This window comes from Streptomyces sp. KM273126 (assembly GCF_004337435.2).
GTDB lineage: Bacteria > Actinomycetota > Actinomycetes > Streptomycetales > Streptomycetaceae > Streptomyces > Streptomyces acidicola.
The window spans coordinates 687,151-1,148,523 of the sequence record NZ_SJXB02000002.1 but is presented as its reverse complement, the minus strand read 5'-3'; the positions used below and the strand labels follow the sequence as shown (position 1 = coordinate 1,148,523).

General features: G+C 70.8%; 387 protein-coding genes, 1 tRNA gene, 3 rRNA genes, 12 pseudogenes and 1 riboswitch (2 of these 404 cut by a window edge). Of the genes and pseudogenes, 156 read left to right on the top strand and 247 right to left on the bottom strand.

Features of this window, described 5'->3' with window-relative positions:
• From E0500_RS35620 to E0500_RS35600, 5 genes are all read left to right on the top strand, one after another.
• Positions 1-471, top strand: partial view of a ferric reductase-like transmembrane domain-containing protein gene (locus tag E0500_RS35620; RefSeq protein ID WP_399120590.1) — the final stretch only. Its footprint begins 888 nt before the window's first position; only the last 471 of its 1,359 coding nucleotides appear in the window; its start codon lies beyond the left edge, outside the window; the stop codon is at positions 469-471.
• Positions 472-478: 7 nt separating this feature from the next.
• Positions 479-958: an FMN-binding protein gene (locus E0500_RS35615; RefSeq protein WP_131571443.1), complete on the top strand. Its 480-nt coding sequence runs from the start codon at positions 479-481 to the stop codon at positions 956-958.
• 76 nt (positions 959-1,034) lie between these two features.
• Positions 1,035-2,417: a ferric reductase-like transmembrane domain-containing protein gene (locus tag E0500_RS35610; protein ID WP_165935236.1), complete on the top strand. Its 1,383-nt coding sequence runs from the start codon at positions 1,035-1,037 to the stop codon at positions 2,415-2,417.
• 54 nt (positions 2,418-2,471) lie between these two features.
• Positions 2,472-3,590 (top strand): FMN-binding protein, encoded by a 1,119-nt coding sequence (locus E0500_RS35605; RefSeq protein ID WP_181587343.1) that lies wholly within the window; start codon positions 2,472-2,474, stop codon positions 3,588-3,590.
• 49 nt (positions 3,591-3,639) lie between these two features.
• Complete coding sequence (locus tag E0500_RS35600; RefSeq protein ID WP_181587478.1) at positions 3,640-4,377, top strand: FAD:protein FMN transferase; 738 nt, start codon at positions 3,640-3,642, stop codon at positions 4,375-4,377.
• Positions 4,378-4,606: 229 nt separating this feature from the next.
• On the opposite strand, the gene E0500_RS35595 is transcribed toward E0500_RS35600, so the two are convergent.
• From E0500_RS35595 to argC, 5 genes are read right to left on the bottom strand one after another with little or no spacing between them, the layout of a single operon-like run.
• Entirely contained in the window at positions 4,607-5,146 is a 540-nt protein-coding gene (locus tag E0500_RS35595; RefSeq protein ID WP_131561039.1) for an arginine repressor, read from the bottom strand.
• 7 nt (positions 5,147-5,153) lie between these two features.
• Complete coding sequence (locus E0500_RS35590; RefSeq protein ID WP_131561037.1) at positions 5,154-6,371, bottom strand: acetylornithine transaminase; 1,218 nt, start codon at positions 6,369-6,371, stop codon at positions 5,154-5,156.
• Positions 6,368-7,276, bottom strand: coding sequence for an acetylglutamate kinase (gene argB / locus E0500_RS35585; protein ID WP_131561035.1), 909 nt, complete (start codon positions 7,274-7,276; stop codon positions 6,368-6,370). Before argB ends, E0500_RS35590 begins: the two co-directional genes overlap by 4 nt.
• Positions 7,273-8,424: a bifunctional glutamate N-acetyltransferase/amino-acid acetyltransferase ArgJ gene (argJ, locus tag E0500_RS35580; RefSeq protein WP_131561033.1), complete on the bottom strand. Its 1,152-nt coding sequence runs from the start codon at positions 8,422-8,424 to the stop codon at positions 7,273-7,275. The genes argB and argJ overlap by 4 nt, the downstream gene beginning before the upstream one ends.
• Positions 8,421-9,449: an N-acetyl-gamma-glutamyl-phosphate reductase gene (argC, locus tag E0500_RS35575; protein WP_131561031.1), complete on the bottom strand. Its 1,029-nt coding sequence runs from the start codon at positions 9,447-9,449 to the stop codon at positions 8,421-8,423. The genes argJ and argC overlap by 4 nt, the downstream gene beginning before the upstream one ends.
• Before the next feature lie 139 nt (positions 9,450-9,588).
• Between argC and E0500_RS35570 the strand changes: the two genes are divergently transcribed.
• Both E0500_RS35570 and E0500_RS35565 read left to right on the top strand, forming a co-directional pair.
• Positions 9,589-10,137 (top strand): TetR/AcrR family transcriptional regulator, encoded by a 549-nt coding sequence (locus tag E0500_RS35570; RefSeq protein WP_131561029.1) that lies wholly within the window; start codon positions 9,589-9,591, stop codon positions 10,135-10,137.
• A gap of 102 nt (positions 10,138-10,239) precedes the next feature.
• Positions 10,240-11,694: an MFS transporter gene (locus tag E0500_RS35565; RefSeq protein WP_131561027.1), complete on the top strand. Its 1,455-nt coding sequence runs from the start codon at positions 10,240-10,242 to the stop codon at positions 11,692-11,694.
• Between the two features lie 104 nt (positions 11,695-11,798).
• Here E0500_RS35565 and E0500_RS35560 read toward each other — a convergent pair whose 3' ends face one another.
• The 4 genes from E0500_RS35560 to modA form a co-directional block, all read right to left on the bottom strand.
• Positions 11,799-12,218, bottom strand: coding sequence for a molybdopterin-binding protein (locus E0500_RS35560; RefSeq protein ID WP_131561025.1), 420 nt, complete (start codon positions 12,216-12,218; stop codon positions 11,799-11,801).
• A gap of 189 nt (positions 12,219-12,407) precedes the next feature.
• Positions 12,408-13,520 carry an ABC transporter ATP-binding protein gene (locus E0500_RS35555; protein ID WP_131561023.1) on the bottom strand — a complete coding sequence of 371 codons (1,113 nt, stop codon included), beginning with the start codon at positions 13,518-13,520 and terminating at the stop codon, positions 12,408-12,410.
• The gene (locus E0500_RS35550) at positions 13,517-14,461 is read right to left on the bottom strand and encodes an ABC transporter permease (RefSeq protein ID WP_131561021.1); all 945 of its coding nucleotides are present in this window, start codon (positions 14,459-14,461) and stop codon (positions 13,517-13,519) included. The genes E0500_RS35555 and E0500_RS35550 overlap by 4 nt, the downstream gene beginning before the upstream one ends.
• Positions 14,458-15,303 carry a molybdate ABC transporter substrate-binding protein gene (modA, locus tag E0500_RS35545; protein WP_131561019.1) on the bottom strand — a complete coding sequence of 282 codons (846 nt, stop codon included), beginning with the start codon at positions 15,301-15,303 and terminating at the stop codon, positions 14,458-14,460. Before modA ends, E0500_RS35550 begins: the two co-directional genes overlap by 4 nt.
• Before the next feature lie 289 nt (positions 15,304-15,592).
• On the opposite strand from modA, the gene E0500_RS35540 reads away from it, so the two are divergent.
• Positions 15,593-16,069, top strand: a complete 477-nt coding sequence (locus E0500_RS35540) for a molybdopterin-dependent oxidoreductase (protein ID WP_131561017.1) — start codon at positions 15,593-15,595, stop codon at positions 16,067-16,069.
• A 69-nt stretch (positions 16,070-16,138) separates the two neighbouring features.
• Here the strand turns inward: E0500_RS35540 and E0500_RS35535 are convergent, their stop codons facing one another.
• Positions 16,139-16,534 carry a molybdopterin-binding protein gene (locus E0500_RS35535; protein ID WP_131561015.1) on the bottom strand — a complete coding sequence of 132 codons (396 nt, stop codon included), beginning with the start codon at positions 16,532-16,534 and terminating at the stop codon, positions 16,139-16,141.
• Positions 16,535-16,624: 90 nt separating this feature from the next.
• Positions 16,625-17,218 (bottom strand): ABATE domain-containing protein, encoded by a 594-nt coding sequence (locus E0500_RS35530; protein WP_131561013.1) that lies wholly within the window; start codon positions 17,216-17,218, stop codon positions 16,625-16,627.
• Positions 17,219-17,328: 110 nt separating this feature from the next.
• On the opposite strand from E0500_RS35530, the gene E0500_RS35525 reads away from it, so the two are divergent.
• Positions 17,329-18,561 (top strand): cysteine desulfurase, encoded by a 1,233-nt coding sequence (locus tag E0500_RS35525; RefSeq protein WP_131561048.1) that lies wholly within the window; start codon positions 17,329-17,331, stop codon positions 18,559-18,561.
• A gap of 73 nt (positions 18,562-18,634) precedes the next feature.
• Here E0500_RS35525 and E0500_RS35520 read toward each other — a convergent pair whose 3' ends face one another.
• The gene (locus E0500_RS35520) at positions 18,635-21,148 is read right to left on the bottom strand and encodes an alpha-L-arabinofuranosidase C-terminal domain-containing protein (protein WP_131561011.1); all 2,514 of its coding nucleotides are present in this window, start codon (positions 21,146-21,148) and stop codon (positions 18,635-18,637) included.
• Positions 21,149-21,293: 145 nt separating this feature from the next.
• Here E0500_RS35520 and E0500_RS35515 point away from each other — a divergent pair, with 145 nt between their 5' ends.
• Positions 21,294-21,737 carry a DUF6314 family protein gene (locus E0500_RS35515; RefSeq protein ID WP_131561046.1) on the top strand — a complete coding sequence of 148 codons (444 nt, stop codon included), beginning with the start codon at positions 21,294-21,296 and terminating at the stop codon, positions 21,735-21,737.
• Between the two features lie 23 nt (positions 21,738-21,760).
• Here the strand turns inward: E0500_RS35515 and E0500_RS35510 are convergent, their stop codons facing one another.
• Together E0500_RS35510 and E0500_RS35505 are read right to left on the bottom strand one after the other, a co-directional pair.
• Entirely contained in the window at positions 21,761-22,345 is a 585-nt protein-coding gene (locus E0500_RS35510) for a histidine phosphatase family protein (protein ID WP_131561009.1), read from the bottom strand.
• Between the two features lie 113 nt (positions 22,346-22,458).
• Positions 22,459-23,931 (bottom strand): PLP-dependent aminotransferase family protein, encoded by a 1,473-nt coding sequence (locus E0500_RS35505; protein WP_181587342.1) that lies wholly within the window; start codon positions 23,929-23,931, stop codon positions 22,459-22,461.
• On the opposite strand from E0500_RS35505, the gene E0500_RS35500 reads away from it, so the two are divergent.
• Together E0500_RS35500 and E0500_RS35495 are read left to right on the top strand one after the other, a co-directional pair.
• Positions 23,930-24,865 (top strand): DMT family transporter, encoded by a 936-nt coding sequence (locus E0500_RS35500; RefSeq protein ID WP_131567685.1) that lies wholly within the window; start codon positions 23,930-23,932, stop codon positions 24,863-24,865. The genes E0500_RS35505 and E0500_RS35500 overlap by 2 nt on opposite strands.
• A gap of 97 nt (positions 24,866-24,962) precedes the next feature.
• Complete coding sequence (locus tag E0500_RS35495; protein ID WP_131567686.1) at positions 24,963-25,163, top strand: DUF1918 domain-containing protein; 201 nt, start codon at positions 24,963-24,965, stop codon at positions 25,161-25,163.
• A gap of 94 nt (positions 25,164-25,257) precedes the next feature.
• On the opposite strand, the gene E0500_RS35490 is transcribed toward E0500_RS35495, so the two are convergent.
• A complete protein-coding gene (locus tag E0500_RS35490; protein ID WP_399121040.1) occupies positions 25,258-26,508 on the bottom strand; it encodes a glycoside hydrolase family 10 protein in 1,251 nt (416 codons plus the stop codon).
• Between the two features lie 224 nt (positions 26,509-26,732).
• Here E0500_RS35490 and E0500_RS35485 point away from each other — a divergent pair, with 224 nt between their 5' ends.
• Both E0500_RS35485 and E0500_RS35480 read left to right on the top strand, forming a co-directional pair.
• Positions 26,733-27,605 (top strand): 3-hydroxybutyryl-CoA dehydrogenase, encoded by an 873-nt coding sequence (locus E0500_RS35485; protein ID WP_131567688.1) that lies wholly within the window; start codon positions 26,733-26,735, stop codon positions 27,603-27,605.
• 276 nt (positions 27,606-27,881) lie between these two features.
• Positions 27,882-28,139 (top strand): hypothetical protein, encoded by a 258-nt coding sequence (locus E0500_RS35480; protein WP_131567691.1) that lies wholly within the window; start codon positions 27,882-27,884, stop codon positions 28,137-28,139.
• A gap of 21 nt (positions 28,140-28,160) precedes the next feature.
• Here the strand turns inward: E0500_RS35480 and E0500_RS35475 are convergent, their stop codons facing one another.
• The 9 genes from E0500_RS35475 to infC all read right to left on the bottom strand — a co-directional run bounded on the left by E0500_RS35475 (position 28,161) and on the right by infC (position 38,448).
• On the bottom strand, positions 28,161-28,706 hold the full coding sequence (locus E0500_RS35475; protein ID WP_131567693.1) for an NUDIX domain-containing protein: 546 nt from the start codon (positions 28,704-28,706) through the stop codon (positions 28,161-28,163).
• 176 nt (positions 28,707-28,882) lie between these two features.
• Complete coding sequence (locus tag E0500_RS35470; protein ID WP_131567695.1) at positions 28,883-30,223, bottom strand: transcriptional regulator; 1,341 nt, start codon at positions 30,221-30,223, stop codon at positions 28,883-28,885.
• Positions 30,224-30,786: 563 nt separating this feature from the next.
• A complete protein-coding gene (gene pheT, locus E0500_RS35465) occupies positions 30,787-33,330 on the bottom strand; it encodes a phenylalanine--tRNA ligase subunit beta (RefSeq protein WP_131567698.1) in 2,544 nt (847 codons plus the stop codon).
• The gene (gene pheS / locus E0500_RS35460) at positions 33,330-34,475 is read right to left on the bottom strand and encodes a phenylalanine--tRNA ligase subunit alpha (RefSeq protein ID WP_131567701.1); all 1,146 of its coding nucleotides are present in this window, start codon (positions 34,473-34,475) and stop codon (positions 33,330-33,332) included. The genes pheT and pheS overlap by 1 nt, the downstream gene beginning before the upstream one ends.
• Before the next feature lie 146 nt (positions 34,476-34,621).
• Positions 34,622-35,767, bottom strand: coding sequence for an ATP-binding protein (locus tag E0500_RS35455; RefSeq protein WP_131567703.1), 1,146 nt, complete (start codon positions 35,765-35,767; stop codon positions 34,622-34,624).
• Positions 35,768-35,859: 92 nt separating this feature from the next.
• Positions 35,860-36,675, bottom strand: coding sequence for an RNA methyltransferase (locus E0500_RS35450; protein ID WP_309505274.1), 816 nt, complete (start codon positions 36,673-36,675; stop codon positions 35,860-35,862).
• A gap of 246 nt (positions 36,676-36,921) precedes the next feature.
• Positions 36,922-37,305 carry a 50S ribosomal protein L20 gene (gene rplT, locus E0500_RS35445; protein WP_004002577.1) on the bottom strand — a complete coding sequence of 128 codons (384 nt, stop codon included), beginning with the start codon at positions 37,303-37,305 and terminating at the stop codon, positions 36,922-36,924.
• Positions 37,306-37,419: 114 nt separating this feature from the next.
• Positions 37,420-37,614 carry a 50S ribosomal protein L35 gene (gene rpmI / locus E0500_RS35440; RefSeq protein ID WP_003989075.1) on the bottom strand — a complete coding sequence of 65 codons (195 nt, stop codon included), beginning with the start codon at positions 37,612-37,614 and terminating at the stop codon, positions 37,420-37,422.
• 132 nt (positions 37,615-37,746) lie between these two features.
• The gene (infC, locus tag E0500_RS35435) at positions 37,747-38,448 is read right to left on the bottom strand and encodes a translation initiation factor IF-3 (protein WP_181587340.1); all 702 of its coding nucleotides are present in this window, start codon (positions 38,446-38,448) and stop codon (positions 37,747-37,749) included.
• Between the two features lie 341 nt (positions 38,449-38,789).
• On the opposite strand from infC, the gene E0500_RS35430 reads away from it, so the two are divergent.
• Positions 38,790-39,221, top strand: coding sequence for a DUF1844 domain-containing protein (locus E0500_RS35430; RefSeq protein ID WP_398639530.1), 432 nt, complete (start codon positions 38,790-38,792; stop codon positions 39,219-39,221).
• A 30-nt stretch (positions 39,222-39,251) separates the two neighbouring features.
• Here E0500_RS35430 and E0500_RS35425 read toward each other — a convergent pair whose 3' ends face one another.
• A complete protein-coding gene (locus E0500_RS35425) occupies positions 39,252-39,983 on the bottom strand; it encodes an SseB family protein (protein WP_131567708.1) in 732 nt (243 codons plus the stop codon).
• Positions 39,984-40,129: 146 nt separating this feature from the next.
• On the opposite strand from E0500_RS35425, the gene E0500_RS35420 reads away from it, so the two are divergent.
• Complete coding sequence (locus E0500_RS35420; protein ID WP_131567711.1) at positions 40,130-41,140, top strand: serine hydrolase; 1,011 nt, start codon at positions 40,130-40,132, stop codon at positions 41,138-41,140.
• A 48-nt stretch (positions 41,141-41,188) separates the two neighbouring features.
• On the opposite strand, the gene mycP is transcribed toward E0500_RS35420, so the two are convergent.
• Together mycP and E0500_RS35410 are read right to left on the bottom strand one after the other, a co-directional pair.
• On the bottom strand, positions 41,189-42,397 hold the full coding sequence (gene mycP, locus E0500_RS35415; protein WP_131567713.1) for a type VII secretion-associated serine protease mycosin: 1,209 nt from the start codon (positions 42,395-42,397) through the stop codon (positions 41,189-41,191).
• Positions 42,394-43,758, bottom strand: a complete 1,365-nt coding sequence (locus E0500_RS35410) for a hypothetical protein (protein ID WP_258573732.1) — start codon at positions 43,756-43,758, stop codon at positions 42,394-42,396. Before E0500_RS35410 ends, mycP begins: the two co-directional genes overlap by 4 nt.
• Positions 43,759-44,326: 568 nt before the next feature.
• On the opposite strand from E0500_RS35410, the gene E0500_RS35405 reads away from it, so the two are divergent.
• Positions 44,327-45,529 carry an amino acid deaminase/aldolase gene (locus E0500_RS35405; protein WP_131571953.1) on the top strand — a complete coding sequence of 401 codons (1,203 nt, stop codon included), beginning with the start codon at positions 44,327-44,329 and terminating at the stop codon, positions 45,527-45,529.
• Between the two features lie 12 nt (positions 45,530-45,541).
• Here E0500_RS35405 and E0500_RS35400 read toward each other — a convergent pair whose 3' ends face one another.
• From E0500_RS35400 to E0500_RS35390, 3 genes are read right to left on the bottom strand one after another with little or no spacing between them, the layout of a single operon-like run.
• Positions 45,542-46,333: a 3-oxoacyl-ACP reductase gene (locus E0500_RS35400; protein ID WP_131571954.1), complete on the bottom strand. Its 792-nt coding sequence runs from the start codon at positions 46,331-46,333 to the stop codon at positions 45,542-45,544.
• Positions 46,334-46,340: 7 nt separating this feature from the next.
• Positions 46,341-47,711 (bottom strand): aldehyde dehydrogenase, encoded by a 1,371-nt coding sequence (locus tag E0500_RS35395; protein ID WP_131571955.1) that lies wholly within the window; start codon positions 47,709-47,711, stop codon positions 46,341-46,343.
• A gap of 11 nt (positions 47,712-47,722) precedes the next feature.
• A complete protein-coding gene (locus tag E0500_RS35390; RefSeq protein WP_131571956.1) occupies positions 47,723-49,093 on the bottom strand; it encodes a glutamine synthetase family protein in 1,371 nt (456 codons plus the stop codon).
• 170 nt (positions 49,094-49,263) lie between these two features.
• On the opposite strand from E0500_RS35390, the pseudogene E0500_RS35385 reads away from it, so the two are divergent.
• Positions 49,264-49,989: pseudogene (locus tag E0500_RS35385) on the top strand (FadR/GntR family transcriptional regulator); the annotation flags it as partial.
• A gap of 134 nt (positions 49,990-50,123) precedes the next feature.
• Entirely contained in the window at positions 50,124-50,804 is a 681-nt protein-coding gene (locus E0500_RS35380) for a gamma-glutamyl-gamma-aminobutyrate hydrolase family protein (protein WP_131572322.1), read from the top strand.
• On the opposite strand, the gene E0500_RS35375 is transcribed toward E0500_RS35380, so the two are convergent.
• From E0500_RS35375 to E0500_RS35345, 7 genes are all read right to left on the bottom strand, one after another.
• The gene (locus E0500_RS35375) at positions 50,785-51,738 is read right to left on the bottom strand and encodes an aminoglycoside phosphotransferase family protein (protein WP_131572321.1); all 954 of its coding nucleotides are present in this window, start codon (positions 51,736-51,738) and stop codon (positions 50,785-50,787) included. The genes E0500_RS35380 and E0500_RS35375 overlap by 20 nt on opposite strands.
• A gap of 466 nt (positions 51,739-52,204) precedes the next feature.
• Positions 52,205-53,155 (bottom strand): LysR family transcriptional regulator, encoded by a 951-nt coding sequence (locus E0500_RS35370; RefSeq protein ID WP_181587339.1) that lies wholly within the window; start codon positions 53,153-53,155, stop codon positions 52,205-52,207.
• 75 nt (positions 53,156-53,230) lie between these two features.
• On the bottom strand, positions 53,231-53,956 hold the full coding sequence (locus E0500_RS35365) for a helical backbone metal receptor (protein ID WP_131560865.1): 726 nt from the start codon (positions 53,954-53,956) through the stop codon (positions 53,231-53,233).
• Positions 53,957-53,958: 2 nt separating this feature from the next.
• Positions 53,959-54,537 carry a helix-turn-helix domain-containing protein gene (locus tag E0500_RS35360; protein ID WP_131560851.1) on the bottom strand — a complete coding sequence of 193 codons (579 nt, stop codon included), beginning with the start codon at positions 54,535-54,537 and terminating at the stop codon, positions 53,959-53,961.
• Between the two features lie 199 nt (positions 54,538-54,736).
• Positions 54,737-55,030 carry a hypothetical protein gene (locus tag E0500_RS35355; RefSeq protein WP_131560849.1) on the bottom strand — a complete coding sequence of 98 codons (294 nt, stop codon included), beginning with the start codon at positions 55,028-55,030 and terminating at the stop codon, positions 54,737-54,739.
• A gap of 489 nt (positions 55,031-55,519) precedes the next feature.
• Positions 55,520-57,352, bottom strand: coding sequence for an ABC transporter permease/substrate binding protein (locus E0500_RS35350; protein ID WP_131560847.1), 1,833 nt, complete (start codon positions 57,350-57,352; stop codon positions 55,520-55,522).
• On the bottom strand, positions 57,345-58,442 hold the full coding sequence (locus E0500_RS35345; protein ID WP_131560846.1) for a glycine betaine/L-proline ABC transporter ATP-binding protein: 1,098 nt from the start codon (positions 58,440-58,442) through the stop codon (positions 57,345-57,347). The genes E0500_RS35350 and E0500_RS35345 overlap by 8 nt, the downstream gene beginning before the upstream one ends.
• A 309-nt stretch (positions 58,443-58,751) precedes the next feature.
• Between E0500_RS35345 and E0500_RS35340 the strand changes: the two genes are divergently transcribed.
• Both E0500_RS35340 and E0500_RS35335 read left to right on the top strand, forming a co-directional pair.
• A complete protein-coding gene (locus E0500_RS35340) occupies positions 58,752-59,681 on the top strand; it encodes a 5'-3' exonuclease (RefSeq protein WP_220141660.1) in 930 nt (309 codons plus the stop codon).
• 310 nt (positions 59,682-59,991) lie between these two features.
• Positions 59,992-60,837 (top strand): siderophore-interacting protein, encoded by an 846-nt coding sequence (locus E0500_RS35335; protein ID WP_131560844.1) that lies wholly within the window; start codon positions 59,992-59,994, stop codon positions 60,835-60,837.
• A gap of 125 nt (positions 60,838-60,962) precedes the next feature.
• On the opposite strand, the gene E0500_RS35330 is transcribed toward E0500_RS35335, so the two are convergent.
• From E0500_RS35330 to E0500_RS35320, 3 genes are all read right to left on the bottom strand, one after another.
• Entirely contained in the window at positions 60,963-61,739 is a 777-nt protein-coding gene (locus E0500_RS35330) for an ABC transporter permease (protein ID WP_131560842.1), read from the bottom strand.
• Complete coding sequence (locus E0500_RS35325; RefSeq protein WP_131560841.1) at positions 61,736-62,764, bottom strand: ATP-binding cassette domain-containing protein; 1,029 nt, start codon at positions 62,762-62,764, stop codon at positions 61,736-61,738. The genes E0500_RS35330 and E0500_RS35325 overlap by 4 nt, the downstream gene beginning before the upstream one ends.
• A 255-nt stretch (positions 62,765-63,019) precedes the next feature.
• A complete protein-coding gene (locus tag E0500_RS35320; RefSeq protein WP_131560861.1) occupies positions 63,020-63,667 on the bottom strand; it encodes a PadR family transcriptional regulator in 648 nt (215 codons plus the stop codon).
• Positions 63,668-63,926: 259 nt separating this feature from the next.
• Between E0500_RS35320 and E0500_RS35315 the strand changes: the two genes are divergently transcribed.
• Positions 63,927-65,483 carry an amino acid permease gene (locus E0500_RS35315; protein ID WP_131560839.1) on the top strand — a complete coding sequence of 519 codons (1,557 nt, stop codon included), beginning with the start codon at positions 63,927-63,929 and terminating at the stop codon, positions 65,481-65,483.
• Positions 65,484-65,975: 492 nt separating this feature from the next.
• Positions 65,976-66,986, top strand: coding sequence for a terpene synthase family protein (locus E0500_RS35310; protein WP_131560837.1), 1,011 nt, complete (start codon positions 65,976-65,978; stop codon positions 66,984-66,986).
• A gap of 80 nt (positions 66,987-67,066) precedes the next feature.
• Here the strand turns inward: E0500_RS35310 and E0500_RS35305 are convergent, their stop codons facing one another.
• Complete coding sequence (locus tag E0500_RS35305; protein WP_131560835.1) at positions 67,067-67,648, bottom strand: GNAT family N-acetyltransferase; 582 nt, start codon at positions 67,646-67,648, stop codon at positions 67,067-67,069.
• A 111-nt stretch (positions 67,649-67,759) separates the two neighbouring features.
• On the opposite strand from E0500_RS35305, the gene E0500_RS35300 reads away from it, so the two are divergent.
• On the top strand, positions 67,760-68,701 hold the full coding sequence (locus E0500_RS35300) for an RluA family pseudouridine synthase (RefSeq protein WP_131560834.1): 942 nt from the start codon (positions 67,760-67,762) through the stop codon (positions 68,699-68,701).
• Between the two features lie 18 nt (positions 68,702-68,719).
• Here E0500_RS35300 and E0500_RS35295 read toward each other — a convergent pair whose 3' ends face one another.
• From E0500_RS35295 to E0500_RS35270, 6 genes are all read right to left on the bottom strand, one after another.
• The gene (locus tag E0500_RS35295) at positions 68,720-70,186 is read right to left on the bottom strand and encodes a cytochrome P450 (protein ID WP_131560832.1); all 1,467 of its coding nucleotides are present in this window, start codon (positions 70,184-70,186) and stop codon (positions 68,720-68,722) included.
• A 211-nt stretch (positions 70,187-70,397) separates the two neighbouring features.
• Entirely contained in the window at positions 70,398-71,018 is a 621-nt protein-coding gene (locus E0500_RS35290) for an ATP/GTP-binding protein (RefSeq protein ID WP_131560830.1), read from the bottom strand.
• On the bottom strand, positions 70,999-71,430 hold the full coding sequence (locus tag E0500_RS35285; RefSeq protein WP_131560828.1) for a DUF742 domain-containing protein: 432 nt from the start codon (positions 71,428-71,430) through the stop codon (positions 70,999-71,001). The genes E0500_RS35290 and E0500_RS35285 overlap by 20 nt, the downstream gene beginning before the upstream one ends.
• A complete protein-coding gene (locus E0500_RS35280) occupies positions 71,427-71,831 on the bottom strand; it encodes a roadblock/LC7 domain-containing protein (RefSeq protein ID WP_131560826.1) in 405 nt (134 codons plus the stop codon). The genes E0500_RS35285 and E0500_RS35280 overlap by 4 nt, the downstream gene beginning before the upstream one ends.
• The gene (locus E0500_RS35275) at positions 71,828-73,444 is read right to left on the bottom strand and encodes a sensor histidine kinase KdpD (RefSeq protein WP_131560825.1); all 1,617 of its coding nucleotides are present in this window, start codon (positions 73,442-73,444) and stop codon (positions 71,828-71,830) included. The genes E0500_RS35280 and E0500_RS35275 overlap by 4 nt, the downstream gene beginning before the upstream one ends.
• 355 nt (positions 73,445-73,799) lie before the next feature.
• Positions 73,800-74,426, bottom strand: a complete 627-nt coding sequence (locus E0500_RS35270) for a TetR/AcrR family transcriptional regulator (RefSeq protein ID WP_152863526.1) — start codon at positions 74,424-74,426, stop codon at positions 73,800-73,802.
• Between the two features lie 360 nt (positions 74,427-74,786).
• On the opposite strand from E0500_RS35270, the gene E0500_RS35265 reads away from it, so the two are divergent.
• The 4 genes from E0500_RS35265 (at position 74,787) to atzF (ending at position 81,520) form a co-directional block, all read left to right on the top strand.
• Complete coding sequence (locus E0500_RS35265) at positions 74,787-75,611, top strand: urea amidolyase associated protein UAAP1 (protein WP_131560820.1); 825 nt, start codon at positions 74,787-74,789, stop codon at positions 75,609-75,611.
• On the top strand, positions 75,608-76,213 hold the full coding sequence (locus tag E0500_RS35260) for an urea amidolyase associated protein UAAP2 (protein ID WP_131560818.1): 606 nt from the start codon (positions 75,608-75,610) through the stop codon (positions 76,211-76,213). Before E0500_RS35265 ends, E0500_RS35260 begins: the two co-directional genes overlap by 4 nt.
• Positions 76,210-79,752, top strand: coding sequence for a 5-oxoprolinase/urea amidolyase family protein (locus E0500_RS35255; RefSeq protein ID WP_131560816.1), 3,543 nt, complete (start codon positions 76,210-76,212; stop codon positions 79,750-79,752). The genes E0500_RS35260 and E0500_RS35255 overlap by 4 nt, the downstream gene beginning before the upstream one ends.
• A gap of 106 nt (positions 79,753-79,858) precedes the next feature.
• The gene (atzF, locus tag E0500_RS35250; protein ID WP_131560814.1) at positions 79,859-81,520 is read left to right on the top strand and encodes an allophanate hydrolase; all 1,662 of its coding nucleotides are present in this window, start codon (positions 79,859-79,861) and stop codon (positions 81,518-81,520) included.
• Between the two features lie 304 nt (positions 81,521-81,824).
• On the opposite strand, the gene E0500_RS35245 is transcribed toward atzF, so the two are convergent.
• From E0500_RS35245 to E0500_RS35195, 11 genes and pseudogenes are all read right to left on the bottom strand, one after another.
• Positions 81,825-84,677, bottom strand: a complete 2,853-nt coding sequence (locus tag E0500_RS35245) for an RNA helicase (RefSeq protein ID WP_131560812.1) — start codon at positions 84,675-84,677, stop codon at positions 81,825-81,827.
• 157 nt (positions 84,678-84,834) lie between these two features.
• Positions 84,835-85,797: a twin-arginine translocase subunit TatC gene (tatC, locus tag E0500_RS35240; RefSeq protein WP_131560810.1), complete on the bottom strand. Its 963-nt coding sequence runs from the start codon at positions 85,795-85,797 to the stop codon at positions 84,835-84,837.
• Between the two features lie 47 nt (positions 85,798-85,844).
• Positions 85,845-86,129 (bottom strand): Sec-independent protein translocase subunit TatA, encoded by a 285-nt coding sequence (gene tatA / locus E0500_RS35235; protein WP_131560809.1) that lies wholly within the window; start codon positions 86,127-86,129, stop codon positions 85,845-85,847.
• A gap of 260 nt (positions 86,130-86,389) precedes the next feature.
• Positions 86,390-86,584 (bottom strand): hypothetical protein, encoded by a 195-nt coding sequence (locus tag E0500_RS35230; RefSeq protein WP_131560807.1) that lies wholly within the window; start codon positions 86,582-86,584, stop codon positions 86,390-86,392.
• A gap of 136 nt (positions 86,585-86,720) precedes the next feature.
• A complete protein-coding gene (locus E0500_RS35225; protein ID WP_131560859.1) occupies positions 86,721-87,008 on the bottom strand; it encodes a hypothetical protein in 288 nt (95 codons plus the stop codon).
• A 119-nt stretch (positions 87,009-87,127) separates the two neighbouring features.
• Positions 87,128-88,134, bottom strand: a pseudogene (locus E0500_RS35220) (helix-turn-helix transcriptional regulator).
• 65 nt (positions 88,135-88,199) lie between these two features.
• The gene (locus E0500_RS35215; RefSeq protein WP_131560805.1) at positions 88,200-89,177 is read right to left on the bottom strand and encodes a YafY family protein; all 978 of its coding nucleotides are present in this window, start codon (positions 89,175-89,177) and stop codon (positions 88,200-88,202) included.
• Positions 89,178-89,435: 258 nt separating this feature from the next.
• Complete coding sequence (locus tag E0500_RS35210; RefSeq protein WP_131560803.1) at positions 89,436-89,810, bottom strand: FKBP-type peptidyl-prolyl cis-trans isomerase; 375 nt, start codon at positions 89,808-89,810, stop codon at positions 89,436-89,438.
• A 56-nt stretch (positions 89,811-89,866) separates the two neighbouring features.
• Positions 89,867-90,844, bottom strand: coding sequence for an FKBP-type peptidyl-prolyl cis-trans isomerase (locus E0500_RS35205; protein ID WP_131560801.1), 978 nt, complete (start codon positions 90,842-90,844; stop codon positions 89,867-89,869).
• A gap of 322 nt (positions 90,845-91,166) precedes the next feature.
• Positions 91,167-92,528, bottom strand: coding sequence for a Pup--protein ligase (pafA, locus tag E0500_RS35200; protein WP_131560799.1), 1,362 nt, complete (start codon positions 92,526-92,528; stop codon positions 91,167-91,169).
• 9 nt (positions 92,529-92,537) lie between these two features.
• The gene (locus E0500_RS35195) at positions 92,538-93,797 is read right to left on the bottom strand and encodes an MFS transporter (RefSeq protein WP_131560798.1); all 1,260 of its coding nucleotides are present in this window, start codon (positions 93,795-93,797) and stop codon (positions 92,538-92,540) included.
• Between the two features lie 147 nt (positions 93,798-93,944).
• On the opposite strand from E0500_RS35195, the gene E0500_RS35190 reads away from it, so the two are divergent.
• Positions 93,945-94,958, top strand: coding sequence for a LacI family DNA-binding transcriptional regulator (locus E0500_RS35190; protein WP_131560796.1), 1,014 nt, complete (start codon positions 93,945-93,947; stop codon positions 94,956-94,958).
• 103 nt (positions 94,959-95,061) lie between these two features.
• On the opposite strand, the gene prcA is transcribed toward E0500_RS35190, so the two are convergent.
• The 6 genes from prcA to arc all read right to left on the bottom strand — a co-directional run bounded on the left by prcA (position 95,062) and on the right by arc (position 101,231).
• Entirely contained in the window at positions 95,062-95,805 is a 744-nt protein-coding gene (gene prcA / locus E0500_RS35185; protein ID WP_131560795.1) for a proteasome subunit alpha, read from the bottom strand.
• A 60-nt stretch (positions 95,806-95,865) separates the two neighbouring features.
• Positions 95,866-96,711, bottom strand: a complete 846-nt coding sequence (prcB, locus tag E0500_RS35180; RefSeq protein ID WP_131560793.1) for a proteasome subunit beta — start codon at positions 96,709-96,711, stop codon at positions 95,866-95,868.
• Positions 96,663-97,274 (bottom strand): endonuclease VII domain-containing protein, encoded by a 612-nt coding sequence (locus tag E0500_RS35175; RefSeq protein ID WP_131560791.1) that lies wholly within the window; start codon positions 97,272-97,274, stop codon positions 96,663-96,665. The genes prcB and E0500_RS35175 overlap by 49 nt, the downstream gene beginning before the upstream one ends.
• A 44-nt stretch (positions 97,275-97,318) precedes the next feature.
• On the bottom strand, positions 97,319-97,537 hold the full coding sequence (locus E0500_RS35170; RefSeq protein ID WP_020128324.1) for a ubiquitin-like protein Pup: 219 nt from the start codon (positions 97,535-97,537) through the stop codon (positions 97,319-97,321).
• A 181-nt stretch (positions 97,538-97,718) separates the two neighbouring features.
• Positions 97,719-99,230, bottom strand: a complete 1,512-nt coding sequence (gene dop, locus E0500_RS35165; protein WP_365133790.1) for a depupylase/deamidase Dop — start codon at positions 99,228-99,230, stop codon at positions 97,719-97,721.
• A gap of 234 nt (positions 99,231-99,464) precedes the next feature.
• Positions 99,465-101,231 (bottom strand): proteasome ATPase, encoded by a 1,767-nt coding sequence (arc, locus tag E0500_RS35160; protein ID WP_131560789.1) that lies wholly within the window; start codon positions 101,229-101,231, stop codon positions 99,465-99,467.
• A 255-nt stretch (positions 101,232-101,486) separates the two neighbouring features.
• On the opposite strand from arc, the gene E0500_RS35155 reads away from it, so the two are divergent.
• Positions 101,487-101,792, top strand: coding sequence for a ferredoxin (locus tag E0500_RS35155; protein ID WP_131560855.1), 306 nt, complete (start codon positions 101,487-101,489; stop codon positions 101,790-101,792).
• A gap of 80 nt (positions 101,793-101,872) precedes the next feature.
• Here the strand turns inward: E0500_RS35155 and E0500_RS35150 are convergent, their stop codons facing one another.
• The 3 genes from E0500_RS35150 to E0500_RS35140 form a co-directional block, all read right to left on the bottom strand.
• Positions 101,873-102,445, bottom strand: coding sequence for a hypothetical protein (locus E0500_RS35150; RefSeq protein ID WP_131560787.1), 573 nt, complete (start codon positions 102,443-102,445; stop codon positions 101,873-101,875).
• A 263-nt stretch (positions 102,446-102,708) separates the two neighbouring features.
• On the bottom strand, positions 102,709-103,611 hold the full coding sequence (locus E0500_RS35145) for a tRNA (adenine-N1)-methyltransferase (protein ID WP_131560785.1): 903 nt from the start codon (positions 103,609-103,611) through the stop codon (positions 102,709-102,711).
• Positions 103,612-103,668: 57 nt separating this feature from the next.
• Positions 103,669-105,231, bottom strand: a complete 1,563-nt coding sequence (locus E0500_RS35140) for a site-2 protease family protein (RefSeq protein WP_181587337.1) — start codon at positions 105,229-105,231, stop codon at positions 103,669-103,671.
• 314 nt (positions 105,232-105,545) lie between these two features.
• Here E0500_RS35140 and E0500_RS35135 point away from each other — a divergent pair.
• Positions 105,546-106,495 (top strand): annotated as a pseudogene (locus E0500_RS35135) (RecB family exonuclease).
• Between the two features lie 14 nt (positions 106,496-106,509).
• Positions 106,510-107,181: a response regulator transcription factor gene (locus E0500_RS35130; protein WP_030606450.1), complete on the top strand. Its 672-nt coding sequence runs from the start codon at positions 106,510-106,512 to the stop codon at positions 107,179-107,181.
• A 90-nt stretch (positions 107,182-107,271) separates the two neighbouring features.
• Here E0500_RS35130 and E0500_RS35125 read toward each other — a convergent pair whose 3' ends face one another.
• The 4 genes from E0500_RS35125 to metH all read right to left on the bottom strand — a co-directional run bounded on the left by E0500_RS35125 (position 107,272) and on the right by metH (position 115,445).
• Positions 107,272-108,849, bottom strand: coding sequence for an ABC transporter substrate-binding protein (locus E0500_RS35125; RefSeq protein ID WP_220141458.1), 1,578 nt, complete (start codon positions 108,847-108,849; stop codon positions 107,272-107,274).
• Positions 108,850-108,932: 83 nt separating this feature from the next.
• Complete coding sequence (locus E0500_RS35120) at positions 108,933-110,534, bottom strand: ABC transporter substrate-binding protein (protein ID WP_131564878.1); 1,602 nt, start codon at positions 110,532-110,534, stop codon at positions 108,933-108,935.
• Positions 110,535-110,978: 444 nt separating this feature from the next.
• Positions 110,979-111,674, bottom strand: coding sequence for an HAD family phosphatase (locus E0500_RS35115; protein WP_131564875.1), 696 nt, complete (start codon positions 111,672-111,674; stop codon positions 110,979-110,981).
• Between the two features lie 240 nt (positions 111,675-111,914).
• Entirely contained in the window at positions 111,915-115,445 is a 3,531-nt protein-coding gene (metH, locus tag E0500_RS35110) for a methionine synthase (RefSeq protein ID WP_131564873.1), read from the bottom strand.
• Positions 115,446-115,802: 357 nt separating this feature from the next.
• Here metH and E0500_RS35105 point away from each other — a divergent pair, with 357 nt between their 5' ends.
• From E0500_RS35105 to E0500_RS35090, 4 genes are all read left to right on the top strand, one after another.
• Complete coding sequence (locus tag E0500_RS35105; protein WP_131564871.1) at positions 115,803-116,567, top strand: IclR family transcriptional regulator; 765 nt, start codon at positions 115,803-115,805, stop codon at positions 116,565-116,567.
• Positions 116,568-116,963: 396 nt separating this feature from the next.
• Complete coding sequence (locus E0500_RS35100) at positions 116,964-117,758, top strand: MIP/aquaporin family protein (protein WP_131564869.1); 795 nt, start codon at positions 116,964-116,966, stop codon at positions 117,756-117,758.
• Positions 117,759-117,874: 116 nt separating this feature from the next.
• Entirely contained in the window at positions 117,875-119,413 is a 1,539-nt protein-coding gene (gene glpK, locus E0500_RS35095; RefSeq protein ID WP_131564884.1) for a glycerol kinase GlpK, read from the top strand.
• Positions 119,414-119,457: 44 nt separating this feature from the next.
• Positions 119,458-121,074 carry a glycerol-3-phosphate dehydrogenase/oxidase gene (locus tag E0500_RS35090; protein WP_131564867.1) on the top strand — a complete coding sequence of 539 codons (1,617 nt, stop codon included), beginning with the start codon at positions 119,458-119,460 and terminating at the stop codon, positions 121,072-121,074.
• Between the two features lie 79 nt (positions 121,075-121,153).
• Here E0500_RS35090 and E0500_RS35085 read toward each other — a convergent pair whose 3' ends face one another.
• Positions 121,154-123,847 (bottom strand): NACHT domain-containing NTPase, encoded by a 2,694-nt coding sequence (locus E0500_RS35085; RefSeq protein ID WP_131564865.1) that lies wholly within the window; start codon positions 123,845-123,847, stop codon positions 121,154-121,156.
• Positions 123,848-124,016: 169 nt separating this feature from the next.
• Between E0500_RS35085 and E0500_RS35080 the strand changes: the two genes are divergently transcribed.
• Both E0500_RS35080 and E0500_RS35075 read left to right on the top strand, forming a co-directional pair.
• The gene (locus tag E0500_RS35080) at positions 124,017-124,688 is read left to right on the top strand and encodes a FadR/GntR family transcriptional regulator (protein WP_131564863.1); all 672 of its coding nucleotides are present in this window, start codon (positions 124,017-124,019) and stop codon (positions 124,686-124,688) included.
• Positions 124,689-124,839: 151 nt separating this feature from the next.
• Positions 124,840-125,826 carry a PAC2 family protein gene (locus tag E0500_RS35075; RefSeq protein WP_131564861.1) on the top strand — a complete coding sequence of 329 codons (987 nt, stop codon included), beginning with the start codon at positions 124,840-124,842 and terminating at the stop codon, positions 125,824-125,826.
• Positions 125,827-125,913: 87 nt separating this feature from the next.
• Here the strand turns inward: E0500_RS35075 and E0500_RS35070 are convergent, their stop codons facing one another.
• The 7 genes from E0500_RS35070 to E0500_RS35040 all read right to left on the bottom strand — a co-directional run bounded on the left by E0500_RS35070 (position 125,914) and on the right by E0500_RS35040 (position 133,084).
• Positions 125,914-126,840 (bottom strand): SMP-30/gluconolactonase/LRE family protein, encoded by a 927-nt coding sequence (locus tag E0500_RS35070; RefSeq protein WP_181587472.1) that lies wholly within the window; start codon positions 126,838-126,840, stop codon positions 125,914-125,916.
• 280 nt (positions 126,841-127,120) lie between these two features.
• The gene (gene mshC, locus E0500_RS35065; RefSeq protein WP_131564857.1) at positions 127,121-128,350 is read right to left on the bottom strand and encodes a cysteine--1-D-myo-inosityl 2-amino-2-deoxy-alpha-D-glucopyranoside ligase; all 1,230 of its coding nucleotides are present in this window, start codon (positions 128,348-128,350) and stop codon (positions 127,121-127,123) included.
• 300 nt (positions 128,351-128,650) lie between these two features.
• On the bottom strand, positions 128,651-129,469 hold the full coding sequence (locus E0500_RS35060; RefSeq protein WP_131564855.1) for an SCO1664 family protein: 819 nt from the start codon (positions 129,467-129,469) through the stop codon (positions 128,651-128,653).
• A complete protein-coding gene (locus E0500_RS35055; RefSeq protein WP_131564853.1) occupies positions 129,433-130,023 on the bottom strand; it encodes a DUF3090 domain-containing protein in 591 nt (196 codons plus the stop codon). Before E0500_RS35055 ends, E0500_RS35060 begins: the two co-directional genes overlap by 37 nt.
• A gap of 96 nt (positions 130,024-130,119) precedes the next feature.
• Complete coding sequence (locus E0500_RS35050; RefSeq protein ID WP_131564851.1) at positions 130,120-130,806, bottom strand: histidine phosphatase family protein; 687 nt, start codon at positions 130,804-130,806, stop codon at positions 130,120-130,122.
• A 198-nt stretch (positions 130,807-131,004) separates the two neighbouring features.
• Positions 131,005-131,793, bottom strand: a complete 789-nt coding sequence (locus E0500_RS35045; protein ID WP_131564849.1) for a ferritin-like domain-containing protein — start codon at positions 131,791-131,793, stop codon at positions 131,005-131,007.
• 235 nt (positions 131,794-132,028) lie between these two features.
• Complete coding sequence (locus E0500_RS35040; protein ID WP_131564847.1) at positions 132,029-133,084, bottom strand: LLM class F420-dependent oxidoreductase; 1,056 nt, start codon at positions 133,082-133,084, stop codon at positions 132,029-132,031.
• Between the two features lie 527 nt (positions 133,085-133,611).
• Here E0500_RS35040 and E0500_RS35035 point away from each other — a divergent pair.
• Positions 133,612-134,595, top strand: coding sequence for an aldo/keto reductase (locus tag E0500_RS35035; RefSeq protein WP_131565632.1), 984 nt, complete (start codon positions 133,612-133,614; stop codon positions 134,593-134,595).
• Complete coding sequence (locus tag E0500_RS35030; RefSeq protein WP_131565630.1) at positions 134,592-136,853, top strand: helix-hairpin-helix domain-containing protein; 2,262 nt, start codon at positions 134,592-134,594, stop codon at positions 136,851-136,853. Before E0500_RS35035 ends, E0500_RS35030 begins: the two co-directional genes overlap by 4 nt.
• 104 nt (positions 136,854-136,957) lie before the next feature.
• Here the strand turns inward: E0500_RS35030 and E0500_RS35025 are convergent, their stop codons facing one another.
• Complete coding sequence (locus E0500_RS35025) at positions 136,958-137,644, bottom strand: hypothetical protein (protein WP_131565628.1); 687 nt, start codon at positions 137,642-137,644, stop codon at positions 136,958-136,960.
• A gap of 47 nt (positions 137,645-137,691) precedes the next feature.
• On the opposite strand from E0500_RS35025, the gene E0500_RS35020 reads away from it, so the two are divergent.
• Entirely contained in the window at positions 137,692-137,880 is a 189-nt protein-coding gene (locus E0500_RS35020) for a DUF5703 family protein (RefSeq protein ID WP_131565626.1), read from the top strand.
• 68 nt (positions 137,881-137,948) lie between these two features.
• On the opposite strand, the gene E0500_RS45205 is transcribed toward E0500_RS35020, so the two are convergent.
• The 3 genes from E0500_RS45205 to E0500_RS35005 all read right to left on the bottom strand — a co-directional run bounded on the left by E0500_RS45205 (position 137,949) and on the right by E0500_RS35005 (position 140,586).
• Positions 137,949-138,740, bottom strand: coding sequence for a chaplin (locus E0500_RS45205; RefSeq protein WP_131565624.1), 792 nt, complete (start codon positions 138,738-138,740; stop codon positions 137,949-137,951).
• A 144-nt stretch (positions 138,741-138,884) separates the two neighbouring features.
• The gene (gene chpH / locus E0500_RS35010) at positions 138,885-139,118 is read right to left on the bottom strand and encodes a chaplin ChpH (RefSeq protein ID WP_131565621.1); all 234 of its coding nucleotides are present in this window, start codon (positions 139,116-139,118) and stop codon (positions 138,885-138,887) included.
• A gap of 142 nt (positions 139,119-139,260) precedes the next feature.
• Positions 139,261-140,586 carry a M20/M25/M40 family metallo-hydrolase gene (locus E0500_RS35005; protein WP_131565619.1) on the bottom strand — a complete coding sequence of 442 codons (1,326 nt, stop codon included), beginning with the start codon at positions 140,584-140,586 and terminating at the stop codon, positions 139,261-139,263.
• Between the two features lie 188 nt (positions 140,587-140,774).
• Between E0500_RS35005 and E0500_RS35000 the strand changes: the two genes are divergently transcribed.
• The 6 genes from E0500_RS35000 to E0500_RS34975 all read left to right on the top strand — a co-directional run bounded on the left by E0500_RS35000 (position 140,775) and on the right by E0500_RS34975 (position 152,113).
• A tRNA-Leu gene (locus E0500_RS35000) sits at positions 140,775-140,859 on the top strand.
• A gap of 278 nt (positions 140,860-141,137) precedes the next feature.
• Positions 141,138-145,019 (top strand): Pls/PosA family non-ribosomal peptide synthetase, encoded by a 3,882-nt coding sequence (locus E0500_RS34995; protein ID WP_131565617.1) that lies wholly within the window; start codon positions 141,138-141,140, stop codon positions 145,017-145,019.
• Positions 145,020-145,129: 110 nt separating this feature from the next.
• The gene (locus E0500_RS34990) at positions 145,130-146,509 is read left to right on the top strand and encodes a M1 family metallopeptidase (protein ID WP_131565614.1); all 1,380 of its coding nucleotides are present in this window, start codon (positions 145,130-145,132) and stop codon (positions 146,507-146,509) included.
• Between the two features lie 106 nt (positions 146,510-146,615).
• Complete coding sequence (locus tag E0500_RS34985; protein WP_131565612.1) at positions 146,616-146,939, top strand: trypco2 family protein; 324 nt, start codon at positions 146,616-146,618, stop codon at positions 146,937-146,939.
• A gap of 34 nt (positions 146,940-146,973) precedes the next feature.
• Positions 146,974-150,615: a trypsin-like peptidase domain-containing protein gene (locus tag E0500_RS34980; RefSeq protein ID WP_181587336.1), complete on the top strand. Its 3,642-nt coding sequence runs from the start codon at positions 146,974-146,976 to the stop codon at positions 150,613-150,615.
• A gap of 91 nt (positions 150,616-150,706) precedes the next feature.
• Entirely contained in the window at positions 150,707-152,113 is a 1,407-nt protein-coding gene (locus E0500_RS34975; protein ID WP_131566770.1) for a hypothetical protein, read from the top strand.
• A 7-nt stretch (positions 152,114-152,120) separates the two neighbouring features.
• On the opposite strand, the gene E0500_RS34970 is transcribed toward E0500_RS34975, so the two are convergent.
• The 16 genes from E0500_RS34970 to E0500_RS34900 form a co-directional block, all read right to left on the bottom strand.
• On the bottom strand, positions 152,121-153,020 hold the full coding sequence (locus tag E0500_RS34970; protein ID WP_131566773.1) for a peptidoglycan-binding protein: 900 nt from the start codon (positions 153,018-153,020) through the stop codon (positions 152,121-152,123).
• A 2-nt stretch (positions 153,021-153,022) separates the two neighbouring features.
• Positions 153,023-154,582 carry a DUF6519 domain-containing protein gene (locus tag E0500_RS34965; RefSeq protein ID WP_131566778.1) on the bottom strand — a complete coding sequence of 520 codons (1,560 nt, stop codon included), beginning with the start codon at positions 154,580-154,582 and terminating at the stop codon, positions 153,023-153,025.
• A 103-nt stretch (positions 154,583-154,685) separates the two neighbouring features.
• Entirely contained in the window at positions 154,686-156,884 is a 2,199-nt protein-coding gene (locus E0500_RS34960; RefSeq protein ID WP_131566782.1) for a hypothetical protein, read from the bottom strand.
• Positions 156,884-160,717 carry a putative baseplate assembly protein gene (locus E0500_RS34955; protein ID WP_131566785.1) on the bottom strand — a complete coding sequence of 1,278 codons (3,834 nt, stop codon included), beginning with the start codon at positions 160,715-160,717 and terminating at the stop codon, positions 156,884-156,886. The genes E0500_RS34960 and E0500_RS34955 overlap by 1 nt, the downstream gene beginning before the upstream one ends.
• Positions 160,714-163,908 (bottom strand): putative baseplate assembly protein, encoded by a 3,195-nt coding sequence (locus E0500_RS34950; protein WP_131566788.1) that lies wholly within the window; start codon positions 163,906-163,908, stop codon positions 160,714-160,716. Before E0500_RS34950 ends, E0500_RS34955 begins: the two co-directional genes overlap by 4 nt.
• Positions 163,905-164,033, bottom strand: coding sequence for a hypothetical protein (locus E0500_RS44525; RefSeq protein WP_258573727.1), 129 nt, complete (start codon positions 164,031-164,033; stop codon positions 163,905-163,907). Before E0500_RS44525 ends, E0500_RS34950 begins: the two co-directional genes overlap by 4 nt.
• Positions 164,030-164,770, bottom strand: a complete 741-nt coding sequence (locus E0500_RS34945) for a hypothetical protein (protein WP_131566791.1) — start codon at positions 164,768-164,770, stop codon at positions 164,030-164,032. The genes E0500_RS44525 and E0500_RS34945 overlap by 4 nt, the downstream gene beginning before the upstream one ends.
• Complete coding sequence (locus E0500_RS34940) at positions 164,767-165,558, bottom strand: hypothetical protein (RefSeq protein WP_165935099.1); 792 nt, start codon at positions 165,556-165,558, stop codon at positions 164,767-164,769. The genes E0500_RS34945 and E0500_RS34940 overlap by 4 nt, the downstream gene beginning before the upstream one ends.
• Positions 165,555-165,938 (bottom strand): GPW/gp25 family protein, encoded by a 384-nt coding sequence (locus tag E0500_RS34935; protein WP_131566800.1) that lies wholly within the window; start codon positions 165,936-165,938, stop codon positions 165,555-165,557. Before E0500_RS34935 ends, E0500_RS34940 begins: the two co-directional genes overlap by 4 nt.
• Positions 165,935-166,288 carry a hypothetical protein gene (locus E0500_RS34930; protein WP_131566803.1) on the bottom strand — a complete coding sequence of 118 codons (354 nt, stop codon included), beginning with the start codon at positions 166,286-166,288 and terminating at the stop codon, positions 165,935-165,937. Before E0500_RS34930 ends, E0500_RS34935 begins: the two co-directional genes overlap by 4 nt.
• A 19-nt stretch (positions 166,289-166,307) precedes the next feature.
• On the bottom strand, positions 166,308-166,841 hold the full coding sequence (locus E0500_RS34925; protein ID WP_131566806.1) for a phage baseplate assembly protein V: 534 nt from the start codon (positions 166,839-166,841) through the stop codon (positions 166,308-166,310).
• A 48-nt stretch (positions 166,842-166,889) separates the two neighbouring features.
• Positions 166,890-168,029 carry a hypothetical protein gene (locus E0500_RS34920; RefSeq protein WP_131566809.1) on the bottom strand — a complete coding sequence of 380 codons (1,140 nt, stop codon included), beginning with the start codon at positions 168,027-168,029 and terminating at the stop codon, positions 166,890-166,892.
• Positions 168,022-168,405: a LysM peptidoglycan-binding domain-containing protein gene (locus E0500_RS34915; RefSeq protein ID WP_131566812.1), complete on the bottom strand. Its 384-nt coding sequence runs from the start codon at positions 168,403-168,405 to the stop codon at positions 168,022-168,024. Before E0500_RS34915 ends, E0500_RS34920 begins: the two co-directional genes overlap by 8 nt.
• 10 nt (positions 168,406-168,415) lie before the next feature.
• A complete protein-coding gene (locus E0500_RS34910; RefSeq protein WP_131566815.1) occupies positions 168,416-169,117 on the bottom strand; it encodes a hypothetical protein in 702 nt (233 codons plus the stop codon).
• A 34-nt stretch (positions 169,118-169,151) separates the two neighbouring features.
• On the bottom strand, positions 169,152-169,688 hold the full coding sequence (locus tag E0500_RS34905) for an SUKH-4 family immunity protein (protein ID WP_131566818.1): 537 nt from the start codon (positions 169,686-169,688) through the stop codon (positions 169,152-169,154).
• A 75-nt stretch (positions 169,689-169,763) separates the two neighbouring features.
• The gene (locus E0500_RS34900; RefSeq protein ID WP_258573725.1) at positions 169,764-175,112 is read right to left on the bottom strand and encodes a hypothetical protein; all 5,349 of its coding nucleotides are present in this window, start codon (positions 175,110-175,112) and stop codon (positions 169,764-169,766) included.
• Between E0500_RS34900 and E0500_RS44520 the strand changes: the two genes are divergently transcribed.
• Positions 175,086-175,679: a hypothetical protein gene (locus E0500_RS44520; protein WP_258573723.1), complete on the top strand. Its 594-nt coding sequence runs from the start codon at positions 175,086-175,088 to the stop codon at positions 175,677-175,679. The two genes, E0500_RS34900 and E0500_RS44520, sit on opposite strands and share 27 nt — an antisense overlap.
• A gap of 408 nt (positions 175,680-176,087) precedes the next feature.
• Here the strand turns inward: E0500_RS44520 and E0500_RS45605 are convergent.
• The 8 genes and pseudogenes from E0500_RS45605 to E0500_RS34865 all read right to left on the bottom strand — a co-directional run.
• Positions 176,088-176,429, bottom strand: a pseudogene (locus E0500_RS45605) (DUF4157 domain-containing protein); the annotation flags it as partial.
• Positions 176,426-176,713 (bottom strand): hypothetical protein, encoded by a 288-nt coding sequence (locus E0500_RS34895; protein ID WP_131563572.1) that lies wholly within the window; start codon positions 176,711-176,713, stop codon positions 176,426-176,428. The pseudogene E0500_RS45605 and the gene E0500_RS34895, both read right to left, overlap by 4 nt.
• The gene (locus E0500_RS34890) at positions 176,704-178,707 is read right to left on the bottom strand and encodes an ATP-binding protein (RefSeq protein ID WP_131563571.1); all 2,004 of its coding nucleotides are present in this window, start codon (positions 178,705-178,707) and stop codon (positions 176,704-176,706) included. The genes E0500_RS34895 and E0500_RS34890 overlap by 10 nt, the downstream gene beginning before the upstream one ends.
• 33 nt (positions 178,708-178,740) lie before the next feature.
• The gene (locus E0500_RS34885; protein ID WP_131563570.1) at positions 178,741-179,640 is read right to left on the bottom strand and encodes a DUF4255 domain-containing protein; all 900 of its coding nucleotides are present in this window, start codon (positions 179,638-179,640) and stop codon (positions 178,741-178,743) included.
• Between the two features lie 67 nt (positions 179,641-179,707).
• Complete coding sequence (locus E0500_RS34880; RefSeq protein WP_131563569.1) at positions 179,708-180,481, bottom strand: hypothetical protein; 774 nt, start codon at positions 180,479-180,481, stop codon at positions 179,708-179,710.
• Positions 180,474-181,238, bottom strand: coding sequence for a hypothetical protein (locus E0500_RS34875; protein ID WP_131563568.1), 765 nt, complete (start codon positions 181,236-181,238; stop codon positions 180,474-180,476). Before E0500_RS34875 ends, E0500_RS34880 begins: the two co-directional genes overlap by 8 nt.
• 42 nt (positions 181,239-181,280) lie before the next feature.
• The gene (locus tag E0500_RS34870; RefSeq protein WP_131563567.1) at positions 181,281-181,805 is read right to left on the bottom strand and encodes a phage tail protein; all 525 of its coding nucleotides are present in this window, start codon (positions 181,803-181,805) and stop codon (positions 181,281-181,283) included.
• Positions 181,806-181,840: 35 nt separating this feature from the next.
• A complete protein-coding gene (locus E0500_RS34865; protein WP_131563566.1) occupies positions 181,841-183,703 on the bottom strand; it encodes a phage tail sheath subtilisin-like domain-containing protein in 1,863 nt (620 codons plus the stop codon).
• A gap of 381 nt (positions 183,704-184,084) precedes the next feature.
• Here E0500_RS34865 and E0500_RS34860 point away from each other — a divergent pair, with 381 nt between their 5' ends.
• Positions 184,085-184,507 carry a YchJ family protein gene (locus tag E0500_RS34860; protein ID WP_131563565.1) on the top strand — a complete coding sequence of 141 codons (423 nt, stop codon included), beginning with the start codon at positions 184,085-184,087 and terminating at the stop codon, positions 184,505-184,507.
• 19 nt (positions 184,508-184,526) lie between these two features.
• Here E0500_RS34860 and E0500_RS34855 read toward each other — a convergent pair whose 3' ends face one another.
• The gene (locus tag E0500_RS34855; RefSeq protein ID WP_131563564.1) at positions 184,527-185,246 is read right to left on the bottom strand and encodes a FadR/GntR family transcriptional regulator; all 720 of its coding nucleotides are present in this window, start codon (positions 185,244-185,246) and stop codon (positions 184,527-184,529) included.
• 250 nt (positions 185,247-185,496) lie between these two features.
• Here E0500_RS34855 and E0500_RS34850 point away from each other — a divergent pair, with 250 nt between their 5' ends.
• From E0500_RS34850 to E0500_RS34840, 3 genes are all read left to right on the top strand, one after another.
• Positions 185,497-186,015 (top strand): gluconokinase, encoded by a 519-nt coding sequence (locus E0500_RS34850; RefSeq protein WP_131563563.1) that lies wholly within the window; start codon positions 185,497-185,499, stop codon positions 186,013-186,015.
• A 179-nt stretch (positions 186,016-186,194) separates the two neighbouring features.
• Positions 186,195-187,592 carry a GntP family permease gene (locus E0500_RS34845; protein WP_131563562.1) on the top strand — a complete coding sequence of 466 codons (1,398 nt, stop codon included), beginning with the start codon at positions 186,195-186,197 and terminating at the stop codon, positions 187,590-187,592.
• A gap of 238 nt (positions 187,593-187,830) precedes the next feature.
• On the top strand, positions 187,831-188,742 hold the full coding sequence (locus E0500_RS34840; protein WP_131563561.1) for a hypothetical protein: 912 nt from the start codon (positions 187,831-187,833) through the stop codon (positions 188,740-188,742).
• Positions 188,743-188,809: 67 nt separating this feature from the next.
• Here the strand turns inward: E0500_RS34840 and E0500_RS34835 are convergent, their stop codons facing one another.
• The 3 genes from E0500_RS34835 to E0500_RS34825 form a co-directional block, all read right to left on the bottom strand.
• The gene (locus E0500_RS34835; protein WP_131563560.1) at positions 188,810-189,439 is read right to left on the bottom strand and encodes a cytochrome b/b6 domain-containing protein; all 630 of its coding nucleotides are present in this window, start codon (positions 189,437-189,439) and stop codon (positions 188,810-188,812) included.
• Positions 189,423-190,163 carry a molybdopterin-dependent oxidoreductase gene (locus tag E0500_RS34830; protein WP_131563559.1) on the bottom strand — a complete coding sequence of 247 codons (741 nt, stop codon included), beginning with the start codon at positions 190,161-190,163 and terminating at the stop codon, positions 189,423-189,425. The genes E0500_RS34835 and E0500_RS34830 overlap by 17 nt, the downstream gene beginning before the upstream one ends.
• A gap of 179 nt (positions 190,164-190,342) precedes the next feature.
• Positions 190,343-191,998 (bottom strand): FAD-binding dehydrogenase, encoded by a 1,656-nt coding sequence (locus tag E0500_RS34825; protein ID WP_131563558.1) that lies wholly within the window; start codon positions 191,996-191,998, stop codon positions 190,343-190,345.
• 243 nt (positions 191,999-192,241) lie between these two features.
• On the opposite strand from E0500_RS34825, the gene E0500_RS34820 reads away from it, so the two are divergent.
• The 6 genes from E0500_RS34820 (at position 192,242) to E0500_RS34795 (ending at position 197,098) form a co-directional block, all read left to right on the top strand.
• On the top strand, positions 192,242-192,757 hold the full coding sequence (locus E0500_RS34820; protein WP_131563557.1) for an NUDIX hydrolase: 516 nt from the start codon (positions 192,242-192,244) through the stop codon (positions 192,755-192,757).
• A gap of 66 nt (positions 192,758-192,823) precedes the next feature.
• Positions 192,824-193,216, top strand: coding sequence for a YidH family protein (locus E0500_RS34815; protein WP_131563556.1), 393 nt, complete (start codon positions 192,824-192,826; stop codon positions 193,214-193,216).
• Positions 193,213-193,521: a DUF202 domain-containing protein gene (locus E0500_RS34810; protein WP_131563555.1), complete on the top strand. Its 309-nt coding sequence runs from the start codon at positions 193,213-193,215 to the stop codon at positions 193,519-193,521. The genes E0500_RS34815 and E0500_RS34810 overlap by 4 nt, the downstream gene beginning before the upstream one ends.
• Positions 193,522-193,699: 178 nt before the next feature.
• A complete protein-coding gene (locus E0500_RS34805; RefSeq protein ID WP_131563554.1) occupies positions 193,700-194,611 on the top strand; it encodes an MBL fold metallo-hydrolase in 912 nt (303 codons plus the stop codon).
• 213 nt (positions 194,612-194,824) lie between these two features.
• Positions 194,825-195,877 (top strand): phosphotransferase family protein, encoded by a 1,053-nt coding sequence (locus tag E0500_RS34800; protein WP_131563553.1) that lies wholly within the window; start codon positions 194,825-194,827, stop codon positions 195,875-195,877.
• A gap of 6 nt (positions 195,878-195,883) precedes the next feature.
• Positions 195,884-197,098 (top strand): acyl-CoA dehydrogenase family protein, encoded by a 1,215-nt coding sequence (locus E0500_RS34795; RefSeq protein ID WP_131563552.1) that lies wholly within the window; start codon positions 195,884-195,886, stop codon positions 197,096-197,098.
• A gap of 245 nt (positions 197,099-197,343) precedes the next feature.
• Here E0500_RS34795 and E0500_RS34790 read toward each other — a convergent pair whose 3' ends face one another.
• Positions 197,344-197,937, bottom strand: a complete 594-nt coding sequence (locus tag E0500_RS34790; RefSeq protein ID WP_131563551.1) for a TetR family transcriptional regulator — start codon at positions 197,935-197,937, stop codon at positions 197,344-197,346.
• Between the two features lie 89 nt (positions 197,938-198,026).
• On the bottom strand, positions 198,027-198,791 hold the full coding sequence (locus tag E0500_RS34785) for an SDR family oxidoreductase (protein WP_131563550.1): 765 nt from the start codon (positions 198,789-198,791) through the stop codon (positions 198,027-198,029).
• A 193-nt stretch (positions 198,792-198,984) separates the two neighbouring features.
• On the opposite strand from E0500_RS34785, the gene E0500_RS34780 reads away from it, so the two are divergent.
• Positions 198,985-200,229, top strand: a complete 1,245-nt coding sequence (locus E0500_RS34780) for an exo-beta-N-acetylmuramidase NamZ domain-containing protein (protein WP_131563549.1) — start codon at positions 198,985-198,987, stop codon at positions 200,227-200,229.
• Between the two features lie 160 nt (positions 200,230-200,389).
• Positions 200,390-201,781, top strand: coding sequence for a serine-threonine protein kinase (locus tag E0500_RS34775; protein ID WP_181587334.1), 1,392 nt, complete (start codon positions 200,390-200,392; stop codon positions 201,779-201,781).
• 242 nt (positions 201,782-202,023) lie between these two features.
• Here E0500_RS34775 and E0500_RS34770 read toward each other — a convergent pair whose 3' ends face one another.
• Positions 202,024-204,861 carry a penicillin acylase family protein gene (locus E0500_RS34770; RefSeq protein ID WP_131563547.1) on the bottom strand — a complete coding sequence of 946 codons (2,838 nt, stop codon included), beginning with the start codon at positions 204,859-204,861 and terminating at the stop codon, positions 202,024-202,026.
• Between the two features lie 284 nt (positions 204,862-205,145).
• On the opposite strand from E0500_RS34770, the gene E0500_RS34765 reads away from it, so the two are divergent.
• Positions 205,146-205,754 (top strand): hypothetical protein, encoded by a 609-nt coding sequence (locus tag E0500_RS34765; protein WP_131563545.1) that lies wholly within the window; start codon positions 205,146-205,148, stop codon positions 205,752-205,754.
• 61 nt (positions 205,755-205,815) lie between these two features.
• Here the strand turns inward: E0500_RS34765 and E0500_RS34760 are convergent, their stop codons facing one another.
• Complete coding sequence (locus tag E0500_RS34760; protein WP_131563544.1) at positions 205,816-206,331, bottom strand: hypothetical protein; 516 nt, start codon at positions 206,329-206,331, stop codon at positions 205,816-205,818.
• A gap of 174 nt (positions 206,332-206,505) precedes the next feature.
• Complete coding sequence (gene soxR / locus E0500_RS34755) at positions 206,506-207,021, bottom strand: redox-sensitive transcriptional activator SoxR (RefSeq protein ID WP_131563543.1); 516 nt, start codon at positions 207,019-207,021, stop codon at positions 206,506-206,508.
• A 126-nt stretch (positions 207,022-207,147) separates the two neighbouring features.
• On the opposite strand from soxR, the gene E0500_RS34750 reads away from it, so the two are divergent.
• Positions 207,148-207,609 (top strand): MaoC family dehydratase, encoded by a 462-nt coding sequence (locus tag E0500_RS34750; protein ID WP_131563542.1) that lies wholly within the window; start codon positions 207,148-207,150, stop codon positions 207,607-207,609.
• An 18-nt stretch (positions 207,610-207,627) separates the two neighbouring features.
• Here the strand turns inward: E0500_RS34750 and E0500_RS34745 are convergent, their stop codons facing one another.
• Both E0500_RS34745 and E0500_RS34740 read right to left on the bottom strand, forming a co-directional pair.
• A complete protein-coding gene (locus tag E0500_RS34745; RefSeq protein WP_131563541.1) occupies positions 207,628-208,266 on the bottom strand; it encodes a TetR/AcrR family transcriptional regulator in 639 nt (212 codons plus the stop codon).
• A gap of 87 nt (positions 208,267-208,353) precedes the next feature.
• Positions 208,354-208,641 carry a YiaA/YiaB family inner membrane protein gene (locus E0500_RS34740; RefSeq protein WP_131563540.1) on the bottom strand — a complete coding sequence of 96 codons (288 nt, stop codon included), beginning with the start codon at positions 208,639-208,641 and terminating at the stop codon, positions 208,354-208,356.
• Positions 208,642-209,120: 479 nt separating this feature from the next.
• Here E0500_RS34740 and E0500_RS34735 point away from each other — a divergent pair, with 479 nt between their 5' ends.
• The gene (locus tag E0500_RS34735) at positions 209,121-209,861 is read left to right on the top strand and encodes a helix-turn-helix transcriptional regulator (protein ID WP_258573722.1); all 741 of its coding nucleotides are present in this window, start codon (positions 209,121-209,123) and stop codon (positions 209,859-209,861) included.
• 88 nt (positions 209,862-209,949) lie between these two features.
• Positions 209,950-210,927: a DMT family transporter gene (locus tag E0500_RS34730; protein WP_399120542.1), complete on the top strand. Its 978-nt coding sequence runs from the start codon at positions 209,950-209,952 to the stop codon at positions 210,925-210,927.
• Positions 210,928-211,091: 164 nt separating this feature from the next.
• Here E0500_RS34730 and E0500_RS34725 read toward each other — a convergent pair whose 3' ends face one another.
• The 8 genes from E0500_RS34725 to E0500_RS34690 all read right to left on the bottom strand — a co-directional run bounded on the left by E0500_RS34725 (position 211,092) and on the right by E0500_RS34690 (position 219,912).
• A complete protein-coding gene (locus tag E0500_RS34725) occupies positions 211,092-211,583 on the bottom strand; it encodes a DUF3574 domain-containing protein (protein WP_131572184.1) in 492 nt (163 codons plus the stop codon).
• A gap of 142 nt (positions 211,584-211,725) precedes the next feature.
• The gene (locus E0500_RS34720) at positions 211,726-212,436 is read right to left on the bottom strand and encodes a class F sortase (protein ID WP_131572185.1); all 711 of its coding nucleotides are present in this window, start codon (positions 212,434-212,436) and stop codon (positions 211,726-211,728) included.
• Entirely contained in the window at positions 212,423-213,340 is a 918-nt protein-coding gene (locus E0500_RS45200; protein WP_309505273.1) for a hypothetical protein, read from the bottom strand. The genes E0500_RS34720 and E0500_RS45200 overlap by 14 nt, the downstream gene beginning before the upstream one ends.
• A gap of 92 nt (positions 213,341-213,432) precedes the next feature.
• Complete coding sequence (locus E0500_RS34710) at positions 213,433-214,767, bottom strand: MFS transporter (protein ID WP_181587332.1); 1,335 nt, start codon at positions 214,765-214,767, stop codon at positions 213,433-213,435.
• Between the two features lie 50 nt (positions 214,768-214,817).
• Positions 214,818-216,287 (bottom strand): CitMHS family transporter, encoded by a 1,470-nt coding sequence (locus tag E0500_RS34705; protein WP_131571965.1) that lies wholly within the window; start codon positions 216,285-216,287, stop codon positions 214,818-214,820.
• 122 nt (positions 216,288-216,409) lie between these two features.
• Entirely contained in the window at positions 216,410-218,677 is a 2,268-nt protein-coding gene (locus E0500_RS34700) for a molybdopterin oxidoreductase family protein (RefSeq protein ID WP_131571964.1), read from the bottom strand.
• A gap of 108 nt (positions 218,678-218,785) precedes the next feature.
• A complete protein-coding gene (locus E0500_RS34695) occupies positions 218,786-219,412 on the bottom strand; it encodes a TetR/AcrR family transcriptional regulator (RefSeq protein ID WP_131571963.1) in 627 nt (208 codons plus the stop codon).
• Positions 219,409-219,912 carry a hypothetical protein gene (locus E0500_RS34690; RefSeq protein WP_181587331.1) on the bottom strand — a complete coding sequence of 168 codons (504 nt, stop codon included), beginning with the start codon at positions 219,910-219,912 and terminating at the stop codon, positions 219,409-219,411. The genes E0500_RS34695 and E0500_RS34690 overlap by 4 nt, the downstream gene beginning before the upstream one ends.
• A 596-nt stretch (positions 219,913-220,508) precedes the next feature.
• Between E0500_RS34690 and hmgA the strand changes: the two genes are divergently transcribed.
• Genes hmgA through E0500_RS34675 form a run of 3 tightly spaced genes read left to right on the top strand, consistent with a single transcriptional unit; the run spans position 220,509 to position 223,849 of the window.
• On the top strand, positions 220,509-221,834 hold the full coding sequence (hmgA, locus tag E0500_RS34685; RefSeq protein ID WP_131568170.1) for a homogentisate 1,2-dioxygenase: 1,326 nt from the start codon (positions 220,509-220,511) through the stop codon (positions 221,832-221,834).
• Between the two features lie 49 nt (positions 221,835-221,883).
• Positions 221,884-222,633: a GntR family transcriptional regulator gene (locus E0500_RS34680; RefSeq protein ID WP_131568172.1), complete on the top strand. Its 750-nt coding sequence runs from the start codon at positions 221,884-221,886 to the stop codon at positions 222,631-222,633.
• A gap of 25 nt (positions 222,634-222,658) precedes the next feature.
• Positions 222,659-223,849, top strand: coding sequence for a type ISP restriction/modification enzyme (locus E0500_RS34675; RefSeq protein WP_131568174.1), 1,191 nt, complete (start codon positions 222,659-222,661; stop codon positions 223,847-223,849).
• Between the two features lie 28 nt (positions 223,850-223,877).
• Here E0500_RS34675 and E0500_RS34670 read toward each other — a convergent pair whose 3' ends face one another.
• Positions 223,878-224,615, bottom strand: a complete 738-nt coding sequence (locus tag E0500_RS34670; RefSeq protein ID WP_131568176.1) for a TetR/AcrR family transcriptional regulator — start codon at positions 224,613-224,615, stop codon at positions 223,878-223,880.
• A gap of 63 nt (positions 224,616-224,678) precedes the next feature.
• Between E0500_RS34670 and E0500_RS34665 the strand changes: the two genes are divergently transcribed.
• Genes E0500_RS34665 through E0500_RS34655 form a run of 3 tightly spaced genes read left to right on the top strand, consistent with a single transcriptional unit; the run spans position 224,679 to position 227,658 of the window.
• Positions 224,679-225,626 carry an ATP-binding cassette domain-containing protein gene (locus E0500_RS34665; RefSeq protein ID WP_131568178.1) on the top strand — a complete coding sequence of 316 codons (948 nt, stop codon included), beginning with the start codon at positions 224,679-224,681 and terminating at the stop codon, positions 225,624-225,626.
• Positions 225,623-226,405 (top strand): ABC transporter permease, encoded by a 783-nt coding sequence (locus E0500_RS34660; RefSeq protein WP_131568180.1) that lies wholly within the window; start codon positions 225,623-225,625, stop codon positions 226,403-226,405. The genes E0500_RS34665 and E0500_RS34660 overlap by 4 nt, the downstream gene beginning before the upstream one ends.
• 44 nt (positions 226,406-226,449) lie before the next feature.
• A complete protein-coding gene (locus tag E0500_RS34655; protein WP_181587330.1) occupies positions 226,450-227,658 on the top strand; it encodes a CaiB/BaiF CoA-transferase family protein in 1,209 nt (402 codons plus the stop codon).
• 61 nt (positions 227,659-227,719) lie between these two features.
• Here the strand turns inward: E0500_RS34655 and E0500_RS34650 are convergent, their stop codons facing one another.
• The 3 genes from E0500_RS34650 to E0500_RS34640 form a co-directional block, all read right to left on the bottom strand.
• Positions 227,720-227,983 (bottom strand): hypothetical protein, encoded by a 264-nt coding sequence (locus tag E0500_RS34650; protein WP_131568184.1) that lies wholly within the window; start codon positions 227,981-227,983, stop codon positions 227,720-227,722.
• Between the two features lie 115 nt (positions 227,984-228,098).
• Positions 228,099-228,917: an anti-sigma factor domain-containing protein gene (locus tag E0500_RS34645; RefSeq protein WP_131568186.1), complete on the bottom strand. Its 819-nt coding sequence runs from the start codon at positions 228,915-228,917 to the stop codon at positions 228,099-228,101.
• Positions 228,914-229,456 (bottom strand): sigma-70 family RNA polymerase sigma factor, encoded by a 543-nt coding sequence (locus E0500_RS34640; RefSeq protein ID WP_165935137.1) that lies wholly within the window; start codon positions 229,454-229,456, stop codon positions 228,914-228,916. The genes E0500_RS34645 and E0500_RS34640 overlap by 4 nt, the downstream gene beginning before the upstream one ends.
• Before the next feature lie 230 nt (positions 229,457-229,686).
• Between E0500_RS34640 and E0500_RS34635 the strand changes: the two genes are divergently transcribed.
• The 4 genes from E0500_RS34635 to E0500_RS34620 all read left to right on the top strand — a co-directional run bounded on the left by E0500_RS34635 (position 229,687) and on the right by E0500_RS34620 (position 236,387).
• Complete coding sequence (locus E0500_RS34635; RefSeq protein WP_131568190.1) at positions 229,687-231,216, top strand: DUF4331 domain-containing protein; 1,530 nt, start codon at positions 229,687-229,689, stop codon at positions 231,214-231,216.
• A 165-nt stretch (positions 231,217-231,381) separates the two neighbouring features.
• Positions 231,382-232,863, top strand: coding sequence for a lipopolysaccharide assembly protein LapB (locus E0500_RS34630; protein WP_131568192.1), 1,482 nt, complete (start codon positions 231,382-231,384; stop codon positions 232,861-232,863).
• Positions 232,860-234,638, top strand: coding sequence for a nickel transporter (locus tag E0500_RS34625; protein ID WP_131568194.1), 1,779 nt, complete (start codon positions 232,860-232,862; stop codon positions 234,636-234,638). The genes E0500_RS34630 and E0500_RS34625 overlap by 4 nt, the downstream gene beginning before the upstream one ends.
• Before the next feature lie 63 nt (positions 234,639-234,701).
• On the top strand, positions 234,702-236,387 hold the full coding sequence (locus E0500_RS34620; protein WP_131568196.1) for a serine/threonine-protein kinase: 1,686 nt from the start codon (positions 234,702-234,704) through the stop codon (positions 236,385-236,387).
• 54 nt (positions 236,388-236,441) lie between these two features.
• Here the strand turns inward: E0500_RS34620 and E0500_RS34615 are convergent, their stop codons facing one another.
• Complete coding sequence (locus E0500_RS34615) at positions 236,442-237,248, bottom strand: SGNH/GDSL hydrolase family protein (protein WP_131568198.1); 807 nt, start codon at positions 237,246-237,248, stop codon at positions 236,442-236,444.
• Between the two features lie 312 nt (positions 237,249-237,560).
• On the opposite strand from E0500_RS34615, the gene E0500_RS34610 reads away from it, so the two are divergent.
• From E0500_RS34610 to E0500_RS34580, 7 genes are all read left to right on the top strand, one after another.
• Positions 237,561-238,769, top strand: a complete 1,209-nt coding sequence (locus E0500_RS34610) for a S8 family peptidase (RefSeq protein ID WP_131568200.1) — start codon at positions 237,561-237,563, stop codon at positions 238,767-238,769.
• A 355-nt stretch (positions 238,770-239,124) separates the two neighbouring features.
• Positions 239,125-239,460 (top strand): hypothetical protein, encoded by a 336-nt coding sequence (locus E0500_RS34605; RefSeq protein WP_309505272.1) that lies wholly within the window; start codon positions 239,125-239,127, stop codon positions 239,458-239,460.
• Between the two features lies 1 nt (position 239,461).
• Positions 239,462-240,583: a GNAT family N-acetyltransferase gene (locus E0500_RS34600; RefSeq protein WP_131558951.1), complete on the top strand. Its 1,122-nt coding sequence runs from the start codon at positions 239,462-239,464 to the stop codon at positions 240,581-240,583.
• Positions 240,584-240,928: 345 nt separating this feature from the next.
• Complete coding sequence (locus tag E0500_RS34595; RefSeq protein ID WP_131558949.1) at positions 240,929-241,756, top strand: glycosyltransferase family 2 protein; 828 nt, start codon at positions 240,929-240,931, stop codon at positions 241,754-241,756.
• Positions 241,753-242,772: a glycosyltransferase family 2 protein gene (locus E0500_RS34590; protein ID WP_131558947.1), complete on the top strand. Its 1,020-nt coding sequence runs from the start codon at positions 241,753-241,755 to the stop codon at positions 242,770-242,772. The genes E0500_RS34595 and E0500_RS34590 overlap by 4 nt, the downstream gene beginning before the upstream one ends.
• Entirely contained in the window at positions 242,765-243,562 is a 798-nt protein-coding gene (locus tag E0500_RS34585; RefSeq protein WP_181587329.1) for a polysaccharide deacetylase family protein, read from the top strand. The genes E0500_RS34590 and E0500_RS34585 overlap by 8 nt, the downstream gene beginning before the upstream one ends.
• The gene (locus E0500_RS34580) at positions 243,555-247,340 is read left to right on the top strand and encodes a lipopolysaccharide biosynthesis protein (RefSeq protein ID WP_131558945.1); all 3,786 of its coding nucleotides are present in this window, start codon (positions 243,555-243,557) and stop codon (positions 247,338-247,340) included. The genes E0500_RS34585 and E0500_RS34580 overlap by 8 nt, the downstream gene beginning before the upstream one ends.
• Before the next feature lie 76 nt (positions 247,341-247,416).
• Here E0500_RS34580 and E0500_RS34575 read toward each other — a convergent pair whose 3' ends face one another.
• A complete protein-coding gene (locus tag E0500_RS34575; RefSeq protein WP_131558943.1) occupies positions 247,417-248,838 on the bottom strand; it encodes a GH39 family glycosyl hydrolase in 1,422 nt (473 codons plus the stop codon).
• A gap of 213 nt (positions 248,839-249,051) precedes the next feature.
• Here E0500_RS34575 and E0500_RS34570 point away from each other — a divergent pair, with 213 nt between their 5' ends.
• Together E0500_RS34570 and E0500_RS34565 are read left to right on the top strand one after the other, a co-directional pair.
• Positions 249,052-250,146 (top strand): DUF5925 domain-containing protein, encoded by a 1,095-nt coding sequence (locus E0500_RS34570; protein WP_131558941.1) that lies wholly within the window; start codon positions 249,052-249,054, stop codon positions 250,144-250,146.
• Positions 250,147-250,161: 15 nt separating this feature from the next.
• Positions 250,162-250,935, top strand: coding sequence for a DUF72 domain-containing protein (locus E0500_RS34565; protein WP_131558939.1), 774 nt, complete (start codon positions 250,162-250,164; stop codon positions 250,933-250,935).
• Between the two features lie 123 nt (positions 250,936-251,058).
• Here the strand turns inward: E0500_RS34565 and E0500_RS34560 are convergent, their stop codons facing one another.
• The gene (locus tag E0500_RS34560; RefSeq protein ID WP_131558937.1) at positions 251,059-251,427 is read right to left on the bottom strand and encodes a GntR family transcriptional regulator; all 369 of its coding nucleotides are present in this window, start codon (positions 251,425-251,427) and stop codon (positions 251,059-251,061) included.
• A 95-nt stretch (positions 251,428-251,522) separates the two neighbouring features.
• On the opposite strand from E0500_RS34560, the gene E0500_RS34555 reads away from it, so the two are divergent.
• Together E0500_RS34555 and E0500_RS34550 are read left to right on the top strand one after the other, a co-directional pair.
• A complete protein-coding gene (locus tag E0500_RS34555; RefSeq protein WP_131558935.1) occupies positions 251,523-252,443 on the top strand; it encodes a GNAT family N-acetyltransferase in 921 nt (306 codons plus the stop codon).
• A complete protein-coding gene (locus E0500_RS34550; protein ID WP_131558933.1) occupies positions 252,424-252,972 on the top strand; it encodes a DUF402 domain-containing protein in 549 nt (182 codons plus the stop codon). The genes E0500_RS34555 and E0500_RS34550 overlap by 20 nt, the downstream gene beginning before the upstream one ends.
• Before the next feature lie 21 nt (positions 252,973-252,993).
• Here E0500_RS34550 and E0500_RS34545 read toward each other — a convergent pair whose 3' ends face one another.
• The 9 genes and pseudogenes from E0500_RS34545 to E0500_RS34505 all read right to left on the bottom strand — a co-directional run bounded on the left by E0500_RS34545 (position 252,994) and on the right by E0500_RS34505 (position 265,832).
• Positions 252,994-253,620 (bottom strand): bifunctional 2-polyprenyl-6-hydroxyphenol methylase/3-demethylubiquinol 3-O-methyltransferase UbiG, encoded by a 627-nt coding sequence (locus E0500_RS34545; protein WP_131558932.1) that lies wholly within the window; start codon positions 253,618-253,620, stop codon positions 252,994-252,996.
• A gap of 53 nt (positions 253,621-253,673) precedes the next feature.
• A complete protein-coding gene (locus E0500_RS34540) occupies positions 253,674-254,123 on the bottom strand; it encodes a GNAT family N-acetyltransferase (protein WP_131558930.1) in 450 nt (149 codons plus the stop codon).
• A 199-nt stretch (positions 254,124-254,322) separates the two neighbouring features.
• A complete protein-coding gene (locus tag E0500_RS34535; RefSeq protein WP_131558928.1) occupies positions 254,323-255,183 on the bottom strand; it encodes a triacylglycerol lipase in 861 nt (286 codons plus the stop codon).
• 201 nt (positions 255,184-255,384) lie between these two features.
• The gene (locus E0500_RS34530; protein WP_131558926.1) at positions 255,385-256,359 is read right to left on the bottom strand and encodes a DNA polymerase thumb domain-containing protein; all 975 of its coding nucleotides are present in this window, start codon (positions 256,357-256,359) and stop codon (positions 255,385-255,387) included.
• A complete protein-coding gene (locus tag E0500_RS34525; protein WP_131558924.1) occupies positions 256,356-259,940 on the bottom strand; it encodes a DNA polymerase III subunit alpha in 3,585 nt (1,194 codons plus the stop codon). Before E0500_RS34525 ends, E0500_RS34530 begins: the two co-directional genes overlap by 4 nt.
• Positions 259,941-260,202: 262 nt before the next feature.
• Complete coding sequence (locus tag E0500_RS34520) at positions 260,203-261,285, bottom strand: S1 family peptidase (RefSeq protein ID WP_131558922.1); 1,083 nt, start codon at positions 261,283-261,285, stop codon at positions 260,203-260,205.
• A gap of 282 nt (positions 261,286-261,567) precedes the next feature.
• On the bottom strand, positions 261,568-262,521 hold the full coding sequence (locus tag E0500_RS34515) for a slipin family protein (RefSeq protein WP_131558920.1): 954 nt from the start codon (positions 262,519-262,521) through the stop codon (positions 261,568-261,570).
• 237 nt (positions 262,522-262,758) lie between these two features.
• Positions 262,759-263,664, bottom strand: coding sequence for a S1 family peptidase (locus E0500_RS34510; RefSeq protein WP_131558918.1), 906 nt, complete (start codon positions 263,662-263,664; stop codon positions 262,759-262,761).
• A gap of 356 nt (positions 263,665-264,020) precedes the next feature.
• Positions 264,021-265,832, bottom strand: a pseudogene (locus E0500_RS34505) (FAD/NAD(P)-binding protein).
• Between the two features lie 666 nt (positions 265,833-266,498).
• On the opposite strand from E0500_RS34505, the gene E0500_RS34500 reads away from it, so the two are divergent.
• Complete coding sequence (locus E0500_RS34500) at positions 266,499-266,936, top strand: cell division protein SepF (protein WP_131558916.1); 438 nt, start codon at positions 266,499-266,501, stop codon at positions 266,934-266,936.
• A gap of 43 nt (positions 266,937-266,979) precedes the next feature.
• Here E0500_RS34500 and E0500_RS34495 read toward each other — a convergent pair whose 3' ends face one another.
• Positions 266,980-268,170, bottom strand: a complete 1,191-nt coding sequence (locus E0500_RS34495; protein ID WP_131558914.1) for an acyl-CoA dehydrogenase family protein — start codon at positions 268,168-268,170, stop codon at positions 266,980-266,982.
• 153 nt (positions 268,171-268,323) lie between these two features.
• Entirely contained in the window at positions 268,324-269,955 is a 1,632-nt protein-coding gene (locus tag E0500_RS34490) for an MFS transporter (protein ID WP_131558912.1), read from the bottom strand.
• 270 nt (positions 269,956-270,225) lie between these two features.
• Between E0500_RS34490 and E0500_RS34485 the strand changes: the two genes are divergently transcribed.
• Both E0500_RS34485 and E0500_RS34480 read left to right on the top strand, forming a co-directional pair.
• Positions 270,226-271,386 carry a mannosyltransferase family protein gene (locus E0500_RS34485; RefSeq protein WP_309505271.1) on the top strand — a complete coding sequence of 387 codons (1,161 nt, stop codon included), beginning with the start codon at positions 270,226-270,228 and terminating at the stop codon, positions 271,384-271,386.
• A 250-nt stretch (positions 271,387-271,636) separates the two neighbouring features.
• A complete protein-coding gene (locus E0500_RS34480) occupies positions 271,637-272,686 on the top strand; it encodes a phosphatase PAP2 family protein (RefSeq protein WP_131558908.1) in 1,050 nt (349 codons plus the stop codon).
• A gap of 124 nt (positions 272,687-272,810) precedes the next feature.
• Here E0500_RS34480 and E0500_RS34475 read toward each other — a convergent pair whose 3' ends face one another.
• From E0500_RS34475 to E0500_RS34455, 5 genes are all read right to left on the bottom strand, one after another.
• Positions 272,811-273,026 carry an I78 family peptidase inhibitor gene (locus E0500_RS34475; protein ID WP_131558906.1) on the bottom strand — a complete coding sequence of 72 codons (216 nt, stop codon included), beginning with the start codon at positions 273,024-273,026 and terminating at the stop codon, positions 272,811-272,813.
• Positions 273,027-273,448: 422 nt separating this feature from the next.
• On the bottom strand, positions 273,449-274,279 hold the full coding sequence (locus E0500_RS34470) for a hypothetical protein (protein WP_131558904.1): 831 nt from the start codon (positions 274,277-274,279) through the stop codon (positions 273,449-273,451).
• The gene (locus E0500_RS34465) at positions 274,276-275,538 is read right to left on the bottom strand and encodes a glycosyltransferase family 4 protein (RefSeq protein WP_131558902.1); all 1,263 of its coding nucleotides are present in this window, start codon (positions 275,536-275,538) and stop codon (positions 274,276-274,278) included. The genes E0500_RS34470 and E0500_RS34465 overlap by 4 nt, the downstream gene beginning before the upstream one ends.
• A gap of 152 nt (positions 275,539-275,690) precedes the next feature.
• Positions 275,691-276,332, bottom strand: a complete 642-nt coding sequence (locus E0500_RS34460; protein WP_258573719.1) for a hypothetical protein — start codon at positions 276,330-276,332, stop codon at positions 275,691-275,693.
• A gap of 104 nt (positions 276,333-276,436) precedes the next feature.
• The gene (locus E0500_RS34455) at positions 276,437-277,093 is read right to left on the bottom strand and encodes a transglycosylase family protein (RefSeq protein WP_131558900.1); all 657 of its coding nucleotides are present in this window, start codon (positions 277,091-277,093) and stop codon (positions 276,437-276,439) included.
• 538 nt (positions 277,094-277,631) lie between these two features.
• Here E0500_RS34455 and E0500_RS34450 point away from each other — a divergent pair.
• The gene (locus E0500_RS34450) at positions 277,632-278,405 is read left to right on the top strand and encodes a hypothetical protein (RefSeq protein ID WP_131558898.1); all 774 of its coding nucleotides are present in this window, start codon (positions 277,632-277,634) and stop codon (positions 278,403-278,405) included.
• A 149-nt stretch (positions 278,406-278,554) separates the two neighbouring features.
• Complete coding sequence (locus E0500_RS34445) at positions 278,555-278,974, top strand: hypothetical protein (protein WP_181587327.1); 420 nt, start codon at positions 278,555-278,557, stop codon at positions 278,972-278,974.
• Positions 278,975-279,063: 89 nt separating this feature from the next.
• Here the strand turns inward: E0500_RS34445 and der are convergent, their stop codons facing one another.
• From der to aroH, 8 genes and pseudogenes are all read right to left on the bottom strand, one after another.
• Positions 279,064-280,542, bottom strand: coding sequence for a ribosome biogenesis GTPase Der (der, locus tag E0500_RS34440; RefSeq protein WP_131558897.1), 1,479 nt, complete (start codon positions 280,540-280,542; stop codon positions 279,064-279,066).
• 75 nt (positions 280,543-280,617) lie between these two features.
• A complete protein-coding gene (locus tag E0500_RS34435) occupies positions 280,618-281,205 on the bottom strand; it encodes a 1-acyl-sn-glycerol-3-phosphate acyltransferase (protein WP_131558960.1) in 588 nt (195 codons plus the stop codon).
• 56 nt (positions 281,206-281,261) lie between these two features.
• Positions 281,262-281,939, bottom strand: a complete 678-nt coding sequence (gene cmk, locus E0500_RS34430; protein ID WP_131558895.1) for a (d)CMP kinase — start codon at positions 281,937-281,939, stop codon at positions 281,262-281,264.
• Positions 281,940-282,079: 140 nt separating this feature from the next.
• Positions 282,080-282,199: pseudogene (locus E0500_RS44515) on the bottom strand (prephenate dehydrogenase); the annotation flags it as partial.
• Positions 282,200-282,303: 104 nt separating this feature from the next.
• A pseudogene (locus E0500_RS45195) lies at positions 282,304-282,423 on the bottom strand (prephenate dehydrogenase); the annotation flags it as partial.
• A gap of 105 nt (positions 282,424-282,528) precedes the next feature.
• Positions 282,529-282,648: pseudogene (locus E0500_RS44510) on the bottom strand (prephenate dehydrogenase); the annotation flags it as partial.
• A 105-nt stretch (positions 282,649-282,753) separates the two neighbouring features.
• Positions 282,754-283,839 carry a prephenate dehydrogenase gene (locus E0500_RS34425; protein ID WP_181587326.1) on the bottom strand — a complete coding sequence of 362 codons (1,086 nt, stop codon included), beginning with the start codon at positions 283,837-283,839 and terminating at the stop codon, positions 282,754-282,756.
• Positions 283,836-284,198, bottom strand: coding sequence for a chorismate mutase (gene aroH, locus E0500_RS34420; protein ID WP_131558891.1), 363 nt, complete (start codon positions 284,196-284,198; stop codon positions 283,836-283,838). The genes E0500_RS34425 and aroH overlap by 4 nt, the downstream gene beginning before the upstream one ends.
• A 156-nt stretch (positions 284,199-284,354) precedes the next feature.
• Between aroH and E0500_RS34415 the strand changes: the two genes are divergently transcribed.
• Entirely contained in the window at positions 284,355-285,119 is a 765-nt protein-coding gene (locus E0500_RS34415) for a DNA polymerase beta superfamily protein (protein ID WP_131558889.1), read from the top strand.
• On the opposite strand, the gene E0500_RS34410 is transcribed toward E0500_RS34415, so the two are convergent.
• The 12 genes from E0500_RS34410 to E0500_RS34355 all read right to left on the bottom strand — a co-directional run bounded on the left by E0500_RS34410 (position 285,024) and on the right by E0500_RS34355 (position 298,953).
• On the bottom strand, positions 285,024-285,806 hold the full coding sequence (locus E0500_RS34410; protein WP_131558887.1) for a DNA polymerase beta superfamily protein: 783 nt from the start codon (positions 285,804-285,806) through the stop codon (positions 285,024-285,026). The two genes, E0500_RS34415 and E0500_RS34410, sit on opposite strands and share 96 nt — an antisense overlap.
• Positions 285,807-285,809: 3 nt before the next feature.
• A complete protein-coding gene (locus tag E0500_RS34405; RefSeq protein WP_131558885.1) occupies positions 285,810-286,832 on the bottom strand; it encodes an ADP-ribosylglycohydrolase family protein in 1,023 nt (340 codons plus the stop codon).
• Positions 286,829-287,548 carry an NUDIX domain-containing protein gene (locus E0500_RS34400; RefSeq protein WP_131558883.1) on the bottom strand — a complete coding sequence of 240 codons (720 nt, stop codon included), beginning with the start codon at positions 287,546-287,548 and terminating at the stop codon, positions 286,829-286,831. The genes E0500_RS34405 and E0500_RS34400 overlap by 4 nt, the downstream gene beginning before the upstream one ends.
• A gap of 208 nt (positions 287,549-287,756) precedes the next feature.
• Positions 287,757-288,836, bottom strand: coding sequence for a pseudouridine synthase (locus E0500_RS34395; RefSeq protein ID WP_131558882.1), 1,080 nt, complete (start codon positions 288,834-288,836; stop codon positions 287,757-287,759).
• Positions 288,836-289,510, bottom strand: a complete 675-nt coding sequence (gene scpB, locus E0500_RS34390) for an SMC-Scp complex subunit ScpB (RefSeq protein WP_131558880.1) — start codon at positions 289,508-289,510, stop codon at positions 288,836-288,838. Before scpB ends, E0500_RS34395 begins: the two co-directional genes overlap by 1 nt.
• Entirely contained in the window at positions 289,507-290,679 is a 1,173-nt protein-coding gene (locus E0500_RS34385) for a ScpA family protein (protein WP_131558878.1), read from the bottom strand. The genes scpB and E0500_RS34385 overlap by 4 nt, the downstream gene beginning before the upstream one ends.
• Before the next feature lie 57 nt (positions 290,680-290,736).
• The gene (locus E0500_RS34380) at positions 290,737-291,363 is read right to left on the bottom strand and encodes a hypothetical protein (RefSeq protein WP_131558876.1); all 627 of its coding nucleotides are present in this window, start codon (positions 291,361-291,363) and stop codon (positions 290,737-290,739) included.
• A complete protein-coding gene (locus tag E0500_RS34375) occupies positions 291,348-292,484 on the bottom strand; it encodes a ParA family protein (protein WP_131558958.1) in 1,137 nt (378 codons plus the stop codon). Before E0500_RS34375 ends, E0500_RS34380 begins: the two co-directional genes overlap by 16 nt.
• A gap of 463 nt (positions 292,485-292,947) precedes the next feature.
• Positions 292,948-294,072, bottom strand: coding sequence for an alanine dehydrogenase (gene ald, locus E0500_RS34370; protein WP_165934851.1), 1,125 nt, complete (start codon positions 294,070-294,072; stop codon positions 292,948-292,950).
• Positions 294,073-294,237: 165 nt separating this feature from the next.
• On the bottom strand, positions 294,238-296,373 hold the full coding sequence (locus tag E0500_RS34365; protein WP_131558874.1) for a tetratricopeptide repeat protein: 2,136 nt from the start codon (positions 296,371-296,373) through the stop codon (positions 294,238-294,240).
• A 194-nt stretch (positions 296,374-296,567) separates the two neighbouring features.
• On the bottom strand, positions 296,568-297,194 hold the full coding sequence (locus E0500_RS34360) for an NUDIX hydrolase (RefSeq protein ID WP_131558872.1): 627 nt from the start codon (positions 297,192-297,194) through the stop codon (positions 296,568-296,570).
• Between the two features lie 94 nt (positions 297,195-297,288).
• A complete protein-coding gene (locus tag E0500_RS34355; RefSeq protein ID WP_131558870.1) occupies positions 297,289-298,953 on the bottom strand; it encodes a CTP synthase in 1,665 nt (554 codons plus the stop codon).
• Between the two features lie 537 nt (positions 298,954-299,490).
• Here E0500_RS34355 and E0500_RS34350 point away from each other — a divergent pair.
• Positions 299,491-301,293 (top strand): glycoside hydrolase family 15 protein, encoded by a 1,803-nt coding sequence (locus E0500_RS34350; protein ID WP_131558868.1) that lies wholly within the window; start codon positions 299,491-299,493, stop codon positions 301,291-301,293.
• 231 nt (positions 301,294-301,524) lie between these two features.
• On the opposite strand, the gene E0500_RS34345 is transcribed toward E0500_RS34350, so the two are convergent.
• The 5 genes from E0500_RS34345 to E0500_RS34325 all read right to left on the bottom strand — a co-directional run bounded on the left by E0500_RS34345 (position 301,525) and on the right by E0500_RS34325 (position 307,047).
• Positions 301,525-302,655, bottom strand: a complete 1,131-nt coding sequence (locus tag E0500_RS34345; RefSeq protein WP_131558866.1) for a glycosyltransferase family 4 protein — start codon at positions 302,653-302,655, stop codon at positions 301,525-301,527.
• A 364-nt stretch (positions 302,656-303,019) separates the two neighbouring features.
• Positions 303,020-304,762, bottom strand: coding sequence for a DNA repair protein RecN (gene recN / locus E0500_RS34340; protein WP_131558864.1), 1,743 nt, complete (start codon positions 304,760-304,762; stop codon positions 303,020-303,022).
• A 209-nt stretch (positions 304,763-304,971) separates the two neighbouring features.
• Positions 304,972-305,877, bottom strand: coding sequence for an NAD kinase (locus tag E0500_RS34335; RefSeq protein ID WP_131558862.1), 906 nt, complete (start codon positions 305,875-305,877; stop codon positions 304,972-304,974).
• Entirely contained in the window at positions 305,874-306,689 is an 816-nt protein-coding gene (locus tag E0500_RS34330) for a TlyA family RNA methyltransferase (RefSeq protein WP_131558860.1), read from the bottom strand. The genes E0500_RS34335 and E0500_RS34330 overlap by 4 nt, the downstream gene beginning before the upstream one ends.
• A gap of 7 nt (positions 306,690-306,696) precedes the next feature.
• Positions 306,697-307,047: a hypothetical protein gene (locus E0500_RS34325; RefSeq protein WP_131558858.1), complete on the bottom strand. Its 351-nt coding sequence runs from the start codon at positions 307,045-307,047 to the stop codon at positions 306,697-306,699.
• Between the two features lie 64 nt (positions 307,048-307,111).
• Here E0500_RS34325 and E0500_RS34320 point away from each other — a divergent pair, with 64 nt between their 5' ends.
• Positions 307,112-307,459 (top strand): sterol-binding protein, encoded by a 348-nt coding sequence (locus tag E0500_RS34320; protein WP_131558856.1) that lies wholly within the window; start codon positions 307,112-307,114, stop codon positions 307,457-307,459.
• A gap of 51 nt (positions 307,460-307,510) precedes the next feature.
• Here E0500_RS34320 and E0500_RS34315 read toward each other — a convergent pair whose 3' ends face one another.
• The 4 genes from E0500_RS34315 to E0500_RS34300 all read right to left on the bottom strand — a co-directional run bounded on the left by E0500_RS34315 (position 307,511) and on the right by E0500_RS34300 (position 311,633).
• Complete coding sequence (locus E0500_RS34315; RefSeq protein WP_131558854.1) at positions 307,511-308,395, bottom strand: ABC transporter ATP-binding protein; 885 nt, start codon at positions 308,393-308,395, stop codon at positions 307,511-307,513.
• On the bottom strand, positions 308,392-309,486 hold the full coding sequence (locus tag E0500_RS34310; protein WP_258573714.1) for an iron chelate uptake ABC transporter family permease subunit: 1,095 nt from the start codon (positions 309,484-309,486) through the stop codon (positions 308,392-308,394). Before E0500_RS34310 ends, E0500_RS34315 begins: the two co-directional genes overlap by 4 nt.
• A gap of 5 nt (positions 309,487-309,491) precedes the next feature.
• Positions 309,492-310,535: an iron chelate uptake ABC transporter family permease subunit gene (locus E0500_RS34305; RefSeq protein ID WP_131558852.1), complete on the bottom strand. Its 1,044-nt coding sequence runs from the start codon at positions 310,533-310,535 to the stop codon at positions 309,492-309,494.
• A 69-nt stretch (positions 310,536-310,604) separates the two neighbouring features.
• On the bottom strand, positions 310,605-311,633 hold the full coding sequence (locus E0500_RS34300; RefSeq protein WP_131558850.1) for an HAD hydrolase-like protein: 1,029 nt from the start codon (positions 311,631-311,633) through the stop codon (positions 310,605-310,607).
• A gap of 82 nt (positions 311,634-311,715) precedes the next feature.
• On the opposite strand from E0500_RS34300, the gene E0500_RS34295 reads away from it, so the two are divergent.
• Positions 311,716-313,011 (top strand): DUF1015 domain-containing protein, encoded by a 1,296-nt coding sequence (locus E0500_RS34295; protein ID WP_131558848.1) that lies wholly within the window; start codon positions 311,716-311,718, stop codon positions 313,009-313,011.
• An 87-nt stretch (positions 313,012-313,098) separates the two neighbouring features.
• On the opposite strand, the gene E0500_RS43340 is transcribed toward E0500_RS34295, so the two are convergent.
• Entirely contained in the window at positions 313,099-313,914 is an 816-nt protein-coding gene (locus E0500_RS43340) for a tetratricopeptide repeat protein (RefSeq protein ID WP_220141635.1), read from the bottom strand.
• Between the two features lie 81 nt (positions 313,915-313,995).
• On the opposite strand from E0500_RS43340, the gene E0500_RS43335 reads away from it, so the two are divergent.
• On the top strand, positions 313,996-315,204 hold the full coding sequence (locus tag E0500_RS43335) for a hypothetical protein (protein WP_220141839.1): 1,209 nt from the start codon (positions 313,996-313,998) through the stop codon (positions 315,202-315,204).
• Positions 315,205-315,233: 29 nt separating this feature from the next.
• Here E0500_RS43335 and rrf read toward each other — a convergent pair.
• From rrf to E0500_RS34270, 4 genes are all read right to left on the bottom strand, one after another.
• Positions 315,234-315,350: ribosomal RNA gene (gene rrf / locus E0500_RS34285) — 5S ribosomal RNA — on the bottom strand.
• Between the two features lie 105 nt (positions 315,351-315,455).
• Positions 315,456-318,579 (bottom strand): 23S ribosomal RNA (locus E0500_RS34280).
• Between the two features lie 316 nt (positions 318,580-318,895).
• A 16S ribosomal RNA gene (locus E0500_RS34275) occupies positions 318,896-320,422 on the bottom strand.
• The 16S, 23S and 5S rRNA genes sit together here, the layout of an rRNA operon.
• A gap of 603 nt (positions 320,423-321,025) precedes the next feature.
• Positions 321,026-321,667: a DNA-3-methyladenine glycosylase gene (locus E0500_RS34270; protein ID WP_131571894.1), complete on the bottom strand. Its 642-nt coding sequence runs from the start codon at positions 321,665-321,667 to the stop codon at positions 321,026-321,028.
• A gap of 174 nt (positions 321,668-321,841) precedes the next feature.
• Here E0500_RS34270 and E0500_RS34265 point away from each other — a divergent pair, with 174 nt between their 5' ends.
• From E0500_RS34265 to E0500_RS34255, 3 genes are all read left to right on the top strand, one after another.
• The gene (locus tag E0500_RS34265) at positions 321,842-322,624 is read left to right on the top strand and encodes a sporulation protein (protein ID WP_131571895.1); all 783 of its coding nucleotides are present in this window, start codon (positions 321,842-321,844) and stop codon (positions 322,622-322,624) included.
• A gap of 41 nt (positions 322,625-322,665) precedes the next feature.
• Positions 322,666-323,205, top strand: coding sequence for a YbhB/YbcL family Raf kinase inhibitor-like protein (locus tag E0500_RS34260; RefSeq protein ID WP_131571896.1), 540 nt, complete (start codon positions 322,666-322,668; stop codon positions 323,203-323,205).
• 167 nt (positions 323,206-323,372) lie between these two features.
• The gene (locus E0500_RS34255) at positions 323,373-323,879 is read left to right on the top strand and encodes an HNH endonuclease (protein ID WP_131571897.1); all 507 of its coding nucleotides are present in this window, start codon (positions 323,373-323,375) and stop codon (positions 323,877-323,879) included.
• Positions 323,880-323,961: 82 nt separating this feature from the next.
• Here E0500_RS34255 and E0500_RS34250 read toward each other — a convergent pair whose 3' ends face one another.
• From E0500_RS34250 to E0500_RS34240, 3 genes are all read right to left on the bottom strand, one after another.
• Complete coding sequence (locus tag E0500_RS34250; protein WP_131571898.1) at positions 323,962-324,921, bottom strand: SPFH domain-containing protein; 960 nt, start codon at positions 324,919-324,921, stop codon at positions 323,962-323,964.
• 132 nt (positions 324,922-325,053) lie between these two features.
• A complete protein-coding gene (locus E0500_RS34245) occupies positions 325,054-325,485 on the bottom strand; it encodes an NfeD family protein (protein ID WP_131571899.1) in 432 nt (143 codons plus the stop codon).
• A gap of 119 nt (positions 325,486-325,604) precedes the next feature.
• A complete protein-coding gene (locus E0500_RS34240) occupies positions 325,605-326,396 on the bottom strand; it encodes an ABC transporter ATP-binding protein (RefSeq protein ID WP_131571900.1) in 792 nt (263 codons plus the stop codon).
• Positions 326,397-326,561: 165 nt separating this feature from the next.
• On the opposite strand from E0500_RS34240, the gene E0500_RS34235 reads away from it, so the two are divergent.
• Positions 326,562-327,350, top strand: coding sequence for a hypothetical protein (locus E0500_RS34235; protein WP_131571901.1), 789 nt, complete (start codon positions 326,562-326,564; stop codon positions 327,348-327,350).
• A gap of 208 nt (positions 327,351-327,558) precedes the next feature.
• Here E0500_RS34235 and chpE read toward each other — a convergent pair whose 3' ends face one another.
• From chpE to E0500_RS34220, 3 genes are all read right to left on the bottom strand, one after another.
• Positions 327,559-327,807 (bottom strand): chaplin ChpE, encoded by a 249-nt coding sequence (gene chpE / locus E0500_RS34230; protein WP_131571154.1) that lies wholly within the window; start codon positions 327,805-327,807, stop codon positions 327,559-327,561.
• A 167-nt stretch (positions 327,808-327,974) separates the two neighbouring features.
• Positions 327,975-328,616 carry a response regulator transcription factor gene (locus tag E0500_RS34225; protein ID WP_131571157.1) on the bottom strand — a complete coding sequence of 214 codons (642 nt, stop codon included), beginning with the start codon at positions 328,614-328,616 and terminating at the stop codon, positions 327,975-327,977.
• On the bottom strand, positions 328,609-329,754 hold the full coding sequence (locus tag E0500_RS34220; RefSeq protein ID WP_131571160.1) for a GAF domain-containing sensor histidine kinase: 1,146 nt from the start codon (positions 329,752-329,754) through the stop codon (positions 328,609-328,611). The genes E0500_RS34225 and E0500_RS34220 overlap by 8 nt, the downstream gene beginning before the upstream one ends.
• 242 nt (positions 329,755-329,996) lie before the next feature.
• On the opposite strand from E0500_RS34220, the gene E0500_RS34215 reads away from it, so the two are divergent.
• Entirely contained in the window at positions 329,997-330,692 is a 696-nt protein-coding gene (locus E0500_RS34215) for an SDR family oxidoreductase (protein ID WP_131571163.1), read from the top strand.
• Positions 330,689-331,786, top strand: a complete 1,098-nt coding sequence (locus E0500_RS34210) for an S-adenosylmethionine:tRNA ribosyltransferase-isomerase (protein ID WP_131571166.1) — start codon at positions 330,689-330,691, stop codon at positions 331,784-331,786. Before E0500_RS34215 ends, E0500_RS34210 begins: the two co-directional genes overlap by 4 nt.
• An 87-nt stretch (positions 331,787-331,873) precedes the next feature.
• Here E0500_RS34210 and E0500_RS34205 read toward each other — a convergent pair whose 3' ends face one another.
• Entirely contained in the window at positions 331,874-334,417 is a 2,544-nt protein-coding gene (locus tag E0500_RS34205; RefSeq protein ID WP_131571169.1) for an FHA domain-containing protein, read from the bottom strand.
• 241 nt (positions 334,418-334,658) lie between these two features.
• On the opposite strand from E0500_RS34205, the pseudogene E0500_RS34200 reads away from it, so the two are divergent.
• Positions 334,659-336,549, top strand: a pseudogene (locus E0500_RS34200) (streptophobe family protein).
• A gap of 196 nt (positions 336,550-336,745) precedes the next feature.
• Positions 336,746-337,957 carry a phosphoserine phosphatase SerB gene (gene serB / locus E0500_RS34195; RefSeq protein WP_131563834.1) on the top strand — a complete coding sequence of 404 codons (1,212 nt, stop codon included), beginning with the start codon at positions 336,746-336,748 and terminating at the stop codon, positions 337,955-337,957.
• A gap of 199 nt (positions 337,958-338,156) precedes the next feature.
• On the opposite strand, the gene E0500_RS34190 is transcribed toward serB, so the two are convergent.
• The 4 genes from E0500_RS34190 to E0500_RS34180 form a co-directional block, all read right to left on the bottom strand.
• Positions 338,157-338,675: a histidine phosphatase family protein gene (locus E0500_RS34190; RefSeq protein ID WP_131563835.1), complete on the bottom strand. Its 519-nt coding sequence runs from the start codon at positions 338,673-338,675 to the stop codon at positions 338,157-338,159.
• Positions 338,676-338,742: 67 nt separating this feature from the next.
• A complete protein-coding gene (locus E0500_RS34185; RefSeq protein ID WP_131563836.1) occupies positions 338,743-338,958 on the bottom strand; it encodes a hypothetical protein in 216 nt (71 codons plus the stop codon).
• Between the two features lie 298 nt (positions 338,959-339,256).
• Positions 339,257-339,373 carry an SGM_5486 family transporter-associated protein gene (locus E0500_RS44505; RefSeq protein ID WP_131563837.1) on the bottom strand — a complete coding sequence of 39 codons (117 nt, stop codon included), beginning with the start codon at positions 339,371-339,373 and terminating at the stop codon, positions 339,257-339,259.
• 61 nt (positions 339,374-339,434) lie between these two features.
• Positions 339,435-340,829: a CynX/NimT family MFS transporter gene (locus E0500_RS34180; protein WP_399120513.1), complete on the bottom strand. Its 1,395-nt coding sequence runs from the start codon at positions 340,827-340,829 to the stop codon at positions 339,435-339,437.
• An 82-nt stretch (positions 340,830-340,911) separates the two neighbouring features.
• Between E0500_RS34180 and E0500_RS34175 the strand changes: the two genes are divergently transcribed.
• A complete protein-coding gene (locus tag E0500_RS34175) occupies positions 340,912-341,637 on the top strand; it encodes a FadR/GntR family transcriptional regulator (RefSeq protein ID WP_131563839.1) in 726 nt (241 codons plus the stop codon).
• On the opposite strand, the gene E0500_RS34170 is transcribed toward E0500_RS34175, so the two are convergent.
• The 3 genes from E0500_RS34170 to fabG form a co-directional block, all read right to left on the bottom strand.
• Positions 341,561-341,968: a hypothetical protein gene (locus E0500_RS34170; RefSeq protein WP_131563864.1), complete on the bottom strand. Its 408-nt coding sequence runs from the start codon at positions 341,966-341,968 to the stop codon at positions 341,561-341,563. The genes E0500_RS34175 and E0500_RS34170 overlap by 77 nt on opposite strands.
• A gap of 203 nt (positions 341,969-342,171) precedes the next feature.
• The gene (gene fabI / locus E0500_RS34165) at positions 342,172-342,939 is read right to left on the bottom strand and encodes an enoyl-ACP reductase FabI (protein WP_131563840.1); all 768 of its coding nucleotides are present in this window, start codon (positions 342,937-342,939) and stop codon (positions 342,172-342,174) included.
• Positions 342,940-342,942: 3 nt separating this feature from the next.
• Entirely contained in the window at positions 342,943-343,659 is a 717-nt protein-coding gene (gene fabG, locus E0500_RS34160) for a 3-oxoacyl-[acyl-carrier-protein] reductase (RefSeq protein WP_131563841.1), read from the bottom strand.
• A gap of 271 nt (positions 343,660-343,930) precedes the next feature.
• Between fabG and E0500_RS34155 the strand changes: the two genes are divergently transcribed.
• Genes E0500_RS34155 through tyrS form a run of 3 tightly spaced genes read left to right on the top strand, consistent with a single transcriptional unit; the run spans position 343,931 to position 348,184 of the window.
• On the top strand, positions 343,931-345,454 hold the full coding sequence (locus E0500_RS34155) for a TldD/PmbA family protein (RefSeq protein ID WP_131563842.1): 1,524 nt from the start codon (positions 343,931-343,933) through the stop codon (positions 345,452-345,454).
• Positions 345,451-346,860, top strand: a complete 1,410-nt coding sequence (locus E0500_RS34150; protein WP_131563843.1) for a metallopeptidase TldD-related protein — start codon at positions 345,451-345,453, stop codon at positions 346,858-346,860. Before E0500_RS34155 ends, E0500_RS34150 begins: the two co-directional genes overlap by 4 nt.
• A gap of 55 nt (positions 346,861-346,915) precedes the next feature.
• Positions 346,916-348,184, top strand: coding sequence for a tyrosine--tRNA ligase (gene tyrS / locus E0500_RS34145; protein ID WP_131563844.1), 1,269 nt, complete (start codon positions 346,916-346,918; stop codon positions 348,182-348,184).
• A 160-nt stretch (positions 348,185-348,344) separates the two neighbouring features.
• Here the strand turns inward: tyrS and E0500_RS34140 are convergent, their stop codons facing one another.
• A complete protein-coding gene (locus tag E0500_RS34140) occupies positions 348,345-348,620 on the bottom strand; it encodes a GlsB/YeaQ/YmgE family stress response membrane protein (RefSeq protein WP_131563845.1) in 276 nt (91 codons plus the stop codon).
• 248 nt (positions 348,621-348,868) lie between these two features.
• On the opposite strand from E0500_RS34140, the gene E0500_RS34135 reads away from it, so the two are divergent.
• The gene (locus E0500_RS34135) at positions 348,869-349,303 is read left to right on the top strand and encodes a DUF3099 domain-containing protein (protein ID WP_181587325.1); all 435 of its coding nucleotides are present in this window, start codon (positions 348,869-348,871) and stop codon (positions 349,301-349,303) included.
• 234 nt (positions 349,304-349,537) lie between these two features.
• Positions 349,538-349,780, top strand: a complete 243-nt coding sequence (locus E0500_RS34130; protein ID WP_131563866.1) for a hypothetical protein — start codon at positions 349,538-349,540, stop codon at positions 349,778-349,780.
• 150 nt (positions 349,781-349,930) lie between these two features.
• On the opposite strand, the gene moaA is transcribed toward E0500_RS34130, so the two are convergent.
• From moaA to E0500_RS34115, 3 genes are all read right to left on the bottom strand, one after another.
• Positions 349,931-350,920, bottom strand: coding sequence for a GTP 3',8-cyclase MoaA (gene moaA, locus E0500_RS34125; protein WP_309505270.1), 990 nt, complete (start codon positions 350,918-350,920; stop codon positions 349,931-349,933).
• Positions 350,921-351,150: 230 nt separating this feature from the next.
• Positions 351,151-352,779, bottom strand: a complete 1,629-nt coding sequence (locus E0500_RS34120; protein WP_131563847.1) for a cation acetate symporter — start codon at positions 352,777-352,779, stop codon at positions 351,151-351,153.
• Positions 352,776-353,132: a DUF485 domain-containing protein gene (locus E0500_RS34115; protein WP_131563848.1), complete on the bottom strand. Its 357-nt coding sequence runs from the start codon at positions 353,130-353,132 to the stop codon at positions 352,776-352,778. The genes E0500_RS34120 and E0500_RS34115 overlap by 4 nt, the downstream gene beginning before the upstream one ends.
• Positions 353,133-353,577: 445 nt before the next feature.
• Here E0500_RS34115 and E0500_RS34110 point away from each other — a divergent pair, with 445 nt between their 5' ends.
• The 8 genes from E0500_RS34110 to E0500_RS34075 all read left to right on the top strand — a co-directional run bounded on the left by E0500_RS34110 (position 353,578) and on the right by E0500_RS34075 (position 362,586).
• Positions 353,578-355,113 (top strand): S8 family serine peptidase, encoded by a 1,536-nt coding sequence (locus E0500_RS34110; RefSeq protein ID WP_131563849.1) that lies wholly within the window; start codon positions 353,578-353,580, stop codon positions 355,111-355,113.
• 87 nt (positions 355,114-355,200) lie between these two features.
• The gene (locus tag E0500_RS34105) at positions 355,201-356,721 is read left to right on the top strand and encodes a S8 family serine peptidase (protein ID WP_131563850.1); all 1,521 of its coding nucleotides are present in this window, start codon (positions 355,201-355,203) and stop codon (positions 356,719-356,721) included.
• 119 nt (positions 356,722-356,840) lie between these two features.
• Positions 356,841-358,238: a CoA transferase gene (locus E0500_RS34100; protein WP_131563851.1), complete on the top strand. Its 1,398-nt coding sequence runs from the start codon at positions 356,841-356,843 to the stop codon at positions 358,236-358,238.
• Between the two features lie 100 nt (positions 358,239-358,338).
• A complete protein-coding gene (locus tag E0500_RS34095; protein WP_131563852.1) occupies positions 358,339-359,325 on the top strand; it encodes a CopD family protein in 987 nt (328 codons plus the stop codon).
• A 211-nt stretch (positions 359,326-359,536) separates the two neighbouring features.
• The gene (locus E0500_RS34090; RefSeq protein WP_131563853.1) at positions 359,537-360,556 is read left to right on the top strand and encodes a DEDDh family exonuclease; all 1,020 of its coding nucleotides are present in this window, start codon (positions 359,537-359,539) and stop codon (positions 360,554-360,556) included.
• Positions 360,557-360,653: 97 nt separating this feature from the next.
• Positions 360,654-360,887: a hypothetical protein gene (locus E0500_RS34085; RefSeq protein ID WP_131563854.1), complete on the top strand. Its 234-nt coding sequence runs from the start codon at positions 360,654-360,656 to the stop codon at positions 360,885-360,887.
• A gap of 49 nt (positions 360,888-360,936) precedes the next feature.
• On the top strand, positions 360,937-361,734 hold the full coding sequence (locus E0500_RS34080) for an SURF1 family protein (protein WP_131563867.1): 798 nt from the start codon (positions 360,937-360,939) through the stop codon (positions 361,732-361,734).
• Positions 361,735-361,821: 87 nt separating this feature from the next.
• Complete coding sequence (locus E0500_RS34075) at positions 361,822-362,586, top strand: SDR family oxidoreductase (RefSeq protein WP_131563855.1); 765 nt, start codon at positions 361,822-361,824, stop codon at positions 362,584-362,586.
• A gap of 72 nt (positions 362,587-362,658) precedes the next feature.
• Here E0500_RS34075 and amaP read toward each other — a convergent pair whose 3' ends face one another.
• From amaP to E0500_RS34050, 5 genes are all read right to left on the bottom strand, one after another.
• Positions 362,659-363,237 (bottom strand): alkaline shock response membrane anchor protein AmaP, encoded by a 579-nt coding sequence (gene amaP, locus E0500_RS34070; RefSeq protein ID WP_131563856.1) that lies wholly within the window; start codon positions 363,235-363,237, stop codon positions 362,659-362,661.
• A gap of 6 nt (positions 363,238-363,243) precedes the next feature.
• A complete protein-coding gene (locus E0500_RS34065; RefSeq protein ID WP_131563857.1) occupies positions 363,244-363,927 on the bottom strand; it encodes a DUF6286 domain-containing protein in 684 nt (227 codons plus the stop codon).
• Positions 363,924-364,316, bottom strand: a complete 393-nt coding sequence (locus tag E0500_RS34060) for an Asp23/Gls24 family envelope stress response protein (RefSeq protein ID WP_131563858.1) — start codon at positions 364,314-364,316, stop codon at positions 363,924-363,926. The genes E0500_RS34065 and E0500_RS34060 overlap by 4 nt, the downstream gene beginning before the upstream one ends.
• Positions 364,317-364,321: 5 nt before the next feature.
• Positions 364,322-364,507, bottom strand: a complete 186-nt coding sequence (locus E0500_RS34055) for a hypothetical protein (protein WP_131563859.1) — start codon at positions 364,505-364,507, stop codon at positions 364,322-364,324.
• An 88-nt stretch (positions 364,508-364,595) separates the two neighbouring features.
• The gene (locus E0500_RS34050) at positions 364,596-365,081 is read right to left on the bottom strand and encodes an Asp23/Gls24 family envelope stress response protein (RefSeq protein WP_181587324.1); all 486 of its coding nucleotides are present in this window, start codon (positions 365,079-365,081) and stop codon (positions 364,596-364,598) included.
• Positions 365,082-365,166: 85 nt separating this feature from the next.
• On the opposite strand from E0500_RS34050, the gene E0500_RS34045 reads away from it, so the two are divergent.
• Positions 365,167-365,910 (top strand): nucleopolyhedrovirus P10 family protein, encoded by a 744-nt coding sequence (locus E0500_RS34045; RefSeq protein WP_131563860.1) that lies wholly within the window; start codon positions 365,167-365,169, stop codon positions 365,908-365,910.
• Positions 365,911-366,074: 164 nt separating this feature from the next.
• Here the strand turns inward: E0500_RS34045 and E0500_RS34040 are convergent, their stop codons facing one another.
• From E0500_RS34040 to E0500_RS34030, 3 genes are all read right to left on the bottom strand, one after another.
• Positions 366,075-366,878: an enoyl-CoA hydratase/isomerase family protein gene (locus tag E0500_RS34040; protein ID WP_131563861.1), complete on the bottom strand. Its 804-nt coding sequence runs from the start codon at positions 366,876-366,878 to the stop codon at positions 366,075-366,077.
• Between the two features lie 140 nt (positions 366,879-367,018).
• Positions 367,019-367,240, bottom strand: a complete 222-nt coding sequence (locus E0500_RS34035; RefSeq protein WP_181587323.1) for a helix-turn-helix domain-containing protein — start codon at positions 367,238-367,240, stop codon at positions 367,019-367,021.
• 429 nt (positions 367,241-367,669) lie between these two features.
• Positions 367,670-369,268, bottom strand: a complete 1,599-nt coding sequence (locus E0500_RS34030) for an ABC-F family ATP-binding cassette domain-containing protein (protein ID WP_131563863.1) — start codon at positions 369,266-369,268, stop codon at positions 367,670-367,672.
• A 183-nt stretch (positions 369,269-369,451) separates the two neighbouring features.
• On the opposite strand from E0500_RS34030, the pseudogene E0500_RS44500 reads away from it, so the two are divergent.
• Positions 369,452-369,544: pseudogene (locus E0500_RS44500) on the top strand (extradiol dioxygenase); the annotation flags it as partial.
• 2 nt (positions 369,545-369,546) lie between these two features.
• Here the strand turns inward: E0500_RS44500 and E0500_RS34025 are convergent.
• The 3 genes from E0500_RS34025 to E0500_RS34015 form a co-directional block, all read right to left on the bottom strand.
• On the bottom strand, positions 369,547-370,959 hold the full coding sequence (locus tag E0500_RS34025) for a hypothetical protein (protein ID WP_181587322.1): 1,413 nt from the start codon (positions 370,957-370,959) through the stop codon (positions 369,547-369,549).
• Positions 370,960-371,518: 559 nt separating this feature from the next.
• Positions 371,519-372,646, bottom strand: coding sequence for an alpha/beta fold hydrolase (locus tag E0500_RS34020; RefSeq protein ID WP_131567046.1), 1,128 nt, complete (start codon positions 372,644-372,646; stop codon positions 371,519-371,521).
• Positions 372,647-372,768: 122 nt separating this feature from the next.
• Positions 372,769-373,488 (bottom strand): class II aldolase/adducin family protein, encoded by a 720-nt coding sequence (locus E0500_RS34015; RefSeq protein WP_131567043.1) that lies wholly within the window; start codon positions 373,486-373,488, stop codon positions 372,769-372,771.
• A 196-nt stretch (positions 373,489-373,684) separates the two neighbouring features.
• Here E0500_RS34015 and E0500_RS34010 point away from each other — a divergent pair, with 196 nt between their 5' ends.
• The 16 genes and pseudogenes from E0500_RS34010 to cobC all read left to right on the top strand — a co-directional run bounded on the left by E0500_RS34010 (position 373,685) and on the right by cobC (position 394,280).
• Entirely contained in the window at positions 373,685-374,434 is a 750-nt protein-coding gene (locus E0500_RS34010; protein WP_131567040.1) for a lysozyme, read from the top strand.
• Positions 374,435-374,786: 352 nt separating this feature from the next.
• On the top strand, positions 374,787-376,028 hold the full coding sequence (locus tag E0500_RS34005) for an inorganic phosphate transporter (protein WP_131567037.1): 1,242 nt from the start codon (positions 374,787-374,789) through the stop codon (positions 376,026-376,028).
• Positions 376,029-376,047: 19 nt separating this feature from the next.
• Positions 376,048-376,269, top strand: coding sequence for a hypothetical protein (locus tag E0500_RS34000; protein WP_131567033.1), 222 nt, complete (start codon positions 376,048-376,050; stop codon positions 376,267-376,269).
• Between the two features lie 110 nt (positions 376,270-376,379).
• Positions 376,380-376,523: riboswitch (cobalamin riboswitch) on the top strand.
• 115 nt (positions 376,524-376,638) lie between these two features.
• Complete coding sequence (locus E0500_RS33995; RefSeq protein ID WP_258573711.1) at positions 376,639-377,643, top strand: cobalamin biosynthesis protein; 1,005 nt, start codon at positions 376,639-376,641, stop codon at positions 377,641-377,643.
• Positions 377,640-379,154 (top strand): cobyric acid synthase, encoded by a 1,515-nt coding sequence (locus E0500_RS33990; RefSeq protein ID WP_131567030.1) that lies wholly within the window; start codon positions 377,640-377,642, stop codon positions 379,152-379,154. Before E0500_RS33995 ends, E0500_RS33990 begins: the two co-directional genes overlap by 4 nt.
• On the top strand, positions 379,151-382,843 hold the full coding sequence (gene cobN / locus E0500_RS33985; RefSeq protein ID WP_131567027.1) for a cobaltochelatase subunit CobN: 3,693 nt from the start codon (positions 379,151-379,153) through the stop codon (positions 382,841-382,843). The genes E0500_RS33990 and cobN overlap by 4 nt, the downstream gene beginning before the upstream one ends.
• Positions 382,840-384,855: a putative cobaltochelatase gene (locus tag E0500_RS33980; protein ID WP_131567024.1), complete on the top strand. Its 2,016-nt coding sequence runs from the start codon at positions 382,840-382,842 to the stop codon at positions 384,853-384,855. Before cobN ends, E0500_RS33980 begins: the two co-directional genes overlap by 4 nt.
• On the top strand, positions 384,855-385,463 hold the full coding sequence (gene cobO, locus E0500_RS33975; RefSeq protein WP_131567021.1) for a cob(I)yrinic acid a,c-diamide adenosyltransferase: 609 nt from the start codon (positions 384,855-384,857) through the stop codon (positions 385,461-385,463). Before E0500_RS33980 ends, cobO begins: the two co-directional genes overlap by 1 nt.
• 7 nt (positions 385,464-385,470) lie before the next feature.
• A pseudogene (locus E0500_RS33970) lies at positions 385,471-386,978 on the top strand (cobyrinate a,c-diamide synthase).
• The gene (gene cobI / locus E0500_RS33965; RefSeq protein ID WP_131567015.1) at positions 386,975-387,724 is read left to right on the top strand and encodes a precorrin-2 C(20)-methyltransferase; all 750 of its coding nucleotides are present in this window, start codon (positions 386,975-386,977) and stop codon (positions 387,722-387,724) included. The pseudogene E0500_RS33970 and the gene cobI overlap by 4 nt, the downstream one beginning before the upstream one ends.
• Positions 387,725-387,816: 92 nt before the next feature.
• Positions 387,817-388,674, top strand: coding sequence for a precorrin-4 C(11)-methyltransferase (gene cobM / locus E0500_RS33960; protein ID WP_131567012.1), 858 nt, complete (start codon positions 387,817-387,819; stop codon positions 388,672-388,674).
• Positions 388,671-389,921, top strand: a complete 1,251-nt coding sequence (gene cbiE / locus E0500_RS33955; protein ID WP_131567009.1) for a precorrin-6y C5,15-methyltransferase (decarboxylating) subunit CbiE — start codon at positions 388,671-388,673, stop codon at positions 389,919-389,921. The genes cobM and cbiE overlap by 4 nt, the downstream gene beginning before the upstream one ends.
• A gap of 5 nt (positions 389,922-389,926) precedes the next feature.
• Positions 389,927-391,618 carry a precorrin-3B C(17)-methyltransferase gene (cobJ, locus tag E0500_RS33950; RefSeq protein WP_131567052.1) on the top strand — a complete coding sequence of 564 codons (1,692 nt, stop codon included), beginning with the start codon at positions 389,927-389,929 and terminating at the stop codon, positions 391,616-391,618.
• 5 nt (positions 391,619-391,623) lie between these two features.
• Positions 391,624-392,283 carry a precorrin-8X methylmutase gene (locus E0500_RS33945; RefSeq protein WP_309505334.1) on the top strand — a complete coding sequence of 220 codons (660 nt, stop codon included), beginning with the start codon at positions 391,624-391,626 and terminating at the stop codon, positions 392,281-392,283.
• Positions 392,252-393,223, top strand: a complete 972-nt coding sequence (locus tag E0500_RS33940) for a sirohydrochlorin chelatase (protein ID WP_181587468.1) — start codon at positions 392,252-392,254, stop codon at positions 393,221-393,223. The genes E0500_RS33945 and E0500_RS33940 overlap by 32 nt, the downstream gene beginning before the upstream one ends.
• Complete coding sequence (cobC, locus tag E0500_RS33935) at positions 393,213-394,280, top strand: Rv2231c family pyridoxal phosphate-dependent protein CobC (protein WP_131567003.1); 1,068 nt, start codon at positions 393,213-393,215, stop codon at positions 394,278-394,280. Before E0500_RS33940 ends, cobC begins: the two co-directional genes overlap by 11 nt.
• Before the next feature lie 582 nt (positions 394,281-394,862).
• Here the strand turns inward: cobC and E0500_RS33930 are convergent.
• The 5 genes from E0500_RS33930 to E0500_RS33910 form a co-directional block, all read right to left on the bottom strand.
• A complete protein-coding gene (locus E0500_RS33930; protein WP_131571942.1) occupies positions 394,863-395,807 on the bottom strand; it encodes an SCO1860 family LAETG-anchored protein in 945 nt (314 codons plus the stop codon).
• Positions 395,808-396,019: 212 nt separating this feature from the next.
• Positions 396,020-397,111 (bottom strand): amidohydrolase family protein, encoded by a 1,092-nt coding sequence (locus E0500_RS33925; protein WP_131571943.1) that lies wholly within the window; start codon positions 397,109-397,111, stop codon positions 396,020-396,022.
• Positions 397,112-397,129: 18 nt separating this feature from the next.
• Positions 397,130-397,960 carry an amino acid ABC transporter ATP-binding protein gene (locus tag E0500_RS33920; RefSeq protein WP_131571944.1) on the bottom strand — a complete coding sequence of 277 codons (831 nt, stop codon included), beginning with the start codon at positions 397,958-397,960 and terminating at the stop codon, positions 397,130-397,132.
• Positions 397,957-398,820, bottom strand: coding sequence for an amino acid ABC transporter permease (locus tag E0500_RS33915; RefSeq protein ID WP_131571945.1), 864 nt, complete (start codon positions 398,818-398,820; stop codon positions 397,957-397,959). Before E0500_RS33915 ends, E0500_RS33920 begins: the two co-directional genes overlap by 4 nt.
• Positions 398,817-399,686, bottom strand: a complete 870-nt coding sequence (locus E0500_RS33910) for a transporter substrate-binding domain-containing protein (RefSeq protein ID WP_131571946.1) — start codon at positions 399,684-399,686, stop codon at positions 398,817-398,819. The genes E0500_RS33915 and E0500_RS33910 overlap by 4 nt, the downstream gene beginning before the upstream one ends.
• A gap of 190 nt (positions 399,687-399,876) precedes the next feature.
• On the opposite strand from E0500_RS33910, the gene E0500_RS33905 reads away from it, so the two are divergent.
• The 6 genes from E0500_RS33905 to thpD all read left to right on the top strand — a co-directional run bounded on the left by E0500_RS33905 (position 399,877) and on the right by thpD (position 405,545).
• Positions 399,877-400,980 (top strand): aminotransferase class V-fold PLP-dependent enzyme, encoded by a 1,104-nt coding sequence (locus E0500_RS33905; protein ID WP_131571947.1) that lies wholly within the window; start codon positions 399,877-399,879, stop codon positions 400,978-400,980.
• Positions 400,981-401,317: 337 nt separating this feature from the next.
• Positions 401,318-401,851 carry a DinB family protein gene (locus tag E0500_RS33900; RefSeq protein ID WP_258573709.1) on the top strand — a complete coding sequence of 178 codons (534 nt, stop codon included), beginning with the start codon at positions 401,318-401,320 and terminating at the stop codon, positions 401,849-401,851.
• A gap of 412 nt (positions 401,852-402,263) precedes the next feature.
• On the top strand, positions 402,264-402,824 hold the full coding sequence (gene ectA, locus E0500_RS33895; protein ID WP_131569237.1) for a diaminobutyrate acetyltransferase: 561 nt from the start codon (positions 402,264-402,266) through the stop codon (positions 402,822-402,824).
• A gap of 76 nt (positions 402,825-402,900) precedes the next feature.
• A complete protein-coding gene (gene ectB / locus E0500_RS33890; protein WP_131569239.1) occupies positions 402,901-404,172 on the top strand; it encodes a diaminobutyrate--2-oxoglutarate transaminase in 1,272 nt (423 codons plus the stop codon).
• A gap of 62 nt (positions 404,173-404,234) precedes the next feature.
• On the top strand, positions 404,235-404,633 hold the full coding sequence (locus E0500_RS33885; protein WP_131569240.1) for an ectoine synthase: 399 nt from the start codon (positions 404,235-404,237) through the stop codon (positions 404,631-404,633).
• A 6-nt stretch (positions 404,634-404,639) separates the two neighbouring features.
• Complete coding sequence (gene thpD, locus E0500_RS33880) at positions 404,640-405,545, top strand: ectoine hydroxylase (protein ID WP_131569242.1); 906 nt, start codon at positions 404,640-404,642, stop codon at positions 405,543-405,545.
• A 314-nt stretch (positions 405,546-405,859) separates the two neighbouring features.
• Here thpD and E0500_RS33875 read toward each other — a convergent pair whose 3' ends face one another.
• From E0500_RS33875 to E0500_RS33860, 4 genes are all read right to left on the bottom strand, one after another.
• Positions 405,860-406,909, bottom strand: a complete 1,050-nt coding sequence (locus E0500_RS33875) for an aminotransferase class V-fold PLP-dependent enzyme (protein WP_131569244.1) — start codon at positions 406,907-406,909, stop codon at positions 405,860-405,862.
• Positions 406,910-407,126: 217 nt separating this feature from the next.
• Positions 407,127-407,861 (bottom strand): DsbA family oxidoreductase, encoded by a 735-nt coding sequence (locus E0500_RS33870; RefSeq protein WP_131569246.1) that lies wholly within the window; start codon positions 407,859-407,861, stop codon positions 407,127-407,129.
• A 157-nt stretch (positions 407,862-408,018) separates the two neighbouring features.
• A complete protein-coding gene (locus E0500_RS33865; protein ID WP_131569248.1) occupies positions 408,019-408,627 on the bottom strand; it encodes a DUF1349 domain-containing protein in 609 nt (202 codons plus the stop codon).
• Between the two features lie 89 nt (positions 408,628-408,716).
• Positions 408,717-410,246, bottom strand: a complete 1,530-nt coding sequence (locus tag E0500_RS33860) for an aldehyde dehydrogenase (NADP(+)) (protein ID WP_131569250.1) — start codon at positions 410,244-410,246, stop codon at positions 408,717-408,719.
• A 166-nt stretch (positions 410,247-410,412) separates the two neighbouring features.
• Here E0500_RS33860 and E0500_RS33855 point away from each other — a divergent pair, with 166 nt between their 5' ends.
• On the top strand, positions 410,413-411,186 hold the full coding sequence (locus E0500_RS33855) for an IclR family transcriptional regulator (protein ID WP_131569252.1): 774 nt from the start codon (positions 410,413-410,415) through the stop codon (positions 411,184-411,186).
• Between the two features lie 6 nt (positions 411,187-411,192).
• Here E0500_RS33855 and E0500_RS33850 read toward each other — a convergent pair whose 3' ends face one another.
• A complete protein-coding gene (locus tag E0500_RS33850) occupies positions 411,193-412,866 on the bottom strand; it encodes a hypothetical protein (protein WP_258573707.1) in 1,674 nt (557 codons plus the stop codon).
• 343 nt (positions 412,867-413,209) lie between these two features.
• On the opposite strand from E0500_RS33850, the gene E0500_RS33845 reads away from it, so the two are divergent.
• A complete protein-coding gene (locus E0500_RS33845) occupies positions 413,210-414,664 on the top strand; it encodes a penicillin-binding protein 2 (RefSeq protein WP_131569254.1) in 1,455 nt (484 codons plus the stop codon).
• 103 nt (positions 414,665-414,767) lie between these two features.
• Here E0500_RS33845 and E0500_RS33840 read toward each other — a convergent pair whose 3' ends face one another.
• Positions 414,768-416,219 (bottom strand): NCS2 family permease, encoded by a 1,452-nt coding sequence (locus E0500_RS33840; RefSeq protein ID WP_131569256.1) that lies wholly within the window; start codon positions 416,217-416,219, stop codon positions 414,768-414,770.
• Positions 416,220-416,425: 206 nt separating this feature from the next.
• Here E0500_RS33840 and E0500_RS33835 point away from each other — a divergent pair, with 206 nt between their 5' ends.
• The 4 genes from E0500_RS33835 to E0500_RS33820 all read left to right on the top strand — a co-directional run bounded on the left by E0500_RS33835 (position 416,426) and on the right by E0500_RS33820 (position 421,349).
• A complete protein-coding gene (locus tag E0500_RS33835; protein WP_131569258.1) occupies positions 416,426-416,986 on the top strand; it encodes a SigE family RNA polymerase sigma factor in 561 nt (186 codons plus the stop codon).
• Positions 416,983-417,855: a hypothetical protein gene (locus tag E0500_RS33830; protein ID WP_181587321.1), complete on the top strand. Its 873-nt coding sequence runs from the start codon at positions 416,983-416,985 to the stop codon at positions 417,853-417,855. The genes E0500_RS33835 and E0500_RS33830 overlap by 4 nt, the downstream gene beginning before the upstream one ends.
• Positions 417,856-418,030: 175 nt before the next feature.
• Positions 418,031-418,840 carry a pectate lyase gene (locus E0500_RS33825; protein ID WP_131565922.1) on the top strand — a complete coding sequence of 270 codons (810 nt, stop codon included), beginning with the start codon at positions 418,031-418,033 and terminating at the stop codon, positions 418,838-418,840.
• Between the two features lie 271 nt (positions 418,841-419,111).
• Positions 419,112-421,349, top strand: coding sequence for a family 43 glycosylhydrolase (locus E0500_RS33820; RefSeq protein WP_131565920.1), 2,238 nt, complete (start codon positions 419,112-419,114; stop codon positions 421,347-421,349).
• 13 nt (positions 421,350-421,362) lie between these two features.
• Here the strand turns inward: E0500_RS33820 and E0500_RS33815 are convergent, their stop codons facing one another.
• The 17 genes from E0500_RS33815 to E0500_RS33735 all read right to left on the bottom strand — a co-directional run bounded on the left by E0500_RS33815 (position 421,363) and on the right by E0500_RS33735 (position 443,359).
• Entirely contained in the window at positions 421,363-422,604 is a 1,242-nt protein-coding gene (locus tag E0500_RS33815) for a dienelactone hydrolase family protein (RefSeq protein WP_131565918.1), read from the bottom strand.
• Positions 422,591-423,715: a pectinesterase family protein gene (locus tag E0500_RS33810; RefSeq protein ID WP_131565916.1), complete on the bottom strand. Its 1,125-nt coding sequence runs from the start codon at positions 423,713-423,715 to the stop codon at positions 422,591-422,593. Before E0500_RS33810 ends, E0500_RS33815 begins: the two co-directional genes overlap by 14 nt.
• A gap of 2 nt (positions 423,716-423,717) precedes the next feature.
• Positions 423,718-425,007 carry a polysaccharide lyase family 1 protein gene (locus tag E0500_RS33805; protein ID WP_131565914.1) on the bottom strand — a complete coding sequence of 430 codons (1,290 nt, stop codon included), beginning with the start codon at positions 425,005-425,007 and terminating at the stop codon, positions 423,718-423,720.
• Between the two features lie 63 nt (positions 425,008-425,070).
• Positions 425,071-425,856, bottom strand: a complete 786-nt coding sequence (locus E0500_RS33800; protein ID WP_131565928.1) for a rhamnogalacturonan acetylesterase — start codon at positions 425,854-425,856, stop codon at positions 425,071-425,073.
• A 125-nt stretch (positions 425,857-425,981) separates the two neighbouring features.
• Positions 425,982-427,334, bottom strand: coding sequence for a sugar ABC transporter substrate-binding protein (locus tag E0500_RS33795; protein ID WP_131565912.1), 1,353 nt, complete (start codon positions 427,332-427,334; stop codon positions 425,982-425,984).
• 106 nt (positions 427,335-427,440) lie between these two features.
• Positions 427,441-428,502 carry a polysaccharide lyase family 1 protein gene (locus E0500_RS33790; RefSeq protein ID WP_131565910.1) on the bottom strand — a complete coding sequence of 354 codons (1,062 nt, stop codon included), beginning with the start codon at positions 428,500-428,502 and terminating at the stop codon, positions 427,441-427,443.
• A gap of 33 nt (positions 428,503-428,535) precedes the next feature.
• Positions 428,536-430,098: a glycoside hydrolase 43 family protein gene (locus E0500_RS33785; protein WP_131565908.1), complete on the bottom strand. Its 1,563-nt coding sequence runs from the start codon at positions 430,096-430,098 to the stop codon at positions 428,536-428,538.
• Positions 430,095-430,940 carry a PmoA family protein gene (locus tag E0500_RS33780; protein ID WP_131565906.1) on the bottom strand — a complete coding sequence of 282 codons (846 nt, stop codon included), beginning with the start codon at positions 430,938-430,940 and terminating at the stop codon, positions 430,095-430,097. The genes E0500_RS33785 and E0500_RS33780 overlap by 4 nt, the downstream gene beginning before the upstream one ends.
• Positions 430,937-432,124 carry a Gfo/Idh/MocA family protein gene (locus E0500_RS33775; RefSeq protein WP_131565904.1) on the bottom strand — a complete coding sequence of 396 codons (1,188 nt, stop codon included), beginning with the start codon at positions 432,122-432,124 and terminating at the stop codon, positions 430,937-430,939. The genes E0500_RS33780 and E0500_RS33775 overlap by 4 nt, the downstream gene beginning before the upstream one ends.
• On the bottom strand, positions 432,121-433,452 hold the full coding sequence (locus E0500_RS33770) for a polysaccharide lyase family 1 protein (protein ID WP_131565902.1): 1,332 nt from the start codon (positions 433,450-433,452) through the stop codon (positions 432,121-432,123). The genes E0500_RS33775 and E0500_RS33770 overlap by 4 nt, the downstream gene beginning before the upstream one ends.
• On the bottom strand, positions 433,449-434,354 hold the full coding sequence (locus tag E0500_RS33765; RefSeq protein ID WP_131565900.1) for a carbohydrate ABC transporter permease: 906 nt from the start codon (positions 434,352-434,354) through the stop codon (positions 433,449-433,451). The genes E0500_RS33770 and E0500_RS33765 overlap by 4 nt, the downstream gene beginning before the upstream one ends.
• Positions 434,351-435,286 (bottom strand): carbohydrate ABC transporter permease, encoded by a 936-nt coding sequence (locus E0500_RS33760; RefSeq protein WP_131565899.1) that lies wholly within the window; start codon positions 435,284-435,286, stop codon positions 434,351-434,353. Before E0500_RS33760 ends, E0500_RS33765 begins: the two co-directional genes overlap by 4 nt.
• Before the next feature lie 262 nt (positions 435,287-435,548).
• Entirely contained in the window at positions 435,549-437,330 is a 1,782-nt protein-coding gene (gene araD, locus E0500_RS33755) for an L-arabinonate dehydratase (protein WP_258573705.1), read from the bottom strand.
• On the bottom strand, positions 437,327-438,238 hold the full coding sequence (locus tag E0500_RS33750) for a dihydrodipicolinate synthase family protein (protein ID WP_131565897.1): 912 nt from the start codon (positions 438,236-438,238) through the stop codon (positions 437,327-437,329). The genes araD and E0500_RS33750 overlap by 4 nt, the downstream gene beginning before the upstream one ends.
• Positions 438,235-438,891, bottom strand: coding sequence for a GntR family transcriptional regulator (locus E0500_RS33745; RefSeq protein ID WP_131565895.1), 657 nt, complete (start codon positions 438,889-438,891; stop codon positions 438,235-438,237). The genes E0500_RS33750 and E0500_RS33745 overlap by 4 nt, the downstream gene beginning before the upstream one ends.
• A gap of 226 nt (positions 438,892-439,117) precedes the next feature.
• A complete protein-coding gene (locus tag E0500_RS33740) occupies positions 439,118-442,699 on the bottom strand; it encodes a tetratricopeptide repeat protein (RefSeq protein WP_181587320.1) in 3,582 nt (1,193 codons plus the stop codon).
• 69 nt (positions 442,700-442,768) lie between these two features.
• Positions 442,769-443,359, bottom strand: a complete 591-nt coding sequence (locus E0500_RS33735; RefSeq protein WP_131570682.1) for a TIGR03086 family metal-binding protein — start codon at positions 443,357-443,359, stop codon at positions 442,769-442,771.
• 169 nt (positions 443,360-443,528) lie between these two features.
• On the opposite strand from E0500_RS33735, the gene E0500_RS33730 reads away from it, so the two are divergent.
• The gene (locus tag E0500_RS33730; protein ID WP_131570680.1) at positions 443,529-444,770 is read left to right on the top strand and encodes an MFS transporter; all 1,242 of its coding nucleotides are present in this window, start codon (positions 443,529-443,531) and stop codon (positions 444,768-444,770) included.
• A 6-nt stretch (positions 444,771-444,776) separates the two neighbouring features.
• Here the strand turns inward: E0500_RS33730 and E0500_RS33725 are convergent, their stop codons facing one another.
• Positions 444,777-445,946, bottom strand: a complete 1,170-nt coding sequence (locus tag E0500_RS33725; RefSeq protein WP_131570684.1) for a hypothetical protein — start codon at positions 445,944-445,946, stop codon at positions 444,777-444,779.
• 22 nt (positions 445,947-445,968) lie between these two features.
• Positions 445,969-446,916 carry a 5-dehydro-4-deoxyglucarate dehydratase gene (locus E0500_RS33720; RefSeq protein WP_131570678.1) on the bottom strand — a complete coding sequence of 316 codons (948 nt, stop codon included), beginning with the start codon at positions 446,914-446,916 and terminating at the stop codon, positions 445,969-445,971.
• A 266-nt stretch (positions 446,917-447,182) separates the two neighbouring features.
• Between E0500_RS33720 and E0500_RS33715 the strand changes: the two genes are divergently transcribed.
• The 7 genes from E0500_RS33715 to E0500_RS33685 all read left to right on the top strand — a co-directional run bounded on the left by E0500_RS33715 (position 447,183) and on the right by E0500_RS33685 (position 455,332).
• Entirely contained in the window at positions 447,183-448,007 is an 825-nt protein-coding gene (locus tag E0500_RS33715; protein WP_131570677.1) for an NAD(P)-dependent oxidoreductase, read from the top strand.
• Between the two features lie 301 nt (positions 448,008-448,308).
• The gene (locus E0500_RS33710) at positions 448,309-449,079 is read left to right on the top strand and encodes a DeoR/GlpR family DNA-binding transcription regulator (protein WP_131570675.1); all 771 of its coding nucleotides are present in this window, start codon (positions 448,309-448,311) and stop codon (positions 449,077-449,079) included.
• 117 nt (positions 449,080-449,196) lie between these two features.
• Complete coding sequence (locus E0500_RS33705) at positions 449,197-450,567, top strand: sugar ABC transporter substrate-binding protein (RefSeq protein ID WP_131570673.1); 1,371 nt, start codon at positions 449,197-449,199, stop codon at positions 450,565-450,567.
• On the top strand, positions 450,564-451,502 hold the full coding sequence (locus tag E0500_RS33700) for a carbohydrate ABC transporter permease (RefSeq protein WP_131570671.1): 939 nt from the start codon (positions 450,564-450,566) through the stop codon (positions 451,500-451,502). Before E0500_RS33705 ends, E0500_RS33700 begins: the two co-directional genes overlap by 4 nt.
• On the top strand, positions 451,499-452,353 hold the full coding sequence (locus E0500_RS33695) for a carbohydrate ABC transporter permease (RefSeq protein WP_131570669.1): 855 nt from the start codon (positions 451,499-451,501) through the stop codon (positions 452,351-452,353). The genes E0500_RS33700 and E0500_RS33695 overlap by 4 nt, the downstream gene beginning before the upstream one ends.
• Entirely contained in the window at positions 452,350-453,339 is a 990-nt protein-coding gene (locus E0500_RS33690; protein WP_131570667.1) for a zinc-dependent alcohol dehydrogenase family protein, read from the top strand. The genes E0500_RS33695 and E0500_RS33690 overlap by 4 nt, the downstream gene beginning before the upstream one ends.
• A gap of 796 nt (positions 453,340-454,135) precedes the next feature.
• Positions 454,136-455,332 carry a TerD family protein gene (locus E0500_RS33685; RefSeq protein ID WP_181587466.1) on the top strand — a complete coding sequence of 399 codons (1,197 nt, stop codon included), beginning with the start codon at positions 454,136-454,138 and terminating at the stop codon, positions 455,330-455,332.
• A 107-nt stretch (positions 455,333-455,439) separates the two neighbouring features.
• Here E0500_RS33685 and E0500_RS33680 read toward each other — a convergent pair whose 3' ends face one another.
• The 5 genes and pseudogenes from E0500_RS33680 to E0500_RS33660 all read right to left on the bottom strand — a co-directional run.
• Positions 455,440-456,312 (bottom strand): carbohydrate ABC transporter permease, encoded by an 873-nt coding sequence (locus E0500_RS33680; protein WP_131571738.1) that lies wholly within the window; start codon positions 456,310-456,312, stop codon positions 455,440-455,442.
• Positions 456,302-457,324 carry a carbohydrate ABC transporter permease gene (locus tag E0500_RS33675; RefSeq protein WP_131571736.1) on the bottom strand — a complete coding sequence of 341 codons (1,023 nt, stop codon included), beginning with the start codon at positions 457,322-457,324 and terminating at the stop codon, positions 456,302-456,304. Before E0500_RS33675 ends, E0500_RS33680 begins: the two co-directional genes overlap by 11 nt.
• 1 nt (position 457,325) lies before the next feature.
• Positions 457,326-458,618, bottom strand: coding sequence for an ABC transporter substrate-binding protein (locus E0500_RS33670; protein ID WP_131571733.1), 1,293 nt, complete (start codon positions 458,616-458,618; stop codon positions 457,326-457,328).
• A gap of 455 nt (positions 458,619-459,073) precedes the next feature.
• Positions 459,074-460,117, bottom strand: a complete 1,044-nt coding sequence (locus tag E0500_RS33665) for a LacI family DNA-binding transcriptional regulator (protein WP_131571730.1) — start codon at positions 460,115-460,117, stop codon at positions 459,074-459,076.
• Between the two features lie 95 nt (positions 460,118-460,212).
• A pseudogene (locus tag E0500_RS33660) lies at positions 460,213-460,347 on the bottom strand (aminocyclopropane-1-carboxylate deaminase/D-cysteine desulfhydrase family protein); the annotation flags it as partial.
• A 191-nt stretch (positions 460,348-460,538) separates the two neighbouring features.
• Between E0500_RS33660 and E0500_RS33655 the strand changes: the two are divergent.
• On the top strand, positions 460,539-461,373 hold the 5' portion of the coding sequence (locus E0500_RS33655; RefSeq protein ID WP_181587319.1) for an IS200/IS605 family accessory protein TnpB-related protein. It continues 794 nt past the right edge of the window; only the first 835 of its 1,629 coding nucleotides appear in the window; it begins with the start codon at positions 460,539-460,541; its stop codon lies beyond the right edge, outside the window.

Sequence of the window (461,373 nt, the reverse complement as noted above, 5' to 3'; positions counted from 1 at the left end):
ATCACGGTCAAGGCGCTCGGCGACCACAGCGCGGCCGTCTCCCTGCTGCGGCCGGGCACCCGCGTGTGGGCGGAGGGCCCGTACGGGTCGCTGACCGCCGAGCGGCGCACCGCGTCCAAGTCGTTGCTGATCGCGGGCGGGGTCGGCATCACTCCGCTGCGCGCGCTGTTCGAGACGCTGCCCGGTGACGTCACCCTCCTCTACCGGGCACGCACGGCCGAGGACCTCGCCCTGGGCGGCGAACTGGAGGCCATCGCACAGTGGCGCGGAGCGCGCCTGCTCTACGCGCTCAACGGTCCGCAGGGGCGTCCGGACCTGACCTCCGGGTCCCTGCGGGCGGCCGTGCCCGACATCGCCGAACGTGACGTGTACCTGTGCGGTCCGCACGGGCTCGCCCAGGAGTTGTACGAGGCGCTGCGCACCGCCGGGGTGCCGGACCGCCGTATCCACCACGAGTCGTTCGAACTGTGAGGCCGACGTGCACGCGCTGAAGAAGAACCGTCCGCTGCGCCGCATCGTGCTGACCAGCGCGGCCACCGTCTCGGGGGTGGTGCTGCTGCTGTCGCTGAAGCCGCACACGGCACCGGCCCTGGCCTCGCCGTCGCCGTCGCCGTCACCGTCGACCGGCGCCGTCGCCTCGCCCGCTCCGTCAGGCAGCGCGTCGAACGGAGCGGCCACGGGCACGCGCACCGCCACCGGGGAGGCGGCGCAGACCCGGTACGGGCCCGTGCAGGTCCGCGTCACGGTGAAGGACGGCAGGCTCACCGACGTCACGGCGGTGACGTATCCCCAGAGCAGCCCCAGGGACCAGCGGATCAACGGCTACGCCGTGCCCCTGCTGGGCAGAGAGGCGCTCAGCGCGCAGAGCGCCAACATCGACGCGGTCTCCGGAGCCACTTACACGAGTGAGGGTTACCGCCAGTCACTTCAGTCCGCGCTGGACTCCCTTGGCCGCTGAACACTCGGGCACCGCGGCACGTATCTCAGGGCCAAGGGATACGCCCCACTCCCTTGCCCGCCACCACGGAGGAACCGTGACCACCACGATCGCAGGCGGCCGCGCCGCGCGGCGCCAGACGATGCGCCGTATCCGCCCCCGACGCTCCCCCGCCGTCCCGCTGTTGCTCGCCGTCTTCGCGGGCGCCGCCGGAGTGATCTGGCTGTGGTGGAGCAACACGCCGTCCCTCGCGGACACCGCCAGCAAGTGGCTGGCCGCGGGCCGGATCACCGGGCTCCTCGCCGGGTACCTGATGGCGCTGGTCGTGTTGCAGATGGCCCGGGTGCCCGCGCTGGAGCGCCGGGTCGGCTCGGACCGGGTGGCGCGCTGGCACGCGATGAGCGGGCGGTACACGCTCTCCCTGGTCGTCGCCCACGTCGTGATGACGATGTACGGGTACGCCCTCCAGGCAGGTCTCACGTTCGGCGACATCGTGCAGCAGACGATCGACTCGGTCAACCAGCTGCCTGACATGGGCAAGGCCGCGATCGGCACCGGCGTCCTGGTGTTCATCGGGCTGATCTCGATGGGGCCCGTGCGGCGGCGGATTCCGTACGACCTGTGGTACCACGTCCACCTGCTGACGTACGTGGCCACGTTCATGACGTTCTGGCACCAGCTGTCCACGGGCAACGAGTTCGTGGTGGAACCCATCGCGAAGACCGTCTGGTACGCCCTGTACGGGACGGTGACGGCGCTGGTGGTGTGGTACCGGATCCTCACGCCGATCCGGCTGAACATGCGGCACCGGCTGCGCGTCGAGGCGGTCATCGAGGAGGCACCCGGGGTCGCGTCGGTGCTGATGAGCGGGCGGAAGCTGCACCGGATGGGCGCGGAGGCCGGACACTTCTTCCGCTGGCGGTTCCTCGCGCCGGGCATGCGGTTCAGCTCGCACCCGTACTCGCTGTCGGCGGCGCCCCGCCCCAACATGCTGCGCATCACGGTGAAGGCGGCCGGCAACCACAGCTCGGCGCTGCGCGATCTGGCGCCCGGCACCCGGGTGTGGGCCGAGGGCCCGTACGGGGCGATGACGGCGGGCAAGCGCAGCCGCGGCAAGGTGCTGCTGGTGGCCGGCGGCGTGGGCATCACACCGATGCGGGCGCTGTTCGAGACGCTGCCCGCCGCGGCCGGAGACCTGACGCTGCTGTACCGGGCCAACAGCACCCAGGATCTGGCGCTGTGGGACGAGCTGGCGTCGATCGCCGAGGAGCGCGGGGCCCGGCTGATGTACGCGGTGAACAGCCCCGAGGGGGAGCGCCCCGACATCTCGCCGGACACGCTGCGCCGCAAGATCCCCGACATCGACGAACACGACGTCTTCATGTGCGGGCCGCCCGGGTTCGCCCAGCAGGTGTACGAGGCGCTGCGCGGTGCGGGTGTGCCGACGCGCCGCATCCATCACGAGTCGTTCGAGATGTGAGCGACCGGAAGCACGGGACTTACGCGACCTATCGGAGCTAGGAGCTCAGGAGCGATGAAGAAGAGCCATCCCATTCGGCGTGTCCTGCTCGCCAGCGCCGCCACCGTGTCCGGCATCGTGCTGCTGCTGACGCTGAAGCCGTCGTCGGACCCGACTGCCGCTGGGGAGTCGGTCGCGCCCCAGGGGTCTGCGGGTGCCCAGGCCATCGGCAACGGCCGGACACAGACGCTGACGGGTGATGTCGAGCAGACGGAGTACGGGCCCGTCCAGGTCCGCATCACCGTCAGCGGCGGCAAGATCACCAAGGCCGACGCCGTACAGAAACCCGAAGGCGGCCGCTCCACCCAGATCAGCGGCGACTCCGTCCCCAAACTCAACGAGGCGGCCGTCGCCGCGGGCAGCGCCGAGATCGACGCGGTCTCCGGCGCCACCTACACCAGCGCCGGCTACAAGAAGTCCCTCCAGTCGGCCATCGACAAGGCCGGCAGTGGCGGTGGGCAGGGCTCGGGCAGCGCACAGGCCCAGACCGTCACGGGTGATGTCGAGCAGACGGAGTACGGGCCCGTCCAGGTCCGCATCACCGTCAGCGGCGGCAAGATCACCAAGGCCGAGGCGGTACAGAAACCGGAGGGCGGCCGCTCCACCCAGATCAGCGGAAATTCCGTACCGAAGCTCAACCAGGCGGCGGTGACGGCGGGCAGCGCCGAGATCGACGCGGTCTCCGGTGCCACGTACACCAGCGCCGGCTACAAGAAGTCGTTGCAGTCCGCTCTCGACAAGGCCAAGAGCGCGCAGGGCTCGGGGGCCCAGGAGTCCGGTGGCCAGGAGGCGGGCACCGGGCAGGAGTCGGGCTCCGCGGAGGCCGGGGCCGGGGCTGGGGCGGGCAGTGCGCAGGCACAGGGCGAGACGGTCCAGGGCGAGGTCGTCAAGACGGAGTACGGGCCGGTCCAGGTCCGTGTCACTGTCAGCAACGGCAAGATCACCAAGGCCGAGGCCGTGCAGATGCCCCAGGGCGGCCGTTCCACCCAGGTCAGCGGCAACGCCATACCGAAGCTCAACCAGGAAGCCGTCGCAGCAGGGAGTGCCGACATTGATGCCGTCTCCGGTGCCACCTACACGAGCGCGGGCTACAAGAAGTCCCTCCAGTCCGCCCTGGACAACGCCGGTGGCTGAGCCCTCCGAGACCCCGGCGCCGACGCAACTGCGCCACGTCGAGGAGGTCATGGGCACGGTCTTCTCGTTCGACGTGCGTGGTGGAGAGCCCACCGCCATGAGGGCCGCGCTGGACGAGGCCGTGGCCGGACTCCACCGGGTCAACGAGGTGTTCAGCACCTACCGCGACGACAGCCAGATCTCCCGGCTGGCCCGCGGCGAGCTGACCATCGAGGAGTGCGATCCGGAGGTCGCCCAGATCCTGCAGCTGTGCTCCGAGGCCGAGCGGCTCAGCGACGGCTGGTTCAGCGCCACCTTCCACGGGACCTTCGACCCGACCGGCATCGTGAAGGGCTGGGCCACCGAGCGGGCCGCCCTCCACCTGGTCGCGGCGGGCGCGACCGGGGTGAACGTGAACGGCGGCGGTGACGTACAGCTGTGCGGGGTACCGGGCCCGCAGCGGCCGTGGCGGGTGGGCGTGTCCGATCCACTGCGACCGGGGGCGCTGGCCGCCGTGGTCTCCGCCGCCGGCACCGCGCAGCTGGCCGTGGCGACCTCCGGCACCGCCGAGCGCGGCACGCACATCGTGGACCCGCGCACCGGCAAATCGGCGATCACCGACCTGGTCGCCGTGACCGTGGTCGCCCCCAAGCTGACCTGGGCCGACGCCTGGGCGACGGCCGCGTTCGCGATGGGCGCGCGGGACGGGCTGAGCTGGCTGGAGTCCCTGCCGGACACCGAGGCCCTGCTCATCACGGCGGGCGACGAGGTCCGCTGCACCGGAGGGCTCGCCGACCGACTGGGCTGAGCCCGCGCACCGGGCCCGGAAGGGCCCACAACCGAAGATCCCCACGCAAGTTCCCCCATGCGAGGGCGGGGCGTACCGGAACTCCGGTACGCCCCGCCCTCGTTGGTGCCGGTGCCAGGGGGGTTCTGATGGATCTCCGTGGAAGAAGGAGCGGCGTTCGGCGAGAGGGCGTGCCGGGCGTCGCGACGCCGCGGAGATCCATCAGAAGCCCCCTAGGGCCCTGGCCCGCTCAGTGGTTGTTCTGCGCCAGCCGGAGCAGGTGATCGGCGAGTGCCTGTCCCCCGGTCGGGTCGCGGCTGATCAGCAGCAGCGTGTCGTCGCCGGCGATCGTGCCGAGGATGTCGTGCAGTTCGGCCTGGTCGATGGCCGAGGCGAGGAACTGGGCGGCACCCGGCGGGGTGCGCAGGACCACGAGGTTGGCGGAGGCCTCCGCGGAGATCAGCAGCTCCTGCGACAGGCGCCGCATCCGCTCCTCCTTCGCCGACCCGCCCAGCGGTACGCGCGGGGTGCGGAAGCCACCCTCGCTCGGGACCGCGTAGATGAGGTCGCCGTCGCTGTTGCGGATCTTCACCGCGTTCAGCTCGTCCAGGTCCCGGGAGAGCGTCGCCTGAGTGACGCTCAGCCCGTCGTCGGCGAGGAGCTTCGCCAACTGGCTCTGGGAGCGGACCGGTTGCCGGTTGAGGATGTCCACGATCCGGCGGTGGCGGGCGGTGCGGGTCTGCGGCACGGCAGGCCCTGCGGCGTGCTCGTGGTCCTGCGCCTGACTCATCGTCGTCTCATTCTCCGGATCGTCCGGCCTCAACTGTCGCGTGCGCTGTGTCGAGGACGCCGGGCAGCGCCTGGAGGAAGGCGTCCACCTCCGCGTCACCGATCGTCAGCGGCGGCATGAGCCGTACGACATCGGGGGCGGGCGCATTCACCAGGAGACCGGCGTCCTGAGCCGCCTGCTGCGCCTGCGGCGCGAGCGGCTCCGTGAGCACGATACCCAGCAGAAGGCCCGCGCCACGGACATAGTCGATCAACGGGTGCCCGAGAGACTCGATTCCGCCCCGCAGCTTCTCGCTCGCGGACTTCACGTTCTCCAGCAGACCCTCGGCCTGGATGGTCTCCAGGACGGCGAGTCCGGCGGCGCAGGCGACGGGGTTCCCGCCGAACGTGGTCCCGTGCTGGCCGGGCCCCAGCAGCTCGGCGGCCCGCCCGAAGGCGACGGTCGCGCCCAGCGGCAGCCCGCCGCCGAGGCCCTTGGCGAGGGTGACGACATCGGGCAGGACGCCCTCGTGGGCCTGGTACGCGAACCAGTTGCCGGTACGGCCGACGCCGGTCTGCACCTCGTCGAGGACGAGCAGCGAACCAGTGGCCGCGGTGATCGCACGGGCGGCCTTGAGGTAGCCCGGTGGCGGCACGACCACACCGTTCTCGCCCTGGACGGGCTCGATGACGACGAGGGCCGTCTCCTCGGTCACCGCGGCGGCCAGGGCCTGCGCGTCGCCGTACGGGACGTGGGTGACGTCGCCGGGCAACGGCAGGAACGGCTCCTGCTTGCCGGGCTGGCCGGTGAGCGCGAGGGCGCCCATGGTGCGGCCGTGGAAGCCGCCCTGGGTGGCCACCATGTGGGTGCGCCCGGTCAGCCGGCCGATCTTGAAGGCGCCCTCGTTGGCCTCGGCGCCCGAGTTGCAGAAGTAGACCTTGCCGTCGCGGCCGAAGAGCTGGAGCAGCCGCTCGGCGAGCGCGACGGGCGGTTCGGCGATGAACAGGTTGGAGACATGGCCGAGGGAGGCGATCTGCTTGCTGACGGCCTCGACGATCGCGGGGTGGGCGTGGCCGAGAGCGTTGACCGCGATGCCGCCGACGAAGTCGAGGTACTCCTTGCCGTCGGCGTCCCACAGCCTGGTGCCCTCACCACGGACGAGAGGGAGCCTCGGGGTGCCGTAGTTGTTCATGAGCGCGCCCTGCCACCGCTGGGTGAGCTCGGCGTTGGTCCCGCTGCCGGTCATCCGGCATCCCCCTCTTCCGCATCGGGCACGACCATCGTGCCGATGCCCTCGTCGGTGAAGATCTCCAGCAGGATCGAGTGCTGGACCCTGCCGTCGATGACACGGGCGTTCTGCACGCCGTTGCGCACGGCGTGCAGGCAGCCCTTCATTTTCGGCACCATGCCGGACGACAACTCCGGCAGGAGTTTCTCCAGTTGGGTGGCCGTGAGGCGGCTGATCACCTCGTCGCTGTTCGGCCAGTCCTCGTAGAGGCCCTCGACGTCCGTGAGGACCATGAGGGTTTCGGCGCCCAGTGCCGCGGCGAGTGCGGCGGCCGCCGTGTCGGCGTTGACGTTGTAGACGTGCCCGTCGTCCTGGCTCCGGGCGATCGACGAGACGACCGGGATACGGCCGTCGGCGAGCAGCGCCTCGATCGCGCCCGTGTCGATCTCGGTGATCTCGCCCACCCGTCCGATGTCGACGAGTTCGCCGTCGATCTCGGGCCGGTGCCTGGTCGCGGTGATGGTGTGCGCGTCTTCGCCGGTGAGGCCGACGGCGAGCGGCCCGTGCTGGTTGAGCAGCCCGACCAGTTCGCGCTGCACCTGCCCGGCCAGCACCATGCGGACGACGTCCATGGCGTCCTCGGTGGTGACGCGCAGCCCCGCCTTGAACTCACTGACGATGCCGTGCTTGTCGAGGGCGGCGCTGATCTGCGGGCCGCCGCCGTGCACGACGACGGGCCTGAGGCCGGCGTGGAGCAGGAACACGACGTCCTGGGCGAACGCGGCCTTCAGCTCCTCGTCGATCATGGCGTTGCCGCCGAACTTGATGACGACGGTCCTGCCCTTGTGCCGGACCAGCCAGGGCAGCGCCTCGATGAGGGTCTGTGCCTTGGGGAGGGCGGTGTGCTTACGCGTACTGCTCATGAGGAATAGGCGCTGTTCTCGTGGACGTAGTCGGCGGTGAGGTCGTTGGTCCAGATCGTGGCGGTGGCATCGCCGGCGGCGAGGTCGGCCACGATGTGGACCTCGCGGTAGCGCATGTCGACCTTGTCGCGGTCCTCGCCGACGCCGCCGTTCTTGCAGACCCAGACGCCGTTGATGGCGACGTTGAGCCGATCCGGCTCGAAGGCGGCGCTCGTCGTGCCGATCGCGGAGAGCACACGGCCCCAGTTGGGGTCCTCGCCGTGGATGGCGCACTTGAGGAGGTTGTTGCGGGCGATGGAGCGGCCCACCTCGACGGCGTCGTCCTCGGTGGCGGCCCCCACCACCTCGATCTTGATGTCCTTGCTGGCGCCCTCGGCGTCCCCGATGAGCTGCCGGGCGAGGTCGGCGCACACCGCCTTGACGGCCTCGGCGAACTCCCCGTACTCCGGGGTGACTTCGGAGGAGCCGGAGGCGAGCAGCAGGACGGTGTCGTTGGTGGACATGCAGCCGTCGGAGTCGACGCGGTCGAACGTGACCCTGGTGGCGGCGCGCAGCGCCTCGTCCAGTACAGCACTGTCGACGTCGGCGTCCGTGGTGATCACGACGAGCATGGTGGCGAGGCCGGGGGCGAGCATGCCCGCGCCCTTGGCCATGCCGCCGACGGTCCAGCCGTCGCCCTCGGCGACGGACGTCTTGTGGACCGTGTCGGTGGTCTTGATGGCGATGGCGGCCTTCTCGCCGCCGTGCTCGGAGAGCTGGGCGGCGGCCGTCTCGACTCCGGGGAGCAGCTTGTCCATCGGGAGCAGGACGCCGATGAGACCGGTCGAGCAGACCGCGACCTCGATGGCGCCCCGGCCGAGGACCTCCGCTGCCTTCTCGGCGGTCGCGTGCGTGTCCTGGAAGCCCTTCGGGCCCGTACAGGCGTTGGCGCCACCGGAGTTGAGGACCACCGCGGACACCTGGCCGCCGGCCAGGACCTGCTCGGACCACAGCACCGGTGCGGCCTTCACGCGGTTGGAGGTGAAGACGCCCGCGGCGGCGCGGCGGGGCCCGTTGTTGACCACGAGGGCCAGGTCCGGGTTGCCGTTCTCCTTGATCCCGGCGGCGATGCCCGCCGCCGTGAATCCTTTGGCTGCCGTGACACTCACGGTGCGACTCCGATCGTGGAAAGTCCTGTGGTCTCGTCGAGACCGAGGGCGAGGTTCATGCTCTGGACGGCACCGCCCGCGGTGCCCTTGGCCAGGTTGTCGATGGCGCTGATCGCGATGATCCGGCCCGCGCTCTCGTCGTACGCGACCTGCACCTGAACGGCGTTGGAACCGTAGACGGACGCCGTGGCGGGCCACTGTCCCTCGGGGAGCAGGTGGACGAACGGTTCGTCGGCGAAGGCCTTCTCGTAGGCGGCGCGGAGAGACTCTCCGGTGACCCCGTCGCGAGCCTTGGCGCTGCACGTGGCGAGGATGCCGCGGGGCATGGGTGCGAGGGTCGGGGTGAAGGAGACCGTGACGGGCTCGCCGGCGGCCGCGCTGAGGTTCTGGATCATCTCGGGTGTGTGCCGGTGGACGCCGCCGACGCCGTACGGGGACATGGAGCCCATGACCTCGCTGCCCAGCAGGTGCGGCTTGGGCGCCTTGCCCGCGCCGGACGTGCCGGACGCGGCGACGATCACCGCCTCGGCCTCGGCGAGCCCGGCCGTGTATGCCGGGAAGAGTGCCAGTGAGGCCGCCGTGGGGTAGCAGCCGGGCACCGCGACACGCTTGGCACCTTCCAACGCGGCGCGGGCTCCCGGCAGTTCGGCGAGGCCGTAGGGCCAGGTACCGGCGTGTGCGGAGCCGTAGTACCTCTCCCAGTCGGCGGCGTCCCTGAGCCGGAAGTCGGCACCCATGTCGATCACGAGCACATCCGGGCCGAGTTGCTCGGCGACGGCTGCGGACTGTCCGTGCGGCAGGGCGAGGAACACGACATCGTGCCCGGTGAGGACCTCGGCTGTGGTCTCCTCAAGGACACGGTCGGCCAGTGGCAGCAGGTGTGGCTGCAGCGCGCCGAGGCGCTGGCCCGCGTTGGAGTTGCCGGTCAGAGCGCCGATCTCGACCTCGCGGTGCGCCAGGAGCAGACGCAGCAGTTCCCCGCCCGCGTAACCGCTCGCTCCCGCCACCGCTGCACGTACCGTCATGGAACCCTCCTCTTGAATGGCATGACTATACGTTTCGCTGCACGTTTATGCAATCTTGCGTCGACGGGCAGCGGCCCCCGCCCCGCGAGCTACACCGACGGGCTTGACGGGGAACGTTTGTGAGTGGTTAATTACTTTCATGAGCGAGACGAAGGCGCGGCAGCGCTCGACCGCGGATGAACGCCGGGCCACGGTGATGCGGACGGCCATCAAGGCGTTCGCGGAGCGCGGCTACTACGGCACGTCGACCATGGACGTCGCGAAGGCGGCCGGGATCTCCCAGGGGTATCTGTACCGGCTGTTCCCCGACAAGGAGGCCCTCTTCGCCGCGCTGATCGAGCACTGCTCGACGATCCTCAGGGAGGCGGCCGCGGAGACGGTCGCGAAGGCCGAGAGCAGTGACCCCGAGACCGTCATCGCGGCCCTGGCCTCGTCCTACGGCGACGTCGTCGCCGACCGGGACGTCCTCATGATCCTCATGCACGGCAACTGCGCCGCCTCGGTCCCGGTCATCGGCGAGGCCGTGCGCACCTGCTACGCCCGTCAGGTCGAGTACATCCGCGCGGCCTCCGGCGCGTCGGACGAGCAGATCAGGCGGTACTTCGGCGACGCACTGCTCGGCAACGTCCTGCTCGCCGCCGGCGCCGCGGACCTCGACGCCCCCTGGGTCCGCACCCTGCGGGGCTGACGCGCCCCCACCCGGCAACCCCTCCCCTGGCCGCTTCGGCGGCCTTTTCTCCGCCCCATTATGTAAGCGGTCAACCGCTTACACATGAAAGAGGTTCTCTCCATGTCCACACCCAGTCGCGCTCGCGCACAGGGGACCGGGCCGCTGCTCGCCCTGCTCGCCTTCGCGCAGTTCATCAGCGCGATCGACTACAACATCGTCTATGTCGCCCTGCCGGAGATCGGCCGCGCGGTGGGCTTCGACGCGCACAGCCTCCAGTGGGTCATCAGCGCCTACGCCGTCGCCTTCGGCGGCTTCCTGCTGCTCGGCGGCCGGGCAACCGACCTGCTCGGCCGACGCCGGATGTTCACCACCGCCCTCGCCCTGTACGGGCTCTCCTCCCTGGCCGGCGGCCTGGCCACGGAACCCGGCGTCCTGGTCGCGGCCCGTGCCGTCCAGGGCCTGGGCGGCGCTCTGCTCCTGCCCGCCACCCTCTCCCTCATCGCCACGAGTTTCGAAGAAGGGGCGGCACGCAACCGCGCCCTCGCGGTCTGGGGCGGCGCCGGGGCCGTCGGCCTCGCGCTCGGCTCGCTGCTCGGCGGGGTCCTGACCCAGTACCTCGGCTGGGAGTCCGTCTTCTACGTCAACGTGCCGCTCGCGCTGGGCGCGGCCGCCGTGGCCTTCGCCGCCATCCCGGCCGACGCCGCGCGCGAGCGGGACCGCGGCTTCGACCTCGCCGGCGGGCTGACCGCCACCGCGGGCTTCACGGCTGTGGTCTTCGGTGTGGTGCAGGGCCCGGAGGCGGGCTGGACGTCCGCCCAGACCCTTGTCTCCCTCCTCGCGGGCCTCGCGCTCATCGGTGTCTTCCTCGCCGTCGAGGCACGCACCGCGCACCCGTTGATGCCGCTGCGGCTGCTGCGCAACCGCAGTCTCATCGCCGCGATGGGCATCACCTTCGTCTTCATGGGCACGTTCGGCGCCCAGTACTACTTCTTCACCGTCTACCTGCAGAACGTGCATGGCTACGGCGCGATGGCCACCGGCCTGGCGTTCCTGCCGTCGGCGCTGACCGGCCTGGTCGGCACGAAGGCGAGCGAGTGGCTCCTGGGCCGCGCCGGTATCAGGACCACGGTCGCCACCGGTCTGCTCCTCGGCGCCGCGGGCATGGTCGCCCTCGCGCTCGCCCAGTCCCCCACGGGCGGATACGCGGCCCTGCTGCCCGGCGTCGTCCTGCTGAGCCTCGGCCAGGGGCTCTCCTGGACCGCCATGTTCGCCGCTGCGGGAACCGGCGTCGACGCACGCCACCAGGGCATCGCCTCCGCCATGGCCTCCACCACGCAGCAGATCGGCGGCGCGGTCGGCCTGGCCGTCCTCATCGCTGTCGCCGGAGCCGGCACGGACGCGTCCACGGGTCCCGCGCTCGTGCCCGGGCTGCGCACGGCGGGCTTCACCGCCGCCGCGCTCACCCTCCTCGGCGTGGCCATCGCCCTCACCCTGCGCCGACCGGCCGGCACCGCTCCCGCCGACCCGGCTTCCGCTCCCGACGCACGGCAGCCGAAGCGGGTCAACGCAGCCTGATGCCCTGAACGCGGACTCTCACGAGGGCAACCGAGCGCTGTGGCCGGCCGGTCGGACCGACCACGGCGCTCGGGCACACCCGCACCGGCCATGACTCCGCCGGGTCACCCGGCGGCGAGAGCGACCTCGGTCGACTTGATCAACGCGGTGACGGAGGAGCCGTCCGCGAGGCCCAGATCGGTGACCGCGTCCGCGGTGATCGCGGCAGTGAGTTCGCCGCCCTCGATGGCGACCTTGACGGTGGCCATGGCGCCGCCGGTGGCGACGCCGGTCACCGTGCCGGGCAGCCGGTTGCGGATGGACAGGCCGTTCACCATGCCGGTGGCCAGTGAGACCTCGGTGGACTTGACCAGCGCACGCACGACGGAGCCCTCCGCCAGGCCGAGCTCCCCGACCGCCTCCCGCGTGATCGCGGCGGTGATCTCCTGGCCGCCGTCAAGTCGGATCCTGACGGTCGCCATGGCTTCGCCGGGCGTGATGGCGGTGACCGTGCCGGGCAACTGGTTGCGAATGGACAGGCTCATGGGGAGGTGCCTCGCAGAAAATGGAGAGAATGAGTGAACTGGTCAGGTTTTGCCCTTGTTGCGCGCCTCACCGTAGTCCGCAGGGGCGCTGCTGGTGCGGGACCCGTCGCGCGTGCCAGGCGAATGGCATACAGCCCCCAGCCCCTGGTCGGGCGCGACGTGCGTATGCAGTGTCAGGACGTGACCGTGTCAAGCGGGGTACGCGTGCGTCTGCGCCGCCTTCACCGTCGCCCAGACCGGTGCGCCCGGGTGGAGGCCGAGTTCGGCAGCGGCGAGCGTGGTGAGGTCGGCGGCGAGGCGGAGTTCGCCGGTGACGTCGACGCGGATCTGGTCGCCGTGGGTCTCCAGGCCCGCCACCTCGCCACGCCAGAGGTTGCGGGCACTGGAGCCGGTGGGCCTCTCCCGGTACAGGGTCACCGCGCCCGGCGGGAACGCCACGAAGACCGGGCCGGCGAGGTCCTCCGTGGTCGTGATCACGGGACCGGTGTCCAGGCGCACCGTGTGGCCCTCGGCGTGCCCCTGGTAGAGGTTCAGGCCCACCAGGTGAGCGATGTAGTCCGTACGCGGATGGCGCGCGACGTCGCCCGGGGTGCCCTCCTGCACCACGCGGCCCTCCTCGATGACGACGAGCCGGTCGGCCAGCACCATGGCGTCCAGCGGGTCGTGCGTGACGAGTACCGCGACGGCCTCGAAAGCCGCGAGGTGACGCCGGAGCCCGGCACGTACCTCCAGCCGGGTGCGGGCGTCGAGGGCGGCGAGGGGTTCGTCGAGCAGCAGCAGTCGGGGGCGGGTCGCCAGGGCGCGGGCGAGGGCGACGCGCTGGGCCTGGCCGCCGGAGAGCCGGCGGGGCCTGGCGCCGGCGTGATCGGCGAGGCCCATGCGCTCCAGCCACACGGCGGCCTGTGCTCGCGCCTCCGCCTTGGTGGCGCCCTGACAGCGCGGGCCGAAGGCCACGTTGTCCAGGGCGGTCAGGTGCGGGAAGAGCAGGTAGTCCTGGAAGACGACGCCGACCGGGCGCGACTCCGGTGGCGTGCCGTCCAACTCAGCGCCGTCCAGCAGGAGATGGCCGCTCGTGAGCGGGGTCAGACCGGCGAGCGCACGCAGAGCGGTGGTCTTGCCGGCGCCGTTCGGGCCGAGCAGCGCGACCACGTCACCGGGCCCGGCGGTCAGCGCCACGTCGAGGCGGAAGTCGCCGCGGTCGACGACGAGACGGGCGTCCAGCCCCTCGGCCTCCGGGCCGAGGACGGCTGCGGCCTCAGCCTCCGCCTCGGCCTCGGGTGCGGTCTTCTCTGTGTCGGTCATGTGGCGGTCATCCATCGGTCACGCAGTCCCGCCAGGACCGCGACGGACACGGCGAGCAGCACCAGGCTGAGGGCGATCGCGGCAGCCGGGTCGCTCTGCAGGGCGAGATACACGGCCAGCGGCATCGTCTGCGTACGGCCGGGGAAGTTGCCCGCGAAGGTGATCGTCGCGCCGAACTCGCCCAGCGCACGCGCCCAGGCGAGCACCGCGCCCGCGGCGATCCCGGGCGCGATCAGCGGCAGGGTCACCCGGCGGAACGCGGTGAAACGGGAGGCACCCAGCGTGGTGGCGGCCTCCTCGTAGCGCGGATCGGCGGCCCGCAGGGTGCCCTCGACACTGATGACGAGGAACGGCATCGCCACGAACGCCTCCGCGACCACGACACCCGCGGTGGTGAACGGCAGGGTGATCCCGAACCAGGCGTCCAGCCACTGCCCGACCACGCCGTTGCGGCCGAGTGCCATCAGCAGTGCCACACCGCCCACGACCGGCGGCAGCACCAGGGGAAGGGTGACCAGGGCCCGGACGAGACCGCGTCCCGGAAAGTCGACGCGGGCCAGCAGCCAGGCCAGGGGCACACCGATCACCAGGCTCACCGCGGTGGCCGCCGTCGCGCAGACCAGCGACAGCCGCAGGGCCTGCCACACCTCGGTGCTCGCCAGCTGCTCGGGAAGGCTCGACCACGGGGTCCGCACAAGGACGGCGATCAGCGGCAGCACGAGGAAGGCGAGACCGATCAGAGCGGGCACCAGCAGCGGTAGGGGTACGGGGGTACGACGGCCCCGCGCACGCACCCGGCCCCGTCCACCGGCCCCGGCTGGTCCACCGGCCGGGGCTGGTCCACGGGCCCTGGGTCGTGCACCGGCCCGCAGGCGTCCTCGCCGCGGCCCGCCCGTCGGGGCGTCGGCCGCGGCGTCGGACTTGCCGGTCGGGGAGGTCACGGCTTGAGGAACCCGGCCTCGGTCAGCACCTTCTGCCCCTCGGCCGACGAGACCAGCTCGATGAACGCCTTCGCCGCGCCCGCGTTGGGGGCGTCCTTGAGCAGGGCGATCGGGTAGTCGTTGATGGCATCGGCAGACTCGGGGAACTCCACGCCCTCCACCTTGTCACCCGCCGCCTTCACATCGGTCTTGTAGACGACAGCGGCGTCGGCCTCCTTCAGCTCCACCTTGGTCAGGGCGCTCTTGACGTCCTGCTCGTAGGACACCGGAGTGAGCTTGAGACTGCTCGCGTCGAGCGCCTTCTGCACGGCCGCGCCGCACGGCACCTCCTTGTCGCACAGGACGACCTTCAGCCCGGACCTGGTGAGGTCCTTCAGGGACGAGATCCTGTCGGGATTGCCCGGCAGGGTGGCGATCTCCAGCTGGTTGCGGACGAAGGTGGCGGGGGTGCCGGACGCGTCCCCGGCGTCGGTGACGATCTTCATCGTCTTGGGGCTGGCGGCAGCGAACACGTCCGCGGGGGCGCCGCCGGTGATGCCGGCGGCGAGGCTGTCGCTGCCACCGAAGTTGAAGGTGACCTTCGTGCCGGGGTGCTCCTGCTCGAACTCCTTGCCCAGGGTGGTGAAGCTCTCCTTGAGCGAGGCGGCGGCGAAGACGGTGACCGGGCCGGACAGCTTCGACGACGGGGAAGCCGAGGAGTCCGAGGAGCCCGCCTTCGCCGAGTCGGAGCCCGTGTCGGAGCCCGAGTCGGAGGAGGAGCAGGCGCTCAGGGCCAGCAGCGCGGCGGCGCCTGCGCCGGCCACCTGCAGCATCCGGCGGGTCCTGCGCGGGGAACGGGTCATCACGGGTCTACTCCCTCTGCTGACGGTCTCTCGACGACCACGTCGGTCGACTTGATCACTGCAACCGCCGGAACACCCGGGCTCCAGCTTCGGAACCTCGGCGGTGACGATGCCGAAACGGCAGCTACGCACCGAGGAACCGCTGTTCACACACCGATCATACTGACGCATATGCGAGGCGTAAGTCTCCTGTCGCATTGCATGAGCTGGACCTTCGGCGGACTGGGGTAGGCATGTGCGTTTGCACGGGAGCGCTGCCCGGGTACCGTGATGCGGGAGGTGGTGACCCGTGAGCCAGTCCCTGACACAGCCGGTCGCCGATCCGGTGGCGGAGCTCGCCCTGACCGGGGACGTCGCGCGCCCGTCCCGGCTGACCGTGTCCGACCTGCTCACCTGGCCCCAGCACCAGGAGCGGGTGAGCTTCGAGTGCGCCACCAGCGGTGTCCAGCACCACCACTTCGCCGGACCGCTCCTGCACGACGTCCTGTCCGACGCCGGCCCCGCCTTCGACCCCGCCCGGCGCAAGGACCGCCTGCGCTTCCTGATCGCCGTGACGGGCACGGACGGCCATCACGCCCTGCTCTCCTGGGCCGAGATCGACCCGGACTTCGGCCGCGCGCCCGTCCTGCTCGCGGTCAGCATCGACGACACCCCGCTCGACCGCCCGGGACCTCAGCTCGTCCTGCCCCAGGACCGCTGCGGCGCCCGGCACATCAGCGGCATCAACGCGATACACGTGGACGGCGGCTACGCGGCATGGAGATGAAGAGACGGAAGGCCTGCTCCTTCACGGCGTGAGCACAGAGACCCGCCATGGATGGCCGGCACCCGCCGCTCAGGAGCGGTCGATGTGCACGTTCGTCGACTTCACACGGGCGGTGGCCTCCATGCCGACCTCCAGGCCCAGTTCCTCCACGGCCTCCCGGGTCAGCAGCGAGACCAACCGGTGCGGACCCGCCTGGATCTCCACCTGGGCCGCGACATCACCGAGCTTCACGGCGGTGACGATTCCGGGGAAGGCGTTGCGGGCCGAGGTGTACGAGACGTCCTCGTCGCCACCGCCCGCGCCGGCCAGTTCCACGGAGAACGCGGCCAGGTCCTTCCCGTCGATGAGCCGTCGCCCGGTCTCGTCACGACGGGTCGCCACCCGCCCCGCGTCCGCCCATCGCCGCGCCGTGTCGGAACTCACCCCGAGCAGCCGCGCCGCCTGGCCGATCGTGTAGGACTGCATGCGCGCCAGCATAGGCTCACCGCCCTCACCCCTCCGTCCGCCGCTCCCCCACCACACGAGTGGCAGTGCACTCCGTGCACGGTGAGGTGTTCACTCCGGCCGGCGTTTGCGCGCCGCGTACGCCCGCGCCGCCCGCACCCGGTTCCCGCACTTGGTGGTGCACCAGCGGCGGGCCGCGTGGGAACGCAGGAACCAGCGGTCACAGCGCTGTGCGGTGCACTCCGTCAGCTGGTCGGCCTCGGAGCCGGTGAGCAGATCCGTGGCGTCCTCGGCGAGGAGGAAGAGCGCGGCGCCGGCCGGGTTGCCGGTGTCGGGCTCGTCGGCGCGGTGCGGACCGTCGGCCGTCCAGGCGAGCCGGGGCGTCGAAGGGGCCGCCGCCAGCGTGGAGTTGAGGGTGGCGAGGGGTTCCGCGGGGGGCACGGCACGGCTCGCCCGCGTCTCGAACAGCGGGCGCAGCGCATCGCGCAGCGCCAGCAGTCGCCCGAACTGCCGGCCGTTCAGCACCGCCCGGTCCGGCAGCAGCGCGTGCCGTACGAGCCAGAGGTGCGCGGCCTCGGCACCGTCGAGCAGGTCGACCGGACCGTGACTCAGCGTAAAGCGCGTGTTGACCAGGGCCAACGACGCATAGCGCTCCTCGCCGGGGACCTGGAGCTGGTGCAGGTAGAGAGGGGCTTCGTGATCCACGTCGTCATGCTAGCGAGCCGGGATTCTCACGCCAATGCTTGCGATTCCCCGTGAGGCCATCTAGCGTCCCTCACGGTGAATCGACTGCGATGACGTGAGAGGTGACCGCCGTGCCCTTCGACGTGCACGCGCTGCGCGAGGACTTCCCGATCCTGGACCGGACGGTCGGGAGCGGCGCCCGGCTCGTCTATCTGGACTCCGGCGCGACCACCCAGAAACCGCTCCGGGTCCTCGATGCCGAGCGGGACTTCTACCTCACGCACAACGCGGCCGTGCACCGCGGCGCCCACCAGTTGGCCGGGGAGGCGACGGAGGCGTACGAGGAAGCGCGCCGCACGGTCGCCCGGTTCGTCGGGGCCGCCGAGGACGAGATCGTGTTCACCAAGAGCGCTACGGAGGGCGTCAACCTGGTCGCGTACGGGCTGGGCAACGGGCGTCGGCTCGGCCCGGGCGACCGGATCGTGGTGACGGAGATGGAGCACCACGCGAACCTGGTCCCCTGGCAGCAGCTCGCCGCGCGCACGGGCGCCACGCTCGACTGGTTCGGGCTCACCGACGACGGCCGCCTGGACCTGACCCGCGCGGACGAACTCCTCGACGAGCGCACCAGGGTCCTGGCCGTCACCCACCAGTCCAACGTCCTCGGCACGGTCAACCCGGTGCGCGACCTCGCCGACCGCGCGCACGCCGTGGGCGCCCTGGTGGTGGTCGACGGTGCCCAGTCCGTGCCCCACCGGCCCGTCGACGTGGTCGGGTTGGGCGCGGACTTCCTCGTCTTCTCCGCGCACAAGATGCTGGGCCCGAACGGCATCGGTGTGCTCTGGGGCCGACGCGAACTCCTCGCGGACCTCCCGCCGTTCCTGACGGGCGGCTCGATGATCGAGGTCGTGGAGATGGACCGCGCGACGTTTCTGCCGCCGCCGCACCGCTTCGAGGCGGGCGTGCCGATGGCGCCGCAGGCGGTGGGCCTGGCGGCGGCCGTGGACTACCTCCAGGCACTCGGCATGACGGAAGTGGCCGCGTACGAGGACGAGTTGACCGCCCGAGCGCTCGCCCGGCTCCAGGAGATCCCAGGCGTACGGATCGTCGGCCCCCGCGACGTCACGGACCGTGGCTCGGCCGTCTCCTTCACCGTCGAGGGCATCCACCCGCACGACGTGGGCCAGGTCCTGGACGACCGGGGCGTCGCCGTCCGCGTGGGCCACCACTGCGCGCGCCCGATCGTCCGCCGCTACGGGGTCCCGGCGACCACCCGGGCGACCTTCTACGTGTACAACACTCTTGAGGAAGTGGACGCGTTGGCGGACGGAGTTCGGGCGGCCCAGGCATACTTCGACGCCTGAACCGCCTGAACCGCCTGAACCGCCCGAGTCGCCCGAGTCGCCCGAGCGGCCACCCCTTTGCGGCCCTTCTGGATCAGCCCTTCCCGATCCTCAGGAACGTCACCGAGTTGGCCGGGAAGGTGTACGTGAACGTGTCGGCCACCCCGGTGAACGTGGACGTGACCGGCGCGACCGGCGTATCCGTCTCGGTGTTCACGGCGTCGGGTGCGGCCCGCAGCATGGTCACGCGGGCCTTCGAGGCGACCTTCGCGCCACCGAGGTCGACGGTTGTGCGGGCGTCCACGGACTGGGCGTTGACGACCTTGAGGATCAGGTCACCCGTCCTGGCGTCCCGTGTCACCACCTGCCGGAACGGCTCGGCCGGCTTGTCGTCCCTGAAGCTGCCCCACTCCTGGCCGTCCAGGTAGAGGGTCACCTGACGGCCCCGCACCTTGACCTCGATGTCGTACGTGCGGCCCGTCTCGATGGTCCCCGGCTTGGAGATCAGCGACGACTTGCCGCCGTCCACGGCCTGCTCGACCGCCGAGGTGGTGTTGTTCCAGCCGCCGAGGTTCCACCAGTAGTAGTTGCCGGTGTCCTTGACGCCGAAGGCGACCAGGAAGCCCTCCTTGCCGGACTTCTTGGTGGCCTTCACCTTGAGGTCGTAGTCGTGCCAGGCCGGATCGCCCGCCGACACCATGGTGTTCTCGGCGGCCACGTCGGTCTGCACGTACTGTCCGTCCTGGATGCTCCAGCTGCCGCCACCGGTGTGGTTCCACTGCGAGGCGTCACCGCTGAAGTCGTCGCTGAGCAGGGTCTGTCCGTCCGCGCTCGTGACGTGGACGTCGTCGTACGCCGCCGTGGTCGCCCACGTCGACAGGCCGACGGCGCCCGAGATGGGGGCGGTCGTGGAGGGCGTGCCGGTCGCGGTCGACGGCACCACGCGGTCGCCGACGTTGGTCATGAAGAGCTTCTGCGTCTCGTAGTTGGCCGAGCCCCATGACGCGCGGTTGTTGAACCAGATCATGTCGGGCTGCCACTGCACATAGTCCTCGTTGGCCAGCAGCGGGGCGTAGGAGGCGAGCTTCACGATGTCCGCGTTGCGCTCCAGGCCGGTCATGAACGCGGCCTCGGAGAGGGCGTTCTTGAAGGCGTTGCCCCAGGAGGCGTACTCGCCGAGGAAGACCTTCGGGCCGTTCCTGTCGTAGGAGTCGTAGCGGTCGTTGTTCTGCAGGAACCAGCTCGGGTTGTTGTAGTAGTGCTCGTCGACCATGTCGACGTTCGCCTCACGGTTCAGCTTCCAGGCGGTGTCGAAGGTCGCACCCGCGTCGTCCGGGCCGGAGTTGGAGACGACCGTGATGTCCGGGTACCTGGCCTCGATGGCGGCGCGGAACTGCTGGAAGCGGGCGAAGAACTCGTTCGGCAGGTTCTCCTCGTTGCCGACCGCGATATGCGTGAGGCGGAAGGGCTTGGGGTGCCCCATCCCGGCACGCTTCCTTCCCCACTCGCTCGTCACCGGCCCGATGGCGAACTCGATCAGGTCCAGGGTGTCCTGGATGTGACGCTTGAGGAGGGCGTCGTCGTCGGTGGCCTTGTTCTGGCCGCAGCCGGTGACGAGGGCGGGGACGACGGGCAGCGGCATCGCGCCGACGTCCTCGGAGAACTGGAAGTACTCGTAGTAGCCGAGTCCGTAACTCTGGTTGTATCCCCAGAAGTTGGAGTTCGTGGCGCGCTGCTCGACCGGGCCGATGGTGTCCTTCCACTGGTACGAGCGCTTGCGCTCCCAGCCGGAGGCCTCGCTGTAGTCCTGCATGGAGCCCGTGTTGACCAGGCAGCCGCCGGGGAAGCGGACGAAGCCGGGGTCAAGGGCCGCGATCTTCTCGGCGAGGTCCTTGCGCAGGCCGTTCTCGCGTCCCTTGAAGGTGTCGCGCGGGAAGAGGGAGACCATGTCGAGGGCGGCGGGGCCGTCGGTGGCGACGGTGAGGCGTCCGGTGGTGCTGGAGCGGGTCGCGGTGAAGTGTGCCGTGTACTTGGCCCAGCCGCCGCGCACGGTGATCCGGCGGGCCTCGGCGAGCGTGCCGTCGGCGTCGGTGAGTGAGACGGCGAGGCGTGTCCCCTGGTCGGCCCGGGCCCAGACGGAGAAGTCGTACCTCTTGCCGCTCTCGACCCTGATGCCCGTGTTGTAGCCGGAGTTGGTGACGGACGAGTCCGCGCCCAGGGCGAGGTAGGTGCGGTTGCGGGCATTGAGGCGACCGTCGTCGTTCACGGCTTTCGCGGTGCCGTCGACGGCCCAGGAGGTGAGAGGCGTGTACGAGTTGTTGTCGGCGGTGGAGTACTCGAAGGAACGGTTCTGGACGAGTTCGGCGTACAGGCCGCCGTCCGCGGCCCGGTTGATGTCCTCGAAGAAGACGCCGTACATCGTGTCGTCGATCTTCGCGCCCTTGGTGCTGGGGTCGACGGTGATCGTGTAGTCGGTGACGTCCTCGGCGTGTGCGGGGCCCGGGACGACGGCCGAGGCCACCAGGAACGCTGTGGCGGTGAGCCCCAGTCTCCAGCGGGGTCCGGTCGTCCGGGTGCGGGTGCGGGTGCGGGTGCGGGTGCGTGACATGGATACTCCGCGGCTCTCTTCTGCGAACCCATTACATGTTCGAAATTTCGGACATTGATCAGCACTGCGAACGGCAACATAGGGAGGGGGCTGAGGTGCGTCAATGGGGCGTGCAGCGATGGCGGTGACAGGGGAGCGGGACGGAATGGGCGAGTTCTGGCCAGTACGGGACGTACTGGTGTACCTGGCCGGGAGCTGGCGGGTGCGGCGGTCGGTGCGGGATCTCGCGAGCGGCGACGAGGGCGAGTTCACCGGCACGACCGGGTTCGGCCCGCTGGACGGCGGCGGGTTGCTGCACCGGGAGTCCGGCACATTCGTCTGGCAGGGCGTCGCGCGTCCCGCGGAGCGGACGCTGCGTTTCCTGCCGGGCACGGCTCCGGGGACCGCGGATGTGCGGTTCGCGGACAGCCGTCCCTTCCACGACCTGGACCTCACCGCGGGCCGCTGGGTCACGGACCATCCGTGCTCGGCGGACCTCTACCGGGGCGAGTTCACGGCGTACGACGCGGACCGCTGGCGCACGGTGTGGCGGGTGCGCGGCCCCGCGAAGGACCTGCTGCTGACGACCGACTACACGCGAGAGTCCTAGGACGGCCCAAGTACCGCCCAGCCCTAGGACCGCCCCACCGTTCCGCCCAGGCGGACGTTCCAGCGGCCGGAGCGGCCGGTGACGGTGACCGTCGACAGGGGGCGGACGTCGAGGTTCCAGTAGGTCGCAGGCGGGGCCTTGAGCGCGTAGACGATCGCGGCCCGGACGACCGAGGGTTCGGCCACGGCGACGACACCGCCGCCGTCGTCGACGGGCCGCGTGTCGAGCCAGCCGCCGACGCGGCTGATGAACGCGTGCAGGGACTCCCCGCCGTGCGGGGTCGCCCGCGGATCGGCGAGCCACGCGTCGACCGCCTCCGGCTCCCGGGCCATCGCCTCGCCCAGCGTGAAACCGCGCCACCGGCCCATGCCGCAGTCCCGCAGCGCGGGCTGGGCCAGCGGCGCGTAGCCGAGTGCGTCACCGGTGGCCCGGCTGCGCGGCGTGGGCGAGCAGTAGCGGAGCTCGGCCGCCGCCAGCGGCAGGAGCTCGTGGGCGGCACGCTGCACCTCGTTCCAGCCCGCCTGGTCCAGCGGCCGGTCGTCCTCGAAGCGCTCCGCGAGCAGCGAGGCGCTGCGCGCGGCGGCGACGAACGTGACCCGAAGATGCATGGGGCGATCGTGGAACGCAACGCTGCACGGGTCAATGGGTTGCCACTCACCAGTGACCCAGGGTGCCCCGGCACTCACCGAGTCCCGTCAGTCTCCGCGCATCCCCGCGCACGTCACCTGTGCGCCCTCGACCCCTCCTCCGCCACCCTCAGCCTCCGCACCCCCTCGGCGATCTCCCCCACCCCCGCGACGCCCGCGAAGCTCAACCGCACGTGCGCCGCCGGGGGCTCGGCACTGAAATAGGGGCGCCCGGGAATGATGGCGACGCCTGCCCGGAGGGCCGCGGTGACCAGGGCGGACTCTCCCTCAGAGCCGAAAGCCTGGGAGGTGCCCCCAGTGCCGTCGGGCAGGCGGAGCCACAGGTGGTAGCCGCCGGAGGGGATGTGCGGCAGCGAGTACGCGGGGAGTTCCAGACGCAGGGCGGACGTCATCGCGTCCCGGCGGCGCCTCAGCTCCGTCGACACCGCCCTCAGATGCCTCAGCCACGCCGGGGAACCCACGAGTTCCAGGGCCGCCTCCTGGAGGGGGCGCGGCACGAAGAAGGTGTCGACGACCTGGATGGCGCGCAGCCGCTCCAGCACGGGACCACGGGCCGCGAGGGCGCCCACCCGGAAGCTGGGCGAGGTCGCCTTGGTGAGCGAGCAGACGTGGACGACCACACCGTCGGGGTCCTCCGCCGCCAGCGGACGTGGCAGCGGCCCCGCGTCCTCGTGCACGAGCCGCCGTACGAAGTCGTCCTCGACCACGAACGCGCCCGCCTCGCGCGCGATCCGCAGCACCTCTCCCCGCCGCTCGGCCGAGAGCAGGGCACCCGTCGGGTTCTGGAACAGCGGCTGGCAGACGAACACCCGCGCACCGGTCGCCCGGAACGCGTCCGCGAGCAGCGCCGGCTTCACTCCGTCCGCGTCCACGGGGACCGGGACGGGCCGCAGCCCGGCCGCCCGCGCGATCGCCAGCATGCCGGGGTACGTGGGCGACTCGACGAGCACCGGGGCGCCCGGCGGCGCGAGGGCGCGCAGCGCGGTGGTCAGCGCGGACTGGCCGCCTGCCGTGACGAGCACCTCGGCCGCGGTGACGGCGCCCCCGATGCTCCGCGCGAACCACTCCCGCAGCTCGGGGACCCCCTCCACGGGCGGCCGTGCCCACACCCCAGGACGGCGCCCCGCCCGCGACAGGGCCGCGCCCATCGCCTGCTCGGGCTGCAACGACGGGTGCAGATAGCCGCCGTTGAACTCGATCACGCCCGGTGGCGGGGCCGCGAGCGAGGCCAGTACCCCGGAGGCGTCCACGGTCCGCGGCACCAGATCGGCGGCGCCGTCCGCGCTCAGCGTGACCTCCTGCCAGGAGGTGTCCCCGGCGGGCGCGGGGGCCGTACGGGACACGGCGCGGAAGGCACCCGCGCCGGGGCGGGTGACCACCAGTCCCTCGGCCGCCAGCTGCGCCAAGGCACGCGAGACGGTCACCGGGCTGACCCGGAAACGTTCGACCAGGGCACGACTCGACGGCAGCTTTCCACCCGGAGAGTAGCGGTCGAGCTCCTGCCGCAGCCGGTTCACCAGCTCACCCACGCTGCTACGCTCATACATGAGAGCTCACGATAGCGCTACTGCCGCCACCTCGATAGCGGTCAGCGCTCCACTCGGAAGTGCCCCAAGGGAGAGCGCCGGTGCCGTCGGCATCCTCATGGCGGCTCTCGGTGTCATCGCCTTCTCCCTCACCTTCCCCGCCACCGCATGGGGACTGGAAGGCTTCGGCCCGTGGTCGCTGGTGGCCGTGCGCACCGTCCTCGCCGCCGTGCTCGCGGGCGGCTGTCTGCTGGCACTGCGGGTCCCGCTGCCCGGTCGCCGGCACTGGGCGGGACTGGCGGTCGTCGCCGCCGGAGTCGTCCTGGGCTTCCCGCTCCTGAGCACCCTCGCCCTGCGGACGTCGACCACCGCGCACGCGGCTGTCGTCGTCGGCCTCCTCCCGCTGACGACCGCGCTGTTCTCCGCCCTGCGCATGGGCACCCGCCCCTCCCGGACCTTCTGGGCGGCGGCCCTCGCGGGCGCGGCCGCCGTGGTCGCGTTCACCGTGACGCAGAGCGGCGGCGCTCTCACGGCGGCCGATCTGCACCTGTTCGGAGCACTGCTGGTGTGCGCGGCCGGCTACACCGAGGGAGGCAGGTTGGCCCGGGAGATGCCCGGCTGGCAGGTGATCGGCTGGGCGCTGGTCCTGTGTCTGCCGCTCACCGTGCCGGGTGCGCTGGTGGCGCTGTCGTACGAGCCGGTCCAGCTGACCGCGCACAGCGTCACCGGGCTGCTGTGGGTCGCCGCGGGCTCCCAGTTCCTCGGTCTGGTGGTCTGGTACCGGGGCATGGCCGCGATCGGCATCCCGAAGGCGAGCCAGTTGCAGCTGGCACAGCCTCTGCTCACACTGGTGTGGTCGGTGCTGCTGCTGGGTGAGCAGCTCACTCCCGCGGCGCCCGTGACGGCAGCGGCCGTCCTGGTCTGCATCGCGGTCACGCAGCGAGCACGTGGCTGAACCGCACGACCGCGGTGTCCGTGCCGGTCCCATCCGGTGCCATCCGCCATAGACTGCGAATACGGACCACTCCTGTGCGAACGAGGAGGCCCTCCAGATGCGTGCAGACGTAGGCGACATCCTGCTCGTGCACGGCCGGATCGTCGGGCAGCACGACAGGACCGCGATGATCGTCGAAGTCCTGGGACCGAACGGCACTCCCCCGTTCCGGGTCCGTTTCGAGGACGACGGGCACGAGGCCCTGATGTCACCCGGACCGGACGCGGTCGTCCGCCACCGCGGGGAGCCCGCACACTAGCCCAGGTCTCCGCCCACCGGCCGTCGGCACCCGGCGCGCCGCCGAAGACGGTTGCCCGGGTGCCCGTGAGGCGCTCCCGCGGGGGCACGGTGCGTCAGCTCGGCGGATTCACCCGCCGCTTGTAGTGGTCGGCGACCACACGTGCCATCGCGCCGATCCTGTCCTCCCTGACCTCCTTGGCCGAGAAGAACACGTGCCCGCGCACCTGCGGGTGGTCACGGGCGAAGGTGAGGTGCCGGGACAGTTCACCGGGCTTCTGCCAGGCCGCGGGCTGTGCCGGGTCCCCGGCCTTGTACAGCGCCTCCCCCACGTACAGCCGCGTCCCGCTGCCCTTGGCGACCTTCGCCCACCAGGGGAGCAGCTTGGCGTAGTCGGCGGCGGTGAAGCCGATGTTCCAGTACAGCTGTGGGCAGACGTAGTCGATCCAGTGCTTGCGGACCCACTTACGGGTGTCCGCGTACAGGTCGTCGTACGTCTGCACCCCGGCCTTGGTGTCGGAGCCGAGCGGGTCGGTGGACGCGTTGCGCCACACGCCGAAGGGGCTGATGCCGAACTGGGTGCCGGGCCGGATCTGCTTGATCTTCGCCGCTGTCTCCCGCACCAGCTTGTCGATGTTGTCGCGCCGCCAGGCGGCCCGGTTCGGGAAGCCGCCGCCGTGCTCGTCGTACGCCGCCTTGTCGTCGAAGGTCTGGCCCGCGACCGGGTACGGGTAGAAGTAGTCGTCCCAGTGCACGGCGTCGATCGGGTACCGGCGCAGCGCGTCGAGCATGGCCTTCTGGACGAAGGCACGCACCGCCGGGATGCCCGGGTTGTAGTAGAGCTTGCCGCCGTAGGCGACGACCCAGTCCGGGTGCTTGCGGGCGGGGTGCGAGGCGACGAGCTTCTTCGGGTCGTCGTGGGCCGCGACCCGGTACGGGTTGAACCAGCCGTGCAGTTCCAGCCCGCGCGCGTGGGCCTCCTTGACCGCCGTGCCCAGCGGGTCCCAGCCGGGGTCCTTGCCCTGGGTGCCGGTGAGGTACTGCGACCAGGGCTCGTACGGGGACGGCCAGAGCGCGTCGGCCGCGGGGCGGACCTGGAAGATCACCGCGTTGAGGCGGCGCTTCACGGCGGTGTCGAGATGCGCGATGAGTTCGGCGCGCTGCTGTTTGGCCGTCAGGCCGGGGCGGGAGGGCCAGTCGCGGTTGGCCATGGACGCCACCCACATGCCGCGCAGCTCGGTGGCGGGCGCCCCGCGCCGGGCCTCGTCGCCGCTGTCGTCGTACTTTCTCGTGACCCCCCAGGCGGCCGCGCCTCCGGCCGCGACCAGCCCGCCGAGCATCGCCCCGGAGAACAGCCGCCGCGACATCCGACTCATTCCCATGCCTCCCTGTGCTGTGTGGTTCCGCTCGCCTCCGGGGCGCCGGAGCCTGTGCCGGGACCGCGACCGTACTCGGCGAGCCGTGTCCGAAAAGCCTGCCATGTTCCACCCGCAATACTGATCAGTAGCCGCCGAAGGTAACGTGCGGGTTTGGCACAAGCCCTGCTCCTCGGGTTTGCTGCGATGATCCGCATGCTGGCGAAAGGGACGATGTGACCGACAGTTGGGTAGATATCGCGCGAGTCGGAGTCGTGGGCTGCGGCCAGATGGGTGCGGGCATCGCCGAGGTGTGCGCCCGCGCGGGGCTGGACGTGAAGGTCGCCGAGACCACCGGCGAGGCCTTGGAGATCGGCCGTACCCGGCTGTTCAACTCCCTGTCCAAGGCAGCCGAGCGAGGCAAGATCACCGAGGAGGAGCTGGCGGCGACGCAGGCGCGGCTCGGCTTCACCACCGACCTCGGCGAGTTCGCGGACCGCGACCTGGTGATCGAGGCCGTCGTCGAGAACGAGCAGGTGAAGACCGAGATCTTCCAGGTGCTCGACCAGGTGGTGACCCGTCCGGACGCGATCCTCGCCTCCAACACCTCGTCCATCCCGCTGGTGAAGCTGGCCGTCGCCACCGCACGGCCCGACCAGGTCATCGGCATCCACTTCTTCAACCCGGCGCCCGTGCAGCAGCTGGTCGAGCTGATCCCGGCGCTCACCACCTCCGAGGGCACCCTGAGCCGGGCCCAGCTCTTCACCGAGAAGGTGCTGGGCAAGCACGCGATCCGCGCCCAGGACCGGTCCGGCTTCGTGGTCAACGCGCTGCTGATCCCGTACCTGCTCTCCGCGATCCGGATGTTCGAGTCGGGCATCGCCAGCCGCGAGGACATCGACAACGGCATGGAGATGGGCTGCGCCCACCCGATGGGCCCGCTGAAGCTGTCCGACCTGATCGGCCTGGACACGGTGGCCTCGGTGGCCCACTCGATGTACGAGGAGTACAAGGAGCCGCTGTACGCCGCTCCCCCGCTGCTCCAGCGCATGGTCGACGCGGGCCGGCTCGGCCGGAAGTCGGGGTCGGGCTTCTACACCTACGCGTGAGGACGCGTCAGCCTGATCTCCGGGCCAGATACCCCGGCCTGACCTCTCGGCCCGACCTCTCGGCCTGATGTCAGGTCAACATGATTACTTTCCGTAGAACTTGAGATCTCCGTGGGCCCGGCACCGAGGACAGGTGCCGGGCCCACCGATTTCACACACCGTGTGCGCGCCGGGCACGCATATGCCCTTCGCACACGCTCCCCACGCGCCCACCAGGCGAGTTGACTGCTCGTGCGCGCGCAAGTGATGAGACGACTACAGAAAGGAGTGGAAGTCGTGGCCACCGACCCCGAACATCCCGTGGTCCACGGTGAACTCGCAGAGTTACGCCGCCGCCTCGACGTGGCGCATGCCCGCGTGGAGGGAGGGATCACCCTGCTCAGTCACCAAACCGAGCAGACCGCCAAGGAGGTCGACGACCTGAGCGCACGGATCGTCGCCCTGGAGCACACCCGCTGGCCGCTGCCCGCGGTGGCGGCGCTCACGGCCACGGGCGCGCTCGTCGTGACGATCTGGCAGGCTGTCGGCCGCTGACTCGCCGGACGCCGTGGGGGATCAGGGCAAGGCGTCCTGTCCGAGCCTCAGATGATGCAGGAGGAGCAGCGCGGCCGCCATGTTGGCGGCCGGGACCTCGCCGCGGGCGACCATGTCGGGAACGAGCTTGAGGGGAACCCACTCCCGGCGGTCGGACTCGAAGTCGTCCACGGGGTGGCCGACATAGGTGCCCTCGTCGGCCCAGTAGATGTGGTGCCGGGCGTCGGTGAGCCCGTTGGAGGGCTCGACGCTCATCAGGTGACGCAGAGGTCCCGGCCGCCAGCCGGTCTCCTCCTCCAGTTCACGGGCCGCGGCCTCGGCGATGTCCTCGCCGTCCTCGACCACGCCCGCGGCGAGCTCCCATCCCCAGCTGTCGGTGATGAAGCGGTGCCGCCACAGCAGCAGCACCTCGCTCGCCTCGTTCACCACCGTCGCCACGGCCACGGGCCGCAGCCGGATCAGGAAGTGATCGAGGTGCCGCCCGTCCGGCAGCTCCACATCTGCGAGATTGACGCTGAACCAGCGATTTTCATAGACAGTTTGTTCGTTCTGTTTCGTCCACTGCACGGTTCTGCCACCTTCCGCCGAGTAAGTGGCAATATCGCAGCAGGAGAAGCCTGACAGCAGGCGTACGGTGAGCGCATGGCGGCCTGCTCACGGCACAGCGGAGCGCGCGCCGTGTTCGCGTACGTTCCGGGCTCGGGCGCGCCGAGGGCTCGGTCTTCCTCGGTACGGCCTCCACGCTAGAGCGGTACGCGCAGTGCCCCGTCGATGAGTTCGGCGGCCTCCGCCGTGCCCGCGCGGCCACTGCGCGCCAGGTGCTCGCGCACCGCCCGCAGTCTGTCGCGCAGCCGCTGTGACTCCATCCCTCTCGCCGTCTCGGCCATTTCGACGGCGGTCGCCACCGCCTTGTCGGCGTTGCCCTGCCGCAGCTCGATCTGGCTGAGCATGGCGAGCCGGTGGACGCGCCCCCGGTCGTGCGCCGGCGTGCCCACCGCGGCGGTGGCGTGCTCGGCGGCGGCCGTCAGGTCGCCGAGGCTGAGCAGGGCCTCCGCCACCTGTACGTTGACCAGGCCGGGCTGGACATAGCCGGTCTCGGCCGGCTCGTACCCGCGCCGGATGCGCTCGGCGGCCTGCTCGGCACGCCGGATGCAGGACAGCGCGCTCGTGCCGTCGCCGAGGTGCGCGTACGCCTTGGCCTGCATCGCGTACAGGTCCGAGGCGAGCGCCGGGGTGATGTGCTTGCCCGCGGCGCGCAGCGCGGCCTCCGCGAAGGCGACCGCCTGCCGGTACTCCTTCATGAACAGCGCCTGGTTCACGAGCAGCGCTATCACATACGCGCCGAGCCCCCGGTCCCCGCTGGCCTTCGCGAGCCGCAGCGCCTGGTGGAAGTAGCGCTGGGCGAGCCCATGGGCGTCGGAGTCGTATGCGCAGATACCCGCGACGGCCACCAACCCGCCCGTGGCACGGTGGAGTTGACGCCCCGTGGCATCGGTGTAGCTGCCCCGCAGCAGTGGCGCGGCCTCGGCGTTGAGGAAGCCGACGATGCGGGTGCGCGTCGCTATGCCGCCCGCCTTGCGGTACATCTGCTCGTAGTGGGTGCGGGCCGCGCGCAGCATCTCGATGTCGGCCATGCTGACCTGCTGCCGGCCGCCGCGCGAGACGTCCACGTCCTCGGGCGGGTTCTCCCACTCCCACACGGGCATCACAGCGGGGGTTCCGGTGACGGCCGGGGCGCCGAGGATGTGCGGGCGCTGCTGTTCGTCGGAGCGCCACAGCGCGGTAGCACGCTCCACGAAGCCGGAGAGCGACGAACTGTGGGAACTGACCGGCTCTCCGGGGATGCCGAGGCCGATGTCGTCGAGGGTGACAGTGCGGTGCAGCCGGGCGGCGAGCACCTCGCAGATCAGGTCGGGCACCTGTCCGCGCGGGCGCTGGCCCTTCAACCACCGTGCCACCGCGGTGTGTTCGTACCTGAGTGCGAGACCGCGTGCCCGCCCTGCCTGGTTCACGTGTGCGGCGAGGCCCGCGTGGGAGACCCCGGCCTCGTCGAGGATCGAGTCGAGCAGCGTGTTGGGCTGCATGGGTGCCCTCCGGTGGCTCGGTACCGGCCGCTCAGCAGCGTAACGCTTTCCCGTTCACACGGGGTGTGAAGCGAGTGCTCGCATCCGGGCTGTGTGCGCGCTGTCGCGGAGAGTTTCGGACTGGTTGACTGAAATGCCTCGTAAGAGGCCGACCGGGCCGCCGGCTCCCCCCTCATACAGTGCGGTGGCCCGTATCGACGCCGTCCGCCCAGCTGCCTGCCCGAACTCCGTGGCGGGGCGGACGGCGTGCCGGCGTGGGCGCTCCGGTGGACACATCGGGTGACTGCATGTGAGGGCGCGCATCTCGCCGTCGCGCCGGATCTCCAGCAGGCGTACCGTCACGAACTCCTGGCGGCGGGGCTGTTGGAGTCCGGTCCCACGATGGTCCGCTCGCGCAGGTGCCGGGCGAGCGCTCGCTCCAACCGCCGTGGAAGGGCGCACAGGAGCGGCCCGTCAGGGGCGCGGGACAGTGCCACATGCGGCTCCGCCGCGGGTGCGCGACCAGTCACGACACACCCGCGGCCGACAAACGACCCGCAGTCCCCCGGCACTGCCCGCGTCGCTCACCCCCTGAGCACGGCTCCCGTTCGCTCGCCCGCGAGGGCAACCGCAGCGTCACGGGCCGCGGATGCCTCGTCCACGGTCAGCGTCCGATCCCCGGCCCTGAAGCGGAGCGCATAAGCCAGGGACTTCCGCCCCTGGCCGAGCTGCTCGGCGTTCTTGTAGACGTCGAACAGCCGGATGGACTCCAGCAGTTCACCGGCGCCCTCGTGCAGTGCGGCCTCGACCTCAGCCGCGGGCACGGACTCGTCGACGACCAGGGCGACGTCCTGCGTGGCGACCGGGAACGTGGAGATGCCCGGCGCCTGCGGGGTGCCGTCGCCCGCCAGCTCCAGGGCGTCCAGGTCGAGCTCCATCGCCGAGGTGCGCGCGGGCAGGCCCAGGGCCTTCACCACGCGCGGGTGCAGTTCGCCCGCGTGACCGACGACCCGCTCGGTGCCGTCGACGGTGATCACCAGCTCGGCGCAGCGACCGGGGTGCCACGGCCCGTACTGGCCCTTGCGGACGATCAGCTCGGCGCCGGTCTCCCGGGCGACGGTCCGGGCGGCCTCGACCGCGTCGGCCCAGTCGGCCGGACGGCCCTTGCCCCACCAGCCGGCCTGCTCGCGGGCGCCCGCGAGGACGGCGGCGACGTGGCGCGGCTGCTCGGGCAGCGCGGCACCCAGCGACGCGATCTCCTCGTCGGTCGGGCGCCGGTCGACGGGCAGCGCCGCGGCGACGTGCTGCTCCGCGCGCGGGAGGAAGACCAGGCCGGTCTCGAACAGGGCCAGGTCGTGCGAGCCCCGCCCGTCGTTGCGCCGCAGCGCGCCGAGCAGGCCCGGCAGCAGCGAGGTGCGCAGCGCCGGCTCCTCGTCGTTCAGCGGGTTGACGAGCTTGACGACGCGGCGGGCCGGGTCGGCGGCGTCCAGGCCGAGCTGGTCGAAGACCTGCTCGCTGATGAACGGGTAGTTCGGCGCCTCGACGTACCCGGCACCGGCCAGGGCCCGGCCGACGCGACGGTGCAGCCGCTGCCGGTGGGTCAGCCCGCGGCCCGAGGGCAGCCTGGGCAGCGTGGAGGGGAGGTTCTCATAGCCCTCCAGGCGGATGACCTCTTCGGCCAGGTCGTTCGGGTCGGTGAGGTCGGGCCGCCAGGACGGCACGGTGACGATCAGCTCGTCCTGCCCGTACACGTCGCAGCCGACGTCCTGGAGGCGGCGTACGACGGTCTCGCGGCCGTAGGCGACGCCCGCGACCTTGTCCGGGTGATCGGCCGGGATCGTGATCGTGCGCGGCGCGGACGGCGCGACGACCTCGGTGACACCGGCGTCCGCGGTGCCGCCCGCGAGCAGCACCAGCAGGTCGACCGTGCGCTGGGCGGCGGCGGCCGCGGCCAGCGGGTCGACGCCGCGCTCGAAGCGACGGGACGCCTCGGAGGACAGCTTGTGGCGTCGGGCGGTGCGGGCGATCGAGACCTGGTCGAAGTGGGCGGCCTCGATGACGACCTCGGTGGAGGCGTTCTCCACATCCTCGTGGTCGGCGATCTCGGTGTTGGCGCCGCCCATGACGCCCGCGAGCCCGATGGGGCCGCGCTCGTCGGTGATCACCAGGTCCTCGGCGTGCAGGGTGCGTACGACGCCGTCGAGGGTGGTGAGCTTCTCGCCCTCCTCGGCCCGGCGCACGCCGATCGTGCCCTGGACCAGGGTGCGGTCGTAGGCGTGCAGCGGCTGACCGAGCTCCATCATCACGTAGTTGGTGATGTCGACGGCGAGCGAGATCGGGCGCATGCCGACCTTCTGCAGACGGCGCTTCAGCCAGATCGGGGAGCGTGCCTCCGGGTCGAGTCCGGTGACGGTTCGGGCGGTGAAGCGGCCGCAGCCAGCGAGGTCGGAGACCTCGACGGGGTAGCCGAACGCGTTCGGTCCCGGCACGTCGAGCAGCGCCGGGTCGCGCAGCGGCAGACCGTAGGCGGTGGCGGTCTCACGGGCGACACCGCGGATGGAGAGGCAGTAGCCGCGGTCGGGGGTGACGGCGATGTCGAGGACCTCGTCGACCAGTTCGAGGAGCTCGACGGCGTCCCTGCCGACCTCGGTCTCCGGCGGCAGCACGATGATGCCCTTGGTGCCGTCGTCGCCCATGCCGAGCTCGTCACTGGAGCAGATCATGCCGTGCGAGTTCCGGCCGTACGTCTTGCGGGCGGAGATCGCGAAGCCGCCGGGCAGCACGGCGCCCGGGAGGACCACGACGACCTTGTCGCCGACGGCGAAGTTGCGGGCGCCGCAGACGATCTCCTGGGGCTCACCGGTGCCTCCCCCAGAGCCGAAAGCCTGGGAGGTGCCCCCAGCGGTCCCGACGTCGACGGTGCAGAAGCGGATCGGCTTCTTGAAGCCCTCCAGCTCCTCGATGGTCAGCACCTGACCGACGACGAGCGGGCCCTTGAGATCGGCGCCGAGCTGTTCGACGGTCTCGACCTCCAGACCGGCCGAAATGAGCTTGGCCTGGACGTCACGGCCGGTTTCGGTCGCCGGCAGGTCGACGTACTCCCGCAGCCAGGAAAGCGGGACCCGCATCAGATCTCCATCCCGAACGGCCGGGTGAACCGGATGTCACCCTCGACCATGTCTCGCATGTCTTCGACGTTGTGGCGGAACATCAGGATTCGTTCGATACCGAACCCGAAGGCGAATCCGCTGTACTTCTGGGGGTCGACGCCGCAGGCGGTGAGCACCCGGGGGTTGACCATGCCGCAGCCGCCGAGCTCGATCCAGCCCTCGCTGGAGCAGGTGCGGCAGGGCCGGTCCGGGTTGCCGACGGACTCGCCCTTGCAGACGTAGCACAACATGTCCATCTCGGCGGACGGCTCGGTGAACGGGAAGAAGTTCGGCCGCAGCCGCGTCTTCATGCCCTCGCCGAACAGCGACTGGACCATGTGGTCGAGGGTGCCCTTGAGGTCCGCCATGGTCAGGCCCTCGTCCACGGCCAGCAGCTCGACCTGGTTGAAGACGGGGGTGTGCGTGGCGTCCAGCTCGTCGGTGCGGTACACACGGCCGGGGCAGATCACGTAGACCGGCAGCTCCCGGTCCAGCAGGGAGCGGATCTGCACGGGCGAGGTGTGGGTGCGCAGCACGACGCCCGACTCGGCGGGGCCGGACCCCGCGGCGGAGCCGCTATGGGGTGCAGTCTGCACGAAGAAGGTGTCGGCCTCGCCGCGGGCCGGGTGGTCGGGCCCGATGTTCAGCGCATCGAAGTTGAACCATTCGGCCTCGATCTCGGGGCCCTCGGCGACCTCGTAGCCCATGGCCACGAAGATGTCCTCGATGCGCTCGGACAGCGTGGTCAGCGGGTGGCGGGCGCCGGCCGGTACCCGGTCGTACGGCAGCGTGACGTCCACCGCCTCCTCGACCAGCACACGGGCGTCCCGCTCGGCCTCCAGCTCGACCTGGCGGCCGGCGAGGCCCTTGTTGACGGCTCCGCGGGCCTGGCCGACCAGCTTGCCGGCGGCGGCCTTGGCCTGCGGGGGCAGGGCGCCGATCTCGCGGTTGGCGAGGGCCAGCGGGGAGGTGCCGCCGGTGTGGGCGACCTTGGCCTCCTGGAGCGCGTCGAGGGAGCCCGCGGCGGCGAAGGCGGCGAGCGCCTCGTCCCGCATGCGCTCGATCTCTTCCGGTTTCAACGCCTCGACCTCGACAGGGTCGTACGACTTATTCGGTGCCGACATCTCTTCCCGTGCTTCCGATTGGCTGGCTGATGTGCCCCGTCTTCGACCTGGAGACGATTCGTCTCTGGTAGTGGACGCAAAGGTGCCAAAGGCCGAGTCTAACGGGGTTGAGGTGTGTGAATGCGCCCGTGGGGCCTCGGTCGGCGTTACTGCAGATACGCCGGAGTGCCCACGGGCAGCGTAAATCGGAACTCGGCGCCGCCGCCGGGGGCCCGGCCGACCGTGATGGTGCCGCCGTGGGCTTCCACGATGCCCTTGACGATGTAGAGCCCGAGGCCTGTGCCACCGCGCTTGCTGCCCCGCCAGAAGCGGGTGAAGACGCGGTTCATGGACTCCTCCGGGATGCCGGGGCCCTCGTCGCTCACTGTGACCGACGTAGCTGTGTTCTCGCCGTCTTCCCCTTCCCGGGGGGACGCCGAGGGCTGGACGTCAATCGTGACGGTTCCCTCGCCGTGGCGCACCGCATTTTCCAGCAGGTTGCTGAGCACCTGGTCGATCTTGTCGGGGTCGGCCCAGAGGTCGGGCAGCGGCTGCTGGATGCGCAGCAGGAACCGGTCGGCGGGCTGACCTGCGGCGACGTATGCCTGGATGTGCCGTCCGACGGCTGCACCGATGTCGACGGGCTGGCGGCGCACTTCGAGCCGACCGGAGTCGATGCGCGAGATGTCGAGGAGTTCGGCGATGAGCCGCGTCACGCGATTGGCATCGGCGTCGACGGTCTCCAGCATCAGCTTCTTCTGGTCGTCCGTGAACCGTTCCCACTTGGCGAGCAAGGTGGCGGTGAAGCCTTTGACGGAGGTGAGCGGCGAGCGCAGTTCATGGGCCACTGTGGCGATCAGCTCGGCGTGGCTGCGCTCGGTGCGGCGCCGGGCCTCGGTGTCACGGAGCGAGACGACGACGCGGCGGACGGGCCCGGTGGGTTCGGTACGGACATAGCGTGCCGAGACGAGCACTTCCCGGCCCCCGGGCAGCAACAGGTTCCGCTCGGGCTGCCCGACCCTGATGGCGAGCCCGCCGTACGGATCGGTCAGCTGCCACCACCGGCGGCCCTCCAGGTCCTCTAACGGAAGGACCACCTCAAGGCGGCGTCCGATGGCGTCATCGGCGGGGACGGCGGTGATCCGGGCGGCAGCGGCGTTGAAGCAGACGACACGGCCCTGCTCGTCGGCGACGACGAGTCCGTCCGGGAGGTCGTCGGGGTCGATGCCGAGCTCGGCGGGTTCACCGTGCCGGGCCGCGGCCTTGGCGCGCACGTCCCGCGCACCCGGTGCCCTGCTCGTGCCGACACTCATCCCCGAACCCCACCTCTCGTCTTGCATGGGGGTCCCCCCTGCTTCGAGCGCAGCCGAGAGCCCGGGGAGAGGGCCCCGAGCCCGCCACCCTACTAGCCGAGCGTGACGGAACGGCACCCGCCGGAGGCGCGCTGTGCACGGGCGGACGCGTAGAGACATACGGCGGCGGCGGTCGCGAGGTTCAGGCTTTCGGCCTTTCCGTGGATGGGAACGCGCACGACGGCGTCGGCCAGCGCACGCGTCTCCACGGGAAGCCCCCACGCCTCGTTGCCGAACACCCAGGCGGTGGGCCCGCCCATCGTCCCCTTGTCCAGTTCGTCGTCGAGGTCGTCGTCCCCTGCCCCGTCAGCGGCGAGAACACGCACACCGACACCCTTGAGCCCCGCCACGGCCTCCTCGACGGGCACGCCGACGGCGACGGGCAGATGGAAGAGGGAGCCCACCGAGGCCCGCACGGCCTTGGGGTTGTAGAGATCGACGGACGCGTCGGTGAGGACGACCGCCTCGGCCCCGGCCGCGTCGGCGCATCGCAGTACGGTGCCGGCGTTTCCGGGGTCCCGTACGTGCGCGAGGACGGCGACGAGCTTGGGGCGGGCCTTGAGCACGTCCTCGAAGGGCGTGTCGAGGAACCGGCACACCCCCACCAGCCCCTGCGGGGTCACCGTGGTGGAAATGTCGGCGATCACGTCCTCGGACGCGAGGTGCACCCGGGCTCCGGCTGTGCGGGCCTCTCCCACGATGTCGGCGTAGCGCTCCGCGGCCTCGACGGTGACGAACACCTCGACGAGCGCGGGCGTCCCCTCGACCCGGTGTCCGGCCGCCTCCCGCACGGCCTGCGGCCCCTCCGCGAGGAACAGCCGCTCCTTGCCTCGGAAGTTCCGCTTGGCGAGCCGCCGAGCGGCGGACACACGAGCGGAGCGCGGGGAGATCAGCTCGGGGGCGGGGGCATGGGGGCACCTTTGGGAGTCCGTACGGGTGGGAGTTGCAGAGGGCGTGGTGCGGATGACGTCGACGGTCCCGGTCCGGTACGCGAGCTCGTTCGCCCCCGCGGAGGAAAGCGTGCCCGGACGCACTCGGACCCGCAGGCGGTGAATGGCCTGCGGGTCCGGGTCACGTCACTTACGCGGCCGAAGCCGGCGCAGCGTTACGCAGCGTCACGCAGCCTTCGGCGCGTTGACGTCGCTCGGCAGAGCCTTCTGCGCGACCTCGACGAGCGCGGCGAACGCGCCCGCGTCGTTGACGGCCAGCTCGGCCAGGATCTTGCGGTCGACCTCGACGTTCGCGGCCTTCAGACCCTGGATGAAGCGGTTGTACGTGATGCCGTTGGCGCGGGCAGCAGCGTTGATGCGCTGGATCCAGAGCTGACGGAAGTCGCCCTTGCGCTTCTTGCGGTCGTTGTAGTTGTAGACCAGCGAGTGGGTGACCTGCTCCTTGGCCTTGCGGTACAGGCGCGAACGCTGACCGCGGTAGCCGGAGGCCTGCTCCAGGATCGCCCGGCGCTTCTTGTGGGCGTTGACTGCCCGCTTGACGCGTGCCACTTCTCTAACTCCTTGTAGCGGGGCCGCGGTGGTCCTCACGCGGCCCGGAAACGAATGGGTCCCGGTCTCTCGGTGGCGGGCGCCGAACGCCGTCAGGCGTCAGGCGCACCCGCATCACTTGCCGAGAAGCTTCTTGATCTTCTTGGCGTCGCCCGGGGCCATCTCGGCGTTGCCGGTGAGGCGACGCGTCACGCGGGACGACTTGTGTTCGAGCAGGTGGCGCTTGCCGGCGCGCTCACGGAGCACCTTGCCCGAGCCGGTGACCTTGAAGCGCTTGCTGGAACCGCTGTGCGACTTGTTCTTCGGCATAGCGCCGTTCTCTCCTCGTCATGGCGCTCCGGTGCCCGGTCGTGAAACCGGGCACGGTGGAACGTCCTGTCTATCGGTTGACATCCCTGGACGGTCGGCCCAGGGAATCCCTGGGACTCACATCCCGGGGAATCACGCCTCTGCAGGCTCCTCGGCAGGTACCTCGGCATCGGAGGCGTTCTGCGAGCGGCCTGGGTTGGCCTTCGCTTCCGCCTTGCGGGCCGCCTGCGCCTCACGGGCCTCGGCCATCGCCTCGGTCTTCTTCTTGTGCGGACCGAGAACCATGATCATGTTCCGGCCGTCCTGCTTCGGGTTCGACTCGACGAAACCGAGGTCCTGGACGTCCTCCGCGAGCCGCTGCAGCAGTCGGTAGCCCAACTCGGGCCGGGACTGCTCGCGACCACGGAACATGATCGTGATTTTGACCTTGTCGCCCTGCTTGAGGAACCGGACGACGTGACCCTTCTTGGTGTCGTAGTCGTGCGGGTCGATCTTCGGCCGGAGCTTCATCTCCTTGATGACCGTGTGCGCCTGGTTCTTGCGCGCCTCACGGGCCTTCATGGCCGACTCGTACTTGAACTTCCCGTAGTCCATGAGCTTGCACACGGGCGGACGGGCGTTCGCCGCGACCTCGACCAGGTCCAGGTCGTACTCCTGCGCAAGCTCCAGTGCCTTCGCGAGCGGCACGATGCCGACCTGCTCGCCACTGGGACCGACAAGTCGCACCTCGGGAACGCGAATCCGGTCGTTGATGCGGGGCTCGGCGCTGATGGATCCTCCTCGGTAGCACCCCACGACGGTCTGGCGGACCGCCGCGTATGTCTGGATTGACATAGGGACCAACCATCGCGGCGCATGAAAAATGCCCCGGACGGGACACAGGCGGGGCTCCAGACTGCCGGGGAGCACCGCCGCAGTGAACCGCGGGGCGCACTTCGGGCGACTCCACCGTCCGTACGGAACGGTGGTGGCCGCCTGACCGGTGACCTGCCGTCCCGGAGGAGGGTCAGGTGGGAGTTCGGAGCCTCCACTTGCGGGCCGGGCACACTGACTTCGTCTTGGCGTGTCCGACCGGTCGTCACACAAGGCTAGCAGCTACCGGAGGCCGTTGCGAACCGGCGTGCGGGCGCCTCCCGCGCACGGACGCCGCGGTGGCCGGGCCTATCGTGTGGGACATGAGTGACACCTCCCCCTCGGGCCCCTCGGGCTCGGCCGACACCTCCGGCTCCGCAGATCCGACCGGCTCGGCAGACTCTCCCGGCTTCGCCTCGGATCCCGACTTCGACAGCATGACCCGCGACATCGCGGAGGTCCCGGCGGTCGAGGTGATCGTAACGGTCGCGGTGAACCTGATGAGCGCCGCCGCCGTGAAGCTCGGTCTCACCGAGGAGGGCGACAAGTACAAGGACCTGGACGAGGCCCGCAAGCTGGTGCACGCCCTCGCCGGGCTCCTCGACGCGTCCGCGACCGAGATCAGCTCCTTCCACGCGGCTCCGCTGCGCGACGGCCTGAAGTCGCTCCAGCTGGCGTTCCGCGAGGCATCGCTGGTCCCGGACGAGCCGGGGCAGGGCCCGGGCGAGAAGTACACGGGCCCGGTCTACGGCTGACGCACCCGCCCGGCGGGATCCGCGGCTGATTCACGGACGTACGTACAAGGGCTCGCCCGGTGGTGTGGTCCCGGCCGGCAGCAGTGCCAGGTCGAGGCCGCGCACCAGGCGGGCCCTCAGTGTCTCGTCGGCGGCGAGGCGCTGCGCGACGGCCCGCGCGGCCTCGGCCGGGGGCGCGGACGGGTCCAGGACGAGGGCGAGGGAACCGTCGGCCGGCCCCGGCCCGAGGTGGGCGCGCAGTACGGCGGGCTCGGCGGCCACGGCTTCGCGTACGGCCTCGACGACGGCCGGGTCGGCGAGCGGATCCGTCGTGGTCCGGCCCTCGGCGAGCGCGAGCAGCGCGGGCCCGGTCAGCTCGTACGGCACCGGCCCGGCCAGGTCCAGCACGATCGTGTCGGCCTTCTCGTGGGCGGCGGCCTGGAGGGCCTGATGCAGGGGTACGGCGACGGGGCGGGCGGCGGGGTCCCAGCGGGCCAGGGCGTCGGTGGAGGTGAAGGCGGGCAGGGCGGTGCGGTTTCCGGCCTTCAGGGTCGGTACGGCCATGTCACTGCTCTTCTCGCGGCGCAGCCCGTTCTCGTCTTCCTCCACCTCGCCGAGCACGGCCACGACGGGGACCAGCAGCCGGGCGCCCCTGAGGGCCTCCAGGACGGGCCCCACGGCCGTACGGTCCTCGGCCCAGGCCGCGAGCGCCGCACTCAGCCGAGGGTCGGCGGAGCCGTCGTCGTCGGAGAAACCGGGGTCGGGAATGTTCTTGTTCGCCACGGTCACCGACCCTATCGGGGGAAGCCTCCTGGGCATGTCCGGGGCCGGAAGCACTGCGTTCACAGGGCTCACGGGTTTCTCAGCATTCACACGCATCTAACGACCGGCTAACCCGGCACACAGGGCGGGCCTGCAGCATCGCGGACATGCCTCCTCGCACAGTCCGCCTCCTCGCTCAGTCGGCCCGGCGCCGTCCCGTCCTGGGCTGCGTGCTGGCTGCCGCGGTCATCGTGAGCGGCACGGCCGGCGGGACGGTCCATGTGATGGGGAGAGCGCACGGCACGGAGGGCGCCGTATCGTCGTCTGTGTCATCGTCCTCGCCCTCGGCGCCCGCCCCGGCGAGTTCCCGGCAAGCTACTCAGGAGGCTTCGTTGCGACCGGTGGCGGCGCCCGAGGTGGACCACGACGCGCTGCTCGCGGCCGCGTTGGAGGGTGGGGAGGTCGAGGACGGCGCCGGCCTGGCCGTGGCCGTGCGGGACATGGAGTCCGGGGAGAGCGCGGCGTACGGGAAGGCGCTGTTCGAGACCGCGAGCATCGTGAAGGTCGACATCCTGGCGACGCTGCTCCTCCAGGCGCAGGACGCGGACCGGCGGCTCACCGCGCAGGAGGAGGCGTACGCGGCCGCGATGATCGAGAACAGCGACAACGCGTCCGCGAGCGCGCTGTGGAAGACGATCGGTTCCGCCGCGGGCCTCGACGCCGCGAACGAGCGCTTCGGGCTGACCGGCACCGAGGGCGGCGACGGGCTGCTGTGGGGGCTGACCCGGACCACGGCCGCCGATCAACTCGTACTGCTCCAGCAGGTGTTCGGGGACGCGTCGGAGCTGAGCGACGCCTCGCGGGCGTATCTGCGGGAGCTGATGGGGCGGATAGCCGTGGGCCAGGACTGGGGCGTGTCGGCCGCCGGTTCCGGCTTCGCCCTGAAGAACGGGTGGTTGCCGCGCACTGCGACGGGGCTGTGGGTCATCAACAGCATCGGGCGCGTCACCGTGGACGGGCACGACCACCTCGTGGCGGTGCTGTCGAACGGCAACACCACGAAGGCGAAAGGTGTTGCGCTGGTGGAGGCGGCCGCGAAGGCCGCGGTGTCGGTGTTCGCGGAGGAGGACGCCGGAAGTGTCGAGACCGTGGCGGCGCCGGTCCGGCAGCCGCGGTAGCGGCCCCTTCTCCGCGCCGGAAGCAGGTGGAGCGGTCTCTCCTGCGGCTCAGACGCCGTAGTGGTCCGTGTGGTCCCGTCGTATCCGGCCCCGCCAGAGCACTACCGCCCCGCCCAGCAGCAGGATGCCCAGGCCGCCCGCGACCGGGGCCGCCCAGCTGAAGGCGCTGCCGCCGTCCTGGTCCGGATCCGGGCCGGAGCCGAAGTACTTCTGGCCGTAACCAGCCGGGTCGAGCCCTTCCGGTTCGAGCTTGCCGCCCGCCTTGATCGCGGCCTCCGGGTCGACGAAACCGAAGCCGTAGGAGTCGCTCCGGCCGCCCGCCGGGGCGTCGCGAGCCGTGTCCTCCAGGAGCTGCTTGATCTGTGCCGGCGTCAGACCGGGGTGGGCCGCCCGGACGAGGGCGACCGCGCCGGAGACGAACGCGGCCGCGGCGCTCGTGCCCCAGCCCTCGTAGTACCTGCGGTCCGGGGAGGCGATGACGACGTCGTCGCCCGGGGCGCTGACGGTGGCGTACCAGCGGCGGGTGGAGAAGGAGGCGCGGGTGCCGTACTTGTCGACGGCGGTGGCGGCGATGACGCCCGGGTAGGCGGCCGGGTATGAGATGCGGTCGCCCTTCTCGCCGCCGTTGCCCGCGGAGGCGACGACGACGGAACCCTTCTTGAGGGCGTACTCGACGGCGGCGTCCTCGGCGGGTTCGGGGTGGGCGGACTTGGAGTCGTCCCCGAGGGAGAGGTTGATGACGTCGGCGCCCTGGTCGGCGGCCCAGCGGATGCCCTCGGCGAGGGCGTTGCCGCGGGTGTTGCGGGCCTTGGAGCGGGCGGGGTCCTTTTCCTCGAGGATGACGCGGACGGGGAGGATCCTGGCCTCGGGGGCGATGCCCAGCACGCCGTCGGCGCGCCCCGGACCGTGTCCGTGGCCGGCGATGATCCCGGCCATGGAGGTGCCGTGCACGGCCCAGGTCTCGTCGCCGCGGCTCGCCCCGAAACCGACCATGTCCTTGGTGGGCAGGACGTTGCCCGCCAGGTCGGGGTGCTTGTCGTCGACGCCGGTGTCGAGGACGGCCACGGTGACGCCCGCGCCCTTCGTGGTCCGCCAGGCCTCCCGTGCGTGCATGGCGTCCAGGGCCCACTGCTGGGAGCGGATCTCGTCCGCGTGGGCCGTGGTGGACGGGACGAGGGCGAGGGCGGCGGCGAGGAGGACGCTCAGCGCGCCGGCGCCGCGGTTCATGGGTGCCTTCACGAGGGTCATACGGGTCATGAGGCCTTGTCCCCGGCCGAGGCGACCGTCTTGCGGAAGCCGCGTTCGACGCGGTCGGCGAGGCCCTGAGCCTCGTGGCCGAGGCCGGACTGGGCGGGAGCGCTGGTGGCGCCGGACTTCATGGCCTCCTCGGCGGGCTCCGGCTCGGTGATGGTGCGGCCGTCGGCGAAGCCGGAGACGGCGTAGACCACGACCGGCGCGTCGGTGAGGACGGAGAGGGTCCAGGAGGCACGCTGGCCGGCGCCGAACCGGTCCGCGACGGTGCCCTGCGCCGCGTACGGGAGGGGCATCAGGTCGGTGCGTCTGTCCAGGCCCTCCCTCTCGAAGCGGGACTTCAGGGAGGCCATGGCGGCGAAGTCGGCCGTGGTGAAGAGCAGGCCCACGGTGGTGACATGACTGCGGGTCGCGTCGGTGTAGGTGGCGCGGAGCAGCCGCAGGCAGCCGACCGGGGCGAGGGCCTTGCGGAGCAGCGGGTCGAAGGCGTCCTCGCAGCCGGTGTCGGGTGCCACGGCGATCCGCGTCCAGGTCCGGTCGGCGCCGCCTGGTCCGGCGCCCTCGCCGTCGAGGGTGCGCGGGAACAGCTGATCGACGGGCACGCTGTGCCACAGCTGTTCGGCGGCGGCGAAGTTGCCACGGTCGCCGTCCGCGTCCGCGTCTCCGGTCAGCCAGCTCCCGGTCACCGCCCCGCCTATGAGCCCGAGGCCGAGGACGACGCAGGTGGCGGCCGTCAGCCTGCGGGGGCGGCTGTGCCGCGACCGGGTGCCGTCGTGCGTTTCGGGATGGTACGTCTCGGGCGACGCGAAGGTGATGTACGGGCGTCGCGGGCGTCCGCCGAGTGCCCGGTCCAGTGCCTCGACGGAGCGCCGCGAGGAACTCGACGCGGGCGTCCAGCCGGTCGGCTGCTCGTCGCGGACGGGCCGCAGCCGGGTGGTCGACTCGGTGAGGGTCTCCTCGGGCAGGGCGGTACGACGCGGCGGCTCCGCGGGCCGGGGCGGAGCACTGCCGGCGGCAGCGCCGGACGGCTCGCCGACCGGCCGGTTCGGTGCGTCCGCGGGCCCTGCGGAGCCCGCCGGCGGTGCGTCGGGGAACCGCGACGAGGCCGCGGGCGGGGGCGGGGGCGGGGGCGGGGTGGCCGGGGCGGTGCTCGGTGCGGCGGCGCGGCGGAAGTCGTGCAACCGCGGGCGCTGCCCGGCTCCGTCCGGTTCCGGGGAACCCGTGTCGCGGGAGGCACGCGGCGCCTCCGGGGCGGCGCCTCGCGGGGTCCCCGCTCCGGTGGCCGGTCCGGGAGTACGGGTTCCCTGTGGTGACGGCACCGGACCGGGCGCACCCGACGGCGTGCGCGGTGGGGCGGACGGCGGCATGGGGGTGCTCCGGCCGTCGGTGGGCGCTGCGGGGCCGCGGCGGGCGGGGATGCGGGTCGCTGAGGTGGCAAAGGGGCGCTCGTGGAGGTGGAGCCCGCCGGCGCACCGCTCCTCGCGGCGGGGCCCGGCTGCTGCTCCTGGGGCGGTACGGGACTTGTCGCGGCATCCGCGGGTGCGTCGGAACCGTGCACACCCGGCGTCCGCGGAGGCGTCGATGGGGGCGTCGGTGGACGGGGTGGAGTCGTGGGGCGTGGGGGGATGGAGGCACGACGCGCTTCCGTGCTCATGCACCCCCCGTTTCCTCGTGTCTCAGGCCGCCTCGGAGACCGTCCGGGCGTACGACCGTCCCATGGGAGCGATCGTCGTTCTGGAGCCGCCTGCCCGGGTGTCCGCCACGAGCATCCGTACCCGTCCCGACGCGTGACCATCCCCGGCCGAGGTCGTCCCCCTGCGTTCGCGTCACTTTACGGGGTGACGTGCGCTGAGAGGGAACCGGTCCGCAGGTCGGGGAGGATCTGCCCGGAACATCCCCCTACCCTGCGGTAACCGAGTCTGGCAGGCTGCGTTCATGACTGCCCGTGCCGCTGACCGCGCCCGCTACGACCGGGCCACCGCCCATCTCGACGCCCCTGTCGCGATCGTCGATCTGGACGCGTTCGACGCGAACGCCGACGACATGATCCGCAGGGCGGGCGGCAAGCCGATCCGTGTGGCCAGCAAGTCCGTTCGCTGCCGGGCGCTCCTGGAGCGCGTCCTGGGGCGCGAGGGTTTCGCGGGCATCATGTCCTTCACCCTCGCCGAGTCCCTGTGGCTCGCGCGGTCCGGCTTCGACGACGTCCTGCTCGCGTACCCGTCGACCGACCGCTCGGGCTATGCCGAGCTGACCGGTGATCCCAAGCTCGCGGCCGCCGTCACCGTCATGGTGGACGACCCGGCCCAGCTCCAGCTCATCGACGACGCCCGCGCGGGCGGCTGCGAAGTCGTGCGGGTCTGCCTGGAGTTGGACACGTCCCTGAAGCTGCTCGGCGGGCGTGTGCGCGTCGGCGCCCGGCGCTCCCCGCTCCACTCCCCCACCCAGGTCGCCGAGATGGCGCGTGCGGTCGCCCGGCGGCCCGGGTTCAGGCTGGTCGGGATCATGGCGTACGAGGGGCACATCGCCGGTGTCGGGGACTCGCTCGCGGGGCGGCCGTTCCGCTCGCGGGCCGTCCGGCTGATGCAGGCCACCGCGCGGAAGGAGCTCGCCGAGCGGCGGGCCGAGGTCGTGCGCGCGGTGCGGGCCGTGGAGCCCGGCCTGGAGTTCGTCAACGGCGGCGGCACGGGCAGTGTCCAGCACACCGCCGCCGAGGACGCGGTCACCGAGATCGGGGCCGGGTCCGGTCTGTACGTCCCGCGCCTCTTCGACAACTACACCTCGTTCAGCGGGCGTCCGGCCGCGCTCTTCGCGCAGCCCGTCGTCCGCCGGCCGGGCGTCGGCGTCGTCACCGTGCTGGGCGGCGGCTATCCGGCCTCGGGCGCCGCGGGCCGCGACCGGTTGCCCGTCCCGTACCTCCCGGAGGGGCTGAGGTACGACCCTCAGGAAGGTCCGGGCGAGGTGCAGACGCCCCTGCTGGGCGCGCCCGCCGACGATCTCCTCATCGGTGACAAGGTGTGGTTCCGGCACGCCAAGGCGGGCGAGCTCTGCGAGCGGTTCGACGTGCTGCACCTCGTGGCGGGCGACGAGGTGACGGCGACCGTGCCGACGTATCGCGGGGAGGGCCGCACCTTCCTGTAGCCGGTCGGGGGGCTAGAGGGGTGTGACGTACGCGCCCGAAATGCCGCCGTCCACCAGGAAGTCGGTGGCGTTCACGAAGGACGAGTCGTCGCTGGCGAGGAACGCGACCGCCGCCGCGATCTCCGTGGCCTCCGCGAACCGCCCGAGCGGGATGTGCACCAGGCGGCGCGCGGCCCGCTCCGGGTCCTTGGCGAACAGCTCCTGGAGAAGCGGGGTGTTGACCGGCCCGGGGCACAGGGCGTTGACGCGGATGCCCTCGCGCGCGAACTGCACGCCGAGTTCGCGGGACATGGCCAGTACACCGCCCTTGGAGGCCGTGTACGAGATCTGGGAGGTCGCCGCGCCCATGCGGGCCACGAACGACGCCGTGTTGATGATCGAGCCCTTGCCCTGCCGCCGCATGTAGGGGAGGGCGGCCTTGCAGCACAGGTACACGGAGGTGAGGTTGACCTCCTGGACCCTCTTCCACGCCTCCAGGCCGGTCTCCAGGATGGAGTCGTCGTCGGGCGGTGAGATGCCCGCGTTGTTGAAGGCGATGTCGACGCTGCCGTACGTGTCGTACGCGGCCTTGAACAGCGCCTCGACCTGCTCGGGGTCGGTGACGCCGACCTTCACGAAGATGCCGCCCACGTCCTCGGCTGCCGCCTTGCCGCGCGTCTCGTCGACGTCGCCGCAGACCACGTGGGCCCCCTCGGAGGCGAGCCGGCGCGCGGTGGCGAGGCCGATGCCGCTGCCGGCACCGGTGATGACGGCGGTGCGGCCGACGAGGCGGCGGCAGATGGTGTCTGCGGAGATGTCGGTCATGAGCGGCTCAGGCCTCCGTGCTGATGAAGACGTTCTTGGTTTCGGTGAAGGCGGTGAGGGCGTCCGGGCCGAGCTCGCGCCCGAGCCCTGACTGCTTGAAGCCGCCGAACGGGGTCCAGTAGCGGACGCTGGAGTGGGAGTTGACGGACAGGTTGCCCGCGCGGACGGCCCGCGAGACGCGCAGCGCCCGGCCGACGTCGCGGGTCCAGAGGGAGCCGGAGAGGCCGTACGGAGTGTCGTTGGCGAGCCGGACGGCGTCCGCCTCGTCCTCGAAGGGCAGCACCACGGCCACCGGGCCGAAGACCTCCTCGACGGCCACGCGCGCGTGGGGCTCGACTCCGGTCAGGACGGTGGGCGGGAACCAGAAACCGGGGCCTTCGGGGGCCTTGCCGCGGATGCCGGGCGCGTTCGGGTCGACGTAGGAGCGGACGCGGTCCAGCTGGGTCCTGGAGATCAGCGGTCCCATCCGGGTGCTCTCGTCGGCCGGGTCGCCGACGAGGACGGACTCGATGGCGGGCGCGAGAAGACCGAGGAACCGGTCGTACACGGACCGCTGCACGAGGATGCGGGTGCGGGCACAGCAGTCCTGGCCGGTGTTGTCGAGGAACGACATGGGGGTCGCCGCGGCGGCGGCCTCGATGTCGGCGTCGGCGAAGACGATGTTGGGGCTCTTGCCGCCGAGTTCGAGAGTGACCCTCTTGAGCAGGGCCGAGCCCTTCGCCAGCACCTGTTTGCCCACGGCGGTCGACCCGGTGAACACGATCTTCGCCACACCGGGGTGTTCGACGAGCGCGTCACCCGCGACGGGCCCGTGCCCGGGCAGCACCTGGAACAGCCCCTCCGGGAGCCCCGCCTCCAAGGCCAGTTCGGCGAGGCGGAGGGCGGTGAGCGGGGTCGTCTCGGCGGGCTTGAGGAGCACCGCGTTGCCGGCGGCGAGCGCGGGGGCGGTGCCCCAGGCGGCGATGGGCATCGGGAAGTTCCAGGGCGCGATCACGCCCACCACGCCGAGGGGTTCGTGGAACGTGACGTCGAGTCCTCCGGCCACCGGGATCTGACGTCCGGTGAGCCGCTCGACGCCTCCCGCCGCATAGTCCAGCAGGTCCCGTACGTTGCCGGCCTCCCAGCGGGCGTTGCCGACGGTGTGGCCGGCCTCGCGCACCTCGAGCCTGGCCAGTTCCTCGATGTGCTCGTCCACGGTCGCGGCGAACCGGCGCAGGAGCCGGGCGCGGTCGCCCGGTGCGAGGGCGGCCCACCCGGTCTGTGCCGTCGCCGCCCGCGCCACCGCCGCGTCCACGTCCTCGGCCGTGGTGGCCGGAACGGTGGCGACGACCTCCTCGGTGGCCGGGTTGAGTACATGGAGCTCGTGCTCGTACGACAAGGAAGGACCTCTCACATGCGTTCGAAGGAGCGGCGCAGCTCCCAGTCGGTCACCGCGGCGTCGAAGGCCGCCAGCTCGACGCGCGCCATGTTGCGGTAGTGCGCGACCACCTCGTCGCCGAAGGCGGCCTTGGCGATGGGGCTGTTCTCCCAGAGTTCGGCTGCCTCGCGCAGGGTGGTGGGCACATGCGCGTAGTCGGCGGCGTAGGCGTTCCCGGGACATGCCTCGGGAAGCTCCAGCTCCTGTTCGATGCCGTACAGTCCGGCCGCGACCATGCCCGCGACGGCGAGGTGCGGGTTGACGTCGCCGCCCGGGAGCCGGTTCTCGAACCGTAGGGAGCGGCCGTGCCCGACGACCCGGAGCGCGCACGTCCGGTTGTCGTGGCCCCAGGCGACGGCTGTCGGGGCGAAGGACCCCGGCTGGAACCGCTTGTACGAGTTGATGTTGGGCGCGTACAGCAGCGCGAAGTCCCGGAGCGCGGCGAGCTGTCCGGCGAGGAAGTGCCGCATGACGGGCGACATGCCGCCGGGGTCGGCCGCGGTACCGGCCATGGCGTTCGTCCCCTGCGCGTCCGCCAGCGACAGGTGGATGTGGCAGGAGTTGCCCTCGCGCTCGTTGTACTTGGCCATGAAGGTCAGCGACACGCCCTCCTGGGCGGCGATCTCCTTGGCGCCGGTCTTGTAGACGGCGTGCTGGTCACAGGTGACCATGGCCTCGTCGTACTTGAAGGCGATCTCGTGCTGGCCGGGGTTGCACTCGCCCTTGGCGGACTCGACGGTCAGGCCTGCCGCCGCCATCTCGTTCCTGATCCGCCGCAGCAGGGGTTCGATGCGGCCGGTGCCGAGCACCGAGTAGTCGATGTTGTACTGGTTGGCCGGGGTGAGTCCCCGGTAGCCGGTGTCCCAGGCCTGCTCGTAGGTGTCCTTGAAGACGATGAATTCGAGCTCGGTGCCGACCTGGGCGGTGTAACCGAGCTCGGCGAGGCGGTCCAGCTGCCGGCGCAGGATCTGCCGGGGAGCGGCCACGACCGGTGAGCCGTCGTTCCAGGCGAGGTCCGCGATCAGCATCGCCGTGCCCTCGTTCCAGGGCACCCGGCGCAGTGTGCTCAGGTCGGGGTGCATGGCGAAGTCGCCGTAGCCCCGGTCCCAGGAGGACATCTCGTATCCGTCGACGGTGTTCATCTCGGTGTCGACGGCGAGCAGGTAGTTGCAGCCCTCCGTGCCGTGCTCAAGTACCTCGTCGAGGAAGAAACGCGCGGCGAACCGCTTGCCCTGGAGACGCCCCTGCATGTCCGGGAAGGCCAGGACGACGGTGTCGATCTCGCCACCCGCGACGAGGGCGTGCAGCTCCTCGACACCGAGCGGGGGTGTGCGGTCTGCCACAGGAGGGCCTCCTTCGGGCTTCTTCGCGTTGCTGCGCGCGCCGTCGGCCGGGCGTCGTGCTTCTTGGGCTTCTCGGGCTTCTTACGGCTGGCTGCTTACGGCTTCTTCACTCGGACCGAGAGCCATAAGGTATTGCGGAGAACCATTGCTTGGGAAGGGGGCACAGCGAGATGTCGGCGCATCCTGACGGCGGCCCGGACGACGGACTGGCCCCGGTGCTGCGGCCGGTACGGGCGGGCAACGGCTTCGAGGAGGCCCTGGAGCAGATCCTGCAGGTCGTACGGCTGGGCCTGGTGCCCGGCGGCGAGCGGCTGCCCGCGGAGCGGGAGCTGGCCGAGCGCCTCGGGATCAGCCGGGTTACCCTCCGCGAGGTACTCAAGGTGCTCCAGGACGAGGGGCTGGTGGAGTCGCGGCGCGGACGGTACGGCGGCACGTTCGTGCTCCCCCGCAACGACGCGGGCGGCGAGGACGAGCTGCGGCGCCGCGTCGAGAGGACCGACATCGAGGACGTGCTGCGTTTCCGCGAGGTCCTGGATGTGGGCGCGGCCGGGCTGTGCGCGTCCCACGGCCTGACCGCCGAACAGGCGGATCGCCTCCGCGAGGCGCTGGCCCGCACCCGGGACGCGCCCCTGACCGAGTACCGCCGCCTGGACACCCTCCTCCACCTCACCCTCGCCGAGCTGAGCGGCTCCCCGTCCCTCACGGCCCAGTACGCGTCAGTCCGCGCGACGGTCAACGACCTGCTGGACTGCATCCCCCTGCTGGTCCGGAACCTGGAGCACTCCCAGCGGCAGCACGCCGCGATCGTCGAGGCGGTGCTGGAGGGCGACGCGGACGGGGCGCGGGAGATGATGCGGGAGCACTGCGCGGGGACAGGGGCGCTGTTGCGGGGCTTTTGGCTTGAGGGGGCGGGCCGGGGTGAGCGGGTGGAGCTTGGCCTGGGCCGGACTTGCCTTCCATCGTGCGCCCCGGCAAAGGTATGAATGTGCCCCATTGAGGACGCGTCCTCTTGAGCGTGAGGGAGAACCGCGTGGCCAGGCCGCTGATCGGTGTGAGTACGTATCTGGAGTCCGGAGCACGCTGGGGCGTCTGGGAGCTCGAGGCCGCGCTACTGCCGGCCGGCTACCCGCGGCTCGTCCAGGCGGCGGGCGGGCTGGCCGCGATGCTGCCGCCGGACGATCCGTCGTACGCCGCCACGATGGTCGCCCGCCTCGACGGCCTGGTGATCGCGGGCGGCCCCGATGTCGACCCCGCCCGCTACGGCGCCGAGCGCTCCCCGCGCACCGGTCCGCCCGCGCCGGAACGCGACGCCTGGGAGCTCGCCCTGATCCGCGCCGCGCTGGCCGCGGGTACCCCGCTCCTGGGCATCTGCCGTGGTATGCAGCTCCTCAACGTGGCCCTCGGCGGAACGCTGATCCAGCACCTGGACGATCACGTCACCCAGGTCGGCGTGTTCGGGCACCACACGGTGAAGCCCGTGCCCGGCACCCTGTACGCGGACATCGCGCCCGAGGAGACCGCCGTGCCGACCTATCACCACCAGGCAGTGGACCGCCTCGGCGAGGGCCTCGTCGCGTCGGCGCACGCGGACGACGGGACAGTGGAGGCGGTCGAGCTGCCCGGTCAGGCCTGGGTGCTGGGCGTCCAGTGGCACCCGGAGATGGGCGAGGACACCCGAGTGATGCGCGCCCTCACCCGAGCCGCTTCCTGAGCCACTGAAGCGCGGCCTCGCCCTGCGCCCGCTGGAAGGCGCGCAGGGTCGGGATGCCGGGTGGCGGGGGCTGCCGGGAGTTTCTGATCATGAACCCGGCGAAACCCGCCAGAGTGGCGGTGACCGCGTCAGGCTCGGCGACTCGCCCCAGCGGATGTGCCGTGAACACCTCCTCCGGGTCGGGACCGCCCTGCGCCCTCACGCACGGCAGCATGATCAGCAGGTCGAACCAGGGCGCGGCCCCTCGCCGTGCGTGCGGCCAGTCCACGAACACGACGCGGCCGTCCGCCGTGAGCAAAATGTTGTCGGCTCGCAGGTCACCGTGGGCGAGCGTGTCGCCGACGGCAAGGTCGGTCCAGGGGAGGGCGAGCTCAGCGAGGTACGACAGGTGACTCGCGGTCCAGGGATCAAGTCCCTCTCCGCGGTCTCCGTCGTCGATCATCTGCTGCCACCCCTGAAAACCGTCAGCCAGGTACTCGACGACGGACGGGGCGTCGAGGGGTGCGGGCGTGAGCGCCCGGCTCAGCTCTCCCACGGCGTCCAGCACGAGCGCCAGCTCCCTCTCGTGCCACGGCACGTGTGGCTGCCGCCCCGCCACGTCCTCGAAGACGAGCGCGACCCAGGTGCCGTCGTCGTACGAGCCGAGGAGCGGGGGCGCGGGGACGCCGAGGGGCAGGGCCGCGGCGTACCGCGCCTCCTCGCGGTGCATCTCCGGGCTGACCGGGTTGACCTCCGCGCTCACCGCCTTCACGAACGCGCGCCGTCCGCCGGCCGTGGTCACCCGCGCGGCCACACCGGGGGAGAACCCGCCCGTCTGTGTGACCGCCTGTACGACGGGTGCGCCGAGCATGTCCGCGATGACGGCGCGCACCGCGGCGGGGAGGGCTTCCCAGGATGTCCGTACACCTACGGCGGGTGGGGCGGAGGAGGTCATGTCCAGCATCGTGCGGGGTGCGGTGAGGCAGGCTCCACTGCTTTTTCTGTCACCACGTTCCTCGCCCCCGCCACCCCTGCCCTTCCCATCCCCAGGGGCCCCTACCCTTCCCATCCCCAGGGGCTCCGCCCCTTTCGACCCCGGCCAAGGGAGCTCCGCACCCTGGACCCCCGGTTTTCGGAGGCGCGCCGCCTGCCCATCCTCCGGGGCTCCGCCCCACGGCCCCATAGTTCAGGGCGCCGCCCTCGCCCCCTCCTCCGGGGCTCCGCCCCGGACCCCGTTCGGGGGCCAGCCTCAGGACCCCCGCTCCTCAAACGCCGGAGGGGCTGGGTATTCAGCCCGTCCGGCGTTTGAGGACGAGGCCGTTCAGGCCGATGCGGGGGTCTGGGGGCGGCAGCCCCAGGGAAGGGACGGGACTGGGTAGGGGCGGCGGGGGCGAGGAAAACCCAGGTGCGCCCCAGCTCCGTCACCCCGCCCGGCTCCGGGTCAGCGCCAGCAAGTCCCGCCCCGGTCCCGTGGGCCGATGTCCCGTGGGCCACACCGCTCGTAGGGCCCGCCGTAGGTGGACACCGTTCAGGGGAACACTCACCAGGCGCCGGGCGGACAGTTCCTCGCCGAGGGCCAGTTCGCTCAGTACGGCGGGCCCCGCACCGCTCACCGCCGCCGCCTTGACCGCGGTCGTCGAGGACAACTCGATCAGTGGCCGCGCCAGACCTCCCAGCGCCGCGTCCAGAACCTGGCGCGTACCGGAACCCTCCTCACGGAGGATCAGCGGAGTCGCGGCCAGCTCGCCCGCGTCCAGCGGCCTGCGGCGCCGGGCCCACGGATGCCGCGGCGCGGTCACCACGATCAGATGATCGTGGGCGACGACCGCCGAGTCCAGGCCCCCGGGGACGCTCACCCCCTCCACGAAACCCAGGTCCGCCTCCCCCGCCAGCAGCCGCTCCGCGACGACCGCCGAGTTGCCCGCGAGCAGCGACACCGCCGTGTCCGGCCGCTGCGCGCGCAGTGCGATGAGCCAGCCCGGCAGCAGGTACTCCGCGATCGTCATGCTCGCCGCGACACGCAGCCGGGAGTCCCGCCGGTCCCTGAGCGCCTGTGCCCCCGCGTCGAATGCCTCGGCCGCCTCCACGACCCGTCGCGCCCAGTCCGTGACCAGGGCGCCCGCGTCCGTGAGCCGCGAACCCTGAGGTGACCGGTCGACCAGGGCCACGCCGAGCTGCCGTTCCATGGAACGGATCCGGCTGCTGGCCGCGGGCTGGGTGACGCCCAGCTCCCGCGCGGCTCTCCCGAGCGACCCGAGCCGTGCCACGGCCAGCAACAGCTCCAGCGCCCCGAGATCCGGCACCCGGTGCGCGAGCCCGCCGCGCGGTGCGGCGCCTCCGCCCGTCTGCTCCTCAGCTCTGCCCTTGCCCATAAACCCAGCTTATGCCTCACGTTCGCGGGAACCCTGGTGGAGCCCGGTGGCCCGGTCAGCGGTGAGTTGCTCGCATCAGCGGTGAGTTGCTCGCAGCGCCTGGGCCAGCACCCGCGGTGCCTCCGCCAGCGACGGCCCGTACCAGGTGAGATGACGCCCGCCGACGAGTGCGCACGGCACTCCGGCGAACGCCTCGGGCCCGTCGTCGGCGGTGAAGCGGTACGGCTCGTCGGGCAGGACGACGACGTCCGGCCCGGCGGCCCGCAGGTCATCGACGGGGACGCGGGGGTAACGGTCCGCGTGCGCCGCGTACAGGTTGTCCACGCCGAGCCGCTCCAGGACATCCCCCGCGAAGGTGTCCCGGCCGAGGACCATCCAGGGACGGCGCCAGATCGGCACCACGGCGGTCCTGCGGTGTTCGGGAGACGGCAGCCGGGACCAGGCCTCCTCCGCCTCATCCAGCCATCGTGGCCGTGTCGGCGTCCCGCACGCCCGCAGCACCCGCTCCAGCTCGCGGAAGGCCTGCGGCACGTCCCGTACCTCGGTGACGAGGACCTCGACGCCCGCCTCCCGCAGAGCGGTCAGGTCGGGCTCGCGGTTCTCCTCCTCGTTGGCGATCACCAGATCGGGTGACAGCCCGACGATCCTCTCGGTCTTCGGGTTCTTGGTACCGCCGATCCGTACGACGTCAAGACCGGCGGGGTGGGTGCACCAGTCGGTCGCGCCGACCAGCACGCCGGGCGCCGAGACAGCCACGGCCTCGGTCAGGGAGGGGACGAGGGAGACGACACGGAGCACGATGGTCACCCACCGCGCCGGTGCCGGTCCTCCAGGGCCTCGATGTGGTCCGCCACGGCCACCACGATCACGCGGGTGTCGGGCACCGTGGCCCGCCACCGGTGCCGTACGCCGCCGGTCAGGTACAGCGTGTCACCACGGCCCAGCCGGTGGGCGCGGCCCTCCGCCTCGACCTCGACGGCCCCGTCGGCCACGTACATCAACTCGTCGTTGCGGTGCTGGACTTCCCGGCCCTCGTCGTGGTCACCGGTGAACTCCATCGCATGCAGCTGGTGGTGTCCGCGCACCAGAGAGCGCGTGCTGGACTCCGTCGGCGCGATGGCCTCCGTGTCGGCACGCACCACGTCGACGCTGCACGCCGGGTCGGCCGCGGCGAGCAGTTCGACGGCCGTCGTGCCGAGCGCGTCGGCGATGCGCTCCAGGGACGGCTTGCTGGGCCGTGCCCGCTCGTTCTCGACCTGGCTGAGGAAGGGAACCGACAGTCCGCTGCGTTCGGCCACGACGGCGAGCGTGAGCTCCAGTGTCCGGCGCCGCCGCCGGACAGCCGCGCCCACCCGAAGGGGCTGTTCTTTGTGGTCGCCCATCGCTCCGGCTCCCTCCTTCGCTCGTCGGTCGGCCGCTGCTCGATACGGCTGCCCCCATTGGTACAGCCGTTACTGATACACCACTGTTCCGCTACTCATCCGGCGTACGCCTTCTGATGAGTTCTCTGCACCCTACGCATGTTCGGCAAACCGTTTCATACGTCCGTCACATCGCTGACACACCGAGCGACGGTCAGGGTCACAGTTCACGCCAGCGGGGAGGCCGATCCGCCTGCACCGCCGCACCGCCGTCCGGCGGGGCGAAGCGGCTGACCAGGGGCGCGGGACGCCCCTCCGGGTCGGTGCGGAGGATCCCGGACCGGTTGGCGGCGGCTTCGCCGCCGCCCTGGGTATGGGTGGCCGTCCGGTCGGCGCGTCCGGTCCTGGACCCGTGGGCGTACGCCCACGGGGCGGCAAAGTCGTGGTGCCACCGCCGGCCTCCGATCACTACCGGCTCCGCGCCGCCGAGCCGGAGGCGTACGCGGTCGCCCATGTCGCCACCGGCCCTCGGGCTGCCGGGGCGCAGTCGAGTCGATTGTCCGCCGTGGCCTGCCCGGTTGTGAAGTCGCGCAGAGTAGCGTGCATTGGCTGACCGTGTCGCGGGGGCGCCCGGCGGCGCCCCACCGGCTCGGCCATGTCGCCCAGTGTCGTGGTGTTGTCCGGGCTCTCCCGGCTCAGCCGGCGTGGTAGGACGCGGGTGCACGCGGGCGCGAGGCGCGTCGTACACGCGGTCGGCGTTCGGCCGGCACGCCCCTGAAGCCCACGTGGCCGCGGACCTCGATGTGGTTGGCCGGATCTGACTCGTACCCCGGAATGTTGCTGTGTCCCGGAACGCCGGAGGGGTGGAGTGCGCCAAACAGCGCGCACTCCACCCCTCGCCGGTCAGGTCGCCGGTCGCCGGTCGCCGGTCGCCGGTCGCCGGTTCAGTTCACCGGACTCGTTCAGTTCACCGGATTCGTTCGGCTCACCCGGCTCGTTCCGTTCATTCGGCGGCCGCCGCCTCGCTCTTCCCCTGCGACTGCGCGACCGGCACCCACTTGTCCACCAGTCCGGGGTTCTCCTTCAGCCAGGTCCGGACGGCCTGCGGTTCCTTGCCCTTGCCCGCCTTCTGGATCTGCGCCTCCAGGCCGGTGAGCTGCTCCTCGGTCATCGAGAAGTCCTCCAGCCAGCGGCCGACCTCGGGGTTCTCCTCGGCGAAGCCCTTGCGGGACAGGGTGTGCACGCCGTCGCCCTCGCCCCAGGCGACCTTCGGGTCCTTGAGCTTGGTGAGGTCGTAGTCGCTGTACGCCCAGTGCGGGGACCACAGCGTGACGGCGATCGGCTCCTTCTTGGCGTACGCGCGCTTCAGCTCGGCGAGCATGGCGGGCGTCGAGCCGTCCACGACCTCGTACTCGCCCTCCAGGCCGTACTCCTTGAGGACCTTGTCCTTGAGCAGGCCCATCATGCCGGCGCTCGGCTCGATGCCGATGATCTTGCCCTTGAACGTCGACGCCTTGCCCTTGAGGTCCTCCATGGACTCGACGCCCTTCACGTACGACGGGACGGAGATCTCCAGGGACGTGGGGCCGTACCACTTGCCCAGGTCGTCGAGCTGCTTGCCGTACTTCTTCCAGTACTCGGCGTGCGTGACAGGCAGCCAGGAGTCCGTCTGGAAGTCGATCTGGCCCGTGGCCAGGCCCGTGTACAGCGGGCCGGCGGTGTACTGGGTGGTGGTGACGTCGAAGCCGCGCTGCTCCAGGAGCTCCTTCCAGAGGTAGGTCGAGGCGATGCCCTCGTCCCAGGGGATGTAGCCGATGCTGATCTTCTTGCCCTGGCCGATGTTCCCGGCGGTGGCCTCGGCGGTCTGCGAGCTGCTGCCGAAGACGCCCATGCCGCCCGCGACGAGCGCAAGGATGGCCACACCTGCGACGGCGACGGAGGGGCGCGGCCGGTAGTTCCATGCCTTGGTCGTGCCGGCCGCGCGGGCCTTGGCGGCGGCGCGGCGGCCCAGCGGGGAGATCTGGGCGCCGAGGGCGCCTGTCACACGGTCGAGGTAGATCGCGAGGACGACGATACCGAGGCCCGCCTCGAAGCCGAGGCCGATGTCGAGCTGGCCGATGGCCTCGTTGACCGCGCCACCGAGGCCGCCGGTGCCGACCATGCCGGCGATGACAACCATGGACAGGCCCAGCATGATCACCTGGTTGACGCCCGCCATGATCGTCGGGAGGGCGAGCGGCAGCTGTACGCGCAGCAGGGTGTTGCGCGGTGTGGTGCCGAACGCCTCGGCCGCCTCGACCAGGTCCGCGTCGACCTGGCGGATGCCGAGCTCGGTCATGCGGACGCCGGGGGCGAGCGCGAAGATCAGGGTCGCCACGACACCGGCGGGCACGCCCATGCCGAAGAACAGGATCGCCGGGATCAGCAGCACCATGGACGGCATCGTCTGGAGGAGGTCCAGGACGGGCCGGACAGCAGTGCTGACGGCCTTCGAACGCGCGGCCCAGATACCGATCGGTACCGAGATCACCAGCGCGATGACCGTCGCCACCAGAACCAGGGACAGGGTCGACATGGCCCGGTCCCACAGGTCGAGCGAGTCGATGAGCGCGAACCCGGCGAACGCGAGGGCGCCCGCGACCAGCCCGCGCAGCCACCAGGCGAGAACGGCCAGGATGCCCGCGAGGAGGAGGGGTTCGGGGGCGGTCAGGACGGTGTTGATGCCGTCGTACATGCCCTCGACGACCGTCTTGATGGCGTCGAAGAGCCAGGACATGTGGTCGACGAGCCAGTTGACGCCGTCGTCGACCCAGTCGCCGAGCTGAAGCCTAGGCACGGGCCGTCTCCTTCCCGTCGCGCGGGCGGTCACAGGGCGCGGACCCGCCCTGCTGGTCGCCGAGGAATCCAACGAGCCGCTGCCGCGGTACGACGCCGACGAGCTCACGTTCGCCGTCCTCGCCGTCTGTGCCGTCCAGCACCGCGACGGGGTGCGACAGGCGGGCGCTGATCGCGCACAGTTCGGTGAACGGAGTGTCGGGCGTCGCCGTCTCGCAGCCGCAGTCGGCCTCGTCGCCGCGGACGTCCCGGTCCATGACGGCGCCCGCGGTCAGCACGCGCGAGCGGTCGACGTCCTGGATGAAGGAGGCCACGTAGTCGTCCGCCGGGCGGATCAGGATGTCCTCGGCGCTACCGGTCTGGACGATGCGGCCGTCGCGCATGACGGCGATGCGGTCGCCCAGGCGCATGGCCTCGTTGAGGTCGTGCGTGATGAACACGATGGTCTTCTTGAGAGTCGTCTGCAGTTCGAGCAGTTGGTCCTGCATGTCGCGGCGGATCAGCGGGTCGAGGGCGCTGAAGGACTCGTCCATGAGCAGCAGGTCGGCGTCGGTGGCGAGGGCGCGGGCCAGGCCCACGCGCTGCTGCATACCGCCGGACAGTTCGTCGGGCCAGGACTTCTCCCAGCCGGCCAGGCCGCACAGGGCGAGCGCCTCGTCGGCGCGGCGCTCGCGCTCGGCGCGGGGCACGCCCTGCACTTCCAGGCCGTAGGCGGCGTTCTCGCGGACGCTGCGGTGCGGGAACAGCGCGAAGTGCTGGAAGACCATGCTGATCTTCTTCGAGCGGACCTCGCGCAGCTCGCGGTCTCCGATCGCGGTGAGGTCCTGGCCGTCGAAGCGCACATGGCCCGCGGTGGGCTCCAGCAGCCCGTTGAGCATGCGCAGCAGCGTCGACTTCCCGGACCCCGACAGGCCCATGACGACGAAGATCTGGCCCGGTTCCACCGTGAAGGAGGCGTCGATCACGGCTGCGGTGGTGCCCTCGGCACGCAGTTCCTCGCGGTCGGCTCCACGGCGGAGCCGTTCCACCGCCTCGTCGGGTCGTCTGCCGAAGACCTTGTACAGGTTCTCGGCCTCAAGCCTGGATGACACGTAAACCTCTCGTCTGGCACCAGAACGGCCCGTCTCCCCCGCGGGCAGGCCGTGGAGCGTGGCGGGTTCCGCCCGCCGGGCCCGGTGCGTGCACACGCTCCGCCCGGTCGCTGTTCACGATCCGGCGGATCCCGCCCAACCAAGTGGTTGAAGGCGTAACCGATCCTGCTCCGGGCCCGCGCCTGCCCCGGTCCGAGCAGTGCAAACGCATGAGTGTCCCAGTTCACACGGCCTTCACCCCGTGCCGCCCGGTACCGCCCGGTGCCGGCGGGATGCGTGGGACGCCCGCTGTCGGTGCCGTACGGCATGATGCGGAAGGTGACCCGACGCCTGATGCTCCTCGACACCGCCTCGCTGTACTTCCGCGCCTATTTCGGGGTGCCGGACTCCGTGAAGGCCCCGGACGGCACACCCGTGAACGCCGTGCGCGGGCTGCTCGACTTCATCGACCGCCTGGTCAAGGACCACCACCCCGACGACCTGGTGGCCTGCATGGACGCGGACTGGCGGCCCCAGTGGCGGGTCGACCTGATCCCCTCCTACAAGGCGCACCGAGTGGCCGAGGAGCACGAGGTGGGCCCGGACGAGGAGGAGGTGCCGGACACCCTGTCGCCGCAGGTGCCGGTCATCGAGGACGTCCTGGACACACTGGGCATCGCGCGCGTGGGCGTCGAGGGGTACGAGGCGGACGACGTGATCGGTACGTACACGGCGCGGGCGAAGGGCCCGGTCGACATCGTCACCGGCGACCGCGACCTGTACCAGCTGGTCGACGACGCCCGTGGTGTCCGCGTGCTGTACCCGCTCAAGGGCGTCGGCACGCTCCAGCTCACCGATGAGGCGGTGCTGCGCGAGAAGTACGGGGTGGACGGCGGCGGGTACGCGGATCTGGCGCTGCTGCGCGGCGACCCCAGCGACGGGCTGCCCGGAGTGCCGGGCATCGGCGAGAAGACGGCGGCGAAGCTGCTGGCCGAGTTCGGGGACCTGGCCGGGATCATGACGGCGATCGACGACCCGTCGGCCAAGCTCACGCCGTCCCAGCGCAAGAGGCTCGACGAGGCGCGGCCCTATCTGGCGGTCGCTCCACGGGTCGTCCGGGTCGCCGGCGACGTACCCCTGCCCGACGTGGACACGACACTCCCGCGCGAACCGCGGGACCCGGCGGAACTGGACGCGCTCGCCGCGCGCTGGGGCCTGGGCGGTTCACTGCAGCGACTGCTCACGACGCTGCGGATCTGACCGGTTCGCGCACGCCGCGAGGGTGGGCGGCACTCCTCATGTGGCCCTCACACCGTGCCGGGGATAGTCGTGTGGGCGATACTCGTATGTCTGGTTGTCTGTTGGGCTGCCTGTTCAGGCTTCACCCGGCCTCACCCGGCTTCACCCGCACGAATACGTGCCGTGGCCGCGAGGTACTCGGGGCGTGCGGGAGCTCCTCGGGGGCGGGCGGATCAAACCCCTCGTTGGCAAAGACACTTCAAGCGTGGGGTGTCTCCAGAGGGAAGATGTTAACTTAGGCAAGCCTAAGCTACACATTTGGGAGGCTGCCATGGCAGAGCGTCCGGTACGCAGGACCCCGAAGCCCCACTCCGCGCGAGTCGTCCGCACCGAGCGGCTGACCCCGCACATGCAGCGCGTCGTCCTCGGCGGCGAGGGTCTCGCCGAGTTCGCCACCAGGGGCAGCACCGACCACTATGTGAAGCTGCTCTTCGGCCCGGACGGAGTGACCTACCCGGAGCCCTTCGACATGGAGCGGGTCCGTGCGGAGTTCCCGCGCGAGCAGTGGCCCGTGACCCGGACGTACACCGTGCGTGCCTGGGACCCCCAACTGCACGAGATCACCCTGGACTTCGTGGTGCACGGCGACGCGGGCCTCGCGGGCCCCTGGGCCGCGCGGGTCCAGCCGTGCGAGCTCGTCCGGCTGCTGGGCCCCGGCGGTGCCTACGCACCGAACCCGGACGCCGACTGGCATCTGCTCGCCGGGGACGAGAGCGCGTTGCCCGCGATCGCCGCCTCGCTGGAGGCGATGCCCGACGGGGCCAGGGTTCACGCCTTCGTCGAGGTCTCCGACGCCGACGAGGAGCAGAAGATCGCTTCCGACGTGGAGGTCGTCTGGCTGCACCGCGGGGACCGCCCCGTCGGTGAGGCGCTCGTCGAGGCCGTCCGCGCGCTGGAGTTCCCCGAGGGCCGCCTGCACGCCTTCGTCCACGGCGAGGCGGGGTTCGTGAAGGAACTGCGCCGGTTGCTGCGCGTCGAGCGCCAGGTCCCGCGCGAGGACCTGTCGCTCTCCGGCTACTGGCGGCTCGGGCACAACGAGGACAACTGGCAGGCGACCAAGCGGGAGTGGAACGCAAAGGTGGAGGAGGAGCAGGAGGGCGCCTCCGCGACCGCCTGATCCCGCTCGGGGAGGCGGCCGCGGGTCGGCAGCCGCCTCCTGAACGGCGGTTCGCCCCCAGCGACGGCAGCAACGGCAGCAACGGCACCGACCGCAGCAACCGCAGCAACCGCAGCAACCGGGCGTTACACCGACCGCTGGTACGACCGGAACGTCCGTATGGACAACCACACCGCCGCCACGGCGAGCGCGAGCAGTGCTCCGCCGCGGACGGCCACCTCACTCCAGTCGGGCTGCTCGGACAGTGCCGAACGGCCCGCCACCATCGCCCAGTTGAGCGGGTTGAAGTCGGCGATGTGACGCATCCACGAGGGCATCCTGTCCTCGGCCATGAAGGCCGTGGACAGGAATGTCAGCGGCAGCAGCAGGAACGTGTTGATGCCGACGATGGACTCCCGCTCCTGGACGAGCATGCCCAGTGCGTTGGACAGCGCCGCGAAGACCGTGCCCAGCAGCACGGAAGCGACGACCAGCACCAGGACACCGCCGGGCCCGCCCGGGTAGTCGGCACCGCCCAGCAGCCCGAGCAGCACGATGACGAGCGACTGGAGCGCGGTGACCAGCCCGTTGCTCACGACGTTGCCGTTCATCAGCGCGGCCCGGCTGACCGGGGTGGTCAGGAAGCGGTTGAGCGTCCCTCGCTGGATCTCGTCCAGTGTGGTCATGCCTGCCCACATGTTGGAGCTGAGCGCGCTCATCACCACGACGCCCGGGACGAGGTAGTCCAGGTACGAGGTGGTGCCGAAGCCGCCGAGCTCGACGACCTCCTTGAAGAGGCTGCCGAACAGGAACAGCCACACCACCGGCTGGATCAGCGTGATCAGCAGATACGCGGGCTGACGCAGGAACACCGTGAGCTGACGCTCGGTCATGTACCAGGTCTGGGTGACGGCGGTGCTCATCGCGCACCTCCCGCCCCGGCCAGGACCCGCTCCCCGGCGCCTTCGGCCTCGGCCTCTGCGTAACGGCGGCCCGCGTAGCGCAGGTACACGTCGTCGAGCGAGGGCCGGGCGACCGTCGCCGCGGCCACGGCTACCCCCACCCGCTCCAACTCCCCGAGCAGGATGGGCATCGCGGCCGCCCCGTCGTCGGCACGGACGCTGATCCCGCGGGAGCGCACGGTGCCGAAGAGCACCTCGTGCACGCCCGGGAGTCCGGCCAGGGCGCCCCGGAGCAGCGTACGGCCGGCTTCGCCGATCGGATCGCGGAGTTCCATGTGGACGGCGTCGCCGCGGAGTTCACCCTTCAGCTCGTCAGGAGTGCCCTCGACCACGACCCGGCCGCGGTCGACGATGGCGATGCGCTCGGCGAGGCGGTCGGCCTCCTCCAGGTAGTGCGTGGTGAGCAGGATGGTGAGGCCCTCGTCGCCCGCGAGGCGGGCGATCTCGTCCCACATCGCCGTGCGGGCCTCGGGGTCGAGCCCGGTGGTGGGCTCGTCGAGGAACAGCACCTGGGGGCGGTGGACCAGTCCGAGCGCCACGTCGAGGCGGCGCCGCATACCGCCCGAGTACGTCTTGACGGGGCGCCGCGCGGAGTCGGTGAGCGTGAAGCGCGCCAGCAATTCATCGACACGGCAGTTCAGCTCGGCGCCCTTCAATCCGTAGATCCTGCCCTGGAGTCGGAGGTTCTCCCGGCCCGTGGCCACCGGGTCGGCGCCCGAGCTCTGTGCGACGACACCGATCGCGCGGCGCGCCCGGTCCGGGTGGCGCAGCACGTCATGGCCCGCGACCGCGGCGGTGCCCGAGTCGGGGCGGGCCAGGGTGGTGAGGATCTTGACGGTGGTGGACTTCCCGGCGCCGTTCGGCCCGAGGAGCCCGAAGACGGTGCCCGGTTCGACGGTGACGTCCATGCCGCACAGGGCGGTGACATCGCCTGGATAGGTCTTGGTCAGCTGACGCGCCACGACTGCGGGCGCACGGGTACTCATGACGACTGCTCTCCTGTGACAACGCAGGACGCGGATGACGACGCGTCCCTGCTGGACGATGGATCGTCGAACTGATCCACGTGAGGAGAGCCGGGTATTCTGGGTGTGCCGCACCTCGATCGCCCGGCCCGCCGCACGGCGGAGTCAGCTCGGGGTTCGAGACCCTGGCGGGGCTGCTGCAACAGCCCTGCCGGGGTCCGCTTCTACTCCCGCCAGTGCTCGACTTCTGCCGCTACTGCTCGGCTTCTTCTGTCGCTACTGCTCGACGTGACGGTCCTCCAAGTCCTGGAACTCCGGAGGTGCCTCCCCGGTCTCGTGGAACGTCCGCCACGCCTCGACGCCGGGCAGTGAGCCGTCGTTGAGCTCCCGCAGGAGCCCGCGGACCCACTCCGCCTGCGCCTCGACCATGTGCGCCTGGTACTCGGTCTCGACGAGGAAGAGGCGCGGCAGCGTCTCGTACAGCTTCTCCAGCGCACCGCGTGCGCTCGCCACCTGCACCTCCAGGCGCGAGAGCCGCTCTTCGAGCAGCCGCGCCACGTCGTCGGGGTGGAGGACACCCACGAGCGAGAGCGCGGTCTCGAAGATCGGGTACTCACGGGCGGGGACCGCCAGCAGGTCGGACAGCCACTCGGTGGCCTCCTCCCGGCCTGCCTCCGTTATCCCGTAGAGGGTGCGCTCAGGGCGGTTGCCCTGCCGCTGGACCTCGGCGACCTCCACGAGGCCGTGTTTTTCGAGGTTCTGGACCACGGTGTACAAGGAGCCGTAGTTGATCTTCGTGCTGCTGTCCTTGCCGCGACGACGGAGAGTCTGTGCGATCTCGTACGGATGCATCGACTTCTCCATGAGCAGCACCAGCACCGCCAGGGCCAGCGGATTACTCAGCCTGCGACGCCTGCCCGCCATCGGACACACCCCCTCTCCCATCACCTCGGCCATCTCGACCGTCTCGATCACCTCGTGACCGAATATCCGTGCACGAACATATCGCGTCCCGCAGGAGCCGGTCAATAGACACGATGTATCGCGTATGGCTTGGCCCGCACGGGCGTGAGGAATTGGGCCCGGCCCGGACATCACCGCGTGACACCGCCGAAACGGCCCCTCCCTAATTTCTGTCACCCGACAGGAACTCTCGCGCGCTGTGCGAAAGCAGGTTGCCGCCATGACAAGCACCGCCCCGGCCAATGTCCGCCCCGATCCACCGGAGTCACCCGGCGACCGCTCCCTGCGGGAGTTCGGCTACCGCCAGGAGCTGCACCGCAGCCTGGGCAGGTACGCCTCGTTCGCCGCCGGGTTCTCCTTCATCTCGGTCCTGACGACCGTCTTCCAGTTCTTCGCCTTCGGGTACGCGTTCGGCGGTCCCGTCTTCTTCTGGACCTGGCCCGTGGTGCTGATCGACCAGTTGCTGGTGGCCGCGTGCTTCGCGGAGCTGGCCGCCCGCTATCCGATCTCGGGCGCGATCTACCAGTGGTCGTCACGCCTGTCGAACCTCACCTTCGGCTGGTTCGCCGGCTGGATCATGGTGATCGGGCAGATCGTGGTGGTCGCGGCGGCGGCACTCGCCCTGCAGATGGTGATGCCTCCGATCTGGTCGGGCTTCCAGATCGTCGGGGGCGACCCGGCCCCCACGTCCGCCACCGGAGCGGCCAACGCGGCCGTCCTGGGCGTGATCCTTCTGGCGCTCACCACACTCGTGAACGTCGTCGACAACCGTGTGATGTCGGTGATCAACCGCGTCGGCGTGACCGCCGAGATCATCGGCGCCGTCCTGATCATCGTCCTCCTGCTGACCCACTCCGAGCGCTCCCCCGGCATCACGTTCCACACCGCGGGGGGCGACACCGGACTCTTCGGCGCCCTGCTGGTGGGCTCGTTCACGGCGGCGTACGTGATGATCGGCTTCGACAGCGCGGGCGAGATGAGCGAGGAGACCCGCAACCCACGCCGCACCGCGCCTCGTACGATCCTCACCGCACTCGGCGCGGCCGGACTGCTGGGTGGCCTGATCGTGCTCGGCGGGCTGCTCGCCGCGCCCAGTCTCACGGACGGGAAGCTGGGCGTGGACGGCCTCAGTTACGTCCTGACCAGCAGCCTCGGCGACGGTGTGGGCCGGTTCCTGCTCGCGGACGTCGTGGTCGCGATCGCGGTGGCCACCCTCGCGATCCAGACGGCGGCCTGCCGCATGCTCTTCTCCATGGCCCGCGACGGCCAGCTTCCCTTCGCCGGGCGACTCGCCAAGGTGAACCCGCGCACCGGCATGCCCAGTGCCCCCGCCGTGGTCGTCGGCGTCCTCGCGGCGGCCCTCCTGCTTCTCAACTTCGCCTCGCCGGAGGCCTTCCTCGCCATCGGCACCACCTGCATCGTGATGCTCTACCTGGCGTACGCGATGGTGACCGGACCGCTGCTGGTCCGCCGCCTGCGGGGCACCTTCGCCGTCGAGGGCGCGGACGAGACGGGCAGGCCCCTCTTCTCCCTCGGCCGCTGGGGCGTCCCGGTCAACGCCCTGGCCCTCGTCTACGGCCTCTTCATGACCGTCAACCTGGCCTGGCCGCGCGCGGAGGTGTACGACCCGGCGGGCGGACACTGGTACTTCCAGTGGTTCACGGTGTTGTTCTTGCTGGTCACGGTAGGGGGCGGAGCCCTGTACCGACTGACGCGCGCACAAGGCCTGCGCCCCGCCGCGGAAACTGCCCTGCCTCTCCCGGAAACTACTCACTAGCAGGCTTTTCCGAGCCGGCTGCCGAAGACGCGCCCGGCACAGGTGGCGCACTGGGCAGCCGCATGCCCGCGACGGGCGGCAGCGTGACCCGGGACCTCCACGACGGCTCCCCAAGCCGCCGGGCCGGACTGGCTGGCCGGACTGGCTGGCTGGCTGGCTGGCTGGCTGGCTGGCTGGCGATGCGCAACGCCCTGGGGCCCGGGAACACAGCTCTGGAGCCAGACCCCATCCGGTCGTAGTATCGGCCCGATGCGGTCGCATGGGGGCACAAATTCGGCCGGAAAGGACCGTCTGTTTACCGTCAACGAGGTCATCGGGATGCTCACCGAGGATTCTCGACCTGACCGCCCAGTTCGTGCACGATTCGGCGGCGGGGCAGTCGCAGCGCAGGGGGCACAGTGCACAGTCCGTGGACCTGGGCGCGGCCTGGACGCCGTCGATACAGGACGGACGGCAGCGCCGAAGCACGCCGCTACCACACAGGAGGCAGCCGTGACGGACATCTTCCAGTTACCTTCGTTCTACATGCCGTTCCGGGCAAGGGTGAACCCGCACCTGGAGGACGTCCGTCCGCGCGTTCGCACCTGGGCCCGCTCACTGGGTCTGCTGAAGCCTCAGCACAGCGACTCGCCCCACGGCGGGTGGAGTGCCGAGATCTTCGACCGGGCTGACTTCACTCACTTCACCGCCCTGACCTATCCCCACGCCTCCGCCGAGGAACTGGAGTTGCTGTCGGGCTGGCACAGCGTCATCTGGTGCCTTGACGACGTCTTCCTCCCCTGGTGTGAAGCTCTCGACGACCGGGAGCAGATCCTGCGGCGCATCGAGCGGCTGATGGCCTTCCTGCCAGTGGCGGCACACGGCTCGGGCCCGGCCCCGGAGCAGCCGCTGGAACGCGCTCTGGCAGACCTGTGGCACCGCACAGCACCCTCGGCCTCAACCTCGTGGCAGGTCCTGTACACCAGGTCCGTACGACAGTTCCTGGAAGCATCGCTGTGGGAGACGGACAACCTCACGCGCCATCGGTTCCCCGACCTCATAGAGCAGACGGAGATGCGCCGCGACTACGGGGCGGCCGGGTGCAGCGCACTGCTGATGGAGCACTCACTCGGCTGGGAGATCACCGAGGACATACGGGAAACCCGCCCGTTCACGGTACTGACCAACGCGTTCCGGGACACCGTCGATCTGCACAACGACATCGTGTCCTACCCCAAGGAAGTCCGCGAGGGCGTCGCCAGGAACAACATCGTGCAGGTGGCGTGCGAACTGCACGACATACCCCTGCACGAGGGGGTATCCCTTGTCGACCGCATCCTGACAGGCCGTGTCAGGACACTGGACGAAACCGTCAGGACCGATCTCCCGCAGACGCTGCACGATCTGCACACGGATCAGCACACCCGGCGTGCCGTGCTGCGGCACGCCCGGGCCATACAGGGCTGGGCAGCAGGCTCCTACCACTGGCACAAGGCCACCGACCGCTACCGGTCGGCCGCCTGACCCCGACCGTCGTCGGACTGCTTCAGCTCCGTCGCACCGAGCACGGGACCGATCCGCCGTGCACGCACACGCGTGGAGGGTCAGTCGCCCCGCACGCGCGCGTGCAGGTGCATGTCGTGCCAGCCGTCCTGGTGGAGGAGGGCGCTGCGTTTGGTGCCCTCCAGGGCGAACCCGGTCTTGGCGGCGACACGGCAGGACGGCACGTTACGGACGGCGTGCATGAGTTCGAGGCGGTGGAAGCCGATCTCGTCCAGGGCCCAGCGGCTGAGGGCCGTCGTCGCGCGTGCTGCGACGCCCTGCCCTCGGGCCGCCGCGACGGTCCAGTACGCGACCTCGGCCGAGCCGTCCTCCAGCAGGATGCTCCGCAGGGCCACGCGACCCAGCAGCCGGTCGGTGTCCGCGTCGGCGACGGCCCACTGCGCCTTCTCCTCCTTCTCCCACTCCTGCCGCCACTCGTCGATCCACCCGCGGACCTCGTCCAGTGAGCCGGCCGCGCGGACGTGCCACTGATGTATGACCGGATCCTGGAATGCCTCGTAGACGGCCGGGGCGTCCTTGGCCGTCCAGGGGCGCAGGAGCAGGCCGTCGGCGGTGGGGATCGTCGGCTGTGAGTGCCGGGCGAGGGCGCCGGCGGAGAGGACCGCGCTGTTGAGGTAGGGCATGCCCAGCATCCTGCCAACGGGCCCCGGGCAGGGCACAACGCTTTTCGGCATCGCCTCGACCGGCTGATCACCTGGCCCGGCTGTCGGTGCCCCCTCGTACGCTTGATCGTGATGAGACGCCGTACTCCGCCCCCGCCCTCTCCCCTGCCGCAGCGCGACGGGGTGGATCCGGTGCGCGTGCGGCTGCCGGCCGGGGAGCAGTGGGCGACGGTGCGGGACCATCTCGTGGCGCGGCTCGCGGCCGGGGCCGGGGTGATCGACACAATGCTCGACGCGGGGCTGATCGTGGACGTCACCGGACGTCCGGTGTCGCGGGACATGGCGTACGTGCCGGGAATGTTCGTGTGGTTCCACCGGGAGCTGCCCGAGGAGGAGCGGGTGCCGTTCGCGGTCGACGTCATGTACCGGGACGAGCACATCGTGGTGGCCGACAAACCGCACTTCCTGGCCACCACCCCGCGTGGCAGCCATGTCGCCGAAACGGCCCTGGCGCGGCTGCGGCGGCAGTTGGGCGTCCCCACGCTGGGCGCGGCGCACCGGCTGGACCGGCTCACGGCCGGGGTGGTGCTGTTCACCGTGCGGCCCGAGGAGCGCGGTGCGTACCAGTCGCTGTTCCGGGACAAGCGGGTGGCGAAGGAGTACGAGGCGGTGGCGCCGTACGACCCCGTGCTGGTGCTGCCGCGCACCGTGCGCAGCCGGATCGTGAAGGAGCGCGGGGTCGTCGCGGCCCGCGAGGTCGAGGGCGAGCCCAACGCCGTCAGCCGGATCGAGTTGCTGGAGCACAAGTACGGGCGTGCCCGGTACCGGCTGATACCGAGTACCGGGCAGACGCACCAGCTGAGGGTGCACATGAGCGCGTTGGGGGTGCCGATCCTCGGCGATCCCCTCTATCCGGTGGTCACCGGCCCCGTGGCGGCCGGTGACTTCCGGCGTCCGCTCCAACTGCTGGCGCGGGTCCTGGAGTTCACCGATCCGGTCACGGGGCGCGAGCACCGGTTTGTGAGCCCGGGGGTGCTGCGGGCCTTCTCGTCGTACGAGGAGTGGGCGGGGTAGCCCCGGTGCCCGGTCAGCTCAGTTGCCGCGCCACCAGCGCAGGACGCGCCGGAACACGCCCGGTCGGCGGGCCGGTTCGGCCACCGCCACCGGCGTCGGAGCGGCGGGCTCCGAAGCTGGGGGCTGTGACTGTGGTGTGCTGACCTGCCAGTTGTTCGAGCGCTGCGGCGGCATCGGGTTGATGGAGGGCCGCTGCATGACATCCTGCTGGGGCTTCGGAGCGAACTTCACCGGCAGTTCCACCAGGTGGCGGTTCGAGATGGACGCCTGCCAGCGCAGCTCGTGCTCCTCGCAGGCGAGTTGGACGTCCGGGAGGCGGATCAGCAGCGCGTCGACGCCGACGTCGGCGATGGCACGGCCGATGTCCTGGCCCGGACACTCGTGCGGGCCGCCGCTGAAGGCGAGGTGGGAGCGGTTGCCCTGCATGTTGGCCTTGAGGTCGGGGCGGACGCGCGGGTCGACGTTGCCCGGGGCGATGCCGAGGAGGAGACCGTCGCCCTTGCGGATGCGCTGGCCCCCCAGCTCGGTGTCCTGCTTGGCGAAGTAGCCCAGGATGGTACTGAACGGCGGCTCGTCCCACAGGGACTGCTCGACCGCCTGGGGCACCGTCATCTGGCCGCCGTTGAGCTGGGCGCGGAACCGCGGGTCGGTGAGCACCACCCGCAGTACGTTGGCGAGGAGGTTGACCGTGGCCTCGTACGCGGCGATCAGCACGACGCGCAGGTGCTGGCTGATCTCCTCGTCGTTGAGCCCTGCCGGGTGGTTGAGGAGGTGGCTGGTGAAGTCGTCCTTGGGTTCGGCCCGGCGGCGGGCGGCGAGCCGCGTCAGGGCGTCCATGAGGTACGCGTTGCTGGCGATGGCGGTCTCGGTGCCCTTGAGCAGGTCGCGGGCGGCCTGCACGATCCGGTCGTTGTACTCCTCGGGCATGCCGAGGATCTCGCACATCACCGCCATCGGCAGGTGTTCGGCGAACTGACCGACCAGGTCGGCCCTGCCCTCCTCGCAGAACCTGTTGACGAGGTGCTGGGTCGCGCGGTTGATGTGCCGGCGGACGCCCCGGTGGTCGATGGTCGACATGGCGCCGGTCACCGCACCGCGCAGCCGCAGGTGCTCGTCGCCCTCGGCGTGGCAGCAGATGGGCTGCCACGCGATGTGTGGCATGAGCGGGTGGTCGGGCTTGACCGTGCCGTCCTGCAGGGGGGTCCACAACCGGGTGTCGCGGGAGTACTGCGAGGGGGTGCGCAGCATGTGCATGTTCTCGCTGTGGCCGAGCACCACCCAGATCGGCACGTCCTCGTGAAGCAGCGCGGGAGCCACGGCGCCGTGCTCGGCGCGGAGCTTCTCGTACACGGCTCCCAGGTCCTCCGCATCGGGGCCGTACAGCCGGCGCAGGCCGCCGGGTCCCGCGCCGTGAGCGGGGCAGCCGGGTGGGGGTACGGCCACGGGGTCGTCCGTACCGGTCTGGGAGAGGGGTTCAGGCGTCACGATGATCGCTCCGAAGCTGAAGTGGATCCGGTGTACAGGAGGTGATGGGTCCTCCCCCGGTTCACAGCCGAGAAGGTGGGGGAGGTCGTGCGCGAGACGAGGCGGGCGCCGTCACGGGACGTGTACGTGCGACATCGACGGCGCGCCGGCACGGTCGTACGCGACTCGGGGGACACGTACGGCCGTGCGGCTCAGGCAACACGTATGGGGCTCAAGCGGGGGCCTTGGCCCTCGCCAGGGAGTGCAGGAAGCGCAGCAGCGTCATCAGGACGTCGCGGCTGGAGGCCCGGCGCCGCACGTCGCACTCCACGATGGGGATCTCCCGGGGCAGGTCGAGCGCCGAGCGGAGTTCCTCGACGGGATAGCGGGGCGCGTCCGGGAAGGTGTTGACGGCGACCACGAACGGCACGCCCCGCTCCTCCAGGCGTCCGATGACGTCGAAGCTGACCTCGAGGCGGCGGGTGTCCAGCAGGACGACCGCACCGAGCGCGCCCTCGAACAGGCCGTTCCACAGGAACCAGAAGCGCTCCTGACCCGGGGTGCCGAAGAGGTAGAGCACGAGCTGGTCCGTAATGCTGATGCGGCCGAAGTCCATGGCCACGGTGGTGGCCGTCTTGGAATCGGAGCCGTAGTTGTCGTCGACTCCGATGCCGGCCTGCGTCATGGTCTCCTCGGTCGTCAGCGGCCTGATCTCGCTGACGGAGCCGACCATTGTCGTCTTGCCGACCCCGAAACCGCCCACGATCACGATCTTCACCCCGGCCTCTGCCGTGTGCGGCAGATGGTCCTCGGTGCGAGGACCCGTGACGGGGTCAGAGCTTTTGAAGTCCATGCATCACCGCTTCGAGGAGGGAACGGTCGGCCCGCGCCTGCCGGACGACCGGTGCGCGCGCCTGTACCAGTTCGGCCGCCAGCAGCTCGGTGAGCAGGACGGTCACCACGCTGAACGGCAGGTTGAGGTAGGCCGAGATCTCGGCCACGGACAGGGGTGCCTGGCAGATCCGGAGCAGCGCCGACTGCTCCGGTGTGGCGGAAGGCGGCAGTTCGGCGCTCGCCACGATTAACGTCACGAGGTCGATCGGGGCCCGCTCGCCGTCCTCGACGGCCGCACCCGTGATGATGTACAGCCGCTCGGGGTTCTTCGGCGGCGGGCCGTCCTGGGCTTCGGCATCCTCGCCGGCCGGCTGGGGCGGGGGCGGGGGATTCTCCTTGGGATAGCGCCGCCGGCGCAGTGGAGGCGTCATACGGTCTGCCCGTTCCGCCGGGGCGGACTCGTCAGATGGGAGCCGATACGGGCGACGAGGTCGCGCATACGGTTGCTCATCATGCCGGGCTCCGCGACCGCGTTGGCGAGGACCGCGAGGTAGGCGTTGGGGCCCGCCTCCATCATGTAGAAGTAGCCGCCCTGGATCTCGATGATGACCACGCGCATACGGCTGTCGCCGGTGGCGATCTCGGCGGCTACGGCACCGGCCAGGCTCTGCAGGCCCGCGCATGCCGCGGCGACCCGGTCGGCGGCGTCCGGGTCACCGCCGTACCGGGCGATGCGCAGCCCGTCGGCGGAGAGCACCACGACCTGCTGGACGCCCGGCACTCCGTCGGCGAGGTCCTTGAGCAGCCAGTCGAAGTTGGCTCGCTTGGTCACTTGAGGTCCCTCTCGTCGTCGGCCTCCACGGGGGCCGGCTCGTTGTCAGCGGTGAACGTCGTCGGGTCGTCCGGGTTCCTGGTGAAGGCGTTCGGGTCCGGGTCGCCCTTGAGGCCGGCCCAGAACTCCTCGATCCACGCCCCGGGCGGTTCGATCTTCTCCGGCTCCGGCTCCCACACGGGCGTGGCGGCCCTCGCCTCCTCGGCGGCGGCCTCCGCGGCGGCGGCCTCGGCCATCCGCTGGCTGAGCGGGGTCGTCACCCGGCTGCGGCGCTGCGGCAGGCCGTTGGCAGTCCACTCGGTGACGACGGGGACGTCGTCGTCCATGAGGGACAGTGCCTCTGCCGAGGACGGGACGCGCGGGCCGGTGGTCGGACGGCGCTTCTTCTGCGCGCGGTCGGGGCCCTTGACGCCGTCGTTGTTCAGGGTGGGCAGGGCGGCGGCGCCGATGCCGTGGGCGAAGCTGGTGGCGGGCTCGTCGGTGAGCATGTTGCGTGGTACGACGAGGACGGCACGGACGCCGCCGTACGCGGACTGCCGCAGTGAGACCTGCATGTTGAACATCGTCGAGAGGCGGCCGACGACGGCCAGGCCGAGGCGCGGGGTGTCGCCCAGTTCCTGGAAGTCCGCGCCCTGCTGGGCCTTGATGAGCATGTTCTCGGCCTTGGCGCGGGACTCCTCGCTGAGGCTGACGCCGGCGTCCTCGATCTCGATGGCGATGCCGGTCTGCACCTCGACGGCGGTCACGTGCACCTTGGTCTGGGGCGGTGAGTAGCGGGTGGCGTTGTCGAGGAGTTCGGCCGCGGCGTGGATGAGCGGCTCGACGGAAACGCCGGCGACATTGACCTTGGCGATGGAGTGCAGCTCGATGCGGCGGTACTCCAGAATGCGGGACATGGCGCCGCGCAGCACGCTGTACAGCGGCACGGGCTCGGGCCACTGGCGGCCGGGGCCGCCACCGCCGAGGATGGCGATGGAGTCGGCGAGGCGGCCGATCAGCGAGGTGGCGTGGTCGATACGCAGCAGGTCGTCGAAGACCTCGGGGTTGCGCCCGTGGTCCTCCTCCATCTCGCGGAGTTCGACGTTCTGCTGGTGCACGATCGCCTGAACGCGTCGTGCGATGTTGACGAAGGAGCGCTGCGAGGAGTCGCGCCGGGCGTCCACGCGGTCGATGACGTCGAGGAGCATGCGGATCAGCGAACGCTGCGACTCGGGCAGGTAGCTGTAGACCGGGTTCTCCGCGATGCCCAGACGAACCACCTCGGAGGGGGAGTCACCGCCCTGCAGCCGCTCCAGCATCGCGGGCATGATCTCCCTGCCGAGGCGCAGGTACTCCTGGTCGTGGGATGCCACGCGGTCTTCCAGGTAGGAGGTCCGCTGTGCGAAGTCGGCGCGCAGGGCCAGGAGCTGCCGGCCGCGGCGCACGACCTGGGACGCGACCGCGACGACCAGGACGGTCGTGATGGCTCCGCACACGCCGACGGCGATCCGGGCCGGCCCCGTCACCAGGGCAGCGGCAGTCCCGGTCGCCGCGGCCAACAGTATGGCGGGCGGCAACAGCACGCGTGTGTAGGGAAGTTCACGGCCACTGGGAGGCGATTGGACACTCACCATGGTTGCCCTCTGAGACGAATCGGCTGGGAGTCGGGGGTGTTGCTGTGGTGTGGGGGGAACTCAAACTGGATCTTCGGTATCTTTGGGAACAAGCGCACGATTACACCTCAACTCGGTGCGCCGCGGGCGAGCTTAGTCCGACCGGATCATCGCTGTGTCATATTCAGCAAGCACCTGAAACGGGGACGGATACAGGAGTACGCTCGACCCCATTTATACGCTCAGCCATTAATCGAACACGTCAGGTAATCATGGGTGAGCAGGAGGACTGCAGCGGATCGGCTTGTTGGCAGGGCGACGACAGCGGCGGAGTCCGGACTCCGCACAACGGCCCGGCGCTCGCCGCGCCCCGGCTTCAGACCCCGACGATCCGCAGGGCCGCGTCCGCCGTGGCCTCGGCGAACACCGCGACGCGACGGTCCGGGTCCGAGCGGTGGACGAGGATGACGCCTTCGATCAGCCCGAACACCAGGTCAGCCCGCAGGTCCAGCTCACTCTTGGCGAGCCCTCCACCCGTACGGGTCGCGGCAATCAACTGCCGGTAGGCATCTTTGAGTTCGGCACGCACGGCATGGAAGCCGGCGAAGCGTTCCGCACGCACCTCGGGCAACAGGTAGAGCCCGCCGAGGTTGTGGGGACCGCCGCAGAGGAGCTCCACGTCGGTACGGCACAGCTCCCACAGCCGCTCCTCGGCCGGGGCCGCGTCCCGGGAGAGCAGCTCGCGGGCCAGGGTCAACGAGGGCGTGACCGTGGACTCCAGGAGCTCGGCGAGCAGTTCCTCCTTGCCGGAGACGTAGTGGTACATGGACGCCTGCCGCATGCCGGCCCGCTCGGCGACTGCCCGGGTGGTCGTGGCCGCGTACCCACGCGTCGTGAACAACTCCGCGGCCGCCGCCAGCAGTTCGTCACGCGGCGACATCCCACGATCCGGCCGCTGTTCGGCCCGCGGCCTCCCGACGCGGCGCCCACCACTGCTTCCCATGCGTTCGATCCTCGCACGGTTCCCTCCGGGGGTTCAGGTGGGGCGGTCTCGCCTGCCGGCGTGCTGCCGGTGGTCGACTGCGGGTTTGTTGTGGCGGGTCGCGCCCACGCGGCGGAAGCCGCACGTTCAACACAGCCCCGCGCCCCTGAACAGCACGGGTGCACCCGGCACCATGAAGCTCCGCCTCCACCACGCACCATCCAGCGGCAGCCCCGGCCCCTCCGCAACCCCCTCCCGCGCCCGAAACCGACCGTGAGCTTCAGGTAACCGCGCAGCAACGCCCGGGACACGGCCCCGACCCGACCTGCCCTTAATTTCTGTCGGGCGACAGAAATCACCGGAGCAGCCGGAGGTGGCGCGATGGCGACAGAGACCACGTATGGAGCACGGGCCCATGCCCGGGCGCAGGAGGGCACACGGGCCGAGGCGATGCCCGTCGTGCCGGCGAGCGAATGGCCGGCGCCGCCCTGTGAGGCGGGGCACCTGGTGTGGGCCGAGACCGTGGCGGGCGGCAACTACACGCACAAGGTGCTGGCCCGCGGAACGGAGCTGCGTCTGACCGACCTGCGGGGCGACGCCTGCGCACACCTGCTCCTCTACGCCGCCGACCGCCCCTGGGAGCGGCTGAACGTGGCCGACACCGTCAAGGTGCAGTGGAACGCCTACCTCGGCGAGGGGCGGCTGCTCCTGTCCGACCAGGGGCGCGTCCTCGCCTCCGTGACCGTCGACACCTCCGGACGGCACGACGCGCTGTGCGGCACCTCCACCCTCGTACGGAACACCGAGCGGTACGGGGACGGCACACCGCAGTCCCCCTCCCCCGCCGGTCGCGAGCTGTTCAAGCTGGCCGCCGCCAAGAACGGGCTCGCCCCCCGCGATCTGCCGCCCTCGCTCTCGTTCTTCCAGGGCGTGGAGGTCCGCGACGACGGCACCCTCGACTTCACCGGTTCCGCCGGACCCGGCGCCGGAGTGACGCTGCGCACCGAGCAGGACGTGACCGTCCTGATCGCGAACGTGCCCCACCCCGCCGACCCGCGCCCGGACTACGTGAGCACCCCCCTGGAGGTGCTCGCCTGGCGCTCGGCCCCCACCCGGCCGGGCGACCCACTGTGGGACGCCACCCCCGAGGGCCACCGCGCCTTCCTCAACACCGCCGAATTCCTCACCGCGAGGGGGCTCGCATGAAGACCGTCGTTCCGGCCAGGGCCGCCCGGTCGTCCGTGATCCGCACCGGCGAGACCCTCACCATCACCGACCTGCACGGCAACCAGGCGGTCGACTTCCTCGTGTACGACGCCCACGACACGTCCGTCCGCTACAGCGCCCCCGACACGATCCACGCGCAGGGCACCATCTTCCTGACGACGGGCAGCGTGCTGCTGTCCAACGAGCACACCCCGCTGATGACCGTGGTCGCCGACGACGTCGGCCGGCACGACACGGTCGGCGGCGCCTGCTCCAAGGAGTCGAACACCCTCCGGTACGGCCACCACACCTGGTCCCAGCACGCCTGCGTGGACAACTTCCTCGCGGAGGGCGCCAAGCACGGCCTCGGCAAGCGCGATCTCGTCTCGAACATCAACTGGTACATGAACGTGCCCGTCGAGAAGGACGGCACCCTCGGCATCGTCGACGGCATCTCCGCCCCCGGCCTCGCCCTGACCCTGCGCGCCGAGCGCGACGTGCTCGTCCTGGTCTCCAACTGCCCCCAGATCAACAACCCCTGCAACGGCTTCGACCCGACGGCCGTGGAGATGACCATCACCCGGGCGGACACGGCGTCATGAACTTCGACACACTGCTCATCGCGAACCGGGGCGAGATCGCGGTACGGATCATCCGCACGGCACACGAACTGGGCCTGCGTACGGTCGCCGTGTACTCCGACGCCGACCGCTCCGCGCCCCATGTGCGCCTCGCCGACCAGGCCGTACGGCTCGGCCCCGCGCCGGCGAAGGAGTCGTACCTCGATGTCGACCTCGTCCTGAAGGCCGCCAAGGACACCGGCGCGGGCGCCATCCACCCGGGGTACGGCTTCCTCTCCGAGGACGCTGCCTTCGCGCGGCGCTGCGAGGACGCCGGCATCGTGTTCGTCGGCCCCACTCCGGAGCAACTGGAGCTGTTCGGCGCCAAACACACGGCCCGGGCGGCGGCCGAGGCGGCCGGGGTACCGCTCGCGCCGGGCACGGACCTGCTGGCGGACCTCGACGAGGCCCTGTCCGCGGCCGACCGCATCGGCTACCCGGTGATGCTCAAGGCCACCGGCGGCGGAGGCGGTATCGGTATGTCGGCATGTCGCTCCGCCGACGAACTGACCGAGGCCTGGGAGCGGGTGCGGCGCGTGGCCGCCGCCTCCTTCTCCGCGGCGTCCGCGGCGTCGGCGTCGGGTCTCTTCCTGGAACGCCTCGTCGAACACGCCCGCCATGTGGAAGTGCAGGTCTTCGGTGACGGCGAGGGCCTGGTCGTCACCTTCGGCGACCGTGACTGCTCCCTCCAGCGCCGCAACCAGAAGGTCCTGGAGGAGGCACCGGCCCCCGGCCTCCCGGACCACGTGCGCGAGCACCTCGCGGCCTGCGCCCGCGACCTGTGCGCGAGCGTCGCCTACCGCTCCGCCGGAACCGTGGAGTTCGTGTACGACGCGGCGCGCGAGGAGGCGTACTTCCTGGAGGTCAACACCCGGCTCCAGGTGGAGCACCCGGTCACCGAGGAGATCTACGACGTCGACCTCGTGGCCTGGATGCTGCGCCTCGCGCAGGGCGACCGCGCCGTCGTGCGGGCTCCGGGCGCACCCCGCGGCCACGCCGTCGAGGCCCGCCTGTACGCCGAGGACCCCGCACGCGACCACCGGCCCAGCGCGGGCCTGCTGACCCGCGTCGAGTTCCCGCCGGGCGTACGCGTGGACAACTGGGTGGAGACCGGCACCGAGGTGACGACGTCGTACGACCCGATGCTCGCGAAAGTCGTCGCGCACGGGCACGACCGCGCCCACGCCCTGCGGAGACTGGACGAGGCGCTGGCGCAGACACGCGTCGACGGCATCGAGACGAACCTGGGGCTGGTGCGGGCGGCGCTCGCGGACCCCGCCTTCGCCACCGCCACCCACTCGACGGCGACCCTCTCCTCGGTCACCGATCCGACCCCGCGTATCGAGGTGGTCTCCGGCGGCACGCTGACCACCGTGCAGGACTGGCCCGGCCGCACCGGCCACTGGCAGGTGGGCGTGCCCCCGTGCGGCCCGATGGACGCGCTGTCCTTCCGCCTCGGCAACCGGGCGCTCGGCAACCCCGAGGGCGCACCCGGCCTCGAATGCACCCTGCGGGGACCGTCGTTGAGGTTCACGCACCCCACCACGGTGTGCGTGACGGGAGCGCCCGCGCAGGTGACGGTGAACGGTTCGCCGGTCACCCCATGGGAGCCGGTCACGGTACCCGCCGGCGCCGTACTGGAGGTGGGCGCGCCGACGGAACACGGTCTGCGGACATACGTGCTGTTCGCGGGCGGCGGCCTGGACGTACCGTCGTTCCTCGGCAGCGCGGCCACCTTCACGCTGGGCCGTTTCGGCGGGCACGGCGGGCGGGCGCTGCGCCCGGGGGACGTGCTGCACGGGGGTGCCGTCACCGAAGGCACGCCCGTGCCTCCCGGGGAGCGCCCGGAGCTCGGCTCCTCCTGGCAGCTGGGCGTCCTCGAAGGCCCCCATGCCGCACCGGAGTTCTTCACCGAGGAGGACATCCACGACTTCTACGCGGCCGACTGGAAAGTGCACTTCAACTCGGCGCGCACGGGAGTCCGGCTCGTCGGCCCCAAGCCCCGCTGGGCCCGCACGGACGGCGGCGAGGCCGGCCTGCACCCCTCCAACATCCACGACACGCCCTACTCGGTGGGTGCCGTCGACTACACCGGCGACATGCCGGTGCTGCTGGGACCCGACGGCCCCTCGCTCGGCGGCTTCGTCTGCCCGGCGACGGTGGCGACGACGGAACGCTGGAAGCTGGGCCAGCTCCGGCCGGGCGACACGGTGCGCTTCGTCCCGGTGACCGAGGACGGCTCGCCCCGGCCCCCGATCGTCGACGGCGGCGTACTGGCCCGGGACGGCGACATCACCTACCGCCGCAGTGGCGACGACAACCTGCTCGTCGAGTTCGGGCCGATGCAACTGGACCTGGCGCTGCGGATGCGGGTCCACGCACTGATGGAGGCGGTGGCCGAGGCCGCGCTCGACGGCGTCACGGACCTGACCCCGGGCATCCGCTCACTCCAGATCCAGACGGACCCCTCGGTCCTCCCCCAGTCCGAACTCCTCGCGACAGTACGGGAGATCACCACGGCCCTGCCCCCGGCCGGCGAACTGGTCGTCCCGTCCCGCACGGTGCACCTCCCCCTCTCCTGGGACGACCCGGCCACCCGCGAGGCGATCGCCCGCTACATGGCGGGCGTACGCGACGACGCACCCTGGTGCCCGTGGAACATCGAGTTCATCCGCCGCGTCAACGGCCTGGAGTCGGTGGCGGACGTGTACCGCACGGTCTTCGAGGCGGAGTACCTCGTACTCGGCCTGGGCGACGTCTACCTCGGCGCCCCGGTGGCCACACCCCTCGACCCGCGCCACCGCCTCGTGACGACCAAGTACAACCCGGCACGGACGTGGACCGCCGAGAACTCGGTCGGCATCGGCGGTGCGTATCTGTGCGTCTACGGTATGGAAGGGCCCGGCGGCTACCAGTTCGTCGGCCGTACGACCCAGGTCTGGTCCGGCTGGCAGCAGCGCGGCGCCTTCGAGCCCGGCTCACCGTGGCTGCTCCGCTTCTTCGACCGCATCAAGTGGTATCCGGTCGACGCCGACGAACTCCTCGATCTCCGCGCGGACATCGTCTCGGGTCGCTTCGTGCCCCGTATCGAGCAGGGCACCTTCTCGCTCGCCGAGTACGAGACGTACCTCGCCGAACACGCGGATTCCATCGCCGAGTTCCGCACGCGGCAGGGCGCCGCGTTCGCGGCGGAACGGGACGCATGGGAGGCGGCCGGCGAGTTCGCCCGCGCGGAGGCAGTCGGCACACCTGTGGCTCCCGCGGCCACGGTGACCGTCCCGGAGGGCGGCCACCTGGTGGAGGCCGAGTTCGCCGCGTCCGTCTGGCAGTTGAACGTGCGTAAGGGCGACGCGGTGACCACGGGCCAGCCCCTGCTGGCGCTGGAGGCCATGAAGATGGAGTCCAGGGTGCACTCCCCGGTCGACGGCGTGGTCCACGAGATCCTCACCGGACCGGGCGCCCAGGTGGAGGCGGGCACGGCGCTTGTTGTCCTGGCACCCGCAGGGCCAAAGGTCACCTGACACCGTCGGCTGGTCTGTGGGCAGTCGTTTCGCTGGGGCGGAACGGGTGGGCACGGACCACCCACCGGCCCGCAGCCGACAGAACCACCCCAGCCAAGGAGCACAGATGTCGAACCCGACCCTCACCAGAGTGCGGACGGCCTACGCCCGCAACGAGGAGGCCGACCGCCCCGAGATCTGGATCGACCTGCGTCCCCGGGCAGAGGTGGAAGCCGAAGCCCGGGCGCTCGACGAACGCCTGGCCGCCGGAGAACGCCTCCCCCTCGCGGGACGCCTCTTCGCCGCCAAGGGCAACATCGACGTCCACGGCCTCCCCACAACGGCAGGATGCCCGGCGTACGCGTACTGGCCGGAGGCCGACGCCCCCGTCGTCGCCCGTCTCCGCGCAGCCGGCGCGATCGTCCTGGGCACCACGAACCTGGACCAGTTCGCCACGGGCCTGGTCGGCACCCGCTCCCCCTACGGTGCCGTACGCGGCGCCCACGATCCGGCGAGGATCAGTGGCGGCTCCAGTTCGGGTTCCGCCGTGGCGGTGGCGCTCGGCATCGTCGACTTCGCCCTCGGCACGGACACCGCCGGCTCGGGCCGCGTCCCCGCCGCCTTCAACGGCATCGTCGGCCTGAAACCCACCCGTGGGATCGTCCCCACGACCGGCGTCGTCCCGGCCTGCGCCTCACTCGACTGTGTGACGGTGTTCGCCCGCACCCTCCCGGAGGCCGAGCAGGCTCTCGCCCACATGACGTCGCCGCCCGCCCGCGCACTCCCTTCACTCCCGCAGCGCGCCCCCGGCTCGTGGCGCGTCGCGATCGCGTCAACGTCGCAGCTCGGCGAACTCGACGAGGGCTGGGGAGAGGCGTACGAAGCGGCAGTGGCACAGCTCGTCACGGCCGGCGCCGAGGTCCGCACGATCGACCTGACCCCGTTCACCGAGGCCGCCGCGATGCTGTACCAGGGAGCGTTCGTGGCCGAGCGCTACACGGCGGTGGGGCACTTCATCGACAAGGTGACCGCCGAGGGCGGCGACGGACTCGACCCCACCGTCACCGGCATCATCACCCGCGCCCGTGACATCCCGGCCCACCAGCTCTTCGCCGACCAGGACCGTCTGGCCGCCCTGCGCACCCGTGCCCTGGCCGGACTCGCCGACGCGGACGCCCTGCTGCTGCCCACCGCTCCGGGCCATCCCACCCTCGCCGAGGTCGCCGCCGACCCACTGGGCGCCAACGCCCGCCTGGGCCGCTTCACCAACTCCACGAACCTCTTCGACCAGGCCGCGGTCGCCGTCCCCGCGGGCGAGGTGAACGGGCTTCCCTTCGGCGTGATGCTGATCGGACCCGCGTTCACCGACGAACGCCTGGCCCGGATCGCCACACTGCTCCAGCCGGAGACACGGGTCGCGGTGGTCGGCGCCCACTTGTCCGGCCAGCCCCTCAACCCCCAACTCCTCACCCTGGGCGCCCGCCTCGACCGTACGACCACGACGGCCCCCGTCTACCGCCTGCACGCACTGGCGACCGACCCGCCGAAGCCGGGTCTCGTCCACGTCGGCCAGGGCGGGGGCGCGATCGAGGCCGAGGTGTGGCGCCTGTCGACGGAGGGCCTGGGCCGTCTGCTGACCGCGCTCCCCCGCCCGATGACACTCGGCCGCGTGGAACTGGCCGACGGCACGCACGTACCCGGCTTCCTGTGCGAGCCGGCCGCGCTGGAGGGCGCGGCCGACATCACGGGGTACGGCGGCTGGAGGGCGTACGTGAACGCGACCGGATAGGCGGGGCTGTGACATTGTGCGGCTCCGCCGCGTGGGCGCGACGAGCCACAGCCAACCCGCACCCGGCCGCGGACCCCGGCAAACCCTGCCGGACCTAGGGCGCTTCTGATGGATCTCCGTGGAGGAAGGAGCGGCGTCCGGTGCGTGCGATCGGCGTGCGGTGTGGAGGGTCATGTGGCGGAGCCACCTGGCCCTGCGCGCCGTGCGGCATGGGGGTCCCCCCGCTCGAGCGAAGCCGAGAGTGGGGGAGTGCGTGCTGGGCGTCGCGACGCCGCGGAGATCCATCAGAAGCGCCCTAGGGGCCCTAACCCACGGACGAGTACGCCACAACCCCCCGCAACAGCCCGTCAACCGCCTTACGCGCACTCTTGGCCACCGTGGAGCCCTCCGCAGGAGCCGCCGCCGAGATCTGCCCGAGCACATCGATGACCTGCTTGCACCACCGCACGAAGTCACCGGCCGGCATCTCCACCTCGCGCAGCACCTCGTCCAGCCCCTTGCCGGAGGCCCACATGTACGCGGCCCAGGCGAAGCCGAGGTCCGGCTCGCGCTGGCCGACGCCCTCGGTCTGGGTGATGCGGAACTCCTCCTCCAGCGCGTCGAGGCGCCCCCAGATGCGGACCATCTCGCCGAGCACCGCCTTGGCGTTGCCGGACGGCAGCTTCGGTGCGAGGGCGTCGTCGCCGACCCGGGCCTCGTACACCAGGGCCGAGACGCACGCGGCGAGTTCGGCGGGCCCGAGCCCCTCCCAGACCCCGGCGCGCAGACACTCGCTGGCGAGCAGGTCGAGCTCGCCGTACAGCCGTGCCAGCCGCTTGCCGTGCTCGGTGACCTCGTCGCCGCGCAAATAGTCGAGCTCCGTCAGCAGTGCGACGATCCGGTCGAAGGTCCGCGCGATCGTGTTCGTGCGGCCCTCGATACGGCGCTCCAGCTGGGTCGTGTCGCGCTTGAGACGGTGGTAGCGCTCGGCCCAGCGGGCGTGGTCCTCGCGGTCGTTGCACCCGTGGCAGGGGTGGGCGCGCAGTTCGGCGCGCAGCCGGGCGATCTCACGGTCGTCGGCGGCCGCGGACCGCTTCTTGCGGTTCCGGTCGGGGACGAGGTGCCCGGCCTTGGTGCGCAGCGCGGAGGCCAGGTCCCGGCGCGACTGCGGTGAGCGCGGGTTGAAGGACTTGGGAATCCGCATCCGCTCCAGGGCCTCGACGGGCACCGGGAAGTCCATGGACGCCAGCCGCTTGACCTGCCGCTCGGCGGTGAGGACGAGAGGGCGCGGACCGTCGTGGTACTCGAAACCGCGGTGGCCGTTGGAACGGCCGGCGGGCAGGCCGGGGTCCAGCACCAGCGCGAGGCCCGCGAACTTGCCGGTGGGGACGTGGATGACGTCGCCCGGCTTCAGCTTCTCCAGCGCCACGGCCGCCTCGGCGCGCCGCTGTGCCGCGCCCTGCTTGGCCAGCTCGGTCTCACGGTCCTTGAGGTCGCGGCGCAGCCGCCCGTACTCCTCGAAGTCGCCGAGGTGGCAGGTCATGGAGGCCTTGTAGCCCTCCAGGCCCTCCTCGTTGCGCTGCACCTGGCGGGAGATCCCGACGACCGATCTGTCGGCCTGGAACTGGGCGAAGGACGTCTCCAGCAGCTCCCGGGAGCGGTGCCGGCCGAACTGCTCGACCAGGTTCACCGCCATGTTGTACGACGGCTTGAAGCTGGACCGCAGCGGGTACGTGCGCGTGCCGGCGAGCCCGGCCAGGTGATCGGGGTTCATGCCGCGCTGCCAGACCACGACCGCGTGGCCCTCGACGTCGATGCCACGGCGGCCGGCGCGCCCCGTCAGCTGGGTGTACTCGCCGGGTGTGATGTCGGCGTGCTGCTCGCCGTTCCACTTGACGAGCTTCTCCAACACCACCGAGCGCGCGGGCATGTTGATGCCGAGGGCGAGGGTCTCGGTCGCGAACACGGCCTTGACCAGGCCGCGCACGAAGAGCTCCTCGACGACCTCCTTGAACGTCGGCAGCATGCCCGCGTGGTGGGCCGCGATACCGCGCTCCAGCCCCTCCAGCCACTCGTAGTAGCCGAGGACGTGGAGGTCCTCGGCGGGGATCGTCGCCGTGCGCTCCTCGACGAGGGCGCGCACCTTCAGGCGTGCCTCGTCGTCGTTCAGCCTCAGACCCGCGTGCAGGCACTGCTGGACGGCGGCCTCGCAGGCCGCGCGGCTGAAGATGAACGTGATGGCGGGCAACAGGCCCTCGGAGTCCAGCCGTTCGATGACCTCCGGCCGGCTCGGGATCCACACCCGCGACCGCTGTCTGCGCTCGCGCTCACGGTCGGCCTCGCGCATCGCCCGGCCGCGCCTGCGGTCCTGGTACGAGGGCCGGCTGGCCTCCATGCGTGCCATGCGCGTGAGATCGGGGTTGACCGCCTTCTTGCTGCCCTCGCCCTCCTCGAAGAGGTCGTACATACGGCGCCCGGCCAGTACGTGCTGGAACAGCGGCACGGGCCGGTGCTCGGCGACGATCACCTCGGTGTCGCCGCGCACGGTGTCCAGCCAGTCACCGAACTCCTCCGCGTTCGACACGGTCGCCGACAGTGACACCAGCGTCACGGATTCGGGGAGGTGGATGATCACTTCCTCCCAGACGGCGCCGCGGAAGCGGTCGGAGAGGTAGTGCACCTCGTCCATGACCACGTAGCCGAGGCCGAGGAGGGTCTGTGAGCCCGCGTACAGCATGTTCCGCAACACCTCGGTGGTCATGACGACCACCGGCGCATCGGAGTTGATGCTGTTGTCGCCGGTGAGCAGGCCGACCTTCGCCGTGCCGTAGCGGCGGCACAGGTCGGCGTACTTCTGGTTCGACAACGCCTTGATGGGCGTCGTGTAGAAGCACTTCTTGCCCTGGCTCAGAGCGAGGTGGACGGCGAACTCGCCGACGATCGTCTTGCCGGAGCCGGTGGGGGCGGCCACCAGCACGCCCTTTCCGGCTTCGAGTGCCTGGCAGGCCTCGATCTGGAAGGGGTCGAGACCGAAGTCGTACATCTCGCGGAAGGAGGCGAGCGCGGTGGCCTGCTCGACAGCGCGCCTACGGGCTGCCGCATACCGCTCGGCCGGTGAGAGGTCCTCTGTCATCGTGCTTTCGAGACTACCGGCCCCCACTGACAACAGGACGATCATTATCCGGATCGGCCATTCGTGGACACGGAATCCCCGCAGCTCAGGGACCCACGGCCGGCCCGGCACCCCGTATACGGTCCAACGCGGAAGCGGCCGGCGACGCCGTGCGGGCGCCCCGGCCGCTGCTCGCGGTGGGATTGACGGTGTTCCCGGTGCGTCAGGTCACGTCGTCGTATCCGTTGACCCGGTCCGTGCCCGTGCCTGTGCCCTCGGGCAGGGCCCGGTTCGCCGACACGGACTCGATCTCGCCGATGTCCCCGGGCGTGAGGTCCAGGTCGGAGGCCTCGTCGTCACCTGGGCCTGAGGCCTCGCGGCGCGACTTGCGGCGGTCGTTGAGGAGCGAGAAGGCGACGGCACCGAAGTACAGGATCCAGATCGGTCCGGCGAGTGCCAGCATGGAGATCGGGTCGGTGCTGGGCGTCGCGACGGCCGCGAACACCGTGATGCCCATGATCATGCCACGCCACCAGCCGAGCATGCGCTTGCCGGTGAGCACCCCGGTGAGATTGAGCATGATCAACAGCAGGGGCAGCTCGAAGGAGAGCCCGAAGACGACCACCATGCGCGTGACCAGCTGGAGCAGATCGTCCAGCGGCAGCAGGTTGTCCACCCCGCTCGGGGTGAACTCGATGAGCACCGTGGCCGTGGTGGGCAGCACCCGGTACGCGAAGTAGCCGCCGCCCAGGAACAGCGGGGCACCCGTGAAGACGAACCCGTAGGCGTACTTCTTCTCGCTCCTGTGCAGGCCGGGGGCGACGAACGCCCACAGCTGGTACAGCCAGACCGGCGAGGCGAACACGACACCGGCCATCAGCGAGACCTGCAGGGCGAGCGTGAAGGGCGCCAGCAGACCGTTGATCGTGATCCGTGCGCAACTCTGGGTGTCGTCGGAGTTGGCGGCGCTCGCCAGCTCCTCGAACGTCTTCCCACAGCCGACCGAGTCGAGGATCGGCTTGGTGAGGAAGTTGATGATGTCGTTGTAGAAGAAGGCGGCGACGACCGTGATGGCCACGATCGCCAGCATCGCCTTCGCGAGCCGGTTGCGGAGCTCACGAAGGTGCTCCGCAAGGGGCATCCGCCCCTCGGGATCCTTCTCCGTATTGCGGGCAGACTTCAGCAACCCACGTTCCCATCTCGTACGGCGGGCCGGATGTCACCGGCCCTGCGTCAGCGCTTGGTCGTGTCCGTCGGCTCGGTGACCGGGCGGGAGCCGGTCACGTCACCGGGCGCGGCCTTGATGGTGCGCTGAGCCGAAGTCTCCTCGTGCGGCGGGGCGGACGCGGCGGTGCTGTTGTCCTGGCCCTCCGACTTCATCGCCTTGGCCTCGCTCTTGAGGATGCGCGCGGACTTGCCGAGCGAGCGGGCCATGTCCGGAAGCTTCTTCGCGCCGAACAGCAGGATGATGACGACGAGGATGAGAATGATCTCGGGAGCGCCGAGCCTTCCGAACATATGTCTTTACCTTCTCACCGAGGCGGCGGGTGTGGGGTACTGTCCGGCCAGTCGGACAAATGTCCGACTGGTCGTGCTGGCAGCGATCGTAACGCTCAAGGGTGAACGTCAGGCAATCCCTGTGCGTACTCCCAATCCGCGACCCGCGCCTCGTTTTCCGGGCCGCGCCCATGAGCGTACCCGCCCAAGCCGAGAAGGTGACAGGGCGAAGTCCCCCAAAGCACCCAACGCCCTTGACTCACAGGGCATACCATCCCGGCTCACAGTCCGCCCGCAGAACGGGCCGCGGTCGCGGACGCCCGCTCCAGTTCCTCGGCGGCACGGTTGATACGGCTCGCGGAATCGCTCACCTGTCTGCCGAGGCGCCGTGCCTCCAGGAAGACCCGGACGGCGAGCACACCGAGAACGGCGAGACCCAGAAACCCCACAGCGATCGCGAGCATCGGCCAGAACATGACGCCGAGCCTAAGCGACACCGGGAAGGTTCAACCACGCGCCCACGCCGCCCCGGCACCGCCAGGGCCTGTCCGACAATTCCCGCCGGGCCCGCGACGCCTGACGGGAATTGTCAGACGGGTCCCACCGAACTCGTCAGACCGTCGAGTGCAGCCGCAGGGTACGCACCCCGCCGCCGGTGAGCAGTTCGACAATGCGCTCACCGGCGGGCTTGCGCACGGCCAGACCGCACTCGGGGCAGGTGAAGGAGTAGAACGTCGTCTTGCTGGTCGCGCCGATGGCCAGCCGCAGGGCACCGGCGCTCAGCTCGAAGCTGGACCTGCACTCGGGGCAGCCGGCTCTGAACACCACGTCGGCCACGCTCTTCATGCCGTCGAACGCGACCGCCACGGACATCTCCCGCACATCCTGCACACCGGACATCGCCGACCCGCTCACAGCCCTTGCTCCCCTTTTGATGGTTCGTTCGCCTCCGGGACACACTGCACCGACATGCCCCTACCGGGGCGTGGCCGTGGCCGGGGCCGGCGCACCCCTCCGGCTCACTCGCGCCTGCCGTCAACTCCGTGGGGCGCACCCGAGGGTCCTGCCGACTCGTCGCGCCGAAGGCGGGGCTCGGCGTACGCGGCCTGCGGCCCGTCGTACGCCGCCAGTGCCTCCCGCGCCGCCTGCCGGGCGCTGTCCGCGAGGTCCTGGGGCGAGACGATCCGGCCATCGCGCCCGAGCCGCAGGGCGAGCCGCCGCAGCGAAGCGGGATCGGGAGTCCGCAGCGTGATACGCAGACCGCCGTCCGGCAGCTCGTCGGCGCTGTCGTGCGGGTAGTACTCGGCGACCCAGCGGCCACCGGGCCCGACCTCGACGACCACCTCGGGGTCCTCCGCCGCGGGCTGGACGAGCGCCTCGGAGAGATCGCGCAGCTCGATCTCGGGCGGCGCGGACGGCTCGTCGAGGATCTTGATCTCGGCGACCCGGTCGAGCCGGAAGGTGCGGCGCGCCTCGGAGCGGCGGCACCAGGCCTCGACATAGGTGTGACCGACGCTGACCAGGCGGATCGGGTCGATCTCGCGCTCGGTCACCTCGTCACGGGCCGGTGAGTAGTAGCGGATCCACAGACGGCGGCGCTCGGAGATCGCACGGTCGACGTCGGCGAAGACACCGCCCTCCGACTCGAAGGTCACCGAGAGCCGGGAGCTGGCTCCGGCCGCCTCCCCGCCGCCGCCTCCACCTTGGCGGTGGCCCGCAGCAGCGCCTGCCGGTCGCCCTCGCGCAGACCGGGCAGCGTGGACACGGCCCTGGCGGCCACGAGCAGGGCGGTGGCCTCGTCGGCCGCCAGCCGGAGCGGCTCGGCGACGTCATCGGGGTTGTGCCACCAGATCCGGTCACCGTCGGTGTCGATGTCGAGCAGGTCGCCGCCACGGAAACTCGTACCGCACAGGGGCAGCACATCCAGGTCGGAGATCAGCTCGTCCTCGGTGATCCCGAAGGCGCGGGCGACATCCTCGACGCGAGCACCGGGGCGCTCCCTCAGATAGGTGACCAGGGAGAGCATCCGCCGGGTCTGGTCGATGGCGTTCGCCGGCCTGGCCGGTTTTCCCACCACTTTCTTACGCCCCCTCAGCCCTTGGCGACCGCGCGCAGCCGGTCCACCACGTCGGCCCGCAGCTCGGCCGGATCCAGCACCACCACGTCGGGCCCGAACTCCACCAGCCAGGCATCCAGACCGTGCCCGTACGGAATCTCCAACTCGTCCCAGCCGTCTCCGAGTTCCCGTACCGAGGTGGCTTTCGCCCGCAAGGGGTAACCGGACCCCGTGCGCAGCCGGATCAGCGCGGAGCGGTCCGCGGTCTCGCCGGCCCAGCTCGCGACGGTCTCGCGCACGGTGACGACGTCCGGGACCTCTGCGGTGAAGGGACCGCTCCGGGTGCGCACCCTCCCGGTGATGCGGGAGAGCCGGAAGACCCGCTCGGCACCGCGGCCACGGTCCCAGCCGGCCAGATACCAGTGACCGCGCCAGCACTCCAGCGCCCACGGCTCGACAGTGCGGGGCTCGGGGTGGGCGGCATTGGCCTTGCGGTACTCGAAGACGACCGCCCGGCGGTCGCGGCACGCGAGCATCAGCGGCTCGAAGGCGGCCTCGTGCACGGGGATACGGGGCTCCAGGGCGCCATGGGCCTCGTACGGGTCGACGTCCTCGGGGAGGCCGGCAGCGCGCAGTTTCTGCAGGGCGCCGCTGGCCGCGCCCGCGAGACGGGCCTGCTGCCACACCTTGGCGGCGAGGCCGAGGGCGGCGGCCTCCTCGGCGTCGAGGGTGATGGGCGGGAGACGGTTGCTGTCACGGCGAGCCAGATAGCCGACGTCGCCGTCGAGGTTCTCCACCGTCTCGATGACCAGCCCGAGTTCGCGCAGATCGTCCTTGTCGCGCTCGAACATGCGGTTGAAGGAGTCGTCGGACCCGGCCGCGCTCCTGTCCGGCCCGAAGGCCTCGACGTAGGCCTCGATCGACTGGCGCAGTTCGCGCTTGCTGAGCGGCCGCCGCGTCCCGAGCAGACACAACGCCAGATTCATCAGCCGCTCGGCCTTGGCAATGGCCATCGACGCCCTACGTCCTCTCGGTAGGCCCTTCTGCCTGATGACCGTACCGCCCCGGAGTACCCCGGCAAAAGCCGAGGGCCCACGCTCGCGCGGGCATGGGCCCCAGATGATCGGGACCGGTCGGGCGCCGATCACACGGCGTACGACGACGGGCCCGTACGGCCGGCGAATCGCGCCGGACGATCACGCTCCGGCGCGCCGGTGCTCACCGGCCGCACCCCGTGGACATCCGTCGTCGGCTCGGCTCCGGAGACCGGCTCAGACCGCGACCAGGTCGCAGACGAAGATCAGCGTCTCACCGGGGGCGATACGGCCGCCACCGGCACCGCGGTCGCCGTAGGCGAGGTGGGCGGGGATCGTCAGCTGACGGCGCCCGCCGACCTTCATGCCCTGCACGCCCTGGTCCCAGCCCGGGATGACCTGGCCGACACCGAGCTGGAACTGCAGCGGCGTGCCGCGGTTCCAGGACGCGTCGAACTCCTCGCCCGTGGAGAAGGCCACGCCCACATAGTGGACGGAGACGGTGTCGCCCGCCTTGGCGACCGGCCCGTCACCCTCCCAGATGTCCTTGATCTCAAGGTCCTTCGGGGGCTCGCCGCCCGGGAAGTCGATCTCGGGCTTGTCGATGTTCACTTCATCACTCCTTGTTGCGTGACCTGCGTCGGGAACAGTCTCACAGACCACTCCAGTCACGCGGTGCCGAGGATGTCCACCACGAAGACCAGCGTGTTCTTGGCCAGCTCACTGCTGGGGTTCGCGCCATAGCCGAGGGAAGGCGGAATCACCAGCAGCACACGGTCGCCCACGTTCTTGCCGACGAGGCCCTTGTCCCAGCCCGCCACCACGGAGCCGGTGCCGATCTGGAAGGCGGTGGCGCCACCGTGGTCCCAGGAGGAGTCGAACTTCTTGCCGTCCTCCCACTTGACCCCGGTGTACTGGGCGATGAGCGCCTGGCCCGCCTCGACCTTCTTGCCGTCGCCCTTGATCAGCACCTGCTCCTTGAGCTCCTTGGGAGCCTTGGCGCCCTTGGGGATGGTGATGGTCGCCGCCTTCTGCGACGGGGCCGACACCTCGGGCATCCCCGCCTCGGGAGCCGCCTGCTCGCCCTTGACCTCGGCCTTGGCAGCCACGGAAGCGGCACCGACCGGGTCGACCACCCAGATCAGCACGTCGTTCGCGGAGATACCGGAAGAAGGGTTCAGGCTCTTGCCGAGGAGATCGCCCGCGGTGCCCTGCACGAGGATCCGGCTGCCCGGCTTCTTCCCCTTCAGAGCGTCGAGGACCTTGCCGGGCATTTGCTGGCTCGCCTTGCCGATCTGTTCGACGGACTGCCGCCGGGGCGTCTTCTCACCGGCCGCCGCAGCCCAGGTGCCGCCGAGTTCCTGGGCGCCCTCCCACTTCTCGACGGTCCAGTCCAGCCGGACGAAGTCGGAGGCCTTGATCGCGCTTCCGCTGCCCTCCGAGACCGTCTCGACCACGGTCTTCTTGGACGGCTCGGCGTCCTTGGGTACGGAGATCTCGGGCTTCGCCCCGACCTTCCCCTTGACCTGGGCGACGCCTCCCGCCGACTCGCCGCTGCCCCCGCCGTCCGATCCGCACGCGGCGGTGAACAACAGGGCGGGAACGGCCAGCAGCGCGGCCACGCGTCGTTTCATGTTGTAGTTCATCAGTCCAACTGGGCTCGGAGGTGGGGGGGCAATGGCCGCCACTCTACGACGTACGCGCTCCCGGGACGGATCAACGCAAGACACGCCGTCGCCCGGCTGGATTCCGGCCCCGGCGACGTTCACCGCGTATGCGACCCACCGCCTGCCATCCGCCCTGCGACTGTTTTACGAACATTTACCGGCATGCACGAACCAGAAACCATGCAGGGACCCGAAACGCGGCAGGAGGGAATGACTCAGAAACGCCCGGTGCCGGGAGGTACGAGTACCTCCCGGCACCGGGCGTCCCGCGTCGGCCGGCCCCGGGCCCGCCGGCATCGGCTCACATTCCGGCGATCAACTTCTCCACCCGGTCGTCCACGGAACGGAACGGGTCCTTGCACAACACGGTCCGCTGGGCCTGGTCATTGAGCTTGAGATGCACCCAGTCGACGGTGAAGTCACGACGCTGCTCCTGCGCACGCCGGATGAAGTCACCGCGCAGCCGGGCCCGAGTGGTCTGCGGTGGAACGGACTTGCCCTCGAAGATCTTCAGGTCATTGCAGATCCGGGTGGCCTGCCCCTTCTTCTCCAGGAGGTAGTACAGCCCTCGACGACGGTGGATGTCGTGGTAGGCGAGGTCTATCTGGGCGACCCGCGGGTGCGACATGGTCATGTTGTGCTTGGCGCGGTACCGCTCGATGAGCTTGTACTTCATCACCCAGTCGATCTCGGTACCGATCCGGTCGAGGTCCTCCGACTCGATGGCGTCCAGCGTGCGGCCCCACAGCTCCAGGACCTGCTCGACCGTGCCGGTACGGATGCCCCGGCGCTCGCAGAAGTCCAGGGCCTTCTCGTAGTACTCGCGCTGCACCTCCAGGGCGGAGGCCTCACGGCCACTGGCCAGACGCACCTTGCGGCGGCCGGTGATGTCATGACTGACCTCGCGGATCGCCCGGATGGGGTTCTCCAGAGTGAGGTCGCGCATGACCGTGCCCGCCTCGATCATGCGGAGCACCAGGTCGGTGGCGCCGACCTTCAGCAGCATGGTCGTCTCGGACATGTTCGAGTCGCCCACGATCACATGCAGGCGGCGGTAACGCTCGGCGTCCGCATGCGGCTCGTCGCGCGTGTTGATGATCGGCCGGGAACGGGTAGTCGCCGAGGAGACACCCTCCCAGATGTGCTCGGCACGCTGACTGACGCAGTACACGGCGCCGCGCGGAGTCTGCAGCACCTTGCCGGCGCCGCACAGCAACTGCCGTGTGACGAGGAACGGAATGAGGATGTCCGCGAGCCGGGAGAACTCCCCGTGCCTTGCCACCAGATAGTTCTCGTGGCAGCCGTAGGAGTTGCCCGCCGAGTCGGTGTTGTTCTTGAAGAGGTAGACGTCGCCCGCGATTCCCTCCTCGTGCAGGCGGCGTTCGGCGTCGACCAGGAGTCCTTCGAGAATGCGCTCGCCGGCCTTGTCGTGGGTGACCAGTTCGATCACGTTGTCACATTCGGGTGTCGCGTATTCCGGATGTGAGCCCACGTCGAGATAGAGGCGGGCCCCGTTCCGCAGAAAGACATTGCTGCTGCGGCCCCATGACACGACACGGCGGAAGAGGTACCGCGCCACCTCGTCAGGAGACAGGCGGCGCTGTCCCCTGAACGTGCACGTGACGCCGTACTCGTTCTCCAGCCCGAAAATGCGGCGGTCCATGACTGAACATTACGCCCGATCCCCTGAGCTGAAACGGGGTTCGACAGCACGGTTCGGATCATTTTCCGCTGCGACCGCAACCACCGCACCCCCGCGAGGAACTGCGAGGACCCGCCCGGTGACCAGCAGGACCAGCAGGGAGACACCCCCCGCGGCGCCCGGCATCACGAAACCCCACAGGGCCCCGCCCGCCTCGACGACCGGCCCCGCGAGCCCCGTGCCGACCGAACTGCCCACCGTGAACGTCGTCACAAGCCAGGAGAAAGCCTCGGTGACGGTGCCCCTCGGCGCGTGCCGGTCGACGAGGACGAAGGCGCAGGCGATGCAGGGTGCGAGAAAGACACCGGCGAGCACGGAGAGTGCCGTCATGGCGACCGGGCCGGGAATCAGCATCAGCGGCAGGTAACAGACCGCCAGAAGAGCCACCAGCACACGCAGTCGGCGCTCCGGCGCTCCGCTCCACTGCCGTGCCCCGTACACCGTGCCGCCGACGAGCGCGCCGAGCCCCAGGCCCGCCATCAGCCAGCCGTACACCGCGTCGCCGCCGCGGCTGTCCGCATACGAGGCTGCGGCGACCGTGATGGAACCCAGCGCGATACCGACGAACAGGAACGCCGACAGCATCACCAGCAATCCCGGCGAACGCAGCGCGCCGAGCCAGTGGGCCTCGCGCGGCGCCGACCGCCACGCGCGCGAGGGCGCCGACACGACCACGGAGAGGGCACCCAGAACACCTATGACGTTCAGCAGGACGAGTGCCGCCCGGGCGGACCACAGCGACACGCTCAGCGTCACAAGCAGGGGTCCGAGGGTGAACATGACCTCCTGGGCCACGGCGTCCATCGCGTACGCCCTGTGCACCTGTTCCTCCTTACGGAGGACAGAGGGCCACAGCGCCCGCAGACCGCCCTCCAGAGGAGGCGTGAAAAGCCCGGCGACCGCCACGAACACATACGCCGGCGCCAGCGGCTCGACGCCCGTGAAGGCGAAGCCGACCATCCCGAGGGCCGAGACAAGCGCGGACGCCAGCTGGACACGCGGCTGCCCGTGAAGGTCCACGAGACGGCCCAGCACCGGCTGGCCCACGGCGTTGGCGACGCCGTACACCGCCACCAGAGCCCCCGCGAGGCTGTACGAACCGCCCTCCGCCCGCACGAAGAGCATGACGGCCATCGCGCCCGTGATGTTCGGCAGCCGGCCCACTAGCGTGCCGGCCAGCAGACGCGCGGCGTGCCGCGTCCTGAGGATCTCCAGATATCCGACAGCCATGTCCCCGCCCTATCTCCTCGTCCAACACCTCGACACCTGGAACAACACCGGGAACAAGGCCCGGAAGCACTACGTGTTACGTATAACGTCCCTCGCCATACGTACCATGTGCGCTGTCCACGAGTCCAGACGAAGGAGCAGCTCACGGTGGCACGAGGCAGCACCCGCCCGACGAGCCGTGACGTCGCCCAGGCCGCAGGAGTGTCCCAGGCCGCCGTCTCCCTGGTCCTCGGCGACAAATGGCGCGGACGAGTGTCACAGACCACAGCCGAACGCGTCCGCCAGGCCGCACGTGAACTGGGCTACCGGCCGAACCTCGCCGCCCGCAACCTCCGACTCGGCCGCACCCGGACCGTGCTGCTCGTGGTCCCCGCCCTCACCACGGAGTTCTTCGGCGGCGTCTACACAGGCGCCGCCCGAGTCGCCGCCCAGCACGGCTTCGGCGTGGTGCTGTACCCGTCCCCCGCAGGCATCGGACCCGCCCGGGACCCCTTCGCCTCGGCACAGGCAGCCCTCGACGGCGTGATCGCCTCCTCCATGGCCGCCGACGCCCTCACCGACATCCGCGGCGACCAACTCCCCCTCGTCATGCTCGACAGCGACCCACAGGGCAGCCTCGGCGCGGCAACGGTCAACCTCGACATCGCCGACGGCGTACGACAGATCACGGACCACCTGCTGGACCTCGGCCACCGCCACTTCCTGCACCTGGCAGCCGACATCGCATCCTGGACCTTCGAGGTACGGGCCCACGAACTCGCGACACGACTGTCCGACGTACCGGGCACACTCCTCCGCACTGCCCGCGCACCGATCTCCATCGAGGACTCCGTGACAGCCGCCGAAGCAGCCCTCTCAGCTCCGGCCCCACGTCCCACAGCCCTCGTCTGCGACGACGACAAACTGGCCGCCGGCGCCTACAAGGCCGCCCGCCGCCTCGGGCTGCGCATCCCCGAGGACGTGTCCGTCACGGGCCTCGACGACCTGGCCCTGGCCCAGGCCCTCGACCCCGAGCTCACCACCGTCCGCCTGGACGCCGAGCTCTTCGGAGAACGGGGCATGCAGGCCCTGCTCGCCGTCCTGGAGGGCCGTACACCGGACGGTGGGGACATCCCCGTGGAACTGATGATCCGGGGCTCCACGGCGCCCCCACGGGCGTGAATGACGCTCACCCTCGCGCGCAGCGCCCTCACCCCCTCCAACGCCGCGCGCCCCGGCCTCATCGGCCGGGGCGCACCATCGAGCGGCGGGTACTGGACAGCTACTACTCCTCGTCGGAGTCCTCAGCCTCCGCAGCCGTCTCCGCACCGTTGACCTCCAGCAGACGGGACAGCTGACGGCCCCCGATGCGCCTGAACTTCCGCTGCTGCGGGCGCGTGCGGTCGAGGACGGCGACCTCCAGACGCTCGGCGGGAATCTCCCGCTCACTGCCGTTCGTGTCACGCGACAGGGCCTGAACAGCCAGCTTCAGCGCCTCGGCGAGCGACATACCGTCCTGGTGCCGCTGGTCGAGATAGCTGCTGATCTGCTCGGCATTACCCCCGACCGCGACCGAGCCGTGCTCGTCCACGATCGAGCCGTCGTGCGGCAGGCGGTAGATCTGGTCGCCCTCCGGGGTCTCCCCCACCTCGGCGACCACCAGCTCCACCTCGTACGGCTTCTCGGCCTGGGACGAGAAGATCGTCCCCAGCGTCTGCGCGTAGACGTTGGCCAGACCCCGGGCGGTCACATCGTCGCGGTCATAGGTGTAACCCCGCAGGTCGGCGTAGCGGACGCCACCGATCCGAAGGTTCTCGTACTCGTTGTACTTGCCGGCCGCCGCGAAGCCGATCCGGTCATAGATCTCGCTGAACTTGTGCAACGCACGGGACGGGTTCTCGCCGACGAAAACGATGCCGTCGGCGTACTGCAGCACAACCAGGCTGCGACCACGCGCGATGCCCTTACGGGCGTACTCCGCCCGGTCGGCCATCGCCTGCTGAGGTGAGACATAGAACGGCGTCGACACCGGTTATCCGTCCCTTTCTGTGGAAGTCACTGGATCACCTTGACAAGAAACGGCAGCCGTCTACAGCAGCGCGGCCCGCGGACCGTCGGGCTGCTCCAGGCGCCGCGCCAGGATCGAGCGGGCGATCTCGGAGGACTCCTCCTCGGTGAGCCGACGGAAGCCGTCCTCGGTGATCACGGTGACGATCGGATAGATCCGGCGGGCGACATCGGGTCCGCCCGTCGCCGAGTCGTCGTCGGCCGCGTCGTACAGGGCCTGGACCACCAGGGTCGTGGCCTCTTCCTCACTCAGGTCGTCACGGAAAAGCTTCTTCATGGCGCCCCGCGCGAAGATCGAACCGGAGCCCGTGGCCGCGAAGCCCGTCTCTTCAGAACGGCCGCCCGTCACGTCGTACGAGAAGATCCGGCCCTTCTCACGGTCGACGTCGAACCCGGCGAACAACGGGACCACGGCGAGACCCTGCATGGCCATGCCCAGGTTGGAACGGATCATGGTCGACAGACGGTTGGCCTTGCCCTCCAGAGACAGCTGGGCACCCTCGACCTTCTCGAAGTGCTCCAGCTCCAGCTGGAAGAGCTTGACCATCTCGACGGCCAGGCCGGCCGTACCGGCGATACCGACGGCCGAATACTCGTCCGCCGGGAACACCTTCTCGATGTCACGCTGAGCAATGACGTTACCCATGGTGGCCCGACGGTCACCGGCCAGCACCACACCACCCGGGAAGGTGACGGCCACGATCGTCGTGCCGTGCGGGGCCTCGATCACGCCCTGAGTGGGCGGCAGCTGCCGCTTGCCCGGGAGAATCTCCGGCTGGTGCTCGGCCAGGAAGTCCATGAACGAGGACGAGCCGGGCGTCAGGAAGGCAGCTGGTAGACGCCCGGTGCTACGAGGATTGGCTTCCACGCGTTTCCTTCCACGTATGTCGCAGCCCGCCTTATCACGTCGGGCCGATCCTTGAACTGCCCCAGCGCCGCGTTGCAGCTGAAGCACAGTACGCCACGGACCCTACCCGTCTCGTGACAGTGATCCACATGTGCTGGCAGGGCCGACAGACATATGCAGCAGACGCCACCTTGAGAGGCGATCAACTCGTCGCGTTCGGCTTCGGTGATGCCGTACTGCCGCTTCAGGTGGTCCTGCCGTCCTCGGGCGGCGCGGCAGGCCTTACAGCGGGTCGACAGGCCGTCGGACGCGGTCGCGTTTCGATGCCATTCGCTGTGCGGCCTGATCTCACCACATGTCCGGCAGAGCTTGTGCCCAGTCGGTACGTCCGCCTTCTCTCGAACCGACTTTCCCATGGCCTCGCGGCGGCGCCGGTAGTGCGCGGCGCTGTATTCCGCCACACACTCCCGGCACCGCACCTGAAGGCCGTCGCGCCGATTCTTGTCCCGAGCGAATGCGGTGGGCGGCAAGTCCCTCTCGCAGCCCGTGCACTTCTTCGCGTTCGGTTCGTCAGCCACACCCATCCCCCGCCACCTTCACTTCGAAGGCAAAAGTGCCCTAGCGCCCCTCACTCGCCACCCTTTTGCACGAATGAGCGCACGAAATCCTCGGCGTTTTCCTCGAGTACGTCGTCAATTTCATCCAGCACCGAGTCCACGTCATCCGACAGCTTCTCCTGCCGCTCCTTGAGGTCCTCGCTCGCCTGTGCCTCAGGCGCCTGCTCCTCGACCTCCTCGGTAGAGCGTGTGGCCTTCTGCTGTCCGCCGCCGGTGTCCTTGGTCGCCATAACCCTCACCCCGCTCAGTTCGCCCGACATGGTCGGCATTGCTGCCGATCGGTCTTGATCAGACCCTACAAGCCGGGTCTGACATTGGCCCCGCAGTTGCTACAACGTCCGGGAACCACCTCGATGATTCCCGGACGGCGTCTTTTCCACCCTGCACGCCCGCCCCCGCCGAAGCACCCGCTCAGCCGCCGGACAGGACCTTGACCAGGTCTTCTGCGGTGCGGCAGCGGTCCAGGAGCTCCTTGACGTGATTACGCGTTCCGCGAAGCGGTTCCAGGGTTGGAACGCGCTGGAGGGAGTCCCGGCCGGGCAGGTCGAAGATCACCGAGTCCCAGGAGGCCGCCGCGACGTCGTCGGCGTACTGCTCCAGGCAGCGACCGCGGAAGTACGCGCGTGTGTCCTCCGGGGGCTTCGTACGGGCTTGCTCCACGTCCGTCTCGTCGAGCAGCCGCTTGATCTTGCCGCGGGCTGCGAGGCGGTTGTAGAGGCCCTTCTCGGCGCGTACGTCGGCGTACTGGAGGTCGATGAGGTGCAGCCGGGCCGCGTCCCAGTCGAGGCTGTCGCGGCGCCGGTAGCCTTCCATGAGCTCGCGCTTGGCGACCCAGTCGAGTTCGCCGGAGAGGCTCATGGGGTCGTTCTCCAGCCGGTTGAGGGTGTCCTCCCAGCGGGTCAGGACGTCCTTGGTCTGTTCGTCGGCGTCGGCTCCGAAGCGTTCTTCGACGTATTTGCGGGAGAGCTCGTAGTACTCCATCTGGAGTTGTACGGCGGTCAGGGTGCGGCCGCTGCGGAGTGTGACGAGGCGCTTGAGCGAGGGGTCGTGCGAGACCTGGTGGAGGGTGCGTACGGGCTGGTCGACGGCGAGGTCGACGGCGATGAAGCCGTCCTCGATCATGGACAGCACGAGGGCCGTGGTGCCCAGCTTGAGGTAGGTGGAGATCTCCGACAGGTTGGCGTCGCCGATGATCACGTGGAGGCGGCGGTACTTTTCGGCGTCCGCGTGCGGTTCGTCCCGTGTGTTGATGATGGGGCGCTTCAGCGTCGTCTCCAGGCCTACCTCGACCTCGAAGTAGTCCGCTCGCTGGCTGAGCTGGAAGCCGTGTTCGTGCCCGTCCTGGCCGATGCCGACGCGGCCCGCTCCGGCGATGACCTGGCGGGAGACGAAGAACGGTGTGAGGTGGCGCACGATGTCCGAGAAGGGGGTCTCCCGCTTCATCAGGTAGTTCTCGTGCGTGCCGTAGGAGGCGCCCTTGTTGTCGGTGTTGTTCTTGTAGAGGTGGATCGGCTGGGCGCCGGGGAGCTGGGCCGCGCGTTCGGCGGCTTCCGCCATGATCCGTTCGCCGGCCTTGTCCCACAGGACGGCGTCGCGCGGGTTGGTGACCTCGGGCGCGCTGTACTCCGGGTGGGCGTGGTCGACGTACAGTCGTGCGCCGTTCGTGAGGATCACGTTGGCCAGGCCGATGTCCTCGTCGGTGAGCTGGCTGGCGTCGGCGGCCTCGCGGGCGAGGTCGAAGCCTCGCGCGTCCCGTAGCGGGTTCTCCTCCTCGAAGTCCCAGCGGGCCCGGCGGGCCCGGTGCATCGCCGCGGCGTAGGCATTGACGATCTGGGACGAGGTGAGCATGGCATTGGCATTGGGGTGGCCGGGGACGGAGATGCCGTACTCCGTCTCGATGCCCATTACTCGCCGTACGGTCATGCGGCCCTCCTTGCCGGGCGGCGCCCTCGGTCGGGGGCGGCGCTCAAGTACCGCTGGCGCTCCGGTGCGTGTGCGGTGCCCGTCCCCGCACTGCGCGACTCGGCGGTACGAAAGAGCCTAGAACGCCTCTGCGCTGGTGGGGAGATCATTTGCGTCATTGCCTTGCTCCAGCCGTGCCCTGAAAACAGTCGGCTGCGGGTACCCCCAGAAGGGCACCCGCAGCCGCCCTGGCTATTACAGGTACTGTCCGGTGTTCGCCACCGTGTCGATGGAGCGTCCGGTGTCCGCACCCTGCTTTCCGGTGATCAGCGTACGGATGTAGACGATCCGCTCGCCCTTCTTTCCGGAGATCCGAGCCCAGTCGTCCGGGTTGGTCGTGTTGGGCAGGTCTTCATTCTCCTTGAATTCGTCCACGCATGCCTGGAGGAGGTGGGAGACCCTGAGGCCTTTCTGGTTCTTCTCGAGGAAGTCCTTGATGGCCATCTTCTTGGCGCGGCCGACGATGTTCTCGATCATGGCGCCGGAGTTGAAGTCCTTGAAGTAGAGGACTTCCTTGTCGCCGTTGGCGTAGGTGACCTCCAGGAAGCGGTTTTCCTCCGATTCGGCGTACATCTGTTCCACGGCGGTCTGGATCATGCTCTGGACCGTGGACGTCTTGTCGCCGCCGTGCTCGCCGAGGTCGTCGGTGTGCAGCGGGAGACGCTCGGTGAGGTACTTCTGGAAGATGTCCTTGGCCGCTTCGGCGTCCGGACGCTCGATCTTGATCTTCACGTCGAGGCGGCCGGGGCGCAGGATGGCGGGGTCGATCATGTCCTCGCGGTTGGAGGCGCCGATCACGACCACGTTCTGCAGGCCTTCCACGCCGTCGATCTCGGCGAGGAGCTGGGGGACGATCGTGTTCTCGACGTCCGAGCTGACGCCGGAGCCGCGGGTGCGGAAGAGGGATTCCATCTCGTCGAAGAAGACGATGACGGGGGTGCCCTCGCTGGCCTTCTCCCGTGCGCGCTGGAAGACGAGGCGGATCTGCCGCTCGGTCTCGCCGACGTACTTGTTCAGGAGCTCGGGGCCCTTGATGTTGAGGAAGAAGCTCTTGCCGGCGGCCACGCCGGTCACCTCGGCGACCTTCTTGGCGAGGGAGTTCGCCACGGCCTTGGCGATCAGGGTTTTGCCGCATCCGGGGGGTCCGTACAGCAGGACGCCCTTGGGCGGCCGCAGCTCGTGCTCCTTGAAGAGGTCGGGGTAGAGGTAGGGGAGCTCGACGGCGTCGCGGATCATTTCGATCTGGTTGCCCAGGCCGCCGATCTGCTCGTAGCCGATGTCGGGCACCTCTTCGAGGACGAGTTCCTCGACCTCGCTCTTGGGTACGACCTCGTAGACGTAGCCGGACCTCGGTTCGAGCAGCAGGGCGTCGCCGGGGCGGATGGTGACGTCCAGCAGCGGCTCGGCGAGCCGTACCACCCGTTCCTCGTCGGTGTGCCCGAGCACCAGGGCGCGCTCGCCGTCCTCGAGGATCTCCTTGAGGGTGACGATGTCCCCGACCCGCTCGTATTCCATGGCCTCGACCACGTTGAGCGCTTCGTTGAGCATTACTTCCTGGCCGCGCCGGAGCTCGTCGAGCTCAACGCTTGGGCTGACGTTCACCCGGAGTTTGCGGCCGCCGGTGAAGATGTCGGCGGTGCCGTCCTCGTTCGCTGTGAGGAAGACTCCGAAGCCGGCCGGCGGCTGTGCGAGCCGGTCGACCTCTTCCTTGAGGGCCACGATCTGGTCGCGGGCCTCACGGAGCGTGTTCGCGAGTCGCTCGTTCTGGGCGGACACGCCGGCCAGGTTGGTCTGCAGCTCGACGATCCGCTCTTCGAGAATCCTCGTGTGTCGCGGAGAGTCGGCGAGCTTGCGTCGCAGGACGGCGATCTCCTGCTCAAGGTAGGCGATCTGCCCGGCCGGGTCGTCGGACCCTCGTCCCGGGCGGATGCCGCGGTTCATGTCGTCGTCGTGGGCTGCCACGGTCCTCACCTCCTCCAAGGGGAGCTGGACGCTTCCAGACCCTACCTGGGTGGGTGTCGATTGAAACCCCTAGATCACAAAGACTGTCAAGGTGTGTCCGATCTTCACCCTTGCGCTCTCCCTCACGCCAGGGGAATACCCACCGAACATGATTGGGAAGCGGGCGGAGGTAGGGTCGAAGAGTTCAACACCCGTCAGAGCTGGGCCGACTTGTCTTTGTCCTGGTTCGGTTGGCACAGGAAAAGGGCAGGAGAGATGACCGTGCAGCAGGAGGCCGGAGCAGGCGGCGAGGCGCTGGAGGTCTGGATCGACCAGGACCTGTGCACCGGCGACGGTATCTGCGCCCAGTACGCCCCGGAGGTCTTCGAGCTCGACATCGACGGCCTGGCCTATGTGAAGGGCTCGGGCGACGAGTTGCTGCAGGCCCCGGGCGCGACAACGCCCGTACCGCTGACGCTTCTCACGGATGTGGTGGACTCCGCGAAGGAGTGTCCCGGCGAGTGCATCCATGTGCGTCGAGTTTCGGACAGCGTCGAGGTGTACGGTCCCGACGCGGAGTGACCTTGCGGACACCGTGTGTGACCTTTGTCTGTTTCCTCACAGCTCTGCGGCGGCCGCGGTCGCGGCCGCGGAGGCATGCGTCACATGCTGCGGGCCTCGGGGAGCCTGGAGCGGACGAACGCGCCGTTCTTCCATTGCCACTTGGCGCGGTCCGTGACGTCGGGGCAGCAACTAGGTACGTCGATCGAGGAGTAGCCGAGCAGTGTGGCTGTCACCGCGGCGTCACGGACGGCGAAGTCCTGGACGGTGAACCGGTCCTTCGGGTTGATCAGGGTGGCGACCACGCGGGGCTGGGTGGCGGTGCCCTGGGTGAGGACGTAGACGCCGTCGGGCGGGGTTCCGGAGCCCGCGTCGCAGCGGACCACGGCGACGGTCTCCGGTATGCCGTCGCCGTCGAGGTCTCCGGAGGCCTTCTTCCGCACCAGGGCGTTGGTGGGCCCGCAATCGATGGGGAAGTCGACGCCGGTGGGGTCCGGGGCCTTCGCGGTGGCCGGGGCGGACCGTGTCTCGGTGCGGGGCTGGACCGCGGTCGCCGGATCGGGTTGCAGCAGTGAGGACAGGGCGACGACGGCGGAGAGCGCGGTGGCCGTGGCGACCCAGTGGATCGGGCGGGTGTGCGTGTGTGCGAGTTCCGGGACGGCGGATTGCTGCACGAGAGATGTGTCTCCTGTGAGGGCTGTGCCGGTGGGGGTGGACCGCATGGTGCCACACGTCACAGCGCGGGGGAACGGCGGGGTGCGGTCTTCTGGTGCGTGTTCATGGAGTTGGGGTTCCGGGAGTGCCGCAGCGCCGTGGTTGTGTCGTCTTGTCGACAGGGACTGGCTCTCGTCAACAGAGGAGCGCCGTGGCCGAGTTCCCGGTCGGTTCCGGGAACTCGGCCACGGCGCTCGTGCGTTGGACGCGGCACCGGGCCGCCTCAGTGTCCGGCGCCTCCGTCGGCGTTCGGGCCGGCGTAGTCCTCGCCGTAGGCGCCCTTGGCGGGGCGGCGGCGGCGCATGGGCGGTTCGACGCCGTCCGCGAGGCGGCGGGCGGTGAGAAGGAAGCCGGTGTGGCCGATCATCCGGTGGTCGGGGCGGACGGCGAGGCCCTCGATGTGCCAGTTGCGGATCATCGTTTCCCAGGCGGTCGGCTCGTTGAAGCAGCCGATCTCGCGGATGGACTCGACGGTCCGGGCGAGCTGGGTGGTGGTTGCCACGTAGCAGCACAGGATGCCGCCGGGGACGAGTGCCTTGGAGACGGCGTCCAGGCATTCCCAGGGGGCGAGCATGTCGAGGATGACGCGGTCGACGTCGGTGTCGCTCAGGTTGTCCTGGAGGTCGCCGACGGTGAGCTGCCAGGCGGGGTGGGGGCCGCCGAAGTAGCGCTCCACGTTCGCCTGCGCGATCTCGGCGAAGTCCGCGCGGCGCTCGTACGAGTGCAGCATGCCCTGGTCGCCGATGGCCCGCAGCAGGAAGCTGCTGAGTGAGCCGGAGCCGACGCCGGCCTCCACGACGCGGGCGCCGGGGAAGATGTCGGCGAAGGCGAGGATCTGCCCCGCGTCCTTGGGGTAGACCACGGCGGCGCCGCGGGGCATGGACAGGACGTAGTCGGGGAGCAGGGGGCGCAGCGCCAGGTAGGCGACGTTCCCCGTGGTGCGGACAACACTGCCCTCGGGCGCGCCGATCAGCTCGTCGTGTGGGAAGGAACCCTTGTGGGTGTGGAAGTTCTTCCCCGCTTCGAGCGTGAACGTGTAGTGGCGTCCCTTGGGGTCGGTCAGCTGTACCTGGTCCCCGACCTTGAAGGGCCCGCGACGGCGGGCGGCACCGGTCGGTTCGGACATGTGACCAGCCTACCGGTCCTGGAGGGGGGTGAAGACCACGGTGTGTGTGCTCGGTGTTCAGCTGGGGCGGGCCATCGCCTTCACGAAGGCGCGTTCCACGTCGGCCGCCGAGAGGACGCCGTAGATCTCGCCGGAATCCTCCACCACCAGGTATTCGGTGGCGGGGGCGGCGCGCAGGGCGTCGAGGAGGTCCTCGCCGGCGAGTTCCGCGGAGACGCGCATGCCGTCGGTGAGTTCCTGGGCGAGGCCACTGACGGCGACCCAGGGGCGGCGGTGCTCGGGTACGCCGACGATGGCGGCCTCGCGGACCAGTGACAGGGGTTCGCCCTCGGCGTCGACGACGACCAGGGCGCGGGCGCCGGCGTCGTTGGCGCGGCGCAGCGCTTCGGAGAGCGGGGTGTCGGTCTGTACGGGGACCGCGCGGCGGGTGAGGTTGCGGGCGCGCAGCTCGGGCAGGTGTTCGCGCAGTCGGGCCATGCGGAGGCTGTTGCCGGCGCCGGTCCAGATGATGGCGGCGAGGATCGCGGCGAGCAGGGCGTCGGTGACGGTGTCCATGCCGCCGAGGTCCTCGGCGCCCGTGCCGAGCGCGCCGGACTGGGTGAGCAGGGGGAGCCCGATCAGTACGGAGACGGCGAGGGCGCGGCCGACCCAGGCGGCGGCGACGGTGCCGCTCATCGGTTTGCCGGTGATCTTCCAGACGACGGCGCGGAGCATGCGGCCGCCGTCGAGGGGCAGTCCGGGCAGCAGGTTGAACGCGGCCACGATCAGGTTGGAGATCATCAGTCCGGCCAGCAGCACGCCGGGGACGGTGCCGGGCTCGACCGTCTGGAGGGCGACGTAGAAGACGCCGGCGAGGACCAGCGAGAGCAGCGGTCCGACGAAGGCCAGCACGAACTCGCGGCCCGGGGTCTCGGACTCCTTCTCGATCTCGGAGACTCCGCCGAAGAACTGCAGCTGGATGCGGCGCACCGGCAGCTTGAAGCGCAGTGCCGCGATGGTGTGGGCGAGTTCGTGGACGAGTACGGAGGCGTAGAAGGCCACCGCGAAGAACAGCGACACGAGGTATCGGGCGTTGCCGAGTTCGGGCAGGACACGGTCCAGTTGGCCGCCGAACACCCAGGTGATCAGCGCGGCCACGAGGAACCAGCTGGGCGCGACGTACACGGGCACGCCGAAGGGGCGTCCCATGAGGATCCCGCCGCCGGGCTCCTTGGGTCGCTGAGGCGGTTTGCGGTCACTGGTGGGGGCGGCGGGGGTGGGGGCGCCGACGGCATCGTCCGAGCGGAACGCGGCCGCGGGCGGGGTGTCCGCCTGGGGCTCGGGGCGCGCGGGAGTTCCGTGATCGGCCGAGGGGTCGGGGTGCTGCTGGGGCGACTCTGGGGGCGTGGCGGTTCTGTGATCTGCCGGAGGCTCGGTAGGTGCCGGGGGCTGATGGCCGGGTGAGGGGTCGGTGTGTGCCGGAGTGGCGCCGTCGGCCGGGGTGTGGGGCGCCGGCCGGTTCTCACTGGGCTTGGGTTCGGGGCGTGCGGTGTCGTCGGCCGGGGTCGACTGCCCCGCGGGGCGCTCGGGCGCCTCGTCACTGCCGGACCGCGGCTGCCCGCTCCCGCCGCTCTCGTCCACGATGTCCCCTCGTTCGATGCGTCTTCCGCGCCCGGTTACGTGCGGGGCGGAAGGGTCTGTGGTCGATGCTATGCGGTCGTCGCCGCTCGTTCTGCCCCGGCACCCCCTCTGTTCCCCGTGCTGTCGTACGCGCTGTTTCCACGCGGTCGTGCGAGACGATCGCGCGTGCGGTGGCACGGGGTGTTCCGTACCATCGCGCGCCCCGCGAAGCACGCCCTGAGCGCACGTCTCACTCGCTGCCATCTCGCTTCCACGAGACCGCTGCCCCGCCGGGGGGACGTCACTGTCAGTGGCGGCCCGTATGGTCTGTGGTCATGGAAACCAGTACCGACGGCACCAGCACCGGCGGCAGCAGCGCGGAAGGTTCCGGCGTCGAGGGCTCGGGCGCCGGGCTCCCGGCGGGGACGCGTGCCGCCGCTCCCCCGGCGTCGCTCTCGCCCTCGCGCGCCAGCGACTTCATGCAGTGCCCGCTGCTCTACCGCTTCCGGGTGATCGACAGACTCCCGGAGAAGCCGAGCGAGGCGGCCACGCGCGGCACGCTGGTGCACGCGGTGCTGGAGCGGCTCTTCGACGCTCCGGCGACGGAGCGGACGGCGCCGCGGGCGAAGGCGCTGATCCCGGGCCAGTGGGACCGGCTGCGCGAGTCGAAGCCGGAGGTCGTGGAGCTGTTCGCGGACGACCCCGAGGGTGAGCGGCTGGCCCGCTGGCTCGGGGAGGCGGAGCAGCTGCTGGAGCGCTGGTTCACGCTGGAGGATCCGACGCGGCTGGAGCCCGCCGAGCGCGAGTTGTTCGTCGAGGCGGAGCTGGACTCGGGGCTCAGGCTGCGCGGGATCATCGACCGTGTCGATGTGGCGCCGACGGGCGAGGTGCGGATCGTCGACTACAAGACGGGCAAGGCCCCGAGACCGGAGTACGCCGAGGGCGCGTTGTTCCAGATGAAGTTCTACGCCTTGGTGGTGTGGCGCCTGAAGAGGGTCGTCCCGCGCCGACTCCAGCTGGTCTACCTGGGCAGTGGGGATGTGCTGACGTACGACCCGGTGTTCGCCGATCTGGAGCGCGTCGAGCGCAAGTTGCTCGCGTTGTGGGAGGCGATCAGCGCGGCCACCGAGTCGGGCGAGTGGCGGCCGCGGCCCAGCAAGCTCTGCGGCTGGTGTGATCACCAGGCGGTCTGTCCGGAATTCGGCGGCACTCCCCCGCCGTACCCGCTGCCGGTGAGGTCGCCCGAATCGGGCTGAGTCCCGCAGGGCAGAATGGGCCGGACTAGCGAAGGAGACTTACGTGGCCATCCGCGTCCTACTGGTCGACGACCAGCCGCTGCTGCGCACCGGCTTCCGGATGATCCTGGAGGCGGAGCAGGACCTCGCGGTCGTGGGGGAGGCCGGAGACGGTCTTCAGGCGCTCGACCAGGTGCGTGCCCTGCAGCCCGATGTGGTTCTGATGGATATCCGCATGCCGCGGATGGACGGGGTGGAGGCGACCCGGCAGATCACCGGGCCCGGCCGGGACGGTCCGGCGAAGGTGCTGGTGCTGACCACTTTCGATCTCGACGAGTACGTCGTGGAGGCGTTGCGGGCGGGTGCCAGCGGGTTCCTGCTCAAGGACGCGCCGGCCAACGAGCTGGTGCAGGCGATCCGTGTGGTGGCCGCCGGCGAGGCGATGCTCGCGCCCAGCATCACGCGCCGGCTCCTCGACAAGTACGCGACGCATCTGCCGTCCGGTGACGAGCCGGTGCCGGACACCCTGCACACGCTGACCGACCGCGAGGTCGAGGTGCTGAAGCTGGTGGCGCGCGGGTTGTCCAACGCGGAGATCGCGGCCGATCTGTTCGTCAGCGAGACCACGGTCAAGACGCACGTGGGCCATGTCCTGACCAAGCTGGGCCTGCGCGACCGTGTGCAGGCCGCGGTGTACGCGTACGAGAGCGGGCTGGTGCGTCCCGGCGCGCAGTAGCGGGCGCGGCGGCACGGGCCGGGCGTACAACGGTCGAGGGCGCCCCTGCATCACGGGGGCGCCCTCGGTGTTCGTGGCTGTGAGTGGGTGTCAGTCCTTGCTGATCTCCCAGAAGCGGAACACCGTCGACGCGTCGAGGCAGTACTCCAGGCCGTAGACGTTGTTCTTGACGACCGCGTACTGCTTGGCCTGCCATATCGGGATGACGGGGAGTTCCTCGGCGACGATGTTCTGGAGTTCGGCGTATTCCTGCTCGGTCGTGGAGCGCTCGCTCTCGGCGGCCGTCTTGGGCAGGAGTGTGCCGGTGATCGTCTTGTTGGTGTAGTTGTTGCCGAGTACGTTGCCGTCGCCGAAGAACGGGCTGGTGAAGTTGTCGGGGTCCGGGTAGTCGGGCACCCAGCCCTTCACGTACACGCCGTACTTGCCCGCGTCGATGTCCTTCTCGTACTGCTCGAAAGGCACGGATTTCACGGTCGCCTCGAACAGCCCGCTGTTGTTGAGCTGTGTGGCGATCGCCTGGAACTCCTGGTCGGTGGACGGGCCGTAGCGCGACGGGGTGGACCAGAGGGTCAGCTTCACCTTGCCGTTGATGCCCTCGGCACGCAGGGCGGCCTCCGCCTTGGCCTTGGAGGGGCGGGCGCCGTAGGTGTCGAAGAAGGCCGTGTTGTGGCCGGTGATGCCGGCCGGGATGATCGAGTACAGCGGTGTCGCCGTGCCCTGGTAGACCTGCTCGATGAGGGCCTCGCGGTCCAGCAGGTAGGCCATGGCCTGGCGGACGCCGAGCTTGCCCGCCACCGGGTCGTCCATGTTGAAGACCAGGTGCTGGACCTCGGCTCCGGTGCCGTCGACGATGTCGACGGCGCTGTGGGCGGAGCTGTCCGCCTCGATGTCGGCGATGTCGGTGGAGCTGAGCCCGCGGTAGGCGACGTCGAGCTTGTTGTCGCGCAGGTCCCGCTTCAGGGCGGTCTGGTCGCCGTGGAAGAACTTCATGGTCACGCCGGAGTTCTCCACGTCGGCGTTGCCCTCGTAGTTCTCGTTGACCGAGAAGACGGCCTCGTCCTTGCCGAAGGAGTCGAGCTTGTACGGGCCGGAGCCGACAGCTCCGCCGTCCTTGCGGAGCCCGTCGGCGTCGTAGGAGCGGTGGTCGACGATCGAGCCGGCGCCGGAGGCCACCTTGCTCGGGAAGGTGGCGTCGGCGTACTTGAGCTTGAAGACGACGGTCTGCTCGTCCGGTGTCTCGACCTTGTCGAGCATGGGGAACATGACCGCCGGGCCGGCCTCGTCGTTGATCTTCAGCATGCGGTCGAAGGAGAACTTGACGTCCTTCGAGGTGAGGGAGTCACCGTTGCTGAACTTGAGGTCGTCCTTGAGTGTGCACTCGTAGGTGGTGATCCGGTTGTCGGTGAAGGCGCACTTCTTGGCGGCTTCGGGCTGGGGTTCCGTGGCGCCGTTGGGGAAGCTCAGGAGCGACTGGAAGACGTTGTTGAAGAGCAGCCAGGACCCCGGGTCGTAGCCGGACGCTGGGTCGGTGGCCAGTACCTCGTCGGACATCCCCATCACGATGCGGGAGCCGGCGTCGGAGGAGCTGCCCGTGACGGAGCCACAGCCGGTGAGCAGGCCGAGGGCCAGTCCTGTGGTGACGGACAGGACTGGCGATGAGTTACGCATGTTCACTTGCGGGTGCCTTGTGTTGTCGGTTCACGGAACCTCCGGGGCCCAGGGGGCCCCGGAGTACGGAGTGAGATCTCCGGTCAGCCGCTGATGCCACGGCCGAGCTCCCACAGCTGAAGCGACGACGCGGAGTTGAGCGCGTACTCGCCCCCGGTGATGTCGTCCCTCACGGCGACGTACTGGTTGCCCTGCCACAGCGGCAGGAGCGGTACGTCCTCGGCCACGATGTCCTGGATGTCGTTGATGCTGTCCGAGGCGGTGAGGCGGTCGGCCTCACGGCGGGCCTCGGGCAGCAGCGTGCCGCGGATCTCGTTGTTCGCGTACGGCAGGCGCAGGAAGTTGTCCTTGTCGAGGAACGGCGAGAGGTACGTTTCGGCGTCCGGGTAGTCCGGGAACCAGCCATAGCCGAAGACCGCGTACTCGCCGTCCCGTTCGGCCGGCTGGAACTTGTCCCAGGACGCGCCCTTGATGTCGACGTCGAACAGGCCGCTGTCGTTGAGCTGCTTCTGCAGCTGCTCGAACTCCGGCTTCGTGGCGGCGCCGTAGTGGTCGGTCGTGTAGTTCAGGGTGAGCTTCACCGGGGTGTTGATGCCGGCGTCGGTCAGGGTCGCCTTGGCCTTGGCCTTGCTCGGTTCGCCGTACTTGTTGAAGAACGCGTTGGAATGGCCGGTGATGCTGGCCGGGACCATTGAGTAGAGCGGTTGCGCCTGGGTGCCGTAGACCTTGGAGACGAGGGAGGCGCGGTCGATGAGCTGGGCCATGGCCTGACGGACGGCCTTGGTCTTGACCTGCGGGGCGTCGGTGTTGAAGCCCAGGTAGCGGATCTCCAGGCCGGACGCTTCGATGACGTCGATGTCGTCGGAGGAGGTGTCCGAGAGCTTGTCGATCTGCTCCGGCGTCATGGCGCGGGTCATCAGGTCGATGTCGCCCTTTTCGAGCGCGGCACCCATGGCGTCGGCGTCGGCGAAGGAGCGCAGTACGACCTCTTCGTTCTTCGGCTCCAACAGCCCCTTGTAGTTGGGGTTCTTGGTGAAGACGGTCTCGACGACCTCGTTGTCCTTGACCTCGGCCTTGAGGGTGTACGGGCCGGAGCCGTCGACTTCGAAGCCGTCGCGCAGCTTCTTCTTGTCGTAGTCGTCGGAGTTGACGATGCCGGCGACGGGTGTGGAGAGCTTGAACGGGAAGGTGGCGTCGGGCCCGTTGAGGTGGAAGATCACCTCACGGTCGCCCTTGGTCTCCACCAGCTGGACCGTCGACAGGAGGGCGAACACACCGCTGTCGGCCTTGATGGCGCGCGCCCGGTCGATGGAGAACTTCACGTCCTCGGCGGTGATCGGGTCGCCGCTCGCGAACTTCAGGCCCTCGCGGAGCGTGCAGGCGTAGCGCTCGTTGCCGGTGTCGGTGAAGCGGCAGCTCTCGGCCGCCTCGGGCTCGGGGGCGCCGTCACCGCGGGGCTGCGTCATCAGGGTCTGCACGGTCTGGCGCAGGACGTTCCAGGTACCGACGTCGTACGCGTAGGCGGGGTCGAGTGGCGCGGGTGTGTCGCTGGAGGCGGTGAACCGGTCCGTCGTACCCACAACGATCGCGTCGCCGCCGCTCCCGCCGTCGGAGCTGCCACAGGCGGCGAGCACGGGGGTGAGCAGGCTTATGACGGCCGGCAGCACCAGAGTTTTGCGGTTCATGCTCGTGTTTCTCCAGTAGCTGTCTTTCCACGGACCCGGCAGCTGGGGTGTGCGGGCGGGTCACGGGGTACACGATGTCCTCGCGACGAGATTAGTCCGCACCGGAAGAGTGGTTTGCACGCAGCGGAGTTGAGTTCCCATCACGCTGCGGAACCGACCGCGGACACACTGAACAGTTGGTCAGCGGACCGATCAGTGCAGGTTGCACTAATCGGGACACAAGGACGTGCCGATCGCCACGGAACGGGCGGATGAGGCACAGGCGGGCACCCCTTGTCGACCCGCTGACCGGTGACGAAAATCACAGGGCCACAAGCGCCGGCCAGTATCGGAATTCAGCCAGGGCGCACCGTATCGAATTCCCGCGACGAAGGCTGCGAAGCCCTTTGCATTATCGCGTATTCAATTAGGCACCCTGGGTGAACAGGCGATGGATTTCCGTGGTCAGAGGGCCACCAACCCACGGAGAAAAGGGAGATCGACTTCTTCGAGCGAGGTGACGACCGTGCGCCGGACGGCCGGCGCGATGGGCGCCACCGAGGGGACCGCGACGACGTGGCAGCCTGCGGCCTCCGCGGCCGCGACACCGGTCGCCGTGTCCTCGATGACCGCGCACCTGGCCGGTTCGGCGCCCAGCCCGGCGGCCGCCAGCAGATACGGGTCGGGGTGCGGCTTGGTCCGCTCCACCTCGTCTCCCGCGACCGTCAGGGAGAAGTACTGAGGGCCGAGCGAGGTCAGGATGCGGTCGATGATGCGCCGGTGGGAGGCGGAGACCAGGGCTGTGGGGATGCCGTGCGCGGCGAGCTCGGCAAGCAGCCTGGTGGCGCCCGGCATCAGCGGCAGCGTACGCCCGATGCGGTCCTCGAACCCGTCGTTGAGCAGCACGGTGAGCTCGGCGAGGGTGATGTCGGCGCCCGTGGCCTCGATGAGGAAGCCGGCACTGCGGGTCATGGGGCCACCGACCACGACATGGCGCCATGAGTCGTCGAGTGCGTGACCGAGGCCCGCGAAGACCTCGACCTCGACGTCCCACCAGAATCCCTCGGTGTCCACCAGGGTTCCGTCCATGTCGAGGAGCACAGCCTGCAGTGCTGAGCCTTCGGCCGTCTGGGTACCGAGCGCGGGGACCGTTGTCGTCATCCGGCGTACCTCCTTGCGGGACGAGCAGGCCGGCTCCCGGATGGGGAACCGGCCTGCGGTGGATCGACCAGTTTACGACGCTGTTCGGCGAAACGCTCGGTTTGAGCTCCACACACGTGGGCACTCATAGGGCCCACACATGCACCGGCCAGGTCTTGTCGTCAAACGGGCAAACGGACAGACGGGAATCGGACAGACGGGCATACGACGCTCGTGATCAATGCATCGTGATCAATACACCTAGCGCGCGTTGAAGTACTTCGCCTCGGGGTGGTGGATGACGATCGCGTCGGTGGACTGCTCGGGGTGCAGCTGGAACTCCTCGGAGAGTTTCACACCGATCCGCTCGGGCTCCAGCAGCTCCGCGATCTTGGCGCGGTCCTCCAGGTCGGGGCAGGCACCATAGCCGAGCGAGAAGCGGGCCCCGCGGTACTTGAGGTCGAACATGTCCTCGATGGCCTTCGGGTCCTCTCCCGCGAAGCCGAGCTCGGCGCGTACGCGTGCGTGCCAGTACTCGGCGAGGGCCTCGGCCAACTGCACGGACAGGCCGTGGAGTTCGAGGTAGTCACGGTAAGCGTTGGCGTCGAAGAGGCGCGATGTCTCCTCCCCGATCCTCGAGCCGACGGTGACGACCTGCAGGCCCACGACGTCGGTCTCGCCGGACTCCTCCGGGCGGAAGAAGTCGGCCAGGCACAGCCGGCGGCCCCGGCGCTGGCGCGGGAAGGTGAAGCGGGTGCGCTCGTTGCCCTGCTCGTCCAGGATGATCAGGTCGTCGTCCTTGGACACGCAGGGGAAGTAGCCGTAGACCACGGCCGCTTCGAGGAGGCCCTCGGTCTGGAGCCTGTCCAGCAGCCCGCGCAGCCGCGGCCGCCCCTCCGTCTCGACCAGGTCCTCGTACGAGGGTCCGTCACCCGTGCGCGCCTGCTTCAAACCCCACTGGCCCTTGAACAGGGCGCCCTCGTCCAGCCAGGACGCGTACTCCTTCAACTGGATGCCCTTGACGACGCGGGTACCGAAGAACGGCGGAGCCGGGATGGGGTTGTCGGTGGCGACGTCGGAGCGGACGTGGCCCTCCTCCGGCCGCTCCTCGACGACCGTCCGGGCCGCGGCGGCCTTGACCCGGCGCTGCCTCAGCTCCGGCAGGACCGCTCCGGGCACGCCCCGCTTGACGCCGATCAGGGCGTCCATCAGCCGCAGCCCCTCGAACGCGTCCCGCGCGTACCGGACTTCACCCTCGTACAGCTCGTACAGGTCCTGCTCCACATACGCTCGGGTCAGCGCCGCGCCACCGAGGATGACCGGGAAGTCGGCGGCCAGGCCGCGCTGGTTGAGCTCCTCCAGGTTCTCCTTCATGATCACCGTGGACTTCACCAGCAGACCCGACATACCGATCACATCGGCCCGGTGCTCCTCGGCGGCCTCCAGGATCGCCGAGACCGGCTGCTTGATACCGAGGTTGACGACGTTGTAGCCGTTGTTGGACAGGATGATGTCGACGAGGTTCTTGCCGATGTCGTGCACGTCTCCGCGCACGGTCGCCAGCACGATGGTGCCCTTGCCGTCGGCGTCCGACTTCTCCATGTGCGGCTCGAGGTGGGCGACCGCGGCCTTCATGACCTCGGCGGACTGCAGCACGAACGGCAGCTGCATCTGGCCGGAGCCGAACAGTTCGCCGACGACCTTCATGCCGTCCAGGAGCGTCTCGTTGACGATGTCGAGGGCCGGGCGGGTCTGCAGGGCCTCGTCGAGGTCGGCCTCCAGGCCGTTGCGCTCGCCGTCGATGATGCGGCGCTTGAGGCGCTCCTCCAGGGGAAGGGCGGCCAGCTCCTCGGCCTTGCCCGCCTTCAGTGACTTCGCCGTGGCGCCCTCGAACAGGGCCATCAGCTTCTGCAGCGGGTCGTAACCCTCGGCGCGGCGGTCGTGGATGAGGTCGAGAGCGGTCTGGACCTCCTCCTCGTTGAACCGGGCGATCGGCAGGATCTTCGACGCGTGCACGATCGCCGAGTCCAGGCCCGCCTTCACGCACTCGTCCAGGAAGACGGAGTTGAGCAGGATGCGGGCGGCCGGGTTGAGGCCGAAGGAGATGTTCGACAGGCCCAGCGTGGTCTGCACGTCCGGGTGGCGGCGCTTGAGTTCGCGGATGGCCTCGATGGTGGCGATGCCGTCCTTGCGGGACTCCTCCTGGCCGGTGCAGATGGTGAAGGTCAGGGTGTCGATGAGGATGTCCGACTCGTGGATGCCCCAGTTGCCGGTGAGGTCGTCGATGAGCCGTTCGGCGATCTCGACCTTCTTCTCGGGAGTGCGGGCCTGGCCCTCCTCGTCGATGGTCAGCGCGATCAGTGCGGCGCCGTGCTCCTGCGCGAGCTTGGTGACCTTCGCGAAGCGGGACTCCGGGCCGTCGCCGTCCTCGTAGTTGACCGAGTTGATCACCGCGCGGCCGCCCAGCCGTTCCAACCCGGCCTCGATGACGTCGACCTCGGTGGAGTCCAGGACGATCGGCAACGTGGACGCGGTCGCGAACCGGCCGGCGAGTTCCCGCATGTCGGCGACGCCGTCCCGGCCGACGTAGTCCACGCACAGGTCGAGCATGTGGGCGCCCTCGCGGATCTGCTCGCGGGCCATCTCCACACAGTCGTCCCAGCGGGCGGCCAGCATGGCCTCGCGGAACTTCTTGCTGCCGTTGGCGTTCGTCCGCTCGCCGATCGCCAGGTAGGACGTGTCCTGACGGAAGGGGACCGTCTGGTAGAGGGAGGCGGCGCCGGGCTCGGGCTGGGGGTCGCGCCGCGACGGGGTGAGCTCGCGCACCCGCTCGACGACCTGGCGCAGGTGCTCCGGGGTGGTGCCGCAGCAGCCGCCCACCAACGACAGCCCGTACTCACGCACGAACGTCTGCTGGGCGTCGGCGAGTTCGGGGGCCGTCAGCGGGTAGTGCGCGCCGTCCTTGCCGAGAACCGGCAGACCGGCGTTCGGCATGCAGGACAGCGGGATGCGGGAGTGACGGGCCAGATACCGCAGGTGCTCGCTCATCTCGGCCGGGCCGGTCGCGCAGTTCAGCCCGATCATGTCGATGCCCAGCGGCTCCAACGCGGTCAGCGCGGCGCCGATCTCCGAGCCGAGCAGCATCGTGCCGGTCGTCTCCACCGTCACCGACACGATCAGCGGCAGATCCAGACCGGACGTCTGCAGGGCGCGGCGGGCACCGAGCACGGCCGCCTTGGTCTGCAGCAGGTCCTGTGTGGTCTCCACCAGCAGCGCGTCCGCGCCTCCCGCGACCAGGCCCTCGGCGTTCTGCTGGTAGGCGTCCCGCAGCGTGGTGTACGGGGCGTGCCCGAGCGTCGGCAGCTTCGTCCCCGGGCCCATGGAACCCAGCACCCAGCGCTGCTGCCCCGTCGACACCGCGAACTCGTCGGCGACCTCACGCGCGATCCGCGCCCCCGCCTCGGACAGCTCGTACACCCGATCGGGGATGTCGTACTCACCGAGGGCGGAGAAGTTCGCCCCGAAGGTGTTCGTTTCCACGCAGTCGACGCCCACCGCGAAGTACTCCTCGTGCACCGAGCGCACGATGTCCGGGCGGGTCAGGTTCAGGATCTCGTTGCAGCCCTCAAGGTTCTCGAAGTCCTCCAGGGTCGGGTCCTGCGCCTGCAGCATCGTGCCCATCGCGCCGTCGGCCACCACCACACGGGTGGCCAGGGCATGGCGCAGGGCGTCGGATCGGGTCCGGCTGTCGGAAGCGGCGGACGTAGGGGACGGATTCGGCAACGAGGCCATAAAGGTGCTCCCTGGGCTGCGACGGCTGTCGGCTTTGCGGCTCCCTGCGGAAGGCGCACCCGGCCAGGGTAGCCCGGAGCGGGCTCGGTCGGTCAGGGCGTCCACGGGACGGACGGACGCGGCGGCCCCCGGGGTCAGGCGGGCCCCTTGCCGGCTCCACATGCGTCCACACCTCGCGACATGCGGTTTACTCCGACGGCGCGCGTCAACGCGCGGGGCTCGTCGGGGGTGATCCGGCGAAAAGGCCGTGCCCGCCATTGGCGGCAGATCGATGGCGGCGGGTAGTGTTCGACATTGCCGAACGGTGTCAGTGGAGGCGCGCACCGACGGCCGAAGGGGACGGAGGGCAGAACGGCGATGGCACGGAACATCCAGTCGCTCGAACGGGCGGCCGCGATGCTGCGGCTCCTCGCGGGCGGCGAGCGGCGACTCGGCCTCTCGGACATCGCCTCGTCGCTGGGCCTCGCCAAGGGCACGGCCCACGGCATACTGCGCACCCTCCAGCAGGAGGGCTTCGTCGAGCAGGACGACGCCTCCGGGCGCTACCAGCTGGGCGCCGAGCTGCTGCGCCTGGGCACCACGTACCTCGACGTGCACGAGCTGCGGGCGCGCGCCCTGGTGTGGACCGACGACCTGGCCCGCTCCAGCGGGGAGAGCGTCTACCTGGGGGTGCTGCACCAGCAGGGCGTGCTGATCGTGCACCACGTCTTCCGGCCCGACGACAGCCGGCAGGTCCTGGAGATCGGGGTCATGCAGCCGCTGCACTCCACGGCGCTGGGCAAGGTGCTCTCGGCGTACGACCCGGTGGCGCACAGCGAGGTCGTGGAGGGCCACCGGAAGGCCTTCACGGACCGGACCATCAGTGAGCTGGGCGAGTTCGAGGGCGTCCTCGACCTCACGCGCGCGCGTGGGTACGCGGTCGACGTCGAGGAGACCTGGGAGGGCGTGGCGTCCATCGCCGCACCCATCCACGACCGGCGCCGTATGCCGGTGGGCGCGGTCGGCATCACCGGCGCCGTGGAGCGGGTGTACCGGGACGGCGAGGTACGCCCGGAGCTGATCGCGGCGGTGCGCGACTGCGCCCGCGCGGTGTCGCGGGACCTCGGCGCAGCGCGGTTCTGACCGCCGCGCGATTCTGACCGCCGCACCGTTCTGACCGCCGCGCGGTTCTGTACCGCCGTACAGGAACCCGCACCTTTGCGGGCAAGGGCCGGTAAGTCGTCGCATACGGCCCGCGCGTGCGCGCCCCGGGCCCGTCCGAACCCCTGCTGCGGCCAGCGGAAGATCGACAACCTGTAGCGATCAATAACGATCGCATTTTCGATAACGCACCCCTTGACGTGCACGTGGAGCCAAAGCCAGACTCCGTCCATCGGTCGGCATTGTCGAACACTTATCGGCAATACGCGCTAGAGTGTGACAACGCCACGGGCCGGCATCGCTCTCACCCCCGAGGGCACGGACCTCCGGAGGGACCCGGGGTTCGCCTTCCCTGGACGAAGGACAAAGGAGTCGCGGGTGTCCAGCTCCGACATCTTCATCGGCGAGACCATAGGTACCGCCATACTCATCCTGCTCGGCGCCGGCGTCTGCGCCGCCGTCACGCTGAAGGCCTCCAAGGCCCGTAACGCGGGGTGGCTCGCCATCACCTTCGGGTGGGGTTTCGCCGTTCTGACGGCGGTCTACACCTCTGCGCCGCTGTCGGGTGCCCATCTCAACCCGGCCGTGACCCTCGCGATCGCCATCAAGGACGGCGACTGGAGCAACGTACCGACGTACTGGGCAGGTCAGATGCTCGGCGCCATGATCGGTGCCGCGCTGGTCTGGGTCGCGTACTACGGACAGTTCCACGCGCACCTCACCGACCGCGAGATCGTCGGCGGTCCCGGCGCGCAGGACACCAAGGCCAAGGCCGTCGAGGCGCAGGAGGCCGGGGCGGGCCCCGTGCTCGGGATCTTCTCCACCGGCCCCGAGATCCGGAACGTGTTCCAGAACCTGGCCACCGAGATCATCGGCACCCTCGTGCTCGTCCTCGCGGTCCTCACCCAGGGCCTGAACGACAGCGGCAAGGGCCTCGGCACCCTGGGCGCGCTGATCACCGCCCTCGTGGTCGTGTCCATCGGCCTCTCGCTCGGTGGCCCGACCGGGTACGCGATCAACCCGGCCCGTGATCTCGGTCCGCGGATCACGCACGCCCTGCTGCCGCTGCCCAACAAGGGCGGCTCGGACTGGAGCTACGCCTGGATCCCCGTGGTCGGTCCGCTGATCGGCGGCGCGTTCGCCGCAGGCATCTACAAGCTCGCCTTCGCTTGAGAGCACCACGCCTGCCGGCACCGCTGAAACCATTCCGCCAAGAAGCACCGCGCCCCACCGACAGCCGCTCGTCCGCAGAGATTCAGGAGCACCCCGTGACCGACACCCGCGCCGGCATCGCTTCCCACGGCCATGGGCCGTTCATCGCCGCCATCGACCAGGGCACGACCTCGTCCCGCTGCATCGTCTTCGACCGTGACGGCCGTATCGTCTCCGTCGACCAGAAGGAGCACGAGCAGATCTTCCCCAAGCCGGGCTGGGTCGAGCACAACGCCACCGAGATCTGGACCAACGTCCAGGAGGTCGTCGCCGGAGCCATCGACAAGGCCGGCATCACCCGCGACGACATCAAGGCCATCGGCATCACCAACCAGCGTGAGACCACGCTGCTCTGGGACAAGAACACCGGTGAGCCCGTCCACAACGCCATCGTCTGGCAGGACACCCGCACCGACGCCCTCTGCAAGGAGCTCGGGCGCAACGTCGGCCAGGACCGCTTCCGCCGTGAGACCGGCCTTCCCCTCGCCTCCTACTTCGCCGGTCCCAAGGCCCGCTGGCTGCTGGACAACGTCGAGGGCCTGCGTGAGCGCGCCGAGGCCGGCGACATCCTGTTCGGCACGATGGACACCTGGGTCATCTGGAACCTGACGGGCGGTGTCAACGGCGGCCACCACGTCACCGACGTCACCAACGCCTCCCGCACCCTCCTGATGAACCTCCACACCATGGAGTGGGACGACAAGATCTGCGCCTCCATCGGTGTGCCGCAGCAGATGCTGCCGGAGATCCGCTCCTCCGCCGAGGTGTACGGCGAGATCACCGGCGGCAGGCTGGGCGAGCTGCTCGGCGGCATCCCGGTCGCCTCCGCGCTCGGCGACCAGCAGGCGGCCCTGTTCGGCCAGACCTGTTTCGCCGAGGGCGAGGCAAAGTCCACGTACGGCACCGGCACCTTCATGCTGATGAACACCGGCGAGAAGATCATCAACTCGTACAGCGGGCTGCTGACCACCGTGGGCTACCGGATCGGCGACCAGAAGCCGGTCTACGCCCTGGAGGGCTCGATCGCCGTCACGGGTTCGCTGGTGCAGTGGATGCGCGACCAGATGGGCCTGATCTCCACCGCCGCCGAGATCGAGACGCTGGCGCTCTCCGTCGAGGACAACGGCGGCGCGTACTTCGTACCGGCCTTCTCCGGCCTGTTCGCCCCGTACTGGCGCTCCGACGCCCGCGGTGTGATCGCGGGGCTCACCCGGTACGTCACCAAGGCGCACCTCGCGCGCGCCGTCCTGGAGGCCACCGCCTGGCAGACCCGGGAGATCACCGACGCGATGACGAAGGACTCCGGCGTCGAGCTCACCGCGCTCAAGGTCGACGGCGGCATGACCTCCAACAACCTCCTGATGCAGACGCTCTCGGACTTCCTGGACGCCCCCGTGGTGCGCCCGATGGTCGCCGAGACCACCTGCCTCGGTGCCGCCTACGCCGCCGGTCTCGCCGTCGGCTTCTGGACCAGCACCGACGACCTGCGCCGCAACTGGCGCCGGGCCGCCGAGTGGACCCCCCGCATGGACGCGGAGCACCGCGACCGTGAGTACAAGAACTGGCTCAAGGCCGTCGAGCGGACCATGGGCTGGATCGCCGACGACGCCGACTAGCGCTGCCTGAAGCTGCCGAGAGCTGACGAGGAGTAAGAGAACGCATGACCAGTCAGTCCACCCTGCAGACCCTGCCCGCCCTGGGCACGCGCCCGGCACCCGGCTCGAACCCGACCCGCGCCGAGACCCGGGAGCAGCTCGCCAGGGCGTCGTACGACCTCCTCGTCATCGGCGGCGGCATCCTGGGCATCTCCACCGCCTGGCACGCCGCGCAGTCCGGACTCAGGGTGGCGCTGGTCGACGCCGGTGACTTCGCCGGCGCCACCTCCTCCGCCTCCTCCAAGCTGCTTCACGGGGGTTTGCGCTATCTGCAGACCGGTGCGGTGAAGCTGGTGGCGGAGAACCACTTCGAGCGCCGTGCGGTCTCCCGCCAGGTGGCCCCCCATCTGGCCAACCCGCTCACGTTCTACCTCCCCGTGTACAAGGGCGGGCCGCACGGCGCGGCGAAGCTCGGGGCGGGCGTGTTCGCCTACTCCGCGCTGTCGGCGTTCGGCGACGGCGTGGGCCACCTGCTGAGCCCGGCGAAGGCCGCGCAGGACGTGCCCGAGCTGCGTACGGACAACCTCAGGGCCGTGGCCGTGTACGGCGACGACCAGATGAACGACTCCCGGATGGCGCTGATGACGGTCCGCGCGGCCGTCGAGGCGGGCGCCGTCGTCCTCAACCACGCCGAGGTCACCGGTGTGCGCTTCACCCGGGGCCGGGTCACGGGCGCGGAGCTCAAGGACCGGCTGTCCGGTGACGAGTTCGGTGTGAACGCCCGTCTCGTGCTGAACGCGACCGGCCCGTGGGTCGACCACCTGCGCCGTATGGAGAACCCGGACGCGGCCCCCTCCATCCGTCTGTCCAAGGGCGCGCACCTGGTGCTCAAGCGCACCTCGCCGTGGCGGGCCGCGCTCGCCACCCCCATCGACAAGTACCGCATCACCTTCGCCCTCCCCTGGGAGGACATGCTGCTGCTCGGCACCACCGACGAGGAGTACGTGGGCGACCCGGCCGAGGTCGCGGTCACCGAGAAGGACACGGCCCAGATCCTCGAAGAGGCCGCGCTCTCGATCCGTGACCAGCAGCTGTCGCGCGACCTGATCACCTACGCGTTCGCGGGTCTGCGGGTGCTGCCGGGTGGCCCCGGCGACACGTCGAAGGCCAAGCGGGAGACGGTCGTGACGGAGGGCCGGGGCGGGATGCTCTCTGTCGCGGGCGGCAAGTGGACCACCTTCCGCCACATCGGCCGTACGGTCATGAAGAAGCTGCAGGCGCTGCCCGGCCAGCCGCTCGGTGAGGACTTCGAACCCGTCGCCTCGCTGCCGAGGAGGCTGCCTCTGCCGGGCGTCGCCAATCCGCGCGCGGTCGCCCACCGGCTCCTGGTCGACCGCCCGGCGCCCGGCCCGCGCATGGCGCCCGACACGGCACGGCACCTGGCCACGCACTACGGTTCGCTCGCCTTCGACATAGCCCGCCTCGCCAACGACGACCCGGGGCTGGGCGAGCGCGTCCACCCGGACGCGCCGGAGATCTGGGCGCAGGTCGTCTACGCCCGCGACAACGAGTGGGCCGAGACGGCGGACGACGTGCTGCGCCGCCGCACGACGCTGACGATCCGGGGCCTGGACACGGACGACGTCCGCGGCAAGGTGCAGGAACTGCTCGACAAGGAGTGACGCCATCGGGGAGGAAGGGGCGGTTCCCACGGCTGTTCCCACTGCGGAGCCGCTGTGGGAACCGCCCCTTCCGGCAGCGTCAGCCCTGCCAGCGGCCTCCCGAGAAGCGCACGAACGCGTCCGCGACGTCCGGTGGCAGGACCGGGCGCACATGCATCGGCAGCACCAGATACCAGCCGTCGCGGCCGTGGAACACCCGCTTCGGCTCCGGCGCGCCGGGCCTGAGCCGGACGTGCGGGCCGTGCACGCGCTGGTTGCGGCCGCGGACGTGGACCTGCCGGACGCGCACCGCCAGGACGTCGTGCCAGGCGTACGCGGCCCGGTGGCGCCCCATACGGGACGTGATCCCCTGGGTGTCGACGCGCAGCTCCAGTGTGGTCCTGGGCAGCAGAAACGCCACGATGTTGATGAGCAGGGCGAAGACGGGCCAGAACAGCACGCTGATCCAGCTCATCGGGGTGTCCCAGTTGCCGCTCGCGGCCAGGCGCAGCAACGCGACGATCATGAACATGCCGCACCACACCCAGTGGCCGAGCGGCAGACGGCGGTCGCGGCCGGTCATGACGTACGCCTGTTCGGTGGAGGACACGGAATAGCCACGCAGCTCGTGCATCGGCTGCGGGTTGTCCAGCATGTCCGAGAAGCTGGGCAACGGCCCGGCGGCGGGCGGGAGTTGCCGCGGCTGAGGTCCCGTGACCACAAGGGGCTGCTGCCGTGGCGCGACTGGGGCGGCAGAGGTGGGCCCCACGGACCGGCCGCGTCCCGCCAGGTGTTCCTGGAGCCGCAGGTGCCGGAAGCGGTACACGCCTCCGTGCCGCTGGAGCAGCCCCTGACGGTACGCGTCCCGCAGGAACTCCATGAGCGACCAGGGCACCCGGCCCAGGACCGCGAGCCACGCCTTGGAGACCACCCACACGAACCACGGGCTCAGCACCACGAGCACCATCACGGCTCCGGTGAAGCACTCCACGAAGGCGGTCCAGGCGGTCACGGGTCCACCCCCGCTGAGCAGGCGGTTCACGCCCGTGCCGAGCCCGATGAGCGGGGCGACGACGCAGAGCGTGATCAGTGCGGTGCGGCGCTCGTCGGCGAGCAGGTCGTCGGGGGTGGCGGCGTCGACGGCGTCCGACGGCGCGGCGATCACGGCCATCACCAGGGCCGGCAGGACGAAGTCCAGCAGGGTCTCGGCGATGAAGGCGTCGGCGTGGTACGCACTCCCGCGCAGGAGCAGGAGCATGACGGTCGGTACGACGAGGACGGCGGCGGCCGCCAGACCCCGCCGGGCGGAGACGGCACGGGACGCGGCGCGCAGGGCGGCGCCCGCCTTGAAGGGGTTGGCCCGGCGGCGCGGCTGCCAGAACCGGTCGCCGAACCAGAACAACGTCGCCATCATCAGGCCCATGCCCTGGACGAAACCGCCGAACAGATAGGTGTGCTCCAGGATGCGCGCCGGAAGGGCGGAGTCCCCGTACGTGTCCTGTGCCCATGTGGTGAGCGTCAGCACCGACTCGGCGAGGGCTACGCAGATGGCGAACAGTGTGGGTACGGCGAGAAGGCGGGCCGCCCGTACCCGGTTCAGCCGCCACCACGAGAACTCGGTGGTGCGGCGGCGGTCGAGTTCATGGGCGAGGAACGTGAGCCAGCCCCTGGCGCGCACCGCGTTCCAGCGGCCGGGCGCGTGCAGTCGCTCCGTGTCGTGGGCGGCAGGCGCGAAGGCCGCCGGGATCACCGCGTCCATCAGGTGGTTCTCGACGGCGTCACGGGTGGGCAGCCGTGTCCGGTCGGTGAGGCTCGCCGGGTCCGTGTACGGGCCGCTGTACGCGCGGCGGGCGAGCCAGATCATCAGCGGGGTCGTCAGCGCGAGGGCGAGCGGCCCCTCGGGGTGGTCGGCCAGGTCCTCGGCCACCTGGCCCCATCTCTCGTGGAGTGCGTCGGAGGATGTGAGCAGCAGGTGGCGGGCCGCGTCGCGGGGAGTGACCGGGAGTGCCTCGATGTCGGAGGCGCCGGCCACGCGCAGTCCGAGGGCGCGGTACTCGTCGGTGCGGGAGGCCAGCACGAAGCCAGACCCCCGTGGCGCGGAGTTCAGTTGGCGGACGACCGCGGCCCTGCGGTGGCCGGGGAGTTCATCGAGGCCGTCGAGCACGGCGAGCACGCGGCCGTCGCGCACCAGGCGGCGGGCCGGATGTTCCCCCTCCATCCGCGGCAGCCCCGGGTGGTCCTCCTGAACGCGCTCGACCAGCCAGTCGCGGAACGCCACGGTCTCCGCGTCCCACGACTCGAGCGACAGCAGCACCGGAACGGGTGTGGTGCGGTCGCCTCGCACGCCACGGGTCACATCGCCCAGGTGCCGCTCGGCCAGGCGCACGACGGCCATGGCGAGCAGGGTCGATTTTCCGGAGCCGGGGCCGCCGAGTACGACGAGGCGGCGCGGGTCGAGTCGGCACAGGGTGTCGACGACGTCGCCGAGCCGGTCGCTGCGGACGGCGGCCCTGGTGTCCACCGAGGGCGCCCAGCGCGCAAGCCAGCGCACGGCGAGCGGGGCGTCGGTGTCGCCGAGTTCCCACGCCGCGGCCTCGGCCGACCACCGCGCGCGGACGGCGCGGGCCAGTTCCTCGGCGGCGGTGTCCGTCGGATCGCGGCTGGGTGGCAGGTTCACCACGAGGGTGCCGTGAACATGTCCGACCTGGATCAGATACTCGACGGTGCTGTCCCGGACGATGTTGTGCACCTCGGACGGTGACTGCCAGACGTTCAACCCCCGTTGATTGTCCATGAACAAATTGTGCCGAGGTGATGGGGGGTACGTCACGCCCTTTACAGCGATGGACATGGCCGGCACAGGGCCGAGGTGCCGCCGGTTTCCGCAGGTGGGCACCCTGCATGACTGTTTGACGCATAATGACCAGCAGACATCGGATGTCTGAGCAACAGGGAGGCACGCCATGGCAGTCACCGATGAGGCGATCGAGAAGATCAAGGGAATGATCGTCTCCGGCGCGCTGCGCCCCGGCGACCGCCTGCCGAAGGAGAGCGAGCTCGCGTCCGAACTCGGGCTGTCCCGCAACTCGCTGCGCGAGGCGGTCCGGGCCCTGTCGCTGATCCGCATCCTGGACGTACGGCAGGGCGACGGCACCTACGTCACCAGTCTGGACCCGCAGCTGCTGCTGGAGGCACTGAGCTTCGTCGTCGACTTCCACCGCGACGACACGGTCCTGGAGTTCCTCGCGGTGCGGCGCATCCTGGAGCCGGCGGCCACGGCGATGGCGGCTTCCCGCATCAGCGAACAACAGCTGGACGCACTGGGCGCCCAGCTGGACAAGCTGGGCGAGGCGCCGTCCGTGGAGGAGCTCGTGGCCTGCGACCTGGACTTCCACCGGGGCATCGTGCAGAGCTCCGGCAACTCGGTGCTCTGCTCCCTGCTGGACGGGCTCTCCGGTCCCACGACCCGGGCCCGTATCTGGCGCGGTCTCACCCAGGAGGACGCCGTCAGCCGTACCCTCCACGAACACCGCATGATCCTCGCCGCCCTCCGCGACCGCGACGGGGAGGCGGCCCGCTCATGGGCCACGGTGCACATCGCGTCGGTGGAGCACTGGCTGCGCTCGACCCTGTGAACCGCCGGAGACAGCTCGGCCGACGGGTGTTCCGGGACGGCGAACGGGGCAGTGATCCGTTCACTCCCCCTGTGCAAGGGGGCTGCGGAGGCCCCCGCGGCACGCCGTAAGGTTGGGACGTACGCGAGGGCACGTCGGAAGGAGGCGCTGGGTGATCGAGCTGGAGGGAGTTCCCGAGCTGATCGACCCAGTCATGGTGGCCGCGTTCGAGGGCTGGAACGATGCCGGCGACGCCGCTTCCACCGCGGTCGCGCATCTGGACCGGGAGTGGAAGGGCGAGGTGTTCGCGGCGCTGGACGCCGAGGACTACTACGACTTCCAGGTCAACCGCCCCACGGTGTGGATGGACGCCGGCGTACGCAAGATCACCTGGCCGACGACCAGGCTGTCGGTGGTCAGGGTCGGCGGTGAGAAGCCCCGGGACCTGGTGCTGGTCCGCGGCATCGAACCGTCCATGCGGTGGCGCTCGTTCTGCAACGAACTGCTGGGCTTCGCCCATGAGCTGGGCGTGGAGCTGGTGGTCATCCTGGGCGCCCTGCTCGGCGACACCCCGCACACGCGTCCGGTCCCGGTCAGCGGGGTCACGTCCGACCCCGACCTGGCCCGGCGGATGGACCTGGAGGAGACCAAGTACGAGGGCCCCACGGGCATCGTCGGCATCCTCCAGGAGGCGTGCACACATGCGGGCGTCCCGGCGGTCTCGCTGTGGGCGGCGGTCCCGCACTACGTGTCGCAGCCGCCCAACCCGAAGGCCACGCTGGCCCTCCTGAACCGTCTGGAGGACCTCATCGACGTACGCATCCCGCTGGGCGAGCTGCCCGAGGACGCGCGCGCGTGGCAGGTGGGCGTGGACCAGCTGGCCGCCGAGGACAGCGAGGTCGCCGAGTACGTGCAGACGCTGGAGGAGGCCCGGGACACCGCCGAGCTGCCCGAGGCGTCCGGCGAGGCCATCGCCCGCGAGTTCGAGCGCTATCTGCGCCGACGGGACGGCGGCGGGCCGGGCCCGTCCCCGGGCGGACACGCCACGGCGGACGGCAGCGACACCGCCTCGTACCTGCGGGACAACCCCGGCGGCCGGACACGTCCGCCGAAGCCGCAGCGGCCGGGACCCGACGACGACGAGTCGTCGGACGACTGAGACACCAGGAAGGGGCGGTGCGCACGGCGCACCGCCCCTCTCGTCCATGTGCTCGATGTGCTGTGGTGTGCTGGGTGTTCGCGCCGGTCAGCGCTTGACGGCGACGACGGCGTACGTCGTGTCCGGCGTCGGCGTGGTGGTGAACCGGGCGTTGGGCAGGTAGAGCGTCCCGTTGTACTCGGCCACGGTGGTCGGCACGTCGAAGTCCGGGTCCGTGACACGCTTCTGGAAGACACCGCTGGTGCCGTCCGCGGCGAGCGTGAACACGTCGATCGCGTTCTGCCGGTTCTGCACGACGTACAGCGTCCGCCCGATCAGCAGCAGTCCGTCGCCGTTGGTGAGGGGGTCCGCGTCACCGAGGTCGACCAGCTTGGTGACCCCGGTCCTCGGGTCGACGCGGTGGAGACCGCCGACCCCGGACTGTACGACGAGAAGCGCCTTGCCGTCGGGGGTGCGTGTGATGCCGTTGGCGTTCACGACCTCGCCGGGGACCTGGCTCCAGTCGCCGCTCAGGGTGATCCGCACGACGTCGTCCGCGTCCGGCAGCGCACCGCCCCGGCCGAGCGGCAGGGCATAGAGCGCGGGCTGGAACGAGTCCGTGAACCAGGCCGTGCGCGGGGTCAGGAACACGTCGTTGGCGAAGGTCGGGGTCGCCGTGGTGAGCCTGTACGAGGCGAGGATCTCCCCCGTACGGGCATCCACCACGCGGGCGCCCTCACCGCGCCCGGCGACGAATAGCCGCCCGCGGCCGTCGAGTTTGAGCCCGACCGTCGGCGTTCCGGGCCCGGTCGAGATGATCCGGCCCTCTCCGGTGCGCAGGTCGGTGCGGTATATCGAGCCGTCGCCCAGCGAGCCGAGGTAGGCGTACGGGCCGCCGCCGATCGTGATGCCCTCGGGACGGAAGCCGTCCGGCAGCGGGATCACGCCGGGCCCGGTCTTCGCCGGTCCCGCGGCCGCTTCGGCCGGTGATCCGAGGAGCACGGTACCGGCGGTCACGGCTCCGGCCATGAGCATGCCGCGCCGGCTGAGGTGGTGGGCGAGGGCTGAGTGCGGGGGTGCAGGTGCCACAGCGCGTCCTTCCGCGTGGGGACCGGCAGTTGGCCGGTCGGAGCGGTCAACTTCCGCTGTCACCCCATCACATGTCGCACGCCCCCGCAGCAAACAACAGTCGTCCGACAGCGTCTCGACAGGGTCCCGGACAGTGGCCGGCCGGATGGTGACGCCACGTCTGCTCCCGGAAGGACAAAGGGCGCCGGGCGGGAGACGACCCGCCCGGCGCCCTGTGGGCAGCGGCCTACAGGGCCACGCCGAGAAGGGCGTCCACGGCACGTGACACGACTCCGGGCGCGCCCTCGTCCGTACCGCCCTGCTCCTGCTGCAGGGCGGCCCAGCGGTCGACCGCGGCGAGCGCGGCCGGGGCGTCCAGGTCGTTCGCGAGGGCCTCGCGGATCTCCTCGACCAACGCCTCCGCGGGCGGGCCGTCGGGCCGTGACACGGCGGCGCGCCAGCGGCCGACCCGCGCGACGGCGTCCGCGAGGACCTGGTCGGTCCACTCCCAGTCGGCACGGTAGTGGTGGGCGAGCAGCGCGAGCCGTATGGCCGCGGGGTCGACGCCGTCTCGCCGCAGCGTGGACACGAAGACGAGATTGCCCTTCGACTTCGACATCTTCTCGCCGTCGAGAGCGACCATCCCGGCGTGGACGTACGCCTTGGCCATGGGGAACTCACCGGTCAGCACCTGGGCGTGCGAGGCGCCCATCTCGTGGTGCGGGAAGACGAGGTCCGATCCCCCGCCCTGGACGTCGAAGCCCATGCCGAGGTGGTCGAGGGCGATGGCGACGCACTCGATGTGCCAGCCGGGCCGGCCACGGCCGAGCGAACCGCCGTCCCAGCTGGGCTGGCCCTCACGGGCGGCCATCCAGAGCATCGGGTCGAGCGGGTTCTTCTTGCCCGGGCGGTCCGGGTCGCCACCGCGCTCGGCGGACAGCAGGCGCATCGCGGCGGCGTCCAGGTTGGACACGCTGCCGAAGTTCGGGTCGGCCTCGACGGAGAAGTAGACGTCGCCTTCGAGTTCGTACGCGGCGCCGGCGTCCCGCAGTCGCTCGACGAGCGGAACGATTCCCGGTATCGCCTCGACGGCACCGATGTAGTGCTGCGGGGGCAGCATCCGCAGGGCGGTCATGTCCTCGCGGAAGAGGGCGGTCTCCCTCTCGGCGAGGCCCGCCCAGTCGACGCCGTCGCGATCCGCGCGCTCCAGCAGCGGATCGTCGACGTCTGTGACGTTCTGCACGTAGTGAACCTGCCGCTTGGTGTCGAGCCACACGCGCTGCACGAGGTCGAACGCGTTGTAGGTCGCCGCGTGACCCATGTGGGTCGCGTCGTAGGGAGTGATCCCGCAGACGTAGAGACGGGCGACGGGACCGGGGTCGAGGGTGACCAGACCGCCGGTCGCGGTGTCGTGGATCCGGAGGTCGCGGCCCTTGCCGGGCAGGGCGGGGACCTCAGAAGCGGGCCAGGCATGCATGTCATGAGCCTAACCGGATGGAAGTTCCGCATACGAACCGGACCGGGCCGGATGGCCGGGACGGCACTCTTGCGCAAACCCTCCGGGTATGCGGGGGGGGCGTGTGGGTGCCCATGTGCTGGGCGGCGCCGTGAGGTGCGGGCGAGCGGGCACGGGCGGTCTCGGGTGCCTGTCGTTCGTACGCGGGTGCGGGTCGAGTGTGGCTGGTCGCTCCCCCACTCTCGGCTGCGCTCGAGCGGGGGGACCCCCATCGCGGCGGAGCCGCATATCGATACAGCCCCGCGCCCCTTGCGGGGCGCCTCAGACCGGGGGCCAGGGGATCGCCGGCCACTCGCCCGACGGCTCCGGGTGGGTGCCGGATGTGAGCAATGCCTCGACCCGTGCCCGGGTGGCGTTCAGTTCGGCGGCGGTGATCAGCTCGGCCAGCCGCAGGGCCAGCGCACCGTCCTCGCCCAGGCCGGCCCGCAGTGTGGTCAGCGTCTCGGTCGCCTCCTGGGTCAGGGGCTCCCCCGCCCACCCCCACAGCAGTGTGCGCAGCTTGTTCTCGACGTTGAAGGTGACCCCGTGGTCGATGCCGTACAGCCGGCCCCCGTCGCCCGGCAGCAGATGGCCGCCCTTGCGGTCGGCGTTGTTGATGACCGCGTCGAGGACGGCGAGCCGCCGCAGCCGCGCATCGTCGGCGTGCACGAGCAGAGCTGTCTTCCCGTCGCCGACCTCGGCGAACGCGATCGCCTTCCAGCCGTCCCCCGGCTCCTCCCCGTCGACGAGGGCGAGGAGTTCGTCACCGGGCTGTCCGTCGACCCACAGCTGGCACATGCCCTCGCCGTACGGCCCGTCGCGCAGCACCGTGGGCGGTACGAGCCCCCAGCCGGTCGCCTCGGAGACCTCGTATGCCGCGACCTCGCGCTGGGCGAGCGTGCCGTCGGGGAAGTCCCACAGGGGTCGCTCGCCCGCGACGGGTTTGTAGATACAGGCGGTCTCCCGGCCCTCGTACGCCACCGTGCAGTACAGCGCCGCGTTGGACGCCTCCCGGATACGGCCGCGCACCGTCAGCTCGCCCTCGGCGAGCAGTTCGGCGGAGGTCACGCTCCGCGGCGGTATCCGTTCTGGCGCGGACATACGTGTCCCTCCGGGTCGAGCGGCAGGCTGCACAGCGGGCACGGCGGTCGTCCCGCGTTGACGACGTCGAGGGCGCGCTTGGCGAAGGACCTGGCCTGCGCGCCGGTGAGCCGGACGCGGAGCATCGGCGGACCGTTCTCCTCGTCCTGGAGCAACCTCTCCTCGGCCTCGGCCAGGTCCTCCTCGGAGTCGGCGTCCAGCTCCACCAGGGCCTGTGCCTCGACGATCATGCGTTGCTCGTCACCGTCCCAGGCCAGCGCCATCGTGCCGACCCGGAACTCCTCCTCGATCGGCGTGTCCAGCGGAGCCGTGTCGGAGACCTCGGAGGGGGCCACGGCCGGAACGGCGGCGCTGCCGCCACTGCGCCGTACGACCTCGTCGAGCAGCTCGTCCATGCGCTCGGCGAGCGCGGCCACCTGCGTCTTCTCCAGGGCGACGCTGGTGACGCGCTGACCTGCGGTGGCCTGCAGGAAGAAGGTACGGCGCCCGGGCAACCCGACCGTACCGGCCACGAAGCGGTCCGGGGGGTCGTAGAGGAACACCTGACGGGACACGTCCTGTCTCCATTGGAATCGACGTCGGGACCGGCCGCTGCGGCTGCTGACACGTGCGGTACCGCTGCGACCGCTTCACCCTACTGCGGTTGACGATCACGGTGCGCCCGCATCACCCCCGACCGGAGCGTCGGGGCTCGGCGGCTCCTCCCGGGGGGCAAGTGACGCGAAATCCCCGGTGTCACCGAGGCGAACGAGAAACGGCCGCAGCCGCGTGTAGCGGATCGCGGTGATGGAGCACGGTTCCACGGAGACCCTCTGGAAGAGGTCGAGATGGAGTCCGAGCGCGTCCGCCACGAGGGACTTGATGATGTCGCCGTGAGAGCACATGACGTACACGGCGTCGGCGCCGTGATCGCGCTCCACGCGCGCGTTCCACTCGCGTACGGCCGCGACGGCACGGTCCTGCATCGCCCGCATCGACTCGCCGCCGGGGAACACGGCCGCCGAGGGATACGCCTGGACGACCTGCATCAGCGGCTCGTCGTTGAGCTCGGCGAGCTTGCGGCCGGACCAGTCGCCGTAGTGGGCCTCTCCGATGCGTTCGTCGGTGTGCGGGCTGAGTTCGGGGCGGGCGTCGAGGAGTGGCTGGATCGTCTCCTGGCAGCGCTGCAGCGGGCTGGTGACGACCTCGGAGATCGGCAGCCCGGCGAGGCGCCCGGGCAGCGCGGCGGCCTGCGCGGCGCCGCGTTCGTCCAGGGCGACGCCGGGCGTCCAGCCGGCGAGCACCCCCGAGGTGTTGGCGGTGGACCGTCCGTGCCGGACGAGGATCAACGTGGGCATGCCGCCCAGCGTAAGCGTCCGACGAGGTACGCCGGCCACCATTACGGCGGGACCGCTGCGGCACGGCCCCGCGGCGGTGCACCACTACGTGGACTACGTGGACTACGTGGACAGGGACGTGGCGGGCGGGCTGGAGACCCCACCGGGAGGAGTGCGTGGAGCGGTACTCGTGCTCCACGCGCGCGTGCCGTCCGGGCGCTACGCGAACTCGGCGGACGCGGTCGCCGGTCCGCCGAGGGCGTCGCGGCGCTCGGGCATCTTCAGGGAGACCATGCGGCGCCAGCCGCCGAGCCGCTCGTACAGGTAGACGGCGTGGATGCCGGCGGCGAGGGCGGCGGCCTTGGCCTTCGGCCAGCCGAGGATGCGGCCCATGCCTGCCATCACGGCGAGGCTGACGTCCCGGTAGATGCGGATCTCGGCGCGGGCGCACTCGCGGAGGGTGCGCTGGATCATGCGGCCGTGGCCCGCGGTCGCGAAGCGCAGCAGCTCCTCGTGGCAGTAAGCGAGGTGGTTGTCCTCGTCGTTGGAGATCATCCTGACCGCGCGCCCGATGTCGGGGTGGTCGGCGAAGTACTTGCGGAGGAGCTGCATCTCCTCGGAGGCCCGCTGTTCGGTGACCCTGCTGTGAGCCAGGTAGGTGACGATGTCCTCGACGGTGAGCGGCTGGTCGCTCTTGAGTTTCTCGTGGGCGAGGCCGATGCCGCTCTGTTCCAGGAGCATGGTGTAGTCGGTGGCCGGCGGGACCTCGACGGGTTCGAGGCCGCGCTTCTTCATGAGGGCGTTGAAGATGCGCCCGTGCTTGTCCTCGTCGGCGCCGTGGCGGCTGATCTTGGGTGCGAGCGCGCGCTCGCTCTGCGGGACGAGCGCGGCGATGCGGGCGTTCTCCCAGCCTCCCTGCGACTCCCCGCTGGCGGCGATGGAACAGAACAGCCGGAACGACTCGTCGTTGTCGAGGATCTCCTTGAACAGACTCTTGGCCGAAAGCATCTGAGGCACCTCTCTGCAGGGTTCCGCAAGGAACGAGTCAAATGCGGTGACAGGGGTGCGGCAACATGTGTGTCGGACAAATCCGCCGAACGGCGGGCGGGCGGGCTCCGAAGGGGCCCGTAACCAAGCGGTGTGATGAAGCGTTGTGTCCCGTGACGGCCGTGGCGGGGAAGACCCCCCGAGCCCCCACCACGGCCGCGGAAACCTTTCCCTCCGCGGTTGTGCGAGCCCCGGGCTATGCGAGCCCGGACCGCTCCAGGGCTTCGGAGCCGGCCCGGAGCGAGGCGATCCGCTCCTCCAGCGTGAAGCCGGCGGGCGCGAGTGTGAGTGTGGTGACCCCGGCCTCGGCGTAGGCCTTCATGCGGTCGGCGATGCGGTCGACGGAGCCGAGCAGCGTGGTCTGGTCGATCAGTTCGTGCGGGACGGCCGCCGCCGCACCCGTCTTGTCGCCGGCCAGGTACTTGTCCTGGATCTCGGCGGCCTCCTTCTCGTAGCCCATGCGCTGGGCGAGTTGGTTGTAGAAGTTCTGCTTGCGGCTGCCCATGCCGCCGACGTACAGCGCGGTGTAGGGGCGGAAGGTGTCGGCGAGGGCTGTCACGTCCTTGTCGTCGCCGGAGGCGAGGGGCAGCGTCGGGCAGACGTCGAAGCCGTCGAGGGTCTTGCCCGCCTTCTCCCGGCCCGCACGCAGGTGGGTGATCGCGGTCTCTTCGAGGTGGGCGGCGGACGGGAAGATGAGGAGGGCCCCGTCGGCGATCTCACCGGTCTGCTCAAGGTTCTTCGGTCCGATGGCGGCGATGTAGAGCGGGATGTGCTCGCGCTGCGGGTGCACGGTCAGCTTGATGGGCTTGCCCGGGCCGCCGGGCAGGGGCAGGGTCCAGTGCTCGCCCTCGTACGAGAGCCGCTCGCGGGTCATCGCCCTGCGGATGATCTCGACGTACTCGCGGGTGCGGGCGAGGGGCTTGTCGAACTTCACTCCGTACCAGCCCTCGGAGACCTGGGGTCCGGAGACGCCGAGGCCGAGGCGGAAGCGGCCGCCGGATAGGGAGTCGAGAGTGGCTGCGGTCATCGCGGTCATCGCGGGCTGGCGGGCCGGGATCTGGAAGATGGCGGAGCCGACGTCGATGCGGTCGGTCTGGGCGGCGACCCAGCTGAGTACGGTGGCCGCGTCCGAGCCGTACGCCTCGGCGGCCCAGCACACGGCGTAGCCGAGCCGGTCGGCTTCCTGGGCTACGGCGAGATTGTCCGCGTCCATTCCGGCGCCCCAGTAGCCGAGGTTGATCCCGAGCTGCATGGCCTTCCCCTTACTGATCAGTAACGTCCCTTGTGGCGTCGAGATTAGCGTGAGGGGGCGTTGGTGGGGAGCGGGGTCGGGGGCGGCTCTCGGTGCATTTCTGCGGGACGGGTGCCGGGTGGGTGCCGGGTGGGTTTTCTCGCCCCCGCCGCCCCTACCCGTCCCATCCTCCAGGGGCTCCGCCCCTTCAACCCCGGCCATGGGGCTGCGCCCCGTGGAACCCCTGGCTTCGGGGCTCCGCCCCGGAAACGTTTCGTGGGCCGGCCCCCGCACCCCGCTCCTCAAACGCCGGAGGGGCTGGATTGTGCGGGCGGGGCCGGATTTCCAGCCCGTCCGGCGTTTGAGGACAAGGCCGTTCAGGCCGGTGGACCTCACAGCCCACCCGCGCGTGACCCGCCCGCCCCTGCCCACCAACGGGGGTCTGGGGGCGGCAGCCCCCAGCGAACCACCTCGCGGAGGCGGGCCTGCGGAAATCGGTTGTCCACAGGCTTCCCACGTGGCGAGTTCCGGACAGTAGTGTCGCGTTCATGGAGCAGAGGCATCTCGGCCGTACCGGCCTGCGTGTGTCCCGGATCGGGCTCGGCACCCTGACCTGGGGACGTGACACGGACGAGCACGACGCCGCGGACATGCTGAAGGTGTTCTGGGAGGCGGGCGGCACCCTTGTCGACACGGCGGACGTGTACGGGGATGGGGAGTCCGAGTATCTGCTCGGGCAGCTCGTGGAGGGGCTCGTGCCACGGCGGGACCTGATCATCTCGACCAAGGCGGGCAGCGTACCGGACCCCGACCGCCGCTTCGACGGCTCACGCGGCCATCTGCTCTCGGCGCTCGACGCCTCCCTGGCCCGCCTCGGCACGGACTACGTGGACCTGTGGCACGTGCACGCCTACGACGCCGGCACCCCGCTGGAGGAGACCCTCCACGCACTCGACCTGGCGGTCAGCAGCGGACGGGCTCGGTATGCCGGGGTGTCCAACTTCTGCGGGTGGCAGCTCGCGAAGGCCGCCACATGGCAGCTCGCGGCCCCGGGCATACGCACGCGGCTGGCCAGTACGCAGATGGAGTACTCGCTGCTCCAGCGCGGCGTGGAGCGTGAGGTGCTCCCCGCGGCTCTGGACCTGGGCGTCGGCCTGCTGCCGTCCTCACCGCTCGGCCGCGGCGTCCTCACGGGCAAGTACCGCCACTCCACGCCCGCCGACTCACGGGGCGCCTCGGAGCACCTGGCCCCGTTCGTCGCGCCGTACCTCGACGAGACGGCGAGCAGCATCGTGGACGCGGTGCAGACGGCGGCGGACGGTCTTGCCACGACCCCGCTCCAGGTGGCCCTCGCCTGGGTCCGCGACCGTCCCGGTGTGGCCGCCCCGATCGTCGGCGCGCGCAACGCGCGGCAGCTCACGGCGGCGTTGTCAGTGGAGGCCCTTACTCTTCCTGACGAGATCTGCAGGGCTCTCGACGATGTGTCGGCGCCCCTGCACCGCTATCCCGATCACGACTGGAGCACGCTGTGAGCACGGAGCCCGAACCCACGGAGACGGCCGAGCCGGGGCACCCGGGCGACGAGAACGGACCCGAGAGCGGAACGGACGCCCCCGAGGGCGCCACGGACGCGACCCAGGGGGGTGCGGAGGCGGCCGGGGCCGAAGGCGGCGCCGCGTCCGACCGGTCCGAGGCCGAGGCCGAGTTGGCGGCCCAGCAGGTCGAGCGGGAGCGGATCGAGCGTCGGAAGGCCGAGAAGGCGGCACCGGTCGAGAGCGGGGGCAGGCTCACTGGCGCGGCCGCCGACCTCCTCGCGGCCGTACGGGCCGTGGAGGGCGGGCAGAAGCCCGCGTCCCCGGTGTTCAGCGGGCCGGAGCCCGCACCGCGCAGGCCCGCGGCCGAGCCGGTTCGGCGCCCACAGCCCACGGCACCCGTGACACCCCCGGCCCCTGCGGGTCCCGCTCGCGAGACGGTCGAGGCCGTGCACGCCGTACTGACCGAGGGCGGCGCCCCCCAGACCCTCGCACCGCAGGTCGCCGCCGTGCTCGGCGAGGGCGCGGCGGGTGAACTGCGCGCGGACCCCTGGCAGTTGCTGCGGGTCACCGGCGTGCGGCCCGAGCAGGCCGACGGCTTCGCGCGGGCGCTGCTCGGTGCGGAGTGCGGCCCCGATGACGAGCGGCGGGCCCGGGCGGTCACCGTCTGGCTCCTGGAGCAGGCGGCGCTCGCGGGGCACACGGCCCTGGAGATCCCTGCCCTGACCGCCGCGCTCAGCCGGCGCTCGGTGCCGGACCCGGACGCGGCCGTGCAGAGCAGCATCGCGGAGGGCGACGCCCTGGTCTTCCAGGACGCCCTCGACTCGGCCGCCCCAGCCCCGGCCCCGGCCCAGGAGAGCGAGGGCGAGGAGACGGAGGAGCGCCCGGTCCGCGTCCTGCTCGGCCTGGAGCAGTACGCCCTCGCGGAGGAAAGCCTCGCCGACGGACTGGCCCGGGTGATCAACTCGGTGCCCAAGGAGGACGGTTCGGCCGCCGGATGGGAGCAGGCCGCCGCCTCGGCCACACGCTCCGCGGCGGAGCTGATCGGCGCGGTCGCCGGGCACGGCCTGGTCCTGCACACCGGCGGCGAGGCATCCCGCGCGGAGCCCGCGGCCCTGGTCGCCGCCGCGCGCGCACTCGGTCTGCGCGCGTACGCGGCCACGCACGGCACGGACGGCCGACGGAGGTTCGCGGCACTGCTCGCCGACGTGACCACGGGTGCGGTGGCCGGGAGTGAGCGGCAAGGTCAGGACGGACCCGGTGCGCAGCAGGGTGAGCGGAGCGTCCTTGACGACGCCCTCGCAGCGGTGGTGACCGTTGCCGGGCTCCTGTCCGGTGCCGAAGGACCCGGGCGGGACGTGGACGGGGCGCTGGACCTCGATCTCCTCGTCGTGCTCGACGCCCCGCAGCTCGACGTGGAGGCCGCGGCCGTGCTCGCCGAGTCGCTGCCCGACGGGGCGCGGCTGGTGTTCAGCGGCGATCCAGGGGTGCTGTGGTCCGCGGGGCCGGGGCGGGTCTTCGCGGACCTGCTCACCGCCCGGGTCTGCCCTCAGGTCACCTCGCGCACGCCCGACCCGGGTCCCATCGGCGAGCTGGTCTCCGGGATCGGGATCGGCGAGCTGAACCAGGTCGAGGCGCCCGGCAAGGAGGTCGTGATCGTGCCGGTGCGGGACGCCGGTGAGGCGGTCCACCGGACCGTGCAGCTCGTCGCGGACTCGGTGCCGCGGGCGATCGGGGTCCCGGCCGAGCAGACGCAGGTGATCACGCCGGGCCACGGCGGCGCGGCCGGTACACGCGCGCTGAACGCCGCCCTGAAGGAGCGGCTGAACCCTGGTCCGGGCCGCTTCGGCGGCTTCGACCCCGGCGACCGCGTCGCCTACTCCCCCACGCCGGGCCATACGGTGCCGGGCCGCGTCGTGAAGGCCGACGCCGACGGGCTGCACCTGGAGTGTGCGGGCGCCCCCGTCGTCGTACCGAAGGAGCGGGTGGAGCAGTCGGTGCGGCACGGGTGGGCGCTGACCGCGCACCAGGCCGTGGGGCAGCGGTGGCCGGCCGCGGTGGTCGTGCTGCCCGGTGACGCCGCCCAGGCCCTGAGCCGGCCCTGGGTCTACACGGCCTTCGGCCGGGCCGAGCGCCATCTGTCCGTGGTGCACGGTGTGGAGCAGGCGCTGCCCCAGGCTGTGGCCGAGGTCCTGGCCAAGCCCCGTACGACCCGTCTGCCCGCCCTGCTCAAGGCGCAGGTCCCGGCGGCCGGTTGAGCCACGCGAGGCGCGTGGCCGCCGCCCTCGCCAAAGGAAGGTGGCGGTCACCTGCTGTCAGGTGACCGCCACCGCACCGTGCTCGTCGCCGTGACCGGAGGGGCTCAGCGATCGGCGTCCAGGGGCTCCAGGTCCTCGTCGTCGTCCAGTTCGGATTCGGGGACGAGCTCGTCGTCCAGGTCGTCGCCGTCGTCCTCTTCGAAGCTGGTGCTGGCGTCGAAGCGGCAGATGACCCGGTCCTCGTCGGGCTGCTCGAAGGGGGCCTCCAGCCATTCGCCGGGCTCGGTCGGCGCGTCCAGCGCCGTCACCCAGAGCGTGGAATCGCCCTCCTCCAGTCCGAACTCCTTGTGCCGTGAGGCGATCTCGTCGGCCTCGAACTCGCCGAACACGATGTCCAGGGCATGAGCCGTGCCGAGGGAGTCGGCGGATCCGCCGGCTCCGTTCCGGTCCTCCTCCACGGCCTCCACGCGCTGTGCCTGTGCCAGCAGCCGCTGGGGCTCCGCCACGGTGTAGTCCCTGCGGATCAGGACGCTGATGGCCTCCGGCTCGGGTCCCGCGTAGGGCGGCACCGTGCCGGGGATCTCGAAGGGCGTGACCTCGTCGTAACGGTCGTAGAGCAGTTCGTCGTACTCCTCGGCGGCCGCGGCCAGCTCGTTGAACGCCTCGTAGACGGCCGGGTCGTCCTCACCCGTCCTCCGCTCGACCGCGGCCAGGTGACGGTCGAGCGCGGTCTTGACCGCCTCGGCGGCGGCACGTACCTCGGCAGCGGTGGGCTGCGCAGCATCAGACATAGTGCAGACGCTATCCGTACCGGGCCTCTGCCCGCACAATAGATGCGATGCCGGAATACGAATTTGTCGACGTGTACGTACCGCGCGGGGTCTCCCGCAAGGAAGCCACGCGTCTGCTGACGGACCACGCCGAGTACGGTCACTGGGAGCTGGATCGCCTCAGCCTGCTGCACGACGGCAGCCGCAGGGTGCGGTTGCGCCGGCGGATCATCCGCCAGGTGCGCGCCACGTGGTGAGGGCGGGCGACTGAACCGGAGCGGGACCCGCCGGTGCGGGGCCCGCTCCGTTGCACACGCCACGGGGGCTACGAGGTCGCCCGTACCTTGCGGTAGAGCAGCGCGCCGCCGAGGATCGCGCCCGCGCTGACGGGCAGCGCGAGGCCGAGGGGCAGCTCACTGCCGGTCTGGGCGAGCTGCTCGACGCCCTCGGGCTGGGTGACGGTCCGTGTGCCCGGGTTGTTCGGTCGGCCGGGCTTGCCGGGTTCATCAGGCTGTCCGGGCTCCCCCGGCTTGCCCGGCTGCTCCGGGTTTCCGGGCTCCCCCGGGTGCTCCGGGTTCCCGGGGTGCCCAGGCTCCCCCGGCTTGCCCGGCGGGTTCTCGTGGCCGCCGCCCGGAGGGGTGTGGTGGCTCCCGCCCGAGCCGTTGTCACACTCGTTGCCCGTCGTCGCGTTGCCGATGCCGCCGACGTTCACGCTGTTGCCGCAGACGTTGACCGGCACGTCCACCGGCACCTGGACGTTGTTTCCGGAGCCCACGCCGGGCGAACCGGCGGCGTCCCCGTCGGCCTGGGCACCGTGCCCGGACCCGCTCTGCGAGCCGCCGCCCTGGCCGCCGTGGTGCGAGCCGCTGTCGCCGCTCTTGTTGGCGCACTTGTTGCCCACCGACGGGTTGAGCGCCCCCACGACGTTCACCGTGTTGCCGCAGACGTTGACCGGGGCGTGCACCGGTACCTGCACCGAGTTGCCCGACAGCACGCCGGGCGAGTTGGTGGCGGAGCCGTGGGCTCCGGAGTCGGCGCTCGCATAGCCGCCGGTCGCGGCGATGACGCCCGTCGCCGCCGCCACGGTCATCAGGCCCTTGCGGGTGACCTGTCGCATTGCTGAATTCCCTGCCTTCGACGCTTCGACGTTGTCCTGGACCTTGCGGAAAACCCGTCGGCCCCGGAGTGCATGGCGTGCACTCCGGGGCCGACGGACTCAGACCCTCATGGGGTGAGGCCCCTCACGGGGTGAGGCACAACGTCACTTGTTGATGCAGGTGTTGCCGAAGGTGGGGTTCAGCAGCCCGATCACCGAGATCGTGTTGCCGCAGAAGTTCACGGGGACGTGAACGGGCGCCTGAACAACGTTGCCGGACAGAACACCCGGAGAGCCCACGGCAGCACCCTGAGCACCCGAGTCGGCAACCGCCAGGCCCGCACCCGCGAGAACCAGTCCGCCAGTGGCAGCGGCAGCAGCGACGACCTTCTTGATCATTAATTCCTCCTTGTTGGCAAAGCGACTCCAATCAGCGAGTCACATCACCTGTAACGAGGAGGATGTAATCGAGCTACGAGCTTATGGTCGCATTCACCCGACCCGGTCGATCCCCGTACACCCTGCCGAATACCGGGGTCGGTCAGGACGCGTCGATGAAACGGTCCAGGACGCGCACCCCGAACTTCAGCCCGTCCACGGGCACCCGCTCGTCGACACCGTGGAACATGCCCGCGAAGTCCAGCTCCGGCGGCAGTTGCAGCGGAGCGAAGCCGAAGCAGCGGATGCCGAGGTCGTCGAAGGACTTGGCGTCGGTGCCACCGGAGAGCATGTACGGCACCGCACGGGCGATCGGGTCCTCGGCCCCCAGCGCGCTCTGCATGGCGTCGACCAGCTTGCCGTCGAAGCCGGTCTCCAGGGCCTTGTCCGCGTGCACGTCCTCACGCTTCACGCGCGGGCCGAGGATCCGGTCGAGGTCGGCGAGGAACTCCTCCTCGTATCCGGGCAGGAAGCGCCCGTCGACATGCGCGGTGGCCTGACCCGGGATGACGTTGACCTTGTAGCCGGCGCCGAGCATGGTGGGCGTCGCGGAGTTCCTGAGCGTCGCGCCCACCATCTTGGCGATGCCGCCGAGCTTGACGAGGGTCTCGTCCATGTTCTCGGGGTCGAGTTCGGTGCCGAGCGCGTCGGAGAGCTCGTCGAGGAAGGACCGCACGGTCTTGGTGACGCGGACCGGCCACGTGTGGCGCCCCAGCCGCCCGACGGCCTCGCACAGCTCGGTGATGGCGTTGTCGGTGTTGGTCATGGAACCGTGCCCGGCCGTGCCGTCCACGGTGAGCCGCATCCAGTGGATGCCCTTCTGGGCCGTCTCCACCAGGTACAGGCGCAGCTTCTCGTTCACGGTGAAGGAGAACCCGCCGACCTCGCCGATCGCCTCGGTCACGCCCTCGAACAGGTCGGGGTGCTGCCGCACGAGGTGCTTCGCGCCGTACGTCCCGCCCGCCTCCTCGTCGGCGAGGAACGCGAGGACGATGTCCCGCGGGGGCTTGCGCCCGCTGCGCAGCCGGTCCCGGACGACCGCCAGCGTCATGGCGTCCATGTCCTTCATGTCGACGGCGCCGCGCCCCCACACGCACCCGTCCGCGATCTCGCCGGAGAAGGGGTCGTAGGTCCAGTCGTCCGCGTTGGCCGGTACGACGTCGGTGTGGCCGTGGATGAGGAGCGCGGGCCGTGACGGGTCCTCGCCCTCGATGCGGGCCACCGTGGAGGCACGGCCCGGGTGCGACTCGATGATCTTCGGGTCGAGCCCCACCTCGGCGAGCTTCTCGGCGACGTACTCGGCGGCCTTGCGCTCGCCGGGACCCGAGTGGTCGCCGTAGTTGCTGGTGTCGATCCGGATCAGCTCACGGCAGAGGTCCACGACCTCGTCCTCGCCGGTGACGTACCTGGTCGTGTCCGTGTCGCTCACGCTGCTTCCTCCCGCTGTCACTGCCGGTGTACCTCCCTCATACTCTCTCCGCGCACCCGTCCGCCCCAAGACCGGGCCCGGCCCGTCACACACCGTTCACGCGGGGACGGGCTGTGATCAGGGGCCCTCGAAAGCCTGGTAGTGTTTTCTCTGTCGCCGCGGGGGAAACCCCGCACGACAGACACCTTGTCCGGGTGGCGGAATGGCAGACGCGCTAGCTTGAGGTGCTAGTGCCCTTTATCGGGCGTGGGGGTTCAAGTCCCCCCTCGGACACTCTCACAGCAGGGGCCGTGACCATCGGGTCGCGGCCCTTTCTCGTTACCTCGGTGAAATGTGGGGTACATCTCCCCGTGCCGGAAAAGTCCCAGGTCACGATGGTTGGCCCGCACTCGCGTGTCGTGTCGTGGATGCCGCTGCTTGGCCGACAGGACAGGCCGGATTTCCCCGCGCACTAGAGTATTGGGCTTGTTCGGCGCCGGAACGGAACATCCCAGGCACCCCTGCGGTCCGTCGGCGCCCCCGGATCGTCCGGGTCGAGACGCGAGGATCCGATGGCGGCCGTACACGAAACACCTGCACTCACGCTGCTCGACGACGGGCCGGGTGACGGGTTCGGCACCGTGGCGCGCTTCGTCGCCGGACCCGCCCCCGCCCCCCGCACCCTCGTCGACGTCCTCGATGCCTCCGTGCGGTCGCATCCGAACGAGCCCGCCCTGGACGACGGTGTCAGCTGTCTGACGTACCGCGCCCTGGCCGGCGAGGTGGAGGGCCTGCGCCGGCGGCTGGCCGCTGCCGGGGTGGGGCTCGGTGACCGCGTCGGGGTGCGGGTGCCGTCGGGCACGAATGATCTGTACGTGGCGATCCTGGCCGTTCTCGCCGTGGGTGCGGCCTATGTGCCGGTGGACGCCGAGGACCCGGACGAGCGGGCCGAGCTGGTGTTCGGGGAGGCCGGGGTGCGGGCCGTCGTCGGGGCCGGGCACGAGCTGACCGTGCACGGGCGGAGCGAGACCCCGGCCGCCCGGCCCCGTATCGAGCACGACGCCTGGATCATCTTCACCTCCGGGTCCACCGGGAAGCCCAAGGGTGTGGCCGTGAGCCACCGCAGTGCCGCGGCCTTCGTGGACGCCGAGGCCGCGCTGTTCCTGACCGAGGAGCCGATCGGGCCCGGTGACCGGGTCATGGCCGGGTTGTCCGTGGCCTTCGACGCCTCCTGCGAGGAGATGTGGCTGGCCTGGCGGTACGGGGCCTGTCTGGTGCCCGTGCCGCGCTCGCAGGTGCGCAGCGGGGCCGATCTGGGGCCCTGGCTGGTCGAGCAGGAGATCACCGTGGTGTCCACGGTGCCCACGCTCGCCGCGCTGTGGGAGCCCGAGACCCTCAACGACGTGCGGTTGCTGATCTTCGGTGGGGAGGCGTGCCCGCCCGAGCTGGTCCAGCGGCTGGTGACCGAGGGGCGCGAGGTGTGGAACACCTACGGGCCCACCGAGGCGACCGTCGTCGCCTGCGCCTCGCTCATGAGCGGGGAGGAGCCCGTCCGGATCGGGCTGCCCCTGGGCGGGTGGGAGCTGGCCGTCGTCGACGAGGCCGGGGAACTCGTTCCCATGGGCGGCAGCGGGCAACTCGTGATCGGCGGGGTGGGGCTCGCCCGGTATCTCGACGCCGAGAAGGACGCGGAGAAGTACGCCCCGCTGAAGTCGCTGGGGTGGGAGCGCGCCTACCGCAGTGGCGATCTCGTGCGCGCCGACGCCGAGGGGCTCGTCTTCCTCGGGCGGGCCGACGAGCAGATCAAGCTCGGCGGGCGGCGGATCGAGCTCGGCGAGGTGGACGCGGCCCTGCAGGCGCTGCCCGGTGTCGCGGGTGCGGCCGCGGCCGTGCGGACGGCCCGTAGCGGCAATCAGCTGCTCGTCGGCTACGTCGTCACCCAGGACGGATGGGATCACGCCGCCGCTGTCGAGAAGCTGCGGGCCGAGCTGCCCGCCGCGCTCGTGCCGCTGCTCGCGCCGGTCGCCGACCTGCCGACCCGCACCTCCGGCAAGGTCGACCGGAACGCTCTGCCCTGGCCGCTGGAGGGACTGGAGATCGGGGGGCCGGCCGAGGAGTTGTACGGGACCGAGGCCTGGCTCGCCGAGCAGTGGGCGGAGGTCCTCGGGATTCCGGTCGGCAGTGCCTCCGACGACTTCTTCGCCATCGGCGGCGGCAGTCTCGCCGCCGCCCAGCTCACCACCAGGCTGCGCGGCCGCTATCCCTCCGCGGCCGTCCTCGACATCTACCAGCACCCGACGCTGCGCAAGCTCGCCCGGCACCTGGAGGAGTCCGCGCAGGACGACGGCTCCCGGCGGGCGGTCGAGCCGGTGCCGGTGCGGGCCGGTGTGCTGCAACTCCTGCTGCTCGTCCCGCTGTTCACGCTGCTCGGGCTGCGCTGGATGGTTCCGCTGGCCGCCCTCGGGAACGTGCTCGGGGCGACGGGGTCGTACGCCTGGCTGCCGACCGCTCCCTGGTGGGCCGTGGCGGCCGGGGCTGTGCTGTTCTTCAGTCCGCCGGGGCGGCTGGCCGTCGCCGCCGGCGGGGCGCGGCTGTTGCTGCGCGGGGTGACGCCGGGCCGGTACGCGCGTGGCGGGAGCGTGCATCTGAGGCTGTGGACGGCCGAGCGGCTCACCGAGTTCAGTGGTGCGGCCTCGCTCACCGGGTCCTGGCTGGAGCGGTACGCCCGTGCGCTGGGCGCCAAGGTGGGGCCCGAGGCGGATCTGCACTCGCTGCCGCCGGTGACCGGGATGCTCAAGCTCGGGCGGGGTGCGGCCGTGGAGTCCGAGGTGGATCTGTCGGGCCACTGGCTGGACGGTGACCGGCTGGAGATCGGGCCGGTCAAGGTGGGTGCCGGTGCGGTGGTCGGGACGCGGAGCATGCTGTTCCCGGGCGCGCGTGTGGGCAAGCGGGCCGAGGTCGCGCCGGGGTCCGCCGTCGTCGGGCAGGTCCCCACCGGGCAGCGCTGGGCCGGGGCGCCCGCCGTGAAGCTCGGCAAGGCCAAGCGGAACTGGCCGAAGGAGCGGCCGGCCAGGGGCGTGTTCTGGCGGGCGCTGTACGGCGTGACGGGTGTGGGGCTGATAGCGCTGCCCCTGCTCGCCGGACTCGCCGCGCTGCTGACGGTGAGCCTGTTCGTGGCGCCGGACGCCGGGCTCGGCGAGGCGCTGCGGGGCGCGGTGCTCGCGCTGGTTCCGGCGACGCTGGCCTTCGGGGTGGTGTACGCGCTGCTGCTGCTCGTCGCCGTACGGCTGCTGAGCCTGGGGCTGCGCGAGGGGACGCATCCCACGCACAGCAGGGTCGGCTGGCAGGCCTGGACGGTCACGCAGCTGATGGACCGCTCCCGGGAGATGCTGTTCCCGCTGTATGCGGGGCTGGTCACGCCGGTGTGGCTGCGGCTGCTCGGGATGCGGGTCGGGCGGGGTGCCGAGGTTTCCACCGTGCTCGCGCTGCCCAGCCTGACCACGGTCGGCGAAGGGGCGTTCCTCGCGGACGACACGCTGACCGCGCCGTACGAGCTGGGCGGCGGCTGGCTGCGGATCGGGCGGGCGGAGATCGGGCGCCGGGCGTTCCTCGGGAACTCGGGGATGACCGCGCCGGGGCGCAGCGTGCCGGACGGCGGGCTGGTCGGCGTGCTGTCGGCGACGCCGAAGAAGGCGAAGAAGGGCAGCTCGTATCTGGGGCTGCCGCCGGTCAGGCTGCCCCGCAACGCGGCGGGCGGTGACCAGAGCCGGACGTACGAGCCCCCGGCCCGGCTGCTGTGGGCGCGCGGTCTGGTGGAACTGTGCCGGGTCGTGCCCGTGCTGTGCTCGGCCGCGCTGGCCGTGCTGACGGTGGCGGCGCTCAGTGCGCTGGGCGGCTGGGCGTGGCTGTTGTGCGGGGTGGTGCTGCTCGCGGTGGGTGCGGCCGGGTGTGTGCTGGCCGTGGTCGCCAAGTGGGCGCTCGTGGGGCGGCACCGCAGCGGTGAGCATCCGCTGTGGAGTGCCTTCGTGTGGCGCAACGAGCTCGCCGACACGTTCGTCGAGGTGGTGGCCGTGCCGTGGCTGGCCGCGTCCGTGCCGGGTACGCCCCTGATGAACCTGTGGCTGCGCGGGCTCGGCGCCCGGATCGGCAGGGGCGTGTGGGTGGAGAGCTACTGGCTGCCGGAGAGCGATCTGGTGACGCTCGGCGACGGGGCGACGGTGAACAGGGGCTGTGTGCTCCAGACCCACCTCTTCCATGACCGGATCTTGCGGACGGATACTGTGGTCCTCCGTGAGGGCGCCACGCTGGGCCCGGGCGGAATCGTCCTCCCCGGCAGCACCGTCGGGGCCCGTACGACGCTGGGGCCGGCGTCCCTGGTCATGGCCGCGGAGTCGGTACCCGACGGCACGCGCTGGCTGGGCAACCCGATCGAGGCATGGCGTCGGCAGGCATGACTTCGGTGAACATGGTGCCGGCGGGCACGGCGTCGCCGGGCGTGGCCTCCACGGCCTCGGGTGGGGACGATGGACGTCGTACGAGAGCAGCGCAGGGAGCAGACGCAGCAGTGGCGGTTCAGCAGTCAGTGGGTCCGGACCCGTACTTCCCGGCCAACGGCGATCCCCGTTACCGGGTGCACCGGTACGAGCTCGCGCTGGACTACCGTCCCGGGCCGAACCGGCTGGCGGGGACGGCCCGGATCAACGCGATAGCGGGGCGTGCCGCGCTCACCGAGTTCCAGCTGAACCTCGCCGACTTCAAGATCGGCCGGGTGAAGGTGGACGGCCGGGCGCCGCACTACACGCACCGGGGCGGCAAGCTGCGCATCCGGCCCGCGAAGCCGGTGCGCGCCGGGGCCGCGTTCACCGTCGAGGTCCACTGGTCGGGCAACCCCAGGCCCGTGAGCAGTCCCTGGGGCGGGCTCGGCTGGGAGGAGCTCGCGGACGGGGCGCTGGTGGCCAGCCAGCCGGTCGGGGCGCCGTCCTGGTACCCGTGCAACGACCGCCCCGCCGACAAGGCGTCGTACCAGATCTCGGTCACCACTCCGTCCGCGTACCAGGTGGTGGCCGGTGGGCGGCTGCTGACCCGTACGACGAAGGCGTCCACGACGACGTGGGTGTACGAGCAGTCGGCGCCGACGTCGAGCTATCTGGTGGGGCTGTCGATCGGGAAGTACCAGGCGGTGCTGCTGGGCGACCCGGGACTGGGCGGCGTTCCGCAGCACGGGCACATTCCGGCGAGTCTTCTGCCCGAGTTCTCGCGTGACTTCGCGCGGCAGCCCGCGATGATGGAGCTGTTCCAGGAGCTGTTCGGGCCGTATCCGTTCGGAAGTTACGCCGTGGTGGTCACCGAGGAGGAGCTCGACGTCCCCGTGGAGGCCCAGGGGTTGTCGGTGTTCGGCGCCAACCACGTGGACGGGGCGCGGGGTTCGGAGCGGCTCATCGCGCATGAGCTGGCGCACCAGTGGTTCGGCAACAGCGTGTCCCTCGCCGACTGGCGGCACATATGGCTGAACGAGGGGTTCGCGAAGTACGCCGAGTGGCTGTGGTCGGAGCGCTCGGGTGGTCGTACGGCCCAGCAACTCGCCGCCGCCGCCCACCGGTTGCTGTCCTCGCTGCCGCAGGACCTGCGCCTGGCCGACCCCGGCCGCAAGCTGATGTTCGACGACCGGCTCTACCAGCGCGGCGGGCTCGTCCTGCACGCCGTCCGCTGTGCGCTGGGCGACGACGTGTTCTTCCGGATGCTGCGCGGCTGGGCCTCGACGCACCGGGGCGGCGCGGTCACCACGGCGGCCTTCCAGACGCATGTGGCGAGGTACGCGAGCGAGCCGCTGGACGACCTGTTCGCGTCCTGGCTGCGCGAGACGGCGCTGCCTCCGCTGCCCTCACCCGGTCCGGCGATCCCGGCGCGACCGCCGTACCCTCCCTCGAACACGGGCTCGGCGTAGCGCCCGGCGGTGTTCGACTCACCGCGCGGACGAGGGAGTTCCAGCAGACACGGTGTCATCATGGACGGTGTTCAGGATGCTGTAGTCGAGTCACGGGGGTCGTCGTATGGGCAGTGAGAGCGGGGCCGTTGCCGGTGGGCTGGCCGAGACCATCGAGGCGTTGCGGGCGGAACTGACGGCGGCGATGGCGCGGGGCAGCGGCGAGCCGCTGCAGTTCGAACTCGGGCAGGTGGATGTCGAGTTGGCGCTCGCCATCACGCGGGAAGGTTCGGGGAGCGGTGGGCTGCGCTTCGGCGTGGTGTCGTTCGGAGCGGCGGGGAAGGCCGCGTCGGAGACGACTCACCGGCTGTCGCTCACACTCAACCCGGTTTCGGCGGGCGGCGACGGTCCCGTGCGGGTGACCGCGGACGTCGACGGCGAGCCGCGCTGAGCAGGATGGCGCAGGTTCTGAGGGGGACCGAACCGTGTCGTTGACTGCTCAGCGCGTCGCGGAGATCTACAACCCGCGAGCCCGCGTGGCGGGTTCGGGATGGTTCGTCACGCCGCAGCTGGTGCTCACGGTGTGGCACGCGGCTGTGGGCAGCACTCCGGCCGACGAGCCCGCGCCGGGCGCGCCACCACCGCGCCGCCCCCTGTCGCCGGCGGTGCTGGACGAATTGGCCCGTGGCCACGAGCCGTGCCGGGTACGGGCGCTGGCGGACGCCTCCGCCGGCCGGCCGTTCCGGGACGCCGTGGCCGTGTGGTGGCGGCCCGAGTGCGATGTGGCGCTGCTGTTGGTCACCGAGGACGCCGACCATCCGGCACCGCCTGCCGGATGGTCGACGACGTACTGGGCCGACCTCGCCTCCGCCGACCCGGTCGAGGTCACCGCCGTCGGATTCCCCGACCACGACGTGGTGGGCAGGGTGCGAGAGTCGCGACAGTTCAGCGGCGTCGTGCATCCGCTGTCGGGGGTGCGGTCCGGGCACTGGGTCATCTCGACCGGCGCGCTCGCACGGCGGACGCCCGGTAGCGGCTGGGCGGGAATGTCCGGTGCGGCGCTGTTCGCCGGGGACCGGCTGGTGGGGCTCGTCACCGCCGACGCGGGTGGCGCGTCCGGGCCCGTCGCCGAGCTGCGGGCCGTGCCCGCTCGGGCGTTCGCGGACGATCCGCTGCTGGCGGAGTGGATCCGATGGGCCGGCGGGGCGGGCGCCTGGGGGTACGGGCGGATGGGGCCGCCGGAGCGGCAGCAGGGCCGGACCGACTCCGGTGATGGCACGGGGCACCCGGGCAAGCCCGGTCCCCGCATCAGATCGCCGAAGCTGCTGCTGGGCAGCGCGGCACGTACGTGGCCCCTGAGGCGCCACCGTCCGCTGCTGCCGCCCGAGTTGCTCGCCGCCGCGCCCGCACCCGACGAGGTACGCGACCGGGGCGGCCTCACCTACCGCGCCGCCGAGCCCGGCGAACTCGCTCGTGTCTATACCCAGCAGCGGCTCGGCACCACCGCCGACCGGGACGCCGAGGCCCCGGCCGGGCCCCTGCGGGTCACCGGGCAGCCGGTGTCCGTGGAGCGTCTCCTCACCGATCCGACCGTCCGCCACATCGTCGTCACCGGCGAGGCGGGCGTCGGCAAGTCCAGCCTGCTGGAATACGTGGAGGACACCGCCTGGCAGTGGTGGCGGACGGCGACGCGGGCGGGCGGGCGGGACGGAGCGCCGTTCGGGCCGCTGCTCCCCTTGCGGATCGCCGCGCGCGAACTGGTCGGGCACGACTCGATCGCGTCGGCCGTGAGGCCAGAGGTGCGAGCGCTGCTGGACGCGGGCCCGCCGGTCCCCGGCTCCCGGGTGCTGGTGCTGGTGGACGCGCTCGACGAGGTGACCGGACCCGAGGACTGGCGGCAGGTGATGGCGGTCCTGCTGGCCACAGCCCGGCAGGGCGCCGGCGGGCCCGGTATGGAACGCCGACTGATGCTGTCCGCGCGCAGCCTGCACGACAGCGCCTGGCGCGGCCTCGTCGGCGCCGGGGCCACGGAGTTCCGGCTGCAGGCGTTCACTGTCGAGCAGTTGCGCCGATTCGTGATGGCACATCAGACAGGCGGTGGGGAACGTCTGCTGGACCCCGGGATCCGCGAACGGGCCGCAGCACGGGCCGACGAGTTCCTGGCGTATGTGCGGGGCAACGGCATGCTCGACCTGGTGCGGCTCCCCCTGCTCGCGCATCTCGCCGTCGGTCAGTACTTCGACCCGGCCGGCGAGCGGCGCGTGCAGGCCCGCAGGGTCGACCTGTACGCCCGCGCCGTGGCGGAGTTCCTCGGCCGCTTCCCGCAGCGGCAGAGCCCGTACGAACCGTACGTGCGGGACCGCGTCGAGGAGTTGCTCGGCCGGCTGCGGGAGCGGCATGCCCGGGAGGCACCGCGGCACGCCGCGGTCACCGCCGCCCTGCGCGGCTTCCTCGGTGACCTTGCCGACACGTATCTGCGGCACGGCACACCGGTGGTCGAGGCCGCCACGGAGCTGCTGGCCGACCCGGCCGACGGGGACCCGTACCGGCACCGGGCGGTGACCGCACTGCTCGAAGCCACCGGACTGGTCGTCGACGTCCATACGGCACATCCCCGTTTCCTGCACCGCACGTTCGCCGAGTACCTGGCCGCAAAACACCTCCGGGACCGCTACGGCACCGATCCCGTCACCTGGGGCGACGCCCTCTCCGACGCCGACACCCGCATCGCCGCCCTGTTCGCCTTCGACCGGCATCCGGCCGACGTGCAGCGCGGGATCGCAAGCCGGCTGGCCGCCGATCCCGAACGGGTCGAACAGGCCGCGTCGTTGCTGGCGGAGGGCATGTGCGACGACGAGACACGCGGCCGGGTCCTGGATCTGCTGTGGCGGCCCCCCGACCAGCGGGAGGACGAGACACTTCCGGTCGTCCGGAACTGGCAGCAGACCCACACCGCGCTCGCTCATCTGCCGCAGCAACGGCGCCGGCTGCACGACATGGCGACCGATCCCGGCTCGGTGCCCGTCGACCGGATCAACGCCGCGGCGGCGCTGGCCGGTCACGACCCGCGCGGCACGGACCTGCTGCGCGCCTTCGCCCACGACGGCTCGTACCCGCTGGAACTGCGGATCGCCGCGGCCTGGTACCTGGCTCACGTCGACCGGAAGTCGGGCACGGAGTTGCTCACCCGCTTCGCGGACGACGCCCCCTCCCGCCACTGCGCCCTGGCCGCCGCCCGGCTCGCCGACCACGACACCTCCGCGGGTACGTCCCGGCTGCGCGCCCTGGTCGCGGACCCGCGCTGCCCCGATCTGGCGAAGGTCGACGCGGCCATCGGGCTGTGCGCCCACGACCGTACGGCCGGTACCGACTGGCTGCGGCGGTTCGCCGCCGACCGGGGCTTCTTCGCGGACTGCCGGGTGTACGCGGCCGACGCGCTCGCCCGCGCGGCCGAGGACGGCGATCAGACCCGGACCGAGGCGACCCTGCTCCTCGAACGTATCGCCCGCGACGAACGGGTCGACACCCGCTACCGTGTCGAAGCGGCACACCGGCTCGCCCGCTACCGGGCCGATGCGGGCACGCTCATCCTGCGCGACTTCGCCGACGGCGCCCTGGCCGGCCGGTACACCTGCGACGCCGCGGTACTGCTCGCGCAGCACGATCGTGCGGAAGGAATCCGCGCCCTGGGTGCGATCGCCCGCGCCGTCGGCCAGGAGCCACAGCACCGGCTGCGCGCGGCGCTTGAGCTCGCCCATTACGAACCGACCGATGGCGAAGCCCAGTTGGCCGTCCTGGCCGGAGAGCCCGGCTGGGACGAAGGCCCGCGCATCCGGGCGGCCGCGCTCCTCGCCGGCCGCAACCGGGAGGCGGGGCTGCCCCTCCTGCGGTCGTACGCAGCCGAGTTGACGGACGAGGCCCGCGTGGTCGCCGCGCACGCCCTGGCGGAGGTGGACCGGGAGGAGGGGCTGCGACTGCTGAGGGAACTGGCCGAGTCACCGGACGCTGGGCGTTCCGTACGGGTACGTGCGGCCAACGCGATGGGCGACTTCGACCCGCGGCTGAAGGAGGCGACGCTGCGTCAGCTCGGGGTGGACATCAAACCCGGTGGCTGGTTCTCCCTCTGACCAGCTGCTGGTACGGCAGGTGACACCTGCGACAGAATGTGTCCGGACGGTGGCCAACGGTGGAAGCTCACCAACGGGGAGGCGGCACACGGTGATCCCACACATCAGCGGCGGTCCGGATCCGGTCGGGCTGGCGCGCAGAATGGCGCGCAAAAGGGACTGGCGCGGCCTGTGGTGGCTGGTCCTCTCCCAGCCTCTGCCCCAGGCGGCGGGCGCGGCGGCTCATCTGAACCTGCGCAGGTGGACCCCGCCGTCGGACGCCGACGCCCGCCTGGCCGAGATCCTCACCGGTCTGGCCCCCAAGGAGGCGATTCGGCTCGGCGCCCAGCTGTTCGAGCGCACGACCCGCAGGCTCCCCGATTCTCTGGGATTCGCGAGCCCGGTGGGCTTCTCCGTGCGCCACCCGGTCGTGGCGCTCGACACGAGGGGCCGCGGCATGCACACCTCGCGGGTCGTCACCGTCGACCGGACGGGCGTGCGGTCGACGCTGTACGAGGGGCCGGCCCAGCACTGGTCGCTGTGCGCGATCAACAGCGAAACGGTCGTGGCCCGCCGGGAGTTCGACAGCGGGGGCTACCGGGGCGACACGGAGATCGTCGAGTACACGCCCGGCCGGGAGGCCGTACTCGCCAGTGGCAGCGGCCTGCTGGACGCGGTGGTGGAGGCGACCGCGACGGGCTTCGTGGTCGGTACGAAGATGAACGGCATCGCGTTCGCGGCCGCCGACGGCGAGCAGGAGCAACTCAACCTGCGGGAGTTCGGCTTCCGGCGCGCCGACCTGTTCGCCGTCGACGCCACCGGCACGCGGATCGCCTTCGCGGACGGCACCCGGATCCTGGTCACCGACAGCAGGCTGCAGCCGCTGCACGACATCGTGGTGGAGTCCCTGCGGCACGGCCAGATCAACGCGATCACCTTCACCGAGGACTCCATCGTCACGGCCGGCTACGACAAGGGCCTGTACCGCTGGCAGATCATCGGCGGCCGTATCCGCGGCCTGCACGACGGCTGGCACTCCTCACCCCGTACGTTCTTCCGGCTCAACCCGGTGGCCCCGTGGAACCTCCTGGTGGCGGAAGGGGGCAACGTCAACTACCACTACGACATCGCCACCCTCGAACGCCGCGACGCTCCGGACTTCCTGGTTCAGGCGGGGCCAGACGACAAGGACGACGACCTGAGCGCCCCACGCGCCATCGGGAAGTTCGCGTCGTCGCCGTACGGCCGGCTGGCGGTGTACGAGGGCGGGCTCGCGCTGCCCACAAGGGCCTCGACGACGGACTTCTACTCGACCGTCGTCCAGGATCTGGAGCACCCGCTCACCCTGCTGATGAAACCGGTCTCCACCCTCACCACCGCCGACGCGGACCGGGTCCGCCCGCATCTGGACGCGCCTCCCGGCACGCAGGACACGTACGCCCTCACCGCCACCGAGCGGGCGGTGCTGGCGGCGGCGATCGAGGCGTGCGCGTGGGCGCCGAAAGTGACCGGCGGCTGATATTGGGTCAGCTCCCTGACCTGGGCACCTTCAGCTTGTCCCAGCTGAACTTGCCCGGGATGCCGTCGGCGTCCTTGCCCTTGAAGCCGAGCTTCTGCTGCCAGGCCGCGTAGGAGCGGCGGTCGGCCTCGGTCCACTCGGGGCTCGGGCCCTGTTCGTAGCGGCTGCAGCCCTCGGCGACCAGGCGGCGGCCCATGGCCGTGATGACCGGGGACTTCTGGCCGACGTGGAAGAAGCCGCTGCCGGGGAACGGCTCGTACTTCGGCTTGGGTGCCGGCTTCGGGTCGGCGGGCTTGGGCTTCGTCCCGCCGCCCTTGCCGTCCAGCCGGTCGGCTATGCGACCGCGCATGCTGTCCATCGTGAAGCCGCGCGGGTCGACCTTGCCGGGCTGCCACTCCTTGTGGCCGATGACGGAGCGCTCGGTCCAGCCGTGGTGGCGGCAGATCGCGGCGGCGACCTTCTCGATGGCTTCCTTCTGCGCCTCGGGCCAGGGGTCCTTGCCGTCGCCGAGGTTGATGCACTCGAAGCCGTAGAAGTGCCGGTTGCCGTCGGTGTCGGCCTCGTTGTCGGGCGGCAGCTTCGTCTCGTTGATCACGGCGCGCAGGACGTCGCTGTCGCCGGAGCCCGCGTGGTTGGCGCGTCCGTTGCCGACGAGGTGGATCTCGCCCTTCTTGTCGATGACGCCGTGGCAGAGGGGGCCGGGCAGGCTGGAGTAGCCGTTGTAGCAGATGTTCACGGAGTTCTGGGTGCCGGAGGTGACGGTGTGGTGGATCATCACGCCGTTGACCGGCCCCCAGGGGCCCTTGGAGTTGCGGTTGTGGGTGCGCCAGCTGCGCACCTCGTGGACCGTGAGGCCCTCCGCACGCAGGATCTCCACCATCTTGGACGCGCTCAGGGGGGTGGCCATGGTTACCGGTCTCCTTCCGCGGAGGCCTCGGCCTCTCCTGTGGTCTGTGACCGCCCGCCGGAGGGGTCGGCCTCGGCGGCCCGCTCCTCCAGGCCGGCCTGCTCCTCGGCCGCGAGTGCGGCATCGTCCGCGGCCGGGACGCTGCTCGCCAGCGATGCGAAGGCGTAGCGCAGGTCGACGGGGCTGCCCTCGCCCTTGATCAGGGCCAGCGGGGCGAAGTGGCGGGCGATGCCGGCCGGGCCCTGGAGCAGGGGGCGGCGTGCCGGGTCCGCCGGCCATTCGACGCTGCCGGTGGCGGTGCGGGCGGGGATGATCCAGTGGTCGCCGGTGCGGTAGGTGCCGCCCTTGGCGAAGTACACCTCGACGCCGTCCTCCAGGGGCAGCCACTCGCCCTCCGTGACGGGCACGGCTCCCCCGCGCAGGGGGGTCGTACGGCCCTTGCGCTTGGGGCCCGCGTGGTGGTCCCAGCGGCGCAGGTACGGCTGGAGGTGGGGCAGTCGGCCGACGCTCTGCTCCGGCTCGGCGGACAGGCGGACTCGGCGGCCCGGCAGGTCCAGTTCCTCGACCCGCAGCAGCGGCAGGGACTCAAGGCGGGAGGCGTACGCGGTGTCGGTGAGCTCCACGTGGTCGCCGACGTCCAGGTCCAGCTTGTCGTCGTGGCCGAGGGAGGCCAACTGCACCCAGGTGCCGTCGAGTTCGTCGACCGGGAAGACGACCGAGCCGTTCTCGCGGGACCACTTGAAGGTGGCGCCCTTCGCCCCGCCGCCGGCGTGGACCTCGACCCGGTACAGCTGGTTCTCCGGGCCGCGATAGCGGGCGTCGGGCTTGACCAGGCAGGGGTCCTCGTCGGCGTGGCCGGGCCGCTCGCTGCGGGCGGCGAGCCGGGCCGAGGGGGCCGCCTGGCGCGCGGCCCACTTGTCGAAGGCGGCGCGGACGACCTCCTTGGCCGGGTCGGTCTCCTCTATCTCCAGGGCGGCGAGGGACAGCGCCAGCACCTGCCAGACGACCTTCACACGGGCGGCGGTGTCCGGCATCGCCGCACCGAGCGCGACCTCGCGCAGCGCCGGGTCCTCGGCCGCGGTGACCGAGCGTTCCCACACGCCCAGATAGACCAGGAACGGCGACTGGGCGGGCGAGGGCAGCCGGTCGCCGGGCTTCTCCGGGTCGCGGTAGCCGTCGGGCTGGTCCCAGTAGGTCCAGTACGCGGGCGGCTGCGCGGCCGCCGTGTCGTCCTGATCCTCGGCACCCTCGTCGGGTACGGGCGTGCCGGGCGCGGGACGGTAGGCGTCGCAGAGGATGCCGTCGACGTAGTAGCGGCCGCCGTGGATGTACAGGGTGTCGATGTCGTGCTTGCCGCCCACGTACTCGATGCGGAAGCCGCACGCCTCGCGCGGTCCGCCGTGCCGGCCGATCAGGTCCGCGGCGAACGTGCGGGCCTGGTACAGCTGGATCGCGGCCTGCTCGTTGGTGTCGGCGTCGAGCTGGACGCGGCCCTGTTGGGCGACGACCGCCGAGTAGTGGCGTTCCGGGCGGAACGTGAGGCGGGAGAGGTCAGCGTGCATGGAAGGGGTCCCCCTGGTTGAGGATGTGCGATTCAGGAGTCGTCGTCGGGTACGGCTCGGGCGGCCGGGCGGGTTCACGCGCGGCGCGGGAGCGCGGGGTGGCTCATGTCACGAAGAAGATCCCGGCGTCCGTGCCCGCGGGTGTGTATTCCGCGAGCCGCGCCCGCAGGCCGTCCTCGCGCTGTGGCCGGTACAGGTCGTGGAAGGCGCCCATCTCTGCGCCGTCGTCCGAGCCGCGCCGGATCTCCTCGGCACACCGGTCGGCCAACTGGGCGTACCAGGGCGTCCCGTAGCGTTCGGAGGCGAACAGCGGCCGTACACGGGAGGCCCCCGCGGGCCCGGCCAGGTCGGGCTGGCAGCGGTACCTGCGGGGCGTACGGGACCCGGCGGGGACGTACGAGTGGCGCAGGCAGCCGACGCCGCGCCGGGCCACATGGAGCCTGCCGGTGAGGACGGAGTTCTCGGCGATCTTCACGGCGTGGGTGTGGACCTCGCCGATGACCGTGGTGCGGTTCAGGTGGAGCACGGCGTGCGCGTGCCGGCAGTCCGGGGCGGAGAGGGCCTCGCGGTCGTGGCCGGTGGCGTCGAGGACGCTGTCGCGGAGGTGGATGTCGAGGGGGTCCTCGCTCACCTCGTCGCCGATGACCTCGATGGTGCCGAGGATGCTGTGCTCGATCTGGAGGCACGCGGTGGTGCGTTCCAGGACGATGCTGGGTTCCTCGGGTGAGTGCGGATCGCACTCGGGCTCCAGGGACCAGCCGGGCACGAGTGTGCTGTGGCGGACGACGACGGCGCCCATCGGGCCGGTGACGTTGATGCCGCGTCCGGCGACGAGGAGCCCGTCGAGCACGATGCGCGGCCGTTCGTGCGGGGCGCAGTCCTCCGACACCGCACGGATGTTGAGGGCGTCGGGGCGGTTGCTGTACCAGTCGAGCAGGCGGATGACGGGGCGCGTTCCCTCGGCGGCCCGCAGTTCCAGGCGGTCGCCGGGGTCGAGGTCGAAGTCCAGCTGCTCCTGGTAGGCGCCGCTGTGGGTGATCTCGATGATGCCCTCGGGGCCGGTCCGGTCGGCCCGGCGGTCGTGCTGCCAGGCCCGGTAGGCGTCCATGATCTGACGGAACCGCTGTCCCGGGCCGACGCGGTAGAAGGCCGCGTCCGGCCGGGGAACGCGGTCGTCGCGCGCGTACTCGCCGCCGCCCATGTCGGCGGCGAACGCGTAGTGGTAGTCCACCCACACGCCCTGCCGGGGCGCGGACCGGGAGCCGAAGGCGATCCGCCCGAGCTCCGGGTCGACGGCGACCTGGCCGCGCTTCGGCCGGTAGCGCCAGTCGGAGAGGTCGGCGACGACGATGTCCGAGGGCGGTACGGGCTTGTCCTCGCCGTCGCGGCGGATGACGAGGCTCTTGCCGGGGCCGTAGTAGTCGGCGAGGCGGTCGTGGAGCAGGCGGCGGGTGACGAACGCCGGGACGTTGTCGACCGTGGCGAGGTGGGTGGGCGACGGCTCCGGGACCGGCTTGGTGACCAGGGGGGTGTCGTTGCCGAGGATCGAGAAGGTGTAGAGGTTGCGGGCGCGGTCGATGCAGTACGCCGGGGAGGATGTGAGGGAGTACGCCTTGAGCCGCCACACGAAGAGCCCGACTCCGGCCGGGGTCCAACCTCCCTGTGTACGACTGGAGTTGGCACGCCGGACGTCGGCCGTGCGGGCCGCGGTGTCGAACGGGCCGCCCGCGAGGGCGAGCGCGGAGCCGTCGCGGAGGTCGACGAGCCGGCCGCGTCCCCCACGATGGGCTTGCGCTTGGGTTCCTCCGGTGCCGTACAGCTTCACCGGCTGGGTGTGGGCCACGTGCCGGGACAGCTCGACGGCGCGTGCGGGCCAGCCGGTGACCCGGTCGGAGATCTCCTCCAGGAGGTGGAGGGTGCCCTTGCGGCGGCGGCCCGCGACGGTGGCGGCCACGTCGGCGCGTGGGGCGACGGCCTCGGCGAGTTCGGCACGGCCACCGGTGTGCAGGCCCGTGGTGAGGACGCGTTCGTAGCCCGGCAGGGTGCGGTAACCGACGAGGTCGCCGAGGTAGGGCAGCACCCAGGGGGCCGCGGTCTCCACGAAGAGGTCCTCGTAGCCCTGGGCGACGCCGTCGCGGACACGGTCGATCTGCTCGGCGACGACGGCGAGCAGGGCGCGCAGCGGTTCGCCCTCCTCGGCGTCGCGCAGCAGGTGCCAGCGCGGCAGGAGTTCGGCGAGACCGTCGGGTTCCCGGGACGCCGCCGGGGGTGCCGCCGTCTCGTACTGGGGGTCCGGGGACATCACTTGACCTCCGTCAGAATCAGGGTGTCCGCGGCCTTCGGCGACAGCAGCGCGAGCTGGGCCGGGCGGATGCCGCGGAAGACGAACACCGACCGGCCCTTCGCCAGGCGCCGGGTGTCGGTGATGTCGGGGTTGAGGCGCAGGAGTTCGGCGAGCGGGACGCCGTACCGGGCGCTGATCGAGGAGAGCGTCTCGCCGTCCTCGGCACGGACGGTGTGGGTCTTCTCGTCGTATGTCGCCGGGTGCGCCGGGACCGTCGGCCTCGGGGGGCCGGGGCGGGTGAGCAGCGCGGTGAGCTCGTCGGGCGTGGCGGACGCGGGGACGCCGGTGAAGACGTCGACGTCCACGTAGTCGACGCCGGGCACGGTGTGGGCCGTGGCGAGGACGTCGGAGAGGCGGGCCGGCCGGCCCAGCTCCCGGCCCTCGTAGCCGAGTCGGCGCAGGAGTGCCTGACGCAGCCGCGGTTCGACGGTCTCCCAGGCGTGGTCGGGGGCCACCTTGACCTTGGCGGCGACGAGCAGCAGGACCAGCTCGCGCACGTCGACGCGGACGGGGAGGTTGGTGTCGCCGTACTCGGTGAGGGCGCCGCGCAGGGCCCGCAACGTGTCCGAATCGTCGGCGATCGGCACGTCGTCCGTTCCCGCGACGGTCACATGCAGCACGCGCCGCCGTCCGTCGAAGAGTTCGCGTGCGGCGGCACGGCCGATGCCGGCGCGGGAGCGGGCGAAGTCCTCGTAGTCGGCGGCGGACACGAGCCGGTCCAGGGCCGACACGGCGAGCGGGATCGTACGCCGGGTCAGGCCGGGGCCGTCGGCGTCCGCGCCGCCCGTGGCCGGGCGGGGGTTGGTGACCTGGCTGACGCCGAGGGGCCGGGTGAGCGGCTGGGTGATGCGGTCGGCGGCGACGTTGGCCGCCTTGCCGGTGCCGAAGCGGTACCGGGCGCGGACGTTCTCGTGGCCGGTGGGCAGGCGGGCGCCGTGGATGCCGTCGCCGAAAGTGACGGTGGTGCGCCCGTCGGCGGTGGAGCCGGTGATGTAGACGCGCTCGCGCGGGCCGCGTCCGGCGAGACTGTCGACCTCGTGCCAGAGCACGCCGTCGACCCGGATCTCCAGCACGGGTGTGGCGCCGAGGGGGTTGTCGTCGGCGAGCCAGGTGAGCGGGGACTGCCACAGCGCGAACGTCTGGTTCGTCCGGTCCGAGTCGCCGCTGCCGATCGCCTCCTCCCGGCCCTCGCCGTGGCTGACGTCGACGACGTTGCCGAGGACGCGGACGGTCTCGCGACGGTAGCGGTGGGCCAGGTCGGCGGTCAGGGTCAGCCGGGTGTGGGCGTGGTCGCCGGGGAGCCGGGGGTCGACGGCCGGATCGGCGGTGGCGATCGTCACGACCTCGGTGGCCGTCACTCCGGCCACTGAGGGGATGTCGCTGCGCTCGCCGCCGATGATCAGGGTGCGCCCGGGCCGCAACCCGTCGTACAGCTCGGCGAGTTCGATCTCGTTGCCGTGCACGTCCTCGCCGAGCGGCTCGTCCGCCAGACGGAGGGGCTCGCCCGCCGCGTGCACGGTGGTGTCGCGGATGTGCGACAGCAGGACGTCGAACTCGTCCAGCCAGGGGTCGGCGAGGACGAGTTCGGTGCCGCGGCCGGTGATGCCGTAGTTGGAGTACGCGGCGGTACGGGCGGCCACGACCTGGGTGGTGACGGAAGCGAGCTTCTTGTCGCCGGGGATGCCGTGGTCGGCGCCCTTGGCGGGGCGCCGGATCGCGACCCAGCTGCCGACAGTGATGCCGGGGTGCACCGTGTCGAGCTGGAGCACGCGGCGGTTGACGGGGTCGCGCTTGCTGGCGAGGACGATCTCGACGTTGGGCTCGGTGGTGCCCGTCGTGTACCGGAGGCTGATCTCCTCCTCGCCGAGGTGGAGCGGCTTGGTGTCGCCCGGACGCAGGGTGACCAGGTCCGCGTCACCGACGGCCACGTGGACGAGGCCTTCGTCGTCGGGCCGCGACACGAACAGGTCGTACTCGGGGAGTCCCGAGCGGAGGTGGGCGGTGACCCCGGGCTCCTGGGAGTCGGTGGGCCGGCGGTTCAGCCAGTTCAGATCGCGGTCCTGGGCGACCCGCGTGATCAGTTCGACCTCGCCCGTGCCGAGGCGGAAGATGACCGGCTGCGCCACGGGCAGGTTCTCGGCGCGCTGGTCGGAGCTGCTGCCCTCGACGTACTGGAACTCCGCCCGGACCGGAACCTTGCCCGCCGTGTCGAACACGACACGCATGCTGACCAGGACGGCCCCCGTGAGCGGCCAGTCCGCGGTGCGGATGACCCGGCCCCGGTCGTCCTGGACCGGCTTGAGCGGGGCGGTGGCGCCGAAGGGGGCGGCCGTGACGCGCATCGCGAGCAGTTCGCGCAGCAGCTGCGGGGTGGTGCTGGGAGCCGCGGCCGTGCGCCAGGCCGGGTAGAGGCCGCCGCCCAGGCCGGGGTTGAGGGCCGTCAGCAGGCGGGCGGTGTCCGTGCCGGGGAGCTGGGCGCGGGTGCCGCCGCGAGGAGCGGGGGCGGAGGCGCGCAGGGCGGGGAGGACGTTGCTCAGGGCCTGGAGGGCGGCTTCGCGAGGGGTGAGGGCGGCTTCGCTGGGGGCGAGGGTTGCCGACAGTGCCGCCTTCGTCTGCGGCTCGGCCGGCTCCTCGGGCTGTGCCGGTGCCAGCTCCAGGGCGCGCTCGGCGAGTTCCGCGAGCACGGCTTCCAACTGCTCGAACCATGCCGCCACGTCCTCGTGCGGCGTGGCCAGCACCTGCGCCTCGCCGAGGCGGGCGACGGGCTCGGCGAGACGGGCCGCGAGCCGCTCGGGGGACTTGACCGTGTCCAGGTCCGCGCGCAGCGGAGCGAGGACCTGGTCCTCGAAGTCCTCGATCAGCTTGCTGATCGGGCGCGGGTTGGGGATCTCCGGGGTGGGCGGCTCGTCGCCGGGCTCGCCCGGGGCGGTGGGCTCGGCGGTCCAGCGGCGCACCTCGTCGACGAGCTCCTTCAGGGTCGCCGGGGCCGACTCCGGCAGGGAGATCGCGGTGATCTCGTCCTCCCGGTCGACCCGCGCCTCCGCCACGGGCAGCAGCTTCCGCTCGCCGCCCGCGCGTTCACCGAAGACGAAGAGGAGCTGGTCACCGGTCTGAAGGGAGTTGTTGGTGCCCTCGACGAACAGTACCGAGCGTTTCTCCAGGTCCTCCCGCGTGACGAGAGAGGGGCGCCGGCGGCGGACCTTCAGTTCGTTCCAGTCCCAGCGGGCCGTCAGGTCGCGACCCGTCTCGAAGGTCTGGGACTCCTCGTCGGCGGAGGCGGGCACGCTGTGGCTGCGCGCCCCGCGCGGGATGACCACGGGCAGGGTCTCGGCGCGCGGGTCGCGTTCGAGGGTGTACGCGAGGTGGGTGGCGGCGGCCACGCCGGGGCGCGGCCGGTGGCCGACGAGCCGCCCGAGCAGCACCAGCGAGCGGTGCTCGTTGGCGGTGCGGATGTAGGCCTCGTCGGCGATCCGCTCGGAGTGGAAGGTGAGCAGGTCACCGAGGACGGCGGTGGCGTCGAGGAGGCCGATCGCCGGGTCGTCGGGCGTACGGACCGTGAGCCCGTTCAGGGCGGGGTACGCGGGTGAGGCGAGCCGGTCGAGGAGGGCTGCCAGGAAGGAGCCGTACTCGCCGACGCGGTAGTCGAGGGCGGTGCGGCCGGGCGGGTTGTGGACCGGGGCGGGCGCGAGGCGCTCGTCGTGGCCGTCGCGGCAGGCGCCGCCGCAGCCGCAACCGCAGTCGTCGGGCGGGCCGCTGTCAACGGTGATCGGGATCGGGTGCGTGTCCGTCATCGGGCACCTCCCAGGGATATCGCCAGCCGGCCGTTCTCCGGCCGGTCCGGGTCGTTGTCGCAGGTGGCGATCTCCAACGGGCCGAGCCGCAGCACGCCGTCCTCCCTCTCTCCGCGGTCCTGCTCGAACAGCCGCCGCAGCCGGGTCACTTGCAGGCTCTCGACACCCGGAACGGCCGCGGCGACCGCGACCAGACGACTGAGCCGGACGGGTTCGCCGAAGGTCAGCGCGTCCGGGTGGAAGAAGCCGAGCCGGCCGTCCGGCAGGCGGCGGCTTCCGAGTGCGCGGTACAGCTCGGCGAGGATCTGCCCGTGCTGGTGGCCCGGCTTGGCACACACGGTGAGCGCGATGTCGAGCGGTACGAGACGGGCCGGGCCGACGACGAGGTCGTGGCCGATGCGCCGGTACGCCTCCAGGGCCTGTTCGACGGCGGCGAGCAACTCGTTCGGCGGGCTGCCGGTGCCGTGGGCGTCGATCGCGATGTGCGCCTCCTTGACGCTGCCGGTCCAGCGGATCTCGGCGGCGGCGCGCTGCACTCCGGGCAGGACGGAGGCGAGGGCGGCGTAGTCGTCGGCGGTGACGGCGCGCAGACGGGTGCGGCGCAGGTCGAGCGGCGCCAGCTGGCGTACCTGCTCGACGGGTTCGGGTACCGTGCCGCCGGTGGCGGGCAGCGGGTTGCGGACGACGGCGACGGTCGCCCCGCAGTCGTCCCCGCCCTCTCCGGCCTGTACGACCAGGTGGTTGATGGCTTCCGCGCCGACGTTGCCCGCGCTGCCGCCGCCGAGCCGGTAGTGCAGGGCAAGCCGGGCGCCCGGGGTCGGCTTCGCACCGTGCCGGCCGTCGCCGAAGCGCAGGGCGAGGCGGCCGTCGTCCTCCAGTTCGCCGACGAAGTGCCGGTCGCGGGAGCCGCTGTCGAGCAGGTCGCGACGCGGCGCCCAGATCACGTCGTGATTCTCGTGGTTGTCGTGGTTGTCGTGGTTGTCGTGATTCTCGTGCAGGCGTACAGCGGGCAGGGCGCGGCGCGGGTCCTGGGCGAGCGCGGAGCTCGCGGAGCCGCGCAGCACGGGCTCGTCGGGGTGCAGCCCGGCCGCGTACGCCGGACCCCAGCTGTGCGCGATCTCCCAGGCGATGTGCCCGTCGAGGACCGTGCCCGCGCGGGCCCGTGCCGTGAGGATCTCGACGCGGCGCAGCTTGGCGTCGAGCAACTCGTCGGTGCGGTGGAGGAGTTCACGCAGGGCGCGCACGGGATGGCGGCGCAGTTCGAGGCGTTCGAGGAGCTTCAGGCCGTAGATCACGGCGAGTTCGGCGATCTCGTCGTCGCCGAGCCCGTCGCGGTCGCGGGCGCTGCGCCACAGGTCGACGAGCCGCTGCCGCACCCGCCCCGGGATGGCCGCGATCCGCTCGGCCTGCCCGGCGGAGACGGTCCGCGGGTCGGGGAACGGCACGGCCTGCGCGACCGGCACCCGGCCGAGAACGGGCCGGAAACGGGGCTGGATGCCGGGGTACACGGACTGCGCGAGCAGCGTGCGCAGGGCGGAGGCCTGGGCGTACGCGGTGCCGGGGACGACGCGCTCGTGGCGCTGCCCGGCCCGCTCCAGGCCGATTCCGGCGCGGGTGGTCACGGACAGGCCGACGACGGCGAAGAGTTCGCGGACGTCGTCGGCGGTGAGTGCCTCGCCGGACTCCGTACGGTCCGTGAGGGAGTTGATGAGCCGCGCGGGAGCATTGCCCTCGTCGCGGTCGTGGCAGCCGAAGGCGGGCAGGTCGCAGGGCGCGACGACGGCGAGTACGGGCGGCACGGTGACGATCTCGGGGAGTTCGCCGGACCACTGGAGGGTGCGGCCGTGGTCGACGAGGACGACGTTGCCGCGGGCGAGGCTCACGTCCTCGATCGGCAGGCAGTCGCGTCCGCCGCGCGTGGTGAGGCAGAAGGGGAAGCGGAGCGCGTCCTCAGGGGCCCATGTGACCTCCAGGACCGGCTGGTCCTCGATGCGGTCGATGCCCGGGGTGACGGAGGTGAGGCGTACGGCCTGACGGTGGGCGGGGTCGGCGTCGCCCGGGGTGCCGGTGCGCGGGCCCTTGATCTCCTCCAGGACGAGCAGGTCGCCGGGGCGGAGGGCGAGTCGGCGGTCGCGGCAGGTCTCCGGGTCGACCCACGCGTCGCGCAGTGTGGCGGAGGTGGCGCCCTTCGGGAGGGTGCAGACCTCGCCGCCCCACGTCCACAGGCGGATCGCGTTGTGTGCGGTGCGCAGCTGAAGCGGGTCGCTGGGAGTGACCGGTTCGAAAACCTCCACGGAGCCGCGTTCGTCGAGGTCGGCGAGGTCGTGGTCACCGATGACGGTGCCGGGCTCGGGCCGGTCGTGCGGGTCGAGGGTGCGGACGTCGACGGAGGCGAAGCGGAACGTTCCCGGAGCGAGGGTCTGGTCGCCGGCCGTCTCGACGGTGACGTACGCGCGGGCCGTGCACCCGTCGTGCATCGCGTAGTCGATGAGCCGGACGTGACGCCGTACGGAGACCCGTCGCCGGGCGGTGTCGAGGTAGGCCTCGGTGGCCACGGCATCCTGCTGGTAACTGATCTGGTCACCGGTGTAGGCGAGCAGTTCGACCAGCGTCATCCCGAGGTCGGCGGGGTTGCGCTCCACCCAGTCGGGCGTGGTGAGCGCGAGCCGGTCGAGGAGCAGCTTGCGGATGGTCTCGTAGTCGCGGGCCGTGTAGTCGATGACGGGTGCGGCCGGGAAGTCCGTGTCGGGGTGTGGCTCGTCCTTGCAGTCGAAGGGCGTCGGGCAGTCGGGGCGGAAGCGGAACGTCGCGCTGTGGTAGCGCTGGTCGAAGCCGCGGAAGGGTTCGGTGCCCGGCCGTCCGTACGGGTCGGCCTCCACCAGGGAGAGCCGGTAGCGGGAGGTGTCGCCGGCCTTGTCGAGGGTGACGTACAGCCGGTCGTCGAGCTCGGGGTCCTCCTCGCGCTCCACGCTGACGTCGAGGGCGGTGATGCCGGTGACGCGGCGGCCTCCGTCGACGCGGACGTTCTCGGGGCACAGACCATGCGGGGCCTTGCCGAGGAACGTGACGGTGAGCAGCAGTCCGTCGTCGCTGACTTCCACGGCGTCGATGCCGTTGAGCTGGGCGGCTCGAACCTTGGCACGGCGGGATGTGGTGGTGCCGGTGTTGGCGGTGCCGGTCGTGCGCGTCATGCGGTGGCCCTCCCTTCGAAGACGTCGCCGGTCCGGGTCACGGTGGCCCGCAGGACGTACGGCAGTTGGACACGTACGGCGTGCTCGTCGCCCACCGGGTCGTTGATGTCGGCGTGGGGGGTCACAGTCGGTCCTCCAGGCGGCTCGTCAGAGGCGCGTAGTCCTGGCCGGGGAAGACGCTTGCAAACGTGTCCAGTCCGTTGCGCAGCCCTTCCACGAGGTGCTCCAGGGCAGGATCGGTGAGGGAGACGTCCGCGAAGAGGTACTGCCAGCCGTGCAGACCTTTGGTCAGCAGCAGCGTCTCCACATACTCGGTGAATGTCAGATCGAGTTTGACGTAGCCCGGAGGGTGGGGGGCGGCGCCTGTTCCCACGAGATCCGAGAACCAGACCTCCAACGGCGACGAACCGGGATCCGTGCGCAGGAATGTCATGAAGCCCCTGCTCGATTCATAGGCATTGTCGAAGTAGCGCAGGGTGGAGACGAACGCCTTCTGAAAGTCAGTTTCGAGCAGGTCCAGCGACGGCATCCGTCCCTGAGTCAGTATCTCCATCGGAGAGGGAACTCGGTACTCTCCGGAAAAGGGAGGAAGTGAGGGACCGGACTCCCAGTGGGCGGCTACCTCGAACCTGAGTGGATCGCCGAGCATGTCGGCGTCGAGACGGAGTTCCTCCCACTCCGGATCAAACATTTCGAGCGGTTCGATATCGGCGAATGCCAGACCGACGTCGCCATGCCGTACGTCGAGCAGCGTGATGGACCCGTCGCCGCGCAGGGCGGCGAGTGAGGCCATATGACGCTCCTCCAGTTGGTTGAGTGAGAGCACCGATCCACGCCTTTCCGTGCACTGCTTGCGGGTCACAGGCGGGCCTCCAGGCGTCTGCTGAGCTCCGCGTAACTCCAGGCAGGGAAGAGCCGGGGAAAGAGGTCCAGCATCGCCGTCAGCTGGTTCCTGACGTCCGCGAAATCCGGGTGTCCCAGGGGCACCTCATCGGTGAAGAGGTATTGCCAGCCCAACGTTCCCTTGGTAACGGCGAGTTGCTCCACGTATTGCGGATAGGTGAGGTCGAGCTTGACGTATTGCCGGGTCCATCCCTCGACGCCGGTCAACTCCGTGTCGTAGTACCAGAGTTCCCACGGATCGGCCTGCTTCTGAACACGAACCGCCGCAAGCTGCCCGGTCGCGGCGAGTGGCGTGTCATCGATGACCCGCAATTCGGTGAAGAAGTCCCGCTCTTCGTCGGAGGAGCCGGTCCAGGCCAGGTTCGGCGGACGCTTCCGGACCGCGGTGAAAAGGTCTGTCACACGGAACTCACCACGAATTTCGGGGATCCCCGCAGTCGGCTCACTGTGCCAGCAGTTGGCGATCTCCGTGATGCGCGGACTCCGTACGCACAGGTCACGGCTGAATGTCACGCCCTCCCACTCGGGCAGAAAGGAGAAGATCACCGGGGTCTCGTCGAAGATCTCGCTGAGATCGCCGGTGACGGAGCGGTCCACGGCAAGCACAGGGCAGTCGAGGAGCTCCTGCTGCGCCTGGAGCAGCTTTCCTTCGATGTCGGTCGGGGTGCGCGTGTGCCCAGTGATGCCGGTGGTTCCGGTGATGCTGATGCCGGTGGTTCCGGTGGTGCCAGTGCTGTCGGTGGTCATGCGGCGCCCCTCCCTTCGAAGACGTCCTCACGCCGGGCGCCTGTGGCACGTACGACGTACGAGAGGTACACGCGGACGACGTGGTCCTCGCTGACCACGTCAAGGGCCTCCACGTCGATGAGGTCGCCCAGCCAGCGCTGGAGGGAGGCCTGCACGGACAGTTCGAGGGTGCTGATCAGCTCGGGGCTGTTCGGGGCGAAGACGAGATCGAGGAGCCCGCAACCGAAGTCGGGGCGCATCACGCGCTCACCCGGGCTGGTGAACAGCAGCTGCTCGACCAGGTCGTGGACGTGCTCGCCGTGGCCGGCGTGCGCGGTGCGTCCCCGGCGGTCGGCACGGAAGGGGAAGGCGATGTCGGTGCGGGTGACCGGCTTCGTCATCGTATGGACACCTCCTGCTGCGCGGCGTTGACGACGGGTGGTCCCTGTGCGACCAGGGCCGCGCTGAAGCACTGGGCCGCGGAGGTGTCGAGCAGCACGGGGGCGCCCGCGACGGTCACGCCGCTCGCGGAGGCCGTGAACCGTACGGACACGCACGGCTGCGGCACACCGTCCACGGTGTGGGCGCAGCCGACGACGGTGTAGGTGTGAGCGGCGGTGGCTGCCGCCCGGCCGCCGATCAGCACCGACGGGGACGGCGTGTGTGCCGGTGTGGCGCGGCCACCGTGCGGGCAGCTGATCACGGTGTCGGCGGCCAGCAGATTCCCGGCCGCCCTGGATGTCCTGGACACGTTCGTCGATCCCCCGTTCCTAACGCTTCGGTTCCACGGTCAACTGGCCCTCGTTGACGATGACCTGGTCGTTCTGGAGTGTGATCCGGGCCCTGCCGGAGGCGATGACGATCGCCGCTTCGGTGATCCGGATGTACGCCCCGTTCTTGGCCTGCAGCAGGATTCCCTCGTCGGTCCCGGCCGCGTCGTTCATCACGATCTTGTGCGCGCCCGGTGTCTGCACGACGACGGGCTTGTTCGGGGAGTTGGCCGGCAGTGCGTTCCGTACGTCCGGCGGCAGTTCCTCAGCCGCTCCGTACCAACACCCGGTCCACACCGGGAAGCTGGGATCTCCCTGCTCGAACTCCACCCACACACCCGCTCCGGGCGGCGGCACGACGAACTGCCCGGATTGCGGCCCGGTGAACGGCAGACAGGGCAGCGCCCACGTCGACGGCTCGTTGCCGAGGACGTCCGGGACCTCGACAGTGACGCGGCCGATGCGCAAGGGGTCGTTGTTGTCGACGACCCGGCCACGGAACTTGCCGAGATAGCGATTGCTGGGTGCCGCCATGGTGGGGTGCTCCTGGTAGATGCGTCAAAAATGGCGAAAGTGTTGCAGTTACGGCCGGACGTAGTCGCTGCGGGCTTCAAGGCCCTCTCGGGAGAGGGTGAAGTTCTGCTGGTACGAGCCCGGGCGCAGGTTGTGCGTGACGGACTTGACGTAGTAGTCGCCGTCGTACGCGCGTCCGGAGCCGCGTACGCCGACGAGTTGGCGGGGCTGGAGGATGTACCCGTGCCGGTTGACGTCCAGGGAGCCGGACCCGGAGACGACGTCGGCGGAAACGGCGGCACGGGCGAGGAGTTCGGCCTCGGCCTCCTGGCGCTGCTGCTTGGCGGTGCCGGAGAGGGTCTTGCGCTTGAGAGCGGGCGTGGGGCGTCTGCCGAGGGGCGGGCGCAAGGGGCTGATGGGCGGTTGCGGGAGGAGGGTGGCCTGCCGGGTCTCAGGGTTCTGCCAGCGGGCCTGGGGCTCCTCGCGGGCCGTTCCGTCGTACGCGAACGTCAGCTGGTCCACGGTGGAGTTGGCGTCCATGTTGACGTTGAGGGCGTGCTGGCGGATGCCGAGGCGGACCTCCGGTCCCCAACGGGCGGACGACTGACCGGCGGTGGGCCCGGGCTCAAGGTAGAAGGTGTATCCGTTCGCTCGGGCGAGCTCGGTGACGTACTGCAGGTCGGTGCCTGTCTGGTAGTGCACGCGCAGGTTCTGGTGGGGCGGCTGGGCGACCTTCTCCTGGTAGACGTCGGGCCGTATGCCGTAGTCGGAGTAGCGACGGAGGATCGCGAGCACACGCTCGGAGGGCGGCAGGTTGGGGTACGAGGCGGTGCGCTCCTCCAGGTCGAGGAGGAGGGTGAGGTCCTCGCCGGTGACGGTGAGGGTGGAGTGGCCGGGCTGGTTGCTGGCGCCGACCTCGTGGCGGACGATCAGCCCGTCGAAGAGCACGTCGGGCGTGCCTTTCACATTGACGGTGACGATGAGGCGGGTCTTGGGATCGAAGAACCCTTCAGGGAGGAGTCTGCGGCTGATGATCCCGTTCTTGGTGAGGTCGAAGGCGAGCTGGAAGCCGCTGCGTTCGCCGGCGGTGGCGGTGATCTGGGCGGACAGCAGCGCCTCGGTGACCTCGGCGGGGACGGGGCGGGCGAGCTGGGGTCCCATGAGGAGGGTGATGTGAACGGGGCCTTGGCCCACGGGCAGATCAAACACGCCGACCGCCCTGCTGGTAGCCGCCGGGGACGCCGCCGGCGAGCGGGATGTCGATGACGCGCCCGGCTTCGTCGGTCAGTTCGTTCGGGTCGAGCACGGGGTTGGCGTCGGCGATCTGCCACCACTGGGACGGGTCGCCGAAGTAGCGCTGGGCGAGGAGGTCGGGGCGGTCGCCGGCGGCGACGGTGTGGGGCTGGACCTCGTCGTCCTGCTGATCGAGCGGAGGCAGCAACCGGCGCTTGGTGTACCGCACTTCGGTCCCGTCGGGCTGACGGTGGACCCCGATCTCGGCGTCGTGATACCGGCTGGTGCGGGGGTAAGGGTGGGCGCCCGGTATCGCATCCAGGGCGTTCTCGTAGGGCTCGATATCGGCCATGGTGGTGTGCTCAGCCCCTTCCGCTCGGTATGCCGGCCGCTCCGGCACCGATGCCGCTGAGCCCGAGGGAACCCAGGCTGCCTCCGCGTGCGGCCGCGGCCAGCCGCTCCTTCTGCGCGAGGTGCGCCATGTAGAGGTCGGCACCGCGGTGCCCGGCGGGCAGATCGCTCACGGTGAGGATCTTCATGCCGATGCTGAGGGATGCGCGGATCGGGTTGAGATTGACGTCGAAGGCCGACTCGTTGATGGAGAGTTCGGTGAGCCGCACGGGCATGACGCGCTTACTCCCCCAGGTGAAAAGGGTGAGCGGCATCTCGATCGGACTGATCTCGATGGAGCCCTTCTGCGAGAGCCTCATCGCGTCCCGCAGTTGCGTGGTGGTCGGCTGCACGAGCATTTCGAGGGTGGCGAGCTGCGGGTGGATACCGTCGGGCGCGGCGATCTCCAACTGGTCGGTGGCGTCGATCTCGGCGGTGAACTTCCAGGTCTCCTGGGCGGGGCCCTTGAGGCGGAGGGCCTCGTTGCGGTCCCCGCTGCCGGTGCCGCCGCCTCCGGCGTCACCGCCATCCCCGGCGGACTGGGGCGCGACGCTTCGCTCCAGGGTGTCCGGGTTGAACTGCAGCACGATGATGCGCTGCGGGGTGCCACGATCGGGGTCGACTACAACTATGCCGGAGCGGATGGGTTTGGGGATATCGGCGTAACGGGTCATGCAACGGATACCCTTCTGATTTCCTACCCGATGATCAGAGAGCTCGATCGAAAACCATTGACCACCAGCTCGTTTCCTTTGAAACGGCAAAAGAGTCCAACGACACAAGGTAAGCAGAAAGCAGTTCTTTGTAGTCCGCTACAGCTTCACGATTTTCGGAAACCGATCGCTCGAAGCTGCGAAAGCGTCCAATTCGGTACAGGAACTCGATAAACTTATCCAACGATTCATTAATTGTCTCCATCTGCGGATACTCGGCATCCATGTCGATTAGCGCAACGAATCCATCCTTGGTATCCAGGAGGTATCGCATACTTGAGTCGCTGTTCGGGGCGCCAAGAATCACCAAATCCAAAGGTTCACCCTGGACGGAAGTAGAGACCACCGAGAAAGCATACGGTTCATCGGCGAGCTGCAGCGAGTAGACACCTCCGATTCGGGACGGGAGGCCAACGGTAAACAGAGAATCGAGACTCACGGCCTCTGGCGCGAGTCCTTCACCCAGCCCCCGGGGGGCGGTGACGACCCCGCCTCGACCGAAGGTTTCAACGAGTTCCCCATGACTTGCCAACCTTGTCTCCTTTTATCCGATAACCCGATACGAGCCCGTCGCACCCCGACCGAGAGTCGAGGTTTTCCATCTTAACTAGACCCCGTAGTCGATGATGAATTTTATTAGCGTCCCCTCCTTTAGGCTCGCGATTGCAATGCGAATCTGCTGCGTGCCGACTTCAAAATTGGTGACCTTTTCCAACATGTTGAGGTTTCTTGGATGATCCGGACCCGTCACCTGCAATTCGCGACCGTGGTCGACTTGCCTTTTCTTGATTTGACTTTTCACAGCTTCGGCCAAGTGTGGGAATCTCTTGTACTTCGTCGCAGTGTAGGCGATGAGCGCTGCACTGTACTTCCTTTGTATCATGCTGTTGTCGCTTCGTCTTCCGTACTTCTCCATCGGCTCCGGCGCCTTGAAGGGGACTTTATCCGGGTCGTCCTCGGCGTTGTGCCGCTCGAGCTCCAGAGCTTTCCGCGCGAATTCTGTCTCCGACATTCCCGGCTCATGCTTTACTGCTGCTGGGAACCTGGACGCCTGCCCCGGGAAAGGCGTTGACGTCTCATCGTCCTCTTGGCGCAACTTCCTTTCCTGATCCCTGCCCAAAATGATTGCTTCCGCCAGGTGTCTGGCCGCATTCGCATCGCCAATCCGCCTGCCCCAAGCACTATTCTCTGGCTTAGTCAAGTCATCTGGCGCCCTGCGAACGAAATCCTGGATTTCTTGCTCCGCCACCCTTGCCGCATGAAGGCCGTATTCATCTTTCTTCTCCTGCTCTACTCTGATTACAAGCCTTTCCAAGATGCGCTTGAATTTTTGAATGAAATCATTTTCCGACTCTTCTCCCTTAAATAGAATCCAGTCGTCTTCAATTTCAATCCTGACGGCCGTCTCTATCCTCTTCCGGATCACTGGGTCCAGCGCATTAACCTCCGTGAAAATCCGTTTCCGTGTGGCTTCCGTGACCTGTCGCCGGGGATTGAGTACAGCATCGATATCTACCGCGGATGTGCCGAGCGATTCCAGTTGGCTCAGCCTGTACCAGACACGCATCCCCGCGAGTGCAGTCCGGAAAATCGGCTGCCCAATACCGCGACTCAGCATGAAGTTAACTCGCGGTCGCAAGCGAGCTACTATCTTGGCCAGGCGATCTTCCTTCGACTGCTCGGAATTCTCCTTCCTCCGGCGCTCGTCGCGGACCTGCCGCCGCTGTTCCTCACGCCTCTTCTGCTGATCGCGGAGCAATTCCCGGCGGCGAGCATACGCGTCGCGCATGCGCCTGGCGTTGTTGTCGAGGTCGCGGCGGCGGCGGTCGTCGCGGTCGCTTCGGCCGAGGCGGTCCTTGGCGCGGCGGGTGCGGTTGAGGGCGGACTTCACCGTCTGGCGGTCGCGGTGGGAGGCGCGGCGCTCCGGGGACGTCGTGCGTCGGCGCGTAGTTGGCCTCGTGCCCTCCGTGTCGCGGCGCGGGCGGGACTGGTCCTGGTCGTCGCGGCGGCGGTTCGGCTCGGTTTCCCGGCCTCGGTCGTCCGGGCGGCGGGACTCGGGGCCGCGTGAATCGGGGCGACGGGTGTCAGGGCGGCGCGGGTCGGGGCGGCGCGGGGTGTCGCGGTCCTGGCGCGGGCGGGGCGGGCTCGGGCGGGGCGGCCTGTTCGGGCGTGCGGGCCTCGTCATGTCGTCCCTGGCCTGCTTGACCTTCTGCTGGGCCTGCCGCCTCTCCCGCTCCTTCTCCTGCCGGTCCCTGGGCCGGTCGTTGGGTTTCGGTTGTTCCGTTGCCTGCGGCCGGTTCGGGTTGTTCGGCCTCGTCGGGTCCTGGGGGCGGGCCGGGTCGTTGGGCCTAGCAGGCGCTTGAGGCCTGGCCGGGTCGTTGGGCCTGGCAGGGTCCTGGGGCCTGGTCGGCTCTCCGGGCCTGGGCCCCTCCCCGGGCTTGCCCTGGTTGTTGCGCAGCCCGGACGCGATTCCCTTGAACTTGTCGCCGACCCTCTTGACGTACTTGCCGATGCCGCTGAGCAGGAACTCGTAGGCCAGTTCCAGCAGGGCGACGACGCCCGCGGCCACGGCCCTGGCGAACTGCGGGCCGGCGTTTCCGCTCTTGACCGCCTTGAGGTAGTCCATGAAGAGGCCGAAGGCGGCCAGGATTTCGCTGAGGGCGCCCCAGGCGGCCTTGAGAGCGTCGATGATGGCGAAGACCCAGCCGGCGCCGGGGATGAGCTTGGTGATGACCTTGGTGATCACCATCTCGCTGATGATGATGGGCAGTTGGGGCAGTGCCTCGTCCCAGGCCTCCTTGACCAACTGCTCCACGGTTATGCCGCCGTTGAGCAGTAGCTGGAGTTCCTCCGGAGAAAGGCCGAGGATTTCCTGGATCTTCTCACCGATCCAGTTCTTGACGGCCGAGGTGACTTCGTCGAAGAGGTAGTTCCTCGCGCCGTCCTCGGCGGAGGCCTTGGCGCCGGCGAGCCAGCCACCCGGGTCGGTGATGATGTCCGCGGCGATCATCGCCCACTCGCCGAGGGCGTTGAGCAGGCCCATGGCGAAGTCCATGATCGCGTTGACCGCGGTCATCACGGCCTCGACCGCGATCCGGAGCCCTTCACGCAGGGTGTCCAGGAGCCCGCTGAGCATCTCGCCGATGTCGTCGAGGAGATCGTTCATCATCTGGCGCAGCTGCTCGGAGATCTGGTTGATCAGGGCGATCGCCGCGTCGCGGATCCGGATGATGAGGTTGCGGATCCGGTTGGCAATCTCGATGAGCCCGTTGAGGAGGTCGCGGCCCAGTTGGATCAGAGCCTCGACGAACTCCTCGAACTTCTGGACGATGATCCGGCGCGCTTCCTCGATCCAGCCGAGGACGGTGTCCTTGAAGTTCGTGATGAGGTCGGTGATCGCCTGACGGGCCGCGCGGAAGAACCCGAGGATGTCCTCCTTGAGCTCGTTGAGCTTGTCACGGATGTACGACCAGGCCTCGGAGATCCAGTTGCCGGAGTCGTTCTGCGCGGTGTCCTTTCTTCGGACCGCGTCGTCCCTGGCCTTCGTCGCCGCTGTTCCGATGCCCTCCTCGTTCGTGGTGCGGTGCTCCTCGACGTCCCTGTCGGTCGTCTCCTCCTTGTCCTTGACCTCCTTGCGGATGGCCTCGACCTTCTCGGTCTTCTTCGTCCCGAGGGAGTCGAGCTCGCCGTCCTGCTCCGTCTTCCACTGCGTCCGGGACGCGGCCACCTCGTCCCGGGTCCGCTGCCGCTCAGCGGTCTGCGCCCTGCTGTTGGTCTCGATCTCGCTGCGGACCTGCCGCTTGTGCTGTTCCTGCGACTCCCGGAAGCCCTTGTCCTTGTCCTGGCGCTTCTCGGACATGGTCTGCTGGCCGTCGGTGAACGCGCGCTGGAGCTGCGGTCCGCGTTCGTGTTCCGCCACCGCGGAAACGGCTTCCGGCGGAATCCGGCCCCCGACCGGCGCGCCGCCTGCCGCGCCTCCGCCGCCCTGCCCCTTGGCGCCTGGTACCCCCGCGGTCAGCGTTTCTGGGGGTGCGTCGGGATAGATCTGGTCCTCGCCCAGCGGCCGGTCGGCGTCGTCACGTCCCGATGAGTGAAGCTCCTGGCTTTTCCTGTTGAGTTCGCCCTCCTGCTCAGCACTGCGGCCGTCAGTGTCCCCCTGAAGGCCGACCCCGGGGGCGTTGCCGACGGTTGCCTGGGCGAGCATGTCGTCCTCGGTCGGCAGGTCGAGGATCCAGCTCACCAGGGCGTCAGTGTCGATGACGTCCTCGTCGGCGCCCAAGGCGCTGCTGATGCCGTTCACCACCCCAGCGACAACCTGGGCCCCGGCTGCCAGTCCCATTTCCAGCTTGCTGGGCTCTTCGATCTCCGGCAGGGCACCTTCCGCCGGCTGGGCGCCCTCCACGGTGGCCTGCTGCTGTTCCGGAGCGTCGACCTGGGCGGCGGGGTCGCCCGAGTACTCCCCCGGAGCCGCGGTACTGGGCGCGCCGGACAGCGTCTGGGGGGCGCCGGCAGGGCGCTCCATCGTGGGCGGTGCGGACTGCAGGGCTTGGTGCTCGTCGCCCACGGTCCTGTCGACCGCGCCGTTCACACCGCCGAGAGCCTCAAGGGCGCGGTGCGGCTTGAGCCTTGCCGCCGTGCCGAGCCCGGCCTCCGGTGTCACCTGGGACAGGTTGGGGGCGGCCGGCTCCTGCTTGGGCGGGGCGGGTGCGGCCGCGCGTGCGCCGCCTCCGCCTCGGCCGCCGGAGGCACTGCGCGTTCCGCCGCCGCCTTTGACGGACCGCGAGGGCCTGGAGCCGGACGACGCAGCCCGCGCCGGTGCGGCAGCGGGCCGCGGGGCCGGCGCGGGCGCGGACTGCGGGGCCGATGCGGGCGCGGATGCCTCCGGCTGTCCGCCAGCCGGACCGGACTCCCGCGCGTCACCGGACGGGGCCTCAGGAGCGCTGTCCCCGCCTGAGACATGGGTATCCCGCGCGGGGGAGGCCTCGGCCGGAGCGTCCGTCGACGAACCCTGGCCGCCAGGCGGGGCAGAGGTGCCCGGCCGGGACGCCTCGGACGTGTCCGGGCCGCTGGTCGGCTGCTGCCCCGTACCACCCGATGCGGTCGCGGAGGAGCCGGAGGCCGCCCCGGCCACCTGCCCCACGGCCTGCGCCTGGCCCTGGGACTCTGATTCGGACTGGGGTTGAGACTGGGACTGGGAAGACTGGGACTGGCTCTGCGACGGCTCCTCGTCGCTGCGCCCGGACTCCTGCTCCGTCTTCTGCTGCTCCGCGGAGTCGGGCTCCTCGGCCTGCCCCTCCTCGGATTCGGAGCGTCGGCTTTCCTGTTCTGCGGTGTCGGGGTCCGCGGACTCCTGCTTCAGCTCCGAGACGCCGGTACGGTCAGTGACCGTACCGGACGAGGAGGACAGCGGTCCGACTTCCTGTTCGACCGGCTTGTCCGTCCGGAGCGTACGGTTCCGCTGGTTCTCGGCCTCCGCACGGGCGGCCGGGGAGTCGTGGGCATCACCATCGGCGGGTGTCGGCTCCGCGGCCTCGTCATCCCCCGACGCGGCTTCCTCCGCATCCTCTTCTTCCCGCTGGGCCTGCACCTGCTCGGCCTTTGTGGGGCGCGGCTGAGGGAAACTCGGCACCGCCTGGTCGCTCGAACCGGGGGTGATCTTGTCAGCGGTCGGAACCCCGGATACGTCGAGGTCGGACTCGGGGAGGAAGTCCTCGGGCTTGAGTTCGGTGTTCCATGCGCTGTCCTCGCCGAAGGCGGCGGTTTCCTCTTCGGCTCCGCTCAACTCACCGGCCGCGTCCGCCTCCAGGCCGAGCGGCTCGTCGTCCGTCTCACCGTCCTGGGCACGCCTCCCGTCCAGGGTGCTGCGGCCACCGGGGTCTGCCGTCTTGAGCAGCGGGCCGGGCTCCACTCCGGCGAGTTTCGTGTCGCCTTGTGCGCGCTTGTCCTCCTCGCGCACCTGCTGACCCTCGATCAGGGGCTCCACGGCTCCAGGCCGGTTCTCGGCCGCGGACTCCTCCTTGCCGGCCTCGGAAGCGCCTTCGGCTGCTTCACTGTCGGCGGCTTCGCCGGAACCGTCCTTGGCCTGCCCAGGCTGCTCGCCCTTCTCCGACTTCCCGGACTGCTGGGACTGGGCGGACCTGTCGGCCGCCGCCCCGCCCTGGCCACCGCTCGCCCCGGAGGTCCGAGCGCCCGCAGCCGTCTGCCCGGCGGCTCCGGTCGACTGCTGGGACTGACTCCCGGCCGCACCGCGGCCACTCTGCCGAGCCGTCTGCCCCGGCAACTGCCGGTCCCGCTGCGCCTGCTGCCGCTGCTGCCCCGAGTCGCCCGTCGCCTCTGCGTCGCGCTCGTCACCCGGCCCGTCCTGCGTCTGTCCGCCGGTCCCGGGCTCGTCATCGCTCCGTTCCCGCGCCCGCTCCCGTTCCTGCCCCAGTTGCTCGATGACGTCGGGCAGGGCCTCGGGCGTGCTCAGGACGTCCTGCTCCAGCGGGCTGCTGTCCTCGCTCTGCTCGACCAGATCGATTAGCCGATCGTGCTCCGCGGTGACGAGACGCGACTCCAGCCGGTCCAGAACCGCGTCCTGCATCTCCGGGGAGAAACGGGCGAGTTGCGTCCGTACTCGGTGGGAACGATCCTCCGGGTCGCCGCGCAACGACCGCAGGACGCCGTTCGCCAAGCGGTCGAGAAGAGTCGCGGGGTCCACATGCTCCATACGGCGCTGGTCCGCGTCCACAGTCGCGTACCGCAACCACCCCGGCGTAGCCTGCCCCTCCTCGACCTCCGGGGCGGGCTCCTCCGTGCCCCGTGCCGCCTCCGGACGAACGAGACCCTGTGCCGCCGACTCCGCCTCCCGCTCGATCGCCTGCTGCGGCAGACTCACGGCCCCCAGTTCGCGCCCGGCGCGCAACGCGCCCAGTCCGTGCGGGTTCTGGACGGTGTGCAGCAACTCGTGTGCGAGCAGACGCCGGCCCTCCGCCGTGCCCGGCCGGTAGGCGCCCTCGCGGAAGAAGACGTCCTGGCCGACCGCGACCGCGTCCGCCCCCAGCAGGTCCGTGAGCTGACCGGCGTCGCGGCCCGTGTGCAGGCGTACGCGGCTCAGGTCGTGGCCGAGTTGCTCCTCCAAGTCCCGGCGCACGCCCGGGTCGAGAGGCTGGCCCGCGCCGCTGACGATGTCCTTCGGCTCGGGGGTGCGGGACTTGGCTGCCCGCTCCTTGCGCTTGCGGCGGCGTTGTTCAGCCGACTGCTCCGAACTGTCCTGCTGCGTTTGGGAGGTCATCGCGTCACTTCCCCGTGGCCGCTCAGGCCTTCGTGCACCGCGCGTGCCAGTTCCTGGCCGAGCCGGCGGGCCGAGAGGCCGGCGGGCAGGGGTGGGAGTCCGGACAGCGCGTCCAGGGTCAGCGGGCCGTCCGCGGCCAGCGGTACGCCGTGCCTCTCCACCAGTCGGGTCAGCTCGCGCTCGAAGGCGGCCGAGACCCGTTCGGGGTCGACACGGAAGCCGTCGAGCACGAGTTCGCCGACCTCCACCCGGATCGCCGACGGCTGCTCCCTGTTCACACCCATCCCCGTACCTCCCCCGGCGTCAGGGACCGCTCCAGCTTCAGGTACTCCGTACGGGCCGCCGCGAGCATGTGCCGCATCTGGAGGCGGTCGCCCTCCTCGGCGGCGAGGAATGCGCCGGACAACGCAATGTTGCGGATCGAGCCGCCCGCAACGGTGAGCTGTGCCAGGAGCTCCGGGTCGATGTCCTTCACCGGGGCCTGAAGTGGCATCACACGGCGCCAGATCTCGGCTCGCTCGTGTTCGGCCGGGAAGGGGAAGTCGACTACGAAGCGGATACGGCGCAGGAAGGCGTTGTCCAGGGCCTTCTTCATGTTGGTGGTGAGGATGGCGAGGCCGCGGTAGGCCTCCATCCGCATGAGGAGGTAGCTGACCTCCAGGTTCGCGTACCGGTCGTGGCTGTCCTTGACCTCGCTGCGCTTGCCGAACAGCGCGTCGGCCTCGTCGAAGAGGAGCAGTGCCCCGCCGCGTTCCGCCGCGTCGAAGACCCTGCGCAGGTTCTTCTCCGTCTCACCGATGTACTTGCTGACCACCTGGGACAGGTCGACGATGAAGAGGTCAAGCCCCAGCTCCTTCGCCATGACCTCGGCTGCCAGCGTTTTGCCCGTACCCGAGCCGCCGGCGAAGAGTGCCGTGACGCCGAGGCCCCGGCGCAGCGTCCCGGCGAAGCCCCATTCCTGGTGGACCGTCGGGCGCTGGCGTACATGCGCCACGATCTCGCGCAGCACGCTCGTCTGCCGGTCGTGCAGGACCAGGTCGTGCCAGCCCGCCTGGGGTTCGATGCGGCGGCCCAGCTCGTCCATGCCGATCCGTGCCTCGTCGAGACCTGCGCGCCAGGCGAGTTCGGCGGGGTCGAGCTCCTCCTCGTGGGGCAGGTCGCGGCGTACGGCGGCGGCAGCGGACCGTATGACGTGCGGGGGCAGCTGGAACTGGGCGACCAGGGAGCGGAGTTCAGAGTCCCGCAAGTCGGCTACGTCCTCGAACGCGGCTGTCCAGAGGCCCAGTTGCTCCTGCTCGTCCAGGCTCGGCACGGTCACGCGGGCTCCGTGGGGGCGTTCCGAGCGCAGCGGGTCCTCGCTCGACACGACGACCGGTACGGCGGCACCGGCCAGGAACGCCTCCGTCGCCGCCCGCTGGTCGCGCTCCAGCTCGCCCACCTCGACCAGCAGCGCGGCCGGCAGCAGGATCGCCTCACGCTGCCACAGCCGGGCGAGCCGGTCACGTTCGGCGGGGTCGGTCGGGACGTCCTCGGCGGCCATCGAGTACAGCCCGAGTCCGGAGCGGGCGGCGGCCGCGGCCGCGATGTCGGCCCGGCTGCGCAGGTCGCCGCCCGTCACCTGCACCAGCAGCGGCGCCTCGGAGCCGGTACCCGTGGTCCAGCCGGCGGCGATCCGGTTCGCGGCCAGGTCGTACGACGGCGGCAGCGCGTCCGGGACCGGTGTGCGGCGCAACTGGCCGTGCAGCCTGGCGTCCAGGTAGGGCGAGTCCAGCAGGAAGTGCAGGATGCGTTCGTCGAGGCGGAGCCGGGACGTCGTCAGGCGTGTCTCGTCGTCCAGCTCGACGATCCGCCAGCGTCGCAGCGGTGCCACGGGGGTGAGCGCGCTCCAGTGCGGCTCGTCCAGCGCGGCCAGGGCGATCGAGAACGTGGGATACGTCCGCTCGCGGTCGCCGCAGGCTGCGGCGCAACGGGCCGCGGTCGTGGGCTCCAGCTCGTGGGCGGCGGTGAGGAGGACGAGGTCCCGCTCGAAGGGCGTGAGACCGAAGCAGGCGGCGAGGGCGTCGAGCGGGGCGGTTCCGGGGCCTCCCCCGGACGCGGACGCCACGGTGGTGCCGGGTGCGCCCGCGTCGTCGTCCCGGGCGCCGTCGTCCCGGGCTCCGTCGACGCGCGCCGCGTGGGCGTCGACTCGGGCCAGGACGCGCTGGATCTCTGCGGTCAGCGTCGACCCGCCGTCCCGCGCACCGGCGGTGCCCGGCTGCTGCGTTCCCTGCTCTCCCATGTCCTCACCTGCCCCCGTCGGTCCCACGTGGCCTCAGTTGTCGTCGGCCGTCTTGCTGTCCGCCGTCTTGCTGTCCGGCGTGGGCTGGGCGGGCTTCGCCGTCCTCTTCGCGGCCTTGGCCGCCTTCGCCGTCCTGGTGGGCTGTGCCGCCTTTCGAGTGGCGCTCTTGGCCGGGCTCTTCGCCGCCGGTTTGGCCACCGTCTTGGAGGGCGCTGCCTTGGAGTGCGCCGCCTTGGAGGCGGGTACGGGCTCAGCGGTGCCCGAGGGCTCATCCACGGCTGTACCTGCGTTGGTGGACCCCGGCCGCACCGGCGCCCCCGGCGCCCCGAACGGCAGCACCCGTACATCGGTCCGCTCCACCGGCTTCGCCGGCACCGGTGTCTCGCGGCCCTCGATGAAGACGAGCGCGGCCTGGTAGACCACCGAGAGGGCGTACGGCGTCTGGTGGAGCATCCCCCACAGCTTCGACGTCTCGTCGATGTCCATCACCGTCGGCGTGAACCGCACGCGCTGCGCCGCCTCCGCGAGGTCGCTGCCCGCCAGGTACGGCTTCTCACCGGCCCGTTCGATGACGTCCTTCGGCAGGATCGGTATCTCGTGCAGGGTGCGCACCACGGAGCCGATGAGCCGCTCGCCGACCAGTTCCGACTCCTCGCCGTACGCGCTGATCAGGTAGTGCAGGTCCAGTGCAGCGGCGGGCCGCCTGCGCAGGGTGCCGTCGGCGGCGCGGGTCGGCAGGTCGTTGCCCCGTTGCGAAACGTTGGGCGTGACCTGGTAGCAGAACACCGAGATGGTGGGCTCGGACGGCGGCTCGGTCGGTGGTTTGCCCAGCTCCATCTTCACGGCCAGGTCGAGCTCCGGCCCCCCGAGGTTGGACTCGATCAGCACGGCGAGGGCCTGGGTGACATGGGCGATGGCGAGTGCGTTGCTCATGACGTCGGTTCCTCAGTCCCTCTGCTCCAGTTGGTCGTACTGGTCCTGCTGATTCCTTCGGGACGGCTCATGTGCGCCCCCGTGCCAGGTACTCGGCGAGGCTCACGGTCGCCTCCGGGCGCCCCTGCGCCTCCGTACGCCGCTTGCCGCCGCCCGGCGTGGGCGACGACGCCGTCACCTCCAGCCGCCCGATCTGCACCTGCACCACCTGCTCGGGAGCCCGTCCGGGCCGCCGGGCCGCGGCCTGTCGTACGGCGTCGCGTGCTGCCGCCGTGTCCGCGGCGCTGGGGAGCAGCGACGCGGACACGGCGGCAGGGGAAGCGGCGTCCGAGCCCGGGGGGTTGGGCACGGACGCCGCGCTCTGGGCGGGGGCGCGGTCGGGGCGGCCCCGTCCGGCCGTGCGGCGCGCCGGGTCGGCGACCGGCCGCGGTCCCGGGGCGACCGGCGTGGCCGGACGCAGCAGCGGGGCCTCGGGCACGGCCGGCCGGGCCGGCCGTGCCTCCGCGTCGGCGGGTGTCTGCTCGGTGTGTACGACGGTCCGCTCCCGTTCCGTGCGCACCCGGGTCTCGCGCACCGCCGGGCGCGGCACCTCCGGCGGCCTGACGGCCGAGGGTGTGGCGGAGGGCCACAACGGCTCGGGGCCGTCCGCGTCCGGTGCCCCGGCCCGTACGGCCTCGACCCGCTCGAACGGTCCGGGCAGCCGGGGCCGTACCCGCACCACGCCCGGCCGCGGGGTGGCGGCCGGAGCGGTGTGCCGGGCGATCAGCCGGTCGAGGAAGTCGGACTGCTCCGGCGACTCCGGCGAGCCCGCCGGCCGGCTTCCCGAAGGGGAGTCAGGCATCCGCACACAGCTCCAGGTAGTAGCGGCGCCGCAGCGGGCTGAGCGCCAGGATCTCCGGCTCGCTCCAGCCGTAGGCGGTGGCGAGCAGGTGGACGTCGAGCAGCACGTCCCGTGCCCAGGCGTCCAGTTCGGTCCAGAGGTAGGAGGCGATGTCGAGCTCGGCCCGGGTGGCCTGCCCGCACTCGGGGCAGGCGATGTTGAGCGTCACGTCGGCACCGGGGTCGGCGGCCTCGACGGCCTCGGCGATACGGCGCTGCACGGGTACGGGCAGTTCGTCCGCGGTCACGGCGGCTCCGTCACGCACCGCGGAGACCAGGCACCGGGCGAGGAGGGCGGCACGTGGGTCCGCGGCCCGGGCGACTGCGGTGAGGTCGGCGACGCCGGGCAGCCGGAACTGCACGTCCCAGCCGCCCTCAGCGACCCGTACGACCGTCTCCTCCCGGCCGCCCTCCCCGACCCGTACGACCGTCTCGTCCCGCCCGCCCAGCGACCGCGCGAACTCCCCGGCGTCGAGGTCGAACTCCATGTCCTCGCCGCACGCCCCGCACCCCAGACGCACCTGCATCCGCTCGCCGAACAGGGCCCGGCGCAGCGTGAACAGGTCCGCCTCGCGTGCGCCGACCGGAAGCACCGGCAACGCCGCCGCGTCGAGGTCCGGGCGCGCGGTGCGGTGCAGCAGCAGCGCGCGCCCGGTCGGCGCCTCGGCGAGTCCCGCCTCCCAGGTGGCCAGCAGGTCGGCCGCCCCGGTGATCGCCATGACCGCCATGTCCTCCCCCCGCTTCCCTCAACCGGTCCTACGTCACGCCGGGTTGAGGAACGACGGCTCCTCCGGCTCGGGAATCTCGTAGTCCCGTTCCCAGCCCTCGCACTCCAGCTTCAGCGACTGGATGGCCACCGCGTTGGCGTTGGCGTCCAGCTCACCGAGGACCTGGTACTCGCTGGGCCACGTCCGGTACAGCTTGTGCGAGACGGCGACCTGGCCGGCCTCGTTGAGGACCTGGATGACGATGTCCTTGCGGAAGTCGGCGAGGGACACCTCGGAGCCGAGCCCCGCCCCGACCTGCCAGACCTTGTTGGCCCAGCGGTCGAACTCGGGGTCGTGGGTGACCCCGCGCTCCAGGGTGATGCCCTCGAACTCGGAGCGGCCCGGCGATTTGCGCGGGGAGGAGGGGTCGCCGCCGTGGCGGTGCTTGACGACCTCCGTGGTCCGCTTCAGTGGACTGATCTTGCTGATGCCGGCGACCGTGCGACCGTCCCACAGGACCAGGAACTTGAAGTTCTTGTAGGGGTCGAAGCGATGCGCGTTGACCGTGAACTCAGCCATCGGATTCCTTCAGCTCTCCCAATTCTGCGACGGTGCTAGAGCGCGAACTGCCCCGACGTCTGCTGGATTTTGACGATCACGAACTCGGCCGGGCGGACCGGCGCGATGCCGACCAGGACGTTGACGATGCCGTTCGCGATGTCCTCGTCCGTCGTGGTCTCGCTGTCGCACTTGACGAAGTAGGCCTCGCGCGGCGTGCTGCCCTTGAAGGCGCCCTGGCGGAAGAGGGTGTGCAGGTACGACGAGGCGCTGAGGCGGATCTGCTGCCACAGGCTCTCGTTGTTGGGCTCGAACACGACCCACTGCAGGCCGCGTTGCAGGCTCTCCTCCACATGCAGCGCGAGCCGCCGGACAGGCACGTACTTCCACTCGCTGTCGAGCGCGTCGGAGCCCTCCAGCGTGCGCGAGCCCCACACGAGGGGGCCGTTCAGCGGGAAGGTGCGCAGGCAGTTGACGCCGAGCGGGTTGAGCAGCCCGGTCTCGCGGTCCGTCAGGTCGACGGTCAGGGAGTGCACACCGGCGAGCTGTGCCTCCGTGCCCGCCGGGGCCTTCCACACACCGCGCTCGGAGTCGGTGCGCGCGATGACGCCCGCGACCGCGCCGGACGGCGGGAAGGAACGCAGCCGCCCGGTGAGGGGGTCGGTGAGCTGGATGTGCGGGAAGTACAGGCCGGCGTGGTTGCCGCGCACCGGGTCGAAGGCGGACAGGCCCGCGCGGGCGGTGTCCACGCTGACCCAGGTGCTCGGTGCGTCGACCAGCAGGAAGATCCGGCGCTCCTGGCACAGCCGCTCGGCCGCCGAGACGACCGTGAGCATGTCCTCGGTGTTCTCGTACGCCGCGAGCTCCGGCAGGGCCAGCAGGTTGACGTCGGCGACGCCGCGCAGGGCCTGGATGCCGGTCTTGTCGTTCTCGCTGCCGATGAGGTCGCGCGGTCCGGGGGCCTCGCCGTCCTCGCCGCCCTCCAGCGGGAACACCGGCGGGTTGACGGAGGCCTCCAGGCCCAGGTCGTTGGCGCACTCGCCGAGGAAGCGGACGACGTCCTCGGGGTCGGTGGAGCCCGCGACGATCTGGAGGCGGCGGCCGAAGGGGATGACCTCGGCGCCCGCGAAGGCGTGCTTGCCCGGCGCGTCGGGCAGTGCCCGCAGCTTGCGCTCCAGGAGCAGTGCCAGCTCGGCGACGGTGCACGGGGCCTCACCGTCGGCATCGGGGTCGTAGAGCGTGAACTCGCGCTCCACCTCACCGATCTTGACGGTGAGGTCGACGGCGAGGTCCGGCAGCTCCTTGCCGAACGGCTTGGATACGGTGCCGGACGGATCGGGGCGGCCCTCGCCGACGGTCTTGACCCGGATCAGCCGGGAGCCGGCGTTGATCACGGTCTCCGCGTGGCGGCCGTGCCCGGCGTCCATGGACAGCCCGGTGAAGCTCTCGCGGGCCTCGCCCTTGGCGTCGTACACCCTGAGGTTGAAGGTCTCGTCGGGGTGGGGCGTGTCGTAGTCGACGGCGACGCGCAGGCCGTTGCCCCACACCCCGGGTTCCTTGGCGTGCACTTCGAGGACACGGCTCTCGCTGTGGCCCTCGGTGGACTCCAGGACGACGCACGCGGCCTTGCCGCTGCCCGCCTTGGCGACGCGGACGATCACGGCGACGGAGCCGCCGTTCGCGAAGAACTGGTGCACCGCATAGGCGACGGCGCTCTGCGAGCTGAGGCCACCGAAGCGGCGCTCGAACTCGGTGAACCCGGTGACACGCACCGGCTCGTTGAGCGGGCCCCGCCGGGTGTGGCCGACGAAGGCGGTCACCGAGGTGGTCACGGCTGAGATCGTGCGGGTGCTGCTGGGAAGCTCTTCGACGTAGACGCCGGGATACGTCGGCCTGGCGGTACTTGCGTTCGTCGGCATTCCCCCTCCTATCCCTTCTCAGGCACCGGGTGAAGGCACCGGGTGAAAGGCACCAAGAGGCGGCAGAGGGAGTCTTGTTCGTCCGGCGCGCGCGGGCTGTGCCGGCGCGATGACGCGCACGGTCCGCGAACTCCGCATCAGTTCCCCCGTCAGTTCCCCGGTCGGACGGCCGTCCGGGTCAAGCGGCTCGCTTGTGACCCCTGATGCTCAAGTGCTCAATCCACCTTGGTGACTGGAGAGTTGCAGGAGCAAGGTGGGTTCACGCCAGTCCCGAAGGAGGTTCCATGGAGGGCGGCGAACACGACTCGCACACGATGTGCGCATGTCGGGGCAGATGCTTCACGCATCTCACACAGGTGGTATTGCAGCAGAATGGAGCCCATGTCCCGACACACCCAGCGGCCTCGGCGGAGGCACCCCTCAACCCCGGCACACAATCCCCACTGTCCTTGCGGTCTTGCGGAGACGTACGAGAACTGCTGTGGCCGATTCCAGACGGGTGGGACGACCCCACCGACGGCCGAGGCGCTGATGCGGTCCCGTTACACCGCTTTCGTCAAGCGGGACGAAAGGTATCTGCTGCGCACATGGCATCCGCGTACGCGGCCCGCGCGGGTCGACTTCGAGCCAGGCCTGAAATGGACGGGCCTGGAGGTCCTGGAGACGACCGACGGCTCCGCCTTCCACTCCACGGGAACCGTGACCTTCCGCGCCTCCTACCGGGGCGGCTCGCTGCACGAGCGCAGCCGGTTCGAGCGGGTCGACGGGGCGTGGGTGTACGTGGACGGGGAGTTCGTCGAGTAGTCGGTTCGTCGAGTAGTCGCTACGACGCCGGCCGGCCGCCCGGCGCCAGGATGTCCAGTTCCTGAAGGGCGCCGATCGTGATCTCGCGGGTGAGCTCTTCGGCGCGGTCCGCATCGCCCTCGCGGACGGCCTCGGCGAGCTGGACGTGCAGGGTGACGGCCTCGGGGTCGGGGTCCTCGAACATGACCTCGTGGTGGGTGCGGCCCGCGAGGACCTCCGCGACGACGTCGCCGAGGCGGGCGAACATCTCGTTGCCCGAGGCGTTGAGGATCACCCGGTGGAAGGCCATGTCGTGGACGAGGTACTCCTCCAGCCGGTGACCGCGCGAGTTGGCCACCATCCCGATGGCGCACTCGGTGAGCTCGGCGCACTGCTCGGCGGTGGCGTTCCTCGCGGCGAGCCCCGCGGCGACCGGCTCGATCGCGGAGCGCAGCACGGTGAGCGAGCGCAGCTGGCGGGGGCGGTCGGCGCCGGCCAGGCGCCAGCGGATGACCTGGGGGTCGTAGACGTTCCACTCGGCGGCCGGACGGACCGTCACGCCGACCCTGCGGCGGGACTCGACCAGGTGCATGGACTCCAGAACGCGGACCGCCTCACGCATCACGGAGCGTGACACCTCGAAACGCTGGGCCAGCTCGTCGGTACGCAGCACGCTGCCGGGCGGATACTCGCCCGCGGTGATCGCCGGGCCGAGGGTGTCCAGTACTCGGCCGTGCAGCCCCCGGCCCGGTGTGCTCATGGAGATCAGGGTACGAGGAGAGCCGCGCCGAGAAAAAGTCAGACTTATATGTCACAGGCTCTTGAATTCGTCGTACCTAATGGGTTTCAGTGTGGTCGACGTCAGGTGGCGTCGAACGACGTCGCGCGACCATCTCGTGTTGCGCACGCACTGCGGGCGGTCTGCGCGCGGTCTGCACGTGACGTCGGATGTCGATTCGGATGTCGATTCGGATGTCGATTCGGATGTCAATGAGGACAGCGAGGTAGAGATGCGTTCCCCCCACGTCGTCGTGGTCATGGGTGTGGCCGGGACCGGCAAGACCACGATCGGTCCCCTGCTCGCGGCCCGGCTCGGCGTTCCGTACGCCGAGGGCGACGACTTCCATCCCCCGGCCAACATCGCAAAGATGTCGGCCGGGGTCCCGCTGGACGACACGGACCGGTGGCCGTGGCTGGACGCCATCGGTGCGTGGGCGCACGGGCGGGCCGGGCTCGGCGGGGTCGTCAGCTGTTCGGCGCTGAAGCGGAGCTACCGGGACCGGTTGCGGGCGGCCGCGCCCGGGCTGGTCTTCGTGCACCTCATCGGCGACCGCGAGCTCGTCGGCGAACGGATGACGCATCGTCAGGGGCACTTCATGCCCACGGCGTTGCTGGACTCGCAGTTCGCCACGCTCCAGCCGCTCCTGGCGGACGAGCCGGGTGTCGCGGTCGACATCTCGGGCACTCCGGAGGAGATCACCGAGCGGGCCGTGGCCGCGCTCGGGGAACTCGACCGGCCGTCTCCGTAAGCCCTTCGGCGTCAGTACCTCCGCAGCACTTCTGCAGTCCGCCTCAGTCCGTCTGCGGTCCGTCTGCGGTCCGTCTGCGTAGGTACATCCGCGCAAGCACTTCCCCGCGGGACCACTCCGGCAAGTGTTTCTCCTCACCCCCTCTCCCCCCAACTCCCCGTCCATACAAGGGATTCACCGTGACCAGACTCAGTGTCGAGATGCTGGCGGCGGAGGCCCCCGAACCGATCACCTCGGCGGGCCACGCGCAACTGGGCATCGCAGTACTGGCGGGCATAGCCGTCATCGTGCTGCTCATCACCAAGTTCAAACTCCACGCCTTCCTGGCCCTGACCATCGGCTCGCTGGCGCTCGGCGCCTTCGCGGGAGCACCGCTGGACAAGGTCATCACCAGCTTCAGCGCCGGCCTCGGCTCCACGGTCGCGGGCGTGGGCGTCCTCATCGCGCTGGGCGCCATCCTGGGCAAGCTGCTCGCCGACTCGGGCGGCGCCGACCAGGTCGTCGACACGATCCTGGCGAAGGCCGGCGGCCGCTCGATGCCCTGGGCGATGGTACTGATCGCCTCGGTGATCGGTCTGCCGCTGTTCTTCGAGGTCGGCATGGTGCTGCTGATCCCGGTGGTGCTGATGGTCGCCAAGCGCGGCAACTACTCGCTGATGCGGATCGGCATCCCGGCGCTCGCGGGTCTCTCCGTGATGCACGGTCTGGTCCCGCCGCACCCCGGCCCGCTGGTCGCGATCGACGCGGTCAAGGCCGACCTCGGGGTGACCCTCGCCCTCGGCGTTCTGGTGGCGATCCCCACGGTGGTCATCTCCGGTCCGCTGTTCTCCCGGTACGCGGCCCGCTGGGTGGACGTTGCGGTCCCCGAGCGGATGCTGCCGCCCCGCGCCTCGGAGGAGCTGAAGCAGCGCCCGGGCTTCGGCGCGACCCTCACCACGGTGCTCCTGCCGGTCGTCCTGATGCTGGCCAAGGCACTCGTGGACATCGTCATCGACGATCCGGAGAACAGCGTCCAGCGCGTCTTCGACGTGATCGGCTCCCCGCTGATCGCGATGCTCGCGGCGGTGCTCGTGGGCATCTTCACGCTGGGCCGCCCGGCCGGGTTCACCAAGGGCCGCCTCACGGAGGTCACCGAGAAGTCCCTGGCCCCGATCGCGGGCATCCTCCTCATCGTCGGCGCGGGCGGCGGCTTCAAGCAGACGCTGATCGACAGCGGTGTCGGCCAGATGATCCTCAACATCTCCGAGGACTGGTCGATCCCGGCGCTGCTGCTGGGCTGGCTGATCGCGGTGGCGATCCGGCTGGCGACCGGTTCGGCGACCGTCGCCACGGTCTCGGCGGCCGGCCTCGTCGCGCCCCTCGCGGCCGACATGTCGACCACGCACGCCGCCCTGCTCGTCCTCGCCATCGGCGCGGGCTCGCTGTTCTTCAGCCACGTCAACGACGCCGGTTTCTGGCTGGTCAAGGAGTACTTCGGCCTGAGCGTCGGGCAGACCGTCAAGACGTGGTCCGTCATGGAGACGATCATCTCGGTGGTGGCCGGGGCCATGGTTCTGCTGTTGTCGCTCGTGATCTAGTCGCTCGTGATCTAGCGGACGACAAGCAGTGGGCGCCCGCAGCCCGAGGCTGCGGGCGTACCGGCCCGACGGATGGCCCCCCGGAGGCCGACACGGCCCCCACAGCTGTTGGCCGAAACAGCACGGACGACTCATAAAACGCTGTTGTCGCCCGTCCCCCCTGGTTGGCAGACTCGCCCCGCCGACGCAAAGGTCACGTCGGCAACGGGGCACGTCATCTCACCAGGGGGGAACATCCATGAAACTCGCCGCGCCCAGACGCGTATTGGCCCGTGCCACGGCCGTCCTCGTACTGGCCCTCGGCATGGCCACCGGCTCGACCGGCCTGTTGTCCGGCGCCGAGGCGCACGCCACGCCGGTCACCGAGGGATCCTTCAGCTTCAGCGGCGACGAAGGCGACTACATCAGCGGTGGCCGGTCCTACGCCTACGCGACCGCGTCCGACGACCGCCTGAACATCACGGCCGACAGCGACAACAACGTTGTCTCCCTCTCCGTCGACGGAGCGGGCGGCGACTGGTGGTACCTGGACCTCGCGGCACCGTCCGGCCAGGCCCTGGCGCCCGGGACGTACACCGGAGCCACCCGCCATCCGTTCAACGAGCCGACCGAGCCGGGCCTGTCGCTCGACGGCAACGGGCGCGGCTGCAACACGCTCACCGGCGAGTTCACCATCTCCGCCGTGGAGTTCGGCCCGCAGGGATACGTGAAGAAGCTCGACGCCACCTTCGAGCAGCACTGTGAGGGAGGCACCTCCGCCGCTCGCGGTGAGGTCCACATCAACAACCCGGCCCCGCCGGCCGAGCTCGACCTCGGCCTCGCCGTGGCGGTGGAAGGCACCGCGAGCACCCTGAACGGCAAGGCCACCCTGCACGGGACGGTGAGCTGCAACAAGCCGGTGCGGGTCGCGGTGGCGGGGGACGTCACGCAGGTGAAGAACCAGTCCCTCATCCGGGGTTCCTACTCCACGTCGGTGTCCTGTGTCCCGGGCGCTCCGGTCGAGTGGACCGGGACGGCCGTACCCACCGGCTCCGTTCCCTTCCAGCGGGGTCTGGTCGAGGTCGAGGCGCGGGCGACGGCGACGGACCCGGACTACGCACAGCCGGTGAGCGTCAACGAGACGGTACCGGTGCGCCTCCGCCGGGGCTGAACGTCACCGGCTCACGCGGCGAGCCGTGGCACACCGTGAGGCCACGCCCGGACCCCCGGGCGTGGCCTCACGGCCGCCACAGCGAATGCTCCCGCTCCGCCCACTCCCTGCTCACCGATCCCGTGCGCAGCCCCTTCCGCGCCTCGGGGTCGCCCAGGGCCATGCCGATGTGGCCGGCTAGGACGATGCCGATCGTCAGAGCCAGCCAGTCGTGGACGAAGGTCGCGCTGGTGCGCCACATCAGCGGGGTCAGGTGGGTGAACCACATCATCAGGCCCGTGCCGAGCATGACGAGGGTCGCACCGGTGATCCAGGCCGCGTAGAGCTTCTGGCCCGCGTTGAACTTGGCCGCGGGCCGGCGGCCGGGAAGGCGGCGCACGGCCGAGCGGAGCCAGACCCGGTCGTGCGGGCCCCAGCGGTTGAGGTGGGTCAGGTCCGCCCGGAAGGCGCGGGAGGCGAGGCCCGCCAGCACGGGGAGCGGGAGCAGCAGGCCCGACCACTCGTGGAGGGTGACCACGAGGGCGCGGCGGCCGACGAGTTCGGCGAGTTGCGGGATGTACAGGCAGGCCGCGGTCACCACGCACACGCCCATCAGCACGGCCGTGCTCCGGTGCACCCAGCGCTCGGCGCGGCTGAAGCGGCGTATCTGTGCGGACGGGGCGGACCGGACCGCCGGGGTGTCAGCTCGTGGGCTCATCGTCGCGTCCGTTCGACCGGCCGACCCAGGCGTCGACGTCGTAGCCCCGTTCCTCCCAGTACCCCGGCCGGACCTTCTCCGTGACCGTGATGCCGGAGAGCCACTTCGCCGACTTGTAGAAGTACATGGGGGCGACGTAGAGGCGGACCGGACCGCCGTGGCTGTGGCTCAGGTCCTCGTCCTGCATGCGCAGGGCGACCAGGACGTCCGCGCGGCGGGCCTGATCGAGGGTCAGGCTCTCGATGTACGCCCCGTCGAAGCAGGTGAAGCGGATCGCGCCGGCCGAAGGCCGCACTCCCACCGCGTCCAGCAACCGGGACAGCCGTACGCCTTCGAACGGCGTGTCCGGTACCCGCCAGCCCGTGACGCACTGGACGTCGCGCACCATCCGCGTCTGGGGCAGGGCTCTGAGTTCGTCGAGGGTGTACGACGCCGGGCGGTCGACCAGGCCGTCGATCGTGAGGCGGTAGTTCGACTCGTCCTTGCGGGGGACGGACGACGTCACCGAGTAGTAGCGGAAACCGCCGCCGTTGGGGAGCAGACCGGTCAGGCCCGTGGGGTCCTTGCCGGCCGCCCCGCCCAGGAAGGACTCCAGGCCACTCTGGAGCGCGGGCGCGGCGACCAGGCCGAGCGCTCCGAGTCCGAGCGTGCCCAGCACGACCCGGCGGCCCACCGGCGCGCCGCGCTCGTGGGGCTGTTCCTCTGGGGGCTGTTCAGTGGTCACCCACCGATTCGAGCACCTGTCACCCCGATGAGGCCAGTGGCGGCAGGTGCCCGTATCAATCTGTCAGGGTTCTGTAATCACCAAGCACCGGCTCGGACCGGCGAGCCGGTCCCATCCCACGGCCGGCGAGCCGGTCCCACGGTCGGCGAGCCGGTCCATGGCGCCCGAGCACGCCCCGCTCAGCCCACCGCCTTCGCCGCCGCGCGGCCCGCCGTGCGCCCGGAGAACAGGCACCCGCCCAGGAACGTCCCCTCCAGTGACCGGTAGCCGTGCACACCGCCCCCGCCGAAGCCCGCGGCCTCGCCCGCCGCGTACACGCCCTCCAGCGGGTCGCCGCCCTCGGTCAGCACGCGCGACGACAGGTCCGTCTCCAGGCCGCCGAGGGACTTACGGGTGAGGATGTTGAGGCGGACGGCGATCAGCGGGCCCGCCTTGGGGTCGAGGATGCGGTGCGGGGCGGCGGTGCGGATGAGCCTGTCGCCGAGGTAGTTACGGGCGCCGCGGATGGCCATGACCTGGAGGTCCTTGGTGAACGGGTTGATGATCTCGCGGTCCCGGGCGACGATCTCGCGGCGCAGTTCGGCCTCGTCGATCAGCGGCTCCTTGGTGAGGGCGTTCATGCCGCGGACGAGGGAGCCCAGGTCCTTCTCGACGACGAAGTCGACGCCGTTGTCCATGAAGGCCTTCACCGGGCCGGGTACGTCCGCGCGGGCCCGCCCGATGACGTCCTTCACGGACCTGCCGGTCAGGTCGGGGTTCTGCTCCGAGCCGGAGAGCGCGAATTCCTTGCCGATGATCTTCTGGTCGAGCACGAACCACGTGTGGTCGTGCCCGGTCTTCATGATGTGCTCCAGCGTGCCGAGCGTGTCGAAGCCGGGGAACAGCGGCACGGGCAGCCGCTTGCCGCGCGCGTCCAGCCACAGCGAGGAGGGGCCGGGCAGGATGCGGATGCCGTGGTTGTCCCAGATGGGGTTCCAGTTCTGGATGCCCTCGGTGTAGTGCCACATGCGGTCGCGGTTGATGAGGTGCGCGCCCGCCTCCTCGGCGATGCCCAGCATCCTGCCGTCGACGTGCGCGGGCACGCCGGAGACCATCCTCTCCGGCGGACTGCCCAGCCGCTCGGGCCAGTTGGCGCGGACGAGGTCGTGGTTGCCGCCGATGCCGCCAGAGGTGACGATCACCGCCTGGGCCCTGAGCTCGAAGGCGCCGGTGACCGTGCGGCTGCTGGCCTGGCCGCGCAGGATGCCGGAGGGCTCCAGGATCTCGCCGGTGACGGTGTCGACGGCGCCCGCGCTGCGGGACAGCCCGGTGACGCGGTGCCGGAACTTCAACTGGACCAGCCCACGGGCCGCCCCGGCCCGCACCCGCCGCTCGAACGGCTCGACGAGCCCCGGCCCGGTCCCCCAGGTGATGTGGAAGCGGGGCACGGAGTTGCCGTGCCCGCGCGCGTCATAGCCGCCGCGCTCGGCCCAGCCGACCACCGGGAAGAAGCGCACGCCCTGCCCGTGCAGCCAGGCGCGCTTCTCACCGGCGGCGAAGTCGACGTACGCCTCGGCCCACTTGCGCGGCCACTCGTCCTCGGGACGGTCGAAGGCGGCCGTGCCCATCCAGTCCTGGAGGGCGAGCGCGTGACTGTCCTTGATCCGCAGCCGCCGCTGCTCCGGCGAGTTCACGAAGAAGAGCCCGCCGAAGGACCAGAAGGCCTGCCCGCCCATCGACTGCTCGGGCTCCTGGTCGAGGAGGATCACCGTACGGCCGGCGTCGACGAGCTCGGCGGTCGCCGCGAGGCCGGCGAGGCCCGCCCCGATCACGATCACATCTGCGTCGTACGACATGGGGCCGTCCTTTCAAGAACGCTTCAAAAGCAGGCCAGACAGATCAAGGTGGGTCGGGAGCCGCACCGAGCCGTTGTTACCGACCGGTCAGCACCTGGCACCAGATCCTTCGGCAGAAGAGTGGGCGAGTCAACTGCCGGGCTGTGTCCGCTCTCACGGACAGCCCGTGGCCGGGCCGCCGCAGTCGACGCGGTCACGCCGAGAGGGTCGTACGGCCCCGGGTCCGCCTGCTTGGATGGGCTCATGAGCGCCGCCGACGAGATCCTCGACATCGTGGACGAGAACGACCGGATCATCGGGCAGTCGCCCCGGGGTGAGGCGTACGCGCGGGGCCTGCGCCACCGCTGCGCCTTCATCCACGTACGTGACGCCGAGGGCCGGATCTTCGTCCACCGCCGCACCCCGACCAAGCTGGTCTTCCCCTCCCTGTACGACATGTGGGTCGGCGGAGTGGTGGGCGCGGGCGAGTCCTACGACGACACCGCGCTCCGCGAGGCCGAGGAGGAACTCGGCGTCTCCGGTCTGCCGCGGCCCGCGTACCTCTTCAAGTTCCTGTACGACGACGGGGCCGGCCAGAGCTGGTGGTCCGCCGTCTACGAGGTCCGCTGCGACCTCCCGGTGAACCCGCAGGCCGAGGAGGTCGCCTGGCACGGCTTCCTGCCGGAGGACGAGGTGGAGCGCCGGCTGACCGAGTGGGAGTGGGTCCCGGACGGCCTGGTCGCCTACGAGCGCTTCAAGGCGTACCGGTCCCTGGGCTGACCTCTCGCCCGCCCCCTGTCCCCCCTCGCCCCGGGGGCCGGAACCGCGCCCGGTAGGGTCCTGAACGTGAGCGAATTCATGCGGAACGTCCGGTTGTGGTTCGCGCCGCAGGAGGTCCGGGAAGAGGGCGGGACGCCGGACTACCGGTTCTCGCTGGCGAACGAGCGGACCTTCCTGGCCTGGCTGCGCACCGCGCTCGCCCTGATCGGCGGGGGCTTCGCGGTGGACCAGTTCCTGCCGGACCTGCCGTGGGGGTGGCGGGTGGGCCTCGCGCTCGCGCTGCTCGGGGCCGGTGTTCTGTGTTCGCTGCGGGCCGTCAACCACTGGGTGCGCTGCGAGCGGGCGATGCGGCGCGGCGAGGACCTGCCCGTGTCACGGTTCCCGGCGCTGCTCAGCCTGGCCGTGGCCGTGGTCGCGATCGCCATGGTCGTCGTGGTGCTCCTGAGGTGGGAGGGATGAGCGAGGAGCGGGACCCCGGGCTCCAGCCGGAGCGTACGCGGCTGGCGTGGCGCCGTACGACCCTGGCGGGCACGGTCGCCGCCGTGCTCGCCGCGAAGACCGCGCTGCACGGCGGGCCGACCGCGGTGGGCTTGCTGGTCTGCGCGCTGTGCGGGGCCCTCTGGCTGTGCTTCCTCGCCCTCGCCCACCTGCGCATCCGCGCCCTGGCCACACCTCGCCCGCCGGTGATCACCGCCCGGCACGCCGCGGCGGCGACCCTGTGCACGGTCGCCCTCGCCGTGTGCGCGGCGGCCCTGGTGGTGTGACCCGCCCCAGCCGCCCCTGCCCGTGCCCGTCGGCTGGGCGGCTGGGCGGCCGAGGTGAGTGGGCCGTGTACGCGTGCACCCGTCTGTGCACGCATGCACGCGGCGCTCCGGATTTCTGTGGATCGTCGCCGACTGGCAGGCTCTGAACACCAGTTGGCGACGATCCCAAGGGGTTCCCATGACCGCAGGCGAGCCGTACACCGTCGAGTTGGCCGACGACGTGCACGCGTATGTGCAACCGGACGGCGGGTGGTGCCTGAACAACTCCGGCTTCGTCAGCGACGGAACGACCACCCTGCTCGTGGACACGGCGGCCACCGAGCGGCGCACCCTGGCGCTCTCCGCCGCACTCGACGCCTCGGGCGTCCCGGCGCCGCGGCTCCTCGTCAACACCCACCACCACGGGGACCACACCTACGGCAACGGGCACTTCACGCCGACTGCCACGCTCGTCTCGCACGCCGCCTGCCGCCGCGAGGCCCTGGCCAGCGGTCGGCACCTGCATCTGCTGTGGCCGGGGACCGACTTCGGGGACGTCCCGATCAAGAGCGCGGACCTGACGTTCACGGACCGCACGACGCTCCACGTGGGCGACATCGAGGCCGAGGTGATCCACCCGGGCGTCTCGCACACCGTGGGCGACTCCTTCGTCTGGTTGCCGCACCGCCGGATCGTGTTCACCGGGGACCTGGTCTTCGAGGGCGGGACACCGTTCTTCCTGATGGGTTCGCTCAGCGGTTCGCTGCGGGCGCTGGAGCTGCTGCGCGGTCTGGGCGCCGAGACCGTCGTACCCGGGCACGGTCCGGTCACCGACCCGTCGGCGTTCGACCGGGCCGAGCGGTACATCCGGTTCGTGGCCGACGTCGCCGAGAAGTCCCACGCGGCCGGGCTCACCCCGCTGGAGGCGGCCCGGGAGACCGACCTCGGGGAGTACGCCGAGCTGCCCGAGAGCGAGCGGCTGGTGGCGAACCTGCACCGCGCCTACGCCGAGCTGGACGGACACCCCGAGGGCGAGGGCCTCGACCCGCTCATCGGTTTCCGGGACATGGCGGTCGTCAACGGCGGCGAGATGATGACCTGCCACGCCTGAGTTCCCGTCCCGGTGAGGGCGCCCCCTGACCTCGCTCACGGGCGCCCTCACCGTCCTTCACCCGGCGCGAACCATCCTTCACCCGGCGCGAATCGTCCTCCGCCCGGCCCGGGCCGGTCGAGACACCGATCACTTTCGCCACACCCACTGGACGGCATACCGACCGGTCGGCACCATGAGTGCAGTCCCGTTCACCCGCATGTAGGAGCGACGATGCGCCCAGTCCACCCGCCCGGTCTCGATCCCGACCGGCTGCGCGGCCTGCGCGGCCTGCTCGACGCCGAGCGGCCCGGCCTGGTGAACGAACCGCTCACCGCCCGGCTGATCGAGGGCGGACGGTCGAACCTCACGTACGAGGTCACGGACGGCACGTCGAAGTGGGTGGTACGGCGCCCTCCGCTGGGCCATGTGCTGGCGACCGCACACGACATGAAGCGCGAGCACCGGGTCATCAGCGCGCTGTACCCGACGGACGTACCCGTACCCCGTCCCGTGCTGCTGTGCGAGGACGAGGAGCTGCTCGGCGCCCCCTTCTACGTCATGGAGTTCGTGGAGGGCACGCCCTACCGCACCGCCGAGCAGCTCGCCCCGCTCGGCCCGGAGCGCACTCGGGACGCCGTGCTGGGCCTGGTCGACACGCTCGTCGGACTGCACGCGGTGGACCCGGCCGAGGTGGGCCTCGCCGACTTCGGGCGCCCCGAGGGCTTCCTGGACCGGCAGCTGTGGCGCTGGGGCAAGCAGCTGGACGCCTCCCGCAACCGCGACCTGGCCGGGATCGACGAACTGCACGCCGCGCTGGGTCGCGAGCTCCCGCACTCCCCCGCGCCCACGGTCGTCCACGGCGACTACCGGCTCGACAACGTACTGCTCGGTGAGGACGACAGGATCAGGGCGATCCTCGACTGGGAGATGTCCACACTCGGCGACCCGCTCACGGACCTGGGGCTGCTGGTGATGTACAGCGTGCCGCTCGGGCTGCCGGACTCCCCCGTCTCCACGACGGCCACGGCCCCCGGTCACCCGGATCCGGCCGAGATCGTCGAGCGGTACGCCGCGCGCTCGGGGCGCGACGTGTCCGCGGTCTCCTGGTACACGGCGTTCGCGTGGTTCAAACTCGCCGTGATCCTGGAGGGCATCCACTACCGGTACACCCTCGGCCGGACGGTGGGCCCCGGCTTCGACCGCATCGGCGAACTGGTTCCGGTCTTCATCGAGCACGGCCTGACGACTCTGACGTCTCCTCAAGAAGGCTCCCGGAAGGGCTGATCCGCCATGGACTTCGCATATGACGCCCGCACGGAGGAGCTGCGGCAGAAGCTCCTCGCCTTCATGGACGAGCACGTGTACCCGGCCGAGACGGTCGCCGACGCGCAGCGTGCGCGGCTCGCCTCGCCGTGGGACACCCCGGCCGTGGTCGAGGAGCTGAAGGCCGAGGCCCGCAGGCAGGGCCTGTGGAACCTCTTCCTGCCGGACTCGCAGTACGGCGCCGGGCTGACGAACCTCCAGTACGCTCCGCTCGCGGAGATCACCGGCCGCTCCCCGCAGTTGGCGCCCACGGCGCTGAACTGCGCGGCGCCCGACACGGGCAACATGGAGGTGCTCGCGCAGTTCGGCGACGAGCAGCAGAGGAAGCAGTGGCTGGAGCCGCTGCTGGCCGGTGAGATCCGCTCGGCGTTCGCGATGACCGAGCCGGAGGTGGCCTCGTCCGACGCCACGAACATCACCACGCGCATCGAGCGCGAGGGCGACGAGTACGTCATCACCGGCCGCAAGTGGTACATCTCCGGGGCGATGAACCCGGACTGCCGGATCTTCATCGTGATGGGCAAGACGGACCCGGACGGGGCCGACATCCGCCGTCAGCAGTCCATGGTCCTGGTCCCGCGCGACACCCCCGGCGTCACGGTGAAGCGCGCGATGCGGGTGTTCGGCTACGAGGACCACTACCACGGCGGGCACGCGGAGGTGATCTTCGACGGTGCGCGGGTGCCCGTGGCCGGCCTGATCGGCGAGGAGGGCGGCGGCTTCGCCATCGCCCAGGCCCGGCTCGGTCCCGGTCGCATCCACCACTGCATGCGGCTGATCGGCATGGCGGAGCGGGCGATCGAGCTGATGTGCCGGCGGGCCGTGTCCCGTACGGCCTTCGGCAAGGCGCTGGCCCAGCAGGGCGTGGTGCACAACTGGATCGCGGACGCGCGGGTGACGGTCGAGCAGTTGCGGCTGCTGGTGCTGAAGACGGCGTGGCTCATGGACACGGTCGGCAACAGGGGCGCCCACACGGAGATCCAGGCCATCAAGATCGCCACGCCTCGCGCGGTCGTCGACATCATCGACCGGGCGATCCAGTTGCACGGCGCGGGTGGCGTCAGCCAGGACTTTCCCCTGGCCGAGCTGTACGCGGGCGCCCGTACGCTGATGATCGCCGACGGCCCCGACGAGGTGCATCAGCGGTCGCTCGCGCGGCGGGAGTTGAAGCGGTACGTGTGATCCCCCTGGGCGGGCCGGGGGTTCCTCGCCCCCCGCCGCCCTTACCCGTCCCGTCCCCAGGGGCTCCGCCCCTTCAACCCCGGCCGACCTCCGCTCCTCGAACGCCGGAGGGGCCGGCTTGTCGCCGGGCCGGGCTGGAGTTCCAGCCCCGCCCGGCGATTGAGGACGAGGCCGTTCAGGCCGAGAGCGAGGATCTTGGGGGCGCAGCCCCCAGGGGACGGCGGGCGGGACAACCCCGCGCCCGCCTACGGCCGCAGCGCCCTCAGCAGCAGGTCCGCCAAATGGTCCGCGACCTCCTGGGGGCTCATCGGGCCGTCCGGGCGGTACCACGTCGACAGGTGGTGCACGGAACCGAAGTGGTAGTCGACCACCAGGTCCGCCGGAGTCGCCGTGGAGAAGACGCCCGACTCCTGCCCCTCCTCGATCAGCGCACGGAAGCGTTCGTGGTAGCGGCGGCGCTCGGCACGCACCTGCTTGTTCTTCTCCGGGCTGAGGTGGTGCATCGAGCGGAAGAAGATCATCGCGTCGTCGAGGTTCTCGATCGTCGTGACGACGACGTCCGCCGCGGCGGCCCGGAGGCGCTGCTCGACCGGCTCGTCGGCGCCCGCGAAGGCATCGAGGCGCTCCTGCTGTACGCGCAGCACGCGTGCGTACACCTCGTGCAGCAGGTCGTCCTTGGAGCCGAAGTAGTGGTAGAGGGCGCCCTTGGTGACACCCGCCGCCTCCACGATCTCCTGCACCGACGTACGGTCGTAGCCCCGCTCGGCGAAGAGCCGGGTGGCGGCGGCCAGCAGCCGCTGCGGGACGGTCGTGCCGTCTCCGTCCGTCGTCCTGGGCACTTGCCGCCACCTGCCTTCCATGGTCTACGTCTGCTCGTCCCGACGGAGGATCTTCCCACCCTCCGGTTTCAGCCAGTCGGGCAGGGCTGTCAGGGCGAAGCCTCCCACTTCTGCTGAACGCGGTTCATGCTCGCCAGCCAGCGTTCCGGGTCGGTGGCCCGCGCCTGGTAGTACCCGGCGGCCTCCGGGTGCGGCAGGATCAGGAAGCGGTCCTCCTCGATGCCCTTGAGCAGGGCGTCCGCCACGTCCTCGGGGTCGATCGCGGTCGGCGCGAGCACGAGTTCGCCCGCGCTGCCCGCTGCGGTCAGCATGTCGGTGCGCACGCCCTGCGGGCAGATCGCGTGCACTTTCAGGCCACGGTGCCGATAGGTCAGTGACAGCCACTCGGCGAAGGCGTACGCACCGTGCTTGGTGACGCTGTAGGGCGCGGCGCCGATCATGGTGAGCAGTCCGGCGGCCGAGACGGTGGAGACGAACCGGCCGCTGCCGCGCTCCAGCCAGGCGGGGAGCAGTTCGTGGGCCGCGCGGACGTGCGCCATGACGTTGACGTCCCAGGCGAGCGCCCAGACCTTTTCGTCGGCCGCCTCCGTGCCGCCGGAGCCGACGCCCGCGTTGGCGCAGTAGATGTCGACCGTGCCCCCGAGCGCGTCAGTTGCGTCGGCGACGACCGCGGACGCGTCGCCCGGCACCGCCGTTCCGCCGATCTCGTCGGCCACGGCCTTCGCCTTGCCTGCGTCCAGATCGTTCACCACGACCCGCGCCCCCTCGGCCGCGAAACGGCGGGCCAGCGCGGCGCCGATGCCGCCTCCCGCTCCGGTGACCACCACTCCCGCACCCTGCACGGCTCCCACCATCGGCTCCTTCGACGCGACGGAACGACTCTGCCTCCGAGCCCGCTTCGATGGCCAGACTAACCGGTCGGTATGTGACGTTGGAAGGGTGACTACGCCCCAGTAAGGGGCGCGGCGAGCCACAGCGATATTCCGGCGCTTCCCCGAAGCACGTAGCGTGCCCATGCCAGCCTTCCGCCATCACGGAGGTCACTTCATGCGCCTGTCCAGACGGACCCTGCTCGCAGCGACCACGGCCGCGGCCACGGCGGCCGTGTCACTCCCTCCGGCGCCCCAGGCCTCCGCGGCCGACCGCCGGAGGCAAACCGGCTTCGAACGGCTCGCGGCCGACGGGTACGCGCTGCTCGACGGCGAGCGCGTCGGCGTCGTCACCAACCCGACGGGCGTCACTCGCGATGTGCGGCACATCGTCGACGTCATGCACGCCGACGACCGTGTGAACCTGATCGCCGTCTTCGGTCCCGAGCACGGCTTCCGGGGCACGGCGCAGGCGGGCGGCTCGGAGGGCCGCTACGACGACCCCGCGACCGGGCTGCCCGTCTACGACACGTACCAGAAGAGCGGCCGGCCGCTCGCCGACATCTTCACGGCCTCCGGTGTCGACACGCTCGTGTTCGACATCCAGGACGTGGGCGCGCGCTTCTACACGTACATCTGGACGCTCTACGACTGCATGGAGGCGGCCCAGCTCGCGGGCAAGCGGTTCGTGGTCCTCGACCGGCCGAACCCCGTCACCGGGCGCTCCGCCCAAGGGCCGGTGCTGCACAGAGAGTTCGCGACGTTCGTCGGCCGGCAGCCGATCTCGCAGGCGCACGGGATGACGGTGGCCGAGTTGGCGCGGCTGTTCAACGAGGAGTTCCTGACCACCCCGGTGGCGCTGGACACCGTCCCGATGTCGGGGTGGAGGCGCTCGGAGTTCTACGACGCCTCCGGGCTCCCCTGGGTGCCGCCGAGCCCGAACATGCCGACACCCGACACCGCCCTCGTGTACGCGGGGACCTGCCTGTTCGAGGGGACGAACCTGTCGGAGGGGCGGGGCAGCACCCGTCCGTTCGAACTGCTCGGTGCGGAGGGGATCGACCGGCGCTGGGCCGAGAAGGCGGGGGAACTGGGACTGCCTGGCGTGCACTTCAGGGAGGCCTACTTCACACCGACGTTCTCGAAGTTCCAGGGGAAGACCGTGGGAGGCGTGCAGATCCACGTCGACGACCGGGCCGCGTACGACCCCGTCCGCACCGGTATCGCCCTCCTCGTGACCGCGAAGCAGGTCTGGAGCGGCTTCGCCTGGCGGTCCGACAACTGGATCGACAAGCTGACCGGCTCCGCACGGGTGCGCACGATGATCGACGCCGGGGCGGACACGGACGAGGTCGTGGCGGGCTGGCAGGACGAGCTGGCGGCGTTCCGGAGGGTGCGCCGGGAGTACCTCCTGTACCGGTGACACCCGCTGATACCGCTGATCCGGCCGCCGGTGCGGCGCCCCGCCGCCAGCACATCAATTCGGGTACCTCCGGGACGCGCGTGACGTATGGCCAATCCCCGTCACCAGCGGGACGATGCACGCAGAGCGCAGGACCGACGAGGGCCGAAGGGGGCTCGGCATGGCGGATCCCGACTCCCCCACTCTCGACTTCGCTCAAGCGGGGGAACCCCCACGCGTGACTCCCTACTGGGAGCTGACCTTCGACGCGGACGGTGACGTCGACGGCCGGCAGCGGGACCGGCTCCTGGCGGAGACCGGGCAGCGCGGGGTGCGGGACCTGGTCGTCTTCGCGCACGGCTGGAACAACGACCGCTCGGGAGCGACACGGCTCTACAGCCGCTTCTTCGAGCCGTTCCCCGCGCTGGCGCCACGGGCGCGCCTCGGCTACGTGGGCGTGCTGTGGCCCTCGATGCGGTTCTCGGACGAGCCGATCCCCGACCTGCCGCGATCGGTGACCGCCGGTGTGTCCGGCGTTCCGGCGACCGCACGTCCCATGCTCGACAAGGGCACCCGGCACGCGCTCCTGGAGGTGTTCCCGGGGCGGGCGACGATCGTGGACCAGCTGGCGCGGTTGCTGGACCAGCAGCCGGACGAGACGGCCTCGTTGGCGGAGTTCGGGCGGCTCGTACGGCTGCTGGTGGAGGTGCGTCCGCAGGGACCGCAGGCCGTGTTCGCGGCGGACACCCTGTCCGAGGGGGTACCGGAGAGCGATCCCGAGATGCTGTTCGGGGACACCGCGGCGGTGTGCCGGGAGTTCGCGGCGGCGCTGGCTCAGGTGGAGCAGGCGGAACAGGTGAAGAGCGGGGCGGTCGGGGCCGAAAGCGCCGCCGCGGCGCCGCGGTTGTGGGACGGCGGCAAGGAACTGCTCCGCCAGGCCACCTACTTCGCGATGAAGCGGCGGGCGGGCACGGTGGGCGAGCGCGGGCTCGGGCGGGTGGTCGGGCAGTTGGCGCGGACGGCCCCGGATGTGCGGGTGCACCTCGTGGGGCACAGCTTCGGGGCGCGGCTGGTGTCGTTCGCGCTGCGAGGGCTGCCCAAGGGTGTGCGCACGGTGAAGTCGGTGACGCTGCTCCAGGGCGCCTTCTCGCACTACGCGTTCGCGGCCCGGCTGCCGCACGACACCCGGGCGAGCGGGGTCCTGCACGGTCAGCACAAGCGCATCGACGGCCCGCTGGTGTGCTGCCACTCCCGCCACGACTCGGCGCTCGGCACGATCTACCCACTGGCCTCCCGTATGGCGGGCGACTCCCGCTCGATCGCGGGCTTCGGCATCGGCAGCGTCCTCGGTACCAAGTGGGGCGCGTTGGGCTACGACGGGGTGCAGGCCGTCAAGGGCACCCGCTCGTTCCGACTGGCCGACGCGCTCAAGGCTCAGCTGCCCGCGTCCGGCTGCGTCAACGTCGACGCGGCGGCGGTGGTGAAGCGCGGCGGCCCACCGTCCGGCGCCCACAGCGACATCTGCCACAAGGAGCTGGCAGGGGTGGTGCTGGCGGCGGGCCGTATCACCTGACCCGCCGCCGCACACCAGCCCTGGGAACGGGAACTAACGGTGGGACTTGAACCCTCCCCCAGCTGAAGCGGGGGATTCCTGGCTCAGGAAGCCCCACAGACCAGCGGCCTGAAAGATCTTACTCCCTCAACACCAGCCGGGGCGGAACCTGCCCGGTTTGTTGAGCAAAGCTCGACCGTGCCGTCTTGGTTCTCGATCGGCACGGTATGCGCGCTTGGTTCTCGCAACGCACGAAAGGCACCTTACCCGATCGTATGGCGGTCTTTCGCCCTGGAGGCGAAACCCCTGTGGGACGTGAACTCCACCACCTGCTGGAAGGTCGGCCGGTTCTGCCAGCTGATCTTCCCGTGGTTGATGCCGCCGAGCGGGCGCTGGATGATCGAGTCGGCGCACCACTGGTCGCCGGCCGAGCAGCTCGCGTCGCCCGGGTAGACCTGGGCCGCGGTCTTGCCCGCCGCCTCCTTCAGGGTGCTGATCAGGACGTCCCGGCAGCCGCTGAGGGTGCCGCCGCCGCAGTACTTCCCAGCCAGGCCGCCCTGTACCGACTCACCGAGCACCGCCCGGATGTCCTTGTCGACATAGCTCCACCAGCCGTACTGGAAGGAGCTGCCCGCGTGCGAGCCGGTGGGCCCGTGCGCGGCCGACGGGGACTCGTCGATCGGCAGGTTGTCGTTCATGGCGGCGTACAGGTCGCTGCCGAGGCCCGGTTCGAACTCGGCCTTCACCAGCAGCGGCCACCAGGCGTCCAGGATGCGGATCGCCTCGGCGTTGGCGTACGTCTTCGACCCGGCCGAGGTCTCCGTACGCTTGGCGCCCGCCGACACCCATGTCTGCAGCTTGCCGACCGCCGCCGCGACCGTGGAGTCCGTGACGGTCGAGCTGTTGACGACCCTCAGCAGCTTCGGCAGCACGTCCTCGGCCCGCAGGTCGGCGAGGCCCGCGTCGGCCATCGCCTTCACGAGCTGGGCCCGGGTCACGCCGCCCGCCGCCACCAGTTTGCTCACCCGGCCGTCGAGCAGGTTGCCGCGGTGCACGGAGCCGTTGCCCCAGGGGGCCGTGGTGTAGTCCTTGGCCTGCTTGTTGTTCCAGGAGATGTAGTAGTCCTGGTCGATGGAGTTCGGGTGGGCGGAAGGGGGCGTGTAGTCGGCGGTGTTGGTCGCCGGGTCCCAGCCCCGCCACTCGTACGCGGTCCGCGCCCACACCGGGAACTCCGCGTCGACCCCGCTCGCGCGCACCGGGTTGTCGCCGCTGTTGTAGTACGCGGTGTGCCGGGAGTCGGCGTAGAACCAGTTGAAGGTGTAGTTGATGTGCTGCGTGGCCTTCTGGAAGTCCTCCGGGCCCTTGACGTAGTCGGGGTCGTTCAGCATCTGGAAGCCGATGATCGAGTCGGCCTCGTGCAGGTAGGAGGAGCGCAGGGTGGTGTACGCGACCTTCTTGCCGCCGACCGTCGCACGGTGCGTGACCGGACCGTACTTGGTGCGCCAGACCTGCATGCGGTAGGAGCCCGCCGGGGTGTCGTCGGCCGTGGTCGGCTTCCAGGCGTTGGTCTTCTCGACCTTGTCCATGGCCGTGCAGGTGCCGCGGTAGAGGTAGTGGTAGTCGTCCTGGCACAGCTCGACCGCGTAGGTGTCGATGATGTCCTGGCCGGAGGTCGTGGCGCTCCACGAGTAGTCCTGGCCGCGACCGAGCTCCACGTACATGCTCAGCCCGGCGAAGGACGCGCCGCGCGCGCTGATGCCGGGGCCCTGGATCTCCTGCAGCAGGAGCAGCTGGGGGGCGAAATAACCGGTCTGGGGCCCGAAGACAGCGATGGGGTTCCCGCTGGCAGTGCGCTTGCCGCTGACCACGAGGGCGTTGGACATGCCGCGCTTGGCCGAGGTGAGGGCGTTCGCGGCGGCCGCGGCCGAGGTGCGGGTCGCGGTCGAGGTGGTCGCGCTGCCGGTGCGGTCGTAGACGAGCTGTTCCTCGGCCACCGAGCCGGCGTCGGGCAGGGCGGTGCCCTGTGGGTCCTCGGGCTTCGTGGCGTACGGGAAGCTGCCGTCCTGGACGGTGAGCACGGCCTCGGGGTCGTTGCGTTCGCGGAAGGACTCCCAGACCTTGGTGCCCTCGGCCACGCCGTACTTCTCCTGCGCGGCGAGCAGGGAGATCGCGTTGTTGACCTCGCCGCCGCCTCCGGAGCCGAAGAGGGTGCCTATCACGGAGGCCAGCGCGACCAGGTCGGTGAGCTTGAACTTCTCGATGGTCCCGGCGTTGGTGACGGAGTCCTTGTGGCCGGTCAGGACGTACTCGCCGGGGAAGTAACGGCCGCTGTCGGAGGCGGCGATGTAGGCGTTGATGCCGTCGAGGTAGGCGTTCGCGTCGGCGAGGGCCAGCTTGCCGCGCTCGCCGTTCGTCGCGGCGGCGTTGTCGATCTGGGCCTGCAGATCGGCCTCGGTGTACGGCGCGCTGCGCCAGAACTCCTGCTCAAGGCCCTGGTTGGAGGGGTCGCCGCCCGCGAACGGGGTCAGCTGGCCGCGGCCCACGTGGCGGAAGACGTCCATCAGCCACAGCCGGTCCTGGGCGGAGGCATAGCCCGCTCCGAACTCGGTGCCGTATCGAGTGGTACCGGTGATGTGCGGCACCCCCGTCTTCTTGTCGCGGACGATCGTCACGTCCGTGCGGCCGGCGGGCTTGAGCGTGGAGGCGACCTGGTCGGAAGGGACACCGAAGGAAGCGTCGTTGAAGAAGGTGTTGATCTTGTCGTTGGTCAGCGAGGAGTAGCCGGTGGCCAGGTTGGCGTACGGGCCGAGCTGGTTGTCGGCGTTCTCGGGCTGGGTGCCGAAGGCCTGGTTGAGGAGGATCTGGGCGAGGGTGGCGTTGCCGTTCTGGCCGGGCGGAAGGATGTCGGAACACTGGCCGCCGCAGTAGTCGTTGGCGGCGGCAGCCGCGTCGGCGGGGGCCGTCTCCGTGGCCGCCGCCTGGGAAAGCGGCGACAGAAGACCGGCGATGAGGATGCATACGGATGCGCCCTTGAGGAACTCCGTGAACCTGCCGGGAGTTCTCAGTCTGTCGAGCGTGATGCGTGGGATGCGCCAGGGCATGGCAACTCCTCCTGACGGGGGTGGGGCCAGAGGTTACCGCCGGTATCCCGGAGTTTGAAGATGAACATGAGTCAACTTTTCTCTCATCGCCACGCCGTCGGCGCCCCAGCACGGGCCGACGGCAGGGGGATGCGGGCCGCGAACTGCTCGGTGGATGGCTTATGGGGGGCCATTCGAAATCGGATGGAGCCGAATCGCGTGTCGATACGTCTATTCGGCGACGTCCGAACGACGACGCCGAAGTGACCGAAGTACAGGTGCAGGTGTGACGGAGGTGCAGGGCGATGGCCGGCTTCAGGAGTCTGGCGAGACAGGTGCGCGACCCGAGCTGCGATTTGGCACTGCGGCGTTATTCGCTGCGCAAGTGCCTTGAGAGGTTCGCCCCGTACGGGCATCGGGCGACCTGGGATCATTTGTGCTCACGGGCCGGGTTCGGCCCCGAGGACCGTTCTCCGGATCCAGCGCGGCTCGTGGCCGCACTGGACGAGTTGGAGGAGGCCCGCTCCGTCTGGCTCGCCTACGAGGGGGAGTTCGCGCAGCGCCGCAAGAAGGAGAAGCACGACGGGCTGCGCAGGCCGGGCAGTATGGACGACTGGCACCGGCTGACCTGGGGTGGGTTCGGCGTCGCATGGTGCGACGATCCGTACGTCCACCCCCATGAACCAATGGCCGAGGTGCTGCGCCGGCTGATCGCCGCGCTGGAGCGTGAACCGGGCTCGGTCTGCCCGGTGTGCGAGGGCGAGCACCTCACCTGGAAGTACGACCTGGCCCATGAACCGTCGTCGGGCCCGGTCTGCACGGAGTGCGGCATCGTGGTGCCGCGGCCCGTGCTGACACGCGAGGCCCTGGCGGACGCCAGGCGCGCACGGGCACAGCTGCTCGTATCAGCCTGAGCGCGGCGGGGGTGCGCCGGGGATGCCGCACCCCCGTGCTATGAGCGCACGGTGATCACGGTCACGGAGTCGCGACGTCCGTGTGGATGGCGAGCTTGAACTCGGCAAGCGTGATCGCGGTCTTCGTCTTCGCGTCCTTCACACCGCGAGCCGACACCTTCAGACCGAGAGGTGTCCCCCGGTGCACGAACATCTGCCACACGTAGGTGCGGTACTGGCCGCCCCTGGTGATCGCGCTGTCGTTGGTGGCCGTCGAGTCGTACTTCTCCGCGTTCAGCGGATCGCGGACGAACCGCGCCCGGTACTCGACCGCCCGGGAGTCCGCCACCCAGAAGACCATCGCGGAGAGCACGCCCCAACCGTCATGGCTGGGCCAGATCAACCCCGAGCGCTGATCCGGGTACACCGACGGCTTCGTACCGCCGTGCGCCGGATCATGCATCTTCCAAGGGTCGTACGACTCACCGTCGCTGCCGTACGGGAAGCGCACGAGGTGGTAGCCATCCCCGTCGTAGGTGATCTTCTGTGCCCCCGACTGCGCGACATTCCACTTCAGCGAGCTGACGACGACGCTCATCGGTACTCCTCCACTGCCCGGCCACCCGAGAGGAACACGTCCTCTCCTGGACCGTGCTGCCCGATCACACCTCGGTCAACTGGCACGAACGGGGCGCGGAGGAGCTTCGCGGCGGCGCTCATGGAGCGGGGCGGGCGTGGAGGCGGTGGCCGGGGCCGCGGAGCCCGGAGCTGCTCAGCAGCAGTTCCCGGGCTCTTCCTCCGGCCTGGGCGCCCGCTGCCGAACGCCGGTGGTCCTGCGCTCGACCATGAGCCGGGAGCCGCTCTGCCGCTCGCCGAAGACGTCGTCGGGGTTGGACAGCACACAGCTGTCCAGGGACAGACAGCCGCAGCCGATGCAGTCGGTGAGGTGATCGCGCAGCCGGTTGAGCTGCTTGATGCGCTCGTCCAGCTCGGACCGCCAGGCCTCCGAGAGGCGCGCCCAGTCCTCGCGAGTGGGGGTGCGCTCCTCGGGCAGTTCGGCGAGGGCGTCGCGGATCGTGGCGAGCGGGATGCCGACGCGCTGCGCGGCCCGGACGAAGGCCACCCGGCGCAGCGCGTCACGGCTGTAGCGGCGCTGGTTGCCGGAGGTGCGGCGGCTGCTGATCAGCCCCTTGGACTCGTAGAAGTGCAGGGCGGATACGGCGGCGCCGCTGCGGGCCGACAGCTGGCCGACGGTCAACTCGTGGATCTTCTCGGGGATCTGGGGCACCTCTCAGAGCCTACCCACCCCGTCACTCGGCCGGTCCGTTGACAGGGGACCCGGCACCCCACCATGCTAAGCAGTTGCTTAGAGTTGTTGCTCGACGCAGGCACACGGGATGCGGGAGGCCGGAGCATGGCAGAGCCGAGGACGTTCACGTCCGCCGACGAGCTCAAGGCGGCGGTGGGCGAGCAGCTGGGGTACAGCGACTGGCTGGAGATCGACCAGAAGCGGATCGACCTGTTCGCGGACGCCACGGGCGACCACCAGTGGATCCACGTGGACCCTGAGAAGGCCGCGGCGGGTCCCTTCGGGACGACCATCGCGCACGGCTATCTGACCCTGTCGCTGCTGCCACTCCTGGTACCGCAGGTGATGAAGGTCGACAACATCAAGATGGGCGTCAACTACGGCACGAACAAGGTGCGGTTCCCCGCGCCCGTGCCCGTGGGCTCGCGGCTGCGCGCCACGGCGGTCCTGAAGGAGGTCACCGAGGCGGGGGGTGGCGTCCAGGTCACGGCCGCGGTCTCCGTGGAGCGCGAGGGCGGGGAGAAGCCGGTGTGTGTGGCGGAGTCGGTGTCGCGGTACTACTTCTAGCTCGGACGACCGCCCCTCTCAGGGGCGCGGCCGGCTCTTCGCCCCCACCATCCGCAGCACGAGGTCGGCGTACAGCGCGCCGACCTCGTCGGGTGTTCGGGGTCCGTTCACGTTGAACCAGCGGGCCACGTCGATGCACAGGGAGAGCACCGCGATGGTGGTGCCCCTGACGTCGGGGACATCGAAGTCGCCCGCCGCGACGCCGTCCTCGATGATGCCGCGCACAGCCGCGTCGTTCTGCCGCCGCAGGGCCACGATCTCGGCGCGCGCCTCCGGGCCGAGGGCGTCCAGCTCGTACTGCACGACCCGCGCGACGGTGTGCTGCCCCGCGTGCCACCGCACGAAGGACCGTACGGCCTCGGCGAGCCGCTCGGCCGGGCCGCCCTCGCTCTCGGCGGCCGTGCGCAGCACGTCGAGCGCCTTCTCGTGCCCGATGCGGCTGATCCGGTGGAGCAGCTCTTCCTTGGTCTTGTAGTGGATGTAGAGCGCGGCCGGGCTCATGCCCGCGCGGCCCGCGATGTCACGGGTCGTCGTCGCGTGGTACCCGCGCTCGGCGAAGGCCTCCACCGCGGCGACGAGCAGCCGCCTGGCCGCGTCCGGGGTGACCTCACCCCATGGCTGCACCTCGCCGCCGGACGTCTCCTCCGCCGTACTCATCGCTCGCTCGCCCCTTCCCGTGGCAGGCTCCACACCATACCTCCGAAGCTGAGCGCCCGCTTAGAGTGCCCGTTCAGAGGCGTAGGGTCAGAGCTTTGCGAGGGGGTCGTGCTCGGCGAGCAGCTTCTCCAGCCTGGCCTGATCGACCCGGCTGACGATCTGCCCGGCCTCCTGCTTGTCCCGAATCACCTTGGCCAGCGTGAAGGACGAGGTCACCAGGTACAGGACGGCGATCCCCAGGAAGGCACGCACCCAGGTGTCGGCCTCCAGTTGGAAGATGCCGATGGCGGTGGCCACCAGGGCGACGGCGAACGAGGCGACGGCCTGACCGAAGTAGGCGGCGGTGGACTGCTGCTTGACCGGTGTCTCACTCATGGGGACAGCATCCGCGGACGTGGCCCACACCACATCCGCCGACGTACTCAGGTCGTACTCAGAAGCCCGAAACCCCGCTCAGCGCCCGATCGCCGACTTCCGCGCCGCGACCGCACCGCCACGCACCGGCAGTCACGCCCGCACCCCGGCCCCACCGCACCGCACCACCGGCACCGGCACCGTTACCGGCACCCGTCCGCGCACGCCAGCCGTACCCGCAACCCCGACGCAGCCAACAGTCGCGTACGCGCGGCAGGGGGTGTGCCGGGAGGTGTCCGCCCGCAGCGGCCGGCGTCCGCCGCCGGGCACCCGACACCCCCCACAGAACCGCGGGACCGAGGACGGAGACCTCCCGGCGCGCCCCCGACCCACGACGAAACCGCAGGCGCCCAAGCCACGACGACGGGAAACCGGCCCCCACCCACCACGCCCCGACACTTCGGCCGCCGCCGAAACGTTCGTGGCGCATGCTGGTGGGCATGACCAGCAGAAGCCCTGACCGCCCGCCGCGATCCCGCGGTGGCGACGCCGTCGAGCTCGCCGCGTTCGCCGGGCTGATCGCCGACGAGACGCGCGCCGCGTGCCTCCTCGCCCTGCTGGACGGCCGCGCCTGGACCGCAGGCGAACTCGCCCGGCACGCGGGCGTCGCCCCCTCCACCACGAGCGAACACCTCGGCAAACTCGTCGCCGGCGGTCTGCTCGCCGAAGAGCGCCAGGGCCGCCACCGCTACGTCCGGCTGGCCAATCCCCGCATCGCCCAACTCCTGGAGGACCTCGCCTCCCTCACCCACCCCCTCACTCCCGCCCAACGCCCCCGCACCCTCCGCGCCGCCACCGCCCACTCCGCGATGGCCCGCGGCCGCACCTGCTACGACCACCTCGCCGGCCGCCTCGGCATCACCGTCACCGACGCCCTGACCCACCAGGGCCTCCTCCGCCAGGACACCGGCTTCGCCCTCACGGACGCCGGCCTGGGATGGTTCGCCACCGTCGGCATCGCCCTCGACCGCACCGGCCGCCGCCCCCTCGCCCGCGCCTGCCTCGACTGGACCGAACGCCGCCCCCACCTCGCGGGCGTCGCGGGCGCGGCCCTGTGCCGCCATGCGCTGACCACCGGCTGGTGCGTACGCATCGGATCCGAGCGGGCGGTGAAGGTCACGCCCAAGGGTGAGCGGGCCTTCGCTGACCTGCTGGGCATCGAACCGGCATCACTGCGCTGAACACGACTGGATGCTGCTGAACGGGGCCGAACACTCCCCGGCCGAAATCCGCGAGCCCCAACGCCTTGCCCCACCTAGCCTCAGGAGCATGATGACCACCGGATCAGCCGCTCAAGCCGGGCCGCCCGCCCGCCGCCGCACCGAGTTGCTCGCCGCAGCCGCCGCCACGGTCACCGTCGTGTTCTGGGCATCCGCGTTCGTGTCGATCCGGAGTGCGGGCGCCGCGTACTCGCCGGGGGCGCTGGCACTCGGGCGGCTGCTGGCGGGGGCGGTGGTGCTCGGGATGATCTGCGTGGTGCGCAGGGAGGGGTGGCCGCCCCGGTCCGCGTGGCCGGGGATCCTGATATCCGGGCTGCTGTGGTTCGGGTTCTACATGGTCGCCCTCAACTGGGGCGAGCAGCAGGTCGACGCCGGCACCGCGGCCCTGGTCGTCAACATCGGACCGATCCTCGTCGCTCTGCTCGGCTCACGCCTGCTGGGCGACCACATGCCACCTCGCCTGCTCGCGGGCATGGCGGTGTCGTTCGCGGGTGCGGTCACCGTGGGGCTGTCGATGTCCGGTGGGGACGGCGGGTCATCAACCCTGGGCGTCGTCCTGTGCCTGCTCGCCGCCGCCGGGTACGCGGGAGGCGTCGTCGCGCAGAAGCCGGCACTCGGGCGGGCGAGCGCGCTGCAGGTGACGACGTTCGGCTGTCTCGTCGGCGCGGTCGTGTGCCTGCCGTTCGCCGGGCAGTTGGCCACGGAGGCGGCCGACGCGCCGCTCTCCGCCACCCTCAACATGGTGTACCTGGGCGTCTTCCCGACCGCCCTGGCCTTCACGACGTGGGCGTACGCGCTGGCCCGTACGACCGCGAGCCGCATGGGCGCGACCACATACGCGGTACCCGCACTGGTGGTGCTGATGTCGTGGCTGGCGCTGGACGAGGTCCCGGGAGCGCTCACTCTGGCGGGCGGTGTGCTGTGCCTGGCCGGGGTGGCCGTGTCACGCTCCCGGGCGCGTACGCCGCAAGCGGCCGTGGCTCCGGACACGCTCCCGCAGCCACAGCCCGAGCCGGAAAAGACATGAACGGAACAGGCGCGAACCGGAGCAGGCGCAAACCGGAACAGACGTGAACCGGAACAAGCGAGAACCGGAACAGGTACGCACCGGTATTGGCGAGAACCGGACCAAGCACGAACCGGAACGGCGGGCCAGAAACGGAAACCCGGCCGACCCCACACCCGGAGGTGTCAGAAGTCGACCCGCTTCCGGTCGTCGACCCGGGCCACGGCCTCCTGTGCGAAGGCCTTCCGGTAGTCCGCGCGGATCTCCTCGATCTTCCGGTCGCTCGCCCGCGCCTCGCGCGCCGGGTACAGCAGGATCAGCTCGTACGACCGCTCCTTCTCGATCGTTCCGCCGGCGTCCCGCCACTGCCCTCGCCCTTCCTGCACGGTGAGCCCGTCGGGGAACGAGGGCGTGACCTCCCTGTCGACGAAGTCCGTGAACTGGGCGGCGGTGACCACCGGCCCGCCGTCGGGCCGCTCGGTACCGAAGAGGAGCCGTGTCTCGACGAAGGCGGCGCCGCGGACCGGGGCCGCCGCCTCGCGGGTCTCGTCACGACCAGGGCCGCCGAGAGTGCTCCCGAGAGAGCCCCCGAGGGTGGCGTACGCGGTGGGGGCGGCGGTGAGCAGGATCCCGGCCGTCGCGAGGGCGACGCGGGTGCGGGTGATGTTCCAGGTCATGCGCCCATACCTAGCCGGACGCGGTCCCCCGGGTCCGGCAGCCGCGCCGAGCCGGGCAGCCCCGTTCACCGGACAGACGGACGGACCACGCGTCCTGGGGGACAGCAGACGATCGGTTTCGTCCACCCCGTGGATCCGTGGTTCAGGTGGAACCCGTCGGCCCTTTCGTCGCCGTCAGATGGGCGAAGACCACGATGTTGCTCACGTAGCCGGTCCTGCGGTCGTACCGGCCACCGCAGGTGATCAGGCGCAGTTCCGGGCGCTGCCGGCGCCCGTAGACCTCCTCGTCGGGGAAGTGCGCCTTCTCGTACGTCCGCACGGCGTCCACGGTGTAGACGGCGGTGCGCCCGTCCGCGCGGCGGACGTTCACGACGCGGCCGGTCTGGATCTCGTGGAGTGCGGCGAAGACGGCGGGCCCCGTCCTGGTGTCGCGGTGCCCGACGAGGACCACTGTGCCGGACTGACCGGGCGCGGGGCCGCCCTCGTACCAGCCGGCCGCTTTGGGGTCGTCCGTCGGTGGTGCGGTCAGTCGGCGCCGGCTGTCGAGGCCGAGGCCGACGAGGGGGGCCTCGATGCCGAGGTAGGGGACGGTGAGGGACACCGCCCGGGACCGCGGCAGCGGCCGGGGCGGTGCGCCCTCGGACGCACCGGGAGGTGTCCGCCGGGGCGCCGGCGCGTGCGGTGCCCCGACACCGCGCGCGTCGGTCCGGGCCCCGGCGGGGTCGGCGGGCTCGTCGTTCTGAGCCCACCAGACGCCGCCCACCACCAGACAGACGGTCACCACGATCGTCCGCGTCAGGCGGTAGGCGCGCGTCCGGTACCAGGGCCTCGGAGCGCCCCTACGCCGCGCCATCGGAGCGACGGCGGCGCAGCCCGAAGTACGCGGCTCCGGCGACCGCGACGAGGCCCACCGCCGCCGCGCCCGCGACCGGCGCGAAGTCCCGCTCGTCCGCGAGACCGCCACCGCCCGCGGGCGGCCCGCCCTTCGGTTCCCCGTTGGGTTCGGCGTTGGCTTCGGCGTTCGGTTCGCTGTTCGGTACGGCCTTCTGCTCGCTGTCGGGTGCGGCGTTCGGCGCACCCTTCTGCTCGCTGTCCGCTTCGGCATTCGGCTTGCCGTTGGCCTCGGCGTCCGCCGCGGCGTCGGGTCCGGCGATGGCCGCGTTGTCGGATTCGGCGTTCGGCTTGCCAGGGGCCTCGGCGTCCGCCGCGCTGTCGGATTCGGCGTTGGGCACGGCGTTCGGCGCGCCGTTGGGTGCGTTGTTCCGGTCGCCGTTCGGTCCGTCGTTGGGGACGTTGCCCGGCGCGTGTGCGCTGGCCGGCGCCTCCCGGCTGCAGTCCAACTTGAAGGCCTTCTGCTTGCCGGCACCCATGCCGCCGTCGATCCGCCAGGTGAGCTTGTACTGCCCCTCGGGCAGCGCCAGGTTGTCGTCCGTCCGCCCCGCTCCGTCGGTGAGGAGGACGCGCCCGGACAACTGGGCGGCGCCCGGCTTCGCCGGCTGCGGCTCGATGGCCCACGAGATGCCCTGGACCGACTCGAAGTTGACGGCCTCCAGGTCGAACTCGCAGACCTTCGCCCGGCCGGCCTGGGGAAGGGCGTCCGTGTCCGTCATGTTGATCTTGATGTCGCCGCGGTCACCGGGAGCCGCGCTGGCGGCCGGCGCGACGAAGAACGCGGTTCCCGCCACGGTGAGCGCCGCGAGGGCCGCGACACCCGGGCGCGCGCCCGCGCGGCGTGGGAGGGACGACGAGGTGGGCATGCGAGACCTCCAGAGTCAGTCGATAGTCACACAAATCGGGCTTTCGACTGACTCTCTGTCACATCCGCGACGGCCGATGTCGGCGCCGCGCTTCATAACCCGTCAGATTTCGCTCTTCCGGCCCAAGGACGCCCCGGACCCCCGGCTACCCCGGCCCCCCTGCTCCCCCGGCTCCTGCGGGTCCCGTCCCCGTCCCTGTGTCCGTCCCTGTGTCCGTCCCTGTGTCCCTCCCCGTCCCCGTCCTCGTCCCGCCCCGGCCCCGGCTTCGCGGGCGACCGCAACGCTATGCCCGAGGACAGCAGCAACAGCCCGCCCAGCATCACGAACGGCGCGGCGACACCCGCGACTCCGGCGACCAGCCCCGCGGCGCCGGGCGCGGCGACCTGGCCGAGCCGGTTGCCGGTCAGCCGCAGCGCGAGGGCGGTGGAGCGGGCGCCGTCCGGGGCGGCCTGCACGACCGTCGTCATGGACAACGGCTGCCCGACCCCGAGGCAGAACCCGAGCGCGGCAAGTATCACGGCGAGCGCCCACACCGGCACGGGCAGCGCGATCCCGGCGCACAGCACGGCGCCCAGCAGGCATGTCACGGTGAGCAGCGCGGTCCTGCCGAGCAGCCGCAGCATGGGCGTCATCACGAGCCGGCAGGCGATGGTGGCCGCCGCGCGCAGGCTGAGCAGCAGGCCGATCACGGACGGCGCGATACCGCGCTCCTCGCCGACCACCGGCAGGTACGCGGTGAGGATGTCCGTCGCGGACAGTACGGCGAGACTGATGAAAATGCCCGCGGGCACACCCCGGGCACGCAGGATGCGCTGGACGGGGACGCGTTCGCCCGCCGCGGTACGGGACTTGGGCGCCGTACGACGCTCTATGCGCCACAGCGAGGTGCACGCCACCGCGGCCCCGGCGCCCGCAACCAGCAGGGCGAGCGCGCTCGTGCCCGCCATGTCCCCGCCGCCGATCAGGGCGCCCGCGGCGATCGGCCCGATCAGCTGGCCGAGGGAGGCGCCGATGGTGAAGTGGCCGAAGTTGCGGTCCTGTTCGTGCGGCGCGGACTGGCGGGCGACGATCGACTGGGCGCCGATGACGAAGGACAGGTGCCCGAGCCCCATCACCCCGCTCCAAGCGGCCATCGCGAGCAGCGAGTCGGCGAGGCCGCTGAACACGCAGCCGCCGGAGATGAGGACGACACCGATGGGCAGCAGGGGCGCGCACCGCCCGTGGTCGGTGCGGCGGCCCAGTGGTACGGCGGCGAACAGCGGGAGCAGGGCGTAGACCCCCGCGATCACACCGATCGCGCGCTCGTCGGCGCCCAGCGCGAGGGCCCGGTAGGACACGGCGGGCCGGGCCATCGACACCGCCCCCTGCGCGAAACTGAAGGCGATGACGAGGCGAAGCAGCCAGCCGCGATTCCCACCGGGCCTCACGACACGGACCTCCTCGGACGTTCTCTGGCGGTTCAACTGCCCCGCCGGGCTCAGATGATGCCGAACAGTATCCCTGCCCCGAGAATGATCAGCGAGGTGATGGCGGCCCACTTGACCACGAACTTCGTGTGGTCACCGAACTCGACCCTGGCCATACCGACGAGCACGTACACGGCCGGGACCAGCGGGCTCGACATGTGCAGCGGCTGGCCGACGAGCGAGGCGCGGGCGATCTCCAGCGGCGACACCCCGTGCGCGGCACCCGCCTCGGCCAGGACCGGCAGGACGCCGAAGTAGAAGCCGTCGTTCGACATGAAGTACGTGAGCGGCAGGCTCAGGAAGCCGGTGACGAGCGCCATGTGCGGGCCCATGCCGCTGGGAATGCCGTCGACGATCCACTTGGCCATGGAGTCGACCATGCCGGTGCCCTGGAGGACGCCGGTGAAGACGGCGGCGGCGAAGACCATGCCGGAGACGTTGAGGACGTTGTCGGCGTGGGCGGCGAGCCGGGCCTTCTGGTCGGGGATGTGGGGGAAGTTGACGGTCAGCGCGAGCGCGGCACCGAGCAGGAACAGCACCGGGATCGGCAGCAGCTCCATGATCATCGCGGTGAGCAGGGCGACCGTGAGCAGCGCGTTGAACCAGTACAGCTTCGGGCGCAGGGTCGGGCGGTTGGGGTCCAGGCCCTGGAGCCGCGCGTCCTCGTGCTCGTCGTCGGAGTCGTCGGCTGCGTCGGCGTCGGTGCCGGAGCCCGCACCCCCGCCTGTCTTCGCCGTACCGCCCTTGCCGTTGCCGGAACCGCCGGAGGCACCCGCGCCGACGAGCACCGTCTCGGCCGCCTCCTGCTTCGCGCCCTCCCCGTCCTTGACGATCTTCTCCTGCTCCAGGACGTCGTCCAGGCTCAGCACACCGAGGCGCTTGCGCTCACGCAGACCGAGGAAGTACGAGAGGACGAAGACGAAGAGCAGGCCGACGAGGAGCGCGGGGATCATCGGGACGAAGATCTCGGCCGCGTCGAGCTTGAGCGCGGTGGCGGCACGGGCCGTCGGACCGCCCCAGGGCAGGGTGTTCATCACGCCGTTGGCGGTGGCGGCGACACCGGTCATCACGACCAGGCTCATCTTCAGGCGCTTGTACAGCGGGTACATCGCCGAGACCGTGATCATGAAGGTCGTCGAACCGTCACCGTCGAGCGACACGATCGCGGCGAGCACGGCCGTACCGATGACGATGCGCAGCGGGTCGGCCTTGCAGAACTTCAGGATGCCCCGGACGATCGGGTCGAAGAGGCCGACGTCGATCATGAGGCCGAAGTAGACGATGGCGAACATCAGCATCGCGGCGGTGGGCGCGAGGTTGCCCACCCCCTCGATGACGTAGTCGCCGAGCTTGGCACCTTTTCCGACGAACACGCAGAAGAGTGCGGGGATCAGCACGAGCGCCGCGATCGGCGACATCTTCTTCATCATGATCAGGACCAGGAAGGTCGCGATCATGGCGAAGCCGAGGATGGTGAGCATAAATGGATACCTAACGTTCGCCCTTGAACAGCCACCAGGGCCGGCGGTTGGAGCGACGTTAGGACCCGTTGACACGCGTTAACAAGATGTTGACATGCGAGCAATAAGCGCAAAACTCCTGGTCACAGCGTTGCCGCAGTGGGAGCGACGTCCACGGGCACACCGTTGAGGACCGCGTTGCCCGACAACGGGTCGAGCTGGGAGCCGTCGAGGAGCTGGTTGACGTTGACGCCGGGGTCGAGCGCGGCATGGCTCATACGGGTGCCCGGCCGGTCGTGTCCCCAGCCGTGCGGGAGGCTGACGACACCGCGCCGGATGCCGTCGGTGACCTGGGCCGGAGCGGTGATCTCTCCCCCGGCGCCCTTGATCCGTACGGCGGCTCCGTCGGTGATCCCGAGGCGTTCGGCGTCATCGGGGTGGAGGTGCAGCGTGCAGCGGTTGGTACCGCCGGTGAGGGCGGGCACGTTGTGCATCCAGCTGTTGTTGGACCGCAGATGCCGCCGCCCCACGAGCACGAGCCCGTCCGGGCGTTCCCGCAGCGCCTGCCGGAGCCTCGGCAGGTCGTCGGCGATCGGCTGCGGCAGCAGCTCGACCTTGCCGCTCACCGTCTTGAGCGGCCCCGGCAGCCGGGGCCGGAGCGGCCCGAGGTCGATGCCGTGCGGGTGGGCGAGGAGCTCGGCCAGGCTCAGCCCGTCGGGCCGGACGCCGAAGCCGTCGCCGTACGGGCCGAGGCGCAGCATCATGTCGAGCCGCCGCTCGGGGCCGGTGTCCCCGGTGAGGGCGGCGGCCAGCTCGCGCGGGTCCCGTCCGTGCACCGGCGAGTGGGCCTCCGTCACGGCCTTCCCGAGGGTCTGGTCGATGACCATCGCGTCCACGGCGGAGGGGTCGGCGCCGTGCATGCCGGTCGCGGCGAGGACCAGCCGGGCCAAGATCTCCGTCTCGGGCATCCGGCCGTCCTCCAGGGGGACGGCGGCGGGGCTGTAGCGGGCCTGGTTGCGCACGGCGAGGGTGTTGAACGCGAAGTCGAAGTGCGGGGCCTGCGCCGGCGGGGGCGGCGGCAGGATCACGTGTGCGTGCCGCGAGGTCTCGTTGAGGTACGGGTCGACGCTGACCATGAAGTCCAGCGAGCCGAGGGCCTTGTCGAGCCGGTCGCCGTCGGGGGCGGAGAGGACCGGGTTGGCGGCGACGGCGATCACGGCGCGCACGGGCGTGCCCTCGTCGGTCGCAGTGTCGATCTCCTCGGTGAGGGCGGACAGCGGCAGTTCGCCCTTCGCCTCCGGGTGCCGGCTCACCCGGCTGTGCCAGCGCCCGAGTTGGAACCCGCGGCCGGGTCCGGCCGGCCGGGGCGTCCGGTCCGTGGCGGACAGCGGGAACAGGGCCCCGCCGGGCCGGTCGAGATTGCCGGTGAGGATGTTCAGCACGTCGATGAGCCAGCTGGCGAGGGTGCCGTGCGGGACGGTGCAGCTGCCGATGCGCCCGTAGACGGCGGCGGCCCGCGCGTCGGCCAGTTCGCGGGCGAGGGCACGGATGGTACCGGCGTCCACGTCACACGCGTCGGCGACGGCTTCGGGCGCGAACTCCTCCATCGCGTGGGCGAGTTCCTCGACACCCAGCACGTGCGGGGCGAGCTCCCCGAGGTCGGCGAGCTTCTCCTCGAAGAGGACGTACGCCATCGCCGCGAGCAGCAGCGCGTCCGTGCCCGGCCTGATCGCGACGTGCCGGTCGGCGAGTTCGGCGGTGCGGGTGCGGCGCGGGTCGACGACGGTCAGCGTGCCGCCACGCGCCTTGAGGGCTTTGAGCCTGCCGGGGAAGTCCGGCGCGGTGCACAGACTGCCGTTGGACTCCAGGGGGTTGGCGCCGAACAGGAGCAGGTGGTCGGTGCGGTCGAGGTCGGGTACGGGGATGGCGCCCGCGTCGCCGTAGAGCAGTCCGCTGGAGACGTGCTTGGGCATCTGGTCGACCGTGGAGGCCGTGAACAGGCTGCGGGTGCCGAGGCCGGCCAGGAGGACGGGCGGGTAGAGGGCGCCGGCCATGGTGTGTACGTTCGGGTTGCCGAGGACGACACCGACGGCATGGGGGCCGTACGCCTCGACGACCGGCCGCAGGCCCGCGGCGACGGCGTCGAACGCTTCCTCCCAGGTGGCCTCGCGCAGTTCCCCGTCCTTGCGGACCAGCGGGGTGCGCAGCCGGTCCGGGTCCGCGTCCACCGCGCCGAACGAGGCCCCCTTGGGGCAGATGAACCCCTTGCTGAACACGTCGTTCCGGTCTCCGCGCGCCCCGGTCACCCGGGTGCCCTCGATGGTGAGGGTCAGGCCGCAGGTGGCCTCACAGAGGGGGCATATCCGCAAGGCCGTACGGGAGTCTGCGGTGGTGTCGGCGGTACGGGACACGGGTCCTCCCCGGGCTGCGGCGGTGCACTACTGCGGTGGGACACGGCTGTGTGGGACACGACCGCCACCGAGCATACCGACCGGTATGTATCCTGGGGAGCCCCTCGGTCAGTCCAGTACCCGCCCCAGATAGGCCCGCAGCAGCTCCCGCGCCTCCTCGATGATCCGCGCGTCGCCCTCCGGTGACACACGGAAGGCGAGGTGGACGAGGGTGTCCGCGGTTTCCACGGCGACGAGGAACGCGCGGCGGAGGTCCTCGTCGGGGGTGCGGTCGATATAGCCGGAGAGGAGCCGGCTGAGGCGGTCCGCGACGCGGGTGTTGGGCTTGGCGTGGCGGGCGCCGACGGGTATCTGGTTGCCGAAGTCGACGAGGGCGAAGCCGGGGGCGGTGCGCTTCATGTCGAGGTACTCGTCGAGGACGGCGTCCATGGCCGTGCGCCAGCCGCCGCCGGTCGCCTTGCCCGTGTCCCGCAGCCGCTCGGTGACGCGCTCGGTGAAACGGTCGAGGTTGCGCTCGGCGAGGGCGTCGGCCATCGCGCGTTTGTTGCCGAAGAAGCGGTACACGGAGCCGATGGGCACGCCGGCGCGCAGGGCGACGGCGCGGGTGCTCAGGGCGTCGTAGCCCACCTCGTCGAGCAGGTCGGCGCAGGCGTCGAGGATCCTGGTCAGTCGTTCGGCGCTGCGGCGCTGCACGGGCGCGCGACGCAGCGAGGTCGCGTGGGACACGGGCTTCATGATGCCTTTCCGCCTGGGTGCGATGAGCGCTCCGTACAGGTACGCCCTTCAGTACGGGCCGGGGATCCGCTCCTGCTCACCGTGGCACCCGGAGCGTCCCCGCTCGCGGTCGGCGCCGGCTCGGGCTCCGACGCGGTGATGTCCGCCGTGCTCTCGACGGGCTCGCCGTCGACGGCCCACACGGTGTGGTCGTCGGCGTAGAGGCGGGCGGTGAGGGGGTGGGTGCCGCGGGGGACGAGGTCGCCGGGGAGGCGGTACTCGGTGGTGCGCAGCCGGGTGAGGGGGCAGCCGTCCAGGTAGAGGACGGCGGTGCCGCGGCCGGTCACGGCCACCGGCTGGGTACCGGCGGGCGAGAAGCGGAAGTTGCGGACGGTCAGCCGTACGTCCCAGCCGGCGTCGGCGTCCGGCTGGACCTCGATGCCGACGTCCGGGGCGCCCTTCTCGTCGATCTCACGGTAGTGCCGTCCCTTCTCGTCCGTGTCGTCCAGCAGTCTGCCCACGGGTGACGCCGACACCTCTGCCCTCTGCTCGTGCGCGCCGCCATCGCCACAGCCCACCGCGAGGCCGAGGAGGGCACAGGCCGCGAGCGCAGCCAAGCGGTGCCGGGCGGCGTGGGGGCGTGCCGGCGCTTCCCCGGCGCCGCTTGGACCTCCGCGCGTCCACGACATGCCGGGAGACTAGAGCACCCCACTGACACTCGGATCCCCCTCAGGTCGGGTTCTTGGGCGCATAGGGGGCTTCTGATGGATCTCGGTGGAAGAAGGAGCGGCGTTCGGTGCGTGCTCTCGACGTGCGGCGTGGAGGGTCATGTGGCGGAGCCACCTGTCCCTTCGCGCCGTGCGGCGAGTGGGAGTACCTCCCACGCCCTCAAGGCAGTGGGGGAGTGCCGGGCGTCGCGACGCCGCGGAGATCCATCAGAAGCCCCCTAGCGGCTCCGGGGAGGTTTTGGCCGATCTTCGACGGGCGCCCGCGAACCCGGTGGCCTGGAACGCCGGGGGGGCTGAACCGACTCGGGCCGTGGCGCGGATCTCCTCTTGCGCCCAACCCTCCCCAATCCTACGGTGAAGCATAGGAATAATGGCGCGAAGGAGCGATCATGAACGGGGACGCACGGAAGACCGCCGAGCGACTGACCTACCTCTCGGGCTTCGGCAACGAGCACAGCTCGGAGGCGGTCACGGGCGCGCTGCCCGACGGGCGCAACTCGCCCCAGCGCGCTCCCCTCGGCCTGTACGCGGAGCAGCTCAGCGGCACGGCGTTCACCGAGCCCCGGGCGCACAACCGGCGCTCCTGGCTGTACCGGATCCGCCCGTCGGCCGCGCACCCCGCGTTCACGCGCGCGGACAACGGCACGATCCGCACGGCCCCCTTCACGGAGACGGTGCCCGACCCGAACCGGCTGCGCTGGAACCCGCTGCCCCCGCCGCCGGAGGGCACGGACTTCCTCGGCGGCCTGTGGACGCTCGGCGGCAACGGCGACGTGACGCAGCGCACCGGCATGGCGGTGCACCTGTATCACGCCAATTCGTCCATGGACCGCGTCTTCAGCGACGCCGATGGCGAGCTGCTGATCGTCCCCGAGCACGGCGGACTGTTGCTGCACACCGAGTTCGGTCAACTCCATGTGGAGCCCGCCCATATCGCACTGATCCCCCGTGGGGTGCGCTTCCGTGTGGAGCTGCTGGACGCCTCAGCCCGCGGCTATGTGTGCGAGAACTATGGAGCTCCGTTCCGCCTCCCCGACCTGGGCCCCATCGGCGCCAACGGCCTCGCGAACGCACGGGACTTCCGGGCACCGGTCGCCGCGTACGAGGACGTCGAGGGCCCGGTGGAGGTGGTCAACAAGTTCTGCGGGAACCTCTGGACGGCGACGTACGACCACTCGCCCCTCGACGTGGTCGCCTGGCACGGCAACCATGTGCCGTACGCCTACGACCTGCGCCGGTTCAATGTGATCGGCACCATCAGCTACGACCACCCCGACCCGTCGATCTTCACGGTGCTGACCTCGCCGAGCGACACCCCGGGGCTGGCCGGCGTCGACTTCGTCGTCTTCGCGCCGCGCTGGCTGGTGGGCGAGGACACGTTCCGGCCGCCGTACTTCCACCGGAACGTGATGAGCGAGTACATGGGGCTCGTCGAGGGCGCGTACGACGCCAAGACCGCGGGTCCCGGGGGCTTCGTGCCGGGCGGGGGTTCGCTGCACAACATGATGTCGGCGCACGGCCCGGACCAGGAGACGTTCGACCGGGCGAGCGCCGCCGAGCTGCGGCCGCAGAAGATCGACGACGGGCTGGCGTTCATGTTCGAGACCCGCTGGCCAGTGACCACCACGGCCCAGGCGGCACGGGCCGAACACCTGCAACAGGCCTATGACGACGTGTGGTCGGGCCTCCAGCGTCACTTCCGCCCGGCCGGCTGATCCCGGCCGCCCGTTGCACACGACGCCCTCGACCGGTACGGATACCGTCGTGACCTCCTTCGCCCCGGACTCGATCGTCCTGAACCGCAAACTGCCGCTCTGGTATCAGGTCTCGCAGTCGCTGCGCGCCTCGATCCTCGGCCGTTCGCCCCGGGACCCGCTGCGCCTGCCGACCGAGGAGCGGCTCGCCGGGCACTACGGGGTGAGCGTGCTGACCATGCGGCAGGCGCTGAAGGAGCTGGAGGACGAGGGACTGATCACCCGGCACCGCCGGCGCGGCACGTTCATCGAGCCGAGCGCCAGGCGCGGCGCCCCCGTACAGCTGCTCGGCTCGGTGGACGCGATCGTGGCGCAGCAGTCGGGCATGACGACGGAGTTGCTGGACCACGGAACGGTGCCGGTTCCGCCGGAACTGTCCGAGTGCTTCCCGGATCTGGCCGAGGTGGCGACGTACCACCGCCTGCGCGGCGACGAGAAGACGGGCGAGCCGACCAACCACGCCCGCAACCACGTCCGCCCCGAACTCGCCGAGCGCATCGACCACGACGACCTGATCCGCTGGCCCATGACGAAGGTGCTCCGGGACGTCGTGGGCGCGGACATCAGCCGCATCACCGACACCGTGGAGGCGCGGCTGGCCGACCCGGAGACGGCGCGTCTGCTCCATGTGCCGCTGCTCAGCCCGATCCTGCACTACACGGGCGTGACGTACGACGCGGACGGCCGGGTGCTGGACGTGGCGGTGATCCACTACCGCGGTGACCGCTTCTCGTTCACCGTCACCCTCGACGCGACATGACCCGCCGCAGGCACCCCGTCGTACGATGCCCGGCGTGACGCACGACGACGCTCCGCTCCTTGCGGACCTCATGCCGTGGTCCGTCGCACCGCCACGGCTGGGCCGGAGGTGGCCGGCGGCCCCCGACGCGGCCTGCCTGAAAGCCCGCTGGGACACCCTCATGAAGGCCGAGGAGCCGGTCCGTGAGGCCCTGTTCGAGCCCACCCGCTCCCGCACGCTGCACTCGGCCGTGGCCCAACTGCCCGGCCAGACCAGCGGTACCGGGCGGCTGGCCCGGGAGTCCGGACCGTGCCCGGAGCCCGTACGGGTCCTCGCCGCCCCCTTCGACGAGCAGTGGCTCATCCCGGACCACCGGCTGATCGACGCCGCGCGGCCCGAGCTGTGGCGGGTGGCGGACGAGCAGCAGGTGTTCGTGGTCGAGCAGACGGTCGCGCCCGACGTGACCGGCCCGGTCCTGCTCGCCCCGGCCGCGCTGCCGCTTGCCCCGGCCCACGGGCCCCGCACCGGACGCGTCCGGCCCCTCTACCGGCGCCCCGGCGGCCACGAACCGAACCTCGCGCCCGGCCTCACGGCCCACCTCGCCGAACGTCTCGGCACGGCGCCGCAGCCCCTGGACGTCCTGGCCTGGATCCTGGCGGCCGCCCGCCCTGGCCCCCGGGGCATCGAGGTCCCGCTGACCGCCGCCCCCGAGACCTGGGCCCAGGGCGTTGAGCTGGGCCGCCGGACGCTGTGGCTGATGCGCCGCGACGGCGAACGCCCCAAACTGCCGGGCGGCCGCCGCCCCTACGTCCGCGCCCCGTTGCCGAGCCCACCCCTCGAACTGCTCTACGACCGCGACGAGGAGGCCCTGTTGGCGGGCGAGGGCCGCATCGCCCCCGTACCCGCCGAGGCCTGGGACTTCCACGTGGGCGGTGTCAGGGTCCTCCAAGCGTGGTGCACCCGGCGAACGGAGCCGGCGGAGCCGGGCACGCTGGAGGCCGTACAGCCGGCGTCCTGGCCGCAGACGTGGACGTCGGAGCTGCTGGAGCTGATCACGGTGCTGGCGCTGCTGGCGGAACTCCGGCCGAGGCAGGCGGGCCTGACGGTGGAGGACGCGATCGGCGCGGCCGAACTGCGCACGGCGGGCGTTCTCCCGGTGCCGGAGCCGGCGCGCCGACCTTCCTCGGTGCTCGACAGCCACGAGGAAGGCCCCGAGGGACAGCTCACGCTGATCTAGATCCCGGGCTGACGTCCTCGGCGCTGATCTAACTCCCGCCGCCGGTCCGGCTCTTGGGATCGAAGGAGTCCAGCAGCCTCGTCAGGATCCGGTCGAACGATGCCTCCGGGTCGTCCGCCGGTGCGACGCCCTCGGCGAAGAGGGCCGCCAGGTGCGGATAGCCGCCCGCCGTGACCTGGCTCATCATGTAGGCGCCCCGCACGGCCTGTTCCCGTTCCGCCGACCAGGGCGCGGAGCGGGTGCGCTCGGCGACGGCCTGCTCGTTGGCGACGTACACCATGACCGACCCGTTGACCATCCCGAACAGCTCCAGCTTCGTACTGGCCGGCACGTCGAGGCTTTCCAGGCAGGCCAGGCACCAGTCGAGACAGCGCAGGGCGTTGGGGCTGATGCTGTAGGCGGTCGACATCACCCGGACCAGCCAGGGGTGGCGGCGCATGATGTCGCGGGCCTGGCGGGCGAGGTCCAGCATGTCCGCCCGCCAGTCGCCGCTGGGCTCTCCGGACAGGTCGTACTCCCCGCTGACCAGGTCGACCATCAGCTCGTACAGGTCCTCCTTGCGCGGCACGTAGTTGTAGAGCGACATGGTGCCGCAGCCGATCTCGGCGGCGACGCGGCGCATCGAGACCGCGTCGAGGCCGTCCGCGTCGGCGATACGGACGGCCGCCGCCGCGATGTCGGCTCGGCTGTACGCGGGTTTCGGGCCGCGGCCCGCACGCTCGGGGCGCGCCCAGATCACCTCGGGTTCGGCCGTTCGGCCCGCCATGGATCATCACCTCGCTCACCATCCTAGTTACGTACACCGTACGTAGTGGGGTATGGTCGACTCATGGATACTACGTACGCTGTACTTAGTGAGGGTCTGGAGAAGCGCTTTCGCGACGTCCGCGCGCTGCGCGGACTGGACCTCGCGGTCGCCCAGGGCACGGTCTGCGGGCTGCTCGGGCCGAACGGCGCGGGGAAGACGACCGCCGTCCGGGTCCTGACCACCCTGCTGGCCCCGGACGCCGGGACGGCCCGGGTGGCCGGGCACGACGTCGTGCGCGAGGCCGCGGCGGTCCGCCGCCGGATCGCGGTCACCGGGCAGTACGCCTCGGTCGACGGCGATCTCACCGGCGCCGAGAACCTGCGCCTGTTCGCCCGTCTGCTGCGCGCGCCGCGCTCACGGACCGACGAGCTGCTGGAGCGCTTCGGGCTGGCGGAGGCCGCGGACCGTCCCGCGCGCACCTACTCCGGCGGCATGCGGCGCCGGCTCGACCTGGCGGCCAGCCTCGTCACCCGGCCCGCCGTGCTGTTCCTGGACGAGCCGACGACCGGACTCGACCCGCACAGCAGGAACGACATCTGGGAGGCCGTACGGGAACTGGCGCGCGACGGCACCACCGTGCTGCTGACCACGCAGTACCTGGAGGAGGCCGACCAACTGGCCGACGACATCGTGCTGATCGACGAGGGCCGGGCCGCCCACCAGGGCACGCCGGCCCGGCTCAAGGCACAGATCGGCGCTTACGCCGAAGTGGTCGTCGCCGCCGAGGGCGGTGAACCCGCGCTGCACGCGGCCGCCGTGGTCCTGGACCAGCTGACCGGCGCGGAGCCGGTGCTCGACCGTGAGCGGCGCACCGCCGGGGCGGTCGTCCTGGACCCGGACATCACCCTCCCCCGCATCGTCCGCGAGCTCGACGCGGGCCGGGTGCCGGTCGTCGACGCGAGCCTGCGCCCACCCACCCTCGACGAGGTCTTCCTGCGCCTCACCGCCCGTAAGGAGGCCGCCGTATGAGCGCGCTCGTCATCGACGGCAGCGCGGTCCTGGTCCGCAACCTCCAGCGGATCCGGCACGCGCCCGCCATCACGGTCCTGACGCAGACGATGCCGATCGTGTTCCTGCTGTTCTTCGGCTACGTGTTCGGCAGCGCGCTCGCCATGCCGGGCGAGGAGTACCGTGCGTTCCTGGTCCCGGGGCTGCTCGTGGCGACCGTCGCGAACGGCATCATGACGGGCATGTTCGGCGCCGCCCAGGACGCGCACCGCGGTGTGATGGACCGGTTCCGTACGCTGCCGATGAGCCGCTCCGCCGTCCCCGTGGGCCAGGCGGTGGCCGACCTGCTGACGACCGCGGTCGGGCTCGTTCCGCTGCTGCTGGTCGGGCTCGCGATGGGCTGGCGGATCGAGGGCGGCTGGCCGTCGGCGGTGGGCGCCTTCGGTCTGTTGCTGCTCTTCCGCTTCGCCGCCACCTGGGTCGGCATCCTGCTCGGGCTCGTCTCAAGGAGCGAGGAGGCTGCCGGACAGCTCGGCAGCGCGACCTTCATGCTGCCGCTGCTGTCGAACGCGTACATCCCCACGGACGGCCTGCCGGGCTGGCTGCGCACCATCGCCGAGTGGAACCCGATCAGCGCGGTGACGACGGCGCTGCGGGACCTGTTCGGCAACGCCCCGGTGCCGGACGACGGAGCCTGGCCGGTGACCCACCCCGTCGCCGGTTCCCTGCTGTGGTGCGCCGTGCTGATCGCCGTGTTCCTCCCGCTGGCCGTACGCCGGTACGCGCGCGGCGAACGGTGAGACGAGTCCCCGGGCCACGGATGACAACGGCACGGAACGGGGACATGATCCGTGCCATGCAGCCACTCCCCCTCCCCCTGGACGGCATCACCGTCGTCGCCGTCGAGCAGGCCGTCGCCGCCCCCTTCGCCACCCGGCAGCTCGCCGACCTCGGCGCCCGAGTGATCAAGGTCGAGCGGGTGGACGGCGGGGACTTCGCGCGCGGGTACGACACCGCGGCGGGCGGCCTCGCCTCGCACTTCGTGTGGTGCAACCGCGGCAAGGAGTCCATCGCGCTGGACCTGAAGGACCCACGGGGCGGGCAGGTCGTACGACGGCTCGTGGCGGACGCGGACGTCTTCGTGCAGAACCTCGCGCAGGGCGCGGCGGCCAGGCTCGGCCTGGACGCGGCCACGCTGTGCGCCGCGCACCCGCGGCTGGTCGCGGTGGACATCTCGGGGTACGGGGCGTCGGGACCGTACGCGGACAAGCGGGCGTACGACATGCTCGTGCAGTGCGAGGCGGGGCTGGTGTCGGTGACGGGGACACCGGAGCAGCCGGTGAAGGCGGGGATTCCGGCTGCGGACATCGCGGCGGCCATGTACGCGTTCTCCGGGGTGCTCGCGGCGCTCGTGCGGCGCGGGACGACCGGGCGGGGCGGGCCGGTGGAGGTGTCCATGCTGGAGGCGCTCGCCGAGTGGATGGGGCATCCGCTGCACCACACGATGCACGGCGGAACTCCCCCGGCGCGGACGGGACTCGGTCACGCCGTCATCGCCCCGTACGACGCCTATGCCACGGTGGACGGCGGGCGGGTACTGCTGTCGGTGCAGAACGACCGGGAGTGGCGTCGGCTGGCGGAACAGGTGCTGGAGCGTCCGGAGTTGGGGACCGATCCGGCGTTCGCCACGAACGCGGCCCGGGTCGAGCGCCGGGCACGGACGGACGAGCTGGTGGTCAAGGCCCTGGGCGCGCTCGACACGGCCGAGGCCGTGGCCCGGCTGGAGGCGGCCGGGATCGCCTGCGCGCGCCTCAGGGACCTGCACGAGGTGGCGGAGCATCCGCAGTTGAGGGCCCGGGAGCGGTGGCGGGAGGTGGGGACGCCTGCCGGGCCGCTGAGGGCGCTGCTGCCCCCGATCACGCTGCCGGGCGGGGACGCGGCGCGGATGGGGGCCGTGCCCGCACTCGGGGAACACACCGTGACGCTGCTGCGTGCCGTGGGGATGACGGACGACGAGATCGCAGCGCTACGCCGGGACGGTGTGGTCGCCTGAGCGCGGGTCCTGCGGTGAGCCCTTGGTGAAGCGGGGGCTCCTTGCGGTGAGCCCGTGGTGCTCAGTGGCCGCCGAACAGCGTGCGGCGCAGCCGACGCAGCGGTGCGAAGAGCGAGACCCGGCCGACCCGGCTGCCCTTGCCGCTCCGCTCGTGCGGCTCGCGCGCGGTGAGCTCGCGCATCAGCGAGGTCGCCTCGGCCGTCTCACGCTGTGGCACGGCGGGGCCGGCCAGCACCGAGAGATGTCGGTCGAGGCGCGAACTGGTCGCGCTGCTCCCGCAGGTAATCGCAGGGACTCGTGCCCTGCGCGCTGTTATCTGATCCATGTCACTCCCCACCCGTACGAGTCCGCCCGGCCCGGGCAGGGTAACCCTATCGCCCCCTTGGGGCACTCGTGTATCTCGGTCACAGGATTCATCTACCCCGTAAGGACGTTGACGATTACTCTCCGAATCCGACAGATTTCAGGGCGAGTTGAGTGATCGGTTGACTGGTGGGCTGAGCTGATCCCCCGTCGGGTTCGACGGTGACGGCGAGTGACGTGGCGTCGCCGTTCATTCCGCCCGTGACCAGGGGTGTGTCGCCCTGGAACAGGCCCAGGGAGTGCGGTTGCGCGTCGGGGCGCATGAGCCAGAGCTGGTGCACGCTACCGCTCGGCGGATCGCCGAGCCCGCTCAGGGTGACGATCGCGCGCCCCTCCTTGACGGAGGCGACGACTCCGATGCCTCGGCCCTGGGCGTCCCGCTCACTGGTGGCGCGGGCGTCGGGCGCGGAGAGAATGTTGGCGATCTCACGTGACCGGTCCCGCTCCGCCTCCAGCTGGTCCTGTGTGCGCGTCGCCTGCACGGCGAAGAGAGAGGCCACGACGAGCGCCGCGGCGGCCGTGGCGGTGGCCAGCGGCGCGAGCAGGGAGCGCATCCGGGGCGCACGCCTCGGGGGCGGTGGCGGTTCGGTGCCCCACACATGGGCCGGCAGGTGGTGGGGGCGCGCGGGAGCGGCACTTCGGGACGGGGCCACCTGCGGCGTGGTGCGTACGGCGGCGAGAACTCGGTCGCGCATCGCGGGCGGAGCCTGGGCCGCGGTCGACCACGCCAGCCGCACCGCGTCCTCGGACAGTGCCCGCACCTCGGCGGTACACCGGTCGCACTTCTTGAGGTGCTTCTCGAACCGCACCCGCTCGTGGGGCTCCAGCGCGTCCAGCGCGTAAGGCGCGGCGAGCGAGTGCAGATCCCGCCGCGACGACCTGCCGAACAGACTCATGCGGCACCTCCCAGGCACTCGCGCAGCCGGGTCAGGCCGTCACGCATACGGGTCTTGACCGTGCCGAGCGGCAGGGACAGCTGTTCGGCGACCTCACGGTACGTGTAGCCGTCGTAGTAGGCGAGCGTGACCGACTGGCGCTGGAGGCTGGTGAGCCGGTCCAGGCAGTGGCGTACCCACTCCCGTTCGAGGCCGGCCTCCACCTCCTCGGCGACCTGGTCGAACGCGGGGTGGTGGGCCCGCATGCCCTCGCGCTGCTCGCGTTCGGTGGCCGCGCGGGCGCTGCGCACCCGGTCGACGGCGCGGCGGTGCGCGAGCGTGAGGATCCAGGACAGGGCGCTGCCCCGGCCGGGGTCGAACCGCGCGGCGGAGCGCCACAGCTCCAGCAGCACCTCCTGCGCCACCTCCTCCGACTGGGCCGGGTCGCGTACGACTCGGCGCACCAGCCCGAACACCGGCCCGGACACCAGTCCGTACAGCTCCTCGAAGGCATTCTGGTCACCTCGGGCCACCCGGACCAGAAGTTCGTCCGCCTCCACTCGCTCCCCCTCTGCTCCGGCCGGACCGCACGGCCATCCCCTCGTGTAGGGCATTCGCAACGAACCCACCTCCGGATGGAGTTACGGATCAGCCTGTCCGAAAACTCGGTCACCGGCCGCTGAAACAAGATCTCAAACACTCCGTAAGAACGTTTGAGATTCGACCAATCCGCACTGCCGACCGCTCCGAATGGCGTTCGTCAGGCAAGTTGGGACAGAGGACGGACGGCATGACACCTACTTCCAGGGGCGGCTCGGGGCGCAGGAACATCGCGACCCTCATCTGTGGTGCGCTGGCTGCCGGGGGGCTCGCAGCCGCCGGCGTGACCGCGCTGGAACCGGGGGCGGCCTCCGCCTCCAGCCACCGAGAGGCCCCCCTCATCTCAGGGACGCCCCAGTTCGACAACACGGACCTGTACGCGTTCGTCAGCCCGGACAAGCCGGACACGACGACGATCGTGGCGAACTGGATCCCTCTGCAGGAACCGGCCGGCGGACCGAACTTCTACACGTTCGCCGAGGACGCCCAGTACGACATCCGCATCGACCAGGACGGCGACGCGCAGGAAGACCTGATCTTCCGCTACACGTTCAAGACGAAGACGAAGAACGACAAGAGCTTCCTGTACAACACGGGCACGGTCGAGAGCCTCGACGACGAGACCCTGAACATCACGCAGACGTACGACATCGAGCTCATCAAGCTGAAGAACCGGCGCGCGGTGTCCAAGACGCAGCTCGCGGACGATGTGCGGGTGGCGCCGTCGAATGTCGGCAAGGCGTCGATGCCGGACTACAAGAAGCTGCGCGACGAGGCGGTCTACGAGACCGCGAGCGGTGTGACGACGTTCGCCGGACAGGCCGACGACCCGTTCTTCCTGGATCTGCGCGTGTTCGACCTGCTGTACGGCGGTGACCTCTCCGAGGTCGGGCGGGACACCCTCAAGCAGTACAACGTCAACTCGATAGCCCTGCAGGTGCCGAGCGAAGCGATCATCGAGTCGAGCAAGCAGCCGATCGTCGGCGTCTGGTCCACGACCCAGCGCAAGGGCGCGGACGGCGAGTTCCGCCAGGTCTCGCGCCTCGGCATGCCGCTGGTCAACGAGGTCGTCAACCCGATCAAGGACAAGGACACGTTCAACGCGTCCTCTCCCGTGGACGACGCCCAGTTCCTGAAGAACGTCACCGAGCCCGAGCTGCCCAAGCTCATCGAGGCGATCTACAAGATCCCGGCGCCCGACGAGCCGCGCAACGACCTGGTCGACGTCTTCCTGAAGGGCGTCGAGGGCCTCAACCAGCCGCCGCACGTCACCCCGTCGGAGATGCTGCGCCTCAACACCTCCATCGAGCCCACCAAGAAGCCGAAGCGGCTCGGTGTGCTCGACGGTGACAACCAGGGCTTCCCGAACGGACGCCGGCTCACCGACGACGTGATCGACATCGCCCTGCAGGTCGTCGAGGGCGAGCTGCTCGGTGCCAAGAACGACCTGGGCGACGCGGTCGACAAGAACGACAAGAAGTTCGGCCACTCCTTCCCGTACGTGGGTCTGCCGACGGCCGGTTCGCGCGGCAAGACCGTCGAGGGCAACACCACGGACAACGTGCGCAGCGCGCTGGACGGCGGCGTGACCGCCGCGGGCAGCGGCACCGACACCACGCTGATCGCGAGCTCCGCGGCGGCGGGCGCGGGCGGCGTCCTGATCCTCGGCACCGGCCTGTTCTGGTGGCGCCGCCGGCAGAACGACCGGGCGTACTACTGACCGGTCCCCGGACCGGGCCGGTGACCGGCCCGGTCCCGCACCGGACCCGCTGAACGGTCCGGCTCCCGAGCCGGCGCGGCCCGCACCCATCCATCCCCCACGGCGCGGGCCGCGCCTCCCTTCGGTCATCACGAACCTTCCCGTCACGGAACCTGAGGAGAGGGCATGTCCCCGCGTACGAACGAGAGCGCGCCCGAGGGCGAGCGTCCGGACGAGGACACGGCTGCCCTCGCCGGCGACGCACGCGACGTCACCGGTGAACCCGAAACGGTCGAGGCCGCGCGTAAACCCGAAGCGGTCAAGGCCGAGCGTGAGCCCGGCGCATCGAAGCGACGCAGCGTGCTGCACCTCACCGCGTGCGCGGCCGCGCTGGCCGTCGCGATCACCTCCGGAGCCATCGCGCTGGGCAACCGGCAGGAGCAGTCGGTGAGCGCGTCCAGCTCACCGGGTGTCACGGCGGAGCTGCTCGCCGGCGGGGACCTCGACGCGAACATCGCCACCCTCCAGAACCATCTCCGCGGCCAGCCGAAGGACTTCACCTCCTGGGCCACACTGGGCCTCGCCTACGTGGAGCAGGCCCGCACCAAGGGCGACCCCTCCCGCTACCCACAGGCCGACAAGGCCCTGAAGCGCTCCCTGGACCTGCGTCCGGACAACGACCCGGCGCTCGCGGGACAGGCGGCACTCGCCGCGGCCCGCCACGACTTCAAGGACGCGCTGCGCTACGCCGACCTGGCACTGGAACAGAACCCGTACAGCGAACGGGCGCTGGCCACGCGGATCGACGCCCTGGTGGAACTCGGCCGCTACGACGACGCCTCGAAGGCCGCCGACCTGGCGGACGACCGGCGCCCCGGCATCCCCGTCTTCACGCGCTACGCGTACGTGCGCGAGCTGCGCGGCGACACGAAGACCGCCGAGCGGGTCCTGAAGCAGGCCCTCACCTCCGCGACCGGACGCCCCGACATCGCGTACGTGGCCACGCAGCTCGGCCAACTCGCCTGGAGGCAGGGCGACCACAGGAGCGCGCTCAGCCATTACGCCCGAGCACTGGCCGCCGACGACGGATACGTCCCCGCGCTGGAGGGCCGCGCCCGCGCCGAGGCCGCGAGCGGCGACCGGGACGGGGCGATCCGCACCCTGGAGCAGGTCGTCTCCCGCTATCCGCTGCCCGGACCGCTCGTCGAGCTGGGAGAGCTGTACGAGCTGAAGGGCGACAAGGCGAAGGCCCGCGACCAGTACACGCTGGTGAACGCCTGGACCTCGATCGCACGCGCCAACGGCGTCAACGCCGACCTCGACATCGCGCTCGCCGACGCCGACCACGGCGACCGCGAGGCGGCCCTGCGCGCGGCCCGCGCCGAGTGGAAGCTCCGGCAGACGGTCCACACGGCGGACGCGCTCGCCTGGGCGCTGCACGTCAACGGCCGCAGCGACGAGGCGCTGCCGTACGCGCGCCGCGCGGCGGCCACCGGCTACAAGGACGCTACGTTCCGCTACCACCGCGGGATGATCGAGCAGGCCACGGGCAACGACGAGGAAGCCCGGCGCTCCCTTACGGCGGCGCTCGACCTCAACTCCGGCTTCTCCCCGCTGGGCGCGGAGCGGGCCCGTAAGGCGCTCAAGGCTCTGGAGGCGGCCAAGTGACGTTCCACCGAAATGTGTTCGCCTCCTGCTCGGCGGTCTTCGTGGCCGTCTGCGCGCTCGTGCTGCTTCCCGCCTCGGCCGCGAGCGCGCATCCCCTCGGCAACTTCACCGTCAACCGGTATGACGGTCTCGTCGCAGCCTCCGGCACGCTGCGCGTCCTCCACATCGAGGACCTGGCGGAGATCCCGGCGACCCAGGCCGAGCCCGCCATCAAGGAGCAGGGCATGGAGAAGTGGGCCGAGGCGCGGTGCGCGACGGCCGCCCGGGACAGCGAGGTCACCGTCGGCGGCAAGGACGTGGCGCTGACCGTGGGGTCGAGCCATGCCGAGGAGCGGCCCGGACAGGCCGGGCTCACGACCCTGCGCGTGGAGTGCGGGCTGACCGCTCCCCTCCCCGACCGGGTGACCTCGGTGCGCTTCCAGGCCGCCGTGGACTCCGGCCCGGGGTGGCGCGAGGTCACCGCCCGGGGCGACCGGATGACGCTCACGGAGTCGGACGTGCCCGAGACGTCCGTGTCCCGGCGGCTGACCAGCTACCCGAAGGAGTTGCTGTCGTCGCCGGAGGACACCGCGTCGGCGTCCCTGGAGGTGCGGCCGGGCGGTCCGGCGCTGGCCACGGGCGAGGACGACGCGCCCGGTGCCTCGATCCTGCCGCGCGGAGCGGACCGCTGGACGAAGGCGCTCGACGACCTGGTGGCCCGTCAGGACCTGTCCATCGGTTTCGCGGCGCTGGCCCTGGGCATCGCCGTGTTCCTCGGGGCGATGCACGCGATGGCTCCCGGTCACGGCAAGACGATCATGGCGGCGACCGCCGCGGCCCGCGGGAACGCCACGTTCCGCGATGTTCTGCCCATGATCGTGTCGGTGACGATCACGCACACCCTCGGCGTGGTCGCCCTGGGCCTGCTGATCGCCGCCGGGTCGTCCGCCGCGCCGTCCGTGATCACATGGCTCGGCATCGCGAGCGGCCTCCTCGTCATGGCGGCGGGCGTGAGCCTCGTACGCCGCGCCGTGCTGAACCGGAAGCTCATGCGGCAGCATGCGCACGACCAGCACGACCAGCACGACGACGACCACACGCACCACCACGACGAGCAGGACCACGACGAGCAGGACCACCACGAGCACGCAGACGCCCCCGCTCACGAGCCGGAGCGCGCGCTGGTCCTCGCCCACGCCCACGCGGACGGCACGAGCCACACCCACGAGCACGCCCCGCCCAAGGCCCGCGCGCTGGCGCACTCCCACGCACCGGAGCACGCACACGCCACGGCCCACCGTCACGACCACGGCCACACGCACGACCACGAACACGAACACGACCACACGCACAACCGGGGCCACGACCACTCACACGACCGCAAGCGCACCCTCTTCGGCGGCACCATCACCCACACCCACGGCGGCTTCACCCACAGCCACCCGGTGGCCCCCACCGTCCGCGGCACGATCCTGCTCGGTTTCGCGGGCGGGCTGGTGCCCAGTCCTTCGGCGGTGGTCGTGCTCGTGGGCGCCGCCGCGCTGGGGAAGGCGTGGTTCGGGCTGGTGCTCGTGCTGGCGTTCGGCGTCGGCCTGGCGCTCACGCTGACGGGCGTCGGGTTCGCCGTCGTCCGGGCGGGCGACGGGATGACGCGGCTGCTGGACCGGCGCCCCCGGCTGGCCGGCGGCCCGGCCGTCGCGCTGCTGCGCAGGACCGTACCCCTGGCGTCGGCGCTCGTCGTCGTCGCCCTCGGGGCCGGATTGGTACTCAAGGGGGCGGCATCGGCACTCGGTTGAGCTACTTTTGGGGAGATATAACGCGGAGTGGAGGAATCGCACAGCTGCGATGGGGGGACACCCGTGTCCGAAGAACCAGGCATTGAGCGTGTGATCGCGGGGCGCTACCGCCTGCTGTCCCCTCTCGGCGAGGGTGGCATGGGGACCGTGTGGCGGGCCCGCGACGAGGTCCTGCACCGCGAGGTCGCCGTCAAGGAGGTGCGCGCCCCGGCCGGGCTCCCGACGCCCGAGGTGGAGCGGATGTACGCCCGCCTGGAGCGGGAGGCCTGGGCCGCGGCCCGGGTGGCGAACCCGAACGTGGTGACGGTCTACGACGTGGCCATGGAGGAGGGCCGCCCCTGGATCGTCATGGAGCTGGTCCGCGGGCTCTCGCTCGCCGACGTACTGGACGCCGAGGGCCCGCTCTCCCCGCAGCGCACCGCGTTCATCGGCGCCGAGATCCTCGCCGCGCTCCGCGCCGCCCACGAGGCGGGGGTGCTGCACCGGGACGTGAAGCCGGCCAATGTGCTGATGGCGAACGACGGGCGCGTCGTCCTGACCGACTTCGGCATCGCCATGGTCGAGGGCAGTTCCGCGCTCACCATGACCGGCGAGGTCGTGGGCTCGCCCGAGTTCCTCGCGCCGGAGCGGGCACTGGGCCGCAGGCCCGGCCCCGAGTCGGATCTGTGGTCGCTGGGTGTGCTGCTGTACGCGGCGGTCGAGGGCAACTCGCCCTTCCGCCAGAACACTCCGCTGAGCACCCTGCGGGCGGTCGTCGACGAGGAGCTGCCCCCGCCTCGCCGGGCCGGCCCACTGACCCCGGTCATCGAAGGGCTGCTGCGCAAGGAGCCGGCGGAGCGCATCCCGGCCGAGCGGGCGGCGGAGGACCTGCGGACGATCGCGTCCGGCGGCACTCCACGCCCGGGCGCGGCCACCTCCGCCCCGTACGCCCCGACCGTGGCCTTCCCGGACCCGGGCCCGACCGCGCGCACCGGCCACTACGAGAACCAGTCCCCGTCCCCGCCGTACCCCGCCCCCGGGGCCGCGACTCAGCCCGGGGCCTCGCCCGCTCCCGCACGACCCGACCGGAACCGGCGCGCCGCCGCCTTCGTGGTCACCGGCACGGTCCTTCTCGCGCTGGCCCTGGCCGGACTGACGTACACCCTGCTGAACCGCGGCGACGGGAGCGGGGGCGGGGGCGACACGGCGAACAGCGGGGGCGCCTCGGGCAGTTCGAACGGCGGGAGCGACACCCGCGGTTCGGGCGGCGGCGACGACAAGACGACCGACAGCGGCAACGGAGGCGGTGACAGCACCCCGCCCGAGGGCGAACGGACGACGACCCCGCCGGCCCAGTCCGTGAAGGTGACCCTTCAGGGCGAGAACACCCAGTACACCGGCCCCTGCCCGCCGCCGCGCGACCAAGCGCCTGTCTTCACGGCCACGTTCACCGTGGCCAGCGTGCCGGTGGAGATCCGGTACCGCTGGGTGGCGAAGAGCGGCAGCATCGCGGATCGCGGCTGGAAGACGCTGTCGTTCCCGGCCGGAGGCGGGAAGACCAAGTCGGACTCCGTCACCGCGACGACGGAGTCCGACGAAGGCACGTTCAACGAGGAGATCAGCGTCGAGGTCCACGAACCGGTGCGGACCGAGTCCAACTCGGTGCCCTTCTCGGTGACATGCGAGAAGGAGACCCCGACGAACGGGGCCTCCCCTTCCCTCTCGGCCAACGCGCTCGCCCCGAACGGAGCGAGCAGGCCGCGTCCCTGAATCAGCGACATCCCTGGTTCAGGCGACGTCCTTGAATCAGGAGGCGTACTTGAATCAGGCGGCGTTCCTGAACACGGGCAGATAGCCCAACGACTGGCCGGCTTCCTTCGGGTGGTACGACTCGCCGATGTCCACCCAGTTGACACTGTGCAGCCAGGCGCTGCCCGAGCAGAGCTCGTGGCCGGTGAAGGTGGAGCGGACGTCGCCGAAGGTGAAGCCGTGGGCGGCGGCACGCTTGGCGATGGCGGCGTTCATGTAGTCGGAGGCGTCATTGATGGCGGACCGCTTGGTCTCGGAGAGGCCGAGACAATCCTGGCCCAGTTTGTAGAACCGCGGGTAGCCGAGCACGACGACGCGAGCCGATGGGGCCTTGGCCCGGATCGCCGAGTACACGCTGTCGAGCCGTCCGGGCAGCGTCGAGTCGACGTACGCCCTCGCCGTGTTGATGCGCGAGAGGCAGGTGCTGTCGTTCGAGAGGACACAGGTCGTCATGACGTCGGCGAAGCCCGCGTCGTTGCCGCCGACGCTGATCGACACAAGGCCGGTGCCGGAGTTCAGCGGGCCCAGCTGACTGGCCGTGACATCACTCGTCTGGGCGCCCGAGCAAGCCGTGAAGTCGAAGGACGAGGGTGAGTTGGCGGCGGCCCAGAGGTACGGGAACGCCTTCGTGGAGCGCTTGCAGTCGCCGCTGGAACTGATGTAGTTGCCGGACCCGACGCCCGAGGAGTAGGAGTCGCCGAGGGCCACGTAGCCGGTGGCTGCGGCCTCTTGGGATGCCTGCGCCGCCGTTGCCCCGGTGAGGGCGATGCCGGCGGCGAGGAGGAGTGATGCCGCGTATGCCGTAAATCGGGAACGTCTCATGGAACCTCCCTTTAGCAGGATCTCTGCCTCAACTTTGGTACCAGCTACACGCGTTGACTGGAAGTGTTCATGCCAATACTTTCCATCAGGACAAGGGTTGGAACCGTCCGCTCAGCGGACGTTTTGTTACATGAACATGACAGAATCGTGACAAGGGCTCAACTCCCTTGAGCTACACCCGTAGATCACTCAGTCTTTACCCAGCCCGGAGTGGAAGGCGACGCTCCGGGCCGTGTGTGCGAAGACGTGCACACCCCCCACAGCCGTGCGCCACACCCCGGCGCACGCTGCCTAGAGGAGGACTCCCTCGTAATGGCACAGCTGCGTAGCAAGAAGATCCGGATCGCCGCCCTCACCACCCTGACGACGGCCGCCCTCCTGGGCGGGCTCACGGCACTTCCCGCCCAGGCCGCCCCGGCCGAGGGCAAGGTGCTCGCGGCCGATTCCCCCACCGCGATCAAGGGCAGCTACATCGTCACGCTCAAGAAGGGCGAGGCGGGCCTGAAGGCCTCGTCCAGCCAGGGCAAGGGCCTGATCAAGACGTACGGCGGCACGGTGAAGAAGACGTTCAGCAGCGCGCTGAACGGCTACTCGGCCAACCTCTCGGAGGCCGAGGCGAAGAGACTCGCCGCCGACCCGGCGGTGGCCTCCGTCGAGCAGAACCAGACCGTCCAGGTGGACGCCACGCAGTCCAACGCCCCGTGGGGCCTGGACCGCATCGACCAGACGTCGCTGCCGCTCTCCAGCACGTACACCTACCCGGACTCGGCGGGCAGCGGGGTGACCGCGTACGTCATCGACACCGGCGTCCGCATCTCGCACCAGCAGATCGCCGGCCGGGCCACCAACGGCTACGACGCCGTGGACGGCGACAACGTCGCCCAGGACGGCAACGGCCACGGCACCCACGTGGCCACCACCATCGCCGGCTCGACGTACGGTGTCGCCAAGGCCGCGAAGATCGTGGCGGTCCGCGTGCTGGACAACAGCGGTTCCGGCACCACGGCGGGCGTGGTCGCGGGCATCGACTGGGTGACCGCGAACCACAGCGGCCCCTCGGTCGCCAACATGTCCCTCGGCGGCGGCGCCTCCACCGCGCTGGACACGGCGGTCCGCAACTCCATAGCCAGCGGCGTGACCTACGCGATCGCGGCCGGCAACAGCAACGCCAACGCCTCCTCGTACTCCCCCGCCCGTGTCACCGAGGCGATCACGGTCGGCGCCACCACGAGCACGGACGCGAGGGCCAGCTACTCGAACTACGGCTCGGTCCTGGACATCTTCGCTCCCGGCTCCTCGATCACGGCAGGCTGGAACACGAGCGACACCGCGACGAACACCATCTCGGGCACGTCGATGGCCACCCCGCACGTCGCGGGCGCGGCGGCGATCTACCTTGGCGGCAACACCTCGGCCTCCCCGGCCCAGGTCGCCACGGCCCTCACGAACGGCGCCACCTCGGGCGTGGTCACCAGCCCGGGCACCGGCTCCCCGAACCGTCTCCTGAAGGTCGTCCAGTAACACCGGGAGCGGTTCCCTAGCACCCTGAACATGCGGGTGCAACAGCAACTCGTCCGACCTGCACGGGAGTTCCCCGGAGGCACCCCATGCCTCCGGGGAACTCCCGTATACCGCCACATGTTCTTTGCCCGGGCATGGCACAGGCGCGCATCGCCGAGTTCCGCGTCCTGGCTCCCCATCTTGACTCCCCCGCGCCACTGAGCGACATTGAAGCCCGGCATCCGGCGCTTCGGGGGGCAAAGTCGCCAATGCAGACCATACGTATCAAGCCATCTTCATCAGGGCCGCCCTCACCGGGGGTGCGGGTCGGCCGGGGCGGGGTCCGGGGAGGGACCTGGGGCCGCTGCTCGCGGGTGTGGCCGCCGTCGTCGCGGCGGCCGGTGCTCTGCTCGCGTTCGCCGACGCGGACTCACCCTTGCGCGGCCCGTTCACGCTGTTCTTCCTCCTCGCGGCACCGGGAACCGCCATCGGGGCCGCACTGCGCGGGCTGGACCCGTTCGGCCGCGCCGTGGCGTCGATCGCGGGCGCGGTCGCGCTGAACCTCCTCGTCGCACAGGGGATGCTGGCGACCCACTCGTGGTCGGTTGGTGGCGGTATCGCGGCTGTGGCCGCCATCAGCTCGCTCGTCCTCCTGCTGGTTCCGGCACGGCGCCTGCGCGGCCGTGCGGAGAGAAGAAGACGGACCTTCTGACGTGGACATCAGCGTGTACCGCCCGGGCGAACTCACCGCCGCCGACCGGGCCGCCTGGGCGGCCCTGCAGTCGAAGGCCCATCTCCACGGCTCGCCCGGGCTGGCGAACCCGTTTCTGTCCCCGGAGTTCACCCTGGCGGTGGGCAGTTGCCGGCGCGGAGTGCGGATCGCGGTGGTACGGGAGGACGGGGAGGCCGCCGCGTTCTTCCCGTTCCAGCGGACCGCCCTCGGCGTCGGGCGGGCCATCGGACTCGGCCTGTCCGACTGTCAGGGCCTGGTGCACCGGCCCGGCTTCGTCTGGGACGCCCGGGAGCTGATGCGGGCCTGCGGGCTCGCGGTGTGGGAGTTCGACCATCTGGCCGAGGGCCAGGCGCCCTTCGAGGCCCACGCCACCGGCACCTTCCCGTCCCCGGTCATGGACCTGGAGGACGGCTACGAGGCGTATCTGGCCCGGCTGCGCGCCAGGTCACCGAAGTTCGTCCGGTCGACTCTCGCCAAGGAACGCCGGCTGGGCCGGGCGGCGGGCGACGTCCGCTACGTGCACGACGAGCGTGACCCCGCCGCCCTGCGCACCCTGATGGCCTGGAAGTCCGCGCAGTACCGCAGGACCGGCCGGATGGACCGCTTCGCGCACCCCTGGATCAGCCAACTGGTACGCCGCCTCTTCCACACCCGCTCCGAGTCGTTCGCGGGGAACCTGTCCGTGCTGTACGCGGACGACAAGCCGATCGCGGCCCACTTCGGACTGCGTTCCGAGCGGGTGCTGACCGACTGGTTCCCGGCGTACGACCCGGCGTACGGGAGGTTCTCCCCGGGTCTGCTGCTGCATCTGCACATGGCCGAGGAGGCCGCCGCCGACGGTGTCGCGTACCTGGACCTGGGCCGGGGCCAGAAGCAGTACAAGGATTCCCTGAAGACACGGGAGATCGCCGTGTCCGAGGGGTGGGTGACCCGCCGTCATCCCGTGGCCTTCGGACACCGGGCTCGCCGAGCTCCGGTCCGGGCCCTGCGGAACACGGTGGTCGCCCGGCCGGAACTGTTCGAGCCGGCCGACAGACTGCTCAAACGGATGGGCAAAATCCGTTCGAGGGGTCAGTTATCGGACACAACAACAAAAACGTGAGAGCTCGTTTCAGGTCTTGCCATACGGGCTCAATCATCAATACCGTCGTACATCCACCCGCATCGGTCCATCATCCAGCGGCTCTAGGGGAGGGCTCAAGGACCGCGATGGTCCGGCGCGGGGCGCGGTAGGGGGGTGCCGTGCTCGGTGACCGCACTTGTCACCGAGCCGTGCCGCGCGACCGGCTGCCCGATTTCGGCAGTCGGCCAGCTTTGCCAGCTCACACGGCGTGCACGGAGAGCCAGTTCGTCATGCCCGAGTGAGAAACAAACCCCCCTTTCGAACCGGATCAAGAGCCGGGCCGCCCAGGGGCGGGCGGTCCGCCGGACGAGAGGGACCAGACTCATGAGCTCAGTTCTGCGCCCGGCGATACCCGACGACACGGGCGAGCATGCACAGGAGGCCGGCAAGTACCGGCCGATCTCCACCCACCTGGCCATCGCGCCGCCGGTGAGCGTGGTGATCCCCGCCATGAACGAGGCGGAGAACCTTCCGTACGTCTTCAAGACGCTGCCGGCCTGGATCCACGAGGTGGTCCTCGTCGACGGCAACTCCACCGACGACACCGTCGAGGTGGCCCGCGAGCTGTGGCCGGACGTGAAGGTCGTGCCGCAGCACGGGAAGGGCAAGGGGGATGCCCTGATCACCGGGTTCGAGGCGTGCACCGGCGACATCATCGTGATGGTCGACGCGGACGGCTCGGCCGACGGCCACGAGATCGTGTCGTACGTGTCCGCGCTGGTGTCCGGGGCCGACTTCGCCAAGGGCTCGCGGTTCGCCAACGGCGGCGGCACGGACGACATGACACCGGTCCGCAAACTCGGCAACCGGGCGCTGTGCGCGGTCGTCAACCGCAAGTTCGGCGCCCGCTACACCGACCTGTGCTACGGCTACAACGCGTTCTGGCGGCACTGCCTCGACGAGATCGACCTCGACTGCACCGGCTTCGAGGTCGAGACCCTGATGAACATCCGGGTGGTCAAGGCGGGCCTGAAGGTGCAGGAGATTCCCAGCCACGAGTACCTGCGCATCCACGGCGCGAGCAATCTGCGGGCCGTGCGCGACGGGCTGCGGGTCCTCAGGGTGATCCTCAAGGAGCGCTCCAACCGGCGTGCTCTGCGCCGCCGTTCGCACTCCCCCGTGCTCACCGCCGGCCGGGGAGAGGCGTCTTGAGCGAGCCGCGTGTCTCGGTCGTCATCTGTGTGTACACCGAGGACCGCTGGGAGGACATCCTCGCGGCGGTCGCCTCGGTGCGCGCGCAGTCCCGGCCGGCTCTGGAGACCCTCCTGGTCGTCGACCACAACGAGGCGCTACTGGACCGGCTGGCGAGGGAGTACAAGGACGCCGGGGAGGTGCGGGTGCTCGCCAACGCGGGCCCCCGCGGTCTGTCCGCCGGCCGCAACACCGGGATCGCCGCCTCGTCCGGCGAGATCGTCGCGTTCCTCGACGACGACGCCGTGGCCGAGCGCCACTGGCTGCGGTACTTCGCCGACGGGTACGCGGACCCGCGGGTCATGGCCGTCGGCGGCCGGACGGTGCCCGTCTGGGCGTCCGGCCGCCGCCCGGCCTGGTTCCCCGAGGAGTTCGACTGGGTGGTGGGCTGCGCCTACCGGGGCCTGCCCCGGGGACGGGGGCGGGTGCGCAACGTGCTCGGCGGCAACGCCTCGTTCCGCCGAACCGCCTTCGACGCGGCCGGCGGCTTCGCGACCGGCATCGGCCGCGACGGCGACAAGCGGCCGCTCGGCTGCGAGGAGACCGAGCTGTGCATCCGGCTCACCCGTGCCCGACCCGACGCGGTGCTGCTGCTGGACGACCGCGCGGTGATCCACCACCGGGTGCCCGAGGCACGCGAGCACTTCCGCTACTTCCGTACGCGCACCTACGCCGAGGGACTGTCGAAGGCGCTGGTGGCCCAGAGCGTCGGCGCGGACAAGGGCCTGGAGTCGGAGCGCCGGTACGCCACCCGCGTGCTGCCCGCCGGGGTGGTCCGCGGACTGCGCGACGCGCTGCTGGCCCGTCCGGGCGGTGCGGGGCGGGCGGGTGCGATCGTCGCCGGGGTGCTGACCGCGGCCGGCGGGTACGCGGTCGGCAGCGTCCGGGCGCGCCGCGGCGAGGCGGCGTTCTCGGTGGCTCCGGTAGGGGAGTTCGAGGGGCGACAGCGGGAACCCGGGGGGCCGGGACATGACTGACGAACCCGTGCCGATCCTCATGTACCACGCGGTCGCGGCAGCGCCGGGCGACGCGACGCGCGCCCTGTCCGTCGCCCCCGAGGCGTTCGCCGAGCAGATGGCGTTGCTCGGGGACCGGGGTTTCACTCCGGTGAGCACGGCCGAGCTGGGGGCGAGCTGGCGCACGGGCCGCCCCCTGCCCGCCCGTCCCGTCCTCGTCACCTTCGACGACGGCTACGAGGGCGTGCACCGGCACGGTCTGCCCGTCCTCGCCGAGCACGGCTTCGCGGCCACGCTGTTCGTGTCCACGGGCTGGCTCAAGGGCGCGTACGACACCGGAGGCGCCCTCGACACGATGCTCGACTTCCAGCAGGTGCGCGACCTCGCCGACGCGGGCGTCGAGATCGGCGGGCACAGCCACACCCATCCGCAGCTCGACATGCTCGACGACGACGAGCTCCGGTTCGAGCTGGCCCGCTGCTTCGAGATCGTCGCCGGTGAACTGGGCACGGTCCCCGTCTCGTTCGCCTACCCGTACGGCTACTCCAGCCGCCGGGTGCGCCGGGCGGTCCGCGAGACCGGGTTCGCGCAGGCGCTCGCCGTGGGCAACGGGCTCGCGCGGCGCGCGCAGGGGCCGTACGCGCTGCGCCGTGTCACCGTGCGGCGCAGCACGGGCATCGAGGAGTTCGAGCGGCTCGTCGAGGGCCGCGCGATCGGCCGCAACTTCGCCAGGGACCGTGCCCTCACCAAGGGGTACGCCATGGTCCGCAGAGCACGACAGGTCCGGAAGGCCGTCCGTTCCCGTGTCTGACACGACCACCACAGCCCAGGCCGACACCGCCACCGGGACCGGTGCGCCCGAGGGGGAGTCCGGCCGCCGGCTGCGGCTGCCCGGAATGGGCAAGCGGGCGGGCGGCAACCAGTTGTTCCGCAATGCCTACGCCCTGATGCTCAACACCGGTATCTCCGCCGTGCTGGGGCTCGGATTCTGGCTCGCCGCCGCCCGCTACTACTCCGAGTCGTCCGTCGGCCAGGGCTCCGCCGCGATCGCCGCGATGAAGTTCCTCGCGGGGCTCGCCGCGCTGACCCTGACGGGTGCCCTGGCCCGCTTCATCCCGATCGCGGGCCGGGCCACGGGGCGGCTCATCTTCCGTACGTACGCGGGCAGTTCGGTGGCCGTGGCGCTGGCCGCGACGGTGTTCCTGCTGACGCTGGACATGTGGGGGCCCTCGTACCGCTTCCTGCACGGCCCCCTGAACGGGCTGGGCTTCGTCCTCGCGGTGGTGGCCTGGTCGCTGCTCACGCTCCAGGACGGGGTGCTGACCGGGCTGCGCAGCGCGGTCTGGGTGCCTGTGGGCAACACCGTGTTCCTGGCGGTCAAGCTGGTGCTGCTGGTCGTCTTCGCCGCCGCGATCCCCACGACGGGCGTGTTCGTGTCGTGGGTGGCGGCCATCGCGATGTCGCTGCTGCCACTGGGCTGGCTGGTGTTCCGGCGCCTGGTGCCCCGGCATGTGAAGGCGACCGAGCACCGTGCGCGTCCACCGTCCCTGAAGGAGATCGGCCGCTTCCTGGCGGGCGACTACACGGGCTCGCTGTTCTCGCTGGCCGTCGTCTACCTCGTCCCGGTGATCATCGCGGCGCAGGTCAGCTCCGCCGACAACGCGTACTTCTACATCGCCACCACGATCGGCGGCACGGTCAACCTGCTCGCCATCAACATGGGCGCCTCCCTGACCGTCGAGGGCGCGCACGACCCGGGGCGGCTCGCCGCGAACACCCGGGCGGCCCTGAAGCGGATGGCCCGGATCATGCTGCCGGTGTGCGGGGTGCTGTTCGTGGGGGCGCCCTGGATCCTCGGTGTGTTCGGCGCGGGCTACGCGGAGGCGGCGACACCGCTGCTGCGCTGGTTCGCCGTGGGAGCACTGCTGCGTGTCGTCATGGAGACGTACTTCGCGGTGCTGCGCGCCCAGAGCCGTACCGCCGGACTCGCCTGGCTGCAGGGCCTGCTGTGCGTCCTCGTCCTCGGTCTGACGCTGCTGCTCCTGCCCCGTATGGGCCTGGTCGGCGCGGGCGTCGCGGAGATCTCCAGCCTCGCGGTGATCGTGCTGATCGCCGCGCCGAGGCTGTACCGCATCCTGCGCACGGCGCCGTCCGACCCGGTGCCCGAGGACGTCCCGCCGGACGGCGACCTCGCCGACCTGGGCGCCGTCGCCAGGAGGCCCGGCTCCGCCTGGGCACGCCCGCTGGACTCGGACACGCTCGCGCTCGGCATCCACGTCGACTTCGACCACCAGGAACGCCGCCCGGACGTCCGCCCGGGCCCCGGCACTCCGCCGACGGGCACACCCGCCCTAGGGCGCGATCACCGGCCGACCTGGGCGCTCGGTATCCCGCTGCCGGAGCAGCGGACGGCCCCGCCGGGCGAGCGGGGGGTCCAGGAGGAACCGGAAGCCAGGCCGGTGCCGTCCGTACGGCCGGAGATCGGGGCCCTGCCCTTGCGACGGATCGCCGAGCCCTCACGGGAGGCCGCCGAGTCCACTCCCCCGTCCCTCCGCGCACGGCTGCCGCACCCCACCAGGTCCGGGACGGTGCTGGGCTGTCTGCTGCTGTCCGCGCTGCTGCTCTACTGGGTGCCCGCGCTGCGGCTCGACGACGCGGTGCTGGACGGGATGGGCGGACTGGGCCTGATCTCCGTGCTGCCGATGCCGACGCTGGCCGGCGCCGGACTGCTGGCCGTCGTCTTCGGCTCGCTGCTGTGGGCGGGCCGGGAACACAAGGGACTGCTGCTGGTCACGCTGCTGGCGACGGTGGTGTCGCTGCACGCACTGCCGGCGGTGATCGAGACCGAGCCGCGGTTCGCGACGGCCTGGCAGCATCTCGGCTTCATCGACTACATCGACCGCACCGGATCCGCGGTCCCCGACCTGGACGCACGCTGGAGCTGGCCCGGCTTCTTCGCGGCGGCCGCGTTCGTGGCGAAGGCCTGCGGGGTCAGCGACTTCACCGAGGTGATCCGCTGGTGGCCGCTGACCGTGCAACTTCTCTACCTGGCGCCGATGTTCCTGCTGACGCGCTCGATGCGGGCGGGCTGGCGCGCCAAGTGGACCGGCATCTGGATCTTCGTGCTGAGCAGCTGGGTCGGCCAGGACTACTTCTCCCCCCAGGGCTTCACCTACCTCCTGTACCTCGTCTTCGTCGCGATCCTGCTCGTGTGGTTCCGCGCGCCGCGCATGCTGTGGGGCACAGTGCGCCCCGGCGAGGCGGAGGTGGAGCCGGCCGACCGCCACCGCCGTGCGGTACTGCTCATGATCCTGATCGCGCTGTACGCGGCCACGGTCCCGGCCCATCAGCTGACGCCGTTCGTGATGCTGGGCGTGCTCGCGGCCCTGGTCCTGACAGGCCGCTCCGAACTCCGTGGCCTGCCCATCCTCTTCGCGGTCCTGGTGACGGTATGGGTGGGCTTCCTGGCGGAGCCGTACTGGTCGGGCCACTTCGACGAGCTCTTCGGCGGAGTCGGCGGAGTCGGCGGAAACGTCACGTCCTCCGTCTCCGGCCGGATCGGTGAGGGCAGCTCGACCCACAAACTCGTGCTGTACGCGCGCGTGGCGCTCGCCGGTTCGGTGATGGCGATGGCCTGCTACGGCTGGTGGCGCCGCCGCGACCACAAGTACCGCGAGCGCTCATTGCTCGTGCTGACCTTCGTCCCGTTCCTGGGCTTCGGCATGCAGTCGTACGGCGGCGAAATGGCCCTGCGCGTCTTCATGTTCGCCCTGCCGGGCGCGGCCCTGCTCGCCGGGCTCGCCCTCTTCCCGCGCACCGGCGTGACGGCCGAGGAACGCGACAAGGACAAGGTGAGCCTCGCCCCGCTGGCGGCGCTGATGGCCGGACTCGTCCTCATCGGCGGCTTCCTGGTGGCCCGCTGGGGCAACGAGCCGTTCGAACGGACCCGTACGGGCGAGGTCGCGGCCATGGACTACGTGTACGCCCACGACGACCCGTCCGTACGGCTGCTGTGGCTGAGCACCGACACGGTGAACGATGTGACGCCCGCGATGCCGTGGGGCGCACGGGACATGGAGAAGGTCGAGTACGTGCCCACACTGGCGCCGCCCGACCCCGTGCTGGTGTCGGGGCTGGCCAAGTCGCTCAAGGACGCGGGCCCGAACTCGTACCTGATGATCAACCGCAGTCAGGTGACCTACCTCCAGTTGGACGCCGGCTATTCGGACACCTGGGAAACCCGCCTCCTGAGGAACCTCGACGCCCGCAAGGACCTGAAGAGGGCGTTCACCAACGCGGACGTCACGATGTACACACTCCGCGAGCAGCCGGAGGGCAGAGCCCCGAAGGCCGACCCGGGCCCGATCGGCCCCCAGGTGACCTGGACACCATGGTCGGTCGTGGGCGGGTTGGCGGCCGCAGCGCTGATCCTGCTCCTGACGGCCCGGGAGATCGTACGGATTGCGATACGCCCGAGCGTCCGTCAGCTCCAGTGGCTGCAGAGCAGCTTCTGGTTCTCGCTGCCGCTGCTGGCGGTGCTGCTGGCTTCGCTGGTGCAGCGGTTCTTGACGATGGGGGGCGCCCCATAAGGGGCGCGGGGAACTGCGCGAGCAACCACACACAACCCGCAGCCGCCAACCAACCGATCCAGGCAGACGCGGACGCTCAACGCCGCAACCACTTCACCTCATACGCCCCCATCTCGAACCGCCGCCCATCAACCTCCGCACTGATCGACCGATCCAGCGTGTTCACCACAAGAACGGCCTTGTCATCAGCAAGCACCCGCACATTGGGCTTGTCGTCGTCGGCCACGGACACCGACTCGTACGTCGTACCCGGCGGAAACTCCTTGCTGAAACGGGACAGCAGGCCCAGCATGGGCAAGGCCCGCCCGCCGTCACTCGTATCGGTCGGAGACCACAGGCACCCGGCGCAGTCGGGTCCCCTCTCGTTCTCCGGGTTCCAGTAGAAACCGGAAGTGGCCCCACCACGGGCCATGGCGATCAACCCGGCCGCGTGAACAGCGGAGCGCCGCGTCTCGGACCACCCTTCCCGCTCGTCGTTCGCGTCGCCCGGCTCGACGTAGTACTCGGCCCACCACAGCGGCAGGTCACCGATCCGTTCGCGCACCCAGCGGCTGACGGCGGTCAGCTTGTCGGTGGCCTGGAACTCGTCGGGCAGCATCTCGTCGTCCTCGGTGTAGCTGGAGCCGTCCACGACGACGAAGTCGGCGCCCGCCTTGTTCTTGTTCCAGTAGTCGAAGGCGTCGAGGGGGCGCTGGTCCATGGCGCCCCAGGGGCCCCTCAGGGACCGGGACACGCCGTACTCCTGGCGCGGGTCGAAGCTGTCCATGACCAGGTAGGGGCCGCCGACCATGATGTCCTCGTCGACCTTCTTCAGGGCCTTGTAGACGCGGTTGTACAGCTTGGTGTAGCCCTCGTAGTCCCAGCGGGCCTCGGCGTTGTTCCAGAAGCCCTTGAACTCGTTCCAGACGATGAAGTGCCGTACGTCCGGGTACCGCTTGGCGACGGTCGCGGCGAGCTTGGCGTAGTCCTCGAAGTGCTCCGGATCGGGGGCGGTCTCCAGCGCGTCCTGGCTCCAGTTCGTGTTGTCGGCGCCGGACTTGCCGCCCTTCATCCAGTCCGGGGCGCAGCACAGGGTGACGACCGGGACGCCGCCGGAGGCGCGGACGAAGTCGATGCGCCGGTCCATGTCCTCGAAGTCGTACCGCCCCTTGACAGGTTCGGGGTTGCCCGCGCCCCAGCCCATGATGTGCTGGATCTGCGGCATCGCGGTCTTCGACAGCAGCCCTTCGACCCGCCCGGTGGCTTTGCCGCTGCCCTCGTCGGCGCTGAACTGGGTGTGCGTGAAGCCCCAGCCGACGTCCGGTCCGAGGGCCTTGGGCGGGACGGCCGGCGTGCCGTGCACCTTGTCGCCGTCGCGCGAGGTCCCGGCGGTGCTTCCGCCGTCCCCGGGCAGTGTGTTGATCAGGGTCAGTACCAGGGCCAGAGCGGCCGCGCCCACACCGAGCAGAGCGGTGAGCCGCCACCACCGTGCCCCCGAATTCCACCCATGACGTCCCATCGGGGACAACAGTAACGGCGGGGCTGTCGGGGGGACAGATCCCGTCATGCGACAGCCCGGTAACAGGACGGCCCGTACATAACGGTGAGTACGGCGCGGCCCGTACCGGGAGTTCGGCCCGCCGCCACCGGAACGTCGGGCGGCGGAGCCGACACGACCGGCACACGGGGGAAACCAGGTGCACGGGCCGCCCCCGTGCCGGATCATGGCGGCATGTCCCCGAACCCATACGACGCTCTGCCGATCCGGCTCAACGTCGACGACAGCGACTCACCCTCGGACGTCGTCGACGCGCTGTTCCTCGGCCGCTTCGCGACGGGCGAGCAGCCGTACTCGCACGCGGCGAACATCGACCGGGTGCTTTCCGGGGCGACGCTGCTGCCGCCCGGCGCCCGCGTGCTGCGCTCGGCGCGGGACGACGACCGCAGCGCGATCCTCGCGGAGGGCGACGGCTGGACGCTGCTGGTCTCCCGCTGGAACCGGGGCGCGGACGTCACGGTCACGGCGACCAGCGCCGAGCTGGCGGAGAAGGTGCTCGGCCAGGCCACCCAGGGCGCGGCGGACGAGCCGGAGCCACAGCCGGAGAACGTGACGATGGGCTTCTGGTACGTGTCGCCGAGGCGCGGCCCGCACCGTACGACGCGGCAGATCTCCGCGGGCACCTGGGAGGAGGTCCGCTCGAACTACACCGCGCCGGTGGCGGACGCGATGGACCACCTGATGAAGACGACCCCGGAGGACATCGCGGGCCGGCTCCTGCTGCTGCACGGCCCGCCGGGCACGGGCAAGACGTCGGCGCTGCGCACCCTGGCCCGCTCGTGGCGGGACTGGTGCCAGGTGGACTGCGTCCTCGACCCCGAGCGGCTGTTTTCCGACGTGGGCTACCTGATGGACATCGCGATCGGCGAGGAGGACGCGGCGGGCAAGGACCGCTGGCGCCTGCTGCTCCTGGAGGACTGCGACGAGCTGATCCGCGGCGAGGCGAAGCACACGGCGGGCCAGGCGCTGTCCCGTCTGCTCAACCTCACGGACGGCCTGCTGGGCCAGGGCCGCAACGTCCTGGTGGGCGTCACCACCAACGAGGACCTGGAGCGCCTCCATCCGGCCGTGGTCCGCCCCGGCCGCTGTCTCGCCCGCATCGAGGTCGGCCCGCTGACCCGCCGGGAGGCAGTGAACTGGCTGGGCAGCGAGGAGGGGGTAGGCCGGGACGGGGCGACCTTGGCGGAGCTGTACGCGCTGCGCCGGGGGACGTCCCCGACGGCGTTGCCGGAGCCGCGGGCGGGGGCGGACGCGGGGCTGTACCTGTAGTGCTTTGATGGAGGTATGACCCTGTTCGTCGGCACGTCGGGGTGGCAGTACAAGGACTGGCGCGAGGTCCTGTACCCGGCCGGGGTGCCCACGCGGCTCTGGCTGGAGGAGTACGCGGCACGGTTCGCCACGGTCGAGCTCAACAACGCCTTCTACCGGCTGCCGTCCCGGGAGAACTTCGAGGCCTGGCGGGACCGCACCCCGCCGGACTTCGTCGTCGCCGTCAAGGCGAGCCGCTTCCTCACCCACATCAAGCGGCTGAAGGACCCCGAGGAACCGGTGCACCGGCTGATGAGCCACGCCACCGGGCTCGGCGACCGCCTGGGCCCGGTCCTCCTCCAGCTCCCGCCCACACTGCGCGCCGACCCCGGCCTGCTGGACGCCTGTCTGGCCTGCTTCCCCTCCGGGACCCGCGTCGCGGTCGAGCCCCGCCACGACTCCTGGTGGACGCCCGAGGTGCGCCGGGCCCTGGAGAAGCGGGGCGCCGCCCTGTGCTGGGCCGACGTACGCGCCCAGCCAATGACCCCACTGTGGCGGACCACCGACTGGGGCTACGTCCGCTTCCACGAGGGCCGCGCCCAGCAGTGGCCCCGCTACGGCCGCCGGTCCCTGGAGACATGGGTCGACCGAATCGCAACGACCTGGTCCCCCGACGACGACGTATACACGTACTTCAACAACGACCCGAACGGAGCGGCGGTGGAGGACGCGAGGGTATTCGCCTCCGCAGCAAACAGAGCGGACCTACGGGTCACAAGAACCCCGGTCCCGTCCAAGGCCGGACAGTAACCCCGCCTCCCTCAAGGGGCGCGGGGAACTGCGCGACCAGCCACGAAAAACCCGCACCCGGCAAACAACAATCCGTCCCGAGCTCTGAGCCGCCCCACAGCACCGAACCCGACAGCAGAACCCTTACTCCCCGTAGGCCGCCCGCAGGGCATCCCGCACAGCCCCCAACGCATCGGACTCACTCAACCCCAACCGCCGCACCCGCTCCGCATACACCTGAGCCTCCGCCGCGGCGGCCCGTTCCGCTGCTGAGCCGGCGGCAGCCACAAACGTTCCGTTGCGCCCACGCGTCTCGATCACCCCGTCCGTCTCCAGGGCACGGTAGGCCTTGGCCACGGTGTTGGCGGCCAGCCCGAGCTGCTCGGCGAGTCCCCGCACGGTGGGGAGCCGGTAGCCGACCGGCAACGTCCCGGAACGGGCCTGCTCGGAGATCTGCGCGCGTACCTGCTCGTAGGGCGCGGTCCCCTCGGTGATACGGATCTTCAAGGTCACGGACCGATTGTCCCGTACCCGCCCCGAGCGATCGCCCCGCACCCGCCGGAAAATCGGAGGCACCCACCCGTGCTCGCCCCGTAGCGTGCGACCCCATGACTGTGATCGTGCGCGAGTTCCGCCCCGAGGACGCCGCGGCCCTCGCCCGGGTGCGGCGCCAGGCCCTTCCCGTTCTGATCTCCACTGCGGAGTCCGTCCTCCACGACGTCACCCGCATGCACCCCGACGCCCACTACGGGCTGCTCGTCGCCGAGGAGGACGGCGAGGTGATCGGCACGGCCGACTCGGGTACAGCCCACGACAGCCCGGTGCCGGGCCAGGGCTACCTGAACGTGTACGTGCACCCGGAGCGCGTACACCGTGGCGCGGGCGCCCTGCTCGCGCGCACCGCCGAGGAGCGGCTCGCCGCGCTGGGCGCGACGGCGCTGTTCTGCTGGGTGCTGGACACCGCGGACAACCGTGCCTTCGCCGAGCGGCGGGGTTACCGCGCGAGCCGCTCGTCCCGCTTCCTCCGTCTCGACCTGGCCGACGGCCCCCTCCCGCCGCCGGCCGCGCCACCGTCCGGTGTCGAACTGCGCGCCGCCGCGGACTTCGCCGACGACCCGCGCCCGCTGTTCGCCCTGGACGCGGAGACGACGGCGGACGAGCCCGGCGACATCGACGCGGACCTCGACGATTACGAACAGTGGCTCGGCAACACCTGGCACCACCCGCTCCTGGACCACGAGCTGACGACGGTGGCCGTGGTGGACGGCATCCCCGCCGCGTTCACCGCGGCCCGCACCGACGGCCGGGGCCGCTACTTCACGGCGATGACGGGTACGGCGCGTGCCTTCCGCGGCCGGGGCCTGGCCAAGCTCGCCAAGAACGCCTCCCTGCACCGCGCCCGCGCGGCGGGCTGCACGGAGGCGTTCACCGGCAACGACGCGTCCAACGGACCCATGCTGGCGATCAACAAGTGGCTCGGCTACGAGGTCTGCGCGACGGAGGTGCGCTATGTCCGCGAACTCGGCTGACCCCACGGACCGTTCGGACGTCGCTCGGGAAGTCGTCGTGGAGGTCGCCCTGGAGGTCGTTCTCGTCAAGGCCGGGCGTACGAAGATCCGCTATCCCGCCGAGCTCCTCCACGACGACGGCACCCGCGTCACCGTCCGCGCCCCCTGGGCGGGCGAGGGCGTCCGGGACTTCGGCTTCGTACGGTTCGAACCGGGCGACGTCTTCGTCGAACACTACTGGCGCGACCGCTGGTACGCGGTGAAGGAGGTCCGTGACGGCGCAGGCACCCTCAAGGGCTGGTACTGCGACATCACGCGCCCGGCCGGCGTCTCGGCCACCCCCTCCGGTACCGAACTCGTCGTCGAGGACCTCGACCTGGACCTGTGGCGCTCCGCGGACGGCAGCGCCGTACTGCGCCTGGACGAGGACGAGTTCGCGGCGAGCGGTCTGGCTCGGACGGACCCCGGGGCCGCCTCCGCCGCCGTGGCCGCCCTCGACGAGCTGGAAACCCTGGCCCGCGAGGGCGGCTTCGGGGCACTCCTCGGCTGAACGCACGCGTGCGGTGGACGGTCAGGGGCGGGCGATCACCGCGTACCGCTCGTCCTCCACCTCCCGCCCCCACAGCCGGGCGTCGTCCGAGAGCCGTTCCACCCGCACGTCCTCCGCGAGGGGCGCGAGCAACCCGGTCAGCCGCTCCGCCGATATGCCGACCGGGCTGACCGTCCCCCACACCCCCTCGATCAGCACCAGCCGTCCTCCCCCACTGCCGAAAGCGTGGGAGGTGCCCCCAGGACGCAGCAACGCCGACCATCCCCTCAGCGCTCGCTCCGGGTCCGGCAGCGTCCACAGCACGTGGCGGACGAGTACGACATCGAACCGCTCCTCCCCCACCGGGGGCGACGCCGCGTCCCCGACGAGGAACACCGCGGCCCGGCCGGCGAGCTTCGCACGGGCCCGGTCGACCATCGCCGGCGAGAGATCGACACCCGTCACCCGATGCCCCCGCTCGGCGGCGAGGAGCGACAGGCTCCCCGTCCCGCAGCCGAGGTCCAGCACGTCGGCCGGCCGCGCGGGCAGCCAGGCCGCCAGCCGGTCCGCCCAGGCCTGTCTGACCTCGGGGTCGCGCAGGCCGTGGTCCGGCTCGTCGTCGAAGGTGACGGCCTCGGTGTCCCAGTCGACGTCATGGTTCGCAGTCATTCCGTCAGGGTGTCACCCGTCACTGACAATCGGACGGCTGAGGCGCCCGCCGGTCAGTCCAGCCGCTTGCGGTAGTGGATCCGGTCGTACGGCCCGTCCACGCGGCGCTCCACGACCTCGTACCCGAACCTCGGGTAGATCTTCTGGTTCTCCGACATCAGCGCGTTCGTATAGAGCCTGACCTCGGACAGGCCGAGCACGCGCGCGCGTGCGTCCACGAACTCCAGCAGCCGCCGCCCCACGCCATGTCCGTGCGCGTCGGGGTGGACGGCGATGCTGTCGAGCAACAGATGGTCCTCGTAGACCTCGACGACCACGAGGCCGATCACGGGATCGCCCGTGACGAACACCCGCCCCGCGGCCACGTTCGCCGCGTGGTCCGCCTCCATGGGTGCCGGCACGACCCCGATGCGCTCGATGTAGTGGTGGTACGCGGCGCCGGTCACCGCCTTCACGGCGGCGACATCGGCGGCGACGGCCGACCGGATCCCTTCATCGGTCATGCGCGCACGCTACCTACCTGAGCGGAGCATGAGCACTTCCTTAAGGCGAGCATAAGGATCTCGATCACCCGCCTCCAGCAGGCGATTCCGCGGTTTCCTGCGGCTAGTTTCTGATCACGTCGAGGAGGCACGACTCCGGGGTCTGTCCGGCGGCTCAGGCCGGACAGACCCCGAACGCATGTGCCGTCGGGCACACGTGTCAGCCGATCACCGAAAGACACGTCGTCGGTCTGGCATTGGCCGGGTCGAGCGCGTTGGTCACCTCATGGAACGCGATGCGGTCGAGGAGCCCGATCGCGGCGTGCTCGGAGAGGTCGGCCGCGCACAGGTCCTGGATCAGGACGTTGCGTACGTTCGGCCCGTTGAGGAACTGGGACCGGTACGGCGTGACGACCTCGTCGTACTTGGTGGCGATGACCGTGTACTTGACGCCGGGCACGGTGTCGCCGCCCGCGTTGAGCTTGGTGAGGAAGGCGGAGCCGGTGATCTGGTCGGCGAGCGCGGGGGTCGCGGTGGAGATGAGGTCCTTCGCGCCGGGGAAGTAGTCGAGCAGTTCGGTGAGGCCGCCCAGGGTCGTGCCGCGGTTGCTGGGCGCGATGCCGACCAGGGCGTTCACCTCGGCTGCCCCGCCGAGGAACTTGAGGTAGTAGCGGGGCATCATGCCGCCCTGCGAGTGACCGACGAGGTCGGTCTTGGCGGCTCCGGTCGCGGCGAGCACCTTGTCGACGAAGTCGTCGAGTTGCTCTGCCGACTTGTCGATGGGGCCGAGGCCGTAGAGGAACGGGACGCCCGGCAGCTGCCCGTAGTCGAAGGAGTAGACGCAGTAGCCGCGGTTCACCAGGTAGGGGGCGAGCCCGAGCCAGTTGTCGACGGAGTTCGCGAACGTTCCGTGGACGAGGACGACGGGACGGGGGTGGGCGGCGGAGGGTTTGCAGGAAAAGTCGTTCCAGCCGCTGTTGGGGGCGGCGGCTGCCTGTGCGGTGGTGGCGGGGGCGATGGTGGCGGCGGAGGCCAGGAGCAGTGAAGCGAGCGGGATGAGCACTCGTTTCCAGGGCAGCATCGGGGGATCTCCTTGCGGCTCAAGGGAGGTGCGACGACGTACGCCCTGTGATCCGGATCACGAGGATGCTGTTCGATTCGCCAAGTTACGGGCGAGTAGGTGAAGTGTGAAGTTACGCGTCAGTAAAAACTTCCAGTGACAGCCGTGAGGCCCTGGTGCGTACCGCTGGACATGCGATAAAGGAGTTACGCGGGCAGGGAGTTACGAGGCCAGCGTGCCCGGCCCGATCACATGGGCGCCGAACCTGGCCCGCGCCTTGTCCGCGACCTCCTCGATGCGGCGGGCCTTCTCGTCCACCGGATCGAAGGTGAGCTGGTGGGTGGCCTGGTCGGCGGGGCTCAGCCCCTCGGCGCGGAGAGCGATTCCACGGACGCGGGCGCGCTGGAGGCCGAGCGCCTCGTACATGCGGTACGCGGCGCCGGTGAGCGCCGGCGAGTGCGCGGTGGGCTCCTTGAGCTTGCGACTGCGGGTTGTCGAGGATCGGTCGGCGTACCGCACGGTGAGGGTGAGCGTGCGGCACACCTTCTCCAGGGCGCGCAGCCGGATGCCCAGCTCCTCGGTGGCGGAGAGCAGGGCGCGGCGGTGTTCGTCCGGGTCCAGCTCGTCGCGCTGGAAGGGGCGTTCGGCGACGAGAGCGCGCGAGACGGCGTTCGGGACGACCCGGCCGCGGTCGATGCCCTGCGCCTTCTCCCGCAGTTCGCGGCCGGTGCGGGCGCTGGTGAGCCGTTGCAGGGTCGACAGGGGGGCGGCGGCGACCTTGCCGAGGGTGTCGAGGCCGTACTCGCACAGGGTGCGGGCGGTGGCGGCGCCGACTCCGGGGAGCGCGGCGACCGGCTGCCCGGCCAGGAACTCGGTGAGGGCGCCGGGTTCTTCGGGCACCACACGGATCAGCCCGGGGCGGGAGCCGTTCAGGGCCATCCTGGCGAACAGCGGGCCCGGCCCGGCTCCGATCGCGCAGTCGATCCCGTACCGGGCGAGGGAGCGCACCCGGATCATCGAGGCCAGTTCCAGGGCGTCCCGGCCGAAGTACCGTTCGGCGCCGTGCAGGTCGACCAGGGCGCGGTCGGGTGGCAGCGCCTCGATGACGGGCGTGAACTCCTCCAGCAACCCGATGAGCCGGGGCAGAGCGGCCTCGTACGTCGGAGGCAGCTGGAACTGGACGCAGAGGATGGTCATCCCGCACTCCCCGGGCTCTGGTGCCACAACTTCCGTCCGCTCGCGGGCCCTTCGCCCGCCGGGCGCAGATCCGCCCAGGGGTGCATTGCGTACCCCGTGGACATCCGGATGCGCCGACCGCCCGCCGGTTCCTCCCCGTCGGGGGAACCGTCGGGTCCCGCTGCTCCACCGGCCCCGTCGGCCTCAGCCACCCCGCTCGGCCCGGCCAGCCGCAGCGCCACTCCGTCCAGGCCCTCCTCCCGCCGCAGCTCCACCAGTTCGGCGAGGTTCCAGGCGGCGGAGCCCACCACGCTGAGGCTGCGCGGCCCCCGCCGCTGCACCACCCCGCGCACCAGCAGCAGCCAGGAGTGGAAGACCGTGTGGGCGCAGGCGTCGTGGGAGTCGTCGAAGAAGGCGAGGTCGACCAGGCCGGTGCCGTCGTCGAGGGTGGTGAAGATGACCCGCTTGCCGGAGCGGATCGGCGGGGTCTGGGTGGCCGCCTTGGCGCCCGCGACCAGAACCGTCTCGCCGTGCCGTGCCTCGCGCAGCCGCCGCGCGGACACCACGCCGAGCTCGGTCAGGAACTCCCGGTGGTCGTCCATCAGGTTGTGCGAGACGTCCATGGAGAGCACGCCCAGCTCGGCGCTGAGCCGCTCCGCCGAGGACAGGTCGGGCAGCCCGGCGGAGGCGGTTCCCCGCCCGCCGGCGAGAGGAAGTTGGGCACCGCCCGTACCGCCCGCGCCGCGTCCGCCCCGGGCGACCCGGTGCAGTTCGGTCAGGTGCAGTTGCAGGTCACGTCGGTTGGCGCCGAAGTCGTCCAGCGCGCCGACCTGGGCGAGCCGCTGGGCCAGCGGGCGGCTGGGCCGGGCCCGTTCCCAGAAGTCGAGCAGGGAGGCGTACGGCTGCCCGTCCGCGATCCGTGCCGCCTCGGCCTCGCTGATGCCGTAGACGTCGGAGAGCGCCAGCCGCACACCCCAGATCCCCTTGCCCTCCTGGGGTCCCTTGGGCCTCCAAGTGCCCTTGCCCGCCCTGGATTCAGACACCAGTTCGATACGGTGAGCGACGCCCGACCGGTTCACGTCCAACGGGAGGATCGGCACCCCCTGCCGCCGTGCGTCCGCCAGCAGCAGCCGCTTCGGGTACATGCCGGGGTCGTGCGTGAGCAACCCTGCGTAGAACGCGGCCGGGTGATGGGCCTTCAGCCACGCCGACTGGTACGTCGGCACCGCGAAGGCGACCGCGTGCGCCTTGCAGAAGCCGTACGACCCGAACGCCTCGACGATCTCCCAGGTCCGCGCGACGGTCTCGGCGTCGTACCCCTTGGCGGCCGCGGCTTCCGCGAACCAGACCCGGATCCGCCCCTGCGACTCGGGGTCCGACAGCCCGCGCCGCACCTGGTCCGCCTCGTCCCGTCCGCAGCCGGTCATGATGTGCACGATGTCGATGATCTGCTCGTGGAAGACCACGACGCCGTACGTCTCCCTGAGCGGTTCCTCCAGGTCCGGGTGCGGGTAGCGGACCGGCGCCCGTCCGTGCCGGGCCGCGATGAACGGCCGCACCATGTCGGCGGCGACCGGACCGGGGCGGAACAGCGAGATGTCCACCACCAGGTCGTGGAAGGTGGCCGGCTGGAGCCGCCCCACCAGGTCCCGCTGTCCCGGCGACTCGATCTGGAAGCAGCCCAGCGTCTCGGTGGAGCGGATGAGCCGGTACGTCGCCGGATCGCCCGCGTCGATGTCGACGTCGTCCAGGTCGATCCGGGTGCCCGCCGCCCGCTCGGCCTCCGCCACCGCGTGCGCCATCGCGGACTGCATCCGTACACCCAGCACATCGAGCTTGAGCAGCCCGAGGTCCTCGACGTCGTCCTTGTCGAACTGCGACATGGGGAACCCCTCGCCGCTGGTCGGCATCACCGGCGTACGGGCGAGGAGGGAGGCGTCGGAGAGCAGTACCCCGCACGGGTGCATGGCGACTCCGCGCGGGAGGGCGTCGAGTGCCTCGACCAGCTCCCAGAACCGTCCGTACCTCGCCCCTTCCCGATGGAACTCCTCTGCCAGCGCCTTGAGTTCGGGCAGTTCACCGAGGGCCGCCCGTGCGTCGCGTGCCCGGATGTGCGGGAAGGACTTGGCGATCCGGTCGGTGTCGGCCGGGTCCAGGGACAGGGCGGCGCCCACGTCGCGGATGGCGTGGCGTACGCGGTACGTCTCCGGCATCGCCACGGTCGCGACCCGTTCGGTGCCGAAGCGGTCGATGATCGCGCGGTAGACCTCCAGCCTGCGCGCGGACTCCACGTCGACGTCGATGTCGGGCAGCGCGATCCGCCGCTTGGACAGGAAGCGCTCCATCAGCAGCCCGTGCTGGACGGGGTCGGCGTGTGCGATGCCCAGGAGGTGGTTGACGAGGGAGCCCGCCCCGGAGCCGCGCGCGGCGACCCGGATCCCCATCCTCCGTACGTCGTCCACGACCTGGGCGACCGTCAGGAAGTAGGAGGCGAAGCCGTGGTGGGCGATGACGTCGAGTTCCTGGTGCATCCGCTCCCAGTACTCACGCCGCCCGTCGTACCCGCGCAGCACCATCCCCGCCGCGGCCCGGGAGGCGAGGGTGCGCTGTGCGGTGCGGCGGCCCGCGCCGACGAGGTGGGCCTCGGGGAAGTGGACGCTGCCGATGCCGAGGTCGTCCTCCGGGTCGACCAGGCACTCGGCGGCGGTGGCCCGCGTCTGCTCCAGCAGCCGGTACGCGGTGTCACGGCGGTAGCCCGCGGCCTCGACGATCCGCTCGGCGGCGCCCAGCATGGCGGACGCGTCCTTGAGCCAGGCCTCTCCGGAGTCCAGCTCGCGGCGGGGGTCGATGGGAACGAGCCGGCGGGCGGCGTCCAGGACGTCGGCGACGGGGCCCATACCGGGGTCGGCGTACCGGACGGCGTTGCTGAGCACCGGGCGCACCCCCTGCTCGGCGGCGAAGCCGACGGTCCGGGCGGCCAGCCGCAGGGAGCCCGGGCCGGTGCCGTCGCGGCCGTGCCACACCGCTTCGAGGCGCAGGGCGTCGCCGTGGATCTCCCGCCAGGGCGCGAGGAGCCGTGCGGCCCGGTCGGGGCGGCCGGCGGCGAGCGCGCGGCCCACATCGGAGTCGGGGCCGAGCAGGACGGTCAGACCCTCGGCGGCGCACGCGGACCAGGGCAGCAGCGGCCGACCGCCGTTCTCTCCCGTGTGGTCGCCCGCATGCGCTGCCGAAACGATTCGGCAGAGCTCGGCCCAGCCTTTCGCGCCCTCCCGGGCGAGGAAGGTCACCCGAGATGTCGACTCATCGATGAAGGTACCGCCACGGACGGGAGTCCGCCGCTTCCCGCGCGGGCCGGCCCCCTCGGCCGCACGCCCCGCCGCCGGCGGCTCCTCCACCGCCAGATCCACCCCGAACAGCGGCCGGATCCCCGCCCCCGCGCAGGCCTTGGCGAAGCGCACCGCCCCCGCGAGGGTGTCCCGGTCGGTGAGCGCGAGGGCGTCCATGCCCCGCTCGGAGGCGCGCTCGGCGAGCCGCTCCGGGTGCGAGGCGCCGTACCGCAGGGAGAACCCGGACGCGGTGTGCAGATGCGCGAAACCCGGCACACGCACCTCCGCACTCCAGGGGCCCCTGCACGAGCCCTCGAACATCAGTTCCCAGCTTCCTCGCTCTCACCATACCTCCAATCTCGAACTCACGTACGACTCCCGCTCGAACCCACCCCACCTGCGGAAACACCGGTCGGACCGGTCCGTGGGGACATGACACGACGGGGGCGAAACGTCCCTCCCGACCCAGGACGCACCCCGGACGCACTCGGACCCGCAGGCACGGGAAGCCTGCGGGTCCGAGTGTGTGGGGGGTGTGTCAGCCGATCTCGGTACCGGTCGCGGAGAGCGCCTCCGTGACCGGCTGGAAGAACGTCTCGCCACCGGAGGTGCAGTCGCCACTGCCGCCGGAGGTGAGGCCGATCGCGTCGCCGCCCGAGAAGAGCGAGCCGCCGCTGTCGCCGGGCTCGGCGCAGACGTCGGTCTGGATGAGACCGTTGACGATGTCGCCGCCGCCGTAGTTCACGGTGGCGTCCAGGCCGGTGACCGTGCCGTCGTGCACCTGGGTCGTCGAACCGCTGCGGGTGACCTCCATGCCGACGGTGGCCTCGGCCGCGCCCGTGATCTCCTGGGCGGAGCCGCTGTAGAGGTTGACCTCGCTCGGGTGGTCGACGTCGGCCGTGTACTTGACCAGGCCGTAGTCGTTGTCGGGGAAGCTGGAGTCCTCGTTGGTGCCGATCTCGTTGCCGCTGGAGTCCGACCAGGTGGAGATGGACTCGGTGCAGTGGCCCGCGGTCAGGAAGAACGGTTCCCCGCCCTTGACCACGTTGAAGCCGAGGGAGCAGCGGCCGCCGCCACCGGTGATGGCGTCGCCACCCGCGATGAAGGGCTTGAACTCACCCTTCGTGCGCTTCAGTTCGGCCTTCGCGCCGAGACCGTCGACCACCTCGGTGAGCTTGGCCCACTCGGCCTCGGAGACCGTGCGGTCCGCGGTGACGACGACCTTGTTGGTCCTCGGGTCGGTCGCCCACGAGGTGCCGGGGATGGTGGCGTCCTCCTTGAGCGTGGTACGGGCGCTGCTCAGTTCGGCGAGGGAGTTCTCGACGACGCGCGCCTTGGCTCCGGCCGACTCGACGGCCTGGGCCGCCGCCTCGTCGAGCACGTTCACCACGAGGTGCCGGGCCTTCGCGTCGTAATACGTTCCCGCCGCGTCACCACCGAGCTCCTCGCCGAGCGTCGAGGCGAGGTTTCCGGCCGCCACGGCCGAGAGGATCTTGAGGTCGGGGGTCTTCGCGTTCTCGCTCGCGTTCGCAGTCTGGAAGGTGACTCCCGCTGCCACCAGTGCGGCGATACCCGCACCTGCCACGGCCGCGCGTCGCCTGGGTATGCGTCGGTGCTTCAACTCACGTCCTCCTGTGGGGGGTCGGCTCCGGAAGTTGTGGGGACCCCGGAACCGAAGGATGGGCACGGATCTGCTGCCCGAAAAGGGCGCGTCCATGCCAACGGACGACGACCACTATTCCGAGGCCCCCAGGGAGCACACAAGGCCGACTTCAGGACGCGCGCGCGTCAACCGGTGCACGCCCCTTACTGCTTGACACGCGTAAACCCGCGGAGGCCACACCGGGTGGGTCCCCACTGCAAACACAACAACCGAGGGTTATCCCTGTGCGGTCGTCGGGGTCTAGTCCTGTCCGGATGTCGACCCCTCGGGGTCCGGATCCAAGCGGGGCTCCAGGGACGGAAGTTGCTCCTGCACCGGTTGCTCCCGAACCTGCGAACCTGCCTGCGGACCTGCCTGCGGACCCGTCTGCTGACCCGCCTGCGAACTCACCTGCGGCGCCTGCTGCACGGGGCGTTGCTGCGCCACCTCAGGGCCCTGCTGCGCCCGTTCCAGGAACCGCAGCAGCTCCACGGGGAAGGGCAGGACGAGCGTGGAGTTCTTCTCGGCCGCGACCGCCACCACGGTCTGGAGCAGCCGCAGCTGGAGCGCGGAGGGAGTGTCCTCCATCTGCTGGGCCGCCTCGGCGAGCTTCTTCGACGCCTGGAGCTCCGCGTCGGCGTTGATGACCCGGGCCCGCCGCTCGCGGTCGGCCTCGGCCTGCCGGGCCATGGAGCGCTTCATGGTCTCGGGCAGCGAGACGTCCTTGATCTCGACACGGTCGATGGTGACGCCCCACTCCACGGCCGGGCTGTCGATCATCAACTCCAGCCCCTGGTTGAGCTTCTCCCGACTGGAGAGCAGATCGTCCAGCTCGCTCTTGCCGATGATGGACCGCAGCGAGGTCTGCGCCATCTGCGAGACGGCGAACCGGTAGTCCTCGACCCGGACGATCGCCTCGGCCGGCGCGGTCACCTTGAAGTAGACGACGGCGTCCACCCGCACGGTCACGTTGTCCCGCGTGATCCCCTCCTGCGCGGGCACCGGCAGCGTCACGATCTGCATGTTGACCTTCTGCAGCCGGTCGACGAACGGCACGATCATCGTGAACCCCGGCCCTCGCACATGCGACCGCAGCCGCCCGAGCCGGAACACCACCCCCCGCTCGTACTGCTTCACCACTCGGGCCGCCGACATCACGTACACCGCGCCGACGGACGCGAGGGAAACTCCCGCAACGACCAGCTCCTCGACCATGTCGGCCCCCAGGGTCCGAAGTCGGAGTGTGAGCGGAGTACGTGCGTACGTCGTACGCCGGAGTGCCTGCGGGCGCTTCGGAGGACGAGTGCGCACTCCGCGTGTCCCTCGACGGTAACTCCGTCACACGGACAAGCGGGAGCCCCCGCACGGCACTTGCCGTGCGGGGGCTCGCCTGCTGCTGGCCGCAGGTTCTGCCGCGCGAGTGCCGGAGCGTCCTCCGGCCGTGCGCACCGGTCAGAAGACGTTGACCCCGTAGGCGCTCAGGGCCTCGGTGACCGGCTGGAAGAACGTCGTGCCGCCGGAGGTGCAGTTGCCGCTGCCGCCGGAGGTCAGACCGTAGGCGGTGCCGTTGCTGCCGTAGAGCGGGCCGCCGGAGTCGCCGGGCTCGGCGCAGACCGTGGTCTGGATCATGCCGTAGACGATGTCACCGCCGCCGTAGTTCACGGTCGCGTTGAGGGCGGTGACGGACCCGGTGCGGGTGCCCGTCGTGGAACCGGTGCGGATCACGCTGGTGCCCACGCTCGGGGTGGCCGCACGGGTGATGTCCACGTTGCCGGCGGTGCCGGACTTCGTGACGGACGTGTTGGTGTACCGGACGATGCCGTAGTCGTTCGTCGGGAAGCTGGAACCCGAGGTGGTCCCGAGCGTCGTGGCGTGCCCCGAGTCCGACCACCAGGTGCCGGCACCGTCGGTGCAGTGACCGGCGGTCAGGAAGTAGTCGGCTCCGCTGCTGTTCTTCACGTTGAAGCCGAGGGAGCAGCGCCAGCTACTCGCGTAGATGGCGTCGCCACCCTTGATCAGCTTGTTCATCTTGCCCGGGGTCCGCTTGATCGTCAGAGCACCGGCGTTACTGCCCGCCGCGTCCTTGATCTTCTTGATCTCGGCCTGGGAGACGGTGCTGTCGACCGTGACGAGGACCTTGTCGGTCTTCGGGTCGATCGCCCAGGCGGTGCCCGGAACATCAGCCTCAAGGATGGAAGAGCTGGCGCTCTTCAGCTGGGCGGTGCTGAAGGTCTGCACGTCACTCGCTTGCGCGGTGGGGACCGTGACGGCGGCCGCGGCCACGAGTCCGGTCGTCACGGCGATCAGCCGAGTCCGTCTCGCAACGCCGCTACGGGGGGTGGTGCGCGTGATCCTCACAGTTCGTTCCCTCCTGAGGGAAGTCGGGGGCCCGCCGTGGGGTTTGGGGCCCGTGAGGCGCAAGTCAAGGAATGCGTCCGGATTCCGAACACGTCGTGCCCCTGACAAGGCGCTGAAGGGAGTATTCGGTCACGCGGCCGAGTGGCGCAAGAGGGCGTTCGGACGCATGAAAATCAACTAGCCGATTATCAGCGGTACTTGATCTCACAACAGGCCATGTGAGGATTCTGTGCAGGCCCCGAGTCGCGCTTGAGCGGCTCTCTGAATGGACCAGTGTGTTTTCCTTTGTGGCGGTCGGAGCGGATTGCGCAGCCGGCGTCTTACGCGGCGCGTTGGGCGAGTTGCCGGGGTGGGGATCACGCCGCGGCGCGGCAGGGCAGTGCGCTCAGGAATTCGAGCGCGGCCCGTGCCGTCGCGTCGTTCTGGCGGAACGCGGGCCCACCGGTGCGCGGCCGGGTGAACGCGCCCGAGCCCCGGGCGTCGGTGTGCGGGCCGAGTGCGAAGCGCCGTGGGTGCGGGGCGCCGGAGCGGTCGAGCACCCGGCCGTCGGCGGGGTCCACGGCGAGCAGCCCCTCGGCGGTGGCGGCGGCCCCGTCGGCGTACAGCCCGCGCAACAGCGTGTCCCGGGTGCGCTCGACCGTGGGGCGCGGCAGTCACGCCTCCACCAGCGCACGGGCCCGGACGGCGGCTCCGGGCACACCGGCACCGCGCGCCGTGAACACACCGTCCTCGGCGGTGATGGTCGTCTCCGCGCCGAGGAAGCGCAGCACTCCCGCCCGGGACAGCGCGAGCATCTGCCGCAGCCGGGGCCCGGGCGGCCCGGAGGCGAGATGACTGAAGAACCCGTGCCACCAGGACCCGATGTCCCCGAGCCGCACCAGTTGCCCGTAGACGGACAGCAGCCCGAGGAAGACGGCCTGGTCCTGGCTGCGCAGCGGGTTGTGACGGCGGTCCAGATCGTCGCGGATGTACGTCCGCAGCTCGTCCTGGAGTTCCTCGTACGATCCGCAGCGCAGCCCGTCGAGGGGACGGTCGAGCGCGGTGAGGTCGAGCCGGTCGGCCGGGTCGGGCACGGCGGAGGCGACGAGCGCCGCCACCTCGGCACCGCTCGCGGCTGACGCGTACTTCTCCTCGAAGCCGGACCAGGCGGCCGTCGTCCGCTCGGGATGCGCCGAGAACAGCCGGTGGTAGTGCGCGAACCCCAGCTCCTTCTCCACCAGGGGCCACACGTCCCGCCGGAAGTCGAACCCTTCGGGGCGTGCGAGCAGCGCCTCCACCTCGGCAGGCCCGAAGAACCGTGGCAGCGGCGGTCGTTCGCCCTCCCAGTCGTAGCCGATCTTGGAGTGGTAGGGCACCCCGCGCCGGGAGCCCACGTACAGGACCGGCTCGCGCCCCGACGGCAGGTACGTCGGCTCCCCCCGGCCGTCGTCCTCGTAGCGCCCGCCCCGGCCCTCGGTCAGGAGCACCATCAGGTCGACGAACGCGAGTCCGAAGCCGCGCACGAGAACGGGTTCGCCGGGCGCCGGCGCGGACAGGTCGCTGTCGGCGGTGAAGTCGGGCGGCAGGTACACCAGAGCGTGCTCCCCGGCGTACGCGGCCAGCGCGCGCTGCTCGTCGTCGGGTTCGGCGTCGAGGTGACCCAGCGTGAGCACCACGAGGTCGGCGAGCAGCGGCCTCGGCCGGCCCTCCAGCCACACCTGCTGGCGCCCCTCGCACGGTCCGCTCACCCGCAGGGCGCGCCGGGTGTGCCGGTGGACGCGGATGCCCGGCGGCAGGGCGGCGACCGTCTGCTCGTACACCCAGGCCAGGTACGCGCCCTGGAGTTGCCGGCCGGCGAAGGTGCGTCCGCCCACGGCCGCCCACTCGTGCAGGGTGGGTCCCGGGCGTACCGGTCCGGCCATGTCCACCGTGTCGTCGGTGAACATGGTGACGTCCTGGGCCTCGGAGTTCATCCACAGCAACGGCGACTGGTCCGGCCGCCAGATACGGCCGCCGCCCGGTGGGTACGGATCCACCAGGTGCACGTCGAGCGCGGAACCGGCGTACAGCTCGGGGGCGTTGGCGGCGATCCGCTCCAGGACACCGGTCCCCCGCGGCCCGGCGCCGACGATGACGAGTGAGGGCGCCGCGTTCTGCGGTCCGGAGATGGCGGTACGGGAGGAGGGCATGTGAGGGCTCCGCGATGCGTCGAGTCGAACACGGGGTGCCTTCACACGGGGGCGTCACGGGGACGCCGTACGGCCGAGCCCCTCAGCAGGGCCGTCCTTGGAGAGTACGGGGATGTTTCTGTTCACTGTCAAGGCTGTCCATGATGTGAGCGGCCTGTCTCAGATCGGTTGACGCGGAAACGGATGCCTGTTCCACTTGTGCCCATGCATCCGCAGCAGTGGCTGGTCACGCGCTCCCACATCGACTTCGGTCGAGTGTGGTCCTCGTCCTGTTGAGCTGACCCCCTGCTCGCCCGCTCACGACGGGCTTCTTCGGCGTTCTCCGTTCTCGCCTCCGCGTTCCGCCTCACGCCCCGGCGCCATGCCTTCACACACAAACCCCTCGGGGGCAGCGGGAGCGAGAACCCCGGTCGCCGCACCGGACCGGCCGGCCGCGTCGTTCACCCGTACGCGCTGCTCATCACCCGTCCGCCGAAACAAGTATTATTTCACTCACAGTCAGCAGCCATGCACAGTACAGCCCTTGGGACACACGGCCTCTCGACGAACGGGTTCTGCACCAGTACCGTCACGAAACCCCAGCGCGGTGTCCAATCACTTGGCGCGCGATCCGCATCATGGACGACGATAGGGGTGCGGAAATGACCGCTGTGAGAGGAGGCGTCCATGGGATCGGTGCGCAAGGCGAGTGCCTGGCTTGGCCTCGTCGACGACAACGATGACGAGCGTTACTACGACGACGACTACGCCGAGGGGCAGGAGTCCGGCGATGCCTGGGTCACCGACCCGCGCGTGAAGGTCGCGTCCGAATCCGCCCACGACAAGGGCCGCCGGATCGGCACGGTCACCCCGGACAGCTTCCGGGACGCCCGGCAGATCGGCGAGCTCTTCCGGGACGGCGTCCCGGTCATCATGAACCTCACGAGCATGGAGCCCTCCGACGCCAAGCGCGTCGTCGACTTCGCGGCGGGCCTGATCTTCGGTCTGCGCGGTTCGATCGAGCGGGTCTCGACCCGGGTGTTCCTGCTGACCCCGGCGGACACGGAGATCGTCAGCGGCGAGCCCGCGGGCCGCCAGTCGGGCGGTTTCTTCAACCAGAGCTGAGCAGGGCGGCTCACCCGCCCCGCCCCGCATTCCGGTGGGGGGATCACCGGAACGCGTCGAGGCCGGTGAGCGCCTTGCCCAGCACCAGCTGGTGCATCTCGACGGTGCCCTCGTAGGTGAGCACGGACTCCAGGTTGGTGGCGTGCCGCATGACCGGATACTCCAGGGAGATCCCGTTGGCACCGAGGATCGTCCGGGCGGTACGGCAGATCTCCATGGCCTCCCGTACGTTGTTCAGCTTGCCGAAGCTGACCTGTTCCGGACGCAGCCGTCCCGCGTCCATCCGCCGCCCCAGGTGATGGGCGAGCAGAATCCCCTTGTGCAGCTCGACCGCCATGTCGGCGAGCTTGGCCTGGGTGAGCTGGAACCCGCCGATCGGCTTCCCGAACTGCTCCCGCGTCTTCGCGTAGTCCACGGCGGCCTCGAAACAGGCCCGCGCCGCCCCCATCGCACCCCAAACGATCCCGTACCGGGCGTGGGACAGGCAGCTCAGCGGCCCCTTGAGCCCGACGGCCCCGGGCAGCACCGCATCCGCGGGCAACCGCACGTCATCCATGATCAGCTCACTCGTGACGGACGCCCGCAGGGACCACTTGTGCCGGATCTCGGGCGCGGCGAACCCGGGTCGGTCCGTCGGTACGACGAACCCGCGGATCCCCTCCTCGGTCCCCGCCCAGACCACGGCGACCGAGGCGACGGACCCGTTGGTGATCCACATCTTCCGCCCGCTCAGCACCCAGTCCCCGCCGTCACGCTTGGCGTACGTGCGCATCGACGCGGGGTCGGATCCGTGGTCCGGCTCGGTCAGCCCGAAGCACCCGATGACCTCACCGGAGGCCATACGCGGCAGCCATGTCTGCTTCTGCTCCTCGCTGCCGAACCGGTGGATGGCGTACATGGCGAGGGAGCCCTGGACGGAGACCAGGGACCGGATTCCCGAGTCGGCCGCCTCCAGCTCCAGGCAGGCCAGGCCGTACTGCACGGCGCTGGCGCCGGCACACCCGTACCCGCTGAGGGACATCCCCAGGGCGCCGAGCTCCCCCAGCTCCCGCGCCAGCTCACGAATCCCGGGCAACTCGCCCTTCTCGTACCATTCGGCGACATCGGGCAGTACCCGCCGCACGGCCCACCTGCGCACGGTGTCGCGGACGGCGAGATCCTCCGCGTCCAGCAGTTCGTCGATACCGAGCGGATCGGCGGGGTCGAAGGGCGGCAGCTTGGGGGAAGCGGTCATGGGGCGGCCTCCGGCTCAGGAAAACTAGCAGCGCTAGTCCAGCGTCAACGCCGACGTTACGACGACACTTCTTTCCGCCGCAACGGCGAGCAGCCCCGCCGGCGCGACTGTGGTCCCCCACGCCCGCAAGGCGGTCAGCTCGCCTCAAGGCAGTCAGCTCACGGACGACTCCGCCCGCACCTTCGCGTTCGCCTCCCGAGGCGCGGGCACCGGGGCGACGTCCGCCGAGCCCGCCGCCGCGGGCGCCCCGCACTCCATGACCCGCGGCAACCGCAGCGCCATCGCCGCGCCGAGCAGCAGCAACGCCGCGCTGACCAGCAGGGTCACATGCAGTCCGTGCACGAAGGAGTCCCGCGCGGCATGCCGCAGCGCCTCGCCCGACGAACCGCCCAGCCGCCCGGCCACCTGGTACGCCTCGCCCAGCGAGTGCCCGGCCGCCGTCGAGGCCGACTCCGGGACGCCGGGCACACCCGAGAGTCCGGGCGTGTACGCCGCGTTCATCACGCTGCCGAGGAGGGCGATACCGATGCCCGCGCCGAGCTGGTACGACGTCTCGCCGATGGCCGCGGCCCCGCCGGCCTGGGTCTGGGGCGCCTCGCTGAGCATCGACTCGTACGCCCCGAAGAGCGTCGTCTCCAGGCCGAAGCCGAGCAGGACGAAGCCGACGAGCAGCAGGGCGGGGTTGTCGTGGGTTCCCATCACGGTCAGCAGGACGACCGCGCCCGCCGTGAGGCAGAAGCCCACGGAGACCATGCGGCGGGGCCCGAAGCGGCGCAGCATCTGCGATCCGAGCAGCCCGGCCGCCATGGCCGCGACCGTGAGCGGCAGCATCCGCAGGCCGGTCTCCAGCGGGGACAGCCCCAGCACCAGTTGCAGGTACTGCGCCGCGATCAGTTCCAGACCCACCAGCGCGAGCATCGCGAGCACGATGCAGCCGACGGACGTGCTGAACGCGGGGCGCGCGAACATCCGCAGGTCCACCAGGGGGTACGTGCGCCGCTTCTGCCGGCGTACGAACGCGGCCAGCAACCCGGCGCCGAGCACCAGGGGAAGCAGCGTGTACAGGTCGAACGGGCTGTCCCCGCTGCCGAGCCGTTTCACGCCGAGGACGAGGCCGAAGAGACCGGCGGCGGCCATCAGCGCGCCCACCACGTCCCAGGGTCCGTTCCGGTCGCCGGTCGACTCGGGCAGCAGCAGGCGCCCGACCGGCAGGCTCACGAGCATCAGCGGGATGTTGACGAGGAAGACCGAGCCCCACCAGAAGTGCTCCAGCAGGAAGCCGCCGAGCAAGGGGCCGACGGCGGCGCCGACCGCGGCCACGCCGGTCCAGACGCCGATCGCCAGCGCGCGCTCACGCCGGTCGGGGAACACCTGCCGCAGGATCGACAGCGTCGCCGGCATGATCATGGCGCCGCCGACACCGAGAAGCGCCCGGGCCCCGATCAGCATCGAGGCGTTCTCGGCGACGGCCGCCAGGCCCGAGGCGACACCGAAGAGCCCGTAGCCGAGGAGAAGGACCCGTCTGCGGCCGATCCGGTCGCCCAGCGTGCCGAAGAGGATCAGCAGCGAGGCGCAGACGAGGGGATAGACGTCGACGATCCAGAGCAGTTCGACGCCGCTGGGCTTGAGGTCCTCCGTGACGGCCGGCACCGCTACGTGCAGCACGGTGGCGTCGACAGCGACCAGCAACAGGCTGGCGCAGAGGACGACGAGGACGACCCAGCGGTTGGCACCGTTCCCGGCCGCCCGACGGCACCGCGCAGCGGCCGTGGTCGTCCCGGACATGTACGTACCTCCCAGATGATCCCTCGCGCTCGGCGGGGCCGCGGGGTGGGGACTCCCTGGCGGCTATGGCCCGGGAGGAGCGGTGTCCCGGACCCACGCAACAAAGGCGAGTGAGCCGTCAGGGTACGCGAGAACACGCCAGTGGCGCGTGGTGGACCTCTCATGGAACGTTCGGACAGCGTGTGGCGTGCGCCACGCTCCCCTCGCCCGTCACGGTTCACCACGCCCGAAATGGCCGCCCGGTTCCGGGCGGCCTTGATAATCGAGCGCGTGACCGACCTTGCAACGCGCCCGGCGCCACCCCTCCTCGGAAGGGCCGCCCCCGCCCTCCTCGGGTACGCCGCCGTGCGTGCCCTGGGCCTTGTCGCCCTCGACGTGTGGAGCGCGGCACGCGACAAGAGCGCGTACACCCTGCTGACCGCCCGCTGGGACTCGCTCTGGTACGTCAGGGTCGCGGACCTGGGCTACGGCTACGAGGTCCGCCTCCCGAACGGTGACGTCCACTCGAACCTCGCCTTCTTCCCGCTGCTGCCCTGGCTGGAGCGGGCCGTGTCGGCGGTGACCCGGCTGGCGTACGCGGACGCGGGCCTCGTCGTCAGCACGCTCGCCTCGCTGGCCGCGGCCTGGGGGATCTTCGCCGTCGCGGACCACGTGTACGGGCGCCGGACAGGGATCTGCGCGGTGCTGCTGTGGGCCGTGCTGCCGGTCGGGATCGTGCAGTCGATGGCATACACCGAGTCACTGTTCACCGCCCTCGCCGCGTGGGCGCTGTACGCGGTCCTGACCGGCCGCTGGGTCACCGCGGGCACACTCGCCGCGCTCGCCGGGCTGACCCGCCCGGTGGGCCTCGCGGTGGCCGCGGCGGTGTGGGCGGCGGCGCTCGCTCCCTCGTTCGTGCGGGATCGGAGCGCGGGAGAACCGGACGGCGCCCCCATGTGGCGGCGCGCCCTCGGCATGCTGCTCGCGCCGCTCGGCGCCGCCGGCTACGTGCTGTGGGTGGGGCACCACACGGACAGGGGCCCGTTCGGGTATCTGGACGTGCAGGCGGGCTGGCGCAACGGTTTCGACGGGGGCTACGCCTTCGCCCGGTTCGTCGCCGGCAGGTTCACGTCGTTCCCGTTGGCACTCGCCGGCGTCGGGCTGGTCCTCGGTGTCGCACTGGTGATCTGGCTGTACGTGGTGTGCGTCCGGCAACGGCAACCGCTCCCGCTGCCCGTGTACACGGGGGTCGTGGTCGCGCTCGCCCTGGGCGCGTCCGGCTACTTCGGCTCGAAACCGCGCCTGCTGATGCCCGCCTTCCCCCTGCTGCTGCCGCTCGCCAGGGCCCTGGCCGGGCTGCGTACGACCAGATCAGGGACGGTTCTCGGGGGAATCGCCGTGGCGTCCGCGCTCTACGGGGCGTTCTGGCTGAGCGGCTCCGGTCCGCCCTGACCGTCCCGACGTCCGTCGGCCAACGCTCCGTGAGCGGACGGCGAATTCCACACCAGCATTCGGTGAACGAATCCAAAATAGCCATAAAACCAGGACTCCGAAAGATCAGCGGAATTGAAGGCGGCGCGTCCCGCTGATTACGGATTCCACGAAAATAAACGTCACCCTGAGAGCAATCCCACATCACATCGTCATCACAAAGCGAGTGATTCGGGCCGGGACAGAGCTCACTCGCTGTAACGTCGATTGAGTGTGTACCGAACGTTTCCTGACCCGCCTTGAGCGGGTCTTCGCGCGGCTGGACCGTGAGCCGGAACGACCGGCCCACATCAATGTGCCCGTGATGAGCCGGCACAGGGTGGTGCTCTTCGCCGCCACCCTGGCCTTCTACGCGGCCATCGTGTGGGCCGTGCTCATCACCTCGTGGCTGGTCCGCCTCGACTGGCAGCTCATGTTCTTCCGGCCGTACCAGCAGTGGCCGGAGGTCCACGCGTTCCTGGACTACTACGTGGTCCTCGGGCAGCGCGGCCCCACCGCCGTGATGGTGGCGGCCTGGCTGGGCTGGCGCTCCTGGCGGCAGCACACCCTGCGCCCGCTGCTCGCGCTGGGCGTGTCGCTGCTGCTGCTGAACATCACGGTCGGCGCCGCGAAGCTCGGCATGGGCCGCCTCGGACCGCACTACGCGACCTCGATCGGCTCGAACGAGATGTGGCTGGGCGGCGACATATTTCCTTCGGGCCACACCGCGAACGCCGTCGTGACCTGGGGCATCCTCGCCTATCTGGCCTCCACGCCGAGAGCCCGGCGCTGGCTGTCCGCGCTGTCCGCCGTGACCTCGCTCGGCGTGGGCCTGACCACGGTCTACCTCGGCACACACTGGCTGAGCGATGTCCTGCTGGGCTGGGCCGCCGGTCTGCTGATCCTGCTGGCGCTGCCCTGGTTCGAGCCGCTCATCGCGCGTGCCGAGGCGTGGATCCTGTCGCTGCGTGACGCCTGGTGGGCACGTCAGAGCGCTCCGGCCGCCTCTCCCGCGCTCGGCCCCGCTACGGCAGGGGGACTCTCGTCGGCGACGGCGTCCGTGGGCGCCTCCCCGCTGCGTTCGCCCGCCCAGGACCCGGCCACGGCCCGCGACACCTCTGTCGCGGCACGGTCCGCCCGGCCACCGCTGCACCTGTCGTCGGGGCCGCACTCCACACGTTCGGAACGCATCCCGGTCACCCCGGTCGGCAGCCGCCGTCCGCCGCACTCCGACCGGGCGCCACGGAGTACGACGTCGGCGCGCCCCGTCGCGGGTGGCTGACACGAGACAGCCACGAGACGGCGGGGCCGGTACACACAACCTCACTCCGCCCACCTCACACCGCACGACGAAGGCCCGGCTCCCTCGGGGGGCCGGGCCTTCGCCTGTGGTCCTTCCGCTTGTCTCAGCCCTTCCAGCAGCGCGTCACACGGCCGTCCCTGACCTCGAAGTTCAGCCGGCCCACGCGGTATTCCATGGTGATGATCGCGCCCGGCGGCAGCGACCTGACCGTGGACCAGCCGTGCTCCCGGGCGCGACGCTCGGCGCTGCTCGCCTCAAGGCCGACGTAGGTGTCCGGACTGTCCTGGGGCTCCGGGGGCGGAGTGGGGATGGGTGCCATGACGGCCACGTTAGGCGGCGCCCCGCGCGCACGGAAGCCCGGGCCCGCGGAGGCGTTCCACCGTCCCGGCCGGGACGGGTGTGGCAGAGGGTCACTGTTCCCCGGCGGTCACACTTGTGTCACAGGACCACGACACGCGTTACGGCCGAACCGCGTCACACGTACGAGCGGTTCCGTACGTGTGACGCCCGCTGTCGTACGTAATTCCCGGCCGACATGACGCTGTCTCGAATAACACCTCGGAAAGCGGGCCGCCGATCGCACGGAGACCGCATTTCTTTCCGATTACCGGTGTTCCCGGGAAGCCCGCACCGCACAGGCAATACATAGTTAGGCGCAGGCCCAGGACGCCGGGCGGCGAAGGGACGTGGCGACGGCCTCCTCCTCGTCGAGCAGGAGCGGGCGCGGCCCGGCCGGGCGCGTCACTCGACCGCGGCCACCTTCACCGCGAGGTCGTTGTCCCCCGTGTAGTACGGCCCCACCGTGACCCGGCCGTACTCGGTCTCCAGAGTCACCTTCGGGTAGGTGAAGATCGGCTTCTTGTCGGCGATGTCGTCGAGGAGGCGCGCGATCCGCACCCGGGGGCCGGTCACCCCGTCAGGCCGGAGCCACAGGTCCCACAGGCCGGGGCGGAGAGCCCGGTACGGCACGGTGAAGCGGAACTCGGACGGGTCGGCGGTGAGACCGGCACGCACGACAGCCTCCGGTGCCTTCCTGGCCACCAGCTCGACGCACGCGTCCGGCGCCAGCCCGGTGCCGTACACCCGCGCCTTCACGCTCAGCTCGTCCTTGCCCACAAGGAGTTCACCCGCCTCGGCGTGCGGGGCGCGCAGCCAGCTGCGGACGGTGAGGTTGCCGTACCTGGTCGAGTACGGGACACGGGCGGCAACGTGCCCGTGGGCGCCGCCGGGCACGCGGTCGACGAGGGCGCGCAGGTCGTTGACGCCGGGTGCCAGGCGGCGCGGCTCGTCGTCGGCCACCTGGACGTACACGTCCCAGCGGCCCTCGGGGAGCTCGACGCTGCTGGGCAGGGCGGCCCTGAGGCGGCCGTCGCCGGCCGGGGTGAGGGGCAGGCGCACCTCCTGCTCGCTGTCGCGGAACCTCAGGAGGAGATGGGCGGGCGCGGACTCGCCGCTGTCGGTGACGTCGAAGGTGAGGCCGCCCGCGGAGTCGGCGACGCAGTCGGCACGCGGACCCGTGACGGGGACCTCGTGGAGGTGCTGGTTCGCTGCGGTGGGAGCCGGCGTCGTCATGCGGTGCGTCCCTTCCCGAAAGCGGTGCGTCCCGCGTCCCGTACGACGTACGCGCCGGCGAGCAGCGCTGCCCGGGTGCGGTGCAGCGAACCGCGCGTCCGCCCGCCCGGCGAGTTCCCGCCACCGGCGAGCAGTGCGGAGAAGAGCGACTCGTGGCGCTCGGCGATGCGGGACGGGTCGAAGCGTTCGGAGTCCTTGAGCGCCGCGTGCGCCATCCGCTGCCGCAGCGTGTCGTCGTTGATCAGTTCGAGCAGGCCCTCGGCGATGGCCTGGACGTTGCCGACCTCGACGAGACGCCCGTCGACTCCGTTGTCGATGATCTCGCCGGGCCCGTGCGGGCAGTCCGTGGAGACGACCGGCAGGCCGCAGCGCATGGCCTCGACGATCGTCATGCCGAAGGACTCCATGCTGGAGGTGACGGCGGCGATGGAGCCCTTGGCCCATTCCGGCTCGATGGGGTTGGCCGGACCCATGAGGTAGACGTGGTTGTAGAGGCCCAACCGGTCGATCAGCTCGCGGAGTCTGTCCTTCTGCTTGCCGCCGCCGTAGATCCGCAGGCGCCAGTCGGGCCGCTGGGTGCGCACCGTGTCGAAGGCCCTGATCAGCAGGTCGTACCGCTTGACGGGGGCCAGCCGTCCGGCCGCGACGACCCACTTGCCGGAGCCGTCCGCGGGGTCGATGCCCGGCCGGGGCACCGGGTTGGGCACGCCCTGCACCCGGACACCGGGCAGCCGCATCCTGTCGCGGTACGCGCGGGCGTCGGCCTGAGTGGTCGTGGTGACCGCGTCGAGGCGCGGGTAGAGGCCGCGCAGCGTGGCGCGCAGGGCCGCTGGGTGGCTGTCGAGCGTGAGGTGCTCCTGGCCGACACAGACCGGGCCACGGCGCGTCTCCCGCGCCAGGTGCACGTTCAGGCCCGGCCGGGTGCCGACGACCACGTCCGCCTCGACCGTGGCGAGGTGCTCGGCGATACGCCGGTCCGTGAGGGCGCTGTACTGCTCGTAACGGCCCTCCGCGCGCGGGAAGACGCGCGCCGGGCGGCCCAGATCCGGGTCCCCGGCGTCGGCGCCGTCCGGGCGGACGTCGACGAGGTGGCGCACGCGGACCCGCGGGCCGGGCGTGAAGACCGGTTCGTCACGGTGCCGGAAGACCGAGACGACCTCGACGTCGTGCTGCTCGGCCAGAGCGTTCGCGAGGTTGTACGTGGTCCGGATCGTCCCCCCGATGCCGTATGCGTTGTGTATCAGGAAAGAGATATGCATGTCCCCCGAACCCCCTGTTTCCCTGGTCTCATCCGCCTAGCAGATGGTTGGACCCGGGAACCCCGCACTTGGTTGGGCTTCATCATCAACTTGTGCTGGAACGGTTGCCCGATCGGTAGGCGATACGGGGAACCTTTCGACCGGCGAAGCACTCAGCAGCCCGGGACCGACCGATGGCCGAGCTTGATCAGTCCGCACAGCGTTTTGACGGACACCTTCCAGGTGCCGTTCTGCTCGACCGCGGTGCCCTTCGCGTTCGGCAGGACGGTGGCACCCTTCATGAGCAGCGAGTACGTCACTTTCGCGTCGGTCGCCGAGGTGAACTCGACCTTCGTGACCTTCGCCGAGATCTGCCGTCCGCGCTCGACGCGGCTGAGGGCGTCGAGGACCGGCCCCATCATCCTGCCGTTCTCCAGGACGGCCTGCCGGTCCTTCTTGGACGTCTGGGAGTTGAAGAACTTCTCCCAGTTCGCCGTGATCTCCTTCTTGGCCGCACCGGGGTCGGCCGGTTGGGCCGCGCTCGGGCTCGCACTGGGCGTCGCGCTGGACGTAGCCACGACGCTCGTGGTCCTGTCCGCCGTACGGACGGACGCGGCGCTGTCGCCTTTGCCGCCGTCGCCGCACGCCGTGAGGGCGAGGGCGAGGACCGCCCCCGCGGTCAGTGCCCCCAGCCGTCCGCTCCTCCCCCTGAGGTAGCTCCCGAGAACCATCTGGCTCACCACCGGTTGTCGGTCCGGGCCGTGCGCGCCCGGTGCTTTCAGGGTCGGCTCGCGGCGGGCATCGTGCAACTCCATCAGCGGACCGTGCACCCCGTCCGTCGCGGTACGGCCTCGCGACAACGCCGAGGGTCCCGACCGGCTCGCCGGTCGGGACCCTGTGCCCGGGACGGGGAGTTGGCTCAGATGTCGAGCCGCTGCCCGGGCACGATCAGATGGGGATCGCCACCGATGACGGCCCTGTTGGCGGCATAGATCCGCTGCCAGGTGGTCCCGTGCCGGGCGGCGATACCGCTCAGCGTGTCACCACTGCTCACCGTGTAGTCGCCACCGCGGGACGTGCCGCGTCCGGTGTGTCCCGACGAGCGAGCCGGCGTCTTCGACGACTGCGCGGGCGAGGCCGACTTGGCGGACTCTCCGGACGCCGAGCCGGTGGACGGCGCGGCGGGCGCCCCGCCGGACGCCCCGGCGCGGGCCGAACAGGTGGGCCAGGCGCCCCACCCCTGACCGCGCTGGACCTTCGTGGCGATCGCGATCTGCTGGGCCTTGGAGGCCTTGTCGGCGGTGGCCGCGTAGGCCGTGCCGCCGTACGCGCGCCAGGTGGACGCGGCGAACTGGAGTCCGCCGTAGTAGCCGTTGCCGGTGTTGATGTGCCAGTTCCCTCCGCTCTCGCACTGGGCGATGCGGTCCCAGACTCCGCTGTCCGCCGCGACGGCGTTACCGCCGGCGGCGAGGAGGCCCAGCGGGGCCAGCAGTGCTGCCCCGGCGAGGACCGCCGTCGTACGCGTCGTTCGCGTCTTGCGCGTGCTGTCGTGGGTGTTGTCGGCACATGCGGACATGTAGTTCCCTCTCGCAGGACCCGGGATCCCCCAAGGCGGCCTACGACTCCCCACGCACGGACGCGGTCGTCGTACTCCGCCCCGTCCGCCGGCGGTGGTGCTGAAGAACTGACGGTGCTGCGGCCGGCGGACGACCCGAGCGGTGCTCGTTGCACTCGGCCGAGGAATCTAGGGAGCCCGGCGGCCTGCCATCAAGCAACGCCCTGTCGTTCGAGGCCAGTTCACCGTTACCACGGGTACCGTCCATTTTCGGACACCCACTTCATTGCCTGATTTCGGGATTTGTCAACCATGATTCCTGACGATCTGTGACCCACTTCACCGCCGTAACTTCCTTGGAAATCAAAGCACTTGCCGTGGAGTGACAGGTTCCGCCCGTGGTTTCACGCTGCGCTTCGGATGGTTCGATTCCGTTCGCTCCCGGGCGTGACTCCGGCCACAGATCGCCCGTTGTCCTTTGCATGGGCCGGGAGCCACCCGCGCTCATGGGCCGGGAGCCACCCGGCTGTCGCCCTCATCACATCCCGAGGAGCCACCCGTGCCGCGCATGCTCGACGTCAGCGACGACGTACGCGCCGAGATCGGCGACGAAGAAGCAGACCGGCTGCTCGCCGGAGAGAACGCACCCGGCAGTTATGACTGCACGTCCTGCCGCACCCCGGGCGACTCCGAGCAGGAGCGCACCAGCACCGTGCTGTTCATCGGCGACGAGACCGCCGTCCTCGCCTTCGCCCACGCCACCTGTCTGCCCTCGCAGGTCGTCCAGGTCACCGAGGAGCAGTTGCAGGGCGCCGTCCGGTCCATCGCGGCCGACGGGGGCGCCGCCAAGGCCGTGCCCGAGCAGGCCGTGCTCGGCGTCACCAGCGGACTCGTCCTGATCAACGGCGAGCTGCACCCGGCGCTCGTCGTCGAACCGACCGCCCCCATCGCCCGCCCCGGCACGACCACGACGGGCGACGACTTCCTGCCGCTGCTCATCGAGCAGGGCTTCATGCCGCTGACCGGGATCGACTCGGTCCCGTCGGTGCTGCACGGCTGGTCCGTGCTGCTCGCCATGGGACAGCTGCACGCCATCCTCCAGCCGGGCGCGGACGGCGGCCGGCCGGTCGCCTGGTGGCAGGCCCACCAAGCGCTCCAGGTCGCCGACAGCTGGCGCGCGGCCGCCAACAAGCACCAGCAGGTGCTGCTGTTCGCGGCCCCGGTCGGCTCGATCGGCCGCCAGCCCCGCGAGGACCTGCTGCGCGACGCGCTCGACAAGGCCGCGGCGAACGGGAAGCTGGTGGCGGCGACGCTCCCACTGGCCGGCACGTGAGCGCTCCGCTTCGGGGGCCGTGAAGGGTCCGTTCGTCGGTCGCGTGCGGGTCGTTCGTGGTCCGCTCCCCCGACGGGGCGCTGGACCGGGGCCTTTCCAATTCGGCCTAACGGCCGCATCCGTTGGGCCATGACGTCGTTGGCACAGACGTGCACGCATACGACGTTCCCCGCCGCCACGCCTACCAGCCGAGTCCGTCCTTGCGGCCGGCCCAGGGCCCCTCGGCCACGCCGATCTACGACGCTCTCTACGCCGAGTGGGTCAAGTCCTACCGGGCACTGCCCGGCGACCGTCACGGCGAGGAGGACCTGGGGTTCCAGTCCTTCTTCGGCAACTCCTCGCACGGCACCGGCTCGTATGGTGCGTACCAGTCGGGGGCGTACGGCGGCCGCCATGGCGCGGCCCCGCACGTGACCGGCCACTTCGCCCCCCAGCCGGGCACCCGGCAGCAGGACTCCGCAGCCCCGGTGACGTCCGTGTGGCAGCCGGTCGGGCGGATGCCTACCGGGCACACCGGCATGCACCACATCCCGGCCGCGCTGCCGCCGGGCCCACGCCGGGGCAATTGACACACGAGGAGGGCGGCCTTCTCAAGGTCCCCGGATCTCCCGGGCACCTTGAGGAGGCCGCCCTCCTCGTCGTCGCCGTTACGCGGACGTCACTTCTTCTTGCCGCGCTTCTCGCGCACCCGCACCGAGATATGGATCGGCGTCCCCTCGAAGCCGAACTCCTCGCGCAGCCGCCGCTCGACGAAGCGCCGGTAGCCGGCCTCGATGAAGCCCGAGGCGAAGAGCACGAACCGCGGCGGCTTGGTGCCCGCCTGGGTGCCGAAGAGGATGCGCGGCTGCTTGCCGCCCCGGATCGGGTGCGGGTGGGCGGAGACCAGCTCACCGAGGAACGCGTTGAGGCGGCCCGTCGGGACCCGGGTCTCCCAGCCCGCCAGGGCCGACTCGATCGCCGGCACCAGCTTCTCCATGTGCCGCCCGGTGCGCGCCGAGACGTTCACCCGGGGCGCCCACGCGACCTGGCCGAACTCGGTCTCGATCTCCCGCTCCAGGTAGTAGCGGCGCTCCTCGTCGAGGGTGTCCCACTTGTTGTACGCGATGACCATCGCCCGCCCGGACTCCACGGCCATCGTCACGATGCGCTGGTCCTGCACGGAGATGGACTCGGCGGCGTCGATCAGGATGACCGCGACCTCGGCCTTCTCCACGGCGGCCGCGGTGCGCAGCGAGGCGTAGTAGTCGGCGCCCTGCTGGAGGTGGACGCGCTTGCGGATGCCCGCCGTGTCGACGAACTTCCAGGTGACGCCGCCGAGTTCGATGAGCTCGTCGACCGGGTCGCGGGTGGTGCCCGCCAGCTCGTTGACGACGACGCGCTCTTCGCCCGCCACCTTGTTCAGCAGCGAGGACTTTCCGACGTTCGGGCGGCCGATGAGGGCGATACGGCGCGGGCCGCCGAGCCCGGTGCCGAAGGTCTGCGCGGGTGCCTCGGGCAGCGCCTCCAGGACGGCGTCCAGCATGTCGCCGGTGCCGCGGCCGTGCAGCGCGGACACCGGGTGCGGTTCGCCGAGCCCGAGGGACCACAGGTACGACGCGTCGGCCTCACCGCTCGGGCCGTCGACCTTGTTCGCGCACAGGACGACGGGCTTGCCGGCCTTGCGCAGCAGCCGTACGACGGCCTCGTCGGTGTCCGTGGCGCCGACCTTGGCGTCGACGACGAACACGACCGCGTCGGCCGCCTCGATCGCGAACTCGGCCTGGGCGGCGACGGAGGCGTCGATGCCCATGACGTCCTGCTCCCAGCCGCCGGTGTCGACGACCTTGAAGCGGCGGCCCGCCCACTCGGCCTCGTAGGTGACGCGGTCGCGGGTGACGCCCGGCTTGTCCTCGACGACCGCCTCACGGCGGCCGATGATGCGGTTCACCAATGTCGACTTGCCGACGTTCGGACGGCCGACGACGGCGAGGACGGGCAGCGGTCCGTGCCCGGCCGCCTCGATGGCGCCCTCGACGTCCTCGATGTCGAAGCCCTCTTCGGCGGCGAGCTCCATGAACTCCGCGTACTCGGCGTCGCCAAGCTCTCCGTGCTCGTGCTCGAACTCGCCCGAGCCGTCGGAGGGGATGTGGTCGTTCATGAAGTCGGTACCTCGTTCATCGTGGTGATCGGTGGAACGCCCCGGTGTGCGGGTGATCCACTACTCAAGTGTGGTTCAGCGGCCGGTGAGCCGCCTGGCATTTTCCAGGTGCGCGGAGAGCTGCTTCTGGATGCGCTCGGTCGCCTCGTCGAGCGCCTTGCGCGTGCGCCGCCCACTGCCGTCGCCCGCCTCGAACGGGTCGCCGAAGACGACGTCGATGCGGTGGCGCAGCGGGGGCAGCGCTTTTATCAACCGGCCTGGCTTCTCAGAACTTCCCAGCACCGCGACCGGCACGATCGGGGCGCCGCTGCGGACCGCGAAGTACGAGAGCCCTGCGCGCAGGGAGGCGAAGTCGCCCTCGCCGCGGGTGCCCTCGGGGAAGATGCCGAGAACACCGCCGTTCTCCAGGACGCCGAGCGCCTGGGTGATGGCCGTGCGGTCGGCGGTCGAACGGTCCACCTTCAGCTGTCCGACGGCGCGCATGAAGGGGTCGAGCGGGCCGACGAACGCCTCCTTCTTGACCAGGAAGTGCGACGGCCGGGGCGCCACGCCGATGACCATCGGGCCGTCGATGTTGTGCGAGTGGTTGACGGCGAGGATCACCGGGCCGGTCGCGGGCACCTTCCAGGCCCCGAGCACGCGCGGCTTCCACAGCCCGTACATCAGGCCGACGCCGATTCGGCGCCCGACCTCGGCCCCGCGTTCGGAAGGTGCCCCGGTCACTTCCCCGCCCGCTTCTCCTCGACGAGGGTGACCACGCACTCGATGACCTGCTGGAGCGTGAGGTCCGAGGTGTCCACCTCGACCGCGTCGTCCGCCTTGGCGAGCGGCGAGGTCTTGCGGCTGGAGTCGGCGGCGTCCCGCTTGAGCAGCGCCTCGCGGGTGGCGTTGACGTCGGCGCCCTTGAGCTCACCGTTGCGGCGGGCGGCGCGGGCCTCCGGAGAGGCGGTGAGGAAGATCTTCAGGTCGGCGTCCGGCAGCACGGTGGTGCCGATGTCACGGCCCTCGACGACGATGCCGTTCTCCGCGCGGGCCGCGATCGACCGCTGGAGCTCGGTGATCCGGGTACGCACCTCGGGTACCGCGCTGACCGCGCTGACCTTGGAGGTGACCTCCTGCGTACGGATCGGACCGGCCACATCCGTCCCGTCCACGGTGATGCTCGGCGCGGACGGGTCGGTCCCGGAGACGATCTCCGCCTTGCCGGCCACGGCGGCGATCGCCGAGGGGTCGTCCATGTCGATCCCGTTGTTCACCATCCACCAGGTGATCGCCCGGTACTGGGCGCCGGTGTCCAGGTAGCTCAGCCCGAGCTGCGTGGCGACGGCCTTCGAGGTGCTCGACTTGCCCGTGCCGGAGGGGCCGTCGATGGCGACAATCACTGCGGCGCGTTCCACTGTGGGGGCACCTTTCCTGGTCCGGGGTGGTGGAGGGGGCGCTAAGCGGCGCCGCTTAGGTGCCCCGGACAAGGGTACTGGGTGCGCGTCGCTCATCTGGCCGTACCCGGGGACCCCCACGACCGTACCGTTCGCGTGCCCTACTGCCGGAGTACCCACCCCCGCTCCCGCAACGCCCCCGCCAACACCGGCACCGCCCTCGGCTCCACCATCAACTGCACCAGACCGGCCTGCTGCCCCGTCGCGTGCCCGAGCCGTACGACCAATCCTCAACGCCGCCCCCGCACCGCTCGGCGCCAGGGCCGCCTCCCAGGCTTCGGGACGGCTGCGGCGGCCTCCGACCGCCGACATCGAGGCACCCCCACTACTGCCGGAGTGCCCACCCCCGCTCCCGCAACGCCCCCGCCAACACCGGCACCGCCCTCGGCTCCACCATCAACTGCACCAGACCGGCCTGCTGCCCCGTCGCGTGCTCGATCCGTACGACCAATCCTCAACGCCGCCCTCGCACCGCTCGGCGCCAAGGGCGCCTCCCAGGCATCGGGACGGCTGCGGCGGCCTCCGACCGCCGGCATCGAGGCACCCCGCACTACTGCCGGAGTGCCCACCCCCGCTCCCGCAACGCCCCCGCCAACACCGGCACCGCCCTCGGCTCCACCATCAACTGCACCAGACCGGCCTGCTGCCCCGTCGCGTGCTCGATCCGTACGACCAATCCTCAACGCCGCCCTCGCACCGCTCGGCGCCAAGGGCGCCTCCCAGGCATCGGGACGGCTGCGGCGGCTTCCGACCGCCGGCATCGAGGCACCCCGCACTACTGCCGGAGTGCCCACCCCCGCTCCCGCAACGCCCCCGCCAACACCGGCACCGCCCTCGGCTCCACCATCAACTGCACCAGACCGGCCTGCTGCCCCGTCGCGTGCTCGATTCGTACGTCCTCGATGTTGACCCCGGCCATGCCCGCGTCGGCGAAGATGCGGGCCAGCTGGCCCGGCTGGTCGTCGATCAGTACTGCCACGACCTCGTAGACCCGGGGAGCGGAACCGTGCTTGCCGGGCACCCTGATCTGGCCGGCGTTGCCGCGGCGCAGGACGTCCTCGATGCCGGTGGTGCCCTCACGGCGCTTGGCCTCGTCGGAGGACTGCAGGGCGCGCAGGGCGCGGACGGTCTCGTCGAGGTCGGCGGCGAACTCGCTGAGCAGGTCGGCCACCGGTCCGGGGTTCGCGGAGAGGATGTCGATCCACATACGGGGGTCGGAGGCCGCGATGCGGGTCACGTCGCGGATGCCTCCGCCGGAGAGCCGGACGGCGGACTCCTCGGCGTGCTCCAGACGCGCGGCGACCATGCTCGACACCAGGTGCGGCATGTGGGAGACCAGGGCGACCGCGCGGTCGTGGGCGTCGGCGTCCATGACGACCGGCACGGCACGGCAGTGCGAGACCAGCTCCAGGGCGAGGTTCAGGACCTCGGTGTCGGTGTCCCGGGTGGGCGTGAGCACCCAGGGGCGGCCCTCGAAGAGGTCGCCGGTGGCCGCCAGGGGGCCCGACTTCTCGCGGCCCGACATGGGGTGCGTGCCGATGTACGCGGTGAGGTCGAGGCCGAGGGCCTCCAGCTCGCGGCGCGGGCCGCCCTTGACGGAGGCCACGTCGAGGTAGCCGCGGGCGAGACCGCGCCGCATGGCGTCTGCCAGCGTCGCGGCGACGTGCGCGGGCGGCGCGGCCACGATCGCGAGGTCGACGGGCCCGTCGGGCGCCTCGTCGGTGCCCGCGCCGAGCGCGGCGGCCGTACGGGCCTGCTCCGGATCGTGGTCGGTGAGGTGGACGGTCACCCCGCGCTGGGTCAGTGCCAGGGCCGCCGAGGTGCCGATCAGCCCGGTCCCGATGACGAGTGCGGTTCTCACTGGGCGATGTCCTTGCGGAGTGCGGCCGCGGCGCCGAGGTAGACGTGCGCGATCTCCGCGCGCGGCCGGTCGGACTCGATGTGCGCGAGGACCCGTACGACCCGGGGCATCGCGCCCTTCACCTCCAGTTCCTGCGCGCATATCAGCGGGACGTCGACGATGCCGAGCTTGCGGGCGGCGGCCGCCGGGAAGTCGCTGTGCAGGTCGGGGGTCGCCGTGAACCAGATGCTGATCAGGTCGTCCGCGGTGAGCTCGTTCCGCTGCAGGATGGCCGTGAGCAGCTCGCTGACCTGCTCGTCCATGTGCCCGGCCTCGTCCCGCTCCAGTTGGACGGCGCCCCGGACCGCTCGTACCGGCACGGCTGTGCTCCTCGCTGATGTACGTACACGACTCGTCACCCAAGCGTAGTCAGCCCGGAACGCACCGGTGCGCGGCGCCCGCCTGCCGAGACGGCTGCCGTGAGGCACCGGGAAATTCGGTTCGCCAGGCGTGATCCACCCCGTACGCTCCCGGGCATGCAGTCCGAGGCCCTGGTCCGCGACCACACGATCTACGCCTGTGTCATGGGGTCGCGCGCCTTCGGCCTGGCCACGGACGACAGCGACACCGACCGCAGGGGCGTCTTCCTCGCCCCCACTCCCCTGTACTGGCGCTTCGAGAAGCCGCCGACGCATGTGGAGGGCCCGGCGGAGGAACAGTTCAGCTGGGAACTTGAGCGTTTCTGCTACCTCGCGCTGCGCGCCAACCCGAACATCCTGGAATGCCTGCACTCACCGCTGGTGGAGCACGTCGACGACACGGGCCGTGAACTCCTGTCCCTGCGCGGGGCATTTCTGTCCCGGCAGGTCCACGACACGTTCGTGCGCTATGCCCTCGCCCAGCGCAGGAAGCTCGAAGCGGACGTCCGCAAGCACGGCGCACCGCGCTGGAAGCACGCGATGCACCTGCTGCGCCTCCTGACGAGTTGCCGTGACCTCCTGCGCTCGGGCGAACTCACCCTCGACGTGGGCGAGCTGCGCACACCGCTCCTCGCGGTCAAGCACGGTGAGGTGCCCTGGTCCGAGGTGGAGTCCCGGATGACCCGGCTGGCGGCGGAGGCGGACGAGGCGGCGACCCGCTCCCCGCTGCCGCCGGAGCCGGACTGGGCCCGCGTGGAGGACTTCCTCGTACGGACCCGCCACGCCTCAGCCCTCGAAGCCGTCCGCGCCCCTGAGCCGGACCCGTACGACGAGGTCGTGCAGGGCGTCGTACGCGGCGGGGGCGTCCGCCAGCGCGGATAGGGCCTGCGCCTCGTCCAGCACGCCGTGCAGCCGCTCCACGTCGCGCTCCACGCGCGCGTGGTCGACGTCGGCGGCCCCGTGCTCGTGTTCGGCCTTGGCGGCGACGAGGTCCGGCAGGTACGCGGGCGCGTCGGCCTCCCCCGCCAGCGTGGGCAGATGGGCCTGGACCTCGCCGCTGCGCATCAGGTGGATCCCGGTGAGCAGTACGCGGAACGTGTAGAGCAGCGGCTTGAGTTCGCCGGTCTTCTGGAAGAGCCGCCACTGGGTGGCCGCGAAGCCCCTGTAGTGGTGGGCATGGTGCCGGGTGAGGACCTCGGGGGCCAGGGCGGCCAGCTCCCGGTGGGCGTCGGTGGTGTGCACGACCAGCGGGGAGAGCAGTTGCTCCAGCACGTAGCCGTTGCGGCGCAGCATCAGCCGGACGAACTTGCGCAGGTCGTGCGTGACGAGGTCCAGCTCGACGCCGTCCCGGTCCCACATCCTGGAACGGGTCTCCTCCGGCTCGCGCAGCCCGACCAGTTCAGCAGTCGGCAGCAGGTGGACGCCCCTGAGGTCGACGTCCGAGTCGCGCGACGGGAAGCCGTACAGGTGCGCTCCGGAGACAGTCGCGAACAGCAGTTGGTCGGGCTGTTCGGCGACCACCGGCGCGAGGTCGATGTCGAGAGTCGCTGCCCCAGGTGTCTCAGTCACGCCTCAAGCGTCCCAGAGCGCCCCCAGCGACACGAGGTCGCCCTGGTACTCGATGCGGTCGGCCCACTCCGTCGGCCAGGCCGCCGGGCCGAGGTACGCGCCCGCGAAGGCGCCGGCGAGGCAGGCGATGGAGTCCGAGTCGCCCGAGGAGCAGGCTGCGCGGCGCAGGGCCGTGACGGGTTCGTCGGGGAAGAGCAGGAAGCAGAGCAGGCCGGCGGAGAGCGCCTCCTCGGCGATCCAGCCCTCACCCGTGGCCAGGCAGGGGTCGGTCTCGGGTGACGGGTGGCTCAGGGCCTGCTGGAGCCGGTCGAGGGCGTTCAGGCATTCGTCCCAGCCGCGGGCAATGAAAACCTCGGGCGAGGAGTCCTGGCTGTAGCGCCAGAGGTCGCCGAGCCAGCGCGTGTGGTAGCGGCCGCGGTTCTCGTACGCGTACGACCTCAACCGGTCGACCAGGGCCAGCGGTTCGACGCCCTGGGCGAGGAGCCGTACCGCGTGTGCGGTGAGGTCGGCGGCGGTGAGCGCCGTGGGGTGCCCGTGGGTGAGTGCGGCCTGCAACTGGGCGGCGCCCGCGCGCTGTTCGTCGCTCAGCCGGGGGACGAGCCCGAGCGGGGCGACCCGCATGTTGGCCCCGCAGCCCTTGGAGTGGATCTGGCTGGCGTCCTGCCAGGGGCGGCGCTCCTTGGCGAGCAGGTCGCAGGCGACCAGGCAGGTGCGGCCGGGGGCGCGGTTGTTCTCCGGCGAGCGGGACCAGGCGACGTACTCGGCGCGGGCGGCCCGCTCCAGGGTTTCGGGGCCGAGCGGGCCGCGGTCCATCGCGGTGCGCAGCGCCCGTCCGAGAGCCAGGGTCATCTGGGTGTCGTCCGTGACGAACGCGGGCTTCGGGAGCTCCATCTCCCGCCAGGGTCCGCACTTGGCGAGGATCGACGGGACGTCGTTGAACTCGGTGGGGAAGCCGAGCGCGTCGCCGAGGGCGAGGCCGAGCAGGGATCCGGTGGCGGCGCGCTTGGCGAGCAGGGTCGTGGTCATGAGGGCCGTCCTTCGGGCGTGGGTCGCAACAGAGGCGGGTGCAGGGTGGTGGCGTCGCCCGCGCGGTAGAGCGCGGCGGGTTTGCCGCGGCCCCCGGTCAGGCGCGCGGCGCCGGGCACCGGCTCGACGAAGCCCGGCGTACTCAGCACCTTGCGCCGGAAGTTGGGCCGGTCGAGGGCGGTGCCCCACACGGTCTCGTAGACCTGCTGCAACTCGCCGAGCGTGAACTCGGGTGGGCAGAAGGACGTGGCGAGACAGCTGTACTCGAGCTTGGCGCCGACGCGTTCGTGGGCGTCGGCGAGGATCCGGTCGTGGTCGAAGGCGAGCGGGCCGGCGGTGTCGTACGGCAGCCACCGGGCCTGTGCCGCGTCACCGCCGCCGTGCGGTTCGGGCGGGTGCGGCAGCAGCGCGGCGAACGCGACGGTGACGACCCGCATCCTCGGGTCCCGGTCGGGTTCGCTGTACGTCCGCAGTTGCTCCAGGTGGAGTTCGGAGACGTCCTCCAGGCCGGTCTCCTCGGCGAGTTCACGCCGGGCGGCCGTCTCCGCGGACTCGTGCGGCAGCACGAACCCTCCGGGCAGTGCCCAGTGGCCCGCGTACGGCTCCTGCCCGCGCTCGACGAGCAGCACCTGGAGCGTGCCGGCCCGGACGGTGAGGACCGCCAGGTCGGCGGTGACGGCGAAGGGTTCGTAGGCGTACTTGTCGTAACCGTTCATGGTCCACCTACCCCTCTTGATCGGTCGCTCTTAATGGTCACCATGACCAATAGTCACTACGACTATAAAGAGTCCGGAGGGTGCCGACAACCCGTTGGCGGCAAAGAAACGAGACATGACGAAGCGGCCGGACCCGAGTCATCCGGGCCCGGCCGCTTCGAAGCGTCACGAAGAGGTGCCGTGGATCTTCACGGACCTGTAGACGGATCTACAGGTCGACCTCACGCATCAACATCCCGACCTCGGTGTTGGACAGCCGTCGCAGCCAGCCCGACTTCTGGTCGCCGAGGGTGATCGGCCCGAAAGCGGTGCGCACGAGCTTGTCGACCGGGAAGCCGGCCTCGGCGAGCATGCGGCGCACGATGTGCTTGCGGCCCTCGTGCAGGGTGACCTCCACGAGGTAGTTCTTGCCGGTCTGCTCGACCACCCGGAAGTGGTCCGCGCGCGCGTACCCGTCCTCCAGCTGGATGCCGTCCTTCAGGCGCTTGCCCAGGTCGCGCGGGATCGGGCCCACGATGTGCGCCAGGTAGGTCTTCTTCACGCCGTACCGGGGGTGGGTCAGCCGGTTCGCCAGCTCCCCGTGGTTGGTGAGCAGGATGACGCCCTCGGTCTCGGCGTCGAGGCGACCGACGTGGAAGAGCCGGGTCTCGCGGTTCGTGACGTAGTCACCGAGGCACTGCCGCCCCTCCGGGTCCTCCATCGAGGAGACGACTCCGACGGGTTTGTTCAGCGAGAAGAACTGGTACGACTGCGTGGCCACGGTGAGCCCGTCGACCTTGATCTCGTCCTTCTCGGGGTCGACCCGCAGGCCCTGCTCGACCACGATCTCGCCGTTGACCTCGACCCGCGCCTGCTCGATCAGCTCCTCGCAGGCACGCCGCGAGCCGTAACCGGCCCGTGCGAGCACCTTCTGCAGCCGCTCGCCCTCCTGCTCGGCGCCGGGGAAGGTCTTGGGCAGCTTGACGGCTTCCTTGCCCGCGTACCGCTCGCGGTTGCGCTCCTCGGCGCGCGCGTCGTACTCACGGGAGCGTGCGGGGGCCGTACGCCCGCGCCCGCCCTGCCGCTCGCCCTGCTGTGGCTTCTTGGGCCCGCCCTTGGCACCGCCGCGCGCGGAGCCACCGCGCCCCGCCTTCGGTCCGTCCTGGGTGGCACCGGGGCCGACGTCGTAGCGGCGCTCCTCCGGGCGGGGCTTGCGGGGGCGGCCCTGCCCCTGCTTCTGGTCCCTGTTGTTGCCGGCACCGCGGTAGTTACCGCGCCCGTCGCTCTTACCGCTACCGCTGCTTCGCATCAAAATTCCGTCGTCGTCGTTTTCGGCATGTCCGTCGCCGGACCGTCGTCCGCGTCCGGGGCGTCCGGATCGAAGGACGGTACGGCTTCCTGGGTCTCGGCCTCGATCGCCTCCGCCTCCGGGAGGAAGGGCGCGAGCTCCGGGAGCTCGTCCAGACCGCGCAGGCCCATCCGCTCCAGGAAGTAGTTCGTCGTCCTGTACAGGATCGCACCTGTCTCGGGTTCCGCGCCCGCCTCCTCGACCAGTCCGCGCTGGAGGAGGGTGCGCATGACCCCGTCACAGTTCACGCCGCGCACGGCGGAGACCCGGGAACGGCTGACCGGCTGCCGGTACGCGACCACGGCCAACGTCTCCAGCGCGGCCTGCGTGAGCCGCGCCTGCTGCCCGTCGAGGACGAAACGCTCGACGGCGGCGGCATACTCACCCCGCGTGTAGAACCTCCAGCCCCCGGCCACGAACCGCAGCTCGAACCCCCGTCCCTGCACGGTGTAGTCGTCGGCCAGCTCCCGCAACGCCTTCTCGATCTGCCGCCGGGGCCGATCGAGGATCTTCGCCAGGTGCTCCTCGGTGGCGGGCTCGTCCACGACCATGAGGACGGCCTCCAGAGCGGGCTTGAGGTCGAGATCGGCGACGTTCCGATGACCGGCCGGCGCCTCGGTGATCTCCTCGCTCACGTCTTCCTCTCCTCCTCGGGCTGCTCGGGCGGTCGGTCGAACTCGTCGGTCACCAGCGGCGTCCCGTCCCCCTCGCCCCCGGTCCACCGCACGAGCAGCTCCCCGAGGGCGGTCTCCTGCTCCAGCGCCACGGCCTTCTCGCGGTACAGCTCCAGCAGGGCCAAGAACCGGGCGACGACGGTGAGGGTGTCGTCGGTGTCGGCGACGAGCACCCGGAAGGTGGCCTCTTTGAGCTCCCTGAGCCGCCCCACGACGAGCGCGGCCTGCTCCTGCACACTCACCAGGGGCGCGTGGATGTGGTCGACGTACACCTGGGGCTTCGGCTTCGGCTGCATCGCCTTCACGGCGAGCTTCGCGAACCCTTCCGCGCCGATGCTGATGACGACCTCGGGCAACAGCTCCGCGTGGTGCGGTTCGAGCCCTACGGTACGGGGGTAGCGCCGGGCCTCCTCGTCGAGGCGGTGGCTGAGGATGTCGGCGATCTGTTTGTACGCGCGGTACTGCAGCAGCCGCGCGAACAGCAGGTCCCGCGCCTCCAGCAACGCGAGATCGGCCTCGTCCTCGACCTCCGCGGACGGCAACAGCCGCGCGGCCTTGAGATCGAGCAGCGTGGCGGCCACGACGAGGAACTCGGTCGTCTGGTCGAGATCCCAGTCCGGCCCCATGGCCCGGATGTGCGCCATGAACTCATCGGTCACCTTCGACAGCGCGACCTCGGTGACGTCCAGCTTGTGCTTCGAGATCAACTGGAGGAGAAGGTCGAAGGGCCCTTCGAAATTGGCGAGCCGGACCTTGAAGATGCCGTCGTCGGGTTGGCCGGGTTCGGGCTCGGCGGGTTCGCCGGATTCGCCTGTGTCTTCGGCGGCCGGCTGAGGGACGTCGGGCTCGGTGTCCTCGGGCCGGGCGGGCGGCTCCGGCTCTGCGGGGGCGCTCTCGGCCTGCTGCGGGCGGGGTGCGGCGGTCTCCGGGTCCGGACGGGGCTCCGCGGTTCCGGACGGGGCCACGGCCTCGGGTTCCGGGTGACGACGCCCGGCGATCTCGGGCTCAGAACCCGTTTGGGTCTCCACGGCCTCCGGGGGCGTCCTGAGGGACCCCGCCCCGGGCCCTCGGCCCAGCGCACGCCGACGACCGGCCGAACCGCCGGAGTGGGACGTATGGGACGAGGTCATAGCCGTCGCAGGCTACCGCGTACCACCCTCCGAAGCCGACCACCGGTTCCGGACCGGCTATCGCCCCCGCAGCCGGCGTACGAGGATGCTCGCGTCCCCGCGGGACTCAAGGTCGGCCAGCACCACGGCGACCGCCTCGCGGACGATCCGCCCCCGGTCGACCGCCAGCCCGTGCTCCCCGCGGAGCACCAGCCGGGCGTGTTCGAGGTCCATGAGCTCCTCGGCGGACACGTACACGGTGATCTTCTCGTCGTGCCGTTCGCGCCCGCTGGGCCGCCGCCCCGCGGCCCGCCCTCGGCGGCGGGACGCACCGGCGGCGGACGCGGGCGAACCTTCCTGTGCGGGCTGAGCGGCTTGCCCGGGCTGCCGCCGAGTCGAGCGCGTCGCCCCCGGAACGGGCCCGGCGGCCTTCTCCGCCTCCGTGGCGGCCGCCCGGCTGCGGGACTCCCCCGCGTCGGCCGGCTCCGCGTCCGCGGCCACGTGCTCGGCGCCCTCGCCGTCACCGCCCTGCGCGGGCACCGACGGCGGCGCGTCCTCCGCGGTGGCGGGATCGCTCTCCCCCGCCGGCGCCGGCACCCTGGCCTCGCCGTTGGCCTGGCGCCGGGGAGTGGACGCCTGGAGCGCCATCCCCCCTGTCGTTCGGAACAGTTCGTCGGCCCCCGGCAGACTCACTCGGCGTGACACCGGGCGAGCACCTCCCTGGCGAGCTGGCGATAGGCGGCGGCACCGACGGAGTTGGAGGCGTACGTGGTGATCGGCTCACCGGCGACCGTGGTCTCCGGGAAGCGGACCGTGCGCCCGATGACCGTGTGGTAGACGTGATCGTCGAACGCCTCGACGACACGCGCGAGCACCTCGCGGCTGTGCACGGTGCGCGAGTCGTACATCGTGGCGAGGATCCCGTCGAGCTCCAGCTCCGGGTTGAGCCGCTCCTGGACCTTCTCGATGGTCTCGGTCAGCAGCGCCACACCTCGGAGGGCGAAGAACTCGCACTCCAGAGGGACGATCACCTTGTGCGCGGCCGTCAACGCGTTCACCGTGAGCAGACCCAGCGAGGGCTGGCAGTCGATCACGATGTAGTCGTAGTCCGCCATGAGCGGCTTCAGGGCGCGCTGCAGCGTCGACTCGCGCGCGACCTCGCTCACCAGCTGGACCTCGGCGGCCGACAGGTCGATGTTGCTCGGCAGCAGGTCCATGTTGGGGACCGCGGTCTTCAGCAGGACCTCGTCGGCCGCCATACCCCGCTCCATGAGCAGGTTGTAGACGGTGAGGTCGAGCTCCATCGGGTTCACGCCGAGGCCGACCGAGAGCGCTCCCTGCGGGTCGAAGTCGACCAGCAGGACACGCCGTCCGTACTCCGCGAGCGCGGCGCCCAGGTTGATGGTCGACGTCGTCTTGCCGACGCCGCCCTTCTGGTTGCACATCGCGATGATCTTCGCGGGGCCGTGGTCGGTCAGCGGGCCCGGGATCGGGAAGTACGGCAGCGGGCGCCCGGTCGGGCCGATGCGCTCACGGCGCTGTCGGGCCGCGTCGGGCGCGAGCGTGGCCGCGTACTCCGGATCGGGCTCGTACTCGGCGTCGGGGTCGTAGAAGTGCCCCTCGGGCAGTTCGTCGTAGTCGGCGAAGTGGTTGCGGATCTCGCCACTTCCGTCGCCGGCCATGGCGTTCACGTGATGGCCATCCATGCTCATGTGTGCTGTCTGAGTCACCCCTGGACTTGGGTGACTCCGGTGGGCTGCGAAGGTGCGCACAGCTACGGAGCCGACAGCCTGAAGCCCCGTGGGCCGATGACCCTGCGCAGGGATTCCTGGTTGACCACCCCCGGGAGTAAATGTCGACTCATTCACAAGTCGTCTTACCTCCTTGGTGACCAGGGAACTTCTAGATAGGTCAGCGTGGCACCATGCCGACGGTTGGCGACTCTATGGCGTGTCGGCGGTTCGCAGCAACACAATCCGCCGGACCCGGCCCGATGTGTCGGCAATGAAACATCCCCCTGTCAAGGGCGTACGGCCGTCGCACGGCAGGTTTCACCGTTGCGCGAATCGGTTGAAGGGTTACGTTCGAGGCGAGTTGACCACGCATTGTGAGGTGAACATACACACTTCCGGCCGGACCTCATCAGGCCAGGTCCGGCCGGAAGTGCGCTGTTGACGAGTCGTGTTGACGTATCGCCTTTTTCCGTCGGCAAGTCGACTCGGAGCAGTCCGGAGCAGATGCGGAACAGGTCCGGCGCCGTCCGGCGCTGGTCCGGGACACGTCGGCGCTCTAGCCGAGCAGCGACTCCAGTTCGACGCACTCCAGGCCGTGCGCCTCAGCGACCTCGCGGTAAACGACCTTGCCGTCATGGGTGTTGAGGCCCTTGGCCAGCGCGGGGTCACGGCGCAGCGCCTCGACCCAGCCTCGGTCGGCGAGCTCCACGATGTACGGCAGCGTGGCGTTGGTGAGCGCGTACGTGGACGTGTTGGGCACCGCACCCGGCATGTTGGCGACGCAGTAGAAGACCGACTCGTGGACCGTGAAGGTCGGTTCGGCGTGGGTCGTGGGGCGCGAGTCCTCGAAGCAGCCGCCCTGGTCGATCGCGATGTCGACAAGGACACTTCCCGGCTTCATCCGGGAGACGAGCTCGTTGGTGACCAGCTTGGGGGCCTTGGCGCCCGGGATGAGGACGGCGCCGATGACGAGGTCGGCCTCCAGACAGGCCTTCTCCAGCTCGAAGGCGTTGGAGACGACGGTCTGGATCTTCGTACCGAAGACCTTGTCCGCCTCCTTGAGCTTGTTGATGTCCTTGTCGAGCAGGGTCACGTGGAAGCCCATGCCGATGGCGATCTGGGCGGCGTTCCAGCCCGACACGCCGCCGCCGATGACGACGGCCCGGCCGGCCGGCACGCCCGGGACGCCGCCGGGCAGCACGCCGCGACCGCCGCCCGCGCGCATGAGGTGGTAGGCGCCGACCTGCGGGGCCAGCCGGCCCGCGACCTCGGACATGGGGGCGAGCAGCGGCAGCGCGCGGCCCGGCAGCTCGACGGTCTCGTACGCGATCGCGGTCGTCCCCGACTCCAGGAGGGCGTCCGTGCACTCCTTGGAGGCGGCCAGGTGAAGGTACGTGAAGAGCGTCTGGTCCTTGCGGAGGCGGTGGTACTCCTCGGCGACGGGCTCCTTGACCTTGAGCAGCAGGTCGGCGGTGGCCCACACCTCGTCGGCGGTCTCCAGGATCGCGGCACCGGCGGCGACGTACTCGTCGTCCGTGATCGACGAGCCGACACCGGCGTTCCGCTCGACGACGACCTGATGGCCGTGGCGCACCAGTTCGTGCACGCCGGCGGGGGTGATGGCCACCCGGAACTCGTTGTTCTTGACCTCGCGGGGGATGCCGACCTTCACGTCGATCACGGTCCTTGGCTCAGAGGGGTGTGGCGCACGCGCGCAGGGGGCGACGCGTACTCAGGTAATGCAGGACATACCCGTACGCATCGGAGCGCACCGGGAGACACCGCAGGGAACCGGCGGCGAACCCAGTTTAATGAAGGCTTCCCTGCTGTCTAGCCTTCCAATGCATCAAGCTCCAGCCGATCCGCTACGGATTTCGCAGGTGTTAGCGCGGTGTTCCGTCTCGGTCTCGTCCGCGGCGCGGGCTTCGCCCTCGTGGATTCCGTGGCGTGCGTGGAGTTCGTCGAGCCGGTCGAGTTCGTCTCCCAGCATGCGCTCGGCCGCCCCCCGGTGCAGCCGGGCCGCCGCCGGGTCCCCGAGCCTCTCCAGCGTGTCGGCGAGCCGGACGTGCAGCGCGGCCTGCAACCGCGTGTCCTCGGCGCGGCGCGCCCACTCCAGGGCCTCCTGGCAGATGGCCAGCGACTCCTCGAACCGTCCCGCGTACTCCTGGACGCGCCCCATCTCGCTCAGCGCCCTCGCCTGGCCGCCCATGTCGCCGAGCCTGCGGTAGCCGGTGAGGGCCGAGGACCAGGTGCGCAGCGCCTCGCTGTAGCGGCCCACGCAGGTGTGCGTGCCGGCGATACGGCCGTAGAGCCGGGCCGCGTCGGCGCGCTCGTCGCGGGCGAGCCGCTGGGCGAGCGCCCTGCCGTACCAGTCGGCGGCCCGCTCGTAGTCCCCGAGCTCCTGGTGGGCACCCCCTACGGATTCCATCGCGCGGCCGGTCGCATACGGGTCGTTCGCTTCCCGTCCGGCGTCCAGCGCGGCCCGGTAGCGGGCGAGTGCCTCGTTCGTACGGCCGGTGCGGGCGTCCAGGTCGGCGAGGTTCAGCAGGGCGGCGGCCTTCTCCCGGGGCAGCTTCCGGCGCTCGGCGACGTCGAGGACGAGCCGGTGGATGCCGTACAGATCGGGGGCGGCGGCCTGGGTGCCGAAGTGGGCGACCATCGTGCGCACCAGCTGGGACATCAGGCGCCGGGCGAGCGTGTCCAGCTCCCCGTCGGCGACCGCGAGCCGGGCCGCGGCCAGCAGCGCGGGCCGGCGGATGCGCAGCCAGTCCTCGGCGGCCCGGGGCGTGGGGAAGCGCAGGGCACGGGGCATCTCCTGGAGCTTCTCGCGGGCCTGCGAACTGTCGGTCTCGGTGATGGTGCGGCAGGACTGCAGAAGGCGCAGGGCGCGCTCCAGCATCCGGGCGCGGGCCAGCTGGAGCTCGGCCGGGCGGTCCTGGCTCTCGGCGAGGGCGCGCAGCATGGGCTGCAGACAGCCGGGCACCTCGTACTGCGGCAGCGGCGAGTCGACCGCGTGGAGGAAGCCGAGCGCCACGAAGTCGTCCAGCGTGGTGCGGGCGGCGCCGACCGAGCAGCCGGCCAGCGCGGACGCGGTGTGCGGGTCGACGAGGCCCGCCGGGGCGAGCGAGAGCAGTCGCAGTATCCGGGCGGCGGGGCTGAGCAGGGAGCCGTACGCGAGCCGGAAGACACGGGCGAGTGGCGGGCCCTCCTCGTCCGCGACGTTCAGGTGCCTGGCCAGGTCGGCCACGGCGGCCTTGGGGCGGGCGGCGAGCCAGCCCCCGGCGAGCATCAGCGCGGCGGGCTGGCCGGTGCACTCCAGGACCAGTTCCTCGGCGGCGCGCGGGTCGACGGTGACGCGCACGGATCCGGTGAAGCGGCTGAGCAGTTCCACCGCGGACTTGGTGTCCAGACCGCCCAGGGTGCACGGGCGGACGTCGGAGATGCCGGTCAGCGGCCCTCCGGACACCGCGACGACCAGGCAGTCGGGGTTGTCCGGGAGCAGCGCGTCGACCTGCTCGGCGTCGGCCGCGTCGTCCAGCAGGAGCAGCACCCGCCGGTCGGCGAGGGCGTCGCGCAGCGCCGCGCTGAGGTCGTCCTCGGCCGCGCCGGGCGGGGAGGGCAGGTCCAGCGCGGAGAGCAGCTCGCGGGCCGCGCGCTCGATCGGTACGCGGGTGCCGTCGGGCTCCGTGAGGCGCGCGCGGAGCACGCCGTCGGGGTAACTCTCGGCGACCTGTCGTGCGAGCTCCTCGGCGAGCGCGGTGCGGCCGTAGCCGGGGCGGCCCGCGATGAGGAGTACGCGCGCGCGTGGCGCTTTGCGGCCGGAGAGGGTTTCGAGACCGGCACTCTCGATGTCGGCGCGCAGTTCCTTCAACTCGCGCTCGCGGCCGAGAAACTGACGGTCCGTGGGGGTGTCGTCGACAGCCGGGGGCTGTTCGGTTCCGGACACCTCGGTGCTCTCCGTGTCGACCGCCTGATCCGTCACGGGTCACGCTCCCGTCCCACTGCACGCACAAGGCCCGCCGGGACTCCGGTGCGGGCGTGCTGCAGAGCCTAGTTCACGCTCTGCAACGATCCCGGCAGAGCACGGCGGAGGCGTCCCCCGATCGGATCAGGCGATCGTAGGACCGGCGGTGTCGGACCGGTGTGAAGCCCGCACGCGGGGCCCTGAGGCCCCTCTCAGCGCTCGAACGGCCGGGCCGGCCACGGGGCCTCAGCGGGGCGCAGCGCGTCGAGCCCGTCGCCGCTCAGGGCCGCGACCAGGGAGAGGACGCCGACGACCAGGCAGTTGTTGTGCAGGTCACCGGCCAGGACGCCCCGTACGAGCTCGTCGACGGGGACACGGGCCAGCTCCATGTCGGCCTCCTCGTCCTCGACCTCGAAGCGCCGGCCGTCGGCCTCGGAGAGGCCGCGGGCGAGGAAGATCCGCACGGCCTCGTCGCAGCCGCCGGGCGTGGTGTAGACATCGGTGAGGACGCGCCAGTCCTCGGCCTTGACGTGCGCCTCCTCGTACAGCTCGCGCTGGGCGGCGTGCAGCGGGTTCTCGCCGGGGACGTCCAGGAGCCCGGCGGGGATCTCCCACAGCTTCTGGCGCACGGGGTGGCGGTACTGGCGGATGACCAGGACACGGTCGGTGTCGTCGAGGGCGAGTACGGCGACGGAGCCGGGGTGGACCTGGTAGTCGCGGTGGACGACCGATCCGTCCGGCATGACCACGTCGTCGGTGCGCACGGAGGTCTTGTTGCCGACGAAGGGCGTGTCGGTCGCCCTGACCTCCCACTCCTCGGCGGTGTCCTTGATGGCCATGTCGACTTGTCCTCCCACACGTGCAAAGAAGCCGGGGTGAGCGTCCCGCGGGACGCTCACCCCGGCCACCGTACAGCTCGCGTACGGCTCGCTCTTACTGGCCCGTGGTGCGCGCTTCTTCCTGCCGCGCGACGGCCGCCTTGACGAGCCCGGCGAACAGCGGGTGCGGCCGCGTCGGACGCGAGCGCAGCTCGGGGTGCGCCTGGGTGGCGACCAGGTAGGGGTGGGCGTCGCGCGAGTACTCCACGTACTCGACGAGCTTGCCGTCCGGGGAGGTGCCCGAGAACAGCAGGCCGGCCTTCTTCTCCAGCTCGGCTCGGTAGGCGTTGTTGACCTCGTAGCGGTGGCGGTGCCGCTCCTCGACGTACTCCTTGCCGCCGTAGACCTCGCGCACGATCGAGCCCTCGGCCAGCTTCGCCGGGTACATGCCCAGCCGCATCGTGCCGCCCATGTCGCCCTCACCTGCGACGATGTCGAGCTGCTCGGCCATGGTGGAGATGACCGGGTGGGCGGTGGCGGAGTCGAACTCGGTGGAGTTGGCGTCCGGGATGCCGGCCACGTTCCGGGCGGCCTCGATCACGATGCACTGCAGGCCGAGGCAGAGGCCGAGGAGCGGGATCCGGTTCTCGCGGGCGTACTGGATGGCGCCGACCTTGCCGGACACGCCGCGGTCGCCGAAGCCTCCGGGGATGCAGATCGCATCCACGTCGGCGAGCTGCTCGGCCGCTCCGGAGGGGGTCTTGCAGTCGTCCGAGGTGACCCACTTGATCTTCACGCGGGCCTTGTTGGCGAAGCCGCCGGCGCGCAGGGCCTCGGTGACGGACAGGTAGGCGTCGGGCAGGTCGATGTACTTGCCGACGAGCGCCAGGTTGATCTCGTGCTGCGGGTTGTGGACGCGGTCGAGCAGGTCGTCCCAGGTCGTCCAGTCCACATCGCGGAAGGGCAGGTCCAGCTTGCGGACGACGTAGGCGTCGAGGCCCTCGCCGTGCACGGTCTTCGGGATGTCGTAGATCGAGCGGGCGTCGGGGCAGGCGACCACGGCGGCCTCGTCGACGTCGCACATCAGCGAGATCTTGCGCTTGATCGCGGTGGGCACCTCGCGGTCACAGCGCAGCACGATCGCGTCCGGCTGGATACCGATGTTCCGCAGGGCCGCGACCGAGTGCTGGGTCGGCTTCGTCTTCAGCTCCCCCGAGGGACCGATGTACGGCAGGAGCGAGATGTGGACCACGAAGACGTTGTCGCGGCCGACCTCGTGACGGACCTGGCGGACGGTCTCCAGGAACGGCAGCGACTCGATGTCGCCGACCGTGCCGCCGACCTCGGTGATCACGACATCGACCTCGTCGGAGGCCATGCGCCGGATGCGGTGCTTGATCTCGTTGGTGATGTGCGGGATGACCTGGACGGTGTCGCCCAGGTACTCGCCGCGCCGCTCCTTGGCGATCACCGTCGAGTACACCTGACCGGTGGTGACGTTGGCGGAGCCGTCCAGATCGCGGTCGAGGAAGCGCTCGTAGTGGCCGATGTCCAGGTCGGTCTCGGCGCCGTCGTTCGTGACGAACACCTCACCGTGCTGGAACGGGTTCATGGTGCCCGGGTCGACGTTCAGGTAAGGGTCCAGCTTCTGCATCACGACGCGCAGGCCCCGCGCTTTGAGCAGCATGCCGAGGCTGGAGGCGGTGAGGCCCTTGCCGAGCGAGGAGGCGACACCCCCGGTGACGAAGATGTGCTTGGTCGTCGTGGATTTGGGCGGCATGGCCAAGAGGGGGCTCCCGTGGTCGCGGTATGGAGTGCGGGGCGGCTGTCGTCCCGGAGGGTTCCGGGGTGCCGTCGCTGCGGTTCGGGGGACCCTTTGTTTTGCAGCATCGAAGCTGGGGAGCCCACCGGTCCACGGGCTACCAGCGTATCAGCGACGGCGCGACACGAGTTCCGGCCACGCTCCGCGCACGGGCCGCCACGCAGGCCACTCGACGTCACATGACGTCACCCTTTGCTCACTCGTTCGGCTCACGTACGTTGCCGAGAGCGGCACGCAGAGACCAGTACAGCGTCGTATCCTCTTCGGACATCGCTGCCGAGCCCGGCCGGCGAACGGCACCACCCCCGCCCGTCTCCGGAACCACATGAGCTCGTCAGTTCGTTGAGCAACGACCGCCTTCATTCCGTTGAGCATCGTTGTACAGCGACGCTTTAACAGAACCCAGGGATCTCGTTTGACACTGGTCCTATGGGTCCCATGACCGCACAGCGACCGCCCCTCGGGGGGCGACGTGGCCGTTCGACTGGAGTTACATTGGCCGGGCGCATCGAAGACTACGCACTCATCGGAGACATGCAGACCGCCGCGCTGGTCTGCCGGGACGGCACGGTGGACTGGCTGTGCCTGCCCCGTTTCGACTCCCATGCCGTCTTCGCAGGGCTACTCGGCAACGAGGAGCATGGTTTCTGGCGTCTCGGCCCGGCCCACGCGGCCGACGCCGAGCCGCCGTCGGCATCCCGGCGGTCCTACCGCGGGGACTCGCTCGTCCTGGAATCGGAGTGGGACACCCCGCGCGGCACGGTCCGAGTGACCGATTTCATGCCGCCGCGCGACGGCGCCCCGCAGCTGATCCGGATCGTCGAGGGCGTCAGCGGCCGCGTGCCGATGCGCTCCGCGCTGCGGATGCGCTTCTCCTACGGCCGTGTCGTGCCGTGGGTGCACAAGCACGAGGGCCGGACGGTCGCGGTCGCCGGGCCCGATTCCGTGTGGTTCGACACCACGGCCGAGACCTACGGCAAGTCACTGACGACGTACGCCGACTTCACGGTGGCGCCGGGCGAGAAGATCGCCTTCACCATTTCCTGGCAGCCTTCTCACAAGGAGCCGCCGGCGCTGCCGGAGCCGGAGCAGTCGCTGGAGGCGACGGAGGAGTTCTGGCGCGAGTGGGTGGAGCACTGTACGTACCACGGGCCCTACCGCGAGGCCGTGATCCGCTCGCTGATCACCCTGAAGGCCCTGACGTACGCCCCCACGGGCGGCATCGTGGCGGCTCCCACCACCTCGCTCCCGGAGCACATCGGCGGGGTCCGCAACTGGGACTACCGCTACACATGGCTGCGTGACGCGGCGATCACCCTGTCCTCGCTGCTGCGCACCGGCTACCGCGAGGAGGCCCGCGCCTGGCGCGAGTGGCTGCTGCGGGCCGTGGCCGGCGACCCCGAGAACCTGCAGATCATGTACGGCATCGCGGGCGAGCGGGAGCTGGGCGAGGCCGAGCTGGACTGGCTGCCCGGATACGAGAACTCGGCGCCGGTCCGGGTGGGCAACGGCGCGGCGCACCAGCTCCAGCTGGACGTGTACGGCGAGGTCACCGAGGCCCTGCACCTGGCTCATATGACGGGTCTGGCCCGCAACGACTACGCGGCCCTGCTCCAGCTCAAGCTGATCCGCTACCTGGAGGACCACTGGGACGAGCCGGACGAGGGCATCTGGGAGGTGCGCGGCCCCCGCCGCCACTTCGTGCACTCCAAGGTGATGGCCTGGGTGGCCGTGGACCGCACGATCAAGCTGATCGAGTCGGGCGACGCGGACGGCCCGCTGGAGAAGTGGCGCGAGCTGCGCGACGACATCCACCGGGACGTGTGCGAGCGCGGCTACGACAAGGAGCGCAACACCTTCACTCAGTCGTACGGCTCGAAGGAGCTGGACGCCTCGCTGCTGCTGATCCCGCAGGTGGGCTTCCTGCCGCCGGACGACAAGCGCGTGATCGGCACGATCGAGGCCATCCAGCGCGAGCTGTCGACGTCGGACGGGTTCATCCTGCGCTACCCGACCTCGGGCGACGACGAGGGCGTGGACGGGCTCCCGGGCGACGAGGGCGCGTTCCTGGCCTGCTCGTTCTGGATGGCGGACGACCTGGCGATGATCGGCCGTGTCGACGAGGCCCGCAAGCTCTTCGAGAAGCTGCTGGCGCTGCGCAACGACCTCGGGCTGCTCGCCGAGGAGTGGGACCCGCGTCTGAAGCGCCAGGTCGGTAACTTCCCCCAGGCGTTCAGCCATGTGCCGCTGATCGACACGGCCCTGAGGCTGACGGCTTCGGGCGCGTACGGGGGCTGATCCCGGCATCCGCGCGCGGCGGATCGGTGCGCAGACAGGCGCGTGAAGCAAGCGCTTGCGCCCTGACTCACGGGTCAGGACCGGTCCGCCGTACGAACAGGACCGGTCCGCCCGACTCGACGGGGGGGCCGGTCCGCCACGCCCGATCCTCGGTTGCCGCCCGGCAGGCGACTGGCCCCGCGGGCACAGAGACAGGTGCAGTAGGGCAGCGTGGGTCGGCCGGCGGCCCGGCTAGGAAAGCGGCCGGGGCTGGGTCAACTCGTCGTAGACACTGAGCACCTGGGACACAGTCTCGTCCTCGGTCGGCCAGGTGGCCGTCTGCCGGACGCCCCGCTCCTTGAGGAACTCCCGCCGACCGGGATCGGCCAGGAGGCGTACGACGGCCTCCCCGAAGGCCTCCCCGTCGCCGTACGGGACGAGTTCGGCCGCGTCACCGACCAGTTCGGGGATGCCGGGGGCGGCCGCCGCGACGAGCGGCACGCGCGCGTGGAGGGCTTCCTGGGCGAGCACCGACCGGGCCTCCCAGCTGCTCGGCAGCAGCGCGAGATCCGCGGCGGCGATCAGCTCACCGACGTCGTCACGCCGCCCCACCAGCCGCACGGGCAGTTCCTCGTCCTCGATGCGCCGCTGCAGAACGGGCCGCAACGGCCCCTCCCCCGCGACCACGAGCAACGGCACGGGGTCGAGCCCGCACCAGGCCCGCGCGGCGTCCAGCAGCGTCTCGTACCCCCGGTACCGGTCGAGCGTGCCGACGGCCATGAGCAAGGGCCGGTCCGTGGCGCCGACTTCGGCCCGTGCCTTGGACCGCGGCCGATCGGGGTCCTCGCCGCCGACACGCCGCGCGGGCAGGGCGACAGCCGCGAGTCGTGCGTCCCGCGCACCCCGGCTGCGCGCCCGGTCGACGAGGTCGGAGGTCGTCCCCAGCACCACCGTCGCAGCCTTGGCGACCCGCCGCTCCAGCATCCGCAGCAGATGCCCCCGCGCCCCCTCGGCATGCGCGCGCGAATGCCACGTCACCACGAACGGCACCGGCCGCCCGCTGAGCGCGAGCGCGGCACGGAACGCGGCGTGCAGCCCGTGCGCGTGCACCAGGTCGGCGTCCGCGCAGGCCGTCCGCAGCGCGGCCACGGAGGCGGGGTCGCTGCTGCGGGGCACGGGAACGTGCACGGCGCCCACACCGGTGAAGTCGTACGTCCGGTCCGCCTCGCCGGGGGCGCACACGGTGACCCGGACGCCGCGGGCGACGAGGCCCGAGGCCAGCGACCGCACATGCGTGCTGCTGCCCGCGCTCCCGCCGCCGAGCACCTGCACGGTGCGCAGCGGCGACTGGCCCTGTGGTGAGTGGCTGCTCACGTGGCTCACGTGGCCGGGGCTCCTGGTTCGGCATCGGGCGGTCACGAAGAAACGTACCGAAGGATCGTGCGGAGGGGGTGCACGCACAAACCGCTTCCGCCTGCTACGCCAAGGATGCCAGGCCATGAGGAAGTTGCGGCACCACGCAGGAGGCGCTCCCGCACCACCATGGGCGACCCGACCACACCAGGTCACTCACACGAGTGACATTCCGTACGGCGGTTCCTCTACTTGGTCACGGACACACCGGCGGCTGCTCACCGGGGTTTCGGGGAGCGTGCCACCTCACTGATCCGTTCCCCGCACGTCCCCCGCACGCGGCAGCCGCCACGAGCGCGTCCGCGTGGGCGAGCGCGGCCCGAGTCGCCCACGACTACCCGTCGCCCCGGGCCGTCGCCAGCAACTCCTCCGCATGAGCCCGGGCCGTCTCGGAGTCCTCCTGCCCCGCCAGCATCCGTGACAGCTCCCGGATCCGTTCCTCGCCCTCCAGCACCTTCACCCCGGAGCGCGTCACGGACCCGTCGTTGGTCTTCTCCACCAGCAACTGCCGGTCGGCGAACGCGGCGACCTGCGGCAGATGGGTCACGACCACGACCTGCGCGGTCCTGGCGAGCTTGGCGAGCCGCCGGCCGATCTCGACCGCGGCCTTGCCGCCGACCCCCGCGTCGACCTCGTCGAACAGATACGTCGGCACGGGATCGGTCCCGGCGAAGACCACCTCCACCGCGAGCATCACGCGCGACAGCTCACCACCGGAAGCCCCCTTGGCGATGGGCCGCGGCGGCGCCCCCGGGTGCGGCGCCAGCAGCAGCTCGACCTCGTCGGCACCGGACGGCCCGTACGCGACCGCACGCCCCCCGACCTCGACGCCCTCCGGGTCCTCGGTCTGGCGGATGGCGAAGGACACGCGCGCGTGCGGCATGGCCAGCGACGCCAGCTCCGCGGTCACGGCCGCCGCGAAGCGGTCCGCGGCCTCCGTCCGCGCGTCCGTCAGGGCCTGTGCCATCCCGCCCAGTTCGGTCCGCAGCGCGTCCCGCTCGGCGGTCAGCTCCTCGATCCGTTCGTCGTCGCCGTCCAGTTCGGTGAGGCGCGTGGCACTCTGCTCGGCCCACGCGAGCACGGTGGCCACGTCCTGCCCGTACTTCCGCGTCAGCGCGGTCAGCGCGGCACGGCGCTCCTCGACCGCCGCGAGCCGCAGCGGATCGGCGTCCAGGTCGTCGGCGTACCCGGCCAGTTCCCCGGCCACGTCGCCCAGCAGGATCCCGATCTCGCCGATCCGGTCCGCGAGCGCGGCCAACGCGGGATCGTGCGACCGTACGGCCTCCAGCGCCCGGTGTGCGCCCGCGACGAGCGTCGAGGCGTCCACGCCCTCCGGGTCCTCGGGATTGCCCGCGAGAGCGGCGTGTGCGGACGTCGCGGCGGATGCCAGCGCCTCCGCGTGCCCCAGCCGCTCGGCCTCCTCGGCCAGCTCCACGTCCTCGCCGGGCCGCGGCTCCACGGCCGCGACCTCGTCGAGGCCGTAGCGCAGCATGTCGGCTTCCTGCGCCCGTTCACGCGCGCGCGTGGTGATCTCGTCCAGTTCCGTGGAGATGGCACGCAGACGGCGGTAGGCCTCCCCGTACTTGGCGAGGGGCACGGTCACCGTGTCCCCCGCGTACCGGTCGAGCGCCTGCCGCTGCCGGGACAGCTTGAGCAGTCCCTGCTGGTCGGTCTGCCCGTGCACGGCCACCAGCTCGTCGGCCAGCTCGGCGAGCATGCCCACCGGCACGGAACGCCCGCCGAGGTGTGCCCGCGAGCGCCCCTCGGCGGAAACGGTACGGCTGATGAGCAGCGCCCCGTCGTCGAGTTCGGCCCCGGCCTCCTCGGCGCGGACGACCGCCGAGGCGCCCACGGGCACACTGACCCGCCCCTCGACGAGCGCGTTCTTCGCTCCGATCCGTACGAGCGCCGGGTCCGCGCGTCCGCCCAGCAGCAGGCCGAGGCTGGTGACCACCATGGTCTTGCCCGCACCCGTCTCACCGGTGACGGCGGTGAACCCGGGCGACAGCTCGACGACTGCGTCGTCGATGACTCCGAGCGACCGTATCCGCATCTCCTCCAACACGCCCCCGACCATACGAGGTTTTCTCGGCCACGTGCGACGCCGCCCCCCACAACGAGAACGGGGCGTTACCTTCGTCAGTCCATCCTCGTTGGGCTGACAGCTTCCCGCCCACGCGGGGGTGGTCCGGTCGTCACCGTTTTGGAAGAGTGACGGATGCGGTGGTCCCCGCCAACGCGGGGGTTGGCCGGCGCCCGGGCAGCATCCGTGGCGCCGGGCGCAATCTAATGCGGCGCCCCGCGCCACCCCGAAACCGGCAACGCGAACTTCGCCACCAACCGATCGGTGAACGACGCATGGTGGAGCCGGGCCAGCCGCACCGGCACAGCCCCCCGCCGCACCTCGACCCGCGCCCCCGGCGGCAGCTCCACGGTCCGCCGCCCGTCGCACCACAACACGCCCGGCGGGATATGCGGCAGGACCTCCACGGCGAGCACGGAGTCCGGCGACGTCACCAACGGCTTCGCGAACAGCGCGTGCGCGCTGATCGGCACCATCAGCAGCGCCTCGACCTCCGGCCACACCACCGGCCCGCCGGCCGAGAAGGCGTAAGCCGTCGACCCGGTCGGCGTGGACAGCACGATCCCGTCGCAGCCGAAGCCCGTCACCGGCCGCCCGTCGATCTCCAGCACGACCTCAAGGAGCTTCTCGGCCCCCGCCTTCTGCACGGCCGCTTCGTTGAGCGCCCAGTCGGTGTGCACGATCTCGCCGTTGCGGTGCACGACGACGTCGACGGTCATGCGTTCCTCGACCTCGTACGCCTTGGTCACCACCCGGTCGACGACCTTGTCCAGGTCGTCCCGTTCGGCCTCGGCGAGGAAGCCGACGCTCCCGAGATTGACGCCGAGCATCGGCACCCCGGAGGCGCGGGCGAACTCCGCGCCGCGCAGCAGCGTGCCGTCGCCGCCGAGCACGATGAGCAGCTCACACCCTTCGAGGCACTGCGGAGTGGCCTCCTTGACCAGCTCCACCTCGTCCGGCAGCGGCAGGTCGCGCGCCTCGTACTCCAGGACGCGCACGCCGAGCCCGGAGCGCAGCAGCCCCTTGACCACGAGTTCGGCGCTCCGGATGGCCGCCGGCCGCCCGGTGTGGGCCAGCAGGAAAACAGTACGAGCTCGGTTCTGCGTCAACGCGGCCCCTCCGCCACTGCACGGTCAACATCGGCCGGATCCAGCGCGGGTGCCCCGGCTCGCAGCCACAGAAAGTACTCGACATTGCCCGAAGGTCCGGGCAGCGGGCTGGCGGTCACGCCGCGCACGCCGAGCCCCAACTCCCCCGCCTTCTCGCCCACTGAGCGCACCGCCTCGGCGCGCAGCTCCGGGCTGCGTACGACTCCGCCACTCCCCAGCCGCTCCTTCCCCACCTCGAACTGCGGCTTGACCATCATCACCAGATCGGCGTCCGGTTTCACGCACCGCACCAGGGCGGGCAGCACCAGGCCGAGCGGGATGAAGGACAGATCCCCCACGACAAGATCCACAGGCTCCCCATCGATCGCTGCGAGCGTCAACTCGCGTACGTTCGTACGGTCCTTGACGGTGACGCGTTCATCGCTTCGCAGAGACCACGCAAGTTGTCCGTAGCCGACGTCGACGGCGATGACATGCGCGGCGCCCGCCCGCAGCAGGACATCGGTGAAACCGCCCGTGGACGCGCCGGCGTCGAGCGCCCGCCGCCCCTCGACCGCCAGCCCCTGCGGCACGAACGCCTTCAGGGCGCCGGCGAGCTTGTGGCCGCCGCGGGAGACGTAGTCCGGATCTCTGTCGTCCTGTGCGACCACGATCGCGGCGGCGGTCTCCACCTGGGTGGCGGGCTTGGTCGCCATGGTCTTGCCGACGGTCACGCGCCCGGCCTCGATCAGCTGGCTCGCGTGCTCCCGCGAGCGCGCGAGCTTCCGTCGCACCAGCTCGGCGTCGAGACGGCGGCGTGCCACTCCTGCCACGTGTGGTTCAGCTCCTGTGTTGGTCCTGTGCGGGTACCGACTGGATGGTGTGGCCCGAAGGGCCTCGCCCGGACGCCGGAGGTCCCGGGCGGGCGTCGAGCGCGGTCAGCGCGTCCCTCAGCCCCCCGTGTACATCCTCGTACACCTCGACGTGTCCGTCGGTGCCGAGGTGGTCGGCGTCCCCCAGCCGGTCGAGGGCCGCGTCGACGTCGGCGTTGCCGGTGGGGGTGCGCGGCACGCCGAGCGGGGCCGGGGCGGCCGGGTAGTACGCGGGCTCACCCTCCGGCTCGGGCTCGGGCACGCCAGGCTCCGGGGCCCCCTCTTGCGGGGCCTCGGCGTCCGGACTTGAGTCACTCATGCCCCGACGCTACCGCGAAGCCCCTGGGTACCGTGGATGAAGCCCTGGGGTACCGTCGATCGCGATGGCCACGATTGAGGAGTGCCGCAGCGCACTCGACAAGCTCTCGGAGAACCTGGCGGGCGCCAATGGCGACGTCCGCAGCGCCGCCGCGCTCGACCGCTCGCTGAGCTGCCACATCACCGACCTGGACGTCACCTTCGCCGGCCGCCTGACGGACGGCCGGATCCACGTACAGGACACGCTCCAGGGGCCGCCTCGGGAGAGGGCCGAGATCCGTCTCACGATGACCGGCGATGACCTGGTCTCCATGGTCAACGGCGAGCTCCACTTCGCGAAGGCCTGGGGCTCCGGCCGGGTCAGGCTGGAAGCGGGCCTGCTCGACCTCCTGCGCCTCAGAAAGCTGCTGTGATCAGAACGCGTCCGTCACCCGAACGCGTTCGTCATCGTGATGCTTCGGTCATCAGGAGGACGCCTCTGCCGCAGCCACCCGGGTACGGGCCTTACGCGCCGCCGGCACCACCAGCGGCGTCCCCGTCTCCGGGTCCTCGATGACCTGGCAGCGCAGCCCGAAGACGTCCTCGACCAGCCCGGCCGTGACGATGTCGGCGGGCGACCCCTCGGCGATCACCTGACCGCCGCGCAGGGCGATGAGGTGCGTGGCGTACCGGGCGGCGTGGTTGAGGTCGTGCAGCACCGCCACCAGCGTCCGCCCCTGCTCCTCGTGGAGTTCCGCGCAGAGGTCGAGCACGTCGATCTGGTGCTGGATGTCCAGATAGGTCGTCGGCTCGTCGAGGAGCAGCAGCGGCGTCTGCTGGGCGAGCGCCATGGCGATCCAGACGCGCTGCCGCTGGCCGCCGGAGAGCTCGTCGACGTAGCGGTCCGCGAGCTCCGCGACACCGGTCGACTCCATCGACTCCCGTACGACCCGCTCGTCCTCGGTCGACCACTGCCGCAGCAGCCCCTGGTGCGGGTACCGCCCGCGCCCCACCAGGTCCCCGACCGTGATCCCGTCGGGCGCGATGGACGACTGCGGCAGCAGCCCCAGCGTCCGGGCGACCTTCTTCGCGGGCATCGACTGGATGACGTCCCCGTCCAGCAGCACCCGCCCCTGGGACGGCTTCAGCATCCGGGAAAGGGCGCGCAGCAGCGTCGACTTGCCGCAGGCGTTGGGGCCGACGATCACGGTGAACGAGTTGTCGGGGATCTCCACCGACAGCTGCTCGGCGATGACGCGCTGGTCATAGGCGAGGGTGACGTTCTCGGCGGACAGGCGGTTCACAGTGCTCCTCGTGCTCTTGTCGTTGTTCTCGTTCGCGGGCGTGCCGTTCGCCGACGTGCCGCTCATATCCGCCCGGCCTTCCGCTCGGTGACCAGCAACCACAGAAGATAGACACCGCCGAGGACCCCGGTCACCACGCCCACGGGCAGCTGGTCGGCGCCGAAGGCCCGCTGCGCGGCCCAGTCCGCGGTGATCAGCAGGGTCGCGCCCATGCACATGGACGCCGCGAGGTTCGGTCCGGGAGAGCGGGTCAGCCGCCGTGCGAGCTGCGGTGCGGTCAGTGCGACGAAGCCGACCGGCCCCGCGGCCGCGGTCGCCCCGGCGGTGAGCAGCACGGCCGCCACCATCAGCAGCATCCGCAAGCGCTCGACACGCACCCCGAGGGCGTACGACACGTCGTCGCCCATCTCCGTCATCCTCAGCCCGCGCGCGTTCGCCAGCACCAGCGGTACGAGGACGGCGCACATCCAGAGCAGCGGCCAGACCTGGGACCAGTCACGGCCGGCCAGGGAGCCGGTCATCCACACGACCGCGCGGGCCGCGTCGACGAGGTCGGCCTTGGTGATCAGATAGCCGTTGACCGCGGTGACGATCGCGGATACGCCGATGCCGACCAGGACGAGCCGGTACCCGTGCACGCCCCGCTTCCAGGCCAGCAGATAGATCGCGAGCCCCGTCACGAGGCCGCCGACGAGCGCCCCGGCCGTGACCTGCCCCGCGGAACCCGAGAACAGCACGATCACGACGAGCGCGCCCGCGGTCGAGCCCTGCGCGAGGCCCAGCACATCCGGACTGCCCAGCGGATTGCGGGAGATCGACTGGAACAGCGCACCGCCGAGGCCGAGCGAGGCACCGACCAGCAGCCCGACGAGGACGCGCGGCAGCCGCAGCTCGTTGACGATGAACTCCTGGCCCGCGTCGCCGTTGCCCATCAGCGTCCTGAGAACGTCTACGGCCGGGATCGGGAAGTCGCCGGTGCCGATCAGGACGACGCTCGCGGTGAACGCGGCCAGCAGCAGCGCGACGACGACGGTGAACGCGCGCACGTCCACGCGCACCGAGAGTCCGCCCGGCGTGCGGACGACGCGGTCGCGCAGGGCGGCCCTGCGGGTGCCCGGCCCGGTTCCGTCGGACGTGCGTATGGCGGGTGTGTCCATGACCTTCACAGCTGAGTCGTCCTCCGCCGCCGTACGAGAAAGATGAAGACCGGGCCGCCGAGCACCGCGGTGACGATCCCGACCTGAACCTCCGCCGGCCGCGCCACCATCCGCCCGATGACGTCGGCGCCGAGCAGCAGCACGGGCGACAGGATCGTCGCGTACGGCAGGATCCAGCGCAGGTCGGGCCCGGTGAAGGACCGTACGAGGTGCGGGACCATCAGCCCGACGAACACGATCGGCCCGCAGGCGGCGGTCGCGGCCCCGCACAGCACGGTGGCGGCGGCCATCGAGAGCGCGCGAGTGCGGCCCAGGCCGGCGCCGAGCGCGCGGGCGGTGTCGTCGCCCATGGCCACCGCGTTCAGCGGCCGGGCCAGGAACAGCGCGAGGACCAGGCCGACCCCGAAGAACGGCAGGACCTGGGTGATGGTCGAGTCGGTCGCCGAGGCCAGCGAACCGACCGTCCAGAAACGCATCTTGCCGAGCGCCGCCCCGTCCGTGATCATCACGGCCTGGAGGTAGCCGTAGAGCGCGGCCGTGATCGCCGTACCGGCCAGCGCCAGCCGCACGGGCGTCGCCCCACGGCTGCCACCGAGGAACCAGACCAGCGCCCCGACCACGGCCGCCCCGAGGAACGCGAACCACACATAGCCGCTCAGCGAAGTGACACCGAGGAACGTGATGGCGGTGACGACGGCGGCGGACGCGCCCGCGTTGATGCCGAGCAGCCCGGGGTCTGCCAGCGGATTGCGGGTCAGCGCCTGGAGCAGAGCACCCGACAGGCCGAGCGCGGCCCCGGCGAGCAGCCCGAGGACGGTGCGGGACAGCCGCTCACCGACCACGACGTCGCCGTACGTCCCGGTGTCGTCGAACAGGCCGTGCCAGACCTGCTCCAACGAGAGCTCTTTCGCACCGATGGCGATGCTGGCCAGGGCGACCAGGGCCAGGATTCCCACGGAGGTGAGGAGTCCCATGGTCCGTATCGCCCGACGTTCGGGGGGCGCAGCGGTGGTCACCGCGCGCTGCTCAGGAGGACTGTCGACGAACACCAGGTTAGGTTAGCCTACCCTCGCCCCGGTCTCGATCTCGCCCTGGTCTCGATCCCGCCCTGCTTGCCCTCACAGCCCGAGCCGCGCCAGCGCCTTCCCTCCGTCCAGCCCGCACGAGCCCGCCCCGGCCGCCGTCCAGGCCGCCGCACACAACGCGCGCAGCCCGTCGAGCACCTCACCGTCGCCCTCCAGCTCCAGCCGGTCGCTCCCGGCCGTCGCCATCCAGCCACCGCAGCGGAAACCCTCGGCCGCCTCGACGACCTCGGGCTGCCCGGTGAGCAGCCCGCGCAGATCCGCGTCGACGTACGTAGGCCGGTGCTGCGGCGGCGCGGCCAGCAGCTGCGCGCCGTCGGTGACCCCGGTCAGTACGAGCAGCGAGTCCACTTCGCCGTTGAAGGCTCCCTCGATGTCCGTGTCCAGCCGGTCCCCGACCACGAGTGGCCGCTCTGCGCCCGTGCGCAGGACCGTCTCCCGGTGCATCGGAGTCAGCGGCTTGCCCGCCACCTGCGGCTCGGCGCCCGTGGCGATCCGTACGACCTCCACCGCCGCCCCGTTCCCGGGGACGATGCCGCGCGCACTCGGAATGGTGAGATCCGTGTTGGACGCGAACCACGGCACCCCGCGTCCGATGGCGTAGCAGGCCTCGGCGAACCGCCCCCACGGCAGGTCGGGCCCGCCGTAGCCCTGCACCACCGCCACCGGGTCGTCGTCGACGGACTCCACGGGCTCCAGCCCCCGCTCCCGCAGCGCCACCCGCAGCCCGTCCCCGCCGATCACCAGCACGCGGGCCCCGGCGGGTACCTGCTCGCTGATGAGCCGGGCCACTGCCTGCGCCGAGGTGATGACCTCACCGGCCTCGGTCGGTATGCCCAGCGCCGTGAGGTGCTCGGCCACCGTGTCGGGCGTCCGCAGCGCGTTGTTCGTGACGTACGCGAGGTGCATCCCGCCCCCACGTGCCGTGCCGAGCGACTCGACGGCGTGCGCGATCGCGCTCCCACCCGCGTACACCACGCCGTCCAGATCGAGCAGCGCCGTGTCGTACGCCTCGCTCAGGGGCCGGCCACTGCCCTCAGGCCGCGTCCTGACGGTCTGGCTCATTGCACATCGCTCCTCGGTCGATCACGTGCCGATCTCTCGGTCCGATCATCGCGCATGCCACTGACACACATACGATGCCTCAATGAACTATGCAGGTCCCGCGAAGGAGACCCCGGCGCGCAGTGGCCTCGAACTGTCCCCGTTCCGGGGCCTTCGCTACGCCCCCGACCGGGTCCGCAGCCTGTCCGCGGTGACATCCCCGCCGTACGACGTGGTCGTACGCCCCGACGGACTGCTCCACCTCGAGTCCGCCGACCCGCACAACATCGTCCGCCTGATACTCCCGCAGGCCCCCACCCCCACGGCCCGCAACGACCAGGCGGCGGCCACCCTGTACCGCTGGCTCTCCGACGGAGTCCTGGTCGCGGACGACGAGCCCGGCCTGTACGTGTACGAGCAGCGTGACGGCGGCGGCATGCTGCAGCGCGGCGTCATAGGCGCCCTCCGCCTGTCGGAGCCACCGGACGGCGTGGTCCTCCCTCATGAGGACGTCATGCCCCACGTGGTCGACGACCGCGCGGCTCTGATGCGCGCCACCCGCGCCAACCTCGAACCCCTGCTCCTGACGTACCGCGGCAACGGCTCGGCAACCGGCACGAGAGCCGTCATCGAGCGCACCGCCGAGCGCCCGCCGCTCCTCGCCACGACCACGGAGGACGGCTTCAGCCACCGCCTGTGGGCCGTGACGGACCCGGCCGACCTCACAGAGATCCGATCGGACCTCGCCCACCACCAGGCCCTCATCGCCGACGGCCACCACCGCTGGGCGACATACCTGCGTCTACGCGCGGAGCACCCTTCCCCCAGCCCGTGGGACCACGGGCTGGTCCTCCTGGTCGACACGGCGCGCTACCCGCTCCGGGTCCGCGCGATCCACCGCCTCCTGCACCGGCTCCCCCTGCCGGAAGCGCTCTCCGCCGTGGCGGACCACTTCCGCGTACGCCGCCTCGACGTCCCGCTCTCCGAGGCCCTGGCGGCCCTGGCCGACGCGACCTGCACGGGCAACGCCTTCCTCCTCGCCGGCGACGGCGCCTTCCACCTCCTCGACCACCCGGACCCGGCCCTCCTGGACCGTACGGTCCCCGCCGACCGCCCGGAGGCCTGGCGCACCCTGGATGCAACGGTGCTGCACGCCACTCTCCTGGACCACGTGTGGCACATCCCGGAGGACTCCCCCGCGCACGTCGCGTACATACATGACGCAGCGGCCACCGTCGCCAAGGCGGAGCGGGACGGCGGCACCGCGGTCCTGATGCACCCCGTCCGCGAGGATGTCGTCCGCGACCTCGCCCGCCAGGGTGTCACCATGCCCCGCAAGTCGACGTCCTTCGGCCCGAAGCCGGCGTCGGGCCTGGTCCTGAGAGCACTGGAGATCTGAAACACGAAAATGGCGGGACCCGCGCGTCACGGGCCCCGCCATAAGTCGTCAGACATCACCTGTCGCGGATGTCAGCTGTCACGGACGTCAGCTGTCACGATCCTCGGAACTGTCCTCGGTAGAAGCGGCGGGAGCACCGCGCCCGTCACCGAGACCGTCCTTCTGCTCCTCACGACCGCTCTTGACGTCGCCGTCGCCCTCGTTCTCGTTCTCGTTCTCGTTCTCGTCGAGGGCGTCGACGAACTCGACGCCGTCCATCTCCGCAAGCCGGTCGGAGGCATCCGTACTGCCGTCCTTGTCGGCCTCGACGGCCTTGGCGAACCACTCACGCGCCTCGCCCACACGTCCGGCCGCGAGCAACGCGTCGGCGTACGCGTACCGCAGCCGTGCGGTCCACGGCTGAACGGAGTTGGAGGCCAACTCGGGGCTCTGCAAGGTCACAATGGCCGCGTCGAGCTGCCCCATGTCCCGCCGGGCGCCGGCCGCCACGAGCCGCATCTCGACCTGCCCGGCCTTGTCCAGCTTGTGCACCTCGGGCGCTCCGGCCATGTCCAGTGCCTTCTCGGGCCGCCCGAGACCACGCTCACAGTCGGCCATGACGGGCCACAGGTCGATGTTCCCGGTCATGCGCCGCGCGGCCCGGAACTCCGCGAGAGCCTCGCTGTACTTCTGGTTCGCGTACGCGGCGAAGCCGGCCGCTTCCCGCACGGCGGCGACGCGCGAGGCGAGCCGCAGGGCCACCCTGGAGTAGCCGTAGGCACCCTCGGGGTCCTCGTCGATGAGCTTGGCGACCATCACCAGGTTCTTGGCGACGTCGTCGGCAAGCGTCTTGGGCAGGCTCTGCAACTCCTGCCGTACGTCCTTGTCGATCTCCTCGCCAGTGACGTCCTCGGGGATCGGCAGCCGCTTGATCGGCTCGCGGTCCCGCTCCCTCTCCCGGTCCTCACGGAAGCGCCCGCCACCACGCCGGTCGTCGCCACGCCCATGGAAACCACCGGGACGCCCGGGCCGACCACCACGGTCGTCACCGCGGGGCCCGCGACCACGATCGTCACGGCCGCGGAAACCACCGCGCTCACCACGGCTGTCGTCACGCCGGAAGCCACCGCGCTCGCCACGGTCACCGCGCTCGTCACGGCGGAATCCGGGACGTGCCCCTCGGTCGCCCTCTCGGCGGTCGTCGCGGCGCCCTCCGTAGCCACCACGCTGGTCATCACGCCGGAAGCCACCCCGGTCACCGCGGTCGTCGCCACGCCGGTCATCACGGCGGTCATCCCTGCGATCGTCGCGCCGATCGCCACCCCGGTCGTCGCGCCCTCGGAACCCACCCCGGCTGTCATCCCGGCGGAAGCCACCACGCTCGTCACGCCGGAACCCACGGTCCCGGTCCCGGTCACGGTCGTCGCGGCGGAACCCACCACGATCACCACGGTCACCTTCACGCCGGTCGTCCCGCCGCTCACCTTCACGCCGGTCGTCCCGCCGGTCGTCACGCCGGTCGTGACGCCCGTCTCCGTAGCCACCACGCTGATCATCACGCCGGAAGCCACCCCGGTCACCGCGGTCGTCGTCACGCCGGAAGCCACCGCGCTCGCCACGGTCACCGCGCTCGTCACGGCGGAATCCGGGACGTGCCCCTCGGTCGCCCTCTCGGCGGTCGTCGCGGCGCCCTCCGTAGCCACCACGCTGGTCATCACGCCGGAAGCCACCCCGGTCACCGCGGTCGTCGCCACGCCGGTCATCACGGCGGTCATCACGGCGGTCATCCCTGCGATCGTCGCGCCGATCGCCACCCCGGTCGTCGCGCCCTCGGAACCCACCCCGGCTGTCATCACGCCGGAAGCCACCCCGGTCACCGCGGTCGTCGCCACGCCGGTCATCACGCCGGTCGTCGCGCCGGAACCCGCCCCGATCACCGCGGTCACCATCACGCCGGTCATCGCGCCGGTCGTCGCGCCGCCCATAGCCGCCACGGTCATAACCGCCTCGGTCGTTGTCGCGACGGGGACCACCTCGGTACCCGCCACGGTCGCCGCGGTCACCACTGTCCCGGCGGCGCTGATCGCGCTCCGGTCGCTCGTCGGGAGAGTTGGTGGACATCGGGGACTCCTGTCTTCGGTACCGCAGTCATTCTTGCGCAGCCGAGTACCCGGTGCGCTCCGGAAAAACGAAAGGACCCCTGGCCCCAGCTGAACGCTGGGACCAGGGGTCCTCCAAAGATTGTTCGGCGGCGTCCTACTCTCCCACAGGGTCCCCCCTGCAGTACCATCGGCGCTGTAAGGCTTAGCTTCCGGGTTCGGAATGTAACCGGGCGTTTCCCTCACGCTATGACCACCGAAACCCTATTGGTTTCGAGCGAACAAGCACACTCTTCAATTGACTGTTCTACTCAAAGCCGACAACTGTTCGTTGTCTCAGAACTAACACAGTGGACGCGAGCAACTGAGGACAAGCCCTCGGCCTATTAGTACCAGTCACCTCCACCCGTTACCGGGCTTCCAGACCTGGCCTATCAACCCAGTCGTCTACTGGGAGCCTTACCCCATCAAGTGGGTGGGAGTCCTCATCTCGAAGCAGGCTTCCCGCTTAGATGCTTTCAGCGGTTATCCCTCCCGAACGTAGCCAACCAGCCATGCCCTTGGCAGAACAACTGGCACACCAGAGGTTCGTCCGTCCCGGTCCTCTCGTACTAGGGACAGCCCTTCTCAAGACTCCTACGCGCACAGCGGATAGGGACCGAACTGTCTCACGACGTTCTAAACCCAGCTCGCGTACCGCTTTAATGGGCGAACAGCCCAACCCTTGGGACCGACTCCAGCCCCAGGATGCGACGAGCCGACATCGAGGTGCCAAACCATCCCGTCGATATGGACTCTTGGGGAAGATCAGCCTGTTATCCCCGGGGTACCTTTTATCCGTTGAGCGACGGCGCTTCCACAAGCCACCGCCGGATCACTAGTCCCGACTTTCGTCCCTGCTCGACCCGTCGGTCTCACAGTCAAGCTCCCTTGTGCACTTACACTCAACACCTGATTGCCAACCAGGCTGAGGGAACCTTTGGGCGCCTCCGTTACCCTTTAGGAGGCAACCGCCCCAGTTAAACTACCCATCAGACACTGTCCCTGATCCGGATCACGGACCCAGGTTAGACATCCAGCACGACCAGACTGGTATTTCAACGACGACTCCACATGAACTGGCGTCCACGCTTCACAGTCTCCCAGCTATCCTACACAAGCCGAACCGAACACCAATATCAAACTGTAGTAAAGGTCCCGGGGTCTTTCCGTCCTGCTGCGCGAAACGAGCATCTTTACTCGTAGTGCAATTTCACCGGGCCTATGGTTGAGACAGTCGAGAAGTCGTTACGCCATTCGTGCAGGTCGGAACTTACCCGACAAGGAATTTCGCTACCTTAGGATGGTTATAGTTACCACCGCCGTTTACTGGCGCTTAAGTTCTCAGCTTCGCCCACCCGAAAGTGAGCTAACCGGTCCCCTTAACGTTCCAGCACCGGGCAGGCGTCAGTCCGTATACATCGCCTTACGGCTTCGCACGGACCTGTGTTTTTAGTAAACAGTCGCTTCTCGCTGGTCTCTGCGGCCACCCCCAGCTCACCAAGAAAATTGGATCACCAGGAATGGCCCCCCTTCTCCCGAAGTTACGGGGGCATTTTGCCGAGTTCCTTAACCATAGTTCACCCGAACGCCTCGGTATTCTCTACCAGACCACCTGAGTCGGTTTAGGGTACGGGCCGCCATAAAACTCGCTAGAGGCTTTTCTCGACAGCATAGGATCATCCACTTCACCACAATCGGCTCGGCATCAGGTCTCACCCTGCAAGAGCGGCGGATTTACCTACCACTCGGGCTACACCCTTACCCCGGGACAACCACCGCCCGGGATGGACTACCTTCCTGCGTCACCCCATCACTCACCTACTAACCGCTTGGTTCAGCGGCTCCACCACTTTCCATTCCCCGAAGGGTCCGGAACGGCTTCACGGCCTTAGCATCACGATGCTCGATGTTTGACGCTTCACAGCGGGTACCGGAATATCAACCGGTTATCCATCGACTACGCCTGTCGGCCTCGCCTTAGGTCCCGACTTACCCTGGGCAGATCAGCTTGACCCAGGAACCCTTAGTCAATCGGCGCACACGTTTCCCACGTGTGAATCGCTACTCATGCCTGCATTCTCACTCGTGAACCGTCCACAACTCGCTTCCGCGGCTGCTTCACCCGGCACACGACGCTCCCCTACCCATCCACACACCCGTTAGGGCCATATGTGTGAATGACACGACTTCGGCGGTACGCTTGAGCCCCGCTACATTGTCGGCGCGGAATCACTAGACCAGTGAGCTATTACGCACTCTTTCAAGGGTGGCTGCTTCTAAGCCAACCTCCTGGTTGTCTCTGCGACTCCACATCCTTTCCCACTTAGCGTACGCTTAGGGGCCTTAGTCGATGCTCTGGGCTGTTTCCCTCTCGACCATGGAGCTTATCCCCCACAGTCTCACTGCCGCGCTCTCACTTACCGGCATTCGGAGTTTGGCTAAGGTCAGTAACCCGGTAGGGCCCATCGCCTATCCAGTGCTCTACCTCCGGCAAGAAACACACGACGCTGCACCTAAATGCATTTCGGGGAGAACCAGCTATCACGGAGTTTGATTGGCCTTTCACCCCTAACCACAGGTCATCCCCCAGGTTTTCAACCCTGGTGGGTTCGGTCCTCCACGAAGTCTTACCTCCGCTTCAACCTGCCCATGGCTAGATCACTCCGCTTCGGGTCTTGAGCGCGCTACTACACCGCCCTATTCGGACTCGCTTTCGCTACGGCTTCCCCACACGGGTTAACCTCGCAACACACCGCAAACTCGCAGGCTCATTCTTCAAAAGGCACGCAGTCACGACGCAAGGAACAAGTTCCCTGCGCGACGCTCCCACGGCTTGTAGGCACACGGTTTCAGGTACTATTTCACTCCGCTCCCGCGGTACTTTTCACCATTCCCTCACGGTACTATCCGCTATCGGTCACCAGGGAATATTTAGGCTTAACGGGTGGTCCCGCCAAATTCACACGGGATTTCTCGGGCCCCGTGCTACTTGGGTGTCTCTCAAACGAGCCGCTGACGTTTCGACTACGGGGGTCTTACCCTCTACGCCGGACCTTTCGCATGTCCTTCGCCTACATCAACGGTTTCTGACTCGTCCCACGGCCGGCAGACCGTGGAAGAGAGATCCCACAACCCCGTATACGCAACCCCTGCCGGGTCTCACACGCATACGGTTTGGCCTCATCCAGTTTCGCTCGCCACTACTCCCGGAATCACGGTTGTTTTCTCTTCCTGCGGGTACTGAGATGTTTCACTTCCCCGCGTTCCCTCCGCATACCCTATGTGTTCAGGTACGGGTGACAGCCCATGACGACTGCCGGGTTTCCCCATTCGGAAACCCCCGGATCAAAGCCTGGTTGACGACTCCCCGGGGACTATCGTGGCCTCCCACGTCCTTCATCGGTTCCTGGTGCCAAGGCATCCACCGTGCGCCCTTAAAAACTTGGCCACAGATGCTCGCGTCCACTGTGCAGTTCTCAAACAACGACCAACCACCCGTCACACACCAACTACGTCAGTGCTTCACCGGGGCCGGCAACCCGAAGGACGAGCAACGCTCGCACCCTCAGACACCCAACAGCGTGCCCGACACACTCGCCGCTTCCCTCAACGTTCCACGCCCACAAGGAGCAGTACTGGAAGGAGAAGACGATCAAGTGTGCCGAATAATCAACGTTCCACCCACGAGCAACCACCGTCGAACATTTGCCGACGTAGTGGCCTCTGACCTGGTCCCGAAGGACTCGGTAAGAAGTGCTCCTTAGAAAGGAGGTGATCCAGCCGCACCTTCCGGTACGGCTACCTTGTTACGACTTCGTCCCAATCGCCAGTCCCACCTTCGACAGCTCCCTCCCACAAGGGGTTGGGCCACCGGCTTCGGGTGTTACCGACTTTCGTGACGTGACGGGCGGTGTGTACAAGGCCCGGGAACGTATTCACCGCAGCAATGCTGATCTGCGATTACTAGCAACTCCGACTTCATGGGGTCGAGTTGCAGACCCCAATCCGAACTGAGACAGGCTTTTTGAGATTCGCTCCACCTCACGGTATCGCAGCTCATTGTACCTGCCATTGTAGCACGTGTGCAGCCCAAGACATAAGGGGCATGATGACTTGACGTCGTCCCCACCTTCCTCCGAGTTGACCCCGGCGGTCTCCTGTGAGTCCCCATCACCCCGAAGGGCATGCTGGCAACACAGAACAAGGGTTGCGCTCGTTGCGGGACTTAACCCAACATCTCACGACACGAGCTGACGACAGCCATGCACCACCTGTACACCGACCACAAGGGGGCGACCATCTCTGGCCGTTTCCGGTGTATGTCAAGCCTTGGTAAGGTTCTTCGCGTTGCGTCGAATTAAGCCACATGCTCCGCTGCTTGTGCGGGCCCCCGTCAATTCCTTTGAGTTTTAGCCTTGCGGCCGTACTCCCCAGGCGGGGAACTTAATGCGTTAGCTGCGGCACCGACGACGTGGAATGTCGCCAACACCTAGTTCCCACCGTTTACGGCGTGGACTACCAGGGTATCTAATCCTGTTCGCTCCCCACGCTTTCGCTCCTCAGCGTCAGTATCGGCCCAGAGATCCGCCTTCGCCACCGGTGTTCCTCCTGATATCTGCGCATTTCACCGCTACACCAGGAATTCCGATCTCCCCTACCGAACTCTAGCTAGCCCGTATCGAATGCAGAACCGGAGTTAAGCCCCGGTCTTTCACACCCGACGTGACAAGCCGCCTACGAGCTCTTTACGCCCAATAATTCCGGACAACGCTCGCGCCCTACGTATTACCGCGGCTGCTGGCACGTAGTTAGCCGGCGCTTCTTCTGCAGGTACCGTCACTTTCGCTTCTTCCCTGCTGAAAGAGGTTTACAACCCGAAGGCCGTCATCCCTCACGCGGCGTCGCTGCATCAGGCTTTCGCCCATTGTGCAATATTCCCCACTGCTGCCTCCCGTAGGAGTCTGGGCCGTGTCTCAGTCCCAGTGTGGCCGGTCGCCCTCTCAGGTCGGCTACCCGTCGTCGCCTTGGTGAGCCACTACCTCACCAACAAGCTGATAGGCCGCGGGCTCATCCTTCACCGCCGGAGCTTTCCACCACCAACAGATGCCTGTAGTAGTTGTATCCGGTATTAGACCCCGTTTCCAGGGCTTGTCCCAGAGTGAAGGGCAGATTGCCCACGTGTTACTCACCCGTTCGCCACTAATCCACCCCGAAGGGCTTCATCGTTCGACTTGCATGTGTTAAGCACGCCGCCAGCGTTCGTCCTGAGCCAGGATCAAACTCTCCGTGAATGTTTTCCCGTAATCGGGATGACACCACGAGAGCGGAACCAGGAGGAGGAATAATCCCCCCGGCTCACAGCGTCCTCGCTGTGTTATTTCAAAGGAACCTCGCCCTCCCGGAACCGGGAGAGACGGGGTATCAACATATCTGGCGTTGATTTTTGGCACGCTGTTGAGTTCTCAAGGAACGGACGCTTCCTTTGTACTCACCCGAGAGACTCTCTCGTGGCTTTCCTCCGGGCGCTTCCCTTCGGTGTTTCCGACTCTATCAGATCTTTTTCCGATCCGATTTCCTCGGCGCTTTCCAGGTCAGTCGCTTTCGCGCTTCCCTTTCCGGCGGTTCCGACTTTATCAGATCCTTTCGGACCGATTCCCAGTCAGCGGGTTTTTGTCGTCGAGCTTTTCGCCTTCCGACGTCCACTACGTTAGCCGATTCCCTCGGGAAACTCATAATCGAGATTCCGTGGGTACGGAATTCAGGCATGCGGGCACACCGAATTCGCCCCTGCTGAGGGGAGCTGTAGGTAGTGGGTTGGCCGCTTCCGGCTGCTGACTAAACGCAGTACCCGGTTCAAGCGGCTCGGGCTACGTTACGGAGCTCGCGGGGACGCGTCAAGTTCGGCGGCGGCGGGGTGCGTGTGCCCGGTACGGGCTCACTGTGGGGTCGTCGGCGATCCAGTAGCGCCAGGGGTGGGTGCCTCCGTCGCCTGCGACGCCGGTGCGGGGGCCGCTTCGTACCTGGTCCGGGGCTGCGGGAGTACCGGTCAGGGCGGCGAAGGGGCTGTCGGGACCGCCACAGACGTCCGCACCGTCGAGGGCCCGGTCCACGCCCAGGGCCATGGTCAGGCGGGCCGGGCCTTTGGCCAGTTCCCTGTCGTTCCGGGCCGAGATTCGACGTTTGCGGGCGAGTTCAGCGCCGGCTGTGACGTCGCCGGCCCGCAGCAGCACCGCGCTCGCCCGGCCCTCCGGGCCGCACACCAGGTTCATGCAGTGCCACATCCCATAGGTGAAGTAGACGTACACGTGGCCGGGCGGACCGAACATCACGTCGTTTCGGGCTGTGCGGCCACGGTAGGCGTGGGAGCCGGGGTCGTTCTCTCCGTCGTATGCCTCGACCTCAGTGAGGCGGAGTTCGATCGGACCGTCCGGGGTGGTGCGTACGAGGACGCGGCCCAGGAGGTCCGGTGCGACCTCAAGGACGGGTCGGTCGAAGAACTCCCGGGTTAGGGGCGTACGGTCGGGGGTCGCGATCATGGCGTAGGAGCGTAGTCCAGACGGGTGTGTACCGGCGGGTGGTTCAGGTGGCCTCCGCCTTGGAAGGGTAAGGGCGCGGAACCGGGCGCGGCTGGATCGCGTTTCTAGGGATCAAGGATCCGTACGGAACAGGGCTTCATAGACGGCACAGGCGTTGCCTGGGGAGGAAGAGACATGGGGTTCAAGCGGCTGCTCGCGAGCCTGGGAGCCGGTGGTGCTTCGGTCGAGACGGTGCTGACCGAGGTCAACGTCGTGCCGGGCGGCGTCGTCCAGGGTGAGGTGCGCATCCAGGGCGGCTCGGTGGATCAGCAGATCGAGGGGCTGTCGGTCGGGCTGCAGGCCAAGGTCGAGGTCGAGGGCCAGGACACGGAGTACAAGCAGGACATCGAGTTCACGAAGGTGCAGCTCGGTGGGGCCTTCGAGCTGAAGGCCGAGGCGGTCCACGCGGTGCCGTTCGGACTGGAGATCCCCTGGGAGACGCCGGTCACGATGATCGACGGTCAGGCGCTGCGCGGCATGAACGTCGGTGTGACGACCGAGTTGGCGATCGCGCGGGCCATCGACTCCGGTGACCTGGACCCGATCAACGTGCACCCGCTGCCGGCGCAGCAGGCGCTCCTGGACGCCTTCATCCAGCTGGGCTTCCGCTTCAAGAACGCGGACCTGGAGCGCGGGCACATCCGGGGTACGCGGCAGAGGCTGCCCTTCTATCAGGAGATCGAGTTCTTCCCGCCGCAGCAGTACCGCGGCCTGCACCAGGTCGAGCTGAGCTTCGTGGCGGACGAGCACGAGATGGACGTCGTACTGGAGATGGACAAGAAGCCGGGTCTGTTCAGCGAGGGCAGCGACACCTTCCGTTCCTTCCAGGTGGGGCTGAACAACTATCAGGGCACCGACTGGACTGCGTACCTGAACCAGTGGCTGTCGGAGGTCGGCAGCAAGCGCAACTGGTTCTAGGCTCAGGAACCAGCGATTCCGACCCACCAGGAGGTACCGAGGTGACCCAGCCCAGCAGGCCGCCGCTTCCCCATGACTTTCATCCGGTCGTGCCGTCGTTCACGGTCACGAGCGAGGACGTCGAGCCGGGGGCGACGCTGAAGGACGCTCAGGTCTATGCGGCGGGGAACACCTCGCCGCAACTGCGCTGGGAGGGCTTCCCGCCGGAGACCAAGAGTTTCGCCGTGACGTGCTACGACCCGGATGCCCCGACCGGGAGCGGGTTCTGGCACTGGGTGGTGTTCGACATCCCTGCCTCCGTCACGGAGTTGCCGGCAGGTGCGGGCACGGGAAAGTTCGAGGGGCTGCCGGAGGGCGCGGTACACGCGCGCAATGACTACGGGACGAAGGACTTCGGCGGTGCCGCACCGCCGCCCGGAGACCCGGCGCACCGCTATGTGTTCACGGTGTACGCCGTGGACCAGGAGAAGCTCGGCCCGGACTCGGACGCCTCGCCCGCGGTGGTGGGGTTCAATCTGCGCTTCCACACGCTGGCGCGGGCTCAGCTGATCGGTGAATACGAGGCTGTCGCCGACAGCTGAGCTGATGCGGATCGCCGCAGACTGACGTTCATGGAACGTTTGCTCGCCTCTGGTCTTGGAATTGATCAGAGGCGGGCATTTTTTTATTGCGTTGTCCATCTCGGCGTGCCCGGCCAGAGTTGATCCAAGTCCGCCAGGGGGTGGCGGTGCACAGGAGGTGGGCTGGAATGCGGGACACGCTGGTACTGAACGCGAGCTTCGAGCCGCTGTCGACGGTGACGCTCAACCGCGCCGTCGTACTGGTGCTGCAGGACAAGGCCGTCGTGGAGCAGGCCCACCCCGAACTGCGCATGCGCGGAGCCGCGGTCGACATACCGGCGCCCCGGGTGATCAGACTCTGCAGGTACGTACGGGTGCCGTTCCGAAGACAAGCTCCGTGGTCGAGGCGGGGGGTCCTGGTGCGCGACCGGCACAGGTGCGCGTACTGCGGCAGGCGGGCGACGACCGTGGACCATGTGGTGCCGCGTTCGCGGGGCGGTGGGGACACCTGGCTGAACACGGTGGCCTCGTGTGCGGAGGACAACCACCGCAAGGCGGACCGTACGCCGGAGCAGGCGGGTATGCCGTTGCTGCGGCAGCCGTTCGAGCCGACGCCTGCTGATGCGATGTTGCTGGCCCTGGGGCAGGACGACCTTGAGGCTCTGCCGGACTGGCTGGGTCAGTCGGCCGCGTAGGGGTTCATGAGGTTTTCGGGGAACTGCGGGCCGTTCGTGGCTGGTCGCGCAGTTCCCCGCGCCCCTTTCGGGGCGCGACCCCTCAGTCCGTGATCGACGGCTTCTCTCGGCGCTCCATGCCGGTAGCCGGAGCGGGAACCGTGCCCTGGCCGCCTGAACCGCCGGCCATCGGGCCGAAGTTGCCGATGGCTCCGGAGAGGCCCTTGAGGGCGTCGCCGATTTCACTGGGGACGATCCAGAGCTTGTTGGCGTCGCCCTCGGCGATCTTCGGCAGCATCTGGAGGTACTGGTACGAGAGCAGCTTCTGGTCGGGGTCTCCGGCGTGGATGGACTCGAAGACCGTACGGATGGCCTGGGCCTCGCCCTCGGCCTTCAGGGCCGCGGCCTTGGCCTCACCCTCGGCGCGCAGGATCGCGGACTGCTTCTCACCTTCGGCGGTGAGGATCTGCGACTGGCGGATACCTTCGGCGGTGAGGATCGCGGCGCGCTTGTCACGGTCGGCGCGCATCTGCTTCTCCATCGAGTCCTGGATGGAGGTCGGTGGCTCGATGGCCTTGAGCTCCACACGGTTGACGCGGATGCCCCACTTGCCGGTGGCCTCGTCGAGGACTCCTCGCAGGGCCGCGTTGATCTCCTCGCGGGAGGTCAGGGTCCGCTCCAGGTCCATGCCACCGATGATGTTGCGGAGGGTGGTGACGGTGAGCTGCTCGATCGCCTGGATGTAGCTGGCGACCTCGTAGGTGGCGGCGCGCGCGTCGGTCACCTGGTAGTAGATGACCGTGTCGATGTTGACGACCAGGTTGTCCTGGGTGATCACCGGCTGGGGTGGGAACGGTACGACCTGTTCGCGCAGGTCGATGCGGTTGCGGATGGTGTCTATGAACGGGACCACGATGTTCAGGCCCGCGTTGAGTGTTCGTGTGTAACGGCCGAAGCGCTCGACGATGGCGGCGCTGGCCTGTGGGATGACCTGGATGGTCTTGATCAACGCGATGAAGACCAACACCACCAGAATGATCAGGACGATGACGATCGGTCCCATCGTGGCTTCCCCGTACCCTTCTCCGCTTCGGCGCTTCGGGAGGATCTTATGCTTGTTGAAGATCTTGCTGGACGAGTCTGACAGAACACAGACTCCCAGGTGGGGCCTTCGGCCCAGTTCCGTCGTGCGAGATCACATGATGATCGCCGTGGCGCCCTCAATCTCCACAACGTCCACTTCCTGACCCACTTCGTAGGTCTGTGCGGCGTCGAGAGCGCGTGCCGACCAGACTTCCCCGGCAAGCTTGATCCGGCCGCCTCTGCCGTCGACCCGTTCCAGTACGACGGCGTGCTTGCCCTTCAACGCGTCGATACCGGTGGAGTGTTGGGGCCTCTGCGAGCGGTGCCGGGCCGCGATGGGGCGTACGACGGCGATGAGCGCGACCGAGACGACGGCGAACACGACCACTTGGAGCACGACACCCCCACCGAGCCCCGCGGTCACGGCGCCTGCGACGGCGCCTACAGCGAGCATGCCCAGCTCCGGCATCGCGGTCACGACGAGCGCGACCCCGAGCCCGGCCGCGGCAACCAGCCACCACACCCATGCGTCGATGCTGTCCACATGGCCATGGTAGGACCGCAACGGTCCCGCGGACAGAGCGCGTGATCAAGTTGTGGCTGCCCGGCCCGGGTTGTGCGGCCGGATGGTCCAACTCTCGGGCGGACGCGAGGGCTTGGCGATCAGGTCAGCGGCAGGCCCTGGGCGGTCCAGCGGTCACCGACCTGTTCGACGACCAGCGGGAGGCCGAAGCAGAGGGACAGGTTGCGCGAGGTGAGCTCCAGCTCCAGCGGGCCCGCCGCGAGGACCTTGCCCTGGCGGATCATGAGGACGTGGGTGAAGCCCGGCGGGATCTCCTCGACGTGGTGCGTGACCATGATCATGGAGGGTGCGATCGGGTCGCGGGCCAGGCGGCCGAGACGGCGTACGAGATCCTCGCGGCCGCCGAGGTCGAGGCCGGCGGCCGGCTCGTCGAGGAGCAGCAGCTCGGGGTCGACCATCAGCGCACGGGCGATGAGGGTGCGCTTGCGCTCGCCCTCGGAGAGGGTGCCGAACCTGCGGTCCACGTACTCGGTCATGCCGAGGCGGTCGAGGAAGGCGCGGGCGCGGTGCTCGTCGACCTCTTCGTAGTCCTCGTTCCAGGTGGCCGTCATGCCGTAGGCGGCGGTCAGCACGGTCTGCAGGACGGTCTGGCGCTTGGGGAGCTTCTCGGCCATGGCGATGCCCGCCACGCCGATGCGCGGGCGCAGCTCGAAGACGTCGACCTTGCCGAGGGTGTCGCCGAGGATTGTGGCGGTGCCCTTGCTGGGGAAGAGGTAGCTGGAGGCGAGGTTCAGGAGAGTGGTTTTCCCGGCGCCGTTGGGGCCGAGGATGACCCAGCGCTCGCCTTCCTTGACCGACCAGGAGACCTGGTCCACCAGAGCCCGGCCCTCCCGGACCACGGATACGTCCTCCAGCTCCAGAACATCGCTCATGAGCGCGCTGTCTCCCCTTGCAGTGTCGGCCTGTCTCGGTGTCGGCCTGGTCTCGGCTGTGGCGTACGCCTGTGGGCGCCGCCGCCTGTGGTGCGCGGCCCCCAGGGAAATCTACGCCACCGGTCGGTCGGTCCATCCCATCGGTCGGTCCTTAGGGTGGGGGGCATGCTCTCGGAACCACGTTCAGGACGCCTCGCCGCATGGGGAAATGCCCTCTTGGCCGGACTTGTCTCACCGGATGACGCGGTGCTCGCGATCGTCGGGGAGGACGCCGTGCACCGGGTCGACGGGCTTCCCGGGGAGTCGGGGCCGGTCGGTCTGACGCTGGCACTGGGGCGGCTGCGGTCGCTGGGTGCGAGCGGGTTGCGGGTGGCGCTGCCCGCGCCGGGGCATCCGCTGGGGCTGAGCGGGCCGCCGGAATTCAACGCGCGGGCACTGGACGCGGAGCAGGCGGTGATCTGCCACGGGGCCGCTCTGGGGCTGGTGCCGGAGGTGTACGAGGCCGGGCCGGACGGCGATGTGCATGTGGAGGTCGTCTGGCACTGTCTGGCGGTGCGGGAGGCTCCGCCGGCCGACGTGCCGTCCCTCGGGGAGGCCGAGCGGGAGCTCGCGGAGGCATTGCGGGAGGCGACGGAGGTGCTGTCGCGGCTGGACGTGGCGGCTTCGGGGCCGGTGGCGGAGGCGGCGATCGACGCCTACCGGGCGCGGGCCGAGCGCGGGCGTGAGGTGCTGGCGCCGGGATATCCGCCGCGGGCGGTACGGGTGCTGGAGCTGGCCCAGCGGGTGGGGTTGCTGATCTCGGTGGCGTGCGAGCGGGGGCACGGGGGTGCGGTGAGCGCCTCGGAGATGGCGGCGCGGGCGTCGGCCCTTCGGCCCGTGGAGCGGACGGCTCGGCGGGCGCAGGTGGCGGCGTACAACTCCGTGGTGGAGGAGCGGGAGCGGGGGGTGCGCTGAGCGGAGGTGTTTCGCCCCCGCCGCCCCTACCCGTCCCATCACTGGGGGCTGCGCCCCCAGCCCCCCGCCGGTGCGGGACGGAATGGGTGAGTTGGTGACGGTCCGATGTGGCTGGGCGCGCAGTTCCCCGCGCCCCTTGGAAGCGCGACTGACCGGCCTCCCGGAAGGCGCCCTGGAGGCCGGTGGTCGTTCGTGGTCCGGGCAGACCTCAGTGGTTGACGCCCAGGTTGCCGAAGGCCGGGTTCAGGACGCCGATGACGTTCACGGAGTTGCCGACCGCGTTCACGGGGACGTGGACCGGAGCCTGGACGAGGTTGCCCGAGAGGACACCCGGCGAGCCGATGGCCTTGCCGTTCGCGTGCGCCCCACCGTCGGTCGCGGAAGCCATACCGGCACCGGCGGCAACCAGGCCACCGGCCACGAGGGTGACAGCAGCGGCCTTCTTCAGGTTCTTCACTTCTCAGTCCTCCTTGGCGATCGCTGCGGCAAGGCGCCGCAGCACGCCCTGGAAAACGGCCCGGCCCGGCAGGGGATACGCCATCCGGGTGACATACACACGACGGTATGAATCTCAGTCTGGAGCGTAACTTTCTGAATTGCCGCTCATGTCATCAATCCCACTGGTCATCCCGTCACACCGTGGCGTACCGCCCACAGCGCGGCCTGGGTGCGGTCGGCCAGGTCCAGCTTCATCAGGATGTTCGAGACATGGGTCTTGACCGTCTTCTCGGAGAGGACCAGGGCGCGGGCGATCTCGCGGTTCGAGCGGCCGTCCGCGATCAGGCCGAGCACCTCGCGCTCGCGCTCGGTGAGTGAACCGCCTCTGCCCTGGCCCGAGTTGGCCTCCTCCTGGGAGAGGAGTGCGCCGGCCACCTCCGGCTGGAGCAGGATGTGCCCGGCGTGCACCGACCGGATGGCGCCCGCGAGCGCGTCGGGGTCCACGTCCTTGTAGACGTACCCGGCGGCGCCGGCACGCAGGGCCGGGACCACCGTGCGCTGCTCGGTGAAGCTGGTGACGATCAGCACGCGCGCGGGGTTGTCGAGTGAGCGCAGCCTGCGCAGGGCCTCGACGCCGTCCATGCCCGGCATCTTGATGTCCATGAGAACGATGTCGGGCCTCAACTCCTCGGCGCGGGCGACTCCTTCGGCGCCGTCGGCCGCCTCGCCCACGACCTCGATGTCGTCCTGCACCTCCAGGAAGGTGCGCAGGCCGCGGCGGACCACCTGGTGGTCGTCGACGAGCAGCACCTTGATTGCGTCAGCCACCAGGGACCTCCATTTCGATCGTGGTGCCCGTGCCGGGCGCCGACTCCACCGTCAGGCGGCCGCCGACCCCGCTCGCCCGGTCGCGCATGGAGACCAGACCGAGGTGGCGCCCCGCGCGGCGTACGGTCGCCGGTTCGAAGCCGCTGCCGTCGTCCGTGACGCGCAGGACCGCCGTGCTGTCGCGCCGCTCCAGGGTCACCTCGACCCGCTCGGCCCCCGAGTGCCGCAGCGCGTTGTGCAGGGCCTCCTGGGCGACGCGGAGCATGGCCTCCTCCTGTGCGGCGGGCAGGGCGCGGACGCCGCAGCTGGTGAAGGTCACGCGCGCGGTGTGGGCGCGGTCCAGGACGTGGACCTGGGTGCGCAGGGTGGCGACGAGGCCGTCCTCGTCGAGGCCCGCGGGGCGGAGCTCGACCACGGCGGCGCGCAGTTCGTCGGCGGCCTCGGCGGCGAGCGTGGCCACCTGGTGGAGCTCTCCCTTGGCGCGGCGGGGGTCGCGGTCGACCAGGGCGGCCGCGGCCTGGGCGGTCAGGCGCAGGGAGAAGAGCTTCTGGCTGACGGCGTCGTGCAGTTCGTGAGCGAGGCGGGAGCGCTCCTCGGCGATGGTGAGCTCGCGGCTGCGCTCGTAGAGCCTCGCGTTCGTCAGGGCGATCGCGGCGTGCTGGGCGAGGATCGACAGCAGTTCCTCGTCCTCCTCGGTGAATCCGCAGCCGCCCACCGGCTTGGGGCACCGCTTGTTGGCGAGGAAGAGGGCGCCGATGACCTCGTCGCCGTCACGGATGGGCAGGCCCAGGAAGTCGGCCAGATCGGGGTGGGCGCTCGGCCAGCCCTCGAAGCGGGGGTCCTTGCGCACATCGGCCAGGCGCTCCGCCTTGGCCTCGTGCAGCATCGCGGCCAGGATGCCGTGCTGGCGCGGGAGCGGGCCGATGGCCTTCCACTGCTCGTCGGTGACGCCGTCGACCACGAACTGGGCGAAGCCGCCGTGGTCGTCGGGCACGCCCAGTGCCGCGTACTCCGCGTCGAGCAGCTCGCGTGCGGAGGCCACGATCGTCTTGAGGACGTCGCGCACCTCCAGGTGTCTGCTCATGGCCAGCAGCGCGGAACTCACCGCGGCGAGGCCGGACCGTGGACCTTGGCTCATGACCTCACGGTACCTGCGGGGTGTGACACCGCGGATCGGACCTGTGACGGCCTCCGCCTGGGCCGCGGGCCCTAGGGCGAAGGGCCCTGGCGCATTGCGGCCCGCGCACGAGGCGGGCGGGACGGCCCGGTTCCTACGGTGAAGGCGTCCGCTGAGCGTGGTCGGCGGCCGGTGCCTGAGGGCGGTCGGCGGCCGGGAACACGCGCCGGGAGCGGCGGTCACGGGACGAGGGGACGGATGGCATGCCAGTAGCGATCATCACGGGAGCTTCGAAGGGGCTGGGGCGGGCGCTCGGCGCCGCCCTGGCGGAGCGCGGCTGGGATCTGGTGCTCGACGCCAGAACCGCGGACGTGCTCCAGGAGACGGCGAAGGAACTGTCGGCGTACGGGACCCGGGTGGAGGCCCTGGCGGGGGACGTCACGGACGCCGGGCACCGGGCGGCGCTGGTGGCGGCGGCACGTCGGCTGGGCGGTGTCGACCTGCTGGTGAACAACGCGAGCGCGCTGGGCGCCGAGCCGCTCGTACGGCTGGACGAGCTGCCGCTGGAGGGGCTGCGGCGGGCGCTGGAGGTGAACGTGGTCGCCGCGCTGGGTCTCGTCCAGGAGGCGCTGCCGCTGCTGCGGGCCTCCGGGGCCGGCACGGTCATCGGCGTCAGCTCGGACGCGGCCGCGGAGGCGTACGAGACGTGGGGCGGGTACGGGGCGTCGAAGGCGGCACTGGACCATCTGTCGGCGGTGCTCGCCGAGGAGGAGCCCGGGCTGCGCGTGTGGGCGGTCGATCCCGGGGACATGGCCACGGACCTGTACGCGGCGGCGGTACCTGACGACGACGATCCGCGGCCGGAGCCGGCCGGCGTCGTACCGGCCTTCCTGCAGCTGATCGATGAGCGTCCGGCCAGCGGCCGCTACGGTGCGCCGTCCCTGCTGGAGCGTCGATGACGACCGCGCTGCGGGTTCCGGAGGAGCTGTCGGCGCGGGTGCCGGCCGAGCAGCGCGGACCCGGCCTGGACCGCGACGCGGTGCGGCTGCTCGTCTCGCGCGGCACGGAGGTGGCGCACCACGAGTTCGTGGAGTTGCCGCGGCTGCTGCGGGCCGGGGATCTGCTCGTCGTCAACACCTCCCCCACGCTGGCGGCCGCCGTGGACGGTCATGTGGGGCACGCGCGCGTGGTGGTGCACTTCTCGACGTGGGGTGACGACGGGCGGTGGGCCGTCGAGCTGCGGGAACCGGACGGAAAGGGCACCACGCGTGCGCGTGCGGGCGGGCACGCGGGGACTGAGGTGCGCCTGCCCGAGGACGTACGGCTGGTAGTGGAGGAGCCACTGAGTGCGGACAGTGCCCGGCTGTGGTGGGCGCGTGTGTCGGCCCCCACGGGTCCGGACGACGGTCCGGACGTGCTGGGGCTGCTGCGGGAGCACGGGCGGCCCATACGGTACGCCTACACGGAACGGGACCAGCCGCTGTCGGCGTACCAGACGGTGTTCGCGCTGCCGTCGGCCGACAGTGCAGGCAGCGCGGAGATGCCGAGTGCGGCGCGGCCCTTCACCGCGCGTCTGGTGGCGGAGCTGGTGAGCCGGGGCGTGCAGTTCGCGCCGGTCACGCTGCACACGGGGGTGGCGTCGGCCGAGGCGCACGAGCCGCCCTACCCGGAACGCTTCGCGGTGCCGGAGGCGTCGGCCCGGCTGATCAACGCGGCGGGAGCCGGAGGGGGGCGGATCGTCGCGGTGGGTACGACGGCGGTGCGGGCCGTGGAGTCGGCGACCGGGCCCGACGGGGTGGTGCGGGCCACGGAGGGCTGGACCGGTCTCGTGGTCACCCCGGAGCGCGGGGTGCGGGTGGTGGACGGGCTGCTGACCGGACTGCACGAGCCGGAGGCCTCGCATCTGCTGATGCTGGAGGCGGTCGCGGGACGGGCGGCGGTCGACCGGGCGTACGAGGAGGCGCTGCGCGGGCGCTACCTGTGGCACGAGTTCGGGGACGTGCACCTCATTCTTCCGGAGGGCGCGATCGACAACGTCGACAGCGCCTGCTGAGGCCGGCGCGCGGGTCTCGGAAACGCCGCAGGGCGGCACCCCACCGCGGGTGCCGCCCTGCTCGTTCCGGGACACGGTGTCCGGAAACTACTTACGCATGACCTCCGGCTCGTGGCGGCGCAGGAAGCGGGCCACGAGGACGCCGCAGATCGCGCCGAGGGCGATCAGGGCGATCATGTCCAGGGTCCAGATGCCGACCGTGTGGTCCCACAGCGGGTCGGTCTGGGTCGGGTCGTCCTTGTTCGGGTTGACCAGGTTGAAGTCCAGTGTGGCGCCCGCGGCGGCGACGGCCCAGCGGGACGGCATCAGGTACGAGAACTCGTTGACGCCCAGGGCGCCGTTCAGCGTGAAGAGGCAGCCGGTGAAGACGACCTGGATGATCGCGAACATCACCAGCAGCGGCATGGTCTTCTCGGACGTCTTCACCAGCGCGGAGATCACCAGACCGAACATCATCGAGGTGAAGCCGAGCGCCATGATCGGCAGGCAGAGTTCCAGCTTGGTGAGGGTGCCGAGGACCAGGCCCTCCGCGGGGACCTCGCGCGCACCGAAGCCGATTCCGCCGACGATCAGGCCCTGGACCATGGTGATCATGCCGAGCACGATGACCTTGGACATCAGGTAGGCCGAGCGGGACAGGCCTGTCGCGCGCTCCCGTTCGTAGATCACCCGTTCCTTGATCAGCTCGCGGACGGAGTTGGCCGCCCCGGCGAAACAGGCGCCGACGGCGAGGATCAGAAGGACGGTGGTGGCGGTGCCGTTGGGCGCCCTCAGACCGCCCGCGCGCGGCTCGTTGGGCAGCAGGTCGTTGCCGGATTCGATGAGCAGGCTGACCGCGCCGAGCACGGCGGGCAGGATCAGCATCAGGGCAAGGAAGCCCTTGTCGGACACGATGACCGACACGTACCGCCGGACCAGGGTCAACAGCTGCGAGCCCCAGCCCTGCGGCTTGGGCTGGCGCATCTGCTGTGGCGGAGGCATGTGTACGGACTGCGGCGCGACCGCGTCGATGTCCGCGGCGTACATCTGGTAGTGCTGCGAGCCCTTCCAGCGGCCCGCCCAGTCGTAGTCGCGGTAGTTCTCGAAGGCGGAGAAGACGTCGGCCCAGGTGCTGTAGCCGAAGAAGTTGAGGGCCTCCTCCGGCGGGCCGAAGTAGGCGACGGCACCGCCGGGCGCCATCACCAGAAGCTTGTCGCACAGGGCGAGTTCGGCCACCGAGTGGGTGACGACGAGGACCGTACGGCCGTCGTCGGCGAGGCCGCGCAGCAGCTGCATGACGTCGCGGTCCATGCCCGGGTCGAGACCGGAGGTCGGCTCGTCCAGGAAGATCAGCGACGGCTTGGTGAGCAGCTCCAGGGCCACGGAGACACGCTTGCGCTGGCCGCCGGACAGGGACGTGACCTTCTTGTCCTTGTGGATGTCCAGCTTCAGCTCGCGCAGCACCTCGTCGATGCGGGCCTCGCGCTCCTGGGCCGTGGTGTCGGCGGGGAAGCGCAGCTTGGCCGCGTACTTGAGGGCCTTCTTGACGGTCAGCTCCTTGTGCAGGATGTCGTCCTGCGGGACCAGACCGATGCGCTGGCGCAGCTCGGCGAACTGCTTGTACAGGTTCCGGTTGTCGTAGAGAACGTCGCCCTGGTTGGCCGGGCGGTAACCGGTGAGGGCCTTCAGCAGCGTCGACTTGCCGGAGCCGGACGGGCCGATGACCGCGATCAGCGACTTCTCGGGGACACCGAAGGAGACGTCCTTCAGGATCTGCTTGCCGCCGTCCACGGTGACCGTCAGATGGCGGGCTGAGAAGGAGACCTCACCGGTGTCGACGAACTCCTCAAGGCGGTCGCCGACGAGACGGAACGTGGAGTGGCCGACACCGACGATGTCGTTCGGGCCGAGCAGCGCCGAGCCGCTCTTGGCGATCGCCACACCGTTGACGAACGTGCCGTTGTGCGAACCGAGGTCGCGGATCTCGTAGCGGCCGTCGGGCGTGGCGTGGAACTCGGCGTGGTGGCGCGAGACCTGGAGGTCGGAGACGACGAGTTCGTTCTCCAGCGCGCGGCCTATGCGCATGACGCGGCCGAGGGCCAGCTGGTGGAACGTGGTCGGGCTGCGGTCGCCGTAGACCGGCGGCGCCCCCGCGACACCACCAGGTCCCTGCTGTGCGTGGCCACCGACCGGGCCCTGCTGGTGCGGGACCTGCGGCTGCTGCCAGCCCTGCTGCGGTGCCGGCTGCTGGGGCGCGGCCTGCTGCTGGGCCGCCCACGCCGGGTTCGCCCCCTGGGCCGCGTACGGCTGCTGCTGCGGCTGCGCCTGCTGCTGTACCTGGGGCGTGGCGGCGGATGCGGCCGAGCCTTTCAGGCTCAGGCGCGGGCCGTCGGTCGCGTTGCCGAGGTGCACGGCCGAGCCGGGGCCGATCTCCAGGTGGTGGATTCGCTGGCCCTGCACGAATGTGCCGTTGGTGCTGCCGTGGTCCTCGATGACCCAACTCCGGCCGCTCCAGCTGATCGTGGCGTGACGCCAGGACACCCTGGCGTCGTCGAACACGATGTCCCCCTGCGGATCGCGTCCGAGCGTGTATGACCTGGACGGGTCGAGCGTCCAGGTTTGTCCATTGGATTCGAGTACGAGTTCCGGCACTCCATGCCCCACTGATTTGTCCCCCGAGTTGCCCCCATCACGGGGAGTCTAGGGATGTCGAACATCGGGGGGAACTATTTCAGGCTCGGCCCCCTGACTGAAAGCCGGGCCTTGCGAAGCTCCCGAACCGGGGCGTCGGCCGGTCCCGTTGACGGGGTTGAAACCGGGCCGGAGAGTGGTAATCCGACGCGAGGGGGACATCCGCGGTGGAACGCCGCGGCGCGGATCGGGGGGTCTGACTATGAGCACCGGTACCTCGCACCAGGCCAGGAGCATCCCCTGGGGTGACGTCCTGCTCTCCGCGATCGCCGCCGTGAGCTGGGCGTTGATCGGCATGGCGGCGACGGCCGCGCTCGGTCTGCATCTGCTCGAAGCGGACTCGGCGGGCTCGCTCGGGCCGATGACCGCCGCGGTTGTGGCCCTTGGTGCGGGGGGTTCCGTCACCCCGTCGGGCGATGTCTCCGTCTTTGGCCTGGAAGGAGCGGACGCGACCACCGCCATCGAGATCTCGCCACTCGGTGTGGGGCTCGTGGGCGCGGTCCTGCTGTCGTGGTTCTTCCTGCGGTCCCTGCGCGGGGCGGGGGCCGTGAACGCGCCCGCCGAACTCCTCGCGCGCGCGGGCACGCTGCTCGTGCTGTTCGTCGCCGTGCTGGGCGGGCTCACCTGGGCCGGCCACAGCGTCATCACCCTCGACGGCGGCTCGCTGGGGCTCGACGACGTGCCCGGCGGGGACCGGTTGGGCGACGTCGAGGTGCCCGGACTCGGAAACATCGGCGGGCTGTTGCCGGACCGGCTGGGCGACCTCGCGAACGCCCAGGCGAAGGTCGGCTTCACGGTGGACACCGCGCCCACGCTGCTGGGCGGCCTGATCTGGTGCGCGGGCGTCCTGGTGATCGCTCTGCTGGCCTCGCGCCGCACTCCCCTGCCGCCCGGCTGGGCCGCGGTGCACAAGGTGGTGCGGCCCGCCGTGTCCGCCCTGGTCAGCGTGTTGCTGATGGCGGTCCTCGCGGGCCTCGCGGCGGCGGCGTACGCGGCGATCGGTGACGACAACCCCGAGCGGATCGCGGGCGCGGCCCTGCTCGGTGCGCCGGGCGGGGTCTGGCTGGGCATCCCGATCGGCCTCCTCGTGCCGTGGAACGGCCGGGCCACCGGTGAACTGGCCAACCTGCTGCCCGACCCGCTCGACGAGTTGCTCCGCGCCGACTCCGGCCGGCCCGTCACGCTCGGCCGGCTGGCCGAACTGGACGGCAGGGTCTGGTTGTTGGGGGTGGGGGCGGCCCTCATGATGCTGTTCGCGGGCGTACTGACCGCCGTACGTACGCCCTATGTACGGGAATCGTCTGCCGTCGTCGGGGGAAAACGGCCGGGTGCGGATGGACCAGGCGGGGGTCCGCTCGGGTTCGCGGGGCGCTGCGCACTTCGGCTCGGGGTCGCGACGGCGCTGACACTGCCGCTGCTGGCCTGGCTGACAGAAGTGTCCGTGGACGCCTCGCTGTCGGTACTCGGGTTCGACGCCTTCGGGGCCGGCATAGAGCTCCACGGGGACGTGGGGATGGCGCTGCTCCTGGGGGCACTGTGGGGTGCGGGCGCCGGGGCCGCCGGGGCGTTGCTCGCGTGCGCGAGCGGGGCTGCGGGACGGAACGCTTCGGCGTGGGCGCGGGGGGCGCAGGGGGCGCATCCGTCGCGGGAATTGCAGGGATCGCGGGTATCGCAGGGATCGCAGGGATCACCATCAGGGCCCTACACGCCGAGTGCGCCGTACCGGCCGCCGAACCCGGACACCAATCCGTACCTGCGGCTGCCCGGGGAGCCGCGGAGGCCGGGGGACGGGAGGTCGCCCTCATGGGGCGCCTCGCAGCCCTGGGGCGGGGAGCAGCCCGGTGGCGAGGATCGGTCTGGTGACGGAGCTGGTGGCGGGGATCAGTCCGGCGGTGCCCCGCCGCCCGGTGCCGCGCGGCCCGCGCAGGAGCCCGACCTGTACGGGGCACCCACCGTGTCCCGGCCGTTCCCCGCCACCGCGGAGGCCTCCGCGGCGCCCCCGGCCGGGTTCACGCGACTGGCCGGAGCCGCCGCCTCCCCCGGACGACGTGCCCCCGCCGCCTCCCCCACCGCCGAGGCCGCGGGGGCGTTGAGGGACCGGGAAGAGGGAGACCGTGAAGGACCAATGGCGCCGGGATTCGTGGACCGCCGCCCCGTGCGGCGCCGCGGATCAGAGGCACGGCGCCCACGATCCAGGCGTACGTCATCCGCCCGCAACCCAGTGTTCGCCGTCCGCTGGGGGGACCTCGGAGGCGACGCGCACTGAGTGCCGGATACGGTGGGAGCACCATGAGCGCTTCGCAGACCTCTGACGCCCCTACTCTCCTCGTCAAGATCTTCGGCAAGGACCGGCCGGGCATCACGGCCGGGCTCTTCGACACCCTCGCCGCCTACTCCGTCGACGTCGTCGACATCGAGCAGGTCGTCACCCGTGGCCGGATGGTGCTGTGCGCGCTCGTGACCGAGCCGCCCGGCGGGCGCGAGGGCGATCTGCGGGCCACCGTCCACAACTGGGCGGAGTCCATGAAGATGCAGGCGGAGATCATCTCCGGCCTCGGCGACAACCGCCCGCGTGGCCTCGGGCGCTCCCTCGTCACCGTGCTCGGGCACCCGCTGACCGCCGAGTCGACGGCCCGGATCGCCGCGCGGATCACCGCGACCGGCGGCAACATCGACCGTATCTTCCGGCTCGCCAAGTACCCGGTGACCGCTGTCGAGTTCGCCGTGTCCGGTACGGAGCCGGAGACGCTGCGCACGGCTCTCGTGACCGAGTCGGTGGCGCTGGGCGTGGACGTGGCGGTGGTGGCGGCCGGGCTGCACCGGCGGGCCCAGCGGCTGGTGGTCATGGACGTGGACTCGACGCTCATCCAGGACGAGGTGATCGAACTCTTCGCCGCCCACGCCGGGTGCGAGAAGGAGGTCGCCGAGGTGACGGCGGCCGCGATGCGCGGGGAACTGGACTTCGAGCAGTCACTGCACGCGCGCGTGCAGCTCCTCGAAGGGCTCGACGCCTCGGTGGTGGACAAGGTGCGCAGCGAGGTACGGCTCACGCCGGGGGCGCGCACACTGATCCGTACGCTGAAGCGGCTCGGCTTCCAGGTCGGGGTCGTCTCGGGTGGGTTCACCCAGGTCACGGACGATCTGAGGGAGCGGCTCGGGCTCGACTTCGCGCAGGCCAACACGCTGGAGATCATCGACGGCAAGCTCACGGGCAGGGTCGTCGGTGAGATCGTGGACCGGGCTGGCAAGGCGCGGCTGCTGCGGCGCTTCGCGGCCGAGGCGGGTGTGCCGCTGGCGCAGACGGTGGCGATCGGTGACGGTGCGAACGACCTGGACATGCTGAACGCGGCCGGGCTGGGCGTCGCCTTCAACGCCAAGCCGGTGGTCCGGGAGGCCGCGCACACCGCGGTGAACTTCCCCTTCCTCGACACGGTCCTCTACCTGCTGGGCGTGACCCGGGAAGAGGTCGAGGCGGCGGACATGCACGACGGGGACGTCTGACGCGTCTGAGCCCGCCCTGGACCCCGTCCTGGACCCCGTCCTGGACTCGTCCAACCCAGCACGAGTGGCTGTACGGGGCCGTAGAGAGCCGTGCACCGTACAGGCGGCACGAGCAGGCCGCTCGGAGCGCCTACAGAGCCGTGATGAAAGGGCCCGGCGCCGATGCGGTGCAGGGCCCTCGTCGTTGCGGTGCGTGCCCCTACTCCGTCGGCGCCCAGTAGTCGAGCAGCGTCGCCACGCCCGGCTCCAGGCCCTTCCAGGTGGCGTCGAAGGAGAGCACGGCGAAGGCCGCGGCGGGGAAACCGCGGCGGCTCATCCGCTCCCGGGCGTCGCTCTCGGAGCGGCCGGCCAGGATGTCGGCGAGGCCCTGGACGCCGGGGTTGTGGCCGATCAGGAGGATGTTCTGGGCGTCGTCGGGGAGCTCGTTGAGCACCTCGATCAACTCGCCGGGCGAGGCCTCGTAGATCCGCTCCTCATAGACGGTTTTCGGCCGATGGGGCAGCTCCTGGACGGCGAGCTTCCAGGTCTCGCGGGTGCGGACCGCGGTGGAGCAGAGGGCCAGATCGAAGGGGATGCCGGAGTCGGCCAGCTTGCGACCCGCGACGGCGGCGTCCATGCGGCCCCGGTCGGCGAGAGGCCGCTCGTGGTCGGTCACCTGGGGCCAGTCGGCCTTCGCATGCCGGAAGAGAACAATCCTGCGGGGTTCTGCGACGCTCATGGGTCCCAGCTTCGCATGAAACACGCCATGGGGCGCAGGGAGTTGACGAGCGCCACCGCGCCCCTTGTCACGGGCTGCCGTGCAGCAGGGCCTGCTGTATCCACTCGAAGAGGTGGGCCAGCGCGGGATCGGCGGTCGCCGCCTGGGCGTCCGAGGGGTTGAGGATCATGAGCAGGAGGGCGCCGAAGGCGAGCATGGGCAGGACGAGGGCCCACCAGGGCAGCCGGACGCCGACGCCGCCCGTGGTCGCCGGGTGGGGCCGGGTGTGCGTACGGGCCGACATGCCGCCTCCGTGGGTCCTTGAGAGGTCCGTGGGCCGCGTCCTCGCGGCCACGTCTCGACGCTACGGAATGCGAGCCCCGCGACCCATCCGGTGATCCACCCACTTGACCCTGACCCTCACCCCCTAGGGGATGGTGGGGCCAGCCCCACCATGGGCGCCGAGCCCGCCCGGGACGCCCAAAGGCTCGCGGGCGCGGGACGGCGACGCAGATCGTCAAGGAAAGGCGATCGTCAGGGCGAGGCGATAGTCAGAGCAGGGCCGTCGTCACGGCGAGGCCATCGTCACGGCGAGGCCATCGTCACGGCGAGGCGATCGTCGCGATGATGCCGATGATCACGAAGATGGCGAAGAACGCGCCGAACACGATCAGCATCTTCTTCTGGCCGTTCTGCGGGTTCGGGTCGAGCACAGGCATGCCGTCAGTCTCGCACCCTTCGTCCGCCCGGCCGCCCCCGGGGGTCGGCCCGCAGGCGGGATCAGCGCGCCGCCGGGCTCGGCGCACGGCTCTCGGCTCGGCGCGCGGCCTCGTCCTCCACGGTCCCGGGGCGGCCCGCCAGGACGCCCACCACGATCTGCGGGATCATCAGGCCCGTCATCAGGGCGATCGGCAGGCCCCAGCCGCCGCTGTGCTGGTACAGGACGCCGACCAGGAGCGGGCCCGGGATCGAGATCAGGTAGCCGGTGCTCTGCGCGAAGGCGGACAGCTTGGCAACGCCCGCGGAGGTCCCCGCCCGCATCCCCACCATCGTGAGAGCCAGCGGGAAGGCGCAGTTCGAGACGCCGATCAGCATCGCCCACGCCCAGGCACCGCCCGCCGGGGCGGCGTACAGACCCGCGTACCCGGCGAGGCCGCACACACCCAGGACCACCACGATCGGGCCCTGGTGGGTGAGGCGCGTGGCGAGCCGGGGGATCACGAAGGCCAGCGGCACGCCCATCACCATCGTGACGGCGAGCAGCAGGCCCGCCGTGCCGGCCGGGACGCCCGCGTCGCGGAAGATCTGTGCCATCCAGCCCATCGCGATGTAGGCGGCGGTCGCCTGGAGCCCGAAGAACACGGCGAGCGCCCAGGCCGTACGGCTCCGGGTGATGCGCGGCGCGTCAGGGTCCTGCCGAGGCGACGGCACGCTCCGGGCGGCGCCGGCCGTGGAGACGGTCCCCCGCGCGCGTGCCATCGCCATCCACGGCAGCGTGGCCGCCGCCGCGAGGAGCGCCCACGCGACGAGGCCCGACTGCCAGCTCCCGCCCAGGACGTCGGTCATGGGGACGGTGAGCGCCGCCGCGAGCGAGGTGCCGAGGGCGAGGGCCATCGAGTACAGGCCGGTCATGGAGCCCACGCGGTCGGGGAACCAGCGCTTGACGATCACCGGCATCAGGACGTTGCTGACGGCGATGCCCATCAGGGCGAGAGCGGTGGCGGCCAGGAAGCCCGCGGTGGTCCCGGCGTAGGGCCGGACCGCCAGGCCGGTGGCGATCGCGAGCATGCCCGCGCAGACCACGGCACCCGGCCCGAAGCGGCGGGCGAGCCGGGGTGCCATGGCTCCGAAGACCGCAAAGCAGAGCGGTGGTACGGAGGTGAGCAGTCCGGCGACGCTGCCGCTCATGCCGAGCCCGTCGCGCACCTCTTCGAGGAGGGCTCCGAGGCTGGTGATGGCGGGGCGCAGGTTGAGGGCCGCGAGGACGATGCCGACGACCACGAGACGGGGCCCCCACGCGCGCGTGGGGGCCGTTTCGCCCGGGGAGGCGGCGTCCGGGGAGCCGGCCGGGCCGCGGACCCCGGGCTCCGTGCCCAACGACCCCGCCGAGCCGCGCGCCGGGGCCTCGGTCCGGGTCGTCGGGGCCGTCGTCGTCCGTATCTCCTCACGCATCATGCCACCCATCATAGAATCATGGGATGATTGGTTGTCCACTCCCTACGCTTCGCCGCCGGGGACTTCGTGCGAAGGTAACGCCATGCCGTTGAGCCATCCCCGCCGTTCGGCACTGTCCGAGCAGGTCATCGCCGCGCTGCGGAACCAGATCGCCTCGGGTGAGTGGCCGGTCGGTTCCCGCATTCCCACCGAGCCCGAGCTGGTCGAGCAGCTGGGTGTGGCCCGCAACACGGTCCGCGAGGCCGTACGGGCCCTCGCGCACAACGGGCTGCTGGACATCCGCCAGGGTTCCGGCACGTACGTCGTCGCGACCAGCGAGCTGGCCGGAGTGATGCACCGCCGCTTCGCGGACGCCGATCCGGAACACATCGCGGAACTGCGCTCCGCGCTGGAGTCGAGCGCCGCGCGGCTGGCCGCCGAGCGGCGCACCGAGAAGGACCTCAAGCAGCTCGACGCGCTCCTCGTCCGGCGCGAGGAGGCCTGGGCGTCGGGCGACGCCGAGGCCTTCGTGGCCGCGGACGCCACGTTCCACATGGCGGTGGTGGCCGCGTCCCACAACGACCCCATGACGGCGATGTACGCGGATCTGGGCGAGGTGCTGCGGGACTGGCTGCGCTGGGACGTCGGCCAGGAGCTGACCCCGGGGACGTACATGGAGCACGCCCGGCTCGTCGACGCGATCCGCGCGGGCGACGCGGAGGCGGCGGCCGCAGAGGCCGCGAGCTATCCCTTCACCTGCCGTCCGGAACGTCCCGAGCGTCCGGGGCGCCCGGGGCTCCCGAAGAGGGCAGCGGCCTCTGGTGGCTGACCCACGCCGAGCGGACCTCCTTCCAGCAGCGGCCGGTGAGCCGCACGGTCCGCGCGGGACCGACCTCCACCGGGGAGCCGTCGCTGTCGATGTCCCACCAGCGGTCGCACTCGATGTGGAGGCGTACTCGGTCGACGTCCACGTAGGCGTTGTGGCAGTACGCGACCACGCGGGAGCCGGTGATGTTCGTGCGGCACTCCGCCCCGAACGGATCGCCCTCGGCGGGCGGTTGGGCACCCGCGGGCGCATGGGGCACGGCCTCGTACGACAGCACGACCAGGAGGGCGGCGACGACCGCGGTCACCGGGGCGACGATGCGGAACAGACGCACAAGGGAGACCTCCTCGGCCGAGCTGGGGAGGACCACGTGGTGAACCCCTGATCACGTGGTGAAGGCGTAATCCCAGAGTGCGAGTCGTCTCCGTCGTCCGCCCGGCCGGATGGGCCGAACGGGGGACACAGGGCGACGCGCCGAGGGCCCGCATCCACGGGGACGCGGGCCCTCGGTCATCGGCCGGGCCTCAGCGGCAGCGGTCACGCACCGATCGCGTGCAGACCGCCGTCCACGTGGATGATCTCACCGGTGGTCTTCGGGAACCAGTCGCTGAGCAGGGCGACGACACCCTTGCCCGCCGGCTCGGGGTCCTTGAGGTCCCACTCCAGCGGGGAGCGGTGGTCCCAGACGGAGGCCAGCTCGCCGAAGCCGGGGATGGACTTGGCGGCCATGGAGGCGAGCGGGCCCGCGGAGATCAGGTTGCAGCGGATGTTCTGCTTGCCCAGGTCGCGCGCCACGTAGCGGCTGGTGGCCTCCAGGGCGGCCTTGGCGGGGCCCATCCAGTCGTACTGCGGCCAGGCGTACTGGGCGTCGAAGGTCAGCCCGACGACCGAGCCGCCGTTCTGCATCAGCGGCAGGCAGGCCATGGTCAGCGACTTCAGGGAATACGCCGAGACGTGCATGGCTGTCGCGACGGACTCGAACGGCGTGTTGAGGAAGTTGCCGCCGAGGGCGTCCTGAGGCGCGAAGCCGATGGAGTGCACGACGCCGTCCAGGCCGCCGAGCTCCTCACCGACGACGTCGGCCAGCCGCCCGAGGTGCTCGTCGTTGGTGACGTCGAGCTCGATCACCTTGGTGGGCTTCGGGAGCTTCTTGGCGATGCGCTCGGTCAGGGTCGGCCGCGGGAACGCGGTGAGGATGATCTCGGCGCCCTGCTCCTGCGCCAGCTTGGCGGTGTGGAAGGCGATGGAGGACTCCATCAGCACGCCGGTGATCAGGACACGCTTGCCCTCAAGGATTCCGCTCATGGTTCAGTGACCCATTCCCAGTCCGCCGTCTACGGGGATGACGGCTCCAGTGATGTACGAGGCGCCGTCCGAGGCGAGGAACCGCACCGTCGCGGCGACCTCCTCGGGCTGCGCGTACCGGCCGAGCGGCACCTGCGACACGATGTTCGCGCGCTGCTCGTCGGTGAGGACCTTGGTCATGTCGGTGTCGACGAAGCCGGGCGCGACGACGTTGAAGGTGATGTTGCGCGAGCCGAGCTCACGGGCCAGGGAGCGCGCGAAGCCGACCAGGGCGGCCTTGGAGGCGCCGTAGTTGGCCTGCCCCGCGCCACCGGACAGACCGACGACCGAGGAGATGAGGACGACGCGGCCCTTCTTGGCGCGCAGCATGCCGCGGTTGGCGCGCTTGACGACACGGAAGGCGCCGGTGAGGTTGGTGTCGATGACCGAGGTGAAGTCCTCCTCGGACATGCGCATCAGCAGCTGGTCCTTGGTGACGCCGGCGTTGGCGACGAGGACCTCGACGGGGCCGTGCTCGGCCTCGATCTCCTTGTAGGCCTGCTCCACCTGCTCGGTGTCCGTGATGTCGCACTTGACGGCGAGGAAGCCTTCCTTCTGAAGAGCCTCCGGGTCACCGGAACGGTATGTGATCGCGACCTTGTCGCCGGCATCGGCGAAAGCCCGGGCGATGGCGAGGCCGATGCCCCGGTTGCCTCCGGTGACGAGAACCGAGCGGCTCAACGGATCACCCTTTCGATAGCGGTCCGAACGCCCGCCCGACCAGCTGGCGGACAGGCGGCTTCTCCAAAAACCTATCGGTCCGCCATGCCGCTCAGGGAATCGGGCACCGACAGTGGCACGGGGGACTCACTGTCGGGTCCCTACAGAAGGAGGCGGCCGCCGGACGGATCGGGACGTGGGGAACGCGGCCGCTGAACGGAAAGATGTGGGCGTGGTGCCCGCGCGCGCGACATGATCGGACCCGACAGGCGACGACAGCAGGGAGACCTCGGTGCCTCATTCCATCGACGAAGCCTTCACGGCGCTGCCTCTACGGGCCTTGGCCGACGCCGCGCTGGCACGCGCGCGTGCCCTGGGCGCCGAACACGCGGACTTCCGGTTCGAGCGGGTGCGCAGCGCGGCCTGGCGGCTGCGGGACGCCAAGCCGGCCGGGTCGTCGGACACGACCGACCTGGGGTACGCGGTGCGGGTGGTGCACGGCGGGACGTGGGGGTTCGCCTCCGGTGTGGACCTGACCATGGACGCGGCCGCGAAGGTCGCCGCGCAGGCCGTGGCGATGGCGAAGCTCTCCGCGCAGGTGATCAGGGCCGCCGGGTCCGATGAGCGGGTGGAGCTGGCGGACGAGCCCGTGCACGCCGAGAAGACGTGGGTGTCCTCGTACGAGATCGATCCCTTCAGCGTGCCCGACGAGGAGAAGTCGGGGCTGATGACCGAGTGGAGCGCTCGGCTGCTCGCGGCCGACGGGGTCGACCACGTGGACGCCTCGCTGCTCACGGTGCACGAGAACAAGTTCTATGCGGATACGGCCGGGACCGTGACCACCCAGCAGCGGGTGCGTCTGCATCCGCAGCTCACCGCCGTGTCCGTCGACGAGTCCAGCGGTGAGTTCGACTCCATGCGCACCCTCGCGCCGCCGGTCGGCCGCGGCTGGGAGTACCTGACGGGCACCGGCTGGGACTGGGACGGGGAACTGGCCCGGATCCCGGAGCTGCTCGCCGAGAAGATGCGGGCGCCGAGCGTCGAGGCGGGCGTCTACGACCTGGTCGTGGACCCGTCCAACCTGTGGCTGACCATCCACGAGTCCATCGGACACGCCACGGAACTGGACCGCGCGCTCGGCTACGAGGCCGCGTACGCCGGCACGTCCTTCGCCACCTTCGACAAGCTCGGCAAGCTGAAGTACGGCTCCGAGCTCATGAACGTCACCGGTGACCGCACCGCCGAGCACGGCCTCGCGACGATCGGGTACGACGACGAGGGGGTCGAGGGCCAGTCGTGGGACCTCGTGAAGGACGGGACTCTCGTCGGCTACCAGCTCGACCGGCGCATCGCCCGGCTCACCGGCTTCGAGAGGTCCAACGGCTGCGCGTACGCCGACTCCCCCGGCCATGTGCCCGTGCAGCGCATGGCGAACGTGTCGCTCCAGCCGGACCCGGCCGGGATGTCGACCGAGGACCTGATCGGGAGCGTCGACCGCGGGATCTACGTCGTCGGTGACCGGTCGTGGTCCATCGACATGCAGCGGTACAACTTCCAGTTCACCGGGCAGCGGTTCTTCAAGATCGAGAACGGGCGGATCACCGGGCAACTGCGGGATGTCGCCTACCAGGCGACGACCACCGACTTCTGGGGTTCCCTGGCCGCCGTCGGCGGACCCCGGACGTATGTCCTCGGCGGTGCCTTCAACTGCGGCAAGGCCCAGCCCGGCCAGGTCGCCGCCGTCTCGCACGGCTGCCCGTCGGCTCTCTTCAAGGGCGTCAACATCCTCAACACCACGCAGGAGGCCGGTCGATGAGCGCTGCCGCGTCGACGAACCGTACGAACAAGCCGCACGAGGTCGTCGAGCGCGCCCTGGAGCTGTCCCGGGCCGACGGCTGTGTGGTGATCGCCGACGAGCACTCGACGGCCAACCTGCGGTGGGCGGGCAACGCGCTGACCACGAACGGGGTCACACGCGGGCGCACGCTGACGGTCATCGCGACCGTCGACGGCAAGGAGGGCACGGCCTCCGGCGTCGTGTCGCGGTCCGCCGTCACCGCGGACGAGCTGGAGCCGCTCGTCCGCGCCGCCGAGGCCGCCGCGCGCGGGGCGGGTCCCGCCGAGGACGCCCAGCCGCTCGTCGCCGGCATCCCGGTGTCGCCCGACTTCACGGACGCGCCCGCCGAGACCTCGTCCGCCGTGTTCGCGGACTTCGCGCCGGCGCTCGGGGAGTCGTTCGCCCGCGCGCGGGAGGGCGGCCGCGAGCTGTACGGGTTCGCCAACCACGAGCTCGTCTCCAGCTACCTGGGGACGTCGACGGGGCTGCGCCTGAGGCACGACCAGCCGAACGGCACCCTGGAACTGAACGCCAAGTCCCCGGACCGTACGCGCTCGGCGTGGGCCGGGAGGTCGACGCGGGACTTCAAGGACGTCGACCCGGCGGCGCTGGACGCGGAGCTGGCCGTACGGCTCGGCTGGGCCGCCCGGCGGGTCGAGCTGCCCGCCGGACGGTACGAGACGCTGCTGCCGCCCACGGCCGTGGCGGACCTGCTGATCTACCAGATGTGGTCGGCGTCGGGCCGGGACGCCGCCGAGGGCCGCACGGTCTTCAGCAAGCCCGGCGGGGGCACACGGATCGGTGAGAAGCTGACCGAGCTGCCGCTGACGCTGCGCAGCGACCCGAACGAGCCTGGGCTGGAGTCCTCCCCCTTCGTGCTCGCGCACTCCTCCGGTGACGACGCGTCGGTGTTCGACAACGGACTGCCGCTGACGGCGACCGAGTGGGTCGGCGGGGGCGAGCTGCGGCACCTGACAACCACCCGGCACAGTGCGGGTCTGACCAAGCTGCCGGTGACGCCGTCGATCGGGAATCTGATCCTGGACGGGGGCGAGGACCACTCCCTGGAGGAGATGGTCGCGAACACCGCGCGCGGGCTGCTGCTGACCTGCCTCTGGTACATCCGCGAGGTCGACCCGGCGACGCTGCTGCTGACCGGGCTGACCCGGGACGGCGTGTACCTCGTGGAGAACGGCGAGGTCACCGGCGAGGTGAACAACTTCCGGTTCAACGAGTCGCCGGTCAACCTGCTGGGCCGGGCCACTCAGGCCGGGCGCACGGAAAAGACGCTGCCCAGGGAGTGGAGCGACTGGTTCACCAGGGCCGCGATGCCCGCGCTGCGGGTGCCGGACTTCAATATGAGCTCTGTCAGTCAGGGCGTATAACCTCGTAGCGGTAGTCACTCGACTGCCCGCTGATCACCAAGGAGACACGAGAACCGTGACGGACATCGTCGACGAGCTGAAGTGGCGGGGCCTGTTCGCTCTGTCCACCGACGAGGACGCTTTGCGCAAGGCGCTCGCGGACGGTCCCGTCACGTTCTATTGCGGCTTCGATCCGACGGCGGCCAGCCTGCACGTGGGTCACCTGGTACAGGTCCTCACCATGCGCCGGCTCCAGCAGGCGGGTCTGCGTCCACTCGCCCTGGTGGGCGGGGCGACCGGCCAGATCGGCGACCCGCGCCCCACGGCGGAGCGCACGCTCAACGACCCGGAGACGGTCGCGAACTGGGTGACTCGGCTGCGCGGGCAGATCGAGCCGTTCCTGTCCTTCGAGGGCCAGAACGCCGCGGTGATGGTGAACAACCTGGACTGGACGGCCGGAATGTCGGCCATCGAGTTCCTCCGGGACATCGGCAAGCACTTCCGCGTCAACAAGATGCTGACCAAGGACTCCGTCGCCCGGCGCCTGGAGTCCGAAGAGGGCATCAGCTACACGGAGTTCAGCTACCAGTTGCTCCAGGGCATGGACTTCCTGGAGCTGTACCGACGGTACGGCTGCACCCTCCAGCAGGGCGGCAGCGACCAGTGGGGCAACCTCACGGCCGGGCTCGACCTGATCCACAGGCTGGAGCCGCACGCCCAGGTGCACGCACTGGCGACCCCGCTGATGACCAAGGCGGACGGGACCAAGTTCGGCAAGACCGAGGGCGGCGCCATCTGGCTCGACCCGGAGATGACCACGCCGTACGCGTTCTACCAGTTCTGGCTGAACGTGGACGACCGGGACATCTCCACGTACATGCGCATCCTGTCCTTCAGGTCCCGTGCGGAGCTCGAGGAGCTGGAGCAGCAGACCGAGGAGCGTCCGCAGGCCCGGGCCGCGCAGCGTGCGCTGGCCGAGGAGCTGACGACGCTGGTGCACGGAGCGGACCAGACGGCCGCGGTGATCGCCGCGTCCAAGGCCCTCTTCGGTCAGGGCGAGCTCACCGACCTCGACGACCGGACCCTGGCCGCGGCCCTCTCCGAGGTGCCGCACATCCAGGTCGCCGAGCCCGGTCTCGTCGTGGACCTCTTCGCCGAGGTCGGGCTCGTGCCCAGCAAGTCGGCCGCGCGGCGGACGGTGAAGGAGGGCGGGGCGTACGTGAACAACGTGAAGGTCACCGCGGAGGACTCCGTCCCCGCCAAGCAGGATCTGCTGCACGGGCGGTGGCTGGTGCTGCGGCGCGGGAAGAAGAACCTCGCCGCGGTGGAGGTCACCGGAGCCTGACCGCTCCGTGGGAGGGGCCGGCCGCGGAGAGCACGGCGCTGGTTCTGTGCCCTTGCCGTGCGCACCGCCGTAGTGGGTGGTGGCGCCCGCGCGGCGGAGCCGGATATCGACACGGACCCGCGTTCCTGTCGACACGGCCCCGCGCTCCTGTCGGCCCCTCTCACCCCTTCCGTTTGCCGCCCCGTACCGACATGTATGCCATGTCGCCGAGGAAGACGATCACGATCGCCGCCGCAAGCTGGAAGATGTGCCGACCCCAGTCGATGCCCGGGGTCTCCTCAATTCCGAAGCCTCGGGCCACCGCGTTGCCGACGACGGCGCCGAGCATGCCGAAGATGGTCGTGAGCCAGAGCGGGCTGTGCTGCTTGCCCGGAATGATCGCCTTGGCCAGCAGCCCCAGGACGAGTCCCACGATGATCGCCCACAACCAGCCCATGGCTGCCTCCTCTTACGGCTCGACACGAGCGGTACGCCCAGTCTCGGCCGGTGCGGAGTACGGCGCATGCCGGGCACAGCCGTACGCGGGAGTGCGCAGGCCGTGCGCTCCGGCAACAGGGCGCCCCGGTCTCGTAGGCGACGCAGACGCGGCGTAACGTGGAGCTTGTTCGGATCGCGGTCCCTGACCGGATCCGAGCCCGGGTACGTGCTGGGGGAGCGTCCGATGCAGGCGGGTGGTGGAACGTGATGCGGAAGCGGAGCGACGGCCAGGTCTTCCGGATCACCGGGGCCAGGCAGGGGCTCGCCGACGACGTGCGGGGCAGGCAGCGGCGGTACGTCATCTCGATGTCGATCCGCACGCTGTCCGTGATCGCGGCGGCGGTCCTGTGGAACGTCGAGCGGCACGTGGCGATCGTCGCGCTGGTGCTCGGTGTGATTCTCCCCTACATCGCGGTGGTGATCGCCAACGCGGGCCGGGAGAACGCGCCCTCGCTGCCGTCGACGTTCGTGCGGGCCCCGCTGAAGCCGATGATCGCGCCCCCGCCGGACGGCGCCCCCGACCAGGGCAAGGCCGACCGTGGGACAGGCTTCGCGGAATCCGTTTCGGAGGACGCCGCCGTCCCGGAGGACGCCGCCGACCCCGCGGCCGCCTCGGCGGCGAGCTCCAGAAAGCCGTCCTGACCTCCGGAAACGGCAGGAAAGCGGAATCCGTTCGGCCGCCCGGCCCACGAAAAGCTCAGAACAATCGTGTTGTTCCGGTGCCGGGCGACGGGTTCCCCGTGACATACTTCGTACGCGCTCCGCATCCCCCGTCGGAGCGACAGACCGACGCCGGGCAGCTCCCCCCGTGGCTGCTCGGCGTCGCCTTTTCCCGGCACTTTTCCGTGGTACGGGGCACGTTAGGGTCGGGGTGTGATGCTGAACGTCCCCGGTTCTGAACCGTCCTCACCCATCTGCTCCGCCAAGGGCTGCCGAGCCGACGCGGTGTGGGTGCTCGCGTGGAACAACCCGAAGCTGCACACCCCGGAGCGCCGCAAGACATGGCTCGCGTGCGAGGAGCACCGTGAGCATCTGTCGCAGTTCCTCGGAGTGCGGGGGTTCTTGAAGGACGTCGTGAAGCTGACGGAGTGGCAGGCCCCCGAGGGCAGCGAGAGCTAGGGCCTGTCGTTTGGATCACGCCTGGGCCGCGGGGCTTGGCACGCACATCTGCGGTCACAAGGAGCCCTGGTCCGAAGCCGGCATGATGCAAACGACAGGCCCTAGGACGACGAGGGCTGGACCGGCGAGGGTTGGACCGGCGAGGGCTCGTCAGCCCCCGATTGCCGACATCGGCCGGTCCGGCTGAACGAACGACGGGTCGTCCAGGCCCGCACCCGCCTTCTTGCCCCACATCGCAAGCCGCCAGATGCGGGCGATCTCCTCGTCGGGGGCGCCGGAGCGGAGCGCGGCACGCAGGTCGGTCTCCTCGCGGGCGAACAGGCAGGTGCGTATCTGGCCGTCGGCCGTGAGCCGTGTACGGTCGCAGGCCGCGCAGAACGGGCGGGTGACCGAGGCGATCACGCCGACGCGGTGCGGGCCGCCGTCCACGATCCAGCGTTCGGCAGGGGCGGAGCCCCGCTCGTCGGCGCCCTCGGGTGTCAGCTCGAAGCGGGTGCGCAGGGAGGCCAGGATGTCGCCGGCGGTGACCATGCCCTCGCGCTTCCAGCCGTGCTGGGCGTCGAGGGGCATCTGCTCGATGAACCGCAGTTCGTAGTCGTGCTCCACGGCCCAGGCCAGCAGGTCCGGGGCCTCGTCCTCGTTCAGGTCCGGCATCAGGACCGAGTTGACCTTGACCGGGGTCAGGCCGGCCTCGCGGGCGGCGTGGAGGCCCTCGATGACGTCCTTGTGGCGGTCCCGGCGGGTGAGGGTCTTGAAGACGTCGGGGCGGAGGGTGTCCAGCGAGACGTTCACCCGGTCCAGGCCCGCCGCCCTCAGGGCGGGGGCCGTGCGCTTGAGGCCGATGCCGTTGGTGGTGAGGGACATCTGGGGGCGGTTCTCCAGAGCGGCGACGCGCTCCACGATGCCGGCCAGGCCGGGGCGGAGCAGGGGCTCGCCGCCGGTGAAGCGGACCTCGGTGATGCCCAGCATCCGGACCGCGATGTCTATGAGGCGGACGATCTCGTCGTCGGTGAGCAGGTCGGGCTTGGCCAGCCACTGCAGGCCCTCCTCGGGCATGCAGTACGTACAGCGCAGGTTGCACCGGTCGGTCAGCGAGACCCGTAGGTCGGTGGCCACTCGGCCGTAGGTGTCAATGAGCACGTGGGCCCCCTCCCGCGAACGGATCACCAATTCTCCGACATCTGCGAGCCTACGTGACAGGACTGACAACACCAGTGGCCCGCGCCCCACGAGACGCAGCGGGGCCGCCGTAGATCCCTACGATGGCCGAAAATCGACGCCCCGTAGATCTCTGCGACGGCCCCGCGCGCTGTCACGTGCTGTGCCGGTGTGCCGAAGCCCCGGCGGAACGCGCCCCCGAAGGGGAGCGCTCAGTGGGCCCCGGTACCGGTGAGGGAACGCACCTCCAGCTCGGCGTACTTGCCGGCGTCGGGCTCCTCCTTGGACAGGACCGTGCCCAGCCAGCCCATCAGGAAGCCGAACGGGATGGAGATGATGCCCGGGTTCTTCAGCGGGAACCAGGCGAAGTCGACGTCCGGGAACATCGCCTTCGGGTCGCCGGAGACGACGGGCGAGAACAGCACCAGGCCCACGGCCACGATGAGACCACCGTAGATCGACCACAGCGCGCCCTGGGTGGTGAACTTCTTCCAGAACAGGCTGTAGAGGATGGTCGGCAGGTTGGCGGACGCGGCGACCGCGAAGGCCAGCGCGACCAGACCGGCCACGTTCAGGTCGCGGGCGAGGGCGCCCAGGGCGATGGAGACGATGCCGATGAAGACGGTCGCCCAGCGGGCCGCCCTCATCTCCTCCTTCTCGGTGGCCTTCCCCTTGCGGATGACGTTGGCGTAGATGTCGTGCGCGAAGGAGGACGACGAGGCGAGGGTGAGACCGGCGACCACGGCGAGGATCGTCGCGAAGGCCACCGCCGAGATCGTGGCGAGCAGGATCGCGCCCCAGGCCGAGTCGACGCCCCCGAGGTGCAGGGCGAGCAGCGGCGCCGCCGTGTTGCCGGACGGGTTCGACTCGATGATCTCGTCCTGGGAGATCAGCGCGGCGGCGCCGAAGCCGAGGGCGATGGTCATCAGGTAGAAGGCGCCGATGATGCCGATCGCCCAGTTCACGGACTTCCGGGCGGCCTTGGCGTTGGGCACCGTGTAGAAGCGGATCAGGATGTGCGGCAGACCGGCGGTGCCGAGGACCAGCGCGATGCCGAGGGAGATGAAGTCCAGCTTGGAGGTGCCGGTCGCGCCGTACTGCAGGCCGGGCTCCAGGAAGGCGGCGCCCTTGCCGCTGTTCTCGGCGGCCGAGCCGAGCAGGTCGGAGATGTTGAAGTTGAACTTCAGCAGCACCAGGAAGGTGATCAGGAGGGTGCCGCCGATGAGCAGCACGGCCTTGACCATCTGGACCCAGGTGGTGCCCTTCATGCCGCCGATGGAGACGTACACGATCATCAGGACGCCGACGAGGGCGACGATGGCGATCTTGCCCGCGTCCGAGGTGATGCCGAGCAGCAGCGAGACGAGGACGCCCGCGCCCGCCATCTGGGCCAGCAGGTAGAAGATCGAGACGACGATCGTGGAGGTGCCGGCCGCCGTGCGCACCGGGCGCTGGCGCATGCGGTACGCGAGGACGTCGCCCATGGTGTAGCGGCCGGAGTTCCTGAGCGGCTCGGCGACGAGGAGCAGCGCCACCAGCCAGGCGACCAGGAAGCCGATGGAGTAGAGGAAGCCGTCGTAGCCGAAGATGGCGATCGCGCCCGCGATGCCGAGGAACGACGCGGCCGACATGTAGTCGCCGGAGACCGCGAGTCCGTTCTGGAAGGCGCTGAACTGGCGGCCGCCCGCGTAGAAGTCGGCGGCGTCCTTGGTCTGACGGCCCGCCCAGACGGTGATGACGAGCGTCGCCACGACGAACGCCGCGAACAGGGAGATGATCAGCGGGCGGTGCTCGCTGGCGTTGTTCGTGGCGGCGAGAACGGTCTGCTGTACGGGGCTCATGCGCCGCCCTCCATCTCGGACTTGATGGCCTCGGCCTTGGGGTCGAGCTTCGCGGCGGCGTGCCGCGAGTACCACCAGGCGATGAGGAACGTGGTGACGAACTGGGCGACGCCGAGGACGAAGGCGACGTTGATGTTGCCGAACAGCTTGGTGCCCATGAAGTCGCCCGCGTAGTTGGAGAGCAGGACGTACAGCAGGTACCAGGCGATGAAGGCGACGGTCAGCGGGAAGGCGAAGGAGCGGTGGGAGCGGCGCAGTTCACCGAAGTCCGCGCTCTCCTGCATCCGGACGAACTCCTCCGTCGGGGGGAGTTGGTGCTCTGCCTTCGAGGGGGGCGGTGCGTCGGTTGCCACGGAGTCTCCTCGCGTTGCGGTTTCGGTTGCCCCGGTGGTCGGGGGTGATGTGGGGGACGGGTCGGTTTCGGACATATGACGGCTCTGATCCTCAGGTAGATGTGGATCACGCCGGCCGGCGAGGTGCAGGTGCCCGGTGCGTGATCCGGCAGGGGGCCCGATCGTGCTCGGGCTCCCTGCTCAACGTCACGGCGGCGCGCGGGAACCGGTTCAACTCCCGCACGGTTCTTTTCGCAAGCGGTTCACCAGCGGTTCGCAAGCGGTCGGGACCGGTCACCGGCTCCGCTCGAGCGAGGGGTTTCCCTGTACTTCGGTCGTCGTCGCCGTAAGTCGTTGCTGGCCAGGGAGGACGGGAGATAGTTTCGGCCTGCAGTACCCGTCATGTACCTGCCCGGGCACCCTTGTGTCACGGGCGGGTTTCGTTTCCGGATGATGTGGAGATCCCATGGCTCAACTGCGCTCAGGACGCCGTCTCGCGCTCGCGGTTCCGGTCGCCCTCTCGCTGACCGCCTCCCTCGGCTTCCTGCCGGGTGTCGCCTCGGCCGCGCCGCTCACCTCGGCCCCCTCCGCCTCGGCGACCGAGGACGGCCCGAACCTGGCGTACGTCGTCAACACGACGACGGACAAGCGGACCATCGCGGCCGTCGAGAAGGCGATAGCCAAGGCCGGTGGCACCGTCGTCATCACGTACGACAAGATCGGCGTGATCGTGGTCCACTCGGCCAACCCGGAGTTCGGCGCGCAGATACGTGCCGTGCGCGGTGTTCAGTCCGCGGGCGCCACCCGGACCACTCCCCTGGTCGCCGCGGGCACCACGGACGAGGGTGCCGCGGACTATCTGACGGCCGAGGAGGCCGCCAAGGTGAAGGCCGCGTCGGCGGACGTCCCCGGGAGCGAGCCCCTTGAGGCCGACCAGTGGGACCTGCGGGCGATAGGCGCCGACAAGGCCGCGAAGATCAACCCGGGCAGCAGCAAGGTCACCGTCGCCGTGATCGACACCGGCGTCGACGACACCCACCCGGACCTCGCCCCGAACTTCTCCGCGTCCCAGTCGGCCAACTGCGTCGGCGGCGTCGCGGACACCAGCGAGGGCGCCTGGCGCCCGTACACCGCGGACGACTACCACGGCACGCACGTCGCCGGTGAGATCGCCGCGGCCCGCAACGGCATAGGCGTCGCGGGTGTCGCCCCGGGCGTGAAGGTGTCCGGCATCAAGGTGAGCGACCCGGACAACGGCCTGTTCTACCCGGAGAGCGTCGTCTGCGCCTTCGTGTTCGCCGCCGACAAGGGCGTGGAGATCACGAACAACAGCTACTACGTCGACCCGTGGCTCTACAACTGCGTGGACGACCCGGACCAGAAGGCCATCGTCGACGCGGTCAACCGGGCCCAGCTGTACGCGCAGAAGAAGGGCCTGCTGAACGTGGCGTCGGCGGGCAACTCCAACCACGACCTCGCCTCGGACGCGATCGTCGACACCACGAGCCCCGACGACTCCACCCCGGTCGAGCGCACCATCGACCCCTCCGAGTGCTTCGATGTGCCGACCCAGCTGCCGGGTGTCGTCACGGTCAGCGCGACGGGCGTCCAGAACCTCAAGTCGTACTACTCGACGTACGGCAAGGGCGTCGTCGACGTCGCGGCCCCCGGCGGCGACCGGCGCTACCAGCTCCCGGACACCCCGTCGAAGGACGGCCGGATCCTCTCCACCATGCCGAACGGGCAGTACGCCTTCCTGCAGGGCACCTCGATGGCGTCACCGCACGTCGCGGGCGTCGCCGCGCTGCTGAAGTCCACGCACCCGCGGGCGGACGGCACCGAGTTGCAGCGGCTGCTGAAGGCGCAGGCCGACAAGCAGGCCTGCCCCGAGTCGTACGACCAGGACGGCGACGGCACGCAGGACGCCGTGTGCGAGGGCGACCCGAAGGCGAACGGCTTCTACGGAGCCGGCATCGTCAACGCGCTCAAGGCCGTCAAGTAGGCGCAGCCATCGGCTGATCGCTCTCCCGCACAGCTCGTACGGCCCGTACCGCTCGTACCGCTCGTCCGCGAACGAACTGGAGACATCATGACAGCGCCTCGCAAGCGCTCCCGCCGTGTGGTGGCGATCCCGCTGGGGATGGCCATGGCGACGGCGCTCGCCGTCCTGCCGAACACGACGGCGTCGGCCTCGGTGACGGCTCCCCAGGATGCCGCCGCTGACGCCACCCCGCTCAGCTACGTGGTCAACGTCAGCCCCGGGCATGGCACTTCCTCGCAGGTGAAGAAGGCCATCGCCAAGGCGGGCGGCACGATCGTGACGTCGTACGACCAGATCGGCGTCATCGTCGTGCACTCCTCGGATTCCGGGTTCGCCGCGGCGATCCGCAAGGTGCGCGGCGTGGAGTCGGCCGGTGCCACGCGCACCGCGCCGCTGCCCGCGCAGTCGACGACGGACCTGGGCGCGCCGAAGGTGCTCACCGCCAAGGAGGTGGCCGCCGCCGACGCGGAGGCCGGGCAGGACCCACTGGAGCCTCTGCAGTGGGACCTGCCCGCCATCAAGGCGGACAAGGCGCACGAGAAGTCGCTCGGCAGCCCGGACGTGACGGTCGCCGTCATCGACACGGGCGTCGACGACACACACCCCGACATCGCGCCGAACTTCGACCGCGAGGCGTCGGTGAACTGCGTGACGGGCAAGCCCGACACCACCGACGGGGCCTGGCGGCCCGGTGCCGACGAGAGCCCGCACGGCACGCATGTCGCGGGTGAGATCGCGGCCGCGAAGAACGGCGTCGGGATGACCGGTGTGGCACCCGGGGTGAAGGTGTCCGGCATCAAGGTGTCCACCCCGGCCGGCTTCTTCTACACGGAGGCCGTGGTCTGCGGGTTCGTGTGGGCGGCGGAGCACGGCGTCGACGTGACGAACAACAGCTATTACACGGACCCCTGGTACTTCAACTGCAAGGACGACCCGGACCAGAAGGCGCTCGTCGAGGCCGTCACCCGGGCGTCCCGGTACGCGGAGCGCAAGGGCGCCGTCAACGTCGCGGCGGCGGGCAACGAGAACTACGACCTCGCCGCCGACGAGATAACCGACCCGTCGTCCCCGAACGACACGACCCCGTCGGACCGGCCGGTCGACCCGTCGAAGTGCCTCGACATCCCGACCCAGCTGCCGGGTGTCGTCACGGTCGCGGCGACGGGCGCGAAGGGCATCAAGTCCTCCTTCTCCAACCACGGTCTGGGCGTGATCGACATAGCGGCCCCCGGCGGCGACTCGACCCGCTACCAGACCCCGGCCCCGCCCGCCACCAGCGGCCTGATCCTGGGCACGCTGCCCGGCGGCAAGTGGGGCTACATGGCCGGTACGTCGATGGCGTCCCCGCATGTCGCGGGCGTCGCCGCGCTCATCAAGTCGACGCACCCGTACGCCTCGCCGGCCCTGGTGAAGGCGCTGCTGTACGCCGGGGCGGACGCCACGGCGTGCACGGACCCGTACGACATCGACGGGGACGGCAAGGTCGACGCGGTGTGCGAGGGGCCGAAGAACCGCAACGGCTTCTACGGCTGGGGCATGGCCGACGCGCTGGACGCGGTGACGAAGTAGGGCTTCACGTAGTGGCGTTGGGCCGGGCGGTGCTGGTGCCGCCCGGCCCTTTCGCTGCCCCCGCGTCGACGTGTTGGCCTAGCACACACTGCATAGTGCACGTACTGCATAGTGCACGTATGGACGCTGTGAACACGGAGTTCGTGTGGGAGGCGCTGGGCGGGGATCCCGCGCTGCTCCCGCGCGTGTCGGAGGTCGTGCTGGACGGGGCGCTTCCGGCGCGGCTGCCCGTGCGGGAGCTGGCGCGGGCCTGTGTCGGGGCCTGTGCGCTGGCCGCCGCCGAGCTGGGGGCACGGCGGGCCGGGCTCGCCGAGGTGCCCCGGGTGCTGGTGGACGACGGGGCGGTCGCCACGGCCTTCGTGAGTGAGCGGCATCTGCTGGTCGACGGGCGGCAGCCGGTCACGTTCGCGCCGTTGTCGCGGTTCTGGCGGACGGCGGACGGGTGGGTGCGGACGCACGCCAACTACCCGCATCACCGGGCGCGTCTGCTGGGCGCGCTGGGGCTGCCCGGTGACGCGTCGGCGGAGACGGTGGCCGCGTCTCTGGCGGAGCGCTCCGCCAGCGACGTGGAGGACACGGTGTACGGCGCCGGAGGACTCGCGGTCGCCCTGCGCACACCGCAGGAGTGGGCGGGGCACGAGCAGGGACGGGCCGTCGCCGCGGGGCCGCTGCTGCACCGGGAGGTCGTCGGGGCCGGCCCTGTGCGGCGGCTCACCGGTGAGTCGGGGCGGCCTGCGGCGGGCGTACGCGTCCTGGACCTCACCCGGGTCATCGCGGGCCCCGTCGCCACCCGCACCCTCGGCCTCCTGGGCGCGGACGTTCTGCGTGTGGACTCCCCCGGGCTGCCCGAACTCCCCGACCAGCACGCGGACACCGGCTTCGGGAAGCGATCGACCGCGCTCGACCTGGCCGACCGTACGGACCGCCGCAGGTTCGAGGAACTGCTCGCCGGGGCGGACGTGGTGGTGACCGGCTACCGGCCGGGCGCCCTGGACCGGTTCGGGCTCGCCCCTCAGGCGCTGGCCGAGCGCCGGCCCGGGCTCGTGGTGGCGCAGTTGTCGGCGTGGGGCGCGCACGGGCCGTGGGCGGGGCGGCGGGGCTTCGACAGCCTGGTGCAGGCCGCCACCGGGATCGCGGTGACCGAGGGCTCGACCGGGCAGCCTGGTGCGCTGCCCGCACAGGCCCTCGACCACGGCACCGGCTTCCTGCTGGCCGCGGCCGTACTGCGCTCACTCACCGAGCAACGGGAGGAGGGCGGCACACGGCTCGTCCGGCTGGCGCTCGCGCGGACAGCGGCCTGGCTGACGACGGGCAGCGGGGGCGAAGGCGGACCCGCTGACGCGTCGTACGACCGCTCCTACGCCTCGTACGACCGTCCTGATGCCTGGCTCGCCGAGACCCGCAGCTCTCTCGGACGGCTGCGGTACGCGCTGTCGCCGGTGTCCTTCGACGGCGGGCCCGCCGACTGGTCGCGCCCGCCCGGGGCATGGGGCGCGGACGAGGCGCGCTGGGCTTGAATCGCCGGGCGGCCCGAAGCGTACTCATGGGCGGAATCCTGTACGGCCAGTTGTTTTCCATGACTTGCCCTGTTCTGTGGCAACTGGCGAAGCTCTGGGGGTGAGCTTGACCAGACCGACAGCCGACGCCCTGCGTCCGGGCGCCGGGCGCGCCGTCGCCGTCCTTGTCCTGGTGGCCGTGGCCGCCCTGATCCCGCTGCTCGGGCCGCGCGTCGCACTGGACGGCACGGGCGAGGCGGCGGCTCCGGGGGCCGGCGGCATAGCCGTGCTGCGCACGGTGCTGTTCGCGGCGCTGTGCATACCGGCGGGCGAACTGTTCGCGGCGTGGCTGGCACGCCGGGTGCCGGGGGCGCCCGCGGAGGCACCGCGCAGTTGGGCGCCGTACGCGGCCGCCGCCGGTTTCGTGGCCGCGCTGGGTCTCGCCTCGGTCGTGGCGACCGGCAACCTGGTGCCGCAGAGCCTTGCCGACATCGACGTGGGGGGCCTCTACGAGACCCGGGACGGCAAGCTCGCCCTCCTGGAGGTCAACGCGTTCGCCGCGGCCGGACTGTGCGCCCTCTCGCGCCGCCCCGCCACCCAGGCGTGGCCGCTGGCCGCGGTCGCCGTCGCGGAGGCCCTGCGCGCACATCCGACGACGGAGCACACTCCGCTGGCCGGCAGCGGCCTGACGCTGGTTCACGTGGTCTGCGCCGCCCTGTGGGTGGGCGGCCTGCTCCACGTCCTGCGGATGCTCCGGCGGTGGGGCGGTACGGAGGCGGGTGCCGCGTTGTTGGGGCTCTACGCGCGCGTGGCGGCCGTTCTCCTGGCCGCCATCACCGCCACCGGGGTGTGGAGCACGCTGCGCCGCATGCCACCGGACACGGTCCTGGAGCAGCTGACCACGACGGCGTACGGGCGCGTCCTGCTGGCCAAGGTGCTTCTCGTGGCCGTCGTCGCGGTCCTCGCGCTGGTGTCGCGCGTCCGGCTGGCCCGAGCGAGCGACCCGCTCAGCGCCTGCTCCCCCGCGCGTGCGGAGGTGGTGGCGCTCGGCGCGGTCGTCGCGGTGTCGGCGGTGCTGACGGCGCTTCCGGTGCCGATCCGATGGTGAACCGGTGCGTCGTGAACCGGTGACGCCGTATGCGACTGCCCGGCGCCCGCGCGGAGTTGTACGACGCCTCCCTGGGAGCTGCTCGGTCACGGTGAACTTCCGTACGGGGACGCGGAAGCGGGGGGCCACGCGCGCGTGTGCCGCCCCGCCGGGGCTTGTTCGGGGCGGTGGCCGTCCGGACTGTCGGTCGGGGCCCGTATCCTCAGTGACCATGCTCGAAGACCGCACGACCGCGCCGTCCGACGCCCCTTGGCCGGCCGCGTATCCGCAGGGGTACGCGGTCGTCGACGTGGAGACCACGGGCCTGGCCCGGGACGACCGCATAATCTCGGCGGCCGTCTACCGGCTGGACGCGCGCGGCGAGGTCGAGGACCACTGGTACACGATGGTGAACCCGGAGCGTGACCCGGGCCCGGTGTGGATCCACGGTCTGACGAGCAAGATGCTCGAAGGTGCCCCTCTCTTCCAGGACATCGCCGAGGAGTTCTCGGCCCGCCTGGCCGACCGTGTGCTCGTGGCGCACAACGCGGTCTTCGACTGGTCGATGATCGCTCGGGAGTACGCGCGCGCGAAGCGCGAGGCGCCGGTGCGACAGCGGCTGTGCACCATCGCGCTCTCCAAGGAGCTGGGCCTGCCCCTGCCCAACCACAAGCTGGAGTCGCTGGCCGACCACTTCGGCGTCGTACAGCAGCGGGCGCACCACGCGCTGGACGACGCGCGTGTGCTGGCCGAGGCGTTCCGGCCGAGCCTGCACACGGCGGTGAGCCGGGGCCTGCGGCTGCCGCTCCTCGAATGCCGGCCGTTGACCGAGTGGTCCGGCTCCGCGCACATCGGACAGCAGTCCTCCGGGGGCTACGGGCCCGGGACTTGGCGACCGTCCCGTAAGCGGCCCCCGTGTCCGTACCCCAACCCGGGGCGCCACGAAGAGGGCAAACCGCTCAAGCAGGGCATGCGTGTCGCCTTCTCGGGGGACACGTCGGTCGACCGTGAGCTGCTGGAGGACCGTGCCGTGGAGGCCGGACTGCATGTCTCGACGAGTCTGTCCCGGCTGACCAGCCTCCTCGTCACCAACGACCCGGACTCCGGCACGTCGAAGGTGGTCAGGGCCCGGCAGTACGGGACGCCGGTGCTCGACGAGGCGGCGTTCGGGCAGCTGCTGCGAGACGTCGAGCCCGCGGCGGGCCAGGGGGCGCCGGTCGCGGGCCGGGGAACATCGGCTGCGGAGGGGTGACAGGCGCGCAAGGGTGACCCGGGCGTACGGGTGATTGCCGGGCGACTCGCCCCGCGCCCCCTCGCCCGTGCCGCGTCCGCGCCGCACCCTGTGGCGCATGACACGTTGCGAAGTCTGCGGAAACGACTACGGCATGACCTTCGAGGTGCACGCGCAGGGCGCGGTGCACGTCTTCGACTGCTTCGCCTGTGCGATCCACCGCATGGCGCCCATCTGCGAGCACTGTCGCGTCCAGATCATCGGCCAGGGCGTCGAGGCCGACGGCAGCTGGTTCTGCGGTGCCCACTGTGCCCGGGCGGAGGGAAAGGTGGGGATCGTCGACAAGGTCTGAAGCGGCCCCCACCCGCATACGCCCCATGACCGAGTTGTACGGTCGTGGGGTGTACCGCTTCCTGTTGTCCCGGCAGTGGGTGATCCTCACGCTGGTCGCCCTCCTCCTCATCCCCACGATGATCAGGCTGGGCATCTGGCAGATGCACCGCTACGAGGAGCGCACCGCCAGGAACCAGCTGGTCTCCGACGCGCTGGACGCGCGGCCGGTGCCCGTGGAGAGGATGACCTCCCCCGGACACACCGTCACCAGCAAAGAGCGGTACCACAGCGTGACCGCGAAGGGCCGCTTCGACACCGGCGACGAGGTCGTCGTCCGCCGCCGCACCAACTCCGACGACGCGGTGGGCTACCACGTCCTGACCCCCTTCGTCCTCGACGACGGCAAGGTCCTGCTCGTCAACCGGGGCTGGATCCCCGCGGACGGCCCGAGCCAGACCGAGTTCCCCGAGATCCCCGCACCGCCCCGCGGTGAGATCACCGTCACCGGGCGGCTCATGCCCGACGAGACGACCGAGGCCAGCGGCATCAAGAACCTCCAGGGGCTGCCGGACCGGCAGATCATGCTGATCAACAGCGAGCACGAGGCCCGCCGCCTCGGCGCCGAGGTGCTCGGCGGCTACATCGTGCAGACGGCACCCGCGCCGAAGGGCGACACCCCTGAGCCTCTCGGCAAGCCCGGCAGCGAGGACGCCGCACTGAACTACGCGTACGCCATCCAGTGGTGGCTGTTCGCCGCCGGAGTCCCTGTGGGCTGGGTCATCCTGGTCCGTCGCGAGCGCCGTGACCGTGCGGCAGCGGTCTCCGCGCCCGCGGAGGACACGGAGACGGCCCCGGCTCCGGCGTAGCCGCCTCTGCTGCCCGGCGGCGGGCGGTACGTCTCAGGCCCCCACCTGGCCGGGGGCAGGACAGACGGGTGAGGGAGGATGGGGGCCATGGATCTTGGACTGAAGGACCGTGTGTACGTCGTCACCGGAGCGACCCGTGGGCTCGGCAACGCGAGTGCGCGGGAACTCGTCGCCGACGGCGCGAAGGTGGTCATCACCGGGCGGGACGAGAAGAACGTCACCGACGCGGCGGCCGCTCTCGGCCCGAACGCCGTGGGGGTCGCCGCGGACAACGCCGACCCCGAGACCGCGGCCCGGACCGTCGCTGCCGCGCGCGAGCACTTCGGCGCCTTCGACGGCATCCTGATCAGCGTCGGCGGCCCGGCGCCCGGGTTCGTCGCGGACAACACGGACGCGCAGTGGACGGCCGCGTTCGAGTCGGTCTTCCTGGGGGCGGTCCGGCTGGCGCGGGCCGCGGCGGCGGAGCTCGGCGAGGGCGGTGACGGCGGTGTCATCGGGTTCGTGCTGTCCGGTTCCGTGCACGAACCGATTCCGGGTCTGACCATCTCCAACGGGCTGCGCCCCGGTCTCGCGGGCTTCGCCAAGTCCCTCGCGGACGAGCTGGGCCCGCGCGGCATCCGCGTGGTCGGTCTGCTGCCGGCCCGTATCGACACCGACCGCGTACGGGAGCTGGACGGTCTCTCGGCCGACCCGGTGGCGGCCCGCGCGGGCCACGAGTCCCGTATCCCGCTGCGCCGGTACGGCACGCCGGAGGAGTTCGGGCGCACGGCGGCGTTCCTGCTGTCGCCCGCCGCGTCCTACCTGACGGGCATCATGCTGCCGGTGGACGGCGGGTCACGGCACGGGTTCTGAGTCCCCCGGCCTACAACTCGCCCAGGCTTTCGAGGAGTTGCTACCGGCTTGTCCTGGCGTGGCGTTGGAGGATCAGCTCACCCGCTCCGCCCTGTGCCTGGCCCCGTGCATGCGCACCTCGGCGGGGAGCGCGGCCAGTCCGGCCGAGTCCCGGGCGTGCGCGATGGCCTCCGCCGCCAGCCGGTGCAGGGCGTCCCCGGGGTCGATGTGCGGTTGGAGCAGGATCCGCACCCGGGCCTCGGGGGTGCTGCGCCGCCCGGTCAGCTGCACCTGGGCCCGCTCCACGCCGTTCAGCTGCCCCGCCTCACCGGTGAGGGCACCCTCCAGGGCGCGCCCGCGCAGCAGGGCACCCTCCCCGTCACCGGTGTCGACGAGCACCTCGCCCAGCCGGTGGCGCCGCAGCACGGCGGACAGCCACCACAGGGCCAGCAGCAGCACGACGGCGAGTACGGCGATGACTGCGGGCCACCACCAGCCCTCGTCCCGCCACCGGGTCCGGGCGGCGGCGCTGAGCAGGACGTCGTGCCGCCCGTGGTACACCCACCAGGAGGGCGGCTTCACACCGAGCCCGACGGCGAGCACGGACCCGCCGGCCACGACGAGCACCAGCCCGGCCAGTCCCAGCAGCACCCGGTTGACGATCCTCAGCACCGGACCTCACCCCTTCCGTCCGGGTCGGCGAACGTGCACGGCCAGCGCCGGCGGCCGGGACAGCCCGAGGCCCCGGATGGCGTCGGTGAGCGTGGCGTCCAGGTCGGCGCGTACCTCGTCGAGGTCGCGGAAGTGCGCGACCGCGCGGACGTCGACTTTCTTGCGGCCCACCCGGACCTGTACGGCCTGTACGCCCGCCACCTCGATGGCCCGGTCGCGCAGTACCATCCCGGCGGCGCCCCGGTGCAGCCCGGCCCGGACGTCGGCGTGGACGCGCCGCATCGGCAGCACGTCGCGCAGCCCGGGTGTCGCGGCGAGCACGAGCAGCCAGACGCCGAGCGCGACGGCGACTCCGGCGCCGACGAGCACCCATGTGTCGTCGAGGGGGCGTTCGGCGAGCTCCCGGGCGAGGGACTTGCGCCACTGCATGGCCGGCCGGCCGGCGCGGACGGCGACGACGTCGTACAGCAGGAGACCCGAGTCGGCGAGGAGCAGCAGCGCGACGACACCGGCGGGGATGCGACGTGAGGACCAGAAGCGCCTCTGGTCGCCGTTCTCATCGTCGAGGGCGGGCAGCGGGTCGTATGCGGCCGCCGACGTGGCCTGGACCGGGTCGTCCGGGGCAGCCTTCTCCATGACGGGCAGCCGCTGTGTGCCGTGCGTGCCTTCGGAGCCCTGGGACTCGCTCATCGGGTCCTCCCCTGTGCCGCGCCGGGGACGTGCGCGAGGTGCAACCGCTCCACCAGGACCGCCACCTCGGCCACGTCCATCCCCGCCAACGCCTCTACCCGCTGGACCACCTGCCGACGCACAGCGGCGCAGCGGGCGCCGATGTCGGCGGGGTAGTCGAGTTCCAGGCCGACGCGGACGCGCGCGGTGTCCTGGTGGACGACGGCGATGGCGTGCGGGGGCATGGCGTCGGGCGCCAGCGTTCCCAGTGCTTCGCGCGCGGCCTGCGAGGCGATCTTCGCGACGGCGCGGTCGGCGATCCGGGTGGCGCCGCGCTCGGCCGGCGCGAGGGTGGCCCCCGGGCGACGGCCCTCGTCGAGGCGGCTGTCGTCGAGGTGGCTGTCGTCCACGCGGGTCACCGCCGCCGTTCGTCACGCGGACGGAAGAAGTCACCGAGGTCCAGGTCACCCTCCAGGAACCGGCCGACAAAGAAGCCGACGGCACCCAGCGCTGCCACCAGCAGGAAAGCACCGAATCCGCCGAAGTACCCGGCGAAGCCCAGCGCCATTCCGGCGATCATGCCGATCACGGCCAAACTCATGCTGCGCTCCTAGGAGCTCATCGGGGCGGACCGGGGACGGTCCCCGGGCCTACTGGGCTCTTACCCGGGGCTCACGGTGTTTCCCGGGCTACTGAAGGCGAGTCTCCACCTCTTCTTCCTCTTCCTCCGGCAGTTTCACATCACTGACCGCGATGTTGACCTCGACGACCTCCAGGCCGGTCATGCGCTCCACGGCCGCGACGACGTTCTCGCGCACGTCGCGGGCGACGTCGGCGATGGACATGCCGTAGTCGACGACGATCTCCAGGTCGAGCGCGGTCTGCACCTCGCCGACCTCGGCCTTCACACCCCGGGTGACCGCCTTCGTCCCACCGGGCACCCGGTCGCGTACCGCCCCGAAGGTCCGTGACAGCCCGCTGCCCATGGTGTGTACGCCGACCACGTCGCGCGCGGCGAGCCCGGCGATCTTCTCGACGACCCCGTCGGCGATGGTGGTACGCCCGCGGGTGGCCGGGTCGCCGCCACCGCGCCGGGTGGTCCTGCGGGCACCGGTCGCGGCCGGCGTCTCCGCCTCGGGCTTGTCTGTCCGGTTCCGGTCCGTCATGTCGCTCATGCCGTACGTCCCTTCCGGTTGTTCTTCTCTGCTCACAGTAGGTGCGGTTGCGTGGTCGTGCGCCGGCATGCGGCAGGCTGGAGCAATGACGGCGGACGGATGGGCGAAGACGGTACGGCAGCAGATCGGGCTCGGCAGAGTGCTCCCGCTGGGCGGCCCGCGCGACGGCGCGTGGATCACGGAGAGGGCGGCCGGCTCGGTCCTGCGCCGCGCGGCCGGCTCGACGCGGGGGCTCCGGCTGGGCACGCTGCGGATCTCCATCATCGACCCGGACGCGCCGTACGACCCCGCCGTACCGCCCCCGCCGAGCGCACTGCCTCCGGGGCCGCTGCGGGTCGGTGCGGACTTCCTGGCGTCGGCGGACCCCACCGCCCCGGCCGCCGAACCCCTCCCGGCGACGGCGGCCCGCCTCCGGGCAGCGCTGGCCGCGGCGGCGACGGAGCGCCTCGGCCTGACGGTGACGGAGGTGGATCTGCGGGTGACGGGTTTGCTGGACGCCGACGAGGATGCCGCGATCCGCGCGGCCGACGCCGGGGAGGCCGCTGGCGAGCCCGTGCCCGAGCCGCCCGGCGACGGCGAGGAGTCCCGCGTGGCCGCCGCCGCGCTGTCCGTACCGGGCGTCACCCGCCTGACCGGTGCTCTGGGCGGACTGGGGCGCGCGGTCCATATCGAGACCGGCCCCGCGCTGCCGCGCCGCCATGTGCGGGTGGAGGTCGCGGTCACGTCTACGGAACGGGCACTGGATGTGGCACGCGCGGTGCGCACGGCGGTGGGCGAGGCCCTGCCGGACCACCCGTCGGTGGCGGTCGTGGTGACGGCGGTGGACTGACGGCCCCACGTGGTCCCGGCTCGCGCCTGGCGGATTCCCGGGCCTCCGGATCAGATCCCGCGTCCGCGTCCGTTCGTGAGATGGAACCCGCCGCTCGCCTGTGGGACGGAGCCCGCTGCTCGCCCGTCTCTGCGCGAGGTTCCGTCCCGCCCCTGCTCCCCGGTCTACTCCCCGATGTCCGCCAGGTCCCGCAGCCGCCTCGTTTGCGCGGCGCGTTCGGCGGCGCGCTGGTCGTCGTACGTCCGTTCCTGCGCCCCCCGCAGCAGCGCCTTGGTCTCGATCACGGCGTCGCGTGACGCGGCGAGGACCGCCGACGCCAGATCGCTGACGGCGTCGTCGAGCTGGCCGACGGGCACGGCGAGGTTGGCGAGGCCGGTCTGCACCGCTTCCTCCGCCTGCACGAAGCGCCCGGTCAGGCAGATTTCGAGCGCGCGGCCGTACCCGACGAGGCTCACCAGGGGGTGTGTTCCGGTCAGGTCGGGGACGAGTCCGAGGCTGGTCTCGCGCATGGCGAACTGCACGTCGTCCGCGACGACGCGCACATCACAGGCGAGCGCGAGCTGGAAGCCCGCACCGATGGCGTGTCCCTGCACGGCGGCGATGGACACGATGTCGCTGCGGCGCCACCAGGTGAACGCCTCCTGGTACGCGGCGATGGTCGCGTCGAGATCGGCGTCGTCACGGCGCGCGAGATCGACGAACGACGGCTCGCCCTCGATTCCCTCGGGCGTGAACATCTGACGGTCGAGCCCCGCCGAGAACGACTTGCCCTCGGCGCGCAGCACGACCACCCGGGCGGAGCCCGGCAGCGTTCGCCCAACCTCGGCCAACGCCCGCCACAGAGCGGGGCTCTGGGCGTTGCGCTTGGCCGGGTTGGTCAGTGTCACCGTGGCGAGCGCCTCATCGACAGTGAGACGCACGCCGTCCTTGTCGAGTACGGGAGCGAGGTCCTTGTCGAGCGAAGCCATGGGCGCCTCCGGTGCGTGCGGTCGGTCGGGACGCCGTACGTGGTCGCACGACGGCGTCCCCAAGTGACTGCACAGTAACCACCCGGCCGGTCGGTCGGCCGACCGGGTGGCCACCATCGAAGCCGATGGGCCGCCCGGCGTCAGACCGACGTGGACTTCTTGCCCCGCGTCGCCCCGCCGCGTCCTCGCAGCGTGACGCCCGACTCGCTGAGCATCCGGTGGACGAAGCCATACGAGCGGCCGGTTTCCTCGGCCAGCGCTCGGATGCTCGCACCGGAGTCGTACTTCTTCTTCAGGTCTGCCGCGAGCTTGTCGCGCGCGGCGCCGGTCACCCGGCTGCCCTTCTTCAGAGTCTCGGCCACCCGTGCCTCCTCATGGGAAGTGCGCTCTGGTCTCCTCATGATCACCCCTCCGGCTCGTGATGGCCACCCATTCGGCAAGGTCCGTGAGACAAGGTTGTGACGACGGGAGCACATCCCCACGAGTGGAATACGGGATTCCGCACAAGCGCGTCCGTACACCCGAACGGGTCGTTCCGTGAAGGGGCAGGTCAGCGGCGCGCGACGGCCGAGCCCCCGGCTCGGGAGGGCTCGGCCGTGAAACGGTGGGAGTACACACCTCGGTACGAGGAGATCTCACACAGATGATGGATCACGGATCGGCCGAATGATCCATACGCAGTGGATCAGTCATTCGATCACGCGGAAATGACCGCGCGAGTGGCCACACGAATGACCACACGAATGACCGCAGGACTGACCGGCGAGTGGCCGACGGGTGGCCGGCCCGGGTCAGGCGAGGGCGACGAGATCGGCGTAGTCGGCGCCCCAGAGGTCCTCGATGCCGTCCGGCAGCAGGATGATCCGCTCCGGCTGCAGCGCCTCGACCGCACCCTCGTCGTGGGTGACCAGGACGACCGCGCCCTTGTACGTGCGCAGGGCGCCGAGGATCTCCTCGCGACTGGCCGGGTCGAGGTTGTTGGTCGGTTCGTCGAGGAGGAGGACGTTCGCGGAGGAGACGACCAGCGTCGCGAGCGCGAGGCGGGTCTTCTCACCGCCGGAGAGCACACCGGCGGGCTTGTCGACGTCGTCGCCGGAGAACAGGAACGAGCCGAGCACCTTGCGGACCTCGACGAGGTCCATGTCGGGTGCGGCCGAGCGCATGTTCTCCAGCACCGTGCGGTCCGGGTCGAGGGTCTCGTGCTCCTGCGCGTAGTAGCCGAGCTTCAGTCCGTGACCCTCGACGACCTGGCCCGTGTCGGGCTTCTCGACGCCGCCCAGGAGGCGGAGCAGGGTCGTCTTGCCCGCGCCGTTCAGGCCGAGGATGACCACGCGCGAGCCCTTGTCGATGGCCAGGTCGACGTCGGTGAAGATCTCCAGCGAGCCGTACGACTTGGACAGGCCCTCGGCGGTGAGCGGGGTCTTGCCGCAGGGCGCGGGCTCGGGGAAGCGCAGCTTGGCGACCTTGTCGGACTGGCGCACCGCCTCCAGACCGGCCAGCAGCTTGTCCGCGCGGCGGGCCATGTTCTGCGCGGCGACCGTCTTGGTGGCCTTGGCGCGCATCTTGTCGGCCTGCGCGTTCAGGGCGGAGGCCTTCTTCTCGGCGTTGGCCCGCTCGCGCTTGCGGCGCTTCTCGTCGGCCTCGCGCTGCTGCTGGTACAGCCTCCAGCCCATGTTGTAGATGTCGATCGCGGCGCGGTTGGCGTCCAGGTAGAACACCTTGTTGACGACCGTGTCGACCAGCTCCACGTCGTGGGAGATGACGATGAAGCCGCCGCGGTAGGTCTTCAGGTAGTCGCGCAGCCAGATGATCGAGTCGGCGTCGAGGTGGTTCGTCGGCTCGTCCAGCAGAAGGGTGTCCGCGTCGGAGAACAGGATGCGGGCCAGCTCGATACGGCGCCGCTGACCGCCGGAGAGCGTATGGAGCGGCTGGCCGAGCACCCGGTCGGGCAGGTTCAGCGCGGCGGCGATGGTGGCGGCCTCGGCCTCGGCGGCGTATCCGCCCTTGGTGAGGAACTCGGTCTCCTGGCGCTCGTACTGCTTGAGCGCCTTCTCGCGGGTGGAGCCCTGGCCGTTGGCGATGCGCTGTTCGTTGTCCCGCATCTTGCGGATCAGGACGTCCAGGCCGCGCGCGGACAGGACGCGGTCGCGGGCGAGCACGTCCAGGTCGCCGGTGCGCGGGTCCTGCGGCAGGTAGCCGACCTCGCCGGAGCGGGTGACGGTGCCCGCGGCGGGGATGCCCTCGCCCGCGAGGACCTTGGTCAGGGTGGTCTTGCCGGCGCCGTTGCGGCCGACCAGGCCGATGCGGTCGCCCTTGGCGATACGGAAGGAAGCGGACTCGATGAGGACGCGGGCACCGGCGCGCAGCTCGATACCAGAGGCGGAGATCACGGACAGACTCCAGGGCAGGGTCGTTGACGGCGGGGTGGGCGGCTGAGGGCGGTCACGCCGTCTAATGCGCGAGGAGAATGGCCATGCGGCCAATTCTAACGGGGGGCGGCAAGCGGTTTTCCGCCCTCCCCGACCGGGCTCGCGTGGTCTCGGTCACCGATGCCGGCGAGCCAGTGGATGCGAATGCCCCCGACAGACCAGGACCACGGGTCGTGGCACCACATGGCCCGGGACGCCGGGGGCAGTGTGTGGAGCTTCGGCACATACGCCCCTGGGGGTCAGCTCCCGCCGGTGTGGACCTGGAAGGCGGCGCGGCGTACTGCCTTGGCGAGGGCGGGGTCGGGGTGTGCGGCGGCGAGGGCGACCAGGACCTGCACGGTGCGGGGGTGTCCGACGGCCCGGACCTCCTGGAGGAGAGCGGGCACGGTGGCCTGGACCGCGGACTCCAAGTGCCGTACGAGGAGCGGGGCTTCACCGTGGTCGGCGATGGCTGCGGCCGTGTCCACCCAGAGCCAGGTGGCCTCGCCGCGGGTGAGTACCTCGTGGGCCTCCTCGGGGTCGGCGCCGTCGTGCTCGGCGAGCCACAGCAGGGCGTAGGGCCGCAGCGGGGTCTCGTCGACCACGGCGTGCACGTCGGGCTCGGCGGGGGCTCCGACGACGCGGAGCGCCTCGAAGGCGAGGCCGCGCAGCAGGGCGTCCTCGCCGCGGGCCGCGTCGATGAGTTCGGTGACGGCGCTGCCGACGGGGCGGGCGGCGAGCCAGGCACGGTACTCGTCGCGGGCGGCGTTCGGCCGGAGCTGGGCGCAGCCGCGGAGCATGCCCTCGGCGGACACCTCGATGTTCCCAGCGGGGCTCTGCGCGGCGACGCAGATCTGCTCCAGCTTCACCCAGACCGCCCAGCTGCCGAGCGGGGTGAGCGTGGCCTGACCGTCGCCGTAGGTGAGGGCGCCGACGGAGGCGAGAGCGTGCAGGGCCCAGTCGAGGAGCGGGGCGAGGGTGGTGTCGTCGGGGCTCGTCTCCGGCTCGTCGGTGTCCGCGGCGGGCTCGGGCTGGGGTCCAAACGGGATCTCGCAGCGTTCGGTGCGCAGCTCGGTGACCCGCTGCTGCAGGAGGTCGAGGAGCTGCTCGACCGGTACGGGACCGGCGGAGAGCTGGAGGAAGGAGAGGACCTGGGGCATCGCGGAGACGACCTCGGCGACGGCGGCGGGCTCGCGGTCCGCGGGTTCGGGGTGGGCGAGCGACCAGGCGTCGAAGAGGGCGACCCAGCCACGCAGGACTGCGCTGTCGTCCCGGTTCCAGGCGCGCAGCCGCCAGCCGGGGCGGGCGGTGTCGCCGTGCACCTCGACGAGCCCGGCGAGGCGTGCCGTGTCCCAGTCGTGGCGGATCTGATCCGGGGTCAGCCCCAGCTCGGCGGCGGCCCGCTCCGCGGTCGCGGCGGAGAGGGCGCCCTTGCTGTCGGAGCTCGCGCCCTCACGGCCGGGGCGGAGGGCGCCGTCGGCCCAGCGGGCGACGCGGGCCGCGTCTGCCAGGCCGGCTCGGGCCATGCGGGCGAGTTCCGCCCGTGGCGGGGTGCCCTCCGGGGGGCGGGGAGCCGGTCGGCGGCGCTGGGTCACTGCTGCTCGGGGAGCGGCGGCCAGGTTTCGCGGGCTGACGAGTCGGAGCCTGGAGTCGCGCGGGTTACGGGACGTCACGGGTGCAGTCTTCCGGTTGACGGTCCGAAAACCCAAACGGAATGTCACAGGGGGCGACAGGGATGGCCAACGCAGGGGCTCGGTACGGGCTCGACACGTGTGAGCGTCGCCTTGGCCGAGCCAAAAACGGAATGGCGCCCGCCGCTGCGGGAGGGTGGGTGCCGGGGTCTCGGCCGGCGAATCAGAGCAGTTCGTGTGCCGAGTCTCAGGGGGCGGGGCAGGGCGGGGCGGACGGGTGCGGGTGCGGGTGCCAGGGGCCCAGGGCGGGGCGACGGGTCACCCGATGACCGTACGTCTTCGCACCGCCCCTCATCGTGGCGTCCCTCATCGTGGCGTCCCTCATCTCACCGCCCCTCTTCGTGGCGCCCTCCTTCCCCCACCGTGCCGCTCGGCCCTGTACGGCTCGCTTGTCACACGCCGCACAGCTCGTACAACTCGTACATGGCGGCCTTCGCGCCCTTGCGCCGTCGCGTCGCGCCCCTCATGCGCCAGCGCACGCCCGCTCTCGCCTCCTCCCCCTTCCCTCCTTCCCCCTTCCCGCCTTCCCTCGCCCGTGCCCCTACATCAGGGGCGTCAGGAAGCGGCGCAGGGCCTCCTCGTAGCCTTCCGGGTCGGCGTTCCACATGGCGCCGTGGGGGGCGTTCGGAACGGCGCGCAGGGCGACCTGGTTCGGGTTGCGGTCGGCAAGGCCGCGGGAGAGGGCCCAGGGGGCGATCGTGTCCTCCGGGCCGTGGAAGATCAGGACCGGCGCCGTGATCTGTTCGGGCAGCGCGGCGGCCCCGACGCGGTCGCCGCGCATGCCGGTGCGGCCCTGGGCGGCCCGGACGGCCAGTGGCAGCAGGGCGCCGGGGGTGCGGCGGGCCGCCGCGAGGGCCCGTAGCGTGGTCTCCCAGCTGAGCACGGGCGAGTCCAGTACGAGACCGGTGACGCGCTCGCGCAGGGCGGAGTGGGCGGCGGCGCGCAGGGCCATGGTGGCGCCGGTGGACCAGCCGTGCAGGACGACCTGCTGGGCACCCTGACGCACGGCGTGGTGGATGGCCGCGTCCAGGTCGCGCCACTCGGTCTCGCCGAAGTGGTTCAGGCCGTCCGGGGAACGGGGTGCCCCGGGGTCACCGCGGTAGGCGAGCAGGAGGACGGGGAGCCCGCGCCCGTGCAGGAACTCCACGACGTTCAGGGGCTGTTCGCGGGTGGCTCCCAGACCGTGCACCGCGATGACCCAGGTGTCACGGGCCGCGGGCACGAACCATGCGGGCAGGGCGCCCAGTTCGCCGGGCACCTCGACGTCCGAGTGGTCGAGACCGAGGGCGACACCTGGATCGCCGACGTGGACGTTCGGGGTGAGCCACACCTTGTCGCCGGGTTCGAGGGTGCCGTGGCTGACGCGCTCCAGGCGGCGTACGACGGTGTCGGCGGAGTGGGCGGCGGCGTCCAGGACCGGGCCGACCACCGCGTGCGAGCGGTTGCCCACGAGGCCGTACGCGCCGGGCCGCTGCGAGGCCAGGGCCCGGGTGAGCGTGACCTGCCCGGCGGCCGTCGCGTGGACGGTCAGCCGGGGCTCCGTGGGCAGCCGTCCGCCCGCCGGCACCTTCAGCGCGGCGTCACTGGCGAACCTGCCGACGGCGATGCTCGCCGCACCGGCCGCGAGCGCGGCGGTGGCGGCCGCGGCAGCGGCTTTGGCTGTGCGCACGTCTCCAGTGTCCTGTCGGACCCGGCCCCCGGCCAGCGGGAGGACGGTCCGGAGTGACGACGCCCGGCGGGCCCGGCCACCACTCCCGGCGCCGCTGGAGGTCCCCTCCTCCCGCGCCCGCCTCACCCCGGCTGCCCGTACCCCCGCAATCGCTCCTCCACTTCCGCCACCTGCTCGCGACTCAGGAGGGTCGGGGTCAGCCCCGGCACCGAGGACGCGGTGAGCCAGACGCGGCACATCCACTCAAGCTGGGCCGTGCGGTCGTATGCCTGGGAGAGGGTGGATCCGTATGTGAGCGTGCCGTGGTTCTGGAGGAGGCATGCGGTGCGGCCCTCCAGGGCCCGCAGCATGTTCTCGGCCAACTCCTGCGTGCCGTAGGTCGCGTACGGGGCGACGCGGACCACTCCCCCGAGCGCGGCGGACATGTAGTGGATCAGCGGCAGTTCCCGTACGAGCGTGGAGACGGCCGTCGCGTGGACGGCGTGGGTGTGGACGACGGCGCGGGCGCCGGTGGCGCCGTGGACCGCGAGGTGCGTGGGGAGTTCGCTCGTCGGGCGGAGGGAGCCGAGGACCTGGCGGCCGTCGAGGTCGACGCCCACCACGTCGTCCGGCGTCAGGCGGTCGTACGGCACTCCCGTGGGCGTGACCAGGACCATGTCGCCGACGCGCACGGAGACGTTGCCCGAGGTGCCGACGACCAGACCGTCGGCCACGGTCCGGCGGGCCGTCGCGACGAGTTCGTCCCACGCCCGTGCCACGTCGTCCGGCACTCCCCGGCCCCGTACGGCACGTACGTCCCGCGCGCCCTGAACATCTCCCGTGTCCCGCCCCTGATCTGCCATGCCCCGATCCTGACAGGCGCGTGGGCGGAGGCGGAGGCGGGCGGGGGGAGTGTAGGCCAGGAGGGCGATCTCCGGGAGCACGCATACGTGGACACATCGCCCCTGAGAGCGATTGGCCAGTGATAGCCCGTGTTTCAACGATCTTCCAGTAGCCTCTGGACGATTTGTCGCACACGTCGCCATTCCGGGGGGAAACATGGCCCGTGATCACAAACCGACCCGTCACCGTTCCCGCGTCATAGCGGCATCGGTGGCGACGCTCACCCTGGGCGGGACCGCCCTGGCGGAGATTCCGGTCTCGGCCGCGAGCAAGCCCAGGGGACACGACGTCTCCTCGCACCAGAAGAACGTGAACTGGTCGAAGGCGAAGTCGAAGGGCGCCAGGTTCGTCTACGTCAAGGCGACCGAGTCCCACACCTACCGCAACCCGTACTTCAGCCAGCAGTACAACGGCTCCCGCAAGGCGGGGCTGATCCGCGGCGCCTACCACTTCGCGGTGCCGAACAAGTCGTCCGGCACCACCCAGGCCGCATACTTCGTGCGCAACGGCGGGGGCTGGCGCGCGGACGGCTGGACGCTGCCGCCGGCGCTCGACATCGAGTACAACCCGTACGACAAGAAGAAGAGGTGCTACGGCCTGAGCAGGACCAGGATGGTCAACTGGATCAAGGCCTTCAGCAACGAGGTGAAGCGGCAGACCGGCCGCCGGCCGGTGATCTACACGACCACGCACTGGTGGAAGACCTGCACCGGCAACAGCAGGGCCTTCGGCGCGAACCACGCGCTCTGGCTGGCGCGCTACAGCTCGGCGGGAGCGGGTGAGCTGCCCGCGGGCTGGAAGGTCTGGACGATCTGGCAGCACGACAACGGCAGCGGCAGCCTGCCGGGCGACCAGAACCTCTTCAACGGGTCGATGACCCAGCTGAAGCGGTTCGCGAAGGGCTAGGACCGGCCGGGCCCAACGCCCCGCGGGGCTGCGGGCACCCACGAGGACCCCGGGAAGGACTCACCCGGGGTCCTCACGCATTGGTGGCCCGCACGCAGGCACGGCCCGCACGACCCGCACGCAGGCACCGCCGGAAGGCCTACAGAGGGTATGCGGAATGAAACAGTCCGCATCTGTTCGAGGCACAATGCCTTCAGAGCGCCCCCAACTGGCCGCCAGGGCACGTCCCTCAACGCAAGCGGAACGCCGGTACCTCAATCGGTACACCCCCCAGCCCGCTCCAGTTCATCTTTCGTTCACTCAGGTTGCCTACGGTCCACACGTAACTGGCGTCCAAAAGAAGTCCGGGTAAATGGAAAACTTCTCGCTGATCCTCGCGGTCGTGGTGATCACCGCGCTCGCGTTCGATTTTACGAACGGTTTCCACGACACCGCCAACGCGATGGCCACCACCATCTCGACCGGCGCGATGAAGCCCAAGGTCGCGGTGGCCATGTCCGCCGTGCTCAACCTTGTCGGCGCCTTCCTCTCCATCGAGGTGGCGAACACGATCTCCAAAGGCCTCGTGGACGAGACCGGCATACGACCGGAGGTGATCTTCGCGGCGCTGGTCGGCGCCATCCTCTGGAACCTGCTGACCTGGCTCGTCGGACTTCCCTCCAGTTCGTCGCACGCCCTCATGGGCGGTCTGATCGGCGCGACCATCGCGTCGGCCGGCACGGGCGCGGTGCACGGTGACGTCCTCGTCACCAAGGTGCTGATCCCCGCCGTCGCGGCGCCGCTGGTCGCGGGCATCGCCGCGATGATCGCCGCGCGGCTGACGTACACCATCGGCAAGAACGCCCACGAGAAGGCCACGTCCAAGGGCTACCGCGCCGGCCAGATCACCTCGGCCGGACTGGTCTCGCTGGCCCACGGCACGAACGACGCCCAGAAGACGATGGGCATCATCACCCTGGCCCTGGTCGCCGGCGGTGCGCTCGCCCCCGACTCCGACCCGCCGGTCTGGGTCATCCTGTCCGCCGGTCTCGCCATCGCGCTCGGCACCTACCTGGGCGGCTGGCGCATCATCCGGACGATGGGCAAGGGCCTCACCGATCTCCAGCCGCAGCAGGGCTTCGCCGCCCAGACCAGCGCGGCCACGGTCATCCTGGCCTCCTCCCACCTCGGCTTCTCCCTCTCCACCACGCACTCCGTCTCCGGCGCCGTGATGGGCGCGGGCCTCGGCCGCAAGGGCGGTGTGGTCCGCTGGTCCACGGCCACCCGCATGTTCGTGGCCTGGGGCCTGACCCTCCCGGCCGCGGCCCTGGTCGGCGCCGGCGCCGAGTGGGTGACGTCCTTCGGCAGCTGGGGCACGGCGCTGGTCGCCGTCTTCCTCGTCGCGTCCAGCGCCGCGATCTGGCTGGCCTCGCGCCGCGAGGTGGTCGACCACACCAACGTCAACGACACCGACGAGCCCGCCGGCGTCGTGACCACGGCCGTCGCGGCGGTCACCCCGCCCCCGTTCGGCACCCTCACCGACGACCTCCCGGCCACCGTCCCCGACCACGCTCCCGCCGAGACCCCGGCGAAGCCCCCGGCGACCGCTCTCTGAGCAAGGAAGACACACCACCATGCACATCGACTGGGCAGCCCTCGGCTCCGTCTTCGGAGTCAGTCTCGTGGTCACCGTGGCCCTCGTCGGCCTCTTCACCCTCGGCATCCTCGGCCTCTCCAAGCGCGAGACGGCCACGGCCTCCGGCACCTCGGCGGCTCTCGCCACGACGGCGGCATACGCCTGCTTCGCCGCGTGCGCGGCGGCGGTGACGTACGGGATCTATCTGATCGTGGCCTGACACCGGGGCCACGCGAACGAGTGGGGTGCGGGACGGATCACCGTCCCGCACCCCACTCGTATGTGGGCCTCAGCACACTCTCCCTTCGCAGGTCAACGGCAAGTTGACGGCTCTTCCAAGGGCGTGGTGGACTGCCGGAGCCATGTACGACGGCAGAAGAGGAAGCCGGTGAAAGTCCGGCGCGGTCCCGCCACTGTGACCGGGGTAGCAATCCCCGGGAGCCAGGAACTCTAGCCGCCGGTCTCGTCGAACCAGGGCGTGGACACCCTGAGTGAGGACATATCGCCATGCTCGGCTGCCGATTGAGATCCAGCACCAGCGCTCTGCCGTATCCAGCGGTCACCTCGGTCACAGTGGCCGGCTGAACGCATGCGTGCCGATCGCGTCTTCGCGTACGGCGCCGCCGCCGGGCTTCTCGGCGACCTGCTCCTGGGCGATCCTCGCCGGGGGCATCCGGTCGCCGTGTTCGGGCGTGCCGCGGGCGCCGTGGAACGGGTGTTGTGGCGGGACCACCGGGGGTGGGGCGCGCTGCACACCGCCGTGTGCGTGGGGGGTGTCGTGTCCCTCGCCACCGCCGCCGCACGGGCTGTACGTCCATCCCCTGCCGCCTCCGTCGCGCTGACCGGAGCGGCCACCTGGGCCGTGGTCGGGGGGACTTCGCTCGCGCGGGAGGCCCGGGTCATCGGGCGGGCGCTTCAGGCGGGGGACGTCGACGCCGCCCGGGAACGCCTACCGCATCTGTGCGGGCGGGATCCGGAGGCCCTTGATGCCGACGGGATCGCCCGCGCCGTCGTCGAGTCCGTTGCCGAGAACACGTCCGATGCCGTCGTGGGCGCGCTCGTGTGGGGGGCCCTCGGTGGTGTGCCCGGGCTCCTCGGGTTCCGGGCCGTCAACACCCTTGACGCCATGGTGGGTCACAAGTCGCCCAGGTACCGGCGGTACGGGTGGGCCTCCGCCCGCCTGGACGACCTCGCGGGCTGGCCGGGCGCGCGGCTGACCGCTGTCCTGGCAGCGGTGGCCGGTCCGGACCCGCGCGGTGCCGTACGGGCCTGGCGGGCGGACGCGGCGAAGCATCCGAGCCCCAACGCCGGTCCCGTGGAGGCATCGTTCGCGGGGGCACTGGGGGTGCGGCTCGGCGGAACGCTGTCCTACGCGGGGCGGGTGGAGCACCGGCCCGTACTCAACGCAGAAGGGCGTGCCGTCGCCACACGGGACATCGAGCGGGCCGTGCGGCTGTCCCGGCGCGTCGGCCTGCTGGCTCTCGGCGTCAGTGTGGCCGGGCGGGTTCTGACACGGATTCCGGCACGGATTCCAACACGGTTTCAGGCACGGATTCCGGCACGGTGGTTTCCGGCAGGGGGGCGTACATCATGAGCGGTGGTCTTCTCGTCGCCGGCACCACATCCGATGCCGGAAAGAGCGTCGTGACCGCCGGGATCTGCCGGTGGCTGGTGCGGCGGGGCGTCAAGGTCGCGCCCTTCAAGGCGCAGAACATGTCCCTCAACTCGTTCGTGACGCGGGAGGGCGCCGAGATCGGGCGCGCTCAGGCCATGCAGGCCCAGGCGTGCCGAGTCGAGCCCACCGCGCTCATGAATCCCGTGCTGCTCAAGCCCGGCAGCGAGCAGAGCAGTCAGGTGGTGCTCATGGGCAGGCCCGTGGGCGAGCTGAGTGCGCGCGGGTACCACGGCGGACGGCAGCAGCAACTTCTCGGTACCGTCCTCGACTGTCTCGCCGAGTTGCGGGGCACGTATGACGCGGTGATCTGTGAGGGGGCCGGCAGTCCGGCCGAGATCAATCTGCGGCGCACCGACATCGTGAACATGGGGATCGCCCGGAACGCCCGGCCGCGGCTACCCGTTCTCGTCGTCGGGGACATCGACCGCGGGGGCGTCTTCGCCTCCTTCTTCGGGACCGTCGCCCTGCTGGGCCGGGAGGACCAGGCGCTGGTGGCCGGCTTCCTCGTCAACAAGTTCCGTGGGGACGTGTCCCTGCTGGAGCCCGGACTGGACATGCTGCACGGGCTCACCGGGCGGCGGACGTACGGCGTCCTGCCCTTCCGGCACGGCCTCGGGATCGACGAGGAGGACGGGATGGCGGTCTCCCTGCGGGGGACCGTGCGGGAGTCGAACGTCGCTCCCCCCGTCGGCGAGGACGTCCTGCGGGTCGCCGTCTGCGCCATCCCGCTCATGTCCAACTTCACCGACGTGGACGCGCTGGCCGCCGAACCCGGCGTCGTCGTACGGTTCGTGGACCGGCCCGAGGAACTCGCCGACGCGGATCTGGTGGTGGTCCCCGGCACTCGGGGAACCGTCCGTGCCCTTCAGTGGCTGCGGGAGCGCGGCCTCGCCGACGTGCTCGTCCGCAGGGCCGCCGACGGCCGCCCCGTGCTCGGCGTCTGCGGCGGCTTCCAGATCCTCGGCGAGCACATCGAGGACGACGTCGAGTCCCGGGCGGGACAGGTGGACGGCCTCGGGGTCCTGCCCGTGCGGGTGCGGTTCGCCCGCGAGAAGACCCTCACCCGTCCCGTCGGCGAGGCCCTCGGCGAGCACGTCGAGGGATACGAGATCCACCACGGAGTCGCCGACGTCACGGGCGGTGAAACCTTCCTGGACGGGTGCCGGGTCGGTGCCGTCTGGGGCACGCACTGGCACGGCTCGCTGGAGTCGGACGGTTTCCGGCGGGCCTTCCTGCGCGAGGTGGCCGCCGCCGCGGGGCGTCGCTTCGTGCCGGCCCCCGACACGTCGTTCGCCGCGCTGCGCGAGGAACAACTCGACCGGCTCGGCGACCTGATCGAGGAACACGCGGACACGGACGCGCTGTGGCGGCTCATCGAGTCGGGCGCGCCGCAAGGACTGCCCTTCATTCCACCGGGAGCGCCCGCATGAGCACAGTGTTGTTGTTGTCGACCGCCGACACCGATCTGCTGGCGGCCCGTGCCTCCGGTGCCCCGTACCGGATCGGCAACCCGACCCGGGTCGATGTCGCCGAGGAGCTGCCGGGGCTGATCGAGGGCGCGGACATCGCAGTCGTACGGTTGCTGGGCGGCAAGCGCGCCTGGGAGGACGGGCTGGCCGCGCTCAGGGCGTCCGGCGTCCCGACCGTGCTGCTCGGCGGGGAGAGCGTGCCCGACGCGGAGTTGATGGCCGAGTCGTCCGTGCCGGCGGGTGTGGTGGCGCAGGCGCTGCGCTACCTCGTCGAGGGCGGGCCCGCCAACCTCACCGAGATGGCCCGCTTCCTGTCCGACACCGTGCTGCTCACGGGCGAGGGCTTCGACGAGCCGCAGAAGATGCCCGAGTACGGGGTCCATGGCGAGCGCCCCCGGGTAGAGGGCCGCCCGACGGTCGGCGTCCTCTTCTACCGGGCCCACGAACTGAGCGGCAACACCGCCTTCGTGGACACCCTGTGCGACGCCATCGAGGCGCGGGGAGCGAACGCGCTCCCCGTCCACTGCGGTTCGCTGCGCGGCGCGGACGCCGGGCTCTACGAGCTCCTCGGGCAGGCCGACACGCTCGTCGCCACCGTGCTCGCGGCCGGCGGCACACACGCCTCGCAGGCGTCGGCGGGCGGTGACGAGGAGTCCTGGGACATCGGAGCGCTCGCCGACCTCGACGTCCCCGTGCTCCAGGGACTCTGCCTGACCTCGTCGAGGAGCGCCTGGGACGAGTCCGACGCCGCCCTCTCCCCCATGGACGCGGCGATGCAGGTCGCGATCCCGGAGTTCGACGGGCGGATCGTCACGGTCCCGTTCTCGTTCAAGGAGCAGGGGCCGGACGACGTCCCGGTGTACGTCGCCGACCCGGAGCGGGCCGGCCGGGTCGCCGGAATCGCCGTACGGCACGCGCGGTTGAGGCACAAGAAGAACGCCGACAAGAAGATCGCCCTCGTCTTCACCGCGTACCCGACCAAGCACTCCCGCGTCGGCAACGCGGTCGGTCTCGACACACCCGCCTCGGCCGTACGGCTGTTGGACGCGCTCCGGGACGCGGGGTACTCGCTCACCGAATACCCCTCCGGCGGCGACGAGTTGATCCACCGGCTCATCGAGGCCGGCGGTCACGACGTCGAGTGGCTGACGGAGGAGCAACTGGCGGCAGCGCCCGCGCGCGTGCCGCTGGCCGACTACCGGGCGTGGTTCGACAAGCTCGACCCCGAACTGCGCGACGGGATGGTGGAAGCGTGGGGCGAGCCGCCGGGCTCCCTGTACGTGGACGGCGACGACATCGTGCTGGCCTCCCTCCAGTTCGGGAACGTCGTCGTCATGATCCAGCCGCCGCGCGGCTTCGGCGAGAACCCGATCGCGATCTACCACGACCCGGACATGCCGCCCTCGCACCACTACATGGCGGCCTACCGGTGGCTGGAGGCCGCGCCATCTGAAGGGGGGTTCGGCGCCGACGCGATCGTGCACATGGGCAAGCACGGCACCATGGAGTGGCTGCCGGGCAAGGGGCTCGGACTGAGCAAGGGCTGCGCACCGGACGCCGTCCTCGGCGAGCTGCCCCTGATCTACCCCTTCATCGTCAACGACCCCGGCGAGGGCACCCAGGCCAAGCGCCGCGGACACGCCACGGTCGTCGACCACCTCGTACCGCCCATGGCGCGCGCCGACACCTACGGCGACCTGGCCAAGCTGGAGCAGCTCCTCGACGAATACGCGCTCGTCTCCGACCTGGACCCGACGAAGGCCCCGGCCGTCCGCGCGCAGATCTGGACGCTGGTCAAGGCGGCCGAGCTGCACCACGACCTGCACGTCGACGAGCAGCCGGACGACGGCGACTTCGACGAGTTCGTCATGCACATCGACGGCTACCTGTGCGAGATCAAGGACGTGCAGATCCGCGACGGTCTGCACGTCCTCGGGGGCGGCCCGGTCGGCGAACCCCGCGTCAACCTCGTACTCGCCGTGCTGCGCGCCTCCCAGGTGTGGGGCGGGCGGGCGAACGCCCTGCCGGGGCTGCGCGCCTGCCTGGCCGAGCATTTCGGGCTGGTCGAGAAGGACCTGCTGGCCGAGCCGGGGGCGCCGGTGAAGGTGCCGGCCGAGCTGACGGACCTCGTGGACGGACCGTCCCGTACGGCCGCCGACGCCGTCGACCTGCTGGAGCAGCTGTGCCGGCGGATCGCGGAGGGCATGGAGGAGCGCGGCTGGGCGGTCGCGGAGAGCGGCGCACTGATACGGGACGTCCTCAAGACCGAACTCCCCGGCGCCGTGGCCGTGCTGGAGTTCGCGTGCACGGAGGTCGTGCCCCGGCTCGCGCGCACCACCGACGAGATCGGCCACATCCTCAAGGCGCTCGACGGCGGCTATGTCCCGGCGGGCCCGTCGGGCTCGCCCACGCGCGGACTCGTCAACGTCCTGCCGACCGGCCGGAACTTCTACTCCGTCGACCCCAAGGCCATCCCGTCCCGGCTGAGCTGGGAGGTCGGCCAGTCGCTCGCGGACTCGCTGGTCGCCCGCTATCTGCAGGACACCGGTGAGTACCCGAAGTCCGTCGGCCTCACCGTCTGGGGTACGTCCGCGATGCGCACCCAGGGCGACGACATCGCGGAGATCCTCGCGCTGCTCGGCTGTCGCCCGGTCTGGGACGACGCCTCGCGCCGGGTGACCGGCTTCGAGATCGTGCCCCTGACGGAGCTCGGCCGGCCGCGCATCGACGTCACGGTCCGCATCTCCGGCTTCTTCCGTGACGCGTTCCCGCACGTGGTGGGCCTGATCGACGACGCGGTGCGAGCGGTCGCGGAGCTCGACGAGCCGGCCGATCAGAACTTCGTACGGGCCCACGCCGACGAGGACACCGCCGAGCACGGCGACCGGCGGCGGGCGACGGCCCGTGTCTTCGGCTCGAAGCCGGGCGCGTACGGAGCCGGTCTGCTGCCTCTGATCGATGCCCGCAACTGGCGCTCGGACGCCGACCTCGCCGAGGTGTACGCGGTGTGGGGCGGTTACGCCTACGGGCGCGGGCTCGACGGGCGGGCGGCGCGCGGGGACATGGAGACGGCGTTCCGGCGGATCGCGGTGGCCGCGAAGAACGTCGACACCCGCGAGCACGACCTCGTCGACGCGGACGACTACTTCCAGTACCACGGCGGCATGGTCGCCATGGTCCGACACCTGACGGGCGCGAGTCCCGAGGCATACGTCGGCGACTCCGCCGTACCGGACCAGGTGAAGACCCGAACGCTGGGCGAGGAGACCCACCGCGTCTTCCGCGCCCGCGTGGTCAACCCGCGCTGGATGGCCGCGATGCGGCGCCACGGCTACAAGGGCGCCTTCGAGATGGCGGCGACCGTCGACTACCTCTTCGGGTACGACGCCACGGCCGGGGTCGTGGACGACTGGATGTACGAGAAGCTCAGCGCGGAGTACGTCTTCGACGCGGAGAACCGGGACTTCATGAAGAAGTCCAACCCGTGGGCGCTGCGCGGCATCACCGAGCGGCTGCTGGAGGCGGCGGACCGGGGGCTGTGGGCGGAGCCGGACGCCGACACGCTGGAGCGGCTGCGTGCCACGTATCTGGAGCTCGAAGGCGATCTGGAAGGTGACATGGAGGGCGACTTGGAGGGCGACGACCAGTGAGTGTTCCGTTTCCGTTCACGGCGGTCGTCGGTCAGGACGACCTGCGGCTCGCGCTGCTGCTGAACGCGGTGTCGCCCGCGGTCGGCGGTGTGCTCGTACGGGGCGAGAAGGGTACCGCCAAGTCCACGGCGGTGCGCGCCCTGTCGGCGCTCCTGCCGGAGGTGGACGTCGTCGCAGGGTGCCGTTTCTCCTGCGCTCCGGCCGCGCCGGACCCCGCGTGCCCGGACGGGCCGCACGAGGCCGGCCCCGGTGCGGCACGCCCCGCGCGCATGGTCGAACTGCCCGTCGGCGCCTCCGAGGACCGGCTCGTGGGCGCCCTGGACATCGAGCGGGCGCTCGCGGAGGGCGTGAAGGCCTTCGAGCCGGGACTCCTCGCGGACGCGCACCGCGGCATCCTCTACGTCGACGAGGTCAACCTTCTCCACGACCACCTGGTCGATCTGCTGCTGGACGCGGCCGCGATGGGCGCGTCGTACGTGGAGCGCGAGGGTGTCTCCGTACGGCACGCGGCGCGGTTCCTGCTCGTGGGGACCATGAACCCCGAGGAGGGCGAGCTGCGGCCGCAGTTGCTCGACCGGTTCGGGCTGACCGTGGAGGTCGCGGCCTCGCGGGAGCCCGAGCAGCGGGTGGAGGTCGTGCGGCGGCGGCTCGCGTACGACGACGACCCGGCCGGCTTCACGGCGCTCTGGGCCGACGAGGAGGCCGCCGTACGGGCACGGATCGTGGCCGCGCGGGAGCTGCTGCCGTCGGTGCGGCTGGGCGACGGGGCGCTGCGGCAGATAGCGGCGACCTGCGCGGCCTTCGAGGTGGACGGTATGCGGGCCGACATCGTGATGGCCCGGACGGCGACCGCGCTCGCCGCGTGGGCCGGGCGGACGGACGTACTCGCCGAGGACGTACGGCAGGCCGCGCTGCTCGCGCTGCCGCACCGGCGCCGGCGGAACCCCTTCGACGCGCCGGGGCTGGACGAGGACAAGCTCGACGAGACGCTGGAGGAGTTCTCCGGAGACGACAGGCAGGACGACGGTCGAGACGACGATCCCGGGCCCGACGACAGCGGGCCGGGCGGGGGCGGCGGGCAGCCGGCGCCGGACGCCGGGCCGCAGGGCGGGGACACGGGTGCGCGGCCCGAGGCCGGGGAGAACGGCGAGCCCCGGGCGCCGAGCGCCTCCGAACAGTCCGCCGTACGGGCTTCCGAGCCCTTCCGTACCAAGGTGCTGAGCGTGCCGGGCATCGGTGAGGGTGCCGCCGGGCGGCGCTCGCGGGCGCGGACGGAGCACGGGCGGACCACGGGTGCCCGGCGGCCCCGAGGAGCGCTCACCAAGCTGCACCTGGCGGCGACCGTGCAGGCTGCCGCGCCGTATCAGCGGGCGCGGGGGCGGTCGGGGCCGGGGCTGGTCGTGCGCCGGGACGATCTGCGGCAGGCGACCCGTGAGGGGCGTGAGGGGAACCTCGTGCTGTTCGTCGTGGACGCCTCCGGGTCGATGGCGGCGCGGCAGCGGATGAGCGCCGTCAAGGGGGCTGTTCTCTCGCTGCTGCTGGACGCCTATCAGCGGCGGGACAAGGTGGGGCTGGTGATCTTCCGGGGTGCGGCCGCCGATGTGGCGCTGCCGCCCACGTCGTCGGTGGACGCGGCGGCGGTCCGGCTGGAGTCGTTGCCCACGGGTGGGCGGACTCCGTTGGCCGCGGGGCTGTTGAAGGCCCATGACGTGCTGCGGGTGGAGCGGCTGCGGGACCCGGCGCGGCGGTCGCTGGTCGTGGTCGTGACCGACGGGCGGGCCACCGGTGGCCCGGAGCCGGTCGCCCTCGCAGGGCGGGCCGCGCGGCTGTTCGCGGCCGAGGGTGTGGCGTCCGTGGTCGTGGACTGCGAGTCCGGTCCGGTGCGGCTGGGGCTCGCCGGGCGGCTCGCGGGTGAGCTCGGTGGCACGGCGGTGACGCTCGACGCGTTGCGGGCGGACTCGATCGCCGGGCTGGTCAAGGAAGTTCAGGGGAGTTCAAGGAGGGCCGCGTAGTGCCGCAGGGGCAGCCGAGTGTGGTGCCGGACGACGGCCTGACGACTCGTCAGCGTCGTAACCGGCCTCTGGTCGTCGTCCACACGGGGATCGGGAAGGGCAAGTCGACCGCTGCGTTCGGGCTCGCTCTGCGGGCCTGGAACCAGGGGTGGCCGATCGGGGTGTTCCAGTTCGTCAAGTCGGCCAAGTGGAAGGTCGGCGAGGAGAACGCGCTGCGGGTGCTGGGCGCCAGCGGCGAGGGCGGGTCCGTCGACTGGCACAAGATGGGCGAGGGCTGGTCGTGGGTCCAGCGCGACATTCAGGGTGACAACTCGACCAACGAGGAGAAGGCCCGCGAGGGGTGGGAGCAGGTCAAGCGGGACCTGGCGGCCGAGACGTACAAGCTGTACGTGCTGGACGAGTTCGCGTACCCCATGCACTGGGGGTGGGTGGACACCGATGAGGTCGTGGACGTGCTGCGGAATCGACCCGGGACCCAGCATGTCGTGATCACCGGGCGGAACGCGCCGGAGGAGCTCGTCGACTTCGCCGACCTCGTGACCGACATGTCCAAGGTCAGGCATCCGATGGACGCGGGCCAGAAGGGCCAGCGGGGCATCGAGTGGTGATGTCGTCGTGAAATCCTCGTCGTCTTCCGTTCCACGGCTGGTCGTCGCCGCGCCCTCGTCGGGCAGCGGCAAGACCACCGTCGCCACGGGGTTGATGGCCGCGTTCACCGCGCGGGGCCTCGCCGTGTCCCCGCACAAGGTGGGGCCGGACTACATCGATCCCGGGTATCACGCGCTCGCCACGGGACGGGTGGGGCGGAACCTCGACGCGTATCTGTGCGGGCCGGAGCTGGTCGGGCCGTTGTTCGCGCACGGGGCGCGCGGGTGTGATCTCGCGGTCGTCGAGGGTGTGATGGGGCTGTACGACGGGGCCGCCGGAGAGGGAGAGCTGGCGTCCACCGCGCAGGTCGCGAAGCTGCTGCGGGCGCCTGTTGTCCTGGTGGTCGACGCGTCGTCGCAGTCGCGGTCCGTGGCGGCGCTGGTGCACGGGTTCGTGTCGTGGGATCCGGAGGTGCGGGTCGGGGGCGTGATCCTGAACAAGGTCGGGTCCGATCGGCACGAGGCGCTTGTGCGGGAGGCGTTGGACTCCGTCGGGGTGCCGGTGTTCGGGGTGCTGCGGCGGATGGCGCAGGTGGATACGCCGTCTCGGCATCTGGGGCTGGTGCCGGTTGCGGAGCGGCGCTCGGCGGCTGTCGAGGCCGTGGATGCCATGGCGGCGCTGGTGGGTGCCGGGTGTGATCTTGAGGGGTTGCTCGCGCTGGCGCGGAGTGCGGGTGGGTTGTCGTGTGCGGGCTGGGACGCGGCTGAGGCCGTGGGAGTTTCGCCCCCGCCGCCCCTTCCCGTTCCCGACCTCGGGGGCTCCGCCCCCGAACCCCGTATCGGCCTGAACGGCCTCGTCCTCAAACGCCGGACAGGCTGGAGGGTGCCGGCCTTGCCCGGCCTCACACGCCAAGCGGACCGAAGGTGTCGGACAGGCCAATCGTCGCCCTCGCCGGTGGGCCCGCCTTCACCTTCTCCTATGCCGAGCATGCCGAGCTGCTCTCGGCCGCCGGAGCCGACGTCGTCACCTTCGATCCGCTCCGTGACGAGGGGCTGCCCGACGGTACGGGCGGACTGGTCGTCGGAGGTGGGTTCCCCGAGGTGTACGCCGCCGAGCTGTCCGCCAACGAACCCCTCCGCAAGGCCGTTGCCGAACTCGCGCTGGCCGGTGCACCCGTGGCCGCCGAGTGTGCCGGGCTGCTGTATCTGTGCCGGGAGCTCGACGGGCAGCCGATGTGCGGAGTGATCGACGCGGCGGCCCGTATGACGCGACGGCTCAGCCTCGGTTACCGGGACGCCGTCGCCGTCAGCGACAGTTCGCTCGCCGCTGCCGGGACCCGGATGCGTGGGCACGAGTTCCACCGGACCGTGGTCGAGCCGGGTGCGGGGGCGGCTCCCGCCTGGGGGGTGCGCGCCCCGGAGAAACGCGTCGAAGGTTTTGTGCAGCACGGTGTGCACGCGAGTTATCTGCACACCCACTGGGCCTCCTCGCCCGGTGTGGCCCATCGGTTCGTGGAGAGGTGCCGGACGTCATGAGCAGCAGGTTGATCGGAGTCGGGGTCGGGCCCGGTGATCCCGAGCTGGTGACCGTCAAGGGCGTCAACGCTCTGCGGGCCGCCGATGTCGTCGTCGTGCCCGTCATGGCCGCGCCGGACGGAACGGACGGCGGTGAGCGCGGGCGGGCCGAGGCGACCGTGTTGCACTACGTGCCGGAGGAGAAAGTCGTACGGGTGGTGTTCGCTCTGAACGAGCGGACCGACCGGGGGCGGCGCGAGGCCGCGTGGGATGCCGCCGGGCGGAGGGTGGCCGACCTGCTCGGGAAGTTCTCGTCCGTCGCCTTCGCCACCATCGGTGATCCGAACGTGTACTCCACCTTCACCTATCTCGCCCAGACGATCGTGGAGCTGGTGCCGGGAACCGGTGTGGAGACCGTGCCCGGTATCACCGCCATGCAGGATCTCGCCGCCCGGTCCGGGGCCGTACTGACCGAGGGGACCGAGCCGCTGACGCTCGTGCCGGTGACCGCGGGGGCCGCCGTGCTGAAGGAGGCGCTGGGCGGGCCGGGCACGGTCGTGGCGTACAAGTTCGGGCGGCAGGCGCGGGAGGTGGCCGAGGCGCTGCGGGACACCGGGCGGGTCGAGGACGCCGTGTGGGGGTCCGCGCTCGGGCTGCCCGACGAGTCCATCCGGTCCGCCGCCGAACTCGATGACGGGCCGCTTCCCTACCTCTCCACCCTCATCGCGCCCGCCCGGCGCGACGGCGGACGCGGCGGGAAGTTGTGAGCGGCAGTCCGAGTACCGACAGTCCGAGTGCGGGGTCGGCCCATGCCACCCCCACCACCCGCCAGACGATGCCCGAGAGAGGACCGATCCCCATGGCCGATGCCCCCACCGGCAAGGTGACCTTCGTCGGTGCCGGCCCCGGCGCCGCCGACCTGTTGACGCTGCGTGCCGCGCGCGCGATCGCGGAGGCGGACGTCGTGATCTGGGCGGCCAGCCTGGTGCAGGCCGAGGTCCTCGACCACGCACGCGAGGGCGCGGAGATCCTGGACTCGGCGGCCATGTCGCTGGAGGACGTCGTCGCCGTGTACGAGCGGGCGCGGCAGCAGGGTCTGCGGGTCGCCCGTGTCCACTCCGGTGATCCCGCTCTCTGGGGCGGTACGCAGGAGCAGCTCGACCGGTGTGCCGGGATCGGGATCGCGACCGAGGTCGTGCCCGGGGTGTCGTCCTTCTCGGCCGTGGCCGCGCTGGTCCAGCGCGAGTTGACCATTCCGGAGGTCGCGCAGTCCGTGGTGCTGACCCGGCTCGGCGGTGGCAAGACACCCATGCCGCCGGGTGAGGAGGTGCGGGAGTTCGCACGGCACGGCACGACCATGGCGGTCTTCCTGTCCGCCGCGCGCAGCGGGCAGCTGGTGCGGGAGCTGCTGGAGGGCGGCTATCCGACCAGCACACCCGTGGTCGTCGCGTACCAGGCCACCTGGCCCGAGGAACTGGTCGTGAGGTGCACGATCGAAACGCTGGAGGAGACCGTCAAGGAGCACAAGCTGTGGAAGCACACGCTGTTCCTGGTCGGCCCGGCCCTCGACGCGCACGGCACGCGCTCGCACCTGTACCACCCGGGGCACTTCCACGGCTACCGGAAGGCCGACCCCGCGGCGCGCAAGGCCCTGCGTGAGGAGCGGCGGGACGCTCGCGATGCCGCGGAGGCCGCCCGGCGAGGTGCTACGCCGTGATCACCGTCATCGGTACGGGGACGGGGGCGCCCCTCACCCCGGACGCCAAGGAGGCGCTGGCCGGGGCGGACGTGGTGGTGGGTGCGCGGAGGCATCTGGAGGCCACGGGGCTGCCGCGCACGGTCGAGCGGATCGTCCTCGGTCCGCTGGCGCCCGCGCTGGACGCGATCCAGGAGCACCTGGAGAAGGACGAGGAGCGGCGGATCGTCGTCCTCGCCTCCGGCGACCCCGGCTTCTTCGGGATCGTCCGGGTGCTGGCCCAGCGGTTCGGGGCGCGCCGCCTCGACGTACGGCCGGGTGTGTCGTCCGTCGCCACGGCCTTCGCCCGTGCCGGACTCTCCTGGGACGACGCGGTGGTGGTGAGCGCGCACGGGCGCGATCTGCGGACCGCGCTGAACGTGTGCCGGGCGCATCCGAAGGTGGCCGTGCTGACGGGTCCGGGCGCCGGGCCCGCCGAGCTGGGCGCGGGGCTCCGGTCGAGTCGGCGCGTCCTCGTGGTGGCGTCCGCGCTGGGCGACCCCCGGCGTGAGCGGGTCGAGCGGGTGACGCCGTCCGAGGCCGCGGGCCGGGAGTGGGACGGCGCGGTGAGCGTCGTGCTGTGCCTGGACGAGCAGCGGGCGGTCGCTCCGCTGCGCACCGTGGCCGGACCCGCGCCCCGGCCGGCCGTATGGGCCCTGGACGAGGACGCGTTCGCGCATCGCGACTCGATGATCACCAAGTTCGAGGTGCGGGCGCTGGCACTGGCGCGGCTCGGTCCGCGCCTCGGGGACCTGGTGTGGGACGTCGGCGCGGGCTCCGGTTCCGTGGCCGTGGAGTGCGCACGCCTCGGCGCCGCCGTCACCGCGGTCGAGAAGACGCCGGACGGCGTGGAACGAATTCGTGCCAACGCGGCGGCGCACGGCGTCGACGTACAGGTCGTGCACGGGGCGGCGCCCACCGTGCTGTCCGATCTCGACGATCCGGACGCCGTGTTCATCGGCGGCGGAGGGCACGAACTGCCCGCCATCGTCACCGCCTGCGCGCGACGCGCCCGGCGGACCGTGGTGGTCGCCATGGCGGCGCTCGACCGGGTTCCGGCCGCGCGGGAGGCGCTCGTCGGCGCCGGGTTCGCCTGTGACGGCGTCCTGTTGCAGTCGTCGCGGCTGGCGCCGCTGCCGGGTGACGTGACCCGGCTGGCGGCGACCAATCCCGTTTTCCTGCTGTGGGGCGTCAGGCCTCCGGCGCGTACCGAAGGAGTTGCCCCGTGAGCGGCCTGATCGGCCTGATTTCCGCCACCGCGGCGGGCGCGGCCGCCCGTGACCGGCTGGCCGCGGCGTGGCCGGAGCGCACGCGCGTGTACGACGGGCCCGTAGGGGACGCCGTGCGGCGGGCGTTCGGGGAGTGCGAGCAGCTGGTGTGCTTCCTCGCGACGGGCGCGGTGGTCCGGCTGGTCGCGCCGCTGCTGGACGGCAAGGCGTCCGACCCCGGGGTCGTGTGCGTGGACGAGGCCGGGCGGTTCGCCGTGTCCCTGCTCGGCGGGCACGCGGGCGGCGCCAATGAACTCGCCCGCGAAGTGGGTGAGTTGCTGGGGGCGGAGCCGGTCGTGACCACGGCGACGGACGCGGTGGGCGTGCCGGGCCTCGACACGCTCGGGCTGCCCGTGGAGGGCGATGTCGCGGGGGTGACACGGGCTCTGCTGGACGGTGATCCGGTCGCGCTGGAGGCGGAGGTGTCCTGGCCGCTGCCCGCGTTGCCGCTGGCGGACGCGGGGTCGTACGTCATCCGCCTCACCGACCGGACGGTTGCCCCCGCCGAGCACGAGGTCGTCCTCCGTCCCCCCACCCTCGTCGTCGGTGTGGGCGCCTCCAAGGGCGCCCCCGTGGACGAGGTCCTCGGGCTCGTCGAGGGCGCCCTGCGGGACGCCGGACTGTCCGTGCGCAGCGTGGCCGAGGTGGCCACCGTGGACGCCAAGGCCGGCGAGCCCGGGATCGTCGGGGCGGCCGAACGGCTCGGGGTGCCCGTGGTGACGTACACCGCCCAGGAGTTGGCGAAGGTGACCGTGCCGAATCCGTCGGACGCGCCGCTCGCCGCCGTCGGCACGCCGTCCGTGGCCGAGGCCTCGGCCCTGGTGCGCGGGGGCGAACTCCTCGTCCCCAAGCGGAAGTCGGGGCGCGCGGACGGGCGGCCCGCCATGGCGACCTGTGCCGTCGTACGGCGGCCCGCGCGCGGCCGGCTCGCCGTCGTCGGGCTCGGTCCCGGCGCCCGCGACCTGCTCACGCCGCGCGCCAGGGCGGAACTGCGCCGCGCCGCCGTGCTCGTGGGTCTCGACCAGTACGTCGACCAGATCCGCGACCTGCTCCGCCCCGGCACCCGAATCCTTGAGTCCGGGCTCGGCGCCGAGGAGGAGCGGGCGCGTACGGCGGTCGCCGAGGCGCGGCGCGGGCAGGCGGTCGCGCTGATCGGCAGCGGGGACGCGGGCGTCTACGCGATGGCGTCGCCCGCGCTGGCGGAGGCGTCCGACGACATCGACGTGGTGGGGGTGCCGGGTGTCACGGCGGCGCTCGCAGCGGGGGCGATCCTCGGAGCCCCCCTCGGCCACGACCACGTGTCGATCAGCCTGTCCGACCTGCACACGCCCTGGGAGGTCATCGAGCGGCGGGTGCGGGCCGCGGCCGAGGCCGACATCGTCGTGACGTTCTACAACCCGCGCAGCCGCGGCCGGGACTGGCAGCTGCCGAAGGCGCTCGCGATCCTCGCCGGGCACCGGGAGCCGACGACGCCTGTCGGTGTCGTACGGAACGCTTCCCGCGCGGACGAGTCCAGCCGTCTGACGGACCTTGAGTCCCTGGACTCGGCGACCGTCGACATGATGACCGTCGTGACCGTCGGCAACACCGCCACCCGCGAGATCGCGGGCCGCATGGTCACACCGCGCGGCTACCGCTGGCAGGAGGAGGGCCGGTGAGCCAGGTGTTCCCCGGGAACCGCATCGACAACCAGGTCGAGAACCGGGTCGTGCACCCGATCGAGGCGGAGTCCTTCCGGAGGCTGCGCGCCCGCCTGGACACCTCGCACTTCCCGCCGCTGACGAGGGCGGTCGTGGAGCGGGTGATCCACTCGGCGGCCGATCTGGAGTACGCCACCGACCTCGTCATGGACGAGGGCACGCTGGAGAGGGCGCACGCCGCACTGCACGCCGGGGCGCCGGTCGTCGTCGATGTGGAGATGGTCGCGGCGGGCATCACGCGCCGCGAGACCGTGTGCCATCTCAGGGAAGCCGAGTCGGGCCCCGGGCTGACGCGCTCGGCGCACGCGGTCCGGCTGGCGTACGAGCAGGTCGGCCCCGGAGCGCTGTGGGTGATCGGCTGTGCGCCCACCGCCCTGGAGGAGCTGCTCACCCTGGACGCGGACCCGGCGCTCGTCATCGGGCTGCCCGTCGGTTTCGTGGGCGCGGCCGAGTCCAAGGCCGCGCTGCGCGAGAGCGGGCTGCCCGCCGTCAGCAACGTCTCCGAGAAGGGCGGCTCGGCGGTTGCGGCGGCCGCGTTGAACGCCCTGCTGTACCACCCCGTATCGTCACCCACCACACTATTCGCATCACCTGTACCACCCGTCTCTAAGGAGAAGCCGTGACCACCCCCCGTCCCCCGCCCTGCTCATCGCCGGTCACGGCACCCGGGACGACGCGGGCGCCGAGGCGTTCCGTTCCTTCGTACGGGAGTTGGGGCTCCGGCACCCCGAACTGCCCGTGGCGGGCGGGTTCATCGAGCTCTCGCCGCCGCCGCTCAGCGAGGCGGTCACCGAGCTCGTGGAGCGCGGGGTGCGCCACTTCGCCGCCGTACCGCTGATGCTGGTGTCCGCCGGGCACGCCAAGGGGGACATCCCGGCGGCGCTGGCCCGCGAGAAGGAGCGGCACCCGGAGATCTCGTACGCGTACGGGCGTCCGCTGGGCCCGCACCCGTCGCTGCTGAACGTGCTGGAGCGGCGGCTGGACGAGGCGCTGGGCGGCACCGGGGGCCGTACGCCGGGCGACCGGGCCGATGTGACCGTGCTGCTCGTCGGGCGGGGGTCCACGGACCCCGACGCCAACGCCGAGGTGCACAAGGCGGCGCGGCTGCTGTGGGAGGGACGCGGGTACGCGGGCGTGGAGACGGCGTTCGTGTCGCTGGCGGCGCCGGACGTGCCGGCGGGCCTGGACCGGTGCGCGATGCTGGGCGCCCGGCGGATCGTCGTCCTGCCCTACTTCCTCTTCACGGGCGTCCTTCCGGACCGGGTGCGGCTGCAGACCGAGGGCTGGGCGGCCGCGCACCCCGAGATCGAGGTGTTCTCGGCCGACGTCATCGGTCCGGAGCCGGAGCTGCTGGACCTGGTGATGGAGCGGTACGAGGAGGCGGTGAAGGGGGATCTGCGCATGAACTGCGACTCGTGCGTGTACCGGGTCGCGCTGCCGGGCTTCGAGGACAAGGTGGGCCTGCCGCAGCAGCCGCACCACCACCCGGACGACGACGGCCACCACCACGGGCACGGGCATCACCACCCGCACGGAGGGCACGCGCACTCCCATGCACACTGACGGGCACGATCTGCGGCACCACGGGGACGCCGAGGTCCGTGACGACGGTGCCGCGCTCACCGATCTCGCGGTGAACGTCCGCGCGGACACGCCTCCGGCGTGGCTGCGGGACCGGATAGCCGAGTCGCTGGCCGGGACCGGCCTGGCCGCCTACCCGGACGGCCGGGCCGCCAGGGCGGCGGTGGCGGAGCGGCACGGGCTGCCCGTGGAGCGGGTGCTGCTGACGGCGGGTGCGGCGGAGGCGTTCGTGCTGCTGGCCCGCGCCCTGAAGGTACGTCAACCCGTCGTCGTCCACCCGCAGTTCACGGAGCCGGAAGCGGCGCTGCGGGACGCGGGGCACACGGTCGACCGGGTGCTGCTCCGCCCGGAGGACGGTTTCCGGCTGGACCCGGCGGCGGTGCCCGAGGACGCGGACCTGGTGGTGATCGGCAACCCGACGAACCCCACGTCGGTGCTGCACCCCGCACGACTGATCTGCGAACTCGCCCGCCCGGGGCGGACATTGGTCGTGGACGAGGCGTTCATGGACGCGGTGCCGGAGGAACGTGAGTCTCTGGCCGGGCGGTTGGACGTACCCGGTCTCGTCGTCCTGCGCAGTCTCACGAAGACATGGGGGCTGGCCGGGCTGCGGATCGGGTACGTGCTGGCGGCGCCCGAGACGATCGGTGAACTGGAACGTGCACAGCCGCTCTGGCCGGTGTCCACCCCTGCGCTTGCGGCGGCGGAGGCGTGCGTGTCGCCGCGGGCGCTCGGGGAGGCGGCGTCCGCGGCGCGCCGCATCGCCGCGGACCGTGCCCATCTCGTGGCCGGCCTCCGCGAGTTCGCCCCCGACGGCCTCGTCGTCGCCGAGCCCGCGGAAGGGCCGTTCGTCCTCGTGCGCCTTCCCCGCGCGGCGCGTGTGCGGCACCACCTGCGCGGCCTCCGCTTCGCCGTGCGCCGCGGGGACACGTTTCCCGGCCTCGACGACGGGTGGCTGCGGCTGGCGGTGCGGGACCGGGTGACGGTGAACGGGTTCTTGCAGGCGTTGGACAGGGCGGTGACGCTGGCGGGCCGCTGAGGGGGTTTTCCTCGCCCCCGCCGCCCCTACCCGTCCCATCCCAGGGGCTCCGCCCCTTCAACCCGGCCAAGGGGGCTCCGTCCCCTGGACCCCCGCCCCCGATCCCGGGGCTGCACCCCGGACCCGCCCATAAGGCCCACGCCCCCGAAACTCCGGGGGTTTTTGGGGCTCCACCTGGGCCCCACGTTTCCTGGCTCCGCCCGGGCCCCACGTTTCCTGGCTCCGCCCGGGCCCCACGTTTCCTGGCTCCGCCCCTCGCCCCCTCTCGGGGCAACAGCCCTGGGCCTCTTCCGGGCTCCGCCCACGGACCTTCCTCGGGGCTCCGCCCCGGCCCCTTCTTTGGGGCTCCAGCCCCGGCCCTCCTCTTTCGGGGCTCCGCCCCGTACCCCGTTCGGGGGCCAGCCCCCGGACCCCCGCTCCCCAAACGCCGGAGGGGCTGGAATTTGCCGGCCGGGGCTGGAATTTCCAGCCCGTCCGCGTTTGAGGACGAGGCCGTTCAGGCCGATGCGGGGGTCTGGGGGCGGCAGCCCCCAGGGAAGGGATGGGACGGGTAGGGGCGGCTGGGGCGAGAAAACCCGGGCCTCAGCCCCTCGCCCTCCGAGCCAGCGCCACCGCTCCGCCACCCGCCACGAGCAACGCGACCGCCCCACCCGCGATGTACGGCGTCATCGAGTTGCCCCCGGTCTCCGCGAGGTCGGACTCGGAGGCGGCCCCCTGCGGCTTCACCTCGGACGCGGAGCCGGACCCGGCGTCGGAGCCGGTGTCGGATCCGGCGTCGGAGCCCGTGTCGGACGTCGAGGACGCCGCCGCCGGGGACTCGCACGTCGCGCTCGCCAGGGTGACCGTGCCCTCCACCTCCGCGACGTTCAGCTCCAACGGGTTGACGGAGACCTTGAGTTCGAGGGCCGTCGCGGCGGCCGTACGGGAGGTCGTCTCCTTGCGCGATATGTCGAGGACGACCTCACCGACTCCGGGGACCTTGACCTCGGTCGTACCGTCCGCGGACACCGTCACCTTCTTGCCGAGCACCGTCACCCCACCCGCGAGGTTGGACTCGGCCACCGGTTGCTCGCCCGCCTCGCACGTCGCGCGGGACGTCACACCCTCCAGCTCGATCAGGGAGAGGAGAGGGAGACCCGGCACGTGGATCTTCGCGTTGGCGAGGTCGGTGCGGCCCTCGGCCTTCGCCGCGGACGCCGTCGCCTTCGCCGTGGCCACGTCCGCGCGCAGCACGGTGAACGACTGGCCTCCGTCCACCCCGTCCAGCCGCGCGCTCAGCGTGCTCCGGTCGGCGTCGGCCGGTGCCTGCACCTCGTTGAGCGAGACCGTGAGCGGGACGTTCACGGTCTTGTTCACCAGGGACACGTCGAGCCCGGTGCGCAGGACGACGGCGCTCGCACGACCTTCGTCCTCGGTCGCGTGGGCGGCGCCCGCGCCGGCCAGGACCGCGGGACCGGCGGCTATGACCGTGGCCGCCGCGGTGACGGCCAGACGGCGTGCGGGCAGGCGGAAGTTATTGCCGTTCAAGGGTGGGCTCCCCAGGGAAGAAACACTTCGGGACCCCGCAAGAATCGCGGACGGAGAGTCAACCGTCAGCAATCTGACGGGAGTTCACCCCTACGTGACTTTTCCGTGCACATCTTCGAATCCCGTGACACGCACGTTCTCCACAGTCACTCGCCCACCGCTCCCCCGACGTCACGTTCCGTCGCACTCCGGCGACGGAGCCGAGCCGGATGTCAGCCGACGACCCTGCCGTTCAGTACTACCCGTCGCGGCGCCGCCAACACCCGTACGTCGGCACGCGGATCCCCGTCGTAGACCACCAGGTCCGCGGGCGCCCCCTCGTCCAGCCCCGGCCGCCCGAGCCAGCTCCTGGCGCCCCACGCCGTCGCCGACAGAGCCTGGACCGGCGGGATGCCCGCGGTCACCAGCTCGGCGACCTCCGCTGCCACCAGCCCGTGGGCGAGCGAGCCCCCGGCGTCCGTGCCGACGTACACCGGGATCCCTGCGTCGTACGCGGAGCGCACGGTGTCGTAGCGGCGTTCGTGCAGCCGTCGCATGTGCGCCGACCAGCGCGGGTACCTCCCCTCACCGCCCTCGGCGAGGCTCGGGAACGTCGCGATGTTGACGAGTGTGGGGACGATGGCGACGCCGCGGGAGGCGAAGAGCGGGATCAGGTCCTCCGTGAGGCCCGTCGCGTGCTCGATGCAGTCGATGCCCGACTCGACCAGGTCCCGCAGGGAGTCCTTCGCGAAGCAGTGGGCCGTGACGCGGGCGCCCAGACGGTGGGCCTCGCCGATCGCCGCCTCGACGGCCTCCCGGGGCCAGCAGGCGGACAGGTCGCCCAGGTCCCGGTCGATCCAGTCGCCCACGAGCTTGACCCAGCCGTCACCGCGCAGGGCCTCCTTGGCAACGTAGGCGACCAGCTCGTCCGGCTCGATCTCGTGCGCGAAGTTGCGGATGTAGCGGCGTGTACGTGCGATGTGACGGCCCGCCCGGATGATCTTGGGGAGGTCGTCGCGGTCGTCGATCCAGCGGGTGTCCGACGGCGAGCCCGCGTCCCGGATCAGCAGGGTGCCCGCGTCGCGGTCGGTGAGGGCCTGCTTCTCGGAGATGTCCTCGGGGACGGGGCCGCGGGTGTCGAGCCCGACGTGGCAGTGCGCGTCGACGAGGCCGGGCAGCGCCCAGCCCTCGACCGTACGGACGTCACGGGCGCCGGCGGGACGGTCGTACGAGATCCTCCCGTCGACGACCCAGAGCTCGTCCCGGACGTCGTCGGGCCCGACGAGCACCCGCCCCTTCACGTGCAGCACCGCGCCATCGCTCATGTACTGCACCCTAATGAGCTAGCGGCCCGCCTTGTCCATCCGCTCCGGTGTCTCCCCCACCTCGGCCGTCGCGGGATCCAGCAGGCGGGAGAGGAAGTGCCGGGTTCGCTCGTGGCGCGGGGCGCCGATGACCTGTGCCGGGGCGCCCTGCTCGACGATCACTCCGCCGTCCATGAAGACGACCCGGTCGGCGACCTCCCGCGCGAAGGTCATCTCGTGGGTGACGACCATCATCGTCATGCCGTCGTTCGCGAGCATGCGCATGACGGCCAGGACATCGCCCACCAGCTCCGGGTCGAGCGCCGACGTCGGTTCGTCGAACAGCATCACCTCGGGGCCCATGGCGAGCGCGCGGGCGATGGCGACGCGCTGCTGCTGGCCGCCGGAGAGGGAGGAGGGGTAGGCGGTCGCCTTCTCGGCCAGCCCCACCCGCTGAAGGTTCTCCGCGGCCACCCGCGCCGCCTCCGCCTTGTCGCGCTTCAGCACCCGGCGCTGCGGCAGGGTGAGGTTCTCGGTCACGGTCAGGTGCGGGAACAGGTTGAACTGCTGGAAGACCATGCCGATACGGCGGCGTACGGCGTCGATGTCCACATCCGGGTCGGTGACCTCGGTACCGCCGACGAAGACCTGGCCCCGGGTGGGTTCTTCGAGCAGGTTCACGCAGCGGAGCAGGGTCGACTTGCCGGAGCCGGACGGGCCGATGACGCAGACGACCTCGCCCTGCCGGATCTCCAGGTCGATGCCGCGCAGCACCTCGTTGTCGCCGAACGACTTGTGCAGGTCGCGCACCCGGATCTCGGGGGCGCCCGCGGTCGTCTCCGTGTTCGCCGTCTCCGTGTTCGCAGTCATCGGGTGGCCTCCCCCGCCTTGGCCTCAAGGCGTCGTACGACGAAGCCGAGCGGCACCGTCACCAGCAGATAGCACAGGCCCGCGACCAGGATCGGCGTGGAGTTCGCGGTCTGGCTGGCCAGGTCGCGGCCGAACTTCGCCAGCTCGCGCTCCTCCAGCGTGACACCGAGGAACAGCACCAGTGAGGAGTCCTTGAACAGGAGCACCAACTCGTTCGTCAACGGGGGGATAACGATCCGGAAGGCCTGCGGGATGATGATCGAGACCATGGCCCGCGCATGCGAGAAGCCCAGCGAACGGGCCGCCTCCATCTGCCCCTTGGGCACGGCCTGGATGCCCGCGCGGATCGTCTCCGCCATGTAAGCCGCCGCCACCAGGCCGAGCCCGAGAGCGACCTTGCCGTACGTGCCGCCGGGGATCTCCGTGCCCGGGAAGGCGAGCGGTACGGCCACGCCGACGAAGATGAAGATCAGCAGGGCGGGCAGCCCCCGGAAGATCTCGATGTAGATCCCGGCGACCCAGCGGTACGGGCCCACGGACGACAGCCGCATCAGCGCGACGACCATGCCGAGCACGAGGCCGAAGACGAAGCCGGACACCGTGTAGAGCACGGTGTTCTTCAGCGCGAGCGTGATGATGTCCGGGAACATCTGCCCGGCCAGGTCGGACTGCGCGAACTGGTTGCGCAGCCCGCCCCAGTCGGCCGTGACCGCGACCGCGGCCACGGCGGCGACGAAGACGACGTACTGGAGGCCACGGGAGGCGGCCCGCTTCTGCCGCCGGGTCAGCCCGCGCCTGCGAGGCTGGAGCTGTGCCCCAGCCGTCGTCTCCGTCGCCTTCTTCGTCTCCGTCTCACTCATGAGGCGGACGGTGACGCGGAGGCCGCGTTCGCGGTGTTCGCGGCGTTCTCGTCGTACGGGCCGATCCACTGCTCGTACAGCTTCTTGTACGTGCCGTCGGTCTTCGCCGCTCCCAGCGCCTTGTTGACGGCGTCGAGGAGCTTGGTGTTGCCCTTCTTGACCGTGAAGCCGTACTGCTCACCGGTGTTGATGTTGTCGGCGACCTCGAAGGCGCCGGCGTTGGCCTTGTCCTTCAGCCAGCCCTGGACGACGGGGTAGTCGATGACGACGGCCTGGACCTGGCCGGTGCGCAGCCCGTTCAGGACGGCGTCGGAGGACTCGAAGGAGACGGGGTCGAGCCCCTTGTTCCTGACGTAGTCCTCGCCGGTGGTCTGTGCCTGGGCTCCGAGCTTCTTGCCCTTGAGGTCGTCGAAGGAGCCGATGCCGCTCTTCTTGTCGACCAGGACGGCCTGCGTGGCCTCGAAGTACGGGTCGGAGAAGTCGACGTTCTTCTTGCGCTCCTCGGTGATCGTCATGCCGGCGGCGGCGAGGTCGCACTGGCCGGAGTTGAGGAACGCGCCCGTCTTGAAGTTCTCGAAGGGCGTGTCGAGGATCTCCTGCTTCACGCCCAGGTCCTCGGCGACGAGGTCGATCAGCGCGACGTCGAAGCCCTGCACCTTGCCGTCGATCTCCGACTGGAACGGCGGGTACGGCAGGTGGGTGCAGGTGGTGAGCTGACCGGCCTTGGCCAGGGTGACCCCGCCGGCGGCGGTCTGCTTGCCGCTGTCGCCGTCGTCGTCCGAGGAGCAGCCGGCGACGAACAGCAGTCCGGCCGTCGCGGTGGTGGCGGCCAGGATGCGGGTCCGGCGTCCGAGGACCGTGTTCACGGGGACCTCCTGTGAGGAAACGAATTGTTCTGATCATAAGGAAGGCTTGGAGGCTCCCAAATCATTCCCATGGTCATCGAGCCGCACCACCTGTGACTTATCGGCACAGCCGACGCGGTTACGCTCGAACACGATCCGCATGCACATGCGGACCACGCCATGCCTACCCCTGAGCGAGGAGAGCACCCCCGTGACGCACCCATTTCTTGATCTGGCCCCGATGAGCGCGGCGCGCTTCGCCGCGATCGAGGACCGGGTGGCACGGCTGCTGGCCACCGAGCAGGACGTGGTGATCACACAGGGCGAGGCGCTGCTGCCGCTGGAGGGCGCGATCCGTGGCGCCGCCGGTCCCGGCACGACCGCCCTGAACGTGATCACCGGCCCCTACGGGCAGACCTTCGGGAACTGGTTGCGGGACTGCGGGGCGACCGTGATCGACCTCGCGGTGCCCTTCCACACGGCGGTCACCGCCGACCAGATCCGTGCCGCCTTCGCCGAGCATCCGTCGATCGACTTCGTGTCGCTGGTGCACGCGGAGGCGGCGACCGGGAACACCAATCCGGTGGCCGAGATCGGTGCGGTGGTCCGGGAGCACGGTGCGCTCTTCTACCTGGACGCGGTCGCCTCGATCGGGGCGGAGCCGGTGTTGCCGGACGCGTGGGGTGTGGACCTGTGCGTGATCGGAGCGCAGAAGGCGATGGGCGGGCCGGCGGGTGTGTCGGCGATCTCGGTGAGTGAGCGGGCGTGGGCGCGGATGGCGGCGAACCCGGGGGCGCCGCGTCGCTCGTACCTCTCCCTGCTGGACTGGAAGGACCGGTGGATCGACGGCGGGCGTCGCACCCTGCTCCACGCCCCGGCCCAGTTGGAGATGCTCGCGCTGGAGGCGTGTGTGGAGCGGATCGAGGCGGAGGGACTGGCCGTGGTGATGCGCCGGCACGCGTCCGCGGCGGCGGCCACTCGGGCGGGGACGGTCGCGCTGGGCGGGGGGCTGGAGCCGTATGTGTACGCGGACGGGGATGCGGCTCCGGTGGCCACGACGTTGCGGGTGCCCGCGGGGGTCGACGCGTCCGAGGTGGTCGCGGGGGCGTTGGCGGTCGATCCGTCCGTGCCGCTGGCCGCCGGTGGCGGTGACCTCGCGAAGGAGATGATCCGGGTGAACCACTACGGTCCGGATGCCGCCGCGGGGGTTGTCCGGGCCGGCCTTGCCGCGTTGGGGAGCGCGCTGAGGGAGACGGGCGTCCCGGTGGACGTGGAGGCGGCCCTGGGGGCGGTGGCGGAGGCGTGGGAGGCGTAGCCGGACCGACAGGTCGTTTCCTCGCCCCCGCCGCCCCTACCCGTCCCATCCCCGGGGCTCCGCCCCTTCGACCCCGTTCGGGGGCCGGCCCCCGCGCCCCGCTCCTCAAACGCCGGAGGGGCTGGATTGTGCGGGTGGGGCTGGGGTTTTCAGCCCGTCCTGCGTTTGAGGACGAGGCCGTTCAGGCCCGTGCGGGGGTCTGGGGGGCAGCCCCCAGGGGAGGGATGGGAACGGGTAGGGGCGGCAGGGGCGAGAAAACTGCCCCCACGGACACCCGTCGGCCCGGACGGCCCTGCCATCCCCCACCCCACCAGCCCCTTCTGCCATGCTCCCCGGCATGAACACCAACACCAGCGACATACCCCAGACACTCCCCGACGGCCGCCCCATCCCCCTTCTGACCGGTGACGAGCGGCCCATGCTGGAGAGTTGGCTCGCCTTTCACCGGGCCACGCTGGCGCTGAAGTGCACGGGACTGGACGACGCCCAGTTAAGGACGGCATCGGCCGAGCCCTCGGAGCTCACGCTGCTGGGACTCGTACAGCACCTCGCCGAGGTGGAACGCAACTGGTTCCAGCGAGCACTGACCGGCCACGACGTACCCCACCTGTTCGGGCCGACCGGCTACGAGCTCGCCCCGGAGCGCGGCATCGACGAGGCGCTCGCGGTGTGGCACGAGGAGGTGGCGCGCAGTGAGGAACTGTGCGCGGGACGCTCCCTCGACGACACGGGGCGGATCGCGGACGGTCCGATGGACGGCCTGGAGGTCAGCCTCCGCTGGATCCTGATCCACATGATCGAGGAGTACGCGCGCCACAACGGCCACGCGGACATCGTCCGCGAGCGCATCGACGGAGTCACGGGGGCCTGATCCCCCGCTCACCGCCCCCGGCGCCCGGGGACACCAGCGACCCGGGCGCCTCCAGCACACCCTGTATCCCGTCCATCAGGGCGGGATACAGGAAATTCACACGCACCGTTCACTGAAATGCGATAATCCAATTCAGCACAGCTTCCCGTATTCTTCTGCCCGCTTTTCCGGTGCCTAAACGCAAAGATTCCGCGAACGTCAACCGGTGCAATTCGCGCAGATCTCGTGAGGGTTACGCCATTGTGACCGACCCCACAGCGCGCCCCATTCCTCCCCTAATATCCGGCCAAAACATCACCTTTTGACGCCTTCTCGCGCGGCCGCACACGCCCGCGCGGTAACACATGAGGGCCGCATCCGTAACCCCGACCAGCGATGCAATTTCAAGTTTCGCTCGGTAAATTCAATTCGCATGACTGCCGCACAAGCAGACCTACCGAACCTGTCGGAACTGCCCGCGGAATTCCTGGAAATGCCGGAGGGGCTGCGGATCGACCGTCCCGACGCGGCGGACGGCGCCGCGCTCTGGCGCCTCGCCCGGGACTCCCGCACCCTCGACCTGAACTCCTCGTACAGCTACCTGCTGTGGTGCCGTGACTTCGCCGACACCTCCGCGGTGGCGCGGGACACGAAGGACGGACGGCCGGTCGGCTTCGTCACCGGATACCTCAGGCCCGAGCGCCCGGACACCCTCCTCGTCTGGCAGGTGGCCGTCGACGCCGCCCAGCGGGGTCGCGGGGTCGCCGCCGCGCTGCTGGACGGGCTGACGGTCCAGGTCGCCGGGCAGCACCGGCTGACCACCGTCGAGACCACCATCACCCCGGGCAACACCGCTTCGGAGCGCCTGTTCGCCTCGTACGCCGCCCGCCACGGAGCGAGCGTCGAGCGCGACGTCCTGTTCGAGGCGGGGGAGTTCCCGGACGGCTCGCACGAGCCGGAGGTCCTCCACCGCATCGGCCCGCTGTCCGTGTGATCCATCGCCCCGCACCGCCCGTCTTCCCCACCCCCACATCGTCCGTCTCCCCCCACGCACCGAGGAGCGAATCGCCGTGACCATCACCCAGCCCGACCTGAGTGTCTTCGAGACCCTGGAGTCGGAGGTGCGCAGCTACTGCCGCGGCTGGCCCACTGTCTTCGACCGCGCCCAGGGCAGCCGTATGTACGACGAGGACGGCCACGCGTACCTGGACTTCTTCGCCGGTGCCGGATCACTCAACTACGGCCACAACAACCCCGTACTGAAACGGGCGTTGATCGACTACCTGGAGCGCGACGGCGTCACCCACGGGCTCGACATGTCGACAACCGCCAAACGCGCCTTCCTGGAGGCCTTCCAGAACCTGGTGCTGCGGCCGCGCGACCTGCCTTACAAGGTCATGTTCCCGGGCCCGACCGGTACCAACGCCGTGGAGTCCGCCCTGAAACTGGCGCGGAAGGTGAAGGGCCGGGAGGCCATCGTCTCCTTCACCAACGCCTTCCACGGGATGTCCCTCGGCTCGCTCGCCGTGACCGGCAACGCCTTCAAGCGGGCCGGCGCCGGGATTCCGCTGGTGCACGGCACGCCCATGCCGTTCGACAACTACTTCGACGGCCAGGTCCCGGACTTCCTCTGGTTCGAGCGGCTCCTGGAGGACCAGGGCTCCGGGCTCAACAAACCCGCCGCCGTGATCGTCGAGACCGTGCAGGGCGAGGGCGGCATCAATGTGGCCCGCCCGGAGTGGCTGCGGGCGCTGAAGGACCTGTGCCACCGCCAGGACATGCTGTTGATCGTCGACGACATCCAGATGGGCTGCGGGCGGACCGGTGCCTTCTTCTCGTTCGAGGAGGCGGGCATCACACCGGACATCGTCACCGTGTCCAAGTCGATCAGCGGGTACGGGCTGCCCATGTCGCTGTGCCTGTTCAAGCCGGAGCTCGACATCTGGGAGCCGGGCGAGCACAACGGCACCTTCCGCGGCAACAACCCGGCGTTCGTGACGGCCGCCGCGACCCTGGAGACGTACTGGGCCGACGGCTCCGCCATGGAGAAGCAGACCTGTGCGCGTGGCGAGCAGGTCGAGCAGGCGCTGGTCTCCATCGCCGAGGAGAACCTCACCGACGTCAAGGAGTACCGCGGTCGCGGGCTGGTGTGGGGCATCGAGTTCCACGACAAGGATCGCGCGGACCGGGTCGCCAAGCGCGCCTTCGAACTCGGGCTGCTCATCGAGACGTCAGGCCCGGAGAGCGAGGTCGTCAAGCTGCTCCCCGCGCTCACCATCACGCCCGACGAGCTGGACGAGGGTCTGCGCACCCTGGCCCGCGCCGTACGCGAAACCGCCTGAACCACATCCGCGCAGCAACCACCCACCACCCCACCACCACACCGAGGAGGCGTCACAGCACCGTGATCGTCCGTTCTTTCAAAGAGCTCGAAGGCACCGACCGGCACGTCAGAGCGGCGTCCGGTACGTGGGAGAGCAAGCGCATCGTCCTGGCCAAGGAGAAGGTCGGCTTCTCGCTGCACGAGACAGTCCTGTACGCGGGTACGGAGACGTCCATGTGGTACGCGAACCACATCGAGGCCGTCGTGTGCGTCGAGGGCGAGGCCGAGCTCACCGACGACGAGACCGGGCAGAAGTACACGATCACGCCCGGAACCATGTACCTCCTCGACGGGCACGAGCGGCACACGATGCGGATCAAGCAGGACTTCCGCTGCATCTGTGTCTTCAATCCCCCCGTGACCGGACGGGAGGACCATGACGAGAACGGCGTCTACCCGCTGCTGACCGAGGAGGCCTGACTGACCATGACCACCACGCCCACGCCCACCGCCGTCCCCGACCTCTACCCCAGCCGGGGTGCCACCGAGGTGTCCGTGCCGCGCCAGGACCCGGTCGTCTGGAGCGCACCCGGCACGCCCGGCCCGATCGCGAGCGCCGACCTCCAGGCGTTCGAGCGTGACGGATTCCTGGCCATCGAAGAGCTCATCGGCGAGGACGAGGTCGCCCTCTACCACGCCGAGCTGGAGCGGCTCGTGACCGATCCGGAGATCCGTGCCGACGAACGCTCGATCGTCGAGCCGAAGTCGAAGGAGATCCGGTCCGTCTTCGAGGTGCACCGGATCAGTGAGGTGTTCGCGAACCTCGTGCGCGACGAGCGCGTCGTCGGGCGGGCGCGGCAGATCCTCGGCTCGGACGTGTACGTCCACCAGTCACGGATCAACGTCAAGCCGGGCTTCGGGGCCAGCGGCTTCTACTGGCACTCCGACTTCGAGACCTGGCACGCCGAGGACGGTCTGCCGAACATGCGCACGGTGTCCGTCTCGATCGCGCTGACCGAGAACCACGACACCAACGGCGGCCTCATGATCATGCCGAGGTCGCACCGCACGTTCCTCGGGTGTGCGGGGGCCACACCGCAGGACAACTACAAGAAGTCGCTCCAGATGCAGGACGCGGGCACCCCGTCCGACGAGGCGCTGACCGCCATGGCCGGTGAGTACGGCATCAAGCTGTTCACGGGCAAGGCCGGTTCGGCGACCTGGTTCGACTGCAACTGCATGCACGGCTCCGGCGACAACATCACACCGTTCCCGCGCAGCAACGTGTTCATCGTGTTCAACAGCGTGGAGAACACGGCGGTCGAGCCGTTCGCGGCACCGGTGCGCCGGCCGGAGTTCATCGGGGCAAGGGACTTCACCCCGGTGAAGTGACCCACGGAGTACGGCTGAACGGGCCCGGCGCCTCCACCTGAGGTGCCGGGCCCGGCCACGTCGGTGAGACGGTCGCAGCCGGGGCGGTCACAGCCAGGACAGCGCCACCACCGTCTCCAGCAGGTTCCGTACGGCGCCCTCGTCGCCCGGACGAGTTCGGCCTGGACCGGCTCGTCCCCGGAGCCCAGGACCCACTAGGCTCCGGGCTCCGCCCCGGCCATCGCGAGCAGGACCGGGGGCGCAGGGAGCCACGGCGCGCGTCGCAGGCGAACACCAGCCGCCGACGCAGTTCCGCATCGGCGGGGACGCTCAAGTCAGCCGGACAGGACGTCGAGAAGCCGGTCGACGTCGGCGGGCGTGTTGTACAGGTGGAAGGCCGCCCTCAAGTTGCCCGCCCGGTCGGAGACCTCGACTCCGGCGCGGCTCAAATGCGCCTGCCGGTGGCCGAGTCCGGGCACGGAGACGATGGGTGAGCCGGGCGCGGGGACGGGGGCGTGGCCCAGCGTGCGGAGTCCCGTGAGGAAGCGTTCGGCCAGGGCGAGGTCGTGCTTCCTGATGTTCTCCACGCCCAGTTCCTCGATGAGTTCGAGTGAGGTCCGCGTGCCCGCGTAGGAGAACAGTGCGGGGCTCTCGTCGAACCGGCGGGCGGAGTGGGCGAGTTCCTCGACGGGGCCGTAGCAGCTGTCCCAGGGGTGCTCTCCCGCGACCCAGCCGGCGAAGAAGGGGGTGAGTCCGCCGAGGTCCTCCGGGACGACCAGGAAGGCCGCGCCGCGCGGGCAGACGAGCCACTTGAAGGCGACGGCGGCGACGTAGTCGTAGGCGTCCGCGTCGAGGGGCAGCCACCCGGCCGCCTGGGAGGCGTCGACGTATGTGCGCGCGCCATGGGTGCGGGCGGCCTCGCGGATCGCGTCCAGGTCGGCGATGCGGCCGTCGGCGGACTGGGCGGCGCTGACCGCGACGAGCGCGGTACCGGCGCGCACCGACTCGGCGATCCCCTCCAGCGGGACCGTGCGCACCTTCAGGTCCCGGCGCAAGTGGAAGGGGTTCACCACGGAGGCGAAGTCGGCCTCGGCGGTGAGGACCTCGGCGCCCTCGGGCAGCGCGGCGGCGATCAGACCGCTGTACACGGCGACGGAGGCGCCGGCCGCGACCCGGCGACCGGGAACCCCGAGCAGCCGGGCGAAACAGGCGCGGGCCGCCTCCACGTCCGCGAACATGTCCGTGGGCCTGCCGACGGCCGCGGACTCCACGGCGACCCGCATGGCGTCCACCGTCCGGGCCGGCAGCAGCCCGGTGCTCGCGGTGTTCAGGTATGTGTTCTTCGGGGCGAACTCGGCTTTGACGAGGCTCTCGAAGGTCTCCATGGGTCCACTCTGAGGCCGTCGGTTCTCACCGTCCATCGAGATGTTTTGTCCGGTTCCTCGAAGAGATGCTTATGCATGACCCGTGACCTGGACTGTCGCGCCCCGAAAGGGGCGCGGGGCTGTATCGGACATGCGGCTCCGCCGCGTGGGCGCGACCAGCCACGGACAACCCGCAGCCCGCAGACGAACTCACCCCGACGGCGCTACCCGCAAACCCTCACCTCGCCGGAGGCACGTCGCACCCGTCCGGCCCGCAGGCCTCCGCCGAGGCTGAAGCCTCCTGGGCGGACTGGACGAGCCGGAGCGGTGGCCTGTCGCCCCACGCCTGGGTCAGGGCCCGGGTGAAGACCTCGGCGGGCTGGGCGCCCGACACGCCGTACTTGCGGTCGAGGACGAAGAAGGGCACGCCGTTCGCGCCGAGCTCTGCGGCCTCGCGCTCGTCGGCGCGCACCTCGTCGGCGTACGCCTGCGGATCGGCGAGGACCTTGCGGGCGTCGTCCGCGTCGAGGCCGGCCTCGACGGCGAGCTCGACGAGGTACGTGTCGGCGTCGGCGAAGACGGACCGCTCGTCGGCGAAGTTCGCGCGGTACAGGATCTGGATCAGCGCGTCCTGCCTGCCCTGCTCCTTGGCGAGGTGGAGGAGGCGGTGCAGGTCGAAGGTGTTGCCGTGGTCGCGGCCCTCGGCGCGGTACGCCAGGCCCTCGGCGGCGGCCTGGGCGCGCAGGTTCTCCTCCCCTGCCTGCGCCTGCGCCTCGCTCATCCCGTACTTCTGGCTCAGCATCTTCAGGACGGGTTCGGTGTCGCCCTTGGCGCGGTGCGGGTCGAGCTCGAAGGAGCGGTGCTCCACCTCGACCTGGTCGCGGTGCGGGAAGGCGTCGAGCGCCTTCTCGAAGCGGGCCTTGCCCACGTAGCACCAGGGGCAGGCGATGTCGCTCCAGATCTCGACGCGCATGGTGGTGGCTCTCTCCAGGTCGGGGGGTCATGGGGGCGAAAGACGGCTCCGTCCCCTGGCTCTCACTGGGTGAACCTTCAAGCAGCCCGGTTCATTCCTTCCCGCACCGCGGTCCATCGCACGGGCCCACGCTCCTCAGCTGCCGTCGCGCAGCCCGTCAGCTGCCGTCGCGCAGTCCGTCCGGCCAGGCGTCGCGGTACTCGATGTGGTCGAACGTGACCACGCACCCCTCACCCACCGGTGACTGGGTCATGAAGCCGACGAGCGCAGCCGACGCCGGTTCCTCGTCGCCGAGGGTGAACAGCCGGACGAAGGTCCACTTCTTGCCGTCGCGGGAGGCATGGAAGGCGAAGGCCCGGCCGGTGCGGCTGACCCGGAGCCAGACCGAACTGCCCTCCACGGTGAAGGAGTTGGCGTCGTCCGAGTGGCCGCGGGTGACGACCGTGCAGACCGTGGGCACGTCCGGCGAGTACTCCAGGCACAGCTTCGCCCAGGCCCGCGGGCCCACATGGACGTAGAGGGCGCCCGCGTCGAAGGAGGCCGCGAAGCCCACCGTGACGCGGGCGATCAGCTGGAAGTCCCCCTCCGGAGCGCCCAGCAGCCGCGGCGCGTCCGACACGGGGTCCAGTGAGTCACCCGTGGGCGGCACGAACCGGTCTTCCCGCGCCCCTGCCCACCCGCTGAGCACACCGTCCTCGTGGGACCAGTGCCCATCGGGACCATAGGTACGCAGGGGGAAGGAGAGTTCGGGAATCTTCACGTCCATTGGGAGAGTGTCCCAGGTCCCACAGCCGGGTGTGGTACCGCGCCCCGCTCGGGGGCGCGGGAAACCACGCGTTCTCCGGGGTGCGGGGACTACCTCTCCAGCCGCCCGTTGAAGCGCCGCGGCAGGCCCAGCGGATTGTCGTCGCGGAGCTCGGCGGGCAGCAGGGCCGCGGGGGCTCCCTGATACGCGACCGGCCGCAGCCACCGCTCGATGGCGGTCCCGCCCACGGACGTGGACGTCGAGGTCGTGGCGGGGTACGGCCCTCCGTGGTGCTGGGCCGGAGCGACGGCCACTCCCGTCGGCCAGCCGTTCACGAGCACACGTCCCGCGAGCGGCGTCAGCTCGGCGAGGATCTCGGCGCCCCGGCCCTCGCCCGCGGCCTCCTCGGCCGACAGGTGCACGGTCGCCGTGAGGTTGCCCGGCAGGCGCGAGAGCACCGCGTTCGCCTCGGACTCGTCCTCGTAGCGCACCACGACGGTGAGCGGCCCGAAGCACTCCTCCAGGAGCAGATCGTGCTCGCCCTCGGCCGCCAGCCTGCTCGCGGCGACGGTCAGGAAGCCCGGGCTCACCGTGTGCTCGCCGCCCGCACCCGCGGTGACCGGCGACTCCACGTCGGGCAGCTCTGCACGCTCGGCGACACCGGCGATGAAGTTGTCCCGCATGCGGTGGTCCAGCAGCACCCCGGCGTCGACGTCGCTCACCGCGTCGGTCAGCGACTTGAGGAGCCGGTCACCGGCCGCACCGGTCGGCGCCAGCACCAGGCCCGGCTTCACGCAGAACTGGCCCACACCCAGCGTCATCGAGCCCGCGAGCCCGGCCCCGATGGCCTCGGCGCGCTCGGTGGCCGCGGCCTCCGTGATCAGCACGGGGTTGAGGGAGCCCAGCTCACCGTGGAACGGGATCGGCACCGGACGCGCGGCCGCCGCGTCGAAGAGGGCACGGCCGCCCCGCACGGAACCGGTGAAGCCGGCCGCCGTGACCAGCGGATGCCTGACCAGCTCGACGCCCGCCTCGAAGCCGTGCACGAGACCGACGACACCCGCGGGGATGTCGTGCTCGGCGGCGGCCCGGCGCAGCGCGGCCGCGACCAGCTCGGACAGCGCCGGGTGGTCGGGGTGGGCCTTGACGACGACGGGGCAGCCCGCGGCCAGCGCGCTCGCCGTGTCGCCGCCCGCGACCGAGAAGGCGAACGGGAAGTTCGAGGCGGAGTAGACGGCCACGACGCCCAGCGGCACCTTGTAGCGGCGCAGGTCCGGGATCGGCGGGGTCGCGGTGTCGTCGGGGTGGTTGATCACCACGTCGAGGAAGGCGCCCTCGTCGACGATGTCCGCGAAGGCCCGCAGCTGGTAGCAGGTGCGGGCGAGCTCACCGGTGAGCCGGACCGGGCCGAGCGCGCTCTCCGCGTCGGCGGCCTCGACGAGGTGCTCCTTGGCGGCCTCGAGCTGGTCGGCGGCGGAGCGCAGGAACGCGGCGCGGACGGTACGGTCGGCGAGGGCGCCGCGCGCGGCGTGGGCGGCGCGGACGGCTTCGTCGACCTCCTGGGCCGTGGCCTCCACCGCAACCTGTTCACGCTGCTTCCCGGTTCGGGGGTCGACACTCCAGACTGGTGCTGCTGCCACCGCGGGTCCCTCCACATTGAATGGCGCTGTTGAATGCCGTTTGATCTGCCGCAGTTGTTACGTCACCCACCAGGGACGTTCGATATGCTGAACGCCGTCTCTGATGATGAATATGCTGTCGGAGACTATATCTTCAGCTTCTCGTCGAACGAAGGGGTCAAGGGCGATGTCGGCAGGCGAGACTGGCGGCGGGGCACAGGTCAAGTCCGCCGTACGCACCGTGGAACTGCTGGAGTACTTCGCCGGCCGCCCCGGCATGCACTCCCTGGCAGCCGTGCAGGAAGCGGTGGGCTACCCCAAGTCCAGCCTCTACATGCTGCTCCGCACGCTCGTCGACCTCGGCTGGGTCGAGACGGACGCGACGGACACGCGGTACGGCATCGGGGTGCGCGCGCTGCTGGTCGGCACCTCGTACATCGACGGCGACGAGGTGGTGGCCGTGGCCCGCCCGACGCTGGACCGCCTCTCGGACGACACGACGGAGACGATCCACCTGGCGCGCCTCGACGGCACGAACGTCGTCTACCTCGCGACCCGCCAGTCCCAGCACTATCTGCGCCCCTTCACACGCGTGGGCCGCCGTCTGCCCGCCCACTCGACCTCGCTCGGCAAGGCCCTGCTCGCCACGTACACGGACGAGCAGGTCCGCAAGATGCTCGCGGAGACCCTCCCCGCGCTGACCGAGCACACGATCACCGACCGCGAGAAGCTCATCGAGGAGCTCCACCAGGTCCGCGAGCAGGGCTTCGCCGTGGACCGCGAGGAGAACACGCTGGGGCTGCGCTGCTTCGGCGTCGCGATCCCGTACCGCACGCCCGCCCGCGACGCCATCAGCTGCTCGGTGCCGGTGGCCCGCCTCACCCCGGCCCACGAGCAGATGGTGAAGGACGCCCTGTTCGACGCCCGCGACCGGCTGACACTGGCGACGCGCAGGCTCTGACCGTTCCTAGTGTTGTGGGCCAGTGTTGGCCGAATCAACGTATTCCGGGCCAGGTGTGTGGTGTCTGGCGCCGGGTGCACCCCGAACGGTCCTGGGTGCGGGGAACAGCACGAGCTGGTCACTTCGGCTCCAGCAGGTCTTGCCGCCCTCGGGGAGCGTGCCTGTGGTCCTGGGTGGGCTCGCGTTCCCACGCGCTCTCGGGACGGATGCGGTCTGGCCGGTAGCTCTCCGCTGTGCGATCCTCCGGTCGCAAGCGGTCACACCTGGCCGACGCCGGATCCGATGCCCGAGAGCGCGTCTGCCGATCGCCACCGCGGCCGCGTGATGCCGGGTGACAGTGGTCTTCGATTGATCGTCGAGGGGCCTTCGCCAGTGGGCGTCTCCCCAGCGGGAGGTGTAGGCCGGATCGACAGCGACCACGACCAGCCCCTGGTGGTATGCCATGCCGCGCAGCCGCTCCCTGAACCTCGCGGTCGGGATGCCGGCCACCGTACGGCGGAAGGCCTTGCCGCGCCGGCCGCGTCCCATCGTCTCCCGGCCCGTGTGCCGGGCGTCGGTGAAGCCCAGGTTCTCGATCACGATCCCGGCACAGCCGTGGGCCTTGGCCAGCCCGATCAGCGAGGTGACTGCGGCCCGCAGTCTTCCGTCCCGCCGGGTCGCGTCGCCGGTCAGCTCCAGTGGCACTGTGAGGGGGTCGCCGACGGGGTTGCCGTGCGGGTCGAGGACGTACGCTGCGAGGTGGTCGGCGTTCAGGTCGACCGCGAGCATGCGCCTGCCTGCCGCCCTGATCTCCTCCGGCGCGGGCAGCACGGTCTTCGGCGCCGACCAGGAGGCGTCGAGGTACCAGCGGTCACGTACGGGGTCGTGCACGATGTCGTAGCGGACGGCCTGGTGCGCGGTGACGCGGTCCAGCCACTCCTCCCTGCGATGGTGGAAAGCGACCGTGCACGAGAGCCGGTAGCGGCCACGTGGTGCGTTCGCGAGATGCCGGAGCGGTTCGGGCAGCACGATCGTCACGCTGCCGTCCGCCGGATCCACGCTGATGGTGTAGTTCCCGTGCGAGGCACCGGACTCGCCGTCCGCGGTGAGGAACAGCCGGGCCGCATCCCACCGCGTGCGCCAGTCCTCGGCCGTGAGCCGGGCATCGGCCAGGTTGTGCCGCATCTTCACCAGACGGCCACCGCCCACGACCACGGACGGCCGCCCCTGGGCGATGCGTTCCTCAACCACGGCAAGCCGGACTTCAAGTGCCTGGAGGCGGCGCTGCTTCTGGAAGCGTTCGCCCTGATCCCGGTAGCCGCGCACCCGGCCCGTGCGCTGCCCGCACGGCACCGCGAGACGACGGACGATCGTCCCGATGGCGCGCCGCAGTCCGGCACGCTCGTCGTACAGGCAGCGCATGCTCAGCTGGTACTGGTCCTCACTGGCGCGGGTCATCGCCCCCGCCCAGCGCGACGACGACACCGCCGTCAGCTTCCTCTTCCGCCCGGCCCGCCGGTTGTCCCTCACCGGAACCAGGCCGATCGCCACGCGCTCAGCGAGATCCGCCCGCTGATGACGGCCCAGGTGCTGCCCCACCAGGGTGAGGACCTCCTCGTCCGCGACATCGACACGCAGCCGGTCCCGGATCCGCGCACCCGAGGGCGCGGCCACAGTGAACGGGGCCGCGACCGCACGCAACGCACGCTTCCCTGCACGCTGACGCGCCACAGGCCCCCTCTCCCTGGACCGTCACGAACTCAGCTGCCACCACCGATCATGCGTTCCGAGTACGCACAGAATCCCGGTAACCAGCCCCGTTCACCCTGACGAGGGACACACCGACCAGCCATGGCCAACAACCGAACCAGCAGTCGCCAACCCGGCTCGGCGCGGACGAGTGCGTCTCCCCCGTCCGGCGGAGACGGATCGTCGCCGGGCAAGAGGTGCGGCGTAGGCCTACGAGTCGGGCTCTATGAAGGCACCATGAGAAAACCCCCAGAAGGGAACGATTGACCCCATCCTGTTCGTCTTTTCGAGCGCGATGAACAAGACGATCAGGCGGACCGCCGTCTTCACGCTGCTGCTCGTGTTGTCCCTGCTGATCCGGGCGACCTGGGTGCAGTTCTACGAAGGCCGGGCGCTCGCGGACAGCAAGAACAACCGGCGGAACGTGATGCGGCAGTACGCGCAGCCGCTCGGGAACATCATCGTGGCCGGCGACGCGATCACCGGCTCGAAGCGGACCACGGGCAGCGACCTCGCGTACAAGCGCACGTACAAGGACGGCGCGCTGTACGCGGCCGTGACCGGCTACAGCTCGCAGGTGTACGGGGCGACGCAGCTGGAGGGCGTCTACCGGGACCTCCTCGACGGCACGGACACGCAGCTGAAGAACCCGCTGGACGTCATCACCGACGAGCGCGCCGCGCCCGGCGACGTGGTCACGACCATCGACCCGGACGTGCAGCGGGCCGCGTACGAGGCGCTCGGCAACAAGAAGGGCGCGGCCGTCGCCATCGACCCGGCGACCGGGAAGATCCTCGGGGTCGTCTCCACACCGTCGTACGACCCGGGCACGATCAGCGGGACGAACGACGGGGACGCCTGGCGGAAGCTGACCGAGGACGGCGACAAGCCGCTGGTCAACCGTGCGCTCCGGCAGCCCCTGCCGCCGGGGTCCACGTTCAAGCTGGTCGTCGCGGCCGCCGCGCTGGAGGACGGACTGTACTCGTCGGTGGACACGAAGACCGACAGCCCCGACCCGTACACGCTCCCCCTCACGAACCGCGACCTGACGAACGAGAACCCGAACGCCCCTTGTGAGAACGCCTCGATCCGGGTGGCTTTGCAGTACTCGTGCAACAACGTCTTCGCGAAGATGGCCGTCGACCTGGGACAGGACAAGGTCAGGGCGATGGCGGAGAAGTTCGGCTTCAACGACACCGCGCAGGACGTGCCGGTGCGCGCGTACGAGAGCGTGTACCCCTCGGACATGGACAAGGCGCAGACCGCTCTGTCGGGTATCGGCCAGTTCGATGTGACCGCCACCCCGCTCCAGATGGCGATGGTCTCGGCGGCCATGGCCAACGACGGCAAGCTGGTCTCGCCGCACATGGTGTCCCGGACCAGTGACGCCGAGGGCAAGGTGATCGAGGACTACGACAGCAGGGCGGGCACGAAGGAGATCGTCAGCTCCTCCACGGCCGGGCAGCTCCAGTCGGCGATGCAGACCGTGGTGGACCAGGGCACGGGCACCAACGCACGGATCTCCGGGGCCACCGTCGGCGGCAAGACCGGTACGGCCCAGCACGGCGAGAACAACAGCCAGACGCCGTACGCCTGGTTCACCTCGTACGCGAAGTCGGACACGAACGGCAAGGAGGTCGCCGTCGCGGTGATCGTCGAGCAGTCCGACGCGGCCCGCTCCGAGGTCAGCGGCAACGGGCTGGCGGCCCCGGTGGCAAAGGCCGTGATGCAGGCGGCCCTGAAGAACTGAAGCCCAGAAGTGAACCCCCGGCGCACGAAGGCCGTCTGAACAGGCAGACGGGCCGCCCCCTTCCCCCCGGGGGCGGCCCGTCGTCGTCAGGTCGGACCAACGGTCACTTCACGCCGAAGAGCTGCTCGATCGGGTCGATCGCGAAGTACACCAGGAACAGCGCCGAGGTGCCCCACAGCAGCCAGTGCACCTGCCTGGCCTTGCCGAGCACCGTCTTGATCAGGACGTACGCGACGAAGCCCGCGCCGATGCCGTTGGTGATCGAGTAGGTGAACGGCATCACGGCGATCGTCAGGAACGCGGGGATGGCGATCTCGTACTTGTCCCAGTCGATGTGCTTGACCTGGGTCATCATCAGGAACCCGACCGCGACGAGCGCCGGTGCGGCGGCCTGCATCGGGACGATGGTCAGCAGCGGCGTCAGGAACAGCGCACAGGCGAAGAGACCGCCGGTGACCAGGTTGGCGAAGCCGGTGCGCGCTCCCTCGCCGACGCCCGCCGCCGACTCGATGTACGAGGTCGCCGAGGACGAGGACGAGGCACCGCCGGCGACCGCCGCCGCACCGTCGATGAGCAGGACCCGGCCGAGGTTCGGCACCCTGCCCTGCTCGTCGAGGAGTCCGGCCTCGGCGCTGATGCCGACGACCGTGCCCATGGTGTCGAAGAAGTCGGACAGGATGAGGGTGAAGAGCAGCAGCACGACCGTGATGACGGTGGTCTCGCCGAACGCGCCGAACAGGCTGAAGTTCCCGAGCAGCCCGAACTCGGGCGCGGCCACGATGTCGTCGGGGACCTTCGGCGTCGTCAGGCCCCAGCTCTTGATGTCGGCGACCGAGTCGATCACGATCGCGACGACCGTCATGACGAGGATGCTGATCAGGATCGCGCCCCTGACCTTGCGGGCGAGCAGACCGATGGTCAGCAGCACGCCGAGGCAGAAGACGAGGACGGGCCAGCCGGACAGTGCTCCGGTCGCGCCGAGCTGAACCGGGACGGTGGTGTTCGCGACGTCGGGTATACGGCTGACGAACCCGGCGTCGACGAAGCCGATGAAGGCGATGAACAGGCCGATGCCGACGCTGATCGCCTGCTTGAGCGACTGCGGGATGGCGTGCATGACGGCCTCGCGCAGCCCGGTGACCACGAGGACGCAGATGAGCAGGCCTTCGAGGACCACCAGGCCCATCGCGTCGGCCCAGCTCATCAGCGGGGCTATCTGGAAGGCGACGACGGCGTTGAGGCCGAGGCCGGCCGCCAGCGCGAGGGGAAGGTTGCCTCCCACGCCCATGATGATCGTCATCACCGCGGCCACGAGCGCGGTGGCGGTGACGAGTTCGGCGCCGTCGAGCTGGTGCCCGAACTTGTCCTTGGCGCTGCCCAGGATGATGGGATTCAGGACAAGGATGTACGCCATCGTGAAGAAGGTGGCGAAGCCGCCGCGTATCTCCCGGGCGATGGTGGAGCCCCGGGCGGTGATCCTGAAGTAGCGATCGACGCTGTTCGCCCCGGGTGGCGCGGCGTCCGGCCGGTCGGCCACCTGCTGTGCTTCGGACATGGCGGTACTCCTCGTGAGGTGCGTGCGGGATGCGGGGAACGCTGGCTGGATTGTTCCCTCGTTGAACTGGTTTCAGGTTTTCTCCGTGTTACGGATGCAGAGTTCGGCCTGCAAGATGGCCTCCTGCCTGTCAGTCAACTCCTGTCAGCTACATGACACAGACACCCGCCGGGTGCAAGGAGTCGCAGCGAGGGGAGAGGTCGCCCGTGGGCACGGTCGTCGACGACGCAGCCTCTGCGGAGTTCCACGCCTTCTTCGAACGGCACTATGCCGAACTGGCCAGGCTGGCCCATCTGCTGACGGGTGAGGCGGACGCGGCGGACGACCTCGCGGCGGACGCGCTGCTCGCCCTCTGGCACCGCTGGGACCGGGTGCGCGCGGCCGACCATCCGGTGGCGTACGCACGCGGCGTGGTCGCCAATCTGGCCCGTACCCGCATCCGCAGCGCCGTCCGCGAGCGCCGCCGGATCACCCTGTTCTGGTCGCAGCGTGAGGAGAAGACCGAGATTCCCGACGTGCCCGGCATGATCGACGTTCAGGAGGCGCTGCGCCGGCTGCCGTTCCGCAAGCGGGCGTGCGTGGTGCTGCGGCACTCCTTCGACCTCTCGGAGAAGGACACCGCGCTCGCGCTGGGAGTGTCGGTCGGTACGGTGAAGAGCCAGACGTCGAAGGGGATGGCCGAGCTCCAGCGGTTGCTCGGGTCGCAGGACGCACCGCGGCAGATCCACCGGGCGGTGTCCGGGGCCGCCGGCGGAAGGAACCGATGAAAGGGGTGCGGGACGTGCACGAGGAGCTGCGCGCCCGCCTGCGCGAGGCGGGCGAGGCGCACGAGCCCGACCGCGCCCGCATCCTGGCCCGGATCGAGCGCGGTATGGCCGGGGAGGCCCGTCCCGGGCGCCCGGCGCACCCGCCGGCGGCCGGCTGGGCTCGCGTCGTGGGCGCGACGACCGCGGTCGCGGGTCTCCTCGCGGTGGGCGGCTACGCGGTGGCCTCGGCGGTGAAGAGCGACGAGCCGGCGGACCGGACGGTCGCGGTGTCCCCCACCCCGACGCCGTCCCCGGACGCGCCGTCCCCGCCGCCGGTGAGGCCGGACCCGACCCCTCGGCCGAAAAGCCGGACAGGAAGCCGAGTTCCACCCTCACGCACCCTGGCCCCGGAGAACTCCGCCCCGGCCCAGCCGCCCGAGAAGCCGGAAGAGCCGGGGAGGCCGGACAACGAGGACGGTCCCGTCCGGACCGACGGCGCGGTAGACCCCCACAGCAACGACTTCTGGGCGCAGAGCAACCTGACCCTGGGGACCGGCGAGGAACTCACCGCGCTCACCGTCGAGTTGCGCATCGCCCTGACCGAAGGGGTCAACTCCGGCGGCGCCTGGCGCACGCTGCCCGAGCAGGACTTCACGCTGACGGTCGGCGAGGACGACGGCTTCCTCGTCTACCGGTGGGTCCTCAAGGCGGGCCGTACGGTGCCGAAGGGCGAGTTCGTCTTCGCGGGCCAGTACGACCACGCGCGCGGCGGCCGGGACGCGAGCGACGACCGGTACGCGGTGACCGCGACGGCGGACGGCGAACGGTACGCCGTGGGCGGCGACTTCGCCCGCGGCGGCGGCGAGGACACCGCCGCGGGCGACTCGTGACATCAGGCCGGCACCTCCCGACCACGCCCTGACACTCTCCTGACCACGCCCGGACATCCTTCTGACCCGCACGTGCAGCCGGCCGGAAAAGCCTCCGGCACCCGGCAACCCTTTCCCACCCGGTGGCGACCAGCAGTCGCAAGCAGCTCTGATCCCCCCACCGAAGGAACGGGACATGACTTCACGTACGGAGCACCGCGTGCACCACCACCGCCGCCGAGCGTTGAGGCAGCGCGCCCTCCTCGGCGGCCTCGGCGCGCTGGCGCTGACCGGCACCGCCATCGTCAGCAGCTCCATGCTGTCCACCGCGAGCGCGGCCAGCTGGCCGACCCCCACCTCCAGCCAGCCCGTGTCCTCGACCATCTCCGTGTCCGGCGTCAGGGACGGCGGCATGGTGCGGTACTACGGCAGCGGCGACCTGGCGGGCGACGGCCAGGAAGAGGGCCAGGACCCGATCTTCAAGCTCGCGGCCGGCGCGACGCTGAAGAACGTGATCATCGGCGCGCCCGGCGCCGACGGCATCCACTGCGATGGCAACTGCACCCTGCAGAACGTGTGGTGGGAGGACGTCGGCGAGGACGCCGCGACCTTCCGCGGCGGGAGCACCTACACGGTGACCGGCGGCGGCGCCAAGAAGGCCGCCGACAAGGTCTTCCAGCACAACGGGCCCGGCACCCTGAACATCTCCAACTTCGCCGTCAGCGAGTTCAAGACGCTGTACCGCTCCTGCGGCGACTGCTCCACGCAGTACACGCGCAAGGTCAACCTCAGCAATATCGAGGTGACCGGAACGGGTTCCACCGCGCGGCTCGTCGGCATCAACGTCAACCGCAACGACGTCGCCACGCTGCGCGGCATCACGATCCTCAACGACTCCAGCCGCAAGGTCGTCCCCTGCCAGAAGTACAACAACAACGACGCGGTCGGCACCGGTCCGGACAGCACCAACTGCCTCTACTCGTCGTCCGACATCACGTACAGGTAATCGATCGCACGGAGCAGTACCCCCCGCCGGTGACGACCGGCGGGGGCTCGGTCTTCCCGCGGCGGCGAAGCGGGCCGGAGGGGCCGCTCCGGCCCGCTTCTGTTCCCTGGTCGCCGCCGCCACCGGAAAAGGTTGCCGTGGTCCAGACGAAAGCGATCGAAAGTTTCGCTCGGGTGCGTCACGCGCACACCGATTGACGCGCCGTTCCCCGCTGGTGAAACTCCAGGAGCCGTTATCCAACAGAAATCACCAGACTCACACAGGATGTGTCATGCGTCCCACCGCCCGTACGCTCCTGCTCCCCCTCCTGGCGCTCTTCCTGAGCCTGCTGGCCGCGCCACCGGGGTCGGCCCAGTCCACGGCACAGCCCTCGGCAGGCGCCTCGAAACCATCGGAACGGTCCGTGAAGAAACCCACGTACGCCGGCTATCTCTTCGCCTACTTCACCGGTGAGGGCACCTCGGACGGCGAGCAGATCCGTTACGCCCTCAGCCGTGGCAACGACCCGCTGCACTGGCGGGAGCTGAACCGCGGCAAACCGGTCCTCACCTCCACCATCGGCGAGAAGGGCCTGCGCGACCCGTTCGTGATCCGCTCCCCCGAGGGCGACAGGTTCTACATGATCGCGACCGATCTGCGCATGTACCAGAACAGCAGCGGCAGTTGGGACCAGGTCCAGAGACACGGCAGCAAGTCGATCATGGTCTGGGAGTCCACGGACCTGGTGAACTGGACCGACCAGCGCCTGGTGAAGGTCTCCCCGGACAACGCGGGCAACACCTGGGCGCCCGAGGCCTACTGGGACGACAGCCTCGGTGCGTACGTCGTCTTCTGGGCGTCGAAGCTGTACGCCGACGACGACCCGGACCACACGGGCTCGACGTACAACAAGATGCTGTACGCGACGACCAAGGACTTCCGCACGTTCAGCGAGCCGAAGGTGTGGGACGACCCCGGCTACTCGGTCATCGACTCGACGGTCGTCAAGCACGAGGGCACGTACTACCGCTACACCAAGGACGAGCGGGACCCCACGTCCTCCAACCCGTGCTCGAAGTTCATCACCGCGGAGAAGTCGTCCTCGCTCACCGACACCTCGTACGACTTCGTCTCGGACTGCATCGGCAGCGGTTCCATCGACCGCGGTGAGGGCCCGACGGTGTTCAAGTCCAACACCGAGGAGAAGTGGTACCTGTTCATCGACGAGTACGGCGGCCGCGGCTACGTCCCGTTCGAGACCACCGACCTCGACTCGGGCAAGTGGACCATGTCGGAGAACTACCAGCTGCCCGCCAGCCCGCGGCACGGCACGGTGATGCCGGTGACGCAGGAGGAGTACGACCGGCTGCTGGCCGCGTACCCGGCGAGTCCCACGTCGGTCGTGGACGCGACGGTGAAGGACCAGAAGGGGTACGCGGTCGTCAGCGAGGACACGTCGAAGGTCGTCCTGCCCATGGAGCCGGACGCCGGTCTCAAGCGGCTCGCGCCGAAGCTGTGGCTGGGCGAGGGCGCGACGGTGAGCCCGAAGTCCGGTACGAGCCGCGACTTCCGCAGGCCCCAGACGTACACGGTCACGGCGGCGGACGGCACGAAACGCACCTGGACCGTCGAGGCGGTGCCGACCCGCAGCCCGGTCCTGCCCGGCCTCTACGCCGACCCCGACGTCACGTACATGGACGGCCGCTACTGGATCTACCCGACGACGGACGGCTTCCCCGGCTGGAGCGGCACCCGGTTCAAGGCGTTCTCGTCGAAGGACCTGGTCAACTGGACGGACCACGGAGTGATCCTCGACCTGGGACCCGACGTGTCCTGGGCCGACAGGAACGCCTGGGCCCCGGCGATCGCCGAGCGGGACGGCAAGTACTACTTCTACTTCTGCGCCGAGCAGCAGATCGGTGTGGCGGTGGCCGACTCCCCCGCCGGCCCCTTCAAGGACGCGCTCGGCAAGCCCCTGGTCGCCAAGGGCGGGTCGCTGCAGGGCCAGATGATCGACCCGGCGGTCTTCACCGACGACGACGGGCAGTCGTACCTGTACTGGGGCAACGGACGCGGCTATGTCGTGCCGCTGAACGACGACATGGTGTCGTTCGACGCGAGCAAGGTGCAGGACATCACCCCGGACAACTTCCGGGAGGGCTCCTTCGTGGTCAAGCGCAAGGGCACCTACTACTTCATGTGGTCCGAGGACGACACGCGCAGCGAGAACTACCACGTGGCGTACGCGACGGGGCCGACCCCGCTCGGCCCGTGGACCAAGCAGGGCACGATCCTGTCCAAGCGCCCCGAGTACGGCATCCTCGCCACGGGCCACCACTCGGTGGTCAACGCCCCCGGCACGGACGACTGGTACATGGTGTACCACCGGTTCGCGCTGAACGGCCCCGGCAAGCCGGGCGGGGACGGCACGCACCGGGAGACGACGATCGACCGTATGGAGTTCGCGGCCGACGGCACGATTGAGCCGGTGGTGCCGACCCTGGAGTCGATCAGGCCGGTGAGGCGCTGAGCGGCTTAGTAGTTCACAGGACGGAGTCGAGCCAGGCGAAGACCTCGTCCTGCATACGGTCGGCGAAGACATGACCGAGGTCCGGCCAGACCTTGGTGTGCAACCGCTCCCCGGCGTGACGTGAGCGCCAGACGGCGCCCAGCTTCTCGTACGCGACCCGGACTCCCTCAGCGGTGAACAGGGAGTCCTGGGCGCCGTGGAAGAAGAGCATCGGCCGGGGGGCGGCGATGCTCGCCACGTCGGGGAAGTCGAGGTGCCGGGCGAGCCCGGGGTGCAACATGTGGTAGGCGGACTGGCCGCGCAGGATGTTGTTGCCGGGCACCATGACCTCCTTCAGCCCGGTCATCCAGCACACGCTCGCAGCAGCGGCGACGTCGTCGCTGAGCGCGGCGGTCTGCCATGCGCGGAAAGCGCCCATGGAGAACCCGACGGCCGCGACCCGCCGCCGGTCCACCCGGTCCAGCCCGGCCAGGAAGGCGGCGGCGCGCGCGTCCTCCCTGGCCATGAGTCCGGCGAGCGACGAGCCCAGGTTGAAGAAGTTGCTGGCGAGTGCCTGCTGCTGCTCGTAGGTGATCGGTCCCCGGTCACCCCAGCCGAGGGCGTCCAGGGCGAGGACGACGTACCCGCGCCTGGCCAGCTCGTCACCGACGAACCGGCCGCTGAAGCAGCGGTCGGCCCACGCCTGCGCGGAGGCGAGCCGAACCTCGCCGTCGCCCCAGGGCCGGACCAGCTTCTCCTTCCCGATGTCGAACTTCGAGCCGTGGTCGTGGAGCAGCAGCACGGCCGGGAACGGTCCGGTGCCGTGCGGGGTGAGGAGGGCGCCGCGGACGCGCTCGTGGCGGGTGAGGGCGAGGGTGACCGACTCCCTGGTGTAGCCGTCGGCTTCGGCACGTTCCGCGAACTCGGGCGCGTACGGCGTGCCGTCGTCCGGCCCGACGAACAGGTGCTCCTCGACCTTCGCTCGGGCCGCGCGCCGCCAGGCCCGGAAGTCCCGGATCGGGGAGGTGCCCCAGGCGAGCGGGAAGCGCAGCTCCTCCTTGAGCTGGGGGTGGAAGCCGGGCAGTGTGCCCTCCACGACGCCCGACTCCGCGACGCCCGACTCCGCCGCGGCGGCGCTCCCCGCTCCGATTCCGGCTCCGGCTCCGGCTGCCGCTCCGGCTCCGGCTCCGGCTCCGGCTCCGGCTCCGGCGAAGAGCGCCGCCGCCCCGGTTCCCACCACGAACGCCCGCCGCCCCACCCGGTCATGGGCACTCATACGGCCTCCAGTCCCCGAGGTACGTCTCCCGGGTGTGCGACTCGGCCTCGGCGGAGCCCAGTTGGGGCCGGTTCTCGGGAACGGAGATCACCGCTCCGGGTCCGGTGTTGCGGTACTCGGCGAACCGCTGGTCCTGCCAGGGGTAGCCGGAGGACATGGTGGTGTAGGGCGCCACCGCGTCGATGCCGGCACCGAGGCGGGTCTCGCGCACGGTCAGCATGGGCCGGGCGGTGGTGTCGGAGCTGGGTACCCACGGGCGGGCCAGCTTGTAGTAGCCGTCCGGCGCCTCACTGGTGACACGGCTCCCGGTCACCAGGTAGCCGCGCGGGTTGGCGACCGCTGTGGACGGCGCGAACACGAATCCGTAGGGAGCCCCGGTCAGGTCCGTGCGGATCAGGGTGCGGAAGTGGCAGCGCTCGAAGACGGCGGTGGCCCGTCCGAAGACGAAGTCCACGTCGCCCTCGGCGTAACAGTCCCGGAAGTACTGGCGGGAATACGTGCCGAGCGCCATCGAGTCGGCGTACAGCGTGTCCTGGTGCCCGAGGAACCGGCACCGCTCGAACGCCGAGCGGTCCCCCTGCACCTTGATGGCGACGGCCTGGGTGCCGGTGATCCCGGGGTGCTCGGCGCGGAGCCAGTCGTTGGCGAAGGTGATGTCCCGCGCGGTGAACCCGTCGGCCTGGACGAGGGTGGTCGCCGATCCGGTGGTGCCGTAGGTGCCGCCGCCGGGCTTCGGGGTGCCGGCGGCGTTGTCGTACACGACCACGACGTCCCGGGCGTCGCCGGAGGCACCGATCCAGGTCATCTCCGTGCTCGCGGCGCTCACCGCGACCGTCTCACGGTACGTACCCGGCGCGATGACCAGGGTGTATCCGCTGCCTGCGGCCGCGGTCACGGCGGCCTGGACGGTGGTGTGGTCGCCGAGCCCGCCGGGGTGGACGTACAGGGTCCGCTCGGTCGGCCGCGCCGACGGCGACCCGTACCGCCCGAAAGGAGAGCGCCCGAAGGGAGAGCGCCCGCCGGCGTGGGCGTTTCCGTCGGCCCCGAGGGCGAGTGCGGCCCCGACGCTCGCGACCACGAACGACCGTCTGCCGACTACTGGTGTGTCCATGCTCAGCAGACCTTTCCGGCACCCGCGCGCTGCCCGACGATCCCGGGCACGGCCCGCGGCGAGTCGACCTTCGTACGCAGCGTCGGCGTCCACCCGGCGCCGGACTGGAGGGTCTCCTCCGGAATCTCGGCGTTGTGGACCGCGATGAGATCCGTCAGTTTCCCGTTGACGTAGTTGTTCTCGGCGGTGAGCGGCGCCTCGCTCCACTTCTTCAGGGTCTTGGCGGCGCTGACTCCGGCGGGGAGGGAGATGGCGTTGTCCGTGGCGTACAGCTGCGAGGAGGCGCCGATGCCGAAGGTGTAGCCGAACTTCTGGCCCGCGGTCACCACGTAGTGGTTGTTGTACGTGTCGACCTGCCCGAACCGAACGCGTGGCGCGCGCTCGACGATGCCCTCGAAGCGGTTGTGGTGCAGCGTGACCTTGAGCTTGCCCGAGTCGGTGGAGGCGGCGCCGTCACTGTTGCCGATCAGCATCGTCTTGTCGTGGTCCTTGAAGGAGTTCCAGGACACCGTCACGTGGTTGGCGCCGCGCACGATGTCGACCAGGCCGTCGTGCTGCTGGTAGACCTTGCCGAAGTACGACGGCAGGGAGCTGTCCGGGTAGCGGCCGTCGCTGAGCGTGTTGTGGTCGATCCACACGTGGGTGGAGCCGTAGACGACCACGCCGTCGTACTCGGAGTTCCAGGCGCCGGTCTTGTTGTCGTCCGTCGGGTCCCACTGCGGGAAGCAGTCGACCGGGGCCTCGATGGTGAGGTTGCGGAGGATGACGTTGTCGACGCCCTTGATCTGGAGGCTGCCGCCGAGAATGCCCGAGTCCTTCCCGACACCGACGATGGTGGTGTTGGCGGGGACGTTCGCCTTGATGGCCTGGTCCTGGCCGGCGGCGGACGCGGCCCGCAGGTCCTCCTGCTCGCCGCTGACCGGGGTGTCGTGGCCCCAGACGGCCGGGTCGTAGTCGGCGAGGTACTGCTGGAAGTCGTACCCCTCGGCCTCGAACGCGTCACAGCCCTCGGACACGGCGTCGATCATCCCCTTGACCTTGATGATCTTCGGGGCGTCCCCGCCGTCCTTGAGCGCGGCTCTGAACTCGTCCCAGGTGGTGACGGTGTAGACGTGTGCGGCGTCCGCGGCCGAGCCACCGGTGGTGCCGGTGCCCTCGGAGGCCCACCCGTCGCCCGCGGCGAGGGTCTCGCGGCCGAGGTCGCGGTCCTGGGCGTGGGCGGGTGTACCGGTGACGGCGAGGACGAGCGCGGTGCAGGTAATGACGTGGGCATGCCAGACACGGGGGGTCATGTGTGCGGTTCCTTTCAAGAACGAGGGGCGGAGGGGCTGTGCACGGCCTTCCGAGCGGAGCGGTTACGCCTCGGGCCAGCTGATCCAGGAGTCCGGGATCTCGTCGTCCAGCCGACGCACGTCCCGGTGCGCGAGCACGCGCACGGGCCGCGCACACCGGGCCCCGTCGACGTACTGACGCAGATGGTCCTGGTACGTCGTCAAGGGCTCGGTTTGACGCCCTCTCCTGCCCGAGGGCAGGAGATTCCGGTCCGCACCGCTACGCGGTACCACCATGGGTTCCTGTTTCACAGGCCACCGCCGACCGGTGAAGGTCGGTCTTACACGGCCTCCGCAGGCCTGACTTCCCGCCCGTCCGGCGGTAGGTCCCACAACTCCGTTGTCGGACAAAGCGATCTTAGCCATGCCACCGCGCCCCTCCCGGCCGCTACGGGCAGGTTGCCCTACACCTCCACTCTGAAGGGTGGAGCACTGGGCAAGCGTTCGGTAGCGGGCGGGATCCTCGGCCTTGGAGTCGTTGTGCCCGAACTGGACCAGGAGGAGGTCGCCGGGCCGGATCGCGCCGAGGACGGCGTCCAGTCGTCCCTCGTCGACGAAGCTCTTCGAACTCCGGCCGTTCACCGCGTGGTTGGCGACGACCACGTCCTTGCTCAGGAAGAAGGGGAGCGCCAGGCCCCAGCCGGTCTCGGGGGCGGCGTCGGCGTACTTCTGGGCGGCGGTGGAGTCGCCGGCGATGTAGACCGTCCGGACGCGCCGGGAGCCGGCCGCGGCCGCGTGGGGCGTCGCCGCGACGGAGAGGGGAACAGCGGCGAGCGCCGCGGTGGTGACCTGTCTGCGGGTGAGTGACACGGGGGGTGCCTTTCTCAACAGGCGTACTGAAGGCAGGGAGGGGTCCAGTGGTGCCTTTCACATGGGGCGGGGTGCCCCGCGCCCCTTCAGCGACAAAGTCCTTCAGGGGCGCGGGGTCCGGAGGGCTACTGACCCTTCTGCTCGTTCCACTCGGCCTGAGCCGTGTTCAGCTGGTCGGCCAGCGTGTCCAGGAAGTCCTTCGCGCTCATGGACCCGTTCATGACCTTCTGGAAGTTCGGCTCGTTGTCCGTCTTGGAGATCGTGTTCCAGTCCGGCAGGTAGTACGGCAGCTGCACGATCGTCGTGGAACCGTCGGACAGCGCATCGGCGGCCAGCTTCGTCGGCTCGGCCTTGATGATCCACTCGTCGTTCGCGGCCTCGGTGTTCGCCGGGACCTGGCCCGCGGACTCGTTGAACTTGGAGCTCTCCGCCTTCGAGCTGGCGAACTCGATGAACTTCCAGGCGGCCTCCTTGTTCTTGGAGGCCTTGAACACTCCGAGCCCGTCGATCGGGTTGGAGACCTGCACCCGCTTCCCGCCGGGCCCGATCGGCTGCGGGATGCCCCGGAACTTGTCGGTGCCGAGCGCCTTCACATGGTCCTGGTAGGAGCCGAGGTTGTGGTTCAGCATCCCGATCGTGCCGGAGTCCCACTGGGCGACCATCTTGGTGAAGTCGTTGTTGAGGTCGGCCGCCGGGGTGACCTTCTTGTAGAGGTCGACGTACTTCTCCAGGGCCGCCACGTTCTTCGGGTCGTTGACGGTGGTCTTCTCACCGCCGGCGTCCCAGAACGAGGTGATGCCGGTCTGCCCGTACATCGCGTCCAGGGCCTGGGCGATGGAGCCGGCGCCACCGCGGATGGTGTAGCCGAACTCGTTCTTGCCCTTGTCGGTGAGCTTCTCCGCGGCCTCGTAGAACTTGGGCCAGGTGGTCGGCTCGTCCAGGCCCGCCTTCTCGAACAGGTCGGTGCGGTAGTAGAGGACGCCGTTGTTGGCGGACGTCGGGATCGAGTACAGGTGCTTGTCGTCGCCGCCCGCGGCCTGCAACGACTTGACCATGTCCTTGTTGATCTTGCCGTCGAGGGACGACTTGGAGAGACGGTCCTCCAGCGGCTCCAGCGCGTTCTGGGCGGCGAAACCGGCGATCATCGCCGCGCCGACGCCCCCGACGTCCGGCAGGCCGCCGCCCTGGAGGGCGGTGTCGACCTTGGACTGGTACTCGGTGGCCGCGATCCCGACGTACTTGACCTTGATGTCCGGGTTCGCCTTCGCGAAGTCGGCGATGATCTCCTTCCAGATGTCGGTGCGGACACCGCCGTTGTTGTCCCAGAAGACGATCTCGCCCTTGCCGCTGCCCTCGGCGCCCTTGTCGCCGCCCGCGCCGCTGCCGTCGTCACCGCAGGCGGTGGCGGTCAGGGCGAGGGCGGATCCCAGGGCGACGGCCACGGCGGCACGCCTGCTTCTGCGAATGCTGATCTTCATTGAACGGCTCTCTTCTTCTGGATCCAACGAGGGTTTGCTGTGAAGTTGTGGGGGCTCTGGGGCTGTCGAGCGGGCTCAGCCGCGTCCGTGCGGCCGGCCGGCTCGTTCACGCGGTGTGCGTACCGAGCTGCTTCTGGGGTCCGGAGAAGCGGGTGACCAGGGCGGGGACGGCGGCGGCCGGGTCGAGCCGGTAGGCGTAGAAGTCCTTCGGGTCGAAGGCGGCACCCCACTCGTCCTGTCGGCCCGTCGTGTTCTTGAGGATCGACCCGCGCTGCACCAACTCGGCGGTGGCGTCGGCCTGGTAGGGGTGCTGCACGCCGTCGTAGTAGCTGTTCTCGATGACCATCTTCGTCCGGCCGCGCGACCAGTTGCCGTACGTCCACACGGGGTCGCCGTCCGCGAGCTGCGCCGACATGTAGTTGTTGTAGAGGTGGGCGTAGGCGCAGTTGTCGGCGGACGGGTTGCGCTGCTTGGTGTTGCGGAACCAGTTGTGGTCGATGGTGATCTGCGTCTTCACGTTCGGGGTCCAGCCGATGCCGAACGTCTTGTTGCTGTCCGTGAACTGGTTGTAGGAGACGGTGATGTACTCGCTGTCCTTGCGGATGTCGAGCTGGCCGTCGCAGATCCGTGAGAAGCGGTTGTGGTCGACCCAGACGTGGTGCACGGAATCCATCTGGATGCCGTCGAAGTCGGTGTCCTTGCAGTCCCAGTCGCCCTCGATCGCGGAGTCCCGGATGGTCAGATTCCGGATGATCACGTTGTGGGTACCCGGGGTGAGGTGGAACTCGCCCTGAACGAGCTCCCCCTCGGTACCGACTCCGATGATGGTCTTGTCCGAGGCGACGACGACGTTCGCTCCGAAGGGCTCGGCCTTGATCGTGCCGGCGACCCGGATGACGTACGGCTCCTCGGCGGCCGCGTACTTCTCCAGCGACGCCTGGTCGGTGACGGTCACCACCTTGCCGGCCGCGCCGCCGGTGGTACCGCCGTCGAGGGAGGCGAAACCGTGTGCCGTGTCGCTCCAGAGGTTCACGGTCGGTGCGGCACTGGCCTCCCCGACCGCGCCGAGGCCCAGCGCGGCCACGAGGCCGATCACGGTGGCCAGGACCTTGCCCTGGCCCGGTCCGCGCTCGGATCTCGGCTGGTGCTTGCCATGGAGGTGCGTCATCGCGGCTCCCAACAGGCGTACGGGTGGGGTGGGTTACGAGGGGGTGATCCGGAACTGTGTGAACGTGGCCGCCCCGGCGTGTCCCCCGCCGGTGGGCGCGACCGCGAACAGGCCGAGCAGGGCGCCGACCCAGCGCCAGGGGGTGGCGGCGAAGACCTGACCCGAGGGCTGGAAGCCACGGCTGTCCCCGACGTCGTACGAGAAGCGGCAGCGCGCCCCGGCGCCGATCTCGATCCGCAAGCGGGCCCGTCCCCCGGGAGCCGGCCGCGGGTGGGCGGCGTCCCGTTCCCGCTCGGCGACCGACTCGCCGAACCGGTGCACGAGCTGGGCGCTCCCGTCCGCGCCCCGCTGGAGCCCGATCCAGGTGAACGCGTCGCCGAGGACGGCGAGCCCGGCCCCGGCGCCCTCCTCCTCGCTGTCGAGCCGGAGTTCGACCTGCACGGTCGCCGGGGTGCCGGGCAACCGCTGGGTGAGCACGTTCGGCAGTTTGCGCAGGTCGTGCGCGTCGGCCGTCCGTACGCAGGTCAGCCGCAGCCCGTCGCCGGAGTGCTGGGTGGCCCAGCCGTCCTGGGGGTTGGCGGTCCACTGCCACTGGCGTCCGAAACGGCCGCCGGGGAAGTCGTCGTCGGTGGCGGGCGCGGCGGGCGGCTGCGGCGGCAGGGCGGGCTTGCGGTGCACCGCGACCGGGGTTCCCTCGTCACCCATCACCGGCCACCCGTCCGTACCCCAGCGCATGGGCTGAAGGTGCACGACCCTGCCGTACGCGCCCCGCTGCTGGAAGTGCAGGAACCAGTCCTCGCCGGCCTGCGTGCGCACCCAGCCGCCCTGGTGGGGACCGTTCACATCGGTGTCGCCCTGCTCCAGGACGATCCGCTCCTCGTACGGGCCGAAGAAGCCGCGGGAGCGGAAGGCGCCCTGCCAGCCGGTCTCCACGCTCCCCGCGGGGGCGAAGATCCAGAACCACCCGTCGTGCCGGTACAGCTTGGGCCCTTCGAGCGTGAACCAGCCCGGAAGCCGGTCCCCGTCGACGATCACCTTGCCCTCGTCGAGCAGGCTGGTGCCGTCGGGCTGCATCCGGTGCCCGGTGAGCCGGTTCTTGATCCCGGAGCGGGACCTGGCCCAGGCGTGCACCAGATACGCCTCGCCGGTCTCGTCGTCCCACAGGGGGCAGGCGTCGATGAGTCCCTTGCCCGCCTTCACCAGGTGCGGGCGGGTCCAGGGGCCGCGGATCTCGGGGGCGTTGACCTGGAAGACGCCTTGGTCGGGGTCGCCCCAGAAGATCCAGAACCGGTCGTCGTGGTACCGCAGGGAGGGCGCCCACACCCCGCAGTCGTGCCGTGGGGTGCGGAACCCGGCCCCGGGCTCCAGGCGCGTCAGGGCGTGCCCGACCAGCGTCCAGTTGACCAGGTCCCGGGAGTGCAGCAGCGGCAGGCCGGGGGCGCGGCCGAAGCTGGACGCGGTGAGGTAGTAGTCGTCGCCGACGCGGCAGACATCGGGGTCGGACCAGTCGGCGCCCAGGACCGGGTTGCGGTAGGTGCCGTCACCGAGGTCGGCGCTGAAGGCGGGCGCGCCGCCGGTGGCCGAGGGGGTGCTCACTGGCTCACCGCCTTCCGGACCAGCGCCGCCGCCTCGATCCGGGGGAGGACGCCGTCGGCGACGACGGTCACGATCCGCCGTACGACGGTCTCGCCCGGCTCGATCGGCACCCGCTCGTCGTGCGCGAGGGAGGAGCCCACTCCCGGGTACTCCTCGGTGCGCACGAACCACGGGTCCTCGCGGGTCTGCTCGGTGGCCCCGGCGAAGACCAGTGTCCAGGTGGAGCCCGCGAGGGCGAGCCAGTCGGCGCGGGTGCCGTGAATCTCCGGCTCACCCTCGCTGTCCAGGGTGAACACCCGTGGCGCGACGGCCTCCTTGCGGGCGCGCCAGAAGAAGCCGCCATAGGCCGCGCCGGGCCGTCCGTTGGTGGCGGGGCTGCCGATCGACAGCGGGCCCGGGGTGGTGTTGGTGAGCGAGAACGTGAAGTCCAGCGCCCAGGCGGAGTCGGTGAGTTCGGTGGCCGCGACCGTACGGCGCTCGCGCAGCAGCTCGCCTCCGGCCGCCACCCAGCGCAGCTCCTCGACGAAGCCGTCGGGGTCGCTGAGCTGGAAGGCGGCGTGCCGCTGCGAGCCGTGGTTGTCGAGCTCGGTCGGGCCCCGGTCGCGGACGAAGGTGCGTCCGCCCCAGAAGTTGTGCCCCTCGACGTCGGGAACGGCGACACCGACGCCGAGGTGGTGCAGGTGATCGGCCGGGCTGAGCTCGGTGACGGCCGTACCGGACAGGGTGGTGACCGGGTGCAGATAGGGGCGTGGGGAGAGTCTGGTGGGCAGCTCCGGCCGGGTGGTGTAGCGGCCGACCGGGCGGCCCGCGATGCGCAGGACCAGCGAGTCGTTGTTCGTCATGTGCTCACCTCTTTCGCTGAAGCTGTGGGGAGGGCCCAGGGGGCGCCCAGCTCGGAGTAGAGGGCGAGGGTGTCGGCGGCCGAGGCGACCAGGCCGTCGATGCCGTGGACGACGCGGCGGTTCTCCTCCGGCACGAGGTGCCAGGCGTCGGCGGGCAGCGGAGTCGGGTCGGGCGCCTGTCGAACCGCTTCGACGACCTTCATGAAGGCGCCCGTCGCGTCGGGTGTGACCAGCAGTTCGGTGCCGTCGGTGAGATGCGCGGCGAGGTTCTCCAGCAGGTCCGTGCGGCCGTACTCGATCTCCTCGGGCCCGTGCCCGGCCCGCTGGACGAGCACGCGGTCCTGCTTGTACCAGAAGGTGATCCGGCCGCTGGTGCCGTGCACGAGGACATACGGTTCGCCCGGGTGCTCGGCGCACAAGGTGGCGGCCACGGTGACGCGACCGTTGCCGGCCGTGGTGATCCGTACACACGAGGTGTCGTCGGACTCGATGTCGTTGGCGCGCAACAGCTCGGTCTCGATGCCGGTGACGTCCTCGGCGTGCGTGGCTCCGGCGAGCGCGAGCCCGGTGGCGACGGCGTGGGCGAGCGGGTTGGTGAGGGCACCGTCGATGACGTCGACCCCGTTCAGGCGCCGCTTGCCCGCCCAGGCGGCGCGCCGGTAGTACGCCTCCGCGCGCGCCCACGCCCCGGCCCCGCCGATACCGACCACCTCGCCGAGCGCGCCCTTCGCGACCAGCTCGCGGATGGCGGGCACGGCGTGCGAGCCCAGCGACTGGAAGCCGATCTGGCAGGCCACCCCGGCCGCGGCGACCCCGTCGGCCATGCGGCGGAACTCGGCGTACGACGGCGCCGGGGGCTTCTCCAGCAGGAGGTGGACGCCCCGCCGGGCCGCGGTGAGCGCGAGGTCGGTGTGAGTGGGGATGGGTGTGCAGATCACGGCGATCGCGGCACCCGTGGAGTCGAGCAGCGCGCCGAAGTCGCCGGACTGCTCGGGCGTGCCCAGGCCGTCCAGCTCCTCGGGGGCAAGCGGCGTCAGCTCGCAGACACCGGCGAGCCGGACGATCCCCTTGTCCTGCAGGCGGCGGATATTGGCCAGGTGCCAGCGGCCGTGGCCCCGGGCGCCGGCCAGGACGACGGGCAGGGGGGTGGCGCCGGAGCGCTCCGAGGCCGTCGTGGTGGTCATCGGATCCTCCCGGCGCCCGCACCCTGGGCGACCTCGCGGTCCGCCTGCCGGGCGCTGTCGATCTCGCCGTGCAGCGTGGGTGTCCAGCCGACGCCGGGCGTCAGGTCGCGTTCGCCGCCGGAGTTGTACGCGTTGTAGATGGTCAGCAGGTCGACGGGGAAGCCGTTGAAGAGGGTGCCGGTGGCGTGGAAGGCGGTGCCGTTCCAGCTCTTCACGAGGTCGGCGGCCTCGATGTGGCCGGGGGTGGTGAAGGCGTTGTTCTCGGCGTACACGGCCGACTCGGTGGAGATGCCGAGCGAGTACCGGTAGTCGTGCGCGTCCTCGGGAACGACGTAGCGGTTGTTGTAGACGTGCACCTGCCCGAAGCGGACGCGCGGCGCACGCTGCACGACGCCCTCGAACTCGTTGTGGTGCAGGGTGACGCGCAGCTTGCCGCGGTCGCCGGTGGCCGTGTCGCCGTTGCCGATGAGCATCGCCTTGTCGTGGTCGGCGAACCGGCTCCAGGACACCGTCACCAGGTCGGACTCGTTGGTGATGTCGAGCAGGCCGTCGTGGCGCAGGTAGTTGCGGCCGAAGTAGGTGGGCTCGTCCTCGTCCGGGTGGCCCTTGTCGGACAGCGTGACGTGGTCGACCCACACATGGGTGGCGCCGCGCAGCCAGATGTTGTCGTACGCGGTCTTCCAGTCGCCGAGGCCACCGGTGTTGGGCTGCCAGACAGGGAAGCAGTCGTAGGCGTCGCGGAGTTCGAGGTTGCGGATGATCACGTTGTCCGCGCCCCTGAGCTGGAGGCTGGCGCCTTTCAGCAGCGCCCTGTCGCCCAGCCCCACGATGGTGGTGTTGGACCCGACGGCCAGCTCGACCCGTTCCGCCTGCCGGGCGGCCGACGCCTGCCGGGCCTCTTCCTGGGGGCCGCTCGGCTTGGCGGAGCCCCAGGTGCGCGGGTCGTACGCGGCGAGGTACTTCTTCGGGTCGTAGCCGTCGGTCGCGTAGTCGTCGCAGTTCAGCGTGTCGCCGCCGTCTGTCGTGTTGGCGTCGATGGTGCCCGCGATCCGGATGATCTTCGGGGTCGCGCTGCCTCCGTCGAGCGCCCGGACCAGCTCGCTGCGGCTGCGTACGGTGTGGACATGGGTGTCGTCGGCGGTGGAGCCACCCGTGGTACCGCCGTCGGCCGCCGCCCAGCCGTCGTTCGCGGCGAGCGTGTCACGGCTGATGTCGCGGGTCTCCGCCCCAGCGGGGGTGCTGAGGGTGAGGCCCAGCACCCCGGCCACGACGAGCAGCGGGAGGCGCTTCGTGCCCGGAAGTCGTCTCGTGCCGGGAAGTCGCCTCATCCCTTCACCGCCCCCGCGCTGAAGCCGGTGATCAGCCACTTCTGGATGAAGGCGAACACGATCACGACCGGGACCGCGGCGATGATGCCGCCCGCGGCGAGCGCGCCCAGGTCGACGCTGTCGGCGCTGAGCAGGGTGTTCAGGCCGACGGGGATGGTCTGCTTGTCCTGGTTGCTGAGGAACATCAGCGCGAACAGGAAGTGGTTCCAGGAGTGCACGAAGGCGAAGGAGCCGACGGCGATCAGGCCCGGCCGCAGCAGCGGCAGCACGACCACCCGGAAGCCGCTGAACCGGTTGCAGCCGTCGACCCAGGCGGCCTCCTCCAGCGAGTACGGCACGTTTCTGATGAACCCGCTGATCAGGATCATCGACAGCGGCAGCTGGAAGACGGTCTCGGCGATGATGACGCTGCCGAGGGAGTTGATCATCCGCAGCTCGGCGAAGATCTGGAACAGCGGTACGAGAAGCAGCGCGCCCGGCACGAACTGGGAACACAGCAGCGCCAGCATGAACGCGCGCTTGATCCGGAAGTTGAAGCGGGCCAGGGCGTAGCCGCCTGCGAGGGCGACGATCGTGGTCATGAACAGGGTGGCGACGCCCACGAGAACGCTGTTCTGGAAGTAGGTGCCGAAGGCGCGCTCCGTCCACACCTTCTCGAAGTGGTCGAAGGTGATGGGCCACGGCACGAGCGAGGTCGAGCCGGCCGGGCGCAGGGCGAACAGCAGGATCCAGTAGAAGGGGACGATCGTGAAGAGCAGGTAGATCGACAGCGGCAGGTAGATCTGCCAGCGCGGGACCTCGTCCCAGGCGCGCTGGCGCTTCTTCGGCCGGCGCGGGGGCTCCTCGGCCTCGGGGGCGGGGGCCACCGGGGCGTCGCTGATCTCGGCGTCCTTGGTGATCACTTGTCCTCGCCTCCGAACTTGCTCAACCGCAGGTAGACGATCGAGCAGAAGAGCAGAATCACGAACGCGACCGTGGTCAGGGCGGACGCGTAGCCGAAGTTGTGGGCGTCGACGGAGGTGTTGGCGATGTAGAGCGGGAGGGTCGTCGTCGCGCCCGCCGGTCCGCCGCCGGTCAGGGTGTAGAGCAGGTCGACGTTGTTGAACTCCCACACCGCGCGCAGCAGCGTGGACAGGATGATCGCGTCCTTCAGGTGCGGCAGCGTGATGTGCACGAACTGCCGGATGCGGCTGGCGCCGTCGACCTCGGCGGCCTCGTACAGGTCCTTCGAGACGGACTGGAGGTCGGCGAGGATGAGGATCGCGAAGAAGGGCACGCCGCGCCACAGATCGGCGACCACCGCGGCCGGGAAGACGGTCGAGGTGTCGGAGAGCCAGCTGGTGCCGTACTCGCCGATGCCCAGGTCCGCGAGGTAACGGGTGATGCCCGTCTGCGAGTTGTAGAGCAGCACCCAGATCGCGGAGGTCAGCACGCCGGAGACGGCCCACGGTGAGAAGACCATCGCGCGACTCAGCGCCCGGCCCACGAAGCTCTGGTTGACGATCAGCGCGAGCGCCAGGCCGAACAGCAGCTGCAACCCGACCTCGACCACGACCCACTTGGCGCTGAAGACCAGCGTGTCCCAGAACTGGGGGTCCTTCGTGAAGGCGAAGACGAAGTTGTCGAAGCCCGCGAAACCGTTCCGCCAGGGCTTGGTGGGGTTGTAGTGCTGCAGGCTGTAGTAGAAGACGCTGATGACCGGGTAGGCGATGAAGCCGAGCATCAGCAGGGCTGCCGGCGCGATCAGCAGGTACGGGAGCCTGCGCGGCGTGGCCGATCCGCGACGCCGCCGGGGCGGCGCGGGCTGTTTCGCCACGGCTGCGGCTTGGGCCATGACTGTGTCTCCGTTCTCGGGTGTGCGGGTCGAGCCGGTGGTGCGGTGCGCTTCACCGTGTGGCTTGTGGATGTGCCGTGCGGTTTGCGCGTATACCGTTGCGGCTTGTGCCTGCGCCGTGTTGGCAAGCGCTTTCACTTGCGGTGTTCGAGGTCCGGACCGCGAGGAACAGCGGCCCTGATGCGGTGTTGTGGTGCTCCGGTCGTGCGGTGGTCTGGTGGTGCGGTGGTCTGGTGGTGCGGTGGTCTGGTGGTGCGGTGCTTCAGCCCGCGTACGGGTCCGGCACGGTGCCCGGTCGGGCCAGGAAGGCGAAGTCGCAGCCGGTGTCGGCCTGCGTGATCTGCTCGTTGTAGAGCGCGCCGTAGCCGCGCTCGTACCGCTCGGGCGGGGGCGTCCACGCGGCCCTGCGGCGCTGGAGCTCCTCGTCGTCCACGTCGAGGTGGAGGGTGCGCGCCTCGACGTCGAGGGTGATGCTGTCCCCGGTCCGTACGAGCGCGAGCGGCCCGCCGATGTACGACTCGGGCGCGATGTGCAGCACGCACGCGCCGTAGCTCGTGCCGCTCATCCGGGCGTCGGAGATCCGCACCATGTCCCGGACACCCTGCTTCAGCAGGTGGTCGGGGATGGGCAGCATCCCGTACTCGGGCATGCCCGGGCCGCCCTTGGGTCCTGAGTTGCGCAGCACCAGCACGCTGTCGGCGGTGATGCCCAGGGACGGGTCGTTGATGGTCCGCTGCATCGTCCTGTAGTCGTCGAAGACGACCGCGGGACCGGTGTGCCTGAGAAGGTGCGGCTCGGCGGCGATGTGCTTGATGACCGCGCCGTCCGGGCAGAGGTTGCCGCGCAGCACGGCGACCCCGCCCTCCTCCGCGACCGGGTTCTCGCGGGTGCGGATGACGGCGTCGTTGTGGACGAGCGCGCCGTCGAGCTGCTCGCGCATCGTGTCGTACGACACCGTCGGCCGGTCCAGGTGGAGGAGGTCGGTGATCCGGGACAGGAACCCGGGGAGCCCGCCCGCGAAGTGGAAGTCCTCCATCAGGTACGTCTGTCCGCCCGGCCGGACGTTGGCCAGCACCGGCACCGTCCGCGCGATGCGGTCGAAGTCGTCGAGCGTCAGCGGGACTCCGGCGCGGCCGGCCATCGCGATGAGGTGGATGACTGCGTTCGTGGAGCCGCCGAGCCCGAGGACGGTCGTCACCGCGTCCTCGAATGCTTCCGCGGTGAGGATCTCGGACAGCTTCCGGTCCCTGCGGACGAGTTCGACGATCCTGAGGCCGGAGGCGGCGGCCATCCGGTCGTGCCCGGAGTCGACGGCGGGGATGCTCGACGCGCCCGGCACGGTGACCCCGAGCGCCTCGGCCGCGGCCGTGAGCGTGGACGCCGTGCCCATGGTCATGCAGTGACCGGGCGAGCGGGCCAGGCCGCTCTCCAGCTCCTGCATCTCGCAGTCGCCGATGAGCCCGGCGCGCTTGTCGTCCCAGTACTTCCACATGTCGGTGCCGGAGCCGAGGACCTCGTTACGCCAGTGGCCCGGCAGCATGGGTCCGGCGGGTACGAACACGGTGGGCAGGTCGACGGACGCGGCCCCCATGAGCAGGGCGGGCGTGGACTTGTCGCAGCCGCCCATCAGCACGGCCCCGTCCACCGGGTACGACCGCAGCAGTTCCTCGGTCTCCATCGCGAGCATGTTGCGGTAGAGCATCGGGGTCGGCTTCTGGAAGGTCTCGCTCAGCGTCGACACCGGGAACTCCAGCGGGTAGCCGCCGGCCTGCCACACGCCCCGCTTGACCGCCTGCGCGCGATCACGCAGGTGGACATGGCAGGGGTTGATGTCGCTCCAGGTGTTGAGGATCGCGATGACCGGCTTGCCCAGGTGTTCCTCGGGCAGATAGCCGAGCTGGCGGGTGCGGGCCCGGTGGCTGAAGGAGCGCAGTCCGTCCGTGCCGTACCACTGGTGGCTTCTGTACTCCTCGGGGCGCTTCTCGGCGCTCTTCCCAGTGGTCTGCTCGGGGATGTTCTCGGGGCTCTTCTCGGGGTTCGTCATATCGACCACCCGGCGGCGATGGCGGCGACCTCGGCCCGCTCGTCCTCGGGCAGCACCCTGCTCGGCGCCCGGACGTCGCGGCGGCACAGGCCGAGCGATGCGAGAGCCTCCTTGACCACGGTCACGTTGTTGGCGGACGCGCCCGCGGCGCGCAGTTCCTCGAAGCGGCGGATCTGCTCCCACACCTTCATCGCCGCGGGATAGTCGCCGGACCGAAGTGCGTCGAGCATGTTCAGGGAAACGGCCGGGGCGACGTTCACGAGTCCCGAGGTGAAGCCGGTGGCGCCCGCGGAGAAGTACGAGGGCGCGTACGGCTCGGCGAGCCCCGCCACCCACACGAAGCGGTCGAGCCCCGCGTCCCGCGCGAAGGCGGCGAACCGGGCGGCGTCCGGGACGGCGTACTTGACCCCGATGACGTTCGGGCAGGCGTCGGCGAGTTCGGCGAGCCGGGCGCCCGGCAGCGACGCGTTGCGGAGGTACGGCACGACGCCCAGTTCGGGCACGGCCTCGGCGATGGCCCGGTGGTAGTCGACCCAGCCGGTGTCCGACACGTACGGGTGGACGGGCTGGTGGACCATCACCATCTGCGCGCCGGCCTCACGGGCGTGCCGGGCGGAGGCCACGGCGGTGGGCACGTCGTGCCCGACCCCGACGAGGACCACACTTCGGTCGCCTGCCTCGTCCATGGTCAGCTCGGTGACGAGCTGCCGTTCGGCGGGGGTCAGCGCGTAGAACTCACCGGTGTTGCCGTTCGGCGTGAGGGTCCTGACCCCGCCGTCGAGCAGTCGACGCAGCAGGGCCCGGTGGGTGTCCTGGTCGACGGTGCCGTCCTCGGCGAACGGGGTCACCGGGATCGCCACGACGTCGGCCAGGGCCGCCCGTTGGGTCTCGTACGTCACGCTGCTCATTGATGGCCTTCCTCTTCGTGGGCCTCGGGGAAGGCCCGCTGGACGAACGACGCGATGTGCGCGTGGAGGGCGCCGGCCGCCCCGTCGGCGTCGCCGTCGAGGGCGAGCCGCAGGATCTCCCGGTGCTCGGCGGCCTCCCGCTCCCAGGAGGGGTTGGCGGCCCAGGCGACCGCGGAGACGAGCGCGGCCTGGTCCCGCACCTCGTCGAGCATCCGGCCGAGCAGTGGATTGCCGCAGGAGGTGTAGAGGGCACGGTGGAACTCCCGGTTGGCCAGGGAGCGTTCGGCCGTGTCGGCCGCCTGGTCGGAGCGGGCGAGCGCGTCCTGCGCCGCTTGAAGTCCGGCCCCCCGCCGTACGGCCCGCCGCAGGGCTTCCGGCTCCAGGAGCAGCCGGACGTCGTACACCTCGCGTGCCATGTCCGCGTCCACCATGCGCACCGTGACGCCCTTGTACTGGCTCATCACGACGAGTCCTGTCCCGGCCAGGGTCTTGAGCGCCTCGCGCACCGGCGTCTTGGAGACCCCGAACTGCGCGGCGAGCTCGGTCTCCACGAGCGCCTGGCCGGGCGTCAACTTCCCGGTGAGGATGCGGTGTTTGATCCCCTCCAGCACGAACTGCGTGCGGGACGGGATCGGGGTGGGCACAGAGGTCATGCGCGCCTCTCGGATCTCACATATCGCGTCTCATATATGACGTACGAAGTACGACGCGTTGAAGGTAGGAGCGGCCCTGTGTTTCGTCAATGCTTCTCACAGAGGAAGTTGAGATGACGCACGGAGGCAACGCGACAACGAGGCGCTCGCACCGTTTGCCTTCGCGATGGCTGTGCGCCACTGCAACTCACCGCACATGCCGAACCGCGCGTCCGCCCACCTCCCTTCAGGCGGCGGTGCGAGCCTCGACGAGTCGGCGGCACTCCTCTGCCCGGTCGGCTGGCGCGCCGTTCACACCGGAGAGTTCGTCCAGGTAGTGGACCAGGTCCATGACGATGTCGGCGTCCGGACCTCCGTCGAGGAAGGCTTCCGTCGCCTCGGCGACGGTGTCCTCCCTTTCGAGGAGGATCGCCCGGAACAGCTCCGCGAGCCTGATCTCGTCCTCGTCCAGCGACTCGGTCACCCTTGCGAACAGCGCGCTCCACTGGTCCACGCATCCAGCGAGTCCCGACGTCACCGTGTCCAGCATGGCCTTCTCGAACAGGAAGCCGAGATCATCGGGCTCGGACGCGAGAGCCTGCTCCAGGTCATCACGCGCCCGCGCGTACCGGCCCGCCTGCCGGTGAGCCATACCTCGTCCGCCGAGGGCCCACAGGAGGGTCGGGTCGTGATCCAGGGCGGTCGTGAAGTCGTTGACGGCTTCCTCACAGCGGCCGGCCTGCCGGTGGGCCTCCCCGCGTTCCGCGAGGGCCCAGGCGTAGGACGGGTTGAGGTCGAGAGCAGCCGTGAGGTCGGCGACCGCCTCGTCCAGGCGACCGGCCTGTCGATGGACCACTCCGCGTTCTCTGAGGGCCCAGGCGTAGGACGGGCTGCGGTCGAGAGCAGCTGTGAGGTCGGTAAGCGCCTCGTCCAGGCGACCGGCCTGCCGATGAGTCTGACCACGCGTTGCCAGAGCCCAGACCAGGCCGGGATCCAGGGCCAGTGCACCGGTGAAGTCGGCCACGGCCTCGTCGAAGCGATCTGCCTCCCGGTGCGCTTCCCCACGGCGGGCAAGGGCCCAGGTATAGGCGGGGTCGAGAGTCAGCGCCGCCGTGAAGTCGGCTACGGCCTCCTCGAAGCGTCCTGCCTGCCGATGAGCTTCCCCGCGCTCGGCGAGAGCCCAGTCGTACACGGGGTCGAGTTCCATGGCGGCGGACAGATCGGCGACGGCCTCGTCCAGGCGGCCGGCCTCCCGATGAGCCTGACCACGCGACGCGAGGGCCCAGTCCCAGCTGGGGTCCAGTTCCAGCGCACCGGTGAAGTCGGCCACGGCCTCGTCGAAGCGATCTGCCTCCCGGTGCGTCTCGCCACGGTGGGCGAGGGCCCAGGTGTAAGCGGGATTGATGACGAGAGCGGCCGTGAAGTCGGCTATGGCCTCCTCGAAACGGCCGGTCAGCCGATGGGTTTCGCCACGGTGGGCGAGGGCCCAGGCGTACGGGGGATCGAGCTCCGCCGCGGCGGAGAGATCCGCGACGGCCTGGTCATGCCGACCCGCCTGCTGGTGGGCCGCCCCGCGTTCGGCAAGCGCCCAGGCGAGGTCCGGTTTGAGCTGGAGAGCGGCGGTGAAGTCGGCGACGGCCTCGTCGTAGCGGTCGGCGGCCCGGTGGGACCGCCCGCGTTGAGCGAGGGCCCAGGCGTAGGTGGGGTCGAGCTCCAGCGAGGCCGTGAAGTCGGCGACGGACTCGTCGTAGCGACCGGCCTGCTGATGTGCCTCGGCGCGGTAGGAGAGAACCTCTGCGGCGAATTCGGGCTCGCGGTCCAGAGCGGCGGTGAAGTCGTTGACGGCCTCGTCGAAGCGGCCCGCCGCGCGGTGGGCTTCTCCGCGGAAGGTGAGGGCCCAGAAGAGGGTGGGGTCGAGGTCGAGAGCGGCCGTGAGGTCGGCGACGGCCTCGCCGTGGCGGCCTGCCTGCCGGTGGGCCTCCCCACGCTCGGCGAGGGCCCAGGCGTAGGTGGGGTCGAGCTCCAGAGCGGTCGTCAGGTCGCTGACCGCCTGGTCGAGGTTCCCGAGCCAGCAGTGGGCGTCACCACGGTAGCCCCAGGCACGGGCGTTGCCCGGGTCGATCGTGACGGCCCGGTCCAGTTCCGTCACGGCTTCGTCGTCGCGGTCGACGAGATAGAGGTGTCTGCCTCGGTAGGCATACGCCCAGGCACGCGCGGTCGTGTCCAGCCCGCCATGGGTCAACAGGACCGTCAGGGCGGCGAGGCAGGGTTCGCCGTCGGCGACGGCGTGCCGGAGGCGCTCGGCCCAGGAGAGGAGAGCCGGATCGGCAGTGTCGCGGGCCGCCTGTCCCAGCCTGTCGGTCCACTGCTGCAGGATCTCCCTGCCCTCTCCGGCGGCATGGACGGCCTGCCCCAGGGCGGCCGACAGCTGGGCGGAGGGGTGCGCGCACAGCCGGTGGTACGTCTCGTCCAGGTGGTGCCGACGCCACCGGGGGTCGCCCCAGCGCCTGGCTTCGGGCAGGCCCTGTTCGGCTTCGGTGCGCCAGGTGCCGTGGGCGGCCGCCAGCTGGAGGTGGGCCGTGGTCCAGCGCTGGGGGGAACGGGTGCGCTGCTGGCGCACCATGCTCGCCCGCACCACGGCGTGGTACTGCTTGAAGTCGCCGCGACCGCTGACGAACGGCTGCTCGCACAGCCACCCCCACAGCTCCTGCCCCTCCCGCGGCGCGGCGACGGCGAAGATGTCCTCGTTCAGCTGTGGCGCGAGCGCGCACGCCAGCACCGTCTGCTGCTGCCGGTCGTCCCTGATCCCCTCCATGAACCGTGCGACGGCCCTGTCCACCGCGTCCCCGTCGGCGTCGACGTCCTCGGCCGTTCCGGGCCGGGTGAGCGCCAGGAGTTCCACGAACAGCGGCAGCCCCATCGACAGTCGCACGACCGCGTCCACCGCGTCGGGCTCCGTCACCCCTCGTGCGGTCAGCAGCGCCCGCGTCTCCGCCGCGCTGAACACCTCCAGCGGTACGTCCGCCACCATCGCCCGCAGCGGACCCCACTCCCGTTCGGCGAGCTCGTCACGCCCGGCGAGCACCAGCATCACGTTGAGCGGCAGCGGACCGAACGTGTCCGTCAGCAGGTCCCGCAGCCACCCGTCCAGGTACCGTCCGGTCTGCTCCCAGGTGTCGAGGAACAGCACCACCCACGGGTAGCGGCCGCACAGCCGCTCCAGTTCGGAGACGAACGCCCGGTTCACGGCCGCGTCGCCCGCGCGCCCCCGACGGCCCCTGGCCCGGGCGCCGGCCCGGAGCCGGTCCAGCCCCTGGGCCGCGGTGTCCGGGTTCACCATCGCGGTCACCGCCCCGGCCCCCGGGATCAGTGAGGACGCGCCGCCCAGCGCGGCCTGGGTCAGCACCCGGCTCGACACGGATGCTTCGCCTTCCCCCGGCACGGGTTCGGCGGCAGCCTCCTGTTCCCGGCGGTACTGCTCGGCCGCCTTGTCGAACTCCTTGAACGGTCCAGCCTGCTCGGCCAGTTGCCGGGCCAGCTCCGCCAGCGCCTGCTGCACTCCGTGGACGTCGCTCTCGTCCACGACCGCGGTCGCCGCGCCCGCCCGCCGTGCCGCCTCCTGCCACTGGCGCAGCAGCGTGGACTTGCCCACCCCGCCCACACCGCGTACGTGGAACAGGAACTCCGCCGGGTCCTCGGCCGACTCCGGATCCTTCGCCAGGTTCTCCGCGAACAGCGACAACTGCGCCCGCCGGCCGACGAACCGTGCCTGCGTACGCTGCCGGATCAGCTCACCACGCGACCGGCCGCGCCGCCCCGCCCCCGACATGCCCCACCCCCGTCCCGTACTGCCACTCGGCACGCATTCTGCCGTGTGTCACCCGGGAGAGCACCCTGGTCAGGGCCGCCAGTCGGGGGCGCGCCCGCTGAGTCCGATCACCCGGTCGAGGAGCGGCGCGTCGTCCGGTACGGGGACGACCGGGCCGAAGATCCCGCCGCCCCGGCTCGGGTCGTCGGCCGCGGCCAGGAGAAAGCCGTACGCCGCCTCCAGGGCGTGCGGGTCCGGCTCGTACTCCTGGCCCGTGGCGCGGGCGAGGTCCCAACCGTGCACGACGAGTTCGTCGGCCGCGACGGCTCCGGCGACGGCGCCCGGCAGGGGGACCCCGCCCGCTCTGGTCTCACCGGTCCAGGCCGACGGGTCACGCCAGGCCTCGGCCATCTCGTCGAGGACCTTCGGCAGGGTCGTGCGCCAGCCGGGCTCGATGTCCGGCACAGCGGCACCGGGGTTGGTGTCGGTGGTGGGGCCCAGCTCCTTGCGGCCCGCGTCCCGGAACGCGAGGGCCAGCCCGGCCACGTGCCCCAGCAGGTTGCGCACCGGATACTCCGGGCAGGGCGTGACACCCCCGAGTTGCTCGTCGCGTACTTCCTCGGCGAGGCGCGCCACGATCCAGGCCTGCGGGCCGAGGTCGAGAGTCGTGTTGTCGGTCATGCGCATCTCCTCAGGTTCGGTTCCGCAGGGGGCTCTCCGCCCTTCTGGGAGGTAGACCGCCGCCGTACGCGAAACTCATCGCCCGACGCCGGCGGCCGTGCCGTCCACGGCGCTACTAGGGCACCTGCCCGATCCCCGTACCGGGGCCTTAGAACCACGATGACCGTGCATGACGACGAGGACATCCCGTGCGAGCACGTCGGCACGGCCCCTGGCACGCGTCCTGCGGGACCGCAACGCGCGGCTCTACCTGGCCGGGGTCGTGGTCTCCGGCTTCGGCACGTCCGCGCTCTGGCTGGCGTCCGGGATCTGGGTCAAGGACCTCACCGGGTCGAACGGGCTTGCCGCGCTCTCCATGCTGGCCATGTGGGCACCGACCCTGTTCGGCCCCCTCCTCGGCACCCTCGCCGACCGCACCCGCCGCAAGCCGCTCCTGATCCGGACGAACCTCGCCCTGGCGGCGCTCCTCCTCACCCTCTTCACCGTCGACTCCTCGGAGAGCCTGTGGCTCCTCTTCGCGGTGCTCATGGTGTACGGCGCGGCGGGCGTCGTCCACGACGCTGCCGAAGCGGCGCTGGTCGTCGGCGCGATCGCCCCGTCCCTGCTCGGCGACTTCAACGGTCTGCGGATGACGGCCAACGAGGGCATGAAGCTGGTGGCCCCGCTGGCCGGGGCGGGGATCTACGCGGCGTACGGCGGCGCGGCCGTGGCGCTGCTGGACGCGGTGACGTTCGTGTTGGCCACGGCGCTGTACGCGTGCGTGCGTGTCCACGAGCCCAAACCCGAACCGCCCACGTCGGGCTGGCGGGCGCAGACCGCCGAGGGCGCCCGCTTCCTCCGGGTCCACCGGGGTCTGCGCCCCCTGGTACTGGCGGGCGGCGCCACGATGTTCCTCTCGGGCGTCAACGGCGCCACGGTCTACGCCGTCGTCGACGGTCTCGGGCGCTCCCCCGCGTACGCCGGTGTGCTGTCCGTCGCCCAGGGCGTGGGCTCCGTGGCCGTCGGGCTGGTCTCCGGTCCGCTGATCCGGCGCCTCGGCGAACGGCGTTTCGCGGCGTGCGGGATCGCGCTCACGGCAGTCGCGGTGGGGCTGCGGGCGGTCCCGTCCGACGCGGTGGCCCTGGGGGCCGGTGCGGCGGTGGGGGCGGGCCTGCCGTGCGTGCTGATCGCGGCGCTCACGGCGGTGCAGCGGGAAACTCCCGGGCCGCTGCTGGGGCGCGTGGCCGCCACCGCCAACACCCTGCTCTTCGCGCCCACCGCGATCGGTCTGGCGGTGGGCGCGAGTCTGGTCGAACTGGTGGATCTCCAGGCGCTGCTGGCCGGCCTGGGGCTGGCCACCCTCCTGCCGGCATGGCACCTGCGACGCCTCCGGGTCACCGACGGGCCGGTGACCCGCCCGTCGGTGCCGTGACAGGCCTCACTCCAACCCCGACAGCCCCTCCCGCACCGCCGCCAGATCTCCGTCCGACGCCAACCCCGCGTGATACAGCCGCAGTTCGGTCGCCCCGAGCTCGGCCGCACGGGCCGCGTCCGCCCCGAGCGTCCCCGGGCTCCCGCCCATCCCGGACACCACGGGGAAGTTCGCGGCCAGGACCGCCCCCTCGCGCCCCTGCTCCGCGAACGGTGTCAACAGCCCCGGCCCGCCGGCGCAGGGCACGACCACGCCGTCCGCGACGGACAGGATGTGCGCGGGATCGACGCCCGCGTTCGCGCCCACGTGGTGGGTGACCGGGTCCGCGTGCAGCAGCACCTGGAAGCCCTCGGGCGCGGCGGTCCGGACGGCCGTGACCGCCGCCTCCTGGAGCGTGCGGGCGATCTCGTCGCGCCACGCGCGCGTGCCCGCCGCCCTGCCCTCCCCGAGCAGCTTCTCGACCGCCGGCCAGCCCCCGTCGTCGGGCGCGCCCCGCCACACCGGCTCCAGTGCGTCCCGGACGGCCGCCGCCAACTCGTCGGCGTCAAGCCCCTGCGCGCCGTACCCCTCGCGGCACGTCCCGCAGAAGCACAGCGACATCAGGTACTGCCCGGCGTCGCCGAGCGCCACCCCACCGGTCTTGTCGTGCGCGTGGAGGTGAGCGAGCCCGTACCAGCCCAGCGACTCCAGCTCCGTTCCCCGCGCCCCCGGCCGTACCGCCGCCTCGACGGCCAGGTCCACCAGGTACTGACGTGTCTCCGGCTGCGCGACGCACGGCGCCCACACGTAGCGGTCGCCGTACGCGTTGACCACGGAGGTGTCCGGGAACTCGGCGCCCAGCCGGGAGTTGTGCGCGAGCACGACCCAGGTGTGCACCTCCAGGCCGGCGGCCGCCAGCGCCTCGGCCGCGTCCGCATACGCGTCGCCGGGCGCCCACTCCCCGGCGCGGTACGGCCGCAGTCGTCGCCCCGACCAGCGTGCCTCGTCCGGCGGGTACAGCACGGCGGCGTGCTCGGCCGTGACGATCCGGTGCCGGGGGTGCCGGGGTGTGAGCGCGCGCGTGGAGTGGTACGCGGAGGCGAGTGTCGCCTGCCGCACTCCGAGCCCCGCGATGAACTCCCCGGCTGCCGGGTCCCCGTTGACGTCCCAGGGGTAGACGAACGCCGACGCCTTCACCATGTCCTCCTCCAGGCCTGGTTCACAGCAGCGCGTACCCGCGCTCGATCAGTTGCGCGAGCTGCTTGACATGATCCTCGGTCGGTTCGTGCAGAGGCGGCCGCACCTCGCCCACGTCGAGTCCGCGCAGCCGTACCCCGGCCTTCACCAGGGACACCGCGTAGCCGCGTCCCTGGGCGCGCAGTTCGACGAACGGCCGGTAGAAGCCGTCCACGAGGCGTTCCGCCGTCGCGTCGTCGCCCGAGGTGAACGCCCGGTGGAAGGCGAGGGCGATCTCCGGTGCGAAGCAGAACACCGCGGACGAGTACAGGGTGATGCCGATGCCCCGGTAGGCGAGCCCCGTCAGTTCGGCTGTCGGGAGGCCGTTGAAGTACAGGAACTCGCCCGGGACCTCGCTCCGTACGGTGCTCACGATGCGCTGCATCAGGTCGAGGTCGCCGAGGCCGTCCTTGAAGCCGATGATCCCCTCGGTGCGGGCGAGTTCGACCGCCGTTCCGGGGGTGAAGACGGCGTTGTCGCGCTGGTAGACGATCAGCGGCAGCGGGGTTGCCGCCGACAACTCGCGGTAGTGCCGCAGCAGGCCCTCCTGGGGTGCCTGCACGAGGTAGGGCGGCATGGCGAGCAGCCCGTCGGCCCCGGCCTCCTCGGCGAGCCGCGCGTACCGCACGGCGAGCGCGGTCCCGTACCCCGCGCCCGCCACGACGGGCACCTGGCCCGCTGTCTCGTCGACGGCGGCGCGTACGCAAGCGTGGAACTCCTCGGGAGTGAGCGCGTGGAACTCACCCGTGCCGCAGCAGGCGAAGACGGCGGCGGCCCCGGCGTCGACACCCCGGCGCACGTGCGTGCGGTACGCGTCCAGGTCGACCGCGCCGTCCGGGCCGTAGGCCGTGACGGGGAAGAAGAGCGGCCCGCTGGGGATGCTGAGCCGAGCGGCGAGGGGGGCTGAGGTCACGGGCTCTCCCAGGTCCATGTCTCTGATCCATGTTTCTGATCAGCGTCCATATTTCTGAACTCGCCTACGCTAAGCCGCCCCCTTCGGGCCGGTCAAGCGCGCCAACCCGCGACACACCAGCGGATTCCCCGCCTTCACGCCCCTCTTGACGCACGAGACCACAACTCCCTAGCGTGTCCATGAATGTGAATGCGGTATGCACATGCGCACAACGCACTTCTGGCTGATACACACCGCTCTGGCTGATACGCACCGCGCTTCCGGTGATTCAAGGAGACCCGAGGATGCCCGCTCCCCGCACCGTTCTGCTCACCGGCGCCGCCGGCGGACTCGGCACCCTGATGCGGGAACTGCTCCCGGAGTACGGTTACGAACTCCGCCTCCTCGACGTGCGCCCCATCGAGGGCGAGCCGGACGCGGTCATCGCCGACCTCGCCGACCGGGACGCCCTGCGCGAGGCCGTCCGGGGCGTCGATGCGATCATCCACCTCGCCGGCATCTCCCTGGAAGCCCCCTTCGAGAAGATCCTGAAGGCGAACATCGAGGGGACGTACAACCTGTACGAGGCCGCCCGCGAAGAGGGGGTCGAGCGGATCGTCTTCGCCTCCTCCAACCACGCCGTCGGCTTCACGCCCCGCCCCCGGGGTGACGCCCCCTTTGATGCGGGCGCGCTGATCCCGGTCGATACCCCGCACCGCCCCGACACCTTCTACGGCCTGTCCAAGTCCTTCGGCGAGGACCTCGCCCAGCTCTACTGGGACCTGCACGGCGTGGAGACCGTCTCCGTACGCATCGGCTCCTGCTTCAGGGAGCCCACGAGCGTGCGCATGCTGTCGGTCTGGATGAGCCCCGAGGACGGCGCCCGCCTCTTCCACGCGGCCCTGACCGCCGAGGACGTGGAGCACACCGTCGTGTACGGCTCCTCCGCCAACACCCGCCTGTGGTGGGACCTGACGACCGCCCGGGCCCTCGGCTACGAACCGCGGGACGACTCCGAGCCGTACGCCGAGAAGCTGATCGCCGAGCAGGGCGAGCTCGACCCGGAGAACGTGGCGCACGCCTACCTCGGCGGCCACTTCGTGAGCGAACCGCCCATCTGGCCGTACTGACCCGGCCGAACGGCCGCAAGCACGCAATCCAGCCGTACCGGCGCCGTGACGAGAGGCGCTCCTGGGGCGGGCGGGCACCGAACGGGCCCGCCCGCCCCGGCATTCGGGCACCGCTCCTGCCCGATCTCACGCACGCCCCAGGTCCCAGCCGGGCAACCACCGCGTGAAACGGGCACAGCCGGGCACCATCGGGCGCGCAACAAGCCTGGTCAGCGACGCACACCGGCTGTAGAACTTCCCCCATGGGTCCTACCGGGCCCGAACGGGCAGCAACGGAGCTGCCGTTTAGCAGGGAGAGCAGGTGTCGGCCATGAGCGCGGAAGAAAGACAGCGCGAGATCGTCAAGGCCGCGCGCCGCGCGGGATCGGTCGACGTCACCACGCTCGCCGCCGAACTGGGCGTCGCCAGGGAAACCGTACGGCGCGACCTGCGAGCCCTGGAGGACCACGGCCTGGTCCGCCGCACCCACGGCGGGGCCTACCCCGTGGAGAGCGCCGGGTTCGAGACGACGCTCGCCTTCCGCGCCACCAGCCACGTCCCCGAGAAGCGGCGGATCGCGACCGCGGCGGCGGAACTGCTCGGGGACGCCGAGACGGTCTTCGTCGACGAGGGCTTCACCCCACAGCTCATCGCCGAGGCGCTGCCCAGGGACCGGCCACTGACGGTGGTCACCGCCTCCCTCGCCACCGCGGGAGCACTCGCGGAGGCAGGCAACACCACCGTGCTGCTCCTCGGCGGCCGGGTGCGCCCCGGCACCCTCGCGACCGTCGACCACTGGACGACGAAGATGCTCTCCGGGTTCGTCATCGACCTGGCGTACATCGGCGCCAACGGCATCTCGCGCGACCACGGACTCACCACCCCCGACCCCGCGGTCAGCGAGGTCAAGACCCAGGCCGTCCGGGCCGCCCGGCGCACGGTCTTCGCCGGCGTGCACACCAAGTTCGGCGCGGTCAGCTTCTGCCGGTTCGCGGACATCGGCGCGCTGGAGGCGATCGTCACGAGCACGCTGCTGCCCGCGTCCGAGGCCCACCGTTACTCGCTGCTGGGACCCCAGGTCATACGAGTCTGAAAACCGAACCGACCCCGCCCACCTTCGTACGAAAACCAAACCGACACCCCCAGGGCACTCCCGCGCCCACCTTCACCCCTTATCCCCCCATTCTCCCCATACGCCCAGGAGCGATCCATGCGAATCCCGAGCCGACGGAGGCCGCGCACCGTATTTGTCGCGGCCGCCGCAGGGACGCTGCTCGCCCCGCTGCTCTCCGGCTGCTGGACCGGAGCCGGCGGGACGGGTTCCGGCGGCGACTCCATCAATGTGCTGATGGTCAACAACCCGCAGATGGTCGAGCTGCAGAAGCTCACCCGCGCCCACTTCACCAAGGACACCGGCATCAAGGTGAACTTCACCGTGCTGCCGGAGAACGACGTCCGCGACAAGATCAGCCAGGACTTCGCCAACCAGGCGGGCCAGTACGACGTAGCCACGCTCAGCAACTACGAGATACCGATCTACGCCCGCAACGACTGGCTGCGCGCGATGGACCCGTACGTCGCCAAGGACGCCGCCTTCGACCAGAAGGACATCCTGGGGCCGATGCGCCAGTCCCTGACCGGCGACGACGGCAAGACGTACGGACAGCCGTTCTACGGCGAGTCGTCCTTCCTGATGTACCGCAAGGACGTGTTCGCCGAGAAGGGGCTGACCATGCCCGAGCAGCCCACCTGGCAGCAGGTGGCGGACCTCGCCGCGAAGGCCGACGGGGCCGAGGAGGGCATGAAGGGCATCTGCCTGCGCGGACTTCCCGGCTGGGGTGAGGTGATGGCCCCGCTCACCACCGTCGTCAACACCTTCGGCGGCACCTGGTTCGACAAGGACTGGACGGCCCGCCTGAACTCCCCCGAGTTCGAGAAGGCCACCAAGTTCTACGTCGACCTCGTCCGCGAGCACGGCGAGTCCGGCGCCGCCCAGGCCGGCTTCGCCGAGTGCCTGAACAACATGACCCAGGGCAAGGTCTCCATGTGGTACGACGCCACGTCCGCGGCCGGCTCCCTGGAGGCCGCGGGGTCCCCGGTCAAGAACAAGATCGGATACGCGCCGGCGCCGGTCGAGGAGACGAAGTCCTCCGGCTGGCTCTACACCTGGGCCTGGGGCATCCAGCAGGCGTCCCGGAACCCCGACAAGGCCTGGAAGTTCGTCTCCTGGGCGTCCAGCAAGGAGTACGAGCAGCTGGTCGGCGACCAGATCGGCTGGTCCAACGTGCCCGCGGGCAAGCGGGCGTCGACCTACACGAACCCGGCCTACGTCAAGGAGGCCTCCGCCTTCCAGGAGATGACGAAGGAGGCCATCGAGGGCGCCCGGCCCACCGACCCGGGGGTGCAGCCGCGTCCCGCGCCCGGTATCCAGTTCGTCGGCATCCCCGAGTTCACCGACCTCGGCACCAAGGTCTCCCTGGAGATCAGCGCGGCCATCGCCGGACGCCAGTCCGTCGAGTCGGCCCTGAAGAAGTCGCAAGCACTCGCCGAGCGGATCTCCGAGGAGTACGAGGGACGATGACCGCGACCACGACAGCCCCGATGGCCACAGCGCCCGCGCAGACGGCGGGCAAACCCGCGTCCCGCCTGCGCGACTGGGCCACCAGGGGCCCGCTCCTCCCCGCCCTGATCTTCATGATCGTCGTGACCCAGCTGCCGTTCGTGGCGACGCTGGTGATCTCCTTCTTCGACTGGAACTCCCTCTACCCCGACGCCCGCAGCTTCGCGGGCCTCGCCAACTACCAACAGGTCCTGACCGACCCCGACCTGCGCCGCTCCGTCTGGACGACGGTCCTCCTCACGGTCACCGTGGTCCTGGCCAGCCTGGTGCTCGGCCTCGGCCTCGCCCTCCTCCTGGACCGCCGCTTCCGAGGCCGGGGCATCGTCCGCACCCTCCTGATCGCCCCCTTCCTGGTGGTCCCGGTGGCCGCGGCCCTGCTCTGGAAGCATGTGCTCTTCAACCCCGAATACGGCCTGTTCAACGGCCTGTTGCACTACGTCGGCGGCCCGCAGCCGGACTGGATCTCCGACACCCCGCTGCTCGCGGTCGAGGCCTCCCTGATCTGGCAGTGGACGCCGTTCATGATGCTGATCCTGCTGGCCGGGCTGCAGAGCCGCGACCACCAGCAGATCGAGGCCGCCCGCGTGGACGGCGCGAGCGACTGGCAGATCTTCCGCCACCTCACACTGCCGCACCTGCGCCGCTACCTGGAACTCGGCGCCCTGCTTGGTTCGATCTACATCGTGCAGAACTTCGACGCGGTCTTCACCATCACGTCCGGAGGGCTCGGCACGGCCAACCTCCCCTACACCGTCTACCAGACCTTCTACCAGGCCCACGAGAACGGCCTCGCCTCGGCCGCGGGCGTCCTCGTCGTCATCGGTTCGATCATCATCGCGACGTTCGCGCTGCGCGTGGTCTCGTCGCTGTTCCGCGAGGAGGCGTCCCGCGCATGAGTACCGCGAGCGCTGCACCTGTACGTTCCCGGCGTATCCGGGGAGCCGGCCTCGGCGTGGCCGCCTGGCTGATCGGCCTGCTGTTCTTCCTCCCCATCGCCTGGATGGCACTGACGTCCTTCCACTCGGAGGCGGACGCGGCGACCAACCCGCCGTCCTGGGCGGCGGCCCTCACCCTCGACGGCTACCGCGAGTTCTTCGGCGTGGGCGGCGGCGCGAGCCCGTGGCCCGCACTCATCAACTCCACGGTGGCGTCGCTGGCGTCGACGCTGTGCGTCCTGCTGCTGGCCCTGCCCGCGGCGTACGCGCTGTCGATCCGCCCGGTGAAGAAGTGGACGGACGTCCTGTTCTTCTTCCTGTCGACGAAGATGCTGCCGGTGGTGGCGGGCCTGCTCCCGATCTATCTCTTCGCCAAGAACACGGACTTCCTGGACAACATCTGGCTGCTGGTCATCCTCTACACGTCGATGAACCTGCCGATCGCCGTCTGGATGATGCAGTCGTTCCTGGCGGAGGTGCCGGTGGCGATCATCGAGGCCGCGCACCTGGACGGCGCGCGCCTTCCGACGATCCTGGCACGCGTGGTGGCGCCGATCGCGGCGCCGGGCATCGCGGCAACCGCCCTGATCTGCTTCATCTTCAGCTGGAACGAACTGCTCTTCGCCCGGGTGCTCACGGGCGTGGTCGCCGAGACCGCCCCCGTCTTCCTGACCGGCTTCATCACCAGCCAGGGCCTGTTCCTGGCGAAGGTGTGCGCCGCGTCGCTCGTCATCTCCCTGCCGGTGCTCGCCGCGGGGTTCGCCGCCCAGGACAAACTGGTCCAGGGCCTGTCGTTGGGAGCCGTGAAATGAAGGCCGCCGTCATCGAGTCCGTGGGCAGGGCTGTCGTCTCCGAGGTCCCGGACCCGACGCCCGGTCCTCGTGAGGTCGTCGTCGAGGTGGCGGCCTGCGGCCTGTGCGGTACCGACCTGCACATTCTCCAGGGCGAGTTCGCGCCGAAGCTGCCGATCGTGCCGGGGCACGAGTTCGCGGGCGAGGTGGTCGGGGTGGGAGCCCAGGTCACGGAGGTGTCGGTCGGCGACCGGGTGGCGGTGGACCCGTCGCTGTACTGCTACGAGTGCCGGTACTGCCGCACGGGCCACAACAACCTCTGCGAACGCTGGGCCGCGATCGGGGTGACCACGGCGGGCGGTGCGGCGCAGTACGCGGTGGCGCCGGTGGCGAACTGCGTACGGCTCCCCGAGCACATCCGCACCCAGGACGCGGCCCTGATCGAGCCCCTGTCGTGCGCGGTCCGCGGCTACGACGTGCTCCAGTCCCGTCTGGGCGCGCACGTGCTGATCTACGGCTCGGGGACGATGGGCCTGATGATGCTGGAGCTCGCGAAGCGTACGGGGGCAGCGAGTGTGGACGTGGTGGACGTGAACGCCTCCCGTCTGGAGACGGCCCGGCAGCTGGGCGTTTCGTCCTCCGCGGCGAACCCCGACGAACTGGACCGGCCGCAGGGCTGGGACGTGGTGGTGGACGCGACGGGCAACGCGGCCGCGATCCAGGACGGACTGGGGCGGGTGGCCAAGGCCGGCACGTTCCTGCAGTTCGGAGTGGCCGACTACGCGACCCGGGTGACGATCGATCCGTACCGCATCTATAACCAAGAGATCACCATCACGGGTTCGATGGCGGTGCTGCACAGCTTCGAGCGCGCGGCGGAGTTGTTCGCGGCGGGTGTCCTCGACCCCGAGATCTTCATCAGCGACCGCCTGCCCCTGACGAACTACCCCCAGGCACTGGAACAGTTCGCGTCCGGGGTGGGGAGGAAGATCGTGGTGGTGCCGTAAGGGGAGGGGGCCGGTTGGGCGCGTCGGGGGCGGTTTCCCGCCCCCGCCGCCCCTACCCGTCCCATCCCAGGGGCTCCGCCCCTTCAACCCCGGCCCAAGGGGCTGCGCCCCCGGACCCCAGGCTCTGGGGCTCCGCCCTGGACCCCGTATTTCGGGACTCCGCCCCGGACCTCGTATTTCGGGACTCCGCCCCGGACCTCGTATCTCGGGACTCCGCCCCGGACCCCATGCTTCGGGGGCCAGCCCCCGGACCCCCGCTCCTCAAACGCCGGAGAGGCTGAATGGTGCGGCCGGGGCCGGAACCTTCCCGCCGGGGCCGGAACCTTCTCACCGGGGCCGGGCCCCTCCGACCGGGCCGGGCCCCTCCGCCCGCGGCAGGCCCCTCCACCCGCGGCAGGCCCCTCCGGCCAGGGCGAGCATCCTCCGGCCAGGGTCGGCTTCCTCCGGCTGAGGCTGAGATCTTCCGGCTCCGGACTTCCAGCCGAGGCCGGACACCAGACACCACCAGCCCGTCCGGCGTTTGAGGACGAGGCCGTTCAGGCCGACAAAACACCCACTCACCCGCACACAACCCACCCACCCCAGCACCCCACCACGGGGGCCTGGGGGCGCAGCCCCCAGGGATGGGACGGGTAGGGGCGGCGGGGGCGAAGGAAACCCTGGGCCCAGCAGCCCGCACCCCGCAACCCTCACAACCCCCACACCCCCCACACCCCCACTGACCCGAACGGCCCCCGGGCAAGCCTGGGTAAGGGAACGGTAAAGCGACCTGGATCGTTCACGGGGCATGACAGCTATGACCCCCGGCTCGAACATCCCTCTCGCCACCGCCCGCGTGACGGTGGACGTCGCCGCCCCCGTGCGGCTCGACGTATCGGGCCTGCTGCTCACCGCCGACGGCAAGGTGCGCTCCGACGACGACTTCATCTTCTACAACCAGCCCCAGGGCCCGGGCGTGACGTACCGCTCCGGCGGCGGCACCAGCCCCGACGCGATCACGGTCGACACCACCGCCGTCCCCCCGGGCATCGAGAAGATCGTGGTCACCGCGAGCCCGGACGCGGCGGGCCAGACCTTCCAGGGCATCGAACCCACGGCGACCGTTCGCAACGCGGACGACAACTCCGTCCTGGCCACCTTCACCCCGCCCCAGCTCGGCACGGAGACGGCCCTGGTGGTCGTCGAGATCTACCTGCGCAACGGAGCGTGGAAGGCCCGAGCCGTCGGCCAGGGGTACGCCAACGGCCTGGCGGGCATCGCGACGGACTTCGGCGTGACGGTGGAGGAGCCGGCGGCCCCCGCCCCCACACCCGCGCCCGCTCAGGCGCCGGCCGCCCCGCCCATGGACCCCCGCGTCACGGCACCCCCGGCCCCGGCCGCGCCCCCGGCACCCGCCACCCCGCCCCCGGGCACCGGCAAGATCAACCTCGACAAGGGGCGCGTCAGCCTCCAGAAGAACCAGACGGTGTCCCTGGTCAAGGCCGGCCGCCCGCTGCTCTCCCAGGTCAAGATGGGCCTCGGCTGGGAGCCGGCGTACCGGGGCAAGGACATCGACCTGGACGCCTCGGTCATCGCGTACGGCCCGCAGCGCAACCACATCGACAGCTGCTACTTCGGCAAGCTCCAGATCCTGAACGGCGCGGTCCGGCACGCCGGCGACAACCTCACGGGTGAGGGCGGAGGTGACGACGAGGTGATCACGGTCGACCTCGGCCGTCTTCCCCAGGAGGTCAGCGGACTGGTCTTCACGGTCAACTCCTTCTCCGGACAGAAGTTCACCGAGGTCGCCAAGGCCTACTGCCGCCTCCTGGACGCGGCGACCGGCGAGGAGCTGGTCCGCTTCGACCTCACCAGCGCCGAGGCGCAGACCGGTGTGATGATGGCGAAGATGATCCGCCAGTTCTCCGGCGAGTGGGAGATGACGGCCATGGGCGACTTCGTGAAGTCCCGCACGGTGAAGGGGATGGTGAAGCCGGCGGCCCAGGCCCTTTAGCCATCCCTTGAGCCGCCCCCATCCCCACCACGACGTCCGGGGCGCCCCCGCTGCGGGGGCGCCCGGCGCGTACTTGTGCCGCCGCGGCGGTCCGAGTCGCCGTACCGCTACATCTTCGTCGCCCCCGCGGCCAGGTCCCTCAGGAAGTGCCGCGCCCCGATCAGGAACACCACGATCAGCGGGATCACACTCATCAGTGCCCCGGCCATCACGAGGGAGTAGTCGGAGTTGTACAGGGTGTTGAGGTTCGCGAGGGCGACCTGAAGGGTGACTTTGTCCGGGTTGATCATGACGACCAGGGGCCAGATGTAGTCGTTCCAGAGGCCGATGAAGGTGAAGATGCCAAGGAAGGCGAGGGCCGGACGGAACAGCGGCAGTGCCACCGTCCAGTACAGCCGGAAGAAGCCGGCGCCGTCGATCCGCCCGGCGTCGAGCAGTTCGTCGGGCAGCGAGTTCTGCGCGTACTGACGCATCCAGAAGATACCGAAGGCGTTGGCCACGCTGGGAATGATCAGTGCGTTCAGTGAACCGGCCCACCCGAACTCGGCCATGGTGACGAACTGCGGCACCAGGGAGAGCTGGGCGGGAATCATGTACGTGACCAGGAGCATCCCGAAGAGGAACTTCTTGGCCGGGAACTCGTACTTGGCGAAGGCGAACGCGGCCAGCGAGTCGAAGAACAGCACCAGCGCGGTCCCGAGCACAGCGACGACGATCGTGTTGAAGAGGGAGCCGAAGAAATCGACGGTGTCGAGCACCCGCCGCATGTTGTCCAGCAGGTGCGGGCCCGGCACGAGCTTGGGCGGGTAGCGGTAGATGTCCTGGGTGGTGCCGGAAGCCATCACCACCAGCCAGTAGAAGGGGAACAGCGAGATCAGCACGCCCAGGAGCAGCGCCGCCCGCACACAGATCCGGGTGAGCCTGCTGCCGGAGCCGATGCCGAGGCCCGCGCTGCCGGTCGTCCTCTCGTCAGCGGCCATTGCGGACTCCCTTGCGTCGCAGCAGACCGGCGATGCCGGGTCGGCGGTCGTCGCGGTCGGAGCCCGACACCAGCCGCCAGTTGATGATCGTGAAGATCGCGATGATCGCGAAGAGGAGCCAGCCCATGGCCGCCCCGTAGCCGAACTGGTGCTCCTTGAAGGCCTTCTGCCACAGATAGAGCACGATGGTCATCCCTTCCTGGCCCGGTCCGCCCGTGGTTCCGACGTCGGTCGACTGGAAGAGCACCTGGGACTCGGTGAAGATCTGCAGGCCGTTGATGGTGGACGTGACGGCGGCGAAGAGGATCACCGGGCGCAGCTGCGGCACCACGACCCGGAAGAGGGTCTGCCAGCTGTTCGCGCCGTCGACGCGGGCGGCCTCGAAGTGCTCGGTGGGGATGGCCTGGAGGCCCGCCAGGAAGATGAGCGCGTTGTAGCCGACCCACCGCCAGATGATCATGATGGCGACGGACGACTTGATGCCCCACTCCGAGGACAGCCAGCCGACACCGTCGAGCCCGACGGCCCGCAGTACCGAGTTGGCCAGGCCCGCCTGAGCGAAGACCGAGCCGAAGACGATGGTCATGGCAACCATCGACGTGACGTTGGGGATGAAGTACGCGACCCGCAACGCGCCGGTGAAGCGGACCTGCGAGTGCAGCAGGAACGCGAGCACCAGGGCGAGGAACAGCATCGGCACCGTGGCCAGGAACCAGATCTCGAAGGTGTTGAGCACCGAGTGCCAGAACACCGAGTCCTGGAGCAGCCAGCCGTACTGCTTGAGGCCGACGAACCGCATGTCGCCGATGCCGTCCCAGTCCTGGAAGGACAGGTAGAGGGAGTAGACCACCGGGAAGGTGCCGAAAACGGCGAACAGCACATAGAACGGGGAGACGGCGAGGATCGGCGGGACATGCCGTCTGCGTCCGCCCGGGGCGGTGGACCGGCCGCGGCGGGTGGCCCGCCGCTCTTCTGCCGCCGGCGCGTCCGCGGGGTCGAGAACCGTGGCCATGTCAGCTCACCCCCAGCCGGGACAGCGTGGTCGCGGCGGTGTTCACCGCGTCGCGCCAGGCCCTGTCGGGGTTCTTGCCGAGCATTTCCACGTTGGTCAGCTCCTGGAAGAACGGGGTGTTGGCGCTCTCCTCGTACGGGCTGAAGTAGACGACCGGGGCCTTCTGGGCGGCCGGGCCGAAGACATCGATGGGCTGCTGACCCCCGAAGAAGGGGTCGGGCGTGTGCATCGCGGGGTCGGCGTAGGAGGCCGGGGTGGTGGGGAACAGGGCCATCTCCTGGTAGCTCTTGAGCTGGTTCGCCGGGCTGAGCAGCCACTTCAGAAAGGCGAAGGCCGCCTCCGGGTCCCGGCAGTAGCGGGTCAGGGTCAGGTACGAGCCGCCGTAGTTGGCCGGGCCGTCCGGCAGGGTGGTCAGCCGCCAGGTCCCTGAGGTCTTCGGCGCGGTGTCCTTCAGGCCGTTGATGGCCCACACCGCCGTCGTCATCGTGGCGACCCGGCCTCCGCTCATGGCCGCGTTGAAGTCGGGCGTCCCGTCCGTGATCCCGGCGCTGAGCCGCTGGCGGAGGAGCTCCACGGAGAGGTCCCAGGCGCGCCGGATGTGCTGCTGGTCGCCGATGAAGCGGTTGTACGCGTCCACGAACTGCTTGGGGCTCTGGAGCAGAACCTGCTGGAAGACGTTGCCGATGTTGCTCACCAGGTACGGCTTGCCGGGCCCCTTCGCCCGCAGCGTCCGCCCGGCGGCGATGAACTTCTCCCAGGTGGGGATCTCCTCGGCGACGTCCTCCGGTTCGTGGGGCAGTCCGGCCTTCTGGAAGAGATCCCTGCGGTAGTAGAGCGCGGTGGGGCCGGCGTCGAGGGGGAAGCCGATCATCCGGCCCGACGGGGTGAAGCAGCTCTCCCACTTCCAGTCGAGGTAGCTGTCCCGGACCGATTCCGCGCCGAGCGTTCTGAGGTCCAGGAACTCGTTCTCGTCGGGGAAGAACGTGGCGAGGTTGTCGGAGTTCGCGACCGTGATGTCCGGTACGTAGGCGCGGGCGGCGAGGCTGGTGCGCACCTTGGAGTCGATGTCGCCGTCGGGGATCTGCGAGCCCCGCACCTTCAGCCCCGGCATACCCGGAACGCCGCGTTTGGCGGTGGCGAGCAGTTTGTCGCTGAGTGCGCCCTTCCAGTACCAGAGGCTGAGGTGGTCGGTGCCCGCGGAGGCCGAGCCGCTGCTCGCCCCGCATCCCGACATTCCCAGGAGAGCGGCGCCCGCGCCGCCCAGGGAGACCCCCAGCAGCCTTCTGCGGGTCATCGTTCGATGGTCCATGGGCGCGCACTCACTTTCCGGGCACGGCTCGGCCAGGGCATGGCGCCCTCGGGCCCGCTGACGGGTGGGTGAAGCTGGAAGACAACGATGTCGGCAGATGGATCCGGGCTCGGGCCGACAGCGCCTTGGGGGTTCGTGAGCGTTCACGTGAACGTTGCCGTCGAGTATCGGGTCGGCCGAAAACCAGTGTCAAGGGACGTACGTGGTGGATGTGTTGAGGCCAATGGGCCGACATATCGATACTCCGGGTGGATGCGCCGAAGCGTCCCGACGGTGCCTGCGGGGGTGACGCCGGGTACGCCCCAGGCTTTCAGGGGCGCGGGGCTGTTCTGGATATGCGGCTCCGCCGCGCGGGCGCGACAAGCCACAACGAACCCGCACTCAAGCACCGGCCGCGACGGGGCAGACACGGCGAACCGACCGGACCCGCCGACAAGGCGCTACGCCGAGCCCCGCACCACCAACTCGGGCCGCACCCACGCATCCGCGCCGCTCAGCGGCTCCTCGCCCGCGCGCAGCCGGGCGACCTGCTCGACGGCGAGCCGTCCCAGCTGTCGTTTGTCGAGGTGCAGGGTGGTCAGGGCGGGCTCCACCAACTCCCCCAGCGAGAGTCCGTCGAAGCCCATGACGGCCAGGTCGTCGGGCACCCGCCGCCCGGCGCGCCGGGCGGCACGCATGGCTCCGATGGCGATCAGATCGTTGAAACCGAAGACCGCGGTGATCTCGGGCCGGGAGTCCAGCAGTCGCTCCATGCCCGCCTCGCCGCCCGCCACGCTGTGCTCGGGGCACATCACGACCCAGCTCTCGTCCACGGACAGGCCGTGCCGCCGGACCTCGGCCAGGAAGGCCTCCCGCCGGGGGCCGGGCGCGTCGAGCCGGTCGCCGTCCAGCATGCCGATCCTGCGGTGTCCCGCGCGGACCAGATGGGCGATGCCCTGCTCCAGGCCGGCGGCGGCGTCGATGCCCACCGCCGCGAACCGGGTCTGCTGCGGGCCTCGCTCCAGCAGTACCAGCGGCACACCGCCGAGGCGCCGGGCGAGGACCTCGTCCTCGTTCTTGAAGTACCCCACGACCGCGTCCGCCTGATGGGACAGTACGTCGAGTGCCTCCCGCTCCCTGGTGTCGTCGGTGCGGGAGTCCCACACCACCACCTGCCAGCCGCGCTGCTCGGCGGCCTCCAGCACACCGGCGGCCACCTCGGGGAAGAACGGGTTCATCAGGTCCGGGATCACCAGGCCCGCCGTCACCGCCCCCTTGCGGACGAGCCCTCGCGCGAACCGGCTCGGCCGGTAGTCGAGCAGACGGGCCGCCTCCAGCACCCGCTCCTTCGTGGCCGGGTCGATCTCGCCCTTGTCGTTGACCGCCCGGGAGACCGTCTGGCGTGACACTCCGGCCAGCCGGGCGACGTCGTGGATCGTGGCCCGGCGGCGGGGGCCGTCAGGCTGGTCGGTACGCGGCTCCCGCTGCTGGTTGTCGGCCCACACGCTGTGCACTGTATCCGGCTGCCGCGGTACGGGGCCCTGGGTCAGCACGAAGGCAATGCCCCGGGCCCCCGAACGCGGAGGGGCGATGCGCCCGGCTAGAACAGCGCGCTGTACGCGTTGAGCGCGGGCTGTCCGCCCAGGTGGGCGTAGAGCACGGTGGAGTCGCGAACGATCTCGCCCCGGGTCACCAGGTCGATCATCCCGGCCATGGACTTCCCCTCGTACACGGGGGTTGCGGACTACTGGCAACTGACTGTGCACGGGCGTGTTCTGGTGCGCATGAGTGAGTGTCCGGGCTGCGGCACATACGGGCCTGGCAAGAGAACAGAGGTTTCTCTGTCGAATGGGTGACCTTTACCGGTGGTGGTCGTTGGGCGGAGCGAAGGGCTCTTCGACTGACGCGGGGGCGGGGGTGAAAGGGTTGGCCAGGCTGCGGGAGTTGGCGGCGCCATTCGTGGCCCTCGGCCCGTCCGGGGTCGCGGTCCACGACCGGCTCAAGCACCTGACCGCTGAGGACGAGAAGGTACTGCGTCTGGTCGGCGACCATCTGGGCACGCTGGCCTCGCGGGACCTGAAAGCCCGCTGCGGGGCCGGGCTGGAGCACGACAGCGACCAGTGGGCGCAGCGCAAGCGAGCCCTGACCGAGGAGTCCTCCTCTCGCTGGGCCGGGTCGATCACGAAGGCCACCCACGACCAGTGGGCGCTCGCCCGGCGCGGCCAGCTCGCCCACATCCAGAGCCTCGAATCAGGTATCGCGACGATCACCCACCGGCTGTCCCTCCCGGTCGGGGAGAAGGGCAACAAGCGTGCTCCGGGCGGCTACCGCACCCGGCAGGAGTGGTTCGCCAAGACCCGGCGTCTGCACGTACTGGCCGACCGGCTGGAAGTGGCGCGGGCCGACCGGGAGGCCGGAGTCGTGCACGTGGTGCGCGGCGGCAAACGGCTGCTGAACACCCGCCACTATCTGGACACCGCCCGGCTCAACGAGCCGGAATGGCGGCAGCAGTGGCGGGCCGAGCGGCGATTCCTGAAGGCCGACGGCGAGTCCGGGAAGCCGTTCGGCAACGAGACCATCCGCGTCACCCCCGACGGCGCGGTCTCCCTCAAGCTCCCCGCCCCTTTGGCGCACCTGGCCAACGCCCCGCACGGCCGGTACGTGCTCGCCTCCAGGGTGGCGTTCGCGCACCGGGGCGAGCAATGGCGCGACCGCCTCACCGCGAACCGGGCCGTCGCCTACCGCATCCACGAAGACGTGC

Bases quoted from the DNA above. Each gene is read 5' to 3' on its own strand.
- E0500_RS33855 (WP_131569252.1), top strand. From the start codon at position 410,413: ATGTCGGCAGGCGAGACTGGCGGCGGGGCACAGGTCAAGTCCGCCGTA.
- E0500_RS35170 (WP_020128324.1), bottom strand. From the start codon at position 97,537: ATGGCGACCAAGGACACCGGCGGCGGACAGCAGAAGGCCACACGCTCT.
- E0500_RS34000 (WP_131567033.1), top strand. From the start codon at position 376,048: ATGCACATCGACTGGGCAGCCCTCGGCTCCGTCTTCGGAGTCAGTCTC.
- E0500_RS35040 (WP_131564847.1), bottom strand. From the start codon at position 133,084: ATGCAGCTCGGGATCAACCTCGGCTACTGGGGCGCCGGAATGGACGCG.
- E0500_RS35555 (WP_131561023.1), bottom strand. From the start codon at position 13,520: ATGACCGACACAGAGAAGACCGCACCCGAGGCCGAGGCGGAGGCTGAG.
- E0500_RS33840 (WP_131569256.1), bottom strand. From the start codon at position 416,219: ATGTCCGAAGCACAGCAGGTGGCCGACCGGCCGGACGCCGCGCCACCC.
- E0500_RS35085 (WP_131564865.1), bottom strand. From the start codon at position 123,847: ATGGACAATCAACGGGGGTTGAACGTCTGGCAGTCACCGTCCGAGGTG.
- E0500_RS35090 (WP_131564867.1), top strand. From the start codon at position 119,458: ATGACCAGTCAGTCCACCCTGCAGACCCTGCCCGCCCTGGGCACGCGC.
- E0500_RS34005 (WP_131567037.1), top strand. From the start codon at position 374,787: ATGGAAAACTTCTCGCTGATCCTCGCGGTCGTGGTGATCACCGCGCTC.
- E0500_RS34705 (WP_131571965.1), bottom strand. From the start codon at position 216,287: ATGCTCACCATCCTCGGCTTCGCCATGATCGCGACCTTCCTGGTCCTG.
- E0500_RS34955 (WP_131566785.1), bottom strand. From the start codon at position 160,717: ATGACGGACACGCACCCGATCCCGATCACCGTTGACAGCGGCCCGCCC.
- E0500_RS35070 (WP_181587472.1), bottom strand. From the start codon at position 126,840: ATGCTCATGGCCGGAGCCGTGACCGCCGGTACCGTGCTCCTCGGATCA.
- E0500_RS34615 (WP_131568198.1), bottom strand. From the start codon at position 237,248: ATGAGACGTTCCCGATTTACGGCATACGCGGCATCACTCCTCCTCGCC.
- E0500_RS35025 (WP_131565628.1), bottom strand. From the start codon at position 137,644: ATGTCTGATGCTGCGCAGCCCACCGCTGCCGAGGTACGTGCCGCCGCC.
- E0500_RS34545 (WP_131558932.1), bottom strand. From the start codon at position 253,620: ATGACTGCGAACCATGACGTCGACTGGGACACCGAGGCCGTCACCTTC.
- E0500_RS35120 (WP_131564878.1), bottom strand. From the start codon at position 110,534: ATGAACCGCAAAACTCTGGTGCTGCCGGCCGTCATAAGCCTGCTCACC.
- E0500_RS35290 (WP_131560830.1), bottom strand. From the start codon at position 71,018: ATGGACTTCAAAAGCTCTGACCCCGTCACGGGTCCTCGCACCGAGGAC.
- E0500_RS35600 (WP_181587478.1), top strand. From the start codon at position 3,640: ATGGGCACGGTCTTCTCGTTCGACGTGCGTGGTGGAGAGCCCACCGCC.
- E0500_RS34760 (WP_131563544.1), bottom strand. From the start codon at position 206,331: ATGAGCGTCGTCGTCAGCTCGCTGAAGTGGAATGTCGCGCAGTCGGGG.
- E0500_RS34970 (WP_131566773.1), bottom strand. From the start codon at position 153,020: ATGGCCACCCCCCTGAGCGCGTCCAAGATGGTGGAGATCCTGCGTGCG.
- E0500_RS34875 (WP_131563568.1), bottom strand. From the start codon at position 181,238: ATGGCGATCACCGGGGCGGCCGACCTGCTGGCCACCTGGGAGGCGGGA.
- E0500_RS33740 (WP_181587320.1), bottom strand. From the start codon at position 442,699: ATGTCGGGGGCGGGGCGGCGCGGCCGGTCGCGTGGTGAGCTGATCCGG.
- E0500_RS34965 (WP_131566778.1), bottom strand. From the start codon at position 154,582: ATGCACGCTGACCTCTCCCGCCTCACGTTCCGCCCGGAACGCCACTAC.
- E0500_RS34295 (WP_131558848.1), top strand. From the start codon at position 311,716: ATGAACTATGCAGGTCCCGCGAAGGAGACCCCGGCGCGCAGTGGCCTC.
- E0500_RS33825 (WP_131565922.1), top strand. From the start codon at position 418,031: ATGACTTCACGTACGGAGCACCGCGTGCACCACCACCGCCGCCGAGCG.
- pheS (WP_131567701.1), bottom strand. From the start codon at position 34,475: ATGTCGGCACCGAATAAGTCGTACGACCCTGTCGAGGTCGAGGCGTTG.
- E0500_RS35125 (WP_220141458.1), bottom strand. From the start codon at position 108,849: ATGCGTAACTCATCGCCAGTCCTGTCCGTCACCACAGGACTGGCCCTC.
- E0500_RS35515 (WP_131561046.1), top strand. From the start codon at position 21,294: ATGGGCGAGTTCTGGCCAGTACGGGACGTACTGGTGTACCTGGCCGGG.
- E0500_RS33705 (WP_131570673.1), top strand. From the start codon at position 449,197: ATGCGAATCCCGAGCCGACGGAGGCCGCGCACCGTATTTGTCGCGGCC.
- E0500_RS34805 (WP_131563554.1), top strand. From the start codon at position 193,700: ATGACCGCAGGCGAGCCGTACACCGTCGAGTTGGCCGACGACGTGCAC.
- E0500_RS34110 (WP_131563849.1), top strand. From the start codon at position 353,578: ATGGCTCAACTGCGCTCAGGACGCCGTCTCGCGCTCGCGGTTCCGGTC.
- tatA (WP_131560809.1), bottom strand. From the start codon at position 86,129: ATGTTCGGAAGGCTCGGCGCTCCCGAGATCATTCTCATCCTCGTCGTC.
- metH (WP_131564873.1), bottom strand. From the start codon at position 115,445: ATGGCCTCGTTGCCGAATCCGTCCCCTACGTCCGCCGCTTCCGACAGC.
- infC (WP_181587340.1), bottom strand. From the start codon at position 38,448: ATGTCAATCCAGACATACGCGGCGGTCCGCCAGACCGTCGTGGGGTGC.
- E0500_RS34855 (WP_131563564.1), bottom strand. From the start codon at position 185,246: ATGAGCACACCGGGCCGGGGGCTGCACGGCCGAGTACTGGACACCCTC.
- E0500_RS34595 (WP_131558949.1), top strand. From the start codon at position 240,929: ATGAGCTCAGTTCTGCGCCCGGCGATACCCGACGACACGGGCGAGCAT.
- E0500_RS35045 (WP_131564849.1), bottom strand. From the start codon at position 131,793: ATGCTTTCGGCCAAGAGTCTGTTCAAGGAGATCCTCGACAACGACGAG.
- argC (WP_131561031.1), bottom strand. From the start codon at position 9,449: ATGACGGTACGTGCAGCGGTGGCGGGAGCGAGCGGTTACGCGGGCGGG.
- E0500_RS35410 (WP_258573732.1), bottom strand. From the start codon at position 43,758: ATGCCGCCGTCCGCCCCACCGCGCACGCCGTCGGGTGCGCCCGGTCCG.
- E0500_RS35520 (WP_131561011.1), bottom strand. From the start codon at position 21,148: ATGTCACGCACCCGCACCCGCACCCGCACCCGCACCCGGACGACCGGA.
- E0500_RS34750 (WP_131563542.1), top strand. From the start codon at position 207,148: ATGGCAGAGCCGAGGACGTTCACGTCCGCCGACGAGCTCAAGGCGGCG.
- E0500_RS34120 (WP_131563847.1), bottom strand. From the start codon at position 352,779: ATGAGCCCCGTACAGCAGACCGTTCTCGCCGCCACGAACAACGCCAGC.
- E0500_RS35080 (WP_131564863.1), top strand. From the start codon at position 124,017: ATGGCAGTCACCGATGAGGCGATCGAGAAGATCAAGGGAATGATCGTC.
- E0500_RS34100 (WP_131563851.1), top strand. From the start codon at position 356,841: ATGGACGCTGTGAACACGGAGTTCGTGTGGGAGGCGCTGGGCGGGGAT.
- E0500_RS34655 (WP_181587330.1), top strand. From the start codon at position 226,450: ATGATCCGTGCCATGCAGCCACTCCCCCTCCCCCTGGACGGCATCACC.
- E0500_RS33680 (WP_131571738.1), bottom strand. From the start codon at position 456,312: ATGGCCGCTGACGAGAGGACGACCGGCAGCGCGGGCCTCGGCATCGGC.
- E0500_RS33745 (WP_131565895.1), bottom strand. From the start codon at position 438,891: ATGACCTCTGTGCCCACCCCGATCCCGTCCCGCACGCAGTTCGTGCTG.
- E0500_RS35605 (WP_181587343.1), top strand. From the start codon at position 2,472: ATGAAGAAGAGCCATCCCATTCGGCGTGTCCTGCTCGCCAGCGCCGCC.
- E0500_RS34555 (WP_131558935.1), top strand. From the start codon at position 251,523: ATGACTGTGATCGTGCGCGAGTTCCGCCCCGAGGACGCCGCGGCCCTC.
- E0500_RS34185 (WP_131563836.1), bottom strand. From the start codon at position 338,958: ATGTCGGCCCGTACGCACACCCGGCCCCACCCGGCGACCACGGGCGGC.
- E0500_RS35340 (WP_220141660.1), top strand. From the start codon at position 58,752: ATGCGGAAGGTGACCCGACGCCTGATGCTCCTCGACACCGCCTCGCTG.
- E0500_RS34585 (WP_181587329.1), top strand. From the start codon at position 242,765: ATGACTGACGAACCCGTGCCGATCCTCATGTACCACGCGGTCGCGGCA.
- E0500_RS34570 (WP_131558941.1), top strand. From the start codon at position 249,052: ATGTCCCCGAACCCATACGACGCTCTGCCGATCCGGCTCAACGTCGAC.
- E0500_RS34470 (WP_131558904.1), bottom strand. From the start codon at position 274,279: ATGACGACGCCGGCTCCCACCGCAGCGAACCAGCACCTCCACGAGGTC.
- E0500_RS34775 (WP_181587334.1), top strand. From the start codon at position 200,390: ATGGCGGATCCCGACTCCCCCACTCTCGACTTCGCTCAAGCGGGGGAA.
- E0500_RS35420 (WP_131567711.1), top strand. From the start codon at position 40,130: ATGCCTCCTCGCACAGTCCGCCTCCTCGCTCAGTCGGCCCGGCGCCGT.
- E0500_RS34355 (WP_131558870.1), bottom strand. From the start codon at position 298,953: ATGCCGCCCAAATCCACGACGACCAAGCACATCTTCGTCACCGGGGGT.
- E0500_RS34850 (WP_131563563.1), top strand. From the start codon at position 185,497: ATGCGTTCCCCCCACGTCGTCGTGGTCATGGGTGTGGCCGGGACCGGC.
- E0500_RS34565 (WP_131558939.1), top strand. From the start codon at position 250,162: ATGACCCTGTTCGTCGGCACGTCGGGGTGGCAGTACAAGGACTGGCGC.
- E0500_RS34010 (WP_131567040.1), top strand. From the start codon at position 373,685: ATGGCCCGTGATCACAAACCGACCCGTCACCGTTCCCGCGTCATAGCG.
- E0500_RS35230 (WP_131560807.1), bottom strand. From the start codon at position 86,584: ATGTTCTGGCCGATGCTCGCGATCGCTGTGGGGTTTCTGGGTCTCGCC.
- E0500_RS34040 (WP_131563861.1), bottom strand. From the start codon at position 366,878: ATGGCTTCGCTCGACAAGGACCTCGCTCCCGTACTCGACAAGGACGGC.
- E0500_RS33900 (WP_258573709.1), top strand. From the start codon at position 401,318: ATGAACACCAACACCAGCGACATACCCCAGACACTCCCCGACGGCCGC.
- E0500_RS34535 (WP_131558928.1), bottom strand. From the start codon at position 255,183: ATGCTGCCCTGGAAACGAGTGCTCATCCCGCTCGCTTCACTGCTCCTG.
- E0500_RS34300 (WP_131558850.1), bottom strand. From the start codon at position 311,633: ATGAGCCAGACCGTCAGGACGCGGCCTGAGGGCAGTGGCCGGCCCCTG.
- pheT (WP_131567698.1), bottom strand. From the start codon at position 33,330: ATGCGGGTCCCGCTTTCCTGGCTGCGGGAGTACGTCGACCTGCCGGCG.
- E0500_RS34270 (WP_131571894.1), bottom strand. From the start codon at position 321,667: ATGATCGCGACCCCCGACCGTACGCCCCTAACCCGGGAGTTCTTCGAC.
- E0500_RS34880 (WP_131563569.1), bottom strand. From the start codon at position 180,481: ATGCCTGACTCCCCTTCGGGAAGCCGGCCGGCGGGCTCGCCGGAGTCG.
- E0500_RS34995 (WP_131565617.1), top strand. From the start codon at position 141,138: ATGGCGGCCGTACACGAAACACCTGCACTCACGCTGCTCGACGACGGG.
- E0500_RS34210 (WP_131571166.1), top strand. From the start codon at position 330,689: ATGACGACCGCGCTGCGGGTTCCGGAGGAGCTGTCGGCGCGGGTGCCG.
- E0500_RS34065 (WP_131563857.1), bottom strand. From the start codon at position 363,927: ATGAGCGAGTCCCAGGGCTCCGAAGGCACGCACGGCACACAGCGGCTG.
- E0500_RS34250 (WP_131571898.1), bottom strand. From the start codon at position 324,921: ATGGGACCGATCGTCATCGTCCTGATCATTCTGGTGGTGTTGGTCTTC.
- E0500_RS35510 (WP_131561009.1), bottom strand. From the start codon at position 22,345: ATGCATCTTCGGGTCACGTTCGTCGCCGCCGCGCGCAGCGCCTCGCTG.
- cobI (WP_131567015.1), top strand. From the start codon at position 386,975: ATGAGCAGCAGGTTGATCGGAGTCGGGGTCGGGCCCGGTGATCCCGAG.
- E0500_RS34490 (WP_131558912.1), bottom strand. From the start codon at position 269,955: ATGTCCGGGACGACCACGGCCGCTGCGCGGTGCCGTCGGGCGGCCGGG.
- E0500_RS34890 (WP_131563571.1), bottom strand. From the start codon at position 178,707: ATGGGAGAGCAGGGAACGCAGCAGCCGGGCACCGCCGGTGCGCGGGAC.
- E0500_RS33735 (WP_131570682.1), bottom strand. From the start codon at position 443,359: ATGACCGACAACACGACTCTCGACCTCGGCCCGCAGGCCTGGATCGTG.
- E0500_RS33810 (WP_131565916.1), bottom strand. From the start codon at position 423,715: ATGGACACACCAGTAGTCGGCAGACGGTCGTTCGTGGTCGCGAGCGTC.
- E0500_RS33685 (WP_181587466.1), top strand. From the start codon at position 454,136: ATGACCCCCGGCTCGAACATCCCTCTCGCCACCGCCCGCGTGACGGTG.
- E0500_RS35430 (WP_398639530.1), top strand. From the start codon at position 38,790: ATGAGTGACACCTCCCCCTCGGGCCCCTCGGGCTCGGCCGACACCTCC.
- E0500_RS34400 (WP_131558883.1), bottom strand. From the start codon at position 287,548: ATGAACGGTTACGACAAGTACGCCTACGAACCCTTCGCCGTCACCGCC.
- E0500_RS34310 (WP_258573714.1), bottom strand. From the start codon at position 309,486: ATGGACACACCCGCCATACGCACGTCCGACGGAACCGGGCCGGGCACC.
- E0500_RS35105 (WP_131564871.1), top strand. From the start codon at position 115,803: ATGGCACGGAACATCCAGTCGCTCGAACGGGCGGCCGCGATGCTGCGG.
- E0500_RS35315 (WP_131560839.1), top strand. From the start codon at position 63,927: ATGACAAGCACCGCCCCGGCCAATGTCCGCCCCGATCCACCGGAGTCA.
- chpH (WP_131565621.1), bottom strand. From the start codon at position 139,118: ATGATCAAGAAGGTCGTCGCTGCTGCCGCTGCCACTGGCGGACTGGTT.
- E0500_RS34045 (WP_131563860.1), top strand. From the start codon at position 365,167: ATGACGGCGGACGGATGGGCGAAGACGGTACGGCAGCAGATCGGGCTC.
- ectA (WP_131569237.1), top strand. From the start codon at position 402,264: ATGACTGCCGCACAAGCAGACCTACCGAACCTGTCGGAACTGCCCGCG.
- E0500_RS34075 (WP_131563855.1), top strand. From the start codon at position 361,822: ATGGATCTTGGACTGAAGGACCGTGTGTACGTCGTCACCGGAGCGACC.
- E0500_RS35360 (WP_131560851.1), bottom strand. From the start codon at position 54,537: ATGGGCGACCACAAAGAACAGCCCCTTCGGGTGGGCGCGGCTGTCCGG.
- E0500_RS35245 (WP_131560812.1), bottom strand. From the start codon at position 84,677: ATGATCGTCCTGTTGTCAGTGGGGGCCGGTAGTCTCGAAAGCACGATG.
- E0500_RS34835 (WP_131563560.1), bottom strand. From the start codon at position 189,439: ATGAGCCCACGAGCTGACACCCCGGCGGTCCGGTCCGCCCCGTCCGCA.
- E0500_RS35215 (WP_131560805.1), bottom strand. From the start codon at position 89,177: ATGGCCATTGCCAAGGCCGAGCGGCTGATGAATCTGGCGTTGTGTCTG.
- argB (WP_131561035.1), bottom strand. From the start codon at position 7,276: ATGAGCAGTACGCGTAAGCACACCGCCCTCCCCAAGGCACAGACCCTC.
- E0500_RS35300 (WP_131560834.1), top strand. From the start codon at position 67,760: ATGAGACGCCGTACTCCGCCCCCGCCCTCTCCCCTGCCGCAGCGCGAC.
- E0500_RS34765 (WP_131563545.1), top strand. From the start codon at position 205,146: ATGGCCGGCTTCAGGAGTCTGGCGAGACAGGTGCGCGACCCGAGCTGC.
- E0500_RS35400 (WP_131571954.1), bottom strand. From the start codon at position 46,333: ATGACCGACATCTCCGCAGACACCATCTGCCGCCGCCTCGTCGGCCGC.
- E0500_RS34240 (WP_131571900.1), bottom strand. From the start codon at position 326,396: ATGAGCGATGTTCTGGAGCTGGAGGACGTATCCGTGGTCCGGGAGGGC.
- E0500_RS34860 (WP_131563565.1), top strand. From the start codon at position 184,085: ATGTCCCGACACACCCAGCGGCCTCGGCGGAGGCACCCCTCAACCCCG.
- E0500_RS34895 (WP_131563572.1), bottom strand. From the start codon at position 176,713: ATGGGTGTGAACAGGGAGCAGCCGTCGGCGATCCGGGTGGAGGTCGGC.
- E0500_RS34960 (WP_131566782.1), bottom strand. From the start codon at position 156,884: ATGTCCCCGGACCCCCAGTACGAGACGGCGGCACCCCCGGCGGCGTCC.
- modA (WP_131561019.1), bottom strand. From the start codon at position 15,303: ATGACCCGTTCCCCGCGCAGGACCCGCCGGATGCTGCAGGTGGCCGGC.
- E0500_RS34910 (WP_131566815.1), bottom strand. From the start codon at position 169,117: ATGACCCGTTACGCCGATATCCCCAAACCCATCCGCTCCGGCATAGTT.
- E0500_RS34180 (WP_399120513.1), bottom strand. From the start codon at position 340,829: ATGATGCGTGAGGAGATACGGACGACGACGGCCCCGACGACCCGGACC.
- E0500_RS35570 (WP_131561029.1), top strand. From the start codon at position 9,589: ATGAGCGAGACGAAGGCGCGGCAGCGCTCGACCGCGGATGAACGCCGG.
- recN (WP_131558864.1), bottom strand. From the start codon at position 304,762: ATGGTCGGGGGCGTGTTGGAGGAGATGCGGATACGGTCGCTCGGAGTC.
- E0500_RS34985 (WP_131565612.1), top strand. From the start codon at position 146,616: ATGGGCAGTGAGAGCGGGGCCGTTGCCGGTGGGCTGGCCGAGACCATC.
- E0500_RS33870 (WP_131569246.1), bottom strand. From the start codon at position 407,861: ATGCGCGTCGAGATCTGGAGCGACATCGCCTGCCCCTGGTGCTACGTG.
- pafA (WP_131560799.1), bottom strand. From the start codon at position 92,528: ATGGACCGCCGCATTTTCGGGCTGGAGAACGAGTACGGCGTCACGTGC.
- E0500_RS34870 (WP_131563567.1), bottom strand. From the start codon at position 181,805: ATGGCTGAGTTCACGGTCAACGCGCATCGCTTCGACCCCTACAAGAAC.
- E0500_RS33730 (WP_131570680.1), top strand. From the start codon at position 443,529: ATGACGACGAGGACATCCCGTGCGAGCACGTCGGCACGGCCCCTGGCA.
- E0500_RS34770 (WP_131563547.1), bottom strand. From the start codon at position 204,861: ATGCCCTGGCGCATCCCACGCATCACGCTCGACAGACTGAGAACTCCC.
- E0500_RS34515 (WP_131558920.1), bottom strand. From the start codon at position 262,521: ATGGTCGAGGAGCTGGTCGTTGCGGGAGTTTCCCTCGCGTCCGTCGGC.
- E0500_RS34935 (WP_131566800.1), bottom strand. From the start codon at position 165,938: ATGACGAAGCCGGTCACCCGCACCGACATCGCCTTCCCCTTCCGTGCC.
- E0500_RS35265 (WP_131560820.1), top strand. From the start codon at position 74,787: ATGGCGACAGAGACCACGTATGGAGCACGGGCCCATGCCCGGGCGCAG.
- E0500_RS34735 (WP_258573722.1), top strand. From the start codon at position 209,121: ATGACCAGCAGAAGCCCTGACCGCCCGCCGCGATCCCGCGGTGGCGAC.
- E0500_RS34090 (WP_131563853.1), top strand. From the start codon at position 359,537: ATGCTCGAAGACCGCACGACCGCGCCGTCCGACGCCCCTTGGCCGGCC.
- E0500_RS34105 (WP_131563850.1), top strand. From the start codon at position 355,201: ATGACAGCGCCTCGCAAGCGCTCCCGCCGTGTGGTGGCGATCCCGCTG.
- E0500_RS34885 (WP_131563570.1), bottom strand. From the start codon at position 179,640: ATGAGCAACGCACTCGCCATCGCCCATGTCACCCAGGCCCTCGCCGTG.
- E0500_RS33715 (WP_131570677.1), top strand. From the start codon at position 447,183: ATGCCCGCTCCCCGCACCGTTCTGCTCACCGGCGCCGCCGGCGGACTC.
- E0500_RS34865 (WP_131563566.1), bottom strand. From the start codon at position 183,703: ATGCCGACGAACGCAAGTACCGCCAGGCCGACGTATCCCGGCGTCTAC.
- E0500_RS34385 (WP_131558878.1), bottom strand. From the start codon at position 290,679: ATGACCTCGTCCCATACGTCCCACTCCGGCGGTTCGGCCGGTCGTCGG.
- E0500_RS34840 (WP_131563561.1), top strand. From the start codon at position 187,831: ATGAAACTCGCCGCGCCCAGACGCGTATTGGCCCGTGCCACGGCCGTC.
- E0500_RS43335 (WP_220141839.1), top strand. From the start codon at position 313,996: ATGGAAACCACCGGGACGCCCGGGCCGACCACCACGGTCGTCACCGCG.
- E0500_RS34670 (WP_131568176.1), bottom strand. From the start codon at position 224,615: ATGGCGGGCCGAACGGCCGAACCCGAGGTGATCTGGGCGCGCCCCGAG.
- E0500_RS34800 (WP_131563553.1), top strand. From the start codon at position 194,825: ATGCGCCCAGTCCACCCGCCCGGTCTCGATCCCGACCGGCTGCGCGGC.
- E0500_RS34055 (WP_131563859.1), bottom strand. From the start codon at position 364,507: ATGAGTTTGGCCGTGATCGGCATGATCGCCGGAATGGCGCTGGGCTTC.
- E0500_RS34825 (WP_131563558.1), bottom strand. From the start codon at position 191,998: ATGTCGTACGACGCAGATGTGATCGTGATCGGGGCGGGCCTCGCCGGC.
- E0500_RS33925 (WP_131571943.1), bottom strand. From the start codon at position 397,111: ATGAGCGATGGCGCGGTGCTGCACGTGAAGGGGCGGGTGCTCGTCGGG.
- E0500_RS34660 (WP_131568180.1), top strand. From the start codon at position 225,623: ATGAGCGCGCTCGTCATCGACGGCAGCGCGGTCCTGGTCCGCAACCTC.
- E0500_RS34785 (WP_131563550.1), bottom strand. From the start codon at position 198,791: ATGGTGGGAGCCGTGCAGGGTGCGGGAGTGGTGGTCACCGGAGCGGGA.
- E0500_RS34780 (WP_131563549.1), top strand. From the start codon at position 198,985: ATGCGCCTGTCCAGACGGACCCTGCTCGCAGCGACCACGGCCGCGGCC.
- E0500_RS34405 (WP_131558885.1), bottom strand. From the start codon at position 286,832: ATGACCACGACCCTGCTCGCCAAGCGCGCCGCCACCGGATCCCTGCTC.
- E0500_RS35505 (WP_181587342.1), bottom strand. From the start codon at position 23,931: ATGTATGAGCGTAGCAGCGTGGGTGAGCTGGTGAACCGGCTGCGGCAG.
- E0500_RS34395 (WP_131558882.1), bottom strand. From the start codon at position 288,836: ATGCGAAGCAGCGGTAGCGGTAAGAGCGACGGGCGCGGTAACTACCGC.
- E0500_RS35535 (WP_131561015.1), bottom strand. From the start codon at position 16,534: ATGCAGTCCTACACGATCGGCCAGGCGGCGCGGCTGCTCGGGGTGAGT.
- serB (WP_131563834.1), top strand. From the start codon at position 336,746: ATGAGCGCTTCGCAGACCTCTGACGCCCCTACTCTCCTCGTCAAGATC.
- E0500_RS34665 (WP_131568178.1), top strand. From the start codon at position 224,679: ATGGATACTACGTACGCTGTACTTAGTGAGGGTCTGGAGAAGCGCTTT.
- E0500_RS34635 (WP_131568190.1), top strand. From the start codon at position 229,687: ATGACACCTACTTCCAGGGGCGGCTCGGGGCGCAGGAACATCGCGACC.
- E0500_RS35285 (WP_131560828.1), bottom strand. From the start codon at position 71,430: ATGACGCCTCCACTGCGCCGGCGGCGCTATCCCAAGGAGAATCCCCCG.
- E0500_RS33695 (WP_131570669.1), top strand. From the start codon at position 451,499: ATGAGTACCGCGAGCGCTGCACCTGTACGTTCCCGGCGTATCCGGGGA.
- E0500_RS35500 (WP_131567685.1), top strand. From the start codon at position 23,930: ATGAGAGCTCACGATAGCGCTACTGCCGCCACCTCGATAGCGGTCAGC.
- E0500_RS45200 (WP_309505273.1), bottom strand. From the start codon at position 213,340: ATGCCCACCTCGTCGTCCCTCCCACGCCGCGCGGGCGCGCGCCCGGGT.
- E0500_RS34140 (WP_131563845.1), bottom strand. From the start codon at position 348,620: ATGGGCTGGTTGTGGGCGATCATCGTGGGACTCGTCCTGGGGCTGCTG.
- E0500_RS33675 (WP_131571736.1), bottom strand. From the start codon at position 457,324: ATGGCCACGGTTCTCGACCCCGCGGACGCGCCGGCGGCAGAAGAGCGG.
- E0500_RS35205 (WP_131560801.1), bottom strand. From the start codon at position 90,844: ATGAACTACAACATGAAACGACGCGTGGCCGCGCTGCTGGCCGTTCCC.
- mshC (WP_131564857.1), bottom strand. From the start codon at position 128,350: ATGCATGCCTGGCCCGCTTCTGAGGTCCCCGCCCTGCCCGGCAAGGGC.
- E0500_RS34630 (WP_131568192.1), top strand. From the start codon at position 231,382: ATGTCCCCGCGTACGAACGAGAGCGCGCCCGAGGGCGAGCGTCCGGAC.
- hmgA (WP_131568170.1), top strand. From the start codon at position 220,509: ATGAACGGGGACGCACGGAAGACCGCCGAGCGACTGACCTACCTCTCG.
- E0500_RS33990 (WP_131567030.1), top strand. From the start codon at position 377,640: ATGAGCGGTGGTCTTCTCGTCGCCGGCACCACATCCGATGCCGGAAAG.
- E0500_RS35565 (WP_131561027.1), top strand. From the start codon at position 10,240: ATGTCCACACCCAGTCGCGCTCGCGCACAGGGGACCGGGCCGCTGCTC.
- E0500_RS34540 (WP_131558930.1), bottom strand. From the start codon at position 254,123: ATGACCGATGAAGGGATCCGGTCGGCCGTCGCCGCCGATGTCGCCGCC.
- E0500_RS33995 (WP_258573711.1), top strand. From the start codon at position 376,639: ATGCGTGCCGATCGCGTCTTCGCGTACGGCGCCGCCGCCGGGCTTCTC.
- E0500_RS34215 (WP_131571163.1), top strand. From the start codon at position 329,997: ATGCCAGTAGCGATCATCACGGGAGCTTCGAAGGGGCTGGGGCGGGCG.
- E0500_RS35225 (WP_131560859.1), bottom strand. From the start codon at position 87,008: ATGTCCGGTGTGCAGGATGTGCGGGAGATGTCCGTGGCGGTCGCGTTC.
- E0500_RS35495 (WP_131567686.1), top strand. From the start codon at position 24,963: ATGCGTGCAGACGTAGGCGACATCCTGCTCGTGCACGGCCGGATCGTC.
- E0500_RS35470 (WP_131567695.1), bottom strand. From the start codon at position 30,223: ATGCAGCCCAACACGCTGCTCGACTCGATCCTCGACGAGGCCGGGGTC.
- atzF (WP_131560814.1), top strand. From the start codon at position 79,859: ATGTCGAACCCGACCCTCACCAGAGTGCGGACGGCCTACGCCCGCAAC.
- cobC (WP_131567003.1), top strand. From the start codon at position 393,213: ATGCACACTGACGGGCACGATCTGCGGCACCACGGGGACGCCGAGGTC.
- E0500_RS33790 (WP_131565910.1), bottom strand. From the start codon at position 428,502: ATGACGCACCTCCATGGCAAGCACCAGCCGAGATCCGAGCGCGGACCG.
- E0500_RS34820 (WP_131563557.1), top strand. From the start codon at position 192,242: ATGAGCGCCGCCGACGAGATCCTCGACATCGTGGACGAGAACGACCGG.
- E0500_RS35375 (WP_131572321.1), bottom strand. From the start codon at position 51,738: ATGACCTCCTCCGCCCCACCCGCCGTAGGTGTACGGACATCCTGGGAA.
- E0500_RS34610 (WP_131568200.1), top strand. From the start codon at position 237,561: ATGGCACAGCTGCGTAGCAAGAAGATCCGGATCGCCGCCCTCACCACC.
- E0500_RS34575 (WP_131558943.1), bottom strand. From the start codon at position 248,838: ATGGGACGTCATGGGTGGAATTCGGGGGCACGGTGGTGGCGGCTCACC.
- E0500_RS33700 (WP_131570671.1), top strand. From the start codon at position 450,564: ATGACCGCGACCACGACAGCCCCGATGGCCACAGCGCCCGCGCAGACG.
- E0500_RS33875 (WP_131569244.1), bottom strand. From the start codon at position 406,909: ATGGAGACCTTCGAGAGCCTCGTCAAAGCCGAGTTCGCCCCGAAGAAC.
- E0500_RS34135 (WP_181587325.1), top strand. From the start codon at position 348,869: ATGCGGAAGCGGAGCGACGGCCAGGTCTTCCGGATCACCGGGGCCAGG.
- E0500_RS34315 (WP_131558854.1), bottom strand. From the start codon at position 308,395: ATGAGCGGCACGTCGGCGAACGGCACGCCCGCGAACGAGAACAACGAC.
- E0500_RS35175 (WP_131560791.1), bottom strand. From the start codon at position 97,274: ATGGGTGTGGCTGACGAACCGAACGCGAAGAAGTGCACGGGCTGCGAG.
- E0500_RS35490 (WP_399121040.1), bottom strand. From the start codon at position 26,508: ATGTCGCGGCGGCTGTTCTCCGGGGCGATGCTCGGCGGGCTGGTCGCG.
- E0500_RS33720 (WP_131570678.1), bottom strand. From the start codon at position 446,916: ATGGACCTGGGAGAGCCCGTGACCTCAGCCCCCCTCGCCGCTCGGCTC.
- E0500_RS33770 (WP_131565902.1), bottom strand. From the start codon at position 433,452: ATGAGGCGACTTCCCGGCACGAGACGACTTCCGGGCACGAAGCGCCTC.
- E0500_RS35355 (WP_131560849.1), bottom strand. From the start codon at position 55,030: ATGGGCGACCGCGTACGCCTCCGGCTCGGCGGCGCGGAGCCGGTAGTG.
- E0500_RS35260 (WP_131560818.1), top strand. From the start codon at position 75,608: ATGAAGACCGTCGTTCCGGCCAGGGCCGCCCGGTCGTCCGTGATCCGC.
- E0500_RS33750 (WP_131565897.1), bottom strand. From the start codon at position 438,238: ATGAGCAGCGTGACGTACGAGACCCAACGGGCGGCCCTGGCCGACGTC.
- E0500_RS35195 (WP_131560798.1), bottom strand. From the start codon at position 93,797: ATGGCTGTCGGATATCTGGAGATCCTCAGGACGCGGCACGCCGCGCGT.
- E0500_RS33775 (WP_131565904.1), bottom strand. From the start codon at position 432,124: ATGACCACCACGACGGCCTCGGAGCGCTCCGGCGCCACCCCCCTGCCC.
- E0500_RS35145 (WP_131560785.1), bottom strand. From the start codon at position 103,611: ATGTCCGAACCGACCGGTGCCGCCCGCCGTCGCGGGCCCTTCAAGGTC.
- E0500_RS34740 (WP_131563540.1), bottom strand. From the start codon at position 208,641: ATGAGTGAGACACCGGTCAAGCAGCAGTCCACCGCCGCCTACTTCGGT.
- E0500_RS34435 (WP_131558960.1), bottom strand. From the start codon at position 281,205: ATGTACGGGCTGTGGAAGCCGCGCGTGCTCGGGGCCTGGAAGGTGCCC.
- E0500_RS44505 (WP_131563837.1), bottom strand. From the start codon at position 339,373: ATGCCTGTGCTCGACCCGAACCCGCAGAACGGCCAGAAGAAGATGCTG.
- E0500_RS33670 (WP_131571733.1), bottom strand. From the start codon at position 458,618: ATGACCCGCAGAAGGCTGCTGGGGGTCTCCCTGGGCGGCGCGGGCGCC.
- E0500_RS34050 (WP_181587324.1), bottom strand. From the start codon at position 365,081: ATGAGCGACATGACGGACCGGAACCGGACAGACAAGCCCGAGGCGGAG.
- E0500_RS34220 (WP_131571160.1), bottom strand. From the start codon at position 329,754: ATGAGCCAAGGTCCACGGTCCGGCCTCGCCGCGGTGAGTTCCGCGCTG.
- fabI (WP_131563840.1), bottom strand. From the start codon at position 342,939: ATGAGCGGAATCCTTGAGGGCAAGCGTGTCCTGATCACCGGCGTGCTG.
- thpD (WP_131569242.1), top strand. From the start codon at position 404,640: ATGACCACCACGCCCACGCCCACCGCCGTCCCCGACCTCTACCCCAGC.
- E0500_RS34255 (WP_131571897.1), top strand. From the start codon at position 323,373: ATGCGGGACACGCTGGTACTGAACGCGAGCTTCGAGCCGCTGTCGACG.
- E0500_RS34320 (WP_131558856.1), top strand. From the start codon at position 307,112: ATGGCCACGATTGAGGAGTGCCGCAGCGCACTCGACAAGCTCTCGGAG.
- E0500_RS34650 (WP_131568184.1), bottom strand. From the start codon at position 227,983: ATGGATCAGATAACAGCGCGCAGGGCACGAGTCCCTGCGATTACCTGC.
- E0500_RS34550 (WP_131558933.1), top strand. From the start codon at position 252,424: ATGTCCGCGAACTCGGCTGACCCCACGGACCGTTCGGACGTCGCTCGG.
- E0500_RS34725 (WP_131572184.1), bottom strand. From the start codon at position 211,583: ATGACCTGGAACATCACCCGCACCCGCGTCGCCCTCGCGACGGCCGGG.
- E0500_RS34530 (WP_131558926.1), bottom strand. From the start codon at position 256,359: ATGACCATCCTCTGCGTCCAGTTCCAGCTGCCTCCGACGTACGAGGCC.
- E0500_RS34235 (WP_131571901.1), top strand. From the start codon at position 326,562: ATGCTCTCGGAACCACGTTCAGGACGCCTCGCCGCATGGGGAAATGCC.
- E0500_RS33690 (WP_131570667.1), top strand. From the start codon at position 452,350: ATGAAGGCCGCCGTCATCGAGTCCGTGGGCAGGGCTGTCGTCTCCGAG.
- E0500_RS35560 (WP_131561025.1), bottom strand. From the start codon at position 12,218: ATGAGCCTGTCCATTCGCAACCAGTTGCCCGGCACGGTCACCGCCATC.
- E0500_RS33915 (WP_131571945.1), bottom strand. From the start codon at position 398,820: ATGAGTGAGACGGAGACGAAGAAGGCGACGGAGACGACGGCTGGGGCA.
- E0500_RS35590 (WP_131561037.1), bottom strand. From the start codon at position 6,371: ATGACCGGCAGCGGGACCAACGCCGAGCTCACCCAGCGGTGGCAGGGC.
- E0500_RS34940 (WP_165935099.1), bottom strand. From the start codon at position 165,558: ATGACCACCGACAGCACTGGCACCACCGGAACCACCGGCATCAGCATC.
- E0500_RS35405 (WP_131571953.1), top strand. From the start codon at position 44,327: ATGACTGCCCGTGCCGCTGACCGCGCCCGCTACGACCGGGCCACCGCC.
- E0500_RS34015 (WP_131567043.1), bottom strand. From the start codon at position 373,488: ATGGCAGATCAGGGGCGGGACACGGGAGATGTTCAGGGCGCGCGGGAC.
- cobN (WP_131567027.1), top strand. From the start codon at position 379,151: ATGAGCACAGTGTTGTTGTTGTCGACCGCCGACACCGATCTGCTGGCG.
- E0500_RS45205 (WP_131565624.1), bottom strand. From the start codon at position 138,740: ATGCGACAGGTCACCCGCAAGGGCCTGATGACCGTGGCGGCGGCGACG.
- E0500_RS34720 (WP_131572185.1), bottom strand. From the start codon at position 212,436: ATGGCGCGGCGTAGGGGCGCTCCGAGGCCCTGGTACCGGACGCGCGCC.
- araD (WP_258573705.1), bottom strand. From the start codon at position 437,330: ATGACGAACCCCGAGAAGAGCCCCGAGAACATCCCCGAGCAGACCACT.
- E0500_RS34085 (WP_131563854.1), top strand. From the start codon at position 360,654: ATGACACGTTGCGAAGTCTGCGGAAACGACTACGGCATGACCTTCGAG.
- E0500_RS34175 (WP_131563839.1), top strand. From the start codon at position 340,912: ATGCCGTTGAGCCATCCCCGCCGTTCGGCACTGTCCGAGCAGGTCATC.
- E0500_RS34460 (WP_258573719.1), bottom strand. From the start codon at position 276,332: ATGGAGTTGCACGATGCCCGCCGCGAGCCGACCCTGAAAGCACCGGGC.
- E0500_RS35595 (WP_131561039.1), bottom strand. From the start codon at position 5,146: ATGAGTCAGGCGCAGGACCACGAGCACGCCGCAGGGCCTGCCGTGCCG.
- E0500_RS34265 (WP_131571895.1), top strand. From the start codon at position 321,842: ATGGGGTTCAAGCGGCTGCTCGCGAGCCTGGGAGCCGGTGGTGCTTCG.
- E0500_RS35155 (WP_131560855.1), top strand. From the start codon at position 101,487: ATGACCGTGCAGCAGGAGGCCGGAGCAGGCGGCGAGGCGCTGGAGGTC.
- E0500_RS34475 (WP_131558906.1), bottom strand. From the start codon at position 273,026: ATGGCACCCATCCCCACTCCGCCCCCGGAGCCCCAGGACAGTCCGGAC.
- E0500_RS35305 (WP_131560835.1), bottom strand. From the start codon at position 67,648: ATGCCCTACCTCAACAGCGCGGTCCTCTCCGCCGGCGCCCTCGCCCGG.
- E0500_RS33780 (WP_131565906.1), bottom strand. From the start codon at position 430,940: ATGACGAACAACGACTCGCTGGTCCTGCGCATCGCGGGCCGCCCGGTC.
- E0500_RS33845 (WP_131569254.1), top strand. From the start codon at position 413,210: ATGAACAAGACGATCAGGCGGACCGCCGTCTTCACGCTGCTGCTCGTG.
- E0500_RS33920 (WP_131571944.1), bottom strand. From the start codon at position 397,960: ATGACTGCGAACACGGAGACGGCGAACACGGAGACGACCGCGGGCGCC.
- E0500_RS34950 (WP_131566788.1), bottom strand. From the start codon at position 163,908: ATGACGCGCACGACCGGCACCGCCAACACCGGCACCACCACATCCCGC.
- E0500_RS35325 (WP_131560841.1), bottom strand. From the start codon at position 62,764: ATGAGTACCCGTGCGCCCGCAGTCGTGGCGCGTCAGCTGACCAAGACC.
- E0500_RS34730 (WP_399120542.1), top strand. From the start codon at position 209,950: ATGATGACCACCGGATCAGCCGCTCAAGCCGGGCCGCCCGCCCGCCGC.
- E0500_RS34500 (WP_131558916.1), top strand. From the start codon at position 266,499: ATGGGATCGGTGCGCAAGGCGAGTGCCTGGCTTGGCCTCGTCGACGAC.
- E0500_RS35370 (WP_181587339.1), bottom strand. From the start codon at position 53,155: ATGGGCAAGGGCAGAGCTGAGGAGCAGACGGGCGGAGGCGCCGCACCG.
- der (WP_131558897.1), bottom strand. From the start codon at position 280,542: ATGAACGACCACATCCCCTCCGACGGCTCGGGCGAGTTCGAGCACGAG.
- E0500_RS33760 (WP_131565899.1), bottom strand. From the start codon at position 435,286: ATGGCCCAAGCCGCAGCCGTGGCGAAACAGCCCGCGCCGCCCCGGCGG.
- E0500_RS34645 (WP_131568186.1), bottom strand. From the start codon at position 228,917: ATGAGTCTGTTCGGCAGGTCGTCGCGGCGGGATCTGCACTCGCTCGCC.
- E0500_RS34150 (WP_131563843.1), top strand. From the start codon at position 345,451: ATGAGCGCTGCCGCGTCGACGAACCGTACGAACAAGCCGCACGAGGTC.
- E0500_RS35320 (WP_131560861.1), bottom strand. From the start codon at position 63,667: ATGGCGGGCAGGCGTCGCAGGCTGAGTAATCCGCTGGCCCTGGCGGTG.
- E0500_RS34915 (WP_131566812.1), bottom strand. From the start codon at position 168,405: ATGGCCGATATCGAGCCCTACGAGAACGCCCTGGATGCGATACCGGGC.
- E0500_RS34495 (WP_131558914.1), bottom strand. From the start codon at position 268,170: ATGACCGCTTCCCCCAAGCTGCCGCCCTTCGACCCCGCCGATCCGCTC.
- E0500_RS34130 (WP_131563866.1), top strand. From the start codon at position 349,538: ATGCTGAACGTCCCCGGTTCTGAACCGTCCTCACCCATCTGCTCCGCC.
- E0500_RS34795 (WP_131563552.1), top strand. From the start codon at position 195,884: ATGGACTTCGCATATGACGCCCGCACGGAGGAGCTGCGGCAGAAGCTC.
- E0500_RS33815 (WP_131565918.1), bottom strand. From the start codon at position 422,604: ATGAGTGCCCATGACCGGGTGGGGCGGCGGGCGTTCGTGGTGGGAACC.
- E0500_RS35035 (WP_131565632.1), top strand. From the start codon at position 133,612: ATGGAGCAGAGGCATCTCGGCCGTACCGGCCTGCGTGTGTCCCGGATC.
- E0500_RS35255 (WP_131560816.1), top strand. From the start codon at position 76,210: ATGAACTTCGACACACTGCTCATCGCGAACCGGGGCGAGATCGCGGTA.
- E0500_RS34415 (WP_131558889.1), top strand. From the start codon at position 284,355: ATGCAGTCCGAGGCCCTGGTCCGCGACCACACGATCTACGCCTGTGTC.
- E0500_RS34695 (WP_131571963.1), bottom strand. From the start codon at position 219,412: ATGAAGCCCGTGTCCCACGCGACCTCGCTGCGTCGCGCGCCCGTGCAG.
- E0500_RS35275 (WP_131560825.1), bottom strand. From the start codon at position 73,444: ATGGTGAGTGTCCAATCGCCTCCCAGTGGCCGTGAACTTCCCTACACA.
- E0500_RS33795 (WP_131565912.1), bottom strand. From the start codon at position 427,334: ATGAAGATCAGCATTCGCAGAAGCAGGCGTGCCGCCGTGGCCGTCGCC.
- E0500_RS35455 (WP_131567703.1), bottom strand. From the start codon at position 35,767: ATGAGTGTCGGCACGAGCAGGGCACCGGGTGCGCGGGACGTGCGCGCC.
- E0500_RS33865 (WP_131569248.1), bottom strand. From the start codon at position 408,627: ATGGACGTGAAGATTCCCGAACTCTCCTTCCCCCTGCGTACCTATGGT.
- E0500_RS34455 (WP_131558900.1), bottom strand. From the start codon at position 277,093: ATGTCCGCATGTGCCGACAACACCCACGACAGCACGCGCAAGACGCGA.
- E0500_RS33805 (WP_131565914.1), bottom strand. From the start codon at position 425,007: ATGACCCCCCGTGTCTGGCATGCCCACGTCATTACCTGCACCGCGCTC.
- rpmI (WP_003989075.1), bottom strand. From the start codon at position 37,614: ATGCCGAAGAACAAGTCGCACAGCGGTTCCAGCAAGCGCTTCAAGGTC.
- E0500_RS34465 (WP_131558902.1), bottom strand. From the start codon at position 275,538: ATGCATATCTCTTTCCTGATACACAACGCATACGGCATCGGGGGGACG.
- E0500_RS34745 (WP_131563541.1), bottom strand. From the start codon at position 208,266: ATGAGTACGGCGGAGGAGACGTCCGGCGGCGAGGTGCAGCCATGGGGT.
- E0500_RS35335 (WP_131560844.1), top strand. From the start codon at position 59,992: ATGGCAGAGCGTCCGGTACGCAGGACCCCGAAGCCCCACTCCGCGCGA.
- cobM (WP_131567012.1), top strand. From the start codon at position 387,817: ATGGCCGATGCCCCCACCGGCAAGGTGACCTTCGTCGGTGCCGGCCCC.
- E0500_RS34675 (WP_131568174.1), top strand. From the start codon at position 222,659: ATGCCCGGCGTGACGCACGACGACGCTCCGCTCCTTGCGGACCTCATG.
- E0500_RS35020 (WP_131565626.1), top strand. From the start codon at position 137,692: ATGCCGGAATACGAATTTGTCGACGTGTACGTACCGCGCGGGGTCTCC.
- mycP (WP_131567713.1), bottom strand. From the start codon at position 42,397: ATGACCCGTATGACCCTCGTGAAGGCACCCATGAACCGCGGCGCCGGC.
- E0500_RS34925 (WP_131566806.1), bottom strand. From the start codon at position 166,841: ATGGCGGCACCCAGCAATCGCTATCTCGGCAAGTTCCGTGGCCGGGTC.
- dop (WP_365133790.1), bottom strand. From the start codon at position 99,230: ATGACCGTACGGCGAGTAATGGGCATCGAGACGGAGTACGGCATCTCC.
- E0500_RS35115 (WP_131564875.1), bottom strand. From the start codon at position 111,674: ATGACGACAACGGTCCCCGCGCTCGGTACCCAGACGGCCGAAGGCTCA.
- E0500_RS33820 (WP_131565920.1), top strand. From the start codon at position 419,112: ATGCGTCCCACCGCCCGTACGCTCCTGCTCCCCCTCCTGGCGCTCTTC.
- E0500_RS34360 (WP_131558872.1), bottom strand. From the start codon at position 297,194: ATGGCCATCAAGGACACCGCCGAGGAGTGGGAGGTCAGGGCGACCGAC.
- E0500_RS35050 (WP_131564851.1), bottom strand. From the start codon at position 130,806: ATGCCCACGTTGATCCTCGTCCGGCACGGACGGTCCACCGCCAACACC.
- E0500_RS35270 (WP_152863526.1), bottom strand. From the start codon at position 74,426: ATGGGAAGCAGTGGTGGGCGCCGCGTCGGGAGGCCGCGGGCCGAACAG.
- E0500_RS34810 (WP_131563555.1), top strand. From the start codon at position 193,213: ATGAGCGAGGAGCGGGACCCCGGGCTCCAGCCGGAGCGTACGCGGCTG.
- E0500_RS35060 (WP_131564855.1), bottom strand. From the start codon at position 129,469: ATGTCCGCGCCAGAACGGATACCGCCGCGGAGCGTGACCTCCGCCGAA.
- E0500_RS35330 (WP_131560842.1), bottom strand. From the start codon at position 61,739: ATGAGCACCGCCGTCACCCAGACCTGGTACATGACCGAGCGTCAGCTC.
- E0500_RS34325 (WP_131558858.1), bottom strand. From the start codon at position 307,047: ATGAGTGACTCAAGTCCGGACGCCGAGGCCCCGCAAGAGGGGGCCCCG.
- E0500_RS33830 (WP_181587321.1), top strand. From the start codon at position 416,983: ATGAAAGGGGTGCGGGACGTGCACGAGGAGCTGCGCGCCCGCCTGCGC.
- E0500_RS34190 (WP_131563835.1), bottom strand. From the start codon at position 338,675: ATGAGCGTCGCAGAACCCCGCAGGATTGTTCTCTTCCGGCATGCGAAG.